Here is a 461,373-nt window from a genome sequence, read left to right as displayed (position 1 = left end):
CGCGGTTGTGGAGGAATTGTTGAAAAATTTTTTCGGAAAAGTTTTGCAGGGGCGGTGAAAAAGCCCTATCTTTGCAGACAATTACAGCGACACCTGAGTCCTATGAATTGTAAACCCAACATAGCATCGGCGCAAGTATTCTGGCAGCAGGATTATTGGTCGGGTTTCCAGTCTCCGACGGATTTAGGTATTATTGTTTTATTAGGGTAACTGTTTCGGTTGCCCTATTTTTTTGTGTTCGTACAAGATGAAAACTTATTATATCAACGCGACGATCTACCGCGGGGGCCGGCTCGAAACGGGCCGTCTCGCCGTGGAGGGCGGCCGTGTGGTGACGGCCGGGGAGCCTCGGCCGGGCGACCGGGTCGTGGACCTCGGGGGGCTGTGCCTCGTGCCGGGACTGGTCGACGTGCATGTCCACCTGCGCGAGCCGGGTTTCCCGCAGAAGGAGACCATCGCCACGGGTACGGCGGCGGCGGCCCGCGGAGGGTACACCACGGTCTGTTCGATGCCCAACCTCTGTCCCGCGCCCGATACGCCGGCGACGCTCGGCGAACAGCTGGCGATCATCCGCCGCGATGCCGCGGTGCGCGTGAAGCCTTACGGCACGATCACGCTGGGACAGCGCGGCTGCGGCGAGCTGGTCGACTTTGCGGCTCTGGCTCCGGAGGTGGTCGGATTTTCCGACGACGGCCGCGGCGTGCAGTCGGACGAACTGATGGAGGAGGCGATGCGCCGGGCCGCGGCGGTCGGCAAGCCCATCGTGGCTCACTGTGAGGTCGACGACCTGCTGCGCGGGGGTTATATTCACGACGGAGTCTACTGCCGCGAACACGGGCATAAAGGCATCTGTTCGGAGAGCGAGTGGCGGCAGGTGGAGCGCGATATCGCGCTCGCGGAGAAGACCGGCTGCCAGTATCACGTCTGCCATGTCTCCACGAAAGAGAGCGTCGAGCTGGTGCGGCAGGCGAAGGCGAAAGGATTGCGGGTGAGCTGCGAAACGGCGCCGCATTACCTGCTGCTGTGCGACGAGGATTTGCAGGAGGAGGGGCGCTTCAAAATGAATCCGCCGCTCCGGAGCCGCGCCGACCGCGAGGCGCTTGTCGCGGGCATTGTGGACGGCACGATCGAGGTCGTGGCCACGGACCACGCGCCCCACACCGCCGAAGAGAAGTCGCGCGGACTGGCCGGGAGCGCCATGGGCATCGTGGGGCTGGAAACGGCCTTCCCGCTGCTGTACAAATACCTGGTGCTGCCGGGCGTGATTACGCTGGAGAAGCTCCTCGCGCTGATGTCGGACAATCCCCGGCGTCTTTTCGCGCTCGACGGGGGTGTGGAAGTGGGCGACCGGGCCGATTTCACGGTGCTGGACCTCGGGGCGCAGTACCGGGTCGATCCCGAAACATTCCTTTCGAAAGGCCGCGCCACGCCTTTCGCCGGATGGGACGTGCAGGGCCGCGCCGTGCTGACGGTGGTGGACGGCAGGGAGGTTTACGATGAGATGAAAGTTGAAAACTAAAAGTTTTCCCGTCATTCCGAGCGAACGAAGGTGAGCGCGGGAATCCGATGGAGACGCTGTAAGGTTACAACCTCCGGGCAGATTGCCACGTCGCTGCGCTCCTCGCAATGACGGGGGAGAGTTGAAAGATGAAATGGTATGGTGAATGGATTTCCTGCCCGATAAACACGCAACTACGAAATCAAACAGATAAGGATGAAAGCATTTACGAAAAAAATTGTCTTGGAGAACGGCCGTGAATTTTACGGATACGGTTTCGGCGCCGACCGCGAGGCCATCAACGAGATCGTCTTCAATACCTCGATGGTGGGGTATCAGGAGATCATGTCCGATCCGTCGTACACCGATCAGATGGTGGTGATGACCTACCCGCTGATCGGCAACTACGGCATGACCGACGAGGATTACGAAACCAAAACGCCGACCATCGGCGGCATGATCGTCCGCGAGTACAACGACTCGCCGTCGAACTTCCGCTATACGAAGACGTTGAACGAGGTTTTCGAGGAGCATGACATTCCGGCTATCTGGGGCGTCGACACCCGCGCCCTGACGCGCATCATCCGCGACGAGGGTACGCAGAAGGTGCTCATCACCGACGCTGCGACGCCCCGCGAGGAGGCTCTGCGCAAACTGGCCGAGTACGTCACTCCGCACGACATGGTTTCGCGCGTAAGCTGCAAAAAACGCTGGATGTCGCGTGTCCCGAACCACAAATACGACGTGGTGGCCGTCGACTGCGGCATCAAATACAACATCATCCGTCTGCTGAATCGCGTGGGCTGCAACGTGACGGTCATGCCCTACAACTCCACCGCGGAGGAGATCATGGCGTTCCGTCCCGACGGCATCGTGCTTTCGAACGGCCCCGGCAACCCGGAGGACGTCGCCCCGGTGATCGAGCTGGTGAAACAGCTCCGGGGCAAGCTGCCGATCTTCGGCATCTGCATGGGCCATCAGTTGATTTCGCTGGCTTACGGTGCCAAGACCTTTAAGATGAAGTTCGGCCACCGCGGCGCCAACCACCCGGTGAAGAACCTCGTGACGGGCAAGCTCGAGATCACGAGCCAGAACCACAGCTACGCCGTGGATGTCGATTCGCTGGAGGGCACGGGGCTCACGCTGACGCATGTCAACCTGCTCGACGGCACGGCCGAGGGCGTGGAGTGCGCCGCCGACGGGGTTTTCTCGATGCAGTACCACCCCGAGAGCGCTTCGGGACCGCAGGACAGCGCCTATTTGTTCAAGAAGTTCACTAAAATAATGGAGGATCACAAAAATGCCTAAGAGAAAGGATATCAAAAAGGTAATGGTCATCGGGTCGGGTCCGATCGTCATCGGACAGGCCGCTGAGTTCGACTATGCGGGTACGCAGGCGTGTCTCGCACTCAAAGAGGAGGGATACGAGGTGATCCTCGCCAACTCGAACCCCGCCACGATCATGACCGACACGCATATCGCCGACAAGGTTTATATGGAGCCCCTGACGCTGGAGTACGTGGCCAAGATCATCCGCTACGAACGTCCCGACGCCATCGTTCCGGGACTGGGCGGGCAGACGGGCCTGAACCTCGCGGTGCAGCTGGCCAAGAAGGGCATTCTCCAGGAGTGCCAGGTCGAGATTCTGGGCACCTCGTTCGAGTCGATCGAGCGCGCCGAGGACCGCGAACTGTTCAAAGAGTTGTGCGAATCGCTGGGCGAGCCGGTGATCGAGTCGCAGATCGCCATGTCGATCGAAGAGGCGGCCGAGGTGGCTCACCGGATCGGTTATCCGGTGGTGCTGCGTCCGGCCTTCACGCTGGGCGGCACGGGCGGCGGCTTCGCCGACGATGAGGCCGAACTGCGCGAGATGATGCGCAACGCGCTTGCCGCATCGCCCGTGCATCAGGTGCTCATCGAGAAGAGCATCAGGGGTTATAAGGAGATCGAGTTCGAGGTGATGCGCGACCACAACGATACGGCCATCTGCATCTGCTGCATGGAGAACATCGATCCCGTGGGCGTCCATACCGGCGACTCGATCGTCGTGGCTCCGAGCCAGACGCTCACCAACAAGGAGTTCCAGATGTTGCGCGACTCGGCGCTGAAGCTCATCCGTGCGCTGAAGATCGAGGGCGGCTGCAACGTGCAGTTCGCGCTGGACCCCCTTTCGTTCAAATACTACCTGATCGAGGTCAATCCCCGCGTGTCGCGCTCCTCGGCCCTGGCGTCGAAGGCTTCGGGCTATCCGATCGCCCGCGTCAGCGCGAAGATCGCCGTGGGTCTGACGCTCGACGAAATCCGCATCGCCAACACGCCGGCTTCGTTCGAGCCGACGCTGGACTACGTGGTGACGAAAGTCGCCCGCTTCCCCTTCGACAAGTTCTCCGACGCTTCGAACAAGCTCGGTACGCAGATGAAGGCTACGGGCGAGGTGATGTCGATCGGCCGCACGATGGAGGAGTCGCTGCTGAAAGCGGTGCGTTCGCTCGAGACGGGGGTCTGCCACCTCTATCACAAGAAGTTCGATTCGTGGTCGAACGACGCCCTGCTGGACTACATCAAAGAGGGTACCGACGACCGGGTGTACGCCATCACGCAGCTGATCCGCAACGGCGTCGACCTGGCGCTGATCTATAACAACACGAAGATCGACATGTTCTTCCTCGAGAAGTTCAAGAACATCATCGAGTTCGAGGCGGTCGTCCGCGCCAATCCGACGGATGTCGAGACGCTCCGCGCCGCCAAGCGCATGGGATTCAGCGACAAGTACATCGGTCAGTTGTGGGGGCTCTCGCAGCACGACATGTATCTCCTGCGCGAGAAGAACGACATCTTCCCGGTCTACAAGATGATCGACACCTGCGCCAGCGAGTTCGCTTCCTACGTGCCCTATTTCTACTCGACCTACGAGGAGGAGAACGAATCGATCGTCAGCCAGAAAGAGAAGATCATCGTGCTCGGTTCGGGCCCGATCCGCATCGGACAGGGCGTCGAGTTCGACTACTCGACCGTGCACGCCATCTGGTCGATCCGCGCCGCGGGCTACGAGGCGATCATCATCAACAACAACCCCGAGACCGTCTCGACGGACTATACCACCAGCGACAAACTCTACTTCGAGCCGCTGACGGTGGAGGACGTGATGAACGTCGTGCACCTCGAGAAACCGAAGGCCATCGTCGTGTCGCTCGGCGGACAGACGGCCATCAATCTCGCCGAACCCCTTGCGAAGCTGGGCGTGCCCATCATCGGCACCGACACCCAGGCGATCAAAAACGCCGAGGACCGCGGCTGCTTCGAGCGGATTATGGAGGAGCTGGAGATTCCCCAGCCTGAGGCCGAGGCCGTGACCGACATCGAGTCGGGTGTGAGGGCTGCGGCCCGCATCGGCTATCCGGTGCTGGTTCGCCCGAGCTACGTGCTGGGCGGCCGCGCCATGCAGATCGTTTCGAACGAGGAGCGCCTGCGCCACTACCTGCAAACTGCCGTGGAGATCGACGTGGACCAGCCGGTGCTGGTCGACCGCTACATCATGGGCAAGGAGCTGGAGGTGGATGCCATCTGCGACGGCAAGGATGTTTTCATCCCCGGCATCATGGAGCATGTCGAGCACACGGGTATCCACTCGGGCGACTCGATCAGCGTCTATCCGACCTTCAGCGTGAGCCAGAAGGCCAAGGACAAGATCATCGACTATACGGTGAAGCTGGGTCTGCGCATCGGCATCGTCGGACTGTACAACATCCAGTTCATCGTGGCCGGCGACGACGACGTCTATGTCATCGAGGTCAACCCGCGCTCGTCGCGCACCGTGCCGTTCCTCTCGAAGTCGACGGGCGTGCCGATGGCCCACATCGCCACGCAGGTCATCCTGGGCAAATCGCTGCGCGAGCAGGGCATCACCGAGGTCTGCGGCAAGGAGAAGGAGCGCTGGTACGTCAAAGCCCCGGCTTTCTCGTTCGCCAAGATCCGCGGCATGGATTCCTACCTCTCGCCGGAGATGAAATCGACGGGCGAGGCGATCGGCTACGACGACAAGATCACGCGGGCGCTCTACAAGGCCCTGCAGGCTACGGGCATGCACGTTTCGAACTACGGAACGATCTTCGTCACCATCGCCGACGACGACAAGGAGCAGGCGCTTCCGCTCGTAAGGCGGTTCTACGACCTGGGCTTCAACATCGAGGCGACGACCGGGACGGCGGAGTTCCTGCGTGAGCACGGCATCCGCACCCGCACGCGCCGCAAGCTCAACGAGGGCAGCAACGAGATCATCGACGCGCTGCGTCAGGGACATGTCAGCTACGTCATCAACACGATCGACATCAACCAGCACAACACGCGCCTGGACGGTTACGAAATCCGCCGTACGGCCGTCGAGAACAACGTGACGGTCTTCACGGCGCTGGAAACGGTGAAGGTGCTGCTGGACGTGCTGGAGGAGATCACGCTGCGCGTATCGACCATAGATTCCAAGTAATGTATAAGAAAGGTATATATAAGATTCTCACGAACGAGCCGCTGACCGACGCGGTGTGGCGGATGACGCTCGCCGGCGACACGCAGTGGATCGCGGCGCCCGGGCAGTTCGTCAACATCGCGCTGGAGGGCAGGTATTTGCGCCGTCCCATCTCGGTCTGCGATTTCGATGACCGCTCGATCACGCTGATCTACAAGGTCGTGGGCGGAGGCACCGAACAGATGAGCCGGATGCAGGCGGGCGAAGAGCTCGACCTGCTGACGGGCCTCGGCAACGGGTTCTCGACGAAGAACGACGCCCGGCGGCCCCTGCTGGTCGGGGGCGGCGTGGGCGTTCCGCCGCTCTACAACCTGGCGAAGCGGCTCCTGGCCGAAGGCAAGCCGGTGCAGGTGGTGCTGGGTTTCAACACCGCCGCGGAGGTCTTCTACGAGGAGGAGTTCCGTGCGCTGGGGTGCGAGGTCACCGTTTCGACGGTCGACGGCTCGCGGGGCGTCGAAGGGTTCGTCACCACGGCCATCGCCGAGCGGGGGCTGGATTTCGACTATTTCTATGCCTGCGGCCCGCTGCCGATGCTCCATGCACTGTACAACGCGACGGACCGCGACGGGCAGTTGTCGTTCGAGGAGCGCATGGGTTGCGGATTCGGCGCCTGCATGGGTTGTTCGTGCAAAACCAAATACGGCAACAAACGCATCTGCAAAGAGGGGCCGGTATTGGAGAAAGGAGAGATCATATGGTAGACACATCGGTTGAACTGTGCGGCCTCAGGCTGGACAATCCGGTCGTTCCGGCCAGCGGAACTTTCGGTTACGGCAATGAATTCCGGGAGTTTTACGACATCAACGTCCTCGGATCGTTCTCGTTCAAAGGCACCACGCGGGAGCCGCGCTTCGGCAACCCCACGCCCCGCATCGCCGAGTGCGAAGCCGGAATGATAAACGCCGTGGGATTGCAGAATCCCGGCATCGACGCCGTGATCCGCGAGGAACTGCCGCGGCTGAAAACCTTTTTCCGGAAACCCGTCATCGCCAATATTTCGGGATTCTCGGTCGAGGAGTACGCCTATTGCTGCGAGCGGATCGACAAGCAGGAGCAGGTCGGCATCATCGAGGTCAACGTCTCGTGCCCCAACGTGCGGCACGGCGGCATGTCGTTCGGCACCTGCCCGGACGCCGCCGCCGAGGTGACGCGCGCCGTGAAGGCGGTGACGACGAAGCCCGTGTTCATCAAACTCTCGCCCAACGTCACGGACATCGTTTTGATCGCCCGGGCGTGCGAGGAGGCTGGAGCCGACGGCATCTGTCTGATAAACACGCTGCTGGGCATGCGCATCGACGTTGCCCGCCGCCGTCCGGTCATCGCCAACACGATGGGCGGATTTTCGGGCGCCGCGGTCTTCCCCGTGGCTGTGCGGATGGTCTATCAGGTCGCCAAAGCGTGCCGGATTCCCGTCATGGGGTGCGGCGGCGTCACGACGGCCCGCGACGTGATCGAGATGATGATGGCCGGGGCCACGGCCGTGCAGGTCGGGGCCGCCAACCTGGTGAATCCCTACGCTTCGAAGGAGATCGTCGAGGCCCTGCCCGGCGAGATGGAGCGGCTGGGCATCGAAAAATTGTCAGACATAATCGGCATCGTATGATCGCATGGCATCTTCGGCACTTCCCTCGCCGGCTTCGGCAGTCGCATACGTCGAGTATGCTCCTGCCTTGCCGGCTTTACGAAGTCCCGAACCTGCCATACGCTGATACGATGCAGAATTAAGAAAAAATATGCAACGCGATGTAATCATAGCCTGCGATTTCAAATCCGCAGAAGACACTTTCCGGTTCCTCGACCTTTTCAAAGACGAGGAGCGCAAACCTTTTTTGAAGATCGGCATGGAGCTTTTCTACGCCGAGGGACCCTCGATCGTGCGCGAGATCAAACGCCGGGGACACAAAATCTTCCTCGACCTGAAGCTCCACGACATTCCCAACACCGTGAAAAAGGCGATGGCCGTGCTGTCGCGGCTGGACGTGGACATGTGCAACGTCCATGCGGCGGGGACGATCGAGATGATGAAGGCCGCCCTCGAGGGGCTTACCCGCGCCGACGGCACGCGGCCGCTGCTGATCGCCGTGACGCAGCTGACCTCGACGAGCGAGGAGCGCATGCGCAGCGAACTGCTGATCGACGCCTCGATCAACGACACGATCGTGAAATACGCGCAGAACACCCGTGATGCCGGGTTGGACGGCGTGGTCTGCTCGCCGCTGGAGGCCGGCATGGTGCATGAGGCGTGCGGCGCGGGATTCCTCACGGTCACGCCCGGCGTGCGATTTGCAGACGGGGACGTAGCGGACCAGGTGCGCGTCACGACCCCTGCCCGCGCCCGTGAGATCGGCTCCGACTTTATCGTCGTGGGACGTCCCATCACGGCTGCGGAGGACCCCGTGGCGGCTTACCGCCGGTGCGTGGCCGAGTTCGTCGGATAATTCGCAAAATCGCTTTTTACGGCGTTATGCGTCGTCGCCGGACTGCTCGTTTGCCGCTGTAAACTCCGTGTCCGGCACTTTGCAGGCCTTGTAAAAAGACAATTTATCGAATTACTTTAAACTGTATAGCTTATGAAACCGGTAAAACTTTTCTATCTGAAATCGTGCCCCTTCTGCAAGAAGGCGCTGCGCTACATCGAAGAGGTGAAAGCCGCCCATCCGGAGCTGGCTGCCGTCGGGATCGAGATGATCGAGGAGTCGGAGCAGCCCGACGTTGCCGACACGTTCGACTACTACTACGTGCCGACGTTCTATGTGGACGGAGTGAAAGTCCACGAGGGCGGCATCTATCCCGAAGAGGTGGAGAAGATTTTGCGGCGGGCTCTCGAATAACCCGAAAAAACGAAAAACACGATAAAAAATGGAGAAATCAATTGCGAAAGATTTGCTGTCGATCGGCGCGGTGTTCCTGCGTCCCGAACAGCCTTTTACCTGGGCGAGCGGTATCAAAAGCCCGATTTACTGCGATAACCGGCTGACGCTCACGGCTCCCGTCGTCCGCGGACACGTCGAGGCGGGCCTTGCCGAAATCGTCCGTACGAAGTTCCCCGAAGCCGAGGTGCTGATGGGGACCTCGACGGCCGGCATCGCCCATGCGGCCATCACGGCCACGATCCTCGACCTGCCGATGGGCTATGTGCGCTCGGGTTCGAAAGACCACGGACGCGGCAACCAGATCGAGGGCAAGCTGGAAAAGGGCCAGAAGGTCGTGGTGATCGAGGACCTCATCTCGACGGGCGGTTCGTGCATCGAGGTCGTCGAAGCGCTGCGCGCCGCGGGCGCCGAGGTGCTGGGCGTGGCTTCGATCTTCACCTACGGGATGAAGAAGGGCCTCGACCGCATGAAAGAGGCGAATGTCGTGAATTACAGCCTTTCGAACCTCGACGCGCTCGTGGAAGTCGCTGCCGAGGAGGGGTATATCGAACCCGGGGACAAGGCGCGGCTGCTGAAATTCCGCGATAATCCCTCGGACGAGAGTTGGATGAATAAATAGTCCGGACCATGCGACATTTGATTGATCCCACCGACCTCACGGTTGAAGAGACCGAGCAGATCGTAGCCCTGGCGGAGGACATCATCGCCAACCGCGCCAAGTACAGCGAGGCCTGCAAGGGCAAGAAACTGGCCACGCTGTTCTACGAGCCCTCGACCCGCACCCGGCTGAGCTTCACGGCGGCGATGCTCGAACTGGGCGGGCAGGTCATCGGTTTTTCCGATGCCAACTCCTCGTCGGTTTCCAAGGGCGAGACGGTGGCCGACACCGTGCGCGTGATCCGCTGTTTTGCGGACATTATCGCCATGCGCCACTTCAAGGAGGGGGCGCCGCTCGTGGCCTCGCAGTATGCGGGCGTCCCGGTCATCAACGCCGGCGACGGCAGCCACTCGCACCCGACGCAGACCCTCACGGACCTGCTGACGATCAAACGCGAAAAGGGCCGTTTCGACAACATGACCATCGGCTTCTGCGGCGACCTGAAATTCGGCCGCACGGTGCACTCGCTCATCAAGGCCCTGTCGCGCTATTCGGGGATCAAGGTGATCCTCATTTCGCCCGAGGAGCTGCGCCTGCCGGACTACATGCTGCACGAGATGAGCGTCAATTCGAAGCTCGAGTTCCGCGAGGTGCGCACGATGGAGGAGGTGATGCCCGAACTGGACATCCTCTACATGACGCGCGTGCAGAAGGAGCGCTTCCTCGACGAGGAGGAGTTCGACCGCGTGAAGAACAGTTTCGTACTCAACCCCGAAAAGCTCACCACCGCCAGGGAGGATATGATTATTCTCCATCCGCTGCCGCGCGTCAACGAGATCACGCGGGCCGTGGACAACGATCCCCGTGCGGCCTATTTCCGGCAGGTCGAAAACGGCAAGTTCGTGCGCATGGCGCTGATCTATACGTTGCTGCGCTGGGCCGACGAGAACAAGCCCTTCGACCGCACTCCGGTTTTCAGCGAGGAATACGTCGTGAACGAATACGAGTGTCCGAACCGCCGCTGCATCTCTGCCACGGAGGATGTGGACCGGCTTTTCCACCGCCAGGCGGACGGCACCTGCCGCTGCGCCTACTGCGAGGCGAAGGCCCGGCAGGATTGATGCCGTGAATGTGGATAAATTGTCGATAGAATCTGTCCGGGAATTTTGAAAGTACGCCGGAAAGCGTTACTTTTGTAACGTTGTTTTAACAACTGTTTAGGTTAACTCCGATGATTCCCATTTGCAATATCGACCAGCGCGAACGAAAGAAACGACAGGGACAAGCCGCTGTCTTCTATTCGTCGGCGTGCCGGCAGATGCAGCCCGCACACTCCCCGAAGCAGCAGATGCCTGCTCGTGGAATGCTCGGATAGATACAAGACCGCCACGGCAGGAATGTCGTGGCGGTTTCCCGTCTAAGAGCCGCCCGTCTAAGAGGCGGGTTTCAGGGGCGGTGGCCGGTTGTCGGGTTTCTGGGGCGGGTTTTGCGCTTCCTCCGTCTGAGAGACGGGTTTTGAACGAACGAATTAAAGCGAATTTATATGAAAGTAGGCGTGATTATGGGCTCTGTGAGCGATTACGAAGTGATGTCCGAGGCGGTTTCGACGCTCGAAGCGTTCGGCGTGGATTTCGAGAAACGGGTGGTCAGCGCACACCGCACGCCCGATCTGCTGTGCGAATACGCCAAGACGGCCCGCGAACGCGGTATCGGCGTGATTATCGCCGGGGCCGGGGGCGCCGCGCACCTGCCGGGCATGGTGGCTTCGATGACCCCGCTGCCCGTGGTGGGCGTTCCCGTGAAATCGCGGGCCCTGAACGGACTGGACTCGCTGTTGTCGATCGTGCAGATGCCCGCGGGCGTTCCCGTGGCCACGACGGCCATCAACGGAGCCAAGAACGCCGCGCTGATCGCCGTGTCGATCCTTGCGCTGCAGGACGCCGGTCTGGCCGCGAAACTCGACGCCTTCCGCGCCAAACAGACTGCCGACGTACTCAAAGCCGAGCTGTAATGAAGACCATCGGTATCATAGGCGGAGGCCAGTTGGGGCTGATGATCGCGGAGCAGGCGCGGGAATTGGGCGTGCGCACCATAAGCCTCGATCCGGCTCCGGACGCCCCGGCGTTCAGGGTTTGCGACGAGCATATCGTGGCGGCTTACGACGATGCCGTGGCGCTCGAGGAGTTGTGCCGCCGCAGCGACGCGGTGACCTACGAATTTGAAAATGTGCCGGGAGAGATTCTGATCCCGCTGTGCGAAAAATACAACATCCCGCAGGGTTACAAACCCCTGTATGATTCGCAGGACCGCCTGCGTGAGAAGACCAACGCCCGCGACCACGGGCTTCGCACGCCCGGCTTCGCCGCCGTGGACGACGAAGCGTCGCTGCGGGCAGCCGTGAAGGAGCTGGGATTGCCCGCCGTGCTGAAAACCCGCACGCTGGGGTACGACGGCCACGGACAGCTGGTGCTGAAAACCGAGGCCGATATCGAGCGGGCCCTGCCGCTGCTGGCGGTGCCCTGCATTCTGGAGGAGTTCGTGCGTTTCGATTCCGAAGCCAGCATCGTGATGGTCGCCGACGCGGAGCAGGTGGTGAGCTTTCCGGTGGGGCGCAACATCCACCGCGACGGAATCCTCGACCTCTGTATCGTGCCCGCCGAGGCTGATCCGCTGGTGTTGGAGCGGATGAAGTGCGCGAGCGAACGCTTCATGCGCGACTGCGGCTACCGGGGCATCCTGGCCATCGAGTATTTCATCAAAGGCGATGAGTTCTATTTCAACGAGATGGCTCCGCGTCCCCACAACTCGGGACACTACACCATCGAGGGTTCGACCACGAACCAGTTCCGCGAACTGGTGCGCTATCTCGTCGGAGAACCCTTGCAGGAGCCGCGGCTGGTGGCGCCTACGGTGATGAAGAATATCCTGGGGCAGGATCTCGAAGCGGCTGAAAAGGTCGCTGCGGAGAACCGCGACGGCGTTTACGTCCACCTTTACGGCAAGACGGAGAGCCGTCCCAAACGCAAGATGGGCCACATTACTTTTGTCGGTATGGATGCCGGGGAGTATGCCGGCGAATGGGCCGAACGATTTGTAAAATAAGTGCAAACAAGATAAAATGAACACGACTGACTATCGTATTTTCGTAGAAAAACTGCCCCGCTTCCGGGTCGAGGCCGAGAGCCTGCGCCGGGAGCTGAATGCCAACCTGAATCTGGAACTGGGCGAAGTGCGCCTGCTCTGCGTCTACGACCTATTCGGCTTCAGCGGGGAACTGCTGGAGAAGAGCCGCTACACGGTTTTCGGCGAGGTGGTGACCGACTCCGTGACCGACACGTGCGACCTCACGGGCCGCAAATACATCGCCGTAGAGTACTTGCCCGGGCAGTTCGACCAGCGCGCCGCGTCGGCTGTCGACTGTGTGCGGCTGATCGACCCCGAGGCCCAGGTCAACATCCGTTCGTCGAAGCTGCTGCTGTTCGACGACAAGGTGACCGATGCCGAGCTGGAGAAGATCCGCCATTATTACATCAACGCCGTGGAGTCGCGCGAGAAAAACCTCGCGGTGCTGAGCGACATGGAGCAGGCCGAGGTGAAGCCCGTCGAGGTATTGGAGGGTTTCCGGGAGATGACGGATGCGGAGTTGGAGCCCTACTGCAAGCGGATGGGGCTGGCGATGAACGACGACGACCTGCGCGAGGTGGTGAAGTATTTCCGCGCCGAGGGCCGCGATCCCTATGAGACCGAACTGCGCATTCTCGACACCTATTGGAGCGACCACTGCCGCCACACGACCTTCACGACCGAACTGGAGGGCATCACCGTCGAGGAGTCGTTCGCCAAGGCGGAGATCGAGGATTCGCTGGCGCTGTACCTGCGCATCCGCCGCGAGTTGGGCCGTGAGCACAAGAGCCTCTGCCTGATGGACATGGCGACGATCGGCGCCCGCTACCTGAAGCAGAAGGGGCTGTTGGACGATATGGAGGTCTCGGAGGAGAATAATGCCTGCTCGGTCTATATCGACGTGGATGTCGACGGGCAGACCGAAAAATGGCTCCTGCAATTTAAGAACGAAACCCATAACCACCCCACGGAGATCGAACCCTTCGGCGGGGCTTCGACCTGTCTGGGCGGCGCCATCCGCGACCCGCTGTCGGGACGCAGCTACGTCTATCAGGCGATGCGCGTGACGGGTGCCGGAAATATCTACCTGCCGGTTTCCGAGACCCTTCCGGGCAAACTGCCGCAGAGCGTCATTTCGAAGAAGGCCGCGGCCGGCTATTCGAGCTACGGCAACCAGATCGGTCTGGCGACGACCCACGTGCGGGAGATTTACCACGACGACTATGTGGCCAAGCGCCTCGAGGTGGGGGCCGTGGTGGGGGCCGTGAAGGCTGCGAACGTGCGCCGCGAGCGTCCCGCTCCCGGCGACAGGATCATCATGTTCGGCGGCCGCACGGGCCGCGACGGCATCGGCGGAGCCACGGGCTCGTCGAAGGAGCACAACGTGAAGTCGCTCGAAACGTGCGGCAGCGAGGTGCAGAAGGGCAACGCCCCCGAGGAGCGCAAGTTGGAGAGGCTGTTCCGCCGTCCGGAGGTGACGCGCCTCGTCAAAAAATCGAACGATTTCGGCGCCGGCGGCGTCAGCGTCGCCATCGGCGAGCTGGCCGACGGACTGGACATCTACCTCGACCGCGTGAAGACCAAATACAGCGGACTGAATTCCACGGAGCTGGCTATCAGCGAGTCGCAGGAGCGCATGTCGGTGGTCATCGAGGCGAAGGACATGGAGGAGTTCATGGGTTACTGCCGCGAGGAGAATATCGAGGCGGTGCACGTGGCCGACGTGACGGACACGGCGCGGATGCGGATGTTCAACGGCGACCGCAAGGTCGTGGACCTCAGCCGCGAATTCATCGACAGCGCCGGAGCGAAACACTATGCCGAGGCCAAGATCGGGGAGGTCGAGAACCGCGATCCTTTCGTCCGCGAAGTGGCGGGGGAGAGCCTTGCCGAGCGGTTTGTGAATAATTTGAAAGACAATAACGTCGTCTCGCAGCGGGGCCTGATCGAGATGTTCGACTCGACGATCGGCCGTTCCACGGTGCTGATGCCCTTCGGCGGCCGCATGCAGCGCAGCGAGACGCAGGTTTCGGTGCAGAAACTCCCGACCGACGGATATACCGACACGGCCAGCGTCATGGCTTTCGGCTACAACCCTTATGTGGCTTCGTGGAGCCCCTACCACGGTGCGGCTTACGCCGTTGTGGAGGCCGCCGCGAAGGTCGTGGCTGCGGGTGCGCGGTATGACAGGATGCGCTACTCCTATCAGGAGTATTTCGAGCGCATGACCAAGAATCCCGAGTCGTGGGGCAAGCCCCTCAGCGCGCTGCTGGGCGCCCTGAAGATGCAGGTCGAGCTGGGACTGCCCTCGATCGGCGGCAAGGACTCGATGTCGGGAACCTTCCAGCAGATCAACGTGCCGCCGATGCTGATGGCTTTCGGCATCACGACGGTCGATGCGCGGACGGTCATTTCGACCGACCTCAAAGGGGCCGGACACCGTATCTATCTCATTCGCCATACGCCGCTGGAGTGCCGGATGCCCGACACGGCGCAGCTGAAGGAGAACTTTACGTTCGTCAGCTCGCAGATCGAGGCCGGAAAGATTCTCTCGGCGTGGTCCGTCGGCTTCGGCGGTGTGGCCGAAGGATTGGCTAAGATGGCTTTCGGCAACGGCATCGGCGCCGAGGTGACGATGGACGAGGCGAAACTCTACGAATACAGCTACGGCTCGATCCTCGTCGAGTGCGAGGGTACGTTAGAATACCCGTATGCCGAGCAGCTGGGCTTCACCGTCGCCGAGGAGGCGTTGACGGTCAACGGCGTGAAGATGCCGCTCGAGGAGCTTTACAAGGCCAATACGGAGAAATTCGCGGCGGTCTATCCGGACAAGGGCCGGAACACCGCGACGGTGATGACCTCCGCACCCGCCCCGAAGACGTTCGTCTATCCGGGCGAGGCGGTGGAGCATCCGCAGGTCTATATCCCGGTGTTCCCCGGCACGAACTGCGACTACGACACCGCCAAGGCGTTCCGCAAGGCGGGCGCCGAGGTCGAGATGAGCGTGCTGTGCAACATCGGCGGCGACGACATCCTGCGCTCGATCGCTGAGATGAAGGAGCATATCCGCCGGGCGCATATCTTCGTGCTGAGCGGCGGCTTCTCGTCAGGCGACGAACCCGACGGAAGTGCGAAGTTCATTGTGAACGTGCTGAACAATAAAGATATCCGCGATGAAATCCACGCGCTGATCGACCGCGGGGGCCTGATCCTGGGCATCTGCAACGGTTTCCAGGCGTTGGTGAAATCGGGACTGCTGCCCTATGGACGCCTGGGCATGGTGACCAAGGATTCGCCGACGCTCTTCCGCAACGACATCAACCGCCACATCTCGCAGATCGTCACGACGCGCGTCGCCACAACCGCGTCGCCGTGGCTCGCGGGCTTCCGGCCGGGTGACCTGCACTCGATTGCCGTCAGCCACGGCGAGGGCAAGTTCGTGGTGAGCGAGGAGCTGGCCAAAGAGCTTTTCGCCAACGGGCAGGTGGCTTTCCAGTACGCCGACGCCGACGGCAATCCGACGGCCGAAGCGCCCTGTAACCCCAACGGTTCGCAGTACGCCATCGAGGGCCTCGTTTCGCGCAACGGACAGATTTTGGGCAAGATGGGCCATACGGAGCGTTACGAGAAGAACCTTTTCAAGAATATCGCCGGCAACAAGGAGCAGTCGTTGTTCTCGAATGCCGTGAATTATTTCCGCAAAAAATAAAACACGAACGATGATGCAGGGAAAAACTTTTTTTCGGATTTGGACGGCGCTGCTGGCTGCGGCGCTGCTGGCCGGGTGCGGCAGCGAACGGACGGACAACATGCGTCTGCTCTATTGGAACATCCAGAACGGCATGTGGTCCGATCAGGGCAACAACTACGACAATTTCGTCGCCTGGGTCCGGGAATACGACCCCGATGTCTGCGTCTGGTGCGAGGCCCAATCGAACTACAAAACGGGTTCCGCTGAAAAAATGGACCCTGCGGATCGTTACCTGACCGATAATTGGGGCGAACTCGCCGCCCGTTACGGTCACAAATACTGGTACAAGGGCGGCCACCGGGACAACTTCCCGCAGGTCATCACGTCGAAATATCCGATCGAGAACGTCGAACGCATCGTCGGGTCGCAGCCCGACAGCGTCGTCAGCCACGGCTGCGGCTGGGCGCGCATCGAGAAGAACGGCAGGACGGTCCATATCGTGACGCTCCACACATGGCCGCAGGCGTATGCCTTCGGGGCGGAGGACCGCGAGGCGAGCCGGGCCGAACACGGCGGCGACAAATACCGACGCATGGAGATCGAGTACATTTGCCGGCACACGATCGGGTCGGTTCCGGGTGCGGAGGATCAGTTGTGGATGATGATGGGCGACTTCAACGCCCGCTCGCGCGTCGACAATGCGGTTTACGGCTATCCCGAGGACGACACCCGCCTGCTGGTGCACGACTACATCCTGCAGAACACGCCCTATGCGGACGTTATCGGCGAGCGCTACTCCGGGGAGTTTAAGACCACGATCCACGGACAGGCGCGCATCGATTTCGTCTACTGCACGCGCCCGCTCTGCGACCGGATCACGCATGCCGAGGTGATTACGGACGCTTTCACCGATCCGGTCCGCGATCCGGACGGGCTGGCGAATTTCTGGCACCCTTCGGACCATCGGCCCATCCTGGTCGATTTCAACATGGAATAAAACAATGAATCGATAAACACCAAAAACACAAAAACACCATGAAACAGCTCGAAATGCTCTACGAGGGCAAGGCAAAACAGGTTTTCCGCACCGACGATCCCGATAAGATCATCATCCACTACAAGGATGCGGCTACGGCTTTCAACAACATCAAGAAGGCCACGATCGAAGGAAAGGGCGTGCTGAACAATGCCATTTCGACGATCATTTTCAAAGAGCTCCAGAAGGCGGGCGTCAAGACCCACTATGTCGAGACCGTCAACGACCGCGACCAGATTTGCCGCCGTGTCGAGATCATTCCGCTGGAAGTGATCGTGCGCAACGTCATCGCCGGTTCGATGGCCCAGCGTCTCGGCATCGAGGAGGGTACGCAGCCTTCGAACGTCATTTTCGACATCTGCTACAAGAAGGACGAGCTGGGCGACCCGCTGATCAACGACCACCACGCCGTAGCGCTCGGCGCCGCCACCTACGAGGAGCTGAACGAGATGTACGCCATGACGGCCAAGATCAACGAGGTGCTGAAGGAGCTGTTCCTGAAGATGAACATTAAGCTGGTGGACTTTAAGATCGAGTTCGGCAAGACGTTGGACGGCGAGATCGTGCTGGCCGACGAGGTGTCGCCCGACACCTGCCGCCTGTGGGACGCCACGACCAACGAGAAACTCGACAAGGACCGTTTCCGCCGCGATCTGGGCAAGGTCCGCGAGGCTTACGAGGAGATTCTGGCACGTCTGAAAAAAATCACCGCCTAAGATGATGGAAGTGATCCGCGACCGCGAATTGCACGAGGAGTGCGGGGTTTTCGGCATCTACGGGGTGCCGAACGCCGCGTCGCTGACTTACTACGGCCTTCATGCCCTGCAGCACCGCGGGCAGGAGGGTACCGGCATCGTCTCGGTGGATGAGAACGGCTCCTTCCGCCACATCAAGGGCGAGGGGTTGGTGACCGAGGTTTTCAACGAGGAGAAACTTGCTACCCTGAAAGGGGCGACGGCTATCGGCCATGTGCGCTATACCACGGCCGGGGGCGGCGGCATGGAGAATGTCCAGCCGTTCCTTTTCCGCCACAATACGGGCGATTTCGCATTGGCGCATAACGGTAACATCGTCAATTCGGAACTGCTGCGCCGCCATCTCGAGAACAAGGGAAGCCTGTTTCAGTCGACTTCCGACAGCGAGATTCTGGCCCACCTCATCAAAAAGGAGACGCGCTACCACGACCGGCCGCGCATCTTCTCGATCATCGACGCGCTGAACATGCTCGAGGGCGCTTTCGCGTTCCTGATTATGACGGCCAACCGCATCTACGCCTGCCGCGACAAGTACGGTCTGCGCCCGCTGTCGATCGGACGGCTGGGCGACGGCTGGGTGGTCTCGAGCGAGACCTGCGCTTTCGATGTGCTGGGCGCGGAGTTCGTGCGCGACGTGGAGCCGGGCGAGATCGTGACGATCGACAAACAGGGTATTCGCAGCCGCGACTACTCGATGTACAAGCGTCACGAAATGTGTTCGATGGAGTATATCTATTTCGCACGCCCGGACAGCGACATCGACGGCCGCAACGTCCATGCCTACCGCAAGGAATCGGGACGCCTGCTCTACAAGGAGGCTCCCGCCGATGCGGACATCGTGGTCGGCGTGCCCGATTCGAGTCTCAGCGCCGCGATGGGTTATGCCGAGGCGAGCGGACTGCCCTATGAAATGGGGCTGATTAAGAACAAGTATATCGGTCGCACGTTCATTCAGCCGACCCAAGAGTTGCGGGAGAAGGGTGTGCGGATGAAACTTTCGGCCGTGCGCTCGATTGTCAAAGGCAAGCGTGTGGTGCTGGTCGACGACTCGATCGTGCGCGGCACCACTTCGCGGCGCATCGTCACGATGCTGAAGGAGGCGGGAGCTACCGAGGTGCACGTGCGCATCGCCAGCCCCCCGATGATCAGTCCTTGTTTTTACGGAGTGGACACCTCGACCTATGACGAACTGATCTCGGCCCGCAAGAATCCCGAGGCCGTGTGTGAGGAGATCGGCGCTGATTCGCTGGTATTCCTCTCGCCCGCGTCGTTGCTGGAGGCCGGCGGCTGCAGTGAGCTTTGCATGGCCTGCTTCACGGGACGCTATCCCACGGCGCTGTACCAGTCGCTCGAGGAGGTCAACAAAGACGTAAAATGTTAGAAAATCTTAAACCATAAATTCTATGGCTCAAAGTTATGAAAAGGCCGGCGTGAATCTCGAAGCCGGGTATGAAGTGGTGCGGCGCATCAAAAAGCATGTGGCTTCGACCTCGCGTCCGGGAGTGATGGGCAACATCGGCGCCTTCGGCGGGATGTTCGACCTCTCGGCCCTGAACGTGAAGGAGCCGGTGCTCGTAAGCGGCACCGACGGCGTGGGCACCAAGCTCAAACTGGCCTTCGAGATGGACAAGCACGACACGATCGGCATTGACGCCGTGGCCATGTGCGTCAACGACGTGCTGGCGCAGGGCGCCGAACCGCTGGAGTTCCTCGATTATGTGGCCGTGGGCCGCAACGAACCCCAGAAGATCGAAGCCATCGTCGCCGGCGTCGCCGACGGCTGCCGGCAGGCCGGCTGTGCGCTGGTGGGCGGCGAGACCGCCGAAATGCCGGGCATGTATGCCGAGGGCGAATACGACATCGCCGGATTCACGGTGGGTGTCGTGGAGAAGTCGAAGCTGATCGACGGATCGAAAGTCAAAGCGGGCGACGTGCTCGTGGGGATCGCTTCGAGCGGCGTGCACTCCAACGGCTTCAGCCTCGTGCGCAAGATCGTTTCGGACAACTGCCTGAACCTGCGCGAGTCCTATCCCGAACTGTCGAACAAACAGCTCGGCGAGGTGCTGCTCACGCCGACGAAGATTTACGTGAAGCAGGTGTTGGAGGTGATCCGCAACTGCGACGTGCACGGCATCAGCCACATCACGGGCGGCGGTTTCGACGAGAACATCCCCCGCATCCTGCACGAAGGCCAGGGCATCGAGATCGAGGAGGGCACGTGGGAGATTCTGCCCGTGTTCCGCTTCCTCGAGAAATACGGCAAGGTAGCCCACCGCGAGATGTTCAACATCTTCAACATGGGTATCGGCATGGTCATCGCCCTCGACGCGGGCGAGGCGCAGAAGGCCATCGACATCCTCACGGCACAGGGCGAACGGGCCTCGGTCATCGGACGCGTAACCGACACCGAGGGTGTTGTCATCCGATAGAGGGATGCGGCGCCTTGCGGTATTCGCCAGCGGCAGCGGCACCAATTTCGAAGCCATCGTCCGGGCCTGCGAGCGGGGCGAACTGGCTGCCGAAGTGGTGCTGATGGTCTGCGACAAGCCCGGTGCGAAGGTGGTCGAAAGGGCTGCGGAGCACGGGGTTGCGGCATTTGTCTTCGCCCCGAAGCAGTACGCTTCGAAGGCCGATTACGAGCGGGAGATCATCGCACGGTTGGATGCCGCGGGCGTGGAGCTGGTCTGCCTGGCGGGCTACATGCGCATCATCGGCGACGAACTGCTGGGAGCCTACGGGGGGCGGATCATCAACATCCATCCGTCGCTGCTGCCGGCTTTCCGGGGCGCTCATGCCATCGAACAGGCGTTGGAATACGGCGTCAAAGTCTTCGGCGTGACGATCCACTACGTCGACGGTGAGCTCGACGGCGGGCGCATCATCGCCCAGCGGGCTTTTCCCTACGAGGGCAATGACATCGGGGAACTGGAAGCGATGATTCATGCCGTGGAATATCCGTTATACATTGAAACTATTAAAAAACTGATCGAATAATGCGAGCATTAATAAGCGTAAGCGACAAAACCGGTGTCGTGGAGTTCGCCAAGGGACTGCGGGCCCTGGGCTGGGAGGTGATCGCCACGGGCGGCACGATGAAACTGCTGGCCGACAGCGGTGTGGAGGTAATCAACATCAGCGACGTCACGGGATTTCCCGAGATTTGCGACGGCCGTGTGAAGACCCTGCATCCGAACGTGCACGGCGGCCTGCTGGCCCGCCGCGACGATCCGGAGCATCTGAAAGCCCTGAAAGATAACCACATCGAGTTTATCGACCTGGTCTGCGTGAACCTCTATCCGTTCCGCTGGACGATCGAGACGCCCGGTGTGAAGATGGAGGATGCCATCGAGAACATCGACATCGGCGGTCCCTCGATGCTGCGTTCGGCGGCCAAGAACTGGGCCGACGTGACGGTGGTCTGCGACCCCGCGGATTATGAGGTGATTTTGAACGAGATTCGCGCCGGCGGCAACACCGAGAAGGCCACGCGCCTGAAGCTCTCGGCAAAAGCCTATACGCACACTGCCGAATACGACGCGATGATTGCGACCTATATGCGTGCGCAGGCGGGCCTGAACGAAAAACTGTTCCTCGAATTCGACCTCGTGCAGTCGTTGCGCTACGGCGAGAACCCCCACCAGTCGGCCAGGTTCTACCGCGAGGAGAAGGAGGTTCCCTATTCGCTGGCCTTTGCCAAACAGCTCAACGGCAAGGAGTTGTCGTACAACAATATTCAGGACGCCAACGCTGCGCTGTGCATCGTGCGTGAGTTCGACAAGCCGTTCTGCGTGGGCCTGAAACACATGAATCCCTGCGGTGCGGCCACGGGTAAGGATGTCGTGGAGGCGTGGACTAAGGCTTATGAAGCCGACAAGGTGTCGATCTTCGGCGGTATCGTGGCCACGAACTGCACGGTGACGAAAGAGGCCGCCGAGCTGATGAAGCCGATCTTTTTGGAGATCATCATGGCCCCGAAATTCGACGAGGGAGCGCTCGAGGTGCTTTGCACGAAGAAGAACCTGCGCCTGCTCGAAGTCAGCATGGACAAGGGCGCCGTCGATCCCAAGCAGTATGTGAGCGTCAACGGCGGTCTGCTGGTGCAGGACCTCGACGTGGCTACGAAGGCCGTTACGGCCGATATGTGCGTCACGAAGGCGAAGCCCGCCCCGGAGCAGATGGAGGACCTGAATTTCGGCTGGCACATCGTCAAACACGTGAAGTCGAACGCCATCGTGGCGGTGAAGGACGGCCGTACGCTGGGCGTCGGCGCCGGACAGATGAACCGCATCGGCTCGGCGGAGATCGCCCTGAAACAGGCGCATGCCGCGGGTGTCACCGAGGGGCTTGTGCTGGCGTCGGACGGATTTTTCCCCTTCGACGACTGCGTGACGCTGGCCGCCGAATACGGCGTGACGGCGATCGTGCAGCCCGGCGGTTCGGTCCGCGATGAGGATTCGGTCAAAATGGCCGACGAGAAGGGCATTGCGATGGTATTCACGGGTGAGAGACACTTTAAGCATTAATTTTTAACGTATTTCCGGTCGCGTGCGACAAGCCCCTCCCGAGGGAGGGGTTTGGGGTGGGGTCAGACTTGTAAACACGGCGGAACGCCGTGAATACATCGATCGACAGCCTGAAAGCGGTGGAAAATTTTATCTTATTTTCTATGAAGATTCTGGTTATCGGCGGCGGCGGCCGCGAACATGCCATTGTCGATGCGCTGACGCGCTCGCCGCAGGTCGAGAAGATTTACTGTGCACCCGGCAACGCGGGCATTGCCCGGCAGGCCGAATGCGTGGCGATCCGCGAAACCGAGGTGGAGCGCCTGCGCGATTTCGCCGCGGAGCACGGCGTCGGACTGACGGTCGTGGGCCCCGAGGTGGCGCTTGCGGCGGGAGTCGTCGACTGCTTCAAAGCCGCGGGGCTGCGTATCTTCGGCCCCACGAAAGCCGCGGCGCGCATCGAATCGTCGAAAGAGTTCGCCAAGGAGCTGATGGCCAAATACGCCATTCCGACGGCGGGGTTCCGCGCATTCACCGACTATGCCGAAGCGTTGGCCTACGTGCAGGGGCGTTCCCTGCCTGCGGTGCTGAAATACGACGGACTGGCTGCCGGCAAGGGCGTTGTGATCGCTCAGACGATGGCCGAGGCCGAGGCGGCGTTGCGGGACATGCTGCTCGACGACAAGTTCGGCGAGGGCAAGGTGGTCGTCGAGGATTACCTCGAGGGTCCCGAGTTTTCGTTCATGTGCTTCGTTTCGGGGCATAAGGTGTGGCCGATGGTGCTGGCGCAGGACCACAAACGCGCCTACGACGGCGACAAAGGTCCCAATACGGGCGGTATGGGCGCCTATTCGCCCCTGCCGTTCATCACGGCCGAGGACGAACGCTTTGCGATGGAGAAGATCATGCAGCCCGTTGCCGACGCGATGGTCGCCGAGGGGTGCCCCTTCGAGGGTGTGCTCTACGGCGGGCTGATGAAGACTGCGCGGGGTATCGAGGTCATCGAGTTCAACGCCCGTTTCGGCGACCCTGAGACCGAGGTGGTGCTGCCGCGCCTGAAAAGCGATATCGTCGACATCTTCTGCGCTGTGGCCGAGGGCCGCGACACGCAGTTGGAGTGGCACGAATTCGCCGCGCTGGGCATCGTGCTGGCCTCGAAAGGGTATCCGGGCGACTACGAAAAGGGACATGAAATCAAGGGCCTCGACTGCGTCGAGGGGGCCGTTTATCACATGGGCACCAAAGCCGACGGCGGGCGGATTCTCACCAACGGGGGCCGTGTGCTGTTCGTCGTGGGCACGGGCAGGGATCTGGCCGAGGCGCGGAAGAATGCGCTGGCTGACGTCGCCCGCATCGACTGCGACAATCTGTTCCACCGCACCGATATCGGTCACTGGGCACTGAACAAGTAAAACGAAATCTATGATAATCAGCGGAAAAGAACTCTCAGCGAAACTGAAACTCGAAATGGCGGACGAGGTGAAGACCTTCCCCGCGAAATACGGGCGTGTGCCCCATCTGGTGGTGATCCTCGTGGGCGAGGACCCCGGCAGCGTGAGCTATGTGACCGGCAAGGCCAAGGCTTCGGCCGAGGTGGGCATCCGCAACACCACGATCCGCAAGCCGGAGTCGGTCACCGAGGCCGAACTGCTGGACATCATTGCGGCGCTGAACCTCGACGACGAGGTGGACGGCATCCTGGTCCAGCTGCCCCTGCCCAAGCACATCGACGAGGACAAGGTGATCGCCGCCATCGACAAGTCGAAGGATGTCGACGGCTTCCACCCCCTGAACGTCGCGGCGCTGTGGCAGAAACAGCCCTGCACGCTCCCCTGCACCCCGAAAGGCATCCTCAAAATGCTGCGGGCCGCCGGTGTGGAGATCGCCGGCAAGCGCGCTGTGGTGATCGGGCGCAGCAATATCGTGGGGCTTCCCGTCTCGAAACTGCTGCTCGACGCGAACGCCACGGTGACGATGGCCCACAGCCGTACGCGCGACCTGGCCGAAGTGACGCGCGGGGCGGAGATTCTGGTGGTGGCCATCGGGCGTCCGAAGTTCGTCACCGCCGACATGGTGTCGGAGGGAACTGTGGTGATCGACGTGGGTGTCAACCGCGATCCGGAGACGGGCAAGCTGTGCGGCGATGTCGATTTCGCGGCCATCGAACCCAAAGCTTCGGTCATTACCCCCGTTCCGGGCGGTGTCGGGCCGATGACGATCTGCTGCCTGATGGAGAATACCATCGAATGCTTCTTAAATTCCCGGTGATTCCGGCACACCTGTCGTACATCCTTCAAATCCCCGAATGGGACGTCCGTTGAGGACTACCCATCCGGGGATTTTTCACGATGCACGACATCTGTACCGCACTGACCGGGAATTGCTGAATGTCGTTATTTGCGGTAAGTCGCCGTCAGCGTATCCGGCAGCGGGGCCGATGCGTCGCGCCGCCAGACCATCGCCAGGTCGGTCGCCGTATCGCCCGTTCCGAAATCAAAGTTATCCGGCGAGATAAATTCCGTCGGCACGGCTCCTTCGAATCCGAAACGGCCGTAAAATCCCTGCAGCCACTCCTGACCGGGCGTCGGGATGAGGAACGCCGCGTCGTCGCCGCGTTCCGCGACCGTCTGCATCGCTTCGCGCATCAGTTGCGACGCCAGCCCGCGGCCCCGGAATGCGGGGTCGGTCGCCACGGCGTAAATATAGGTCGTGCGCCCCAGCTCCGTGTCGAACGGCACGAGGTGGAGCATCGCCGTCGTGCGGCCTTCGGCTTCAGTGGTCAGCATCCGGCCCTGCGAATAGTAGCGCATGATGAACGAGTCGGCGAACTGTTCGTCGTCGCCGAACGATTTCATCCACAAATCCTTGCAGGCCAACTCGTCGGGATGCAGGCAGATCGCCGTGAACTTGTGCTGGAGGAAAGCGGGGTGGTAGGAGAGCTTGGCCTGCCGCAGTCCCTCCAGCCCGAGGTCCTCCTCGCGGTTGATGAGCGTGAAACGCTCGGGAAGATGCTGGGCGAAGAGTTTGTTGATGATCGTGAAAGCGCCGTCGAACTCCGTCGAGGCTTTCTCGACATGGGTGTCGAACGTGTGGTCGTTGACCGCCGAGCCGTAGGTGAAAGCCGCCAAACGCTCCCCGACGTAGATGCAGCCGCCGATCAGTCCCAGCTCTTCGAAGTGCTCGAAAGCCCGCTGCATGGCCCGCTGCTCAGCGCACAGCTCCGAGGTGTGCCCCTCGTGCTCCCGCCTCCAGGTGCGTTCGAGGGCCATGCAGGCCTCGAAACGGTCGGGCGTCAGGGGCTCGTAGCGGTAGTCGGGGTATTCGGACATGAAGCGGTTGATATGGTTGCGCTTGGGTTGGTAACGGCGTCCGGTGAGGTTGCGCAGGTCGTCGGCGTTGTAGACGTAATCCTCCAATGCGCGGTCGGACTCAAAGGCAAAGTGGCAGGGGTGTACCCGGCGAATTATCTCGCGGCCCTCGTCCGTCAGTCCGATGATCCGCAACCGCTGCCCGTGGGCATGTGCATCCTCGCGCAGGCAGGGAATGATGGCTCCCAGGTCGCCTGTGCCGACGGGCTGCATGTAGCCGATGCGCTCGCCGCCGTCGATCTGGAAGCGGATGACGAGGAATCCGTCGATCTCGGCCCACGCGCTGTGGAACACCGCCTGCCAGCAGTACATGTTGGCGAAGGCGAGGTCGCAGTTGCAGATGCCCGACGGCATGGTATAGCGCTCGATGACCGCCCGGTCTTCGAGGCGCACGGGTTTGAATTCAATCATTGGGGGTGTAACTCTTGCGTTCGATATGGCTGTAATACTGCTGGATCAACGCCCGGAACGACTGCATCAGGCTGTCGGCGGCCGGCGTGGCCGGACACTCCTGCACCTCGCAGCCCGAATCGTCGAGCACGACGGCGTCCTCGCCGGTCAGCGCGCGGAACTTCCCGTCGTACGACACTGACCACCGGGGCCGCTGCGGTTCGTTCAGCACGTCGCGTCCGAAAGCGAAGTAGGGCTCGGTGTTGCCCGTGAGGCCCAGCACCGTGGGCATGATGTCCAGTTGTTGCGTAACCTCCCGCACCTCGCCCTGCAGGGCGCCGTCGGGGGTGTAGATGAATCCGATGATGTGCATGTTGCCGGGGTACGAGCGCGTCTTTTCGGCGAATTTCTCCGACGAGACGTGGTCGGCGACGAATACGAAGATCGTGCGGCGGAACCACTCCTCGCCGCTGAAGCGGTGGAAAAAGCGGCGGAATGCCTGATCGTCGTAGGCCACGCCTTTGTGAATCCGGGTGTAGCCGTCGGGCAGCGTCGCGGCGTACTGCTCGGGCACCACGAACGGGTGGTGCGACGAGAGGGTGAACAGCGCGGCGAAGAACGGTTCGGGCATTGCCGCCAGCTCCTCGCCTGTGAATTGCAGGAACGGCTCGTCCCAGATGCCCCAATAACCGTCGAAGTCCTCCGTGCCGTGCCGCGCTTCGTAATCCTCGCGGCTTACGAGCCGGTCGACGCCCGCCGAACGGGCATAGGCCCCGAAGCCCATCGAGCCGTGTTCCGAACCGCAGAAGAAGACCGTCGCATAGCCTTTGTCCGCAAGCATCGCGGGCAGCTGGCGGCTCTCGCCCAGCGATTGGGGCATCAGCACGAAGGGCGTGCGGAACGACGGGATGCTTCCCAACACCGAGGGCATGGCCTGGATCGATCGCGTGCCGTTGGCGTACATCTGTTTGAATACCAGCCCGTTTTGCATCAGCGAGTCGAGGAAGGGCGTGAATCCTTTCACCTCCCGGTCGGCATAGACCTCCGGACAGAGGTAGGCCGAGTGTTCGGCCGACATGCTCTCCATGATGAAGACCACGACGTTGCGGCCCGTGAGGTCCACGGCCGCGCTGTCCGCAGGCTGATGTACGGGCGTGAAGCGCCGCGGCAGCTCCTCCGGAGCGAAGTATTTCTTGTATTTGACGCTCCCCGCGCTGCCGATGGTGCGCAGGATGCAGAACGGGTTGCTCAGAATGAGGTTGGCCTTGCCGCTGTCGGCGGTGTAGAGCGTGGCGTTCGACAGCGTGATCGGGCGTGTCATGCGTGTCATGCCGCCGCGCACTCCCGCAATGCTCAGTCCGACTGCCGCCGCCAGGACCGCCGTGTTGCCGATGTAGTAGGCCCAGCCGCGGTTGAAAAGGCTCTCCTCGCGGACTTTGCGCCGGTAGCCCCATGCCAGCAGAGCGATCAGGGCGATCCACAGCAGCACCAGATACCAGTTTTCGGCCATGAATTTCCCGACCAGCTGCAACGAGTTGTCGTTGTCGGCGAAGAAGACCTCGTCGGCCGTGAAACGCTTCTGCGTGTAGCGGAAATAGATCGTGTCGGCGAGGTTCGTCGCCGCGATCAGCACGGCGTTGACCGCAACATAATACCAGAACTGCACGGCCCGGTACCAGCGTCGTTCGCGCAGGCGCAGCGGCAGCAACGACAGCAGGATGAATGCCCCGTCGGCATAGATGATCGACGCGGTGTCGAATTTCAGCGCTCCGGCCAGCAACGGCCCTGCTTCGGCCCACGTCAGGGGGCCGAGCACGGCGGCGTTGTAGAGATAGAAGGCCGTGCGGCAAAGCATCAGCACCGCGTAAAGCAGCACGATGCGCCACACGAGCAGCGCCAACGGCGTATGGAGCAGACGTTTCATCCGGAATGAGTTATTCGCAGGCTTTCAGCGACATGTCGAGCGAGCGGATCTGGTGCGTCAGCGCGCCTACCGAGATGAAGTCGACGCCGCATTCGGCGTAGTCGCGCATCGTTTCGAGCGTAATGCCGCCGCTCGACTCGGTTTCGCAGCGTCCGGCGACCTTCTCGACCGCCTTGCGGGTCATCTCGGGGGTGAAATTGTCGAACATGATGCGGTCGACGCCTCCTGCGGCGAACACCTCGTCGATATCTTCCAGCGAGCGGACCTCGCATTCGATCGGGAGCTTTTTGCCCTTGGCCGCAAGGTATTCGCGGACGCCCGTGATCGCCTGGCGGATGCCGCCTGCAAAGTCGATGTGGTTGTCTTTCAGCAGAATCATGTCGAAGAGGCCCATGCGGTGGTTCTCGCCGCCGCCCAGCTTCACGGCCATCTTGTCCAGCACGCGCATGCCGGGTGTGGTCTTGCGGGTGTCGAGGACCTTGGTGTGCAGTCCTTCGAGTTGTTTGACATAGACGGCGGTCTGGGTCGCCACGCCGCTCATGCGCTGCATGATGTTCAGCAGGATGCGTTCGGCCTGCAACAGCGAGCGCAGGCGTCCCGAGACATAGAATGCCACGTCTCCGGGCACGACGCGGTCGCCGTCATGCAATATCTGTTCGAATTTCATCTCGGGGTCGAGGCGCCGGAGCACCAGCCGGGCGATCTCGATGCCGGCGATCGTGCCCTCCTGCTTGCACAGCAGGCGCATGCGTCCGTGTTCTTCGGCGGGGATGCACGCCAGCGACGTGTGGTCGCCGTCGCCGATGTCCTCTTTGATGCAGAGTTCGATCAATTCGTCTACGAAAGGTTTGTATTCGGGTTTCATGGTTTGTGGATATTTATTCTTTGATAATCAGTTTGCCTTCGTATTCCATCCGGTAGGTTTTTTCCAGTTTGGGGACGGTGCATGTGAAGCTGACACGGCAGTTGACGCCGTCGATCGTCCCTTCGACCTCGGTGAGTGTGTAGGAGGGCAGGGGTTGGTAGCCGTCCTGGCCGGGCAGGATTGCCTCGGGAACGATGCTTTCTTCGGAAAAAGCGATCGAATTGCCCTTGCCGGTGTAGTGGGTGTGCGGTATTTTCATTTCGAAGGGCGGCATACTGGCCGCAAAGCGGGTCTTGTGCATGTAGAGGGCGAAATATTCCGAATCGCCCGAGGGACCTCCGGCGAATTCGAACAGGGCTTCGTCGTCGGTGTAGGCGTCGCCCGTGTCATCCGTAGCGACCGCGCGGCCGTAAAAGAACATGTTGATACCCTGGAGATGTCCGTTGACGATGCCGTCGTTGGTCGAGGCGTAACGGATCTTGGGTGCGCCGTCGTTGTCGTTGCAGGCCGCGAAAGCCGCGGCGGCGAACAGGAGGAAGAGGATTTTTTTCATGTGTCGGTATTGTTATATGTTTATGTTCAGGGTGATGCCGAAGGTCCGGGGACGTCCGCGCTGGACGAACTCGTTGCCGATCGACTTGAAATAGAATACGTTGTAGTTTGTCCCCGTGAGGTTGCGGCTCCAGATGTCGAGCGAATAGTGCTTGTGTTCGAACCGCACGGAGGCGTCCGTCAGTGCGTAGAACGGCTGCGAAAGCGAGTTCTCCTCGTTCCACCAGATGCGTCCGGCGCAGCGGATTCCGGCCTGCAGGACCAGGTCGCCGAGCCACGCCACGCCCGTCGGGACGGTCCACGCCGCTCCGGCCGAAAAGGTGTGCTGCGGGGCGTAGGGGATGCGGTTGTCTTTGAAATCCTCGATGCCGTTGTCATAACGCACGAAGCGGGCGTCGGTGTATCCGTAGGCGGCGTTGATCTCCAGCGACCGCCACGGCGTGAATTGCAGGGCGGCTTCGGCCCCGGCGCTGCGCGTGCGGCCCGCGTTGGTCATCATGCGTCCCGTGGCCGTCCCTTCGGGAAAGACCGTGAGCTGCTGGTCGCGGACGTCGATCCAGAACACCGCGAAATCGCCCCGCACGACGCCGTCCAGGCACGAGAAATGGCCGCCCAACTCGTAGTTCCAGCTGTATTCGGGTTTGTAGGACATCAGGTCGGGTTCGTCATAGGGGATTCCCGAAGCCATCTGCCATTTGATCTTTTCCTGCAGGATGTCCGAGAACATCTGCGTGTTGAATCCCCCGGCCTTGTAGCCCCGGGCTATGGAGATGTAGAGGTTGCGCACCTCGTCGAAGCAGTACATGGCCGAGAATTTCGGGAGTATCTCGGTGTAGGAATGGGCGATTTCGTTCGTCTCGTCGATGTCGATCCGGATGGGTGCCGGAGCTCCGCCGTTGACGCTCAGGGAGTAGTCCATGCCGGCCTTGCTGTGGTAGCGCAGCCGGGTGCGCTCGTAATCGGCGCGGATGCCGGCCGTGATCCGCCAATGCCCCAGCGTGAAGCGCGATTCGTGGTAGAGCGCCGCGCCATACGAGGGCATGCGGAAATCGGAATAAAGCGGCAGTTCGTCCGCATCCATCGTATAGACTAAGTCAGGGCTGATGTTGGCATTTTCGAGGATCAGCTTCTCGATGCCCGTGCGTTTGAAGTGCACCGGGGCGTCCATCGTGCCGCGGCGGTAAAATCCGAAAGCCCCGAACAGCCAGCCGTAGCGGCGTCCGTCGCGTGAGCGGAACACCACGTCCTCAGTGACGGTGTGTTCCCGGCGTGCCTGTTTGAGCGTGAAATAGCTCAGGGGCGTGAAATCCTGGTCGAGGATCATCTCGTCGTCGGAGTACTGGTAGGAGGTGATCGACGAGACGGCGAATTTTTCGGCGTCGTAGCGCACCGTGAGACCGTCGCTGATGGTCGTGCGGCGGTACGAGCAGGGATCGTTGCAACTGATCTCCCCCTTGCGGATGACGGTCTGGCCGTCGTGCACGATCTCCTCGCCGACGTAGGCGTAGGGGTAGCCGCCCTGGTCCAGCACCGAGAACGAGAGGGTGTTGTCGATGCGGAGCCCCCTGCGGTTGCGCCACTGGGTCTTCCAACGGCCTCCGCCCAACCGTTCCCAGTCGCATTTTTCACCCGTATATTGATTGTCGAAGAAGCCGCCCGTGTGGGTGTAATAGCCCGTCACGGCCATCCCGAGGTCGGGCGAGAGCTTGTAGTAGGACGACGCCCGGAAGCGGTAGGAATCCCCGCTGCCGTATTCGGCCGTCAGCCGCACCCCCTGGTACGCGAGCGGCGAGAGGGTGTAGACGTTCACCACGCCGCCCATCGTGTTGCGGCCGTAGAGCGTCGACTGGGGACCGCGCAGCACCTCGATACGCTCGGCGTCGGCCAGCTCCGTGTCGAAATTGTCCTTGTTGAGTACGGGTACGTTGTCGATGTTGAGTCCGATCACCGGCTGGTCGATGCGCGCCCCGAGGCCCCGCACGTAGATCGACGAGGTCATGCGCGACCCATAGTCCGGGACATGGAAATTGGGAACCGTCTGCGAGAGGTTTTTCAGCGCCCCGATGTGCCGGCGTTCGATGGCGCGGCTGCCGACGATCGACGCCGCAACGGGCTGCGACCGCAGTACGAGCCCCTGTTTGATGGCCGTCACCTGCACTTTGTCCACCACGATCACCGTGTCGGCCGCTTCCGTGCCCGGCGCCTTCCCGCCGGCGGTGCGGCCTGCGGCCGCGGAGGCCAGCAGCAGGAGCGGTATGGCTGTCAGTTTGCAGTGCATTCTTGGACGGGGTTTTTCAAAGGTACAAAGTAACGGATTTATTTCGGTCGGTGCAATCCTAATTTATGAGGAGGGCCTACATCCCGTCCGGGTCGGCATAGCCCGCCGCCAGCGCATAGACCACCAGTCCGGCTACCGAGCGGATGCCGAGCTTCTCCATGATGTTGCGGCGGTGGGAGATCGCAGTCGTCAGCCCGATGCCGAGGCGGTCGGCGATCTGTTTGTTGATAAGCCCCCGGGCGATGAGCGCCAGCACCTCGGCTTCGCGTTCCGAGAGCGGCTGCCCGGCCTGCGGCGGCTCCGGGAGGGTGTGCTCCGGACGCCGGACGCTGCGCTGCATCTGCACCAGCGCGCGCACGAACTCCTCCTCGTTGGTCTGCACGTCGATACAGTGCATTCCGGCGTGCGGCTGTCCGGCGGTGAGCAGGATGGTCTTGTGCTGCCGGGCGCGGAAATAGGCGTTGTGGGCCGCGAAGGTCTGCGCCGCCACGAAATAGTGGATGAACCGCTCCGGCTCCGCCTCGGCGAACTCCTGAAAATCGCGGAACAGCTCGATGCCGGCCTGCGGGATCACTTTTTCCAGAATGGAGCGGAGCCCCGCGCCTACGAGGATGTTGAGGGTCAGGACGGCTATGGCGGGGCGCTGCTGCATTATTCGTGGTGGTAGGGTTCGTTGTTGAGGATGGTGAAGGCGCGGTAGATCTGCTCGGCGAAGATCGCCCGCACGATCTGGTGCGAGAAGGTCATGCGTGAGAGCGACAGCTTTGCGTCGGCGCGGGCGTAGACCTCCTCCGAGAATCCGTAGGGGCCGCCGATCACCATGACGAGGCGTTTTACGCCGCTGTTCATGCGTTTCTGCAGCCACAGCGCGAACTCCACCGAGCGGTACTCCGTGCCGTGTTCGTCGAGCAGTGTCACGAAATCGCCGTCGGTCAGCTGGCGCAGGATGGCCTCACCCTCGGCCGTGCGCTGCTGTTTGACGGTCAGGCTCTTGGTGTTGCGCACGTTGGGCAGGGTCGTGACCGCGAATTTGCAGTAGAAATTCACGCGCCGGGCATACAGCTCCACCAGCGCGGCGACCTCCTTCGAATCGGTCTTGCCTATGACGATGAGTTCGAGGGTCATCCGTTACAGATCCGTGTTCCACTCCCCATCGGCGTCGGCATAGATCACCGGACGGGATTTTTCGACCGATTTCAACCACTGGTAGGCCTTGTACATGTTGTATCCGTTGCCCGAGGGGCCTCCCAGCGAGTAGGCGATGACACAGGTGAAATTGCGCGAACGGTAATACATCGCCTTCACGCGTTCCAGATACTCCTCCGCGAGTTTCGGGTCGTTCGACGGCGTGCCCCCGACCGTGCGGTCGCCGCTGCGTTCCGGGGCGTTGATGTTGGCCTGGTCGATGACGTAGAGCCCCAGCTCGTCGCACAGTTCGTAGAACCACGCCGGCTGCGGATAGTCCGGGCAAATCGTATTCTTGCCCTTGGCCTTCAGGGCTTTGAGTTCCGCAAGGGCCGTCTTGCGGTCGGCGGCGGCGTTGTAGCCGGCCTTTTCGAGTTTGAGCTCCTTGCCCAGCCGCATGACGCGTCCGTCGATGAGTTCGGTCTTGCCGAACCCGATCTTCATCGGCATATACTCCTTGTAGACGCCGTTGCGGCGCGTGAAGAGCATCACTTTGTAGAGCGGCGGGGTTTTGCTCCCGGCTTCCCACTTGTTGTCGTAGGTGTGGTAGATGAACGGCGAGAAGCGCACCGTGTCGGTCGAGCGGCCCGGGATGGTGACCTCGGTCATGTTGAATTCGAGCAATTTGCCCTGCGGCGAGTAGATGTCGTAGCCCACCGTGACGGGCTCGTCGTAGTTGAATGCGTTCTGCGCCACGATCCGGAGGTCGAGCATGCCGAAATCGCGTCCCAGCGTGTCGGGCACCAGCCCGATCTCGAAGTCGGCGATCGAACGCTTGTTCTGGTAGTAGAGGTAGCTGTTTTCGAAAGGTTTGCGGTCGGCGGGGACTGCGGCGTCGAGCTGCCGGGCGGGATTGTCGTTGCGCATCAGTAGTTTGAAGTTGTTGACGCCTTCGCGGACATAGGGGGTCAGGTCGAATTCCGCGGGCGTCAGCGGGTCGCTGACATCGGCCACCTGGCGGTCGTTGAGCCAGAGCGAGTAGGCCGAACCGGGATTTTCCAGGTGCAGGCAGACCACGCCGTCGGTCCAGGCGAACGGAATGTCGATCTCCTGTCCGAGAATGGCATAAAGAGGACCTTCGGTCGTAACCGTCACCTCGGGGCTGAAAACCTTCCAGTAGCCTCCGGCCTCGCGGTTCCGGGCGTCGGCGTCGTGGCGTGCGTCGTAGGGCACGACCTCCGTGCGGTAGATGCGGCCTCCGTGCGAGGTCATCGGAACGGGGTTTCGCTCCTCCTGGGCCGCGGCTGCCAGTGTGCAGGCTGCCAGCGCAGCCGTCAGTATCGTTCGTTTCATCGTATACGGAATATGATTCGGACAAAGATACGAATAAGCCGAGAGAAAAAAGCAAGCTTGCCTGCATTTTTTCCAAGGCGGAGTATCTAAGGCGAAGCCAAAGATATGAAAAAAATCGGATGGGTTCAAAACCGAATCGCAGGCGGTCCGGCAAAAGGTCCCGACAAAATAAAAGGGTCGTTACGACCCCAAAACGGAATTGCATGCGGTTCGGTAAAACATTCCGACGTATGGAAGTGCCGTAACGACGCCATAGGCATTTTTTTTTGCCAAATCGCAAATAATCGCTAACTTTGTGAATTCTGAAAAATGAGAGAAACACAAACTATGAAAACGCAGAGGATCGTAGAAATTCTGAAGTCGGGTGTCGTGGACACCGACATCGTCGTCAAAGGCTGGGTGCGCACCAAGCGCGGAAACAAGAATGTGGCGTTCATCGCCCTGAACGACGGGTCGTGCGTAAATAATATACAGGTGGTGGTCGATCTGGCGAAAATCTCGGAGGAGGAGCTCAAACCCGTCACCACGGGCGCCTGCATCCGTATCGACGGCCGTCTGGTCGCATCGCCGGGTGCGGGACAGGGCGTCGAGGTGCAGGCCGAGAAGCTGGAGGTTTACGGTACGGCCGATCCCGAGAGCTATCCCCTGCAGAAAAAGGGACACTCGCTGGAGTTCCTGCGCGAAATCGCCTACCTGCGTCCGCGCACGAACACCTTCGGTGCGGTGCTCCGCATCCGTCACGCCATGGCCTACGCCATTCACGAGTATTTCAACAACCACGGTTTCTACTATTTCCATACGCCGATCATCACGGCTTCGGACTGCGAAGGCGCCGGCGCGATGTTCCAGGTGACGACGCTCGACCTGAACAACCCGCCCCGGACCGAGACGGGGGCGATCGACTATTCGCAGGATTTCTTCGGCAAGTCGTGCAACCTCACCGTGTCGGGGCAGCTCGAGGGTGAGCTGGGCGCGCTGTCGCTGGGCCGCATCTACACGTTCGGTCCCACGTTCCGTGCCGAAAACTCCAACACCCCGCGCCATGCGTCGGAATTCTGGATGATCGAGCCCGAAGCGGCGTTCTACGAACTGGAGGACAACATGGAGCTGGCCGAGGATTTCCTCAAATACCTCATCCGCTATGCGCTGGAACATTGCGCCGAGGACCTCGAGTTTATGAACAAGATGTGGGACAAGGGCCTGCTGGAGCGTCTGCACTTCGTTTTGGAGCACGACTTCAAGCGCCTCGACTATACCGAGGGCATCGAGATTCTGAAGGCTTCGGGCCGCAAGTTCGAATTCCCCTGCGACTGGGGCTGCGACCTGCAGTCGGAGCACGAGCGCTACCTCGTGGAGGAGCACTTCAAACGCCCGGTCATCCTCATCAACTACCCCAAGGAGATCAAAGCGTTCTACATGAAGCAGAACGACGACGGCAAGACCGTGCGCGCGATGGACGTGCTGTTCCCCGGCATCGGCGAGATCATCGGCGGTTCGGAGCGCGAGGCCGACTACACGAAATTGCACAACCGCGTGACCGAGCTCGGCATGAGCGAGCGCGAGCTCTGGTGGTATCTCGACACCCGCCGCTGGGGGTCGGCGCCTCACTCGGGCTTCGGGCTGGGCTTCGACCGCCTGCTGCTCTTCGTGACCGGCATGACCAACATCCGCGACGTGCAGCCGTTCCCCCGGACGCCGCAGCACGCCGATTTCTAACGAAAGCCGTCCGAGTGCGGCTCCTTCCGGCCTTCCCTCGCCGTCCGCGACAGTCACATACCTGAGTATGCTCCTGCCGCGCCCGACTTCACGAAAACCGGAATCTGTTCGCCCCGAACGACTTTCTACGGGAGTCGTCCCTGAATGGCTTTCGTGGACCCAAACGAACCCAATAAATGAAGAGACCAAATTCGGAATGCTGAACAATTCTTAATTTGGACCCTATATGGCTATAAATCAGAAACAGGTACTTTCGCTTCAGCAGAAGCTCTCTCCGCAGCAGATTCAGATGATTAAGCTGTTGGAGCTGCCTGCCGTGCAGCTCGAGCAGCGCATCAAACAGGAGATCGAGGACAACATCGTCCTGGAGGAAGAGGAACGCTCTTCCGAGGACGACGAGCAGCCTCAGCAGATTTCCGTCGACGAATACCTGCACGACGACGACACGCCGTCGTACAAGAGCCGCATCAACAACTTCTCGAAGGACGACAAGCAGCGCCCGGTTTATCTGACCGAGGGGCGTTCGCTGCAGGAGTATCTGATCGAACAGCTGCGTTACCGGAACCTTTCCGAACGGGACATGCGGCTGGCGGTCTATCTGGTCGGGAGCATCGACGAGGACGGTTACCTGCGCCGCGACCTGGAGTCCGTGGCCGACGACATCGCCTTTACGGTGGGGGTCGAGACCACGGCCGCGGAGCTGGAGCGCCTGCTGAACGTCATTCACGAGCTGGAGCCTGCCGGCATCGGCGCCCGCGACCTGCGGGAGTGTCTGCTGCTGCAGATGGCGCAGATGCCGATCAACACCCGCCCGCGGCGGCTGGCCCGCAAGATACTGACAAACTACTTCGACGAGTTCGTCAAAAAGCACTATGAGAAGCTGATGGCGCGGCTGCAGATCTCCGAGGACGATTTCCGCGATGCGATCGCCGAGATCCGCCACCTGTCGCCCAAACCCGGCAACCTCTACGCCGAAGGCGGCACGGACACCACGCCCTACATCATCCCGGATTTCATCCTCGATTATCAGGACGGGCGTTTCACCCTCTCGCTGAACTCCTACAACGTCCCCGAGGTGCGCGTCAACCGCCGCTATATGGAGATGATTCGTGAGATGGTGGGCTCGGACGGCCGTGTCCGGGACAAGGACAAGGAGGCGATTCAGTTCGTGAAGAGCAAGATCGATTCGGCGAAATGGTTCATCTCGGCCATCAAACAGCGTCACGATACGCTGATGCGCACGATGCAGACCATTCTGGACTACCAGGAGGAGTATTTCAAAGACGGCGACAAGTCGAAGCTCCGGCCGATGATCCTCAAAGACATCGCCGACCGCACGGGGCTCGATGTTTCGACCATCTCGCGCGTGGTGAACAGCAAATACGTACAGACGCAGTTCGGGATCATTCTTCTGAAGTCGCTCTTTTCGGAGGCCATGCAGACCGATTCGGGCGAGGAGGTGTCGAGCTACGAGATCAAAAACATCCTGCAGGAGTGCATCGACGAGGAGGACAAGCGCCGTCCGCTGACCGACGAGACGCTGATGGACATCCTCAATTCGAAAGGCTACCGCATCGCCCGCCGCACCGTGGCAAAATACCGGGAAATGCTCGGGATACCGGTGGCGAGGCTGCGGAAGCAGATATAGCCCGCTTTAAGAAGCGGGATTTAAGGGCGGCGGCAGGTTTTCGGATATCGGATTCGGGTCTGCGCTGCCTGCCTTGAAAAACGTTTTTAAGCGGACGGGTCATTGCGGGCGAATGCAATGAGCGTGGCAATCCGATGGATAGTCGGGAGGTTCCGACATGATCCGCAGATCGCCGCGTCGGACTGAAAGTCCTCCTCGCAATGACGCCCGTCTGAACGGCGGGCATTAAAGAACTGGAAATGAACTATAAAAAAATCTCTACCGGCATCTCCTGGGTCCTGCACCCGTTCCTGCTGCCGGTCTATATGATGGCCGTCCTGCTGACGATGACGACCTTCGCGCATTACTCCCCGAACGTGAAGTTCTACCTGCTGTGGGTGGTGATGCTCTATGCCGTCATCATCCCCGTACTGGCGCTCGGGGTGCTGCGGTCGCTGGGACGCATTTCGGACTACCGCGTCGACGACCGGCGCGAGCGGATGCTGCCGCTGCTGGTCGGGGCGCTCTGCTATATTCTCTGCGCCATTACCGTTGCAAAGATTCCTTCGGCGATCTTCCTGCGCAAATTCATGCTTGCCGCAGCCTGTTGCGAACTGCTGTGCCTCGGGGTGTCGTTCTACTGGAAGATCAGCCTTCACCTGACGGGCATGGGCGCCGTCGTGGCGCTGCTGGTGGTGATGAATGTCGTGGGCGTGGGCAATATGATGGTGCCGCTCATGGCGGCCATCCTCTGTGCCGGGGCGCTGGCTTCGGCGCGCCTCTACCTGGGGTGTCACAACGGACGGCAGGTGTTGGCCGGATTCTGCGGCGGTTTCGCCGTTTCGGTACTCGCCGTACTCTTTTTATAAGGTAAAATAAGCTCTCGCAGTCGCTTGCGGCCGGGGATCTCCCTCTCGGGGACGGATAGGAAATCCGTCCCCTTTTTTTGTCTCTCTTGTTGCTTGGGGCGGGTGTGCGCGCACACATCCTGCAGAAATGTATGATTGTTTCAATCAGATGTACGCAAGTTTCAGTCTTCCGGAATGCCTCATTTTAAATTTGCAATACCGGATGAGTATAGTTATTTAAAAATTTAAATAATGGCAAGCTGAAACAAGACAAATAACCTAAACCAATCAACATGAGTAAATCTACAAAGTATGCAATTTCCGGAACCGGGCGATGGAGCGCACTGCGCTTCGCCGTGTTGGTTCTGGCGCTGTGTCTGTTGCAGGCGCCGGGAGCCCTCGCTGCGTCCGCTGCGGCGGCGCAGGCCGGGAATGCCGCCGCGAAACACCGTATCCAGGGTACGGTGGTCGATCAGGCCGGTGCGCCGGTGATCGGAGCCAACGTGATTGTCGAAGGTACTACGACCGGTACGACTACCGATGTGAAGGGCTCCTTCTCGCTGGAGGTTCCCGCCAAAGGTCGTCTGCAGGTCTCCTACCTGGGCTATGAGACCCTGCTGGTGCCGCTGACATCGCAGACGCAGTATATGGTGACGCTGCAGGAGAACGCGGCGGCCATTGCCGACGTCGTGGTCGTGGGCTACGGCGTGCAGCGCAAGGAGAGCGTCGTGGGCGCCATTTCGCAGGTTAAGGGCGACGCTCTCGTGGATTCGGGCGTGTCGAACATCACCAACGCCCTCGCGGGCAAGCTCTCGGGCGTCACGACGCTCCAGACCTCGGGACAGCCGGGTCAGAACGATGCGGAAATCCTGATCCGCGGCGTGTCGAGCTTCAGCAACTCCAACCCGCTGGTGTTGGTGGACGGCGTGGAGCGCGACTTCTCGACCATCGACCCTAACGAGGTGGCTAACATCTCGGTCCTGAAAGACGCCTCGGCGACGGCCGTGTTCGGAGCCAAGGGCGCCAACGGCGTCATCATCGTCACGACCAAGAGCGGTCAGGAGGGCAAGCCGAAGATGGACTTTTCGTTCTCGACGGGTTTCGCCATGCCGATCAACACCCCCAAGCATATCGATTCTTACCGGACGATGTCGCTGATGAACGTGGCCAAGATGAACGACCAGCTCTTCGATTCGCTCACTTCGCAGGCGGATCTCAACGAGTACCGCCGTCCTTCGTCGCGTCTCAACGCGCTGCGCTATCCCGACGTGAACTGGTTGGACGAAATGACCGACTCGTTCGCCTCGACGATCAACGCCAACTTCAACATCCAGGGCGGTACGCGCTTCGTGAAGTATTTCGCGTCGGTGGGCTATGCGCACGAAGGCTCCATATTCAAAGGCGTGAACGACGGCAAGATCGACTCGCGCTACTATTACAACCGCTTCAACTTCCGCACCAACGTCGATTTCAACGTCACCCCGACGACCGTCGTGTCGTTCAAACTGGGCGGCAACGTCGGCATTAAGAACAAGCCCCAGCCGCAGGACGGCGACGACGGCATGTGGAAATACATCTTCGGCAGCTCGACGGCCAAATACCCGATGTATTACCCCTCGTGGGTGTTGGAGGAGGTTCCCGACCTGGACTATCCGGGCGTCGTGGAGGACCGTTTGATCAGCGAGGCCGACCAGACCACGGGAAACCCCTATTACCAGATGATGCGCGGACGCTTCATCCAGCTCACCGATTCCAAGCTCTTCTCGGACATCATCCTTAACCAGAAACTCGATTTCATCACCAAGGGGCTCTCGGTGCAGGGCAAGGTGTCGCTGAGCACTTATTATAAATATACGACCCTGCGCACCGAGTACGACCGGCCGGCCTGGTACCTCGATTTCTCGAAGATCGGCACCGACGAGAACGCATGGCGCCGCACGGGCGACAACGGCTACCTCTACGTGCCCAATCCGGTCTACACCACGGCCGGCAACGCATTGCAGGACGGCTACTACCTCGACCTCTACTACGATCTCTCGCTCAACTACAACCGCACCTTCGGCCGCCACAACGTGACGGGCCTGGTGCTCTTCAACCGGCAGGAGCAGGACAAGGGGTCGGATTTCCCCTACTACAACGAAGCCATCGTGGCGCGTGCCACCTACGATTTCGCCCACAAGTATCTCGTCGAGGTCAACATGGGTTACACCGGTTCGGAGCGTTTCGCCCCGGGCAACCGCTTCGGTTTCTTCCCCTCGGGCGCCGTGGGATGGGTGGTTTCGGAGGAGCGTTTCTTCGAGCCGCTGAAACCGTGGTTCAGCAAGCTGAAACTCCGCTATTCGCAGGGTTTGGTCGGCAGCGATTACGCCAACAACCGCTGGCTCTACATGAGCGAATTTTCGAAGGACTCCAACGGCAACATCGTCGAGGACAAGATCGCCAACAGTTCGGTGCAGTGGGAGCAGGCCATGAAACGCGACCTGGGTATCGAGATGAGCTTCTTCCGGGACGAACTTCACCTGAGCGTGGACCTCTTCGACGAGAAGCGCGACAAGATGCTTATTTCGGTGGACAACACGACCCCGATGTGGATCGGCAATACCTCGAAAGAACTCAACAAGGGTAAGATCAAAAAGCACGGCATCGAGCTGGAACTCTCTTACCGCAGGCAGTTGAACAAGGATTGGACGATCTTCCTGGGCGGTAACTTCTCGTTCAACGAGAACCGCATCCTCTACGCCGACGACGCCCTCTACGCCCTCGCGCACCAGCGTAAGGTGGGGACGGCCCTGGGCGCACAGCTCAGCGGCGCATACCTCGTGGGCAACGGTTACCTGACGTCGGTGGACGACATTCACAGCAACTTCCTGCCCGGCAAGGTCAGCGACGTGGTGGTCGGCGACTACAAGTTCCTCGACTTCACGGGCGACGGCAAGATCGACAAGGACGACCTCGCACGCATGGAAGGTTCGCTCAATCCCCCGATCGCCTATGCCTTCAACGCCGGCTTCAAATGGAAGGGCCTCGATGTGAACGTCCTTTTCCAGGGCTATGCCAAAAAATGGGTCAATTTCGACCAGATGTACGAATGGGAGTTCTACAAGGGCAACTACCGCACGCACCTTTCGTCGCTCGACTACTGGTCGCCGTCGAATCCCGGCGGCAACCACGGCGCCGTGCACTACACCGCTTCGTCGCAGGTCAACATGAACTGGTCGGGCTACAACGAGAGTGCGACGACGGGCGGTTACAACGCCAAGATCGCCGGCCGCTCGTGGCGCCGCGCCGACTACCTGCGGCTGAAGGAGGTTTCGGTCGGTTACACCTGGAGCGGCCCGAAGATCAGGCAGGCGTTGGGCGTACGTGCCCTGAAGGTGTACGCCACGGGCAACAACCTGCTGACCTTCACCGACCTGCTCGAGGGCGATCCCGAAAACAAGTACCTCGTGTGGGGTCAGTATCCGCAGATGATGACCGTCAAACTGGGTCTTCAGGTATCGTTCTAACCCAAAAACGCAAACAGACCATGAAACATATATTGACAAAGGTATTGAGTTGGGCGATGCTGGCGGCGGTTGCCGCAGGCAGCACTTCGTGCCTGAACGAATATCTCGACAAGGCGCCCGACGCCGGACTGGACGAAAAGGAGGTTTTCTCGAAGTACGCCAACTTCAAAAGCTATTTCAACGCAGTCTACAACGGCTCGAACTTCAACATCAAGGCGCACTATCCGCTGTGGTTCGCCGGCAACAACCAGAAATACACGATGGAGGGCCTTACGGACATGTGCGACATGACCCGCATCCAGCGCTGTCAGCCCGGCAGGATGGGCGACGGTTCGACCGTGACCTATGCCACGGGTTACAACACCGAGTCGAAGACCGCGAAGGTTCCCTATTCGTGGAAGTCGATCCGCGTGGCCAACATGGCCATCCGCAACATCGACATGTTGCAGGACGCCTCCGACCGTGAGAAGAAGGACCTGCTGGCTCAGGCCTATTTCGTGCGCGCCTACTGCCATTTCGAACTCTTCCGTCTCTACGGTTCGCTGCCCTACATCGACAAGGTGATGGGCTCGGAGGACGAGTGGGACCTGCCGCGCCTGTCGGACTACGACATGCTGCATCGCATCGCCGCCGATTTCCAGACCGCAGCCGATATCTTCGACCAGGCCGGACTGATGCGCCGCGACCCGGCTTCGGGCACGGGCCACCTCTCGGCTTCGGACCAGGACAAACCCAACGGCGTGACGGCGCTGGCCATGAAGGGCCGTGCACTGCTTTATGCCGCCAGCCCGCTGAGCAACCCCGGAAACGACATCTCCCGCTGGGAGGAGGCTGCCGAAGCCAACTGGACGGCGCTGAAGAGTGCGCTCGACTACGGCTACCTCCTGCTTGCCAAGGAGAAGTATACCGACAACTTCTACGGTACGAAATACACCAACGAGCAGTTGTGGGCCTATACGAGCGGCAGCACGACCAACTACAACAACGACCGCGTGCAGGCTTTCGTGCCCTATTGCTTCTCGAACAACGCCTTCAGCTCGGGACAGTGCCCGACGCAGAATTTCGTCGACAAGTTCGAGACCGCCGGCGGTTGGCCGCTCAACACCCCCGAGGAGCGTGCCGCAGCGACCGCTGCCGGGCAGTACAACGAGCAGAACCCCTACACGAACCGCGATCCGCGTTTCGATTTCGTGGTGATCTACAACCAGAAGCCGGTGCAGGGCTACGGCAACGCCTCGATCTATGTGAACGAGGACGGCAGCCTGCCTTCGGGATCGCTGATCCAGAAGCGCAGCGGCAGCGAGGACGGTGTTTCGGAGACTTTCTACTACGAGCAGAAGCGTACGGGAGCCCTCTCGAACAAGGGTGTGCAGAACTTGCTGCTGACCGACCCGATCATCCGTCTGGCGGAGGTTTTCCTCAACTATGCCGAGGCGGCCAACGAGGCCTACGGTCCCAATGGAAAGGCTCCGGACGCGGATGCGGAATGGACGGCTCTCTATGCGCTGAATAAGGTCCGCGACCGGGTGGGGATGCCGGCCGTGCTCGACACCTACACGACCGACAAGGACGCCCTGCGCCCGCGCATCAAAAACGAGCGCACGGTCGAGCTCTGCTTCGAAGGCTACCACTATTTCTGCGACATCCGCCGCTGGAAGGACGCCCCCTCGATCCACCGCACGCGGCTGACGGGCATGCGTGTCACCAAACTCAAGGCGGGAGCTACGGCGCAGTATCCCACGGGCTTCCGTTACGAGCGCTTCGAGCTGCCTTCGAACCGTCAGATCGCCTGGAAGAACGACGGCATGTACTACGTGCAGTTCCAGACGAGCGACCTGCTCAAAATGAAGAACTACGTACCCAACGAGGCGTGGTAGTGTTAATCGTATAATGAGAGAATTTATGAAACATATTTTGTTTTCACAGTCCAAATACGCTGCGCTGCTGTGCATGCTGCTGATCCTCCCGGCGTGGTTCAGCCCGGCTGCGGCGCAGGCACGCAAGGCGCAGCCCCGGCGGGTCGACGTCTCCGTCGCGGTGGTCACGCCCGACGGAAAGCCCGTCCCGAACGCCGGTTTCACCGTGGGTGAGGGTGTGCGGCACCTGAGGGCCGACGAGGCGGGCCGCATCGTCTTTTCCGTCGCGCCCCGCGACCTGGTGACGGTTTCGGCCGAGGGTTTCACCCCTGTCCGCGCACTGGGCAGCGCCCTGGCCGAGTCGTCGCAGGTGACGCTGACTCCCGCGATTTTGCTGGCCGGCGAGAACGACGACATTCCGCTGCCTTACACCACCCTTAAAAAGCGTTATTCGGTGGGCAGCTCCATCGTTATCCGCGGCGAGGAGCTCGAGAAATACTCCTCGACCGATATCCGCAACGCCCTGACGGGTTTGGCCAGCGGCGTTGAGGTTGCCGAGAAATTCGGCGGCCCCGGCGTCAATCCGCTGGAGCACATCGGCCAGTACGGAGCCTCGACGCGCGTAAGCGTCACGACCCGCGGCAAGCAGATGATGTACATGGTCGACGACATTCCCGTACAGATCGACGAGACGCCGCTCGATCCCCAGCAGATCGAGTCGGTCACCATCGTCCGCGACGTGCTCGAAAAGAGCCTCTACGGCCCTTCGGCCGCCAACGGTATCGTCTATATTAAGACCAAGCGCGGCCGTTACAACGACCGTTACCTGACGGTCGACGTCGAGGGCGGCGTGAACACCGTCGACCGCATGCCCGAGTATGTCAGCGGCGCCGATTATGCCCGCCTGAACAACATCGCCCGCAACAACAGCGGCCTCGACATGCTCTATTCGCGCGACGACGTGGCGGCCTATGCCAAGAACGATCCCTACGACAAGTGGAATCCGAGCGTCGATTTTCGCGACATGATGCTCAAAAACACGATGTACTATACCAAAGCCAACGTCTCCTCGGGAGGCGGCAACGACCTGGTGCGCTACTTCGCCTTCCTGGGGTACGCCGGCGAGGACGACATCTACAAGATCGGTCCCGCGGCGAACTACAACCGCGTGAACATCAACGCCAACCTCGACATCAAACTGCACCGTTACATTCGGGCGCGCTTCGGCCTGGTTTCGACCATGGGCATCCGCAAGTCGTCCAACTACGGTTACAGCTCGAACTACTCGAGCGAGGACGCCTCGTCGAACACCACGCTCGGCGTGACCGAGTTCCCCGACATCATCAGCGACATCAACACCACGCCGGGCATCTCGTTCCCGATTTACGCCAACAACGATCCTTCGCTCGAGTCGCCGTGGTACGCCGTCTCGTCGCTCTACAAGCAGAATCCCGTGGCCAATATCCTCGAGAACGGCGCCTATACCGAGACCATCCGCAAGGGGCTGATCAACGTGGGCGTGGATGTCGATTTCTCGTTCCTCACCCCGGGCCTCACGTCGATGACCTACGGCGCCTACGACGCCACGAACCTCGTGCGTCTGGGTACGGCCGAGGACTATGCGGCCTACATCCTGAACAAGGGTATCGACGAGAACGGTTACGATGCGATGATCCCCGAGCAGAGCAGCAGCCACAGCGTGAAGGCCATGGCCAACAAGACCAAACTGCTCGACTATTTTTCGAACCGGTTCTATTTCGTACAGAAATTCGCTTATGACCGCACCTTCGGCCGCCACGCCGTCGCTGCTTCGGCCTCTTATATGATTACCAAGCGTTCGCAGAAGTTCATCACCGAGCACCGCCGCGAGATGACCTTCGGCTTCGGCGCCCGCTATGCCTACGACGGCCGTTACCTCGTGCAGGCGGCCTGCAGCTATCAGGGAACCTATGCGCTGCTCAACAACCGCTGGTCGGCATCGCCGTCGGTGGGTCTGGGCTGGATCGTCTCCGAGGAGAATTTCATGAAGAACCTCCGCGGCATCGACTTCCTGAAGCTGCGCGCCGAGGGCGGCATCCTCTACTACGACGGTTCGATGTCGGCCAACCGCGACGTCGACAACTACAAGTGGGACAGCGACGGACAGAAGTTCGGCCCCCACACGAACAACCAGTGGTTCGGAAGCACTACGAGCAACGCCGTCGACCGGCTCTATGCGCAGATGTTGGGCAATCCCAACCTGCGTTTCGAGAAGCGCCGCGAGTTCACGGTCGGTATCGAGGGACTTGCCCTCCGCCGCCGGCTGAGTTTCGAACTCAACTACTATAACACGCTTTCCGACGGTCCCGTCACCGAGATGAAGAACGTCCTGCCGCTGCTGGCCGGCATTTCGTCGGGATCGCTCTGGATGAACTACGAGAAGACCCGCTATCAGGGCTATGAGCTGGCGCTGGGCTGGCGCGACCGTGCCGGCGACTTCTCCTATTCGGTCAACGGCTGGGCTGCGTTCCAGGCTTCGAAGGTGCTTCGCGCCGACGAGCTCGACTACAAGGACGCCTACCGTTCGAAGGTCGGCTATTCGGCCTCCTCGATCTGGGGCCTGCGCTACATCGGGCAGTTCCAGAGCGACGAGGAGACGCTCGCCGTGCCGCAGCTCTTCGACGACAAACTGCAAAAGGGTGATCTCAAATACGAGGACATGAACGGCGACGGCCAGATCGACGACAACGACTTCTGCGTCATCGGCAACTCGACGCCCAAGATGATCTACGGTGTGAACGTCAACCTCCGCTACCGCGATTTCGACCTGACGGTGGTGGGCACGGGGCGCGCCTTCTACGACCTGGCGCTGACGAACGACTACTTCTGGAACGGCTGGGGCGACGGCAACTATTCGAAGTACACGCTTCGCAACGCCGGCAATCCCAACCACCCGCGCCTGACCTACAACAAGGTCAACAACAACTACAAGACTTCGACCTTCTGGCTGGAGGACGGCGGATTTTTCAAAATCCAGACCGTCGAGCTGGGTTACGAACTGCCCGTGCACCGGCTGGGGATCACCTCGATCCGCCGCATGCGGGTCTATCTGCGCGGCAACAACCTCTGCACCATCTCGAAGATCAAAGATGTCGACCCCGAGGCCCTCAGCTCCGGACTTACGAACTATCCGCTGATGCGTACCTTCGTGGCAGGCATTAAGTTAACTTTCTAATTGAGACGACGATGAAACGAATCTTATTTCAGATATTGGCCGTGGCCGCAGCCGGCGCGACGGGGGCATGCAGCGATTTCCTCGATCCCTATCCCAGTGCGATCCGCTCGGAGGACTACATCCTGACCAACCCGACGACGATGCAGGGCCTCATCGGCAAGTGCTACGACTACATGGCCCAGAACTACAACGACAACGAGGGCGCCTACCTCGACTGCGCCACGGACAACGCCGTGCGCACCTCGACGACCGATGTCCTGCGGCGTTTCGCCGTCGGCGTCACGAGCCCCACGAACGACCCGTTCGAGACCTATTGGGACCGCGACTACAAGGGCATCTACAACGTCAACATGTTCCTCAAGGACAACCGCGGGCTGAACATGCGTTACATGCTCGACGACCACCTCGACGAACTGCTTCGCAACCGCCTCTGGGGCGAAGCCTACGCCCTGCGCGCGTGGTTCCAGTGGGACCTGCTGCAGAAGTTCGGAGGACGCGGTACGGACGGCCGCCTGCTGGGGTATCCCATTCTGCTCGAACCCGTGCGCGTCTGGGAGATGTCGCCCGAGGAGATGCGCGACCTGCGCTTCGAGCGGAACACCTACGACGAGTGCGTGGCGCAGATCTTGCGCGACTGCGATTCGGCCTACAAGTACCTGCCGATCGCGCACCGCGATTTCCTGGTGCCGAACGCCGACGACCGCCGGGTGATGGGCGCCCAGAACTGGGGCCGCCTCGACGGCATCAGCACCGTGGCCATCAAGGCGCTGGTCTGCCTCACGTGGGCCAGCCCGCGCTTCAATCCCGACGGCGATGTGGAACGCTGGCAAAAGGCCGCCGAATATGCCAAGGAGGTGATGGATTTCAAAATGACGGTGGACAACGTTTCCGGCGGTTTCTCCGTCGGCCGGCAGGTCGACTGGTGCGACCCCAATAACCCCGAGATCGTCTACGGTTCGCGCTACAAGTCGTCGAACGACGACATGGAACGCGCCTTCTATCCGGGCGGTTTTCAGGGCAACGGTGCGATGGGCGCCACGCAGGAGTTGGTCGATGCTTTCGGCATGGCCGACGGTTATCCGGTCGGCGAGTCGCCCGAATATGCCTACGATCCCGCGAATCCCTACCTCAACCGCGACCCGCGTTTTTACAGCGTGATCTTCTACAACGGCCGTTCGGTGGTTACGGGACAGACGGGCAAGACCTACAATTTCGAGAACTGGTCCAACGGCGGCAAGGATGCGGCCGGTACCAGCTCGAAGAACTCGCTGACGAACTACCACATCAAAAAGTTCGTCTACATGGGCCTCAACTGGTCCGAGACCTCGGTCAACAAGATGCCGCACTCGAAGTTCTTTATCCGCTGGGCCCACATGGTGCTGGCTTTCGCCGAGGCGGCCAACCAGGTCGGCGGCCCCAACGCCCCGATCGACGGCCTGACGGCCCGCGAGGCCATCGCCTACCTGCGCAGCCGCACGACCTACGACGGCGCCGAGGGTATCAAAACCGATCCCTATCTGGAGCAGGTGTCGCTGGCCGGCAAGGAGGCTTTCGACAAGTTCCTGCGCAACGAGCGCCGCATCGAGACCTGTTTCGAAGGCACGTGGTTCTTCGACCTGCGCCGCTGGACGACGACGCTCGGCGAGCTGAACCGCGAGGTGCACGGCGTGCAGGTTACGCGCCAGCTGAACGGCGACTTCGAGTATAATTTCAACCACGTGGTCGAAAAGCGCTCGTTCACATCGGCTTACCTCCCGATCCCCTACAAGGAGATGCTCAACGTCAAGGGCCTCGTGCAGAACGAAGGCTGGGAGAACTGGCAGTAAATCATAACCCGGAAAAACTGTAAAACCATGAAAAAATACCTGTTCATATTGGCTGCGACCGTCACGCTGACATCGTGTTACGACGACTATGTGAAGGACAACGACACGCAGGCCGTGGGGTTCGCCAACCAGACCGACGTCCGCTCGGTCATCGTGGGCGAGGGCATGAAGTTCTCCACGGGCGTGGCGCTGGGCGGCACGATCGAGAACTCCGTGGACCGTCCGATCAGCTTCGAGATCGACTATTCGCTGGTCAGCGACGCGACGCTGCAGGCGATGAAGACCCATGTCTTCTCCTATATCCAGAATCTCACCAAGTCGCTCAGCTCGCTCGAGGCGCTGCCGGCCGAGGAGTATAAGCTGCTGCCCGAGGGTGGCACCGACGGCCGCGTGACGATCCGCCAGGGTTCGCACCTAGGGCAGATCGTCATCAAAATCGACTCCGCGAAATTCCTCGCCGACGCTTCGCGCACGCTGCCCAAATATGTGATCCCCCTGCACCTGACCGACGGCAACGGCACCGACCTGATGGCCGACAAAGCCACCTCGGTAGTCGGCGTGCGGTACGAGAACATGCTCTTCGGCAACTACTGGCACGGCGGCGAGACCATCGTGACGGACGCTTCGGGCGCGGAGGTCAACCGCATCGCCTACTATACGACCGTCCCGCAGCCCGAGACGCGCGTCTGGACGCTGACCACCGTGGCGCCGTTCTCCCTGACGGCCAACGCCGTGGGCGGCGAACTGAACGGCTCGAAGGCCCAGCTTACGCTGACGCAGGGCGAGGGCGGGGCGATCACGGTGAGCGCCGCGGACGGCGCCGACTATGTGGTCGAGGCCGACGGCGACTGCTCGTTCAACCGCGCGAAGCTGCTGCAAAACCGCAGGATTTACCTGAAGTACAAATACGTGAAGGAGGGACTGACCTACCACGCCACCGATACGCTGACGTTCCGCAACCGCGTGCGCGACGGCGTGAACGAGTGGCAGGACGAGAACCCCGGTAACTACGAATAGCCGTATGAAACGACTCATGAACAGACTGACGCTCCTGGCGGCCGCCGTCTTGGTCGCCGGAAGCCTCGCGGCCAAGTCCCCGGAGTACCGGCGGGTCGAGGCCCGGGAGAATGCGCAGAAACCCGAATGGAAGAGCTACGAGGCGAAGACCGTCGATCGCCTTCCGGGTTTCAACTGCCGGAAAAGCGATCCCAAACAGAGCGTCTACGGCGGCTGGATGGTTGACCGGCAGGAGGCTACCGGATTCTTCCGCACGCAGAAGATCGGCGACCGATGGTGGCTGATTGACCCCGAGGGATGGCCCTTTATCCACAAGGCCGTGGCCGTCTTCACGACGGGCGGTTCGGACCGCCAGAAAAAGGCCCTCGAAGAGAAGTTCGGGACGCGCGCCGCATGGGCCGCCGACCAGCAGGAGATGCTGCGCCGCTACGGGTTCAACGGGCTGGGAGCCTGGTCGGACGTGAACACGGTCCGCGAGTCGGAGCGCCCGATGCCCTACACCGTGATCGTAAATCCGATGGGCATGTACCACGGGCAGCACCGCAGGCACTTCGGCGGCAAGTACAAGCAGGCCGGATGGCAGGGTTACCGCTTCGACCTGGCGATGGTCTTCGACCCCGGGTTCGACGCGGTGATCGACCGGGCTGTCGCGCCCATCGCCAAATACCGCGACGACAAGTACCTGCTGGGTTATTTCACCGACAACGAGCTGCCGTGGGTCAACGATGCGCTGGACCGCCACTTGACGCTGCTGGCGCACGACGAGGATGCCTACATCGCCGTCCGCAAGTGGTACGACGAGCGCAAGGGCGTGAAGGACGCTCCGGCGGCGGAGATCACCGATGCCGACCGCAAGGCGTTCCAGGCCTTCTATTTTGATACCTACATGCGCAAGGTCACCGAAGCGCTCCGCAGGTACGATTCCAACCACCTCTACCTGGGCTGCCGCTTCAACCAGCACCGTCAGGAGATGGCCAGTCCGGAGATTTTCGCCGTGGCCGGCAAGTATATGGATGTGATTTCGATCAACCACTACCGGCTGTGGGAACCCAACGCCGCGTGGATGGCCGATTGGGAGAAGTGGTCGGGCAAGCCGTTCATCATCACCGAGTTTTATACCAAGGGTGAGGATTCGGGACTGCCGAACAACACCGGAGCCGGATGGAACGTGCGGACGCAGGCCGACCGCGGCTGGTTCTACCAGAATTTCGTGACGGAGCTGCTGCGCAGCGGCAACTGTGTGGGCTGGCACTGGTTCACCTACATGGACAACGATCCCCAGAATTTGAAGACCGACCCCTCGAACCGCGATTCGAACAAGGGCGTCGTGGCCTGGAACTTCGAGCCCTACACCGTACTGTTAGACGAGATGAAGCAGTTGAACGACTGCACCTTCCGGCTGATCCGCCATCTGGATGCGGAGAAGGCTGAAGAAAACCGAAAAACGACCAAATAGCCATGAATAAATCGCTGAAATACCTGCTTTTGATCGCAGCCGCCGCGCTTTTGGCCGCCGGCTGCGCGGAAGACAAGACCTATGCGCTGCCCGAAGTTTATCCCTCCGGCGGCGATACGCCCTCGGACGTGGAGCCGCCGCATCAGGTGCGCGCCCGCAAGAACAAGACCTCGGCGTGGGGCGACTACCTCGCCTACACGGTCGACCGCATCCACGGCTTCACGCCCGGTGAAGACCCCGCCACCGACAAATACGGCGGCTGGAAGGTCTCTTCGCTGCAGGCGACCGGCTTTTTCCGCACGCAGCAGATCGGCGGACGCTGGTGGATGATAACTCCCGAAGGCAACCTCTACATCTGCAAGGGCGTGGCCGTGTTCAGCGCCGGCGGTTCGGACCGCCAGCAGGCCAAACTGCTGGAGAAGTTCGGGTCGACCTCGGAGTGGGCCCGCCAGGAGACCTCGATGCTCAAGGCCCGCGGGTTCAACGGCCTGGGAGCGTGGTCGAATGTGTCGACCGTGCGCAAACTCACCGAGCCGATGCCCTACACGGTGATCGTCAGCCCGATGGGCAAGCTCAACAGCTACATCAAATCCTCGGGTGAGGAGGCCGACGCGAGCTGGTCGGGCTGGGAGGGTTATCCCAACGACTTTGCGATGGTGTTCCATCCCAAGTTCGACGAGTATGTCGAGAGCGAGATCAAGACAATTTCCGCCTACAAGGACGATCCCTACTGCATCGGTTATTTCACCGACAACGAGATTCCGTGGAAGGACTATGCGCTGGACCGCTGTCTGGAGAAGTGGCCCGCTACGCACATCAACCACCAGAAGGCCCAGGAGTGGCTCGACCAGCGCAAAGGCAAGGTCGGGGCGAAACTCTCCGAGGCTACGGCGGCCGACCGCCGCGCCTTCATCGCCTACTGTCTGGAGGTCTATCTGGAGAAGGTGACCAAGGCGATCAAAAAGTACGATCCCAACCACCTCTATCTGGGCTGCCGCTTCAACCAGTGGAACTACGAACTGGTGAACGACGAGATGTTCAAGACCGCCGGCAAGTACATGGACATTCTCTCGATCAACCATTACCAGAAATGGGAGCCCGATGCACAGGCCGTGCAGAACTGGGGCGCGTGGTCCGGGAAGCCGTTCTTCGTGACGGAGTTCTACACCAAGGGCGAGGATTCGGAGCTGCCGAACACCACCGGGGCCGGATGGAACGTCCGCACGCAGGCCGAGCGCGGCTATTTCTACCAGAATTTCGCGCTTAAACTCATCGAAAGCAAGGTTTGCGTGGGCTGGCACTGGTTCACCTATCAGGACAACGATCCCGAGAACCTGAACACCGATCCCTCGAACCGCGACTCGAACAAGGGCATGGTGACCTGGGATTTCCAATACTATTCGCCCCTGCTGGACAACATGGAGGAGCTGAACGGCAATGTCTATCAGCTGACCCGCTTTTACGATGCGCAATAAAACCGACCGATTATGAAAACCCTGTTGAAATCAAAAATAATTCTGCTGCTGGGGATCGTGGCGCTGTGGGGCTGCGAGGAGGATGTGACCCCGTTGCGGCACACTGCGCCGCAGGTAACGTTCCCGGTGCAGGAGACCTCGCTGACGGCTGTCGTCGGCGATCCGGTGGAGTTCCGGGCCGATATCGAGAGCGGCGACAAACTCACCTGCGGATGGTATGTCGACGGGACGCTCGAAGCCTCGACCCCCGGAATGACCTATACCTTCAGCGCCCCGGGCGACTATGAAGTGCGCTTCGAGGCCCGCAACGGCGCCGGGAAAGTGGAGAGAAGCTATGCCGTGAAGGTCGCCGACGTGCTGGAGATGCACCTTTCGGTGGGCGACTCGACGCGCATCGTGCGCCGTCAGTTGGACATCCTGAAGGTGATGGCCATCGTCGACGCCGGATCGGATGTCGTCCACGAGTGGAAGGTGGACGGCGAGGTGAAGTCGGACAAAGCCTATTTCGACACCTTCGACCTGCCCGAAGCCAAGGTCTACACCGTGGCCTATGCAGGTACGAACGCCGCCGGGACCTTCCGGAAAAGTTTCGAAGTGCAGGCCACGGAGCGTCCGCTGGAGATCAGCTTCTCGAACGAGGACGCGACGATCTCCTGCAAGGACGGCGCCGTCGTGGAGATCATCGCCACGGTGAAATACGGCGGTACGGGCGTGCAGCACGAATGGAAGGTAGACGGCGTGACGGTCTCGACCGACGCCGTGTTCAGCCGCGCTTTCGACGGCGCGGGCCCCTACACGATCGCCTACCACGGCGTGAACTCCAAGCAGGAGACCGTGGACCGCACGTGGACCGTGACGATCATACCGTCGGGCGCGCTCTTCGAGCATTTCGAGGATTACACCGAGCTGCCTAAATGGTGGACCCTGAAACAGAATACCCCGGGTATCGAACTGGCGGACAATCCCAAACCCGAAGGGATCAACACGAGTCTGAAGGTGCTTCGCGACAATGTTACCGGCACGGGCGGAACGTCCGGTTATTTCGACCTGAAGCTGAAAGAGATTCCGGTCGACAAGATCGACGTGACGAAGTACACGGGCGTCCGGTTCAAGGTCTACCTGGGCAAGAACAAGTATTATCCCCGTGTGGAATATGCCGGGAAAAAGTATGCTTCCGTGACCAAGCCGCAGTTCAAGGACGAGTGGGAGGTATTGGAGTACAAGTTCGATTCGAATCTCGACGCGACGAAGAACCTGACGTTCCGCCCGATGCTGCAGGAGAACGGCAATAATATCGCCTCGGGACCTGTGACCGAAACCAACACCCGCACGGTGTATATCGACGATATCGAGTTTTTGGAGTAAACTGAAATACGAATGACGATGAAAAAGATAATTTGGATGCAGGCGGTCCTGCTGATGGGACTGGCTGCGCTGTGGGGATGCGGCGGCGATGACACGACGGACGAACAGCCGGCCGTCATGCCGCAGGTGACCTTTCCCGTCACGGAATCGGCCGTGTCGGCCTATGTCGACGACGCCGTGCGTTTCGAGGCGGTGATCGAAAGCCCCGGGCCGCTCAGTTGCAGTTGGTTCGTCGACGGGAAACTGATGGCCGCGACGGCTTCGATGACCTATGTGTTCCGGGCCAAAGGCACCTATGACGTGCATTTCGAGGCCTCGAACACGGTCGGAAAGGTCGAGAAGGACTATTCGGTGACGGTCGAGGGATCGCCCCTCGGGATCGAGTTCTCGAACGAGGAGGAGACCGTCTCCTGCCTGCCGGGCGAGGAGGTGCTCATCTCGGCGACGGTCGTGGCCGGCGACAAGGAGGTCGTGCACGAATGGAAAGTCGATGACGAGGTGGTTTCGACGACCACGGAGTTCAAATACACCTTCGGCAAGATGGGTTCCTATACGGTGACCTACCGCGGCGTGAATGCCGACGAGGTGTCGGTGAACCGCACGTGGACCGTAACGGTCGACGAACTGCCGCTGGAGATCGAATTCTCGGTAACCGATGCTGTGATCTCCTGCGTGCAGGGCAGCGAGGTGGCCATCACGGCGACGGTGAAGAACGGCGGAACGGGCCTCGTGCACGAATGGAAGGTCGGCAGCGACGTGGTGTCTACGACTGCGGAGTTCAAACAGAAGTTCGACGAGGTAGGAACCTTTACGGTCTCTTACAAGGGCGTCAACGGCAAGGGCGAGGAAAAAACTTCGTCGTGGACGGTCGGGGTCGAGGAGAAACCGTTGGAGATCGAGTTTTCGAAGGCCGACGGTTCGACGCTCCGGAGTGCCGCGGGTGACGAGGTGGTCATCACGGCGACGGTGAAGGGCGGCGGAACGGGCCTCGTGCACGAATGGAAAGTCGGCGGCGACGCGGTGTCGGCGACCGCGGAGTTCAGGCATGCGTTCGATGCCGCCGGAACCTATACGGTGACCTATAAGGGTGTCAACGCCAAGGGCGAGGAGAAGACCGCCTCGTGGACCGTCGAGGTGAGCGAAGCGGGTGCCGGCTATATGTTCGAGAATTTCGAGACCCTGTCGTCGCTTGCATCGGACTACATCAAGGAGGGTAACAAGGGTTCGTTGTCGATTGTCAACAATCCCTATCCGACAACTGCCAATCCGAGCGGTAAGGTGCTGAAGGTGGACATGTCGGCGACGACGACGGGTACATCGGCCTTTTTCGATGTTTATCTCGATAAGAAGCTCTCCGGGGCCGAGCGCGTGAAATACAAGGCGATCCGGATTCGGATTTATCTGGGCAAAAACGAGTATTATCCGCGTATGCTCATTCCGAAAACTCCGGAAGGCGGTTCGGGACAGCCCAATAAGATGCCTTGCAAGATCAACGGGCAGGCGTTTGCGAACAACAACGCTTCGGCGGCGGAGTGGAAGAAGCTCGTCAAAACCGACGATTGGAACGAATTTGTGTATGATCTGGAGGGCTGCGGATACGGGTTCAGCAATTGCAGCGAGTTCAACCAGGTTCAGTTCCGGCCTCTGGTGAACATGAGCGCCGGCGGGATGAGCGGTTTCGACGCCGAAACCAACAACCGGACCGTTTATTACGACGATATCGAGTTCCTCGAATAACCGGGAACGCAGACATACCCTGCGGCCTCCGTCCTGTGACGGGCGGAGGCCGTTTTATGACTCAACAAAAAAAGGCACATTAGTTACGATGAACAGAAAAGCAATCGCCCTGTGGCTGCTCGTGGCGGCGGCGGGTCTGGCGGGATGTTCCGACCGGGAGGTCTACAAGGACCCCGCGGCGGCAGTCGAAGACCGCGTGGAGGACCTGTTGGGACGCATGACGCTCGAAGAGAAGGTGATGCAGGTCACTCAGTGGACCTATGGAAAGAACATGAACGTCAACAACGTCGAGAGCGAGACGAAGGCCGTGAGCCCGATGATCGGCTCGCTGCTCTACCGCAGTACCAGTCCGGCGTATTACAACCGGATTCAGCGCAAGGCCGTCGAGGAGTCGCGGCTCGGGATTCCGATCCTGTGCGGCTTCGACGTGATCCACGGCTACCGCACGATCTTCCCCATTCCGCTGGGGCAGGCCTGCTCGTGGAACGAGGCGCTGGTCGGGGAGTCGTGCCGCGTCGCGGCGCGCGAGTCGCGGCTGTCGGGCGTGCACTGGACCTTCTCGCCGATGGTCGATGTGGCGCGCGACGCCCGCTGGGGCCGCGTGTCCGAAGGTTACGGCGAGGACCCCTACCTGAACGGAATGATGGGTGCCGCCGCGGTGAAGGGCTATCAGGGCGACGACCTGACGGCGGACGGTGCGATCGCCGCCTGTCTGAAACATTTCGTGGGCTACGCCTATTCCGACGGCGGCCGCGATTACCACTACACCGAGATCTCCCCGCAAACGTTGTGGGATACGGCGCTTCCGCCGTTCGAAATGGGGGTGAAGGCCGGCGCCGCGACGGTGATGAGCGCCTTCAACGACATTTCGGGCATACCGGCGTCGGCCAACCGCTATACGATGACCGACATCCTGCGCGGCATGTGGGGTTTCGACGGTTTGGTGGTTTCGGACTGGGACGCCGTGAAGCAGCTTGTCGCGCAAGGCGTGGCCGCCGACCGGGCCGAGGCTGCGGCCAAGGCGATCACGGCAGGGCTGGACATGGACATGGTGGACGATGTCTACCGGGAGAATCTGGAAGCCCTGGTCGAAAGCGGACGGGTGTCGGAAAAGGTGCTGGACGAAGCCGTGCGGCGTATCCTGCGTGTGAAATTCCGCCTCGGGCTGTTCGAAAATCCCTATATCGAGGAGCTGCCCGACGAACAGCGTTACCTGTCGACCGAAGCGCGTGCCGCGGCGCGGGAACTGGCGGCCGAGAGCATGGTGCTGTTAAAGAACCGCGGCAGGACGCTGCCCGTCGCCGGAGACGTGCGGCGCATTGCGCTGATGGGACCGATGGCCGACAACCGCGCGGACCTGATGGGGTCGTGGTGGGGTCAGGGCGAGGCTGACGATGTGGTGACGATCCTCGAGGGCGTGAAGGCCGAGTTTGCCGGAAAGGCCCGGATCGACTATGTGAAAGGGTGCGATTTCGACGGCGGCGACCGTTCGGAGTTCGCCCGTGCCGCAGCCGCGGCACGCGGTGCCGACCTCGTGGTGCTCTGCATGGGCGAGAAACGCAACTGGAGCGGTGAGAACGCTTCGCGGGCCAGCCTTGCGCTGCCGGCGATTCAGGAGGAGTTCGTGCGCGAAATGGCCCGCACGGGGCGGCCCGTCGTGGTGCTGCTTTCGTCGGGGCGGCCCGTGGACGTGCGCGGCGTCGAGCCCGCAGCCGATGCGCTGGTCGAGATCTGGCAGCCCGGAACCGAGGGCGGCAGCGCCGTTGCGCAGCTGCTTTCGGGCAAGGTCAATCCCTCGGGGCGTCTGGCTATCACGTTCCCGGTCTGCGCCGAGCAGCAGCCCGTCTACTACAACCAGCGGCAGGCGGCGCGTCCCAAGTCGGGGCGTTACCAAAACCTGCAGCACGAGCCGATGTATCCGTTCGGCTACGGGCTGAGCTATACGACCTTCGAATACGGGCCGCTGCGGCTCGACCGCGAAACCCTGCGCCGCGGCGAACGGCTGACGGCCGAGGTCGAGGTGACGAACGGCGGTGCGATGGACGGCAAGGAGACCGTGATGTGGTTCCTCTCGGACCCGACGGCCTCGATATCGCGTCCGGTGCGTGAATTGAAGCATTTCGAGAAACAGTTTATTCCGGCGGGCGAAAGCCGTGTGTTCCGTTTCGAGATCGACCCCGTGCGCGACCTGTCGTTCCCCGACCACACGGGAAAGCGGCTGTTGGAGAACGGCGCGTTCTACCTGCACGTGAACGGCCAGAAAGTGAAATTCGAACTGATCTAATAAGACTTATATGAAGAATATCATGTTGATTCTGGCGCTGGCAGGATGCTGTGCGGCGCTGCCCGCGGCGGCGGGGGAGGATGCTCCCGCACCGCAGATCGTCAACGTCGCCGGCCGGGAGACCGTGTCGCTCGACGGGCTCTGGAAGACGATCGTCGATCCTTACGAGAACGGTTACTACGACTATCGCCGCAAACCGTTGAAGGACAATATGTCCTACTTCGCCGACGACGATTTCGACAAGGACCGCACCAAGCTTTTCGAGTACAATTTCAACACCGACCGCACGCTGCTGGTGCCGGGCGACTGGAACACCCAGCGTCCCCAGCTCTACTATTACGAGGGCACGGTCTGGTACCGCAACCTGTTCGATTACAAGCCCCGCACGGACCGCCGCACGTTCCTCTACTTCGGGGCGGCGAACTACGAGACGATCGTGGGGCTGAACGGCCGCAAGATCGGCAAACACGTCGGCGGCTACACGCCCTTCAACTTCGAGATCACCGGCAAGGTGCGCGAGGGGCAGAACTCGCTGGTGGTGAAGGTCGACAACAAACGGCTGGCCGAGGGCGTCCCGACACTCAATTCCGACTGGTGGAACTACGGCGGGCTGACGCGCAGCGTCGTGATTGTCGAGACGCCGCTGACCTTCATCCGCGACTACTCGGTGCAGTTGAAGAAGGGCGAGCCGCAGGTGATCGCCGGCTGGGTGCAGCTCGACGGCGCCGAGGCCGAGCAGACGGTGACGGTGGAGATTCCCGAACTGAAAATTTCGAAACGGGTCACGACCGACGCCAACGGCTATGCCGCGTTCGAGGTGAAAGCCAAACCGGTCTATTGGTCGCCCGAGAATCCGAAACTCTATGCCGTGAAGATCGCCGCCGAGACCGACTCGGTGAATGACCGCATCGGCTTCCGCACGATCGAGACCCGGGGCACGAAGATCCTGCTTAATGGCAAAGAGGTGTTCTGCCGCGGCGTGTCGATCCACGAGGAGGCGCCCTACGGCATGAGCGGCCGCGCCTTTTCCGGGGAACAGGCCCGCATCCTGCTGGGATGGGCCAAGGAGATGGGCTGTAATTTCGTGCGGCTGGCGCACTATCCCCACAACGAGGCGATGGTCCGTGCGGCCGAGGAGATGGGACTGATGGTGTGGTCGGAAATTCCGGTCTACTGGACGATCCAGTGGGAAAATCCCGCGACCTATGCCAATGCCGAGGCGCAGCTGGCGGACATGATTACGCGCGATAAGAACCGTGCCAATGTGGTGATCTGGTCCGTGGCCAACGAGACCCCGCACGGCGAGGCGCGCCTGAAATTCCTGCGGTCGCTCATCGCCAAGGCCCGCGGCATGGACGACACCCGGCTGGTGAGCGCCGCCATGGAGAAGACCCGCCTGAAACCCGACCTGCTGACGGTGAAGGACGATCTGGCCGATCTGGTGGACCTCATCAGTTTCAACCAGTATGTCGGCTGGTACGACGGCGAGTCGGAGAAGTGCGACCGGGTGAACTGGACTTTCGACCTCGAAAAGCCGGTTTTCATCTCGGAGTTCGGCGGCGGGGCGGTTTACGGCCGTCACGGCGGGCGCACGGAGCGGTTCACCGAGGAGTACATGGAAGATCTCTACGAGCGCAGCGTCAACATGTTCAAACGGATGCCCGGGCTGGCCGGGACCACGCCGTGGGTTTTGAAGGATTTCCGTTCGCCGCGCCGTCAGATGGTCGGCATTCAGGACGATTTCAACCGCAAGGGCCTCGTCTCGGACCAGGGCGGCAAAAAGAAAGCCTATTTCGTCATGCAGCGCTGGTACGACGAACTGAAGGAGCAGTACGAATAAGACTTGCGCCGGGACATGCGCTTTATGCGCATGTCCCGACCGTGGTTCGCCGCCCGGTAACCCCGGGCGGCTTTTTTTCGATTCCGATTTCGAAAATTTCCCGAAATTTCGTATCTTGTCGGATGGATAGAGAAACCGAGTATGTGTAGATTGATCCTCCTTTTGCTGTTTCTGAGCTGGAATTTCCCCCCCCCGGCGATTGCTGCCGCACCGCCGGCTCAAATGGTATTTAAACACTTAGGCATCAGTGAAGGTTTCAACCAGACCAACGTAACCACCCTTTACCAGGATGAAAACGGCACGGTCTGGGCTGCGGGGGTCGGCGGCGTGGTCCGCTACCGCGGGCTGCAGACCGAGGAGCCGCTGATGTCGGAGGGCGCTGCGGAACTGTTCCGCCCGATGAACGTCAAAGGCATTTACGGCGAGCAGAACGGCCTGATCTATTTTTACCAGCTTCGCAATATCGTCGAATACGACCTGCGGCGGGAGACCTTCCGGCCGCTCTTCACCGATTCTTTGCTCGACAGCCGTTCGATCTCGGCCGCAACGGTCCGCGGGGGCCGGGTTTATGCCGCCGCCGGGGACCGCATCATGATCGCCTCGCCCGACGGGAAATGCAGCCAGTTGTTGCTGCCTCCGATGAGCGAGGTCTCGGCGCTGGCCTGCACGGCCGGAGGCGTGCTCTATGTCGGGACGCTCCATTCGGGGCTCTACCGCCTGGATGAGCGCGGCACGGCGGAGTGCATCCTGCCGACGGCCTCGAAGATCAGCAGCCTGTTCGAGGACAGCCGCGGCGATTTGTGGGTCTGCACCCGCAGCGAGGGGCTTTACCGTCTCGACGCCGGGGGCGGCGTGCGGCGCTTCGTCCACGATTCGAACCATCCCGAGGGGCTGGCCGACAACTACGTGCGCTGCATCTGCGAGGACAACGAGGGCCGGATGTGGATCGGCATGATGTTCGGACTGGACTGTTACGACCCCGCGTCGGACAGCTTCTACCATTTCGGACGTTCGGACAATCCGCTTTACGGCATGCGCAACCTGACGGTGGAGTGCATCATGCGCGACCGCCGGGGTGCGATCTGGTTCGGGTCGTTCTATACGGGAATCTCCTATTTCCATCCCCACGAGGCGCTGTTCCGCGTGGTTCCGATCGAAGGCGAGGACACGACATGGACCATCGTCGCCGACGTGACGCTCGACCGCCGCGGCGACGTCTGGGCCGGAACCTCGGACAAGGGGCTCTATTTCTACGACCGCACGCGCCGCCGGGGCCGCTTCTTCAACATGGGCAACAGCGGCATTCCGAGCAACAACGTCAAAAGCATCCGCTATGATGCCGAACGCGACCAGTTGTGGTTGGGAATGTTCATGGGCGGCGTCTGCGTCTACGACATCCCATCGGGGCGTTTCGAACGCCTGAAAATCACCGACCAGGGCGGCGGACTGGAAAATATCGAGATCGTCCACAGTCTTTCGCGCGAGGGCGATGCGATCTACGCCGGGACCTATGCCGGGGTTTACCGGATCGACATGCGGACCCGCCGTGCGGAGCGCATCCTGAACCAGCCGCGGGTGTTCAACGTGCTGAGCGGCGGCGACGGATGGCTCTACGTGGTGACGGGGCAGGTGAATTTCCGGGTTTACCGCCGCGACGAAGCGGGCGTTTACCAGCTCTATTTCAACCGCGTGGTGCAGCAGGACATGGTGACCTCGCTGTTCCGCGACGACCGCGGACGGGCATGGGTCGGGACGACCCGCGGCGGGGCGCTGCTGTTCGACCGCGACCGGAAGGAGTTCGTGGCCTACGACCGGGCGGCCTGCGGCATTGCGAGCGACTACGTGAGCGCCATTTCGCAGACCCCCTCGGGGCTGATGGTCTTCGGGACCAACGCCGGGATGTCGCTGGTCGATGCGGACAGCCTCCGCAGCGAAAATTTCAACATCCGCAACGGATTTCCGCTGCTGTCGCTCGAGAACGGCTGTCTGTGGCGCGGCGAGGGGGACGAGATGCTGGCGGGCGGCGTCGACGGCATCGTGTCGTTCACGGGGCAGGAGTTGATCCGTGCCGGACGTGCGCCCCAGCTCTTCTTTGCGTCGCTTGCGGTGAACGAGCATCCCGTACGGGCCGGCGACCGGACCGGTATTCTGGACGAGGCGATGCCCTACACGAAGTCGATTTCGCTGGGGCATAGATACAGCATCGTGGACATTGCTTTCGGGACCGACAACGCCGTGGATTTCAACCTCGGCGACTACCAGTACAAGCTCATCGGCTACGACGAGGCGTGGCGTCCGCTGCCGGGGAACAACATCCGCTATATGAACCTCCCGCCGGGGCGTTACCGGCTGGCCGTGCAGAGCCGTCCGACCCGCCTGCTCGACGGCGGCGGGCACATAGGACTCGACATCCGGGTCTACCCGCCGTTCTATGCCAGTATCTTCGCCTACATCCTCTACGTGCTGCTGATTATGCTGATTACGGCGTGGGTCGTCCGCTATTACTATACGAAAAAGCAGCTGGAGCAGTCGTTGGCCATGGAACGGATGGCCCGCGAGCAGCAGGAGCGCATCACGCAGTGGAAGCTGGTCTTCTTCACCAACATTTCGCACGAGTTCCGCACGCCGCTGACGCTGATCCAGGGACAACTGGACCTGCTGGCGCGCCAGGAGTTGCCCGGCGTGTTGAAAGGTTACCTGATGAGCGTCCGCCGCAACGCCCTGCGGCTGCGCGATCTGGTCAACGAGCTGATCGACTTCCGCAAGCAGGAACAGGGATATATGTCTTTGAAAGTGAGCCGGCTGGATCTGGTGGCCTACTTGGCCGAGGTGTGCGGAACGTTCGAGGAGTACAGCGGCATCCGCGGGGTGGAACTGCGCTATGAGCCCGGGATGGAGCGGCTGGAGCTGCCGTTCGACCCCATGCAGTTGCAGAAAGTCTTCTATAATCTGATTAGCAATGCGTTCAAACATACCGACCGGGGCGGCCGGATCACGGTGACGCTCTCGGCGGACGACGTGCAGGCCGTGGTGAAGGTGGCCGATACGGGCCACGGTATCGAGGAAAAATTCTTTGCGACGATCTTCGAGCGCTTTTACCACAACGATGCCGACACGCAGGACGCCGGGGTCGGTATCGGGCTGGCCCTTTCGAAAGGCATCGTCGAACTGCACGGCGGAGGGATCGGCGTCGAGAGCGAGGTGGGGGTGGGCTCGACCTTTACGGTGACGCTCCTGCTGAATCCCGACTTCAGCGGCAATCCCAACGTCGAGGTGGTCGAGAAGCAGGAATATGCCCGTCCGGCGCCCGTGGCCGACTATCTGCCCGCTCCCGAACGGATTCCGGGGGCGGAGGAGCTGCCGCGCCTGCTGGTCGTCGAGGACGACGACGAGCTGCGGAGCATGTTCGGCACCATCTTTTCGCAGCACTACCGCGTGACGCTGGCCCCGGACGGTGCGGAGGGACTGCGGCTGGCGCGTGAAGAACAGCCCGACCTGATCGTGAGCGACGTGCTGATGCCCGGCATGTCGGGGACGGAGCTGTGTGCGGCGATCAAACATGATTTCGAAACCTGCCATATTCCCGTGATTCTGCTCACGGCGCTCTCGTCGCCCGAACAACGCATCTCGGGACTCGAGAGCGGCGCCGACGATTACGTTTCGAAGCCCTTCGACACGGATGTGCTGATGGCCAAGTGCAACGGCATGGTGCGCAACCGCCGGCTGCTGCAGAGCAAGTTCCTCGAGGGAAGCTCCGAACCCGTTCCGGAAATCCTTTCGGGTAATCCGATGGACGAGGCTTTCGTGCGCAAGACGCTGGCGCTGATCGGCGACCACCTCGACAGCGAGTCGCTGGGTGTCGGGATGCTGAGCCGAGAACTGGCCCTGAGCCGCACGGCGCTGTTCGCCAAGATCAAAGGCGTCTTCGGACAGACTCCCACCGAGCTGATCCAGGGCATCCGCCTGCGCGAAGCCGCGCGGATGCTGGCCGAGTGTCCCGAACTGAAGATCGCCGAGATCGCCGACAGGGTGGGTATCAACTCGCTGCAATATTTCGGCAAGCTCTTCAAAGCACGGTTCGGCTGCACGCCGTCGGAATATCGCGCGGCGCCCGGCGAGAACCGGGAGAGGGCCTGATACGATATGCCCCGTTCCGGTTTGCCGGAACGGGGCGTTTTCAGGACGGGGATGGCTGTGCTGGCTTTCGATTGCCCTTAAGACAGGCGTCTTACGCTGAAGACAGCAACGATTAGGGTCGGAAGCGTTTTGATCTGCGGTTGCCTCTAAGACAGGCGTCTTACGCCTGGGAGCAGAAATCTGGTTTTCCGAGCCCTCTGGCCTGCAGTTGCACTCTAAGACAGGCGTCTTACGCTGAGGCAGCAACGATTAGGGTCGGAAGCGTTTTGATCTGCGGTTGCCCCTAAAACAGGCGTCTTACGCCTGCATGGCTTTGGCGATGCCTTCGGCGATCTGGTCGATGGCGTTCTGCAGTTTGCCGCCGATCATCATTTTCATCATCATGTTGAGCTCGATGTGCAGGACCAGCCGCATGCGTGTGTCGGTCTCCGAAACCTTGTGCAACTGAATCCAGAAGGCGAAATCCATCGGAAGTCCCCCTTCGTCGCCCACGATTTTGACGTGTTTGGGCGCCTCGCGCTCCTCCATGCGGAGGCGGACGGTGAAACCCTTGGCTTTGAACGAGCAGGTCTCTTCGGTGGCCTGCCACTCCTCGACCCGGTCGGCAACGGCCGGCGTGAGGTTGTCGAAGCGGCTGATGACCGCATAAATCTGTTCCGCGGGACGCAGAATTTGGTGTTGTTTCGATGTGTACTCTTGCATTTCTAAGGATTGTGACGGATGGGATGGGTGTTTGTTTAATTGATCTCGAACGTGCGGGCCGTGTCGCTGTCGACGGTGATGCGCACCGTCATCACGTTGTCGGGCAGCAGTGGCTCGATCTTCTCGGGCCACTCCACCAGGCAGAGGTCGCCCGAATAAAAGTACTCCTCGTACCCGAAGTCGAATGCCTCGCGCAGGTCGTTGATGCGGTAGAAATCGAAGTGATGGATACGGCGGTTGCCCTCGCCCTTGTACTGGTTGACGATGGCGAACGTGGGGCTGGTGACGGTGTCCTTGGCCCCGAGTTCGGCCGCGATCTCGCGGATGAGCGTGGTTTTGCCGGCGCCCATCTCGCCGCGGAAAGCCACCACCGTGCGGCGGCCCAGCGAGCGGATGATCGCCCCGGCGACCTGCGGGAGTTCGTCCTGCGAGGTGATGTGAATGGTTTTCATTTATTTCTTGGGCTTTAAAACGATGTACGGTACGATCATCTCCTCCATCGAGATGCCGCCGTGCTGGAACGTGTTGCGGTAGTAGCGGATGTGGCGGTTGGCGTCGTTGTTGTAAACCAGGAAATCCGTGTTGTAGGCGAAAATATAGCTCGACGTGAGGTTGCTCGACGGCAGCTGTATGTCCTCGGGTTTCAGAATCTCGTACACCTCGCGGGAGTTGTAAGCCAGGTTGCGGCCCGTCTTGTAGCGCAGGTTGGCCGAGGTTTCGCGGTCGCCCGTGACCTTCACGGGGTTGTCCACGCGGATGGTGCCGTGGTCCGAGGTGATGACCACCGTGTGGCCCCGTTCGGACAACAGGCGCAGGATGGTGTAGAGGTCCGAATGCTCGAACCACGAGCGTGTCAGCGAGCGGAAAGCCGCTTCGTCCTCGGTCAGTTCGCGGATAATGTCGGTTTCGGTACGCGCGTGCGAGAGGATGTCGAGGAAGTTGTAGACGATCACCGAGAAATCGGCGTCGTAGACCTTTTGTATGTTGTCCACCAGTTTGCGGCCCTGCTCCGGACGCACGAGCTTGTCGAACGAGAATTTCCACGACTTGCCGTTCTGGCTCATCAGCCGCTTCAGGAACTCCTCCTCGTATTGGTTCTTGCCGCCCTCCTCGTTGTCGTTGAGCCACTTGTTGGGCATCAGCTTGTCGATGGCCAGCGGCATCAGCCCCGCGAAGACCGCGTTGCGGGCGTATTGCGTGGCCGTGGGCAGGATGGCGCAGTAGAAATCGTCCTGCGCCACGTCGTAATACCCCCTCAGCAGCGACGAGATCGAACGCCACTGGTCGTAGCGGAAGTTGTCGATCAGCAGCAGCGTGGTCTTCGGGTTCTCGTCGACGACGGGGAAGATTTTGGTGCGCATGAGCGTATGCGACATCACGGGGGTGTCGTCCGCACGCTTGTTGATCCAGTTGTAGTAGTTGCGGCGCACGAATTTGCAGAACTCCTGGTTGGCCTCGGTCTTCTGGTAGGCCAGCACCTCTTTGATGCTCTGGTCGGAGGATTCGCCCAGCTCGATCTCCCATGTCGAGATCTTGCGGTAGATCGAACACCAGTCCTGGAACGTGTCGGCCATCTGCAGCGACGAGGAGATGCGCCCGAACTCCGAACGGTAGTCGGCGGTGGTCTGCTCGGTGACGAGCTGCTGCTGGTGTACGTTCTTTTTGATCGAGAGCAGCACTTGGTTGGGGTTGACGGGTTTGATGAGATAGTCGGCGATCTTCGAACCCACGGCCTTGTCCATGATATTCTCCTCCTCGCTCTTGGTGACCATGATCACGGGCGTCGTGGGGCGCACCTCTTTGATCTGGGGAAGGGTTTCGAGGCCCGTCATGCCGGGCATCATCTCGTCGAGGATAATCAGGTCGTAGGAGCCTTCCGAGGCCATGTCTATCGCGTCGTATCCGTTGTTGCAGGTGTCCACTTCATAGCCCTTCTGCTGCAGGAACAGCACGTGAGGTTTCAGCAGTTCGACTTCGTCGTCCACCCAGAGTATTTTGACCATACCGTTGTCGGAATTAAAGTTTGCAAAATTAACGATTTTATTATCAAACGCAAAATACGCACGGTTTATTGGACACGGGACCGGTTTTATCTTTCGGAGTGCGTTATGTCGCTGATATTTAATCTGTTGGCTGTTTTCGGGCGGGGCCGGCCGCGGAGGTTATTAATACCCTGATGCAGAATATTTTAATTTTGGTCCGGGTTTTGCCCGGTATTTGTTATCGTGTTGGAAGCGTGTAAACTACGGGGCCGCATGAAAAAAAAGAAAAAATAATGCGGTTTGTTGGCGGATATGTAAATAAAACGTATATTTGCAGTCCGAATTGAAATGAACTTAATTTAATATTATATAGATATGACAAAGGCAGATATCGTAAGCGAAATCGCTAAGAGCACCGGCGCCGAGAAGGTGCAGGTACAGGCTATCGTCGAGGCTTTCATGGAGAGCATCAAGACGTCGCTCACCCAGAAGAACAACGTGTATCTTCGCGGATTCGGCAGCTTCATCGTGAAGAAGCGCGCCAAGAAGGTTGCCCGCAACATCTCGAAGAACACGACGATCACCATTCCCGAGCACAACATCCCCGCTTTCAAGCCCGCCAAGAGCTTTGCAGCGAAGGTGAAATAATCACGGATAAATAAAGAACCTCTAAAATCTAAGGACTATGCCAAACGGAAAGAAGCATAAGCGTCACAAGATGGCTACCCACAAGCGGAAAAAACGTCTTCGTAAGAACCGCCATAAGAAAAAGTAAGCAGGGTAGCACCTTTGTGCTAGACGATAGATAAAGCTAAAGGGGCCCAGGGTTCTTTTAGCTTTACCTGTTTTTTCGGGATTTTCAGTTTTCAGGGTATTTTCCGTGTCCGCGACGCCCGCCGGACGCTTCCCGATACCCGCCCCGGCCGGGATTCCCGGCATCCATTTTTCCCATTGGAGTTCGCCGCCACTTCACGCCAAAATGCGGTCCAGTACTAATTTTCACACTCCGCGCCCGGACTCCCGGTGCGCGACACACGATAGATGAACAGAGAATTAATCGTTAACGTAAACCCGACCGAGATATCCATTGCGCTGTGCGAGGACAAGGTGCTCGTCGAGCTCAACAAGGAGCAGTGCCAGACGGGATTTGCCGTGGGGGATATCTACCTCGGAAAGGTACGCAAGATCATGCCGGGCCTGAACGCGGCATTCGTCAACATAGGACACGAAAAGGATGCTTTCATCCACTACCTCGACCTGGGAACGCAGTTTCCCTCGCTGCAGAAGCTCGTCGCTTCGCAGCAGCCCGGAAAACGGGGCCTGCGGGTCGAGGGCATGAAGCTCGAGCAGCCCGTCGAGAAGACCGGGAAGATCGGTGAATACCTCCAGGTGGGGCAGCAGATCATGGTGCAGGTGGCCAAGGAGGCCATTTCGACCAAGGGCCCGCGCCTGACGGCCGACATTTCGCTGGCCGGCCGCAACGTGGTGCTGGTTCCCTTCACCTCGAAGGTGTTCCTCTCGCAGAAAATCCGTTCGGCGGACGAGAAGAAGCGTCTGAAACGCATCGCCGCGGCGGTGCTTCCGAAGAACTTCGGCGTCATCATCCGTACGGCGGCCATGGAGGCCAAGGACGAGGACATCGAGCACGACATCCAGACCCAGATCGACCGCTGGCGCAAGACCTGCGCGGCGATCAAAAAGAACGCGGCGTCGGCTCCGGCTCAGCTGATGAGCGAGATGAACCGCGCCAATACGATCATCCGCGACTCGCTGAACGGCTCTTTTTCGCAGATCGCCGTCGACGACGAGGCGATGTTCAACGACATCCGCAACTACATCCGCCAGATCGAGCCCGAGAAGGAGAAGATCGTCAAACTCTACAAGGGCAACGTGCCCATCTTCGACAACTTCGACATTTCGAAGCAGATCAAGTCGCTGTTCGCCAAGTACGTGTCGCTGAAACGCGGCGCCTACCTGATTATCGAGCATACGGAGGCCATGAACGTCATCGACGTCAACTCGGGCAACCGCACCAAGGCTGAGGACAACCAGGAGCAGACCGCGATGGACGTGAACCTTGCCGCGGCGAAGGAGATCGCCCGGCAGCTGCGGCTGCGCGACCTGGGCGGTATCGTCATCATCGACTTTATCGACCTGCACAAGGCGCAGAACAGGCAGGCGTTGTTCGACGAGATGGTCCAACTGATGTCCACCGACAAGGCCAAGCACACGGTGCTGCCGCTGACGAAATTCGGCCTGATGCAGATTACCCGCCAGCGGGTGCGTCCGGTGGCCGTGGAGAGCGTCTCGGATGTCTGTCCGACGTGCAACGGCACGGGCAAGATCGAACCTACGGTGCTGCTGGACAAGAAGATCGAGAACCAGATATCGTTCCTCACGCAGGACCGCGGGCAGAAGTTCATCAAACTGCTCGTGAGCCCCTATGTGGCGGCTTTCCTCCGGAAGGGATTTTTGTCGCTGCGCCGCCGCTGGGAGTGGAAATACAAGGTGCGGCTGCAGATCGTCGAGGACCAGAGTGTAGGCATCGTGGAGGTGCATTACCACGATAAAAAAGATAACGACCTTATAACTAAATAAGGCATGGCAACTGCCCGCGAGCAGCTGGCGCAGTTCGCCGCCGGGTCGAAGGCCCTCGGCAAGCTGTGCCGCGAGTACAAGAACAGGAGTGCTACCGTCCACCTCGAAGAGCTGGTCGGCGGTGCTCTTTCGTTTTATGCCGCGGCTGCCGTGGAGAAAACCGGAGGCGTGCACCTCTTCGTGGCCGAGGACCGCGACGCCGCGGCCTACCTGATGAACGACTTCTACAACCTGCTCGACGAGACGCAGGTTTATTTCTTCCCCTCGTCCTGGAAGCGTTCGGCGGCCTACGGCGCTGAGGATGCGCAGGGCGTGGTGCAGCGCACGGCGACGATGAATGCCGTGCGGGGATTTGCGGGGAAGGGTTACCTGGTCGTCTGCACCTATCCGGAGGCCCTCGCCGAGCGGGTCGCCGATGCCGAGACCCTGCAGCAAGGCACGATTGCCGTGCGGGTGGGGGACAAAATCTCGATCGAGGTGCTCGAGCAGGCGCTCGTCGACGCCGCTTTCACGCGGGTGGATTTCGTCTACGAGCCCGGGCAGTATTCGGTGCGCGGCGGTATCGTCGACGTTTTCTCCTACTCTGAAAGCAAGCCCTACCGACTGGATTTCTTCGGCGACGAGGTGGATTCGATCCGGCGGTTCAACATCTCGAGCCAGTTGTCGTCGGACAAGCTGGACCGTGTGGAGATCATCCCCGACCTGAATGCCGGGACCCCGGCCGCGGCGAAGGTTTCGCTGGCGCGTTTCGCCGGCGCGGAGGCCGCCTGGTGGTTCTATGACGCCGATTTTGTGTTCCGGCGGATCAACGACGTGCGCCGCAAGACGCTGGCGGACATGGAGCATCCCGAAGCGGTCGATTCGCTGCTCACGAGCCGCAACGGTCTGCTGGCCGACCTGGCCGGATGCCGTGTTTTCGCCCTGCGGGACAATTTGCCCGAGCGGCCTGCGGAAGCGAGCGTGAAATTTTCGACAGCGCCCCAACCGAAATTCAATAAAAATTTCGAGATGCTGGCGGACGACATGATCCGCAACGCCCTGCGGGGATACGACACTTATATTCTTTCGGAGAACAAGGCGCAGGTCGAGCGTCTGGAGAACATTTTCCACCAGATCGGCCGCGGACAGGCCGTCGTGCGGTCGCTGTCGACGACCCTGCACGCCGGTTTCGTGGACAACGACCTGAAGCTGTGCCTCTATACCGACCACCAGATTTTCGACCGCTACCAGCGTTACCGCATCAACGGCGAGATCCGGCGCGACGAGCAGATGACCGTCGCCGAACTGAACCAGCTGCGTCCGGGCGACTACGTGGTGCACATCGACCACGGGGTAGGGCGTTTCGACGGGCTGGTGAAGATCGCCGCGGGCGACGGACGCATGCAGGAGGCGATCAAACTGGTCTACAAGGACGGCGACGTGCTCTTCGTGAACGTCCACTCGCTGCACCGCATTTCGCGCTACAAGTCGGGCGACGGCGAGCCGCCGAAGGTGTATAAACTGGGCAACGGCGCCTGGCAGAAGCTCAAAAATGCGACGAAGAAGGCCGTTAAGGACATCTCGCGCGAGCTGATCGCCCTCTATGCCAAGCGCAAGGCTTCGAAGGGATTCGCTTTCTCGCCCGACAGCTATTTGCAGCACGAGTTGGAGGCTTCTTTCAAATGGGAGGATACGCCCGACCAGCAGTCGGCTACGGCGGCCGTCAAAAAAGACATGGAGTCGGATCAGCCGATGGACCGGCTGGTGTGCGGCGACGTGGGGTTCGGCAAGACCGAGGTGGCGATCCGCGCGGCGTTCAAAGCAGCCGTCGACGGCAAGCAGGCCGCCGTGCTGGTGCCGACGACGATCCTCGCCCTGCAGCACTACCGTTCGTTCACCGAGCGCCTGCGCAACTTCCCGGTGCGCGTGGAGTACCTGAACCGCACGAAGTCGGCCAAGGAGGTCGCCCGAATCCGCGAGGACCTCGCGGCGGGCAAGATCGACATTCTGATCGGCACCCACAAGATGCTGGGCAAGCAGATCGTTTTCCGCGACCTGGGACTGCTCATCATCGACGAGGAGCAGAAATTCGGCGTCGCGGCCAAGGAGAAGCTTACGCAGATGAGCGTCTCGGTCGACACGCTGACGCTCACCGCCACGCCGATCCCGCGTACATTGCAATTCTCGCTGATGGGCTCCCGCGACCTGTCGGTCATCTCGACCCCGCCGCCCAACCGCCAGCCGATCCTCACCGAGTCGCACGTCTTTTCGGAGGAGATTATCCGCGACGCCATCGAGGCGGAGCTCGCGCGCGGCGGACAGGTCTATTTCGTCCACAACCGCGTCGATGACCTGGCGGCCCTGCAAGGACTCATCACGCGTATCTGCCCGAAGGCCCGGGTGGCCGTGGGGCACGGCAAGATGCCTGCCGAGCAGTTGGAAAAGCTCATCATGGACTTCATCTACGGGGAGTTCGACGTGCTGGTCTCGACGACCATCGTGGAGAACGGCATCGACATCCCCAACGCCAATACGATCATCGTCGACAACGCCCAGAATTTCGGCCTGAGCGATCTCCACCAGCTGCGCGGCCGCGTGGGGCGTTCGAACCAGAAGGCCTATTGTTATCTGCTCTCGCCGCCCGACGAACTGCTGTCGTCCGACGCGCGGCGGCGCCTGCGGGCCATCGAGGAGTTTTCGGACCTGGGTTCCGGATTCAATATCGCCATGCAGGACCTCGACATCCGCGGTGCGGGCAACCTGCTGGGGGCCGAACAGAGCGGGTTCATCGCCGACATCGGGTTCGAGACCTACCAGAAGATCATGAACGAGGCCGTCGCCGAACTGCGCGCCGAGGGGCTGAAAGTCCCGGGCCTGAGCGACGGGGAGCAGGATGTGGTCGAACAGATGCACTTCATCGACGACGCGCACATCGACATCGAGGTCGAAGCGGCGCTGCCGGACGCCTATGTGGCCCAGCAGGCCGAGCGTCTGAAACTCTACCGCGAGCTCGACTCGACGAAGGACGAGGAGGCTTTGCAGGCCTTCGAGAGCCGTCTGGCAGACCGTTTCGGTCCCCTGCCGCGCGCTGCGAAGGAGCTGCTGAACGTCGTGCGCCTGCGCTGGGAGGCCATCCGTCTGGGCATGGAGCGCGTGAAGGTCAAAAACGGGCTGATGATCGTGCATTTCGTGGGCGAGGAGAATTCGCCCTATTACAAGAGCGAGACCTTCATGGCGTTGTTGCAGCGGGTTACCAAACACCCCGACCGATTTGTGCTCAAACAGCACAATAATCGGCTGGCGATGACCGTTAGGAATGTCAAAGACGTCGAGGACGCATACAAAACGTTGCAGCAGCTTTGAACTTAGTCGTGGACATAGGCAATACCCTGGTCAAACTCGCCGTTTTCGACGACGGACGGCTCGTTGCGCAGCATTGCGTGGAACGGCTGCTGCCGTCGATGCTCGACGAACTGCTCGGGGGCCGCAGGGCCGCGAAGGCCGTGGTGGCCTCGACGCGCGGCGAGGCGGACGACGTGGTGGAGACGGTGCGCCCTTTTGCGGATTACCTGCTGGAGTTCACCTCGCAGACCCCTGTGCCGATAGACAGCGCCTACCGTACGCCCGAAACGCTGGGCCGCGACCGGCTGGCCGCCGCCGTGGGCGCCGCGGCGCTCTACCCGGGCCGCGACGTGCTGATCGTGGATTTCGGAACGGCCGTGACGATCGACCTGGTGACGGCCGACGGCACCTTCCGCGGGGGATGCATTTCGCCGGGGATGAAGACGCGCTTCAGGGCGCTGCACGACTATACGGCCAAACTGCCGCTGTGCGGGCCCACCGAGGACGAGCAATTGCAGGGACTCACCACCGAAGAGGCCATCCGGCTGGGGGTGATGAACTCGCTGACCTTCGAAATAGAGGGGTATATCGCCCGCATGCGGGAAAAAATCGACGATTTATGCGTAATTTTTACCGGCGGGGATGCGAAATACTTTGCGAAAAGAATTAAAAACACGATATTTGCAAATTGTAATCTCGTCTTTTGCGGATTGGATAGAATATTAGAGTATAATGCAATTGAAGAACACCTTGATTAAGCTGATTGTCGCGGCCGTGGCGATAGTCCCCGCTGCCGTTGCAGCCCAGACAAGCAGTATTAACGCATTCTCGCCCTATACGATGTACGGCATCGGCGAACAGAACACTCCCGGTACGCTGTCGATGCGCTCGATGGGCGGTGCGGGTGTGGCCATGCGTTCGCCGGGCACGCTCAACCTGCTCAATCCCGCGGCTTACAGCGCGGCTCCGCAGAAGACCTTCCTCTTCAATTTCGGGTTGGAGGGGCAGAACTACTACAACTCGCAGAAGGTGGCCGGGGAGTCCAAGAGTACGGCGTACAATACGTTCAACTTCCACGACATCGCCTTTCAGATGCCGCTGGCCAAGAAACTGGGCTTGGGCTTCAGCCTGACGCCTTACAGCTCGGTGGGCTACCGGACAAAGTACTACCACGAGTATGATCCGAACAACCCCGTGGCCGGTAATGTGGGCCTGATCCAGTACAATTACCAGGGCGAGGGCGACGTGACGGAGGTTAAACTCGGCATCGGCTGGGAGGTCTTCAAAAACTTCTCGGTCGGCGTGGCCGCCCAGTATTACTGGGGCGATATCGACCGCTCGTTCGTGATGACTCCGACGCCGATCACAGGCGAGGGAAATTATACCTCGACGGTGGGTTTGGACAATTACAGTATTTCGAGCATCAAAGGACAGGTCGGCGTGCAGTGGACCGCAATCCAGACCCGGAAACGAATCCTGACCGTCGGAGCGGCCTACGATTTCGGCGGGGACCTGAACCCGGAGGTGACCAAGCAGCTCTACATCGGCGACCTCTACAACACGGTTGTCAAAGGTGACACGACGCATCTGAAACTGGTGCTGCCCAGCCAGTTGGCCGCGGGCCTCACCTACCAGACCGAGAAATGGCTCATCAGTGCGGATTACGTCTTCCAGAACTGGGGCGGCCGCAACAAAGGTTACGAAATGACGGGCGTGAGCGGCAAGGCGGGGGAACAGACCTCCTACAAGGTCGCGTATACCAATACGAGCACGTTCAAAGTGGGTGTGGAGTACACGCCGAACCGTTATGACATACGCCGTTTCCTGAAGCGCTGGTCCTACCGTGCGGGTTTCCGCTACGGCAGCTACAACCAGACCTTCAATGGCGATCGGCTTTCGCAGTACGCCGTGACGGCGGGTATCGGCATTCCGGTGAAGCTGTGGGCCGTCTCCGGAATCGACGTGGGCGTCGAGTACGGCCGCCGCGGCTACAACGTGGCCGACCGGTTGGGACTGGTCCGGCAGCAGTATTTCAAATTCGCGGTCGGCTTCACGCTCTTCGCGGGCCAGGAGAACGGCGAATACTGGTTTATGCGTCCCAAATACGAATAAGACAGGCAAACAACACAAAACAAAAATTAATCTGACCGATGAAAAACGTTAAATTCCTGCTTTCCGCCGTCTGCGCGCTTTTTGCAGTCTCGGCGATGGCTCAACAAGATTTCAGCGACCCGAAGTATGCGGTCTGGGGCGACACTCCCGAGGAGCGTCAGCAGAACATCCTGAACAGCAATTTCCTGAAAGAGTCGTGCGACAACAAGGACTACAATGCCGCCGCACATTACCTTAAGGAACTGCTCGACAAGTGCCCGAAAGCTTCGGAGAATACGTTCGTGCGCGGCACCACGCTCTACAAAAACAAGATCAACCGTGCCAAGAGCCTCAGCGAAAAGAACATGTTCATCGACTCGCTGATGCTGATCTACGACCTCCGCAACGAGTATTTCGGCGATCACCCGAAGCGCGGCACGGCCTACATCCTCGACCGCAAGGCCCGTGAGTACCTGACCTATAAGCCTTCCGACCGCAAGGGTATCCGCGAGGCGTTCCGTGCGGCCCTCGAGGCTGGCGGCGACAGCTCCGATCCCGAGACCGTCGTGGCTTATTTCTCGAACCTCTGCGACGACTACAAGAATACCGACGAGGTGATGCCCGACGAGATTATCGCCGAGTACGACCGCCTGACGCCGTTCTTCGATAAGAACCCCGAGGCTGCCGAGTACAAGAGCCAGTTCGACGCTGCATTCGGACTGAGCGGTGCCGCCAGCTGCGAGAACCTCGAGAACCTCTTCAAAAGCAAGTTGGCTGCCGCTCCCGACGACGAGGCGCTGCTGGCGCAGGCCGTGGGCCTGATGTCGCGCGCCAAGTGCGACGGCGACTACTACTTCTCGATCGCCGAGAAATACTACCAGGTGAAACCCTCGTCGGAAACGGCGATGTTCCTGGCCCAGGCATTCCAGAACAAGAAGGACTTTGCAAAGGCCAAGACTTACCTGAACGAGGCGCTGGAGGTGGAGAAAGACCCTGCCGAGCGTCAGAAACTACTCGTGCGCATCGCACTGGTGGGCCTCGTGTCCAATGACATTCCGGGAGCTGCCGCCGCGGCGCGCCAGGCCCGGGATCTGAATCCCGAGGACGGCGTTCCCTACTTCGTGCTGGCACAGTGCTACGCTTCGTCGGCTGCGGCCTGCGGCGGATTCACCGGACAGGCGACTTTCTGGGCCGCTTACGACACGATGGCCAAGGCTGTCGAGCTGCTGCCGAGCGATTCGGAGTACATCGGACATGCCAAGTCCTCGCTGAATACGTTCCGCGCCAATTTCCCCAGCTCGGAGGAGTGCTTCTTCAACGAGCTCCAGGAGGGTGCTCGCTACACGGTGAACTGCGGTACCGCTGCCGGTATTTCGACCACCGTGCGCACCCGCTAAGCCTTTTCAACGGGGTTTTCGATGGGAAAACGCATTGCAAGATATCTCAGGGTAGCACTCTCCGTTGCGGGGAGTGCTATCTTGCTATTCTCGTGCGGGGAGCCGGAAGCCGAGACATCGGGTTCCGCGGAGACGATGATGACCGAGTACAGCGAGGATCTCTCGGTGGTGATGTCGCAGAACGGCCGCCGCTCGTACCATTTCCTGACGCCGCTGCTCGAGGGCTATTCGCAGGCCCGCGAACCCTATCGTGAGTTTCGCAAGGGGGTGAAGATCACCACCTATAAGAACGATTCGCTTTCGGACGTAGACGCCGTGCTGACGGCCAACTACGCCATTTATTACATCAACCGCGAACTGTGGGAGGCCAAGGGCAATGTCGTGGTCGAAAAATCCGACGGCAAAACCCTCTATACCCAGCAGTTGTTCTGGAATTCGCGGACCAAGAAAATTTATTCGAACGTCGATTCGAAGATCGTGCAGAACAACGGCCGCGACGTCTTTATCGGCGAGGGCTTCGAATCGGACGAGGAGTTCAAAGACTGGCGTTTCCGCCGGATGAAGGGCCGGATGGAGGTGGAGATGAAGCAGCGTGCCGACTCCGCAGCGACGGATTCCGCGGCTGTGCGTCCCGTGCGGCCGCAGGCTGAACCCCCGCGGCCGGCCGAATCCGTCCGTGCGGAGAAGCTGCCCGGAGACTCCCTGACGATTCTCCCGGGTGCCCGAACCAAACCCCTGCCGGAAGAGGCTCCCGTCCGGAAAACCCTAAACTGAAAACGATGCTATCCACTGTCATCCTGATCGTCGTGATGCTGATGCTGTCGGCTTTCTTCTCGGGGATGGAGATTGCCTTTACGAGCAAGAACCGCCTCAAACTGGAGATCGACCGCAAGCAGAGCCGCCTGTTCGACCGGATCGCTGCGGTTTTCGCCCGTCATCCGGGGCAGTATATCACCACGATTCTTGTGGGCAACAACATTGCGCTGGTCGTCTATTCGCTCGCGATGTCGCTGCTCCTGCGCACCATTTACGGCGCCCTGGGCTGGGACCAGCTCGCACAAAGCGGTTCGGTGGTGGCCGATACCGCCATCTCGACCGTCATCATCATCTTCTGCGCGGAGTTCCTGCCCAAGTCGGTCTTCCGCAACAACCCCAACTTCTATTACCGCGCGCTGGCGCCGGTAATCTACTTTTTCTACATTCTCCTTTACCCGATCGCGCGCTTCACGACGCTGCTTTCGCACGGCATCCTGCGCCTTATGGGCCGCCGCGTCGAGGAGAAGGACATCACGCCGAGTTTCGACCGCGAGGACCTCGCGGCGCTACTCGACACGAACAATTCGGAGTCGCATTCCGAACCCGACAACGAACTGAAACTGTTCCAGAACGCGCTGGATTTCGCCGACCTGCGGGTCCGGGACTGCATGGTTCCGCGTGTGGACATCGAGGCGGTGGATGTCGACGGCACCTCGATCGAACAGCTTACGGCGCGGTTCGTCGATTCGAAATATTCGCGCATCTTCGTCTGGCGCAAGTCGGTCGACAACATTGTCGGCTATGTCAATTCGAAGAGCCTTTTCACGCGGCCTGCGCAGATCGCCGACGTGATGATGGAGGTCAATTTCGTACCGGAGACCATGCCCCTGCAATCGATGCTCGAGAATTTCATCAAACACCGGTCGAATATCGCCGTGGTGATCGACGAGTTCGGCGGCACGGCCGGCGTCATCTCGCTGGAAGACGTGCTGGAGCAGATCTTCGGCGAGATCGAGGACGAACACGACATTCCGGACCTCACGGAGAAGCAGGTGGGCCCCGACGAGTATGTGCTCTCGTGCCGGCTGGAGGTGAAATACCTTAATGAGAAATACAACCTGGGCATCGAGGAGAGCAAGGAGTACGACACGCTGGCCGGGCTTATCATCTTCAACTACGAGGGCATTCCCACCGCCGGGGAGACGGTTTTCATCGGGGGCCTGCAGCTTCGTATTCTCCGCACGACGCGTTCGCGCATCGAACTGGCAAGGGTGAAAAAATTATAGCAGCAGCCAGACCTCGGGGCATTCCGGGTTTCACGCTGAAAGTCCCCGCCGGGACGGGGATTTAGGGGTGGGGCAGACTTGTAAACACGGCGGTGCGCCGTGAGTATATTTTTATTTTTATTCTGTTATTTTTACAATTAATTTTACTACCTTTGGCTGATAATTCGAAACAAACGAATAATTAACAATTTATATGGCAAGTTTAAACACTTTACGAACCAAGTTCGGCATCGTGCTTTCGATCATTATCGCACTGGCCCTCTTGGCATTCATCCTCTCTCTGAAGACCGAAATGGGTTTCGCGGGTAACGATCCCCGTGTCGGCGTGATCGACGGCAAGAAGATCAACTATTCGGAGTACTACGACCAGTACGAGCAGATTAAGCAGCAGAACAACGTGCAGGAGAGCGACGAGCAGCAGTCGGCCATGCTGGCCAATGCCGTTTGGCAGACGCTTATCGCCAAGTATGTGCTGACGCCCGGTTTCGACCGGATGGGACTTCGCGTCACGGAGCCCGAGCGTCTGGCGATGGTCAGCGGTCAGACGCCTTCGCAGGCTTTCTACAACGCCTTTGCCGATCCCCGCACGGGTCAGTACGACGTGGCTGCCGTCAGCCAGTTCCTCGCGCATGCCGAGGCCAATCCCCAGGCTGCCGACGCCTGGGCGCAGATCAACGAACAAGCCCGTCTCGAACGTGAAGTGCAGAAATACCTCGGTCTGGTGAAGGGTGGCGTCTACGTCAACTCGCTGGAGGTTGCCGAGGGTGTCAAAGCCGCCAACAACACCTTTGCAGGCAAATGGGCCGGCAAGAAATATTCGGCAGTTCCCGATTCGCTCGTCAAAGTGTCGTCGAGCGACCTGAAAGCTTATTACAACAGCCATAAGGACATGTTCAAGCAGACCCCGTCGCGTACGATCTCCTACGTCGTGTTCGAGGTGTCTCCCACGGACGACGACCTGCTGGCGCTCGAGAACAGCGTTGCCGAGGTCGGCCGTGAGTTTGCCGCTGCCGGGGAGGTGAAGACCTTCGTGCGCGGCAACCGCAACGGCAAGATCGCCGACAGCTTCGTTTCGGCCGCACAGCTTTCCGACGAGGAGGTCAAGGCGCTGATGGCCGGCGAGATGTACGGTCCCGTGCTGAAAAACAACGAGTGGACGATGGCCCGTGTGCTCGATTCGAAGATGGCTCCCGACTCGGTGGGCATTCGCCACATCGTACTGCCTTATACGCAGGAGGCGCTGGCCGACAGCTTGCTGACGACGCTGCGCAACGGTGCCGATTTCGCGCAGACCGCCCGCAACTACTCGGTTTACGACGCAACGGCTGCCAACGGCGGCGAGGTGGGTGTGATGCCGTTCTCGGCTTTCACGGGTGAGTTCGCCGCAGCGCTTGCCAACGCCAAAAAGGGTGACATCGTGAAAATCGCCGCAGGCGATGCTATCCAGCTCATGCAGGTATACCGTGCCGACAAACCCTCGAAGCACATTCAGGTGGCTACGATCACCTATCCCGTGGAGGCTTCGGCCGCTACGCGCCGCGATGTGCACAACCAGGCCGGTTCGTTCATGGTGACTGCCAAGGGCGGTTCGTCGAGTGCTTTTGCCGATGCCGCTTCGGCCGCCGCCGTGACGCCCCGTGTGGCAGGTATCGCGCAGGGCGACCGCACGATCCGCGGTCTGGATGATTCGCGCGAGGTGGCCCGCTGGGCTTACGGCGCGGAGAAGGGCGACGTTTCGGATATTTTCAACGTTGGCAAGGACTATGTGATCGCCATGGTGACCGAGATCGACGATAACGAGTACGCTCCGCTGGAGAAGGTTTCGGCACAGGTTCGTTCGCAGGTGCTCCGCGACAAGAAATACGACTACATTGTCAAAGACCTTTCGGGTGCAACGCTCGCCGAGCAGGCTGCGAGCCTCGGTTCGGAGGTGGAGGATTTCTCGGATGTGACGTTCGGGTCGTTCTATGTGAACGGCGTGGGTGTTGAGCCCCGTCTGGTCGGTGCCATCGCATCGGCTGAGAAGGGTGCGCTGTCCGCCCCCGTGAAAGGTATGTCGGGCGTCTATGTCTTCGAGGTCGGGGATGTCCAGACTGCCGACAAGCAGAATTCCGAAGGTGAAAAAGTCCGTGCCCAGGCCATGGCCGAGGGTATGGCTCAACAGTTCTCGATTCCGGCGCTTCAGCAGATGGCCAAGATTCAGGATTTGCGCGGCCGCTACTTTTAGTTTCCGATTTTAGAGGGCGTTTTTCGCTCTGTCTTGTTCGCCCCGAATGGGAAATACGTGAGTATATCCCGTTCGGGGCGGACTTCGTCAGTACGAAACCTGCTCCGGAAGTTCGTTCGATCCGGCGCGGTTCGGTTTTGCTTCCATAGGTCTTTTCACTATCTTTGTCTCAGCTAAATACATTCGCCATGAACAATTTCATCTATCACAATCCTACCAAGTTGGTTTTCGGCAGGGGCCAGATCGCCCGCCTGCCGAAACTCATTCCCGCAGATAAGCGCATCATGATCACTTTCGGCGGCGGCAGCGTCAAAAGCAACGGAGTCTACGACCAGGTCGTCCGGGCGCTCGAAGGACGCGATTTCGTCGAGTTCTGGGGTATCGAGCCGAATCCCTCGGTCGAGACCCTTCGTAAAGCCATTGCGCTGGGCAAGGAACAAAAGGTCGATTTTCTGCTGGCCGTGGGCGGTGGTTCGGTGATCGACGGCACGAAGCTCATTGCGGCGGGACTGCTCTACGACGGCGATGCCTGGGAGATCGTGCTCCGGGGGCGTGCCGAGAAGACCGTCCCCCTGGCAACGGTGCTGACCATTTCGGCGACGGGTTCCGAGATGAACTCCGGCGCTGTGATCTCGCGCTATGAGACCAGGGAGAAATATCCCTTCTCGGGCAGCTATCCGCTCTTCTCGATCCTCGATCCCGAGGTGCTCTACTCGCTTCCCAAGCGGCAGGTCGCCTGCGGCCTTTCGGATACGTTCGTGCACGTTCTGGAGCAGTATCTCACCACGCCCGGGCAGTCGCGCCTGATGGACCGCTGGGCCGAAGGCATCCTGCATACGGTGAGCGAAATCGCACCCGAAGCGCTGTCCGACAATCCCGATTACGACGTGATGTCGGAATATATGCTTTCGGCGACGCTGGCGCTGAACGACATGATCCGCATGGGCGTCCGGGAGGACTGGGCGACGCACATGATCGGTCACGAAATCACGGCATTGCACGGCCTGACGCACGGTGCGACGCTGGCTATCGTCATCAACGGTACGCTGCGCGTCCTTCGGGAGCAGAAGCGCGGCAAGCTGCTGCAATACGGTGAGCGTATATGGGGCATTACCGGAGGTACGGAGGAGGAGCGCATCGACCGCACGATTGCGGCCAACGAGGCGTTTTTCCGTTCGCTGGGGCTCTCGACGCGGCTTTCGGAGGAGGGCATCGGCGAGCAGACCATTGCCGAGGTTGAGCGGCGCTTCAACGCCGGGGGCTGGAACTACGGCGAGGAGGGGAATGTCGACGGCGCCATGGCCCGGCGGATTCTCGAAGCCTGCCTCTGACGGCGCTATGTCGCATAAGAAAATCCCCGCAGTCGATGAGGCCGCGGGGATTTTTGTTGGACGGAATGTTTATTCAATGGCGAAGGTCGAGACGATAGTCCCTTTTTCGTCGAGGCTGTTCGGGTTGCTGACCGTGATGCCGTATTCTCCGGCGGGTTTGTCGATCAGCGTCAGCAGGTAGGATTTCTCGCCGTATTTTTCAGCCGAGAAGCGGAGCCGCTCCAGTTTGTTGGCTTTCACGCTGCCGAACGAGCTCACCGAGGACAATTCGGCGAGGCGTTTCTTCTTGTTGGTCTCGAACCGGAAGACGTTGATGATCGAGATCGGGTCGGTTGCGTTGTCCACGGCCTTGACGATAAAGCGGATGTCATCATCGCCTTTGAGACGGACGGCTGCTTCGGGAGTGTCGATGATGAGTTTCGTCTTGGCCTTGCCGATGCCGAAGATCTGGGCGCTGGCATTCGCCCGTGTGCGGAGCAGGACGGTCTCTTTTTCGAGTTTGGAACTGCTGCCGTCGGGCAGGATGGTGACGACCTCGCCGATGAAATCGGGTTCGGCAATCTGGGGTGTTTGTGCGGAAATACCGCCGAGAAACAGCCCGAAGAGGGCCGTGCAGAAAAGTTTCTTCATAATTTGAATAGTAAAAAGGCGTTTAGTCGCACAAATATAGGAATTACCGGCTTTTGCGGCAACTTTTTCGACAATTTTTCGGACCGTACGGGCAATAAGTTATTAATTATCGCTGAGGGGACTCAGTGAGCAAGAGATTGCGAGGGCCAATTTTACTATTCGTAATCGATCGTCGGAGATCCGTTGTTGTAGGAAATTTTTGTGGTACGCCCTGCCCTAATTTGAAAATTTACCAGACCGGTACTGGTGCCGGAGGATTTGACGAATGTATAAATGTAGTTTCCCGGATTGAAATCCACTGAAAAATCTTCTCTTGGATTATGTTTTGAGTAAATGATATTTTTGGGTGGTTCTACATCGGTATAAATAATAAAGGATTTCAATCCGTCTGAACTTTTGCAGGATACTTTCACTCGCCCTGTCGTAGGCGTTTCGTCTTTTTCGCAGGCTGTGAATCCCGCGGCCAGCAGCAGGCATAAACCGATCTTCAAAAATGTTTTCATAATTATAAGCTTTAATAAATCTTAGATTTCTTTTTTCGAATTTATTTTGAAGGTTTTGATAATGACAGCGGGTGAATCGCCGTTTTTAGGCTGTACTTCTATTGTGAATCGGACTGCCAAATCAGGGTATTTGTGAGGTCCGTTTATCGGTTCATGTCGATAATTTTCCAATCCGATATAGAATGAGTTGGATGAACATATGGTATAGCCATTGTCAATACGAACTAACTCCTGCTTTTTTATTGTGACATCAGCGATTTCTCGAACTTCTGGATTTACAATTAGGTATTGAGCCAAATTAGATTTGTATCTGGCGGAAACTTTATAACTGGCCTCGTATTCTGACGCTTCGTTTGGATTGACAGGCCCAATAATTTCGTACATTAATATGGGCTCGACTTTGGGGCATCCATCAAAATTCAGGATACCGAGAGGTTTATTATATAACGGTATTTGTCCTGCGGCATGAGGGGCAATATTTGTTCCCGGAATCCAAAAAGCAAATGATGAAACAGGAAGAGCCCCTTCTTCTGAAATAGTCCCTTTCAAAGAAATCGTTGATTCGAATTGTAGATTTACAGGTATCGGTTGATTGTTTTGGCTTCCAAAAATAGCACTGAGGCCTTTAAATAGTGAATTGGGTAAGTCTTTGATAGAACCTGTTAGTGCACTTTTTATTCCAGTAGAAATCGATTTGAAAACCTCTTTTCTTAGACCTAATAGGTTTTCTCCGGTATTGGCATTGGTTTCATTTTTCGCTATGAAATTGGTTCCGATACCAGCTAATATTCCAGTTCCTATAGTTTCTGCACCTTTTTTGAGATCGGAAAATAAGTTAGATGAACTTGCTGCTCCGATTGTACCTCGAATTGTTCCTTCTATGGTGCCGCCCAAGTTTATTGTTTGTATGTTACAATATTTTAGATAAATAGAAAACGACAAGTCATTGGATGTGGATGATAGATTGGGATCGTATGCCAACTCATATTGGATCATATGCCATTTTTCTGTTGCCAAAGGACTGGAACCGTCATATGGCATATGTTGTATTTGAGAATATTGTGTTTCATTCTTCGTTGCATCAACAATTTCTTTCCCTAAAAAGCATAATAATGATGTCGGCGTGGCTGAGTTAATTGAAATGCCATCCATTACATAAGATGAAGGAACGACGAACGGCGTTGTTACATACAGGAAGAAGCGTAGAGTACCTCTATATTTGTTATAAAGGACAAAATAGGGATTGGACAGACGCTCTGCATTAGGATCAAAGGTGTTGTATACTAACTCCCAGCCATCGGATTTGAAGCGGTCATTGGCGATGTCAGTCCCGTAATTTGAAACAATACTCCCGGCGCCCATCCACGGTGATGGAATTCTTGCCTGTCCCGGTGGAGTAGGCATCCAGTCGATGTTAGCCCAATCGAATTCTACCGGGAGATAAGCTCTTGTTTTAGAGATGTTTGAAAGAAATGCATTCTCAGATGCATTTTCTGATTGGCAGGATGAAATTGTAAAAAGTATTCCCAAAAATAGGCCAATATGTTTGATTTTTCTCATGGCGGGTATTTTTAAAGGAAAATGATGGTTTACAAATATACCAATATTTTTGATATAGAAAAGTTAAATAGCCAAAAAAAGCCTCTGCACATGCAGAGGCTTTTCCGATTTGTTGCCGGGATTTAGTCGGCGAGCAGGATTTCGAGGATCTTGATAGCTGCCGTGGAGATCGGCGTGCCGGGGCCGAAGATGGCGGCGGCGCCGTCGCGGTACAGCTCGTCGTAGTCCTGGTGGGGGATCACACCGCCCACGATGACGATGATGTCCTCGCGGCCCAGCTTCTTCAGCTCGGCGATGATCTGCGGTACGAGCGTCAGGTGGCCGGCGGCCAGCGACGATACGCCGACTACATGCACGTCATTCTCGACGGCCTGCTTGGCGGCCTCCTCGGGGGTCTGGAACAGCGGGCCCATGTCGACGTCGAAGCCGATGTCGGCGTAACCCGTGGCTACGACCTTGGCACCGCGGTCGTGTCCGTCCTGGCCCAGCTTGGCGATCATCACGCGCGGCTGACGGCCCTCTTTCTTGGCGAATTCGGCGCACAGCTCCTTGGCGCGCTCGAAGGATTTGTCGTTTTTCACTTCTGAAGAGTATACACCTGAGATGGAACGGATAACTGCTTTGTAGCGGCCTACGACGACTTCGCAGGCGTCGGAGATCTCACCCAGCGATGCGCGGACCTTGGCGGCCTCGACGGCCAGCTCCAGCAGGTTGCCCTGCTTGGTCTTCACACATTCGGTGATGGCGGCCAGCGCCTTCTGCACGGCTGCTTCGTCGCGGTTGGCGCGCAGCTCCTTCAGACGTTTGATCTGGCTCTCGCGTACGGCCGTATTGTCCACGGCGAGAATGTCGATCGGGGCCTCCTTTTCCAGACGGTATTCGTTGATGCCGATGATCTTCTCCTCGCCGGAGTCGATGCGGGCCTGTTTGCGGGCCGAAGCCTCCTCGATGCGCATTTTCGGAATGCCGGTCTCGATGGCCTTGGCCATACCGCCCAGCTTCTCGACCTCCTGGATGAGATCCCAAGCCTTGTGTGCGATCTCGTTGGTCAGCGTCTCCACGTAGTAGGAACCTGCCCACGGGTCTACCTCGCGGCAGATGTTGGTCTCCTCCTGAATGTAAATCTGCGTGTTACGTGCAATACGTGCCGAGAAGTCCGTCGGCAGGGCGATGGCCTCGTCCAGTGCGTTGGTGTGCAGCGATTGGGTGTGTCCCAGGGCGGCGCCCATGGCCTCGATGGCCGTGCGGGCCACGTTGTTGAACGGGTCTTGTTCGGTGAGCGACCAGCCCGAGGTCTGCGAGTGGGTACGCAGGGCCAGCGATTTGGGGTTCTTGGGATCGAACTGCTTGACGATCTTGGCCCACAGCATACGCGCGGCGCGCATCTTGGCGATCTCCATGAAGTGGTTCATGCCGATGGCCCAGAAGAACGACAGGCGCGGTGCGAACGTGTCGACCGACATGCCTGCGTTGACGCCTGCACGGAGGTACTCCAGACCGTCGGCCAGCGTGTAGGCCAGCTCGATGTCGTTCGTGGCGCCGGCCTCCTGCATGTGGTAACCCGAGATCGAGATCGAGTTGAACTTGGGCATGTTCTTCGACGTGTATTCGAAGATGTCGGCGATGATGCGCATCGAGAACTCGGGCGGATAAATATAGGTGTTACGCACCATGAACTCCTTGAGGATGTCGTTCTGGATCGTACCGGCCAACTGGTCGAGCGTACAGCCCTGCTCCAGACCCGTGACGATGTAGAAGGCCAGCACGGGCAGCACGGCGCCGTTCATGGTCATCGACACCGACATCCGGTCGAGCGGAATGCCGTCGAAGAGCACCTTCATGTCCTCCACCGAGCAGATCGACACGCCGGCCTTGCCCACGTCGCCCACCACGCGCGGGTGGTCGGCGTCGTAGCCGCGGTGCGTGGCGAGGTCGAAGGCCACCGACAGACCTTTCTGTCCGGCCGCGAGGTTACGGCGGTAGAAGGCGTTGGATTCGGCAGCCGTCGAGAAACCGGCATATTGACGCACCGTCCACGGGCGCATCACGTACATCGTCGAGTAGGGACCGCGCAGGAACGGGGCGATACCTGCTGCATAGTTCAGGTGCTCCATGCCCTCGAGGTCCTCGGCCGTGTAGACGCCCTTGACGGGGATCTGTTCGGCCGTCAGCCACGGCTCTACCTGGCCGCAGCCTTTCGAGGCGCAGCAGCTTTTCTGTGCGCCCGCTTCGTATTTCAATTCAGAAAAATTCGGTCTCATAATCAAATTCCCATCTCTTTAAGGTAAAACTTCAGGGTTTCCAGGACGTTCGACTTCACGTTGATGAAGTTCGTGATGCCCTGTGCCTCGAGTTCGGGCATGCAGGCGGGGGCTCCTGCGACCACGAGGATCGCTTTGCCACCGAGCAGCTCCTTGACTTTCGGGGCAACCTCGGCGTAGTCGTCGTCGGCGGCGCATACCACCACGATCTCGGCTTTCGACTCGAGGGCGGCTTTCGCGCCCTCCTCGACCGATTTGAAGAACGTGTTGTCCTGCACCCGGATACCGGCGCAGCCGAAGAAGTTGCACGAGAACTGGGCGCGGGCGCGGGCCATTGCCAGGCTTCCGCAGGTGAGCATGAACGCTTTGGGCTGACGGCCCGAGCGGTCGACGTGGAGACGCATCTCCTCGAAGGCCATGGCGCCGCGGTAGGGTGCCAGCGTGTTGCCCTCGGCCTGTTTGCGCGTCACGGCCTCGGCGGTGATCGCCTTGTCGGCAACCTCCGTGAAGTTGGGATACTGGTTGGCGCCGAGCAACGTCTGGCGGCGCGTTGCGATGGCCTTGTCCTTGGCGGCGGCCGAAGCGGCGATGCGCTCCTTGATGAAGCCGGCCTTGTAAGCCGCGGTGTAGCCGCCCTTCTCCTCGAGTTCGAGGAAGAGCTTCCATGCCTCGGCGGCGATCGACTGCGTGAGGTTCTCGATATAGTACGAACCGCCGGCGGGGTCTACCACCTGGTCGAAGTGCGACTCGTTTTTGAGCAGCAGCTCGACGTTGCGGGCGATGCGCTTCGAGAACTCCGTGGGGTCTTCGAATGCGGCGTCGAACGGCGTCACCTCGAGCGAATGCACGCCGGCGATGGTGGCCGACATGGCCTCGGTGGTGCCGCGGAGCATATTCACATAGGGGTCGTAAACGGTCTGGTTCCAGTCTGCGGTGCGGGCGTGGATCATCATTTTGCAGGCGCAGTTCTTCGCGGGGTTGTACTCTTTGACGATGTTGGCCCAGAGCATGCGTGCCGCACGGAACTTGGCGATCTCCATGAAGTAGTTCGAGGTCACCGAGAACGAGAAGCGCAGTTTGCGGGCTGCCGTGTCGGCGTCGATCCCGGCGTCGGTCAGACGCGCGAGGTAGTCGTTACCGGCCGAGAGGGCGAATGCCAGCTCCTCGACGATGGTCGATCCGGCGTTCGAGAAGATGCCGGCCGAGACGGTCACGATGCGGATGTGCTTGTACTCGCGGGTCCGCTCGATCAGCGAGGCGATCTTGGCGAAGCACTTTTCGCCGTCGGGCGAGCAGAAGTCGCCCTTCTGCGAGAGGCCCTTCACGAGCGGGTCGATCACGAACGCCACGTGTGCGTCGGCGGCGATGCCCTCCCTTTCGAGTTTGGCGATCACCAGATCGGCCATGTTGGCCGTCTTCATGCCGCAGAAGGTGATCTCGACAGCCGGGATTTCGATTCCTGCGAGCAGTTGGTCGATGTCGCCGGCCATGAAGCCCTCTTTGGTGATGCAGAAGCCGAGCGAGTCGACGCCCGAGTTGAGGAGTTGCAGCGCTTCGGCGTTAGCCTTCTTCGGGAACTGCACCTCGATAGTCTGATGCACGCGCCAGCGGTTGTGGGTACGCGTACCTCTCACGAACGGGAACTCGCCTGCCTGCGAGCCCAGAAACCGGATGCCTTCGAGGTTCTCGGCGCGGTAGTAGGGGCGGACATTGAAGCCTTCGCCCGTGCGCCACACCAGTTTGCGCTCGTAATCGGCACCTTTCAGGTCGGCTGTAATCACCTCTTCCCATTTCTCGGTCGGGACCGGCGGGAACTCGGTGAACAGCTTTTCACGTTTGGAAATTGCCATAACTATTTAGAGATTAGTATGAGTGATGTTTCTTTTTGTTTCGAAATAGCGCATAAAGGTACAAATTAATTACCGAATTGTAACAAGAAATTGTTATGAAAATAACAGTGTTCCGGGGATTTTGTGTTTTTTGCCGGCGGCGCCATTTGCCGGACCCCGGCGGCCGGGAATCCGTTGGTAGTGGAATTATAGTTGAAAATTAGTTCAAAATATCCTCTATTTTCGGAAAAATCGAAATTTGTGATTTTTGGTCATTCGGTGAAAAAATGGGGCTGTTTTCTGAAAAATGACTGAAAAAATAGGGGTGTTGTCGGAAAAATGGCCTTGTTTTTCGGAAAAATGCTGGAAAAATCGACTGTTTTTCGAAAAAATAGTGATTTTGTAAAAACAACGTAACGATAATATTCGTACATTTGTCACCAGAACAGAAAACATGCCGTCGCGGGGAAGTGATCCCAAGGTTAGTTAGGTCGGTGGACCCTGCCGGGAGGCAGTCATCCGCTTGAATTTTAGGTTAGGTTTTAGTTTGCAATTGTTTGGAACTTCCCCGCGCGGTTTTTTCGAACCCCCAAAATTCCTCTAAATTATGTCATTACTCAGGTTTAAGATGGTCGACGCGGCGATAAATCATACCGCCGTGGAGGTCAAAGCCCCCGAGGGACGTCCTTCGGACTACTTCGGAGAGAAGGTATTCGGACGCGCAGCCATGCGTAAGTACCTCGACAAGAAGACTTACGCGGCGCTGCTCGACACGATGGACAACCGTACGCCGCTCACGCGCGAAATTGCGGACAGCATCGCCGCAGGCATGCGCCAATGGGCGCTGGAGCACGGTGCAGACCACTACACCCACTGGTTCCAACCCCTGACGGGCGGTACGGCCGAGAAGCACGACGCCTTTGCCGAACCGGACGGATTCGGCGGCGTTCTGGAGGAGTTTTCGGGAAAACTGCTCGTGCAGCAGGAGCCCGATGCCTCGTCGTTCCCCAACGGCGGCATTCGCAACACTTTCGAGGCGCGCGGTTACTCGGCCTGGGACCCTGCATCGCCGGCCTTCATCGTCGACACGACGCTCTGCATCCCGACCGTTTTCATCGCCTACACGGGCGAGGCCCTTGATTATAAAGTGCCCCTGCTGCGCTCGCTGACGGCTGTGGACAAGGCCGCCACGGAAGTATGCCGTTACTTCGACAAGAACGTCCAGAAGGTCTTCTGTTACCTGGGCTGGGAGCAGGAGTATTTTCTGGTCGACGAGAGCCTTTGGGCCGTGCGTCCCGACCTGATGCTTACGGGCCGCACGCTGATGGGGCACGAGTCGGCCAAGAATCAGCAGTTGGAGGACCACTATTTCGGGGCCATCCCGAGCCGCGTGATGTCTTTCATGAAAGACCTCGAATACGAGTGCCTGAAGCTGGGCATCCCCGTCAAAACCCGTCACAACGAGGTGGCTCCCAATCAGTTCGAGCTGGCTCCGGTCTATGAGGAGGCCAATCTGGCCAATGACCACAACCAGCTGTTGATGACCGTCATGGACAAGATTTCCCGCCGCCACCAGTTCCGGGTGCTGCTCCACGAGAAGCCCTTCAAAGGCATCAACGGATCGGGCAAACACAACAACTGGTCGCTGGGCACCGATACGGGGGTGAACCTGCTGGGTCCGGGCAAGACCGCTTCGGAGAACCTGCAGTTCATCACCTTCCTGGTCAACGCCATTTCGGCCGTGTACAAGCACAACGGCCTGCTGAAAGCGTCGATCATGAGCGCCACGAACGCTCACCGTCTGGGGGCCAACGAGGCGCCTCCGGCCATCATCTCGACCTTCCTCGGCACACAGGTTTCGGCCGTGCTGGACAAGCTGGCCGCTTCGAAGGGCGACGACGCCATCCGTTTCGACGCCAAGAACGTCTTCAAAATGAGCGGCATCTCGCACATCCCGACGCTGCTGCTCGACAACACCGACCGCAACCGCACCTCGCCGTTCGCCTTCACGGGCAATCGTTTCGAGTTCCGCGCCGTGGGTTCGTCGGACAACTGCGCCGAGGCGATGATCGTGCTCAACACGGCGATGGCCAGCGAGCTTACGGAGTTCCGGAAGGCCGTGGATGCCAAGATCGAGGCCGGGGTCAAGAAGGAGAAGGCCATTTACGAGGTGCTCAAACAGATGATTAAGGCCTGCAAAGCCATCCGTTTCGACGGCAACGGTTATTCCGACGAATGGAAGGCCGAGGCGAAGCGGCGCGGACTGGACTGCGAGACCTCGACGCCGCTGATGTTCGACCGCTACATCGACAAGGAGAGCGTGAAGATGTTCAGCGATATGGGCGTCTTTACGAAGGTCGAGCTCGAAGCCCGCACCGAAGTGAAGTGGGAGACCTACACCAAGAAGATCCAGATCGAGGGGCGTGTGCTGGGCGATCTGGCGATGAACCACATCGTGCCGATTGCGTCGAAATACGAGGCGCAGCTGCTCGACAAAGTTTATAAGATGGCGCAGATCGGGGGGCTGGATGGTTCGTCTGATATCCGGCTCATCAAAAAAATACAGAATCATACGGCCGAAATTCAGCGGCTCACGGGCGAGATGATCGACGCCCGCAAGGTCGCCAACAAGATCGAGGACCCGCGCGCGAAGGCGATCGCCTACCACGACACCGTGGCCGTCTGCTTCGACGAGATCCGCCGCCACATCGACAAGCTGGAGGAGATCGTCGACGACCAGATCTGGCCGCTGCCGAAATACCGCGAGCTGCTTTTCCTTCGCTGACCGGGGGATTATGGCATAGAAAAACCGGGAACATTCCGTAAGGAGTGTTCCCGGTTTTTCGCTTGTTGCCGGAGGTTATTTCCGGTAGACGACTTTTCCGCCGATCATCGTCAGCGTGATGTTTATATCTTTGTCGAACAGCACGATGTCGGCGTCTTTGCCCGGGGTGACCGAGCCTTTGCGGTCGTCGATGTGCATCAGACGCGCCGGGGAGAGGGTCACCACCTGCACCGCTTCGGGCAGTGAAGCGCCCGTTTTGGTCACGTAGCTGCGCACGACACGGTCCGTCGTGCAGACCGAGCCGGCGAACGAGCTGCGGTCGGGTAGTTTCGCCACGCCGTCCTCGATGATGGCCGGGACGCCGTCGTCGATGCTCCCCAGAACGGTGGGACCGTCGGGCATTCCCGCGCCGCGCATGGCGTCCGTAATGCCGACGATGCGGTCGGGACCCTTCACTTTCCAGATCAGTCGGAGCAGCGGTTCGGGCAGGTGGATGCCGTCGCCGATGGTCTCCACATAGAGGCCGTCGAGCAGGTACCCTGCCTCGATCACGCCGGCGTAGCGCAGCGCGTTGCGGCGCGTGACGCCCGAGCACATCGAGTAAAAATGGGTGATGCTGCTCATGCCGGCGTCGTAGGCGCTGACGGCCTCGTCATAGAGCGCCGAAGTGTGGCCCATCGACATCTGAATGCCGCGGCGTGCGAGTTCGCCGATCAGCGCGTCGCTGCCCGGCAGTTCGGGGGCGAAGGTCCAGCGGGCGATCAGGTCGCCGCCTTTGGCGAGAATGGCGTTGTAGTCCTCCGGCGTGGGATTCTTGATGTAGCGCGGGTCCTGACCGCCCTTCATCTCCATCGAGAGGTAGCCGCCCTCGATGTGGATGCCGCCGAACGCCGCGCCGCGGGTATTTTTCTTCACGGCTTTGCGGTAGGTGTCGAACAGGCTGAAAAGAGTCGCGTTGGAGCACGAAGCGGTGGTGGGGTAGATCAGCGTCGTACCGTGCTGCGCATGCATTTCGGCAGCGCCGAGCATGGCCTCGACCGTGCCGTCCGAGAAGTCGTGGCCGCCGCCGCCGTGGCAGTGTACGTCGATAAAGCCCGGGGCGGCGTAACGGCCTGCCGCGTCGATGATCTCTGCGCCTTCGAAAGCTTCTCCGAGGTCGGTTCCGACGGCTGCGATACGGCCGTTTTCGATCAGGATCGTCGCGTTTTCCACGACTTTGGAAGGCATCACCACCGCGGCGTTGATGATCTTCACGCGGTGGGTTGTCTCGGCGGCTGCGGGAAGACAGCAGGCCAGCGCTCCGAAAATGGGAAGTAAGGTTTTCATGCTATTGCTGTTTTTCTTCGTCGATATTCTGAATGTGACCGCCGAACAGGAACACGGCAAGGATCGATATGGGGAAGAGCAGGCCGCCGAAGAGGAAGAACGGCGCCCAGCCTGCACGGGTTATCATCGGCACGACGATCATTGCGAGGATGGTTCCCAACACCGCCGCCGCACCGCCCAGACCGGCCAGCGAACCGACCGTGCGGCCGTAGTGGAAGTCGGCGGCCAGGGTCATCAGGTTGGACTGCACGAATTGGTAGCCGCCCAGGATCAGGGCCATCATCACCACGGCGAAAGTCGCCGAGGAGGCCATCGTGGCTCCCACGACGCCCGGCAGGGCGATGCACACGCCGACGATCATCGAGCATTTGCGGGCGAAGTTGAGCGAGCGTCCGCGTTTTTGCAGCAGTCCGGAGAACCACCCTCCGGCGAAGGCTCCGATGGCTGCACCCACGTAAGGAACCCAGGCCGACATGGCCACTTCGCGGATGTCGAGGTTGAAGACCTCGATCAGGTAGATGGGAATGAAGGTTACGAAGATCCACCAGACCGGGTCGATGAAGAAACGCCCCACGATCAGCGCGTAGTTTTTCCGCTCGCGCAGCAGTTCGCCCCAGCTCTTGCAGCGGCAGGGTTCGGTCTTGTGCCCCTCGGGCTGGCCGGAGAGAATGTAATCGCGCTCCTTGTCGGTAATCCAGGGATGTTCCTTGGGACCTTTCTTGTTCACCCAGAGCCACGGGATGATCCAAATCACGGCCAGCGAACCCACGACGGCGAAGGTGGCTTTCCAGCCGAATGCGAGATAGAGGAACGAAATGACGATCGGGGCGAGGATCGACCCTACCGATGTCGAGGCGTTGAACAACCCCTGGGCCAGCGCACGTTCCTTGGTCGGGAACCATTCGGCGTTGGACTTGGTCGTGCCGGGCCACGGGCCCGCTTCGCCCAGTCCGAGCATGAAACGGAACGCGGTGAGCGACTTGAATCCCGCGGCGAAGGCCGTGAAGGCGTCTGCCGCGCCCCACAGCAGTGCCGAGAAGGCGAATCCGCGGCGTGTTCCGATGCGGTCGTAGAGCTTTCCGGAAAAGAGCTGGCTCAGTCCGTAGGCGATCATGAAGAAGATCGTGATGTCGGCGAGCATTTTCTTCGACTGCGCCTTGAATTCGGCCTCCGGCATGGCGGGGTCGAGGATGCCCAGCTCGGCGGCGATGCCGCCTACGGAGGTGTAGACATAGCTGCCGTCGGCCTGTTCCGCAACGCGGTCGGCGGGAGCGGAGATCGTTGAGCCGTCCTCGGCGGTCAGGGTATACGTGCCGTTTGCGGCGTCGAAAACCGCCCTGTCGGCCGGATATTCACTTTTGGTGTTGGCGACCCACATGTAGTTGAGCGTACCGCGGTCGAGGTAGTTGATGATGGAAACGAGCATGATAAGGCTCAGTATGACCCATCTTAATCCATTGACTTTCATATTTCTGCTATTTTATTTGTTCCATCTCGGGTCCCCGATCTCCGAACCGGGCGCCTTGTTTTCGCGCAGACGCAGCGAGACGCCTTCCGCGAGCGGATTGCGGGCGGGCGCTTCGTATGCTTCGGAGGCCTTTGCCGGAAGCATTTTCAGTCCCCGTGCTCCGGGTATCGAGGTCAGCTCGCCTGTCGCCCAGGAGTTCTCCACCGCGACCTTGCTGCCGGGACCCGCGATGATGAAACGGCTGGCGGGACCCGCGAAGGTGAAGACCGACTTCGTTATCTGTATGTCGGCCGTGGCATTGCTCAGCCGGATCGTGCCGGCCTTGTTGTCCGAACGGTTGATGTCGTAGAACGTGCAGCGTTCGATCTCGATCCGGGTCTTCATGGCGGCGTTGGCCGCCACGGCTCCCCGGGCCATATCGGCGAAGGTGCTGTCGCTGAGGCGGATTTTTTCCACCGCGGTCTGCGACGTGCTGGCTGCCGAGTAGACGAAATGCTGCGGGAAACCGCCGTTGAAGACCACGCAGTCCTCGACGCGAATCTCCCCGATGCGGTTGCGCGCCGTGCCGGAGGTGCGGCTGCCGACCAGCCCGGCCCCCGTGTCGCCGCCCAGGTCCACCGTGCATCTCTCGATAGCGACCAGTTCGATCTCCACACTCCCTTCCGAGGGGGTGTCGACGAGGTATTTGGTGCCGAGCGTCAGGTCGAGTCCGCGCAGTACGAGGTGCCGGGCTCCCGTGCCGATCCGGAACGATCCCACGGCGATGCGGGGACGTGTCCCCGCTTCACCCACGATGACCGTGTTTCGCTTCACGGGCAGTGTGCCTTCGACGACGTAGCTGCCTGCCGCGACCACGAGCGTGTCGTTGTCTTTGAGTGTGCGGACCGCCCGCCCCAGGTCGTCGCCCCCGGCGATGCGGCGGGTGGCTGCTCCGGCCGGGAGCGCCAGCAGCGCACAGATGCAAGTTATAAATAAATTCTTCATTTTTGCGCCTTTTCGGGTTACTTGCTGATGAGCGAAGCGCTGTCGCGGTCCACATAGAGCGTGCAGTCGCGGTGCGTGCGCAGGATCGATGCCGGACAAGCCGTGACGATCGGGCCGTCACACGTACCCTTGATGGCGTTGGCCTTGGCGATGGTGGGCACGATGGCGTAGAGTTTCTTCACGAACAGCAGTTCGGGAATGGTGATGGTGTAGGCGTGCGTCGGGACCTCTTCGAGGGTCTTGAAGCAGCCGTCGTTGATCTGCTGGCGGATGCACGTCGGGGCCAGGTCGACGGTCTTGACCGTGAGCGGATCGTCGAAGAATGCCACGTGGGGGTCGTTGAAGGCCAGGTGGCCGTTCTCGCCGATGCCCAGGAACACGATGTCGGCGGGCATCTGCCTGAGCAGCGAGGCGTAGCGTTCGCACTCGGCGGCCGGGTCGGCGGCCTTCGGGTCGATGTAGTTCACCGATTTGAAATTCTTTTTCGAAAAAATGCGGTCGCGAAGGAACTGTCCGAACGCCTGCGGGGCGCAGGGGTCGATGCCGATGTACTCGTCCATGTGGAACGCATTGACGCGCGGCCAGTCGATGTCGTAAGACAGCAGGTTTTGGAGAAATTCGTTCTGAGAGGGGGCCGAAGCGAAGATGATGTTCACTTCGGATTTGGTTTCCAGCAGCGAACGGATGTAGGCGGCCACTTCGCGGGCGGCCACCTCGCCCAGTTCGGCGCGGGTTTCGGAGATCGTTACTTTGAGTCTTCCTTTGGTCAGTCGGGTTACCATGTCGTTGAATAGTTTAATGAATTTATCGTTTATTTTTCGTTGATGCGTTTCTCTCGGAGCAGTGCCGCGGCGCATTCGTGCAGATAGACTTCTACGTTGGTATATGTCTCGGAGAGGCTGTACTGCGATCCGTCGGCCGGGTCGGCGGGGTTGAGTCCGCAGGCGCGTTCCCAGATGTCGGGCATCCCGTCGCCGTCGCTGTCCACGGGAGCTTCGGCCGTTTCGTAGACGGGGTATCCTCCGATCTGCGACGGAGAGTCGATCAATCCCGTTTTGCTCGGATTGGCTCCGGCGACGTATCCCGTCGCGGTCCCGTCGCGGGCGTCGGTCGCCGCCCGCAGGTCTACCTTGTCGCGGGGCCAGGCTCCGGCACTTTCGAGGACCGAGCTGAACGCTTCGTCGGCGCTCTGCGTGGTCGTGTGGCGCTTCGTGCCGCTGATGGGGAATTCCGGAACGCGGCCCGGAGGAGCGGGTATCCCCTCGCCGCCGGCTCCGGACCAGACGATTCCGCTATGGTTGTTCTCCTCGATACGGGTCAGTCCCGTGCCTGTGCGGGTTACATAGCGGTTGCCGTCGATATGCACTTCGGGAAAGGCCGTCGTCGCGGTGCCTGCTACGGCATAGGCCGTCAGGAAACGGTTGCGCGCAGGCGAGTGTGGACCTTCCTTGTAGTAATTGTTCAGCATGTTGAAGTGTCCGCCGTCGCCTCCGTAAGCGACCTCGCCTCCCCAGCCGTACACGACGTTGTTGCGGAAATCGACGTTGCCTCTCCATGATGCGATGGGAGTGGTTTCGGTGTAACTTATCGTGGAATCGAAACGCGGGTTGCGGCTGTCGTGGCGCGAGATGAGGTTGTGGTGGAACGATGCGTCGCGGCCGCCCCAGATACCGCCGTATCCGTGCGGAGTTCCTTTCTCGTGGACTGACAGGCGCAAACTTTCGGTGAGGATGCACCATTGGAGCGTGAAGTTGCGGTTGCGGTAGAATGAACCGCACTCATCGACGCTCCAACTCATCGAGCAGTGGTCGAGAATGACGCCTGTGCTGGCCTGTACCTCGCAGGCATCTTGTCCCGCCCCGGTGTCGACCTCGTCTCCGAGCCGGAAGCGCAGGAATCGGACGATGACATTCTCTGCGTAAAAGATCGACAGCGGCCAGTTTTTCAGGCAGATGCCGTCGCCCGGAGCGGTTTCGCCCGCTATGGTGACGTTGAGGCCCTGTCCGGCGAATGCCCCGTCGTTTCGGAGGTTGAGTTTCGCAACGAGCGGAATGGTTCCCGAAACCTTGAACATCACGATTTTGGGTCCGGGCTGCGTGAGCGCCCAGCGCAGCGACCCTTCGGGCGGTGTCGGATAGGCGTCGAGGAGGTTGGTTACGTAGTAGATCTTTCCGCCGCGTCCGCCCGAGGCATATCGGCCGCCGCCCTCGGCGCCGGGGAAGGCCGGAGTGCGATCCTCGGCGGCAGGGTGAATGCGGAGCGAGATCACCACCGGTTTTTTCGTCTGCCGGCCTTCGCTGTCGCAGACCCAGATGCCGTATTCGGCGGGCGTGCGCTCTGCGGAAGGAACGGTGCGTTCGAGCGTGGAGTGGAATCCTCCTTGCAACGAAGAGGCGTAGCTGTACGGCGGGGTGCCTCCCGTGACGCACAGGTAATCTTCGAGCCGCACCGTGGTTCCTTCGACCGCTTCGAAGACGGCCTGCTCGTTGCGTGTGGCGTTCAGGAGGGTATCGTTCTGCAATTCTTCGCTGTCGCCGCATGCAGCGAGCAGACAGACGACGGCTGTAGTGAAAATGCGTTTCATCGTTTCGTGCATATTATTCCCAGCGGGGATCGCCGAGAGTGGTTTCGTTGTTCTCCTGTGCGGCGCGTACCGCGGGGTCCTTGATGCGGAAGGAGGCTCCGGCGGCCGAGGGGTCGGCCATGGGGTTCTGCCACAGGCCGGCGGGGGCACCGTCGTAGGCGGTCATCCGGTCGGCGATGTTGTAGACGCTCGATCCGAAGGTCGGAGTCTGCGAGGCGAAATACCAGAAGTTCGAGCAGTCGATCTGTTCTTTGGGAACGTATTGCCCCTCTTTGGAGCCGGCGAAACGGAGTATCTGGTATCCCTTCGTGCCGCCGAACCACATCACCGAGTTGCGCAGTGCGATTTTGCGTCTGGATGCGTTCGTCGTACCCGCCATGCGGATGTCGATCAGTGCGTTGCTTCCGGCTGCTCCGACATTGTAGAGCGTACAGTTATCGACGATGACCTCGTAGGCGCAGTCGGCCGTATTGGTCACATAGATCAGACCGCGGGCGCAGTTGGAGAAGGTCGAATTGCGCATGACGATCTTTTCGAACTCGCCGATGCTGCCCGATGCCGAACCGTAGACGATGTTCTGCGTCTGTCCCGCGTTGGAGAAGACAATGGAGTTGACCACTTCGTATTGGTGCAACATCTGTCCGGTGGCCGTGCCTTTCGTCGTGTTGAAGATCGTCGAAGCAGTCGTGGATTTGGAGTTGAGATCGACGATGCAATTGTCGATGCGGAGCAGTGCGATGTCGTAATCGCTTCTCGCCTGCATCAGGTAGGTCGGACATTCGATGCGAAGGTTGCGCAATACGATTCGCTCCAAGGTTCCTTCGGGCTGGAAGTTCTTGGTCATGGTGATCGTCGTGCGTGCCGGATCGTCAGAGTAGAGTTCCAGATTGCGGGCGATGGGGATGACTGCGTCCGCCGTTACCGTGTATTCGCCCGCCACGAGGTAGACGGTCTCGTACTGACGGTCGGGTGCGCTGATGATCGCCGCCAGGTCGTCGCCCGGACGTGCGATGAATACGTCCTGCCCGGGAGCTTCCGGGGTCGGGAATGTTGTCGCGGCGATCTGCTTCCCGTCTTTGGCGTTCAGCGCGGCGGTGTATTCGGCGCCGGGAGCGAGGCCGGTCACCGTCGTCGAACCTGCGGAGATTTCGGCCGCCGTAATGGGAATCCGCCGTTCGGGCGTTTCGGAGCCCTGGCGTGTGAGGACGATTTCGGAAACCTCCTCGGGTGCGATGTAATAGAGTTCCCAGCGAATCTCCGCCAGAGCGCTCACGGGGTCGGTCGTGAAGTCGGGCTGCGCCGAGGCGTAGAGGGCTGGTGTGGGACCGGGAACGGTGCGGTGCGTGCACGAACCGCGCATCTTCTTCCCGGCGTAGAGCTCCAGCGTGTATTCCGTGTCGGTGAGCACGCCCTCGCTGAAGGCGATCCGCTGTGCCGCGGCCTCCTCTTCCGAGACGGGGAAGAGAAGCGCTTCGCCGCCTTCGGTCGGTGTGGCGCGTATTTCGTTGATGGCTTCGGGCTCTGTTTCCGCATCGCCCCAGGTCATCGTCACGGTGCAGGTGATGGACCACGGCGTGATGGTGTAGATCATTTCCGAGGTGGCTTTGACGTTGGGAATCTTGGGCTCGGTGAACGTCCGGGCGGTTACGACGGCGGAATATTCCGACGACGAGACGCCTGTTTTGTCCGAAAGGCCCATCACACGGAAATAGTAGCTTGTGGCTTCCGTAAGTTCTCCGACGGTGTATTGATTGCCTTCGATGGGTTCGGCGACGGAAACGTCGCCCTCGAAATCTTCATTCAGGGCGTATTCGAGCCGGTACGAGTCGGCCGTGCCGCGCCACGATACGTTGATGTGTTCGGAATCGGCGGCGACGGCCGTCACTGCGGAAGGCCGCAGCAGGCTGCTCAGCGAGGCGTCGTAAACCTCGATGCCGGCATCTTGGCAGGCACCGGACCCTGCCGTCAGCGCGCAGGCGGCGAAAAGTTTCAGGATATGGATGGCGTTTTTCATGGTTGGTCGCACGGTTTTAGTTGTTGTAGCCCAATGAAGCGTTGTTCAGGTGCCCCTGGCTGTTCATGATGACCGACGAGGGCAGCGGCATGTCGAGCCTGCGGTCGGGATCGGTGTGGTACTGCGCTTCGATGTAGGCGTCGGAGAGGTAACCCGACGAGGCCGAGGGGGTGATCCACAGCGACGGTGTGGCGGGTGCGGCCGCGGCGTTGCCCGAGGGATTCCAATTTCGCCAGCCTCCGGCCTTCATCCAGGCGTCGAGCGCGGCCTGGTCGGTCACTTGCTGTCCTTGGGTTCCGGGGGCCGTCTCGCCGCGGTTGAGCCCGTACCAGACGATTTCGCGTTCGCCGGCGGCGGAACTTTTGTATTTCCAGAAGACGTAGGCCGGAACGTCGGTGTAGCTGCCCGACAGCGTCCTGAGATCGTACATGTCCTGCTTCACCTTGTCCATGTTGGTTTTCAGCAGATTCCAGCGGATGAGGTCCTGCTTGCGGATCATCTCGCCGACAAATTCGAAACGGCGCTCCTCCTGGACAGCTTTCAGAAAGTCGGCTTCGGAGCCGGAGACGCTCGCGACGAATTCGGCCTGCGGGGTGCCGAACGCGCGTTCGCGGATGCGTTGGAGGGCCTGTTTCGCCTCTTCGGTCGGACCGCCGTTGAGGCGGTTGTCGGCCTCGGCGAACATCAGCAGCACATCGGCGTAACGGAGGACGATCGGCGTGATGCCGTCGTTGGCGTTGGCCGAGAGTTTGGCCAGCGAGGGATCTTTCCACTCGGCGCGCAGCTTGCCGCAGGTCATCATGCTCGGGCGCGTCAATTCCTGCACGCCGTCGGCCCAGCGGAAGGCTGCGACCGAGATGTCGCGCCGTCTGTCCTTCACGTCGAAATCGTAGTAGAGCGTGGGAACGACGCCCATCGTGCCGCCCATATAGACGCTGGTATAGGGATCGCTGTCGGCCGAAATGGTTCCGCTGCCGCCCGGGCCGCGGTGGTAAACGCCTGCCGCAACCATCCAGTTGCCGCGCGAATTGTATTTGAAAGGCAGCTCCCAGAGGGGCTCGCCCCCTGCCGAAACCTTTACGGCGCAATTGTCTTTGAAAATCTTGGCGAAGTCGTTTTCGAGAACGAACCCGTTGCCTTCGTGCTGCATGATCTCGCGGCATTCGTCGCGGGCGATGGCGTAGGTTTTTTCGACCGTGAGTTCGGGATCGGCGCTCAGTTGTGCAGTGTTCAACTCTCCGTAGAGGTGGTAGCCGTAACCGCCTGCCGTGAGGGCGATACGGGCCCGCAGCGCCTTGGCGGCGGCGCGGTTGGGGCGCAGCACGGTGCTCGTGACGCCCTGTCCGGGCCATGGCATCAACCGTGCGGATTCTTCCAGATCGGCGAGCAACCGTTTCCATATCATGTCGCGGTCCGCACGCTCGGCGTAGAGGCTTTCGTTGGAGAGCGCGTCGAACCGGGCCGGAATGTTGCCCCAGATGCCCACCAGTTCGTAGTAGATCCAGGCGCGCAGGAAAAGCGCCTCGCCCAGCAGGTAGGCCAGGTCGGCGTTGTGTTCCGTGTCGCCGTAGGTGCGCAGCCCTTCGATGCAGTTATTGGCACGTTCGACGGCGATCATGGCGTAGGAGAAAGCGTCGCCGAAATAGTTGTCCGTCTCGCTGTATTTATAGACGGCATAGGCGGCGTGGCCGTCGCTCTGGGCCGCTGAGACGCCCGAGGTCGAGCTCAGGTGGCGTTCGGTGTCGTTGTTGTAACCGTGGTAGGCCCACAGGCGTCCGTTGAACGAGTTGTAGTTGATCGACTCGTAGATGCCCATCACGGCGCCCGTGGCGAGCGTGGGATCGGAGAAAATCGTCTCGTCCGTGAATGAAGATTCGGTCTTTGCTTCCAGAAACTCGTTGAAGCAGGAGCAGAGGCATGCCGCTGCGGCGAGGAGTATAATTGTTTTCAGCGTTTTCATTTTCAGAAGGTAAGGTTAAGTCCGACGATAAAGCCCCGGGTCTTGGGGTAGGGCGAGTAGTCCACTCCGGGAGTGAGGGGCGTGGAGCGCCGGGTGTCCACCTCGGGGTCGAAGCCTGAATAGCCGGTCCAGCAGAAGAGGTTCGTTCCGGTGACATAGATGCGCAGTTGGCTCAGGCGCAGCTTGCGCAGCAGTGCGTCGGGCAGCGAGTAGCCGATCGTGGCTGAATTGAGGCGCAGGAACGAGCCGTCCTCGACGATGTAGGAACTGACGTAGCGGTAGGCGCTCATGGGGGTCCACATCGTGGTGCTGCGGTTGATCTCGTCCAGCAGCACCGGATCGGTGATGCGCTGTCCGGCGTCGTCGATGCTCTGCCAGCGGTTGCGGGAGTCCATCGCCGTCAGCAGGTTTTGGTAGCGGTAACCCGCCGTCGAGGTGTATTCGGCCTTGTTGACGTTAAGGATCTTGTTGCCCAGCGTGTAGGTGAAGTTGGCGTTGAAGTCGAGTCCCTTGATGCGTCCCGCGAGCGAGAAGCCGCCGGTTGCCTTGGGGAGGGTGCAGCCCAGCACGGTGCGGTCGGTTCCCGCCGAGATGGTGCCGGGATCGCCTCCGAGATCGCGGAAACGCACGGCGCCCGGACCCCAGCCGTTGCCGGCGATGTGCGAGTTGTCCAGCACGCCTTCGTTGGCCTGCCATGAGGAACCGTTCCAGGTGAAGTCGGATGCGGGGTAGCGGCCGTCGGAAACGTAGCCCCAGATCTGGCCCAACGACTGACCAGGCGTGACCACGAAGTCGTAATCGATCTGCGTCGAGGCCCACGAGGAGTAGGCCTCGATCCGATCCAGTCCGCCCAGGTCGAGCACCTTGTTGCGGTTCATGGCGATATTGAACGAGAATTGCAGCGAATAGTCGCGCTTGTCGACCAGCACGGCGTTGATCGCCAGTTCGATGCCTTTGTTTTGCGTGCTGCCCATGTTGCGGTATTGATGCGTGTAGCCCGCACCCTTGATGGGGAAGAGAATCAACTGGTCGTGCGTCGTGTTCAGGTAGAGGTCGAGGTTGCCGTTCAGGCGGTTGTTGAAGAACCCGAAGTCGAGTCCCACGTTCCGCGACACGGTGGTTTCCCACACCAGGTCGGGGTTGGTCATATATTTGCCCTGCGACCAGTAGGAGACCGACGTGTCGAAGGGCAACAACTGCGTGTTGTCGGAGGTGTATTCGGCGAGGGTCTGGCCGCCGGGTATGTTGTCGTTGCCCGCCAGTCCGATGCTGGCGCGCAGTTTGAGCTGCGAAAGCCACTCTGCGTTTTCCAGGAACGCCTCTTCGGAGATGCGCCAGGCCACGGCTCCCGAGGGAAAATAACCCCACGGCTGGCTCTTCTGGAATTTGCTCGAACCGTCGGCGCGCAGCGTGCCGGTCAACAGATAACGGTCGTCGTAGGCGTAGTTTATGCGCGTGAAGAACGAAAGCAGGTTGTCGGGCGTCGCGTAGAAATTGTTGGTCGAGACGGCCGTGCCTTCGGTCGTGAAGCGGAACGCTTGCCGTGCGGAGAACGTGACGGGGAATCCGTCGATGTCGGTGGTCAGCGTCCGGGACCTGGTCGTGTTGAGCTCCTGCCCGACGAGCACGTTCAGACGGTGTTTTTTCGGCAGCAGGTCCTTGAAGTCGTAGCTGAGGGTGTTGTAGTTGGAGATACTGCGCGAATCGGTGTTCGTCAGTTCGATGGCCGGATGGTCCTTGACCGTGGAGTTCATGCGTGCATAGTAGGTCGTGATGCCGAAGAACCGCTGGTTTTCGTTCCAGTTGAACCCGACGTTGAGGTTCGAGCGGAAGACGAGATTCTTGACGATGGTCCAGGAGAAGCCTCCCGAGAGGGCCAGGTTGCGGCGTTTCTGAATCCGGTCGTTGTCGCGGATGTATTCCGTCGGGGTGAACAGACCGCTGTTCTTGTAAAATTCGTCGTCGTCGAAACCCTCCTGTGAGAGTCCTTTGAGCGGAATGGGCGAATACTGCATGACGTAGCGCATGCGCGGATCGCTGCTGCGGCCGCCGCTCTGTTCGTTGGCCCCCGATCCCGAGATTTTCGTGTCGGAGAAGCGCGTCTGGAAATCGAGCGTCACTTTGCGCGAGGGTTTGTGCTGGAACTTGAAGGTGAAGTTGTCGCGCACGAAATCCGAAGTAATCATCACCGCGTCGTCCATCTGGCGGGTGTAGCTGGCCGAATAGGTCATCTTCTCACCCTTGCCCGTGAGCGCCACGTTGTAGTTCTGCGTGGTGGCCGAGCGTCCGAAGACGATCTTCTTCCAATCGTTGCCCGCATAGTTCCTGTAGAGGTGCATGTCTTCGAAGACGCCGAAATAGGGTTCGTACATCGAACTTACGGAGTTCCGGTAGACGGATTGTTCGTACTGCCAGAGGCTATACTCGAAGGGATCGAGCATCTCGGGCATCGGCACCACGTATTTCAGCCCCGCATAGGCGTTGAACGACACCGTGACGCCGTTCCGATGGGCGCTTTTGGTGGTGATCATGATGACGCCGTTGGCGCCCCGCGAGCCGTAGATGGCCGTCGAGGAGGCGTCTTTGAGCACGTCGATCGACTGAATGTCCGAGGGCGAGATGTCGGAAATCGACGAAACGGGGAATCCGTCCACGATGTAGAGCGGCGAGCTGCTCTGCGTGATCGAGTTGCGTCCGCGGACGTACATCGATACCTCGGCGTCGGGGGCGCCGTCGGTGGTGAGCACCTGCACTCCGGCCAGCTTGCCCGAGATGGCTTCGGCGATGTTGTTGACGGGCGTGCGGACGATGTCTTCGGCCGATACCGACGAGACGGCTCCCGTGAGGTCGGCGCGGCGTGCGGTTCCGTAGCCGATCACGACCACCTCGTTGATGGCGGTGTGCATCGATTCGAGCCGCACGTCGACTTTGGTGCGGCCTGCGACGGGCACTTCGAGTTTCTTCATCCCGACGTAGGTGAAGACGAGCGTATCCTTCCGCAGGTCGACGTTTGGCAGGACGTATTCGCCGCGGGTTCCCGTCGTCGTGGCTGCGGATTTGCCTTTGAGGGCCGCCACGGCGCCGAACAGCGGTTCGCCGTCGTGGCCGGTTACGACGCCCGTGACTTGCTGGGCCGCCGCCGGCAAAAGAACCGACAGCAGGCAGCACAGGGTCAGATAGAATTTGGTCATAGCGGTTTTAGGTTGGGTTGGGTTAAGTTGGGTTATAGATCGGGGATTGGTTTCACGTATTGTCCCAGCGGATTGTGCGCTTCGACACATGCCTCGACGAAGATTGCTGCGAATTCCTCGGCTCCGCGGATGCAGAGGTGCGTATCGTCGGCGTTTCCGTCGGGAAAGCGTTCGGCGACGTTGGGTTCGACGTAGAGATAGAGTTTCTTGGACTCCTCGGGACCGTATTGCAGCACGCGCTCGCCCGTCAGCCGGTTCATGTCCACCAGGGGGACGTTCAACTCTTCGGCGACTTCGGCGGCTGCCGGAACATAGCGTCCGTGGGAGTCACGCAGCGAACCGTCCTTGTTGAACAGCCGGCGCACGATGGAGGTTGCAAGGATCGGGGTGGCGCCTTTTTCGCGGGCCTCGGTGACGAAGCGGCGCAGGTTCTCCTTGAAGGTAGTTTCGGGGTCGGTGTAACGCTTCGGATCGCTCTTTTTGGCGTCGTTGTGCCCGAATTGGATCAGCAGCAGGTCGCCCGGCGCGATACGGTCGAGGACCTTTTGCCAGCGTCCCTCGTTGATGAAACTTTTGGTGCTGCGGCCCGAGACGGCGCAGTTGCGGACGATGAGCCGCGAAGGGTCGAAGAAACACTGCAAGGGTTCGGCCCAGCCGCGCCCCGGATCGCCCGGGTCTTCGTCGCATTTGGTGTTCGGGGCCATGGTCGAATCGCCGATGGCGTAGAGCGTTACCGGGCCTTCGGCCAGGACTTTCGCCGCCGGCAGGAGCAGCAGCGCACAGATGAGAGATTTCAGGGTTTTCATATGCGTCATGCAGTTTTATTTGAGCAGACAGGCTGCGAGCGGATGATTTGCTTCGGAGAGTTCGATGCCGAAAAGCCGGGCCACTTCACAGGCGCCGTCGTAGTTCCAGTGCGAATTGTCGGCGTTCCCTTCGGGAAACCGTTCGACCACGCCCGGTTCGATGTGGTTGAAATAACGCTTCGACCCCTCGGGTCCGGCCTGCTCGACCAGCTTCCACGTAGCCGTTTTGAGGTCCATGACGGGAACTCCGCACTCCTTGCCGACCGCTTCGACCGCCGTGACATAGGGACCGTAGGTGTCGATCAGTTTTCCCTCCTTGTCGAAGCGGCGGCGCACGACGGAGGTAGCCAACAGGGGTTCGGCGCCCTTCCCGCGGGCTTCGCGGATAAAGCGGCGGAAGTTGTCGCGGAACGAGGTTTCGGCGTCGGTATGCCGCTTGGGATCGGCTTTCTGGTCGTTGCCGCCGAACTGAATCAGCAGATAGTCGCCCGGTGCGAGCTGTGCGAGCACCTGGTCCCAAAGTCCCTCGTCGATAAAGCTTTTCGAACTGCGGCCCGAGCGGGCGCAGTTGTGGATTTCGAGCCGCGTCGTATCGAACACCTGTCCGAGGGCGTCGCCCCAGCCGTAGCCGCGGTCATAGGCGGGATCGTAGGGTTTATTATTATAGGACATGGTCGAGTCGCCGATGGTGAACAGCCGCTTGCGTTGCTGCGCAAGCGATGCGCCTGCGGAAATGAGCAGGGCGGCGGTGAGGAAAATTCCGAATAGTCGATGGGTTTTCATGATTTTTGAATTAATCGTTAACGTACACGGTTTTTGATTCGGTACTACTTTGTATGTTTAAAATATTAATAATTAACTATTTAATATTATTTATACGAACCAAAAAGAGCTTTTTGGAATATTTTAACGTTTACAAATCTATAATTTATTCAGTCTCGATGCAAATTTTTCGCAAAAAAAATGATATATTTACACACTGTAAACTTAAAAGAACAACTTTTCCAACGTAAATTTATTGAGTCGTCGGCTATGATTGAATCAGAGAGAACAGCAACGATGGAGCAGGTCGCGCAAGCGGCCGGGGTGTCGATCGGAACCGTGGACCGCGTATTGCACAACCGTGAGGGCGTCTCGGAGAAAACCCGCAAGAAAGTCTTCAAGGTTATCAATGAAATAGGTTATAAACCAAATATATATGCCTCGATTCTGTCGCGCAGGAAAGATTTCAGCATCGTTGCCATCATTCCCTATTTTCAGACCGGAGAGTATTGGGAATTGGTTTATAGCGGCATTACGAGAGCCGTCAAACAGTCGCAGGGACTCAACATTGATTTGAAGATTTTTTACTACAACCAGTTCGATTTGGAGTCCTTCCGCGGGGCCTGTCGCAACACGATCGACGCACAGCCCGACGCCCTTTTCATCGCACCTATTTATAAGGAGGACACCATCCGTCTGGTGCATCGTTTGACATCGTTATCGATTCCGGTCGCCTACATCGACACGAAACCTGAAAATACCGACTACCTCGCTTATTTCGGCATGCCGCTTTTCGAGAGCGGTTATCTGGCCGCAGATCTGCTTGTGGGCAAAGACCCCGGTGTCAAGGAGGTCGTGAGCTTCAATATCGACCGTGGAGAGGCTCCTCCCAACGATTCGATGCTTACCCGCCACCGGGGATTTCGGGCCTATCTCGACGATAACAACCCTGGCTGCAAGCTTACCGACTGTTCGATGTCGCCGTTCGATTTCCTCCATAACATGCGGCTTTTCGACGCTTTTTTCGAGGAACATCCCGACGTGAAACACATCGTCACGTTCAACTCGCGGGCGCATCTGGTTTCGGATTGGATGGAGATCCGGGGAATTCGTGACAAGAAGCTGCTGGGCTTCGATATGTTACAGGCCAACATGCGGGCGTTGAAGAACGGAACGATCTCCGTGCTCATTGCGGAACGTACGGATAAAGAGGCGTTTAATGCCGTGAAATCGCTGATCGATTTTCTGGTGTTGCGCCAGCGTCCCCGCCACCGCGACAATTTCAGTTCGATCGACATTCTGACCCGTTACAACGTCGATTTCTACCTCGCCGAAGAGTAAAAAACGCGGTTTTGCACCGATTTTTTTGGAAAAAGGATTTATTGTCGTATTTTTGTTTTGGTCCGTTAACGTTAACGGAATTTGATGATACCTGACGAACCGATAATGAGATGAAAAAACTGATTCTGTTTTGGCTGCTGACCCTTCCGGCCGCAACGGTCATCGGGGTTTCGCGGCAGGATGCGGGCGATGCCTGCCGGCAGGAATCCGGGGGTGCTTCGTCGCTTTCCCGGGCGGCCGCGGTGAAACCCGTTTCCGGGGCGTCCGCTCCGGATTCCGTTTCGGATGTGCGGCTTCCGGCCTTTCCCGGGGCTGAGGGCGGCGGCATGTACGCCACGGGAGGCCGTGGCGGTCGTGTGATCTATGTGACGCGGCTGGACGATGACGAGCGGGAAGGATCGCTGCGCTGGGCTGTCACCCGCAAATATCCCCGGACGATTCTGTTCAAGGTCTCCGGCATCATCCGGCTCCGGAAGCGGCTGAACATCACGGGCGGCGACGTGACGATCGCCGGGCAGAGCGCCCCCGGCGATGGCATCTGCATTGCAGGCTTCGGCGTGGCCGTACGGGCCGACAACGTCGTGCTGCGCTACCTGCGTTTCCGCATGGGGGATGAGATGGGGGCCGCGGCGCATGATGAAGATGCGCTCGGAGGCCGTTATCACCGCAATATCCTGATCGACCACTGTTCGATCAGTTGGAGTACGGACGAGTGCGCTTCGTTCTACGCCAACGAGAATTTCACGATGCAGTGGTGCATCCTCTCCGAGAGCTTGCGCCGTTCGCTGCACGACAAGGGCAGCCACGGATACGGCGGCATCTGGGGCGGCCGGAACGCCTCTTTCCACCACAATCTGCTGGCTTCGCACGACAGCCGCAATCCGCGTTTCGACCATCCGCTGCTGTATTTGCCCAATGTCGAATTGGACGATTTCCGCGGGGTGGTGGACTTCCGGAACAATGTCGTTTATAATTGGGGTTCGAATAACTCCTACGGCGGCGAAGGCGGGCGTTTCAACCTGGTCGCCAATTATTACAAGCCCGGTCCGGCGACTCCGGTCAAGGTCACGGCGGCCTTCATCACCGCCTACGGCCGCACGCCGGACCTCCACAACAAGGAGGAACGCGTCTACTACGAGTCGCCCTATCCCGCGCTCTACATGTCCGGAAACGTCATGGAGGGCAACCGCGACATTACGCGTTCGAACTATGCCGGGGTCCGCTATGCCGCGACGGGCGGTGAGAAAGGGGCGCTGCTGGACGAGCCGATGCCCGTTAACGGCCTTGTCGAGGGGCATACCACGACCCACACCGCGAAACGCGCCTATGAACTCGTGCTGGCGTGGGCCGGGGCATCGCGCGTGCGGGATGCCGTGGACGAGCGTATCGTGCATGACGCACGCACCGGCACGGCGACCGTGACGGAGGGCGGCAACGGCAGTACGGGCGGTTTCATTGATACGCAGCGTGCTGTCGGCGGGTGGCCCGAATACCGCAGTTCGCCCGCTCCGGAGGACCGCGACCGCGACGGAATTCCCGATGCCTGGGAGCGACTGCACGGCCTCGATCCCGACGACCCGGCGGATGCCGCGAAACCCGGCCCCGGGAGCGGCTATACGTGGCTCGAACGTTACCTGAACAGCCTTGTGGAGCCGATTGCCGCTTCGCAGAACAACCGAATAAAACCCTGAACCGAATGAAACGTATCCTCTTGCCGCTTCTTTTGTCGGCCGGTCTGTCGGCCGTGGTTGCCGCGCCGAAAAACGACTCCGGAAAGGTGCTTCCGGCCATGAAAAAAGCCACCCGATTCATGTACGACCGTGTGAGTACCGAAGGCGGGTTCGTCTGGAACTACACCACGGATCTTTCGCGCCGCTGGGGAGAGCTCGAAGCCTATCCCACGATGGTCTGGGTCGAAAAAGGCACGCCCGAGATGGGGCAGCTGATGATTGATGCCTACCATGCTACGGGTGACGAATACTATTACGACATGGCTGTACGCTCGGCCCGTATTCTGATCCGGGGACAGCTTCCCTGCGGAGGGTGGAATTACAAATTCGACCTGGCCGGGGCGGCTTCCGAGCGGCGGTGGTTCGAGACCGTCGGACGCAATGCCTGGGGCATGGGCGAGCACGGCCACTATTACGGTAACGCCACCTTCGACGACGACGTAACCGCCTCGGCGCTCAATTTCCTGATGCGCATCTACCTCGAAAAGTCCGATCCGCAGTTCAAGCCGGCACTCGACAGGGCGATCGGTCTGGTTCTCGAAAGCCAGTATCCCGTCGGCGGGTGGCCCCAGCGCTGGCCGCTGATGTACGATCATCCTGATCCCGACGGTACGCCCGACTACTCGGCCTGCATCACTTTCAACGACGACGTGATTCCCAACAACATCGAGATCCTGCTGCGCGTGGCTTGCATCATGGGCGATGCCCGGGCCATGGAGCCGCTGATCCGGGCCATGAACTGTGTGCGGACGCTCCAACAGGGGACTCCGTCGGCGGGCTGGGCCGACCAATATTACCTCGATCTCACGCCCGCCAAGGCGCGTGATTTCGAGCCCGCGGCGATCTCCACCGTACGCACCCGCGACTGCATCCGCCTGCTGATGGATTTCTACCGCCTGACCGGTGACCGGAAATTCCTTGACGGCATTCCTGCGGCGCTGGATTTTCTGCGCGCCGCGGCGCTCGACGAGGCTTCGGCGGCCGATCTCGGACGCAAGCCGGGAAAGGGGCGTCTGCTTTGTCCGCGCTTCGTCAAACCCGGCACGCTGACCCCGTTGTATATGCACCGCAAGGGGCTGCACGTGGATAACGGCGTCTATTACATCGATCAGAATCCGCAGAACGTCATCGGCCATTACGCTGCGCTCGTGGTGATCCACATCGACGATTTGCAGCGTAAATACGATGCGCTGAACGCCCTTCCTGCGGCCGAAGCCGCCGCTGAATCCCCGTTGCTGGGGAATGTCCGAATGGAACTGCCGCGCTACCACACCCCGGCGATTGCCTCCGCCGATACATCGCGCGTCGGCGCGGTCCTTTCGTCGCTCGACGGCGAAGGCCGCTGGATCGGACCGCTGAATTGGGTGCTCGTGCCCTATATCGGGCCGGGGAGAGCGGACGATCCCGTCCCCGATACCTACGAAGAGACCCTCGGCAATCCGCATAATACGGCGTCGCTGGTCACCGAGCCGGTGGAGGGCATCTGCCTGCGAACCTATATCGATAACATGGCGACACTGATCGCGTCGCTCTCAAATAATCAGAACTGATGAAAACTCGAAGCAACACGTTCATTCCCGAAAGCGAAACGGTCTGGGAATCCTGCGGCGAAGGAATCCGCCGTCAGATCATGGGCTATGATCCGCACCTCATGGTGGTGAAGGTCGCTTTTGAAAAAGGCGCCGTCGGCGCCCTGCACACGCATTATCATTCTCAGGCGTCCCATGTCGTGAGCGGGCGTTTCGAATCCCGCGTCGGGACGGAGAAGCGGCTGCTTGGTCCCGGCGACGGGTACTACGTCGCTCCGGACGAGCCGCACGAACTGCTTTGCTTGGAGGCCGGGATTGTTCTCGACATCTTTTCGCCTCTGCGGGCCGATTTCCTGAAATAACGGCTACGGCTGTTTCTCCGCAAGAAAAATAAAACGGACGGCACCGAAAGGGCCGTCCGTTTTCGTCCGTATTGCTACGGGATTATTCCTCGTCGCGGTACATGTGTTCCACGTATACGGCGTGCTGCATCGCCTCGCGCTTCGCGATCGAAGGCTTGGTGAAGTACTGGCGGCGGCGAAGTTCCTTCAGGACGCCCGTGCGCTCGTATTTACGTTTGAACTTTTTCAGGGCGCGCTCGATGTTTTCGCCCTCTTTTACCGGCATGATAATCATAATATTCTCAGTTTTTTGTTGTTTTTAAATTCGTTCGTTGTCGTGTTCTGCGGGGCGTGCATCCTCGATGCCCTCTCCCTCGAAAAAATCCGTTTACTCGTCGGCAGGTCCGCTGACAGACCCGAATTGCAGATAGGGAGCCAGCCGTGCTGCCTCCTTGCGGGTCATTATGTGCTCTTCAATCAATTCCTCAGCGGTACTCCAACCTCCTTTCAACTGTCTTGCTTTCAGTAATTTTCGTAATACCTGCGGTGCTATGTAGGGGTGTCTCCCCAGCACTTTCGGGCTTGCAAAGTTAATATCAATTTTCCGAATTTTGCAACTATCGCAGTAAATTTGTTTCAAAATTTTCTCATAATTGCGTTCCGTGACTCCCGGAACCTCTGCGAGTTGCTCCGCGCGGAGGAATCCTCCGAGCCGTTCGCGGTAGGCGAGGATCGCCCCGACGGTCTTGGGCCCGATGCCCGAAACCGAGCGCAGGGCGGCCGAATCGGCCGTGTTCAGTTCGACGGGCTCTTCGATCGGGCGGGGCTTCCGCTCGGGGAAGATGATGTAGGGTTCGAGCGCCGCAGCCACCGAGTCGCTCACGACGTAGCAGTCGCGCAGCTCCTCCATGTCGTAGATGCCGCTCAGGTCGCGCCAGCGGATGAAAGCCTCGGCCTGCCGTTTCGACAGGGCCCCGATGGCCCGCAGGTAGCGGACGCTCACGGTGTCGATGCGGAACGGTTGGGGCGTCAGCGGTTCGGGGAGGATGCGCCCCGTGCGGTACTCCTCCGGGGCGATGGCGTATTTGCGGCCGATGCGGACCCACGGCGCCAGCCGTCGGTAGAGCGAGTCGCTGATGCCGTAACAGAGCGCCATATCCTCGGGGATGCGGAACACCTTGCCCGCGGCGCGGTATTTCAGCAGGCTCACGGCCTCGTGTTTCGAAAGCCCCAGCTCCAGCAGGTCGTCCAGCGTCGCCGTGTTGGGGTCGAAGTGCCTCAGCTCGACGCTGTCCCGGCGTATCTCCATTGCGGCTTCAGCACGGCGCGCGGCTTCGGGATTGGCCGACGGGCGTACCAGCACCAGGGCCGTGATGAGCAGTCCGGCCAGCGGCAGGAATATCGCAACGGCGCGTATCTCGCGGTCTGAAAAGAGTTTAGCCATCTTTTCGCTGTTTTTCGATCTCCTCCAGCGCTTGCTTCACCGAGCCCCGGCGAAGCAACAACTGCCGGGCTTCGGCTTCGGTGAGTCCCGACGCTTCGGCGACCATACGCGTTCCGCGGGCGACGAGTTTGTCGTTGGTGAGCTGCATGTTGACCATGCGGTTGCCTTCGACACGTCCCAGGCGGATCATCACGGCCGTGGAGAGCATGTTGAGCATCAATTTCTGGGCCGTTCCGGCCTTCATGCGCGTCGATCCGGTCACGAACTCGGGACCTACGACGGCTTCGAGGGCATATTCCGCCTCGGCTGCTGCGGGCGACGCGGGGTTGCAGGTGACCGAGGCGGTCAGCAGTCCGTGGCGGCGCGCCGTGCGCAGTCCGCCGATGACATAGGGCGTGGTCCCCGACGCCGCGATGCCGATGAGCGTGTCGTCGGCCGTGGGGCGGTAAGGCGCCATGTCGCGCCATGCTCCTTCGGTGTCGTCTTCGGCGTGTTCCACGGCCCGGCGCAGGGCTCCGTCGCCTCCGGCGATCAGCCCGATCACCCGGTCGAACGGAACGCCGTAGGTCGGGGGCAGTTCCGAAGCGTCGGTGACGCCCAGCCGGCCGCTCGTCCCGGCGCCGATGTAGAACATCCGCCCGCCGCGCCGCATGCGTTCGGCGATGCGTTCGACGAGTTGTTCCATGACGGGGATGGTTGCCCGAACGGCCTCGTGTACGCGGGCGTCTTCGCGGTTGATGCCCGTCAGGATGTCGTGCACCGACATCTGTTGCAGGTTGTCGTAGGGTGAATCCTGCTCGGTGATTCTATCTTCCATGATGGTATTCCAAAAGTCCCTCTGCGGGGGATTCGACAATGGTTCCGATGCGGCACCCCTCCGCCGCCAGCGCTTCGCGCAGCAGGGGCTCGAAATGGGCCGCGATGCCGCCCGCGAACGAAACGGCAAGTCCCTGCGGGTAGCGGCTCAGGTTGCGGGTTGCGAAGTCGCGGAACGACCTGAGAACCATCTCCCGGACTTCGGGGCAGGTTGCGTGTGCATGTATGAAAGGTGCGAACGAAGCCAGGAACCGGCTGGCATAGGGCTCGCGGTAGACGCGGCGGATGATCTCTTCGTAACTGAGTCCGGTCGCGGACAGAAACTCCTCTTTCAGCGGAATGTGCCCTTTGAAGATGCCGTTCAGAAAATTGCGTCCCAGGTGCACGCCGCCGCCCTCGTCGCCCAGCACATAGCCCAGCGGAGGGACGTTTTGCCGAATTTCGCCGCCGCGGCACCAGCACGAGTTGGAGCCGGTGCCGAGGATGCAGGCGATGCCTTCGCCGCGGCCGAAGAGGGCGCGTGCCGCACCCAGCAGGTCCGATTCGACCGTGACGTCCTCCGTTCCGAAATGCGCCGCCAATTCCCGGCGCATTTTCTCGCTCGCCCCGGGAAACGTAGCGCCGCATCCGGCTCCGTAGAACCGCACGGCCGTGACTGCTCCGCAAGGGGGCAGTTCTGCGAGTGTTTCGCGGATTTGTTCCTCGGAGTGCTGCACGGCATTGATTCCCCGCGTGCGCACGGTCGTCGTGCGCGCGCCGTCGTCCACGATCCACGTGCATTTGGTCGATCCGCTGTCGGCGATGATTAGCATGGGTTAAATATACATATTAATATGGGAAATCGAAAAAAAATGGAGTAACTAAGTTTTTTAGTTTAAAAACTATAAAAAATAGTTGCATGTGAATAAATTTTAGTTACCTTTGCCCATGTAAGCCCGGCTAAGAGCCGGGATTTAGGTGCGATGGCTGCTTTTGGAGGGGACCCCTTGTCCGCGCTCCCGCCCGGCTCAGAGCCGGGTTCAGGATTTACGCCATCGTTTGCACTTTGATCGGAACACAAAAAGGTATTATCGCTTATGGAAAAACTGACACGCAGGGAGGAGGAGCTGATGCGTTGCTTCTGGGAGCACGGACCGCTGTTCGTGCGGGAACTGGTGGCTCTGTCGCCCGACCCCAAACCCCATTTCAACACCCTTTCGACCATGGTCCGCGCCCTCGAAGCCAAAGGCTATGTGGATCATAATACGTTCGGAAGCACCTACCAGTACTATCCGGTGGTCACCGAGGAGGAGTTCTCCCGCTCGACGCTCGGAAGCGTCATCAGCCGCTATTTCGAAAATTCATACCTCGGGGCCGTTTCGGCGCTGGTCGAGGAGGAGAAGATTTCGGTCGGCGAACTGCGCGAGCTGATCGACCGCATCGAGAACGAAAACCGCCGGTAGCCATGTATGACCTGATGATTTACAGCCTGAAGGTCGGGGGCTGTCTGGCTGTTTTCTACCTGTTCTTCAAATTGCTGCTGAGCCGCGAGACCTTCCACCGTTTCAACCGCATCGTGTTGCTGGGGGCGATGGTGCTTTCGTTCGTGCTGCCGCTGTGCGTGATAACGGTCTACCGCGAACTGCCCGTCTTGCCGGAATCTCCGGCGGAAAAGGCCGTGACGACCGTTGCCGCCGAGCCGCCTGCGGAGCCTTTTCCGTGGGAGAAACTGGCCGGAGGCGCTTTTGTGGCCGGAGCTGTCGTTACGCTCCTCGGAACCTGCTGTTCGCTTTTCGGCGTGGTGCGCCTCGTCAGGCGGGGGAGCCGCGAACGGTTGGAGGACGGATCGGTGCTGGTGCGCACGGACCGGGCCGTGACGCCTTTCAGTTGGGGACGTTATATCTTCATGTCCGGGAAAGACCTCGCCGAGAACGGCGGCGCCATCCTGTTGCACGAACGCGCCCACCTTCGGCTGCGTCATTCGCTGGACCTGATCGTGACCGATGTTGCGGGATGCCTGCAATGGTTCAATCCGGCGATGTGGCTGCTGCGCCGTGAACTGCGCGCTATCCACGAATACGAGGCCGACGAGGCCGTGCTCGAAAGCGGTGTCGATGCCAGGGATTATCAATTGTTATTAATAAGGAAAGCTGCCGGCGGGAGGTGGTACTCAGTTGCCAACAGCTTTAATCACAGTAAACTTAAAAACCGAATTACCATGATGTTACGTAAAAGATCGTCGCGGTGGGCCGGAGCCCGTGTGCTTCTGCTGCTGCCGCTTATGGGCGCAGCCCTCGGGGCTTTCGCCGAAACCGCGTATGTCTTTCCGGAGGACAAAGTTACAAAAGAAAAATCGGGAATCCGCATCCGGGGCGTGAAATCTTCGTCCGGAAAGGAGCCGCTGGTGCTGGTCGACGGCCGGGAGACCGTGTTGGACAGCATTAAGACCGAACAGATTAAGACGATCACCGTGTTGAAGGATTCGACGGTGGTGGCTGTATACGGGGAAAAGGGCCGCAACGGCGTGATCCTTGTAGAGATGAAAAAAGACACGGAACCGGCCAGCATGTACCTCGAAGTGAAAAAGGCGAAGGTCGTTTCCGGGAAATCGGGCACCGTGATCGTGTCGGACAGCGTCGGGACGGTGGTCACAGCGGGCAAACCGGAAGAGGTGACGGTGGTCGGCTACGGGATGAAATCGAAAGAGGGGAATGTCGTACGGCTCCGGGGGCATAGGAGATCGGATTCCAGAACGGTCGTTTATCTGGTCGACGGGGTCCGGGTGCCGGAGATCGAGTCGCTCGATCCCAACCGGATTGAGAGTATCTCGGTGCTAAAGGATGCCTCCGTTCCCGCGGAGTATCTTGCCGAAGGGCGTACCGGCGTGATTGCGATCACGACCAAGCGGACCCCCGATGCGCGGCAGGCCGCGGTGGAGTCCGTCGAAGGCTCCCCGGATAGTTCGACGACGGTTTACAAGGGCAGCGTGACGGTCAACGGGGCTTTTTCCGAGGGTACGCTGATCCTTATCAACGGTAAGGAGGCCGCGCAGGCGGATGTCGACGCCCTGAAACCGGGGCGGATTAAAAAAATGACCGTCTATAAGGGCGACGAAGCCGTGAAACGTTACGGCGAGAGGGGGCGCAACGGCGTGGCCGATATCCGCGTCCGGAAATGAGGCTTACAGGAAATACACCATAAGCAGCTAAAAAGTTCAGCAGGGGACGGAGTTCAAAACTCCGTCCCTTTTTTATCCTACTTGAATTCGACGATCTCGGGACGTGTCGGACGATAGCGGTACTGCTCCATGCGCGTGGAGTTCGAGAGGCGGAAATACTCGCTTTCGACCAGTCCGTTCTTGCCGAAGGCGATGCCCAGGCGAATTTGGATCGTGTTGAATACCAGTCGTTCGTTTCGCAGCCGCACACCCAGTCCGAACGAGGTGAAAAAGTCGTTTTTGAAGATGTTGGGCGAATAGCCGATCAGCCCGAAGTCGGCGAACCCGAAGACGGCGATGCGGAATCCCAGCGGTTGGTAGGGGGTGAAAATCACCGTTTCGGTGTTGAGAATCATGCGGTTGGTGCCGATGATGTGCTCTTTGAGGGCCTGCAATCCGTCGATGCGGGTGAAACGGATGCTTTCGTCGCTGCCTGTGCCGCGGTTCCAGCCCTGGGTGTAGTTGAAGGCGAGGAACTGGCGGATGCGGCTGCGCCGGAAGAGGAACAGGTTGGAGAACCACCGCAGGTCGACGTCCACGGCGCTGCGCTGCCACATGCCGTCGTTGAGGTCGATGTAGCTTCCCAGCGTGAATCCGCCCATGATGTAGCCCACACCGCGGAATCCTCCGGTTTCATAGCTCATGCCCAGGTACATGGCGTCGTTGAATTCGCCCCACGAATAACCCGTTGTCAACTCGGCCTTGTAGCCGGTTGCCAGGTACTCGCGGAGTCCGAATCCGTAGATCATGTTGGCCGTGTAGAATTTCTCGCGGTAGAGGCCCGCTCCGACCAGCAGGGCGTCCTGGTCGTGCAGCGCCGGATTGAAATGCGGTCCCACGAGGGGCCGCCGGCTGACCCGGCGGTAGTTGTAGCGTCCTGTGAGGTAGACGCTCGAATTGATGCGCCGCAGGTAGTGGGAGTAACCTCCCCAGGCGTCGAGGTTCCGCTCTTTGACCAGCAGCGAGGTGTCCTGCTCGACCATGTAGCGTTTGGATTTGATGTCGCTGTACGTGAGGCCGATTTCGTAGTCGGTGGGTTTAAGGAACTCCTTGCGCAGCCCCATGTCGAGCGTCGAGTTGTAGAAGTCGCGCCCGGCGGCGAACTCCGCGGTGTAGAAACTCCCCAGTACGTTGGGAATTTCGTATTCGACCATGTTGCCGCCGTAGGAGAAGTCCTTGCGGCTGAAATTGGTCATGAGTTTGAGCTTGTTGCCCCAGCCGAGGATGTTGGCGTCGGAGAGTCCGACCATCGTCCGGCCCTCGGAGTGCCATCCTCCGTCGACCGAGATGGTCCAGCTGTCGCGCGTGGTGATGGCCAGGTTGACGCGCGTCGAGTCGAACGCGTCGGGCAGCACCGTGACGTCGATATCGGCAATGTAGCCGCGCGAGCGGATCAACTGTTTGTTGCGCACGATCAGCTCCGGATCGAGCGTGTCGCCCGGTTTGAAAAGCAGGTCGCGGCGGATGACGCGCTCGCGGGTGAGGCGGTGGGTTTTGTTGGCGGTGCGTTCGAGCCAGTTGCCCCCGGGGTCGAAGATCTGCCGGCGGTCGATGGTGATTTCACCGATGGTTTTCCCGGAGTAGGGTTGCAGCAGGCGGCTTTCGTCGGTCACCCGGCCGCTCATGGTGGTATCGAGGACGGGTTTCACGAAAAGCATCTTGTAGAGCATGCGCGGCACGGCACGGCGGTTGGTTTTCGACTCGATGCTGTCGTAGAGCCGCTGGTTGCGGGCCGAGGCGTCGGGATTCGACACGCGGGCGCTGTCCGGGGTGAAACGGTCGGGCGTATGCGCACCGGGACCTGCGACGCGGGCAAAGGAGGCGGTTGCCGCCGCAGTCAGGGTCAGTACCAATATGCAAAACCGGGCATACATTCGGTAAAGATAACGCTTTTTTCCGGTATTAAGTATGGAAAATCGCATCCGGAGGCCCTCAGGATGCGAAAAAGGTTCACCTTCAGGTGAACCTTTTTCTATTGCGTTGGCCGGGCGGGGCGTTTTTCAGGACCGTATGGGATTCGGCTCCTGCCCTCTCCCTCTCTTCCCTGCCCCCCCCCGGGGGTTATCGGCGGCCTTCCTTGGCCTCGATGCATTCGGTGGCATGGGGCACCTTCATCAGCCGCTCCTTGGGAATGAGCTTGCCGGTGGTCTTGCAGATGCCGTAAGTCTTGTTCTCGATGCGCACGAGCGCCATTTCGAGGTTGCGGATGAACTTCATCTGATGAGCCGCCAGACGGCCGCTCTCCTCTTTCGAGAGGGTGGCGGCGCCCTCCTCCAGCACTTTGAACGTCGGCGATGTATCCTCGGTGTCGTTGTCGGCCGTATGGGTGATCGTGGCGCGCAGCAGCTCATAGTCCGCGCGGGCGTTCTCGAGCTTTTTCAGGATAAGCTGCTTGAACTCTTCGAGTTCCGCGTCGCTGTACCGTGTTCTTTCGTCTGCCATAGTCGTATCCTCCTTGTTTTGGTTTCATGTAAAATTAAGCAATAATTCCGATATTACCAAATTTTACAGGATATATCGGGACTATATCCGCGTTACCGCAATACGCAGGGGCTCTTCGTCGACATCGGTCTCCACGACCGCTTCGCCGGCGGGCTCTGCCGCGGCTTTCACCTCCACGGCGAGGGTCTGCGATGCGATGTAGTCGGCGAACCGGGCGATGCCGTCGGACACGCAGGCCTTGTCCTCGATCTCGACGCGAATCTTGTCCGTGACCTCGAATCCGGAGTCTTTGCGGATATTCTGGATGCGGTTTATCAATTCGCGTGCCACGCCTTCGGCTTTCAGCTCCTCGGTGACCGTAATATCGAGCGCCACGGTGAGTTTTCCCTCCGAGGCGACCAGCCATCCGGGCATATCCTCCGAAGTGATCTCGAAATCGGCCGGCGTCACGGTGATCTTCTCGCCGCCGAGGTCGAGCACCGTTTCGGACGCCGTTTCCACTTCAGCGATGCGCTCCTGCGAGAATTCGGCCACCAGGGCGGCGATCTGCTTCATGTACTTGCCATAGCGCGGCCCGAGGGTTTTGAAGTTGGGTTTGATACGCTTGGTAATCAGCCCCGTGGTCTTCTCGATCAGCTCGATGTCCTTGACATTGACTTCGCCCATGATGAGGTTCTTCACGGCCGAGATGTGCTCTGCCGTTGCCGGGTCGAGCACCGGAATCAGTATCTTGGTCAACGGCTGGCGCACCTTGATCGACACCTTGCGGCGCAGGGCCAGCACCATCGACGAGACTTTCTGGGCCAGCGACATCATCTCCTCCAGCCGGGTGTCGATCAGCCGCTCGTCGGCCTTCGGGAAGGTCGAGAGGTGTACCGATTCGTCGGCGTGGCGGCCGCTCACGGCGTTGAGATCCGTGAAGATGCGGTCGGAGATGAACGGTGCGAAGGGCGCCGCGAGCATCGAGACGGTCTCCAGACAGGTGTATAACGTCTGATAGGCCGCCAGTTTGTCCTCCGACATGCCGCCGCCCCAGAAACGCTTGCGGTTGAGGCGTACGTACCAGTTCGAGAGGTTCTCGCCCACGAACTCCTGGATGGCGCGGGCCGCCGGGGTCGGGTCGTAGTTTTCCAGCGATTCGGTCACCTCTTTCACCAGCGTATTCAAAAGCGAGATGATCCAGCGGTCGATCTCGGGGCGCTTCTCCATCGGCACCTCCGGCTCCTGACCCGTGAACGCATCCACGTTGGCGTAGAGGGCGAAGAACGAGTAGGTATTATAGAGGGTTCCGAAGAACTTGCGGCGCACTTCATCGACGCCGTCCTTGTCGAATTTGAGGTTGTCCCACGGCTGCGAGTTGGAGATCATGTACCAGCGTGTCGCGTCGGCTCCGTAGGTGTCCAGCACCTCGAACGGATCGACGGCGTTGCCCAGGCGTTTGGACATCTTGTTGCCGTTCTTGTCCAGCACCAGTCCGTTCGAAATGATGTTTTTGAACGCCACCGAGTCGAACAGCATCGAGGCGATGGCATGCAGCGTGAAGAACCAGCCGCGCGTCTGGTCGACGCCCTCGGCGATGAAGTCGGCGGGATAGACCTCGTTGAAGCCCTCCTTGTTCTCGAACGGGTAGTGTACCTGCGCATAGGGCATGGCGCCCGAGTCGAACCACACGTCGATCAGGTCCGGTTCGCGCTTCATCGGCTCGCCTTTCGACGAAACCAGGACGATCGAATCCACATAGGGGCGGTGCAGGTCGATATTCGCGGTCGAATAGTTCTCCTTCGACATGTCGCCGACCTTGAAATTCTTGTAGGGATTTTCCTTCATCACCCCGGCGGCAATGGATTTCTCGATCTCGCCGATCAGCTCTTCGACCGAGCCGATGCATTTCACCTCCGAGTAGTCTTCGGTGGCCCATACGGGCAGCGGGGTTCCCCAGAAGCGCGAGCGCGAGAGGTTCCAGTCCACCAGTCCTTCGAGCCATTTGCCGAAGCGGCCCGTTCCGGTCGATTCGGGTTTCCAGCGGATTGTCTTGTTCAGTTCGATCATCTTGTCGCGCAGCGCCGTGGTGCGGATGAACCACGAGTCGAGCGGGTAGTACAATACGGGTTTGTCCGTCCGCCAGCAGTGGGGGTAGGAGTGGGTGTGCTTCTCGATTTTGAACGCCTTGTTTTCGGCTTTCAGCATCACCGAGATGTCGATGTCGAGCGTCGGATCGGTGTCGCACAGCCGTTCGTCGTAGACGTTCTTCACATAGCGGCCCGCATATTCCCCGTATTTTTCGACGTCGATGTTCGTCTTCACGAATTCCGGGTCGAGGTCTTCGACGAGGAAGAACTTGCCCTGCTTGTCGACCATCGGCTGGTTCTTGCCGGCGCGGTCCACCATGAAGAGCGGTGCGATGCCTGCGGCTTTCGCCACGCGGTCGTCGTCTGCACCGAACGTCGGGGCGATGTGCACGATGCCCGTACCGTCGGAGGTGGTCACGTAGTCGCCGACGATCACGCGGAACGCGTCGCCCATCGGCTTCACCCACGGGATCAGCTGCTCGTAACGGATGCCCTCCAGCTCGGTGCCTTTCCACGTCTGCTCCGCAACCTCGTAGGTGCCCTCCATCTTCTTGGTGAAGTAGGAGCCCAGCAGCTCCTTGGCCAGGATGACCGTCTGCGGCTGGTCGGTATAGGGGTTGCGGCATTTGACCTTCACGTATTCGATTGCGGGACCCACGGCCAGTGCGGTGTTCGACGGCAGGGTCCACGGCGTAGTGGTCCAGGCGAGGAAATAGAGTTCGCCCTCGACTCCGTCGAAGAGCTTCTCGCTCTTTGCGTCGCGCACGACCCGGAACTGTGACGTGCAGGTCGTGTCCTTCACGTCGCGGTAGCAGCCCGGCTGGTTCAGCTCGTGGGTCGAGAGGCCCGTTCCGGCGGCCGGAGAGTAGGGCTGGATGGTGTAGCCCTTGTAGAGCAGGCCCTTGTCGAAGAGCTGCTTCAGCAACCACCACAGCGTCTCGATGTACTTGTTGTCGTAGGTGATGTACGGGTCGTCCATGTTGACCCAGTAGCCCATCTTGCGCGTGAGGTTCTCCCAGGCGCCCGTGAACTCCATCACCGCCTCGCGGCACGTGCGGTTATACTCCTCGATGGTGATTTTCTTGCCGATGTCTTCCTTCGTGATGCCGAGTTTCTTCTCGACGCCCAGCTCCACGGGCAGTCCGTGGGTGTCCCATCCCGCCTTGCGGTGCACGAGGTAACCCTGCTGCGTCTTGTAGCGGCAGATGATGTCCTTGATCGTGCGGGCCATGACGTGATGGATGCCCGGCATGCCGTTGGCCGAGGGGGGACCTTCGTAAAATACGAACGTGGGGTGTCCCTCGCGGGTGTCGATGCTTTTGTGGAATGTGTCGCGGGCGTCCCACTCGCCGAGCACGTCGGCGGCTACGCCGGCCAGGTCGAGACCTTTATACTCCTTGAACTTCATATCGGTAAGAAATTTCTTCGCTGTTTTTCTGACAAGCAACAAAGATATAAAAAAGATTTAATAAATCGGACTTTTTTAAGCCCGGATTCTATTTCCGGACGGGAACGTCGAGCCGGAAGCAGGAGCCCCGGCCGACGGCCGAGTCGACGCCGACGCGTCCGCCCAGTTGTTCGGCGATCGACTTGCAGATCGAGAGCCCGAGACCGGTCCCCTGTGTGAAGGTGTCGAGTTTGACGAAGCGTTCGAAGATGCGCCCGTGATCTTCGGGGGCGATGCCGATGCCCGTGTCGCGGACGTGGAAACGGATGTAGCCGGGAATTTCGCGGAATCCCACCGTGATAGATCCCTCCCGCGTGAATTTCAGGGCGTTGCGCAGGTAGTTGCCGATAATTCGGGTTACTCCCTGCCGGTAGGCCCGGATCGGGAGCGGCGGCAGGCCCTTCTCCATGCGGAGCTCCACGCCCGGGGGACATTGCGGGTGGAACACCTCGACCGTTTCACGGATGAACTCCCGGGCATCGAAAATCGTGCGGATGACCTCCGACCGTCCCGATTCGATGAGCGCCAGGTCGAGCACGTCGGAGATGATCTGCAGCAGCAGTTCGTTGTTGTGCCGGATGATGTCGCTGTACTCCCCGCGGGTCTGGTTGTCCGGCTCGTTGGCGAGCAGCTCCGAGAATCCGACGATGGCATTCAGCGGGGTGCGTATCTCGTGGCTCATGTTGGCCAGGAAGGCCGATTTGAGCCGGTTGGACTCTTCGGCGCGCTCCTTGGCCCGGCGGAGCTGTTCCTCGCTGCGCGTGGCTTCGGTGACGTCCTCGAGCAGGACGACCAGCTCGTCGTCGTCGCCCGGGGTATTGTAGATCAGGGTGCGGCAGATGCGCTCCGAGGCCGGGGCCTGCCAAAGGTGTTCCCGGGAGTCTCCGGAGGGAATATGCAGGAATCTTGGGAGACTCTCCTGAGGGTCCGCTCCCGTTTCGACGGCCGTTTTTCCGGTAAAGTCCTGCGTACGGATGCCCAGTATCCGGCCCGCCTGCTGATTGATGTACGAAAGCAGGTAATCGACGGCCTCGCCTGCCTTGTTGCGCAGGATGTTGATGCGGATATAGCCGATCGGCAGGTGCTCGATCAGTTGTGCGAGGTGGCTGTAATTGCGCTGCGCCGCCTTGTAGCTCTGATTGATGGCGGCGAGTTCCGCGCTCTCGGGGTTGCCGCTCGTGACGCGGCGCACGCTGCCGAAGGCCGTGCGGGTATTCGTCCGCGGATCGGTGCGCACCTCTACGGCTTTGACTTGCAGACACCTGTTGCCGTTTGCCGTGACGAATGTTTCGTCGAGCGTGTCGGTGACTTTGAGCGCTGCGCAGCGGGTGTAGATCCGTGCGCGGTGTTCTTCTCTGGGGAGCAGGCGAACTTCGTCGAAAGTGATGTGCGTACGATCCGTGCCGAAGAGTTCTGTTGCCAGCGGGGAGCAGGTCATTTCGCGCTTTTCGAAATCGAGACACCACCACCCGATGCCCGATGCGTCGAGAAATTGCTGTAATAATTCAATGGAAACGGGATGTTCTGTGTTCATGGAAAGGGACCGGTTTTCCGTTAGGCCGTTTTGTCTTAGTCGAAGGACTGCATTTCGATCAGTTTGGCATAGATGCCGTTGCGCTCCATCAGTTCGGCGTGCGTACCCCGTTCGGCGATGCGGCCGTGGTCCACGACGATGATCTGGTCGGCGTTGTGGATGGTCGACAGGCGGTGGGCGATGACCACCGACGTACGGCCTTTGAGCAGGTTGTTGAGGGCCTCCTGCACGAGTTTTTCGCTCTCGGTGTCGAGGGCCGAGGTGGCCTCGTCGAGGATCAGGATGTCGGGATTCTTCAACACCGCGCGGGCGATCGAAAGCCGCTGGCGCTGTCCGCCGGAGAGCTTCACGCCCCGGTCGCCGATGTTCGTTTCGTAACCCTCGGGGCTCTCGCGGATGAAGCAGTCGGCGTTGGCGACCTTCGCCGCCTCGACCACCTCTTCGTGCGTGGCGCCTCGCTTGCCCATGGCGATATTGCCCTCGATGGTGTCGTTGAACAACACGGTGTCCTGCGCCACGACGCTCATATGCTCGCGCACGCTCTCCTGCGTGTAGTCGCGCAGCGAAACGCCGTCGATGCGGATGTCGCCCGACGTGGGGTCGTAAAACCGGGGCAGCAGTTCGCTCAGGGTCGACTTGCCGCCTCCCGAGGGACCTACCAGCGCCACGGTCTGCCCGCGGAGTATCTCGAACGAAACGCCGTCGATCACCTCGCGCGAACCGTCGTAGGAGAAATGCACGTCGCGGAACTCGATCTTTTCTTTCAGCCCCGTCAGCTCTTTGGCGTCGGGACTGTCCTGTATTTCGGGTTTGGTGTCGATGATCGAGAAGATGCGTTCGCCGGCGGCGATGCCCTGGTTGATGTTGGCGAACTGGTCGATAAAGGTGCGCACGGGGCGCGTGATCTGCGAGAAGATGGCCACGAAAGCGATGAACCCGCCGGGGTCGAGCGTTCCCTTGGCGACGAGCGAACCGCCGAAGACGAGGATCACGCCCACGGCCGTGATGCCGAGAAATTCGCTCATCGGCGACGCCAACTGCTGACGGCGGGCCATCGAGAGAGTCAGCCGTGCGAGGTCGGCGCTGATGGCGTAGTATTTCTGTTTGATGTATTCGACGGCGTTGTAGCTTTTGATGACCTTAATGCCCGCGAGCGATTCGTCGAGCGTGGCGACCATCTCGCCCATGCGCTGTTGGTTGGTGCGGGCCGGGTGGCGGAGTTTTTTGACGATGCTGCCGATCAGCAGCGCCACCACCGGGAGAAACAGCACCGAGAAGACGGCCAGCTCCCAGGAGATAGCCACCATCATCACGATATAGCCGATGATCAGAAACGGTTCGCGGAACGACACCTGCAGGGTGTTGGTGATGCAGAACTGCACCACGCCCACGTCGGAGGTGATTTTCGAGATGATGTCGCCCTTGCGCTGGTCCGAAAAATAGCCTACGTTCATGTCCATCACGCGAGAGAACATCTCGTTGCGCATCCGCTGCAGGGTTCTCGTGCGCATGTTCTCCATGGTCCAGGCGCCCAGGTAACGGAACAGGTTGCTCAGCAGGCTGATGCAGATGGCCACCACGGCCAGCAGCATCAGGACGTTCTGCGTGGAGTATTCCTGGAAAATATGCGAATAGGTGAAGTTGAAGAGCGTGGCCAGATACTCCTTGTTCAGTTCCACGGGCGGCAGTTTCTCGACATACTCGAACGAATAGTTTGCGTCGAACATGGTGTTCAGGATCGGAATGATCAGCATGAACGTCAGGGAGTTGAACAGCGCGTAGAAAAGGGAGTAGAAGAAATAGGGAACCGCGTATTTTCTGATCGGCCGGGCGAAGCCCAACAGCCGCATATATGTCTTGAACATTCGGGGCGTATGGTTTGGTGGTTACGCAATAATCGGACAAAGATACGAATAAGCGAGGGCAAAAGCAAGTTTACTTGCATTTTGCCGAGCGGCAGTATCTTCGGCGCAGCCAAAGATACGAAAAAAAACTGACAGCGCCAAAACCGGATCGCGGGCGGTACGGTCAGGTTGCGCCGGCAAAAGGGTCGTAACGACTCCAAAGGTAGGAATAATAACCCGAAAAGCGAACCTTGCAGGAACTTTCGGCGAAAGATCGCGTCCGGCGGACCAAAAAAAAACGGAGCGGCAACGTTTCCGTTTACCGCTCCGCAGGGTCGTATCCCGTATCTTCGAGCCAGTGCGCCCTGTCGTTCGCCGCCGCGACGGCCAGCGCGTCGCAGCGGTTGTTCTCCACCGTGTCGGCATGGCCTTTGACCCAGACGAACCGGACGTTGTGGCGGTTGTACGCACGCAGGAAGCGCATCCACAGGTCGGGGTTCTTCTTGCCCGCGAATCCCTTGCGCACCCAGCCGAAGACCCAGCCTTTCGAAACGGCGTCGACGACGTATTTCGAATCGGAGTAGATCACGACGTCCGAACCCTCGAATTTGAGGGTCTCGAGCGCCACGCACACGGCCATGAGTTCCATGCGGTTGTTGGTCGTGAGGCGGAAGCCCTGCGACAGCTCCTTGCGGTGCTGCCCCGAAAGGAGTACTGCGCCGTAGCCGCCGGGGCCGGGGTTTCCGAGGGCCGAGCCGTCGGTGTATATGGTAATTTGTGCCAAATTCGAGGTGAAAGGTTTGAAGAAAAAAGCGAAAAGTGCAAGGTTAACGGGCGATGTCATTGCGAGGAGCGCAGCGACGCAGCAATCTGCGCCGGAGTGGCGACGTTGTGGCGTTCAGTCGGATTGCCACGCTCGCTTTTGTTCGCTCGCAATGACGGAAAACTGAGTTTCAATTTTCCGCTTTCGACTTTTTACTCATTTCAGTGCGGAAAGCTGTGCTTTCAGCGCCGCGATCTTGGCTTCAGTGTCGGCCTGCTTGGCGCGTTCGTTGGCTACGACTTTCTCGGGCGCCGAGGAGACGAAGCGTTCGTTCGAGAGCTTCTTCATCACCGAGGCGAGGAATCCCTCGTAGTAGGCCAGGTCGTCGGAGAGTTTTTTGCGCTCGGCTTCGGTGTCGATCTTGCCTGCCATCGGCACGAAATACTGGGTCGTTTTGACGATGAACGCCGCGGCCGCCGGGTCTTTCTCCGTCACGGCTTCGATCGCTGCGAGGTTGGCCATTTTGACCAGCACGGGGGCGAACTCCGCGGGGTAGTTCTCATCGACGATCACCCGGAGCGTCAGCTCCTCCTTCTGCGGCAGGTTCTTCTGGTTGCGGACGTTGCGCACCGAGGTGATGATCTCCTTGGCCAGTTCGAAGCGCGCCAGCATCGCGGCGTCTTCGGCCGCGGGTTCGGGCATCTGCGCCACGCAGATCGAGGCGCCCTCGGCGCGGGGCGCGAGGTCCTGCCAGATCTCCTCCGTGACGAACGGCATGAACGGGTGCAGCAGGCGCATCAGGGCGTCGAACCAGCCTCTCGTCGCCTCCAGCGTCGGGGCGTCGATAGGCTGTCCGTAGGCGGGCTTCACCATTTCGAGGTAGAGACCGCTGAAGTCGTCCCAGAACAGGCGGTAAGCCTCTTTGAAAGCCTCCGAAATGCGGTAACTCCTGAAATCCTCGTCGATCTGGCGGAGCGAGCGGCCCAACGCCTGCCCGAACCACGCGACGGCGAGGCGGTTGTTCTCGCTCTGCGACGCTGCGGCGTCCACCGTCCAGCCGTTTACGAGCCGGTAGGCGTTCCATATCTTGTTGCCGAAGTTGCGGCCCTGCTCGCACAGCGCCTCGTCGAACATCACGTCGTTGCCGGCCGACGACGAAATGAGCATGGCCATGCGCACGCCGTCGGCGCCGAACTTGTCGATCAGGTCCAGCGGGTCGGGCGAGTTGCCCAGCTGCTTGGACATCTTGCGACCGATCTTGTCGCGCACGATACCCGTGAAGTAGACGTTCGAGAAGGGCTTTTCCCCACGGTATTCATACCCGGCCATAATCATGCGGGCCACCCAGAAGAAGATGATGTCCGGACCGGTCACCAGATCGTCGGTGGGGTAGTAGTAGCTGATCTCCTTGTTGTCCGGGAAGCGGATGCCGTCGAACACCGAGATGGGCCACAGCCACGACGAGAACCACGTGTCCAGCACGTCCTCGTCCTGTCGCAGGTCCGTCAGTTGCAGCGATGCGTCGCCGCTCTTCGCGCGGGCTTTTTCCAGCGCCTCTTCGGCCGTCAGGGCCACCACGAAGCCGCCTTTGGGGAGGTAGTAAGCCGGAATGCGCTGGCCCCACCACAACTGGCGCGAGATGCACCAGTCTTTGATGTTCTCCATCCAGTGACGGTAGGTGTTCTTGTATTTCTCGGGCACGAAGCGGATCGCGTCCTCCATCACGGCTTTCGTCGCGGGCTCGGCCAACTCCTGCATCGAGAGGAACCACTGCATCGAGAGCTTGGGTTCGATGGCCACGCCCGTGCGCTCCGAATAGCCCACGTTGTTGGTGTAGTCCTCGGTCTTTTCCAGCAGGCCCGCCGCCGCGAGGTCCTTTTCGATCTGCCGCCGCACGTCGAAACGGTCCTGACCCACGTAGAGGCCCACCTTGTCGTTGATCGTGCCGTTGTCGTTGAAAATATCGATGGTTTCGAGTCCGTATTTTTCGCCCAGCATGTAGTCGTTCACGTCGTGCGCCGGGGTCACCTTCAGGGCGCCCGTTCCGAACTCGATGTCCACGTACTCGTCGCGGATCACCGGAATCGAACGGCCCACCAGCGGCACGGTCACACGGGCGTCCTTCGCCAGCCATTCATAGCGCGGGTCGTTGGGGTTGACGCACAGCGCCGTGTCGCCCAGAATGGTCTCGGGGCGCGTCGTGGCGACGATGATCGCCTTGTCCGTCCCCTCGACCGCATAGCGCAGGTAGTAGAGCTTGCCGTGCGACTCTTTGAAGACCACCTCCTCGTCCGAAAGGGCCGTCTGCGCCGCGGGGTCCCAGTTGACCATTCGCACGCCGCGGTAGATTTTCCCCTTTTCATAGAGGTCGCAGAAGACGCGCAGGACGCTCTCCGTGCGGGCTTCGTCCATCGTGAAGCACGTGCGGTCCCAGTCGCACGAGGCGCCCAGTTTGCGCAGCTGTTTGAGGATCACGCCGCCGTATTTCTCCTTCCATTCCCAGGCGTATTCGAGGAATTTCTCGCGCGAGAGCGACGCCTTTTCGATGCCTTTTTCGTGGAGCATCGCCACCACCTTGGCCTCCGTGGCGATCGACGCGTGGTCCATGCCCGGCACCCAACAGGCGTTTTTGCCCGACATGCGCGCACGGCGCACCAGTACGTCCTGCAGCGTGTTGTTGAGCATGTGCCCCATGTGGAGCATGCCCGTCACGTTGGGGGGCGGAATGACGATCGTGTAGGGTTCCCGCTGGTCGGGTTCCGAGTGGAAGATGCCCCGGTCGATCCAGTAGTCGTACCACTTGGACTCGATCTGCTGCGGTGCGTATTTGTCGGCGATTTGCATAGCGCGTAGATTTTACTTTGTTTTCAGGGGTGCAAAGTTATTAACATTCTGTCAAAGATAAAATAAAATTCCTGAAAAAACGTTACCTTTGCAACATTATATATTTGTATACTATGAGCAAAAAAGATAAGATAGAAACCTTCGAAGTAGACGACGTGAACCTGGTCCCCGAACTGCTCGACGGCAAACACCACGTGATTCCCATTGTCACCGGCGGTGACGAACCCGTGGAGGAAGTCGAGGTTCCCGAGATCATACCCATCCTTACGCTGCGCTCCTCGGTGCTTTTCCCGGGGGCGATAACCCCCATTACGGTAGGCCGCGACAAGAGCATCAACCTCGTCCGCGCGGTGAATGCCGAAGGCGGCATCCTGGGCGCCGTGCTGCAGCGCGAAAGCGACGTTGAGGACCCTGCGCCGGACGACATGTACAAGGTCGGCACCGCGGCGCGCATCATTAAGATTCTGGAGATGCCCAACGGCAACCTGACGGTGATCCTGAACGGTTTGGAGAAGATCGAGATCACGGAGTACATCACCACCGAGCCCTATTTCAAGGCTCGGGTGACAGCCCTGCGCGACTCGACCCCCGACCTGAAGAGCATCGAGTTCGAGGCCCTCGTGGACTCGATCCGCGACGTGGCGCTGAACATCATCAACGTCTCGCCGTCGATGCCCAAGGAGGCGGCCTTCGCCATCAAAAACATCGACTCGAAGCGCGGAATCATCAATTTCATCTGCTCCAACATGGAGCTTACGGACGAAGACCGTCAGTCGTTGCTGGAGGCCCCCGGCCTGCTGGCCCGCGCCCGCAAACTGCTCGAAATACTCATCCGCGAGCAGCAGTTGGCCGAGCTGAAAAACCAGATTCAGGAGCGTGTCAAACAGGAGATCGACAAGCAGCAGCGCGACTATTACCTGCAGCAGCAGATGCGCACCATTCAGGACGAGCTGGGCGACGGCGCCGACGCCGACATCGAAAAGATGCGCGAGGCGGCCAAAAAGAAGAACTGGCCCAAGGAGGTGGGCGAGACTTTCGAGAAGGAGTTGCAGAAGGTCGAGCGGCTGAATCCCGCCGTGGCCGAATACTCGGTGCAGATGACCTATCTCAACCTGCTGCTGGAGCTGCCGTGGAACGACGTGACGAAGGACAACCTCGACCTGAACTGCGCCCGCGAACAGCTCGACCGCGATCATTTCGGTCTCGACGAGGTGAAGGAGCGCATTCTGGAGCATCTGGCGGTCATCAAACTCAAAGGCGACCTCAAATCCCCGATCCTCTGCCTTTACGGCCCTCCGGGCGTGGGCAAGACCTCGCTGGGCAAGTCGGTCGCCGCAGCGCTCGACCGCAAGTTCGGCCGCATCTCGCTGGGCGGACTGCACGACGAGTCGGAGATTCGCGGACACCGCCGCACCTACATCGGCGCCATGCCGGGCCGGATCATCCAGACCATCAAACGGTGCGGATCGTCCAACCCCGTGATTATCCTCGACGAGGTGGACAAGGTGACGGTTTCAAACCACGGCGACCCGTCGAGCGCCCTTTTGGAGGTGCTCGATCCGGAGCAGAACACCACGTTCCACGACAACTATATCGACATGGAGTACGATCTGTCGAAAGTGCTGTTCATCGCCACGGCCAACAATATCGCCAACATCGCCCCGGCGTTGCGCGACCGTATGGAGATGATTAACATTCCCGGTTATCTCGTGGAGGAGAAGGTGCGCATCGCGCTGGACCACCTGCTGCCCAAGCAGCGCGAGGCCCACGGCATCAAAGAGCAGGAGATGACGATGTCGGCGGAGACCGTCGAGGGGATCGTTTCGGGCTATACGCGCGAGGCAGGTGTCCGCTCGCTGGACAAGAACCTGGCGAAGATCGCCCGCGCCCGCGCCAAGCAGATCGCTTTCGACGAAGCCTTTACACCCGAGATTACGGCCAAGGATGTCGAGAAGATTCTCGGCATGCCCAAGTTCCTCCGCGAGGAGTATGAAGTGGGCGGCATGACGGGCGTCGTGACGGGCCTCGCCTGGACCGAGGTCGGCGGCGACATTCTCTATATCGAGTCGGTGCTGACGCCCGGCAAGGGCAAGGTGAGCCTCACGGGCAATCTCGGCGAGGTGATGAAGGAGTCGGCCACGATCGCCCACGAGTGGGTGATGGCCCATCACAAGGAGTTAGGGATCGACCCCGCGATGTTCGAGCAGAACGACATCAATATCCACGTGCCGGAGGGTGCCATTCCGAAGGACGGTCCTTCGGCCGGTATCACGATGGTCACCTCGATCGTCTCGACCTACACGGGCCGCAAGGTGAAGGAGCGGATCGCCATGACGGGCGAGACGACCCTCCGCGGACGGGTGATGCCCGTGGGCGGCGTGAAGGAGAAGATTCTGGCCGCCAAGCGCGCCGGCATCACCGAGCTGATACTCTCGGAGGAGAACCGCAAAGACATCGCCGAGATTAAGGAGGACTACATCGCCGGGCTGACGTTCCACTACGTGAAGACCAACGACGAGGTGCTGAAACTGGCTTTGGAAAAGTAGTTTTTGAGATATGTCCGGTCGCGTGCGACAAGCCCCTCCCGAGGGAGGGGTTTGGGGTGGGGTCAGACTTGCAGACGCGGCGGAACGCCGCGAGGCAGGCTGGCCGGAGCACGCTGACAGACCGAATGCAGATAGTTTTATGTTATGAAATTCATCGCGATCATTCCGGCGCGTTATGCGTCCACCCGTTTCCCCGGGAAGCCGCTGGCCATGCTGGGCGGAAAACCCGTCATAGAGCGGGTTTACGAGCAGGTAGCCGGCGTGCTGGACGACGCCGTGGTGGCTACCGACGACGAGCGTATCTACGACGCCGTGCGGGCTTTCGGAGGGCGGGTCGAAATGACCTCCCCGGATCATCGGAGCGGTACCGACCGCTGCCGGGAGGCCTATGACCGGCTGGGCGCGGAGTACGACGTGGTCGTGAACGTGCAGGGCGACGAACCTTTTATCCAGGCCTCGCAGTTGGAGACTGTGAAGCGGTGTTTCGACGACCCCGCGACCGACATCGCCACGCTCGTGAAACCTTTTACGGAGGCCGACGGACTCGCCGCCCTCGAAAATCCCAACTCGCCCAAGGTGGTCCTCGACGCACAGTCGCGGGCCATCTATTTTTCCCGATCGGTGATTCCCTACCTGCGGGGCGTTCCGCGCGAGGAGTGGCTTGCACGCCATACCTTTTATAAGCATATCGGGCTCTACGCCTTCCGTGCCGACGTGCTGCGGGCTGTGACGGCGCTGCCGCAGTCGACGCTCGAAAAGGCCGAATCGCTGGAACAGTTGCGCTGGTTGGAGAACGGTTATAAAATCGGTGTGGGTATCTCGGAGGTCGAGACCATCGGTATCGACACCCCCGAGGACCTGGAGAAAGCGGAAGCTTTTTTAATTAAATAGTATGGCAATGAAATTTATCGCAGGTCCGTGTGTGATCGAATCGGCCGAACTGCTCGATGTCGTGGCTGAACGGCTGGTGTCCGTCAACCGGACGCTCGGCACGGACATCATCTTCAAAGCGTCGTTCGACAAGGCCAACCGCACGTCGATTGCGTCGTTCCGCGGCCCGGGGCTCGAAAAAGGTTTGCAAATGCTTGCCGACGTGCGGGCGAAATGGGGGCTGAAACTCCTCACGGACATCCATGAGGCGTGGCAGGCAGCGCCCGTAGGCGAGGTGGTCGACGTGATCCAGATTCCGGCGTTCCTTTGCCGCCAGACCGATCTGGTGGTCGCCGCGGCGAAGACCGGCAAGGTCGTGAACATCAAAAAAGCCCAGTTTTTGTCGGGTCCCGACATGCAATATCCCTACGAAAAGGCCCGCGAGGCCGGAGCCGCCGACATCTGGCTGACCGAGCGCGGCAATTCGTTCGGCTACAACAATCTGGTCGTCGATTTCCGCAACATTCCCGATATGCTGAAGATTACCCCCACGGTCGTCATGGACTGCACCCACTCGGTGCAGCGCCCCGGTGCGGCCGGCGGCAAGACGGGCGGCAACCGGGAGTTCGTGCCCGCCATGGCCCGTGCGGCCAGGGCGTTCGGGGCCAACGGTTTCTTCTTCGAGGTGCACCCCGATCCCGACAAGGGCCTGAGCGACGCCGCGAACATGCTGCCGCTCGATGAACTGGAGGCGTTAATTAAATCCCTGCTGTAAATGACCGATACGACAAAGGCGCAGATTCTCGCGGTGGCCCGCAAGGCGATCCATACGGAGATGCTGACGCTCAAACATTTGGAAGAGACCTTAGGCGACGAGTTCGCTGTGGCCGTGGAGATGATTCTCGAAAGCCGCGGCAAGTGTATCATTACGGGTATGGGCAAGTCGGGCCTCGTGGGGCGCAAGATCGCCGCGACGCTCGCCTCGACCGGCACTCCGAGCTTTTTTCTACACCCCGGAGAGGCTTTCCACGGCGACCTGGGCATGATTTCGAAGGAGGATATCGTGGTGGCGCTCTCCTATTCGGGCGAGACGGACGAGATACTGAAAATAGTCCCCTTTATCCATTCCAACGGCAACCGGATCATTTCGATGACCGGTAATCCCGAGTCGGCGCTGGCCAAGAATTCCGACGTGCATCTGGACGTAGGGGTCCGCGAAGAGGCTTGCATCCTGCACCTCGCACCCACCTCGTCGACCACGGCGCAAATTGCCATGGGCGATGCGCTGGCCGTGTCGCTGATGCAGATGCGGGGTTTCACGAGCGTCGATTTCGCGCGCCTGCATCCGGGCGGAAGCCTCGGGCGGCGTCTGCTGATGACCGTGGGCAATGTCATGCGCGACCACGACCTGCCGGTGGTGGCCCCCGACTGCCCGGCGGCGGAGATGATCCACGCCATTTCGAAGGGCGGGCTGGGGCTGATCGTGATCTGCGACGGCGAGAAGATCGAGGGCATCGTCACCGACGGCGACGTGCGCCGCGCGATGGAGCGCCTGCGCGGGGAGTTCTTCAACATCAAAGCCGCGGATATCGCCACGCGCAACCCCAAGACCATCTCACCGGATGAGAAACTGATCGAAGCCGAAAAGATGATGACCCGCAACAAGGTCACTTCGCTGCTGGTGACGGATGCCGCCGGAAAACTCTCGGGCGTGATTCAGATTTACGACATCAAACTGTAAAAAAGAGGAGTTTTTTTGCGAATCTCCTTTGAAAAAGCGGGTTAGGTATAGACCGTGCGTTAGAAAGGTTGGATCACTACCGACTTGTCGGGCTGCTATTTCATACGCATCATTTCCGCCGCTGCAAGCAGGAAAGCCCCGACACCGTAAGGAGCGGTCATTTCCGCCGTCACATGAGCCGGATCATGGCCGATAGGCTGCACGTAACCCAGTTTTCCGTCTTTCTGAACATGACTCTTCAGCGCCTTCCATCCCTTCACCGCCGCTTTGCGGTAAGCCGGATCGGTCAGGATGCCATTATTCACACCCCACGCAAATCCGTAGACGAAGAACCCCGAAGCGCTATTCTCGGGCTGGGGCCAGCTCTGCGGATCATACATACCCGCATGCCACGAACCTTTCGCATCCTGACAGCGCAGGATCGCGGGCGACATGCGACGGAACAAATCGAGGTAATAGGCATAACTGGGGTGGCTCTCCGGCACATACTGCAATAGAAGTGCAAGTCCGGCATAAACCCAGCCGTTGCCGCGCCCCCAGAATACCTTCTCGCCGTTTTTCTCACGGTCGTTCACCAACCGCAGGTCCCGGTGGAAAAGTCCGTCTTCGAAACTGAAAAGCGCATCGGTGGTCACTTTGAACTCCGAAAAACAGAAATCGAGGTAGTCCGCACGGCCGTCGCACTGCGCCAACTGCGCATAGACAGGCGGCGCCATGAACAATGCATCGCACCAGCCCCAGCGGTCGCGGTAGTACTTACCTTTGGGGGTGATCAGCGGATTCGTATCGGGATGCGACATGACGTAGCGGACCCGTTCACGGACCTTTGCGGCCATAGCCGGGTCCCCGTATCTGCCGGCCAGCAACATGTAAGTCTGCCCGATGCAGAGGTCGTCGGCGTCGTAAACCCGCTCGAGCATGTCCCAGTCACAGGCTTCGCCGATCCCGCGCAGGAACGTCCAGACGGACTCGTCACCGCTCTCGGCAGCCCATTCGGCCATACCGCGGTAGAGGGCGCCGTTGGCCCAGTGGCCTTTGGGAAGCAACGAATCGGTGAAATTCCGGATTTGCCAACGTGCGGCCCGGTCGATCAGTTCGCGGTCGCGTGCCGCGGGACTTTTGGCTGCGAGCGGTCCGCAAAGCCCGGCCGCCAACAGCAAGAGAAGAAAAATACGTTTCATATCGAGGTTTTACAGTTCTGTATTATCGGGTATTCCATTTTTCCAGGGCCGGAATCGGATCACCGGCTTTTCCGGCCGCATCGGCCGGGATCAGCCGCACGGTATAGGCCGTCCGGGCACCGGGAGCGAGCGTAGCCGTGAAACCTACCATCACCGTTCCGGGATTGGGCTCGTCGTATTCGTGGCGGGGCTCTGTCGACCAGGTGCCGAGCTGCACGCCGTCGCCCTCGACCCGCATCGACAACCGTTCGTCCCCAAGCGTCAGCTCCGCCGTCCGGTCATCGACGATCCGCACTTCGGCGGGAGTCAGCATGGCCCAGCGCAGGGGCATTTCGCGGTCCCCGTTCGTGACCTCATCGCGGACGACGACATAGCTGTCCCCGACAATGGCCACGCCGCGGCGGTGGGCTGCGACAGCCGCCGCATCGGCCTTCGAAAGGTCCGTGACGGCGTAGACGAAACCCTCACGGTCGCCGGAAGCAACGATCTTCGCCCGGGCGTCGACGCGTTGAAGCGAATCGGCGAACGTCATCATGTTATGCACCCGGCTGCTCAGCCGCAGGGCTTTCCAGCGCGAAGAGTACTGCGAGCGGTCGCCCAATTCGATGCCGTATTTTTCCAGCGAATAGTAATCCTGGATACCGAGATCTTTGGCCCATTGTTTCGTTCCGCGGTACATTACGAAACTGCCGATGTCCATGTGCGAATGGTTGTGTCCGCAACTGCCGCCTTTCAGTCCGGCGAAAATCTCATCGTCACCGCCGAAATGGTTGCGCATGATTGCCACGGGCGTCGTGCCCTGTCCGACGTAAAGACGCTGTTGCGGAGCCGTCATCCCCTCGAAAGGTTTCTCCGCGGCCCAGAGCATCACCGAAGGGAGATAACGCACCCGGTACATGCGTGATTTGGCCCCGGACCGTATCATATCATCGATCTTCTGCTTTTCGGCCCACAGCAGCGAAGGGTTTCCGGTGCGGGAGGCGAACCAGAACATCGGATAGGAATTCTTCATGCTCTGCGGGTCCTGTGCGGTACAGTCGGCATAAGCCCAGCAGCCGAGGCCCTGTGTCGACATTTGGAGGATATACTCCGGTGTACGGAGGAATCCCGGGACGTCGGCCAGTCCGAACGAAGTGCCGTAAACGCCCTCCAAAGCATCGATCAGCATCACGGCGTAGGCCGTGCCGTAATTCCAATAGGTATAGCCCTCGGGATAGTTGCCGTCGGGTGCATACTCCGGAATACCGATTTCGCGCACCAGCCGGATCGAGCGGGCGATGATCCGACGCGCCAATTCAGGGTCCAGCTCGTAGGCTGCGATCGCTGCGAAAGCCATCGAAGCGTTGCAGACCGGATTCCAGTTATTCTTCTTTTTCAGCCACTTGCAATTCTCGGGCGCCGAAGTGGTCTCAGGCACTCCTTCGGCGATGCCCAGCCGGAACATCGCTTCGGCGACCGTCCGCCGCGTCGACTCCGCAAGGCTGTCATACAGCCAGTCGTACCCGATGGCCAGGGCCATCGTCATTTCCGACACGTCGAGAAAGTGCGAGGAGTTCCAATCGGGAAAGGCGCAGACATTGAGCATCTCCCGCTCGGCACGACAGGCGTAGCGGTCATCTCCGGTCATGCGCCACGCATAGCTCAGGAAATAGATGCGCGTGAGCGCCTCGCGCGACACGGCGAGCATGCGCGAACCTTCGAACGTGCGTTCGAGCAGCGGGGCTTTCAGGTATTTGCCGCTCTGGTGAAGGATCGCTTCGTGAATGCTGCGCAGGAAATCGTCCGAAGCGATTTTGGCTTCGATCCGCCGTTCGCCCCCGCGTGGCAGCAGCAGCCGCGGATGCGGCCCCGAGACGGCAAGGCCGGAGGGATTTTGCGCCGCACCGTCCAGCGGACGGAATAAAGCTATGAGAAACAGAAGCAGGCCGGCGATGCGGAATCGTGTCATAATCATAAATTTTGAGACAGCACAAAAATAACCATTCCCGTCCGAACCGAGGGGCTGTAAATCGTGAAATCTGATGCCGAAATCCCGCGCACCGGGCCGGCAGAGGTTTGCATATCGTGTGCCGGAGTGCTGCAAATCGTGCAGCGCCGTCAGTCGGAGACACCCCCGTTGGCCTGCTGATAGGCTGAAGGCGTCATGCCGAACTCCTTCTTGAAGCAAGTGCTGAAATAGCGAATATCCGAGAACCCGACCTTCACGGCGACCTCCGAGATCGTATAGGCTTTGGTCGTGAGCAGCTGCGCGGCGCGTTTGAGACGGATACTGCGGCAGAACTCGCTCGGGGACTGATTCGTGAGACCTTTGATACGCCGATAGAGCATCGAAGTGCTCAGGTGCATCTTCCCGGCGAAGATGTCCACCGAGAACTCCTCGTCGGCTATATTCTCTTCGATGACCTGCATGGCCCGGGCCAGGAACTTGTCGTCGGCCGAAACGAGCTGTATCTCTTTGGGACTGGCGATGAACTCCTGTTTGATCCGTTCGCGGATGATTTCCCGCGACTGGATCAGACTGCGGATGCGCACCAGCAGGTAATCTACCTCGAAAGGTTTGGTGACATAGGCGTCGGCTCCGTATTCGTATCCCTCCTTTTTGATCTCGTCCTGCGAATACGAGGTCAGGAAAAGGAACGGGATGCAGTTGGTCGCGGCGGCGGATTTCATCTTTCGGCACAGTTCCAGGCCCTCTTTGCCCTCGGAAAAGACGACGCCGGAAATGACCAGTTTGGGTTTGTTGCGCACGACCTGTTCGTAGACGCTTTCGGGCGAAGCGAACGTCTCGACCCGCATGGCGGGACGAAGCATCTTTTCGAGAAACCGGCGCAGTTGTTTGTCCTTGGCGACGACATAGATCAGCGGAGCCCCCGGTTTGCAGTAGTCGCCCGGACCCGTGCCCGTGTCGATCGTCCGGATGTATTCGTCGAGCGTGGCCGAGTGCGACGAGTCGTCGTGCGGAATCTCATTACCGTCCCGGTGCAGACGCCGGTTGTCGGCCGGAAGGCAGAAACGGAAAACCGAGCCTCTGCCCGGCTCGCTTTCGACCTCGATGCGCCCCCGGTGAAGTTCGACCAGTTCCTTGGCCAGAGCCAGGCCGATACCCGAACCGCTTTCGGCGCTGCCGTCCGACCAGAACCGCTCGAAAATACGGCCGAGATTCTCCGGACGGATACCCGTACCGTTATCGCTCACCTCGACCCAGGTATTTCCGTCCCCGTCCGCCCGGCAGGTCAGCACGACCCGTCCGCCCGGTTCGGTGAACTTGTAGGCGTTGGAGAGCAGGCTGAAAAAGACGTTCTCGATCTTGTCGCGGTCGAAGGCCAGCGGTGCGGCGGCAACCTCTGACACGAAATCGAATGCGATCCCTTTTCCCTCGAACAGATGACGGAAAGCCCCGGCGATATTCTCGGCATATGGGATAAAATCGGTCTGTGTCAGTTTCAACGCGGCGCTTCCCTGGTCTATCTCGCAGAAATCGACCAGTTGGTCGATCAGCAGCGACAGCCGGTTGCTGCTGCGGCGCACGGTTTCAAGCATATACTTGGCCCGGTCTCCCGGCGTCCGGTCGAAATCGTCGATAAGCTTCTGCAACGGGGCCTGCAACAACGAGAGCGGAGTTCTGATGCTGTAAGAGATGTCGGTATAGAATTTCAGCCGCAGACGGTCCACGACCTTCTGCGTGCGCAGTTTCTCCTGCACGCGCCAGGCCCTTACACCCATCCAGACGATGAGTCCCAGCAGCAGTGCATAGGCCAGCTGGGTATACCAGGCCCACATCACCGGCGGGCGGATGCGGATCTCGAGCGCATGCGCCTCTTCCTGCCAGACGCCGGCGGTATTGGTGCTGCGCATGCGGAGTCGGTAAGTTCCCGTAGGCAGATTGCCGTAGGATACGTAACGGGGTTCGGACCCGGCATAGATCCATTCGGAGTCGATGCCTTCGAGCATGTAGCCGTATTGGAGATTGTCCTGCGCGACGAACGAGAGCGCCGAAAAAGAGAAAGATATCTGATTGTCCTGATGGCGCAGCGTAATCCGGTCGGTGTAGTTGATGTCCTGCGGCAGTTCGGGCGAGCCCACGACGAGCGAGCGGTTGTGGACCTTGAAATCGGTGATGAACGTGTGGTAGCGCGTGGTGTCGGCGGCAACCCGGTTCGGATGGAAATAGGTCAGGCCGTTGATGCCGCTCATGAAGATATAGCCGTCGCTGTCCTTGGCGCAGCCGAAAACGAACCCGGGGCGGCTGAAACGGCCGTTGTCGAGCGCAATGAACTGCCCTGTGCCGTCCGACGGACCGTATTTGCAGACGCCGGCCGTCGTGGCGATCCACAAATTACCGCGGTCATCGTTGATGATACCGCTGATATAGGGCGAATTATCCGTCAGCGGCAGATCGACGAACGCGAATCGGTCCCCGTTGTAATCGTAGCGGAACAAACCGCAGGCCGTACCGCACCAGATATTGTTATACGGATCGACGAACAGGCAGGATACCCACGTCACGGGATTTCCGGCTCTGTCGGCGAGCGCATAACCGCGCGGAGCCTCCGCTTCCCGGTCTGCCGGCAGGCGGAACAGTCCGTCGTGTTTCGAACCGACCCAGACATATCCGTTCCGGTCCCCCTCGACGGCCGTACAATTATCCAGAACGCCCTTTCCGGAGGGCACCTCCACCCGGTAGGTCGTGTCCCTGAGCGCTTCGTGGAGATAGAGGCCGCCGTTTTCAAACCCGATCCACATGTTGTCTTCCGAATCTCGGTAGAGCGCCCTCACGAAATTGCTCTTCCCGACGACCCGTTCGATCGAGGGATTCCGGCCGAACCGGTCGTTCCGGGGGTCGAAGAAGCGGATGCCGGTCTTCGTCCCGAGCCACATCATCCCGTCGGCATCGAGTTCGATCCGCTCGATCTTGTTGGACGAAACATGGTCGCGGTCGCCCGACGGAGCGAAGAAGCGCTCGATGCGGTAGGTGCCGGCTGCCGACCCGTCGAAAGTCATGCGGTTGAGCCCGTAGGCCGTGGCGAGCCATACCGTGTTGCGTTCCTCGATCCAGATGTCCGACACGGTGTTATGACTGGGCGTATTGGATGATTCGACGTCGTTTTTCAGGTTGACGAACGGACCCTGGCTCTTTTCTTCGAAGCGGAACAGCCCGTCGCGGGTTCCGAGCCAGAGATTGCCCCGCCCGTCGTCGTAAAAGGTATTCGTCGTGCTGCTCATATCGTCGAAATGCGGACTGGTGAGCAGCCGTTCCGACGCTGTCTCACGCCCCTCGTCGTCGCGGCGGATGATCGTATTCCCCTGCCCGCGTATGCCCAGCAGCAGATCATTGCCCCTTGCGGCAAGGGTCGAAACCTCGATGTGGCGCACACGGAAGGGATCGGCGTTCCCGAGCTCCCCGACACGCGCCGAGAGCAACCGCTGCCGGTCGTAAAGAAAGACATTGTCGAATCGGTCGACGGCCATGCGATAATTCGAGCCGAGCACCGCCAGCGTGTCGGTCCCCGCCAACAGCTCCCCGGGTGCAGGGGTTCCGCTCTTCCGGAGTGTTTCGGGTCTCAGCCTCAGGCGGACCAGTACGCCGTTGACCGCTGCCAAAAGATGGCCCTCGCGGTCGCGCACAACGGAACACAACCCCGCATTCGGTCCTGTCTGAGGGTCGGGAGCATAGGCGTAGAGCGGTTCGGAACGGTCGGTGGCAGGCGTATAGAGGTAAATACCGCGGTTGGTACTCAGCATCAGCCACTCTCCGGCGGTACGCAGGACGGTATAAACCCGGATGCCGGCCATCGTCGCGGACTGCGCGAGCCTGTGGCGGCGGACATCCAGCAGGTAAAGCCCCCTGTCGGTACAGAGCAGCAGGCTGTCTCCCGTGAGAAATTCCATGGACTGAACGATGTTTCCGCCTTCGAAAAGCTCCGTACCGGGCATCCCGTCCAGCGGATGATACGAGAGACCGTCGAAACGGGCCAGCTCGCCGCGGGATGCGACCCAGAGGAATCCGAGCGGATCACGCGCCAGCGCCGTGATGTTGTTGTTCGTAAGCGGCTGGCCGTAACGGGGACGGCGGTAATCCGTAACGCTTGCAGCGAAGAGCACCTCCGTACAGGAGAGCGCGAAAAATATGACCGGGAGAATTCGTTTCATAGGCGGACCGCCGTCGTTTACTGCAAATTTATCTTTATTTTTCGGATTATCGCACGATCCGCGTCTAAAAATCGCATCGGGGCGTCAGACCTCCGAAGCGACCTTTTATCCGCTATAAAACAATGTTTTAAGGGTGACGTATGCACGATTTTTAAACAATAATAATCGTTTTTCAAACATCCGGACCGCTGGAATTTCACGCTTGCGCCCCCTTTTATGCAGGATTTGCAGGCCTTGTTTTCGAATTCCGGCACTTAACTTTGCAATACCGAAAAACCGAAACGACGATGAACCTCCTGCAACGCATCCTGCCGCTTATCCTGCTGCTTGCCGCCGCATCCCCCTGTCATGCCGGACGCTACCGGCCCGGGCAGGTGCGCACCGAACGGACGATCGACCGCGACTGGACTTTTCGCTATTTCCCTTCCGGAAAGGAGGACGCCGCACCGGCATCACCGGACTACGACGACGCGACATGGCAGGCCATAGCGCTGCCCCATACCTGGATGACCTACGAAACGACGGGCGACATCCATCCCTATATCAAATTCGCCTCCGAACGCGAAGACTCTTACTGGTGGAACGGCTGGGGCTGGTACCGCAAACGGATCGTGATCGGCGAGGAACTGCGCGGCAAACGAATCTTCGTCGAGTTGGACGGCGTGCAGAAATACGCCCGGGTCTATCTGAACGGAACGCTGCTCGGCGATCACAAGGGCGGTTACAACGGGTTCTATTTCGACCTGACACCCCATATCCGTTTCGGCGGGGAGAACCTGCTGGCCGTGCAGGTGTCGAACCGCCGCGACGACAGGTTCGGCACCATTCCGCCTGCCACGGCCGGAAATTTCAACGTCTACGGCGGCATTTACCGTGATGTGCGGATCGTCGTCAAAAATCCCGTCTACATCCCGTTTCAGGGCAGTTACAAGCACGAGGGCGGCACGTTTGTCACCACACCGCTCGTAAACGAGCGCGAAGCGCGTTTTTGCCTGCGTACCTATGTGAAAAACGATACGCCGCAACCGGCGGAGGTGAACCTGCGCAGCGTCGTGACCGATGCCGACAGCAAGGTGATCGCCGTACTGGAACAACGCCGAGACATCGCCGCCGGGGAACTGGCCGGATTCTGCCAATGGAGCGACACGCTCCGCGCACCGCGGCTCTGGAGCCCCGAATCCCCCTACCTCTACCATATTTACAGCGAAATACGCGACGCCGCAGGCCGGCTGCTGGATACCTACCATACGCCGCTGGGCTTCCGCTGGTTTGCGTGGAACTACGACGACAATACGCTCTCGGTCAACGGAAAGAAAATCCATATCCACGGCACCAACCGTCACCAGGAGTTCCCGTGGCTGGGCGACGCCATGCCGCAGTGGCTCACCGAACGCGACATGCTGGACATCCGCTACGGCATGAACACCAATTTCATGCGTACGGCCCACTATCCGCACATGCCGGCGGTCTACGACTTCAACGACCGCCACGGCATCATCACCGTCGAGGAAGTTCCCAACAACAAGGCCATTGATTTCGACCGCGAGGTGCAGGAACACAACATGCGCGAAATGGTACGCCGCGACCGGAACCACCCCTCGATTTTCCTTTGGAGCGTCGGCAACGAAACCTCGAACGCCGCGGATTCCCGCTGGACCCGCGAGGAGGACTCCACGCGCCTGATCCATGAACGCAAGGCTGAGAATTACGGCGATTTCGTGACGCACCACGCTTCAAACCTCGATATGGAAAACCTGCTGCGCGTGACCATCCGCGGCTGGACCGATACGGACGTGAAAAACCTCGAACCGAAAAACAATGCCGCCGTCGCCAAGAGCGGCCAGTTGGCCGGCACCGAGGAGTGGCAGCACACGATGGCACGCGTCGCCGACGGCAGCATCCGCGGCCGCATCGACGGCCAGGTGGTAGGGTGGCTATACGCCGACCACGGCTGCGACCGCATCTACAAGGATGCCCCGCTGAAAAACATCAATTATAAGGGATGGGTGGACCTCTACCGGATTCCCAAATATATGTATTATCTCTGGCAGGCCAATTACCTCCCGGAGCCGATGGTCTTCGTCCATCCCCACTATTGGCAGCGCAAATACCTCGGACAGCGCCGCACGATCCGCGTGGACAGCAATTGCGAACGCGTGGAGCTGTTTGCCGGCAACCGCAGCCTCGGTGTAAGGCATCCGTCCAAAGAAAATTTCTTCACGGTGGAGTTTCCCGACGTGGAGATCGTTTCCGAAACGCTCCGGGCGGTGGCCATACGCGGCAAGGAGCGCCGGGAATGCCGGGTCGTGATGGCCGGCGAACCGGCAGCCATCGTGCTGACAGCCCTCCGGGGCGGAATTCCCGCCGACCGCAGCGGACTGGACATCGTCACGGCCGGGGTGGTCGATGCCGACGGCAACCCCGTGCAGGGTTTCTCCGGACCGCTCGCATGGAACGTCGAAGGAGAGGGTACGCTGGTCGGCTGCCCGCTCTACACGAGCGACATCGACAAGACGCTTTCGGACGAAGGAACCGGATATGTGACAGCCCCCGTGCCGAACGTCGTGCGCTCCACGGCTCGCCCGGGACGGATCACCGTGACGGTCTCGTCGCCCGGACTTGCATCCGGCAAAATCACGATCCGCACGCACGCCGTGAAGGAGAAGACTGCGGACGGCATCTTCGAACCGCGCCTCTCGGACGAAGGACGCGCGAAGATACGGCGTGACACGGCTTTCCGCGAGGTCGTGGAGTATGTCGAAGAGATGCGGCCGATCTTTGCACCCGAGCAGATCGAAGCAGCGTCGAAGGAAGAGTATGCCCGGCAGATGAAAGAGTTCGTCCTCGCACGGAATCCGCAGATCGACAAAAAGAGCGTCGAATTCAAATGTCTCGTGAAAAAACTGACCGTTTACATCGAAAACACCCGCGGCGAACTGACCGAAGACGACTATAACTTCATCGCCCGGACTTACAACGACCTGCGGATGCTTTCGCGCTCGATCGAAAACCGCCATTTCCACCCGGCCTACACCGAAGAGCTCAAAAGCTACTACGCCGACCGGATGCTGGTCCGCGGCCGCATGACCGACATCGGCAAGACGATCCGCCTGATCGACGCGATTCCCGACGGTCTCGACATCGTCTACGTGCGCAATCCCGAACGGTCGACACAGCCCGCGCCCCTGCAATACGGCAATACGACCTACCGGTATTCGGCCGTCGCCGCCTCGGTGGAACGTGCCGTGGAACTGCTGCACCCCGAATTCACGGATTTCGCCCCCGCCGAACGGCGCCGTGTAATGGATTACCTCGCCCGCATCAACCCTTCGGTCGTTCGCAACGGCGACGGTTACACGTTCCGTTTCGACCGCCCGCTGGCCATACCCCGCAATCTGAATGAACTATGAGAACCGACTTGCATAAACACCTTCTCTGCGCCGCGGGGCTGACTCCGCTGGCCGCGCTGTCGGGCGGCTGCGCCGACACGTCCGACACGCGTCCCAACATCCTTTTCGTCATCGCCGACGACCAGTCGTGGCCCTACGCCTCGGCTTACGGATGCAAAACGGTCTCGACTCCCGGTTTCGACTATGTCGCCGGCCACGGGGCGCTGTTCAACAACGCCTATGTCACCTCGCCCGGCAGCAGCCCCTCGCGGGCCAGCATTCTGACGGGACTCTATCCCTGGCAGATCGAGGAGGCCGGAACGCACGCCAGTTCGTTTCCGGCACGTTACACGTGTTATCCCGACGTTTTCCGCGAGGCCGGGTACCACGTCGGCTACACGGGCAAAGGCTGGGGGCCCGGCGACTGGGCGGCTTCCGGACGGGAACACAATCCGGCCGGTCCCGAATATAACGAGTGCCGTCTCGACCCGCCTTACAGCGGCATTTCGAAGATCGACTACGCGGCCAATTTCCGCAAGTTCCTTGCCGAACGCCCCGAAGGAGCGCCGTTCTGCTTCTGGCTCGGGACCCACGAACCCCACCGTCCTTACGAAAACGCCTCGTGGGTGAAAGCCGGACACGCGCTCGACGAAGCCGAGGTCCCGGGATTTCTGCCCGATGCCGATCCGGTCCGCGGCGACATCCTCGACTACGCCGTTGAGATCGAGTGGTTCGACCGACACCTCGGCTCCTGCCTCGAAGAGCTGGAACGCCGCGGCGAACTGGACCGTACCATCGTCATCGTCACGGCAGACAACGGCATGTCGTTCCCGCACGCCAAGGCCAACTGCTACGATGCCGGACTGCACGTGCCGCTGGCCGTCTGCTGGGGCGAACGCATCCGGCCGCGGCAGGTCGTCGAATCGCCGGTGAGCCTGGTGGATGTATTCCCGACGCTGCTCGAAGCCTCGGGCGTAACCTACGGCGCCGACAGCGTGCTGGTCGGCGAAAGCCTGCTGCCGCTGCTCGAAGGACGGGCCGCGGAATACGGTTCCGAAGCGGTTTACGCCGGACGCGAACGACACTCCTGCTCACGATATAATAACCAGGGTTATCCGATGCGCAGCATCCGGTCGGGCAACTACCTGCTGGTGCGCAATTTCCATCCCGAGCGCTGGCCGGCGGGCGATCCGCAGGCGCTCGACAAGAAAGGCCGCCCGGCGGCGATGCACGGCGCCTATTACGACATCGACGCAGCCCCGTCGAAGACTTATCTGATCGACAACCGCGAGAATCCGCAGGTGAAATCCTATTTCGATGCCGCCGTGGCCCGGCGCCCCGAATTCGAACTCTACAACCTGAAAAGCGATGCCCGCTGCCTGCACAACGTAGCCGACGATCCCCATTATTCGGACATCTTCGAACGCCTGCGTTCACGGCTGCAAATGCGGCTCGCCGAAACCGGTGATCCGCGCGTGGGCGTTGACCCCGAGATTTGGGAGAGCTATCCGCGCCTCGAAGGCAAGATGCGGACGTTTCCCGCCCCCAAAGAATAAACACGACCCAAAACCGAACCTACGATGAACAAAACCCGTTTTACCCGTCTGACGCTGTTTTTCGCCGCCTCCGTATGGTGGAACGCCGCCCCGGCCCAGAAAGCCGCCGAGCGTCCCCGGACCGAGCAGCCGCTCCCGAACATACTGCTTATTTCGGCCGACGACCTGGGCTGGTCCGACATCGGCTGTTACGGCAGCGAGGTGCAGACTCCTAACCTCGACGAACTGGCCCGTCAGGGCGTTCGTTTCACCCAGTTCCACAACACGTCGAAAAGCTATCCGTCGCGGTCGTGCCTGCTGACGGGACTTTACGCCCAGCAGAACGGCTATTTCAAAGATGCCCGCGGACCGCTGGAAAACAGCGTGACCCTGGGCGAATACCTCAAAACGGCAGGCTACACGACTCTGTGGTCCGGCAAACATCATGGCGCCGAGAATCCCCGCACACGCGGTTTCGACCACTTCTACGGACTGCGTGACGGAGCCTGCAATTATTTCAACCCCGGCTGCCAGCGCGACGGCGAAGGCGTGCCGGCGCAGAAAGTGAAGAACCGGTTCTGGTGCGTGGAAAAACAGACCTACGCTCCGTTCACACCCAAAGAAAAGGATTTCTACACGACCGATTACTTCACCAACTACGCCCTCGAATGGCTCGACGAATATGCCGGGAGCGAAAAACCTTTCTTCCTCTACCTGGCCTACAATGCCCCTCACGACCCGCTGATGGCGTGGCCCGAGGACATCGCCAAATACGAAGGCAAATACCGCGACGGCTACGAAGCCGTCCGCCGTGCGCGTTATGAAAAACAGCGCTCCATGGGGCTGATAGACGACCGCTACCGCCTTTCCGAGGCCACGTTCCGGAAATGGGAGTCGCTCAGCGACGAAGAACGGGCCGTCGAGGAGCGCAAGATGGCCGTCTATGCGGCGATGATCGACCGCATGGACCAAAACATCGGCCGTGTGATCTGCAAACTGAAAGAGCAGGGCAAGTTCGACGATACGCTCATCATCTTCGTTTCGGACAACGGCGCTTCGGCCGAGGTCGTGGAGCTGAAAGACAGCTACGGTGAGATCGGCTCGATGACCTGCTGGACGTCGCTCGGGCCCGATTGGGCCAATGTGGCCAATACGCCGCTGCGTTATTTCAAGAATTACAGCTATCAGGGCGGCATTTCGGCCCCGATGATCGCCGCGTGGCCCAACGGTCTGCGCAACCCGGGCCGCTTGTCCGATTTCACGGGCCATTTCATCGACATCATGGCCACGTTCGTCGATCTGGCCGGTGCACCTTATCCCGAGGAGTACAAGGGACGCAGGATCGTACCCTACGAAGGCGTTTCGCTGCTCCCGGTCATCCGCGACGAGAAACCCGTGCGCGAAAAGCCGCTCTTTTGGGAATGGCAGCACGGGCGGGCGGTCCGCGACGGCAAATGGAAACTCGTGAAACACGGTTCGGACGCCCCCTGGTCGTTATTCGACATGGAGGTTGATCCGTCGGAGACCCGGGATTTGGCCGCTTCGCATCCGGAAACCGTAACGCGTATGAACGCGATGTTCGAGGCGTGGAAAAAGCGGGTGTCGATCACCAAGGCGCATCCTCATCTTAAAAAGAATTTATGAAAACGACGGGTTTGTTAGGAATTACCGTACTGGCGGCAGCGACATCGCCCGGTTCGGCAGCCATCGCCCGGGAGCGGAAAGCTCCCGAGCGGCGGCCCAACATTCTCTGCCTGGTGTGCGAAGACATCAGTCCCTATCTGGGCTGTTACGGCGACAAACTGGCCGACACGCCCAATCTCGACCGCTTCGCACGGGAGGGAATCCGTTATACGCGCATGTTCACCACCATCGGCGTCAGCGCACCCAGCCGGGCATCGCTCATCACCGGGTTGTTCCCGACTTCGTTCGGGGCCAATTACATGCGGACGTCGAACACCAAACCCCTGACCGAAGGGCTCGTGCCGCCCTACGAAGCCGTACCGGACGACGGGGTGAAATGCTACACCGAGTTTCTGCGCGCCGCGGGCTACTACTGCACCAACAACGTAAAGACCGACTACCAGTTCAAACCGCCCGTGACGGCCTGGGACGAGAGCAGCAAGACGGCCCATTGGAAAAACCGCCCCGAAGGAATGCCCTTCTTCGCCATCTTCAACATGACGGTAACCCATGAATCGCAGGTATGGAAACGGGCGGACGAACCGCTCGTCCTGTCGCCCGATGAGGTCGTTCTGCCGCCCTACCATCCCGACAACGCAGTGACGCGCCGGGACTGGGCGGTCATGTACAGCAACGTTCACGAAATGGACCGCCAGATGCAGAGCTATATCGACGAGGTGCGCGACGCAGGACTGCTCGACAATACCATCGTCATCTGGTACTCGGACAACGGCGGCCCGCTGCCGCGTCAGAAACGCGAGCTCTACGAGAGCGGGGCGCTGGTGCCCTTCATGGTGCGTTTCCCCGACGGGACCTGTGCCGGGACCGTCGAAGACCGGCTGCTGATGTTCGCCGACATCCCGGCGACGATCCTCTCGCTGGCGGGAATTCGCCCGCCGTCGTACATGCACGGCATTCCGTTTCTGGGCCGGTACGAAGGCCGTGAACGCTCCTATGTTTACGGCGCCCGCGACCGCCTCGACGAGATCGTCGAACGCCAGACCTGCGTCCGGGACGCCCGTTACCGTTACGTACGCAACCACCTGCCCGGAAAATCCGGTTACATGCAGGTTCTTTCACGGCTCAATATGCCGATGATGCGCAACATGGTGGAGCTCTACGAGCGCGGCGAGCTCGACGAACAGTCGCGCCGCTGGTTCGAAAAGCCCCGCCGCACGGAGGAGTTCTACGACGTGGACAACGATCCGCACGAGATGCACAATCTGATCGACGATCCGCGGTACGCCCGCGACATCGCACGGATGCGCCGGGAACTGACCCGCTGGGACAACCGCTACAATCCCTACCTGGGACTGACCGAAGCGGAATTGCGCGAACGGCTCTGGCCGGGCGGCGTGCAGCCCGGAGTCGCAGCTCCGGAGGTTCGCAGCGACCGGAACGGCAGCGTGAAGATCGTCTGCGCGACGAAAGGCGCCTCGATCGCCTACCAGATTGACGGACGCGGTTACAGCGAAAAGCATTGGCTGCTCTATACCGCTCCTGTGCGTTTGCAACCAGGGCAAACCCTGACGGCCGTCGCCACGCGCATCGGCTGCAAAACAAGCGACGTGACAACTTACAAACACTGAACCGACCATGACATTGAAACGAATCCTGATACTGAGTCTCCTGCTGACGGCGGCATGGAACGCCGGCGCCCGGAACCGGGCCGGGGAGATCGAACGGCAGATCCGTCTCGTAACTTTCCCCGAACGTGATTTCCGCATCACGGATTTCGGAGCCGAAGCCGGCGGAGAGGCCGACTGCCGGCCCGCCGTCGCCGCGGCCATCGACCGTTGCAGCCGCGAGGGCGGCGGACGGGTCGTGATCCCTGCCGGACGCTGGTTCTCCAAAGGTCCCGTGGTGCTCAAAAGCCATGTCAACCTCCACCTCGAAGCGGGCGCCGTATTGTTTTTCAGCAGCGACGAAGCCGACTACCTGCCCGCCGTGCTCACGCGCTGGGAAGGAACCGAAGTCTATAACTACTCGCCGCTGATCTACGCCTGGCAGGCGACGAATATCGCCGTTACGGGACAGGGTGTGATCGATGGCCGCGGCTCGCACAATTTCGCGCACTGGAAGCCCCGGCAGAAAGCCGACCAGAAGGCTCTGCGCCGTATGGGCACGGACCTGGTCCCGGTCAGCGACCGTCTGTTCGGCGAGGGTCACTACCTGCGTCCCGCCATGCTGGAACCGGTCAACTGTACGGACGTGCTGATCGAGGGCGTGACCTTCGTGGATTCCCCTTTCTGGGTCATTCATCCGCTGGCGTGCGAAAACGTCACGGTGCGCGGCGTGACGGTGGACAGTTACAATCTCAACAACGACGGCTGCGACCCGGAGTCCTGCACGAACGTACTGATCGAAGACTGCACCTTCCGTACGGGCGACGACGGCATCGCCATCAAATCGGGACGAGATAACGACGCATGGCGTATCGGCCGTCCCACGGAAAACGTCCTGATCCGCAACTGCTCGTTCCGGTCGAAAGCCAACGGCGTTTGTATCGGCAGCGAGATTTCGGGCGGCGTGCGTAACGTGGTCGTCGAGAACGTGCGCATGTCCGACGTCGGCAACGGCATCTATTTCAAATCGAACCTCGACCGCGGAGGTTATATCGAAGATGTCTTCGTCTGCGGCGTGGAGGCCGACAGCGTGCGCAAGACCCTCGTGCTTTTCGAACCGGACTACAAATCGGAGAGCCGGGAGAATCATCCCACGGCGTTCCGCGGGTTCGTAATCGAGGATGTACGGGCCCAGTGGGCCGGGAAGGCAGGCATCGACATCCGGGGATTCGCCGATATGCCGGTACGCGACGTGACCATCAGCCGGTTGACCCTGGCGTCGACCCCCGAACCGGTGATCGTCCGGAATGCCGCCGGCATCATCCTGTCGGAGGTCACGATCAACGGCGAACGGCAGGATCGGCGTGATCCCGACGCCTGCATTTCGCTCAACGGAAAGTGGGAGGTCGCTATCGCCGACACGATGCCGCAGACCTATGCGGCGAAGGTTCCCGTGCCGGGTGTTATCACTATGGCGACGCCCTCCCTGGGCGAAGACCTCGATGCCGTCGACAACCGGGAAATCGGATACGACTACGTCTGGTACCGCCGCACGTTCACGCTCGACGGCGCCGCCTACCCCCGGGCGCTGCTCCGCCTGCGGGCCAAATACAACGCGCAGGTCTTCCTGAACGGCCGCGAGATCGGCTGCGATCCTCATACGACCTATTCGCACGGCACGTTCGACCTCTCGGAAGCCATCGACTACGACGGTGCCAACGAACTCGTCGTGCGCGTCGGAAGCTGGAATACGGCGACGACTCCCTCCAAGGAGAATTCGGCCGAGTGGTGGCGCAATTCGCGGGCGCCGGGCATCTGGGACGACGTGTCGCTCTGCCTGGGACAATCGGTTTCGATCGACCATCTGAAAATCCTGCCCGAAGTGCCCGAAGGGCGCGTCCGCTGCGTGGCGACACTCGTGAACACTTCCACGCGGGACGAACGGCTGGCGATAGAGGCCGCCGTCTGCGACGACATGCTGGCCGTAAGCCGCGCTGCGGCGGAGGTCTTCGTACCGGCGGGCGGCAGCGCCAAGTGTGAATTGATGCTTCCGGCCGATATGCTCCGGACATGGAGCGCCGGCAAGGAGGGAACGCCCCGGCTCTACCGGATGGAAGTAACAGCCACAAATACGGCAGGCGTGCTTTGCTCGCGCAAATCCGAACGTTTCGGTTACCGCAGCATTGAGACCCGCGGCCGTGACGTACTGGTCAACGGCGAAAAAGTCCTTTTCCGGGCCGAAAACATCGCTTTCGTCCGGGCGCTCAACCGCTGGGCGGACGTGATGTTCGACGAAGCGTGGATACGCCGCTTCCTGCGTGCCGCCGTGCAGGAGTACAACTTCAACTACCTGCGCTTCCATCTGGGCCATGCCTATGGCAAATGGTATGACATCGCCGACGAGGAGGGCATCATGATCCAGGACGAATGGCGTTTCATGCACGACGACGAACCGACCGGCAAAGACCTCGAAGATACCGAAACGGAGTTCCGCCGCTGGATCAGCGAGAATGTCAACCATCCCTCGATCGTAGCCTGGGACCAGGAGAACGAAGGCAACGTGCGTCTCGAGGCGCTGAAAGCCGAGCTGCGCCGTTATGATCCGACCCGACTGTGGGGCGAGGACGACTACGACGCCAAACATATTTACGAATATTCGGAGAACGTTGTGAAAGATTTCAGCGGCTATACGATCTCCGACACGAAACCTTCGACCGTATTGGAGTCATGCCGCCTGTGGACCAATGAATTCGGTCGGCTCGAACCGCGTGAGAACTTTAAGACCAGCCGCACGGCGAGCGGCTGGGGGCTCTACTACTACGACCGCGACGACATCGCCCGTCTGCTGTCCGACCTGCACGCCGACATCGGCACTTTCTACCGTTCGCGCCGTTTGCAGGCATGGGCCCCCTTCGCACTGCTGAGCGGTGCCGTCAACGGCCACAACTTCTACCGCGGCGACATCGCCGACTCGCTGTCCCCGCAACCCAACCTGCTGGTGCTCAAACGCCTCAACGAGCCCGTCGGGACCTCGGTCGAGATGAACCAGGCCCGCGAATGGTACAAGGACAAGACGCTCTACCGGCCGGGTGCCGAGTACCGGAAGACGATATGGGTGTGGAATGATCTGCCGCGGGCATGCGACGTTCGTTTACGTGTGCTGCTCGTCGCTCCTGACGGAACAAAACACATCTGCGCGGATGAAATCGTGCCGGTCGCCGCATCATCGGCCGTAAAACGCGAAGTCAGGCTGACCATGCCCCGCACGCAGGGCGTCTGTCTGGTCGAGCCGCGCCTGACGCTGCCCGGCGGACGAGAGGTCGCCGGCGTCCGGCGTCGCCTGATGGTAGCCCGGAATGCTTCGAAGGTTGCGGAACGGATGGCCTTTGGAGGACGCCGCACACCGGTCGCAGGCGGATGGTCGATTCTCGAACATTTCACCGGAAGCGACATCCCCGATCCGGTCCGGCAAGGCATCATCGCGGCCGCGGGCGACGGATTGATCGACAGGATCGACGTTTCGGGCACGCCCGAAGCTCCGACCTATATCGTGCAGTCCACCCGTTATGAGTCGCACGACCGGCTGCACCTCACCACCACCACGTTCGATGCCGAAGGCCGGGTGCGCGACATCCGCCGGGCCGAGGCCATGCCCTACGTGAACCTGCCGGCCCCGGTGCGCCGGACGATCGTGGAGGTCGTGGGCAGCGTTCCCGTGGACGAATCGCGGGTCATCCGCCGCGGCGAAGGCGACGAGACGACCTACGAAATCACGATGATCGGCTCCGACCTGCGTTACAAACTGCGGATCACCGACGACGGAGTCCTCCACGACAAGAAAGTAACCCGTAAAAAAGCGAAAAAATAACAAACCAACGTTTTACTAACCCGATTTTATCATGAAACACTTTTTCTCGACACTGATGCTCGTCACAGCCCTGCTGTGTATGGCATCTCCGGCTTCGGCCCAGCGCAGGGGCAACCTGCGCGGTAAGGTGACCGACCAAACGGGCAGCGTTCTGCCCGGAGCCAATGTATTGGTGGACGGAACGACACTCGGCGCCGCCACCGACATCGACGGCATCTACCTGTTGCAGGGCATCACCCCCGGCGATTCGGTGAAGATCACGGTCGTATACCTCGGATACGAGCCCGTCACGAGGCCGGTCCGCATCGTAGCCGGAGAGACGGCGACGCTCAATTTTCAGCTCATCGAAGCGGCCAACAGCATCGATGGCGTGGTCATTTCGGCCGTCGTCGACGGTCAGCAGCGCGCCCTGAACCAGCAGCGCAACTCGGACAACATGATGTCGGTGCTCTCGTCGGACCAGATGGGGCGCTTCCCCGACCTGAATGTCGCCGAGGCCCTGCAACGCCTGAGCGGCGTGACGATCTCGCGCGAACGCGGCGAAGGCAAGACCGTGCAGCTGCGCGGTACGCCGGCCAATTTCACGAACATCAACGTCAACGGCGAGCAGATCATCGGCACGAGCGAAGAGGGCGGCCGTGCCGAGTCGCTCGACCTGATCCCGTCGGACATCCTCGCGTCGATGGAGGTGCAGAAGACCCTGCTTCCTTCGAACGACGGCGACGCCATTGCCGGCGTAGTGAACATGCGCACGTCGACAGCACGCTCCCTCAAAGCAAGAGGTATGATAGACCTTTCGTCGGGTTACAACGTGCTGCGGGGCAAGGTGCCTTACAATATCAAGGGCAGCTATTCGCAGCGTTTCGGAGCCAACCACCGCAATCCCGACGGCCGTTTCGGCATTGCGGCCAGCGCCAGCTATTACCGGTCGTCGAACGGCTACGACCGTCTGGAGGCACAGACCTGGAAAGAGGTGAAAACCCTCAACGGCGACGATCACCCGAAAGAGGGCAAATACGGCGAAAACGAAGGTAAAACCTACCTGCCGCTGGATTTTCGTTACCGTTATCAGGAAGGCACCCGCCAGCGCGTCGGTGCATCGCTCACCTTCGACTACGCTCCTACGGTGAACACGAAATTCGTACTGAGCGGTATGTTCAACCACCGCGGCGATCTGGACACCCGTTACCGGAACCGCACCCGTCTGGACAAGTCGGACAACTACTACCTCTACGAGGACGGACGCCTGGGCGTGGACCGGCTGCAAAAGATCCTGCAGGTGACCGACCAGGACATCAAAACCGACAATTTCAACCTCAACCTCGACGGCGAGAGCGTGATCGGCAGTTGGAAGATCGACGGAGGCGTCTTCTTCTCGACCTCGCGGCGCGAAGCCAACAGCGCGCAGTACGGTTTCCAGACTCCGCAATGGCGCAACGGCAAAGCCCCCACCAACCTGGCGGGCGACAAGTTCCCCTCGAAAGAAGCGTTCGTCAAAAAAGAGCCGCTCGCCTGGGTGAAATCCTATCAAAGCCGCTATCTGGAACTGGACGAGACGCTGATGTACGAAGACAAGCCGCTCGACGATCTTTCCTACTATGAATTCTATACGCTCGACAACAACAACGTCCGCAACAAGGGCCGCAACATCACCGGCCGCCTGAATGCATCGAAGAACTATTTCATCGGCACCAACGCCTCGACGCTGTCGTTCGGCGTCAAGGGCAAGTTCATGCACAGCGAGCGCTACAAGGCGCCCGACTCGGACATCTTCGACGTAACGGCGATCTCGAAAAACGACGATCTCAGCCTGAAATACTTCCTCTATAAGGAGCAGCTTTCGGCCGATTTCCTCAACGGACATATCTCCTACGGCGCAGCTCCCGATCCGGACAAGGTACACGATTGGAAAGCAAAGAATCCCGATCGTTTCTCGACGAACGCATACCGAACGGGATCGGCGCGCGATTCCTTCTTCTACGACGCCGACGAGCATGTTTTCTCGGGTTACGTGATGAACAAGATTCAGTTCAAAAAGGTAATGGCCATCATCGGCGTGCGTGTCGAACATACCAAAGTGGATTACAAAGCCAATTCGGTGTATCGCTACGACCCCGCGATCTTAGGCCGTCCGGACAATCCCAACAACGACATTCACTGGAACGGCGGTCAGATTCCCCTGGACGAATGGGAGGCATTGGAGCAGACTTCCGTCCAATACAAAGCCTACGAGAGCACGCGTGCCGACTCGACGGTGAATTACACGGTCGTACTGCCCAATATCCAGTTCAAATGGGATGTGGCGAAGAATACGATTCTGCGTCTGGCCTACACGACCGGCTATTCCCGTCCCGATGTCATCAACCTGGTGCCTTCGGTCGACATGAACACCGATCTGGGCCGTGTGACGATGGGTAACCCCAATCTCAAAGCCGCCTATTCGCACAACCTCGACTTCCTCTTCGAACAATATCTCAAAAACGTGGGCCTGATCTCGGGCGGCGTCTTCTACAAACATATCAACCGTTTCCAGTACCAGCGCGAGGGATCGATCACCGACCCGAACAACCCCTACTATTCGACGCTGAATGCCGACGGTACGCCGTTCAACATGGTACAGCAGATGAACGGCGACGCTGCGAAACTCTTCGGCGCCGAGATCACGCTGAACTCGAACCTGACGTTCCTGCCGGGCTTCCTGCGCAACCTGGTCTTCACGAGCAACTACACCTACACCCATTCAAAGGCTAAAGTCAACGACGACCGCGGTGAACTGCGCTTCCCGGGACAGGCTGCACATACGGCCAACCTGGCATTGGCCTATTCGTCGAAACGCCTGACTGTACAGCTTTCGGCTAACTACAACGGCGAGTTCATTTACGCTCTGGGCTCGAATGCTGCCGAGGACCTGTGGGTGGATGCCCGCTGGCAGCTCGATGCAAACGCATCGTACCGGATCGGCAAGGGCATCACGATCTATGCCGAGGCCACCAACCTGCTCAACACGCCTGCGTTTACCTATATGGGCGACAAGAGCCGGGTATACGAGCTCGAATTTACCTCGCAGGTAGTTCGCGCAGGTATCTCCTACCGTTTTTAGAAGAAGGTTATAATTTAGTGCGAAGCCACGGCCTTACGACCGTGGCTTCGCTATTTTCAGCGGTTGGTTCCGCCATAAAATAGTTTGTTAAAACAACTCTTTTATTTTTCAAGAGGGTATGCGCCTCATGTCCTGCAACGGTATTTGCACACCTCGTTGCCCGCCAGGTAGCGTACCGGACGGGCATTCCGTTCCGCGGCCGGCAATGCCCGTTCCATATCGGCAATGTATGCCAAGGCGTCCTTCACCTCTTGGATGTCCATTCTGCCGTCCGCGGTTTTCGGATCGAATGCCCTTGTACGTGCCGGGATTTTGCGCTCAACACTTTAATCTTCCGACGGGCGAAGTTCATATTTGCGTGTCGATCCGCTCTTTCAGGGTGTAACAAACAGTAAGGACCGCCACTATATATATTTCCGGGAGGATTGCCATATTTGCGCCAAGTTATTTGAGGTTGGAAAGTCATTGCAACGGACTGAAAGCAGAACCGTTGCTTTTTCGTTACCTTATCCCGTCTAAAAAATGTAACAGCCTAATTTCTTAGACTGCTACAATCTTTCATGGGAAATTTTTGTGCTTTTTTTTATTTCCGGATGTAATGCGGCATTTCGCACGGTATCTCCATCGATATCTCCACCAGCCCGCGGATTTCGCCGTGTTCTTTCCACGCCGTCTGGTAGATCATCTTGCGCACGCCCTGCTTCTCGATCGTGTAGGCGTTCGTGCCGCCCGTGGCAAGCATCCGACGGATCATTTCGCGCGAACGTTCGCTGTGGCAGTCGAAGAGATTCCGGCCGATCAGGTCGCCGTGCTTGGCGAAGGTCGCCCGCGCCTTTTCGTTCATGTAGAGAATGACGCCTTCGGTGTCGCACACCGTGACGGCGCAGTCGACCTCATCGGCCCAGGGGAAAGTTTCCATGTTACTGCTGGATTTTCACTAATTGTTCGCGGTAGGCGTTCAGAATCCGCGATTTGGAGATGAATCCCAGGTAGCGTCCCTGTTTGTCCACGACGGGCAGCATCCAGGCGTGCTTGTCCTCGAATTTCTCCATGACGCTCAGAATCGCTTCGTGTTCGAGGATCTTGTCCGGGGGCGGGATCATGTAATCCGAAATCGGACGTCCGTACTTCTCGTGTTTGAACATGTCTTCGCGCAGGTCGTCGAGCTGCACCACGCCGATCAGGCGTCCGAAGTTGTCGATCACGGGGAAGATGTTGCGCCGCGCCGTGGAGATGATGTGCACGATGTCGCCCAGGGTCATGTTTTCCCGGATGCGCAGGAAGTCGGTCTCCATCAGCTCCTCGAGTTTCAGGAAGACAAACACCGACTGGTCCTTGTCGTGGGTCAGCAGTTCGCCGTTCAGGCGCAGCTGCTTGGTGTAGATCGAGTCGGGGTCGAGGTAGTAACCCACGGCGAACGAGATGCAGGCCGTAATCATCAGCGGGATGAAGAGTCCGTAGCCGTTCGAGAGTTCGGCGATGAGGAAGATCGACGTGAGCGGGGCCTTCATTACCCCCGACATGACGCCTGCCATGCCCACCAGCGTAAACGAGACGATCGACACCTCCCAGCCGAACAGCGTGTTGCAGACGAGCGCCAGCGAAGCCCCCGTGAACGCCCCGACGAACAGCGACGGGGCAAAGGTCCCTCCGACGCCGCCCGCGGCGTTGGTCGAGGCCATGGCGATGACTTTGAAGAACATCGTGGCGATGACGAAGAGGATGATGACCCAGTCGATGTCGCGGAACCGGTAGAAGAGCGAGTTGTTGAACAACTCCTGCGCGTTGCCGTGCATGAGCGAGGTGAAGCCCTCGTAACCCTCGCCGTACAACGGCGGGAAAATGAAGATCAGCACGCCGAGGATTACGCCGCCCCAAAGCCACTTTTTGTACTGCTTGTCGAGTCCTTTGAAGAAGTTCCCGACGCGCGAGTTCATCGAGGTGAAATACCACGACATCAGCCCGCTCAGTCCGCCCAGCAGGATGAAGAGCGGGATTTGCCACAATTCGAATGCGTCCTCGGGGGCCAGCGTAATGGCCAGGATCGGATCGAAGCCGCGCAGCATGAAGGCCATCGTCGTGGCGGTGATCGAGGCGATCAGCAGCGGGATGACCGACCCGGCGGTGATGTCGAGCATCAGGATCTCCAGCACGAAGACCACGCCCGTGATCGGGGCTTTGAAGATCGCCGCAAGGGCGGCTCCGGCGCCGCAGCACAGCAGCAGCGTCGTGTGCTTGTAGTTGAGGCGGGCCAGCCGTCCGATGTTCGACCCGATGGCGGCTCCCGTCAGCACGATCGGGGCCTCGGGACCCACCGAGCCGCCGAATCCGATGGTCGTGGCGCCGCCCACGACCGAGGTCCAGCAGTTGTGGCCGGCGATGCGCGAGTTGCGGCGCGACATGGCATGCAGTACGCGCGTCACGCCTTCGGAGATGTTGTCGCGGACGATGTATTTGACGAACAGCGTCGCCAGGATGATGCCCACAGCGGGGTAGATCAGGAAGAGGACATGCGCGCTGTCCACCGGGAACCAGCGTATCAGTCCGCTTTTGATGCCGTGCAGCAGGATTTCGAACAGATAGGTCCCGAGCCCTGCGAGCACACCGACCACCACGGCCAGAACCATCATGATCTGGCTGTTCGACAGCCTCCGGGTCAGCCGGAGGAATTCGAGATACAGGCGTTCGGTGCGAAAAGACATCGTTCTACTGGTTCTGAGCGAAATGTTCGGCCTGCCCGGCAATCAGTTCCTTGTCGTCGAAATAGTTGATTTTCATGGCGGCGCGGACCTCTTCCAGGGTTTCGGCGGCGGCGGCGCGGGCTTTCTCCGAGCCTTCGCGCAGGATTTCGTACACCTCGCCGATGCGGGCCTCGTAGTAGCGGCGGCGTTCGCGGATCGGATCGAGCATTTCGTTGAGGATGGCGATCAACAGCCGTTTCACCTTCACGTCGCCCAGTCCGCCGCGGCGGTAGTGCGCTTTCAACTCCTCCAAAGAGGAGTATTCAGGCAAATATCTGGAAAAGTGTTCGGGGCGGCTGAAGGCGTCGAGGTAGGTGAAGACCGTGTTGCCCTCGACCTTGCCCGGGTCCTCCACGCGCAGGTGGTCGGGGTCGGTGTACATGCCCATCACCTTCTTTTTCACCTCTTCGGCCGTGTCCGACAGGTAGATGCAGTTGTTGAGCGACTTGGACATCTTGGCCTTGCCGTCGGTGCCCGGCAGGCGCATGCAGGCGGCGTTGTCGGGCAGCAGGATTTCGGGCTCGACGAGCGTCTCGCCGTACACGGAGTTGAATTTGTGGACGATCTCGCGCGTCTGCTCGATCATCGGCTCCTGGTCCTCGCCCACGGGGACGGTCGTGGCTTTGAAAGCCGTGATGTCCGACGCCTGCGAGATGGGGTAGGTGAAGAACCCGACGGGGATGCCCTGCCGCTGCGTGGTGTCACCCTCGGCGGCGCCCTCGGCGAATCCGCGCAGGGCGATCTCGGCCTTCACGGTCGGATTGCGCTGCAAACGCTGCACGGTCACGAGGTTCATGTAGTAGAACGCCAGTTCGCACAGTTCGGGGACCTGCGACTGGATGAAGAGCGTCGACTGCGCGGGGTCGAGGCCCACCGAAAGGTAGTCCAGCGCGACCTCGATGATGTTCTGGCGCACTTTTTCCGGATTGTCGGCGTTGTCGGTGAGCGCCTGCGCGTCGGCGATCATGATGAATATCTTTTCGAACTCTCCCGAGTTCTGCAGTTCGACGCGGCGGCGCAGCGAACCTACGAAGTGACCCAGATGGAGGCGGCCCGTGGGACGGTCGCCGGTGAGGATGATTTTTGCCATATTTTTAGAGAAAGTACATTTTGCGGGCGAAGATACGAAAAAGAACTGACGACGCCAAAACCGAATTGCATCCGGTGCGGCAAAACTTTCCGACTTCCTAAAAGGGGCGTTACGATCCCGAAGATACGAAAAACTATGCGGCAATGCGAAAAAGTTGTCCGGTATAGATTTTTTTTATATATTCGCAGAGTGAAATAGATCCCTGCTATGACGATAATCCAACTCGAATATCTGTTGGCTGTGGCCAACTGCGGCAGTTTCTCGCTGGCCGCCGAACATTGTTTTGTGACGCAACCCTCGCTGAGCATGCAGGTTAAGTCGCTCGAGGAGGAGTTGGGCGTGGTGCTGCTCGACCGCTCGAAGAAGCCCGTCATTCCGACCGAGGCGGGCGAGGTGGTGCTGGAGCAGGCGCGCGAGACGATCAAGGCCTACAACTACATCCGTGAGGCCGTCGCGGAGCTGAAAGGCGAGACGGCGGGCAAACTGCGGCTGGGGGTCATCCCGACCATCGCGCCCTACCTGCTGCACAAGTTCATCCCGGCGTTCGTGCGCGATTATCCGAAGGTGGAGCTGGAGATTTCCGAGATGATTACGTCGGACATCGTCGAGGCGCTGAAGCGCGACCGCATCGACGCGGCGCTGGTGGCCAGCGGCACCTGCGGGGAGGGCATCCTCGAGCAGGAGCTTTTCAACGACCGTTTTTACGCTTATGTGTCGCCTGAAAACCCGCTCTACGAACGGCAGAACATCCGCATCGAGGACATCGACCTGAAAGACCTCGTGATCCTGAGTCCCGGCAACTGTATGCGCGACCAGATCATCGAGCTGTGCCAGGCGCGCCGCAACACGCCCTCGCGCTACTCGTTCGAATCGGGGTCGCTGGACACGCTGATGCGCATTGTGGACTGCACGCAGTGCCTCACGATCATTCCCGAAATGGCGCTCGAATATATCCCTGCGGACCGCCGCGACCGGCTGAAAACCCTCGCCAAAGGGGCAACGTCGCGTAAGATCGCCGTTGCCGTGCGCCGCACCTACGTTAAGAATTCGATTATCCGGGCCCTGACCGAAACCATTCTGGCCAATGTTCCGGGCGCGAAAGCATAGTCTTTCCGATCCCGCAAAATAAGCGCCCGGCAGAAAAACTGCCGGGCGCGCTGTTTCAGGCCGCGTTTATTCGGGAATCTCCGCTTTTTTCGCCGTGCCTTTCCAGTCGGCGGAGATGTATTGTCCGTCGGAAAGCATCACGGAGAGTTTGACGGCGAACCGGTCGCCGTTTTTGGTGACGGAGAGCGAGCCGTGCGAGATCTTTTCGGAGATCGGGTCTTCGTCGTAGTCGATCGTAATGCGTTCGCCGCCGTTTTTGGCCGTGATGAAAAGATAGGGCCACGGGAGCGTGTTCCGGTCGAGGGGTTCGGAGAGGTCGATGGTCTTGCCCCAGAGCGATTCCGACATGTCGATGCCGATGTAAAAATCGGGTTCCTCCTCCGGAGGCGTCGTGAATTCCGTCGGGAAAAGCCCGAGTTCGAACGCCGCTTCGTCTTCGGCGTCGGCAGGCTCTTCCGCATAGATCGCGGTTTTGACTTCGTAGATCAGTCCGTTGACGCAGATCGTCTGTACGGTCACCGTTTTTTCGTCCTTGCAGGACGCAGCGGCCAGGGCGAGCGCACCGGCCAGGCAGAGCATGAGGATTCTTTGCATAAATTGAACTTGGGTTAGTTGGAGTGTCCTCAAAAGTAGTGATAAAAACGAAATCGGCAACAAAAAGGGCGAAATAATGAATTGCTGTCGGGACAATATGCCGCACGGCGTGCGTTTTTTAACCGGTTGCTTTCAAATCTCATTCTCTTTTCGTACCTTTGCAAGGTTATAGACACCTATTGGATATTTATGAGTAAACTGATCGAAACGATCGTCAACGCGATTGAAGATAAAAAGGGTAAGGATATTGTATCGTTGGACCTCTCGGGATTCGACGGGGCGATCTGTTCGCATTTCATCGTCTGCAACGCAGACTCCACGACGCAGGTGTGCGCCATTGCCGCCGAGGTCGAGGAGCAGGTGTTCGAAAAGCTGGGCGAAAAGGTCTGGCGCATCGAAGGCCAGCAGAACGGCGTGTGGATCGCCATGGACTATGTGGACGTCGTGGTCCACATCTTCCAGACCGAACTGCGCGGTTTCTACAAGCTCGAGGAGCTGTGGGCCGACGCGCCGATGGTGAAGTACGAATACGAAGAGTAGAACGCAATTATGGCACAGAAACGCAAGAACAACAATAAAATGAATATGAACATGCCGCGGCCCTCGATGCTGTGGATCTACGGACTGATCGGCGCGTTCATCATCGGCTGGTACGTCTTCGGCGACGTTAACGACACGCCTCTGCCGAGCGATTGGACCACTGTCCAGCAGATGGTCGAGAAGGGCGACGTGGAGAAGATCCAGGTCGTCAACCGCGACCAGGCGCAGGTTTTCCTGAAGAAAGACGCCGCTGAAAAATATCGCAGCGACTCGGTGGACAAGCGGTTCCGCCGCCTGCCCGAGACGGGGGTGCAGCTGATCTTCACCATCGGGTCGGTCGACTCGTTCCGCGAGGACCTGAAGACCGCCGAGGAGGCCTCGGGGCAGGTCGTCCCGGTGATTTATGAGAACAAGGCCAACGACTGGACCTCAATCCTGCTCAACCTGCTTCCGTGGGTGGTCATCATCGGTGCGTGGTTCTTCGTCATGCGCTCCATGTCGCGCGGCGCCGGCGCCGGAGGCGGCGGGGGCATTATGAACGTGGGCAAGGCCAAGGCGCAGGTGTTCGACAAGGACAACGCCAAGCGCGTGACGTTTAAGGACGTGGCAGGTCTGGAGGAGGCCAAGGTCGAGATCATGGAGATCGTCGACTTCCTCAAAAAAGCCGACAAATACAAGGAACTGGGCGCCAAGATTCCGAAGGGCGCGCTGCTGGTAGGCCCTCCGGGAACCGGCAAGACCCTGCTGGCCAAGGCTGTTGCGGGCGAAGCCAATGTGCCGTTCCTTTCGATTTCGGGTTCGGATTTCGTGGAGATGTTCGTCGGCGTGGGCGCCTCGCGCGTCCGCGATCTGTTCGAGCAGGCCAAGCAGAAAGCCCCGTGCATCGTCTTTATCGACGAGATCGACGCCATCGGCCGCGCCCGCGGCAAGAACGCCGGATTCTCGGGCAACGACGAGCGTGAAAATACGCTGAACCAACTGCTGACGGAGATGGACGGTTTCCAGACCAATACGGGTGTGATCGTCCTCGCGGCCACGAACCGCGCCGACATCCTCGACAAGGCGCTGATGCGCGCCGGGCGTTTCGACCGGCAGATCGAGGTGGGGCTGCCCGACGTGAAGGAGCGCGAGGAGATTTTCAACGTCCACCTGCGTCCGCTGAAGCTCGATCCGCAGCTCGACCGTTCGTTCCTGGCTCGCCAGACGCCGGGCTTCTCGGGCGCCGACATCGCCAACGTCTGCAACGAGGCCGCGCTGATCGCCGCCCGCCACAACAAGAAATTCATCTCGAAAGAGGACTTTCTCGCCGCCATCGACCGTATCGTGGGCGGCCTGGAGCGTAAGAACAAGATCATCACCGACGAGGAGAAGCGCGTGATCGCTTTCCACGAGGCGGGACACGCCACGGTGAGCTGGATTCTCGAAAACGCCAGCCCGCTTATCAAAGTGACGATCATCCCGCGCGGCAAGGCGCTGGGCGCCGCCTGGTATCTGCCCGAGGAGCGCCAGATCACCACGCGTGAGCAGATGATGGACGAACTGGCTGCCACGCTCGGCGGCCGCGTGTCGGAGCAGCTGACCTTCGGGCAGGTTTCGACGGGCGCCCTGAACGACCTGGAGCGCGTCACGAAGCAGGCTTACGCCATGGTGGCTTACTACGGCATGAGCGAGAACGTCGGCACGCTGTCCTACTACGATTCCACGGGCCAGAGCGATATGGCCTTCACGAAGCCCTATTCGGAGCAGACGGCCCAGCAGATCGACACCGAGGCCAAACGGGTGATCGAGCAGGCTTACAAGATGGCCGAGCAGGTGTTGCGCGAGCATGCCGACGGTCTGAAAGAACTGGCTGAGCTGCTGCTCTCCCGTGAGGTGGTCTTCACCGAGGATGTCGAGCGCATCTTCGGCAAACGCAAGAAGGACATCGAACGCGAGCGCAAGGAGGCCGAGGCGAAAGCCAAGGCCGGAGGCGGCACTCCCGCCGGGGAGGAACCCGGAGCCGGGACGCAGGCTGCCGCGGTCGCCGATCCTTCGGCCAAACCCGGCAGCTCCGAACCGGCTCCCGTCGCCCCGTCCGTCGCCGCACCGAAAGCCAAGTAAACCCCCATTGAAACCCTACACCCTTAGAAGAAACCGATGAGTGAAAAAATGAAGAACCTCTGGGTGCGCACGTTGAGCGGGGTTGTCCTCGCCGCAGTGGTGCTCGGGGCCGTTATCTGGTCGCAGTGGAGTTTCGGCCTGCTGCTGGCGGCGTTGCTCGTGGTCGGCATGTCGGAGTTCTACGCGCTGGCCGAAAAGCAGGGCAGCAGGCCCCAGCGAGTCGTGGGACTGGTTGCCGGACTGGTGCTTTTCGCCCTCAATTTCGCCTTTATCTCGGACGATATCGAAATCCTCGGAAGCGCCCGGCAGGCATTTGCCTGCGGACTGGCTTTCCTCTTGCTGTCGCTGCCCGCCATGTTCATCTGCGAACTCTACCGCCGGCAGGAAAATCCCGTCGCCAACATCGGCACGACCCTTATGGGAGTGGTCTATGTGGCGCTGCCCCTTTCGCTGATGTGTTATATCCCGATGGTCGGCAGCGACGTATGGAGCCCCTGGGTGATGCTCTTCTACATTTTCATCATCTGGGGCAACGATGTCTTCGCCTATCTGGTGGGCATGTCCGTCGGGCGTCACCGCCTGTGCGAACGCCTCTCGCCCAAAAAATCGTGGGAGGGATTCTTCGGCGGCATCGCCGGAGCCGTCGCCATGGGGCTCGTCGCGGCCCGGGTGCTGGACGGCGGCTATGCGGCGTGGGCCGGACTGGCGCTGGTCGCGGCGGTCTCGGGCGTGTTGGGCGACCTGGTGGAGTCGATGTTCAAGCGCGCCGCGGGCGTAAAGGATTCCGGGGCGCTGATCCCCGGTCACGGCGGAGTGCTGGACCGCTTCGACGCCATGCTGCTGTCGGCGCCGTTCGTCTTCGTCTATATGCTTTTTGTGATGTAACTGCAAACTTCAAACATTTATGAGAATCAATAAGGAAGGATATAAGATCATCGGCATTTCGGGAGTCGTCTGCCTGCTTCTGTGGTGGCTGTTCTATCATCTGCTGGTCCACGACGCGAATATCTCGCTGCTGTGGTTCAGCGCCGTCGTGCTGCTGCTGTTCTGGTTCTTCATCGTGGCCTTCTTCCGCGAACCCCGCCGGGTGCGCATCCACGACGCCGACCTGGTCTTCGCCCCCTGCGACGGCCGCGTGGTCGTGACGGAGGTCGTGTCGGAGAACGAATACCTCAAAGAGGAGATGCTGCAAATTTCGATCTTCATGTCCATCACCAACGTCCACATGAACTGGGTTCCCGTGGGCGGCGAAGTGGAGTACTTCAAATACCATCCGGGACGTTTTCTGGTGGCCTGGCACCCCAAATCCTCGACCGAGAACGAACGCACGACGACCGTGGTGCGGATGCCCTCGGGACAGAAAGTGCTCTTCCGTCAGATCGCGGGACTGATCGCCCGGCGCATCATCTCGTACATGACCGTCGGCCACCAGGTCGAGCAGAACAGCGTTTGCGGATTCATTAAGTTCGGATCGCGCGTCGACGTGCTCGTGCCGAAGGACAGCGAACTGCTGGTGGAGATCGGCGATCCTACGGTGGGTTCGCAAACCCCGATTGCCCGGCTGCGCAAGAACCTCGAAAACGCATAGGACGATGAAGGCGACGCCCCAGACTTTCCTGCGGTTCATCGCGGGCGCGGCGATCGCTGCGGTCGTGCTTTTCCTGGTCTGGTATTTCTCGTCGATCGTCGTCTACATCCTCGTTTCGGCCGTGCTGGCCGTCATGGGGCGCCCGCTCGTGAAACGCCTTGCGGGGCTGCATGTCAAAGGGTGGCAGGTGCCGCGCTGGCTGGCCGCGCTGGTGACCCTCGTGGTGATCTGGATCGTGGTGGCGACGCTCTGCTCGCTGTTCGTGCCGCTGGTCTTCAACAAGATCAACCAGTTCGCACATGTCGATTTCGCCGCGGTCGTGGGAAGCATCGGAGAACCCATAGCCCGGATGCAGCATGACCTGCAAACGCTCTTTTCGCTGCCCGAAAGCACCTTCTCGCTCTCGGACGAGCTGACGCTGGCGCTCAAACAGATCATCGACATCAATTCGCTCAATACGATCTTCTCGTCGGTCATCAACCTCGTGCTTTCATCGGTGATCGCCATTTTCTCCATCTCGTTCATTACGTTTTTCTTCCTCAAAGAAGAGGGGCTGTTTTATGCGATGGTCACGGCGGTCTTCCCGGAACACTATCACGACAACATCACCCGGGCGCTGGATTCGGTGACGGTGCTGCTGGCGCGCTATTTCACGGGCATTCTCTCGGAGAGCCTGCTGTTGACGATCGCCGTGTCGCTGGTGATGATGGCATTCGGGATGAAGGCGGCCGATGCGGCGTTTATCGGCCTTATTATGGGTGTGATGAACGTCGTTCCCTATGCCGGACCGCTGATCGGCGGCATCGTCTCGGTTTTCGTGGGCATCGTTTCGCCGATCGGGGGAATGAGCGTGGGACATACGGCTTTCATCATTATCGGGTCGCTGCTGATTTTGAAGGGCATGGACGATTTCATCCTCCAGCCGACGCTCTATTCGGCGCGCGTGAAGGCCCATCCGCTCGAGATTTTCCTCGTGATCCTTATCGCCGGGTCGCTGGCCGGGATTCTGGGCATGCTGCTGGCCATTCCGTCCTACACGGTGATCCGCGTCTTTGCCAAGGAGTTCTTCTCGCAGTTCCGGCTGGTGCGTAAACTGACTGAAAAAATCTGATGGAACGAATTCTGATCGAAGGCGTAGTGGAGCACGGACGCCGGTTGGGACGTGAGCTGGGATTTCCGACGGCCAATCTGGCCGTTCCGGAGACGGTCACGGCCGCCGACGGGGTCTACCGTTCGCGGGCCGAGGTCGGGGGACGGACTTACGACGCCATGTCGAACCTGGGGCGCAACCCCTCGGTCGGGGGCGTCGAGCGGCGTCTGGAAACTCACATTTTCGATTTCGGGGGTGAACTGTACGGCCGGCTGCTGCGCGTCGAACTGCTCGAAAAGATTCGTGACGAACGTAAGTTCGCCACGGTGGAGGAGCTGCGGGAGCAGATCGCCAGGGACAAGGAATATATTTTAAAAAACAGATAGGAATATGTATTTGGATTTGACACTTCCCTACAAGGTCGCCGACATGTCGCTGGCCGAGTGGGGCCGTAAGGAGATCGAGATTTCCGAGCACGAAATGCCGGGCCTGATGGCCGTGCGCCGCAAATACGGCCCTGAAAAGCCGCTGAAAGGCGTGCGTGTGATGGGGTCCCTGCACATGACCATCCAGACGGCTGTGCTGATCGAGACCCTCGTGGAGCTGGGCGCCGACGTGCGCTGGTGCTCGTGCAACATCTTTTCGACGCAGGATCATGCCGCTGCCGCCATCGCCGCTGCGGGCGTTCCGGTTTTCGCGTGGAAGGGCGAGACGCTGCCCGAGTACTGGTGGTGCACCGCCATGGCGCTTTCGTTCCCCGGCGGCAAGGGCCCGCAGCTGATCGTGGACGACGGCGGCGATGCCACGCTGTTGATCCACAAGGGCTATAAGGCCGAAAACGATGCTTCGTCGCTCGATTACGAGCCCTCGTCCTACGAGGAAGAGGTGATCCTCGACACGCTGAAACGGATTCTGGCCGAAGACCCCGAAAAATGGCACCGCACGGTAGCCGAGTGGAAGGGCGTCAGCGAGGAGACCACCACGGGCGTACACCGCCTCTATCAGATGATGGAGGCGGGCGAACTGCTCGTTCCGGCCATCAACGTCAACGACTCGTGCACCAAGTCGAAGTTCGACAACCTCTACGGCTGCCGCGAGTCGCTGGCCGACGGCATTAAGCGCGCCACGGACGTGATGATCGCCGGCAAGGTGGTCGTCGTGTGCGGTTACGGCGACGTGGGCAAGGGCTGCGCCCGTTCGATGCGCTCCTACGGCGCCCGGGTGATCGTCACGGAGATCGACCCCATCTGCGCCCTGCAGGCCGCGATGGAGGGCTTCGAGGTGAAGACCGTGGAGAGTGCGCTCGCCGAGGGCAATATCTACGTCACCTGCACCGGCAACTGCGACATCATCACGCTGGAGCACATGGAGAAGATGCGCGATCAGGCCATCGTCTGCAACATCGGCCATTTCGACAATGAAATCCAGATGGCGCGCCTCGAGAAATCGGCGGCCGTGCGGATGAACATCAAACCGCAGGTCGACAAGTTCACTTTCCCCGACGGACACTCGATCTTCATTCTGGCGGAAGGCCGTCTGGTGAATCTCGGATGCGCCACGGGACACCCCTCGTTCGTGATGTCCAATTCGTTCACCAACCAGTGCCTCGCGCAGATGGAGCTGTGGCAGAAGAATCTCGAGATTGGTGTTTACCGCCTGCCGAAGCACCTCGACGAAGAGGTTGCACGCCTGCATCTGGATAACCTCGGGGTCGAACTTACGCACCTGACCCCCAGGCAGGCCGACTACATCGGCGTTCCCGAGAACGGACCCTACAAGGCCGAGCATTACCGCTATTGACGGCATTGCGAATAAGAAAATCCCCGGCTCCGCGGAGTGTGGGATTACAAAGAAGCGACGGGCTGATTAATTAATCAGCCCGTCGCTTCTTTGTTGCCCCGGAGGTCCGTTTTTGGGTAGTCCCGGTATTTTTTCAACGGACTTCGATGCTGTTCAGCAGGTCGGTTTTGCCCTCGTCGGCCAGCCGGAGGATCAGTTCGCCGAAAAGCGTGTTGGCCCAGGCGAACCAGGGACGGGTGAATTTCGACGGATCGTCCTTGTGAAACGATTCGTGCATGAATCCGGTTCCCCCGTCGGTGTTGACGAGCGTCTCGACGCATCGTCTGATCTCCGCGTCGTCATCGCTGGTCAGGGCACGCATGATCAGGCTCATGGGCCAGATCATGTCGGCGCCGATATGCGGGCCGCCGATTCCTTCGGCCGCTGTACCCCGGAAAAAATAGGGATTCGATTCGCTCCATACGAAACGCCGCGTATTCTGGTAGACGGGATCATCCTGCGGAACGTCCCCCAGATAGGCCATGGCCAGCAGGCTGGGAACGTTGGCGTCGTCCATCAGCAGGCGGTTGCCGAAGCCGTCGACCTCGAAAGCGTAGATCTTTCCGAACTGCGGATGATCGTAGACGGCGTGTTCTTTCAGCGCCTCGGCGACTTCGGCGGCGAGCGTTTCGTATGCGTCGGCCAGCGTTTCGTCGCGGTTTACCGTGCGCAGAATCTCCGCAGCCTTGCGCAGCGATGAGACGGCGAAAAAATTCGACGGGATCAGGAACGGAAAGGTCGTGGCGTCGTCCGAAGGCCGGAACGAAGAGGCGATGAGTCCGACGGGTTTTGCCGGATGGCCGTATCCGTTTTTGAGTTGGGTGTCCAGGGCATCTTCGGTCACGCGTTGGAATGTATACGGTCCGGGTCCTTCGCGGCGCTGCTGGTCGCGCAGGGTTTTCAGTACGAGACGCATGGCCTCGGTCCACCGTTCGTCGAACACCGAGGCGTCGTCCGTGGTCTTCCAATAACCGTAAGCCAGCCGGATGACGTAGCACGGGGAGTCCAGTTCCCACTTGCGTTCATGCAGTTCGGGCTTCATCTCCGTCCAGTCGTCCTGCCAGCCGGTTCCGGTGGGGCCGTCGTTGAAGGCATTGGCGTAAGGGTCTGTCAGCAGGCATTTCAATTGGCGGCGGACGACGCCCCGGATCAGGCGGCGCAGGGCTTCGTCTTCGCGCGCCAGCGGGAGGTAGGGCCACACCTGCGCCCCCGAATCACGCAGCCACATGGCGTGAATATCGCCCGTATATATAAAGGTGTCGTCCTCTCCGTCCTCATCCTTGCGATAGTGGACAGTGGTGTCGAGCGTATTGGGGAAGCAGTTTTCGAACATTCGGACCAGCTTGGAAACCGTGACTGTCTGCCGGATGCGCTCGATCTGCCGTTCGACGGCCTGTGAGGTAAAGAGCCGCTCCGAGACTTCCGGACGGGCGGATCTTCCGTAATCGGGACCGGAAGCGCTGACGGCGGCCGCGGCGGGCATAGCCAGTAACAGAAGAAGCAGTTTTTTCATGGGTTTGCGTATTGGTTTCTGCAAAAATAGTAGGATTCCCTCCCTTGTGCCTCCCGATATGCGCAGTTGAGTCTTCGTTTTGCGCAGGTTCGCCGCGGGTCAGAATTTGCCCTGTATGACCTGTTGCCGGTATTCCGACGGGGTTATGCCTTTGAGTTGTTTGAACGAGCGCGAGACGTTTTTGATGTCGGAGAATCCCAGTTCGACGGCGGCTTCCGAGACGCTCATCCCTTCGCTCAGCAATTGGGTCATCTTTTCGATACGGACCTGGATGATGTAGTCGTAGATCGAGGTGCTCATGCTCCTTTTGAACCGGGTTTCCAAAAGGCGGCGCGAAAGCGGTACGAGCGAAACCAGATCGTCGACCGAAATCTTCTGGCTGATGTTTTCGTGGATGTATTTCAGCACCTCGGCGATGTGCGGATCGTTGTTGGCGTAGATGTCCGTCGACTGACGGGTCACGATGTGTGTCGGCCATACCATGACATCCTCCCGCTCGGCCTCCGGGTCGCGGATGATCCGGTCGATCAGGCGGGCCACGTCGTATCCGCCCTGTTCGATGTTTTGGTTAAGCGACGAGAGATTCGGGGCCGAGAGGCGGCAGATGGTTTCGTCGTTGTCTACGCCGAGTACGGCAATGTCGTCCGGGATGCGTAAATTCCCCCCCCCTCGGCGCGCTGGCAGGCCTCCGTTATATGGTAGGCCTGATTGTCGTCGCAAGCCATGATTGCAACCGGCTTGGGCAGCGATTGCAGCCAGGTGGTCAGCTGGATCGGATCGTAGAGCCACAGGTCTGTCTGCGACGTATTCTGCAACTCGGAGAAGGAGAAGTCGGGATTGGCCTGCCGGATCGTGTCGCGGAAACCCTGGTAGCGTTCGTCGGACCATACGATTCCGCGGGTCCCGTAGAACGCGAAATGGCGGAATCCTTTTTTCAGGAAGTATTCCGCGCCCATCTGTCCGGCCCGGTAGTGGGGGCCCGTGATATTGGGAATGGTCGAAAAGCGGGTTTTGAAATCCTGGGCGACGGCGATGATGCCGTTGCGGGCGAAGAGCTCGACGTTGTCCGTGTTGTAGAATTGTCCGATGACGGCGTCGGCACGTGTGCGCTGTGCCCAGTCGATCACAGCCTCGATGCCGGACTTGTCGCGGATGGAGAGGGGGAGCCGGCAGAGGCTCCAGGCTTGTCCGGAGTCATGGGCGTAACGTGCTATACCCAGCAGAAGCCCCCGGGCGTAGGCCTCGGAGAAGTCCGTCAGAAAGATGATACGTGCCATTCTGGAAAATTTTTATTGGATAAAGATAGCTTTTTTTTGCAGAAACGACACTGTCCGGTCCGCTTTTTTGTCCGCAATTTTTTGCGGTTCGGTGCTCTTCGGTGCAATGTCTGCGGGAAATGAGGAAGCAAAAGCGTAAATCGCCGTCGGTTGCGGCAGCGGCCTTATTACATTTGTATAGATAAAACTCTAACCTATCCGAACGACCATGATGCGAACCTTGATTTTGGGATTTGCAGCGCTTGCGGGCGCCGCCTGTTCCCATTCTTCCGCTCCGCTCGAATATGTCGATCCCTTCATCGGGACCGGATTTCACGGACATACCTATCCCGGCGCCACGACCCCATTCGGCATGGTGCAGCTCAGTCCCGATACGCGGGCGGACAATTGGGACGCCTGTGCGGGCTATCATTACGACGATAAGACGATCGACGGCTTTTCCCATACGCATTTGAGCGGAACGGGCTGCGCCGACCTGGCCGACATCCTGTTCCATCCCACCACCCGGGCCGAAGTGGTGCGCGACGGCGAGTACCTGCCGCAGCCTTACGCCTTTTCGCATGACCGCGAACGGGCGTCGTGCGGCTACTATGCGGTCGAACTGCCCGGAGAGGGGTTTGTGGCCGAACTCACGGCGGCGCCCCGTACCGGCGTGCACCGCTACACGTTCCGCGGCTCCGGACCGCGGAGGGTGGTCATCGACCTGATGCATACGATCACCGATGAAAAGATCGACATGCGCGAGTTGCGGCAGACGGCGCCCGACGAGATCGCGGGCATGCGGTGCACGCAGGGATGGGTCTCCGATCACTACGTTTTCTTCTCGGCCCGTTTTTCGGAACCTTTCGCCGACGTGCAGCTGCTCGGAGACCGGCAGGCCGTGCTGACGTTCGCCCCCGACCTCGAGACGTTGACCATCGCAGTCGGACTGTCGTCCGTGAGCGCGGAAAATGCGCGCGAGAACCGGATCGCCGAGGTTCCCGAGTTGGATTTCAATGCCGTACGCTCGCGCTCGGAGGCGCTGTGGCGCGATGCGCTCGGCGACATTGTCGTCGAAGGCGGCACCCGCAACGAGCGGATCAATTTCTATACGGCGCAGTATCACGCCAAACTGACTCCCAACCTGATGAGCGATGTCAACGGGGAGTATCGCCGGAGCGATCAGACCATCGCCCGCGTCGCCGACGGCAGCGCATACTATTCGACGTTCTCGCTGTGGGATACCTTCCGGGCATGGCATCCGCTGCAAACCCTTGTCGATACGGCGCGTGTGAACAATATGATTTCGAGTATGCTCGATATGTACGACGTAACGGGTGAACTGCCGATCTGGCCCCTCGCCTCGGGAGAGACCGGTACGATGATCGGTTATCACGCCGTGTCGGTCATTGCCGACGCCTATCTGAAGGGGATTCGCGGTTACGATGCCGGGAAGGCGCTCGATGCGATGATCCGCTCGTCGAATATCAACAAAAAGGGTTCGGATTACTACGTGTCCCAGGGCTTCATCCCGTCGAACATCCGCCGTGAATCGGTTTCCTGCACCCTGGAATACGCCTATGACGACTGGGCCATTGCCCGCATGGCCGAGGCTATGGGGCAAACCGAAACGGCCCGCGAATACGATCGCCGGGCGCTCAGCTATGTCCGCGTATTTGACGGATCGACCCGTTTTTTCCGGGGCCGGCAGGCCGACGGAGGCTGGTCGGAGCCTTTCGAGGAGTTTGTGGCCGGGCGTGATTATACCGAGGCTACGCCGTGGCAGTACCGCTTCTTCGCGCCGCACGACGTGAACGGCCTGGAACAGCTTTTCGGCGGCCGGGAGGCTTTCGTCCGGGAGCTGGACCGTCTCTTTACGCTCGAATCGCCGCATGAGGATGCGGGACTGGTCGATATTACGGGCCTGATGGGGCAGTATGCCCACGGCAACGAGCCGAGCCATCACATGGCCTATCTGTACAGTTATGCCGGCCAGCCGTGGAAGACGCAGGAGTTGACGCGCCGTCTGCTCGATGAAATGTATGCTCCGACTCCCGGAGGAATCATCGGCAACGAGGATTGCGGACAGATGTCGGCCTGGTATATCTTCTCTTCGCTGGGTTTCTATCCGGTGTGTCCGGGTTCGAATGAATTCGTGCTGACATCGCCGCTGTTCGAAAAGGCGACCGTGCGGCTGGCCAACGGCCGGACGCTGACCGTGACGGCCGACAAGCCGCGGCGCAACCGTTATGTCGGGAGCGTGACGCTCAACGGGCAGGCGGTCGACAAGAATGTCATCACTTACGATCAGTTGATGGAGGGCGGAGAGCTGCATTTCGGGATGGTTCCCCGGCCGGCCTTCGACCGGGCGTCGGACCCGGCCGCACAGCCCTATTCGCTGACCCGCGGCGAGGCGGTGTCGGTTCCCTATACGACGCAGTCGTTGAACCTGTTCACCGAGCCGGTCGACGTGGCATTGGCGACGACGACCCCGGGAGCCGAAATCCGTTATACGCTCGACGGCTCGGAGCCCGATTCGCTTTCGGAACTTTACCGGACGCCGCTGCGGGTGGACCGTTCGCTGACACTTTGCGCCAAAGGCTTCAAAACGGGAGCCGCACCCAGCCATACCCTGACGCTGCGGGCCGAAAAGGCTGTTTTCCTCTCCCCGGCGGCTGCGGCCGCGAGCGTTCCGGGAATCCGGTTCGCCTATTACGAGGGGGCTTTCTCGAAGGTGGCCGACATCACTCGCGGAACGCTCGTCTCTACGGGCGTGATGGCGATTCCTTCGATTGACGAAGCGCCGCAGGAAGACCATTTCGGCTATGTGTTCGAGGGCCTGATCCGGATTCCCGAGCGGGGAGTCTGGGAGTTTTTCACGCGGAGCGACGACGGCAGCGTGCTGTTGATCGACGGCTGCAAGGTCGTGGACAACGACAGTTCGCATGCCGCGGTCACGGCCACCGGGCGCGTGGCTCTCGAGGCGGGGTTGCATGCTTGCAAACTGCTCTATTTCGAAGATTACGAGGGGCAGGAGCTCCAATGGGGCTGGAAAGCTCCCGGCGAGGAGGCGTTCTCGCCGATTCCCGCTGAAAATCTGTTCGTAAAATGATACGGCCATGAAGAAATTGTTTTTTCTGCTGGCGCTGACGGCTGCGGTCTCCTGCAACGCCCCGCAGGAGTTGACCGTCATGACGCTGAATATGCGCTATGACAATCCCGAGGACGGGGCGAATAACTGGCGCTTCCGCCGCGAACGGATCGCTGAGCTGATTCGCTCGGAGGCTGTCGATCTGCTGGGAACACAGGAGGTGCTCGCCAATCAGTTCGACGATCTGCAAGCCCTGCTGCCCGGCTACCGGGCGGTTGGCGTCGGCCGGGAAGACGGCGCGCGTGCGGGCGAATTCAACGCCGTATTTTTCCGCAGCGACCGTTTCGAACTGCTCGATTCCGGCGTGTTCTGGCTGAGCGAGAATCCCGAAACGCCCGGTTCGAAGGGTTGGGACGGAGCCTGCGAGCGGCTGGCGACATGGACCGTGCTGCGAGATAAAAGCGGCGGCGAGTTGCTTTTCATCAATACCCACCTCGACCATATCGGCGAGCAGGCTCGCCGGGAGGGCGTCGCGTTGTTGCTGCGGCGCATCGAAACGCTGCGTGCCGGTCGTCCGGTGATTCTTACGGGCGATTTCAATGCTGAACCCTCGTCGCCGGTCGTTGCGCGCGTCGTGGCCGACAGTGCCTTGCGTAGCGCCTGGGACACGGCGCCGATTCGATCCGGGTCGGCGTGGAGTTTCTCCGATTTCGGACAGCTTCCGGAGGAAGAGCGACCGCTGATCGACTATGTGTTCTACGGCGGCGGTCTGGAGGTCGTGTCGTGTTCGATATTGCCCGACACGCTCGGCGGAGGATACCTTTCCGACCATGCGCCCGTCGAAGCCCGTTTGAAATATGTACGATAAAAAGGAGACGATATGAAAAAGACTTTGAAAATCTGGCTGTTCGCCGCGTCGCTGTTCGTTTGCGGCCAGATTGCGGCACAGCCTCCCGTGCTGATTCATTCGCACAACGATTACGCCCGGCGGGTGCCTTTCTATCAGGCTTACGCCCAGCAGGTCGCGTCGATAGAAGCCGACGTGTTTCTGCACGACGGAAAGCTCCTCGTGGGACACGATGTCGAGGACCTGTCGTCCGACATGACATTCGAAGCGCTGTATGTGGAGCCTGTCGTGACGCTTTTCAAACGGAACGGCGGGCGGGCCTGGAAGGATTCGGACCGGCGCCTGCAATTGATGGTCGAACTCAAATCCGCGACCGAGCCGACGCTGCGTGCCGTCGCCGAACTGCTGGGCCGCTGGCCCGAGGTGTTCGATCCCGCGGTGAATCCCGAAGCCGTGCGTATCACCGTGACGGGGAGGGTTCCCGAGCCTGCGGATTTCGGCAATTATCCGGCTTACATTCGTTTCGACGGGGCGTGGGACGCGGAATACACGCCCGGGCAACTGGATCGCATCGCGCTGATAAGCGCCGATTTCCAACGATTTTCCCAATGGAACGGCAAAGGGTCCATCATCCCTGCGGAGCGTGAGAAACTCGAACGGATTATCGACAAAGCCCATGCGTGGGACAAGCCCGTGCGCTTTTGGAGCGCTCCCGAGGGGGTGACTGTCTACTATACGTTCTACGACATGGGGATCGACTACATCAACACCGATCGTCCGGAGGTCTGTGCCGAGTTCTTCAACGATTTCGGCAACAAGAATTTTCAGATCGGCGAGCGCCGTGCGGCCTCTTCGGCCGTGACGGGCACGAAGCGTCTGGACAAGGCGACCAGGGATTTCAAAGGCTTCCAGAGCGATAAACTCCAGCTCTCGAAAGGCATCGACGTCTATACGCCGACCTACCGGAACGACAGGGGAAAGGGCAAAGTGAAAAATGTGATCTTCCTGATCGGCGACGGCATGGGTCTGTCGCAGATCATGGCCGCCGTGTTCGCCAACAAGACCCTGACGCTGATGGGACTGAAAAGCATCGGCTTGCAGCAGAACAATGCCCTGGATGCCTTTACGACCGACTCGGCCGCCGGAGGCAGCGCCCTGGCTACGGGCGAGGCGCACGAAAACCGCCATATCTCCATGGGGGCCGACGGAACGGCATATCCTTCGCTGTGCGACTTCTTCCGCGACCGCGGTCGTGCCGCCGGCGTTGTGACGCTGGGCGATATCGCCGACGCCACGCCGACGGCATTCTTCGGCCATTCGGTCGAGCGCGACAATTCGGACGAGTTGACCGCGTGGCTGCTGAAAGGACGCCTGGACCTGCTCTGCGGTAGCGGCATCCGCAAGTTCACGCACCGTGATGACGGCATCGACCTGGCGGGCGAACTTTCGAAGCAGTATAATTTCGTCCGTTCGGTGGACGAACTCAACGCTGCGAAAGGCAAGGTGATCTGCATCGACGAGGAGATGGACGAAGCCGCCGACGAGAAGAACCTCTCCCTGCTGGCCGACGCCACGCGCGGAGCCATTGCGAAGTTGCAGGAACGCAGCGACAAGGGCTTTTTTCTCATGGTCGAGGGCGCCAAAATCGACTATGCGGGCCATTCGCGCTGCCTGCCCGGGTCGGTTCTCGAGATGCTGAGTTTCGACCTTGCGATTGCCGAGGCGCTGAAATTCGCCGATTCGAACGGCGAGACGCTCGTCGTCGTCACGGCGGACCACGAGACGGGCGGCCTGACGCTGATCGACGGCGATGAGGCCACGGGCCGGATCATGGGCGTTTACGTCTCCGACGACCACACGCCGATCATGCTCCCTGTCTTTGCATACGGACCCGGTTCCGACCGTTTTTGCGGCACGTACCGCAATACGGAAATTCCGCGCAGGATCAAATCGCTGATAAAATAAGGAGGTATGAAGAGTGTAAGACATATTGCCGTCTTTTTGCTTGCCGCAGCCGTTCCGGCCGCGGTCGGAGCGCAGGATTTGCGTTCGGGACCCTATGAACTGCCCTACAAGAATACCTATGTGAAAGAGGTGTTCGTGGCCGAGAACGATTTCCGGGCGATGAAGCCCGAGACGATACGGCCCCGTTCGTTCTCCGAGGCCCGGAAGATTCTGCCCGCACCGTTCTGGGAGGGGCACGACCGGGAGATCGAAATGTATTGGCATGCCTGGCAGATCGCCGTGGGGAATATCCGCCAGCCCCGGGAGGGCTCGGGGTTCGTCTCTCCCTACCTCGACATCGCCTACAACGGCAATATTTTCATGTGGGACGCCTCGTTCATGATGATGTTCGCGCGTTACGGTTACCGTTTTTTCCCTTTCCAGCGGACGCTCGACAATTTCTATTCGCACCAGCATCCCGACGGCTTCATCTGCCGGGAGATACGCGCCGACGGTTCCGATTGTTTCGAACGCTACGATCCCACCTCGACCGGGCCGAACCTGCTTCCGTGGACCGAGCTGATGTACTACCGCCAGTTCGGGGACATCGACCGCCTGCACAAGGTTTTCCCGGCCCTGTGCGCCTATGCCAAATGGTGGAAACTGAACCGGACGTGGCCCAACGGAACCTATTGGTCGAGCGGCTGGGGAACGGGTATGGACAATACGCCCCGGGTTCCGGAGGGATACAATCAGATCTTCTCCAACGGCCACATGGAGTGGCTCGATGCCAATTTGCAGCAGATGCTCGTCAATGAGTCGCTGCTCCAGATCGGGTTTTACATCGAACGCTGGCAGGAGATCGAAGAGGTCGAGGACGAAAACCGGTTCCTTAAAAAGCATATCAACGACTTCATGTGGAACGATGAGGAAGGGTTTCTCTTCGACCGTTACGCCGACGGGTCGCTGGGTACGGCCAAAGGTATCTACGCCTATTGGGCGTTGCAGACCGACGTTCTCGACAAGGAGCGTCTGGACCGTTTCGTCGCCCATTTGAGCGACTCGACGGAGTTCGACCGTCCTCACCGCGTGCCGTCGCTCTCGGCCGACCACCGCAAATACAACGCTTTGGGCCGTTACTGGCAGGGCGGAGTCTGGCCCGGAGCCAACTATATGGTGATCGACGGCCTTTGGCACAAAGGCTACCGGGATGTGGCGCAGCGGATCGCCGAAAACCACTACGCCGCGGTTTTCGAGGTCTGGAAAAATACGGGGACCTTTTGGGAATATTACGCTCCGGAGAAGATCGAACCCGGATTTATGGCCCGTAAGGATTTCGTCGGGTGGACCGGCCTGCCTCCCATCGCCGTCTTCATCGAGTATATACTCGGCATAAGGTCCGACTATTCGGAGCGGCGGATCGAGTGGAACGTCACCCGGACCGAAGCGCACGGCATCGAACGTTATCCGTTCGGTCCCGACGGGGTCGTGGACCTGAAGGTCCGTGCCCGCCGTTCGGCTGACGAGACGCCTGTTGTGAGCGTTGCCGCCGATGTCCCGTTCGAACTGGTGGTGACGTGGGGCGACGGCCGCCGCAGCACGGTGCACGTGGAAAAGAGCGGCAGCGTGAAGTTGAATTAAAGCACTTTTTGCGAAATGAACAAGTGGATTTTGTCGGCCTGCGCCTTTTTTGTATGGGGCGCGGCCTCCGTTCGGGCGCAGCAGCCCGTGCTGCGTTTCGGCAGCGATAAGACCTTTAAAATAGCCCAGTTTACGGATATGCACCTCGATCCCTCCAAGCCCCGGCGGCTTGCCGAGGCCGAAAAGACCTTTGCGCGGCTGGATCGTATCCTGGCGGCTGAGCGACCCGATCTGGTCGTCTTCACGGGCGATGTGGTGACGGGATCTCCGGCCGAAGGCATGTGGCGCCGCCTGCTCGATACGATGGCCGCGCGCAAGGTGCCTTTCTGCGTGGCGCTGGGCAATCACGATTCCGAGCAGGACATCAGCCGGCAGCAGATCGGCCGGATCGTGACCTCGTATCCGGAAAGTTTGAATGCGCTCGACGCCGCCGGGGAGTTGGCGGACCGGGAGTTGGAGGTTCTCGGCAGCGGTTCTCGGCGGCCTGCATTGCTGCTGTACTGCCTCGATTCGCACTCCGAATCGCTTTTGGACGGGGTCGAGGGCTACGACTGGTTCCGGCCGGAGCAGGTCGCGTGGCTGCGTGACCGCTGTACGGCCCGCCGGACTGCCAACGGCGGTCGTGCGGTGCCTTCGCTGGCATTTTTCCACATCGTGCTGCCGGAATACCTTTCGGCGTGGCGCAATCCTTCCAACAGCCATATCGGACGGGCTGCCGAGGACGAGTGCCCGGGCGCGTTGAATACGGGGATGTTTGCGGCCATGGTCGAGTCGGGCAGCGTGATGGGCACGTTCGTGGGACACGACCACGACATCGATTACCTGGTGGCCGACAAGGGTATCTGCCTTGGTTACGGCCGTTTCTCGGGCGACAATACGACTTACAACAACCTGCGTCCGGGCGTGCGGCTGCTGCTGCTGACCGAGGGAGAGCGGGGATTCGAGACCTGGATACGCGAAGACGACGGCCGCATGGTCGACCATGCCCGTTTCGCGGAGGGAAAAATAACGGAAATAGCGGTGGAGCGATGAGAATCGGAGTAGATTTGGGCGGTACGAACGTGCGCGTGGGACTGGTGGCTGACGGTCGGATTGTGAGAATGTTTTCCGAACCTTGCCGGGCGGATTGTTCCGAGGAGGTGGTTTTGGACCATATAGCTTCGCTTATCGAAAGGCTTATCACGCCCGACGTAAAGTGTATCGGCATCGGCGTTCCTTCGGTGGTGGACGCAGAACGGGGAATCGTCTACGACGTGGTCGGCATTCCCTCCTGGCGGGAGGTGCATCTCAAGGAGTGTTTTGAGAAGCGGTTCGGCGTGCCGGTTTCGGTAAACAACGATTGCAACTGCTTTGCGCTGGGCGTCTGCCGTTTCGGCGAGGCGCACGGATACCGCGACGTGGTTTGCATCGCCCTCGGTACGGGCGTAGGCGCAGGCGTCGTGATCGACGGGAAACTTTACTGCGGCCGCAATACGGGGGCCGGGGAGATCGGGAGCATTCCCTACCTCGACCGTGATTACGAATACTATTGCAGCAGCCGCTTTTTCGTCGGCCGCGGCACGTCGGGCAAGGAGGCTTATGAGCAGGCTTTGGCCGGCGATCCCCGGGCGCTGGAGCTGTGGCAGGAGTTCGGGACGCATATCGGGCGGCTGGTCATGCTGGCGCTCTATGCTTACGATCCGCAGGCCATTGTCTTCGGAGGAAGCATATCCCATGCGTTCGGGTTTTTCCGGGACGCCATGTACGAACAGTTGAAGCAGTTCCCCTATGCGAAGACCGTCGAGGGGCTGCATATCTGCTGTTCGGGTATCGAATATGTCGGATTGTTGGGGGCTTCGGCCTGCGAATAGAACCTATGGGAAAATTACGTATACTGCTTGCTTTAGGCGTGCTGTGCTGCGGGTGCGGCCGGGTGGTTCCGGTCGACGGCCCGGTCTCCGTGGTGCCTGCGCCGGTGAGCGTGACGCCCGCCGAAGGGGTTTTCCGGCTGTCGGCGTCGACGCGCGTGGTCGTCCGGTCGTCGGACGGGCGGATGCCGTTCGTGACCGATGCGCTGAACGAATTGCTGCGTCCTGTTTTCGGGGAGGAGCTGACATGTCTCAGTCCGGCCCCGGTGCAGGACGGGGCGGTGAATTTCATCGAGACCGATTCGATTTCTTCGGACGGCTATTCGCTGACGATAACGCCCGACCGGGTCGAGGTGCGGTCCGGTGGGGCTGAAGGGGCTTTTTACGCCGTGCAAACCCTGCGCCAGCTGATGCCGGCGGCGGCATTCGGAAAGGGACGGGCGAAGGCTGTCGAACTGCCGGCCGTCGCCATCGCGGACCGGCCGGAAATGGGGTATCGCGGAATGATGCTCGATGTTGCCCGGCATTTCTTTACCGTGGAGGAGGTGAAGCGCGTGCTGGACCTGCTTGCCATGCACAAGATGAATGTTTTTCATTGGCATCTGACGGATGACCAGGGCTGGCGGATCGAGATCGGGAAATATCCCGAGCTCACGCGCATCGGTTCGGTCCGCACCCGCACGCTGATCGGCAAGGACCCGGGCGGCGAGTACGACGAGACCTGCCGCTACGACGAAACGCCCCACGGAGGGTTTTACACGCAGGACGAAATCCGGGACGTGGTCGAATATGCCGCCCGCCGTTTCATCACGGTCATTCCCGAGATTGAATTTCCGGGACATGCGGTGGCCGCACTGGCTTCCTATCCGTGGCTGAGCTGCACGGGGGAGCAGTATGAGGTGCGCCAGACGTGGGACATCGACGACCGTGTTTTCTGCATCGGACGCGACTCGACGTTCCGCTTTATCGAAGGGGTGCTGGAGGAGGTCGTCGCTCTCTTTCCGTCTACCTATATTCATATAGGAGGCGACGAATGTCCGACCGACCGGTGGGAGCAGTGTCCCCGGTGCCGGGAGCGGATGCGCGCCGAGGGACTGACCCGTCCGCGGCAGTTGCAGGGCTACGCCACCACGCGCATCGAACGTTTTCTGAGGAGTCACGGCAGGCGGCTGATCGGCTGGGACGAGATTCTCGACAGCGGCGTCTCCCGGACGGCTGTCGTCATGTCCTGGCGCGGCACCGAGGGCGGCATCCGTGCGGCGCGTCAGGGAAACGAGGTCGTCATGGCGCCCACGACTCACTGCTATTTCGATTATTACCAAACGGCCGATACCGCAGGGGAACCCTTGGCATGGGGCGGCTGCCTGCCTCTCGAGAAGGTCTATGCGTTGAGTCCCTGTGAAAGGCTCGACTCCGTGCAGCGGGCGTCGGTCCTCGGCGTGCAGGCGAATCTGTGGACCGAGTATATTCCCGATTTTGCGCAGGCGCAGTATATGCTGCTGCCGCGCCTGGGGGCGCTCGCCGAGGTGGGGTGGTCGCCCGGCCGGAAAGACTATGCGGAATTTCTGCCGCGGCTGAAGCGTCTGACGCGATTCTACGATGCCTGCGGGTATGTTTATGCGAAGCATTCGCTGGCGGATTAGGTTGTCGGAGTCAGTCCGGAAACCGGGGAGGATGAAAAATCTTCCCCGGTTTTTTTGTCTTTTCAATTCTGCGGAATGTGAGGACTTAAATACGTAAAATCCACCTGCTGTGACTGTTAAGATCGATAAATTTGAATATTGAAAAAGGGAGAATATTATAAAAGCGCTGCAGTTACGGATGATTATTAAATTGTTTAAAAATTATTCGCTGTCACAGTTTACAACCAGATATCTTAATTATTAACCTTAACTTTATGGAAATGAATTTGACTTTTACGGGGGAGAGACGGAAGATCGTCCGTTTTCTTCTGATGAGTCTGCTGAGTTGCATGCTCATTCTTCCGGCCCGGGCTCAGGACCGTGTCACGGTTTCAGGCCGCCTGACCGATACCGGTCAAAATCCGCTTATCGGAGCTTCGGTCATCGAACGGGGAACGACCAACGGCGTTACGACCGATGTGGACGGCCGCTACCAGATCGCCGTTGCGAAGGACGGTACGCTCGATTTTTCATTCGTCGGCTACAAGACACAGAGCATTGCCGTGGCGAATCGCACGCAGATAGACGTTACGCTGGAAGAGGATGCCATGATGATCGGCGAGGTGGTCGCCATCGGTTACGGCTCCCAGCGTAAGGAGGACCTTTCGATGGCCGTTACAACGGTTAAGGTGGACGAGGGGGCGCGCAGTCGTGCCGCAGACCTCGGAACCTTGCTCCAGGGCCGTATGCCGGGTGTGACGATCCTCCAATCGGGCGGCGACCCGATGCGCAAGGCGTCGTTCTCCATCCGTGGACGCGGCTCGAAAGGCAACGACGACGATCCGACTTCGGGCGACGGCGTGCTGATCGTCGTGGACGGCGTGCCCAATGCCCCTTATTCGGTTGAAGATGTCGAGACGGTGACGGTCCTGAAGGATGCGGCATCGGCTGCCATTTACGGAGCGTCGGTCGGATCGAGCGGTGTCATCCTGATCACCACCCGGAAAGCCGAAGCGGGCAAGATGCGTGTAAACGTGAATGCTGCCATCGGCGTCCAGAAAGCGATGAATCTGCCGAATATGCTCAATGCCCAGCAGTACTGTGACGTATGGGCCAAGGCCGTCGGCAACTCGGTGAACGGATCGCTGCCCAACCTGGCCAATCCGGAGGTGTATGCCGGCGCGAACGTGACCCGTACCGACTGGCTCGATGAGATTTTCCGGACGGCCATGACGCAGCACTACGGCATTTCGCTCAGCGGCGGAACGGAGAAGATTTCGTCGATTCTTTCGGTGACCTACGACAAGAAAGAGGGTACGATCATGAATACCTGGAGCGAATCGCTGGGAGCCAAACTCCATACGGACCTCCGGCCGACCAAATGGCTGAAGATTTCGGAAAATGTTTCGTTCGAATATCTCGACGGACAGGGCAAGGTCAACCGGTCCCATACCGGACCTATTCTGGGCGCCATGTGGTTCCCCTCGTCGGCTTCGGTGTATGACCGTGATGCCGAGGGCAATATCATCTACGACGACAAGGGCAAACCCAAATACGGCGGTATCGCTTCGTCCGCCGATATGGCGGCCGGCGTCACCGGTCCCAACGTCGTGAACCCGGTTGCCCAGCTCGAAACGATGCACAGCCGTGCTCCGGAGATGCGGTTCTTCTCGACGACCTCGTTCGAGGTGAAACCCGTCCGGGGACTTACCCTCAAATCGGATTTCACGGCCGATCTCGACATCCTCGAGACGGATGCGTTCCAGCCGGTGATCGACGTGCCGGGCGGTTCCACCACGACGCTCCGCGAGCAGGAGCATACCCGCACGTTCCACTATCTGTGGGAGACGACGGCCACCTATGCCGAGGTATTCGGCAAGCACCACATCTCGGCGATGGCGGGCTTTACGACCGACTACAAGAAACTGCGCCTGTACGACTTCCGTACCCAGAATTATCCCAGCGACACATGGGACAAATATCAGAACCTCTGGCAAAACGGATCGTGGTACCGTGACCCGACGGAGAACTACTACGAGTACGCCATGGTATCGTTCCTCGCTCGTTTGGGCTATTCGTTCGACAACCGTTATTTCCTGACGGCCAGCATTCGCCGCGACGCTTCGTCGAAGCTGCCTTCCTCGAAGAACTACGACTGGTTCCCGGCCGTTTCCGGAGCCTGGAAACTCTCCTCGGAGAAATTCTTCAGCAATTCGTCGCTCGCCAACGTCTTCGACCTGGTGAAAATCCGTGCCGGCTGGGGTATGGTGGGTAACGTGGACCTCTACCCGAACACCTCTTCGGTCGACGTGCCGCTGTCCATCTATCCGGACGGTTCGCTCATCGGCGGCAATACCGTCTACGGAAGCTATTACGACACCATCGCCAATCCCGGCGCCACGTGGGAGACGACCGTGCAGACCAGCGCCGGTATCGACCTGACGCTTCTGAAGAACACGCTGGACATCTCCGTCGATTATTACAATAAGGAGACGCGCGACCTGGTGGACTACCTGCCTACGCCCCCGCAGATGGGCGTCACCACCTCGCCGATGGGCAATATGGGCCGTGTGACCAACAAAGGTTGGGAGTTTTCGGTGGCCTATCATAATACGGCGGCGCAGGGCAAGCTCAATTACAATGTATGGGGCAGCTTCTCGACCAACAAGAGCAATGTGGAGGAGTACGGTTCGCAGCCGCTCGTAAGGCATGACAATCCCAACATCAACAGCACGGCGATCCTCTATTCGGGAGTCGGACACCCCTGGTACTCCTACTACATCTATCGTACCGACGGTATTTTCCGTTCGCAGGAGGAGATCGACCGCTACGTCAGCAAGAACGCCGAGACGGGCGAGGTCATGCAGGTGCAGCCCAACGCCAAGGTGGGCGACCTGAAATTCATCGACACGAACGGCGACGGTGTCATCACGGATGCCGACAAGGTGCTGACGGGCTGTTATACGCCCAAGCAGACGTTCTCGTTCGGGGCTTCGCTGGATTGGAAAGGGTTCGATTTCAGCTTCATGTTCCAGGGTGTCGCCGGCAACTACATCTACAACGGTACCAAGCAGATGGGCATGAACGGTCATGGAGGCGATTTCGGCAATCTGGTACAGGATGTTTTCAATACGTGGGATTTCGATCCTTCGGGCAGCAAATATCCGCGTCTGGGTCTTGCCGAAGACAACAACGGCAACTATACCAAGTTCTCGGATGCGTTCCTCGAGAAGGGCGACTACCTGCGTCTGAAGAATATCACCCTGGGCTATACGCTGCCCAAGCACATTGCCCGCTATATCGGTCTGACGAACGGTTCGCTGCGCGTCTATGTCAGCATCGACAACGTCGCAACGATCACCGGTTATTCGGGGGTCGATCCCGAGGTGGGCAACTACGGTCTTGACGCCGGTATTTATCCGTCGTCGCGCTTCTTCAACTTCGGTGTAAACCTCAACTTCTAAATTTTAAGGACCATGAAAAAAATCATATTCAGTATTTGCCTGGTCGTCAGCGTTCTCGCCATGTCGGGATGTGCCGATTTCCTTGAGCGGGAATCCTACGGTAAAGACGAGACCTGGAAGACGAAAGAGGACGTCATGCAAGCCGTATACGGGCTTTACCATTTCGTCTCTCCCTATTGGAGCGAAGAGATCTGCGGCCGCGGTCACATGTGGCTGGAGTGTGCCAGCGACAACGTTCTGATCGGCCGTGACCGTGCGTCGGTGGATGAAATCCGCGAATTCCGCATGTCCCCGTCGAACGACAACGACGTGTCGCGTGTCTGGGAGGTGATGTACCAGAACGTAGCCAAGGCCAACAATATCATCAAACTCGTCCCCGATATGAGCCTCGACGGGGCGTTTAAGAACCAGGCGTTGGGAACGGCGCTTTTCTTCCGCGGATTCTCGATGCTGTGGATGGTGCCCTATTACGGCGACGATACCAACGGCGGTATTCCGATTATCACGGAAAAGACGCCGACCGCCGAGATCGACTCTCCGCGTCCGTCGCACGTGCTTCAGAATTACGACCAGATTATCGCGGACTTCCGCGAGGCCGGCGATAAACTGCCTTATTTCTCGGAACTTCCGGCCGATCAAATCGGTCTTCCGCACAAGGCTGCGGCCTGGGCCTACGCTGCCCGTGCGGCACTTTACGCCTCGGCGTACGATGCGAAGTATTACGACATCGTGATCGAGATGTGCGACAAGGTCATGGGTATGACCGGAGCCGACAAGCGGTCGCTTTACATCGACTCGTCGGATAAGTCCAAATCTTTTGCCAACCTCTGGCGCAAGGAGCAGAACCACTCTTCGGAGTATATCTTCTCCCTGGAGGGCAGCAATACCAACGGCGCCCGCTATCACGGCGTATCGTTCGTCAATGCCGGTTGGGGTCTTTACAATACGTGGGGTTATTTCACGCCGAGCCTGGAACTCTACAAGGCATTCGAGGAGGGCGATACGCGCCGCGATGCGACGATCCTCGCGCCGGGTCAGCATATCCAGTTCATGGGACGCGATATTCTTTTCGGCGGCTATTCGCCCGACGGTACCGTCGTATCGATAACCAACAGAACCACGGCCCATGTTTCTGCGGGAATGGTCCTGCGCAAATTCATGTCTCCGTGGGAGACGGGCAGTTACAGCGAGGTTTCCAGCCTGCGCGACAAGCTCTGGAATTCGCTCAACTGCTGCCTGATGCGTTATGCCGACGTGATGCTGATGAAGGCGGAGGCGCTGATCTGGACCAAGGGTGAGGGCAACGGCGAGGCCAAGGAGCTGCTCAACGACATTCGCGAGCGCGCCGGCCTGCCCCGCAACAGCCAGGCTACCAAGGCTCAGTTGCAGAACGAGCGCCGTTGCGAACTCGCTTTCGAATTCCAGCCCAGCCGTTTCGTGGACGTGATCCGTTGGGGGCTGGCCCCGTCGCTGCTTACGACGCCGCTGCACGGTGTCATTTCGAAAGGGCAGAGCGGTCAGATCGTCACCGAAGAGGTCGAGGTCTATCCGGCCCGGACGTACAATCCTACGTATAATAAGGTGTTCCCCATTCCGGAGCGGGCATTTACCGGTACGGAAAACCTGACACAGAACAAGGGTTATTAACCGATGCAAATTCGATATAAGCATATGAAAATCTATAAATATATATTGGGAGCGCTCCTGTTGTCGGGCCTGGCACTCCCGTTGACGAATGTACGGGCGCAGGATGTACACCTCAAATGCTTGGAGTGGAATGTCAAGGCCTTGGAGTTCTATAACAACAGCAACGTGAGCAAGGAGATCGGCCGTTTTGTCACCCTGATCCGGGAGCAGAATGCGGAAATCGTCTTCTTCAACGAGTTCGAGACCTTGTCCGGTGCGATGTTTCTCAAAGAGAAAGCGAACGAGTTCGCCAAAGAACTCGGAATGTACTCGTTCTTCATCCATTCTTACAATAAGAGAGGTAACGACGGCTATTACGGCAATGTGATTCTGTCGAAATATCCGATCGTGAATACGGGCCGTGTGCTGCTCGGCATGTATGAAGGCGCTGACCAGCGTTCGGTGGGCTGGGCCGATATCCTGGTTCCGACCGATTCGAAGCCCGAAGGCGTGAAGGTACGTATCGTCTGCACCCACCTCGATGCTTTCGGCGGCAACGTGACCTGCCTCGAACAGGCCAAGGAGGTGCTGGAGTATGCCGTGAAACCGGCTGTGGATGCAGGTATTCCCGTGCTGCTGGCGGGCGATATGAACTGCGGTCCTTCCTCCACTGCGATTGCGGAATATGTGAAATCGGGAGACCGGCTCTGCAACAACGACGGGACTTACGAACGAAGCAGCAAACTCGACTACCTGATCGGCTTCCCGAAACAGAAATGGACTTGTACGGACTATAAGGTGGTCCGCAACACCGAGGCAGACGCGCTTTCCGACCACAGCCCCATTACCGGTACGGCCGTGTTGAAAAATTAGACCTGTTGAATCGAAATAAATCAAAGCGATGAAAAACATGAAAACATACATTTCGATTTTCCTGTCCTTTGCGATGGCGGCCCCGCTCTTTACGGGCTGCGACAACGGATTGGACGAATATCCTTCGGATGCTCCGATTCCGGCTCCGTCGGATAAGTTTACGACCAACGTGCAATTCGTCTCCTTGCTGAGCGACGCTTCGCTCGGAACGGGGTATGTTGATTACCTCAATGCGCTCGACGACAAGAATACGTGGATGACGATTGCCGACCGCGTAGACGACGGCAATCAGTCCGCCGTTATGAAAGCCGCATGGGATACGGAGCGCTGGATGACCTTCGCATTCAACAAAATGGCCAACAAGAAGGCTGAGGGAAGCATGCTCTATATGGGTTCCTGGGGAACGCTGAATACCTATATCACCGGTGCGGCCGGTATTCCCTCGGGCAACGGCTGTTACGTGACCGAGGTGAAGACGAAGCTGGCCGGCATCCGTTCCGAGAAGGGCGAAGACGGCGAAGTGACCGCTACGAAGGACATATCGTTCGATGTCAATTTCCTGACGGCACGTTTCGAAACGGCGGATCAGATTTCGGCTTTCGGCGGCAAGAACGGCATACTGCGTTCGTGCTACGACCGGAACATGTCGCTGCTGATGATCGGAACGGTTAAGAACGATTTGTTCGCCCAGTTGGAGTCGGCTGCAAAGTCCGCCGCCGGAAGCTATGAATTCAAAGTCTTCAATGTCGCAGCCGGATCGCAGTATACGATCTTTATGCTGACGGAGGAGCGTTTCTGGGGTTTCAACGGTGTTGAAACGAAATCGCTGACCGGCGGTATCTCAGCTTATAATATCAGTGTGATGTGGTAATTGGATTCGGGGGTCGGGCCTGGCGGCCGCTTCCCTCGATCCGGTTCCGGAATGGAAAAGAGGGTGTCTAATAGTTAGACATCCTCTTTTTTTGCATGTTGCGCTCTTCGCGGTCTTCCGAGGGGGCTTTGTGTTTTTCAGAAGGTCGCTGTGAACCAGTCTTTCAGTGCGGGCCAGGTGTCTGCCGTGACGTGGATCAGCATGCCCACCGAGGCGGCGATTTTGATTCCCGTGCCGACGATGAACGAGAGGAACGAGCCGAATCCTATCAGGAAGGCTTTCGGCACGTCTCTGCGGTCGTTGAGCAGCTCGCCCAGCACGGCGCCCAGGAAGGGGCCGAGGAGGATGCCCACCGGCGGGAAAAGGAAGAATCCCGCGAAGACGCCCACCGTGGCGCCGATGGCCCCCGCGCGCGAACCGCCGAACCGCCGGGTCATCCATGCCGGCAGGAAATAGTCGGCGATGCTCACGGCGACGGTCACCCCGAGCCAGAGCCACAGCGCCGGGGCGCTCATCTGGGAGTAGGAGGTGAAATAGGCGCACAGCAGGCCCGCATAGCTCAGCGCCACGCCCGGCAGGGCGGGCACGATGCAGCCGATGATGCCCAGTATCGAGAGCACGAAAGCGAACAGGGAGAGCGTAATGTCCATCGAAAGCTACTTAATAATCGCAAATATAACTTATAAATATGAAAAAATCTCCCTTTCCCGGGGAGATTCTATGCGTTGCGTGGCCGGATGGTCCGGCTTCCGGATGCTATTTGACGAGCCGGTTGGTTGCCGTGTCGGGGAAGATAACCCACGGACGGAACTGCTTGGCGTCCTCGAAATCCATCAGCGCGTAGGAGGCGATGATGATGACGTCGCCCACCTGCACCTTGCGCGCAGCGGCGCCGTTGAGGCAGATGCAGCCGCTTCCGCGCTCACCTTTGATGATGTAGGTTTCGAAACGCTCTCCGTTGTCGATGTCCATGATCTGGACCTTCTCGCCTTCGATCATGTTGGCGGCTTCCATGAGCGCCTCGTCGATGGTGATGCTCCCCACGTAGTTCAGGTCGGCCTGTGTGACCGTTACGCGGTGAATCTTCGATTTGATGACTTCAATCTGGAATTTCATTTTATCGGATTCGGATGTTGTCGATTAAACGAATGTCTCCCGCCTGTACGGCGATACAGCCCTGAATGCGCTCCGAGGCGTTCCATGCCGGAACCTCCTGCATCGTCAGCGCATCGACCGACTGGTAGTAAATCACGTTGAGCAGCGGGTTGCTCTCCACTTCGGCCGTCACCCACGCTTTCAACTCCGCGGGCGCCAACTCGTGCGACTTCTCCACGGCCCGGCGCAACACGGCGTAAATGTGCGGCGCGGCGGCGCGGTGGGGTGCGTCGAGCAACTGGTTGCGCGAGGAGAGCGCCAGCCCGTCTTCGCCGCGGACGATCGGGCACTCCACGATTTCGACCGGCAGTTTCAGCTGGGCCACCATCGACCGGATGACGGCGATCTGCTGGAAATCCTTCTCCCCGAAATAGGCGCGCGCCGGGCGCACGATGTCGAACAGGCGGCTGACGACCTGCGCCACGCCGTTGAAATGGCCGGGACGCGTCGCGCCCTCCATCACCTTGTCGATCTGCCCGAAATCGAAGATCCGGGTGTCTTCCTCGGGGTATATCTCCTCGACCGAAGGCATCAGCACGAAATCCGCACCGGCCTCCTCCAGCAGTTTGCGGTCGGCCTCCGGCGTACGGGGGTAGTTGCGCAGGTCGTTCTTGTCGTTGAACTGCGTGGGATTCACGAAGACGCTGACGACGACCGTGGCGTTCTCCTTCCGCGCACGCTCGACGAGCGAACGGTGCCCCGCATGCAGGGCTCCCATCGTGGGTACGAAGCCGATGCCCGACTGTTCTGTCCGGTTCAACTCGGAGCGAAGCTCCGTGACGCTTGTAAATACTTTCATCTCCTTTTGAAACGAGTTGCGGGGCAAAGGTAGAAATTCCCTCAGACATAACGAAAGAAAATCGTAAAAAATAGTTCGGAGGCGTTCCGAAAAGGTAGTGGCGCGGAACCGCTGCCGTTCCGCGCCACCTTCCTGACGGCTGTTTTACAGCCCTGCGACGGGTATCCAGTTCGCGATGCTGCGCGACGACGTGGGACAGATGGCGTCCTCGCCGCCCTGGCTGTCGAACAGCACGAGGTTCACGAGAATCTCCCCCGATGCGAGGTCGAGCTGCGAACGCGGCACGGCGACTTCGACCAGATAGCCGTGGTCCGTGTCGCTGTTGTCCGAGACCGTGCCGTCGTAGGCGGCCTGCACCGTGACGCCCATGTCGGTCTCGCGCCAGCCTCCGGCATAGATGTCCGTGCTCTTCAGTCCGCTGTGCGAGACTTTGATGCGGCGGGCGGCGGAGGTGAGCCTGTCGCCCTCGTTGGCGGGTGAGAGCAGGATATTTACATAGTCGTCGCGCGAAATGGCCTCGTCGAGCACTTCCACGAGAAAGTAGACGTTCCGGTCGTCGCACGAACAGCGAAGCGTGGCCTGGGCCTGCGACTTTTCGCCGACGAACAGCGCGTCGTCGGTCGCCGCCCATTCCGCATTGCCGCCGTCGACGCTGATCGTGCGGCGGGTCGCCGTGATGCGGTGGTTGAGTTCGAAACGGGCCAGCGCGATCGTGATGTCGCCTGGCTTTTCGCTGTTGCGCATCGCGGCGATCACCTCGTGGCTGCCATTCAGCTCCAAGCAGCCCCAGGAACCGCGTCCCGGCAGCGCCGCGAACGGTTCGCCGAATGTGCGGGCTTCAGCGTCGCCGAGGCGCATGTTCATCCGGCTCGAAAGTCCGTAGGACACGAGGGTCTCGCCCGACGGGAACTGCACGAGGAAGGGCGCCGCGCCGTCGAACAGGTTGCTCTGACGGTCGGCGGGTCCCGTTTCGTCCCCTTCGAGATGGCCCCACTGTCCCTTGTCGTCGGAATAGGCGAACGAGATGGCGTAGGACGTGCTGCCGTTGACGCAGCTCACGGCCGACTCCAGCGCCGCGGCCTGTTTGTTGCTGTTGTTGAGGCGCACGACGACCGGCATCTGGTCGGTGTAGAAGGTGGCGTTCTTGTCGCTGTTCTCCCAGTGCTGGCGGATGACCCGCCAGGGGGTCTGGTCGAGTCCCGGGGTCCAGGTCGCGCCGTGGTCAGCGGAGACGACCATCGAGGTCCCCGAATGGCCGCCTGAAATCCACGGACGGCTCTCCGAAAAATAGCATTGAAGCTCTCCCGAGGGCATTTCTACCATGTGCGCCTCCCAGTTCGGACCGTGGTATATCTCCTGCGGATCGCTCCACGTCCTGCCGTTGTCCGTACTGCGCAGGATGACGATTCCGTGGTCATACTGGCAGTCGAGGTAGTTGTAGCTCATGTTGGCCCGGTAGGAGGCGAAAGCCAGGAGGTCGCCGTTGGAGAGCACGATGGCGTTGGGATTGGTGAAGACCCGCTTGTCCTGATTGCCGCGCGAATTGGTGATGACATAGCGTTCGAGAAACAGCCCCCGGCCGGTCCAGTTTTCCAGATCGGGACTCGTGGCATAATAGATGTCGAAGCCGTTCGCGTTCCCCTGACCGCCGTAATGGTTGAACAGGATGTAGGAACCGTCGGACAGCTTTTTGATGCGTGCGTAGTTCGGGTTGTCGTTGCCCGTGACGCTTTGGCCGAGGTTGACGTAACTGCGGTAGTTCATCTTGACCGACGACCGTGCGGTCACGTCGGCGTGGGAATTGATCTCGTCCGCGCCTTGGTTCAGTTGTCCGATGGGCGTCAGGGTCAGCTCTTGCGATTCGGAGGCTCCTCCCCGGTTCGGTCCGGGGGAGTCGTCGTCGCTGCAGCCCGGCGTGCCGAAGGCGAGTGCCGCCAGGGCGAGTTTCGTGATGGTTTGTTTCATGGCGTTCGGTTCATTGGGGCTCCGGGACTATCTGGCATAGAACCGGAACTCGGTGGTTGAATGATAAGTTTCGCCGGGGCGGAGCACAGCCGACGGGTATTCGGGGTGGTTCGGCGAGTCGGGGTAGCGGAGTGTCTCGAGCAGCATGCCGCCGAATTTCTCCACCGCCCGGCCGCCCTTGCCCACGACGTTCGGGGAGAAGAGCCGTCCGGTGTAGGTCAGCAGTCCGGGTTCCGTGGTCCGGAGTTCGATTCCGCGGCCGCTGCGCGGCTCCCACAGGTCGGCGGCCCGGGCCAGTTCGCCCGTCTGGCTGCGGAGCACCCAGCAGACCGAGAATCCGCGCATCGTGCGCAGGTGCTCGTTGGGAGTGTCGATGGCGTAATCCACACGGTGGGGCTCCCGCAGGTCGAAGGGCGTGCCCTCCACGGACTCCGACGGCCCCAGCGGCACGAAGCGCGCGTCGTTGGGCAGGTAGCGGTCCGCCTCGACCTGCATCACGTGGTCCATCACGTAGCCGCCGTCGTCCACGCCTTTGAGGTTGAAATAGGTGTGGTTCGAGAGGTTGACGACGGTCGGACGGTCGGTCGCGGCCTCGTATTCGGCCCGCCAGACGTTGTCCTTCGTGAACCAGTAGGTGACCGTGCAGGCGAGGTTGCCCGGATAGCCCTCTTCGCCGTCGGGGCTCAGGCGCGTGAAGCGTACGCCCGCGCGGTCCGCCTCCACGAGCGGCTCGGCCTGCCACATCACGCGGTCGAATCCTTTCGTTCCGCCGTGCAGGTGGCCCGGACATCCGGCCAGACACTCGTTGGCGGTGAGCCGCACGGTGTCGCCGTCGAGCGGGAACGAGGCGTTGGCGATGCGGTTGCCGTAGCGCCCGATCAGGGCTCCGAAGAAGCGTTCGCTCCCGGTCTCGAAGTCGCGGATGTTGTCGTATCCCGGCACGATGTCGGCGATTGCGCCGTTGCGGTCGGGGACGCAGATCCGCACCACGCGGCAGCCGTAGTCGATGACTTCCATCGAGGCGCCGCTGCCGCTCCGAAGCCGGTAGAGGGTGACCTCCTCGCCGGACGAGAGTTGTCCGAACGGGACGGTTTCCACGGAGGGTGCGCCTGCGGTGCAGGCGGTCAGAAAGGCCGTCGCTCCGCAAACGGCCGCAAGGATGATTCGTTTCATGGCCGGACGTTTTTTTGTGCGGGGCGGTTCGCCGGTTTGTTTTGTTCCGTATCGGCTCCGATGCCTGTATCGCCCTGCCCGCGCATCCATTTTTTCAGCGCCCGGAACAGTCGGGCCTGTATGCGGGCATACTCCTTTTTCCCGGCCAGGTTGGTCAGTTCCCAGGGGTCGGCCGCCGTGTCGTACAGCTCGAACTCCGGACGGTGATACCACCGCCCGACGATGAATTTCGCATGTTCCGTGTCGGTCGCTTTCCACGATTTGAGCCACAGCTCGTTTTCCATGTTTTTGGCGATCATCCTCTGATCGGGGGTCAGGTTCCAGATCAGCCGGTAGCGGCCGTCGCCCGCCGCGCGGATGGGATAGGGAGGTCCCGACGGGTAGTTGTCGTGGAGGTGGAAGGCGTATTTGCGGTGGCGGTCGCTGCGCCCTTCGAGGAGCGGCGCGATGCTGCGGCCGTCCATCTCGCGGTCGGGACTTCCGCCTGCCAGCGCCACGAGCGTCGGCAGGATGTCTTCGTACTGCACGATGGCGTCGGTCGTGCGGCCCGGGCGGATGCGGCCGTCCCAGCGGGCGATCATCGCCGCGTGCACCCCGGCGTTCCAGTTGGTCCACTTGGCGCCCGTGAGCTGCGTCCCCTGTTCCGAGAGGAAGATCACCAGCGTGTCGTCGAGCAGTTCCCGCTCCCGCAGTGCCCGCACTACGTCGCCCACCTCCCGGTCGAGCAGGTCGATTTCGGCCAGATAGGCCGCATAGCTTTTGCGCGTCTGCGGCGTATCGACGAAATGGGGCGGCAGGACCAGTTTCCCGAGGTCGAATTTCGAAGGATCGCCGCCCGTCCACGGAACGTGCGGGTTGACCGAGGCCACCACCAGACAGAACGGTTCTTCACGGTTGCGCGAAATGAACTCCTCGACCCCCTTCATCGTGTGCGAAGGGTCTTTCGTCAGGCAGTTGACCGCGAATCCGGGGACCCGTTCGAACGGGAAGGCCTCTTTCGGATGGATGTGCCATTTCCCCGCCAGCCCCACCCGGTAGCCGAGCCGCGCAAGGCGTACGGGCATGGTCTCGACCCCTTCGCGGATCGCACTGAGGTTGTAGTGCCCGCCGTTGCGGATCGGGTACATGCCCGTATAGAGGCAGTGGCGTGTGGGCACGCTCGTCGATACGGAATTCCAGGCGTTCGTGAAGCGCATGCCTGCGCGGGCCAGCGAATCGATGTGCGGCGTGCGGTTGTTGACCGCGCCGTAGCAGCCTATGTCATGCCAGCTGCAATCGTCGGCGAGGATGACGACCATGTTGGGCCGCTTCTGGGCCGCGGCCTGCTGCCCGGTCAGGGCAGCGGCCGCGAAGCCTCCGAGCATCAGTGTTCGTTGAAGATTCATTTTTGCAGCTGTTTATCGTTTCAACTCCCGGAGCATCACCGACGCCCAGAGGTTATCGGGCTTCAGCTCCACGGACTTTGCGAAGCATTTCCGGGCTTCGTCCCGATTGCCGAGCCCCAGCAGGCCGAGTCCCTGCGTGTAGCAGGCTTTGGTGTTGATCGTCGCCACGGTCTTGCCCGTGGTGCCCTCGGCGCCGTAGAAGTTCACGTAGTCCTCGACGATGCCGGCCTTTCCGGCCTCGACGAGCGCTTCGAACAGGGCTTCGGCCTCGGCCTTTTTGCCCAGCTTTTCGAGCGCGAGGCCCTGCCAGTAGCGGTAGTCGGTCTTCTTGACTTTCACCGCCGCGGCCTTCTTGTAGTTCTGCATGGCCTTGGAGCGGTTGCCCATTCGTTCGTAGGCGTTGCCGATAACGTAATAAATCTGGGCGTCGCGGGGCGTGCGTTTGTCAACGAGGAACACCTGGTGGTTCTCCGGATAGTCGAAGGCGCTCTCGAAGAGTGCGAGGGCCTCTTTCCGCTGCCCTGCGGCGAATTTCTCCTCCCCGGCCAGCAGCAGGGCGTCGACATAGACGTCGTGGAAGTTGGCGACGCCTTCGCGCGTCGGGAAATAGCATTCCTTCAGCAGTTTGAGCACATAGTCGTAATCCCCGACGAAGATGCCTGCCGTGACCTCCCCGGCCAGCGGAGAGTAACGTTTCGTGCAGACGTCGTGGTGGCTTTTCAGCAGGTCGTAGCGCACCTGCACGTCCTCGCCCTTGGCTTCGTAGACCTGGTCGATCTCCTCGAGGAAGAGCGCCTCTTCGGGAGCCAGCTCGATGGCCCGGCGGTAGTATTTCACCGCTTCGCCGTAATTCTTCGTGTGCAGCCAGTGGGCCCATCCGAGGTTCCGCCAGGCCATGGCGAACGTGGGCTCTTTGGCGATGCACTGCTCCCACTCGGTCATCGCACGGTCGGGCTGCTTGTTGTAGTATAGGTTGCCCAGGTAGTAAGAGGGTTTGTAGCTCCCGGGGCAGAGCTCCTTGGCCCGTTCCAATACGGCGACCGTTTCCAGCCGGAACGGGTTGCAGCGATCGGTCGGCAGGGCCAGCGCCGCTTTGAACAGCTCTTTTTCCGCAGCCTTGTCGCCGGCCTTGCCGGCCAGATAGCCCAGCCACATCTTGACGGTGGGGTAGGCCGTCCGGGCGTCGATCCGTTCGAGCAGTTTCACGGCTGTCTCCGGAAATCCGTTGTGCAGGTAGGCGAGGGCCAGTTCGAGGTACGATTCGGGCTCGTCGCGCATCAGCGTTTCGAAATAGTCGCCTTCGCCCAATAGCTGCTGTTCGTAGGTGGCATAGGCGTTCACGGGATCGGCCTCCAGCACCCGCTTCACACAGGCTGAGGAGCCCGCTTTGTCGCCCTGCGTGCGCAGGAGGGTGGCTTTCAGGTTCAGGGCGCTGAAATTGTTGGCGTTGTAGGTGATGGCTTCGTCCAGCCGCTCGAGCGCCATCGGGATGTCACCCTGCGCCACATAGAGCTGCGCCAACTGGAAATTGCCTGCCGAGTTGTAGTTGTAGCTCCAGACGGCGCGGTAGAGCGTGTCCATTGCCGCTTCGATCCGACCCTCCTGTTTGAGGATCAGCCCTAAGTTATACATCGCTTCGCAGTCCTTCGGACGGGTGTAATCCTTGGTCTGACGCCGGATCGCCGTGCGCAGGTAGCGGGCGGCCTTCTCGTTGTCGCCGCGCTGACGCCACCAGACGCCCATCTGCGTGTTGGCGCGCGTGTCGCCCGGATCGCGGCGCAGCACCTCTTCGAAATAGTCCGTGGGGTCGATGAACGGGTTGTGGAACTGCAGGTTACGCATCCCGACGAGGTAGCACTCCTCGGTGTTCTCGATCTGTTCGGGGCGCAGCGGACGCTTCACGATCTCCGGCAGCGGTTTGTTCGGGTCGCGTTCCACGGGCGAGTAGGCCAGCAGCTCCTTGCCTGCGGCGTCGGTGAGCGTGATCCGCAGGTCGGTCGGTTCGATGGTCTTGTCGATGGCGACGGTCTCCACGAACGGGGCGTCGGGTGCGAGATCCGTCTGCCGCGTGAAGAGTGTCCGGCCGGCGGCCGTGAGCGCGACGGTCGTTCCGGACAGTTTCTCCGTGGCGTTGACGCCTATCAGCGCTTTGCCCGGGGCCACGAGATCGAGGTTGAGGGCCGCCTGCCGGTTGCCGGTCTTCACGCCGCCGATGTCGCGCAGTCCGTACCAGTAGTGGGTGAACTCCTTCACCTCGTAGGGGGCGCTCCAGTTGTAGTCGGGCTGGTTGTCCGAATAGGCGCCCACCATCAGCTCGCAGTAGTGGCCGTCGTTGTCAGTCAGGATGCGGGTGTCCCACTCCGAGTTGGGGCCCCAGAGCCAGAATTTGCCGCCCTTGACGATGTGGTGGTTGCCCGCCAGCATCGTGCCGGCCTTGCGGCCGTGGTCGTATCCGGCGATAAAGTCCTCCTTGAGGTCGTGGACGAACATCGAGTTGGACATGAAATGGTTCTTCCACCACGAGGCGTCGATGCCGTCGGCGTATTCGTCGATGCCGTTGAACGGCTCGCGGGTGACGGGCCAGTGCGCGAACCAGTTCTTGCAGTGGAAGGTCACGAATTCGGTGCTCTGGGGGAAGATGATCTGGTAGTTGTCGTCCACGAGCGTCGAGACGTTCGACCAGTAGAGCATCGAATTGTCGTTCTCGGTCGAGTTGACCAGCCGTCCGGTGATCTCCATATAGGACTTGCCCGGATGGAGCGTGATGCCGATGGCCCACGACATGCGGTGGCGGAGTTCGGTTTCTCCGACCCAGATGGTCTTGCTGCCGTCCTCGTTTTCGACGATGCGGTAGTCGCACGGGATGTTCGACGTGGCCCGGTGGTGGTGGAAGACGTTCCATTCGACGCCGCCCGAGATCCAGGCTCCGGTCATGCCGACGTTCGCCGGTTTGACCACATGTTGGTGATAGAAGATGTCGTAGCCGTTGGTCTTGTCGATGGCGTAGAACAGCCGTCCGCCGATCTCCGGCAGCACGCACAGTTCGACGTATTCGTTCTCGAGATAGAGGGCCTTGTAGCTCACCGTCTTTCGGTTGCGCGTCATGTTGTCGTCTAACGGATAGGGGTAGACCGAACGACGCGCCCGCTGGTAGGACCAGTCGCGTTCGAAGATGGGCGCCGTTTCGGCGGCGTTGAGTACATAGGTGGGGAGTTCGAGCGTTCCCTCCCGGGCCGTAACTTCGGTTTGCTGTGCCCGGGCGCCGACCGCAATGCCGGCAAGCAGGCCGAATGTCATCAGGATTTTTCGTTTCATCGGATATTTGGTTTATGTGTTTTATTAATGCCAGTTGTCGTTTTGGACGAGGTTGGGATTCTTTTCCCGTTCGGACGAGGGGATGGGCCATTTGAGGTAGGCCGAACCGCCCCATTTGTATTCGTATACGGGGGCTCCCCAGCACTCCAGCAGACCGTTTCCGTCGGCGAATTTGTCCGTCTGCCACGTGCCCCAGCGGAGTTCGTCGCAGTAGAGCTGCTCCTCGCAGGCCAGCTCCCATTTCTTCTCGTTGCGGATGCGCGGGCGCAGTTCGTCGGCGCTGGTCACGGCGACATGCGGATTGCCCGGCGTGTTGAGTTCCGCGACGCCTGCGCGCTTGCGGACCTGGTTCACGTAGCCCGCGGCCTCGCCGTAGCGTCCCTGCTCGTTGACGGCTTCCGCGAGGCAGAGCAGCACGTCGGCATAGCGGAAGATAGGCACGTCGACGGGGTTGTACTGGATATTGGCGTACTCGTTGCCCGAGGTCACGAACTTGCGGATCGAGTAGAGCATGTAGCTGTTTGAACGGGTCTCGAGGTCGAGCGACGGCGCCGCGCTGGAGCGGAAGGGCCACCGCAGCGTGTAGGTCAGCTCCGCGCCCGAGGCGCCTCCCTTGTAGGTCGAGTAGGGGGTGATGATGGTCGCCGCCAGACGCGGGTCGCGGCCGGTGTAGGCCGCGCGGATGCGCGCTTCGTTGCCTGTCTCGAGATATTCCGAGAGGTCGGCCCCGTAGGTCTGCATCGTCGAGCTCTCGGTGGAGGTCATGTTGTCGCGCAGGAAATAGACGCTGCGGGCCTTGGGCTGCATGGCGTCGTAGCCGTCGATTACGTCGTCCCAGTCGAAGGGCCTGCCGTCTGCCCACTCGTAGGAGTCGACGAAGCGGGCGTTCATGAAGAACGACGAGGTGCCGTTGCCCTTGGTGACCATGTTGCCGTAGGTATAGCTGAAGACGTTGCCGAAGCCCTGCACCTCCTCCATCTGGGCGCTGAAGATCATCTCGTCGCACTTCTCGTTGGCCTGTTTGAACAGGTCGGCATAGTCGCCCCGGTAGAGGTCGTAGCCCAGTTTGCCGACTTCGAGGAAATCCTTTTCGGCCTCCTCCCATTTCTTCAGCCACAGGTAGACCTTTCCGCGCAGCGTGTAGGCCGCACCCTTGGTCACACGGCCGTAGCCGCTGTCGCTCGATTTGTACTTGCCGGGCAGCTCTTCGCAGGCGATGCAGTCGTCGAGGTCGTCGATGATGATGTCCCACACCTGCTCCTCCGAAGAACGGGCACGGGTGTACTCCCCGGGAGCGAGGTTCTCCAGATAGACCGGAACGCCCCGCCAGAGGCAGTTGAGGCGGTAATAGTGGAAGGCGCGCAGGAACTTGCACTCGGCGATGCGCTGGCGTTTGAGGGCGTCGCTCATCGTGGGGCACGAGGCGATGTTGTTGATCACGTCGTTGGCGCGGTTGATGCCCTCGTAGAAACGTTTCCAGTAGGTCAGGAACGAGGCGTCGTTGGGCTGGATCGTTCCCGTGAGGTAGGAGTAGTTGAGGTAGATATGCCCGTCGGTGGGGTCCATGACCGACGAGAAGGCGTCCCAGTTGAGGCGCGAGCGGCTGCCGTCGATATAGTCGTAGAGAATGTTGCTGTAAGCGCCGACGACGACCGATTCGGCCAGCGTGGTGGTCGAGAACGCTGTGCCGGAGCTGACCTCGTCGTAGGACGAGAGGTCCAGGAAGTCGTTGCAACCGGCGAGCGCGAGCGTCAGGGCCGACCCGATGAGTGTCTTATGTAAATGCTTCATAGTGGACTGGAGGATTTAGAATTTGATGTTGAGGCCGATCGAATATTGCTTCAGGCTGGCGTAGTAGTTCATCGTGTCCGAGAATTCGGGGTCCATGCCCGGATAGTCGGTGATGGTCCAGAGGTTCTCGCCGCTGAGGTAGATGCGGACATCTTGCAGACGGATTTTCCGCAGCCACTTTTTCGGCAGCGTGTAACCGACGGTCAGGTTCTTGAGCTTCAGGTAGTCGCCCTTGTAGAGCCAGTGCGACGAGTAGTTGGTGCCGCCGTTCTGCTCCGAGCCGTAGTTCATCGTCAGGCGGCCGTGCTTCGACGTGAGGTTCGTGCGCGGGTCGGCGGGGTTCTCCGGATCGAAGAAGTAGTGGTCGTAGGCGATCTCTTTGGAGATGGTCGTATCGCCGCGCGTGGAGTAGGAGTTGAACCCGAGGTAGCGCCAGTAGATCGAGAAACCTCCGGCCCCGGCCCACGTCATCGAGAAGTCAATGCCCTTCCACGCCAGGTCGACCTGGAATCCGTAGTAGTATTTCGGGGTCATCGAGACGTCCTGGAACGTGTAGTCGTTTTCGTTGCCGTAGATGCCGTCACCGTTGGTGTCGGCATAGAGGTAGTCGCCGTACCAGATGCCCTTCTTGCCGATGGTCTGGTTGGGGAGGAACGTGTTGCCTGCGGCGATCATCGCCCGGGCCCACTCCATATCTTGTTCGGTGCGGATCATGCCGTCGCGCGGGCCGCCCTGCGGGTTGACCGAGCCGTCGCCGAAGAAGTAGCTGCCGTTGCCCTTGTAGGTGTTGAGCAGGTAGAACTCGTTGATGAGCTTGCCTTCCATCACGCGGCGCGTGGTGCCCACGGCCGTGGTGACGTCGCCGAGGTTGGTGTCGTAGACGCGTGTGCCGTCCTCGCCGGTCATCCAGCCCGCCTGGAGGCGGCCCTTGTACTTGGTCACTTCGTTCCAGTTGCGCGTGAAATTGGCCGAGATGCCGTAGGAGAAATCCTTGACCCGGTCGCGCCATCCGAGCGTCAGCTCCAGGCCGTTGTTGGTCACCTCGCAGAGGTTCTGGTTGGGGGCGCTCTTCTGGCCGATGGTGGCGAAGATCGGGGCCTGATAAAGGATGCCGTCGGTCACTTTGTTATAGTAGTCCATTTCGAAGCTGAGGCGGTTGTGCAGCACGCCCAGCTCCAGACCGACGTTGGTCGACGTGGTGGTTTCCCACTCCAGCAGGTTGTTCGAGAGCGAGGCCACGATGCCCGGCGACTGCTTGCCGCCGAACGAGTAGAGGTAGCCCGAGGCGTAGGTCGCCTGATACTCGTAATTGCCGATGGCGTGGTTTCCCAGTTTGCCCCACGAGGCGCGCAACTTGAGGTTGTCGATGCCCGAATCCTGCATGAACGCCTCCTGCGAGATGCGCCATCCGGCCGATACCGAGGGGAACAGGCCCCAGCGCGACTTGCGGGCGAAGCGCGACGAACCGTCGTAACGGAGGTTCGTTTCAAAGAGGTAGCGGTTGTCGTAGGCGTAGGTCAGGCGGCCGAAGAACGAAGCCGTCGCAAAGTCGGTCTGCGTGCCGTCGATGCTCGTCACGGTGGTCGCCGTGTCGAATTCCACGAGCTTGTCCTGCGCGAAGCCGGTTTTCTTGGCCGTGAGATTCGACGAGTTGCTGTACATGGCCTCGAATCCCACGAGGGCCGTGAGGTCGTGTTTTTCGGCGAAGGTGTAGTCCCACGCGAAATTGTTCTGGAAGGTCCACCGGTAGGTGCCCTTGTCGGTTTGGGTCAGGGCCAGTTTGGCCAGGTCTTCGTAGCGGTAGGCCCAGTCGTTCTTCGAGAACGAGAAGGCGTTGCAGGTTTTGCCGTAGTACTTGTGTTCGGAACTCGACCGCGCGTAGTTGAACGACACGTTGTACCGGATGCGGTAGGGGAGCTTGACGTTGGCGAAGATGGCGGCATTGACGTAGTGGCTCTTCTCCTCGCCGCCGAAACGGTTGATGAAATAGAGGTTGTTGCGCGACGAGGAGCTTTGCTCGGAATTCTCCATCCAGCCGTATTTCCCGTCGTAGTAGGGGTAGATGCCCGGCGTGGCGCGCGACATGTAGCCCGAGGCGCCCGAGAAATCGCTCAGTTCGCGCGCGCCCTCGTATCCCCATAGTTTGGTCCCGATCTCCAGCCACTTGGTGACCTGCGACGAAACGTTGGTGCGCAGCTGGAACCGCTCGGTGCCGGTCCGCGCCACGACGCCCGGGTTGTTGACGTAGGAGAACGACATGAGGTATTTCGTGTTGCCCGACGAGCCGCTGGCCGAGAGGTTGTGCTTGTGGTAGACGTTGTTCTCGAACATCGCCTCCATCCAGTCGGTGTTGGGGTAGGCGACGTAGTTGGGGTAGCCCGAGTCGGCGATGCCGTTGGGGTCTTTCTCTTTTTCGCGCCAGAGGTCGATCATCGCCTGCGAGAAGGGCAGCGTGCCGTCGATGTTCTCGGCCGACTCGTTTATCAACTCCATGTAGTCGGCATAGTTCGACACCACTCCGAAGTGGTTTGCCGGGCGGTTGAAGGCCACCATGCCGTTGTACGAGATGTTGAATTTGCCCGTGCCGCCCGTCTTGGTGGTGATGAGCACCACGCCGTTGGCGCCGCGGTTGCCGTAGATGGCGCACGAAGCGGCGTCCTTGAGCACCGACACCGATTCGATGTCGTCGGGATTGACGTTGCCGATCGAACCTTCGAAGCCGTCGACGATGACCAGCGGCGCCGAGTCGTTGAGCGTTCCGATGCCGCGGATGCGCATCAGCATCCCTTCCTGTCCGGGCTGTCCCGAGGTCTGCGAGACCATCAGGCCGGCGTTCATGCCCTGCAAAAGCTGGGCGGTCGAGGTCACGGGCCGCGATTCGGCCTCCTTGGCGTAGTTGACCGACGACACGGCGCCGGTGACGTTCACGCGTTTCTGGACGCCGTATCCGACCACCACGAGGTCTTCGATGAGGTTCGCCTGGGGTTTCAGTGTCACGTCGATGTGGGTACGCGAGCCTACGCGAATCTCCTGCGCGGCATATCCGAGGTAACTTATCACGAGGGTTTCGTTCGGCGAGGCGATGATCTCGAATTTGCCGTCCGAGGAGGTGCTCACGCCGCGGGTTGTATTGGCGACAGTCACGGAGGCCCCGACGAGGGGTTTCCGGGCATCATCAAAGACAGTTCCCGTGATCCTGCCGGACTGCTGCGCGAAGGCGAAAGGCGCCACGAGCAGGAGTACGGCCAGAACGAATCGTTGTTTTGATGTAATCATAAGGCCATTGGTTGATGGTTAGTAAATTCGGTTATGCGGTTGTTGCGAAAGTTCTTCGGTTCATTGCCCGAGGCTGCGGCAGAGCCGCTGGTTCACCTCGTGCAGGCGTCGTTCGTCGACCTTCATCCGTTTGCGGTCGTAGGTCATCAGTCCGTTTACCTCGATTTCGACGTCGGTGGTCTGGGTGTAGACGGCCCCCGAACACCCCGTCGGGATCAGCCGTTCGAGCATTTCGGCATAGCGGACGTATTCGTCGGTCACTTCGCCGGCATTTTTGAAACGGACGTATCCCCAGTTCTGGTCGGGCTGCCAGAGGTGCCCTTCGAGCGGGAGTCCGATGCCTCCGTATTCGCCGATGACGTTCACCCGTCCGATGTCGAAGAGGAAGAAACGCGGATGGGGATAGCTGTGAATGTCCAGCACCTCGCCGGCATCGGGGTAGAAATTACCGCCGCTGGCGGCGTTGACGATGCGCGTGGGGTCGTAATCCTTGGTCCACCGGGCGATCTCCTCGGTCCTGAACTGCCCCCAGGCCTCATTGAACGGCACCCACATTGCCACCGAGGGGTGGTTATAGAGCTGATCGACGATCTCTTTCCATTCTTTGCGGAACTGCGCTTCCGATTCGGCTGTGCGCTTCGCCTCCGTGCCGTCGAAATAACGGTTGTTCTGCCACTCGGGCGAGGGGCCTCCGTTGGGCATGTCCTGCCAGACGAGGATGCCCAGCCGGTCGCAGTGCCAGTACCAGCGTTCGGGTTCGACCTTCACGTGCTTGCGGATCATGTTGAACCCTAAATCTTTGGTCTTTATGATGTCGTACGCGAGCGCCTCGTCGGTCGGGGCCGTGTAGAGTCCGTCGGGCCACCAGCCCTGGTCGAGCGGACCGAACTGGAAGCACTCCCGGTCATTGAGCGCCAGGCGCAGGAATCCCTCCTTGCCACGTACCACGGAGTTTTTGCGCATCGCGGCGTAGCTGCCGACCCGGTCGACGGACTTGCCTCCGCGGAGGAGTGTCGTTTCGAGGTCGTAGAGCATCGGGGTGTCGGGCGTCCAGAGTTTCATTTCCGGGAGCGTCAGCCGCAGCGGTTCTCCGGCAGCGGCGCGGGCTTCGGCGACTGTGCGCCCGTTGTCGCGGAGCGTGATCTCGACGATGTCGCCGCGCCGGGCGCCGACGATCGCGGCCTCGACGGTCAGGCTCTTTGTGTCGATGTCGGGAGTCGTGCGCAGCGAGGCGATGCGGCTTTCGGGTACGGGTTCCAGCCACACCGTCTGCCAGATTCCGGTGACGGGGGTGTACCAGATCGTCCGGGCCTCGGTCACCTGTTTGCCGCGGGGCTGCGTTCCGCGGTCCGTGGGGTCTGCGACCCGCACGGCAAGCGTCTGCTCCCCGCGTGTGAGATAAGGTGCGATGTCGATGGAAAATGCCGTGTAGCCGCCTTTGTGCCCGCCGACGCGGATGCCGTTCAGATAAACGTCGGCCTCCCAGTCCACGGCGCCGAAGTGCAGCAGCAGGGCTCCCTGCCGCCATTCGGCCGGGACGGTGAAGCGGCGTTCGTACCACAGCACCTCGTTTTCGGCCAGCCGGCGCTGTACGCCCGAGAGCGACGACTCCACGGGATAGGGAACGAGTATCTTCCCGTCGAAGAGCTCCGGCTGCGGGGCGTCGGCCGGGCGTATGGCGTAATTCCAGTGTCCGTTGAGGTTCTGCCAGGCGGGGCGCACCAGCGTGGGACGGGGGTATTCGGGCAGCGGGCAGGCGGGATCGACCTTGTCGGCCCAGGCGGTTTTGATTTTGTCGCCTGCGGGCTGCCATGCCTGCGCCGGAGCGCTCAGGATACTCCCGGCGGCGAACAGAAGGGTGAGGATGGTTTGGTTCATAGTAGTTTCATTGTACGGCCGGAGTTGGCTGGCCGTATCACAAATTTGGCGATTAAAGACGAATCGGGATAGAACAAAAAATGCAATTCAGGGAACAACGTTCCGTTAATCGGCATTATGTTCCTTCATGTACTCTGCGGGGAGGATACCATAGAATTTTTTGAAGCATTTGGCGAAATAGGAGGGGGTGTTGAATCCCACCGAGTAGCAGACTTCGTTGATGCGGCAGTGGTTTTCGGTCAGCATTTGCGCGGCCACGATGAGCCGTTTGGTGCGGATATAGTCGTTGGGTGTGGTATCGAGCAGACCCTTGATCTTGCGGTTGAGCGTCGATTTGCTCAGGAAAAAAGCCTCGGCCAGCTGTTCGTTCGAGAAATTGGGGTCGCTGATGTTGGCCAGGATGATCGAGTCGAGCCGCGAGAGGAACTCCTCGTCGCTGTGCGGCAGGTTGTAGAGGTGTGCCGCGAGGGGCATGACCTTGCTCCTGAAGGCGTTTTTCAGGGTGATCCGTTTGTCGAGGATGTTCCGGATGCAGGCCTGGAGGTATTCCATGTTGAACGGCTTCTCGATGTAGAGGCTTGCGCCGCACTCCATGCCCACGACCTTCGACCGCGTCGAGGAGAGCGCCGAGAGGAGAATCACCGGGATGTGCGAGGTTTCGAAATCCGTGCAGACCTTTTTACAGAGGTCCAACCCGCTCATGCCGTTCAGGGCGATGTCCGAGAGGATGAGGTCGGCCTCCTGCTGCCGGAGCAGTTCCAGCGCCCGTTCGGCGGTCGCGGCGGTGAGTGTCCGGTATTCGTCCTGCAGCTTGCGTTTCAGGTAGGCCGCGAGGTCGGTGTTGTCCTCCACGATGAGCAGCGTCGGAAGCCCCGGCTTTTCCGGTTCGTCCCCGGGCGCGACTGCGGCCTGCTCCTCTTCGCCGGTAGCCTCCTCGGAGGCGCGGTACAGGGGAAGCGTCAGGATGAAATCCGTGCAGGTCGTGTCGTCGTCGAGCACGAGTCGTCCGCCGTGCAGTTCGGCGAGAGTGCGGGCCAGCGAGAGCCCGATGCCGACGCCCTTGGCGTCGTTGCCGTACTGTACGAAGGGTTCGAATATCCGGCTGCGGTGTTCGCTCGGGATGATCGGGCCGTCGTTGCGGATCGAGACCACGGCGTTGCCGTCCTCTTTGCGGGCTTCGACCTCGATATACGATTCGGCGTATTTCAGGGCGTTGTGCAGCAGGTTGTTGAGGATCTTGTTCAGTCCCGGTTCGTCGGCCAGGATGAAGAGCTGCTCGTCCTCGTGGCGGAACGTCAGCCGGATGTTGTTGGCCTTGGCCGTCTCCGCGAAGTTGAAGCAGAGGAAGCCGATTTTCTCGATCAGGTCGATATTGCCGCAGTTGAGCATATAGCCGTGGCACTCGATCTTCACGAAGTCCAGCAGTTCTTTCACCAGCTGCGACAGGTATTCGGTGTTGTTGTTGATAACCATCAGGTCCTCGCGGGCCTCCTCGCTGCAGCTCTCGGAGGCGAGGATGTTCTGCAGCGGCGTTCGGATGAGCGTCAGCGGGGTTTTGATCTCGTGGACAATGTTCGAGAAAAAGGTCATCTTTTCGTTGAACAGTTCGATTTCGCGGGCCCGTTTGTACTCGCTCTGTCGCTGCCGTTCGCGGTTCATGGCTTTGCGGTAGAAATAGTGCGACACGAGGATGCTCATGACGACCAGCAGCAGGATGTAGAGCAGGATCGCCGGCGTCGATTTGTAGAACCGCTGGGCCACGGTGATCTCCACGGCGGGATGTCGGTCGTTCCAGATGCCGTTGCTGTTGACGCCTTTGACCTGCAGGCGGTAACTGCCTGCGGGGATGTTCGAATAGAAGATCGTGTTGTTTTCCGAGACCCTCCGCCAGCGGGTGTCGTACCCTTCGAGGCGGCAGAGGATGGTGTTGCTCGCCGGAGAGGCGAACCCGAGCAGCGCGAACTCGAATCCGAAGGAGTTCTGGCGAGCGTTGAGGGCGATGTGTTGCGTCTGGTCGATGTTGCATTTCAGGGGCGACCCGCTGTCTCCCGCCTTCACGATCCGTTCGCCGATGCGCAGGTCGGTGATGACGATTTCCGGGACGCGGGTGTCGGTGTGAAACATGCGGGGATTGAAGCGGACGAATCCGTCGGACGAACCGAAATAGAGCGTGCCGTCGGAGGTCTTGAACCCTGCGTTGTAGTTGAATTCGTTGTTGAGCAGGCCGTCGGTTGTGGTGTAGGCCTTGGTTTCCAGCGTGGCGGGCGTGAAGCAGATCAGCCCTTTGTTGGTGGAGATCCAGAGGTTGCCGCTGTCGTCCTCGACGATCCGGTAGTTGATGTCGCTCGGCAGGTTTCCCGCCCCGAGCAGCGCTTGGTCGTAAACCACGAAATCGTCGTTCTGTTCATCGTAGAGGCAGAATCCCGCGCTGAACGTTGTTGCCCAGATACGGCCGATGCTGTCGCGGAAGACCGAGAGCACCTTGTTGCTCGGCAGCGTTCGCGGATTGCCGGCGGCATAGGTGTAGCTGCGCACGATCGCACCTGCCGCGGGATCGTAGCGGATGAGTCCGTTGGCATAGGTGGCCACCCACAGGTCGCCGGAGGTGTCTTCGGTGATGTCGGTGATGAACATGCCCTCGAAGACGGGAATGGAGGTGAAACTGTCGCCCGCGCGGTCGTAGCGCAGCATGCCGAGCGTCGTGCCCACGAGCAGGTCGCCTTCCGAGGTCTTGTAGATGCTGTATATCTTGTTGTCGTGCAGGTTCGACGATTCGTCCCGGCGGCTGTACACCTTGACCATCCCGGTCTTCAGGTCCAGGCGGTAGAGTCCCTGGAACGAACCCAGCCACAGTTTTCCGTCGTCGTGGTTGATGCCGAAAAGAGCCTCGGGAAGCTGTGCGTTCCGGTATTTCTGCAGTTCTCCGGTCTTGAGCGAATAGGTCATCAGTCCCGATTTCTCGGTGGTGATCCAGAGCCGCCCCTCGCCATCGTCGGCAAATCCACGCACGAGGCAGTTGGCGAGCGGCTCGTCCCGGACGATGTAATACTTGTCGAAATTCTGGTGGAAAGCCCCCGAGTAGTTCACCCCGCCGGCGTTGGTGCCGATCCAGATGCCGTCGGAGTCGTCGACCAGCACCGAGAGCGTGTGGCTGTCCGAAAGCGAGAATTTGTCTTGTCGGTCGGCTTTCAGACGGATGGTTTCGCCGCTGCCGGGGTTGTAGACATAGATGCCTTTGGTGGTGGCGGCCCACAGTTCGCCGTCGCGGCCCGGAAAGAGCGATTCGGGAACATAGCGGTTCTCGGCGTTGGGAATCAGCATCCGGAGCTTGTTGCTGTGGGGAGCGATCTCGCAGACGCCTTTGTCGACGCTGGCCACGTAGAGCGTGTTGTAGGGGCTCTCGATGATCTCGATGATGTTGTCGTTGCGGAAGAGCTGCCCGCGGTCGCCGAACTCCACGGGAGTCGCTTCGGTCAGCGTCTTGTCGGCGTGGTAGAGGTTCGAGAAATAGAGCGAGAGCCAGCACTCGTTGTTCACGTCGAAGCAGAACGAGGTGATGTTCGCGGGGAGCGTCTGCCGTCCCTCTTCCACGAAATAATTTTTCAATGCACCGCTTTCGGGGTCGCAGGAGAAGAGCCCCTGGTTGTTGACGGCCATCCAGATCACGCCCTGCCGGTCTTTTTTGATGGTGGTCACTTTGTTGTGGATCACCGTTCCCCGGTCGCTGGGCGTGTCGAGGGCTCTGAAACGGTCGGTTTCGGCGTCGTAGAGTACCACGCCGCTGTCGGTGCCGATCCAGATATTGCCCCGGTTGTCCTCGCAGAGCGAGACGATGAACCCGGAGTTGCCGCCGAGTTCGTTCTTGTGAAAGGTCCGGAACCGCATCCCGTCGTAGCGGTTGAGTCCGTCCGAGGTTCCCAGCCAGATGAACCCCCGAGCATCCTGAATGATGGCGTGCACGCAGTTGTAGGAGAGCCCGCTGTCGGTGGTTTTCAGGTGGGTGAAATACCGCGAACCGGGGTTGACTGCTGCGGCGTGCGGAACGACTGTGAAAAGGGCCAGCAGGCATAGGAATATGCCTGCCGCCCGTTTCGCTGTCTGTCTGTTCGGTCGCACGTCTGCTATTTTAAGGTTATGCGCAGCCACTCTCCGGGGTAGTCGCTGTTTTCGCCCTCGGCATCTTCGACGAGCGCGAATACGGGACCTTCCTTCACCTCTTCCTTGTAGTGGTGGCGGAGGTGTGCGCGGAGCTCTTCGCCCGGGGCGGGTTTGCCGCCCAGCAGCTCCCAGCCGATGCACAGCCGGGCCCCGAAGCCCAGATCGGTGTCGCCGGCGTCGTTGACCGTGCCCCGGAGGTCGACTCTGGTTTCGCCCTGGCCGACGAGCCGCCACGAGGAGGTCTCTTCGCGGTAGACGAGCCAGCGTCCCCGGGCATTGACGACAATCTTATAGGTGTCCCAGCCTCCGTCGTCAGACTGCCGTGCCAGCAGCACGACCGAAGCGTCGGAGTTTTCGGGCGTGAAGGCCACGAGGTTTTCGTCGAAGAGATACGTGGCGACGATGAAACAGTCGTCCGTGTATCCGAAGTCGGTGAAGACCGACGATGCGGTCTCCTTGCCGAGGAACCAGTAATCGTTCTTTTCCCGGTCGAACTCCCCGACGGGCGCCATGGCGAGGTCGCCTTTGGCGACGGTCTTGGCGCGGTTCAGCCGTCCGGTCATCAGCCGCACGCCGCCGCGCGAACGCTCTCCGTCCTGATAGCGGAAGGTTCCGGTTCCGAGCACCCGGTCGTTGCCGATGTAGTCGATCGAGCCCCAGTATCCGACGAACGGCGAGGTGGCGAAGCGGAAATTGTCGGCCCGTTTGTCGCCGATGAAGACCCACATGCCCTGGACGTTTTTGTAGACGCCGTTCGTGAGCACGACCATCTCGCCCGTCGGCAGCTTGGTCGAGTAGGGCCCGAATCCCACAAAATCCTTGTTCAGTTGTTTCTTCCAGGGGTATTCGGGGCCTCCCTCGCTGCGGATCGACTGGTCCGAATGCCAGTTCGTCGCGGCGTCGGTGCGCACGATGACGGGGGTCTGGTCCATCTTGTACTTGCCGCTCCAGACCTCCAGCGGCACGGCGATTCCGTAGTCATCGTCGAGCCATACGCCCGAGGGCATGCCGTCGGCCGTGCAGCGTCCGTCGAACGTCCGGGAGATGATCTCACCGTCGCGGTACGAACAGCTCTCCTTGCCCTGCCACGTCCGGCCGCCGTCGAACGACCGGATAAGGATGGTGCAGGGCTGCGAAACGCCGTTGAGGGTCTCGTTGCTGTCGGTGATGTACATCTGTATCTCGCCCGAGGGGAGTTGCAGCATCGCCGGTTCCCAGCAGCGGCCCGTGTAGATGTTCCGCGGTTCGGAGAAGGTGCGGCCCTTGTCGTCGCTGAACAGGATTTCGACGCCGCAGTTTTCGTTGGTGTGGGCGATGTCGTTGTAGCCCTTCTTGTAGCGCCACTGGTAGGCGAGCAGGATGCGCCCGTCCTGCAGTTCGATGAAATCCGGGTTTACGAATACCATCTGGTCGGCTCCCGCCGAGGAGCGGGCGTCGAAACGCTGGCGCACCATCTGCGCATCGCTCCACGTGCGTCCGCCGTCCTCGCTGCGCCGCACGAAGGCGTCCCAGCCGAAGTGATCGTTCATGAAGGTCATCAGCAGCGTTCCGTCCGAGAGCGCCTTGATGCGGGGGTAGTGGAGTTCCTGCTCGGTGTAGCCCTTGTTCTCCACGGCTGCGGAGGTCATCTCCTGAAACGTGCTGTGGTCCCATGCTATACGTACGTCGCATTCTGCCGCCGGGGGACCGCCCGGTTCCGAGCAGCCTCCCGCGCAGAGCGCCGTAAGAAAAATCGTTTTGAGTTTCGTGGTTTTCATCGGTTTCTATACAAATTTATGTTTTTTTATTCACTTTTTTCAGTTTGTCGAGAAAGTTACGCTCGTCACGTCGGAGCCCTCCAGATAGAGGTAGAACGGGGCGGCATAAGCCGAACTGCTGACCCAGGGAGTATTGCGTACAGCGACTTTGGTGTCGGTGTCCGCCTGGATGCTTCCGTCGGCACATTTGATTCGGAATTTGAGTTCGCCGCTTTTGACCTCGTTCTCGAAGGTCATGGTATGTTCGATGACTTTGCCGCCGCGAACCAGCGAGTAGGTGCACTCCATACTGTAAGCGGGGTCGTAGCAGGTGACGGTCTCCTTGTTGCATTTCCACTCCTCGCCGTCGAGGTATTCGATATACCAGAATACCGGGCCCTGCCGGGTATACATCGGGAAGGTGAGCGTGACGGAGGTTCCTGCCGCGAATTTCTTGACCGGCAGCGTGAATTCGAAATAATCGCCTGTCCAGACGCCCTTGATGCCCGGGGAGCCGATCTTGTTGGCGCTGTTCACATACTCGATTTTTTGCGTGTGGCTCTCGCTTGGATCGGATGCCTTTATCCACTTTGCATGGGCTTGGGTCTGCGAGGGGCATATCCAGAGACCGTCGGTGAGCCACTGCGGCTGTGTCGTTGCCGAGAAAACATAACTTCCGTTTTCGTATCCCAGCGGGAAGACCACGGGAAACGTTACGGGGACGATGCCGTCGTCGCTGGCGCTGAGGTATTGCTTCGTCACCTCGCCGGCAGCCACCGCGGTGCCTGCATCCTCGGCTTTGGCGAGGATCGTCAGCGAACTCTGGCGGTTGTCCATGTCGGTGAACGTCACCTCGAATCCGCCCTCCGGAACCGTGAAGGGGGCCACGACAAGCGGGACTTTCGTGTAGGCGTCGCTCAGCGTGAGGCCCCCGGTGCCGAAATCGACGGCGATCTGCTGCGACCGCGATGCGGGGTTTTCGGTGAAGGTTCCGGTCGTGAGGTCGTAGGTGCCGCTTACGGCCAGCGTGCCGCTGAAATTCTCCGACACGGCGGGTTTCAGCGTCAGCGTCTTCACCACCGAATTGCCGTCCTCGTCCAGCAGGTCGTCGGGCAGGTAGAGCTCCATCGTGGCGAAAATGTTGCGGAATTGCAGTTCCACGGTGGGCACCACGGTCGTCACGCTTTTCGACGCCGTGTAAAGACCGCCGTTCGCCCGTCCGGTGTAGGGCTGTTCGGCCGGGGCCGCCGCTGCGATGGCCTTCGGGTCGGTTGCCGCGCTCGAATAGGGGTAGTAGGCGTAGAAGCGGTAGTTGTGGTCCGAGGCACCGGCGACGATGCTGTCGTCCTCCGTGGCGCTGCCGAGCGCCGCCGACTCGCCGGCTTCCGCTGCCGTATAGCGGGCGTTGGCGTTCGTGCTCATCGGTGTATTCTGTGCGTCGTTGCGTGTGCAGGAGGCGAAAATGCCGACTTCGGCGCCCGTTTCCCAGGTGCCGTTGGCCATACTCCCCCTGAAATTGACACGGAGTGTGTCATATTCAAGCCCCCGGTTGTCGTCGTCGGAGTTCTGGCATCCGGCGACCAGCAGGGCAAGCACACACATGGCCGAAAAACTTGTTTTTCTCATGGCTGCTGTTTTTAGGTTTTTTTGATTTTAGGTTCGTGTTTTTGTAAATGGATTGACTTTCGCATAACAACCGTTGATGCAAAAATAGAAGATTGCGGCGGTTTTGGATAGAACAATAGTTGCAACAGGTGCAACGGACCGCCTGAGAGACGGTATTTGGAATTGGTCGCAGCGCGGATTCAGCTCCGGAATACACTTCTTTCCGTCGTCCGTAAACCGGGCTTTTTAAGCCCGCTGCGCCTCGGCAAAGTTCAAATAAATTTGGCATTGCACTCGGCTTGCACTACTTTACCGGGGAAGACCATCCCGGTTTAGATAGGCTGCGCCTCGGCAAAGTTCAAATAAATTTGGCATTGCACTCGGCTTGCACTACTTTACCGGGGAAGACCATCCCGGTTTAGATAGGCTGCGCCTCGGCAATGTCCAAATAAATTTGGCATTGCACTCGGCTTGCACTATCTTTGTTCTATAAAACCCGAACGACATGAAAAAAATCGTATCTATGTCTTTTACCGCTATTGCGCTTGCTGCGTGCAGCCAGTCGCCGAAGGGCGAGGCGCCGTGGATCGTCGACCGCTTCGACGACATTAAGGTCATCCGTTACGAAGTCCCCGGCTTCGACGAGCTGCCGCTCGAGGAGAAGGAGCTCGTCTATTACCTGGCCGAGGCTGCCAAGTGCGGCCGCGACATCTTCTTCGACCAGAACTGCGCCGTCAACCTTCCCGTGCGCCGCACGCTGGAAACAATCTATGAGAATTATGCCGGCGACCGCACGACGCCCGAATGGAAGGCGCTGGAGAAGTACCTGAAAAAGGTGTGGTTCGCCAACGGCATCCACCACCACTATTCGAACGACAAGTTCGTGCCCGAATTCACCGAGCAGTATTTCCTCGACGTTTGCGAGTCGATTCCCGTGGAGCGTTTCGGTGAGCTGAACAACATGATCGGGACGGTCTGCGTCGCGATCTTCAATCCCGAAATGTACAAGACGCGGCTGAACCAGAAGGCCGGCGACGACCTGCTGTGGACCTCGTCGGGCAACTATTACCGCAACGTGCGCCAGGCCGAGGCCGAGAAGTTCTACGCTGACATGGCCGATGCCGATGCGGGCAATCCCGAGCCGGTCTCCTACGGACTCAATTCGCAGTTGGTGAAGGAGGAGAAGACGGACCGCATTTACGAGCGGGTCTGGAAGGTGGGCGGCATGTATTCGCCGGCCATCGAGAAGATCGTCTATTGGCTCGAGAAGGCGCAGTCCGTGGCCAAGGAGCCGCAGAAGAGCAACATCGCGGCGCTCGTCAGCTATTATAAGACGGGCGACCTGAAAGAGTTCGACCGTTACAACATCGGCTGGGTGAAGGACACCGTGTCGAACGTCGACTTCATCAACGGCTTCATCGAGGACTACGGCGATCCGCTGGGGCGCAAGGCGGCGTGGGAAGGCAACGTCAACTTCATGGACAAGGAGGCCTGCCACCGCACGGAGGTCATTTCCGACAACGCCCAGTGGTTCGAGGACCATTCTCCCGTGGACGAAGCCTACCGCAAGCCGGTCGTGAAGGGCGTTTCGGCCAAGGTCATCACCGTGGCGATGCTGGGCGGCGACTGTTATCCCTCGACGCCCATCGGCATCAACCTTCCCAATGCCGACTGGATTCGCAAGGAGTACGGTTCGAAGTCGGTCACCATCGACAACATCACCTATGCCTATGATATGGCCGCCCACGGCAACGGTTTCAACGAGGAGTTCGTGCTCCGCGCCGAGGACCGCGAGCGGATGGACAAATACGGCAAGCTGGCTGACGATCTCCACACCGACCTCCACGAATGTCTGGGCCACGGCTCGGGCCAGCTGGCGCCGGGTGTGAAAGGCGGTGAGCTGAAGAGTTACAGCTCGACGCTCGAAGAGACCCGCGCCGACCTCTTCGGCCTCTACTACCTGGGCGACCCCAAGCTGGTCGAGCTGGGATTGGTGCCGTCGTTCGACGTGGCCAAGGCCGGCTATGCGAAATACATTCTGAACGGCATGATGACCCAGTTGGCGCGCGTCGAGTTGGGCAAGAACGTCGAGGAGTCGCACATGCGCAACCGCAAACTGATCGCCGAGTGGTGCTACGAACGCGGCAAGGCCGACAACGTGATCGAAATGGTCCGCGAGAACGGCAAGACCTATGCCGTGGTCAACGATTTCGAGAAACTGCGCCAGCTCTTCGGCGAGATGCTCCGCGAGGTGCAGCGCATCAAATCCGAGGGTGATTACGAGGCCGGCCGCAAGCTGGTCGAGCAGTACGCCGTCGTGGTCGATCCCGTGCTGCACAAGGAGGTCCGCGACCGCTACTATGCGCTCAACATCGAGCCTTACGGCGGTTTCGTGAACCCCGAGTTCGAACTGGTGGAGAAGGACGGCAAGGTTGTCGACGTGAAGATCTCCTACCCGGCCAATTACGTGGAGCAGATGCTCGGCTATTCGAAGAATTATTCGTTCCTGCCGAACGTCAATTAGTTTTCGATGATTGCGGCGCACCTGCCGCACATCCCTCGAATCCCCGAATGGGACGTCCGCTGAGGACTACCCATCCGGGGATTCTTCACGATGCACGACATCTGCTCCGCGGTAATCAAAAACGGTGCAGGTGTACCTGCACCGTTTTGACCGGAACATACTCTTTCTATTTGTTTTTCGAGCGAAGGGCGTGGTTGATGTTAAAGAGGTTGCGCGAAATGTTGCACAATACTTTGAGGAATGCCCACTGGATAATGGCGGTGACGATCAGCGCGACACCCCAGCCGATGAGGATTGCTCCGCCGTAGGAAGTGTCGACTACTTGGGCGATCAGGATAATCCCTCCGATGATTCCCCCGATCAGGATCAGTACAGCTAGCACATCGACGACCGATTCGGCTGTGGAATTGGTCGTATAGGGAGAGCTCTCCGGATTTACGGCGGATACAGGTTTTTCCTGTGCCCCGAGCAGGTTTTTGAGAGCTTGTCCCTGTTCGGGATTGGTCTGTTGTTCCATGACTATGAGTTATTTGAATTGACGGTGGAATGTGTGGAAGAACCAGGCGTATACGGCCATATCCAGCATTGCGAACAGGGCATAGCTGATCGTTAAGAAGGTAATGTGGTCTTCCGGGCCGATCATCTGTGTGAGGATCAGGGATGGCAAGAAACTTTGGATAAGCGTTATCAGGATAGGGAGTACAGCCGTCAGATGTGCGCAAACCCGCAGCGGCCCGGTGGTTACTGCGCTGCCCAGCAGCCAGAAGAAGATGAAGGTGAAAATGAAACTGGCTATATTGATGATTCCGGCGTAAGCCATTTGCTGATAGGCTCCCGTGTGTTGGAGAACGACTTGGAGGGACAAGCTTGCAATTTGCAGGATTATGCCGACGAGCCCCGCGATGGCATAGGGCCGGAGGACGGCGTTGTGCTCTGACTCGTTGATGAATATCCCGAAGAAAACCAGCAGTACGATCATTTTGGCCGCGGTCGACAGCAGTTGGATGAACTCCGTGTGGGGGACGAAGATCGGGATGAGTTTCAGTAGCAGCAGGCCCAGCAACAGCACGCTTGCCGTGCGGGTGAAATTCAGAAGACGCTCCATGAACGGATTTTAAAACGGGTGAGTAGAACAAATGTATAAAAAATAACCTTTCCCGTCAAATATTCCGGGCGAAATGTCGCTGGAAAAAAAGGGTGTCTAAGAATAGACACCCTCATTGTCGGATACGGAGCAGTGGCTCCAGGATCACTCTTTCGCTTCGCCGTCGATGGCGAATGCCGAGACAATCACCATCTTTTCGTCCACGTTGTTGGGGTTCGAAACGATGATGCCGTATTCGCCTGCGGGGCGTTCGTCGAAAGTCAGGCGGTAGGAGCTTTCGCCGTATTTCTCGGCCGAAAACCGCAGGTAGTCCATGGTGTTGGAGCTCACCGAGAACGACCCGACGGCCGAGATCACCGCCGAACGGTTCTTTTTGGTGCTCTTCATGCGGAAGACGCGCACGATGGACATGGGATCGGCCTTGTTGTCCTTGGCGCGGACGATGAGTGCGACCGGCTGCGAACCGTCGAACCGCACGCTGGCCGAACCACCTTCCACGAGTACTTTTGTTTTGGATTTGCTGGCTGCGAATCCGGCGATGTAGACGCCGGCGCCCGTTCGCATCCGCACATTGTGTTTTTCGAGCTTCTTGGACGAGCCGTCGGGGAATACGCCGACGACCTCTCCCTCGAATTCGGGTTCGAGGGTCTGTGCCGTTACTGCATTACCCCCCCCCACATCATGGCCGCTGCGGCCATCAGGAATAGGATTTTTTTCATCATCGTATTGATTTGATTCTTAGCCGCGCACCGTGCGCGACAGACAAAAATAACAAAAATCGGCGGAGGTTGTATACCCCCCCCCCGATTTTTTTGAAACAGCTTCCCGAAATGCCGCGAGGCGCATCCCTGAAAAGGTGCGCCTCGCTTTCGGTACGCTCTTCGGCGCATTTGTGCAGAATTTCGGGGATATAAGCCTTCCGAATCGTACGCGGATTATATTCCGCCTCCGTTTTCGAATGTCGATACGCTCGCACGGCCCTGAATTACGCGCGAATAGGGCGGCAAGTCGGTCGTCTGCCAGACGTTGCCGCCGACGACCGTGTCGTGGCCGATTCGTACGCGCCCCAGAATCGAGGAGTTGGAGTAGACCACCACGTTGTCTTCGAGAATCGGGTGGCGCGGCTCCTGGAGGATATTGCCTGCGGCGTCGAACTTGAAACTCTTGGCGCCGAGCGTCACTCCCTGATAGAGCCGCACGTGGTTGCCGATGACGCACGTCTCGCCGATCACGACGCCTGTGCCGTGGTCGATGCTGAAATATTCCCCGATTTCCGCACCGGGATGTATGTCGATTCCCGTGGCCGAGTGGGCCGCCTCGGAGATCAGGCGCGGCAGGATCGGGACCCCGAGTTGCAGCAGGGCGTGGGCCAGACGATAGTGCGTCAGGGCGACGAGCGCCGGGTAGCAGAGGATCACCTCTTCGTAGCTCACGGCCGCGGGGTCCCCGTCGAAGACGGCCTTCACGTCGGTTCCGAGCCGGCGGCGCAGTTCGGGCAGCTGCTTTAGCAGCTGTGCGGCGACCTCCCTGCCGAACGGCTCAGCGTCCGGATGCACCCCGCGGTGGAATGTGGCACAGGCGCGGGCGCTCTGGCGGGCGAGGATGTCGGAGAGTTCGCCGAGGCTTGCGGCGATGGGTTCCGCATCGAAATAGCCGGCAAAGACCGCCGACCGGAAGAGCCGCACGGCTCGTTTCAGCGCTGCGGAGTCGATGCCCGCCGGAACGGCCGCGGGGATGTGGATGTCCGGTGCCGCGAGGGCTTCGGCAAGCTGCCGGAGCTGTGTGTCGGAAGCTGTGCGGTTCATAGGCGGATGTCGGTTTTGTATTCGTCGAAGGCGTACAGCAGGGTAGAGAGATAACGCTCGCCGGTGTCGGGCAGCAGCACGACGATCGTTTTGCCGCGGTTTTCCTCGCGTTTGGCCAGCTGCAGGGCGGCGTATGCGGCGGCTCCGGAGGAGATGCCGACCAGCAGCCCTTCGTGTGCGGCGAGCAACCGGGCCGTCCCGATGGCCTCGTCGTCGCCGACCGGGATGACGCGGTCCACGACCGCGGCGTCGTAATTCCGGGGGACGAATCCCGCGCCGATGCCCTGTATCCTGTGGGGGCCGGGGGCGCCGCCCGAGAGCACGGGCGAAGCGGCCGGTTCCACGGCCACGACCTCCATCCCGGGGTTCAGCTCCTTGAGCCGGCGGCCCGTGCCGCTGACGGTTCCGCCCGTGCCGACGCCGGCCACGAAGAGGTCCGCCGTTCCGTCGGTGTCGCGCCAGATCTCCTCGGCGGTGGTGCGGTAGTGGCGTTCGGGGTTGGCGGGGTTCTCGAACTGCTGGAGCATGACCGATCCGGGAATCTCCGCGAGCAGCGCCTCGGCCCGGGCGATGGCCCCCTTCATGCCTTCGGCCCCGGGGGTGAGGACCACCTGTGCGCCGTAAGCCGCCACGAGCCGCTGCCGCTCGACGCTCATCGTCTCGGGCATGGTGAGGATCAGCTTATAGCCTTTCAGTGCGCTGACGAGCGCCAGTCCGACACCCGTATTGCCGCTCGTGGGCTCGATGATCGTGGCTCCGGGACGGATTGTACCGCGGGCTTCGGCCTCCTCGACCATCGCCAGGGCGATGCGGTCCTTCACGCTTCCGGCGGGGTTGAACAGTTCGACTTTGGCGACGACCCTGGCCACGGCGCCGGCCTCCCGGCCCAGGCGCGACAGTTCGACCATCGGTGTGTTGCCGACGAGGTCCAGTGCTGAATTTGCAATTTTTTTCATGGTATCTGATTTTAAATTGACGACAAAAAAAGCGGCAGATGGTTGTCTGCCGCATAATTTATGGAATGATAACGGGTCCTTACCCGTCTATTTCACCCGACAATCCCCGTGCGGCGGCAGCTACGACGAAACAGCAACGACAACAAGTCGCTGCGGCACAACACATCGTATTGTTGATGACTGCCGACATGGAATTCTCTTTTTCGGTTCGGGACAAATATAAGGCACTTTTTCGAAAAATCCAACCCTTCCGGTTTTTATTTCGGTCGCCTGCCGTCACTCTTTCCGGACCGCCCGATGCGCCCCGGTCCGTCCTCGGCGCGAACCTCCGGAAAAAGCAGATGCGGCGCACTCCAATCCAGAGGGGTGCGCCGCATTGGGTCCGAAGGGCGGATTTACTCCTCGACCTCTTCGAAATTGCTCTTGTCGACTCCGCAGACGGGGCATACCCAGTCGTCGGGAATCTCTTCGAAAGGCGTTCCGGGGGCGATGCCTCCGTCGGGATCGCCGACTGCGGGATCGTAGATCCACTCGCAGACTACACAACGATACTTTTTCATCTTTTGCTGTTTTTTATTAGGGTGAATGATGTTCCTGCAAATTAACTGCCGCTTTCTTCCTCCTCTTCGTCATCGGGACGGTTGCCGCCCGGCGGGGTGAGCTCGGCTACGAGGCGGTCGGCATCGGCGCACGAGACGTAGAGCCGGTCCTCATAGATGTCGACGACCTCGACGAAGTTGCGCCACTCCGAGGCGTAGAGCCGCACGCGGTCGAGCCGCCGCAGGTCGATGAAGTGGCCGTAGTAGCCGAAGAACCCGCAGCCGCCGAAAATCGGCACGAACCACTGCATCCGCCGGGCGTCCACACGGCGCACCGAGGCGATTTCGTCGCGGCGTATCTCGGTGATGTCCAACAGGCAGCGGATTTCGACCGTCTCGTCCGAGACGACGATCCGGCGGGGGATCGACAGCGACATCAGGGCTATGAGCGCCACGATGAACGACGTGAACCACGCCGAGAGGTAACCCCCTTCGTACAGGTTGTAGAGCAACCAGCCCAGGAGGATGAAAACCACCAGGTAGACCAGCGTCCAGTAGATCGTGTGACGGTCGAAACGGTATTTATAGATGCTTTGCATCGGTCGCTGCCTGTTCTTCCTCGGCCTCCTCGCGCGCGGCGATCAGGGCCTCGGCGATGGTGAAATCTTCCGGGGTCGTCAGTTTCAGGTTTTCGCGCTCGCCCTCGGTCAGGCACACCGGATGTCCGGCGGCTTCGACCACCGAGGCGTCGTCGGTGAATTCCGTCCGGTAGTCCGCCTCGTAGGCGCGGCGCAGCACGTCGGCGCGGAAGAACTGCGGGGTCTGCACGATGCGCAGCCGGCGGCGGTCGACGATCCGCGAGGGGACGATGCCCTCCGCGTCGGGTTCACCCTCCGTTTCGCGGAACGAGTCCACGGCCTCCACGACCGGTATGGCGGCTCCGTGGCGCGCTGCGGCTGCGGCCACGCGGCGGATCATGGCGGCCGTTCCCAGCGGACGCACGCCGTCCTGCACGGCGATCAGTTCGGGGTCGGTCGTCAGCGCCGCGAGCCCGTTTTTTACCGAGTCGAAGCGTTCCGCGCCGCCTGCGACGACGGCGTGCGCCGCCACGTCGAAACGGGCCGCGAGATTGTTCCAGAATTCGATGTGCTGCTCCGGCAGTACGGCCACGATCTCCGCCCCGGGCATGGCTGCGGCGAAATTGTTGATCGTGCGCGCCAGTACGGGCATTCCGCCGAGGAATGCGAACTGCTTGGGGCGTGCGCCTCCTGCGCGGCGTCCGCTGCCTCCGGCTACGATGATGATTCCCGTGCGTTCCATACGTTTATTGTTGGGGTTGTGCGACGGTCGCGGGCAGGACGAGCGAATCCAGCTGCGTGATCTGCTCCTCGGGCTTCACGTCGCCGCAAAGTTCGGCCGTGATGCGGTCGCGGACATATTCGAACAACGGGCGGTTCTCCTTCGAGATCGGCTCCGCGGGCTCCTGCGGGATTTTCAGCGGGTCGATCGGCGTGCCGTTCTTCCAGACGCGGTAGTCGAGGTGGGGGCCCGTCGAGGCGCCCGTCGAACCGACGTAGCCGATCAGCTGGCCCTGCGACACGCGCGACCCTTTCGTGATGCCCTTGGCATAGCCGCTCAGGTGCAGGTAACCCGTCTGAAGATTGCCCGGGTGTTTGATTTTGAGCGTGTTGCCGCCACCGCCGCCCCAGCCTTTGAAGATCACCGTACCGTCGGCCACGGCGTGTACGGGAGTGCCTTTCGGCGCGGCGTAGTCGACACCCGTGTGCGGGCGGTAAACCTTATAAATAGGGTGTTTGCGGGCGTAGGTGAATTTCGAACTGATGCGCGAGTATTTCAGCGGGGCTTTGAGCATCTGCTTGCGGAGGCTCGCGCCGTCCGCCTCCCAGTATTGGATCTTGCCGTTCTGACGGAACGGAATGGCGTAATACTCCTTGCCGCCCTGGGAGAATTTCGCACCCCAGATGCGCCCGATGCCCACCGACACCGAGTCGTCGATGAAGCGTTCGTCGTAGATCACCGTGAAACTGTCGCCCTTCTGGATGCCGAAGAAATCGACCGTCCACTGGTAGATGTCCTCCAGTTCGGCGGCCAGGGCGTAGGGTAAGTCCTGCTCCATGATGGCGCCCCAGAGCGAGGAGTTGATGACGGCGCTTTTCTTCGTGCGGCGCAGCGTGTAATCCTTGCAGTCGCGGCGCACCGACACCGAGTCGTTGTCGTGGAATCCGAAGACCACGTAATCGGTCACCGAAAGCTCGTAGGCCAGGTAGTCGAGGTGCGGGGCGTAGAGCGAGTCCTCGTGGATGAAGGCGGTGTACTTGTGTCCCGCGCGGATGTTGCGCAGCGGGAAGACCGCTTTCGAAGCCTTGTCCAGCCGGTCGATCGTGTAGGCCGAGACGCCGAATCCATTGAGTATTTTGCCCATCGTCTCCCCGGACCCCACCTCTCCCGTCTCGGTGCGGTAGTCGTCGGCATTGATGCCGTAAAGCATGTTGTGGGGCTCCTCCGCCCCCTCCGTTTCGGTTGCCGGACCCTGTGTCCGGTTGCAGGCGCCTGCGGCCAGGAGCAGCAGGGCGCATATGGTAACTTTAAAACTTTTCATAGATGCCGTAAAGATAGTAAAAAAACGTGTCGTCCGCTGCATTTAGTATGCTATTTGCGGGGAATGGCCGAGATTTGCCGGTTTGGGTTTGGCGGTCCCGGGAAAAATCGTTACCTTTGAAAGTTATCTGTACAAATCGGTTGGAAAGATGTTGAAATTCCTGCTCGCACCTGCGGCTGTCCTCTATAAAGCGGGGGTGACGTTTCGTCACCGCCTCTTCGACTGGGGTATCCTCAAAAGCGAGAAATTCGACATTCCGGTCATCTGCATCGGCAACATCACCGTCGGCGGCACGGGCAAGACCCCGATGGCCGAAATGGTGATCGCCTACATGGCGCAGATGCACAACGTGGCGCTGCTCTCGCGCGGCTACGGGCGGCGCACGAAGGGTTACCGGGAGGTGCGCTGCGATTCGCATTACCGCGACGTGGGGGACGAACCGCTGCAGATCAAACTCAAATTCCCCGACACGGTGGTCGCCGTCTGCGAGAAGCGTTCCGAGGGCATCCGCCGCATTCGCGCCGAACACCCCGAGGTCGACCTGATCGTGATGGACGACGGCTTCCAGCACCGCTATGTGGAGCCGAAAATCAATATCGTGATGATCGACGCCACGCGTCCCGTCCAGCACGACCGGATGCTGCCGCTGGGTACGCTGCGCGACCTGCCCGAAGAGTTGCACCGCGCCCACTATTTCGTGGTCACGAAATGCCCCGAGCGGATGGCGCCCATCGACCGGCGCATCCTGCGCAAAGTGCTGATTCAGGTGGCCTACCAGCGGGTCTATTTCACCCGTTTCGAGAGTTTCATGCCCCAGCCGCTCTTTGCCGGCGAGGCCCCCGCCGAGCCGCTGGTCCAGGGGCGCCCGGTGATCGCCCTTTCGGGCATCGGCAACCCCAAACCCTTCCTGCAGACCCTTCGTGAACGCTATTCGGTCGTCGCCGAGATGACGCTTGACGACCACCACGTCTACAAGGTCCGTGACATGAACGCTTTGAAAGCCCTGCTGGCGGAGCATCCCGGCGCGGTGATTGTAACGACGGAGAAGGACGCGGTGAAGATGACCAACCGGGACAAGATTCCCGAAGCGATCCGCCGTAATTTATATTATCTACCGATAAATATTTCATTCATAGAGGATTCGGCAACGGATTTTCTGCAAAAACTGGAAGAAGATGTTAGAGGAAATTAAGAAGACAGCCGCTTTCATTCAGGCTGAGACCCGGGATTTCGCGCCCGAGGTCGGCATCGTTCTCGGCACCGGACTGGGCGATTTCGCCGACCGGATCGACACGCAATTCGCCATCGAATATAAGAATATCCCCGGGTTTCCCGTCTCGACGGTCGAGGGCCATAAGGGCCGGATGATTTTCGGGACGATCGAGGGCCGCAGGGTCGTGGCCATGCAGGGCCGCTTCCACTACTATGAGGGTTACACGATGCAGCAGGTGACCTTCCCCGTGCGCGTGATGCAGCAGTTGGGGATCAAATACCTCTTCGTGTCGAACGCCTCGGGCGGCATCAACACCTCGTTCCGCGTGGGCGACCTGATGGTCATCACCGACCATATCAACCTGATGCCCAACCCGCTGATCGGTCCCAACATCGCCGAGCTGGGGCCCCGCTTCCCGGACATGCACAACTGCTACGACAAGACGCTGATCGCCGCGGCCACGAAGATCGCCGAGGAGGAGAATATCAAACTCCAGTACGGCGTCTATGTCGGCGGTACGGGCCCGACGTTCGAGACGCAGGCCGAGTACCGCTATTTCAAAGCCATCGGCGGCGATGCCGCGGGTATGTCTACCGTTCCCGAGGTGATCGTGGCGCGCCACATGTCGGTTCCGGTCTTCGGCGTTTCGGTCATCACCAACTGCGGCCTTTCGGACGAAGTGGGCGACCACGAGGACGTGCAGCGGCAGGGCAAAAAGGCCGGTGTGCGCATGGAGGTTCTTTTCCGCAAAATGATTAAAAATCTTAAATAAATGGTAAACAAGGTAATACTGATCGGCAATGTGGGCATGGACCCCGAAGTGCGCACGCTCGAGGGCGGCGCTAAGGTCGCCCGCATCCGCCTGGCGACGACCGAACGGCTGTTCGACCGCCAGGCCAACGAAGCGAAGGAACACACCGAGTGGCATACGATCACGCTGTGGCGGGGTCTGGCCGACGTGGTGGACCGTTTTGTCCGCAAAGGTTCGCAGATTTACGTCGAGGGACGCCTGCGCACCCGCGAGTGGATGGACAAGGACAACAACAAGCGCTATACGACGGAGATCCTGGCCGATACGATGAACCTGCTGGGCCGTCGTTCGGACAATCCGGCGTCGGAGGGCGCTCCCGCCTACGGCGGGCAGCAGCAGGGCGGATACCAGCAAAGCGGCTATCAGCAGCCTACGGCGGCTCCGCAGCCCCAGCCCCAGTCTGCGGCTCCTTCCGCCCCGGCGGACGATCCGGACGATTTGCCGTTCTGACGCCTGTCGCCGCTCACAATCGGTCTGCCGTCCGGTTGAATCCTCAATGCCCGGGCGGTAGATTTTTGTTTTACCCGAATCTTATTGCCTATGAAACTGTTATCAGCCGGATTATCGGTCGCACTGGCCGGTTGCATGCTGACCGGCTGCGGTGGATCCCGGAAGGAGAGCTGCCGCGACCTGTTCGAAAAGTACTATGAAGTCAACCTGCAGGCCTTTGTGAAAACCATGCCCGAAGCCGACTCGGCGGCGGCCCGCCGCAAGGGAGAGTTCCTGCTGAACCGTTTGTATGAGATCGATTCGACGTTCGTTCTGAAAAAGGGCCCGGAACTCGATGCGTTCATCCGCGGGAACCTGCATCTGGCGGACGAGTGCGAGTAGTTACCGGTTCAGCCACTGCCGGAAATCCTGCACGCGGTCGGTGCTGACGAACGCCTCCTCTCCTTCGGCAAGGGGCGGGTTGAGCAGGACTTTGATGCGGCTTCCCGAGTAGCGGATCATCTCCCGGATGGCGTCGAACGAGATGATGAAACGGCGGTTGATGCGGAAAAAGAGGTTCGGCGGCAGTTTTTCGCCTACGTCGGTCAGCGAACGGTCGAGGATGTAGTCTTTTCCGTCGTGCGTCATCAGGTGGAGATACTTGCCGTCAGCCATGAAATAGGCGATTTCCGCCGTGGTGACCGATTTCATCCGGGCGCCCATGTGTACCAGGAATCGTTCCTGATATACCGGAGGCGTCTGCGTCGGGGCGCCGTGCTCCGCAGACGCACTTCCCCCCCCCGACAGAAGTCCCAGCTTATCTATGGCCCGCCGGAGGTCGTCCAGACCGAAGGGTTTCAGCAGGTAGTCGATGCCCTTGTTCTCGAAAGCTTTCAGCGCATAGGAATCGTAGGCCGTGATGAAAATGACCGGCACGGAGATGTCCGCGCGTTCGAAAATATCGAATCCGCTGCCGTCTTCGAGGTGAATGTCCATGAAGATCAGGTCGTGGTCGACACGATCTATCGTCTCGACCGCTTCTGCGACCGACGATGCCGTGGCTACGACCTCGATGTACGGTGCCACCTCGGCCAGCGACGTGCGCAGCTCGGCAGCCGACAACGGCTCGTCTTCGATGATAATGGCTTTCATGACGCGTAAAATTACAAAAAAAACAGTCCGGTGCAAAAACCGGACTGTTTTTTCAGTCGTGGCCCGAAATGCGGGCTTCTCTCCGTTTAGTTGTTCAACTCGGGGTTGTTGTTGATGGCCGACTGCGGGAAAGGCAGCGTGTAACGCGAATCGCCTGCCTGAAGTCTGTAAGTAACTTCTTCGTGGACCCGGGTGATGGCGGGACGCGTCGTGCGTCGCAAATCCATCCAGCGGTGCCCTTCGCCGATCAGTTCGCGGGCGCGTTCGTCGGCGATCTCCGCGCGGAGTTCGTCGGCGTTCATGGCCTGCACCTTTGTGCGCTGGGCTTCCATTGCCTCCGGTTTCAGCCGTTTGCTCTGCAAGGTGAGCAGATGCGTGCGTGCGTTGTCCAGTTCGGCCGGAAGGTATGAACCGGCTTCGGCGGCGATCAGGTACATCTCGGCGATACGGATCGACACGCGGTCCGACGACGAACGGTCGGGGATGTAGTAACCCAGCGGGGTCTCGTCGCCCCAAACGGGGTCTCGTTTTACAGCTTCTTTGATGTAGTTTCGGCGGTTGTCGGTCGCTTTGTCGAACCGGGCGAGCATTTCGTCGGAAAGGGCGCACGACTCGAACAAGTCCCCGCTGCTGAAACCGAACGGGCGCTCCCAGGCCAGAATGGACTCCGTGGAGGTCGCTTTCCACGGCAGGTTGTCTTCGCCTTTTTCGCCCAGATCGTTCAGGTCCGCCAGTGCGTATGCGGGCATCAGGGTCGTTGCTGCGTCATAAGCTCCCTGCCAGTTGCGCATGTAGAGCAGGACGCGGGCCTTGAAGGCTTCGAGGGCGTTGAGCGAAAAACGGTAGCTGAGTGTGGCGTCGGGCTGTTTCTCGACGTCCATCAGCTTTTCGGCCTGTTCGATGTCTTTGAGAATCTGCGTGTAAATTGCCTCCACACTTGCCGGACGGTATTTCTGCTCGATGTCGATTTCGACTGACAGGGGCACGCCGCGGTCGGTAGCCGCCGTAGCGGGATCATAGGCTTTGCCGTAGAGGTTCACCAGATCGAAATGAGAGTAGGCGCGTATGGCGTATGCCTCGCCCATGATCTGCTCCTTCGATTCGGCGGAATCCTGCTCGGAGTCCATCACATCGTCGATCACGGCGTTGGCGAGGAAGATGGCCCGGTAATAGGTTTCATACGGCATTTCGTGCATCTGACTGCTGTAATCCCACACGAAATTGTGCGAGAGCGCGACGTAATTGCTGCTGTAAAGTTTGCCGTCGTAGAGGTAGTCGGTTTCGTCGGAGAGCATTCCCGTAAGGGCCTTCGAGTCGATGTACGGAAACCGGAAATAGCCTTCGGTGAGCAGGGCGCGGTATTCCGATGTCTTGTGCGGGATTACCTGGCCTATGGGATCTATTTCCAGGTAGTTGCACGAGGCGAATCCCAGTGCTGCGAGAAGAATGTATGCGTATTTTTTCATTTTTCAGCGTATTAGAAAGTGATGTTCAGTCCGACGGAATAGGTGCGTGCCATGGGCTGTGCATAGATGTTTCCGTAGGTTTCGGGATCGAAGTAGCCGTCGTAGTTCGTCGCGATCACGAACGGGTTGCGGGCCTCGAAGTGGACACGCAGTCCGGCCATGTGGAGCTTGCGGGTGATTTTTTCCGGGAAGGCGTATCCCAGGCGGATGCTGTTCACGCGGAAGTAGTTGATCTTCCGGCTCCAGATGTCGAGGTTGTTGAAGAGGCCGACGTTCGACGGGTAGTTTTCCAGAATCCAGTACATGATGCGATAGGGATCGGAATCTTCGCTCCAACCATCCCAGGCCGAACCGTCGGGCTGGCGGTTGCCCACGATGACGGGGTAGATGCCCGAAGTGTTTTCGGGCGACCATACCTGGGCCATCTCCGTCGTGTAGTTCTGTCCGGGACCGGTCTGCGTGGGGTCGTAGAACGGCGTGCGGGTCACGAGTTGGCCGAATACGAAGTTGCACGAAACGGCGAGGTCGAAATTCTTGTAATAGAACCGGTTGTTGAAACCTCCCGTTACGTCGGGATTGCGCGACCCGATGTAGGTCAGCGAGTTGCGCACACTGCCCTGCGTGTTGTTCATCACGGGGGCATATTCGTAGTACTCGGGCATGCCCAGCCCCCACGGGTCGGTCAGTTCGTAGCGGAATCCCACGAACTCTTGAAGCGAGACTTTCTGTCCGTCCTTCCAGAACATCGGGATACCCATCTCGTCGAGTCCGGCGGTTTTGAACGCGAAGACGGCGCTTGAAGAGTGTCCTTCCAGCGACGGGGTCCAACTGTCGTCGGAGATGCGGACTTTCTCCACCTTATCGGTATTATGGGCGATGTTGATGGAGGTTTCCCAGCGGAAGTCGCGTGTGCGGATGTTCACGGTGTTGAGCGTGAACTCGATACCGCGGCTCGATATTTCGCCGTAGTTGGTCGACGTGGAGGGGAATCCGGTTTCGAGCGGAATCGAACGGTTGGTTATCAGGTCCTTGCTGCGGCGTCCGTAGAGTTCGAAGGTGAATCCGATACGGTTGTCGAGGGCCGCGAAATCGAGCGCGGCATTCCACGAATAGGTGGTTTCCCAGCGTAGGTTCTGATTGGGCGGCGACGAAACGTCGATGCGGTCCTCGGTCACGCCGCCGAGCGAGACGTTGTTCCACGTACCGAGGATGTAGGGCGAGGTCGAGCGGTCGATATTGCCCTGTGCTCCGTAGGAAGCCCTCAGACGCAGGTTGTCGAGCCACCGTGCATCGCGCAGGAACTTCTCGCGGTTGATGTTCCAGGCTCCCGAAACGGACCACATGGGGTTGAATTTGTACTTGGGATCGACGCCGAAGAGGTTCGTGCCGTCGTAACGCATCGACCCGAAGAACGTGTAACGGTTGTCGTAGGTGTACGACGCCGTGAAGAAATAGGAGAGGTAACGGTTTTCGTAGAACGACTTCTGATACTGTTTGAATTTGCCCTCGTTGATCTTGTTGCTGCCCGTCGGAAAGTTGATCGGCTTGGTGGTCATCGTCTTGTGGTCGTAGCCGAATCCCTTGGTGTGGACGGAGGTGTTGGTCGTTCCGCGCATCTCCAGACCGGCCATCAGGTCGAGTTCGTGCTTCCCGAAGACGCCCGTATACTCGGCCTGCGCCTTCCAGGTGTATTGCGAGAGATCGCTGTTCCAGTTCTGGATCACGCCGCCTTTGGGCAGGTACTCGACACCGCTTATACGCGAGTCATAGGCATATTTGCGGGTGAAGAAGGTGTTTTCCTGCGCCATCTTCTCGGTCATCGAGTTGTCGACCTGCAAACCGAACTGGGTGAAGATGCGCAGCCCTTTGACGGGTTTGTAGTCGAGGTCGAAAATCGTCTTGATCGAACGGGTTTTGAGCGTGTACTCCGTGCGAGCGCGCTCTTCGAGGAAATTGAAGTTGAGAATCGTGTCGTCGTTACCCTGGTAGGCGTTCATGTCGGGATCGTAGGCATAGCTGCCGTCGGGGTTGTAGGCGTTGAAATAGGGATTCACCGTGCGGCTGTAACGCGAGGGGTTGGTGAATACGTCCGTATCCGAAACGTAGGAGTCGTTCTTGTTCTGGCCCACGAATACCGAAGCGCCGAAACGCAGGTTTTTCAGCAGGTCGTAGTCGGTCTTCATCGTGAGATTCAGACGCTCGAATCCCGTGCCGACGGTCGTTCCCTGCTCGTTGTAATAGCCGCCCGAGAGGTAGTAGCTGGCCTTGTTGCCGCCGCCCGAGATGCTGAAGCTGTACTGCTGGTTGAGCGCCACCTGATAGATCTCCTTGCCCCAGTCGGTGCCGTCCTTGCGCAGGGCGTTGATCGCCGATTGGGTTTCGGGTGAGAGCGACGAAAATCCGCCTTCGCGGAGCGCTGCCCGCTCGCCGGCCTGGTCCAGAATGCGGGCCACGCCGCCCATGTCGGGCTGGAAATTGAGCCGTCCGTTGGCGGCCAGCCCCAGTTCGAAATCGACCTTCTGCGAAGCGTTCATCAGGTTCAGCTTGTCGAGGTTGGGACGGTCCGTCACGAAAAGCGACGCCGAAATGTTGACGCGCGTGGCCTGGTTGCGGCGACCGCTCTTGGTGGTGATGATGATGACGCCGTTGGCTGCGCGGGCTCCGTAGATGGCCGTCGCGGCGGCGTCTTTCAGGACGGTGATGTCCTCGATGTCGGCCGGGTTGAGGCCGGCGATCGACATGTTGTAGAGGTTGTCGACGTTCTCTTTCGACGACCAGTCCGAGGGGATGTCGTTGCCTTCGAGCGGCATGCCGTCCAGCACCCACAGCGGATCGGTGTTGCCGTTCAGCGTCACCGTACTGCGGATTTTAACCTTGCTGGCTCCGCCCGGGGCGCCTGTCGTGGGGGTCGATGTCAGACCTGCGATCGAACCCGAGAGCATCTCGTCGACGCTCGCCACGCCGTCGCGTGCGATGTCCGACATTTTGACATTGGAGATCGACGAGGTCAGCTTGCGCTTCTCGATGCGCTGGTAACCCGTTACCACGACGGCGTCCATCTTGTTGTCGGTCGCCGAGAGGTAGATCGTGAAGTTGCTTTTTCCCGAGATATCCAAGGTCTGTGCTTCGTAACCGAGGTAGCTGACCACGACTTTTTTGACGCTTACGGGGAGTTTGAAAGCGAAGCGTCCCTGTTCGTAGGCGATGGTTCCCTGCGGGTTGTAATTCTTGGCCTGAGTCTCTTCGGGCGCGATGAAGACGGTGGCGCCTACCAGCGGCGCACCGTCGGCGCGGTCGAGGACCTGGCCGGTGATCTGCCGGGTCTGCTGCGCCAGTGCGAGCAGCGGACAGATCAGGACGAATAGCGTAAGGAGTTTTTTCATGCTGTAAAAATAAATGTGTTTGAGTTATTTTTGTATCAAATCGGAGCTATATCTTGTAAATATGTTTTAATCTGTAACCTGTTTCGCCTCCCCTTTAGGAGCCGCAAAGCCGTCTTTCCGGGAGGAAGACGGCTTTGCAGCTCGGGTGTTTTGCCTTATAACATACGCAAGGCTTCTTTCAATCTCAGTTCGAGGTCCCGGTAATGGTTCCGGGTCGCCTGGTCGCCGCTTCCGGTGCGGCCCTGCACAAGGGTCAGCAGCCTGCGCATCTCGGCCCGCTTGGCCGAGGTCGTTTCGCTGACGCGCTTCATCAGGTCGTAGTTGCGCGCCGTGCGGAACTGGATGTCCTCGGGTCTCGGCAGCGGTTCGAGATGCAGTTCCGGAGCCTCCTGCATCAGCGAACAGCATCCGCGTCCGTCGTGTTCGTGGAGCGTTGAACCCAGTTTGGTGGTTTTGACCATCGTGATATTCGACGAGACGATCAGCGCGTCGAGGTAGTTCTTCTGGCTCATGCGCTCCCAGATCGTGAGGGTGCGGCTTCCGGGACGGATGAAGACGGCACGGGTGATGTCGTCCATCATCTGCTCGGGGGTGTAGGTCTTCGCTCCGCGTCCCTGCCGTGCCTCGACCTCGTACATGCGCACCAGACGTTCGTCGGCCAGCAGCTCGTAATAGGCCTTGTACTGCAGTTCGCGCGCGAAGTTGTAGGGTGCGTATTCCATCATCCCCACGGGCGACAGCCGTTGGGCGTAAGCCTTGTCCCAGACCTTGGCGTTGAACAGCCATTCGGGGATGGTGAACACCTGGTCGATCAGGTATTTGACGCTCTTGCGCTGGTAGGCGGCCGGAACCGGGATGTAGCGGTCGATATCATGCCCCGCCACGACGTTGTTGAGGTAGAACCCGCCGACGTTGGTCTTCACGTGGTCGGCGTAAGCCATCCACTGGAAGACGACGGCCATCAGGAAGCGGCCGCTTTCGTATTGCAGTTCGCCCTCCTCCGAGGTCCAGTCCGTTATGTGGGGAACGATGCGCTGCAGGTTCTTCAGTCCGTAGAGGCTGGCTTTGACAGCGTCGTTGCCCAGGTCCTCCGACTGCGAACGGGGGTCCTCGTTGCCCTGGAACCGCTGCTCGCCGTACCAGTATTCGGGATCGTCCTCATGCTCGCGCAGCCAGGCGTTGAGCGTCGGCAGCTCTTCGTGGGGGTCCTTGGCGCCGAGCCAGCGGTAACCCCAGTTGATGGCGTGTTTGTCATAGGTCCCGATCTTGGGCGTCAGTTGCGTGATGCCGTCCTCGGGCTGGGCCACGTAGTTGAAGCGGGCGTAGTCCATGATCGAGCTGGCTGTGCCGTGCGACGCCGTATAGGTTTTCGAACGAAGCGAATCCACCGGCACCGAGTATGAAGCGCCGAAATTGTGCTTCAGGCCGAGGCTGTGCCCCAGCTCGTGCGACGAGACGAAACGCACGGCGTTGCCCATCAGCTCCGTGGGGAGCTTGTTGGCCCGGGCCTGGGGGTCTACGGCGCCCGTCTGCAGGCGAATCCATGCCTGGAGGATGCTCATTACGTTGTGCCACCAGATGATGTCGGCTTCGATGATTTCGCCGCTGCGGGGGTCGATCACCGAGGGCCCCATGGCGTTGGCCGTTTCCGAGGCGGCATAGGTCACCACCGAGTAGCGCACGTCGTCGATGTCGAACTCCTTGTCCTCGGGGTCCACCTCTTTGGCGATGATGGCGTTTTTGAATCCGGCGGCTTCGAAAGCCTCCTGCCACTCGACGATGCCCTTTTTGATGTAGGGCACCCATACGGGCGGCGTCGCCGGGTCGATCCAGAGTACGATCGGCTTCTGCGGCTCCACGAGTTCTCCGCGCTTGTAGCGCTCCACGTCCTCGGGTTTGGGCTCCAGGCGCCAGCGGTTGATGAATGCCCGCTCCTCGGCTTTCTGTTGGTTGTCGTTGAAATAGAGGTGTCCGATTTCGAAATAGCCCACGCGCTCGTCGGAGAAACGGGCCACCATCGGCTCCTCGGCCAGCAGGACGAGGTTCGAGGTGATATCCACGGTGACGGCCGTCGAACCGCCCTCGCCGGAGTGTGAACCCGAGAGGGTCGATTTGACGATGATGTTTTCGGGGAACGATTTCACGGACTCGATCTTCGAGAGGTCTTTTTTCGGGGAGCCGCTGATGCGGAGCGCTCCGAAGACGTTGTTGAAGCTCTTTTCGCTGCCGTCGAAGACCTTGTTGACTTTGATGACCACCGTCGTGGAATCGGGATTGTAAGCCTCGATCGGGAACTGCTCGATCGCCGTTTCGCGGTAGTTGTCCTTCACCGAGCGGGTGATGCGGTCGCCTTCGGGCGAGGTGATGCGCGGGTCGTAGGTCATGACCCAGACCTTTTTATAAAGGGTGTCCTTGCGGAAGCGGACGATCTTTTCGCCGTAGCCCATGCCCTTGTTGATCCCGCTGTCGTTCAGGGCGTAGGGTACGCCCGATATCTTGTTGACGATCAGGATGTCGCGGCCCATCAGCGAGTCGGGTATCTCGAACAGGAAGTCCGTACCCTTGCGGTGGACGTCGAACAGGCCCTTGTCGGTTACGGCGCCTTTCAGCAACTCCTCGTAACCTTTTTTCTTGTCTTTTTTGAGCGAGTCGGCCTTGGGGGCTGCGGCTTCGGTTTTCTTCGATTTGCGGCCCGGCTTCTTCTTGGCCTCCGCAGGAGCGGCCGCCAGCAGGAAGAGCGTTGCCAGGGCTGCTGCCATCAGGGTAAATCGTCGTGTGTTCATGTTTTATTATTGCTCGGTTTCTTTCGGATACACAATCCGCACGATGCAATAATATAATTTAAATTTTTTAAAGAAAAGCGAATCGGGACGAATGCCCGGTTTGGGGGAGTGAATGCCGCAATTAGGCGGGCCGGTGTCGGCCTGAAAATAGCAGTTTCGGGTCGATTTTACTTTTCCGGCGGCAGCAGCGGCAGCCGGCAGCGGAAAGCCTCGGCGTCGGAGGAGATGGAGATGTTCTCCTCGGTGTAGAACCGGTATACCGAGCGGATGCGTTCCAGCCCCACGCCCAGCGACTCGGCATTGCCTTCGCTGCGCGGGGTGTAGTTGTTCTCGATGACAAGGCTTTCGCCCTCGGTGTGGATGCGGATGCGCAGCGGGTTGCGGCCCGTGATGCGGTTGTGTTTGAGGGCGTTCTCGACGAGTGTCTGAAGACTCATCGCCGGGATGCGCCAGTTGCGCAGTGCGGGATCGATGGCCGTGGTGAGCTCGATGCGGTCGCCGAAGCGGATTTTCTGCAGCGAGTAGTACTGCCACGTGAAGTCGATCTCGTCCGAGAGGGTCGAGAGTATCTGCTTGCGGCGCTCGAGCACGTGGCGGTAGACCTTCGACAGCGTGAGGGTGAACTCCCGGGCCTGCTCGGGGTTGCAGCGTATCAGGGCGTAGAGCGAATTGAGCGAGTTGAACAGGAAATGGGGGTCGATCTGTTCGAGCACCTGTTGCAGATGCAGCTGCGCCGACTCCTGCTCCGAAAGACGCCGCAGGTCGTATTCGCGCCGCCAGCGACGCTGTGCCACGATGAGCAGCGTTGCGAAGAACAATACCGAAATGACGGCCGTGAGGATCGTATAGAAATGGAAATCGTCGATGTCCTGCTCGATGGCCAGCCGGGGAATGCCGATGCCCGCCACCCAGCGGCGGCCTCCGAGCTGCAGGGGATAGTAGATGCGTTCCTCATCGACCCCGAGATACTCCGAGACGGTGTAGGTGATGGTTTGCCGCCCCGTGGCCAATACTTCCCGGAATGCCTCGAACCCCGATGATTCGTTCGCCGGGCGTCCCAGCATTTGCGGATTGGGGTGGTAGACGATCATCCCCTCGGGGTCCAGCAGGATGGCGTAACTGCGGCTGTGGGGATTTTGTTCGGCCATGTAGTCGTACATCTCCTGCAACGGCAGGTCGATGCCGCAAATGTGTGCGGCGCCCCGGCTGTCCCGGATGCGGCAGGACATGCTCCACACCTGCTCGTTCACGCGGCTCCGGACCGAATCGTCCGGCATCCGGGCGACCTGCCGCCGTAAATCTTCGCCCGGTGCCGGGACCTGCAGTTCCCCGCCGCGGGAATAGCTGCGGAGGGTCTGCCTGCTCTCCTCCATGAACCAGATGCGGCCCACCTTGGGGTCCATCTCCGTCAGCGTCGAAGCCAGTACTTGCAGTTCGGTCTCCGAGGCTGCGGGATGCGTGCGTATGAACTGCGCTGCCACCGCGAGCACTTTCTCCGAGCGTCCGAACTCGGCCTGCAGGAGCCGGTAGTGATACTGGCTGATCTGCGTGATGACCCGTTCGCTCATCTGCACGGCCATCCCGTTGATGATGCGGCCGGTGACGAGCACGCCCGCCACCAACAGGATCAACAGAATCGTTCCCGTCATCAGAAGCCGCCCTTTGGGTGTGTGCCGCTGTCGTGCCATTCGGGGCAAATGTAATGAATTTTTTCGGCCCTGCGACGAAAAACCCTGCGGAAATCGTCCCGCAGGGTTCTCCCTTATCCTTTTGTCCGTACTTTCAGCCGTTCCCAGAGCCACTGGGGGATCAGTTTCCAGAAAAAGACCATCACCGCATAACGGCGGTCGATGACCACCCGGCGGCGTGGCCGCCGGAGGATGCGCATGATCCGCGCCGCGACCTTTTCGGTCGGCATCAGCATCGGGTAATTCCCGTCCCCGGCCAGCAGCGGGGTAGCCACGAATCCCGGGCGGATGTCCGTAAACCGGATGTTGTATCCCTCCATCCGGGAGAGCTGGGCCAGTGCGTCGATATAGGTGTTCTGCATCCGTTTGGTCGCCGAGTAGGCGGGTGCGGAGCCGAGTCCCCGGGTTCCGGCGATCGAACTGATGACGGCCAGGTGTCCGCCGCCGTTGCCGCGGAAGTAGCCGAAAGCCGCCGTTACCATCCGCACGAAGCCTTCGCCGTTGGTGCGCAGGGTAGCGATTTCGATATCGGGACGCAGGTCGGTGTTACGGCTGCCGATTCCCGACGAGTGGAGGTAGATGTCCATGCCGCCGAGCCGCTCGATCAGTCGTGCGAGGTGCTCCGGGGCGTCGTCGCGGTTGACGTCCAAGGCCTCGACTTCGACCTGTGCGGGAGCCTCCGCCCGGAGGGCGTCGAGGGCCTCCTGACGGCGTCCCGCCGCTCCGACCCGCCATCCGGCACGGATGCAGAGCCGGGCTGTCTCGAGCCCGATGCCCGACGTGGCGCCTACGATGACGATACGTTTCATAACGGTTCGATTTTCAGGGTTTCACACACCTAATATACGAAGGAAATGTCGGAAAAGCAAATCTTCGGAAAAAAGAAAAAGAGTTCCTGGAACTCTCTTTCGCGTTATCGCTTTTTTTCGGGTTTCGGTCGTTCCCGTTCCGGCGGGGTGAGCAGCGCGGCGCGCTGTTCCGCAGTCAGCCGGGCCGGTGCGATGCGCAGGAGGTAGTGGGTGAGGCCGCTGTTCTCGCCCGAGGTGTAGGCCTGCACGAATTCCCAGCCGCGGCACACCATATAATTGAGCGCCTCTATCCCCGAATTGAAGAGCAGTTTGTTGCCTGCGGCGTCTGTCAGGTAGTTGTATTTCAGGGCTCCGGTCTTCTGTCCGAAATCGAACAGCACGCCGCTGTCGCGGTGTGTGGGCAGGTGGTTGGACATGATCTCGCAGTAGACGCAGGACGGCAGCGCCGGCACGGTGTCCGCCATGATGTTCTGTGCCGAACCGAATCCGGCGCATGTCAGGGCAGCGAACAGGAAAAGGGCCTTTTTCATCGGGGCTGTCATTTTTCATTCAACCCGCACTGCACGCACTCGATGCCGACGCGGCGCAGCAGGTCCAGCCCCTCTTCCGAACGGTAGTCCTCCGCATACACCACCCGTTTGATACCCGCCTGAATAATCAGCTTCGAACACTCGATGCAGGGTGCGGCGGTGATGTAGAGCGTCGACCCGTCGCAGTTGTTGGCCGACTTGGCGACCTTGGTGATGGCGTTGGCCTCGGCGTGGAGCACATAGGGCTTGGTGTGGCCCTCCCCGTCTTCGCAGATGTTCTCGAAGCCCGAGGGGGTGCCGTTGTAACCGTCGGAAATGATCATTTTGTCTTTGACGATCAGTGCCCCGACCTTGCGGCGCACGCAGTATGAATTTTCGGCCCAGATGCTCGCCATGCGCAGGTAGCGCAGGTCCAGCTGGCGCTGTTTCTCTTCCTGATACCCCACGATTTTTAATTTTTAATTCATCATTTTTAATTGGAATTGTCACGGAAAAGGCTTACAGGCCTTTTCCGTGACAATTCTTATACTTCTTGCCCGAACCGCAGGGACACGGATCGTTGCGGCCGACCTTTTTCTCGACATGCATCGGCATCGGCTTCTGGCGCTCCTCCTGCCCGGCCTGCGCCGCGGCCTGCATGCGCGAAGCCTGCAGCTTGTTGACATCGACCTTGGCCCGCTCCTGCTGCTGACGCTGTACGGCCTCGGCGTTCTGGTCGCGTACGGGAATGTAGGCTTTGTTGAGGATGGACAGCACGTCGCGGTTGACCTTGACGATCATCTTCGAGAAGAGCTCGAACGACTCGAACTTGTAGATCAGCAGCGGGTCCTTCTGCTCGTAGGTGGCGTTCTGTACGCTCTGGCGCAGGTCGTCCATCTCGCGCAGGTGCTCGCGCCAGGCATCGTCGATGGTGGTGAACATCACCACTTTCGAGAATACCTTATAAATCTCCGCGCCGTCCGTGTTCTTGCATTTCTGCAGGTTCACCGGCACGTTGTAACCCAGGTGTCCGTCCGTCAGCGGGAAGTAGATGTTCGAATCCAGCTGGTCCTTCTTGTCCTCGTAGATGCGCTCCATCACAGGCCGTACCGTGTCGGCCACGGCCTTCGCCCGGCGCGCATAAGCCTCCTTCAGCGCCTTGACGATCACCTCGACCAACTCTGCGGGCTTGGCGTCCTCATAAGTCTTTTCATCGATCTGAGGCTCCACGGCCACCTCGCGGATCAGCTCCATGCGGAAATCCTCGAGGTCGATGCCGCGGTTCTCCTCCACGAAGTTGTCGGCGTAGTCGTACATGATGTTGTTCAGGTCGATCTCGATGCGCTCGCCGTAGAGCGCGTGACGGCGGCGGGTGTAGATCACCTCGCGTTGCGAGTTCATCACGTCGTCGTATTCCAGCAGGCGTTTGCGGATGCCGAAGTTGTTCTCCTCGACCTTTTTCTGGGCGCGTTCGATGGCCTTGGTCATCATGCCTGCCTGGATCACCTCGCCCTCTTTCAGACCCATGCGGTCCATCATCGTGGCGATGCGGCCCGAACCGAACAGACGCATCAGGTCGTCCTCGAGCGATACGAAGAACTGCGACGATCCGGGGTCGCCCTGACGTCCGGCACGTCCGCGCAGCTGGCGGTCGACGCGGCGGCTTTCATGGCGCTCCGTACCGATGATCGCCAGACCTCCGGCCTCTTTCACTTCGGGCGCCAGCTTGATGTCGGTACCGCGACCCGCCATGTTGGTGGCGATGGTCACCTGTCCCGAACGTCCGGCCTCGGCCACGACCTGAGCCTCCAGCGCATGCTGCTTGGCGTTCAGGACGTTGTGCCGGATGCCGCGGAGCTTGAGCATGCGGCTCAGCAGCTCCGAGATCTCGACGGACGTGGTGCCGACCAGCACCGGACGGCCCGCCTCGACGAGTTTGACGATCTCCTCGATCACGGCGTTGTATTTCTCGCGCTTGGTCTTGTAGATCAGGTCTTGGCGGTCGTCGCGGATCACCTTGCGGTTGGTCGGGATCACCACGACATCCAGTTTGTAGATGCTCCAGAACTCCGAAGCCTCCGTCTCGGCCGTACCGGTCATACCGCCGAGCTTGTGGTACATGCGGAAATAGTTCTGCAGCGTGATGGTGGCGAATGTCTGCGTCGCGGCCTCGACCTTCACGTGCTCCTTGGCCTCGATGGCCTGGTGGAGTCCGTCCGAATAGCGGCGTCCCTCGAGGATACGGCCCGTCTGTTCGTCGACGATCTTCACCTTGTTGTCCATCACCACATATTCGATGTCCTTTTCGAACATGGCGAACGCCTTCAGCAGTTGGATCACCGTGTGCACGCGCTCCGATTTGATCGAGTAGTCGTTGATCACCTCGTCGCGCTTCTGCGCCTTCTCCTCGGGCGTCAGTCCGGCCTTTTCCAGCTCGGCGACTTCGGCGCCGATGTCGGGCATCACGAAGAAGCCGTCCTCGTTGAAGTTCTTCGACAGCACTTCGTGACCTTTATCCGTGAGTTCCACCGAGTTGAGCTTCTCGTCGATGACGAAGAACAGGTCGTCGGTGATCTCGGGCATGCGGCGGTTGTTGTCCTGCATGTAGGTATTCTCGGTCTTCTGCATCAGCGCCTTCACGCCCTGTTCCGAGAGGTATTTGATGAGCGGTTTGTATTTCGGCAGACCCTTGTGGGCGCGGTAGAGCTTCACACCGCCCTCTTCGGTCTTGCCGGCCGTGATGAGCTGGCGCGCCTCGGCCAGCAGGGCCGTCACGAGGTTTTTCTGCAGGTTGTAGAGGTTCTCGATCGCCGGGCGGTACTGCTCGAACATCTGGTCGTCGCCCTTGGGCACGGGACCCGAGATGATGAGCGGCGTCCGGGCGTCGTCGATCAGCACCGAGTCGACCTCGTCGACGATGGCATAGTGGTGCTTGCGCTGCACGAGGTCCTTGGGCGACGAAGCCATGTTGTCGCGCAGGTAGTCGAAGCCGTATTCGTTGTTGGTTCCGAACGTGATGTCGGCCATGTAGGCCGCGCGGCGCTCGTCGGAGTTGGGCTGCGTGTCGTCGATGCAGGCTACCGAAAGGCCGTGGAACTGATACATCGGGCCCATCCATTCGGAGTCGCGCTTGGCCAGGTAGTTGTTCACCGTCACCATGTGCACGCCCTTCCTGGCCAGTGCGTTGAGGAATACGGGGAGCGTCGCCACGAGGGTCTTTCCCTCGCCCGTCGCCATCTCGGCGATCTTGCCCTGGTGGAGTACCACGCCGCCGAACAACTGCACGTCGTAGTGGATCATGTCCCACTTCATGTCGTTGCCGCCGGCCAGCCAGTGGGTGGCGTAGACGGCCTTGTCGCCCTCGATGGTGACGAAATCCTTCGTCGCGGCGAGATTGCGGTCGAAATCGTTGGCCGTCACCACGACCGTATCGTTCTGGGCGAAGCGGCGCGCCGTATCCTTCATGATGGCGAACGCCTCGGGGAGAATCTTGTCGAGCACCTCCTCGATCTTCTCGTCGATGCGCTTGGTCGTCTCGTCGATCTCCTTCGAGATCTTCTCTTTCTCTTCGAGCTGCGTCTCGGGCTTCTCGAGGATGGCTTTCAGCTCGACGATATGGGCCTCGTCCCCGGCGATGAAATCGGCGATCTGCTTTTTCAGGGCCTCGCTGCGCGCGCGCAGTTCGTCGTTCGAGAGCGCCTCGATCGAGGGGTAAACGGCCTTGATCTTTTCCAGGTAAGGCTCGATCTGTTTGCGGTCCTTATCGGCTTTCGAGCCGAAGAGGACTTTGATTATACTTGCAAGAATATCCATAATGTTGTTGTTGTTTTCGGAGTTACGGGTTCTAAATCCTACAAAAATAATAATAATTTTTTGAAATCCATCCGGAGGGCGGTCCCGGAATGGGTTTTCTGCGAATTATTTTGCCGGAAAAGGATCTTCGGCGATTTCGTCGTCGAGGATGCGGACGAGTTTCCGGCCTCCGTGGTCGTAATTGAGGTGCGAGGCGTCGAAGAAGTCGTCGGCCGTGAACCGCTTGTCTTTCAGCAGGTCCGCATAACGCACGTTGGGAAACTCCCGGGCCAGCGACGTTCCGATCTGCCGCGTGAGGGTCACGATCTCTTCCGAGAGGTGTTCGTGGTAGGTCGGCCATGTCGGCGGGGTGTAGAGCACCACCCGGACGCCGCGGGCCGCACAGTCGGCGGCGATGCGGCGCAGCACTTCGCGGTTGTGCGCCGCGTCTTCGGGGCTGAAATCCGAATGTCCCCGGGCGGCGCCTTCGGCCGTGCGCCGGTCCCAGTCGGGGCGCCGGTTGTCGCGCAGGGCCATGTAGGAGCCGAATTCGTCCTGCGGGGTGTTGCCCTCGGCGCGGATGTCCCCGGGCGAGAGGGCGTGTTTCAGGTAGCGGAACGCCGGCGAAGGGTAGGCGATGATGTAACGCTCCTTGAAGGCGTACCACGGTCCCGGCAGGTCGTAGTTGATCGTGTAAAAGGGCACGCGCCATTGTTCGCCGTCCTTGCGCAGCCGGTGATGGGTGCTCCAGCACGAGAGTGAGATCACCACGGCGCGCAGCGACGTGAGACGGTCGGCGTATTTCTCCCAAAGTTCCAGGTCGCGGTCGAGCGGCTGTCCGTGGTAGGCGAGGTTGAATCCCCGGAATTTCGAGGCGTGGAAATCGAGCCCGTAGAAGGCGTGCGAGAGCCCCAGCGAGAGCACTTCGATCTCCGGGGCGTGCCGTTCCATGTAGGCGGCCTTGTATCCGAGCTGGTGGGGGATGCTGCGCAGTCCCCACTCCGCGCCGGCGGCCGCGGCGGCCACGGGCAGTACGAACCAGAAGATGCGTCGCAGGAATCGGTTCATGGCTGGATCAGAATTGGAAATAGATGAACGTCTGCTGCTGGGCGTGCATGATGTAGATGCCCAGAATCAGCAGGTAGTAGACGGCGTAGCGTACGCTTCGGCGGCGGATATGCGCCCGTCCGGTCAGTTCGAGTCCGTGTTGGCGGGTTCGCTGGCTCCATTCGACCGCCAGCAGGATCGCCACCCCGACGGCGGCGTTGATGCCGGGCGATTCGTAGCTGCCGCCGAGCGCCACGCGGTCGAGGATCGCCGGAGAGAAGATTCTCCGCACGTAGCGCCAGGCATCGCCGATGGTCTCGGCGCGGAAGATGATCCATCCCACGGCCGCCAGACAGAAGGTCCCGGCCATGCGCAGGGCGTCGCCTGCCGACGGAAACGCCCGTCCGGCGGCAATCTCCCCGGTGTACCGGCGGTTGCGCCCCGAGAGGATCAGCGGCAGGAACAGCAGCGCATGATAGCCTCCCCAGGCGATGAAGGTCCAGTTCGCGCCGTGCCAGAATCCGCTGACGAGGAAGATGATCAGCGTGTTGCGGAATACCATCCATTTCGGCCCCCGGCTGCCGCCCAGCGGGATGTAGATGTAGTCGCGGAACCACGTGGTGAGCGAGATGTGCCAGCGGCGCCAGAATTCGGCGATGTCGCGTGAAAAATAGGGGTAGTTGAAATTGCGCATGAGGCTGAACCCGAACAGCCGCGAGATGCCGATGGCGATGTCCGAGTAGCCCGAGAAGTCGCCGTAGATCTGGAACGAGAAGGCCACGGCGCCGATGACGAGAGCCCCTCCCGAAAGGTTTTCGTAGTTGTCGAAGATGCCGTTGGCCAGGATGGCGCAGTTGTCCGCCACGACGATTTTTTTGAAGAATCCCCACAACGCCTGCCGCAGTCCGTCCACGGCCTGCGCCGTGTCGAACGTCCGCGGCCGCAGGAATTGCGGCAGCAGGTTCGTGGCTCGTTCGATGGGGCCGGCCACGAGCTGCGGGAAGAAGGAGATGAAGGCGAAGAAGGCGACGATGTTGCGTGTCGGGGCGAGTTTTTCGCGGTAGACGTCGATCGAGTAGCTCAGGGCTTGGAAGGTGTAGAACGAGATGCCGACCGGCAGGATGATCCGCAGCAGGAGGCTGTCGCAGTCGGCGATGCCGAACAGCTCGGCGAACGACGCCACGAAGAAGTCGTAATATTTGAAGACGCCGAGGATTGCGAGGTTCAGCAGGATGTTCCCCACGCTGACGGCCCGGCTTATGCGTTCCCCCCCCCGTTTCCGGAAGCGGTCGATAAGCAGTCCGCTGGCGTAGCTGCACAGCGACGTGAAAGCGATCAGCAGGAGAAACCGCCAGTTCCACCATCCGTAGAAGAGGTAGCTGGCCCCTACGACGAAGAGGTTCTGCGCCCGCAGGCTGCGGTTGAACACGAACCAGTAGAGCAGGAAGACGACCGGGAGGAACAGCGCGAATTCAAATGAATTGAAAAGCATGGGTATAAACACAATTTACGGCAGATTTCCGGAGTTCGGGTCTGCCGCCGGGAGCGTGACGTTGCGCAAAAGTAACTATTTTTCCGGAAAAGCCAAAATATCCGCCGTCCGGTCCTCTGTGTCAGCCGTCTGCCGCACGATCCGCCGTCCGACGGGGCACTCCGCGCACCGTTTTTCGGCGCAGTACTCAGCGGCCAGTTGCAGCAGAGCTTGCGATTCGAAGGCGTTGCGGGGGCGGATTCCGGCCGACTGCCAGTCGCGCATGTAGCGGTTGTCCTCGGCCGGGAGACGCTCCATGAGCGTCAGGGCGCTGTCGCGCAGCCGTTCATTGGCCGTGTAACTGCCGTAGGCGAACTGCAGCACCGCGACCAGGTTGATGCCGATGATGTTGGCTTTGAACGCTCCGATGCGCTTGGGGCTTTCGTCGCTCTCGGCGCCGGGAATGTGGTGTGTGCGCCAGTAGGGCGACGCCTCGATGCAGAACAGCTTGCGAACCTCCTCCTCCGTGCGGCAGGACATGGCGCGCTCCATCACGAACTCGTCCTGCGAGAAGAACTCCGCGGCTTGTGCCAGCCGCAGCACCGGGTGGTTGGCCGGGCGTATCTCGTTCAGCGTCCATGCCGAAGCCTCCATCGGCTCGATGCCGTATTTGGCCGCGAGGTATTCGAAACTGCGTTTCAGATCGAGCGTGTAGGTATCGTTGCGGTAGAGCTCCAGCAGTCCCGAGGCTCCGAACAGCATTGCCTCGACGGCGTGCGGGGCCAGCCGTTCGCGCAGTACGGTCTTGTAGGGCACGCGCCGTGCCAACTCGAGGTAAGCCTCCTGGTTGCGGCGGTCGCCCAGCGTGCGGAAGTAGAGCAGGTAGAAGGTCTGGTTCCAGTTGTCGGCGGCTTCGCTGCGGAGCGCTTCGACCATGCGCATCTTGCGGCTCAGGCGGTCGAAGATCAGCGTCGTGCAGAGTTCGGTGCGCTGGAGCGTGCCGAGCCCGCCGAGGTAACCGCCGCAGGCGTATGTCCCGGCCCCGGCCCGCAGCCGTTCGATCGTCCGTGTCTCCGTCTCCGCCATTGTCAGAACATGTTGAGTTCCAACAACGCCTCCTCGGACATCATGCTCTTGTCCCACACGGGATCGAACGTGAGGATGACGTTCACCGATTTCACGCCTTTGACCTTCCCGACCTGGAGGTTCACATCCTCGACGAGCATGTCGGCCATCGGGCAGTTGGGGGCGGTGAGGGTCATGCGTATCGTAGCCACGCCGTCGGGCGTGTAGTCGATCTCGTAGATCAGTCCCAGGTCGTAGATGTTGACCGGGATTTCGGGATCGTATATGTTCTTGAGGGTCGCAACGATATCCTTCTCGACTTGAAGTATTTCTTCAGGCGTCATACCCTAATTTTTAATTTTTAATTCTTCATTTTTAATTGGCTTTGGCTTGAAAAGCCAAAGCGTACAGCCGCATCTGTTTGACCATCGACACCAGCCCGTTGGCCCGCGTGGGCGAGAGGTTGGCCGAAAGCCCGATGGCGTCGATGAAGTAGAGCTCCGTGTCGAGTATCTCCTGCGGCGTGCGGCCGTTCAGTACACGGATCAATAACGCGATAATGCCCTTGGTTATTATGGCGTCGCTGTCCGCCGCGTAGTAAACCTTTCCGTCTTCGAGCCTTGCGTCGACCCAGACCCGCGACTGGCACCCTTCGATGAGGTACTGCCCGGTGCGGTGCTCGGGGGAGATCGGGGGGAGCGTTTCGCTCAGGCCGATCAGGTAGTCGTATTTGTCCAGCCAGTCGTCGAAGACGGAAAATTCCTCGATGATTTCGTCCTGTATCTTGTCCATGGTGTGCGTTTATTGAAAGTTCTTACAAATCCACGATTTCCGCCAGGGCCCCGCCCTCCGAGGCTGCCGGTTCGCGGATGCCCGCCAGCCGCGCCAGCGTCGGGGCCACGGCGGTCATATCCACGCGGCGGTTCACCCGCTGCATGCCTGCGCCCTTGCCGTAGAACACCAGCGGAACCTCGGTGTCGTAGCCGTACATCGAGCCCGACATCGACCAGCAGCGCTCCTGCTCCTCGATCCATCCGGGCATCAGGTTCAGGATCACGTCGCCCGAACGCCGGGGATAGAAGCTGTTCTGCATCCGCCGGGCGTATCCGCTGCCGAAATAGCTCGTGCGCATGGCCGTGGCGGCCAGCGCGTGGGAGATGCCGCTGAACTGCATGGCGAAGATCGCCACTTCGTTCTGCACTTCGGCGAGGTTCAGTCCCCGTTCGTAGATGAGGTTGTGGTTGAGCCACACGCTCCGGTCGCAGTACTCCACCACCCAGTCGCCCACACCGTAGCGGACGTTGAGGAATCCGTTGACGATCACCTCGAACTGCCGCGGGTTGAAGCGGTCGGCATCGCCCGGTCCGGCATCGTAGGAGGGGCTCGTTCCGTGGTCGGAGGTGAGCACGACCATCGCGTTGCCGTCTTTGACCTGCGCGAATACGAAGGTCAGGAAATCCGCCAGGTCGCGGTCCAGCCGGTAGTACATGTCCTCGACTTCGATCGACTCGGGACCATAGGCTTCGCTGATGCGTCGCGGCGCGTCGAGACAGATGTTCAGCAGGTCGGGGACTTTGTCGTCGCCGAGCTTGTATTGCGCTATGGCCTGCTTGGCCAGCCCCAGCACGGCGGTGTTGCCCGCGGGGGTGTAGAGCAGGCGTTCGAAATCGTCGGTCAGTTTCAGGCGTCCCGAGCCGTTCAGGTCTTTCTCTTTCCGGCTCTTGCCCGCCAGCGCGATGTCGTAGTTGCGGGTGTTGAGGTAACGGCCGCGTTCGAGCAGCGTGCGCCACTCGGTCGAGATGTACGAGAGGTTGTACCGCTCGCGGTTGCTGCGGTCGATCCATTCGGGAACTGCGGGTGCATAGTAAGGCGAGGTCACCCAGTCGCAGCGCGCCGAGTCGAGCCAGAAGACCTCCCCGGCGCGTCCGGCCATCACCACGGCCGATACGGCTTCGGCGGCGACGGTCACCGAGCGGCTGCCGGGAGCGTGTTGCAGCAACGTCTCCGAGAGCGTCGGGGCGATCAGGTTGTAAGCTCCGGGACCCCGTCGTCCGGCGGTCAGTTCGATGACTTTGTTGGTCGTGTAGTCCACCCAGCACGATCCGATCACGCCGTGGGTCGAGGGCATGGCCCCCGTGGTGAGCGTGGCCAGCGATACGGGCGTGGTGGTTTGCAGGTAGTCGTAGCGGCTGTCGGTATAGACCGTACCGCCCTCGGTGAGCCTGCGGAAGCCCCCTTCGCCGAAATTTTCGGCATAGCGGTCGAGGTCCTCGCCGCGCATCGAGCCGACGACGATCTGGACGATCAGCCGGGGCTGTGCCGCGACGCTCTGGAGAGCCGTCACGGCGGCTATGGCATATAGAAAGAGTTTTTTTGTCATCTGCGTAATGGAATTGGCCGCAAATTTACGAATTTATTTCGAGACATCGGCGGAAACAGGCCGCTTCCGACTGAAAATCGATCTCCGGGAGTGCGGCGATACGTTCCAGCTGGCGGCGGCAGAAGGAGCGGTGCGCCTCGCTCTGCGGATTGCGGGGCCGGTGGGCCGCTGCGGCGGCGATGGCTTCGACTTCCGGGAGCAGTCTCCGGGCGCGGTCGGTGAGGGCCGTTTCGGTGAATTTCTCCCAGACGTACGTCACGGCCTGCGGAGCGGGATGCACGAGGTCGTCGGCATAGAACCGGTAGTCGCGCAGGTCGTCGGTGACGATCTCGTAGGCAGGGAAATATTCGACGCACCCGAACCTTTGCGTCAACTCCTCCGCGGCCAGCCGCAGCGCGGCTTTGCTCACGGCGTTGCCTGCCAGGGTGTCTCCGATGTGGCGCACCGGACTGATGGTCAGGACAATCTGCTTTCCGGCAAGCGCTCCCCCGATCAGCTCCGCGACGCTCTCCACGATCTCTCCGACCGAAAGCCGCCGTCTGGAAAACTCCGCGGCGGGCCTTCGGTGGCAGTTGGCGACGACCTCGCCCCGGCGTTCGTAGACCCATGCGGTGCCGAACGTAAGGATCACCCGGTCGGCGGTGCGGAGCGCTTCGGCCCCGGCCTGTCGTGCGGCGTTCATCCGCGCGAGGGCCTCTTCGGCCGTCGGGGCCGAGAAGTCGCCGTGAAATCCGAAGTGGTACCACACGTCGCCGTCGAACCCCAGTTCGTCGCGTGTTACGGCGGCGGGGGAGGCGTAACTGCGGATCGCCGCGGCGATAGACAGCGGGTTGAAAAGGATGCCCGAGGGGTTTTCCGTGACGCGGAATTTCGCCCCGGCGAGTTTCCCGGCGATGTGTGCGGCGAAGCACGATCCGAGTGTCAGCACGCGGTTTTCGTAGCCGATCTGCACCCTGAGGGGCGATATTTCGATTTCGGTGCGGAATTTCATACGGCAAAAATAGAAAATTCTTACCTTTGTTCTATGATTCTGAAAGCAAACTGCAAAATAAATCTGGGCCTCGATATCCTGCGCCGCCGTGCGGACGGATTTCACGACCTGGAAACCGTGATGTTCCCCGTTGCGGGCCTTTACGACGAGGTGGAAGTGGTGTGTACCGACGCGTCCGGCGTCACGTTTCGCGCCGGGGGACTGGCCGTGGACTGCGCTCCGGAGGAGAATATCTGCGTGAAGGCTTTCCGGCTGATGCAGCGGCGTTACGGCGTGGACGGCATCGACATCCGGCTCGACAAGCGCGTGCCGTTCGGCGCCGGGCTGGGCGGCGGTTCGTCGGACGGTACGGCGGTGCTGCTGGCTGTCAACGGGCTGTTTGCGCTCGGGCTGTCCGAAGCGGAGTTGATCGCGTGCGCCGCCGAGCTGGGCAGCGATACGGCCTTTTTCGTCCGCAACACCCCGCAGTTATGCAAGGGAAGAGGCGAGGTGATGGAGCCTTATCCGCTGGACCTGAGCGGAATGACGCTCGTGATCGTCAAACCCGGCGAGGGCGTCTCGACCCGCGAAGCCTATGCCGGGGTGCGGCCCCGGGTGCCGGAGGTGTCGTTGGCAGAGCGTCTTAAGCGCCCCGTCGCGGAGTGGCAGGGATTGGTGACCAACGATTTCGAGCGGCACATTCTCGCCGCACGTCCGGCCATCCGTGCGGCCAGGGAGCGTTTGCTGGAAGCCGGGGCCGTGTACGCTTCGATGTCGGGCAGCGGCTCGGCGGTCTTCGGGCTCTTCGCGGGGCACGAAAAAGGCGAGCGGCTGAAAGCCCTCTCGCCCTTTGTTTTCGAATTGTGAAACCCGCTTATTTACAGCCTGCGACGGGCATTTTGGCCAGACGGGCCTCGTGGCGTCCGCCTTCGAACTCGGCGGCGAAATAGGCGTCGAGCATTTTGACGGCCTCGTCGTTGGTGATGAAGCGCGCCGGGAATACGATGACGTTGGCGTTGTTGTGGCGGCGGATCAGCGAGGCGACCTCGGGGTCCCAGCAAAGACCTGCGCGGATGCCCTGGTGTTTGTTGAGCGTCATGGCCATCCCTTCGCCCGAGCCGCAGAGTGCGATGCCGCGCTCCAGTTCGCCCTTTTCGATGGCCTCGGCCAGCGGGTGTGCGAAATCGGCATAGTCGACGCTTTCGGGTGAATGCGTGCCGAAATCGAGCACGTCGTAGCCCATGGCGTCGAGGTAACCTACCAAAAATTCTTTCATTTCGTAGCCGGCATGGTCGCAGGCGATACCTATTTTTTTCATCATATATCGGTTTATTTGTGTTCTGTCATACAAATATATATAAATTTGGCGTTACACGGCATTCCCGACCCCGGATTTATGCTATTTTTGCATCGTGAAAATTCTCCTCGCCATACTCGGGTGCATAGCCTTCGCGCTGGGCATTGTCGGCATTTTCCTGCCGCTGCTGCCCACTACGCCGTTTCTGCTGCTGGCGGCGGCGCTCTGGGTGCGCTCGTCGCCGCGGCTTTACGCGTGGCTCCTGTCGCACCGCTGTTTCGGCGAGTACATCCGCAACTTCCGCGAAAACCGCGCCATACCCCTGCGCGCTAAGGTCTTTTCCATCGTCCTGATGTGGGCGGCGATGCTTTACTGCATCTTCGGGATACTGGCCGGGTGGTGGTGGGCGCAGCTGGCGTTGCTGGCCGTGGCCGTCGGCGTCACATGGCACATCCTCTCGTTCGCAACATTGCGGGACTGAGGCTATTCCGGCAGCCCTTCGGACGCTTGCTCCTCGCTCGAAATCAGTTCCGTCTGGTGATATTTCACTTCGTAGTCGCCCTTTGCGTCGTCGTATTCGGCGACGGGCCGTATCCGGATGCGGGCCTCGAAGCCCGGTTTGAAATCGAAGCCTTCGATCTCCCACGGGAACGGTTCCCAACGCGGGTCGGGGCAGCGCATGTCTTTGATCCAATAACCGCTCGTCGCCGGACTGTCGGCGCGCCGGGAGGCGATGGTGACCTCGAACTCCGGGCTGAATTGCAGCGGATCGACATCCGACTGCATCGGCGTGCGCGAGATCGGCTTTTCCATCGTGTAGCGGTATCCGGGGCCGTCGGCCGGGGGATTGGGGATCGGCTCGATGCGGACGAGCATCTCGGTCTGATACCCCTTTTCGAACGTGAAGCCCTCGATGTGTGCCGTGGATATTTCCCACCCGGCGTTCGGACCTGTCTTGAGGATGTAGGCGGGAACGTGGCCGAAGCCCATGAAGATGCCGGCGACGCCTTTTTCGGAAGCGACGGTCCAGGTTTCGATGCGCGTGTCGTCGTCTTTGTCGCAGCTGCCGAACACAAGCGGCAGCAGAAACAGTAAGGTGCAGAATTGTTTCATAGGAATAGGAGGTTTTTCCTCTAAACGGAGTCAATTTCCTGATACTGCACGGACTATGCAAAAAAAACGGACCGGAGTCCGTTTTTTTCTTATGCCAGGTAGCGTTCCGCGACGCTTATCAGGAATCCGACCAGTACGGCGTTGAGCAGCGTCGGGACGGGGCGGCTCTCCTTGCCCGAGCCTACGGTCGCTGCGGGAATGGCGACCATCAGCGCGACGCCCATGCCGTCGGCCCACCAGGGCAGGTAGGGCAGATCGCTGTAAAATGTGATGACGGCGGCGAACAGGTAGGTGCAGAAAGCCGCGACGCAGTGGCGGAACGAGGCTTTCTGGGCGATCATCGGGATAGCCACCAGCGCTCCTGCGGCGGCGCCTACGGCCAGCGAAAGGGTGAAATGGTCCATCGTCCGGGATTATTTCGCAGCGCGTTTGCGGTCGTTCTCGTCGAGCAGGATCTTGCGCAGGCGCATCGAGTGCGGTGTAACTTCGACATACTCGTCGCCCTGGATGTATTCGAGGGCCTCCTCCAGCGTGAAGACCTTCGGCGGGGCGATCGACGTCTTGTCGTCCGACCCCGAAGCACGCATGTTGGTGAGCTGCTTGGCTTTGGTGACGTTGACCGTGATGTCGTTCTGGCGCGTGTGCTCGCCGATGACCTGTCCGGCGTAGACCTGCTCCATCGGGCTGATGAAGAAGCGGCCGCGGTCCTGCAATTTGTCGATCGAGTAGGCGTAGGCCGTGCCGGTCTCGCCCGAGATGATCGAGCCGTTGGTGCGCATCTCGATATCCCCGACCCACGGTTCGAAACCCTTCAGACGGTGGGTCATGATGGCTTCGCCGGCCGTGGCGGTCAGCATATTCGAGCGCAGGCCGATGATGCCGCGCGAGGGAATGTCGAATTCCAGGCGCGTGCGTTCGCCGTCCGAGGACATGTTGGTCAGCGTGCCCTTGCGGCGCGTGGCGAGGTCGATTACCGTACCCGAGTACTCCTCGGGGCAGTCGACGGTCATCTCCTCGATCGGCTCGCATTTCTTGCCGTCGATCTCTTTGACAATGACGTGGGGCTGGCCCACCTGCAGTTCGTAGCCTTCGCGGCGCATGGTCTCGATCAGCACCGAGAGGTGCAGCACGCCGCGGCCGAAGACGTTGAACGAGTCGGCCGAGGGGCCCGGCGTCACGCGCAGGGCGAGATTCTTCTCCAGTTCGCGGTCGAGGCGCTCTTTGATGTGGCGCGAGGTGACGTATTTGCCGTCCTTGCCGAAGAAGGGCGAGTTGTTGATCGTGAAGAGCATCGACATCGTGGGTTCGTCGATGGCGATGGGGGGCAGCGGCTCGGGATTCTCGTAGTCGCAGACGGTGTCTCCGATCTCGAATCCCTCGATGCCCATGATGGCGCAGATTTCCCCGCAGGGAACCTCCTCGACCTTCTTCTTGCCGAGGCCCTCGAAGATCATCAGTTCTTTGATCCGGGTCTTCTGCATCGTCACGCCGTCGCGCTTGGCGAGGGTGACCATCTGGCCCGATTTGAGCGATCCGCGCGTGACTTTGCCCACGGCGATACGGCCCGTATAGGCCGAATATTCGAGCGACGTAATGAGCATCTGCGGCGTGCCCTCGATGATGGTCGGTTCGGGAATCTCGTCGACGATGGCTTCCAGCAGCGGCACGATCGAATCCGTCGGTTCGTTCCATTTGTATGACATCCAGCCCTGCTTGGCCGAGCCGTAGATGGTTTTGTAGTCGAGCTGCTCTTCGGTGGCGTTGAGCGAGAACATCAGGTCGAAGACCTGCTCGTTGACCACCTCGGGACGGCAGTTGGGCTTGTCGACCTTGTTGACGACCACGATGGGCTTCTTGCCCAGCGCGAGGGCTTTCTGCAGCACGAAGCGCGTCTGGGGCATCGTGCCCTCGAAGGCGTCGACGAGCAGCAGCACGCCGTCGCACATGTTCAGCACACGCTCGACCTCGCCGCCGAAATCGGCGTGGCCCGGGGTGTCGATGATGTTGATCTTATAGTCCTTGTAGATGACCGAAACATTCTTCGAAAGGATCGTGATGCCGCGTTCGCGTTCCAGGTCGTTGTTGTCCAGTATGAGTTCGCCGGTCGGCTTGGCGTTGTCGCGCAGGATGTGGCCTGTCAGAATCAGTTTGTCTACGAGTGTGGTCTTGCCGTGGTCGACGTGGGCAATAATCGCAATATTGCGCAGTTTTTGCATAGAAATGTATTTTGTGGTGCAAAGGTAACAAATTCTCGGGAAATTATACTAATTTTGCTCGATTCCTAAAGAAGTTAAATAATGGAACCTCTCTTCAACGTCCGCTCCCAGAGCGAGATTTACATCGGCCCCGTGAAAGATATTCTTCCCGGAGTGCTTCCCGAAGGGCGCGTCGTGGTGATTTCGGATTCCTCGATCGACCGGTTGTACCGCCCGATGCTGGAGAAGTACGACCCCGTGTTAATCGGCCTGGGCGAGAGCATCAAAACCCTGCAGACCGTCGAGTCGATCTACCGCCGCTTCATCGAGCTGGGCGTGGACCGTTCGACCTTCGTGCTGGCCGTCGGGGGCGGCATCGTCACCGACGTGGCGGGGTTCGCCGCCTCGACCTACATGCGCGGGCTGAAGTTCGGGTTCGTCTCGACGACGCTGCTGGGGCAGGTCGACGCATCGGTCGGCGGCAAGAACGGCGTAAATGTCGACGGATACAAGAATATGGCCGGAACCTTCACGCAGCCCCGGTTCGTGATCTGCGACCCCGGGATGCTGCGGACGCTTCCCGACCGGGAGTTCCGTGCGGGGCTGGCCGAGGTGGTCAAAGCGGCGATCATTGCCGATGCCGACCTGTTCGAGCGCATCGAAAACACGACGTTCGAGGCGCTGCGCACCGATACGGACCTGCTGTCCGACGCCGTTTCGGCGGCGATACGCGTGAAAGCCGACATTGTCGAGCGCGACGAGTACGAATCGGGCGACCGCCGCAAGCTCAACCTCGGGCATACGCTGGCGCACGCCATCGAGAAATGTTCCAACCGCATGAACCACGGCGAGGCGGTGGCCGTCGGCACGGCGCTGATCGCCGGGGCTGCGGTGAAGCTGGGAGTGCTGACCGAAGCCGACCGCGACCGGATCGTGCATCTTCTCATGCAACTGGGCTTCGACCTGACGCCTCCGGTGGAGGTGAAACGGTTGCTGAAGGAGGTCGGCAAGGACAAGAAAAACGAAGACGGGATGCTGCGCATCGTCCTGCCGGTGGGCATCGGCGACTGCGAGGTGCGGCCGATAGAGATGGACGCCTTTGCGGCGTTGTTCATATGAAAAAATCCGGTCGTTTCGACCGGATTTTTCTTTTTATTCCTGATAGCGTTTCCGAAGGCTTTCGGCGTAGGCTTCCCAGTCGGAGATCGGTTTTTTGGCTACGCCCGATTCGACGGCGGCGCGGGCCACGGCCGGGGCGATGGTGCACAGCAGTCGCGGATCGAGCGGCTTGGGGATCAGGTAATCGCGCCCGAATTCGAGCTTCTCGACTCCGTAGGCCCGCAGGACCATGGCCGGAACCGGTTCGCGGGTCAGTTCGGCCAGCGCATGCGCGGCGGCGAGTTTCATCGCCTCGTTGATCTTCGTGGCGCGTACGTCGAGGGCTCCGCGGAAGATATAGGGGAATCCCAGCACGTTGTTGACCTGGTTGGGGTAGTCCGAGCGTCCCGTGGCGAAGATGATGTCGGGACGCGAGGCCATCGCTTTGTCATAGGCGATTTCGGGATCGGGGTTGGCCAGGGCCATCACGATCGGGTTTTCGGCCATCGTGCGCAGCATTTCGGGCGTCAGCGTGTCGGCTTTCGAAACGCCCAGGAAGACGTCGGCGCCCTGCACCGCTTCGGCCAGCGTCGAGATGCGCCGCGTGGTGGCCAGCTCGCGCTTCATGGCGTTGATGTCCTCGCGGTAGACCGTGACGACGCCCTGACTGTCGCAGAGCACCACGTTGTCGCGGCGGATGCCGAGCTCGATGAACAGCCGTGCGCAGGCAATGGCGGCCGCTCCCGCGCCGTTGACCACCACGCGCATCCGGTCGAGCTGCTTGCCCGCGATCTTCGCGCCGTTGAGCAGCGCTGCGGAGGAGATAATAGCCGTTCCGTGCTGGTCGTCGTGCATCAGGGGAATGTCGAGTTCGTCGCGCAGGCGCCGTTCGATCTCGAAGCACTCCGGGGCTTTGATGTCTTCGAGGTTGATGCCGCCGAAAGTGGGGGCGATGGCCTTCACCGTGCGGATGAACTCCTCGGGGTCGGTCGTGTCGACTTCGATGTCGAAGGCGTCGATCCCGGCGTAGGTTTTGAAGAGCATGCTCTTGCCCTCCATGACGGGTTTGGCGGCCAGCGGACCGATGTTGCCCAGTCCGAGCACGGCCGTGCCGTTCGAGATCACGGCCACGAGGTTGCCCTTGCCGGTGTACTTGTAGACGTCGTCCGGATTGTCGGCAATGGCCAGCGAGGGCGCCGCCACGCCGGGCGAATAGGCCAGCGACAGGTCGTACTGCGTATGGTAGGGTTTTGTCGGGACGATTCCGATCTTCCCGGGACGGCCTTCGCTATGATAGCGCAGCGCCGCGTCGTCGAGTTGCGTTTTTGTGCTCATCTCTCTCATTTTCCGTTAGTAACCTAATAACACCAACGACAAATATAGCACAAAAATTGCTCCGATCTTAACTTTTTTTAGGATTTTCTGAAATTATTTTAGAAATAAAATCGCAGGCCGCCCCGAACTGGCGGACGGCAGGCTGCGGAGCGGTTGTTTCCTGTGTCGGGGTCGGTGCGTCTCTTTCCGCGGTCAGAAGAGCGATGCCTCTCCGTCGCGCGGGTGGGTGAGTCCGAGGTGCTCGTAGGCCAGCGGCGTCGCTTCCCGGCCGCGGGGCGTGCGTTTGAGGAAACCCTCTTTGATGAGGAACGGTTCGTAGACCTCCTCGATCGTCCCGGCCTCTTCGCCCACAGCCGTAGCCACGGTGTTGAGACCCACGGGGCCGCCGTTGAATTTCTCGATGATGGCCCCCAGTATCTTGTTGTCCATCTGGTCCAGACCCCGCGAGTCGATGTTCAGCGCCGCAAGGGCGATGCGCGTGATTCCGAGGTCGATATGCCCCTCGCCTTTGACCATGGCGAAGTCCCGGACGCGCCGCAGCAGGGCGTTGGCGATACGCGGCGTGCCGCGCGAGCGCAGGGCCACCTCGTGGGCCGCGTCGTCGTCGATCGAAACGTCGAGGATGCGGGCCGAACGCTTCACGATCCCGGCCAGCACCGGGGCGTCGTAATATTCCAGGTGGCAGGTGATGCCGAAGCGCGCCCTCAGGGGCGAGGTCAGCAGGCCGCTGCGCGTCGTGGCGCCGATCAGCGTGAAAGGCGCCAGCTCGATCTGGATCGAACGCGCCGAGGGGCCCTTGTCCAGCACGATGTCGATCTTGTAGTCCTCCATCGCCGAGTAGAGGTACTCCTCGACGATCGGGCTGAGGCGGTGTATCTCGTCGATGAAGAGCACGTCGCCCGGGTTGAGGTTCGTCAAAAGGCCCGCCAGGTCGCCCGGCTTGTCCAGCACGGGACCCGACGTGAGCCGCAGCTGCGCCCCCATCTCGTTGGCGATGATGTTGGCGAGGGTGGTCTTGCCCAGTCCCGGGGGGCCGTGCAGCAGCACGTGGTCGAGCGAGTCGCCGCGCATGAGCGCCGCTTTGATGAAGATGCGGAGATTATCGACGATCTTGTCCTGGCCGGAGAAGTTTTCGAGCTCCTGCGGCCGGATTTTGTTTTCGAATTCGAGATCGCTTTCGGTGTTGCGTACGATAGACATAATGCAAAGATAACGATTTTCGGCGAATGTGCGTGATCTTGCCGAAAAAACCCGCCTGAAAGGCGGGCTTTCCGTATCGCAGCCGGTTTGTGTCCCCGGCCCTTTGAGCTGCGGCGAAGGCCGTCAGCTCAGCCGGACGGTCTCTTTCAGGCGGATGTCCTCGCTCGAAGCGCCGATGCGGATTTCGAATTCGCCCGGCTCGACGGTCCAGTTCATGTTGCTGTCGAGCAGCTCCAGGTGCGAGGGCGTGACCTCGAAGCTGACGGTTTTCGTCTCGCCCGGCTCGAGCGTCACGCGCTCGAATCCCCGCAGGACCGATTCGTAGGTCACCACGCTCGAGAACTTATCGCTGATGTAGAGCTGCACGACTTCGTCGCCGCGACGGTCGCCCGTATTGGTCACTTCGCAGCTCACGCGGAACGAGCCCTGCGTGCGCGACGGTTCGGGGGCGATCCGGAGATTCTTATAGGCGAACGTCGTGTAACTCAGGCCGTAGCCGAAGGGGTAGATCGACCCCAGCACGCGGGTGACGCCGCCGCCGTTGGGACCTTTGCGGGGCTGTGCGCCGTGGGAACCCTTCTTGTAGGGGAAGTTCAGCTCGATCTGTCCGGTGCTCCGCGGGAAGGTGATCGTGAGCTTGCCGCCCGGGTTGTAGTCGCCGAAGAGGGTTTCGGCAATGGCTGTGCCGCCCTCGACCGAGGGGAACCATCCTTCGAGGATGGCCGGTACGTTTTGAGCCGCCCAGTTGACGGTCAGCGGTTGCCCGTTGATGAGCACCAGCACCACGGGGACGCCCGTGGCGTGGAGCGCCTCGAGCAACTGCTGCTGGCGTCCGGGAAGCTCGAGCGAGGTGCGCGAATGGCTCTCGCCCACGCGCTCGTCGTCCTCGCCCAGCACGGCGACGATCACGTCGCAGCCCGCGGCCTGTTTCACCGCCTCGTTGATGCCGGCCCGCTCGGCGGCCGTGAGGGGCGTCGCGGTCAGCTCCGAATCGGGGAAGCCGGCGTCCACCACGTCGCAGCCCTTGGCATAGCGCACCTCGGCGCCGTCGCCCAGATAGTTGCGGATGCCGTCGAGGACGGTCACCGTCGGAAGGTCGTTGGGACCGTAGCGGCTTATCATGAAATTGTCCTCGTCGGCCAGCGGTCCGGCGACCAGCACGCGGGCGGTCTTTTTCTTGTCGAGGGGCAGGGTTTTGTCTTCATTTTTGAGCAGCACGAGCGACTGGCGCTGGATGTCGAGTACGAAATCGCGGTGTTTGTCGGCTCCGGCCTCGGCAACGGCCTCCCTGGGGTCGTTATAGGGGTTGTCGAAGAGCCCGAGGCGGAACTTTACCCGCAGGACCTCGCGCACGCGCTGGTCCACGACCTCCATCGAGAGGCGTCCCTCCCGGACGAGCTTGCGCACCGGGAGGATGAACCGCGCCGGGGGCGAGAAGTTCGTGCGCACGTTCAGACCCGCTTCGAGCACCTGCCGCACGGCATCTTCGTAAGTCTCGGCCACGGCGTGTTTGGTGTGGACGTACTCCACAGCCTCGCTGTCGCTGACCACATAGCCGTCGAAGCCGTATTCGTGGCGCAGCAGGTCGGTGAGGAAATAGCGGCTGGCGGTCACCGGGACGCCGTCCCAGTCGTTGTAGCTGCTCATGACGCCCATCGGCCCGGATTCGCGGATCACGCGGCGGAACGGGTAGAGATACATCTGGTGGAGTTCGCGCGGGGCGATGTGGGGGTCGGTGCGGCAGTTGCCGTCGCGGCCGCCCTTGGGGACGCTGTAAGCCGCATAGTGTTTGAGTGTCGAGGCGACGCCCTGCGACTGGATGCCGCGGACCATCTCGACGCCCAACTCGGCGATCAGGAACGGGTCTTCGCCGTAGCACTCCACGACACGGCCCCAGCGGGGATCGCGCGCCACGTCGAGAATCGGGGCGTAGACGTTCTTATAACCCAGGACCCGGGCTTCGTGTCCGGCGATCTCGCCGGCCCGGTGCACCAGCGCCCGGTTCCAGGTCGAGCCGATGGCGATGGGCGCCGGGAGCGGTGTGGCGCGGCTGTGGTTCAGACCGTGGATGCCCTCGTTGGTGAACTCCACGGGAATGCCCAGCCGGGTCTGCTCGACGAACCACCGCTGGATCGTGTTCTTGGCTTCGACGTGTCCCGTGTAGTCGGAGACCAGATGCGGCGTCGTGCGCAGGCATTTGCCCACGCCGTTGAGCATCTCGTCGATGTTGGCGATGCCGTCTTTCCAGACCTCGTTTTTCCACCTTTCGGTGGGCAGCGAGTCGCGCAGCACGCGGCCGTAGCCGTAGAGCGTGGCCAGCTGGCAGCTCTTCTCCTCGAGGGTCATTTGGCCGAGCAGGTCCTCGACGCGCTCGTCGAGACTGCGGGCCGGGTCCTCGTAGGGGTCCATGCGGCCGTTCTTGTTGAAATCGATCCAGCCTTTGTGGTAAATCGTCTTCGGTGTCGTCTTCTGTGCCGCGGCGGCCGTCGTGGAGGCGGCGGCCATGAGCAGCAGGATTGCAACAGGGAGTTTCTTCATCTTTCAGGGATTTCGGTTTTTAATTTCAAAGATACGTTTCCGAAGTCAAAATTACAAGCGATGGGCTGTCGGCATTGAATCTATCGTACAAATTTCCGGGACGATCGTCCGAAAGCGTTCCCTGCCGGGCGCCGGACGCAAAAAAACCGGTCCGCGATTTCGCGGACCGGGACAAGCTCTGCCTCCGGGAGTGGCTACTTCTCCTGCGGCAGATCGAGTTTGATCTCCTTGTCGCCGTTCTCGCGGGTCGGCAGGAGCAGGTTGATGCCCTTCATGCCTTCCAGTTCGGCGGCTATGTCCGTGAGGTCGAACGACACGTAGAATCCGCTGTCGTATCCGCCCGCGTCGTCTCCGGCGTCGTGGCGCACCACGACGTTGAGGTACCCTTCGGCGCTCTCTTTGAATTCCGTCGTTCCCGACTTGTCCACGGCCAGCGTGAACGTATGCTTGCTGTTGTCACGCACGGCGTAGAGCGCGTAGAAGGTCAGCCACTCTTTCGAGAGGCTGAACGTGCCGTTCTGGAAGCCCGTCTTGGCCGTGCCCAGCTCTTCGAGCTTCTCGGCCGTGTCCACGACCTGGGCCTTGCCGGTGAAAATCTCGTCGACGGCGTAAAGCGCGATGTTGTAGTCGTAATCGGGCACACGCTCCTCCAGGAGTTTGAACCAAATGATCGCGCGCTGACGCTCCTTGCCTTTATAGTTCGGGATGCGGGTTTTATCGCCCGGGTAGAGTTTTTCGCCGTTGTTGCGCTGGAAATAATAATCCGTGCCGGTCTCGCCCTCTTCACCTCCGATGGTGTGGACGGTCGTGATGAGTGTCCGGAGCGGCTCGCCACCATCGTCGTCGTTGCAGGAAGTAAACGCGAAGACGGCCATAGCCGCGATAAGGAATAAACCGATTTTTTTCATATTTTCCATATTTTATGTTACCTTTCGCTCTTAAAACGTCCGGCAGGGCGAAATACTGCATGCGAAATAAAAAAATTTCACTCCGTGCAGTCTTTTGGCTCCTGCTGCATTTATATATGTGAACTGGTAATGCCAATGGAGGAACATATACTGGCCGAAGGGTGCAGAAATGGGGACGATACGGCCCGCAGAGAGCTGTACGACCGCTATGCAGGCCGTTTGCTGGCAATCTGTATGCGCTACTCCGGAGACCGATCCACGGCCGAAGACCTGCTTCACGACGCATTCCTGAAGATATACGGAGCCTTCGACCGGTTCACCTACCGCGGACCCGGATCGCTCAGGGCGTGGATCGAACGCATTACCGTGAACGTGGCGCTCGAATGGATACGCAGCCGGAACAAGCTGGGAAGCGTGGCGCTCGACGAGGGAAAGGCTGCGGCGGAGGTCGCCGAGCCCGATGTGTCGGAGATGGCGCGGGTCCCGCGCGACGTATTGATGCAGTTCGTGAGCGAGCTGCCCGAAGGCTACCGGGCGGTGTTCAACCTCTACTGCATCGAGGAGTATTCCCATCGGGAGATTGCCCGAATGCTGGGGATCAATGAGAAAAGCTCCTCCTCGCAGTTGTTCCGGGCCCGGGCCATGCTGGCCCGCAGGGTCAGGGAGTATTTGGATACGCATTAGTAAGAGTTATGAAACAGAATAAAGATTGGACCGATGTCATGCGGAGCGCGCTCCGGGACGCTGAACTTCCGCCTCCGGCGGGAGGCTGGGAGCGTCTGGAGCGCGAACTGGGCGGTGCGGCCCCGGAGCTTCGGGCTCCGGAGACGGCTGCGTCCCGCGGTTCCGTGTGGCGGATCTATTGGCCGCGGATTGCCGCCGCTGCCGCTGTCGTTCTGCTCGGCGTCGTTGCAGGTGATTATATGCTCCGGCCGGACAAGGCGTTGGAAAATGATGGGAATGTTATCGCATCGACAGTGGAAGAGGCCGCAACCGCGGTAACCATGCCGCAGCCGCATGCAGCGGAATCCGTACGGGAGGCGCTCGCACAGGCTGTAGGGCTTGCTGACGGACAGGCCGCGGCCCCTGCCGTGCAGCAACCGGCGCTGCTCGCCGCAGCGGTGAAGCCCGCGGCGAAAACGGCGACGGGGACTGTGACGGAACAGATGGCCGTTGCCGAAACGACCGTCGGAACTTCCGGAGACGCGGCTGCCGACCAGCTCTCCGCGAAGCAAACGGCGGCGGAGACTTCGCAGCCGGAGGCGGAAACGACGGCAAAAGCGGAGGCGAAGCGCTCCGCGACCCGTTCGACGGCCGGAGTGTCGGCGCGGACGGCGTATTACAACGAACCGCTCGAGGCGTACAAGCCCCCGCGCAGGAAAGCCTCGTTGTCGGCCTTTGCGGCCGGCGGCGTGTCGGGGGCTGTCGGCGGGGACGGTGCCGCTCCGCGGATGTACTCCTCGATGACGAACGATGTTTCGTCGATCGTCGGGAACGGCGACAACCTGTCGCTCATGGTTCGCAACGATTACAGTGAAAATTCGTTCCGCCACCACCAGCCGTTGAGCTTCGGACTCTCCGTGCGGAAAGAGTTCGCACACGGGCTCTCGCTCGAAAGCGGCGTGAACTACACATTGCTGCGCTCGGATGTGACGGTCAAATACTCCTCGGAGGATGTGAGCCAGAAGCTCCATTTTATCGGCATCCCCCTGCGTATGAACTGGCAGTTCCTCGAACGCGGAAGGTTCTCATTATATATAGGTGCGGGCGGCATGGTCGAAAAATGCGTTTCGGCCAAGTTCGGCTCGAAGTCCATGGACGAACCCGGTGTGCAGTGGTCGGCCCTCGCAGCGGTCGGAGCACAGTATCGGCTGGGCGGCATGGTCGGACTCTATTTCGAACCCGAAGGGTCGTATTATTTTACGGAAACCAACCTGAAAACGGCGCGTACGGATTCTCCGCTTACACTGACCCTGAGGTTGGGTGTACGTCTCTCATTTTAAAACAAATTTTATAAATCGCACATTTATTGCAGGAGGGGAGTTCGCACGATGTGTGTGGACTTCCCTCTTGTTGTCGGGCTGAATGTTTTATTCCGGCGACTAAAAGTGTTATTTTTTATTGTCCGAATGAAATTTGTTACTATTTTTGTTGGATAAAAGAATGTGAACCGATCCTATACAACAACAAAAAAAGAAAAGCACAAGTACGGCTTTCCGCACTTGTGCCTGGTAGTCCCGACGGGAATCGAACCCATATCGTAAGAACCGGAATCTTATATTCTATCCATTGAACTACGGGACCGGGAGTGCAAAGATGCAAAAAAAATATTAATTATACGAAAAAAAATGCGGGAAAAGCAGAATAATTGGCAAAGAATCGAGGCAGTGATCAAATGGGCGAATATGTCGACGAATTATTTCGCACGGCATATAGGCCTTGCGCGAGGGGAAAATCTTTACCAGATCAAACGGGGCAACAACGGTATTTCGCTCGATGTCGCTGACCGGATCGTTGCTAAATTTCCTCAGGTGGACAAATTGTGGCTGCTGACGGGTGAGGGACAGATGTTCTCCGACGAACGGACACGCGGTCCCCAGATACCTTTTTACGACGTGGACGTCGAACACGGGCTGGAACATCTCGAGCATCTCGAGCCCGAGAGCAACCTGATCCTGCCCCCGGTGGGGGCGTGCGACCTGGCGATGAGCTATACGGGCCGTGCGATGGGGGCGCTGGTGCCTCCCGGGACGGTGGTGCTGTTGAAAGCCGTGGACCGGGATGCGATTATTCCGGGGGGAGAATATGCGATTGTCTCCCGAAAAATTGTAACTTTGCGAATAGTTCGGGCCGCCGACGAGGAGGGCAAAGTCCGCCTGGTGGCCGGAGATCGTGAGAATTACGATGACATTCTGTTGAAAGTCAGTGATATAGTCGCGGTCTACAAAGTAAAGGGCAAATTGATAATAAACAGTTAAAGCGTATGTTTTCAGGCATCGTGGAGCGCACGGCGGAGGTCGTGGCGATCCGGACGGACCGTCAGAACAAGGATTTTACCCTGCGTGCGGATTTCTGCAAGGAGTTGAAAATCGATCAGAGCATAGCACATAACGGCGTATGTTTGACAGTTGTGGACATCACGGAGGACACCTACACCGTGACGGCCATGAAGGAGACCCTCGACCGGAGCAACCTCGGGCTGCTGCGCGAGGGCGACCTGGTCAACCTCGAACGCTCGATGAAGCCCGACGCCCTGCTGGACGGGCACATCGTGCAGGGACACGTCGACCAGACGGCCGTCTGCACGGCCAAAGAGGACGCCGACGGCAGTTGGTACTTCACGTTCGAGTACGAGCCGCAGGGCGGGGGGCTGTGTACGGTCGAGAAGGGCTCGGTGACGGTGAACGGCGTGAGCCTCACGGTCTGCGACTCGAAAGAGTCGTCGTTCCGCGTGGCGATCATTCCCTACACCTTCGAGCATACGAACTTCTGCCGGATCGACGTGGGATCGGTGGTGAACCTCGAGTTCGACATCGTGGGCAAGTACATCGCCCGGCTGATGAAAAACTACATGAAGTAAACCCGAAAATTATGGTGCACATCAAAACGAAGGAGGGGGCGTCGCTGTGGATAGCCCTGCTCGCCGCGGTCATCGTGGCCGTGGGCATGACGTTGCTGGACGTCGTGTGGTGGATCACGCTCTGCACGTCGGTCGGCGTGTTCGTCGTGGTGGCGCTCGCGGCGCTGTTCATCATCCGCAAGTACGTGGCTTACAAGCTCAAACCGATCTATTCGATCGTACTTTCGCGCGATGTGCACACCAACGAGATTTTCTCGGAGCTCAAAGACAAGCGGGTCGAGAACATCGGCGAGGAGCTCACGGCCTGGGCCGACACCAACGACCGGGAGATCGCCCGGCTGAAGGAGGCCGAGTGCTTCCGCAAGCAGTATTTGGGCAATGTGGCGCATGAGCTGAAAACCCCGATATTCAATATTCAGGGCTACATTTCGACCCTGCTGGACGGCGGGCTGGAGGACGAGCTGATTAACCGCAAGTACCTCGAGCGTGCCGAAAAGAGCATCGACCGCCTGATAAACATTGTCAACGACCTCGATACCATTTCGAAACTGGAGAGCAGCATGAACAAGCTCAATCTGGAGAAGTTCGACGTTGTGGCGCTGGCCAAGGAGATCGCCGAGCAGGCCGAGATGGAGGCCGACCGGAAGGGAATCAAAATCACGGTCAAAGGGGCCGAGAACCTGCCTTCGCCTTTCTGGGTGATGGCCGACAAGCATTATATCGGTCAGGTCTTCGTCAACCTCATCATCAACTCGGTGCGTTACGGCAAGGAGGGCGGCATGACGCGCATCCATTTCCGCGACATGCTCGACAAGATATTGGTGGAGGTCGAGGACAACGGTTCGGGAATCGGCAAGGAGGACCTGCCGCGCGTTTTCGAGCGTTTCTACCGCACGGACAAGGGCCGTTCGCGGGAGCAGGGCGGCACGGGACTCGGACTGGCCATCGTCAAACACATCGTCGAGGCACACGGGGAGCGGATCACGGTTCGCAGCGAGCCGGGAGTGGGCAGCACCTTTTCCTTCACGCTGAAGAAAGTGAATCTGCAGGAGATGAAATAGAATGCACGATGCACACCGGAGTAATATCCGTTAGTATTTCGGTCTGAATTCCGGTTGCGTCGCGACAAGCCCCTCCCGAGGGCCGTTTAAGAAACGGCTTTTAAGTGGTGGAAGCGCAGACCGGATTGGAAGGTCAACACCCATGCATCGCTCCTGAAGCCCGGCTCTTAGCCGGGGGCAGACTTGTAAACGCGGCGGAACGCCGCGAGTACGGCGGTCGGGAGCGAGAGCCGGATGAACAATGTATAAACTTAGATAAATGATACTAATGTCACAACCGCTGTCCGTCGTCTGGGATTTCGACCCGGTGTTCTTCACCATCGGGTCGCTCGACATCCGGTATTATGGCCTGATGTGGGCACTGGCCATCCTGATCGGCGCCAAATTTTTCGATAATTTCTGTAAACGCGAGGGACTTCCCTCGAAAGTTTCGGAGTCGATATTTATTTACGGTACGCTCGCCACGATCCTCGGTGCCCGGCTGGGGCACTGCCTCTTCTACGATACGATGGAGTATCTCTCGAAGCCGTGGACCATCATCACGGGTTTCCGCGACGGCGGTATGGCCAGCCACGGCGCCGCCATCGGCCTGCTGATCGGCTTGTGGCTCTTCTCGCGCAGGAACAAACTCCCTTATATCTGGTCGCTGGACCGCATTATGATCCCGGTGGGCATCGGCGGGGCGATCGTGCGGCTGGGCAACCTCTTCAATTCGGAGATTTTCGGCCAGGCGACCACACTGCCCTGGGGTTTCGAGTTCGTCCGTTCGCACAAATGGGTTGCCGAGTTTGCGCCCAGTGCCGTGCATCCGACGCAGATTTACGAAGCGCTTTGTTATCTGGCGACTTTCGGCATCCTCTGCTGGCTCTACTATAAGAAAGACATGGCGCGGCGCCGTCCGGGCATTCTCTTCGGGATCGGCCTGATCGGCACGTTCCTCACGCGCTTCTTCATCGAATACATCAAAACCGAGCAGGAGCCTTTCGAACTGGGATGGACGCTCGACATGGGACAATGGCTCAGCATCCCTTTCATCCTGCTGGGTATCTATATGATCTGGCGGGGTGCCGCGACGGTTCCGGCTCCGGTCGCTCCGGCGCCGAAAGCGCATGCCGCTCCTATTAAAAAGAAGAAAAAATGAACGGTACACCGATGACGGAACAGGTCGGCAGGCTCGTAGGCAATCTGTTGGCCGGAGGCGGGGAGGTATTCCTGCCCGGGGTGGGGTCGCTCTATACCGAGCGGCGGTCTGCCCGACGGATTGACAGGCGCACCGTGCTGCCTCCTCACCGCGTGGTGTCGTTCACCTCGCAGCAGCGGGGGGCATCGCTGGTCGACGAGATCGCCCGCGTCATGCGGGAGGGCGGTGAAGCTTCGCAAGCCGATCCGCAGGCTGCGGCGCAGGAGGTATACGACCGCTGGCTGACCCGTGCACAAGAGGAGAACCTGTTGACCGTCGAAGGCGTCGGAGTATTGGCGTTCAAGAATTTCACGCCCGACGAGGCGTTCGAACGGCGGTTGAATCCCCAGGGGCGCGAACCCGTGAAGATACGTGCCCCGCGCCGTTTCGACTGGGCATTGTGGATCGGCGTTGCGGCGATTCTGGTCGCCCTGATCTACGGGGGACGGGAGTTCCTGATGCTCTCCGGGGAGCCGGAGGCCGTTGCGACCGAAGCCGTCGAGACGGAGCGTGCGGATATGCCGGCCCCGGTCGAGGCCCCCGATGCGCTGGCCGAGGTTCCGCAGGAGGAATTGCCGACGGCAGGGGAGGAGTTCCCGCAGTCGCCCGGTACGGCATCGTCCGAGGCGCCCGTTCCCGAAATGACGCCCGCTGCGGAGGCGCAGGCGGAATCCGGAGAACCGATGAACCTGCTTTCAGGACGTCATTACGTGGTGCTGGGAGTTTTCAGCACGACTGAAAATGCCGGGCGTGCCCTGCGGGAGATTGCGGCCAAGGAACCTGCGTTCCGCTGCCGGATCTATCGTTTCGGGGAGAAATTCATGGTTTCGCCTTTTTCGTCGGACAATTCCGGACCGTGTGCGCAGTTCATCGGCCTCCATGCCGAACGGTTCCCGGGCATGTGGACCTACACCGCCCGGTGATGCGGATTTCGGAGCTGATAATCAGGGTGATCGACTGCTTCTACATCAAGCCTGTCCGGGCGTTGATGCCCTTGCAGGTGTTTCGCTATGCCGTTTGCGGAGGTGTGACCTACATGCTGTTCGATCCCCTCTGTTATTTCCTGTTTTACAATTTCATCGTCGCCCACCGCTATTTCGACCTGGGATTTGTGGTCATATCTCCGCATATCGCGGCGATGGTTCTCGTCTTCCCGTTCACCTTTTTCGTGGGGTTCTGGCTCAACCGGTATGTGACGTTTCGCCAGTCGCCGATCGGCGCCGGAACACAGTTGTTACGTTACCTGCTGTCGGTGGCGGGGTCGATCCTGCTGACTTATGCAGGATTGAAATTCTTCGTTGAATTGTGCGGGGTATGGCCTACGCCGGCGAAGGTGCTCACGACGCTGCTGACGACGGTATACAGCTTCCTCGCGGCCAAATATTTCACTTTCCCCGCCTGAGAGGCGGGTTTTAGGAGGCGACGTTAAGCCGCGGCGTGTCGGAATCGCATCTCGCCTCATCTAAGAGACGGGTTTTTAGGGGCGACGGCAGGTCGAAGCGTTTAGGAATTCCGGTTGCCCCGCCTGAGAGACGGGTTTCAGTTCCTTTTGTTTTTGTTCTCCTCGCGGAGTTTTTGCAGTTCGTACATCCGGTCGCGGAATTTCGCCGCGGCGAGGAAATCCAGCGATTTGGCCGCCCGTTCCATGTCCGCGCGGGCCTTGTCGATCAGCGCGTCGATGTTCTCGCTGGCCACGTAGTTCTTCTGCACGTCGGCCACCGCAGCGTAATGATCCTCGGCGATGGGGTAGGCCGTCAGGTTGACCTCCGGGGTGTCGCGTCCCGTCAGCAGCGCGCTCTGTCCCGTGCCGCTGCGCTGCGCCCGCCGCGGCAGCATTTCGTGCTCCATGTTGTAACGCACCTGTTTTTCCCGGCGGCGGTTGCTTTGCTCGATGGCGTAGCGCATCGAGTCGGTGCAGGTGTCTGCATAGAGGATCACGTTGCCCTGCGAGTGGCGTGCGGCGCGTCCCGCGATCTGCGTGAGGGAGCGCACGTTGCGCAGAAATCCCTCCTTGTCGGCGTCGAGAATGGCCACGAGGGCCACTTCCGGCAGGTCGAGACCCTCGCGCAGCAGGTTCACGCCCACCAGCACGTCGAACATCCCGGCCCGCAGGTCCTCGAGGATCTGGATGCGTTCCAGCGTGTCTACGTCCGAATGGATGTAGCGGTTGCGCACGCCCACGCGGTCGAAATATTTCGAGAGCTCCTCGGCCATGCGTTTGGTGATGGTCGTCACGAGCACCTTGTCGTCGTTCTTCACGCGCTTGTCGATCTCCCCGATCAGGTCGTCGATCTGGTTCACCGTCACGCGCACCTCCAACGGCGGGTCCACCAGCCCCGTGGGGCGGATCAGCTGTTCGACGATCACCCCTTCGCTCTTCATCAGCTCGTAATCGGCAGGCGTGGCGCTCACGTAGATCGAGGTGCCCTGCAACTGCTCGAACTCCGCGAAGGTCACCGGGCGGTTGTCCTTGGCGGCCGGGAGGCGGAAGCCGTACTCCACGAGGTTCTCCTTGCGGGCCCGGTCGCCGCCGAACATGGCGTGTACCTGCGGGAGTGTGACGTGGCTTTCGTCCACGACCATCAGGTAGTCTTTCGGGAAGTAGTCGATCAGACAGAAAGGACGCGTTCCGGCGGCGCGGCCGTCGAAATAGCGCGAGTAGTTCTCGATGCCGGGGCAGTAGCCCAGCTCCTTAATCATTTCGAGGTCGTACTCCACGCGCTGTTTGATGCGCTGCGCCTCCATCGGGCGTCCGGCGCGTTCGAAAAACTCGATCTGTTTGCCCAAGTCGAGGTATATCTGCTGCACGGCGGCGTTGATGCGCTCCTTGGTGGTCACGAAAAGGTTCGTGGGGTAGAGCGTCAGGCTGTCGAGCGACTGGATGCGCTGGCCCGTCACGGGGTCGATGGACTGGATGGCCTCGACCTCGTTGTCGAAGAACATCACCCGAAAACACTGGTTGCCGAACTCGCCGAAGGCCGCCATGATATCCACTGTGTCGCCGTTGACGCGGAACGTCGCCGGCTCCAGCTCCCGCTCGGTGCGGGTATAGAGCGCTTCGACCAGTTTGTAGAGGAAATGCTTGTAGCTCACGACCTGCCCGACCCGGACGTTGATGGCCGTGGCGTGGAAATCCGCGGGGTTGCCTGCGCCGTAGAGGCACGAGACGCTCGACACGACGACGACGTCGCGGCGTCCCGACAGCAGGGTGGCGACCGTGGCGAGACGCATCTTCTCGATTTCGGCGTTGATCTGGAGATCTTTCTCGATATAGGTGTCCGACGAAGGCAGGTAGGCCTCCGGCTGGTAGTAATCGTAGTAGGAGACGAAATACTCCACGGCATTCTCGGGGAAGAAATTCTTAAACTCCCCGTACAACTGCGCCGCGAGGGTCTTGTTGTGGCTCAGCACCAGCGTCGGACGCTTCAGTTCCGCGATGACGTTGGCCACCGTGAAGGTCTTCCCGGAGCCCGTCACGCCCAGCAGCGTGTTGTGCTTCGAGCCGTGCTCGATCGAGCTCACCAACTGCCCGATCGCCTCCGGCTGATCGCCCATCGGGGCGTAGTCCGATACGAGTTTGAAATCCATGGTGCAAAGGTAGGTAATTTTTGTGGAATAATAACGGATTTCGCGGCCCCGGGCGTATGTCCTATATCATTGTTGATATTTTTCCGTATCTTTGCGCGTATGATCGACAGGGAAACAGTAGACCGCATTTACGCCGCCGCCAATATCGTGGATATCGTCGGCGAATACGTCACGCTCAAACGAAAGGGCGTGAACTATCAGGCGTGCTGTCCGTTCCACAACGAGAAGACCCCGTCGTTCGTCGTGTCGCCCTCGAAGGGTGTCTACAAGTGCTTCGGATGCGGCAAGGGCGGCAACGCCGTGACCTTCCTGATGGAGCACGAGAACATCACCTATCCCGAGGCCCTGAAGATGGTGGCCAAGCGTTACGGCATCGAGGTCAAAGAGAAGGAGATGTCGGAAGAGGAGGTGCGCCGCAACGACGACCGCGAGTCGATGTTCGCCCTGAACGGCTGGGCCGCGGAGTATTTCGCCAACTACCTCCACCGCGAGACCGAGGGGCAGAGCGTGGGGCTGGCCTATTTCCGCCAGAAGCGCGGGATGACCGACGCCACGATTAAAAAATTCGGGTTGGGATTCTGTCCTGCCAAGGGCGACCGGATGTCGAAAGACGCCCTGGCGGCGGGTTACAAGAAGGAATTTCTCGTCTCGACGGGGCTTTCGCTGGCCCGCGAGAGCGACGGGTCGCTTTACGACCGCTTCCGCGACCGGGTGATCTTCCCCGTGCACAACATTTCGGGGCGCATCGTGGCCTTCGGAGGCCGCACGCTCCGCACGGACAAGCAGGTCGCCAAATACCAGAACTCCCCCGAGAGCGAGATATACAGCAAGAAAAGGGAGCTTTACGGCCTCTATTTCGCCAAGAAGGCCATTCAGCAGCAGGATTTCGCCATCATGGTCGAGGGGTATACCGATGTGATCTCGATGCACCAGGCCGGGGTGGAAAACGTCGTGTCGTCGTCCGGAACGTCGCTGACGACGGAGCAGATACGCCTGCTGAACCGCTTTACGAAGAACATCACGGTCATCTACGACGGCGACTCGGCGGGTATCCACGCTTCGCTGCGCGGTATCGACATGATTCTGAAAGAGGGGATGAACGTGCGTGTGGTGTTGCTGCCCGAGCCCGAGGACCCCGACTCGTTCGCCCGCAGCCATACGGCCGCCGAGGTGCAGGAGTACATCCGTGCCAACGAGCAGGACTTTCTGGAGTTCAAAGCCAAACTGCTGCTGAAGGATGCGCAGGGAGACCCGATCCGGAAAGCGTCGCTGATTGCCGACATGGTGCAGTCGGTGTCGCAGATCCCCGATCCGATCCAGCGCTCGGTCTACATCAAAGAGTGTGCGCGGATCATGGACATCGACGAGCAGATATTGATCTCGGAGGTGGCGCGCAAGCGCATGACCACGTCGGGCGACCGCGAGACGGACGAGTTTCTGCGCCGGCAGACGACGCTCCGGCAGCGGGAGGCGCCGCAGCAGCCCGAGGTGGAGTTCGTCAAACAGGTCGAGGCCGGGAGCAGTTTCGAAGCGCTGGAGCGCGAGATCGTGAAATACCTCCTGAAATACGGTCATTGCTCGTTCGATTTCAAAGAGGGGCGGACGATGGTGGCGTGCAACGTGGCGGAGGTGATCTTCGCGGAGCTGAGCGACGACAACATCGAGTTTCGCAATCCGGTCTACGCCAAGATTATGAATGTTTACCGCGAACAGTGGACGCAGCTGGGGACCGGGACGGAGGTGCCGGCGCACGTCTTCCTGAACCACATCGACCCGGAGGTGTGCAACATGTCGGTGGACATCCTCACGGCGGATGACAACTACGTGCTCAGCGAGTTGTGGCAGCGCAAGGAGATACACGTCGACAGCGATGCCGAGATGCTGGCCGTGGGGGTTCCGAAGGCCGTGACGCTCTACAAATCGAAGGTGATCGAGGCGCTGATCAAGGAGTTGCAGGCGAAGCTGGCCGATGAACTCTCCGACGACGAGCAAAAGGATATCATGCAGCGGTTGGCGGCTTACAATCAGGCTAAAAAGACGATAGCCAATAAGATAGGACGACCGATTCTATAAAGAAAAAAAGGGGCGGGTCTCGGGTCGTACACGCATCACTGCGCATACCGTGTGCAAACAGAAAATAAACAGAAAGATGTGTAAAACATATCAAAGATAAAAGAATTAGTTACCTTGACCGATTCCCACCCCTGCGAATTAAAATTGCAATTCGTGTGCCGTTATTGAATATATGAGCGAACAAAAGAAGATAAACATTCGGAACAAGCGTGCGACGTTCGACTATGAGATTCTGGAAGAATACGTTGCGGGCGTCGTGCTGGTCGGAACGGAGATCAAGTCGATCCGCGCCGGAAAGGCGTCGATGGTCGACACGTTCTGCTATTTCGACAAGGGCGAACTGTGGGTGCGCGGCATCAACATCGCCGAGTATGCCTGGGGAACCTGCAACAACCACGTGCCGCGCCGCGACCGCAAACTGCTGTTGACGGCCCGCGAACTGGAGAAATTGCAGCGTGCTTCGCAGGACAAGGGGCTCACGATCGTGGGTCTGCGGATGTTCCTGAACGAGCGCGGGCTGGCCAAAGTCGTCGTGGGACTGGCCCGGGGCCGCAAGTCCTACGACAAGCGCGAGTACCTGAAGGAGAACGATGCCAAGCGCGAGATGGATAAGGCGATGAAAAACTACCGAAGATGATAAAGGCGATATTCCTGGACGTCGACGGGACGTTGATCAGTTTCAAAACCCACAAGGTGCCGGTTTCCGCGTTGGAGGCGCTGCGGCGGGCGCATGCCCGCGGCGTGCGGCTCTTCATCGCCACGGGGCGCGCGGCTGCCGATCTGGAACTGCTCGGGGAGATTCCCTACGACGGCGTGGTGGCGCTGAACGGCGCCGACTGCCTGATGCGCGACGGAACGCTGGTCGCCCGGCATCCCATTCCGCGCGCAGACTTCGAGAAGTCGCTCGCTTTGTCCGCAGAGCTGGATTTTCCGGTCGGACTGGAGCTGAACGACGGGGTTTTCGTCAACCGCGTGACGCCCGAGGTGGTGCGTCTGGCGAAGCTGGTGGCGCATCCGGTTCCGGAACAGGTCGACCTGCGGGCGCTTTTCGACCGGGGCGATTGTTGCCAGATGTGTTTTTACTTCGATCCCGAACTCGAAAAACGGGTGATGGCCGAATTGCCGGGGCTCGTGGCGTCGCGCTGGTGTCCGATATTCGCGGACATCAATGTCCGGGGCATCGACAAGGCGACGGGGCTGGCCGAATTCGCATCGCATTTCGGCTTTGCGCACGGCGAGACGATGGCTTTCGGCGACGGCGGCAACGACGCGGCGATGCTCCGGGCCGCAGGCGTCGGCGTGGCGATGGGCAATGCCTGCGACGAGGCGCTGAACGCCGCGGACTATGTGACGGCGTCGGTCGACGACGACGGTATCCGGAAGGCGTTGGAGCATTTTGGTGTGATTGAATAAAAAAGTAAGATATGTCTTTGATACTTTGCATTGAAACCGGTACGGACATCTGTTCCGTGGGTATTGCCAAAGACGGCGAACTGCTGTCGCTGCGCGAGAGCGACGAGGGGCGCGACCACGCCCGCAAGGTCGGCGTATTCGTCGACGAACTGCTGCGCGAGACGGGCATCGTGCCCGACGACCTCGACGCCGTGGCCGTGGGCAAGGGTCCCGGGTCGTACACGGGGCTGCGTATCGGCGTGTCGTTCGCCAAGGGGCTGTGCTACGGCCTGCAAAAACCGCTGGTGGCCGTGGGGTCGCTGGATGCGCTGGCCGAGGTGGCCCGCGAGGATTACGAGGCGGGAATTCTCTCGGTCGATGACTGGGACGGGGCTTATCTCTGTCCGATGGTCGATGCCCGGCGCATGGAGGTCTATGCACAGGTCTTCGACTCCGAGGGACGCCCGCAGGGCGAGGTTTCGGCCGAGGTGGTCGACGAGGGGAGTTTCGCGGCGTTCCGTGGTCAGGGGCGTCCGTTCGTGATCTTCGGCAGCGGGGCCCGCAAGTGCGCCGACGTGCTTCCCGACGCCGTGTATGTCGAGGTGACCCCGTCGGCCCGCGGATTGGCGCGGCTGGCCCAGCAGGCCCTCGACGAAGGCCGCACGGAGGACATTGCCTATTTCGAGCCTTTCTACCTGAAAGATTTCGTCGTTACGACATCCCGCAAGAAGCTCTTTTGAGCGGTGCCGGTACTATGACTGACGCGGACCTCGTGAAGCTCCTGTCGGAGCGGTTTTATGAAAATTTCGCCGACGAGGCGGCCCGGGCGGTACTCGGGGCGGATGCCGTGGACCGGCTCTATGCTGTTACCGTCGATCCGCATCCGGAGCTTCCGAAATCCGTCAGGCACAAGGTGCTGTTTCGCGGGGCCTATGTCCTCGAACGCATTTATTTCACCGTTCCCGAACGTTTCATGCCCCACGCCGGGGAGTTCTGCCGGCGGGATTTCCCGGCGTGCGCCGACGCCAGTGTGCGGCGGCATTTCGGGAAGATCATGGCCGACCTGCTGGGGCGTTACGAGCCGGAGCCGGAGACGCTGGACCGGATTGCCGAAGCGGCAGCCGAATGGGCCGTCGATCCGGCGGCGAAAGTCGCGGTGCGGATTTGGGCGGTCGAGGTGCTGTGCCGCTGCCGGGGCCGGGTCGGCTGGGTCGACGAATCGTGGGACGATATCGTGGAGGCGATGGCGGCGGACCCGACGCCCGGGATCGAATGCCGGATGCGCAAAAGCTGGCGGAAAGTCTGAAAAATCCCCGCAACGCGAGTTGCGGGGATTTTTTTTTACACGGTTTGTTCGGGCAGGGCCGACGGTTCTTCCGGCAGATCGTCTTCGGTATCGGCGTCGGCGATCTCGAGCGTGCGCGCCGCATGCCGGCGTTTGGTCTGCAGGCGGGCTGTTTTGCGCAGCCGCTCGCCGACGCGGATGATGTTGTCGTTGCCCGTGCAGAGCCGCTTGTGGGCGTCCTCGTAGGCGTCGCGGGCTTTGTCGAGCGCCGTGCCGACCCCTTCAAGCGATCCTGTGAAGGCAACCAACTGTTCGTAGAGTTTCAGTCCGCAGGCGGCTATCTCCTTGGTGTTTTTGTCCTGGTCGTTGTATTTCCAGAGGTCGGCGACGAGTTTCAGCAGGGCGAAGAGGTTCGTCGGCGAGGAGACGATCACTTTCTTGTCGTAGGCGTCGGACCAGATGGACGGATCGTTCTGCAATGCCGCGAGGAACGCCGGTTCATTGGGGACGAACATGATGACGAAATCGGGGGAGTTCAGCCGCCGCTGGTACTCCTTGCGGCCCAGTTCGGTGACGTGCTGGCGGACCGACGCGACGTGTGCCGCGAGATGGCGCCGCCGCTCTTCCTCCGTGTCGGCCGAGGTGTAGCCCACGAAGGCCGTGAGTGAGACTTTCGAGTCGATGACGATGTCTTTTTTCTCGGGCAGGTGCAGCACCACGTCGGGACGCAGGTTGCGCCCTTCCTCGTCTTTGATGTTGTACTGCGTCTCGTAGTGGATGCCTTTCGAAAGCGCCGAACTGTCGAGGATCGTCTCCAGCAGCATCTCGCCCCAGTCGCCCTGCACCTTCGAGTTGCCTTTCAGGGCGTCGGTCAGGTTGCGGGCCTCGGCCGAGATGTTCTGGTTGAGCTCCATGAGGCGTTTGAGTTCCGATTTCAGCTCGCCGCGCTGCGAGGTCTGCGTGGTGTAGATCTCCTCGACCCGTTTGCGGAAATCGACGATGTTGTCTTTGAACGGTTTAAGCAGGATGTCGATCGACTCCTTGCTGGTCTGTTTGAAATGCTGGGTCTGCTCGCCCAGAATCTCCGTCGCCAGGTTCCGGAACTGCGCCCGGAAACGCTCCTCGGTCTTTTCGCGCTCCGTGCGCTCGGCTTCGCGCTCCTCGGCGTTCCGCTGCCGCAGGGCGGCGATCTCGGCCTCGGACGCGGCACGCAGCGCGGCCAGCTCGGCCTCGGTGCGCGAACGTTGTTCGGTCAGCGACCGCACCTGCTCCTCGTAGCGCAGGCGGAACTCCTTTTCGGCCGAGGCGGCCTGTTCGGCTGCGGCCAGCCGGGCCTCGGCGGCCGAAAGGCGGGCCGTGGCTTCGCGTTCGCGTGCGTCGGCGTCGGCAAGCCGGCGCGACTCCCTGCGCCACAGGAGCAGGGCGAAGATGAGGATCGCCGTCAGGCAGCAGGTCGTCAGGATGAAAAAGAGGGTCATGGCTGTTCGGTCGTGTGTTCCCTGCAAAAATAGCAATTTATTCCCGGAATAGGAATTTTCGGGGCGATGTGTGATTTTATTTGCCCGGATCGGCGTATCATTCCCCGAATTTTATACCTTTGCTACTGAATAGAATATACCCTTAATCATTTCATTTTATGAAAAACTTTTTACCCATCGTGAAACTGGCCTGCCTTGCGGCGGTGGCTGCGCTGATCGTCTCCTGCGGCGGCGGGGCCGATTACCGGAATCTCCTGCCTGCCGATTCGTTTATGACGATGTCGGTCAACCCCGCGTCGCTCATGGAGAAGAGCGGCGCGTGCGACGCTGCCTGCAACCCCCTTCTCGACCGTCTGAAAGCGGAGCTGGGCAAGGCGGAGAACCTCTCCGCCGAGGAGTCCGAGTACCTGCTTTCGCTGCTGGAGAATCCGGCCGAATCGGGCCTCGACCTGAAAAAAGACCTGTTTATGTTCATGTCGATGAGCGGTTCCGACATCAATAACCCCGAGGTTCGCGGCGGCCTGCTGTTCCCGGTCGGCGACAAGTCGAAACTGGATGCACTGATCGCGCGGATCAACGAGAAGAGCGGTACCGAAGCGGTGACCGAGAACGGAGTTTCGGTCGTGAAGATCGGCGAGGATACGGCTGCGACCGGCGTTTGCGCCTATAATGACATTGCCTGCATGCTTTATTTCCAAACCTGCGGCGGGGATATCGAGGCAAAGGTGCGGGGACTGTTCGCCCAGAAGCAGGGCGAGAGCCTGATGGGCGACAAGGTCGTTGCCGCGCGGCTGTCCGCACGCAACGATGTGAATATGGTCATGCCGTATGACAATTTGCCGGTTATGGCGAATTATTCGATGCTGGGTGCGATGCCCATGATGAATGCACTGAAGGGGGCCGTGATGATAGGCTCCTCCAATTTCGAGAAGGGACGCATCGTCAGCGACGCTGTGATGAATTACAAGGATAAGGAGAGCGAGAAGAAGGCGATGGAGTTTTACGCCTATGTGAAGCCCCAGACCGGCGCCCTGCTGCGCTACGTGCCCGCCAACAGCATCGGCGCGGCTTCCTATGGGCTCGACGGCGAAAAGCTCTATGCGATGCTGGCCGCCATGCCCGGTTACGGCATGATGCTGGGCAATCCGATGATCAAACAGGTGTTCGACGCCTTCGACGGCGACTGCGTGATCTCGTTCTCGGGAATGACCCCGGACGGACGCTATCCGGTCGCATCGCTGCTGGTCGAGGTCAATGATCCCGCCGTGTTGCAGACGATCGTCACGAACCTGGCGGGTATGCCTATCCAGCAGACCGCCGAGGGGGAATATATGTTCAGCATGGGCGGTATTTCGGTGCTGTTCGGCGTGAAGAACAAGGTGCTTTACTGCACGACCGACGTGGCCGTGAAATCGGCGCTCGACGGGACGAAAATCGAGTCGCTGACGTCGCTGGACCGCATCGTGAAGGGTAAGTCCGGCACGTTTTGGCTCGATTTCAAAGGCCTGAACGCTCTGGTGGCCCAGCTGACCGGAGGATACGGGATGCCGCAGGTGGAAATAGCGCTCTCGGTTCTCGGTATGTTCGACGACCTGGAGGCTTACGGCACGATGGAGGGCGGAGAGTTCATCGTCAACATGGCCGACAAGGAGCAGAATGCCTTCAAAACCATTTGCGACACGACCGGCGCGCTGATCCGTCAGTATATGCCGGAAGCGAGTGAAATGTAACCGAACAGCGGTGGCGACACCGAGCAGCGGCCGTCGGGATTCGAACGGCCGCTTTTTTGAAACACGATGTCTATGGAGTCGATAACTTTACGGCATGTGGTGCCCGATGCGTTTGCCGACGACCCGGTTTCCGGAACGTCGGACGTGTGGGGGTGCGACGTGACGTTTCGCAAGGGGGAGTATTATCTGGTCGAAGCCGCTTCGGGGACCGGGAAATCCTCGCTGTGCAGTTACCTGTACGGCTTCCGAAACGATTATGCGGGCAGCATCCTGCTCGGCGGCGAGGATTGCCGCACCTTTTCCGCAGCCCGGTGGGGCGATGTGCGGCGCCGGTCGCTGAGCCTGCTGTTCCAGGACCTCCGGCTGTTCGGGGAGCTGACCGTGGCCGAGAACTTCGCCCTGAAGAACGGCCTGACCGCGTTCAAAACGCCCGGGCAGATCGAACGCCTGCTGGAAGCCGCCGGGATTGCCGGAAAGCGGGATACTCCGGTCGGAAAACTCTCGTTCGGGCAGCAGCAGCGCGTCGCGTTCGTGCGCTGCCTGTGCCAGCCGTTCGATTTCATCCTGCTGGACGAACCCGTGAGCCACCTCGACGCCGCGAACGGGGAGGTGCTCGCCGGCCTCTTGTCGGAGGAGGCGCAGGCGCAGGGTGCGGGCATCGTCGTGACCTCGGTCGGCAGCCGGCTCGAACTGCCGTACCACAAAATCCTGACGCTATGAGACTGCTCTGGAAACTGCTGCGCTGCCATCTGAGCATGGCCCAGCTGGTCGGGTTCTCCCTTGCCGGGCTGGTGGGGATGACCGTCGTGCTGGGGGCCTTGCAGGCCTACCGCGACATCCGGCCGATCGTGGACCGCCCCGATTCGTTCCTGCGCGGCGACTACCTCGTACTTTCGAAGCGCGTCAATGCGCTCAACACCCTCGGGCTGGGCAGCAGCGATTTCACCCCCGGGGAGCTGGACGACCTCCGGGCCCAGCCGTTCGTGCGCGAAGTCGGGGCGCTGACTCCTGCCGATTACCGGATAACGGGGTCGGTCGGCATGGGCGGCGTCAACCTCTCGACCTACCTCTTTTTCGAGTCGGTTCCCGACCGGTTTCTCGATGTCGAAGCCGCCGAATGGAACTACGAGCCCGGCAGCCGCGACATTCCCATCATCATCCCGCGCAACTACGTGAACCTCTATAACTACGGTTTCGCCCCCTCGCAGGGGTTGCCGCAGATTTCGGAGGGCATTTTCCGCCGGGTGAGCCTCGGCATCGACATCGCCGGGAACGGCCGCTCGGAGCAGTTCCGGGGGCGTATCGTCGGGTTGTCGAACCGTCTGAACACCATCCTTGTTCCCGATGCGTTCATCCGTTGGTCGAACGAGCGGTTCGGGACCCGGACCGGTGAAAGACATCCGGCGCGGGTTATCGTCGAGACCGACCGTCCGGTCGATGCCGCGGTCTCGGAGTACCTCGCCCGCAAGGGGTACGAGGCCGAGGGCGACCGCCGCGACGACGGCAAGGCGACCCGGTTCCTGCAGTTGGCCGCAAGCGGTGTGGCCGGGGTGGGGCTGGCGTTCAGCGGGATGTCGTTCTACATCCTGCTGCTGAGCATCTTCCTGCTGCTGCAGAAAAACAGCGACAAACTCGAAAACCTGCTGTTGCTGGGCTACGCCCCGGCGCGTGTGGCGCGTCCCTACCGACTGCTGACGTTCGGGCTGAATTTCGGGGTGCTGGCTGCCGCCTTGCTGGCGGTGTGGCTGTTACGCCTTGCCTATCTGCCGTCGCTGACGGCGTTGCAGGAGGGATACCAGCCGGCGGGCATGGGTGTTACGCTGCTGTGCGGCACCGGACTTGCACTGCTGCTTTCGCTGCTCGACGGCGTGGCGATCCGTCGGAAGGTCGGCGCTCTGAGCCGCGGAAAACGCTGACGGGATGCCGGGGCGGGACGTTTTGCCGGACCGCCTGCGATTCGGTTTTGCACCCATCCGGCTTTTTTGTATCTTTGGTGTCGTAACGACACTTTTATCAGTCGGGACGTTTTGCCGGACCGCCTGCAATATCGGTTTTGCTCCCGGTCGGCTTTTTTGTATCTTTGTAAATGGAAATTAAGAACTGCACCATGAACAGAATAGTAGCTCCCTCGATGCTCTCGGCCGATTTCGGACACTTGGAGCGCGACACCCGGATGGTCGACGCAAGTGCGGCCGAATGGGTTCATATCGACGTGATGGACGGCGTTTTCGTCCCCAATATCTCATTCGGGTTTCCCGTGCTGAAAGCCATCCGCAAGGCGACGCCGAAGTTCCTCGACGTGCACCTGATGATCGTCAATCCGGAAAAGTATGTGAAGCGATTCGTCGAGGCGGGCGCCGACCTGGTGACTTTTCATTACGAGGCGTCCGACGACCCCGCGGCCTGCATCGGCCTGATCCGCGAAGCCGGGGCCAAGGCCGGTATCTCGATCAAACCGGCGACGCCGGTCGAAGCGCTGCGCGGCGTGTTGCCGCAGGTGGACCTGGTGCTGGTGATGAGCGTCGAACCCGGTTTCGGAGGGCAGTCGTTCATTCCGGGATCGCTGGAGAAGGTCGCACAACTGCGCGCCATGGCGCGGGAGATGGGGCTCGGGATGATCATCGAGGTCGACGGCGGCCTCTCGTCGCACAATGCCGGTGCGGTTTACGGGGCGGGTGCCGACGTGCTCGTGGCCGGCAACGCCGTATTCGGTGCGGCGGACCCGCAGGCAGAGATTGTGAAAATGCTCAACGCCTGACGCGTTTGGCCGTTTCCGCGTCGAGCAGGCTGCGCAGTTCGCGCAGGAGGGCGTCGTCGCGGAACCATGCGGCTCCGTAGGTCAGGTTGAAACCGTAATCGAATCCGGCGGGGTTGGCGCCCTGATTGTGCTGGAGGATGGTCTCGGCCTTGTCGAGCGCTTTGACCCAGCGGGCCTCGGGTGTGACACAGGCTTCGTACTCCTCCCAGAGCGTCCGGATGCGCGCTGCGGCTTCATCGGGCAGCAGGGGTGTGAGCCGCTCCATGGCCGAACGTTCCGCCGCGGCTTTGACGGCGGGATCGGACTGCTCGACAGCCGGAATGTCCCCTTCGTAAGCCTCCCCGAGATCGTGGACAAGGCACATCGCGAGGACCCGCTGCAGGTCGAGTTCGGGCTTCTCGTCCGCAAGGACCAGGGCCAGCAGGGCCAGCCGCCATGTATGCTCGGCGGTGCTCTCGCGGCGTCCGGTCGAAGTGTGGGCCGAGCGCAGGACGTTTTTCAGCCGCTCGGCTTCGCGCATGAATTGCAGGTATCGTTCCAACTTTTCCATATCCGGGATTCTGTTTCGACCTCCAAAGATACGATATGTCGGATTAAATCGCTAACTTTGCGGTGTTTTTAGACGTACCATGATTTCATTAGATAACCTCACTGTCAGCTATGGGGGCTGGACCCTCTTCGATAATATTTCGTTCCTGATCAACCCCAAGGACCGTATCGGTCTCGTGGGTAAGAACGGAGCGGGCAAGACCACGCTCCTGCGCATCATCACGGGAGAACAGCAGCCCACGACGGGCGCCGTGACGCTCAACGGCGACTGCACGATCGGTTACCTGCCGCAGACGATGCGCGTGGCCGACACCACGACACTCGTGGAGGAGACCGCCAAAGCCTTCGAAGAGGTACTGCGGCTGGAGGCCGAGATCGAGGCCCTGACGCGCGAGATCGCCGAGCGCACCGATTACGAAAGCCCCGAATACGAACAACTCCTGCACCGCCTGAACGACGCGCAGGATCACTACCACATCCTCGGCGGCGAGACCCGCGATGCGGACATCGAAAAGACCCTGCTGGGCCTCGGGTTCAAGCGTTCGGATTTCGGACGCGCCACGAGCGAGTTTTCGGGCGGCTGGCGCATGCGTATCGAGTTGGCGAAGCTGTTGCTGCGGCGTCCTTCGATCTTCCTTTTGGACGAGCCCACGAACCATCTCGACATCGAGTCGATTCAGTGGTTGGAGGATTACCTGAAGAATTACAACGGTGCGGTGCTGCTGATTTCCCACGACCGGGCTTTTCTGGACAATGTCACCAACCGCACGGTCGAATTGTCGCTGGGTAAAATCACCGATTACAGGGTTTCCTATTCGAAATACGTCGTCCTGCGCGCCGAGCGCCGGGCGCAGCAGGTGGCGGCTTACGAGAACCAGCAGCGGATGATCGAGAAGACCGAGGAGTTCATCGAGAAGTTCCGCTACAAGCCCACCAAGTCGAATCAGGTGCAGTCGCGCATCAAACAGTTGGAACGGCTGGACCGTCTCGAGATCGAGGAGGAGGACCTCGCCACGCTCAACATCAAATTTCCGCCCGCGCCGCGGTCGGGACAGATCGTGGCCGAGATCAACGAAGCCGGGATGTCGTTCGGGGAGAAGCATGTTTTCAGCGGCGCGAATTTCGTGATCGAGAAAGGCGACAAAATCGCGCTGGTGGGCCGCAACGGCGAGGGCAAGACGACCCTCGCGCGGATGCTGATCGGCCAACTGACGCCCACCGAGGGGTCGATACGCCTCGGGGCCAACGTCAACATCGGTTACTATGCCCAGAATCAGGACGACCTGATGGACGGCGAATTTACGGTCTACGACACGCTGGACCGTGTGGCGGTGGGCGACATCCGCACCCGTCTGCGCGACATTCTGGGGGCGTTCCTGTTCCGCGGCGAAGATATCGACAAGAAGGTGAAGGTCCTGTCGGGCGGTGAGCGGGCGCGTCTGTCGATGGCCCGCATGATGCTCGAACCCCGCAACCTGCTGGTGCTCGACGAGCCGACGAACCACATGGACATGCGTTCGAAGGATATTCTTAAAAACGCCATCATGAAGTACGACGGCACGGTAGTCGTGGTGTCGCACGACCGCGAATTTCTCGACGGCATGGTGCAGAAGGTCTACGAGTTCCGCGACGGCGGGGTGAAGGAGTATCTGGGCGGCATCTACTATTTCCTCGAGAAGCGCAAACTGGAGTCGCTGCAGGAGGTCGAGCGGCGCGACGCTCCGGCCAAGACGGCTCTGAAAGCGGCCGAGTCGGGCGCGTCGGGAAAGCTCTCTTACGAACAGAAGAAGGAACAGGAGAAGCAGGCACGCAAGGCGAAAAAGGCTGTGGAGACGATCGAGGCGGAATTGGCCGGGATCGAGAAGCAGATTGCGGAGTACGATGCGAAATTCGCCGCCGCGGCCGAATACAACGAGGCCGACTACAAGGCTTACAACGAACTCAAAAACCGTTACGAGCATCAGATGCACGAGTGGGAGAAGGCGTCGTATGAATTGGAACTCATCGAAGAACAATACAATGGATAATATCATTTTCGGGATTCGTCCCGTGGCCGAAGCGATCGAGGCCGGAAAGCAGATCGAAAAACTCTACATCCGCAAAGGCGCCGAGGGGCAGCTGATGCAGGAGCTCAAAGACCTCTGCATCCGCCATCGGGTGCATTTTCAGGAGGTGCCGGTCGAGAAGCTCAACCGCCTGACGCGCGGCAATCATCAGGGAGTCGTGGCGCAGACCGCGGCCATCGAGTATGTCCGGTTGGAGGACATCTTGGAGCGGGTCCCCGAGGACGAGACGCCGCTCATCGTGTTGTTCGACGGTGTGACCGACGTGCGTAATTTCGGGGCTATCGCCCGTTCGGCCGAGTGTGCCGGGGCGCACGGGCTCGTCACGCCGCTGAAGAACTCCGCTCCCGTGAATGCCGAGGCCATCCGTTCGTCGGCCGGGGCCCTCACGGTGATCCCCGTGTGCCGCGTGGGTTCGATCCGCAATACGCTCAAACAGTTGCAGACCGAGGGCTTTCAGGTCGTGGCCGCCACGGAGAAGAGCCGCAAGCTGCTTTACGACGCCGATTTCCGCAAACCGACCGTGCTGGTGATGGGCGCCGAGGATACGGGCATCTCGAAAGAGGTGCTGAAACTCTGCGACGAACAACTGGCCATTCCGCTGATCGGGCACATCGAGTCGCTGAACGTCTCGGCCGCCGCGGCCGTGATGCTCTTCGAGGTCGTGCGCCAGCGTATCGGGCCGGAGAACTGAAAGGAAGAAACGGAGTTCCGTCATTGCGAGGAGCGCAGCGATGCGGCAGTCCGATCGGATGTTGCGGTGTGACGACACTCTCCGCAGACGGTTGCGGCATCTGACGATGTCTCGCCATGACGAACAAATATGCAAAGCCGACAATCAAAATCATAATTCGATGAAAGCCAAACTCGAATACTGCCTGCAATGGCTCCGCGACGGGGCCGTGCGGGTCGCGCGGTCGTATCCGATCGAAACGCTCCTTGCGCTCTACGCCTGCGTCTGGTGCCTGCTGACTTACGAACTCGACTGGAGCGAGGGTGACCTGTTTAAGAAACTCGCTCTCGTGCCGCTGTTCTTCGCACTGGCGCTTGCCGTCAACAACCTGGCGGGCCGTGGTCCGTGGCGGAAAGTTTACTGGGTCGTGTGGGCGCCGATCGTGCCGCTGACGCTCTGGATCGGGCTCGGAGACTGGATCGAAGGCGCGTCTTACCGGATATCGCTCGGCATCCTGGCGCCGCTGCTGCTGTTGCTGAGCCTGCGGGCCGTACGCAACGACCGGTTTGTCAACGGCGCGCTCGTCTGGCTGCGGTCGGGGCTGCTCGCTCTGCTGTTCGCCAACGTCGCGCTGGGGCTCTTCTATGCGATACTCTATTCGACGACCTATATCTTCGGCCTCGAGGGCAAATGGATCGAGCATGTTGCGGTTTGGGCCGTCGTCATCGTCGAGACGCTGGTCGTGCCGGTGCTGTTCCTGATGATGGCCGACCGCTGGCAGGGAGCCGAACTGCGCGGCAACCGCATCCTCGAGGTGCTGCTGAACTACATCGTGACCCCGGCGCTGCTGATCTACACCGCGATCCTCTACCTCTACATGGCCAAGATCCTCTTCACGTGGTCGCTGCCCGAGGGCGGCGTGGCCTACCTGGTTTTCGGGTTCACGATAACGGCGCTGGCCGTGAAGGCGGTGGACCAGTTGCTCGGAAAGCGGATTTACAACTGGTTTTTCGACCGGTTCAGCCTCGTGTCGCTGCCGATGCTGGTGCTGTTCTGGATCGGCGTGTTGCGCCGCACGAACGAATACGGGCTGACCGAACCGCGCGTCTATCTCTTGGTGTGCGGCGGCCTGATGACCTTCTGCGTGCTGCTGTTCCTGTCGCGGCGCGCGGGCCGTTACCTGTGGGTGTGCCTTGCGGCATGGGTGAGTTTCGCCCTGTTGGCCTACGTTCCCTGCTTCGAACCGGAGCGTGTCGCCGTGCAGTCGCAGTTGCAGCGTGCGGAGCGGGTGGCGGAACGGCTCGGACGCCTCGGCAAAGACGGACGGCTGCTGCTGACGCCGATTCCGCTGGCCGACACCGTCCGCAGGGAGGAGTACCGGCAACTCTACGAGTCGCTCGACTACATCCGCCGCGACAGCGCGGCTTTCGCGCGGTTCGGGCTGAAGAAGGACCTCGACGGTCTGGCCGCGATTTTCCCCGAAGCGATGCGCAGTTACGTGAGGTGGGGGTATGTGTACGAAACGGCTGCGACCGTTAACCGGGACATTAATGTCATGCTGCCCGGAAACGCCGTGTTCGAGGCTGTCGCGGGCTATTCCCGCTATTACACGAACCTGCACAGTTGGAACGACGACATTTACCGCTACGACAACGATACGCTGCGCCTTTGGCTGGGCGAAAAGGTGCCGATGGCGGTAATCCCGGGGGCGGAACTGCTCGAGACTCAGTTGGAAAAGAGCGGATTCGTGCCTGCCGAGGATGCCGCTCCGACCGAGGAACAGGTGTTGCAGTTGTTGGATTACCGCAGCGAGCGCTGCCGGATCGTTTTCGAACGGCTGAACATCGAACGCGGAGATTCGGTGCCCCGGCTTACCTACGTGTTGATTCATTCCGTCTGGATGCGATGACCTCGGTCTGGGTGCATCCCCGGTTGGGGGAGGTGACGCTTTCGCAGTCGATACGGGCGCGCCGCGTTTCGATCAGCGTGCGTGCCACGGGCCTCGTGCGGCTGTCGTTTCCCCGCGGGGTGTCGCAGAAGCGGGCCCTGGCATTTCTCGACGAAAAAGCGGAATGGATCGAAGCCGCCCGCGAACGGCTGGCCCGAAAACGCGCCGCGCTGCCTCCGCAGCTGTCGCCCGCCGAACAGAAAGCCCATGTCGAGGAGCTGCGCCGGGCCGCCAGGGCCGACCTGCCGGGCCGCATTGCGCGGTTGTCGGAGGCGACGGGGCTGAAATACGAAAAACTTACGATTCGCGCCTCGCGTACGAAGTGGGGGAGCTGCTCGGGCCGCAACCATATCTCGCTGAGCCTTTTCCTGATGACCCTGCCGGAGCATTTGCGCGATTACGTCATTATCCATGAACTTTGCCACACGGTTCATCACAACCATTCGCCGCGGTTTCACGCCCTGGTCGACCGGCTGGTCGGGGGCAACGAAAAAGCCCTTAACAGGGAGTTAAGGGCTTTTACGATTCGTTGACTTTCCGGGGTTACCGCTGTCCGAGTACCTCCTTTTCCCCCTTGTACGTGAACGCCATAAAGACGATTGAGAGGGCGCAGGCTCCGATGAGCAGGATGAACGTCCAGTCCCAGCCGGCTTTGTCGGCCACCGAGCCGATCACGATGTTGGCCAGGATGGCCGTACCGAGGAAATAACCGAAAAATCCGGTCAGTCCGGCAGCCGTTCCGGCGGCGTTCTTCGGGGCCAGGTCGAGCGCCTGCACGCCGATGAGCATCACGGGGCCGTAGATGAAGAACCCGATGGCGATCAGCGACATGGTGACGATGAAGTAGTTGGACGAGAACTGCCAGTAAAGGAAGATGAACACCGCGACGATCGCCATGAAGAGAATGGTCGGAATGGCGCGGCGTCCGTGGAAGACCTTGTCCGAGAGCCAGCCGCAGATCAGCGTGCCGGGAATGGCGGCGAACTCGTAAGCGAAATAGGCCCAGCCGGCCTGTTTGATATCATAGCCCTGTGCGTCGCGCAGGTAGGTCGGGGCCCAGTCGAGGCATCCGTAGCGCACCATGTAGACGAAGGCGTTGGCGATGGCGATGAACCACAGCAGTTTGTTGTTCAGAACGTATTTGAAGAAAATCTCACGCGTCGTGAGCACCTCTTCCTGCTTGGCGCTGTAATTCTTCGGGAAATCGTTGCGCCACTTCTCCACCGAGGGCAGGCTGCACGATTGCGGGGTGTCGCGGATGAGCACGTAGGCCAGGATGGCGATGAAGATGGCCACGACCGCCGGGAAGAGGTAGGTGCCGATCAGAAAGTAAAATTCCGTATGGCTTCCGTAGAACCACGAGCCGAACCAGATGGCGCCGTAAACGGCCATCGGGCCCACCAGCGCGCCGCCTACATTGTGGGCGCAGTTCCAGATCGACATCTTCGTGCCGCGTTCGTTGATCGAGAACCAGTGGGTCATGACGCGGCCGCACGGAGGCCAGCCCATGCCGTTGAACCAGCCGACCAGAAAGTTCAGGACCGCCATGAGGACGATGGCCAGTTGCTTGCGCTCGGGGCCGAGCAGCGTGACCGGGACGATCATGAACATCATCGACACGGCGGCCAGGACCAGTCCCAGCGGCAGGAACACGCGGGCGTTGCTGCGGTCCGAAACGCTTCCCATCAGGAATTTGGACAGGGCGTAGGCCACGGCGTTCATCGAGAGGACGATGCTCAGTTCGCTCTGGTCGAAGCCCAGGAGCGTGAGTTCGGGAATCGCCATCGAGAAATTCTTCCGGACGATGTAGAATCCGGCGTATCCGATGAAGATGCCGAGGAATACCTGCAGGCGCATGCGCTTGTATTTCGCATCCACTTTGTCGGCTTCCATTTCCGGTTTATACGCAGGAGGTTGTAGTAGTTTCCACATAGGACAGGTTGATGGTTTTTAGGTTGATTTGGGGCTTGTTCCGCCTGTTCCGCCGCAGCGGTTCCGGATTTATCCCCGAAAGCCCCTCCTTGTTCGGGACGGGGCTTCGGGGTATGATCGGATTTCGACGGTTCAAACTGATTTATTTTTGCTCAAAGATATAATTTTTTGCCAGATCGGTGAAACTTTTCACCTGTTCGTCGATCCATGCCTGATCGCGGCCCAGTTCACGGGCCATGATCGCAGCGGCCTTCGGGGCTGCGGCGATAGCCTCGCGGGCGTCGACGAACAGCAGGCGTACGCGGCGCGCCAGCACGTCCTCGAGCGTAATGGCCATCTCTTCGCGCACGGCCCAGACCACCTCGGCCAGCGTGTAGCCGAATTTCTCCGAGAGTTTTTCGCCCAGTGCGGGCTCTTTCTCGATCAGCTGGAGAATCTTCGGTTCGTCCGATCCGTAGACGTACATGTGGTCCGTGAGGTCGGGATTCTTGCGGTAGCCGTGGATGCGGAACTTCTTGGTGACGCACTTGCGTTTGGGAAGTCCGCACACTTCGATCGCCTTGTCCACCGTGTCCTCGGCCATCAGGCGGTAGGAGGTCCATTTGCCGCCCGTGATCGTCACCAGTCCGTTGTCCGAGGTGATGACCTTGTGGCTGCGCGAAATCTCCTTCGTGTTCTTGCCTTCCTTCTTGGGCGCCGCCAGCGGACGCTGGCCCGCGAATACCGAGAGGATATCCTTATAGGTGGGCGCCGGGTTCATGTAGAGCCCCGCGGTGCCGAGGATGAAATCGATCTCCTCCTTCAGCGGACGCGGCTCCTCCTCGGGGGTGGGGCGCACGATGTCGGTGGTGCCGACCACGACCTTGTCGTGCCAGGGCACGGCGAACAGCACACGACCGTCCGAGGTCTTGGGGACCATGATGGCGTAATCGCTCTGCAGGAACTTCATGTCCAGCACGAGGTGCACGCCCTGGCTCGGGGTGACCATTTTGCGGTGTTCGGGGCTGTCCATGTGCATGATGTCGTCGACGAAGCAGCCGGCGGCGTTCACCACGCTGCGGGCTTTGAGGGTGTGCTCCTCACCCGAGAGGTTGTCGACGAATTTCACGCCGGCGACCTTGCCCGCCTCGTCGTGCAGGATGCCCGTCACCGAAGCGTGATTGACGACCGTACCGCCGTTCTCGACGCAGGTCTGCGCGAGGTTGATGGCCATGCGCGAGTCGTCGAACTGGCCGTCGTGGTAGACCACGCCGCCTTTCAGTCCCTTCTCGACCGAGGTCGGGATGTATTTCATCACCTTCTTCGCCGAAATGTATTTCGAACGCCCGTAACCGAACCCGAACGAGAGCAGGTCGTAGAACGTCAGTCCGCAGAAGTAGAGGAAATTGTCCCAGTAGCGGTAGTTCGAGATGACGAAAGCCTGGTCTTTTACCAAGTGCGGGGCGTTGGCTTTCATGCGGCCGCGTTCGCGCAGGGCCTCCAGTACCAGCATCACGTCGCCTTTCTGGAGGTAGCGCACGCCGCCGTGCACCAGTTTGGTCGAACGGCTTGACGTACATTTGGCGAAATCGGTCTTTTCCAGACAGGCTACGCTCATGCCGCGCGTCGCCGCGTCTACCGCTACGCCCAGTCCCGTGGCGCCGCCGCCCACGACTACCATGTCCCAGATCTTGTCCTTTTCGGACAGTTTTTTGATTTGTGCCGCTCTTTCCATATTTATATGTATAATATTTGTATGTTTCGTTTCGGAACAAAATTACAAATGATTTTGGCGATTTCAAAATAAAATCAATTTTATTTTGAAATAATATCCCCTGCAACAGTGTTTTTACCGGAAAGCGAATTTCTCCGGACGGGTGAATCTATTTCGAATAATTTTCGTATCTTGGTCGAACGAAACATTTAAATTTCAAATTGCGCATGAACAAATCTGGCGAAGAACCCCTTTTGAGCCTTCCGGAACGGCATAGCCGGATTCTGGCCCTGCTCCAGCAGAACGGCTCGATTTCGGTGACGCAACTCTCCGAACTTTTTAAGGTTTCGGAGGTGACCATCCGCAAGGATCTGTCCTACCTCGAACAGCAGAAGAAACTCTACCGGACGCATGGCAGCGCCATTCTTATAAGCCCTTATATCAGCGATCGCCACGTCAACGAGAAAGAGAAGAAGAACGTCGCCGAGAAGCGGGCGATCGGTGCAGCCGCCGCGGCCCTCGTGTCGCAGGACGATTCGATCATCATCGCTTCGGGCACGACGATGGCCTTTCTGGCCCGGGAGATCAAACCCGTAGGCCGCCTGACGGTCATCACGGCGGCGGTTCCCGTGACGCAGATTCTCTCGCAGCACGCCGATGTGGACGTCATCCAGCTGGGCGGCATCACCCGGAGCAGTTCGGTTTCGGTCGTGGGACCCTTTGCCGAGTCGATGCTCCGCAATTTCAACTGCAGCAAGTTGTTCGTCGGTGTCGACGGCATCGACACCGAGTTCGGGCTGACGACGACCAACATGCTCGAGGCATCGCTGAACGGCGCGATGATCAACGCCGCGCAGAAGGTCGTGGTGCTGGCCGACAGTTCGAAGTTCGGGCGCCGCGGATTCAGCAAGATCTGCGACCTGGAGGCGGTGGACCGCATCATCACCGACAGCGGCGTGCAGCCCCTCTATCTGGAGCGCCTGCGCGAACGCGGAATCGAGGTGACGGTGGTGGATGTCTGAGACTCCCGATTTTATTATGAGCGGCTTCGATAATCGTCTCTAACTATGTTCTGGCTTGCAATAGGCATTACTCTCTTTCTGCTGGCTTGCTTGGTCGGTGCTTTCAAAAAAAGGCGGTGTGATTGAAAAAGAGCGGCAAGAATCCTGCCGCTCTTTTTTTGTTGCCGTCGTGCGCCTACTTTTTCAGCAGGGCTTGCAGCCGCTCGGGGTAGTCGGTGGTGATGTAGTCCACGCCCAGCCCGATGAAATACTTCATGTCCTCCTCCGAATCCACGGTCCAGACGTTGACTTCGAGACCCAGATCGTGCGCCTCCTTCACCCATTGGGGATGCTTGCGCAGCACGCCCATCGAGTAGTCGATGCCGGCCAGTCCCAGTTTTTTGATGCTCTTGGGAGGCAGGTCGCCGTTGAGGTAGTAGATTTTGGTATCGGGGAGGAGCTTTTTGAATGCCAGGCAGGCGTTGATCGAGAAGGCGATGATGTCGGTCCGGTCCAGTACGTTGTATTTTTTGAGCTCCTTGACGATCATTTTGGCGGCGAGATCCTCGCGGTTGTAATCCGAAAGCGATTTCATTTCGAGAATCAGGCGCGTGTCGGGTTTCGAGGCCACGAGTTTGAGGTAGGCGTCGAACGTGGGGATGTTCTCGCCGTTGGGCAGCACGATGGCCGTGATCTCCTTGGCCGTGGATTTCTCCATGTCGACGTCGGTGCCCTTGTACTTGCGGTCGTGGTTGACGATCAGTTTGTTGTCGGCCGTGAGCCAGACGTCGATTTCCGAGCCGTAGGCACCGATGGCGTCAGCCTTGGTGAACGATGCCAGCGAGTTTTGCGCCGATTCGGGTGCGGTCCAGTAGCCGCGGTGGGCGATCACCTTGGGTTGGGCGATGACGGCGCTTCCTGCGAACAGCAGGGCAGCCGAGAAAATAACCTTTTTTATCATATCGTTTGAAATGTTGGTTGATGGCTTATGAAATGAAAGTTTCACAAAGTTAGGAAACATTTCCGGATTTGCAAGTCGAAAGTCGGCCGGAACCTGTGTTTTCATCGGATCGTATTGCAATCGTTCCCGTGGATTTTTTCGTGAAATGGTCGATTTGTGGCAGTATTTGCAAAGATTGTGCACTGCGGGTTGCGGAATTTTTCCTATCTTCGTGCAATCCGAATCACTTAAAACCTCATAAATAGGAACCATGAAAGAAAAAGTCAGCAAGAAATTCTCGGAACTGTACGGTGAAGGCGCCATTCTGTTCGCCTCTCCGGGGCGTATCAACCTGATCGGGGAGCACACGGATTACAACGGGGGATTCGTCTTCCCGGGAGCCGTGGACAAGGGCATCGTCGCAGCCATCAGGCTCAACGGCACGGACAAGGTGCGCGCCTATGCGCTCGACTTGGGCGAGAGCTCGGAGTTCGGTCTCAGCGAAGCCGACAAACCCGCCCAGAGCTGGGCATGCTATATCTTCGGCGTCTGCCGCGAGATTCAGAAGCGCGGCGGCAAGATCGGCGGTTTCGACACGGTATTCGCGGGCGACGTGCCCCTGGGCGCCGGCATGTCGTCGTCGGCAGCCTTGGAATCGACCTACGCATTTGCGCTGAACGATCTCTACGACTGCGGCATCGACAAGTTCGAACTGGCGAAGATCGGCCAGTCCACCGAGCACAACTACTGCGGTGTGAACTGCGGCATCATGGACCAGTTCGCGTCGGTGTTCGGCAAAAAGGGCAACCTGATCCGTCTGGACTGCCGTTCGCTGGAGTATGCCTATTTCCCGTTCGACCCGAAGGGTTACAAGCTCGTCCTGCTCGACTCGCGCGTGAAACACGAGTTGGTGGGATCGCCCTACAACGACCGCCGTGCATCGTGCGAGCGTGTGGCCAAGATGCTGGGACAGGAGTTCCTGCGCGGCGCCACGATGGAGCAGCTCGATGCCATCAAAGATAAGATCTCGGAGGAGGACTACAAGCGTGCCCGCTATGTGATCGGCGAGGAGAAGCGCGTGTTGGATGTCTGCGAGGCGCTCGAGAAGGGCGATTACGAGACTGTCGGCGAGCGGATGTACGAGACCCACTGGGGTATGTCGAAAGACTACGAAGTGTCGTGCGAAGAGCTGGATTTCCTGGCTACGGTGGCCAAGGAGTGCGGTGTGAGCGGTTCGCGCATCATGGGCGGCGGCTTCGGCGGCTGCACGATCAACCTGGTGAAGGACGAGCTTTACGACAACTTCATCGCCACGGCCAAGGAGAAGTTCAACGCCAAGTACGGCCACGAACCCAAGGTTTACGAGGTGGTGATCTCCGACGGTTCGCGCCGCTTGTAATTTTCGATTCTCACGGGCACCTTCCGCCCTGCCTTGTTCGGCCCGAACGGGAAATACTTCGGTATGTCCCGTCCGGGCCGGACTGCGTTAGGTCGGAATCTGCTCCGCGATAATCAAAAATCCAGGATTTTTTGCAGCATGATCTCGTCGTTGTAGCCGTGGGGGCGCCATATCCAGTCGCGTTTGACGCCGATCTGGGTGAATCCTGCGCTGCGGAACAACCGCAGGCTCGCTTCGTTGTCGGCCCCGACGTTGCACCACAACTGGTGGACGCGCAGCGTGTCGTGCGTGTAACGGCAGAGGGTTTCCAGGGCGTCGGAGGCGTAGCCGCGTCCCCGGTCGCTCTGTTCGTAGATGAGGATACCCACGCCTGCCCGGCGGTGGATCGGGTCGTATTCGAACAGGTCGATCGCCCCGACCGGCCGTGCGCTCAGCAGCGTCTCGACGATCAGCCGCAACTGTCCGTCGCAGAGCACCCCGATGGTGTCCTGATGCCGTTCGACGAAGCGCCGCATCTGGTAGTGCGAAAAGGGTTCCGTCGTGCCGCTGACCGACCAGATGTCGCAGTCGTTCTCCCACACGTACATCAGGTCGGCGTCCTCCGGCTCCACGGCCCGCAGACGGATGGTGCGGCCTTCGATGTTCATTACAATCCGATGATCTTGTTCCGGATCAGCATCGCTACGCCCCAGGCATTGGCGTTCTCGGTCATTTTCGAAACGCGGAACTTGGTGTCCTTGTAAACGAGGTTGAGCGAATATTTGTTCGTCGCCGACTTCAGCGGCAGCATGATGTAGTCGCCTGCCGCCGCGAGGTTGCCGCCGACGATGACCGTCTCGGGATTGAAGGTGTTGATCAGGAAGGCCACGGCTTTGCCGACCTTCTCGCCCGCCTCCTCGATCAGTTCGATCGAGAGGTTGTCGTCGTTCTTCGCCGCAGCGATGATGTCGTCGATATGGATGGTCTTCTGCTGGTCGTATTTTTCGCGCAGGATGGTGTTCACGCCGTTTCGGATCAGGTGGCACATCTTGTCCTCGATGGCGATACCCGAAACCTCGGTCTCGAGGCAGCCTTTCTTGCCGCATGAGCAGATGATCTCGTTGTCGAAGAACGGAATGTGCCCGAACTCGCCCGCGAAACCGCTTTTGCCGTAGTACAACTGGCCGTCGACCACGATGCCGATGGCCACGCCGCGGCCCATGTGGAGATAGAGCACGTTGCTCTCGTCCTTCGACTTGCCGCAGGTGTACTCGGCGTAGCACCGGGCGCGGGTGTCGTTCTCCAGCAGCACGCGGAGACCGACACGCTCTTCGAGCATGTCGCGCAACGACTGTTCGCTCGTGGTGAAATATTTGTAGCTGCGGCCCGTGTCGGGATTCACACGGCCCGTCATGCAGACGCCCAGTCCGAGGATTTTCCCGCGGTCGATGCCGCACGTGGCGATGAAATTCTCGATGTTCGTGCAGATACGCTCGATGCACTGCGGACGGTCCAACAGTTCGAACGTGAAGTCGTTCTCCTCTTTGATAATATTGTTCTGCAGGTCGGTGATCAGGAAGCGCATGTTGTCGCGGCCGACATTCACGCCGGCGAAATAGATCGCCGAATTGGCCAGTCCGAAGATGTTGGGGCGCCGTCCGCCCGGGGTTTCCACTTTGCCCAGGTCCGTGACGATGTTCTCGTCGACGAGTTCCTGCACCAGCTTGGTGATTGTCGGAACGCTGATATGCAGCTCTTTGGTCAGTTCCGAGAGCGTGCATTCGCCGTTGACGGCCATGTGCGCAATGATGTTGCGCTTGATGATGCTGTTTTTGTGGGAAATGCCCTTCAGGGCATCGTCTTCGTGTTTGTTGAAAAATTCGGTCAGTGATGTCATCCTTGCGGTCTCATTTTTAACTAACTCTGCAAATATAACGAGTTTATTTAATAAATGCAATCAATTTTTAATAAAATTTAATAAATTTTATTCCGGAATGAAGCGTAAAAAAATAACGCACTGATATTCAGTACGTTATTTTTTAAGTGTGCGTATCTTTTTTACAGCGTCGCCTTCGACTCCACGACTGCATTGGCGTCCACCTTGCGGATGAGGCCCTGCAGTACGCTGCCGGGGCCGAGCTCGGTGAACTCCGTCACGCCGTCGGCCAGCATGTTCTTCACGATGTAAGTCCAGCGTACGGGGGCCGTCAGCTGGGCGATCAGGTTGGCTTTGATGGCAGCGGGATCGGTGTAGGGCTTGGCGTCTACGTTCTGGTAGATCGGGCACACCGGCGTCTGGAACGGCGCTTCGGCGATGGCCTTTTCGAGCTCCTGTCTGGCGGGCTCCATCAGCGGCGAGTGGAACGCACCGCCCACGGGCAGGCGCAGGGCGCGGCGGGCGCCGGCGGCCTTGGCTTTCTCACAGGCGGCGTCTACGGCCTCCACGGCTCCCGAAATGACCAGCTGGCCCGGGCAGTTGTAGTTGGCGGCGACGACTACGCCGTCGGTCGATGCGCAGATCTCCTCGACCACGCTGTCCTCGAGGCCGAGGATGGCGGCCATCGTGCCGGGCTGTGCCTCGCAGGCGGCCTGCATGGCCATGGCACGCTTCGAAACGAGTTTCAGTCCGTCTTCGAACGAGAGGGCTCCGGCGACCACGAGGGCCGAGAACTCGCCCAGGGAGTGTCCGGCGACGGCATCGGGCTTCACGTCCAGGGCTTTGGCCATGATGACCGAGTGGAGGAATACGGCGGGCTGGGTGACCTTGGTCTGCTTCAGCTCCTCGTCCGTACCGGCGAACATGATGTCGGTGATGCGGAACCCGAGGATTTCGTTGGCCTTCTCGAAGAGCTCCTTCGCGGCCGGAACGTTGTCGTAAAGGTCCTTGCCCATGCCGACGGCCTGAGCTCCCTGACCCGGAAATACGTATGCGTGTTTCATAATTTTTTGCGTTTTTTACGTTTGCGGGGGCAAAGATACGAATTTATTTTCTAATTTTGTGCCGCAATGGTTCACAAAGGGCCGGGCAAGGCCCCGTGTGATGAAAAGGGAATGCCGTGAAAATCGGCAGCAGTTCCCGCTGCTGTAAGTTCCGCGAATTGCCGCAACACGCTGAAGCCACTGGTCGCAGGACCGGGAAGGCGTTGCGGCAGGAACGAGCCAGAAGACCTGCCTTGCAATCTCCCTCAGGAGGAGAATCTTTTTTTCGAGCGCATCTGCGGAGAACGGAGCATCGTGGGGTTTTGTGGCGGAGCCACGGAACGGCGGCCTGAAGGCGGCCCGAGCCGAAAAAGGAGATTCGATTCCGGGAGGTTCCGGGACCGGATTTTTTATTTTACGAACATATCAAAACCCAAAAAAACAAAAACATGAAAAGATTTCTTGCTACTCCGCTTTTTTTCGTATTGGCCGCATTGGCTTTCGTCGGCTGCAATGATGACAACGATGGACCGCAGATTCGGACGATAGGATTCGAACAGGCCGCTTTGGGCACTGACGGCTTTATCTGGGGCAAGGACCACGCTACGGAGCAGGACGACACGGACTGGCAGGGCCAGCCGATGAAATCGAACCTCTACTACGGTCCGATCTACACGGAGAAAGAGGCGCAGTTTTATACCTATTATACGGATTACGGCCATACATACGATGTGTGGAACGGTATCGTAATTTCGAACCACAAGGACAAGAAGACCGAAGGCTATACCAATGACAAGAGCGTTTATGCCGACGGAGGAGCCGATGGTTCGGCGCAGTTTGCAGCACTCTTCTATTCGCCTGACACGGCTGAGGGCCGAGGCATTCCGACGGTCAAATTCGTGGGCGGCGTAAAGCCCGTATCGGTGGCTGTGGCCAACATGACCTACCTTTACCTCTATTTCAAAGGCTCGGCGCCGGCGGCGCTGGTCGATGTGAAAGCCGTCATTACGGGCTACAACGGCGGCATCGAGACCGGGGAAGTTTCCGTAACGCTGGTTGATAAGGCTTCGGGAACGGTGAAATCGGGCTGGGAGACGGTCGACCTGTCGAAGCTCGGAACGGTAACTTCGCTGACCTTTGCATTGTCGACGACCGATTCCATGTGTCCGAACTATTTTGCCATCGACAACCTGACCTACGAGAAATAAATCCGGAAACGGTTTGTTGTCGAAAACCCCGCAAGGTTCTCCTTGCGGGGTTTTGTTTTCAGAGCGGTCGGTGTCAGAGCTGCGTGAGCACGATGACGCTGTGGGCCCTGACGCCGACGCAGAACGTGCCGTCGCGGTTTTCGAGTTGCAGCGACGGGGCGATCTGCTCGTCGCCGTCGGGCAGCCGCCTTTCGTCGTAGGTGTAGACTTTGCAGGGCTGCATGCCGCCGCGGAGGGAGTTTTTCAGGTCGAAACTCAGGTCTTGGCCCGTGGCGTTGGCGATCACGTAGGTCCAGCGGCCGTCGGCGTTGCGGACGGCTGTTCCGGCTGCAAACTCGTTGCCGAGGTCGAGCGGATAAACCTCCGAGCCTTTGCGTACGAAGCGCGTCAGCAGCGAGTAGGCATAGTACTGCGGCCGCGGCTGGTAATCGTCCGTCAGCCGGTCGTAGACGCCCGGATCGGGGTCCTGGCGGTAGGCGGCCCGCATGTAACGCCACATCCCGAGCTGCTGCATCGCGGCATAAGGCTCGTTGCGGCCGTAATACTGGTCGATGAGGCTCCAGTAGCTCGTGCCGACGGCTCCCGCGTTAAGGAAGTTCACGACCAGCCGGGCCATCAGCACGCCGCGTTCGTAGCGGTCGATATCCGTCTGGCGCGTGGCGCCGACGCACTGGTTCGAGCCGAATTCCCCGACGAAATGGTTTTTCCCCGCTTGGGCGGCTGCGGCGACGTTGGCCTCCTCCCATGCGAGGACCGTGCTGTTGGGGGTGTCGTAACCGAAGATGTAGGTGTGGCTGTTGAACAGGTCGGCCTCCTGCGACAACTCCCGGGCGCATCCCTCGAGGAAGAAACGCCGCGTGTCGGTGTTGTCCGAGAGGTTGAGGCGCACCTTGTCGCGGATTCCGTCCGCGCGCAGGCGCCGGTCGAGGACCTTGGCCAGCGGAATGTAGCGTTCGAGCGGAATGATGTTGCCGTCGGGCTCGTTGAAAGGTGTCAGCTCTTTGATGCAGGTGTAGCCCCGCCGTTCGATCAGGTGTTTGACCACGGTCGAGAAGCTCTCGGCGAACTCCTCGCTGTCGGCGGGCTCCACGACCCAGTTCGTCCCTTCGGACGAGCAGAGGAAATGACGTTTCACTCCGGCATAGGCCGGGTCGAGCAGGTCGCACCAGGTGGGGCATCCCCACAGCACGAGCGTCACGTCGGCGTTCATTTCCTGAGCGGCGTCCAGCACCTTGTAGAGCGACTGCATCTCGGCCGATTCGAATGTGAAGCGGTCGAGGGCCGCGATAGCGGGGTCTCCGTTGTCGTTGAGGGGTTCCCACCAGTGGGGCAGCAGCATCACGCGGAAGCGTTGGATGCCCATTTTGCGGATGCGCGGCACGACGATCTCGTCCCAGTCCGAGGCTTTCGCCCCGTCATGGCGGGTGACGTTCTGCGACAGGAAATGCGGGTCGAGTTCCACGCCCAGTCCGACGAGCGTGACGCCCGTCGAACGGCCGACGTTCACTTCGAGGCTTGCGTTACGCTCATAGCCCGGCGTACGGGTGGATTCGGGCAGGCGTTCGTCACCTTTGGGCTCTGCCGAAGATGCCGAACATCCGGCAAGCGCCAACACGGCCAGCAGGAGCGTCCGGATGGGTTTCGTCTGTCTCATATCCGTATCAGAGGTTGAAGGCGCGTTTGAGTTCGTCCATCTGCTCCTGCGTGGTGCCCGTCGGTTCGAAGCCCATCGACTTGGCTGTCAGGTAGATCTGCGCCGATTTCGAAAGCACGTCGATCTGGTCGAAAGCCTCCATGATGTCGGGACCCACGGCGCAGACGCCGTGCTTCTCCCACATCACCACGTCGTATTCCCGGAGCTGTTCGATGGTGGCCTCGGCCAGCTCGGTGGAACTCGGCATCTTGTAAGGCACGATGCCCAGCCCCTTGGGACAGAAGGCCCGCGTCTCGGGGATCATCGACCACAGCAGGTTCGTGAGCACGTCCTTGGCGAGGAACGCCGGGTTGTGGGTCATGGCGATCAAATCGATCGGATGGGTGTGGACGGCGGCGGTGTAGCCGTTGCCCGTGGCGATCATCCGGTCGTGCATCGCCAGATGCGAAGCCAGTTCGGAGGTCGGCTTCACGGGGTTGTCGGCGATGATCTCGTACGACGCGCAGTCGTCGAGGATGCGGATCACTGAGCCGTTCTCCATCGGCCGCCGTGCGAGGTCGCGCATGCGGCGGTTGGTGCCTTTGCAGAAGAAATAGCACCCTTTGAGGTGGGGCAGCGTCATGCCGAACGGGACCGGATCGCTGATCGGGGCCATCGAACGGACGGCGTCGTCGGCATAGGCCGTGACGTTGACCGTGATGTTGCCGCCGTTGCGCTCGGCCCAGCCTTTCTGCCAGAGATAGCCGGCGACTTCGGCGACTTCGGCCACCCGGCGGGCCAGTTCGGGACGATTTTCGAGTATCGATTTCATGGTGTGAATCTTTTTATTGGAATAACGAAGGGAAGAAGATCGAGAAGAGCAGGATAGCGATACCTGCGGTGAGCGTCGCCAGGGTGCGTCCGTTGCAGCCTTTCCACTCTTTGAGCAGGATGCCCCAGACGTTCGAGAAGATGACGTTGAGCGACATCAGGATGCTCCACGAGAAGGCCAGGATGACAGGCGATCCGGTGAGGAAGCTCTTGCCCATCTCCAGGCCGAAGAACTGCGAGTACCACAGCACGCCGGCCAGGGCGCAGAACAGCAGGTTGTTGACCAGCACCGGACCCGGCACGCCGAAATACTCCCCGGCGGTGCGGTTGCGGACGTTCTGCCAGATGCAGTAGGCGGCGTTGGTCACGAAACCGCCCATCGTGACGAGCAGGATGACCGGAAGCCCCGCGTAGAGCGGGTCGACGCCCTGCGCCGCGGCCGCGGCTTTGATCGGGGCCCCGGCGTCGAGGCCCAGTGCGAAGCAGGCGCTCATCACGCCGGCCAGCAGCGCCACGGCGAGGCCCTTGGTCAGCGCGAAGTCTTTGATCGCGGCGCGTTTCTCCTCCTCGGTCATGTTGGCGGCGCGCAGCGACCCGGCGTAGCCGATCACGGCGATGCCGGCGAGGGTCACGCAGACGCCCAGCAGCAGGATGAGCCCCTGCCCGTGCAGGAGGTCCGTACCGGCGAACAGCGCCGGAAGGAGCGTTCCGAAGGCCGAGCAGGTGCCCAGCGAGATCGACTGCCCGAGCGCCACCCCGAGGTAGCGCATCGAAAGTCCGAACGTAAGGCCGCCGACGCCCCACAGGGCTCCGTATATAACGGCCCTGAGGGCGCCGCCTTCACCCAGCAGGGTGAAGAGCGAGCCGCCCTCGGGCACGGCGATCAGGGCTCCCAGCAGCGGGAAGACCAGCCAGGCGAAAATTCCCTGCACGAGCCAGAAACTTTCCCAGCTCCACTCCCTGACCTTTTTGATCGGGACATAGGAACTCGACTGTCCGAAGCTGCCGATTGCAATGATCAGCAATCCGATGAGTATTTCCATGATTTATGCACGTTTCGAGGTGACCTCGCGTTCGTATTTCTGGATTTCGGCGATGAAATCCTCGCCGACGGGCACGTTGTTGCGCAGGCAGAACATGTCCCACACGGCGTTCCAGGGCAGCGATTTCGACTCCTCGAGCAGGGCCAGACGCTCGAAGCCCTGTCCGTTGGCCTCGTATTCGCGCAGTTTGGCCAGCGGTTCCAGCAGGGCTTGCATCATGCACTTCTGCGTGGCGCGCGAACCGATGACATAGGCGCCGATGCGGTTGATCGAAGCGTCGAAATAGTCCAGCCCGATGTGTACGCGGTCGAGGGCGTCGCAGCGCACGATCTCCTTGCAGAGTTCCAGCGTTTCGTCGTTCATGATCGTCACGTGGTCCGAGTCCCAGCGCACGGGGCGCGACACGTGGAGCATGATCTCGGGGGTGAACAGCAGCAGCGACGAGAGTTTGTCGGCGACGACCTCCGTGGGGTGGAAGTGACCCGTGTCGAGGGTCACGATCTTGCCGCGCGAGGTGCCGTAACCGATGTAGAAGTCGTTCGAACCCACGGTGTAGCTCTCCAGGCCGATGCCGAAGACCTTCGACTCGATGCAGTCCTTCATGTTGTCGTATTTCTTCTCGAAGATCTTGTCGAGCGAGTCGCAGAGCAGCTCACGGTATTTCATGCGGTTGACCGTGAGGTCCTTCGAACCGTCGTGCACCCAGACGTTCATGATGCAGGGATCGCCCTGCGCCTTGCCCATCTCCTCGGCGATGGCGCGGCAGCGCTTGGTGTGCTCGATCCAGAAGTTGCGGATTTCGGGATCGGGGTTCGACAGCGAGAGGCTCCCGCTCTTGGGATGCGAGAACGACGTGGAGTTGAAGTCGAGTTTCATGTCGTTCTTCTTCGCCCAGTCGATCCAGCCCTGGAAGTGCCTGGGCTCCACCTTATCGCGGTCGACGAACTCGCCGCCGAACTCACCGTAGATTTCGTGGAGGTTCAGGCGGTGCCGGCCGGGGATGAACGACTTGGCTTTGAGGATGTCGGCGCGCAGTTCCTCGATGTTGCGGGCCTTGCCGGGGTAGTTGCCCGTGGCCTGGATGCCGCCCGTGAGGTCGCCGCCCTGGTTCTCGAAGCCCGTCACGTCGTCCGCCTGCCAGCAGTGGAGCGAGAGGGATACTTTCTGTAAAGCGGCGAGCGCTGCTTCGGTGTCGATGCCCAGGTCGGCATAACGTGCTTTTGCGACCTCGTAGGCCTGCTGAATCTGTTCGGTTTTCATTTTTCTGTCGTGTTTTAAGTTACTTTACAATCGTTTTGAAGCGTGTGTATGCGGCATCCCATGCGGCGGTGTCGCCCGGGATGAAGTCTTCGGTCGGGATGCAGCGGGCGATCAGCGAGCGCATCTCCTGCAGCGTCCCGACGCACCCGGCGGCGCGGGCCTGCAACATAATGTTGCCCACGGCGGTGGCCTCCGAGGGGCCTGCCGTTACGGGAATCCCAAGCGAGTCGGCCGTGAACTGGTTCAGCAGGGCGTTCTTCGAACCCCCGCCGATGACGTGGAGGCGTTCGATCCCGAACGGCGCCAGCGAGCGGAAACGGTCGAGGACGAAGCGGTATTTGAGTGCGAGACTTTCGAAGATGGCGCGGATCGTTGCGCTGTCGTCGTCGGGCACGGGCTGTCCCGTGCGCCCGCAGTAGGCGCGGATCGCCGCGGGCATGTCGCCCGGAGCGGCGAATGAGGCGTCGTCGGGGTCGATCATTGTCCGGAACGGCGCGGCCCCGGTGGCCATCTTCACGATTTCGGGGTAGGAGTAGTCGCGTCCCTCTTCTTTCCATTTTTTGAGGCACTGCTCCAGAATCCACATGCCCGTGATGTTCTTCAGCAGGCGGGTCGTACCCTCCACGCCGCCTTCGTTGGTGAAGTTGTAGCGCTCGGTCTGCTCGTTGATGAAGGGTTCGCGGACCTCGATGCCCATGAGCGACCACGTGCCCGACGAGAGGTAGGCGAAACGCTCGTTGGCGGCCGGCACGGCGGCGACGGCCGAGGCGGTGTCGTGGCCCGCCACGGCGACCACGGGAAGCTGCGGCACGCCGCAGGCGGCGGCCAGTTCGGCGCGGAGCGTGCCGATCCGGTGGCCCGGCATCACGATCGGGGGGAAGAGTTCGGCCGAAAGGCCCATCTTCTCCAGCAGGCGCGCTTCGATGCGTTTCGTGCGGGGATTCAGCAGTTGCGACGTGGAGGCGATGGTGTATTCGGTGACCATCTCTCCGGTGAGCAGGTACGACAGGGCGTCGGGCATGAAGAGCAACCGGTCGGCGGCGGCCAACTGCGACGAATGGTCGCGCTGCATGGCGTAGAGCTGGTAGAGCGAGTTGAAATTCATGATCTGGATGCCCGTGTCGCCGTAGACCTCCTCTTTGGGAAGCACCTTGGAGAAATACTCCTCGGGAGCGCCGTCGGTGTGCGGATCGCGGTAGGCGTAGGGGAGTCCCAGCAGCGAGCCGTCACGGCCGATGAAGGCGAAATCGACGCCCCAGGTGTCGATGCCGACCGAGGTGATCTCGACCCCTTCGCGGGCGGCGGCGCGCAGGCCCTCGCAGAGGTGTTCGTAAAGCGAAAAGATGTTCCAGTAATAATGGCCGCCCAGCGGCAGGATGGCGTTCGGGAAGCGTGTCAGTTCTTTGAGGACGAGCTCTCCGTCCCGGAGCGAGCCGAGGATGGTGCGTCCGCTGGTGGCCCCCAGGTCGAAGGCGACGAAGTGTTTGGGTTGCATGTTTCGGTTTGTGATTTTTGGGTTGTACAAAAAAACTCATTTTTTTGCCGTTTCGACGTTGTAATATGATGGATGGCTTTTGTTTTTTGATCTTTCTGCCGGTTTGCTTCCGGAGGGGGTGGCGCCGGTCGCGGATTTTTATATATATTTGTCTGACCAAACTACTTTTCCGTTTCAGTAACCTGCCGTATGAAGCCTTTAAACAATCATAAGTATCTGGTGAGCAGCGAAAAGGACCAGACGTGGGGCGTCACGGTCGACACCGTGGGCAGCGAGTCCGTCGCCGCCGGGTACGAGACCTATCCCCCGCGGGTCGGACACCCCTCGGGTTTCTATTTTGACGTTGGAAAAGGGCGTGTGCTGGAGAGCTACCAGCTGCTCTATATCACCTCGGGCCGCGGCTCGTTCTACGGCCCCGACCGCAAGCGCACCGACATCGGCGCCGGGGACATGGTGCTGCTGCGCCCCAACCGCTGGCACAGCTACATGCCCGACCGCGAAACGGGATGGCACGAGTACTGGATCGGCTTCCGCGGTCCGAACGTCGACGCGCGGTTCCGCAACGACTTTTTCGACGACAGCCGCGAAGTGTTCCGCGTGGGGGTCCGCGAGGAGATCACGGCCCTCTACGACAAGGCCATCGAGGTCGCCGAGAACGAGCGTTCCTCCTATCAGCAATACCTCGCAGGCATCGCCAACCTGCTGTTGGGCATGGCGATGTATTACCATTCGAACCACCAGTTCGTGTCGCTCGACGTGGTGGGGCAGATCGACCGCGCGCGGCGCATCATGCGCGAGGAGCTTTACGCCAACATCTCGCCCGACGAGGTGGCCCGGCGGGTGAACATGAGCTATTCGTGGTTCCGCAAGATGTTCCGCGACTACACGAATATCTCCCCGGCGCGCTACATGCAGGAGTTGCGCCTGCAGGAGGCCTGCCGTCTGCTGTCGGGAACGGCCATGAGCATCAAAGAGATCGCCTTCCGGCTCAATTACGGCGACGCCTCCTATTTCTCCAACATGTTCCGCCGCCACCTGCGGATGACCCCCATCGAATACCGCCGCCGTTTCGGCGTCGGCAGCGACGGTCTCTGCGCGGACGGCGGTGAGCATGAAGCCTGAAAATCTGTAAAAACCCAATAAATTTTCTGACCCGATGAATGTTGTGAATTTTAGAAACGCCGGATGCTGGCTCGTGCTGTGCTGTCTGCCGTTGCTGGCGGGTTCCTGCGGGAAGCGTCCCGCAATCGCCGACATGCGCTGCGAATACCTCGTCTCGCCGATCTCGGTGGACACCCCCTCGCCCCGCTTCACCTGGATTTATGAAGATGCCGACGCTTTCGAGCAGGCCGGCTACCGGCTGTGCGTGGCCACGGCGCCCGAGAAACTGGGCGCTCCCGATGTCTGGAACTCCGGGGAGGTTGCCGGCAGCCGTCCTTTTGCCGCGATGCCCGACGGCGGGTTGCTCGCCTCGCGGACCCCTTACTACTGGCAGGTCGAGGCATGGGACGCCGGCGGCCGGCGGATCGTCTCGCCCGTCGCGGAGTTCGAGACCGCCCTGATGGAGACCTCCGAATGGCAGGCCCGCTGGATATCCGACGCCCACGACAAGGATTTTGTCCCTGCGCCGATGCTGCGGCGGGCATTCGACGTGCGGTCCGGTGTCGAGCTCGCCCGGCTCTACGTGAGCGCCGCGGCCTATGCGAAGACGAGCCTGAACGGCGAACCCGTTTCGGGAAATCTCCTCGACCCGGGTTACACCCATTACGACAAGCGCAACCTCTATGCCGTGCACGACGTTACGGACCGGCTCCGCGAGGGCGAGAATGTCCTTTCGGCGGTGCTGGGCAACGGGTTTTACAATGCCATTCAGCCCGTCGCCACGTGGAGTTTCGAGGTGGCCCGCTGGCGCGGACGTGCGCGGATGATCTGCGAACTGCACATCGACTATGCCGACGGCACGCACGAGGTCGTCTGCTCCGACGGTTCGTGGCGCACGACGGCCGACGGTCCCTACCTTTCGAACAACATTTACAGCGGCGACGTTTACGACGCCCGCCGGGAGATTCCCGGCTGGGACCGTCCCGGATTCGACGATTCGGCGTGGGCGCAGGCCGTCGAGGTCGCGGCTCCCTCGCCGCTGCTGAAAGCCCAGTCGATGCCCGCCGTCCGGGCCGCGCGCGAGATGGAGCCTGTCAAAGTCCGTTCGTTCGGCGATACGGTCTGGGTGTTCGACTTCGGCGTCAACCTCACGGGCCTCTGCCGCCTGCAGGTCGAGGGCGGGCGCGGCACGCAGATCACGATGACCCACGGCGAGTTTCTGCAGCCCTCGGGCCGTATCGAGATGCGCAATCTCGATATCTACTACAAGCCCCTGCCCGGTTACGATTTCCAGACCGACACCTATATTTTGAAAGGCGAAGGCCGCGAGACGTGGACGCCCGATTTCACTTACCACGGATTCCGGTATGTCGAACTGCGGTCGAGCGCCCCGGTGAAACTCGACAAGACGAGTCTCACGGCGCGTTTCATGCACACCGACGTGCCTTCGGTCGGGAAATTCTCCTGCTCGAACGGGCTGTTCAACCGCATCTGGGAGATGACGCGCCGGACCTATCTCAACAACCTCACCTCGATACCCACGGACTGTCCCCAGCGTGAAAAGAACGGATGGACGGCCGACGGCAACCTGGCGATGGAGCTGGCGCTGCTCAACTACGACGGAATCGCCTTCTACGAGAAGTGGCTCGACGATTTCGTCGACAACCAGAACGAGGCGGGACGCATTGCGGGCATCATTCCCACGGCCGGATGGGGTTACGACGACTGGATCGGTCCGGTATGGGACGCTTCGGCCTTCATGATTCCCTACACGCTCTATAATTATTACGGCGACCTGCGTCCCGTCGAGAAGATGTGGCCCGTCTGTGCGCGTTACCTCGACTACCTCGCCACGCGCGAGGAGGCCGACGGCAGCGTGACCTACGGCATCGGCGACTGGGTTTTTTACCACACGCAGACCCCGACCGACTACACTTCGACCTGCTACTATTATTACGACAATGTGCTGATGGCCCGTTTCGCCGAACTGCTGGGCCGCGACGGCGAACGTTACGCCCGCAAGGCCGCGCAGCTGCGCGAGTTGATCAATACGAAGTACTACGATGCTGAAAAGGGCCTTTATGCCAACGGTTCGCAGGCCGCACAGGGCGTGGCGCTCTATTTGGGTATCGTTCCCGAAGGCGATGCACAGCGCGTGGCCGACAACCTCGCGCGCATGATCGCCGACAACGATTATTTCCTCGATTTCGGAACCATCGGCAGCAAGACCGTGCTGCGCATGCTCACCCGCTACGGCCATGTCGAGACGGCTTATAAGATGGCTGCCCAGACCCAGGCTCCTTCGTGGGGCTGGTGGGTCACCCAGGGGTTCACGACGCTGGCCGAGACCTGGACGCTCTCGCCCGAGTGGCGCGATGCGTCGGTCAACCATGTCTTCCTGGGCGATGTCGCCGCGTGGTATGTCAACGACCTGGCGGGAATCAATTTCGATCCGGCGGCCCCCGGGTTCGGGCACATCATTATCGCTCCCCATTTCGTCGAGGCGCTCGACTGGGCCGCGGCTTCCTACGATTCGGTGCGCGGCGAGATTCGCTCGGAATGGCGGCGCCGCGGCGGCTGTGTGACGCTGAAAGTCACCATCCCGGCCAACACGACGGCCGACATCCGGATCGACGGCGAGACCATCGCCACGGTGGCCGGCGGTGTTCACGAATTTACCTTCTGATACATCCGGCTGAAACAAGAGCGGCAGACTTCGAAAAGTCTGCCGCTCTTGTTGTTTCGGGGCTCGTCAGAGGTTCTCGTCCTCGAAAGCGAGCACTTCGGTCGAAACTTCTCCCAGCGGTCCGGAGTTCTGGCTGATGCCGGTCTGGACTTTGATGAAGTCGATGTATTTGAGGTTGGCGGCGCTGCCGTCCGCATTCACCGCGTTGGAGATTCTGAAATAGTTTTTGCGCTGGTCGCCGTCGGAGACCTCTCCCGCGGCCTGGTCGCTGCCAGCGTTGTCGGCGTATCCCCAGTCGTAGGGATTGTTGTAGTAGTCGCCCGTAATCGGGTGGCGTGTCGTGTTGGCGGCCAGCCGTGTGCCGTAGAGCTTGTAGTTCTCCATGTCGATCCACTGTGGGTAGTAGCCTTGCCTGTGGCTGCTGTTCCGTTCGACCGTGCCCGCGTTGCCGCGGTTGTCCTTCCATTGGATGCCCGTATTGTCGCTCTTCGGGCGGTAGTAGGTCATGGCGTAGGACGTGAGCGTCTCCGGCTTGCCGTATTCCGAACCTTTGAGCTCGTACCACTCGTCGTCGGGAAGCCCGTTGCCGTTGGTGTCCTGCATGACCCATACGATGCCCGGTTCGGACGACTGGGCGAACTGGTTGCCCGCGATCGAGAAGTCGTCGCCGCCCTTGCTCTCGATGCTGTGGTCGAAACCCACGACGATATAGCCGCCCCAGGCTCCCAGCGAGACGTAGTAGTTCTTGCCTTGGGTGTTCTGCTCGAGCAATCCTTGGGCATACTTTGCGGCCTCTTCCGCCGAAGTGATGTCTTTGAAACCGCCTTCGTTGATGAACTGCCCCGGCGCCGGGGTGTATTCGTAGACCTTGTCCGGGAATGGGTTGGTTCCGCCGGTACGCTTGTGCGACATTTCGTCGTCGCAGCAGGTCACCGCAACGGTGGCTGTCGCAGTCTGGCCGTCGTCGTCGGTGACTTTCACGACGACCGTGTATTCACCCTTTGCATCCGGAGTAAAGGCGAAGACCTCTTTGTCTCCTTTTTCGGGCCGGTCTTTTACGGTCCATTCGAATGTCGGATTGTGGAAATGTTCGAGGACGGGACGCAGGTAGAGCGTGCGGTGCAGCGATACGTTCCGGGCGCCTTCCTGGCCGAACCGGAGGGAGGGCGCCGGGAAAACGGCCGACACCGTGAAACGCTCCACGACCCGGACGGTGATGGTTTCCGGCTCGGCCTTGCCGTCCTCGTTTTCCGCATTGAGCGTCAGTTCATAATCGTCCAGTTTGTCCGGGGTGAACGTGTAGGTGGCGTCAGTCCCCACCGTTTCGCCGTCGAGCGTCCACACGAAGGTCGCTCCGTCGCCGTTGGCGATCGTAGGGGCGATCGTGGTTTCGCGGCCGATCTCCACCTCCATCACTTTGTCGTCGCCGACGGGGAATGAGATCACCGGTGGCTGCAGCCGGTTTACCTCGATGCGCAGCTCCTCTTCGGCTTTGCCGTTCGGGGTTTCGACGCGGAAGATGAGGAAATAGACGCCCGCTTCCCGGGCCTCGAACGTGAAGGTCGGGCCGGAACCGGCCGGTTCGTCGTCGAGAATCCACGCATAGACGGCGCCTTCGGCATTTCCGACCGTCGGGGCGATCGTCACCGATTTGCCGACCTTTACCGGGTAGATGCCTTCGGGATTGTCCAGCGTGATGACGGGCTTGGCCCCGCCGTCCGTGATTACGTCGTCCTTGTTGCAGGATGCGAGCAGCGCCAGAAGGAGCGCCGCCGTTGAAAAACAGAAATTCCGGATCATATAGCTTGCCATTTTTACAGTCGTTGGCACCGGGCTCCGGGAGTGAAATCGACTGAACGGAAAAGCTGTATGACGAAGCTGCCATTCGATCTCTGCCCGAAACCCGCGGGTGCGAATCCTTGCAAGGCAGGTCTTCTGACTTATCCCTGTTGCCGCGCCTTCCCGGCTTTCGAGCCAGTGGCATAATGTGCGGCAACCGTCGTCTCCCGCGAGGGGAGGGGACTTACAGCAGCAGGTACTATTCCGGATTTTCACCGGATTCCCTTTTCATCGGCCGGGGTGCGTATGAGCCCCGTTCCGAAACCTTGCGAGGGCAAAGATACGAATAAGCCGAGAGAAAAAAGCAAGCTTGCCTGCTTTTTTTCCGAGGCGGAGTATCTAAGGCGAGGCCAGAGATACGAAAAAACCGGAAAAAGCCGCATCCCGTACGGCTTTTTCCGGTTTTTATCCGACGACGGCGGTCGCTACCACATGTAGAGCACCATGTCGCCCGGGTCGAGTGCCAGTGTGCGCTGGTCGTTCGAGGCCAACTGCACGGAACCGTCCTTGTGGATGCGGCGCACGTGCGGCTGTGTGCCGACGTTGAGGTAGCACTTCTCGTTGATGCTGGTGTTGACCGCCATCATGAAGTGGTAATCGTGGTTCTCGAAGAACGAAATGCACGCCGTGCTGGTTTCGCGGCCGACCGACAGTTCGGTGATCTCGGCGGGGAGTTTGTCCAGGGCGCGGGTGTCCAGCGGCAGCGGGGTGCCGATGTGGTAGACGCCCGTCACCTTGTTGTCCAGGAAGACCCACGCCAGCTTTTGGACCTCGTCGAGCACCGATTTCACGATGTCGTAGGTTTCGGTGCGGGTTCCGTCCTCGGCGATCGGGCCGTTGCGGTATTTCCAGATTTCGGGGTCGGCCACCGTCGGGGTCCAGTAGGTGAAGCACTGGAGCGCCTGCGTACCGTAGGCGAGGTTGCTGTATGCCTGCAGGCGCAGGTCGTTCACCGTCGGCTGCGGGTAGCTGGTGTGGGGAACGGTGAGCATGAAGCTCCAGAAATCCATGCCCGAGCGGAGCGCCCGGTCGCGGACGATTTCGAGGCACTGATACCACTCGCCGAGAATCTGCCGCGGGCTGTCCGCGACGTTGGGGTCTTTGATGATCGGGTATTTGTCGAACGAGAGGAACGTGATCTCGGGAACCTCGGTCATGTAACGGTCGATGTACTCGTCGTAGTCCTTCACGCCGAGGGCCGCATAGTGCTCGGGACCGCCCGTAGGGAAGATGTTCGCGTAGCAGATATGGTTCCTGTCCACGTGCTGGATGTCGGACATCATTTTGGACATGTTTGCGAACTGCGTCGGATGGGGTTCGTCCATGACGAAGTATCCGGCCAGCGCGGGATGGTCTTTCAGTCGGTTTACGGCGTCGAGACGCTTGCTCTCCGTGTAGAGTTCGTCGCATTCGACGATGAGTTTGATATTGGTCTTGGCGGCGAAGTCGAGGCATTTGAGGGCCGTTTCGACATTGCCCATGCGCGAGTAGTTGAGCGTAATGCCCATCTGCTCGGCCTCCTGGAAGCGCTCGACGCTGGCGTGCGAGGAACGTACGCCGTGCCAGGCCACCACGGGAATCTTCTCCGAAGAGGGGATTTGCGAGGGATAGCTGTTGGTTTTGCCGCCGTCGTCGTCCTTGCAGCCGGTGAAGGCTGCGAGCGATCCGGCGAGCAGGGCGGTCATGAGGAGCTGTTTCATGGTTGAATCGGGGTGTTGTGGTTAATATTTAAAGATGTAACGGTAACGGAAGCGGTCGCCCGGGGCCGAATCGCCGTCGCGCATGCATTCGCGGATGTCGCCGTCGGCGACGGCGTTGTCGATCCATTTGAAGTCGACCGTGAAGTCCCTCGCGTCGGTGATGCCGAGCTGCGAGAGCGGAACGGCGATCTCCATCCGGTTGCCCGAGACGGCATAGTCGACCGTCGCGGCCTCCTCCCAGTTCCAGCCGCCCTTCGAACGCTGGAGCGTGGTCCGGTTCTCGCTGACGACCCGGTTGTTGACGACCCATTGGAACCCTTCCCAGGCCGGCGCCGTGCTGCCTTTCACCGAGATAAAGAGCCGCATCCAGTTGCGGTCGGTGCGGGGTGTGATCGGGTCGGCGGTCTCCACGTAGAAGAAGAGCGATTTGCAGTCCGTAGCGACCTTGGCATAGCAGATGTCGTTGCGCCCGGTGTTGTTCGTGAGGCTGATGTTCTTGTAGCCGAAGCCCCAGTGATTGCGTGCCCGGGTGTCGCCCTTGTAATCCTTGTAGCGGGTCCCGAGGGCCGTCCAGTCGTCGAACTTGCCGTCGACGGCGATCTGGTGGATCTCCTTTACCGGCTCGACCGGCGTGACGCCCTTGTAGCGGCGGATGTAGTCGGTCATGTAGTAATAGTAGACGTCGGTGAAATCGTCGGCGCAGGGCTCGATGTCGCGGCTGAACTCGTGGTTGTAGCAGTCGATGAACGTGGCGCCCGTGTTTCCCTGCCGCTGGGCCACCCACTCGTTCCATCCCGTGAGGAAGATCAGGTCGGGGTCGCACTCGATGGCCCGCTCGAACTGCTGTTTGAAATAGGTTCCCGCGGCGCGCTGTTCGGCCGTGGGATTCGCGGGCTGGTGCCCGCCCTTGCCTTCGGGCGAATTGCCCGTGTAGCTGCGGCCGATGTTCCAGACCGGGTGGCTGGCCACCATGACGGGCATCTCCTCCTTCACGTTGCGCTGCGGCGAAAATTCGCCCCATGCCCAGCGGTTCTTACCGTCGCCGTACCAGTTGCCGCCGTAGTTGTACTGGGTGTCGAACCACGCGTAGCGGAACGTGAGGCGGCTGGCAACTCCGTTCCCGTAATCCCCGGGAGGTGCGAGGAGTAGCGGTTTGCCGTCGAGTTCGTACCACAGGCGGTCGTAGTCGCTGTTGCTGTAGAGCGTCAGCAATTCTTTGACCACCGGGGCGGGGTTCGTGTTGAGGATGAACGAGATTTTCGGCCGGGGATTGCCTTCGCGCTGCATCTGGACGTAGACGTCGCAGAGCGTTTTGACCACCGGAAGATAGGCGTAGCCGTTCGTTACGTCGATGAAGATCACGTCGACGCCTGCCTCCGCGAGCATCTGGGCATGGCGGCGGATTATCCAGGTGTCGTTGGAAACGTAATAGTCCAGATAGGGTTTGCCCCAGTGGTGCATGGCGCCCCCGGGACCGAAGGGGATGTCGGCCGGATTGCTGTGGCCTTTCTCCAGCTCGCTGATGTCGTAGGGCGACCGGGTGTCCGAGGCCTTCGGCGGGATGATGTCGCCGCCGAAGTAGTCGCCTGTGTCGTAGCCGTGGGCGCCGATCCAGATAAAGTAGAAAATGCCTACTTTTTTGTCACGCAGCGTCTTATGACGGTAGTCGAACGCAATCTCCTTGCCTGCGGGGTCGATCGCCACCAGGGATTCGTTTCCGTATGTAACCACCTCGCCCGGTGCCGGCCCCGGTTCCGGATCGGGACCGGGATCGGGGTCGGATTTCGAGCAGGCGAACAGGGCGAGCAGGAGGAACGGGATGGTTTTTTCTATCATTTTGTCTGCTGTTTTTCAGGTTATTGGGGGAACTGCACTTCGAACGTGATGAACAGTCCCCGGTGGTCGCTGGGCCATACGCCGCCCACGGGTTCGATCAGCTCTTCGGCCTTGTCGACGAACTGGTCCTCGACTACGGCGCTTTTGGAGATCATCGACGAGGGACCCATGATCTGGGCCTTTTTGGGGGCGAACTTGGCGTCGGGACGGTAGTAGACGAAGTCGATGCGGTCGCGTTCGTCGGCCTCCGCAGCCCATTGCGTCTCCTTTCGGGCGTCCTTGTTGTTCACGGGCCACGTCACGGCCGGATGGGTCACGGGATCGGGATAGACCTCCCGGTAGGCGTCCTTCATGCCGTCGGCATAGCAGGTCGTCGAGATGGGCCATGCCACCACGCAGCCGTTGTGCTCGTATTTGTCCTTCATCGCCTCGGTCCAGTCGAGGTGCGAGGGCTGGTTGAGGTCGCCGCCGAAGATGCAGAGGCGTCCCTGTGCCTGCTGGGCCCGGGTGTCGGCCGTGAGGTCCTTGGCGATCTGTGTGCGGCCCGATTTCTCCTCGCGGTCGAGAATGAAATCGATATCGGTGATCGGTCCGTTGGCGAGTTTGTCCCAGCCGTAGGGCGAAGAACCGTCGCCGTAGCCGCGCGGCAGATAGCAGGCGTAATACATGTGGTAGGCGTGTGAAGCGTAAATCGCCATCTGCTGTCCGTAGAAATCGACCACCGTGCGGTAGAACCACAGGTTGCCGTTCACGGCGTCGGTCGAGAGCACCGGGTGGCGCGTCAGCAGGCCGCGGGTGCCGCTGCCTCCCTTGCAGGTATAGGTGTAGCGGATGCCGGTGCGCTTGTACAGTTCGGCGGCTACGGCGGTCAGGATCGTGCGTGCGTTATCCTCCGAGGTGAACTCGCAGAACGACGCGGCGTCGGGTTTCAGTTCGGCGAGCTGTTTGATCAGCGCCTCCTGACCGTTGTTGACGTTGGCGATGCCCTCCCAGAGATTGAGCTGCAGGAACGTGAATTCGCGGACAGCGGCGGGCGAATAGACTTCGATGTCGCAGCTGGCGCTGACCGATCCGAGCGTCGCGGAGATGACGGTACGGCCTTCGGCGACGCCCGTTATGCGGCCGTTCTGGTCGACGGTCGCCTTGGAGGTGTCGTCGCTTTTCCACACCACGGGACCCTCTACGGCGGCATTCTCGGGAACGAGTTTCGCCGTGACATCGAGTGTCTTGCCTGTTGCGACCGACGCGATCGAAACCGAAAGTTCGATCTTTTCGAGCACGATGGGGGCGGCGGTCACCGTGACCTCGCACGAGGCGGTCACGTCGCCGCATTTGGCCCTGACGGTCGTTTTGCCGACGGCGACGCCCTCGATCGTTCCGTCGTCGCCGGCGCGGGCGATCTTCGAATCTTCGCTCGACCAGCGGAGCCCTTCGAGCGAAGCCGTCGCGGGCGTGGCCGCTGCGGTCAGCTGTGCGCTCTGGCCGACGGTCAGCGAGAGGGGAGAAGGCGTGAGGGTGATCGCCGTCAGTTTGCCGGGGTCTTCGGGGGTGTCGCCCGATTTGCTTTCCGAACACGATACGGTGACTGCCGATGCGCTCAGGCAGACCAGCATCGCGTAACGCAGAATGTTGCTTTTCATGGTTTATGGTGTTAGGTTATTATTGTTCGGTTATTCGATTTTGACGAGCCCCTGCCAGGCGCAGTGGTGCTCGGTGATTCCCTTTTCGTCCATCCAGCGGCGGGTCTCGGGGGTCTTCATCCATGCCGTGTCGTAGCCTTCGCCCACATCGTTGTTCCAGACCCACAGGGGCGTGGGCCAGAGGCAGGCGCGGAAGCGGACCGTGCGGTAGAACTCTTCGCGGACGCCCATCTGCCCGTGGTGGGCCATCTGGATATAGTCGCAGTCGAGCTCCTCCCGGGGGACGCTGCGCAGCAGCCGGTCGCCGCTCTCCTCGCCCGTGTCGCCGAGCATCAGCAGCGATTTGCGCTTGTCCCAGAGCCGCAGCACGATGCTGGCGTTGTTGTAGGCGTTGACCAGCGTTGCGGTGTCGTTGACCTGCAGGACTTTGAGATGCAGTCCGTCGAGGCGCATTTCCCGGCCCGGCTCCGTCAGGTTCTCGACGTGCAGGCCCGAGGCGGCGAGGGCTTCGAGGTAGGCGTCGGCCGGCTTCCTGCGGTTGAGGTCGGTGTCCAGTTGTGCGTCGCTCATCGGCGACTGCCAGACGGTCCCGATCTCGATGCCGCCGGGCGAACGCAGGATCTCGGTGAGGGCGCCCATGTGGTCGACGTGGGGATGCGTCACGAACCACCACTCCACGCGGTTGCCCAGCGCCGCGAGGAATCCCCGCAGGTAGGGGGCGTCGGCCGCCGTGCCGCCGTCGATCACCGCGACGCGCCCCGCATCGGTGCGGATCACGTAGGAGTTCATCTGCGACGGTCCCTGCGGAGGCAGCTGCCAGAGCGTGAAGCCCGGGCGTGCGGCCGACAGCGGAAGACAGCCGGCGGCGAGGAGCAGTGACAGAAACAGTTTGCGCAGCATGGCTTTACTTTTTACCGTATTTGATGAGCAGCGACGAGCGCGGCTGTCCGATGCTCATGGTGAAGCCGTCCATCAACTGCCGGCCCGTGGCCTCCACGCGGTCGTCGTTGTCGGCGTTTTCCAGCACGTAGGTCGCTTCGGGTTCCAGCCCGCGGAAATGCACGACTTTCTGTTCCTCTGTCGAGAGGTCGCGGCGGAAAGCCACCACATAGCCCGTCTGGTCCGAGGGACGCAGGAGTTGGTAGGCCAGCCAGATGTCGTCGCCCGTCATGTCGCCGTAACCTGTCAGCGGGTAGTAGTCCTCGTAGAAGTAGGGGCGCACGGCGGCGAATTCGGCCATGCGGCGCTGCATCTCGGGGATCGACGAATCGGCGTTCGATATTTTCCAGTTGTAGATGATCGTGGCGCTGAGGCTCGAACGGAAGGTGAAGGCGTCGGACTTGTGCGTGCCGGTTCCGTGTACGGGCAGCCACATGTTCAGCCCGTAGGTGTGGCACTGGTAGCCGATCGGTTCGCCGTAGTTGTAGTCGGTTCGCCAGAGCGGCGCCGACCGCGAAGTCGATTCGAGGTCGATGCGGCGGCCTCCCGAGGCGCAGTTGTCGATCACGAGGCCCGGGAACTCGGCCCGCAGGTAGTCCCAGAAGGCGTAGAGCCCTTCGATGTAGCGGATTTCGCAGATGCCCACGCGGTCGGGCTGGTCGTTGGCGTACCAGAAACCTTCGGGGTCGATGTTGAAATCCTGCCGGTAGTAGTCGATGCGGTTGTCGCGGATGAGCTTGGCGATCTGCTCGCAGAACCACGTGCGGGCCACGGGGTCGCCCAGGTTGAAGAGGAACGAATCGACGCTTCCGCGCTTCACCCAGCCCGGCTGGGCGGCTTTGCCGCTGGCGTCGAGCATGAACTCGGGGTGCTGCACGGCCCAGTCGGAATCCTTCATCACGCGCTCGGGTTCGAACCACACCATGAACTTGCAGCCGGCGCGGTGCACCTCGTCGGCCACGGGGCCGAGGCCCTGCGGGAAGCGCACGCTGTCCACCGACCAGTTGCCCACGGTGTTGGCCCAGTTGTAGCCGTTTTTCCAGTCGGCGGCTTTGCTGTACCATCCGGCGTCGAGCCAGAAGACCTGGGGCAGCAGGCCGAACTGCTTGTAGCGTTTCACGAGGGCCGTGGCGTAATCGGCCGTCATGCAGGTGTATTCGTTGCAGGGGGCGGGGTCGCCGTAGTTGAAGCTCGAACAGATCGGGAACACGGCGGGCTTGCCGTCGGCCGTGGGGTGGTGGTGGGCCAGCAGGAAGCGGCGCAGAAGGTTCTGCCCGTCCATACGGTCGTCGCCCTGCCACAGGAGCATGGCCGTCGAAGGAGTGCGGATCTCCTCGCCCGGAAGCAGGTAAGCGGCCAGGTTCTTCATGCCGGTCGCCACGCTGACGGCGTTCGCCGCCGGGCGCGCGATGTCGGCTTTCCAGTTCCCGGTCCATCCGATGGCGACGACCATGCCTCCCGTGGGCAGTTGGACGTTGAAAAAGGGAAAGGCGTGCGACGACGAGCGTCCGCCCTGCGGGTGCATCGAGTGCACGTCGCCCACGGCCAGCTCGCGCGTGCGGGCGTGAAAGTCGGCCTTCGAGACGTGGCTTCCGTCGGCGTAGTGGAGCAGAAAGGCTCCTTTGGCCGTCGATTCGGGGGTGATGTCCACGACCTTCACCTGCTCGATTTTCGGGGTGTTCCCCTCGGAGGTGTTGCGGAAGCGGAGCACCCACTCCATGGCGTTGAAATCCGCGAAAGTCTTCACGCGGCACTCGACGGCGAGCCCCGTCGCGGGGTCGGTATAGGTGTATACGCGCTCGGTGACGTTCCGCTCCGCTGCGGGGAGCGTCTCGGCGGTGTATTTCCAGTCGGCGATCGTCTTGCCCGAGGGCACGCCCCCGCAGACGAACGAGAAGGGCGGCACCTTGCCTTTGGCGAAAGCTCCGGCGACCCATTTTTCACATTCGGCGCCTTTGGCGGGGATGCGCAGGCGCGACTGGGCGGAGGCCTGTACGGCGGTCAGCAGGAGTGTTGCAAGCAGCAGTCTGAATAGGTATTTCATGGCTTATAAAGCGTCAGTTTTTGCGGTATTTTATCAGCAGCGAACTCTTCGGGTTGTCGAGACGGAGCGTCAGCCCCTCGGTCAGTTCCCGGCCGCTGCGTACGGTTTCGGCCTGCGTGTCGCAGTCCAGGAGGGTATAGGAGGCGTCGGGTGTGAGCCCGCCCAGGCGCACGGTGTATTCCGCGTCGGGAGCGTCCTGGCGGCGGAATGCGACCACGATGCCCGAGTCGTCCGACGGACGGTGCATCTGGTAGGCCAGCCACACGTCGGAACCCGTGAGGTCGCCCGTTCCCGAGAGCGGATAATAATCTTCGTAGTAGTATTCGCGGATGTCACGGTATTCCCGGATGCGCTGCTGCATGTCGAGGACCGAAACGCCCGGCTCGGTGACTTTCCAGTTGCACTGGAGCGCCGACGAGAGGCTCGAGCGGAACGAATACTGGTCCGGCAGCAGGATGCCCGTGCCGTGTATCGGCAGGAAGAAGTTCAACCCGTAGGTGTGGCACTGGTAGCCGTCGGGGTCGTCGTAGTGGTAGTAGTCGCTGCGCCAGAGGGGTGCGCTGCGGCCGATGGATTCCCAGTCGAGGCGCTTGCCGCCCGAGGCGCAGTTGTCGATCAGCAGGCCGGGGAAGCGGTCCAGCAGGTAATCCCAGAATTTGTAGAGGTTTTCGATGTGGCGGATCTCCTTAATGCCGCTGCGTCCGGGCTCGTCGGCGTCGCGCCAGTAGCCGGCCGGGAGCATGTTGAAATCCTGGCGGTAGTAGTCGATCCCGTTCTCTTCGATCAGGTCGCCGTAGTACTTGCAGAGCCAGTCGCACGCCGCGTCGTTGCCCAGGTCGAACAGGTACCACGTCGACTGTTCCGAGCCTTCGGGCCATTCGGTATCGAGCATCCACTCCTTGTGTTCCGTAGCCCACTGCGTACCCTTCACGACGCGCTCGGGTTCGAACCACACCATGAATTTGGCGCCGGTCTCGTGCACGGCGTCCGATACGGGTTTCAACCCCTCGGGGAAGCGTTCCCGGTCGACCGTCCAGTTGCCCGTGGTGTTGGCCCAGCTCTTGCCGTGCCGGAAATCCCCGGCCCCGGTGTGCCATCCGGCGTCGAGCCAGAAAACGTCGGGCGTCAGTTCGAACATCGAGTAGCGGCGGACCATGGCGACGGCCCAGTCGGCCGTCAGACACGAATATTCGCCGCAGGGCTGCGGGTCGCGGTAGTTGAAGGCGCTGCAAAGCGGGTAGAAGGGGCTGCCGTCGACCTTGCGCGAATGGTGCGCGAGAACGAGGCGGCGGAAACGGTTGTGTCCGTTCATGCGGTCGCCGCTCCAGAACATCAGGGCGACCGAGGGCGTGCGGATCTGCTCGCCCGGATAGAGGTATAGATCGGTATTCAGCATGCCCGCGGCCAGCGTCAGGCGGCTCGGGTCACGCTTCTCGAGGTCGGCGAACCACGTTCCGGTCCAGCCGACGGCGACCATCACGCCCTGCCGCGAAGCTTCGGATTCGAGGTTGAAGAAGGGGAAAGCCTCCTCCGACGAACGTCCTCCGTGGGGTTCGATGTGCAACGGCTGCTCCGTGCGGAACTCAGCAGTGCGGGGCGCATAGTCGGCCTTTGAAATCTTGTTGCCTTCGGCATAGTGGATTTTCAGCGCTCCGGCAGCGGGGTAGACCATGTCGAAATCCGCGACCTTCACGCGTGTAAGCTGCCCGGAATTCTCTGCCGACGTATTGCGGAAATGCAGCACCCATTCCACGGCCCGGAACTCGGGGTATCCTTTGACGTCGCAGACCACTTCGAGTCCGCTGCGGGGGTCGGTGTAGGTGAACGTGCGCAGAACGACATCCTTGTCCGTCGATGCGGGCGCCGTGCGGCTCCAGCGCCACGAGCGGAGGAACTCCTCCGACGGCTGCTCGTCGAGGATGAACGAGAACGGCGGCAGCTGGCCTTTGGCGAAGCGTTGGTCGATCCAGCGGGCGATGTCTGTCTTGTCGCCTTGCATGTGCAAACGCACCTGCGCTGACGCCGGGATTGCTCCCAGCGCCAGCAACAGGGCACTTGCCAAGGCGATGATGGTACGTCGGTAATTGATTACGGGTTTCATCGTCTGTTTTCAGGGTTTGTAATTCGGTTTTTTATCATTCGGCATCCTGTTCCGCGGGGCAGAGGTCGTCGATCGAGGCATGCGTGTGCTTGATCTTGACGCCGCCGCCGTCGTAGCCTTCCAGCGCATAGCTCCAATCGGTAACGGTAAAGCCGTCTTTGAGCGCCTGGATCACGGGGCTGTTGTTCACCCACTTGTCGTAACCGGGCTTTTCGCCGTTTTCGTTCTTGTTCGCGGGCGACAGGTTCCGGTACCAGTAGTGTTCGACGTCGATGTGGCGTTCGCGGCCTTCGGCATCGGCGGCCGTCGCCCAGGTGATCGTGAAGTCCTCCTTGTTTTTGAGGATGTACATGTAGGGGAACCACGAGTCGGGACGCTGGCTGTTATAGCCTTCGCCCAGGGCGTTGTTCAGCAGGCGCGCCCGTTCGATCTTGTTGCCGTCGAGCCAGAGCTGGCGCAGGCGGCCGCAGTTCGAGATGTCGATCTCTTTGAGCTTGTTGTTCTTCGCGCTGATCGAATATACGACCAGCATGCGGTCCTTGTCCGAGCTGTCGCCGTTGGCCGTGCCGAGGTTGATGCCTTCGAGCTGGTTGCCGTCGAGTTTCAGTTCGTTCAGGGCGATGCAGTTGCGCAGGTCGATGGTTCCGGTGAGCGACTGCGAGGACAGATACATCTGCGTCACTTTGCAGGCGTGTTCGTCGTCGGTATAGGTGCCGAAATTGATGCTTGCGATCTTGTTGAGCCCCGATCCTGCGTCGCCCCAGGCGTGCAGCAGCGTGGCGTTGGGGAACTGGGTCATGTCGAGCGACTCGAGCGACGAATTGGCGACGTAGACGCGGTTCACGCTCGTCAGAGGCCCGTAGAGGTCGGTCAGGGGTTTGATCGAGGTGACTCCCGTGGCATAGGTGAGGTCGAGCGTCGCGGCGGTGAAGCCGGCGAGGGCGGCATCCTTTTTCCATACCCGGAACTCTTTGGTCTCCTCGTTGTAATCGACGATCTTGCCCGGCATGTAGCCGCGGCGGGTAACACCCTCTTCGTTGGCACGCATGGAGGGATCGGCGGGCACCACTTCGTCCTCGCCGGTCAGATAATAGCCCAGGTGGTAGGGAATGGCTACGAACTGATCGTCGGGGTGCAGGAATGCCTCGGCCTGCTTCACGCCGCCGCGCAGGACGGTCAGCTTGTAGGAACGGTCGCGCGATGCGGCGGCAGGGAGTTCGAACGTCGCGTTCTGGGCGGTTACGTTGGCGACGTCGGCTTCGGCGCTGTATTCATCGCCGGCCACCGCCTCGATCTTCACTTTGTCGCCGGCTTTGAATCCTGCGGCGGTCATCGTGACGGTGTTGCCCTGAATTGCGCTCAGGTAGGGTATTGTGATGCCTTCGATAGCGGGACTCGAAACGGTCACCTTGCAGGTCACGGTCTTCTCGTCGATGGTCAGGGTGATGTCCGTCGTACCTTCGGCCAGGGCCGTTACGGTACCGTCGTCGGCGATGGTGGCGACCGTCTTGTCGCTCGAATCCCATGCGGCTTCCTGGTTGGTGGCGTTCTCGGGATTGATCGTGTAGGTCAGTTTCTCGGTCTTGCCGACGAACAGGGCCAGTTCGGTTTTCGAAAGTTCGATTTTCTCGACACGGATCGGGGCCGGGGTGACGGTGATGACCGCCTGGCCGTTCTTGCCGCCGCAGAGCGCCATAATTACAGCTTCGCCTTCGGTAACACCGGTTACGACGCCCGTCGCTTCATCGACCGTGGCGACATTCTCGTCGCGGGATTTCCATTTTACATTCTTGTCCGTAGCGTTCTCGGGCAGGATTTCGGCTTTCAGGGTGAGGGTGGTTCCTGCGACGACGCTGCCGGTCGCCGGGGTGACTTTGATTTCGGTGACGGGGATGTCCTCGTCCTTGGTGTCGTCGTCGTTACACGAGACGGCGACCATTGCGAATGCCGTCAGGACGGCAATGGCGGAAAAGAATTTTTTCATAATAGGTTGGAATTTAGGGTGTGAGTGTCTTGCGGGATCAGAAACCGAGCTCTTTTTCGAGGGCCTCGATCACGATGTGGATAACTTTGATGTGTATTTCCTGAATACGGTCCGAATGGGGCGTGCGGGGCGCCTGAAGCGTCACATCGGCCGTTTCGGCCAGCCGGGTGGGACCTTCGGCGGTCAGCGCCACGACCTTCATGCCCAGGCGGCGGGCCGCTTCGGCCGCGGCGACGATGTTCTGCGAGTTGCCGCTGGTCGAGATGGCCAGCAGCACGTCGCCGGGTTTGCCGAACGCCTCGACCCAGCGGACGAAGATATCCCCGAATGAGAAGTCGTTGCCCACGCAGGTCATGTAGGCCGGGTCGTTGATGGCCATGGCCGCCAGCGGGCGGCGGTTTTCGCGGAAGCGCCCGGTGAGCTCCTCGGCGAAATGGGTGGCGTCGCACAGCGAACCGCCGTTGCCGCAGCTCATGATCTTGCAGCCGTTGCGGAGCGCTTCGGCCATCGTGTCCACGATCGCCTCCATCGTCGGAAGGGTCCGGGGCGAGGCGAGGAAATCCGCCAGCGCGTCGTTCGCTTCGCGGAGACTGTGTTCGATAATCTGCCGTTTCATCTTCATGCGTGTTTTATGCGTTGGCGGCCACCGACAGCGCGGCGTAATCGCCGATCGCCTCGCCCAGCGCCGCGGGCACCACGCGGCAGACGCGCCGGGCGTGGGAGAGCGCTTCGCGGGCGATGACCTCCTCCATATAAGGTTTTATCAGGCTTTCGTTGCGGGCGTAGATGCTGCCGATGACGATCATCTCGGGGTTGATGAGGTCGATGACGATCGACAGCCCCCGGCCCAGGTAGCGCGCCGAAGTGCGGTAGATTTCCAGCGCCAGGGCGTCGCCTTCCGCGGCGGCCTGGGCCACCAGCCGGGCGTCGATCCTGTCGGGATCGCCCTCGGGGCACCATGCGACCTTTTCGCCCATTTGCAGGCGTTCCTTCACGGCGAACTGCGCCAGCTGGCGGATGCCGCCGCCGCTGCAAAAACCTTCGAACGAGCCGCATTTGCCGTAGCCCACGGGCCCGAAGTCGCTCAGGCGGATGTGTCCCAGCTCCCCGGCATTGTCGTTGGTTCCGGTGTAGATGCGTCCGTCGAGGATCAGCCCGGCGCCGAGTCCCGTGCCGAAGGTCAGGAAGATCATGTTCCGGGTGCCCGCTCCGGCGCCGAACTGCCATTCGGCCAGCGCGCAGGCATTGGCGTCGTTGTGGATGGCGGTGCGGATGCCGAACTCCTTTTCGAAGATTCCGACGATGGGGATGTTGTCCCAGCCGGGCAGGTTCGGGGGTGACATCACCACGCCCGTGCGGCTGTCCAGCGGGCCTCCGCAGCTGATGCCGATGGCCCGGGTGTTGCCGGCTTCGAGGCCGTGGCGCCCCATCACGTTGCGGATGCAGGTTTTGAGCTGCTCTATGGTTTGGGTGACGTCGGAGGTGCGGAAACACTCTTTGTCGAGGATCGTTACCCGGTTGCCCTCCTGCTGCCCGTATGTGACGGCGCATTTGGTGCCTCCGATGTCGACGCCGATGATGTTCTCTTTCATGTTCGTTGTAGCCATTTTGAGAGGTAAAGCTTGTTTATTTAGAGATCGTATATTTTCGTTTTGCGAAGCAGTTTGCGGTATTCGTCCAGTTTGAACGGCGCATTGCCGTAGAGGTAGTGGTTCGAAAAAGATCCCTCGGGTGTCGTGTATTCGATCAGCAGGATGCCCTGGCCCTTCATTTCGGGCAGGCGGGCGATCTCCGCCCGGGCATTTTTCCCGACGGTGTAGCTGCCGCGGAAAATCTCGCGCCCCGAGGCCACGTCGCTGACGCGGACCGTGCCGTTGGCGGCGCTGCGCGTGTCGTTGGTGGCGACGAGCGGGTGGCTGCCGTCCGCGGCGTCGTTAATCAGCACGCAGACGTTGCGCTGCACGTTGCGCAGGAAATGGTAGGCCATTTTGGGCGAGAAATAGTAGTCGACCACGGCGTCCGAGATCAGGGGCCATCCGTCGCGGATGTTCCACCACAGGATGCCGGTTTTCGGGGCGAACTTGTTGCCGCGGTAGATTTCGACGAAGAACTTCATCGCTTCGGCCTGCACCGACTGCGACGCGAAGATGAAATCGTCGAGTTTGGTCGGCACTTCGCCGAAGAGCAGGCGGACCTGGTTTATCATCAGATTGTTGCGCTCGGGCGTGTAGCCCCACTCCTTGAAGATGCGTACGGCCTTGGTGAGCCAGTCCTCGTTCCAGCGGAACTCTTTCCTGTCGGTCCACGGATAGACCGTTTCGGCCGGGAACATCTTTTCGAGGCTCGAACGGTTGGGCATGCCGTGGTAGCCGATCTCGCTGACGAAAAGGCAGTTGGCATTGGTATAGAACGGGTCTTTGTAGTAGCCGCGGGGGCCCCACAGGTGGTCTTCGGGCAGCAGGGCGGTGCTGTAACCCTGCTGGCAGACCTCTTCGCTCCAATAGGGCGACGAGGGGAGGTAGCTGCGCGAGGGGTCGAGTTCGTAAAGCACCATCGGGATCACCTGCCGCGACACTACGTCGCGGTTGGGGTCGATGCGGAACGGGGCCAGCGTCCCGATGGTCAGCGTTTGGTCGTTCTCGTTGTTGCCCGACCAGAGGGCGATCGAGGGGTGCGAGCGCAGTTTCATCACCACGGAGGTCACCTCGCGTTCGATGGCGCGGGCGAATTCGTAACGCTGCGAGTAGAACGTGCATCCCATGCCGAAGTCCTGCCAGACCATCACGCCGTTCTCGTCGCAGAGTTCGTAGAAACGGGTATCTTCGTAAACGTTGCCGCCCCAGCAGCGGATCATGTTGCAGTTCAGGTCGGTAACCAGGTCGAATGTGCGGTCGAGCCACTGTGTGTCGCGGCTGTGGAAGGCATCCATCGGGGTCCAATTGCTGCCGCGAGCGAAGACTTTCTCGCCGTTGACGATGAAGCAGAAGCGGCCCGGATTTTCGGGCGTGTGGGTCGGCGTGAAGTCGAGTTTCACGGTGCGGATGCCGATGCGGCGGCGGTCGATGTCGAGCGTGTTGCCGGCTTCGTCCATGAGCTTCACCTCGGCGTCGTAGAGCGCCGGTTCGCCGTAGCCGCGGGGCCACCAGAACTCCACGTCCCCGAGGCCGAGGATGTGGCGTGCGGCGTGCGACGTCACCTTGGCGCGGTACATGGCCACTTGTTTACCGTTGCGGCTCAGCGAAAATTCGGTCGTGATCTTGCCGTCCTGCATCGAGGTCGGCAGCGAGATCGCGTAGTCCAGAAAGACCGTGGCCTGCTTGTTGGCAACGTCGACGGAGGTCGTAAACCAATGCACGTCACGCAGATGAACGGGTTTCAGCACCTCCAGCTCCACGCCGCGCCACAATCCGGCGCTCACCAGCCGCGGCATGATGTCCCAGCCGTAGGTGTGGGGCGCGCGGCGCGAGTAGACCGACTCGACCTGTGCGAAATTGATGCTGATCGTCGGCGGAATGTACTGGCGTCCTTCGATCACCGACGAGCGGATGTAGACCTCCAGCGTGTTCTCTTCGCCGGCGGGTTTCAGCGCCTTGGTGACATCGAAACGGTGCTCGATGAGCATATTGTCGGCCGATCCGACCTGCCGGCCGTTGACCCAGACGTCGGCATAACAGTCGATGCCGTTGAAATTGAGTTGGATATGGTCGCCGTCGGCATGTTGGGGCGTGGTGAACGTGCGGCTGTAACGCCACTGGTAACCTTCCCACGGACGCAGGTCATAGACGTTGCTGCCGATTTCGGGCTGCTCGATCAGCCCCGCGGCCAGCAGGTCCAGCTCCACGTTTCCCGGGACGGTGGCCTCGATGGTTTTCATTTCGACCTGCCGGGCATCGGCAGGCGATACGATCGGAGTGTCTCCCTGGGGCCAGTAGTTGAGCCTCCATTTGCCGTCGAGCGAACTTTTCTCGCCGGCCGTCAGACTTCCTGCGGCGAAAAGCAGCGCGAGGGTGGCGGTCAGTTTGGTAAATGTCGTGTTCATATCGGATTTGTCCTTTTCTTGGTTAGTATTTTCTTTACTCGATTAAGGATTGCTGTCGTACGCTGGAGAACGGTTTTTCGCTTTCAGGACGGCCCCGGACCACGAAAAGATCCCGGAATGGACCTTTTCGTGGCCGTATAAATGCCGTTACAACAACCTAAACATCTACTTAACCGTTAAAATTCGAATGTAAAATTACCTCTTTTTTTTGAATATCAAAATTTATTGCTCTGTTTTTATAGAAAATCCGCGCATTTTTTTTCGAGGCTCTCTTGTTTATGCCTGAAGACCTATCTTGCGGTGGGTGTGACCCTTTGGTGCGGGAATGTTTGAAAAATATTTTATTAATTAACCGGTTAGTTTATTAATGCTGATAATATACATAGGTATGATTAAAAGTCGATTTTTTTCTGCTTTTTTCTTGCAAAATCGGTAGGCGTTTCAAATTTTTACTTATATTTGTGTTGAAGAAACGGGTTTTTGACTGTTGATTGCTTTATCATTTAAGTTGGAAACCTCAGCCGCGTAAGGTGTGAGTGATGATGTGCAGGAGTGGAACGGACGCGGTATGGTGCAGGCGGGAATAACGGTCTGTGGTTTTGTAAATGACTGTTATGTATTGTGTTATTCGACTGATGCACATAGGTTGAACCAGTTTCGGCGTAGTGTTTCGGATGATTCGGATGGAGATGAATCCCCATGGCAGACCGTAAATTTGCCGGTTCATCTTTTTTAAGCCCTGTTTACTTAATCGTTTAAGTAAATTCGGGGCTGCACAATGCTCCGGAGTTGGAATACGAGCGCTGGAGGCCCTATGCGGGCGTAAGATGTAAAAATACCCAAACGGAACGCTTCCGGGCGGTCCTGATAAACTGATACAAAAAACTACAAATTAACGCCTATGAATCATTTTAAACTACCGTGTCAGCAATTCTGTGCCGGAGTGGTCAGGTGGCTCGCGGTCGGCGCGTGGATGATCGCGCTGTGTGTGCCGGGCAGTCTGTTTGCCCAATCGCATGAGATTACCGGCAAGGTGCTCGACGAAAACGACATGCCGGTCGTGGGAGCCAACATCATCGTCGACGGCACCACTATCGGAACCAACTCCGGGTTGGACGGCTCATTCAAGCTCACCGTTTCCCCCCCCCTCCACAAGACGGTGTCCGTCATGTATTTGGGGTACAAAACTGCCAAACTCGAATTAGGTTCCCGCACTAATTTCACCGTAAAGCTCGAACCTGACCGCAAAGTGATCGACGAGGTGGTCGTGGTCGCTTACGGTACCCAGAAAAAGGTCTCCGTGACCGGTTCTGTCGCTTCGGTCGGCAATACCGATCTGAAGCGCGCTCCGGTTTCCAACTTTTCCACGGCGCTGTCCGGCCGTCTGCCGGGTCTGACCGTGACGCAGACATCGGGACAGCCCGGTGCCGAGAAGGTCAATATGAAATTGCGCGGCGTCAGCACCACCGGCGACTCTTCGCCGCTGATCCTGATCGACGGCGTGCCCCGTGACGACCTCAGTTCGCTCGATGCCAACGAGGTCGAGAACGTGACCATTCTCAAAGATGCCGCCGCTACGGGCGTGTTCGGTGTCCGCGGTGCCAACGGTGTGATTTACGTCACCACGCGCCGGGGCAACGTCGGCAAGGCCGCCGTAACCATCACGGCCGACTACGGCTTCCAGCAGATACTCTGGCGCGGCGCCATGAAGATGGATTCGTGGGACTATGCCGCTCTGCTGAACGAGCGTGCCGCCAATGAAGGTAAATCCCCCGTTTACAACGACTGGCAGATCGAGCAGTTCCGCAGCGGCGCCAATCCCACGTTCTTCCCCAACCGCGACCCTTATGACGAATATACGCAGATGGGGTCGCAGTGGAAGATCAACGCCAACGTCTCGGGCGGTACGGACCGTCTTCAGTATTTCATGAATGCCTCCTATATCGACCAAGGCAGCGTTTTCAAATTCCTGCCCGAGTCGACGCGCGGGTATGACCCGAGTTTTTGGCTCAAACGTGTAAGCGTGCGCGCGAACATCGACTACAAGATCACCGACGATCTGAAATTCAGCCTCAACGTCAGCTCCTATCTCAACAAAGTCAACCGGATCGTCTGGGGCGACGGCCTCGGCGGCGAGGGTGATATCAATTTCGACGATGCGGGTTCCACCTATATCCTGGGCGGTCTGAACCGTGTGCCGCCGACGGCTCCCGGCCCTGCGCTTCCCGCGGGCGCCACCGACAAGAACGGCAATCCGCTGCCCGAGGGCGGCTGGGTGCAGGACGGCTCGGGTTACCAGCTCTATCCGCGTATGAATCAGGGCGGTTATATCCGCCAGATGAAGACCACGGTCAATACCAGCGCCTCGCTCGACTGGGACATGAAGAGGCTGGTGAAGGGCCTGAAATTCCGCGCGATGTTCTCCTACGACCTCTATGCTTCGGGATTCACCAAAGGCATACAGGCCTACAACCGCTACGGATTCTACCAGGCCAAGAGCGCCGACGAAGAGTCCTACTGGACCTGGGACCATACCGACGTTGCGTTCGACGGCATCCACGCCGATACCGAGGGCCTGAGTTTCCCCGGCGGCGGACGCGGACAGAGCTCCTACTACAAATTCAACACGCAGCTTTCGCTCAATTACGACCAGTTGTTCAACGAGAAGCATGACGTGCATGTCATGGTGCTCGGCCAGTTGGACAACTCGGTCAGCAATTCGCCGGCGTCGCTCTACCTGCCCTATAACATGCTTTACATGTCGGCCCGTGCGACCTATACCTATGACAATCGCTATACGGCTGAGGTCAACGTAGGTATCAATGGTTCGGAACAGTTCTCCAAGGAGAACCGGTGGGGCATTTTCCCTGCGGTTTCCGTGGGTTGGACGGTCAGCGAGGAGAAGTTCTTCAAAGACAATATCGACCGCAAATGGATCGATTTCCTCAAAATCCGTGCGTCATACGGTATCGTGGGTAACGACCGTCTGGGTGAGAGCCGTTTCCTCTATCTGGACGACGTGCGTGTTACCTATAATCAGGGCTATGTGAACAACGGCACCGTCATTCCGTCGCTGGGGCGCGGCAATTACGTTGCTACCTCGCTGCTGGGCAACCTCAACCTGAAATGGGAAAAGGCGCGGCAGCAGAACTACGGCCTCGACATTAACTTCCTGAATGGTTTCTCGTTCAACTTCGACTATTTCAGGGAGATGCGCGACGATATTCTCGTCGCCCGTTCGACGGTGCCTCTGGTTCAGGGCCTTCCCTCCTCGGTACTGCCCCGCGTGAACATGGGCAAGGTCGAGAATCACGGTTATGAGATGGTGCTCGGGTGGCAGAAAGCCCTCGGCAAGGATTGGTTCATTACTATGTCGGGTAACTACAACTTCGCCCGCAACAAGGTCCTCGAAGCCGATGAGGTGCGTTTGCAGACGGGCCGCGGCGGTTATCTCTACCCGTATCGTCAGACCGGTTTCCCGATCGGGCAAACCTGGGTGCTGCAGGTCGATTACAAGGACGGCGCCGGCAACGGCTATATCAATACCGAAGAAGATTTGGCGAAATACAAATCCATGTACGAGCAGGGCGGTTTTGTCAATGCGTTCCTCGGTCAGTGGAAGTTCGTCGATCAGAATGGGGACGGACTGATCGACAACAAGGATCAGATTCCTTACGGATATCCTTCCGGAACTCCCGAGATCACCTATGGCGCGTCGATGTCGCTGTCGTGGAAGAACTTGGATTTCAGCATGCAATGGCAGGGTGTGGGACATAAGCAGGGCGTGTATGTCCTGGGTATGTTCGGCAACGGCCACCTGACCGGCGAGTGGGAGACCCATGCCTGGACCAAGGAGCGTTTCGAGCGCGGCGAGAAAATTACCTATCAGGCGCTTCGCTCCGGTTATACGCTGGCCGGCAACGGTGTGAACGACCGCAACGACTATGTGGTCAGCGATATGTCCTACGTCCGCCTGAAGAATCTGGAGATCGGCTATTCGCTTCCGCAGAAGTGGATAAAGAAAATGGGCATCGGCGGAATCCGCCTCGCCGTCTCGGGCCAGAACCTTTGGAGCACCAACAACATGAAGGCGCAGAGCATAGACCCCGAGCAGGACAACGAGAACCAGTATCCGCTGACGCGCAATATCAGTTTCTCCGTACAGCTCAAACTCTAAAACCTCAAAATTTCAGCAATTATGAAAATCATACGATATATCGGTGCTGTGCTGCTGGCGGCTTTTGCAGGTCAGGGCTGTTCGCTCCTCGACACTACGCCGGACGGCCGCGAAACGCTCGACCAGATTTTTGCCGACCACGACAAAACGGCAGCCTACCTGAATACCTGCTACATGAACCTTCCGACGAAGGGTACCTCCTATTATTGGGTCTGCAACGCCCCGACGGCGCTGTCGGACGAGGGGTATCTGGTTTCGGGAACGATCAACGACGCCATTCCCGCCAAGATGTACACGAGCGGCGGTACGGCCTCTTCGCATCCGCTGCGCGATTACAATGGCCCTACGGAGAATTATTACAGCATTTACATGCTGCAACTCCGCTATTGCACGACTTTCCTGCAGTATATCGACAAGGCGGGTGTCAATTCCGAAAGCGAGCGTGCCCGCTGGCGCGCCGAAGCGCATACGCTGCGCGCCTACTATATGCTGGAGATGCTCAAATGGTTCGGAGCTTTCGCATACGAGCCGAACGGCTATCCCGACGGTTACGACTATTCGACGCTGAAAAAGCGTTCCGTCTGGGAACTGGCCGAACTGATCGACGCCGAATGTACGGCTGCCATCAATACGAACGAGCTGCCGTGGCGAATCGACAACCCGTCCGATGTCAAACGTATGACCAAGGCGCTGGCCTGGTGTATCAAATCGAAGGCTTATCTGTTTGCCGCCAGCCCGGTACACAGCGAGGATTATTCCGCTGACCAAAAACAGTCGCATTGGAGAACGGCTTTCCAGGTAAACCAGCAGGCTGTGGAGGCGCTCGAGTCGAACGGATACGCTTTGAAGACTTCGGTTTCCAACTCCCGGATTTACACCGGCAAAGCCGCAGCTTACAAGGAGCTGTTCACTTCGATTTCACTGACCTCGGCCGATGACCGGGAGACGATCTACCAGGGCGTCAGCCGGCAGAATTACGTCGACCACAACTATATCGGCGCCCTGAACTGGCCCAACAATACGACCCGCGCCGGCGTCGTGCCGACACAGGAGATGGTCGATGCCTATGAGGTGCTCAGCGCCGACGGGACCGTGGCCGAGCCGCTGCTCGATCTTTCCGATCCCTATACCGCCGCCAAGGTTCCCAACTACAATCCGAAAGCGCTGGATTTGGGTTATAAGGAGGACGATCCCTATGCGGCTCCCCGCGATCCGCGTATGGAGGCCTGCATTATCCGCAACGGCGACCAGATTTTGTGGGGCGGAGAGCTCCGGACCGTGGAGACTTTCGTAGGCGGTGAAAACGGGATCAGCGATGATACCAGCGAAAACCGCTTCACGCGTACCGGATACTATTACCGGAAATACATCGCTCCGGATGTCGATGCGACCGACAACAAGGCCGATGCTGCGCCCTGGAAATTCTTCCGGCTGGCGGAGATCAAACTCAACCTGGCCGAAGCCGCCGCCGAGGCCGGGGAGCTGGGGGTTGCCAAGGCGCAGGTGGATGCCATCCGCAGCCGCGTGGGCATGCCGGCCCTGCCGGAGAACCTGTCGCAGGCGGAGATGATCCTGCGCGTAAGGCATGAGCGCATGGTGGAGCTCTGTTACGAAGAGTGCCGTTATTTCGACGTTCGCCGCTGGGCCGAGGCTTTCAACAGTTCGGAACTGTATCAGAAGTACTTCAAAATCCCCTGCGAGAAGCTTACCGCCATGCGGATCACGAGGACGAAGAACCCCGACGATACTTACTCTTACACTTACGAGCGCCGGGTGGATGATCTGAAAAACGCCAGCACGCAGGCGCGCGACGTTCTGCTCCCGATTCCCGAAAACGAGGCGAATAACCTCTATTCGCTGACGAATGTACGCTGGCAGAATTCCGGTTGGTAATTTTTTAACAGGAAACGATTATGAGAATGAAAATCAAATATACAGCTATATTGCTCGCCGTCCTCGTCGCCTTTCCGTGCGGCTTCCTGAAGGCGCAGGACGTTGCGGCTCCGGATGCCGGGTCTTTGAAGGTTGTCAAAGGCATCGTTACGGATGCTGCCGGCGAGCCGCTCTATCAGGCCGTAATTACCGATGCCGCCGGAAAAATGCTCGGCACGACGGACCTGCACGGGCGTTTCGAACTGAGGACGGATGTTACGAACCTCTGTTTCCGCACGGTGGGTTACAGCAATGTTTCGGTGGCCGCGTCGCCCGATATGAAGGTGACGATGCGCACGGACGAATCGCACAAGGATGACCTGCTGGATTACGGCTACGGCGTGATCCGCCGCCGCGGAACGCTCAGCGAGGCAATTTCGACCATTCAGGGCCGGCAGCTCGAGGACGTGCCCAACGCGAGCCTCAGCCAGATGCTCGAAGGTCAGATATTGGGATTGGGGACACTCGAAGACTCTTCGGACCCGGGTAATGCGAGCGTTTATAAATATGTCCGGGGCATCTCCTCGAACCAGGGGACGCAGCCGCTATTCGTCGTGGACGGTATCGTCATGCAGGACTACAACTATGAATTCCTGACGGCCGCCGAGATCGAGAATATCGTGGTGCTGAAAGACGCTGCCGCCACGGCCATTTACGGACTGAAGGGCGCCAACGGCGTGGTTGTCATCAACACCAAGTCGGGGCTTCCCGGAGCGTTCGACGTGAGGGTCACGGCCGATTTCTCCCTGCAGCAGATCGCCCGCAAGCCCGAGACGACCTCCTCTTACGAATATGCGACGCTGCGCAACCAGGCGTGGGCGAACGACGGATCGGTGGGGACGGCTCCTTTCTCTGACGATCAGATGTCCCGCATCCGCTCGGGCAATGATCCGCTCTATCCCAACAACAATTATTACAACGAATTCGTTCGGAACTTCGGCACGATGGAGCGGATCGGTGTCAGCCTCAGCGGAGGCAGTCAGCGCACGCGCGTCTGGTCGAATATCAATTTCATGAACCAGACCTCGCTCCTGAAGCAGGAGACCGACGAATACGTGGCGGCGCCCCGCCGTTTCTGGGTGAATTTCCGGGCGAAGATCGACGTGGACATCTCCAAACACGTCCGCGCTTTTGCCGGCGTGGCCGGTAACGTGCGCAACGACCGCCTGGCGGGGAGCGATTATACCAACAGCGGAATCTACGAAACGATTTTCCAGCTGCCTCCGACGATGATCGGCCCCACGACCGAGGACGGACGCGTGACGACGATGGAGTCTGTTTCCCTGCCTACCTACGGAATCCTGAACCGCTCGGGTTACACCAAGTATACGGGTATGTACGCTTCGACGTATGCCGGCGTTACGGTCGATCTGGATTTCGTGACACGCGGCCTGAGCGTGACGGGCAAGCTGGCTTTCCAGTCGAGCAACGACCGTCACAACTACATGACGCAGGATTTCAGCCGCTATTATTATGATTATACGCAGGGTGATTTCGTGCAGCTGGGCTCCAACCTGGACACCAACCTGGCGGGCGGTGCGAACGGGGTGTTCCAATACGCCATCAGCTATATCGCCTCGTTGGACTACAAACGCTCTTTCGGCAGGCACAATGCGGAGGCTCATCTCTACTCGTACTATACCAACGAGCAGTTGGACGATGTGAATGCGGATTTTCCTGCCGTGGGTCTTCCGCACGACGACCACAATACGGGTCTGAACCTGTCGTACAATTACGACGACCGCTATGTGGTCGGCGCGACGTTCGGCCTGACGGCTTCCGACGTATTTGCCCGCAGCAACCGCTATACTTTTGTCCCGGCCTTTTCGGCTGCGTGGGTCGCTTCGAACGAGGCGTTTCTGCGCGATGCGAAGTGGCTGAGTCTGCTGAAGGTCCGTGCTTCTTACGGAGAGGTCGCCCTCGATGACTTCGAGGTAGGCTACTACCGCTATATGTACATGGATTACATCAAAAAGAACGGCGATGTCCGTCTGCTGGGGAATCCCGACCTCAAACCGGAGATCCATAAGACGCAGAACTACGGCCTCGACCTGGGGCTCTGGAACAAGCTGAACCTGACGTTCGACTATTTCAGCCGCCGTACCGACAACATGCTGATCGAGGAGGGCAGCCGGATTCCCGCCTATCAGGGGATCTATGTGGGCAACTACCGGAAAATCAACGAGGGCAGGATGAAGAACAGCGGTGTCGAGCTGGGCATCTCCTATGCGACGGACCTCGGCCGGGGATGGGGCATCCACGCCGGGGTGAATTACTCGCATGCGAGGAACGAGGTCATCTACACCGGGGAGATGCCTTATCCCGGCGACGGCGACGGATATAAGGGCTATGCCTATTCCCATCGGGTGGAAGGCTATCCGCTGGGGCAGCAGTTCGGCTATCTGGTCGACCGCAGCAACGGCAGCGGCTATATCTCGACCGACGAGGAGCTGGCGAAATATACGAAGATGTATTCCGGGATCGGAATACCGCGCAAGGGCGACCTTATTTACAAGGACGTGAACGGCGACGGCCTCGTCAACGAGAAGGACCTGTCGCCCATCGGCAAGGGCAGCCTCCCGACCGATTTCACGACCATCCGCGCGGGCTTCAGCTGGAAAGGGCTGGAACTGGATCTGATGTTCCAGGGAGTGACCGGTTATTACGGGCTGGTCGGCTACCAGACGGAGCGCGATGCCAACGGTGTTTTCAACGACCTGCACAAGGCGGCGTGGACGCCCGAACGCTATGCTTCCGGTGCGGAGATCAAATACCCGGCCCTGAGCTATAACGGAGCTTCGACCAGCGCCGAGGACAGCGATTTCAACATCGCCGACCGGTCGTTCTGGCGGCTGAAGAACGCTTCGCTCTCCTACACGCTTCCGGCGCGCCTGATGCGCAATGCGGGCATCAAACGGCTGAAGATCGTGCTCAGCGGACAGAACCTATTCACTTCGTCTGCCCTCGATTCGAAGGTGATCGATCCCGAGACGGGCAGCATGACCAAGCTGCCGCCGATGCGCGTGATCAACCTGGGCGTGAAACTCGATTTTTAATCCGATAACAGCGAATCGTTATGAAAAGAATGAAATATATCCTTTTATTGACTCTCTCTGCGGCGGCTCTGCTCCTGGGTAACGCCGGCTGCCAGAAAGAGATGGACAGCGAGCTCGACGACCGCGCCGGGGACATGCGCAGCATCTACGAACTGCTGGCACGCGCCTATGAGCACCTGAAGTCGTCGTTCTACGTGCCTGTCGAGACGGGCCCTGCGGCGGGATTCACCGCCGGCGGCTACATGATGGCGGCCTATTGCGACGAGGCGCAGGAGGCTACCCAGTCGTCGTCCGTGTACGACTGGTACCGGGGCAGCATTTCCGCTTCGTACATGCCGTTGTGGTGGAACAATGAGAATTCGGGTTCGGACCGCTGGTCGGGCCTGTTCAACTGCATCTTCAGTTGCAACGAGGCCCTGAAATACCTGGAGGACCCCACGCTCGAAACCGACTATGAAGAGGCCCAGCGGAATCAGATGATCGCCCAGGCCTATGCACTGCGGGCCTACTCCTATCTTCAGCTTATCAAACGCTGGGGCGGCGTTCCTGTCCTGCGCGAAGCGCTCGAAAGGGACCACGACTACTCGAAGGACAAGCGGGGCAGTTTCGCCCAGTGTGTCGATTTCATCCTCGAGTCGTGCGACAAGGCGCTTGCCGCGGACGATGCGCTGCAATGGCCGCAGCGATTGCTGAGCTATTCGAATCCCGAGTTGAGCCGTGCCGCCATCTGGGCCGTCAAATCGCAGGCCGTGCTTTATGCCGCCAGCCCGCTGTGGGCCGACGACTATGCCGGGACCGAGAAATACACATGGGCGCGTGCTGCCGAGATCACCAAACAGGCGCTCGATCTCTGCACCGGCCACGGTCTGGCGCTTGTCGGTGACGCTACGGCGTTTCCGGACGAGTCGAGCATCGGTCTGGCCGCCTATGACAAGTATTTTCTCGCTCCCTATCCCGGTTCCGGGGGCTGGGACACCGAAACGCTTTACCAGCCTACCAATTACGGCAGTCAGAAGCAGAGCCTCGTGTGGCAGTATGCGGGCATGCCGATCGACGACGGACAGGTGTCGGCCGGAGCCTGCCCCACGCAGGAGATGGTGGACGCTTACGAGGTCCTGAACGCCGACGGCTCCGAGTCGACTCCGCTGCTCGACCTGGCGAATCCCTACAATGCCGACGGTACGCCGAATATCTCGCAAAAAGCCCGGGATTTCGGGTATGTGGACTGCTCGGACAAGATGTATTTGAACCGCGACCCGCGTTTCTATTCGACCATCTATTACGATGGCGTGAAGGTGAAGCTCGAAAACGGCGAATACGGGGTCGAAACCTATGTCGGCGGTAACTGCGGACTGTCGCTGTCGCCTTCCAGCCGGCGCAACACCTGCACGGGTTACTACCTGCGCAAGTTCAACAACGTGCAGTCGAGCACCAGCGGCGGTAACAAGGACGGTTATATCCGCATGTATCGTCTGGCGGAACTTTACCTCAATTTCGCCGAGGCGGCTTACCGGGCCTACGGCAACGCCGATCAGCAGGCTCCGGCCACCGAGGTGCTGGAGATGGAGGAAGGGGACGACGGTGAAATGGTCGAAAAGCTCAACACCTACGGAACGCCGATGAGCGCCCGCGATGCGGTCAATGCCGTGCGCGCCCGCGTCGGAATGCCCGGTGTGGCCGACAACGGCGATGCTTTCTGGCTGCGCCTGTGCAACGAGCGCCGCGTGGAGCTGGCTTTCGAGGAGCACCGTTTCTTCGACGTGCGCCGCTGGACGAAGCCCGACGGCGACCTCTCGAAGACCGATAAACGGGTGACGGGCATGCGTATCGAGCTGCAGAACGGCCGGAAAGTCTATTCCCGCTTCTCGTTCGACCGCCAGAACTATACCTCCAAATTCCTCAAATACCCGGTCAGTCTGGACGAGGTTCGCAAGATGCTCAGCCTGACCGGTGAAAACTGGCAAAACGACGGATGGAACTAAAGTAACGGAAACTGAAATAACCTCAACCAAAAAAAGCAATGATTATGAAAAAAACACTGAAACTTCTTGCGATGGCCCTGATGGCCGGTGCAATGTTCACCGCATGCGGTGGTGATGACAAAGGTGACGAACCGGGACCCGGCCCCGGACCCGGTGACGGTATTCCCGGCGTAAGCGTCGACAATATGCTGAGCGGATCGGTGAAGGCCGGTTTCGCCGGAGCGATCGAGATCATGGGTTCGGGCTTCGATCCGGCTCAGGACTGGGTGTATGTCGGTTATGAGAAGGACGGCAAGACCGAATACGTACGTATTACGGATGATGTGCTGACAATTAAGTCGGGCCGTATCACGTTCGGCGTGAGCATCAATGCCCCATTCCTCGACAAAACCTTTAAGGTGTACCTCGACCGTGAGACGACGAAGATGGCGCTCACGAAAGACCTGACCTTCACGATGCCGACCGTTGCCGAGGGCTACATTCCCGATCCCTACTTCCGGGCCACGCTGATGTCGACGCACCCGCAGCAGGGTAATGCCGAAATTGCTCCGCTTTTCGACGCCTACGGGTTGATCGACGTTGCCGGAGCCGCTAAGATCGAAACGATCAACCTTTATGCAAGCGGCGCCACGTCGCTCGAAGGCATCGAGCTTTTCACGCACTGCAAACGTATCATAGCGCATGAAACGTCCAGTCTGGTAAAAGCCGATTTTTCGAAACTCAAAACGGATCAATATCTGTTTGTCACGATGGAGCGTTCCGGAGCCTTGGAGGAGGTGATTGCCGGCCCGACGATCTCCCGGTTGGATATTTATAACTGCGAAAAATTGAAGACGGTGGATCTGCACCTCAACAAGTGGATGCACAATCTGCAGTGCTTCAGCGACCCCGCTATCGAGACTTTCGATATCCGCCGGGAGCATACCGGCACTTTCAAGGATAAGGAAAAGGAACCTGCGGAATATTGCGACGGCGATAATCAGTATACGGTTTTCGAGTCGGGTGCTGTCATGCAGCTTCCGGACAACGTCCATATCCTGGTCGATTACGCATTTATCACGGAAAAACGCCAGGCCGGGGATAACGGCAGCTTTAAGGGGGTTTACAATGCCTGGACGCGCGGTGCGACGATCGACGTCTATTCGTCGAAGGATATCTCCAAGAAGCTGGGTACCGTTCCGATGTATAAGGACGATGCCGGTGCGCTGACGCTGACGGGAGCCAACGGTTGGGTTCCCGCAGAGACCGAATAGCATTTCTGAGGGTGTCACTCCAATTTTCAGGAAAGATGAAACGAATTTCCGATAATCTCGCAATGGCGCTGCCGGTCGGTACGCTGATCTCGCCCTGCGGTATCGGGAGTGCGCAGGCATCTGACGTGACCGAGTAAACCACCGGTGCGGGGACTTCCTTGCGGGGAAGCACCGTACCGGTTTTGGATAAATAACCGGATAGCAAAACCTGTAAAACAATTACTGCAATGAAATCTGCATTTAAATTTTTCGCCCTGTCCCTGTTGGCCGGGACGATGTTTGCCGCCTGCGGAGGCGATGAGAACGAAACGGAAGTACCACCACCACCCAGCCCGATTGAAATTACCAACGAGGTGAACGGGGTTATAAAGGCCGGCATTGCCGACGCGATCGTCATTACGGGTTCGGGCTTCGATGAAAGTCAGGACTACATTTATATCGCCTATGACAAGGAGGACGGCACAACCGTCTATGATCGGATTCCGAAAGATGTGCTGACGATAAAAGCCACCCGTATTTCATTCGGCGTGAACGTCGGTGCCGCTTACCTCGACAAGACGGTGAAGGTCTATCTCGACCGTCCGGGCTATGACAAGATCGCGATTTCGGGTGAAATCACCTTCTCGCTTCCGAGCGTTGAGGAGGGTTATATTCCCGATGTCGCCCTGCGCGCCGTACTGAGCAATGCCGATAAGAATCCGAACGTGGTATTTTCGCCGCTCGGGCTGCTCGATGTCAATAATGCCGCTACGATTACGAATAACGGCAACGGATACGCTCTCGACATCAGCGATTGCGCTTGTACGTCGCTGGAGGGTATCGAGCTTTTCAAGAGCGTCACCGGCTTGGTTCCGGCCTGGGGTATGCCCAATATCAAGGAGATCGACCTTTCGAAATGGGAGGCCAAAGGGATTGAGTTCTTCTGCGAACGGGCGGCCAGTCTCGAGAAGTTTGTCGGTCCTCCCTATGCCTACCGCATCCGGACCTATGACAGCCCCAAGCTGACCCATGTGGACGTGCATAACTGCGACTGGCTCCGGTGGCTGGAGATCAGCAACTTCGAGACCGGTGGCGGAATTAATGCGCCTAATTCGGCCGTGACGTATCTCGACATCCGCCGCAACCAGTCCGGAACCTATGCGGACACGCCGACGAAGGTCGGGGAGATGGCGATGGTCTGGAACAATGCCGACCAGGGTTTCAATGTGGCCGATAACGCTACGATCCTGATCGATTCGCATTTCCTGATCGAGCATACGCTGGAGGGCGCATGGACGCCGATCTACAACGCGTGGAAAGACCGTGGTGCGACGATCAAGGTCTATTCGACGATCGATCCCCACCGTGACGAACTGCTGGGTACCGTTCCTTCCGCCAAGGAGATGCCCGATGCACTTGTCAATGCAAACAAGAACGGGGATGGCTCGCCCGCGAACAAATGGCAGGTGGACGATCCCTACACGGACAAGAACGAAGCTCCGGGCAATAAATAATCCGCAGCATTTATCTCTTAACGACTCCCGTACCGAAAGGTGCGGGAGTTTTTATGACGCAAAAACGGGTGCATCCAGCGGATGCACCCGTTTAACGTTGTCGGGGAAATTCCCGGCGTCAGGCTTTCTTCGAGTGGGCGTTGACCACGCCGATGAGGAACACCAGGTAGAGCCATACGATGCTCAGGGCGATGATAGCGGCGCCCTGCGATCCGAATGCGTCGGTGATGACGCCCAGCACCGGCGGAATGACGGCGCCGCCCGCCACGCCGACGATCAGCAGGGCCGAGACCTCGTTCGCCCGTTCGGGAACGCGCTGCATCGAGATCGAGAAGATGATTGAGAAAAGGTTGGCGTAGCCGACTCCGAATATGGCCACGCAGGCCAGTATGGCCCAGAGTCCGTGGAGGAAGATCATGCCTACGAGACCCGCCAGCGCGACGAAGACGCTGGCCGTGAAGAATTTGCGTTCGGGGAGCTTCATCAGCAGGATGCCTCCGAGAAATGCACCCACCGTGCGTGCCAGGAAGTAGACGCTGTTGCCCATGCCGGCATCCGTGAGCGGCAGGTTGCAGCGCTCCATCAGCAGTTTGGGAAAAGTGATGCCCATGCCTACGTCGACGCCCACCAGGACGAGGATGCCGATGAAGAAAGCCACGATGTATTTGTCTTTGAGCAGCGAGAAGGTGTGGCCGATCGAGATGTCGGCGCTGGCGACCTTCTGTTCGGCGATCGGGGTCAGCCACAGCCAGACGAGGGCCAGCAGCGAGATGGCGGCGTAGATCGGGAAGATCATCTTCCAGCCGAGGAAACTGCCCGTCACGGCGGCCGCGATGATCGGGCCGAGGAACGAGCTGACGGCCTTCACGAACTGTCCGAGAGTCAGCGTCCCGGTGAGTTTGTCCCCGGCGATGACGTTGGTCACCAGCGGGTTGAGCGACACCTGCAGCAGCGTGTTGCCGATGCCGATCAGGGCGAAGGCGATCAGCACGGCCGTGAAGTCGTAGGCGATGAGCGGGACGATCATCGCGGCCACATGGAGGGCGAAACTCAGCAGGACGGTCTTTTTGCGACCGATGCGGTTCATCAGCATGCCCGTGGGGATCGAGAGCAGGAAGAACCAGAGGAAGCAGGAGAGCGAGATGAGGTTGACCATCGTGTCGTTCATGCCCGCAAAGTCGTTCTTAACGTAGCTCGTCGAGACGCCGACGATGTCCACGAATCCCATGATGAAGAATCCGAACATCACGGGGAGGATCTTGCGCAGTGAAATTTCCTTGTTCATTTGTTTGGGTTTTGGTTACTTTTAGCGTATTCAGTGTTTACTTAAACGTTTAAGTTGAATGGGCAAAAAAAGGACTCACTGGTCCCTGAATTCCATCCGGCAGGGGAGCACCTTCGATTCGGGCACGTATTCCCCCGCTGCGGGGTCGTTGGATTGGCGGATCTGGTTCAGGAGTATCCGCACGGCATTGCTGCCGATCTCCTCGATCGGGAAATGGGCGATGTTCATCCTGGGTGCCAGTACGCGGAAGAGCGAGTCTTCGTGCATGCTGGCCAGGCCCCAGTTGCCGTCGTTGATGTCGATGCCGCGGTCGTAGAAATAGCGCAGGGCTTCGATGGCGAGGATATGCGTGGTGAAGAAGAACGCGTCCACGTCGGGTACGGCGTGGAAGATACGGTCCAGCGTGCTGTAAATGTTGTCCTGGTAGTTGACGTAGGTCACCTCCCCGTAGAGGTCGGGGTTGATGCGGATGTGGGCGTCGGAAAGGGCATTGGCATATCCTTCGCGGCGCATGTCCATTGTCAGCAGGTGGGGGTTGGTCGTAATGATGGCGATCTTGCGGAAACCCTTGTCGATCAGGTGCCGCACCAGTTTGTAGCTGCTCTCTTCGTTGTTGATGATGACGTAGTTGACGCGCATCTCGGGAAAATAGCGGTCGAACAGCAGCACGGGGTAGTGGCTGTCGACCAGGCGGCTGATCTCGCGTTTCGAGATTTTGGTGGGGGCGATGATCATGCCGTCGACCTTCTTCGAGCGGAACAGGCGGATCATGGCGTTCTCGCGCTCGATCTCGGAGTTCGAGCTGGCGATCATCAGCGAATAGCCCTCCTTTTCGGCCTCCGACTCGATCTGGTGGGCGATGTGGGCGTAAAAACTGTCCGATATGGAGGGAAGTATCAGGCCGATGGTCTTCGAAATTCCGGTGTTGAGGCTCCGGGCCAGCAGGTTGGGTTCGTAAGATAGTTCCCGGGCGCAGGCGAAGACCCGGTTCTGGGTCTCCGCGCTGATTCCTTTTTTGTTGCCTTGTCCGGACAGCACCCACGAAACGGTCGTTTTCGAGAGGTTCAGTTTTTCGGCTATGTCTTTGAGTGATACTCCCACGATGTATTTCTAAAGTAAGTGAAGAAGAAATGTTGACATTTCATACAAAGTTAAAATTTATTCTGCATTTAACAAATAAAAAATAGTGAAAAAAATGCCTTTCTCTTTTCTTTTGGACCCATTGTGCCGGTCGGGACCGATCAATTATTGTGCCCTGTGGTTTCTGCTTTTTCCGGTTTCGGCCCGCGGGGGAGGAATGAGGGACTTTCCGAGTGTCAAAAATAAAACTTTTAAGGTCATTAATCAAAAGCCGAGGTCCCGATAAATTGCTATTTTTGTATAAATACCCGAGGTTGGAAAAACGCTCACTTTTCCGTTTCAGAACAACGAAATGCGAATGCGGTTCGCGGTGCGTCCGACGGAACTCCGGCCGAGGGACCCAAAAACCGGCAAAAAACAATGACTGACCCGATGCCCCGGCTGCTGAAACTGGCCGTTTCGATCTTTTTCGTTAGCTTTTCCCTCTCCGTTTCGGCCGCCCGGCCCCAACTTCCCCCGGCGTGGGACGGATCGCCCGCCCGCTTCGATTCCCGTACCTATGCATATATGCCTCCCGTGCGTATCGTCGCGCAGGATGAACCCGGCCTGATCTCGGGCTGCGACCTGCTGCTCGAATCCGGCAACGGGCAATCCGACTTGCAGAATGCCCGTATCTGCGTGCTCCGCAGCCGTGACGGCCGCCGTCCGGGGCTGCTGCTGGATTTCGGCCGCGAACTGCAGGGCGGACTGCGCATTGTGACCGGCATGCCCGCGGACAACAGACCCGTGAGGGTCCGCATCCGCTTCGGCGAATCGGTCAGCGAGGCGATGTGTGACATCGACGGCGTGAACGGCGCTTCGAACGACCATGCCGTGCGCGACTTCACGCTCGCGCTGCCGTGGCTCGGCACCGTGGAGTGCGGCGACTCGGGGTTCCGTTTCGCGCGCATCGACCTGCTGGACGACGACCGTGAACTCCACCTCAAACAGGTCGAAGCCGTCTTCCAGTACCGCGACATACCGTACGTCGGATCGTTCCGCTCGAGCGACGAACGCCTCGACCGCATCTGGGCGACCGGCGCCTATACCGTCCATCTCTGTATGCAGGAGTTTCTGTGGGACGGCGTGAAGCGCGACCGGCTGGTCTGGGTCGGGGACCTGCATCCCGAGATCATGACCGTCAATTCGGTCTTCGGCTATAACGAGGTCGTGCCGCGCAGCCTCGACCTGGCCCGCGACACCACGCCGCTGCCGGGATGGATGAACGGCATCAGTTCCTATTCGCTGTGGTGGATCATCATCCACAGCGATTGGTATCGTTACCACGGCGATCGGGCCTACCTCGCCGAACAGCGTCCTTACCTGACGGCGCTGTTGCGTCAGATTTTCGGGAAAATAGGTCCCGACGGGCGCGAACGGCTGGACGGCACGCGCTTTCTCGACTGGCCGTCGAGCGACGATGCCGCGAGCACGGCGGCGGGTCTCCAATCGCTGACGATCCTGGCCCTCGACGCCGGGGCCGGGCTGTGCGATGCGCTGGGCGACGCCGCACTGGCCGCCGAATGCCGGACTAAGGCCGCACTGATGCGGAACTGCCCGGTCGGGGACGGCGGCGAGGCCAAGCAGGGGCGTTCGCTGATGGTGCTGGCCGGGCTTGCCGATCCGGCTGAGACCGACCGCGATTACATCTCGAAGGGCGGTTCGAACGGTTTTTCGACTTTCTACGGCTACTATATGCTCCGGGCGATGGCCGCTGCGGGCAATTACGAGGGGGCGCTGGAGCGCATCCGGGAGTACTGGGGCGCGATGCTCGATCTCGGGGCCACGACTTTCTGGGAGGATTTCGACATGGCGTGGCTCCCGGCGGGCCGCATCGACGAGCCGGTTCCGGCCGGGATGCGCGACCTGCACCGCGAATGCGGGGCCTATTGCTACAAGGGATTCCGCCACAGCCTGTGCCACGGCTGGGCGTCGGGACCGACGGCATGGCTCACGGAGTATGTGCTGGGTGTCGGGGTCGTGGAGCCCGGCTGCCGCCGCCTGCGTATCGACCCCCATTTGGGCGACCTGGAATGGGTCGAGGGAACTTTCCCGACACCTTACGGCGTGGTGAAGATTCGTCACGAGAAGGCCGCCGACGGTACGGTGAAAAGCCGCGTCGAGACTCCGCGCGGCGTGAAGGCAGAACTTGTGAAACACAACAGATAACCAACTTAAACAGATTCGATTATGCAACGTATCGTATTGAATGAAATCTCCTATTTCGGCGCCGGATGCCGCTCGATGATTGCCGACGAGGCGCGCCGCCGGGGTTACAGGAAAGCCTTCTTCGTGACGGATGCCGACCTCGTCCGCTTCGGCGTGGCCTCCAAGATCGAGGAGGTGCTTCGCGGAGCCGGCATTCCCTATGAAATTTTCAGCGACGTGAAGGCCAATCCGACCATCGCCAACGTACAGCACGGCGTGGCTGCCTTCAAGGCTTCGGGTGCCGATTTCATCGTGGCGCTGGGCGGCGGTTCGGTCATCGACACGGCCAAGGGTGTCGGCATCGTGACCAACAACCCCGAATTTGCCGACGTGAAGTCGCTCGAAGGCCCCGCCGACACACACCGCCGCGCCGTACCGACCTTCGCGCTGCCGACCACCGCCGGAACCGCCGCCGAGGTGACGATCAACTACGTCATCATCGACGAGGAGGCCCGCAAGAAGATGGTCTGCGTCGATCCCAACGACATTCCGTCGGTGGCGATCGTCGATCCCGAACTGATGTACTCGATGCCCAAGGGGCTGACCGCCGCGACGGGCATGGACGCCCTGACCCACGCCATCGAGGGCTATATTACCAAAGGTGCGTGGACGATGTCCGACATGTTCGAACTGAAAGCCATCGAGCTGATCGCGCAGCATCTCAAAGCCGCCGTCGACGACGGCAAGGATGCCGCGGCGCGCGAGGGGATGTCGGTGGCGCAGTACATCGCCGGCATGGGCTTCTCGAACGTGGGACTCGGCATCGTGCACTCGATGGCGCATCCGCTGGGCGCTTTTTACGACACGCCCCACGGCGTCGCCAACGCCCTGCTGCTGCCCTATGTGATGGAGTATAACGCCGAGTCGGCCGCCGCTCCGAAATACCGCGACATCGCCCGCGCCATGGGTGTCAATACCGACGGAATGAGCGTCGAAGAGGGCGTCGCCGCTGCCGTGAAGGCCGTCCGCGACCTCTCGCTGAGCATCGGCATTCCCCAGCAGTTGCACGAGATCGGTGTGAAGGAGGCCGACATTCCGGCGCTCTCCGTGGCGGCTTTCAACGATGTCTGCACGGGCGGCAATCCGCGCGACACGTCGGTAGCCGAGATCGAGGCGCTTTACCGCAAAGCCTTTTAACCCGCAGGGCTTATGAAGAACATACGCCTGTGCGCCCTTGCGGCGTGCTCGATGCTTCTGGCGGCCTGCGACGGGCCGCAGGGTTTGGAGGAGGGATTTCGCAATCCCTCCTCGGCCGGTGTCCAGACGTCGGTCTACTGGTATTGGATTTCGGGAAATGTCTCGAAGGAGGGCGTTGCCGCCGATCTCGAGTCGATGAAGCGTATCGGCATCGACCGCGCTTTCATCGGTAACATCGGACTTCCCGAAGCGGAGGGAACTCCCCGGGGCCCCGTGAAACTCTTCACCGAGGAGTGGTACGAGATCATGCACACGGCATTGAAGACCGCCACCGATCTGGGGATCGATATCGGCGTGTTCAACTGCCCGGGCTGGAGCCAGGCGGGAGGACCGTGGATCGAACCCGGAGAGGCGATGCGCTACCTGGCCACCGTTTCCGCCGAAGTCGAAGGAGGCCGGGTGGTGGAGGTCGCGCTTCCGGTCTCTTCGCCCGACTTTACCGATGTGCGGACCGTTGCCGTGCCGCTGCCCGAAGGGGTGCTGCGGCTCGACGCCTCGTCGGCCCGCGTGAGTGGTTCGGCGGGCGCCGCAAAGGCGCTCGACGGCGATCCTGCGACGGCGCTGGAGTGCGTGCCGGGACGTGATGCGGTAGTTGAAGTAAAGCCGTCTGAGACCTTCACGTTGCGGTCTGTGCGGATTTATCCGGTCCATGCGCCCTTTGCCGCAGCCGCGGAGTTGCAGGCGGTGAAAGACGGTCGCACGACCGTACTGCGCCGCTTCGATATCGACCGCACGAATCCCTCCCCGGAGGTGGGATTCGATCCCTACGCCCCCGTTACGATCGCCTGTGAGCCGACCGAAGCCGACGCTTTCCGGCTGGTGGTGAGCGGCGCTTCGGCGAACGGCGGTCTGGCCGAAGTGGAATTTTCAGCCCTGCCGCTCGTGGAGCGTTATTCCGAAAAATCGCTGGCCAAGATGCACCAGACGCCGCTGCCGTACTGGGACGACTATATGTGGGACCGTCAGCCCGCCGGGACGGACACGACGGCCGCCGTTGCGCCCGGATCGGTCGTCGATATCAGCGATTGTCTCGCCGGTGACCGTGTGCGCTGGGAGGCCCCTGCCGGACGTTGGATGATCCTGCGCACGGGCATGGTGCCGACCGGGGTGATGAACGGCCCCGCATTGGAGGACGGTGCGGGCCTGGAGGTCGACAAATGGAGCCCCGCGCATCTGGCGAAGCATTACGACGCTTTCGTCGGCGAGCTGTGCCGCCGCATTCCCGCCGCCGACCGCAAGTCGTGGAAGGTCATCGTGGCCGACAGCTACGAGAAGGGCGGCCAGAATTTCGGCGACGATTTCTTCGAGGCGTTCGAGGCCCGCTACGGCTACGATGCGCGTCCTTACCTGCCCGTGTTCAGCGGCCTGACGGTCGGCGACCGCGACCGTTCGGACCGCTTTCTGTGGGACCTGCGGCGGATGATGGCCGACCGGCTGTCGTACGACCATATCGGCGCCCTGCGCGAACTGGCCCACCGCGACGGCTTCACCACATGGCTCGAAAATTACGGACACTGGGGCTTCCCCGGCGAGTTCCTGCAATACGGAGGCCAGTCGGACGAGGTGGCCGGGGAGTATTGGAGCGAGGGCGAGCTGGGCGACATCGAGAACCGCGCCGCTTCCTCCTGCGCCCATATTTACGGCAAGAATAAGGTTTCGGCCGAGTCGTTCACGGCGGCTTTCTCGCCCTATGCGCGCCATCCTTACAGGATGAAACAGCGCGGCGACCGCTTCTTCTCGGAGGGCATCAACAACACGCTGCTGCACGTCTACATTTCGCAGGCGGCCGACGGCCCGAAGCCGGGCATGAACGCCTTTTTCGGCAATGAGTTCAACCGCAACAACACGTGGTTCGGCCAGCTGGACCTCTTCATCGCCTACCTCAAACGCTGTAACTTCATGCTCCAGCAGGGGTTGAACGTGGCCGATGCGGCCTATTTCATCGGTGAGGACGTACCGAAGATGACCGGCGTGTGCGACCCGGCGCTGCCGGCGGGCTACCAGTTCGACTACATCAACGCCGAGGTGCTGTGCCGTGACGCCACGGTGCGCGACGGCCTGCTGACGCTTCCCCACGGCACGCAATACCGCGTGCTGGTGCTGCCGCGGCAGGAGACGATGCGTCCCGAGGTGCTGGAACGGGTGATGCAGCTCGTGCGCGAGGGCGCCGTGGTGCTGGGACCCGCCCCGACGCGCTCCCCGAGCCTTGCGGGTTATCCGGAGGCCGACGGCCGCGTGCAGGCGATGGCCGCCGAGCTGTGGGGACCCGAAACGGGGAAACACGTCAACCGTTACGGCAAGGGCATGGTCTTCGACGGCTGTTCGATGGCGGAGGTTTTCGAAGCGATCGGCCTTGTGCCCGATTTCGGGCATGACGCATCGCTGCCGCTGCTGTTCGGACACCGGACGACGGACGGCGCCGAGATCTATTTCGTGTCGAACCAGTCGGAGGAGCCGATCGGGTTCACCGCTTCGTTCCGTGTTGCGGACCGCCGTCCCGAGTGGTGGCAGCCCGTGACGGGAGCCGTGCGCGACCTTCCGGCCTGGCGTGCCGAGGGGGCCGTGACGGAGATTCCGATGCGTCTCGAACCGCTGGAAAGCGGCTTCGTGGTTTTCCGTAAACCGGCGGCGGAATCCGCTGCGGAATTCACAGCCGATGCGAATTTCCCGCGTCCGGAGCCGATCGCCGCGGTGGACGGCGCCTGGCAGGTGCGCTTCGAAGCGCCCGACGGGGTAGGGAATTTCACCCTTGCAACCGATACGCTCGGCGACTGGTCGCAGAGCGCCGACGAACGCCTGCGCGGATTCTCCGGTACGGCGACCTATTCGACGACCTTCGAAAAGCCCGCCGCCGACGGCGGCCGCATCCTGCTCGACCTGAACCGCGTCGGGGTGATGGCCAAAGTCCGCGTCAACGGCGCCGATGCCGGAGGTGTCTGGACGCCCCCGTACCGGGTGGACGTGACGGACCTGCTTCGTGAGGGCGGGAACGAACTCGAGATCGAAGTCGTCAACACATGGGTCAACCGCCTCGTCGGCGACAGCCGTCTGCCCGAGGCGGAACGCCGCACGTGGACGCCTTACAATCCCTATACGCCCGAATCCCCGTTGCAGGAGTCGGGGCTGATCGGTCCCGTGACGCTGCAACGGGTCGCGCTGTAAAGCCTGTCTGCAAACGAAAATCCCGCACTCTGCGATGAGTGCGGGATTTTTCGTATCGGGGTGTCGTCCCTATTTCGAGATCAGGTTTTCCCGCTCGATGTCCTTGAAATAACGGTAGGTGGCTACGCGCAGCTCCTCGGCGGCCGGATCGTCGCATACGAGGATGCCGTTGGGATGCACCTGCAGTGCCGAGACGGTCCACTGGTGGTTGTACGAGCCTTCGACGCCGTGGCGTACCGCGCGGGCTTTCTTATGTCCCGTGGCGAGGATCAGCACCTTCTTGGCCGACAGCACCGTACCCACGCCGACCGTCAGCGCGGTCTTCGGTACGAGGGTCGTGTCGCCGCCGAAGAAGCGGGCGTTGACCTGGATCGTGTCCTGCGTCAGGGTTTTGATGCGTGTGCGCGAGTTGAGCGACGAGAAGGGTTCGTTGAATGCGATGTGCCCGTCCTCGCCGACGCCGCCCATGAAAAGGTCGATGCCCCCGGCCTCGACGATGCGGGCCTCGTAGTCGGCACACTCCTTCACCAGGTCTTCGGCATTGCCGTCGAGGATGTTGACGTTTTCGGGCTTGATGTCGACGTGTTTGAAGAAGTTGTTCCACATGAACGAGTGATAGCTCTCGGGGTGCTCCTCGGGAAGCCCCACATACTCGTCCATGTTGAACGTGATGACGTTCCTGAACGACACCTCGCCGGTCTTGTGGCGGCGGATCAGCTCCTTGTAGGTTTCCAGCGGGGTCGAGCCCGTCGGGAGGCCCAGCACGAACGGCGACTTGGTCACCTGCTCCTTGGCCTTGATCTGTTGGATGATGTAGTTGGCGGCCCACTGGGCGACTTGCTGCGGTGTATTTTCGATGATTAAACGCATGGTTGTAAACGGTTTGGGGTTAGAACATTTTTACGAAGACCTCGATAGCCTGGTATTCGGCCATGCCGAGCCGGTCGTAGAGCCGTGCGGTGTTCTGCGTGCGTTCTTCGGCCCGCTGCCAGAACTCGCGGGGATCGCTGCCCGGGAAGGGCATGATGTCCTTCTGCGAGAGGTGGCGGTAGATGGCGTGGCGCTTCATGATCAGCTCGTCGGGCGACAGGGGCACGGCCATGTCCACCATGCCGAGGTCCCACTCCATCCACGCGCCGCGGTAGAGCCATAGATGGCACTCTTTCAGCCACTCGTCGTCCTTCACCACATCGAGCGCCCCGAGGATGGCCTCCATGGCCGTACGGTGCGTGCCGTGGGGATCGGCCAGGTCGCCGGCGGCGTAGATCTGGTGAGGTTTGATCTCGCGCAGCAGTTTGACGATGATGTCGATGTCCTTTTCCGTGAGCAGGCCCTTTTTGATGCCGCCCGTCTCGTAGAACGGCAGGTTGAGGAAGTGGGCGTTGGTGTCGGGGTTCAGGCCGAACGAACGCACGGCGGCGCGTGCCTCGGCGCGGCGGATGGCGCCTTTCAGGTCGAGCAGCGCGCGCGGCTCGGGTTGGCCCTTCTTCTTGGTGGCGATAACCTGCTCGACCTCGGCGTAGTGGTTGCCGAAGCCCAGTTCGCGGGCCGTGTCGATGTTCTGCAGCACGACGTCGTCATGCACGGCCACGTTGCCCGAAGTCTCGTAGGCCACGTGTACGTCGTGGCCCTGCTGGACGAGGCGGATGAACGTACCGCCCATCGAGATCACGTCGTCGTCGGGGTGGGGCGAGAAGATGACGACCCGCTTGGGGAACGGCGACGAGGGGACGGGGCGCGTCGAGTCGTCGGCGTTGGGTTTGCCGCCCGGCCATCCCGAGATGGTGTGCTGGAGGTCGTTGAAAACGTCGATGTTGATCTGGTCGAAGGGGCGGCCCTGTTCGAGCAGTTCACCCAGCGAGTTCTCGATGTAGTCCTTGTAGGTGAGCTTCAGGATCGGCTTCTGGACCACGCCGCAAAGCCATACCACGGCTTTGCGGACGAATTTCGGCGTCCAGTCGCACGGTCCCACCAGCCACGGCGTCTGCTCGCGGGTCAAAAGCTGCGCGGCGTTCTCGTCGATCACCACCTCGATATTCGAGTGCGCCTGCAGGTACGAGGCGGGAACCTGTCCCGTGATCTCGCCCTCGACGACCTTCTGCACGATGTGCGCCTTCTCTTCGCCCCAGGCCATCAGGATGATGCGGTCGGCGCGCATGATCGTGTCGATACCCATCGTGATCGCCATCTTGGGGGTGTTCTCCAGCCCGAAGAAGGCCCCCGACTGAATCTTGCGGGTGTTGTAGGTGAGCTGCACTAGCCGCGTGCGCGAACGCGAGTAGGAGCCCGGCTCGTTGAAGCCGATCTGCCCGTCCTCGCCCACGCCTATAATCATCAGGTCGATGCGGCGCACCGAGTGGTCGTACGACGCGCAGTACTCCGAGACCTTGTCCTCGGACATCGTGCCGTCGGGAATGTGTACGTTCTCGGGCAGGATGTCGATGTGGTTGAGGAACTCCTCGTGGATGCGGTAGTTGCGGCTCTGCTGCTCGGTCGATCGGATCGGGTAGAACTCGTCGAGGCTGTATACGGCCACGTTGCGGAAGCTGATCTGTCCCTCCTCGTGGCGTTTCACCAGCTCGCGGTAAAGGCCCAGCGGGGTGCGTCCCGTCGTGAGACCCAGCACGAAGGGCTGCGACTCTTCGTAGACCTCGTTCGAGCAGTGTAGCTCGTTGTAGGTGCGGATCGCCTTGACGATGTTGTCGGCGACGTACTGCACGCCTTCGTATTCGTTTTCATAGACCCGCGTAAGGATTTTTTCGTAGCGGTGAATGATGTCGCGGGGGACCGATTCGGCAATCAATCCGCCGTCTTTGGGCAGGGAATACTTGTTGTTCATACGTTTATGTAATTTGTTAGCCTTTCTATCTGTCGGTTTGCTGCCGATCGGTGTTGTCGCCGCCGTTGGCGTCGTTTACAAGTCTGACCCCACCCCAAACCCCTCCCTCGGGAGGGGCTTGTCGCGACGCGACCGGATTGTCTCTCAGTTTTTAGCTTTTCACTTTTAGCCGTTTACTTTTCAAACGTCACCGCTTCGAAAAACTCGGGGCGGTGGAAATCGGGTTTTTCCGTCCGTATGGGCCTCCACGACAGAAAATGGGGGTGCGAGAGCTTATCGCCGCACTTGTAGAGGTTCATGCGGGCCTCGAAGCCGCTCCAGTCCGTCAGCGCATGGCGGAAAAGCGCCTGCGGGGGAATGGCCAGCGTCAGCGACCAGCGGTTGTCGCCCTCGCGTTCGGCGAACGGTTCGCCGAAGGGGAACGTCGTGAAGCGTTTTACGCCTGCCAGCACCTCCGCCGGGGCGTATTGCAGGTCTTCGTTCCGCGCCTTGCGCCCCGCGAGAAGCATCCGCCCGATGCAGGTGGTTTCGAAATTGTAGTACAACCCCTCGTCGGGGGCGATGAAGAACTCCACGCACGAATCGGTCCAGACCTGGCCGTTGTCCTCGGTGACCAGCGCCGCCGTGTAGTTCTCCGCGACGTCGAAGCGCAGCAGCAGCCAGTCGCCCGTGTGGAACATGCGGAACGATACCTCCGGCGCATAGGGGAATTCCCCGGGCCAGTTGCAGCATGCGATGTGGCAGGGGTTGATCTCCGCGAAGGCCTGCTCCACGGCTGCCCGGTCGTCGGGCGAGATGCCTGTGATTTTGCGAACTTCCATAGCTTACCTGTATTTGGCCACCGTTTCCCGTACGATGTCACACATCGTGCCGTACTGCTCCTCCATGCTGCGGAGCAGCTTGTACTGGGCACGTGTACGTACGAGGTTGTGCTCGGGGTATTTGATCTTATAATAGGTGTCGCCGTCGATGTAATCCATCAGGAAGCGCAAAACCTGTTCGAACGTGATGTAGCGCGCCGAGAAGGCCAGGTGGTCGATCTCCGGCGCGGTCAGCTGTTTCGCCCGCTGCGAGAGATAGCCCTCGGTGTATGCGCGGAACATGTCGAGCGACATGCCCACGCGCGAAAGGTCGCGGTCGTCCTCCTCGCCTGTGTTGGCATAGGAACGGATGGCGTCGCCGAAGTCGTTCAGCGACGTGGAGTTCATCACCGTATCGAGGTCGATGGCGCACAGCACCTCGCCCTTCTTGTCGAAGAGGATGTTGTTGATCTTCGTGTCGTTGTGCGTCACCCGCGTGGGGATCGTGCCGTCCTCGACCTTTGACCAGAACCCGAGCATCTCGCCGCGCCGCGACTCGATCCAGCCGATCTCCTCCGTCAGATCCTTCACGCGCCCTGCGGCGTCGCGGCATAGGGCCTCGTCCCACTGCACGAAACGGTGACGGATGTTGTGAAAACCTTTGATCGTCTCAGCCAGCGGCTCGGTGAAGTCCGCCAGCTGGGCCTGGAACTTGCCGATGCCCTCGCCGCCCTTGCGGGCCAGCTCCGGGGAGTCCGCCTTGTTGTAGGCAGTCGTGTCGCCGATGAAGACCGATACGGCCCAGTAGTCGCCCTGCGAATCCACGAAATAGTATTTGCCGTCGTGGGTCGGGACGATCGTCATCACTTCGCGCCGGGGATCGCCTCCCTCGGCCACGACGCCGCGGCGGATGTGATCCGTGACCTTGCGGATGTTCTCCATCATGGCCGGAACGTCGGGGAAGATGTTCTTATTCTTCCGCTGGAGGATGTAGTCGGGGGCATCGCCTTCGGTGCGGACGATGAAGGTGTCGTTGATAAAACCCTCGCCCAGCGAGTCGATTGCCGCGATAGCGCCCTCCAGGGCAAACTGAGACGCGATTTTCTGTAATTCTGCCTTCATAAGGTAGTTTGGATGTTAGGTTCTGATTGCAACCCCAAAGTTACTGAAAAGAACGCAGACTTGCAACCTGCAATCCCGAAAAAGCCTGCGCTTTCCAAAGAAAGGCAGGCTTTTTCGGGTTGTGTTATTTGATCGTGATGCGTCCGGATTATCCGATCCAGCTCGTCAGCAGCTTCATCGCGCCGTCGGGCGTGAACGCGAGCGACCCGGCCGAAGCGGGGATCAGCACCGTCTCGCCCTGATGCACGGAGACCTCCGCGCCGCTGTCGTCGGCGATCGTGCCGCGGCCCTCGATGCAGATCGCCACGACGAACGAGTCGAGGTCGGCGAGGTCCAGCGTCTCGGGAGCGGTCAGGTCCAGCAGCGACGTGGTGAAATAGGGGCATGAAACCAGCTCCACACGGCTGTTCTGCACGGCCTCGTAATGCGTCCGGTAGTCGGGCAGCACGGTGTAGTCGATGGCCTCCTTCGCCAGCTCGGTGTGCAGTTCGCGGGTGTTGCCGTCGGCATCGCGGCGGTTGAAGTCGTAGATGCGGTAGGTGATGTTCGAGGTCTGCTGGATTTCGGCGATGAACGCCCCGGCGCCGATCGAGTGTATGCGCCCTGCGGGCAGGAAGAAAACGTCGCCCGGGTGGATTTCGTAGTCGGCGAGAATGTCGGTGATGGTGTTGTCGGCGACGCTGGCGGCGTATTCGGCGGGTGTCACCTGCTTCGAGAATCCCGAACGGAGGTGCGCCCCCTTGTCGGCGGCCACGACATACCACATTTCGGTCTTGCCTTTGGACTGGTGGCGCTCCCAGGCCAGCTCGTCGTTGGGGTGAACCTGGATCGAGAGGTCCTGCCGGGCGTCGATGAATTTGATGAGCAGCGGGAACTCCTCGCCGAAGCGTTCGAAATTCTTCGCGCCCAGCAATCCGGCTCCGTGGCGGGCGATCAGTTCGGGCAGCGTGGTCCCGGCCTCGGGACCTTCGGCGACCACGGATTCGTTGCCTTTCACGCCCGAGAGCTCCCAGCTCTCGCCGACCTGCTGCTGCGAGGTCTCGATCTGTTTATAAGGGGCTATTTTGTCGCCGCCCCAGATCAGCGATTTCAGAATCGGTTGAAACTTATACATAGTTTGTCCTATATTGCTTTTTATAACGTTCGTTCGTATCAGCCGGCTGTATTCGCCGCCTCCGGCGTCGTTTACAAGTCTGACCCTCCCCTAAATCCCCTCCTCGGAGGGGACTTGGATAACGGCTGATTCTGTTGGTTCCGGTTCGGGGCCGGCTGTTTATGCGTTTTGTGCGTCCAACTGGCTCAGGGCGAAAGCGTATGCGCCGACCGAGATGGCCTGGCTGGCGCCGAGCTTCGAGATCGTCACGCCGATGCGTTTCTGCGGGTCGTAGGCCACATAGCGGTCCGTGCCGTAGACTTTCAGGGGTTGCATGCTGCCTTTGGCGAACTCCTGGAACTCCGCGTCGTCGTCCAGGTCGTAGACCTTCATCTGCACGCGGTTCAGTTCGTCGCCCGAGAGGGTGTGCATCTTCGAGCGGAGCTCTTTCAGCAGGCTCGGCATGATCCACTTGCGGGCTGCGGTGATGCCGCCGCCGATGACGATCAGTCCGTCCACCAGCGTCACGGCCGTGGCCATGGCGTCACCGGCGATTTCGCCCATTTCGGCGAAAGCCTGACGGGCCGCCTCGACGTTGCCCGGGCGTTTGCCGTCGGCGATCTCGCAGATGTCCTTGGGTTCCAGCCCGTGGTTCGGATCGTTGGCCAGCTCGCCGTAGACCCGCTTCACGGCGCGCACGGCCACGCCCTCCTCGACGATGATCTCCGGCATCTTCTTGTGCCGCAGGCAAAAGGTCTCGACGCACGAGTTGTCGCCGCGGTTGAGGCGGTTGTCGACCACGATGCCCACGCCGAAGCCCGTGCCGAAGGTGTAACCCACGAGGTTTTTGTAGCGTTTGGGACTGTTCAGCGCCTCGAGCCGGGCGTTGACCGCAGGCAGGGCTCCGCCCAGCGCCTCGCCGTAGGCGAACAGGTCGCCGTCGTTGTTGATGAAGACCGGGATGCCGAACGTCGCTTCGAGGAACGGTCCCAGCGCTACGCCGTTGCGGAACGACGGGAAATTGGGGAGATAGCCTCCGATAATGCCGTTGGGGTAGTCGGCCGGGCCGGGGAATGCGAAAGATATGGCTACGGGTTTTTCCGAAAGGCGGCTGATGACGGCCCGGAACCCTTCGACCATCGTCGCAAGGCATTTGTCGAGGTCTTCGGCGTGCGAAGGCAGGGTGATGGGCTCCACGATGAATCGGTTGGCCTGCATGGCTCCGAACACGAGGTTCGTGCCGCCGGCGTCGAGGGTGATCACCACCCGGTTGTCATGGCTGTACATATTGAGTAGTTTAGTTTGTCGGTGTTACATGTAGCAAAGATAGGTAAAAAACTGAAAACGAAAAAGCCGTCGGCGGCTGCCGACGGCTTTTTCGTCCGTTTATCGGGATCAGTTGTTCTCGGGGCGCAGTTTGCGCACCACGGCGCCGGTCTGCCACATCTCGCTTTCGCGCATCTCGCGCAGCTCATCGTCGAGCTTCTCACGGTAGTCGGGTTTGCTGTTCAGGTCGATCGAACGCTGTGCCTCGTTACCGGCGGCCACCTCTTTGTAAAGCTCCTCGAAGACGGGTTTCGTGGCGTCGCGGAACTTCTTCCACCAGTCGAGCGCACCGCGCTGGGCCGTGGTCGAGCAGTTGGCGTACATCCAGTCCATGCCGTTTTCGGCCACGAGCGGCATCAACGACTGCGTCAATTCCTCGACGGTCTCGTTGAAGGCCTCCGAAGGGGTGTGGCCGTTGGCGCGCAGCGTGTCGTACTGGGCGGCGAAGATGCCCTGAATGGCGCCCATCAGCGTGCCGCGCTCGCCCGTGAGGTCGGAGTAGACCTCGCGTTTGAAGTCGGTCTCGAAGAGGTAGCCCGAGCCGACGCCGATGCCCAGCGCCACGACGCGTTCGAAGGCGCGGCCCGTTGCGTCCTGGAACACCGCATAGCTCGAGTTGAGGCCGCGCCCTTGGAGGAACATCCGGCGCAGCGACGTGCCCGAACCTTTCGGGGCGATCAGGATCACGTCGACGTCGGGCGGGGGCACGATGCCCGTGCGCTCCTTGTAGGTGATGCCGAAGCCGTGGGAGAAGTAGAGCGCCTTGCCCGGGGCGAGGTGTTTTTTGATGACGGGCCATACGGCGATCTGTCCGGCGTCGGACAGCAGGTATTGGATGATCGTGGCGCGCTCGGCGGCCTCCTCGATGCCGAAGAGCGTTTTGCCCGGCACCCAGCCGTCGGCGACGGCCTTGTCCCAGCTCTTGGAGCCTTCGCGCTGGCCGACGATGACGTTGAAGCCGTTGTCGCGGAGGTTCAGCGATTGGCCGGGGCCCTGCACGCCGTAGCCGATGATGGCGATGGTCTCGTCTTTGAGGACCTCGAGGGCTTTTTTCAGGGGGAATTCTTCGCGGGTTACGACGTTCTCTTCGACGCCGCCGAAATTGATCTGTGCCATGTTTTTCGTGATTTTGGTTTGTTGTATGTTCTGAAAATTATTCTGCGTTTCTCATGCGGTCCAGCTCTTCGAGGTATTCGTTCAGCAGCTCGCGCCGCGATTTGATGATGGCCACCGTGCCGCTGCGCACGAACTGCTGGACGCCGTAGGGCTGCAGCAGGCGGAATAGCGCCTGCGTGTCGGCCTTGTGGCCGGTCTTCTCGACGACGATGTAGTCCTCGTCGATCTCCAGGATGCGGACGTTGTGCTTGCGCACGAGTTGTTCGACGCCCTGGCTGCGGGTGACCTTGTAGAGGGCGATCTCCTGCTGCACCACCTCCTCGGGGGTGTAGACGAAGGTTTTCAGCACGTCGATCTTCTTCTCGACCTGCCGCACGAGCTTGTCGATCTGTCCGGGGTCGGTGCGGACGACGATCGTGAATTTGTGGATGCCCGGGAGCGCCGATTCGGAGGTCGTGAGACTCTCGATGTTGACATCGCGGCAGGTGAAGACCGTGGTGATCTGGCTCAGCAGACCCACTTTGTTTTCTGAAAATACGGTGATGATGTATTCCTGTTCCATACGCTGTTTCGTTTTACTCGAACCGGATGTCCGCCACCGGGGCGCCGGCCGGGACCATCGGGAAAATGTTCTCTTCGCCTTCGACCCGCACTTCCAGCAGGAAAGCGCCCTCGGAAGCTTTCATCGCGGCGACGGCTTCTGCAAGCTCCTCGCGGCGTTCGACGAGGCGGTAGCTGATGCCGTTGCCGCGGGCGATGAGCCCGAAATCGGGGTTTATCATCTCGGTAAAGGAGTAGCGGCGGTCGTAGAAAAGCTCCTGCCACTGCCGCACCATGCCGAGGAACGAGTTGTTCAGCAGGACGATTTTCACTGCGACGTGCGACTGGAAGATGGTTCCCAACTCCTGAATGGTCATCTGCAGGCCGCCGTCGCCGGCGAACAGCACCACTTCGCGGTCGGGGGCGCCCAGCTTGGCGCCGATGGCGGCCGGAAGCCCGAAACCCATCGTTCCGAGGCCGCCCGAGGTGATCATGCTGCGGCCGCGGCGGAACCCGAAATAGCGCGCGGCGTTCATCTGCTGCTGGCCCACGTCGGTCACCAGCACGGCGTCGTTGTCGTAGGCCCGGGCCACGGCGTCGACCGCCTCGCCCATGCGGATGCGCCCCTCGCCCGGGTGCACCGCCTTGCGGACGACGGCCTCGTATTCGATCCTGTCGCACTCCCGGAACTCCTCGATCCATGCGCTGTGGTCGCCTTTGCGGATACGCTCGGTGAGCATCGGCAACACCTGCTTCGCGTCGCCCACGACGGGCACGTCGGCCGGAATGATCTTGCCGATCTCTGCGGGGTCGATCTCCAGATGGATCACCTTGGCGTTTTCGCCGAAGTGGGCCGGGCATCCCGTCACGCGGTCATCGAAACGCATGCCGACGGCCACGAGCAGGTCGCACTCCCGGTTTTTGATGTTGGGCCCGTAGTTGCCGTGCATGCCCAGCATGCCCACATACTGCGGATAGTCCGACGGCAGAGCCGAGAGCCCCAGCAGCGTCGAGGCTGCTGGCATGCCGCTCTTTTCGAGGAACGCCCGCAGTTCGGCTTCGGCGTTGCCCAGCGTCACGCCGTGACCCGCCATCACCAGCGGGCGGCGGGCGGCGTCGATCAGCCGGGCCGCCTCGGCGATGCGCTCCGCGTCGGGAGCGGGCGAGGGGACGTAGCTGCGGATGGAGGTGATCTTTTCGTAACGGAAAGGGGCCGTGCCGCACTGGGCGTCTTTGGTGATGTCCACCACGACGGGGCCCGGACGGCCCGAGCGGGCGATATAAAAGGCTTTGGCGATAGCCGCCGGGATGTCCTCGGTGCGTTTTACCTGGCAGTTCCACTTGGTCACGGCCTGCGTGATGCCGACGAAGTTGGTCTCTTGGAAGGCGTCGGTGCCCAGCAGCGAGGAGCCGACCTGCCCGGTGACGAGCACCAGCGGCGTGGAGTCCATCAGCGCATCGGCCAGCCCCGTGACGGTGTTCGTGGCGCCGGGGCCCGAGGTCACGAGGCAGACGCCGACCTGTCCGCTGACGCGGGCGTAGCCCTGCGCGGCGTGTACGGCGCCCTGCTCGTGGCGGACGAGGATGTGGCGCAGGCGGTCGCGGTAGTCGTAGAGGGCGTCGTAGACGGGGATGATAGCGCCTCCGGGGTAGCCGAAAAGGGTGGTAACGCCTTCGTGGAGGAACGATTCGATCAGGGCCTTCGATCCCGTGATCGTGGGGTCGGAGGCCGGTTGTCGCTCTTCGGGACGGGGTGTGTTCATAAGCGGGTTCGTTTTTTTTATTCTTCGTCGATGATGCGCACGGCGCCTTTGTCGGCCGAGCTCACGAGCTGCGCGTAGGCCCGCAGCGAAGCCGGAACCCGGCGGTCGCGGTTTGCCGGACGGAACTCTTTCCGGGCGGCCATGCGGGCGGCTATTTCGGTGTCGTCGATCAGAAGGCGGATCGAACGGCGGGGGATGTCGATTTCGATTTCGTCGCCCGTGCGGACGACGGCGATCTCCCCGCCCGAGGCGGCCTCCGGCGAGACGTGCCCGATCGAGAGTCCCGAGGTGCCGCCCGAGAAGCGGCCGTCGGTAATCAGCGCACAGGCTTTGTCGAGTTTCTTCGATTTGAGGTATGACGTGGGGTAGAGCATTTCCTGCATGCCCGGGCCGCCCTTGGGACCTTCGTAGCGGATGACGACCGCTTCGCCCGGCTGCACCTCGTCGGCGAGGATGCCGTTCATGGCCTGCTCCTGCGACTCGTAGACCCGGGCCGGGCCGCGGAAGACGAAGAGTTTTTCGTCGACCCCGGCGGTCTTCACGACGCAGCCCGAGCGGGCGATGTTGCCCGTCAGCACGGCCAGTCCGCCGTCGCGGAAATAGGCGTGCTCCGCGTCGCGGATACAGCCCGCCGTGCGGTCGGTGTCGGGTTCTTCGTAATAGGAGTGTTGGGCGCCGAGTTCGCGGCTGTAATGGCCGGCCGGGGCGCTCAGCGCGCGGCGGCGTGCCGTGTCGGAAGCCGTGGGGGAGAGGATGTCGCAGGCGGCGACGGCCTCGCCGAGCGTGCGTCCGTCGACGCGCTGCGCCGAGGTGTCGAGCAGTCCGGCGCGGCCGAGTTCGCCGAGGATGGCGAAGATGCCGCCGGCGCGGTTGACATCCTGGATGTGGTAGTGGGAGTTGGGGGCGACTTTGCAGAGCACCGGGACCCGCCGCGAAAGGCGGTCGATGTCCTGCATCGTGAAATCCACGCCCGCCTCGTGTGCCACGGCCAGCAGGTGCAGCACCGTGTTGGTCGAGCCGCCCATGGCGATGTCGAGCGACATGGCGTTTTCGAAGGCGGCCTTGGTGGCGATCGAGCGCGGCAGGACCGAATCGTCGCCCATGAAGTAGTAGCGTTCGGCGTTGCGGACGATGAGCGCTGCGGCCTCCTCGAACAGCCGGCGGCGGTTGGCGTGCGTGGCGACGATCGTGCCGTTGCCCGGGAGCGAGAGTCCCAGCGCTTCGGTGAGGCAGTTCATCGAGTTGGCGGTGAACATTCCCGAGCACGATCCGCAGCCGGGGCAGGCGCAGCGTTCGATTTGTGCGATCTCCTCGTCGCTGCACGTGTCGTCGGCGCCCATGACCATCGCGTCGATCAGGTCCACGCCGCGGCCCCGGAACTTCCCGGCCTCCATCGGGCCTCCCGAGACGAAGACCGTCGGGATGTCGAGCCGCATGGCGGCCATCAGCATGCCCGGGGTGATTTTGTCGCAGTTCGAAATGCAGACCAGCGCGTCGACCTTGTGGGCCGAGGCCATGTATTCGACGCTGTCGGCGATGATCTCGCGCGAGGGCAGCGAGTAGAGCATGCCGTCGTGGCCCATGGCGATGCCGTCGTCGACGGCGATGGTGTTGAACTCCGCGGCGAAGCATCCGAGCGCTTCGATCCGCTGTTTGACGTACTGGCCGATTTCGTGCAGGTGCACGTGGCCCGGCACGAGCTGGGTGAACGAGTTGGCGATGCCGATGATCGGGCGGCCGAACTGCTCCTCGCGCATGCCGTTGGCCCGCCAGAGGCTTCGGGCTCCCGCCATTCGGCGGCCCGTCGTGGTGACGGCGCTTCTGAGTGTGTGTTTCATCTTTCCGTTTCGGTTTCAGTCTGTGTCCCGGCCCGTGCCGGAAATAAAAATGCCTTTCCCCGGCAGGAGAAAGGCTTTATCATATTCGTCGATCATGCACGCCACCTTTCTCCCGTTATCTTCTAAGGACGACGAGGTGCAGGGTAATGACGATAATGATCGAATGAAGCATGGTCTGTTTTTTCGTATTCGTTACAGGACAAATATATGGATATTAAATTTTTTGAACAAATAATTTTCTAAAAATATTTAATATTGTGACAGTCCGGAAGCAGATTCTCCGATCAGGTTTGCATCTGTTCGTTCCGCGGATGGTTTGATTACGATTTGATAGCCGGTTTTTGGCCCTGAAATGTCTGTTCGAGCCGTTTTTTCGCCGGATTGGGATTTCGAAGCCCCGGAACGACTTTCATTTTTGATCCGAATGAGCCTTTTTGCGCCTTTTTGTGCTACTCCTATATATATAAAAAGCCTTTCGGGATTTTTCAGGGCGGTTTTACGAATTGTTACTTCGATTTGGATTTTTAAAATATTTGTTTTATATTTGCCGATGATGGTTACCAAACGGCATATCGCGATGACTGGACGAGGTTGCGGATTTATCGGCAATCCCGCAGGCTGTGCGTATACCTTCACGACCACGACGACTACCACCACGACGACTACGACCCCTGTGGGGGTTCGATAGTCAATAATCCGTCCGCATACTCGGTATGCACTTCCGGCCAAGGCTGCCGGAGCGGAAAAAAGGTTACAATCAAATAATTTAATCGACAAACGTTACCTGCCGGCCTTCGAGGGCGCTGATTTCGCTGCGTAGCAGCACTAAGCCCTTCCCTCAGGGAAGGGCTTGGGATGGGGGCAGGCTTATATACGCGGCGGTACGCCGCGAATACGGCCGGGCGACAGGTGATGACAGTCCACTTGTTTAATGAACTTTCTGTTATGAAAAAATATATTCGGGTTTTCGCGCCGGGAACGGTGGCGAATCTGGGTTGCGGTTTCGACGTGATGGGCCTGACGCTCGACGGCGTCGGCGATTTGCTGGAGATCGGCGCCGAAGAGGGGGCCGAAGGATTGGAAATCCGCAACCTGAGCGGGATGAACCTTCCCGAAAACGTCGAGGACAATGTGATTACCCCCGCCCTGCGGGCCATGCTCGCGGCATACGGCCGTCCGGTGCGGATCGAGATCACGATGCTCAAAAAGATCGCTCCCGGCAGCGGCATCGGGTCGAGTGCGGCTTCGTCGGCCGCCGCCGTCTACGGGCTCAACGAATTGCTGGACCGTCCCTTCTCGGGCAAGGAGCTCGTGGAGTTCGCCATGATGGGCGAGGCGCTGATCGGCGGCACGCCCCATGCCGACAACGTGGGGCCTGCGGTGCTGGGCGGTGTGGTGCTGATCCGCGGTTACGAGCCGTTCGACATCGTCCGGCTGCCCGTGCCCGACAACTTTTTCTATGCCGTGGCGCATCCGGCCATCGTGGTCAGCACGAAGGATGCCCGCGAGGTGTTGCCGCGCGAGATTCCCCTGTCGAAAGCCATCACGCAGTGGGGCAATGTCGGGGGACTGGTGGCCGGGTTCGCGCTGCGCGACGTGGCGCTGATCGGGCGTTCGATGCACGACGCCGTCGTGGAGCCCTACCGCAAGGGATTCATCCCCGGGTATGATGAATTGAAAGAGCTGGTGCTGGCCGAAGGTGCGCTGGCGATGAACATTGCCGGGTCGGGACCGTCGGTTTTTGCGCTGGCTTCGGATTATGAGGTGGCGCAGCGGATCGCGGCGCAGATGAAACGGCATTTCCAGGAGCGGCAGATCGGCTGCCACACCTATGCGGGCCGCGTGTCGAACGCCGGAGCGCGTGTCGTGGGACAATAAAAACGCGAAACGATGAAATTTTACAGTACGAGAGATACGAAACGGGCCTGCGGCTGTTCGCTCCGCGAGGCCGCGATGATGGGGCTGGCGCCCGACGGCGGGCTGTTCGTTCCCGAGCGCATTCCGCAGGCCGATATGGCCGAGGTCGAACGGCTGGCAGGGGAGTCCTATGCCGCGATGGCGGGCTATCTGGCCGGGCTTTTCTTCGGCGACGATTTCGATCCGCAGGCTTTGCGGGGGGAGCTGGAGACGTTGTACGACTTTCCCGTCCCCCTGCGGGCGGTGGGGCGCGGACGCTACACGCTGGAACTGTTCCACGGTCCGACCTGCGCTTTCAAAGATTTCGGCGCCGGGTTCATGGGGCGTGCTATCGGTCTGCTGGGGGCCGCCGACGAGCGGCTGGTGATCCTTACGGCCACCTCGGGCGACACGGGCAGCGCTGTGGCGCACGGGTTTCACAACGTGCCGGGTGTCGATGTCGTGGTGCTCTATCCCGAGGGGAAGATCAGCCGCTTGCAGGAGTGTCAGATGACGGCCCTCGGGGGCAACATCCATCCGCTGCGGGTCGCCGGGACGTTCGACGACTGTCAGCGGTTGGTGAAAGAGCTCTTCGCCGATGCGGAGTTCCGCAAGCGGCGGCGCGTCACGTCGGCCAATTCGATCAACCTCCTGCGGTGGATTCCCCAGGCATTTTATTACTTCTACGGCTATTGCCAATGGCGGCAGGCCGCGGGCGGCGACCGTCCCGTTGTCGTCGTGCCGAGCGGCAACTACGGCAATTTGGCCGCGGGGATGCTGGCGCAGCGCATGGGACTGCCTGTCGGGGGCTTTGTGGCGGCGTCGAACGTCAACGACGTGGTTCCCGAATTCCTCCGCACGGGCGTTTACCGCACGCGGCCGTCGGTGAGGACCCCGGCCAATGCGATGGATGTCGGCGCCCCGAGCAATTTCGAACGCATGCTGTGGCTCTGCGGGGGCGATCCCGAGGTCCTGCGCGGCGAGCTGGAGGGATTCCGCTGCGACGACGCCTGCATCCGCCGCACGATCGACGAGCTGTACGAGCGGCACGGCTATTTCTCCGATCCCCACAGCGCCGTAGGTTATGCCGCCTCGATGGCGGTCGGCAAACCGGGCTTTTACCTTTCGACGGCCCATCCCGCCAAGTTCGGGGAGGTCATTACCTCGGTGACCGGGGCCCGGGTGCCGCTTCCCGAACGGCTCGAAGAGCTGACCCGCAGGCCGCAGCGTTCGGAACCCCTCGCTGTCGACCTCGCGGCCCTCGAAGCGTATGTCGAGAAAATCTGAATCCGAAAGTTTACCCGCCGAAACCGGCGGGTAAACTTTTCTTTTTATTGTATTTTATTTTGCTTTTGTTTATATTTGTTGCGTAAAAGCAAAATAAACTACCGATGAACCTCAAACGTCTGCTTCCTTTTCTGATTGTTCCGCTGCTGTTGACGGCCTGTCCCTCGGGCCGTAACCGTGCGGATGCGCCCGATCTGGGCAAACTGCCCCGCATGATCCTTTCGGGTGAACAGGGCCCGTTCCACGTACAGGGCATTGCCGTCGACCTCGAACGCGGTTACATCTACTTCTCCTTTACGACCAAGCTGCTGAAAATGGACCTTGCGGGAAACCTCATAGGCAGTGTCGACGGCCTGACGGGCCATCTGGGGTGCCTGACGATGAATCCCGCGGACGGGCGTGTCTACGGTTCGTTGGAATATAAGGACGACGTGATCGGCAAGGGCATTCGCAAGACCCTCGACAAGGAGTCGGAAGGGGTGGACCAGACGGGATTTTACATCGCCGTATTCGATGTGGACCGCATCGTGCGTCCCGATATGAATGCGGAGAAAGACCGTGTGATGACCGCCGTTTATGTCAAAGAGGCTGTCGACGACTATTTCGCGGAGGCCGTGAACGGCGGCCGGACGGTCGCCCACCGTTTCGGATGCTCGGGTATCGACGGCGTGACCTTTGCGCCACGCTTCGGCAGCGGTGGGAAGGGCGATTATCTCTATGTGGCTTACGGCATCTACGGCGACACGCTGCGCACGGACAACGACTATCAGGTGTTGCTGGCTTACGACACGCAGGATTGGAAACGCTATGAGCAGCCCTTGTCGCAGTCGAACCTGCACAAGAGCGGCCCGACGACACCCGATCACAAGTATTTCGTCCGCACGGGCAACACCTCCTGGGGGATTCAAAACCTGGCTTACGATCCCGCCTCGGGCAACCTCTATGCGGCGGTTTACAAAGGCAAAAAATCCCGATACCCCAATTATTCGCTTTTTGTGATCGACGGCGGGAAGCCCGCCCGCAAGGAGGCGTTGCAGGGTTTCGACACGCCGACCGAGGGCGAGGTGCTCTCGCTGCTTCCTGCCGGAAAATCGGCCGACGGCATCTACGGCTGGGATTTCAAATGGGGTTCGACGGGGCTGTGCCCGTTGGGCGGAGGCTATTTCTACATTTCGGAGAACGCGCGTTCGAAGGAGACCCGCCAGCAGAGTTCGACCGTCCGTCTGTACGAATGGACGGGCGACGCCGAAGCCCCGTTCCGGGCGGTCGAGTAGCGATTCTTCCGGATACAAAAAATTCCCGGCGGCTCTTTCATAGGGCCGCCGGATTCGTTTGAGAGTCGGTCAGTCCAGCGTCGACGGGCCGAGGTTCAGGATCTTTTTCATATTCCCGATTACGTCCCGGTCCTTGTCCCGCTCTTTTTCCGGCAGGTCTTTGAACGGGACGATCGACCAGTGCAGTTTGAAGCAGTCGATGTCCTTCAGCCGCTCGGCGCAGGTGTCCCGGTAGCCGATGATGCTGCGGTCGGCGCACCAGCGGCGGTGCTCCATCTCATGAAGCGCCGAATTTTCCGCATAGCGTTGGTAGATGCCGTACATCTCGGTCTGGTAGCGGTTCGAGAAGCGGAAATCCTCGCTGGTCAGGTACCACAACAGCCGGGCCGTGCGTTCGGCTTCGGCCCGGTGCGCGGGCATTGCCGCGAGGTCGAGGATGTCGGTACCCTCCAGTTGGTGTGTTTCGAGGTATTTTGCATAGGCGGCGTAAACGGGGTGTTTCGGACTCCCTTTGCCGGGGGCGTATTTCAGGTCGTAGTAGGCATTGACCCACATGGCGGCCGTGTCGTCCAGCAGGTGGCCGCTGATGCCGTCGGTGAGCATGCCGAAGACCTTTACGTGTTTGAATTTGCGCTTGTCGGCATCGAGTATCTCGCCGATGCCCTGCTGCAACTCCTGACGGATCAGGATGCGGACATTGTCGTTGTTTCCGGCGATGCAGCCCTCCGGCTCCCGGCCGATGATGTAGTAGGCCTCTTCGGGAAGGCTGAGGCCCGTCGAGAGGCTCAGGTCGGGGTCCTGCAGGCAAACGGCGATCGTCACCAGTTCCCGGCTGTCGGTCGCAGCCGCGGTAATCATCTCCCGCACGGCGGTATCCTCGACGCGGCCTTTGACGTATTCGACCCCGATGTCCCCGATCTGTTCCAGATAAGGGTATTGGGAGCGGAACTGCGGCAGCAGGTCGTCCATGGCCTTGTCGATCACCGTGATACGGGTTCGGTTGGCGCCCGTCCGCTCGTCGTAGTTGGGGTAGTGGCACAGCCGCAGCGCCTCGAGCAGCAGGGCGCGCCCCATGCGGTTGAAGCCCACGATGATGAGGTGGACGTGGCGTCCGTCGCAATCCAGCGGTTTGAAGTCGAGGTCCGCGTAGTCGGCCTCTTTGTAATGGCCCCACAGCAACCGAGCCCAGTTCTCGTAAAAGTTGAAAGGCCGGAAGTAGATGACGCTTTTCCCGTCGTCGTCGGCGATGAATTCGGCCGGCAGGGCGAGTTTCTGGATGATGGAGTAGGAGGCCGGGCGGTCGAACTGTACGTTGACTTTCAGCGGCGTTTTCGTCTCCCCGCGCAGCTCGCGGATGATCCGCACGCACTCGAGGTTCTTCGAATCGCGGCCGTATTCCTCCCTTTCGCCCAGGATGTAGACCTCGCGGGCCGTGTCGATGTTGAGTTTGGCGAGATGCTCCCGGGATTCGATGTTGCCCGCGTAGAGGATCACCTTCCGCTCCAGTTCGGGAGCCAGCTGCGACTGGATGCGGGCCCGCACGCAGGGGATGTCCTGATTGGTCATCAGGATGATTTTGGGCAGCTTCGCGGTCTGACGTTTCCCGGTTTTCGGGAGCCGCTCCGATTCGTGCCGGAAGATGTTGAGCAGCAGGCAGACCGAAATCTCGCCGTAGCCGATGACGACATAGTGGTCGCGGATGCCGGGGTAATTCACCAGTCCCCGTTCGACGCCGTTCACGCGGCGTTCGACGATGTTCGACAGCGTGGTGATGAGCAGTCCGCCCAGGAGCACCATGCCCATCAGTGAGATTATGAGCATGAATCCCTGCACGGCGGGGGTTTCGTCGTCGTTCAGGTAGCCCGGGTCGAGGAAGTGGTAGATCACGCCCCGCGCCTTGCCCCATCCGTCGTCGTGCGTAAGGATCGAGCAGTCGGACCAGATCGCCAGCAGGATGCAGACCCCGACCACGACCACGATGACCGTGATGAAGCTGACCAACTGGTAGCGGATGCCGCCCGAGATGATGCGGTCGAAATACTCCATCCCGTTGCGGCGGTAGGCGGGGCGCCGTCGCCAGAGCCGGACGGCGGCGGCCGTCACGGCTGCAACGGCCGTCAGCGCCAGCCACCAAGGGGCGTGCAGAAAGACGGCGGCCAGGATGAGGGCCGCCAGACCGCAGGCTGCTGCGAACCGGATGCGGGTTGTTCGTTGTGTGTGCTGCATGTCGTTAATCGTTTGGGGGCGTTGTTCGAATCCGGAATCCCTCCGCGAGTCCGGTCCGGGATTATTTCCGTTCGATTGTGAATCCGAGTTTGAGGATCAGCCGGATGGTTTCGACGGCCGTGTTGCGGTCGTATTCGCGCTCTGCCTCGGGCAGCTCCTCGTAGGGGATCAGGCAGGGATGCTTTTTCGCGGCGTCGTCGCGTTCGGGGCCGTAGCTCCATCCCTGCGCGATGCGGGTCTGGGCCCAGACCTCATGGACATTGCGGGCCATCTGTTCGGTGAGTTCCTGCAGCGCTTTCGGGAGTACGACTTCCGACGTATCCATCGGCGCGGGACGGTATTCGTTCGTATACATAATCGGTGTGTTATATTTCAGATAGTATCGTTCGTTTTTTTAATCTATGGAAACGGCATCGTTCTTCTCCATGTTCTTGGCCCGGAAATAGCTGCGGTAATTACTAAATCCCGCATGGAGCACAATCTCCAACACCGGTGTTTTTTGCTTTCTCTGTACAGCCTCCGCGTGTAACCGCTCCACCTCCTTCAGCCGGTAATTATTGATGAAACGGTTGAAATTCACACCATATTCCCGGTTGATGAAAGCCGATATGTAAGTCCTGTTGGAAGCGAGATCCCGGGCCATATCGGTTATTTTGAATTCCGGATTCAGATACGGTTTCCGGTCCTCCAAATATTGCTCGACCTGCTGCCGCGCCAGTTGCGGATAATTTCCCGACGCGGTCATTTCCTTTTCTTTGACGGAGACAGGTTCGAGAATCACGTAATTCTCCGAAAGGATGCTCAGGCACAGCACGATATGGGTGAATACCGCCGGCAGCGTCGTGAATGCCCAGGCAAACCCCAACCCGTCGAACAGCCCGACACCCAATATCAACCCGGCAATCGGCAGGGTTTGCAGCACGACCCTGAAAAGGACGATAAAGGAGAGCCAATCCAGCGACATGCGGTAGATATCGGCGGAATAGTCGGTTATCCTGCGTTTATACGCCTTTATGCGGAGCAGGCTCAGCCAGGAATATAAAATGCACAGTACAATGCAACCGATAAACGTGCTGTCGATGATTGCAGATGTGAGGTTTACGTCGTTATCATAAATAGCTGTCCATCGCTGCCGGAACGGGACTGCCAACGCGATCGCGCAGATAATTAAGGTCAAACACGCCGGAAGGATGAAATGACAGGCCGGGAACCGTTTCCGCTCGCCCGTATCCGTAATAATATGCGTGATCCGGTAGAGGAATACGGGGATGAACCCGAATGAGGAAAAGAAAACGGGCAGGTATGCGATGAACGTGTCGCGGGCAACGGAATGCATGACCATTCCACTCCAAAACAGCATCATCAGACTGTATACGGCGATCATGTTGTAATGAATCTTCCGGTCGACTGTATTGGAAGAGCGGGTCGTATCGAGCGAAATCAGGATCAGGCTGACCGCCGCGCTTACCACCGGCATTGAGAAAACGATTGCACGTCCGATATCCTGATTCATTCTTCCTTATTCTTTACTTGCGGTTCCTCGTCCGGCTGTTCCTTGGCCGCCTTTTCCAATCGGATCGCACGCTGGAAATGGCGGGAGTCTTTGAATCCCGCCATAACCATTACCCGATAGGGATTCTTGCGTTCGTTCGAAGGATGCGCCATTAAAATCTGGTACTCCTCGATCCGCCACTGGTTCAGGTAGCGCCGAAAATTCATGCCATAGGTCTGATTGATGAAATTGGACATGACGGTACGGTTCACCCCCATCGCCTCAGCCATGTCGGTCAGTTTGAAATCGGGATCGAGGTACGGCTTTTTCTGGGACAAATAGTTTTCGAACGCCTTTCTGCTCAATGGTCCGTGCGCATGGTCCGGCGCAAGGCGCTGTTTGTCGATCAACCCGTTGTTCTCGCTCTTTTTTCCGGCGGCCGGAAACAAGTCGGAGGTTTTGTAAGAGAGATACTGCCTGCGGATGACATGGTATGTGAGCAGGATTTCCTGGACTATGATACACAACGCGTTCAGGCGGACGAGCCATCGGTCGGAACAGACTACCGAAGGTAAAAAAGCGATCAGCCATATGGCGATGAAAAGCACGAAGAGCACGACGAGCCAATGCGACGATCTTATACTGAACGATTTTCGATCCGCGTCGACCTTTTGCACGACCGCCTGCTTGTAATACCGCGACAACAGCCGGCAGGTCGGAACGATATAGGCTATCGCCGTGACGAACCGCAGCAAAAAGCCGGAGATGAACAGATACGTATAGCGCTCGGCGGGCGACAATCCGGCGATTCCGTCTCCATGCGGCAATATCCAGGCTGCCGCTGTCAGGATAACCGCCGACGCGGGCAGCGGCCAAAGGTAATTCAGGACGGGAAAGTTTCGTTTATTCCCCAAGTAGGTCAGGTAATAGACGATGTTGTAGAACAATACGGGAATATAGAGATACGATAGTGCGAAAGGGATATCGACCGGAAGGAATACCGGGTTGTCAGAGAGCACGTGCCAGAGAACGGATGCCCACCACACGGCGATCAGGATACAATAGATGCTCACGACCCGCCTCAATTTTCGTTCGGCGGGGTTGCGGTAATTCCAGATCAGCAATAAGGCAAAGACCGAACATATGACCGAACAGCAGATCGGCAAAATATAGACCATCAGGCTGCCGTATGTGACAAATGTTCCCATGATTCAAATTATTTCTCCCGAACGAGTGTTCCCGCCGGCTGTTTCCTGCACGCCGGAACCGTCCGGGATGCCACAGGCCGCATACCTCCGGGATTACGGCGTGTGAATGCAGTATAACGCGCTGGCTTTATTTACATTGCACCCATGGGCGAAGAGGCTCCGTGCGCCCCGGGAAAAGTCCGTTTTTGATGATTTGACATATCCTTTACAAAATTGCGGTTTGCGTATAAGGGTCGTTACGATTTTGCCGATGTGATTTATACGTTTTGGCATTATCCGGTAGCAAATATATCATTTCTTTGTGCAGAACAAAAAAATCCCACGGCTATTTTGCAAAAAAGTTTTTCAGTCACTTCACCCGCTCCACCTATTTATAATGAAAAGAACAGAATTCATTCTTCCGTCATAATTGCGGCAGCCTCTTCCGAGGCCGTTCCGCCGACCATTCCCAGAACTGTTTGACCGGATTTATCAAGCTGAGAAAGCAAGGACACCGCAACTGTCCTTTCGGGTGTCTGTACACGGGCAGACCGTAAAATCTGCAACGCAATAATTTAAAGTATGAAAAATGGAATTATAAAACGAATGTTCGTCCTGTTGGCAATCGCCGTCACCGGCATGACGCAGGGTGTCAAAGCCCAGAGCGTGGCTGTCAAGAGCAATATGCTGGCAGACGCTTTCCTGAATCCGAATTTGGGAATAGAAGTCGGACTCGCACCGAAATGGACTCTGGACATTACGGGGCAGTTCAACGCATGGACACTCGCGCACGACCGGCGCTGGAAGCACTGGGTTGTTCAGCCTGAAGCCCGATATTGGTTCTGCGACCGCTTCTCGGGGCACTTTGTGGGCGCACACCTGCACGGCGGACAATATAACATCGGAGGTTTCGACGGAAAAATCAACTTCCTCGGCACGGATGCCCGCAAACTGAAGGACAGCCGCTATCAGGGCTGGTTCGTCGGCGCAGGTGTCGCTTATGGTTATGCGTGGATACTGGGGCGGCATTGGAACCTCGAGGCGGAGATAGGCTTCGGCTATTCCTATACACGCTATGACCGCTTCCGGTGCACCGGGTGCGGCAGGAAGATAGAAACGGACAAGCCGCACCACTACGTAGGGCCGACAAAAGCGGCAATCAACCTTGTTTATGTATTTTAATCGTGTACAAGATGAAAAAGAGATTATATATCCTTTCAGCCCTTTTGGGCATGATTACGGCGGCCGGAGCGCAGACCGTAACCGACATGCGGAAACGGGACATCGTGGACGGCGTTTCCGTCGGGAGATTCAGTATGGAGCGTAACGGTGGGTACATCGCTGTAAACATGCTTCTGGATTTGTCGGGGCTCGACGTGGACAATAATCGCGCGGTGCTTCTTACGCCATGGCTGGTCAATGGCCGCGACTCGCTCGACCTGCAATCGGTAGGGGTTTACGGCAGGCGGCGCTACTATTTCTATGTACGCAACGGCGTGAGCATGCTGTCGGGCAAGGATGAAAAGAGCTACAGGGCCGCGGAAAAACCCGGCGACATCGAATATCACGCCATGGTGCCGTACGCCGGATGGATGAACGGCTCCGCGCTGTCGCTTCACCGCAGCGACTACGGATGTTGCAACACGCTGCTGGCAGAGCAGGACGGTATGCTCGGACGACACAGCGAGGCGTTTTTTCCCGAACTGGTATATGTGCGTCCGCAAGGACGGGCCGAAAAACGGGATTCACTCGAAGGTTCGGCGTTCATCGACTTTCCGGTGGACCGGACGGCGATTTATCCGGACTACCGGCGCAACGCCGCCGAACTCGGGAAAATACAGTCGTCGATCGACTCCGTGCGAAGCGACGCGGATATAACCATCACCTCGGTATGGCTGAAAGGCTATGCTTCGCCCGAAAGTCCCTATGCGCATAACCGGGAGCTGGCTATCGGACGTGCCGACGCACTGAAGAGACACATACAGCGGCTCTGCCGGTTCGAAGGCGACATCATCACGACCGGCTACGAACCGGAGGACTGGGAGGGATTACGCCGCTATGTGGAACGGTCGAACCTTGCACATCGCACGAGGATCATCGCGCTGATAGACAGCGATCTGGAGCCGGATGCCAAGGAGTGGAAACTGAAAAGCACCTATCCCGAAGAGTACCGCTTCCTGTTGCAGCACTGTTATCCGGCGCTGCGCCGCACCGACTACCGCATCGCCTACACCATCCGCAGTTATAGCGATGTGGAGGAGATAAAACGAATCATGCGCGAGCGGCCGCAAAAGCTGGACCTGAACGAGTTCTACCTCGTCGCACAGGAGTATGAACCCGGCACGGACGAATTCACCGAGGTGTTCGAAACAGCGGTGCGCATGTTCCCGAACGACCCCGTCGCCAACCTGAACGCCGCCAACGCCGCAATGCGCCGCGGTGACCTCGCAGGGGCGGAACGTTACCTTGCCAAGGCGGGCGATTCGCCTGAGGCGGTTTATGCCCGGGGCGCGCTGGCCGTCCGGCAAAAGGATTACGACAGCGCCAGGCGCTACCTGAACGAAGCGCAATCGCTCGGATCGGAACAGGCGGGCGTCACGCTCGAACAACTGGAAAAAGAGAGATACTGACAAGAAAAACAGCTTATTAACAAGATCGAATCAACACATTTATGAAGATGAAAAAATTATTTTTTGGTTTGTTCGCATGCGCCTCACTGTGTGCATGCTCGAACGATGAATCGGGAGTCATTCCGGACGATACCCCGAAGGTTTTCACGGGAGACGAGGCGTATATCAATGTCCGGCTCGCCGATGCAGGCTCCCTTACGAGGGCGCAGGAAGGCGAATTCGAATACGGAACGAACGAACAGTCCGTTAAAAACGCCTTTTTCTACTTTTACGACGCCGACGGCGTATTCGTGGCACAAGGCGATGTCTGGACAGGTGGCAACGCCTCGACGACAAACCCTGCCGGCAACATCGAATTTACGGGCAACAACGTCGTCGTGCTGAAAGAACTGGGCCGGAAGAATTATCCCAAATATATGGTAGCGGTACTTAACAAACCGACGGGCTTCCTGTATGGAAACACGCTCGGGGAGATGCAAACGGTGCTTGCGGACGGGAATGCGGAAGGCATTTATTATCCCTCGACGGCTAATAATGTCACGACCGATTACTTCACCATGAGCACGACGAGCTATACCGAAGCCGGTCGGAGCGCCTATTTCGTCACGGAAGTCAAAGAGGAGAATTTCTTGCCCGAACCGATGACGGACATCAACGCCATTGCCAATACGGTGACCGTATATGTGGAGCGTCTGGCAGCCAAAGTAACCCTGAATGTGTCCGAGCAGCTCGTGAAGGATGCCAATGGGCGTTATCCGATAAAGGCCACCGTGGCGGGTGAAGACAACTCGGCCGGAAACGACGACGTTGCTTCGGAAGAGCTTTATGTCGAACTGCTCGGATGGAAGCTGAATGCCACGGCGAAGAGATCGTACATGGTTAAGAACATAGACGCAACCTGGGCGAACGGCGATTTGGGCTTTACATGGAACCGGCCGACCGACTACCGCAGTCATTGGGGAAAGTCGTTCAACTACGGTCTTTCGGGCTATCCCGACAATGCAGCGGGAGTCCCCGCCAATTCCGAATACCTGAACTATGTCGATTTGGAAAACGGCCTGACTGCATTGGGAGCCCCCGCCTATTGCGCCGAAAACACCAACACCAGCGCAGTCGTAACGGCCGATTTCCCGTCCGCTGTCACGAGCATCCTGCTGAAAGCCAAGGTCTGCGATGCGAGCGGCAATGCGCTCGACCTCGTGCGTTACAACGGCGTGCTGTTCCGGCATGACTCCTTCCTCGAATACGTGCTCAGCGTGCTGAAAGCGAGAAACCAACACACCGTGTGGTATGAGAACGGCAAGGACGCACAAGGCAATACAAAATACACCCAGATCGGCAAAGAGTATGTGAAATTGGAGAATACGGGCGACGGAGAAGTGAAAGCGGTATTTACGAACGAGCTTGAAATCCCGTTGTATGCGGAGGACGGTTCCAGTTGCTCGGAGGAGATCATCGACGTTCTTAACGACGACCTGGCCGCCGCGTCCGCAGGCGCCGTCGCTTACAACGGCGGACTGATGTACTACAACATTCCGATCGAACACCTCAACAACGACGCTGCAGAAAACGGAACTGTTCCGGAGGCCAAATACGGCGTGGTGCGCAATCATCACTACGTAGTCACCATTGACAAGTTGGAAAAAATAGGCAAGGGAATCTTTGACGGGAACGAAAAGATCGTTCCCGGCGATCCGAACGATGACACCTATTATGTCGGTGCGAAAATCAATATCCTCTCCTGGAAGATCGTCAGCCAAAACGTAGAACTTTAATCATTGCATGAACAGCCATTCCATGAGGGGGCTTCTCCCTCATGGAATGGCTTGAAAAAACGCTTCCGATCCGGCGTAAAGAGAGGACGGAACCGGAAAAGGCGCATTTGCCAATTCCCTCCGAAAATGAAAATTCCCTGCGGCATTTTCCGCAGTATAAATAATATAACGACATAAGCCAAATGGATATACGGTCTTACATAAGAAAATCGGGCGGCAGGCTGCTGGCGGCCGTCGCCTGCGCTTCGATGCTATATGCCTGCGACGGCTTGATCTATGACGGCGAGGGCGACTGCACGGTGAATTACCGGGTGGAGTTCCGTTACGATTACAACATGAAGTTTGCCGACGCCTTTGCCCGCGAGGTGAACACCGTGACGCTTTACCTGCTCGATGCCGAGGGGCGGGTGGTCTGGCAGCGCACCGAGCAGGGAGAGGCCCTGTCGGCCGACGGCTACGCCATGACCGTAAACGTGGAGCCGGGCGAATACGACCTGCTCGCTTGGTGCGGCACTGCCGACAAAGGTTCTTTCTCGATACCCGCAACAACCGTCGGCAGCGAACTGACCTGCACGCTCGGCAGACGGCACGACGCCGGGAACGAGGCGTTCGTCGCCGAAGACCTCGACCGCCTGTTCCACGGGTGGCTGCCGGGACAGACGTTCGGCGAAACCGAGGGCACCTACACTTATACCGTCCCGCTGGTGAAAAACACCAACAACGTGCGGGTGGTGTTGCAGCACCTTTCGGGGGAAGCCATGGACAAAGACAGGTTTGTATTCACCATCACCGACACCAACGGCAGCATGGATTGGGACAACTCGCTGCGGCCCGACGAGCCGGTGACTTTCTACGCATGGCATACCGACGCCGGGGAAGCGGGCCTGGCTTCCCGGCCCGACGGGAACGCCTCCGGCCCGAACGCCGTGTTCAGCGCGGTCATCGCCGAGCTGACCGTGCCGCGCCTCGTGAAAGGGCAGGAACCGCGGCTCACCGTGACCGACAGGGAGAAGGAGAGGACGGTTTTCTCCATTCCCCTGATCGACTACGCCCTGCTTGTGAAGGGATTTTATAACCGGAATATGGGCGATCAGGAATATCTCGACAGGCAGGACGTGTACGACATGGTCTTCTTCCTCGATGAAGGCGACCGTTGGCTCGAGACCTACATTTATATCAACTCCTGGAAAGTGGTGTTGCAAAACAGCGATTTGTAACAGGGGAAAAGCAAATGAAGAATATGGCAAGACATATCGTCTCGGGGACTCTGGCGCTCCTTGTGTTGTGGACTGCCTCGTGCAGCCATGACACGGAGGCCTTCGGCACATCCGACAAAGAATCGGTTCTCAGCATCGGCCTCAGACTGCCCGCAGCAAGCCCGAAGGCCGGCGAAGGCTATGAAGTCGGCGAAACCTATGAAAACTACATTGACATAGAGCACAACAATTACAGAATCTATTTCTTCACCTCCGACAATAAGTTCATCGCCCGTTTTGAACCGGACGGTTTCGTCGTGGCCGAAGGGAGCGATTACCGGGATTACAGCATGCTCGGCAAGGCGCCTGCCGTTCTGGCCGATCACAAGAATTTCAAGATGGTCGTACTCGCCAACTGGCCCCAATACGGCGATGAGACGATGAAGGCAGGTGAAACGCTGCTTGCGGATATCTGCAATGCCGAATGGGGGCGGTTCGACTGTTTCTCTCCGTTCGGGCCGGGCCCCGATCGGTTGATTCCTTTCTACGGTGTCAGCGAATACAACGATATAGCGCTCAGGCCCGGAGAGGTCACTTTGCTGCCCGAGCCCGTCGCCCTGCTCCGTGCCGTGGCGAAGGTGGAGGTGGTGCTCAAAACGGAGGCCCGTTTCGACCTGTCGTTCAGCGAGGTGAAGATCCGCCGCTATAACCGGACGGGATACTGCGCCCCGAAAGACGTCTTCTCCCGGGAAGATTACGACCACGACGGCGCGTGGGACAGCGATTACGTCAGCGGCCTGCACCTCGTGGAAGACAGCAACGATGCGGAAGAGAAAACGCAAAATTTCCGCTTCGCGGACAAGTGGACCGACACCGACGGGAACAGATACGAGAAATGGACCGCCTATCTGCCTGAATACCGAAACATCGGCGCAGGCGACAAATACTCGAACATCGAAGTCCGGCTCGACGCCCAGACCGGTGAGGACGAACCGCATAAGGTCTATTTCGCAAATTACGACGAGAGCGGAAAGACGGACAATAACGACAATGCCAGGCGTTTCGACATCGCCCGCAACAACCTGTATCGTTTCACGGTCACCGTCCGTGACAACCGGCTCACGGTGAACGTACAGGAATGGCAATATGCCTATGACAACGAATATACTTTCGACTGATATGAAACATTGCTTTTTATTCATGCTCTTATCGGCGGCCGTCGCAATGTGCGGCTGCACGGCAGAGTTGCAACCGGAGACAAGCGGTACCGGCGGAACGATCCTCGACGAGGGTGAACTGACGGAGGCCCTACTGAATTTGTCCGTCGGCCGGTTCGCCGTCGAAGCATCGGCGGGGACAAGGGCGTCCATACCGAGCGCCACCCCCGAGCAGGAAACTGCGGAGGAAAAGGAGATACACGACATCTGGGTATTCCAGTACGATGCGGCAACGCAAGAACTGCTGATAAAGCCGCGCTACTATACCGTCACCGACCAGGCTGCGTTGCAAGACCTGCCCGTATACCTGAAAGCCGGAGTTCCGTCCGTCGTCTATGCCGTGACCAACACGGGCTATGACAACTGGGCCAACGACGGCACGGATGCTTCATGGCAAAAATTCAGGCAGGCGGAACAACTGAAAAAACAAACCCTGCCTACCGCTTTCCCGTTACGGTCGATAGACAAGGTGTCGATACCGATGGCCGGGGCAAGCGAAGAGGTGGAGGTAACGACAGGTATCACGGTCACAGTCCCGGTTACACGCATGTATGCCAAACTCAAAGTAAAGGTCGAGATGCGCAAGGCCGGGATGGAACTGAACAACGTCAACGTAAGGCAAATCCCGAATGTCTGCCGGGTAGAGACGCTGGCCGGCGACGGCAATGACGAACCGATGGATGCGGTTCCGTTTCCCGACGGAACGACATTCGGTTCCATCGCCTTTGCCGCTTCGGATCTGGAAAAGAATGAAGATCCGGAATGGGCGGTTTTTTACGTCCCTGAAAACCTGCAGGGGGAAACCGAAATTCAGGGCGGCAACAAGTCCGACGCAGCTCCCTCCGATGCGCTTGTGGTGGATGTGACCGCCGAGATCGGCGGCGAAAGATATCTCTATGCGGTTTATCCCGGCGGAAATTCGCTCAACAATTTCAACATACAGCGCAATCAGGTTTACCGCATAACGGTGACCATTACGGGGGAGAAAGGCCAGAGCAATCCGTCGGCCAACTGTTTTGTCGTAAAACCCGACGGCTTTCTCTCTTTCGAACCCTATTACCGTACAGAGACCGGCGGCGGATATAATTTTGCGGATTATTTAAGTCCCCATGACGAACTGCTGAAAATAGCCCGTGTCGGCATTATCTGGCAAACCAAAGACTGCATCGGCGATAACACGAACGGAACGTTGGTGCAGCTCGGTGAAAACACGGGCGACATTCATCAGAAAATCTATGTCAGAACGCAAAAGAAAGGCAATGCCCTGATCGGCGCCTACAACAGCGAGGGCGACATCCTATGGTCCTGGCACATCTGGGTTACGGACGATGAGCCGGATAATCTCGGCAGGGCCGTTACTTATTACACATACGACTGGGACCAGAACGGCATATATCCCGAAAAGCCTCGCATTCAGGGCTATGCTGTCATGTCATGCAACCTCGGGGCGCTGGCGGAGAATCAGAAAGGCATGGGAAACGGTCTCCACCGGTATCCGGATCCGATGACGCAGGCTTTCGGCATGTTGTATCAATGGGGACGAAAGGACCCGTTCCCGCCTTTACGCCATATCGCAAGCGAGTATCAGGATTATAACGACGAGCATACGGACCTGCATTATGACAACTCCAACCAGGTCGAAGTGCATAAGACATCCGCTGCCGATGAAACCAAGCTGTTTCATTCGGTGGTCGGAAGCACCCTGACCGGAGCCGTCAGACACGCTATCGCCAATCCCACCGTTTTTATCAGCGGAACGAACGCAGTCAAACAAAATGAAGCTTACGTACAGGCAAAGAACAACTATTTCAATAATGGCGACTGGTGTCCGGCCGGAGAAAGCGACAACAAACTTTGGGGCGGCCTGGAACCGGCCGCCGATGGAATGAAAGCTTACACGATTAACTCGAATAATAATGTCCATATATACGACAATTACGGGACGGAGAAATCCATTTTCGATCCCTGTCCCACGGGTTGGAGGGTTGCTTCGGGTGAATTGTGGCTCGAATTTACAAATACGGGAATCAATCCGGCATCTATGGGCGACATCAATTACGACGACAAGTTTCCGATCGGGTACGGCATGAATATGTATATGCAGAAATGGAAAGACGGTCCGACATCCTATTTCCCGACGCAGGGAACACGCGTGGGTGACGGAGGGGGTATCCGCACAAGCAGTTGCGGGAACTACCACAATGCAACCACGGACACCGGCAACCGGGTGAACATTTTGCATATCCATCAGGATTACGGCCTGTTCCACATATTCGAATACCAATTCTATTTTTACTATGTAAAGTCGGTGGCAGGACCGGTCCGATGCGTGCGCGATTCGAAATAAAGCATTGTGCTTCAAAACTCTGATAACCAGGGGAGAGTGACGAATGTTTCACGAAATTCGTAACCAAACAAAGCCCCCTTGTAGTATACTTACTACAAGGGGGCTTTGTTTGGCACTTATTAGTGCCGGCTTTTGCGTTTTTAGTACCCCATCACGGGCTCCGACACCAACCTCACGGGGTGGGGCACCGTCACCGCGGGTTATAGCTTCCGGGTGATTGTCAGTCTGTTGGTTGGTGTCTGAGCGTCCTGAAACACGGAAAAAAGGTCTGTATCTCCGGGGATGCAGGCCTTTCTTGTTTTTCAGAGGTTCGGCGCCGCGGCATTGGCCGCCGCATTCGAAATTTTATCTCCCTGTCATATAAATTGTTGAACCTGAGTGAAAAAAGTTCATCCATTTCTGGCAGTCCATTTGTACGGACGTGCCATAACCGCGCCTTTTGAGTACCGTTCCATTCAAGGCGGACACCGGAATGGGTCGTCGTTCGTCCGGTCGTTTTCGGGACAATAAAAAATAGGGAAATGAATAAATTCTATTTCGTGCTGGCAATCCTGCTGGCATCGGTGCATACGTCTCGCGCCCAGAGATGGGCCGTCAAGAGCAACCTGCTCTACGATGCTGCGACCACGGTCAATCTGGGCGTCGAGGCGGCGCTCGGCCGCCGGGTCACGCTCGACGTGTCGGGCAATTACAACCCCTGGAAGTTCGGCGACGCCCGGCTGAAACACTGGCTCGTACAGCCCGAAGTGCGCTATTGGCTGTGCGAGAGTTTCAACGGCCACTTTTTCGGACTGCATGCCCATTACGCCGAATACAATGCGGGAGGGATCGATTTCAGCACCGATTTCCGCCGCAACCGTTATCAGGGCCACCTCTACGGTGCGGGATTGTCCTACGGCTATCAATGGTTGATCGGCAGGCGTTGGAACCTCGAAGCCACGGTCGGCATCGGATATGCCCGCCTGTGGGACCGGAAATATCCGATCGCTGAGTGCGGCGAGGTGATCCGGACCCGGTCGCGCAACTATTTCGGACCTACCAAAATTGGCCTGACACTCATCTTTATCATCAAATAACGTCGCAGGATATGAAATATAGTACGAAATACCGCATGGTCGGTCTGCTTTCCGCCTGCCTGATTGTTGTCGCTGCGGCTTACGGCCGCGAAGGTTCCCCGGCGGCCCGCCGGGATGGCAGCCGTCTTTGCGTGAAACTCGCGATCGTTCCCGGGATCGAAATTCCGGCCAACGGCCGGCTGACCGTGACGCCGGTCGTCACCGACGGCGAACGCCGGATGCAGCTGTCACCCGTCGTTTTCACGGGACGCATCCGGGAGAAAGTCGATGAGCGCCGGGAACGTCTTTACGGCGTCCCGGCCGTTTCAGAGAGCGTTTACAGCAATACGGTCGTCCGCCGGGGACGGAAAAATCCGTCGGGAAATGCGGTTCTCTTCGAAGGCGAGGTCCCTTACGAGCCGTGGATGGCGGGCGGACGGGTCGTCCTTTACCGCGATTTGGAGGGGTGTGCCGGACTCCGGACGGCTCTTCCGCCGCTGGTCGCCGCCGAAATTGCCGTTCCGGTACAGCCGCGGCTGTCGTTCCTCGTTCCCGCGGACGAACCCAAGCGGCGCAGCGAACAGATCACCGCTGTCGTACACTTTCCGCAGGGCCGTTCGGTGCTGCTGCGCGGCTTCGCCGACAACCGCTGTCAGCTGGCGCGCATCGACAGCCTTACCGCCCGCCTCGGAGGGAACGATACGATCCGGATCGAAACCATTTTTCTGAAAGGCTACGCCTCGCCCGAGGATACCTATGCGTTCAACACGCGGCTGTCCGCGAATCGCGTGCGGTCGATCCGCGCTTACTTGCAGGAGAATTTCGGTCTGGACACGGCGGAATTCGTCACCGCGACCGAACCGGAAGACTGGGACAGCCTGCGGCGCTGGGTCGTCGTCTCCGACCTGCCAGCACGGGACGAGGTCATGGCCGTGATTGACACGGTGCCGGACCCCGATGCCCGCGACGCCGTGATATGGCACATAGACGACGGCAAAACTTATCTCAAACTTTTGCACGAAGTCTATCCGCAGCTGCGGCGCGTGGATTACCGCATCGGCTATGCACTGCCTCCGTTCACCGTAGCGCAATGCCGCGAGCTGATCGGTTCCCGTCCCGAATGGCTGAGCCTCGGCGAAATGTGCCGGGTGGCGGAATCCTATCCCCTCGACTCGCCCGAAAGGGCCTATGTTTGCGCGGTTGCGTTGGAGTATTACCCTGACGACCCCTGCGCCTGCAACAACATGGCGGTGCTGGCCCTGCGGCGGGGCGACGTACAGACGGCCCGCCGATGCCTGGCCCGCTGCGCCGGAGATTGCCGTGCGCTGAACAGCCTCGGTGTCTTGTACCTGATCGATGGCGATGCGCCGAAGGCGCAGCATTGTTTCTCGCTCGCCGCACAGGGCGGGTCCGCGGAGGCGGCGTACAATCTGGTCCATTTCAACGAACTGAGCTGCGAATGGTAGCGGCGGTCTATAATTTTAAAAAACAAAATTATGAAAAAAATTTACAATTTGTTGGTACTGGCGGCGTTCGCCGTCGCCGCAGGAGCGTGCACCGATCCCGAAGAAAACACGGATACTGCCGCTCCTGCGACCGGGAATCTGCAATTCATTACCCGGGCGCCCCGGTCGGTGTCGGTCGGCGGCCCGGTCCACGGTATCGGCGAATATCGAATCCTGGCGTTCAGAAACACCGGTTCGGGTTATGTCTATATGCAGGACGTTCCGCTCGGCGGCATGGATTTCGACGGCTCGGCCTTCTCCGGCACGGTGCCGTTTCCTGCCGGTGACTATAAGTTCCTGCCCGTCTACGGGTTGGTGACGCCGGGCAACTACACGTGGCCCGAACTCCCCGGCGCGCCTCTCTCCGATGCGCTCTGCGTGACGCATACCGGGGAGAATTTCCCGGCGACGTTCATGCTCAACGTGCCGCTCGATGCGGTTCCTTCCTACACCGTGTCGCTCGACGGTCCGAAACAGACGGTCAATGCTACGCTCCGCCGGGCTGTTTCGCGCGTGGACGTGCTCTTCATCCGTGCTGAGAAAGACCCCGCGACGGGGTCCTATGCCGAAAAGCCGGGCGACGACGTTTTCGGTCCCGAAAAATTGGCCGGGGTCAAGCTGTCGTATACCGGAGCCAACAGCCGGCTGGGGCTTTCGGGTGAGAAGTCGGAGGGGATTTTCGACGTGTCGCACACCATCGCCTCACCGGGCGATGCGTTGACGATGGGCACGGGGCCCTCGACGGTCGTGGGCGTCGGCGAATACGATTTCGAGAACGTGCGGCCTGCCGACATTATCTCGGGTTCGGCGCATCTGAGAGGCACCTGCCTGATCCCCAATGGGGACGATACGCCGTCGGCCGGTTTCACGATGCAGCTCACCTCGGGCGGGGGATCGACGCGTACCATTGCCCTGGCGGATAAGATTCCCGTCGAGCGCAACAAGGTGACGCTGATCCGGATCTACGTGTTGGGCGACAATGTCTTTACCACGGGCGTCGATTTTGCGGTCGAGGTCGATACGGCCTGGGATGGATCGAACTTCGTGGACGGGGAGATCGACTGACGAAAAACGACGAACTATGAAACAGCGCAAACATACGATGCTTATTCTGGCCGCCGTCCTCTGCGCGGCCTGTTCGGAGCCGGACGCGGCTGATTCCGTGCCCGCTCCGGGAACGGCGCGCGTCACGCTGCGGCGCGAAGGAACGGCGGAAGTGGCGGCTTACGCTTTCCGCCGCCGGGGCGACCGCTTTCTGTTCGACACGCTTTTCCGGGAGGGGTGGAGCCCCGAGGGCACGCTGTCGGTGCGTATGCCGAACGGACAGTACAAATTCCTGTTCGCGGGCGGGGCGGGCCGGCGGCTCGTGCCGGAACCCGATCCGATTGACCGGCAGACGGCCTGGGAAGAGGTCGCCTTCGCCCTGCGTGAGAATGCGGAGGTGCCCGGGACCTGTCTTCCTGCCGATGAGCTGTTCCTGCAATATCCCGCTTCGGACGCCGATGCGGTCTACACGGTCGGCGGCAGGGACCTGACCGTTCCGGCGACGCTCCGGCGCGCCGTCTGCCGGATCGAAGTCTCCGTCCGGCGCGGTTACCGCGACGGACGGCAATACGTGGAGGTGCCCTATGAGAAACCGCACTCCGTGCTCGACGAGGTCGAGCGGATCGAACTCTCGGCCGGCAACACGGGCCTGCGCGTGAATCCCTCCGGCAGCGGCGGAACGGCTGTCGTGACGGCTGTGCTTGCGGCGGCGGATTATGCGGAACTCACCGACGGGGGATTCGTCCGGCTCGAAGGGCCTTTCGTCATTCCGCCCGCCGACGGCGGGGAGGTGACTCTCGACCTTTCGGTGGTCCCGGCGGAGGGTGCCGCCCTGCAACCGGTGCAGCTGCACCTGACGGGACGTGCGGAGCGCAACAAGCGTCTCGACATTATACTCTGGATCACCTCGGGGTATCCCGTCGTGGGGGTCGAAATACGAACCGCCCCGATCGAGCGGGAGCAGGAGGGAGATACGGGCATTTGGGAATAAAAAACGATCGTGATGAAAAGAATTATGCTATATCAAATCTGCGGAGCGTTGTTCTCGCTCTCGTTACTGGCGGCGTGCGGGTTGGAGGCGCAGGAAGAGTGCCTGCCCTGCGCCGGCAACAAACTTCGTCAGGCCGAACTGTTCTTGGAGGGCCCGGCTCCCGTATCGGGACTCGAAACTCCGCTCCATGTTTTCCGCCGTGCGGCGGGAACGCAGGACGGATACGTCCTGGACCGCACGTACGCTTCGGTTGCCGACGGAGAGGTGTTGAAACTCCCGCTCGCCGAACTCCGGAATTCCGACTACCGGTTTCTGATGGTCGCACGACCCGGGGGCGGGGAGTGGTTTTCGCTGGGCACGGCGGCCGGAACGCCGTTCGTTCCGGGTGTCGCCTGGGAGGACCTGCGGCTGGAATGTGCTGCGGGCGCCGCAGCGGCGGAGGGTTACTGCGGATTTACGGACCTGAGCGGCGAGACTCTCCTCCGCGACGGAAGCATCCGCCTCACGCTGACGCGCATCGCCGGACAGGTGCTTTTCGATATCTTCCGTACGGGAGGTTCGCTTTCGCAGCCCGAGAGCGTCGTATCGTCTGATGTGGAATCGGTGATTGACCGGGTCGCCCGGATCGACATCACCTACGAGAATCCGACGACGGCGCTGCGTTTCGATGAAACCGGGACGCTCGTTCCCGCGGCCTATGCGCCGGAGCCGCTGACACGGAGCGTCCTGCCGCGGGCGACGGATTTCAGGGTCGCGCTCCCGCAGGCGGACATGGGGCTGCGGGTCTACGATGAAGCCCTGCGCGGCAGCCTGCGCATGGAGGGGGCCTATCTGCTGCCTTCCGACTCGAAGCTCCGCATAAAACTGCTCTTCACCTACTACGACACGACACCCGCCTGCGGTGACGGCCACACCCACGTTCCGGCATGCTTCCCGCAGCGGCAGGCAACGCTCGTTCTTCCGGCGGCCGGGGCCGCCGCGGGACTTCCGGTGGCCGCGGACTGCTATACGGTCAACCGGGCGGGCCTGCGCTGCGACCGGATCATCGACGTTCCGGTCGGAGGAGGTATCGAGACGAATTTCGACTGGCAATGAAACGATTAAAACGAACGGTTATGAAAAGAATTTCAATCCTGTTGGTATGGGCGGCGTTCCTGGCGGGCGGTTGTTCGGATGAAACGCCCTTCGGACGCATTTCGCCGGACGGCGAACCGCGTGTCGAAGTCGGTTTCCGGCTGGAAGCCGTCGATACTGACGCCTCGATAGAACCCATGACGCGCGCTACCTCCTACAAGGAGTGGTTCGGCAACTCCTGCCGTCTGCTGATCCTGAAAAAGGCGGACACCCGCTGGATCGTGGATGCGACGCAGAACGTCCTGCTCGACGCGGCTTCGGGACCGTGGCTCGAACTGAAACTCTCCGGCGACCTGCCGCCCTGTACGTTCGGCCTGGAACTCCGGCCGGGCGACTACCGGATCGTCGCCGTCCTCAACTTTCAGTCGGGCGACTGGAACACGGAACTCGTTCCGGGTACGGTGGTTGCCGATGTCGCCGACGCCTCGATGCGCACGCCGCCGCTGATCACCTACCTGATCTCGACACACTGGATGAATACCGGTTACCGGCAGTTGAGCCGCGAGGTTTTCGTAGCCGTTGCCGATTTCACGGTTCCCAAAAGCGGGGATCTTCATTCGTCCGGCGTGCCTGCGGTGACGCTTCGGGCCGAACGGCGCGTGGCGAAATTCCGTGTACTGCTCAAAGACAAGCGTTCGCCCGTGAACGATTTTTCGTTCCAGAAGACGGCTCATACCTTCCGGGCGCGCTTCATCTCGAAGGCGACGCCCTTTGCCGAAGGAATCGACGCGCTCGGGGGCATGTATTACGGCGATTCCGGGGTTTACGAACTGCCGTGGTGCATGTCGACGATAGGAGAATTCTACGCCTCGGGGACGGATGTCTACCAGATGTGCCAGACCAATTCGACGGTCTTTTCGCCTTTCCTCTTCGCCGACCCCCGGTCCGCCGGCGTGCCTTTCGAGATAACGGACATCCGCATTTCGGGTGCGAGCGGCTCGGGCGGATTCTCCTATAAAACGGGTGAGTCCTTCACTCGCACGCTGGTCTGTAACGGGATCTGCGGCGTCGTTTTCGAAACCACCGATGTCTACGACGACTCCTCGTCGCAACTTCTGGTCGATGTCGTCGGGGCGGTTGACAGCAAGGGCGATCCCGAAGACGCGGCGGCGCTCTTCGATCCCTTTTACGAATGGAACGCCGCATCCTATTAAAAACACGAAGCTATGAGAAATTTGTCCTGCATACCGTTTGCGATTCTGTGTCTGCTGTCGGCGGCTTCCTGCATCGAGGAGAAACTCGACGCTTGTCCTCCCGGGGGCGGGAGCGTCACGGTCGCGCTCCGGGTCGAGAAATTCCGGACACGGCCCCCTTACCGGCCTTCGGACATGGAGCCGGACTTCGCCGCACGTGTCCATTCGCTCGACTACCTGCTCTACGCCGACGGCCGGCTCGTCGGACAGGGACGTGCGGAAGACATACGCGCTGCCGACGGCGACAGCTATCTTTTCCGGTGCGATACGCTTCCGTTCGGAACCTACCGGCTGGCGTTCGCCGCCAACACCGAACCGCGTATGATGACCGGGAGAAAGGATGCTCCCGAACTCTGTTATATCGCTTATCAGGGTGAAGGGGGCGACGACCATTTCCGGGCCGACGTGCCGTTCGAGGTGACGTGCCCCTGCCGCAACGAGTTCGAAGCCGTGCTTCAGCGCGTGCACGGCGTAACGCGCTTCCGTTTCGAGAATGTGCCTGCGGAGATCGCATCCGTCGAGGTCTCGCTCGACAATGTGGGCGGGCGCATGCCGCTCTGCGGCGATCCCGACCTTCCGTGCGAAGTCGTCCGGCGTATCCCCGTCGCGGGACTGGCGGCTCGCGCTGTCGGTTCGTATACGCTCGGTACGTTCTGCACGCTGCCGGGCGTGAAGACCGCTTGGCGGCTGAAACTCTATGCCGACGACGCCTCGTCGCCGGTCTACGACCGCCTGGTCACCGATACGCTCTGTATCGAATGTAACCAACTGACCGAACTTGCGGCCCGTTTCAGGGACGGGGACTTTCAGGGAGAGATCGATTTTTCGGTCGATGTCGATACGACGTGGGACGGTTCGAACGACGGCGGCGGCGATGTTACGCTCTCACGGAGGACGGCCGCCGTGTCCCGGACCCAGGATACGGCGTCACGGTAGCCGGTGCTTCTTCGTAATAAAGTATCAATCCTCCGGCGATTCCCGTCAGAACTCCGGCGACGGTGATACACACCGCCTTTCTCCGGGATTTATGTATTATCATCCTCATTTTCAACCAGATTTTTATTTTGCGGACCTGCAAATTTTTCTCCAAAGGCATAGAAATTGAAACCCGGAATACGAAAAATGAGAATAGCGAATCGAGTCAATAACTTAAAACAAATCGAAAAATGTGGGAATATGAGATTTGGGGAAATACGGTCCAGACATGGATCGTTTCCATACTGATCGTCGCAGGGGCGTTCGTCGTCGTCAAACTGTTGTCCCTGCTGGGCCGCAAGGTCGTAAAACCGTTTATCGGACGCACGAACAACCGCGTGGACGACATTGTCTACTATTCCGTGGAGGCGCCCCTGAAATTCGCGGTCATGCTGCTGGGCATTTGGATCGCCATCCACCGGCTGGTCTATCCCGACCACCTGGTGAAATACGTCGACAACGCCTACCGCATCCTGATCATTCTGGACATCACCTGGGTTCTCGCGCGTCTCTCAACGGCCCTGCTCCAACAGTACTGGGGGCACCGGTCTGACGGACAGGGGATGAAAATGATGCCCGTCGTCCGGCGGACGCTTCTGGTCCTGATCTGGATCATCGGACTGGTTACGGCCCTGAGCAATGTGGGCGTCGACATCAACGCGCTGTGGGGCACCCTGGGCATCGGCGGCATCGCCTTCGCCCTGGCCGCGCAGGACACCGTGAAGAACATCTTCGGCGCGTTCACCATCTTTACGGACAAGCCCTTCGGCATCGGCGACACGATCAATGTCAACGGTCTCGAAGGAACGGTGGTCGATGTCGGCATGCGCAGCACGAGGATACTGGGTTACGACCGGCGGATCACGAGCTATCCCAACTACAAGATCACTGACGCCTCGATCGTCAACATCTCTTCCGAACCGATGCGGCGGGTCATGGTGAAATTGGGTCTTACGTATGACACGGGGGCCGAAAAAATGAAAGAGGCGTTGGAGATACTCCGCTCCCTCCCGGCGAAGGTCAAGGACGTTTCCCGCAATCCGTCGGACACCACGGTCTATTTCTCGGACTACACCGATTCGGCGCTGGTCGTCACGTTCTTCTACTACATCGTGAAACAAGGCGACGTTCTGAAAGCGACATCGGACATGAACCTGGAAATCCTGAACTCCTTCTCTCAGGCGGGGCTCCGTTTCGCATTCCCCACGCGCACGCTGTTTGTGCAGCAGGACGGCGGCGAATCCCGGAATACGAATTCATAAATCTGATCCTATGGAAACACCGAAGAATCATCCCGACCCCGTACAGCCGGAGGCATACGACAAATATCCTTCCTATTACGGAACCGATCTGGAGCTGACGTATACCCCGCAGGGCTCCGTTTTCAGGCTTTGGGCGCCCACGGCCGACAGAGCCCGCGTGAATCTCTATGCCGCGGGCGAAGGTGGGGAGCCGCAGGAGCGGCTGGAGATGGAACGCTCCGACGGCGGGACCTGGCGCGTCGCGGTTGACCGCGATCTGAAAGGCGTTTTCTACACCTTCCAGATCGAGACGAACGGCGGATGGTTGGCCGAGACGCCGGGCATCTGGGCCCGGGCGGTAGGCGTCAACGGCAACCGGGCAGCCGTTATCGACCTCCGCGACACCGATCCCGAAGGCTGGGAGGCGGACCGTGCGCCCGAGCAGAAGATGTATTCCGACATCATTCTCTACGAACTGCACCACCGCGACTTCAGCATCGCCCCGGACTCGGGAATCAAAAACAAGGGCAGGTTTCTGGCCCTGACCGAATCCGGCACCCGGACGCCGGAAGGGGAGGCATCCGGACTGGACCACCTCAAAGAGCTGGGCGTGACGCATATTCATATCCTGCCGTCCTTCGACTTTGCAACGGTGGACGAGTCGCGGCTGGCTGACAAGAGCTACAACTGGGGATACGATCCGAAGAACTACAACGTTCCGGAGGGCAGCTATGCGACCGATCCGGCCGATCCCGCGGCGCGCATCCGCGAATTCAAGGAGATGGTCATGAGCCTCCACCGCAACGGCATGCGGGTTGTCCTCGACGTGGTTTACAACCACACGGCTTCGGTCGAACGCTCGAATTTCAACCTCACGGTCCCCGGCTATTTCTACCGCCACAACGCCGACGGCTCCTATTCGGACGCCTCGGGCTGCGGCAATGAGACGGCTTCGGAACGCGAAATGGTGAGGCACTACATCGTGGAGTCGGTCAAATACTGGGCGACGGAATATCACATCGACGGATTCCGGTTCGACCTGATGGGTATTCACGACATCGAAACGATGAACCGCGTCCGCGAGGAGCTCTCGAAGATCGACCCCACTATCTTCATTTACGGCGAAGGGTGGCTTGCGGCCGACTCTCCGCTGCCGCCGGAGCGGCGGGCCGTGCGGGACCACGTCGGACAGATGGAGGGGATCGCCGTCTTCTGCGACGATTTCCGCGACGCTGTGCGCGGCAGTACGTTCGACGAACACGCCGCCGGATATGCCTCCGGGAATATCGAGGGACATTACGAACCCGTCAAGTTCGGGATCGTCGGCGCCACGGAGCATCCCCAGGTGAATTACGACGGACTGCTGTACAGCTCCCTGCCGTATGCGGCGGCCCCGTCGCAGGCGGTCAATTTCGTCGCCAGCCACGACGGCTACACGGTTGTCGACAAACTGAAACTCTCCGTCGGGGGCGACCGGGCTGCCGACGAACTCCTCCCGATCGACAAACTCATCCATACCATCCTGCTCACGGCGCAGGGAGTTCCGTTCATTCGCGCCGGCGAGGAGATGATGCAGGACAAGCAGGGCGAACCGAACAGTTTCCGTTCGCCCGATGCCGTCAACCGCATCGACTGGTCGCTGAAACACGCGAACCGCGACCTGTTCGACTACGTTCGGGGGCTGATCGCCCTGCGGCGGGCACATCCGGCGTTCCGCATCCCGACGGCGGACGGGGTGCGGCAGTGGCTCCGGTTCCTCGATACGGGCGATTCCGGCGTGATCGCCTATACGCTGGGCGAATACGCGAACGGCGATGCGTGGAAGGAGATTCTGGTGGTTTACAACGGCAACCGCAGTCCGGCCGGTTTCCGTATGCCCGACGCGGAGTGGAGAGTAGTCTGCCGCGACGGACGAATCTCCCCCGCCGGGGGAGAAAGGCTGTCCGGAGGAGACGTTCAGACAGCCCCCTCGTCGGCACTTATCGCATACCGCGAATAATTTACGGGCCGTTTAACCTCTCGGGTACAAATTTTGTATGATTCTGATTGTCAACCAAAAAAATTAAAGCATATGTATTTCTTATGGTATTTGCTCATAGGACTGGTGGCCGGATGGATCGCCAGCCTGATTTTCAAGGGCAGTGGCTCCGGATTGCTGGTCAATCTGATCGTCGGACTTATCGGCGGCCTTCTGGGCGGCTGGCTCGTTTCTCTTTTCGGATGGGTGCCTACCGGCACGTGGGGCACTCTCCTTTCTTCGATCATCGGGGCCGTGGTCCTGCTCTGGATCGTATCGCTGTTTACGCGGCACAAACCTGTTAAAACGGTATAATTATGGAAAAGTATTCGACAAAAGACAATGAAACGCTCCGTGAACATGCGGAAAAGGCGGTCCACAAAGCGGAAGAACAGGGCCAGAAGGCCAAACACAACTTGCAGGAAAACGTCCAGAAGTTGAAAGACGACGCCCAGGAGGCGGTCATCGAGGCTAAAAACGAAGCCCGGACGGGCGTTCGCAAGATGGCCGGCAAGATCGAAGAGGCCGGCACGAAGGTCAAGAACGCCGCCAAAGAGGGTGCGACCAAAGCCGCACACCGGGTTCAGGAGACCGCCACGCAGGCCGCAAACCGGGTCCGGGAGAAAGTGTGATCCGGAGGCCCGACAAAAAAAGAGAAGTCTGAAGACTTCTCTTTTTTTTGTGCTGCGGGCGTCAGACTGCCCTCTCCCTTAGGCGAAATCGCTCGGCACGGGCTCGCTGCGCATCGTGCGGTCGGGATAAGGTTTCAGCAAGGCGGCGATCTGTGCGTCGGTCAGCCCGGGGGTGAGCCAGCGCTCTTCGTCGCCGGGACTGAGGATGACCGGCATCCGGCAGTTCGCATTGTCGATATGGCGCATGAGCGGATTGGCCTCGGTGGTGACGATCGAGAAGGTCATTGCCGGACCGCCGCCCTGCGGACAATGCCAGCTGTCGTAGATCCCGGCCAGGGAGAAGAGCGAACGGTCTTCCAGGGTGACGAACATCGGGATTTTCCGGTCCCGCTCATGGCGCCACCCGTAGAACCCGCTGACCGGGATCAGACAGCGCCTCCGGCGGACGGGGACCCGGAACGCCGCATGTTCGAAGATGGTTTCCGCACGGGCGTTGACCGTCTGGTTGCGTATCGTGACAACGTCTGCGGAACTGCGCGTCCAGAACGGAATCAGCCCCCACCGGAACGGCTGGATTCGCTCGTCGCCGGTGACGACCGGGTAGGGGCGGTGCGAAAAGGCGCAGACGCGGCCCGGCGTGGGGAGCTCTTCGACCAGATCGGCCCGGCGGCCGTAATGCCGGGCCAACTCCTCCGGTCCGGCTGCGAGGTAAATATGGTAACACATGGCGAATGGAATTAGACATGAAAAGGCAGGGAGCATGACGACGACCGCTCCCTGCCTTTTTTGGACGCAAACGACTTATTTTGCGGCTTTGACGAAGTTGCCGTCCTTGTCGAAATCGAGAGCCGTCTTGTTGGCGAGAACAGCCTTGTAGCCGTCTGCCGTGGTCTCCAGCATGACGACACGCTGGCCGGGATAGTTGTTGCCCGTATAGGTTTTGATCTTGGCGGGGATTACCGACATGGGGACCGATCCCTCCTTCATGATGATCTGCGACCAGTCGCCGCTGCCGCCCTCGAAGGATACCTGGTTGCCGCTGTTGAAATAGACGGTGTACTTGTCCCACGACGCCTCACGGTCCATCTCCACGGATTTAACCTTTTCGCTGGGGAAATTCTTCTGGATGAATTCCTGCGAGTTCTTCGGCAGTTTGCCGAAATCCACTTTCTGGGGTGCAGCGGTTACGGCGAAAGCCATTGCCGCAGCTGCGACGAGTAAAAGAAATTTTTTCATAATATAAAGAATTAAATGATGAATGACATTGGGGATTATTGCAAATCGTATTCCATTGAGGATGAAAATGTTTAAAAAAAAGCTTTCTTCTGAGAATCATTTTTTTACGCTCTTCGGGCGTTTTTTTACGTCATGCCGCCCGTGAACAGTTTGAGGATGTAGCCTATCAGGAAGCTGATTCCAGCGATACCGAAACTCAGCAGGGCCATTTCGACGAAATGCTGTCTGAAACTCTCGCACCGGACGACCGAATAATAATAGTTGAACAGGGCGATCACGGTCAGGGCGGCCAGGAGCATGACGCCCAGCGCCGCCAGTGCGTTCGAAAAGAGCAGGTAGGGGATTATCAGGATGGCTACCGTCATCAGATAGGTTATCCCGGTGCAGACGGCGGCCCGCAGCGGATGTTTCTCGGGGCCCTTTTCCGATTTGGTGGCGAGGTACTCGGAGGCGGCCATTGACAGGGCGGCGGCGATACCCGTGATGCCGCCTGTGAGCGCGACGAGCCGCGGGTCGTTCAGCGCCAGGGTGAAGCCGGCCAGCGCCCCCGTGAATTCGACCAGGGCGTCGTTCAGCCCCAGGACGACCGAACTGATATAGTGCAGTTTTATTTCACCGGCCAGCGTCATCAGCACCTCACCGTGCCGGTGCTCCTCCGAAGCTATGTGCATGAATTCCTCCCGCTCGGGGTAGAGGGAGTAGCTCTTCTCCGTGACTTTTTCGCATGATTCGATCTGCCGGACGACGAAGGCCGTTCCCAGCATCCGGGCCATCCGTACATACCAGAACACCCGTTTGGGATCGGGAGCGACATCGTGCCCCGTATTGTTTTTCAGGACCTCGCAGTGCCGTCTTTCGTCGTGCATGATACGCAGTAGGGTCTGCCGTCGCGCCGGATCTTTTTCCAGCGCCGCCAGCCGGCGGTAGACTTCGCACAAGGTGGTCTCGTCCCGTTGAAGGCTCAAAAGGTCTTTTGTCATTGCAGTCGTGTTCGTGTGGTGATTCGGCCCGAAGGCTCCGAATTGGGAGCAAAGCCGGGCGTTCACTCCCAAACCCGCAAAAAATTTGCCGAAACGACGTCCGAACCTCCGGAGGAAGAAGCTTTTACCTCATCCGGAGACGTCGGAAAATTTTTCATCCTCCCCTTACTGCGTGTTTTGCAGGAATATCCATCCTCCGGTTGTTCTGATCCATCCAAATGTATTTTTTCGTGGCATAAATGATGCACGACGCTACATCGGAAAGTGTGCCTGACAGCACGTTCGAGCACACACCTTATAATAATTTGAAATTACGGTTTAACCGAGTATTAACTTAATTTAATTATCAATTCAGCTATGAAAAAAAAGTACTTTTTCTCCGCATTCGCTGCGGTTCTGCTCTTTGCGGGGGCCGCTTTCACCTCCTGCGACGACGATGACGACAACCCCGCTCCCGGCACACGGCCGACGATTAAGTTCGAGAATGTCATTCCGACGAAGAATTACGTTCAGAGCGGCAGCTTCGCAGCCGTCGCACCCGGAGCGACGACCTCCTTCACTTTCCATGCGGCCAAAGGGCAGCGATTGATGTTGGCCGCCATGTATTCCTATTCCAATGACCTGTTCTTCGCTCCGGAGAATCCGGGTATCGAACTCTTCAACGACTCGGGTGTTCCCAATACCGGGATCATTGCCGATGCCGTGAAACTGTGGGACAACGGGACCCGCGTGAACGAACAGCCCGGCCCCGGCGTCAATCATCCGGGCGTTGCCCAGGCCGGTGTCGTGACCGAGGTGAAGGGCACCGACGCGGCAGGGCACACCTACCTGGCGGCTTCGAGCCTGTTCCAGGTGAGTCTGACTTTCGACGCCGCGCAGTCGTTGTTCACCTGCACGATCTCCAACATCTCGAACGGAACGGCCAATGAGACTCCGTTCTCGGGCGGCGTATTCGTCGTTTCGAACCTGCTCGACGGCAAGCTGGTAATGGACAAGCCGTTCTTCAGCGTCGATCAGAAATCGGGTACGGAGCTGACCAAACTGGCCGAGGACGGTAATGTCGAACCGCTGAAATCGCTGGTTGCCGACCAGACGGGGATCGTCACCACGCTGCACGGCGCCATCGTTGTGGTTTACACGGGCAACACCAATCCGATCTACCAGCTGGGACAGAAAGACGCGCAGCTCGGACTTGCGGCGCTGGCACAGCGCGGCGACCCGGCACAGTTGAAAGCCTCGCTCGAAAAGGTCCCGCAGGTGCGCAAGATCTATACGCTTACGGATACCGCTCAGCCCGGCGAGAGCATGGAGTGCACCTATGAGGCCGCCGCCAACGAAAAGGTAGCGTTTGCAACCATGTTCGGCTATTCGAACGACTGGTTCTTCGCCAACGGTCCCGAACTCAACGCCCTGACCAAAGGCGAGGTAACGAGCAAGACCGTCCTGTTGGACGACGGTACGGCCGTAAGCCAGTATCCCGGCGCCGGCAATGCCCAATTCATCTTCGGCGGAACGGTGATGCCCGAAGACAAGGCCATTTCGGCTGTCGGCGACACCTACCCGGTTCCCGCCGTCGACGGAATCGTCAAAATTACGATCTATTAAGATCTGAGTGTGTGTCAATTGTGCCCGGAGCAGGAAACTGCTCCGGTTTTTAAACCTGCAAAACCATGTTGAATCATAAACCGCAAGAAGGCAGCGCTACCGTTGCCGTAGAAAAAAAGACTTCCAAAATTCCCTCGATGGTCTATCTGTGCGCCGGTCTGTGCGCCCTTGCCGCCTCGGGCTGCATGATGTTCCGCGGCCGAAGGTCCAAGGCGCTGTTGGTCGGCCAATGGGCCGCGCCGCTCCTGATCATGGGACTTTACAACAAGATCGTCAAAACCGAAGGTCACGACTGATCGATAAAAAAATCACGACTATGAATAAGCATAACGATATGCGCGGCGAAAGCCGTGCGACGGAAAACGGCACCACGAACGCTCCCGACAGCCGGAGCCACAGCCGCGACAACAGCGGCATGCATGCCGGCGGCTCCCGGGGGAGTTCCTTCCGGCAGCAATCCGACAACCCGGTGCAGTACGGTTCGAAAAAGGGCTCGTACTGGGAGGAAAAAGGTTCCGACCGGGAACCGGACGCCGAAAGCCGGATGAACGGGCAGAGCCCGAACAAGAAGTAGCAGAGTCCCGTCGGCTCTGCGGCCGACCGGGAAACGATATGTTCAACCTAAAAGAGAAAAATATGTTTTACCATTCCAAAGAACTCCAGTTCAAAGCCCGGGTGTCGAAACCCGATCCGCGCTTTGCCCGGCTGCTGCTCGAACAGTTCGGCGGCGGCAACGGCGAACTGAAAGCTGCGATGCAGTATTTCGTGCAGGCGTTCGCCTGTCACAATCCCTATCCCGACAAGTACGATATGCTGATGGATATCGCCACCGAGGAACTGGGGCACCTCGAAATCGTCGGAGCCACGATCCAGATGCTCCTCGCAGGGGTCAACGGCAACCTCAAAGATGCCGCCGAGCGCAGTGACGTATTCGGTGAAGGCATTTCGAAAGACGATTTCATCCATTCGGCCTTTTCGGTCAATCCGCAGTTCGGCGTCCTGACGGGCGGCGGTCCGCGCCTCACCGACAGCAACGGCGTACCCTGGCAGGGCTCCTACGTCAATGCCAACAGCGACCTGACGGTCGATCTGCGTTCGGACATCGCCGCCGAATCGCGCGCCAAGATCGTCTACGAATACCTGATGCAGTTCACCGACGACAAAGATGTGCTGGCCACGCTCAATTTCCTGATGACGCGCGAGGTGGCGCATTTCCAGCAGTTCGAGGCGGCGCTGGGCACCATCCAGCCCAATTTCCCGCCGGGAGTGCTGCAAAGCGATCCCCGTTACAGCAACCTCTACTCCAACCATTCGATGGGAGAGGATGCCCGCGGACCGTGGAACGAGGGCGAGAGTACCGGTCTGGGCGAAGAGTGGCAGTATGTCGAGGACCCGCGCCGGCAGGTGCTCGAAACCGACGGACTCACCGACCTCGAGCCGAAGGGAACTCCCCGCACGGAGGCTTCGGTGCGCAGTGCGGACAGGAAGCTCAGCCAGAAACGCAGCGCCGAGATCCGCAAGGCGACGCCGGAGAAGAATCTCCGGTGGTGCGAATACGATCCGCACGAAGCAAAGGCGTCACGCCGCAAGCCCGTCGAGCAGGATTAAACATCCGCCGATGCGAAAGCCCGAACGCCCCGGAATTTTCCCCGGGGCGTTCTTCCTGTTTTGCATGGGCTTTGCAGCGGAAATCCGCAAATCAAATACTTGTATACCTTATGAAAAACGGAGTAATGATGCAGTATTTCGAATGGAATCTGCCCAACGACGGAAAACTGTGGACGCATCTGAAAGAGGATGCCAAACATTTGCACGACATCGGCGTCACGTCGGTCTGGACGCCTCCGGCTTACAAGGCCGACGAGCAGCAGGACGAGGGATACGCCGTATACGACCTTTACGACCTGGGGGAGTTCGACCAGAAGGGAACCGTCCGCACCAAATACGGGACGCGGCGCGAGCTGGAAGAGGCGATCGCGGCGCTGCACGACAACGGCGTTTCGGTTTATCTCGATACGGTGATGAACCAGAAGACCGGCGCCGACTTTACCGAGAAGTTCATGGCCTGCGAGGTCGATCCCGACGACCGCGAACGGGTGATCGGTCCGCCCGTCGAGGTCGAGGGATGGACCGGATACACCTTTCCGGGGCGCGGCGAGCAGTATTCGCCCTTCAAATGGCACTGGTACCACTTCTCGGGGACCGATCAGGTTTACGAGACCGGCAAACGCGCCATTTACCTCATCCAGGGCGAAGGCAAAAAGTGGAGCGAGGGTGTCGACGGCGAGAACGGCAACTACGATTTCCTGATCTTCAACGACGTGGATTTCGACCATCCCGAAGTGATCGAGGAGATGAAGCGCTGGGGCGTGTGGATTGCCGGAACGCTGAACGCCGACGGGATGCGTCTCGATGCGCTCAAACACATTAAGAACACCTTTATTGCCGATTTCATGCGTGCCGTCCGGGCTTCGCGGGGCAAGGAGTTCTACGCCGTCGGCGAGTATTGGAGCGGCGATTTCGAGTCGCTGGAAGCTTATCTCAATGCCGTGGACCATCAGGTAGACCTGTTCGATGCGCCGCTGCACTTCAAACTCTTCTCGGCGTCGGAGCAGGGGCGCGATTTCGACCTGCGGACGCTGCTCGACGACACGCTCGTACGGAAATATCCCACGCTCGCCGTGACGTTCGTGGACAATCACGACTCGCAGCGCGGAAGTTCGCTCGAATCGCAGGTCAAATCGTGGTTCAAACCGCTGGCCTACGGCCTGATCCTGCTGATGAAGGAGGGGTATCCCTGTATCTTCTATGGCGACTATTACAGCATGAAGGGCGAGGCGTCGCCCCACCGTGCCGTCCTCGACATCCTGCTCGACGCCCGCCGTTCCCGGGCCTTCGGCGAGCAGACCGACTATTTCGACCATCCCAATACGGTGGGCTTCACCCGTGCGGGCGACGAACAGCATCCCGGTTCCGGACTGGCGCTGCTGCTCTCCAATGGCGAGGACGGTGAGAAGGTGATGTCCGTGGGGCTGTCTCACGCCAACGAGACGTGGCGCGAGATCACCGGAAGTTACGACGACGAGATCGTCATCGGAGACGACGGGAAGGCTCTTTTCAAGGTCCGCGGCGGAAAACTGGCCGTCTGGGTGAAAAAATAACGCCGGATGCGGAATGGTATATGTTTTGTATTCTTGCAAACGACACCGCATTCTGCGTCAACAATGCGGTGCCGAAACAGGCCTCCGGCCGGAGACGACAGCTTTCCGACACGGCTGGCAGGTTTAATGTCAAACTAAATTCTTTAATAGCATGAAAGAGTCAACCAACAAGACCGCCGGCCGTTCGCAGGCCGGACAGAGCAAGTCGACGGGATCGTCGCGCTCGACCACTTCGCAGACCGGTTCGTCGAGCCGGGGAACCGCCAAGAGTCAGACCTCCGCTACGGGCCGCGTCTCGCGCAGCAACAACCCCGAAGGTCACAACCAGTACACCAAAAATCGTAAGTAACTGCCAGCGTTGCGATTCGGTTTCTGTCGGATCGCAGCAAGGGACTGCCTGTCGTGTTTCGGGCAGTCCCGTTTTTCATAATTCACCGACGATAAAAAAGCCTGGGGCTATATTTTGCCGACGCTGCTCTGTTTTCTTGCGGGCGGACTGGTCGGATTGTTGCGCAAACAAGTTTGACCAACTGATTTAGTGTTAAACAACGTGTTAAACATTTCCCCGAAAACGCTCTCTTTTCCACCCGAAAAAGCCCGACGACAGGGCAGACGCACAAAAACAAAAAGACCGATAATCATTGATTATCAGTCTTTTGCTTTGTACCCCCCCCCTCAGGGGCTCGAACCCTGGACCCCAACATTAAGAGTGTCGTGCTCTACCAACTGAGCTAAAGAGGCATCAATCAGTAAATCAGCTATTTATTATTGATGGGTTCTCTGTGAAACTCAATAGGTAACCAAATAGGTAACACAAATTGCCTTTTCATCTGAGATTAAAAATGTGATTGAAATAGGGTAGTTGCGCACTTAGTTGGCAATAATTATACCTCCAATTTAAGCGCGCAGGTTATTTAATTTTTCTTGTTCCGCATTAATCCATTCTTGGGCTGCAGTAAAAACTGGATTTGTAAAGTTGTTTTTATGGCTATTAAGGTTGTTAATAAGGGTATTAATATCTTGTATAATCTTTTCTCTTAATGGTATTGATTTTAATTTATATCGATATTCTGCAATTCTCATTCTTTGTTCTTCAGGAGGATTTGGAGCCATAATGCCACGATACGTTAAATCATAAATCTCAATGGCCTCTTGCATAGCTTTTGCTTGTATTGTAGGTACATGGGCTGGAAGTTTTGCTATTAGTTCTGTCATAGTTGTGATATCTTCAAACAACTGCTGTACACAGAGAGTATATGCTCTCATAAAGGTTGAGATATGATGATCTCTTGAGTTTTCGTATACAAGGTTAAAAGCATTAAACTCTCGTGTTAATTCCTGATGGAAATCATCTAATTTAAGATTTTCTTCTTTACACCTTTCTGTGTCAATTAAAACTAATGAAACAATTCCAATCCTACTAAAATTGAGTTGGGAAATGCGAGTTGCAAGGTCATGTTTCAACTGGGATAAACTTTGTTCTTGTAGAATTATTTGTTGGGAGTTTTTGTTGTGATTGATTGTAAATAACAAGATTGTAAATGAGATAAGAGATGTCAGTACACCACCTATATATGAACCATAAAAAGATAGCCAGTCCTTTCCCTCTCCTACAACTGTAATTTTACAAGGAGTTTCTTGATTTAAGATGTAATTTAGCCCGATTGGGATAAGGATACTTAAGATAGCAACTAAAATAACAGTTCGTAAAATAATAGCCTTTTTCATTATTTATTAAGTATTTGTTAATTCAAAGATAATGTTAATTCCTTAAAGTCGAGCACCCATTTTTGTTGTTCCATGAAAGAACATCCCAACAGACCGTGAATCTGTATGCCCGATTCTTCCTCCACTTTTCCAAAAGCCGAGGATAAATCCATCACCGAGAAAGCTGCTTTGTACTCCCGTTCTTCCAGCGAGAAAGTCATTTCAACTACATCTGTAATCTGGAGTGTTCCATCTATCCCAAATTGTTGCTGTTGGTTTATTCCTCCCGAAAGCTGGAAGAACTCAGCTACTTTTTTATCAAGGACATTGATGTTACTCCCCGTATCAAGCAAAAAGCACAGATTCTTGGCCTGTGCTTTTACGATGAGGAGGGGTAATCCTACTTGGATTAGACTCTGTTGGAGTAGAATTTTATTATTTTCGTTCAATCCCATCTATTTCATCTGTACTAAATTCAATTTCAATGACTTTTGATTTTATAGGCGATATACTATTATCATAACCTGCTACTCTTATAACTCCATAGGTATTGAATCGGTTTTTCATATTCTGCAATGCTGTTTCCAAATCCATAGACAAAACATGCAAAACAGTAATTCCGTTTTCGTATTTTTCATAAGATTTAGTGTCTGGCATATAATTCACCCCGACGGCATGGTGTTGCATTTCTACAAGATTGAAAATCTGCTCAACCGACCATTGCTCCTTATTTTCCATATTGATTTATTCTATTGGTTCGATTGATGAATAATAATAACTCCAGCGACTATTCTTATATGCTTCAAGGCTAAGAGCAGGAACATATAATGTAAAATGACAGCTAAGATGATCAATCATAGGAGGATTTGTTGCCATACAATAAATACTGAGGTGTGTTTTGTAATTGTAGAATATCTCGTTAGTGATTAACTCCACACTTGCAGGAATTTCAAAGATAGTTAAAGCAGTACAATTATTAAATATAGCACAACCATCCAAATAATCATTCGTTATTGATTTCAACTGTGTGCCATTCTCAAAAATTACGCTTGCCAGTGAAGAACAATTATAAAACACACTACCTCCAAACGTCTTTACGCTTGCAGGTATCTCAATGCTAACCAAAGCAGTACAATCTTTAAATACGGCACTTATACCTGATATAGACTCCAACTTTGATCCCTCTTCAAAGGTCACATTCATTAAAGATGAACAATTATAAAATACGGGACCTTTTATTGTCTCTACACTTGCAGGAATTTTAATATTTGGTAAAGCTGTACAATTCTCAAATATAGCATTAGGGCGAACAACAGAATTGCCACTACGACCTGTTATGTATTGCAACTTTGATCCCTCTTCAAAAGTCACATTTGTCAAAGAAGAACAATTATAAAATATACCTCCTTCAATGGTCTCTACACTTGCAGGGATCTCAATAGTAGTCAAAGCCGTACAATCCTTAAAAACAGTACCACCCGATATTGATTTCAACTGTGTACCCTCCTCAAAAGTTACGCTTGTCAAAGAAGAACAATTATAAAATATACCTCCTTCAATGGTCTCTACACTTGCAGGGATCTCAATAGTGGTCAAAGCCGTACAATCCTTAAAAACAGTACCACCCGATATTGATTTCAACTGTGTACCCTCCTCAAAAGTTACGCTTGTCAAAGAAGAACAATTATCGAATATGCCATCTCCGATTGTCTCTACACTTGCAGGGATCTCAATGGTGGTCAAAGCTGTGCAATTTCTGAATACAGCGCCAGCACTCTCTAAGTCTTTCGTCATAGATTTTAATTGTGATCCCTTTTCAAAAGTCACATTTACCAAAGAAGAACAATCAGAGAATATGGAGCCTTTAAGTTCAGTAACTTTTTCCGGGATATTAATACTCGTCAAACTGCTACAATATGCAAATGCTTTTGTCCCAATCTCAGTAATTGTTTCTGGTAAGCTAATATTGATCAAACTACAACACTCATAAAATGCACTTTCACCAATTTTAGTGACCATTTTGGGGATATTAATATTCACCAAACTACTACAACCATAAAAAGCCTTCCATCCAATTTCAGTAACATTTTCTGGTATCTCAATCCTCTCTAAACTTCGACAACCAAAAAATGCAAATTCTCCAATTTTACTAACTGTTTTTGGGATATCAATATTCTTTAAGCTACTACAATCCTGAAATGTGCAATTCTCAATCTTAGTAACCTTTTCCGGGATATTAATACTCGTCAAACTACTACATTCTTGAAATACACCTGCCCAAATTCTACTAACTGTTTTTGGGATATCAATACTTTCTAAGCTACTACAACCTCGGAATGTATAGGTTCTAATCTCAGTAACCGTTTCTGGTATACTAACATCAGTCAAACCACTACAATCGTAAAATGCCCCATTTTTAATATTAATAACTGTTTCTGGTATATCAATCCTTTTTAAGCTACTACAATCAGAAAATGCCCATTCTCCGATTTCAACAATATTATTATTAAAAATAATTTCGCTCAAACCGCTACATCCGTCAAACATAGAATCTCCAATTCGGCTAATTTTCAGATTATTACTCAAATCAACAGATGTTAGATTTTTACACCCTTTACAATTGAGTATTTCCAGATTAGAGAAATAGCCAATGCCTGTCAACGTTTTAATTTCAAAATCCGTAAGGTCAATTTCTGAAACTGCGGCGGCTTCTATTTGAGAGACTTTACCATCCTTATTAACATCGAAATTATCATAACAATATTGCATAAAAATGATATCGTCCATGCAAGAACAAACATCATTCGGGTCCGGTAAATCAGGTAATGGGCTCGGTTTATCGGGTTTGTCTGGATTATTTTCGCTGTCTTCGCTTTTACTACATCCTACGCCCATCATTATGGTCGCAACAAATAATATGATTAGTGTTTTCATTTCTGGTATAGTCTAAAATTAATTTCAGTTATCGAAACAACCGTTTTTTCTTCGGTCTTTGAAAGATCACCCAATCCCTCGGTCGAATATTCCGTTCCCAACTTTTTATTGATAAATAGGCAAGCTTGTTGGGTTAAATCTGGTCGCTGCGTGTCGGGAACCACATCTTTAACTGTGAGAAAGACATCCATTGTTTGAGGAGTGACAGGCTCAAAGGCTTTTTCGAAACGAAATTCACCATTTTCGTAGATTAAATTAATCATTGGATTTAGATATTTACCCCAGCCAACTCCGAATCGAGGGGATTAAAAAAAGAAAGTGTGGAGTTGTTAGTTTATCTGGTAGGAGGCTCTGGTAAGCCCAAGTACAAATAAACAATACCCCACACTTGGTAGATATATTAGTGAAATATACATCTACGCAAGTGATGAGTGTTTGTATTGCTTATCCTTTGTACTTTGAAATTTACCAGATTCCCTACCAAGGATAAAAGCTAAACACTTTCATCAATCAATATGTCGCTACCCATCGGGATAGCATCACAAAGTTAGAAAATGTTTTTTAAATACAACTACTCAACGGGGTATTGTAACAACAAATTACGGTCAAAAGTTTGTGAAAATCAATATTGATTCACAGAAATGTTTACTCTTTCTTGCGGGGATCTGCCCTTATGTAGGCTACAAGGACAAATATAACCCCTCCGATAAGTGTCAAATACAAATCTTTCATAAATTCAGTACTCTAAAATAGTGCATAATCGGTACGTCTCAAATGATAGCTGACTGCACCCAAATAAAAAAGAGGCATGGATCGCTCCACACCTCCCGTTGGTATTCAATTCTCCGGTTTATCCCCGGATGATTTTCAGATAGTACGTCAGACTTTGAATTACCACATCCTCGATAAACTCCACAAAAGCCGAGTTATCTCCCGAGGATGCCTCCTCCAAAGTCTCATAGTAGCGTCGCCTTGTCTCATTGTCTCCCTTAATATTGGCAATGGGATAACCGTGTTGCATCAATATCAGATTCATCAACAGACGGGCTGTCCTGCCATTCCCATCAATAAAGGGATGGATAGACACCAGTTTCTCGTGCATCTGAGCGGCCAATACAACCGGGTGCATGGAATCTTTGTTTGCCTCGTACCATTGAAACAACTCGTCCATTTGGGGCTGTAACAGGTAAGGCTGGGGAGGAATATGCTTGCTGCCGCTGATAATGACAGGTACACGGCGGTATTTCCCTGCATTGTCCTTGTCTATGCTGTGCAGGACAATGGCATGAATATCCAAAAGCACACGTTCCGAGATCGGCTCTTTCTTTTGGGCTATGTCCTTGATAAAATCAATAGCCTCTTTATGGTTGATAGCTTCCAAATGCTCTCTCAGCCCTTTGCCTGCAATAGTAATACCTTTGTTGACCACCATGTCTGTTTCATGGAGGGTCAGGGTATTTCCCTCAATGCGGTTGCTGTCATAGGTATACTCAATCTCCAGAGCCTCTGTGATGCGGTAATTTTCATTGGCCCTGTATTGATTCAGTTCACCTAAAAGGGTGTCGATCTGTTGCAACTTGTCATTCATACTCACAAAAATACACAAATTTCAGACAAAAGGTAGCAGGCGTGTTACCTTTTGAGCAAATTATACACCTATCTCCCTTATATAATGGAAAGATAGATGTACAACTCCCGCGCAGATAGATTCTGTTATTATAAACAACTAAGTGCGCGATCTCCAACTTTCATATCATAATGGAGAAAAAAAGTGGTGGACCTTGAATAAGAGAGGGATATATAGGACAGAACAATATAGCCAGAATACCTAAACATATCATCGAGGGTAAATGTCTGTGAGAAACTTAATGAAAATTTTGATATGTTAATTAAATTAAATATTTTTATATACAAAATGCTTATATCATGGATGCTGTTACACAATATAAGGTATTATTCGCCTCTCCAGGAGATCTAAAACATGAACGAGAAAGGTTTCCCCAGGTAATAGATGAAATCAATCGGGTATGGGGAATAATGCTTGGATTTCAGATAGTTCCAATAATGTACGAATATTCAAGTGGCCCCGGTGCAAGTGTACATAGCTCGCAAAGTCTAATTAGTAAGGATTTTGGAGATGATTATGATGTATTTATTGGAGCATATTGGCAAAAATATGGGACTCCTACATTAGATGCATTATCAGGGACAGAAGAAGAATTTAATAATGCTTATAAACGTTTTTGTGAGAATCCTTCATCTGTTCAAATTCTTTTCTATTTTAAGGAAACTCCCCCGGCATCACTAAGTGAAATAAATGTAGAGGAATTATCAAAAATAAGAGCCTTTAAGACATTCTTAGAGCAAAAAAATATTTTATATTGGACTTTTACAGATTTGCCCTCATTTGAACAATGCATAAGGGAACATCTTCCACGACGACTATTAGAAGACAAAGTTTCTCAAAATATTTTACCACAAAAGGACATTCAAAGGCAATTACCAGAGAAGCAAATTAGTTATGAGATTAATCAGTCAATACCAACTGAAGACGATATAGACGATTCAATAATTGAAACAGAAGAATTTGGAATCTTAGATTACAGGGAAATATTTGACTCTTCAATAGCATCTTCAATATCGTGTCTTCAAAATATATCGTCACAAACACATTCTTTCACCCAATTAATAAAAAAAGCTACCCGCCAACTAAACCGAGAAAATTCAAAACTTACGCCATCAACTAAAAATGTACGTGCAATATGCCTATCTGTAGTTGCTGGATCAAATAAATTATCTGATAACTACGAAACGGAGATTCCTACATATTTTGAGAATTTTAGGATTGCGGTAGAAACAATGGTTAAAATTCAGACTCTATATTCTGAAAAAGACGAGATATCAACAGATTTAGATTCAATATATTCATTATCAGATAGTATTAATGAGTCAAAAAAGGCAATCATAGAATTTAGAACAGTAATAGCAGATAGTACGTGCTTAATCAAAGAACAAAAGAAAGCAAATAAACGTTTATTGCAGAATTTTGATAATTATATCAAGGTTTGTGATGCAAGTTTAGAACTTATTAATCAACTCATAATATCAATAAGTTGATGCTATTGAATTACAATAGCATCAACTTTTCACTCCACAAACCACCTGTACTCACTCTCCCCATACAGGGCCTTGTTGATACCCTCAGCCAGTTGCGAGGCATTGAGTGCCCGATCCAGAAAATTGTCGATATAGGAGGACTTATTGGCCCCTGTAAGTAGGTTGTAGACCTTCCACATGGAAATCTCTCGGCTCTGTGCATCTACCCCGAAAGCCTCGTCTTGGTAGTAAGCCCTTGCCACCAGATTGATTTGGGTGTCGGTCATCAGCAGTTGGGGCAGTCTCTTTTTATCCTCCTGAGGCAGGCATTGATAAAGCCGCGATTTGCCCAAGAACTGAGCGAACTGATGCTCTGTCATGGACGAGTTCACGAGGGTTTGCATCTGCCTTGTGTGTTTCTCGGGGTTATAGAGCTGAAACAGCTCCATGACAGCCTGAAAGAGAGCCTGTGTATTCATCACCTTGATCTCGCTCTTGTAGCCGTCCGTGGAGACACACATGTTACAGCAGACCCTATTCTGAAAGCCCACAAAGACTTTGAATTTCTCCGCGGATTTCCTGTTGTAAAGGTTTTCATGGTTGTAGGCCCTTACCCCTCCTACCGTCAGCTTTAAGGGGTTTCCGTCGATGTCCTCGTGGATAGTGGGGATTTCAAAGCAGAACATCATCCGCTCATAGTAGATGGTCTTGTCTGTCTCCAAAAGCTGATTCACGGGTTTGTGGATAGCCTCGGGGATTCTGCCTTTGATGATATGACTTACCCGGACAGAGGGGCTGTCGATGGTTTCTCCCCGGAAGAACTGCTGAGCCGCTTCGTGGACTGTCTCCACAAAGGCAGGGTGTGAAATGGTTACCTCGTTATCCTTGGAGAAAACAGGGACTACACAATCACTTTGCAGGTGGCGGAGTGAAACCTCTTTGGTATTGGCTTCTATAAAGGGTGTGGTCTTATTCGTCCTGACCGGCTGTGAAATATTGATAGGATGCTGTGTCGGCAGAGGAATGATCTCTTGCCTAACGGGATGGAGTTGGAGCGCTGTTTCCATAGTTTTGAGGGGTTTGGGGTTGAATGATGTTTGATTGAGGATTGAGGTTACACCAGTTCAGGATGGCTTGGCCTACTTTGGGAGTGATGGTAAACTCGGGACGGCCCATGAACAGACCTGTTCTGTCTTTGGAAGCCTGCACATGGTGTTTGAGGTCTATATCCAGAACGACGGTAAATTCATAGTCCATGCCATCCCTTTGCATGGCTTTAAGGCCCACTTTCTCCGGGACCATCTTGCCGTTCTTTTCATTGAGCACATAATCCTGCTTGGTGCGCATGGTACAGATGATATGCACCGCAGATTGCAGGATTTTCTGCACAAAAGCATTCTGACGGGGTGTGACCTTGGCCCAGTTTGCAAAGGAGTTGCCTTGCAGTCCTGCATGGAAATCCAGCAGGTAGTCCCAGCATTGGGAAATGGAATCCACGATAATTACCTCCATACCTGCATTTTCACATAAGGTGATGGCCTCGATGTAATTCTCCGGGGAATAGTCTCCACCGAGGGAGACCACATTGTAGGTCCCGAGATGAGCATAGAGATCGGCAGAGCCATTTTCTGAATCTATGACGGCAATTTTGGACCAATCCGAGGTCATGCCATAGGCCAATAAAAGGGCTGAATAGGTTTTGCCCGAACCTGCACAGCCTTGGAGGGCCAATTTGATCTTGGCCTGCTTTCTTGTAGAGGGGCGGATGTTTAACATGATGTATGAAATTAAGTTGTGTATCTATCTAAACAATCAATAAAAACAGGCAGAAAGCCCCAAAGCCTCCTGCCTGTCCTGAGAATCCCTGATCAGCCTAAAATACAGCCAATGTAGGTGCTCCTCCCTCGCCCCGCTGATGGAGCATCATAAATAGCTCTCCAGTCTCGGCATTGCACACCTGAGACACCACCGGGTCTGTCAGCTGTCCTGTCTCTACTTTCCGACTGCAAGGGCCTGTTTCAAAGCCATAGACGAAGAATACCTTGCCTGTGTGGGGATTCTGTTTTACCTCCAGTTTCTCGACTCCCTGCTGGGCTTTGAACTGTGCTACCTCCCACGTCTCGATAAATTTCAGATTGCTTTCCATACCACAAATATTAGATTAAATTGTTGTGGCGGGGGACCATCCCCACGCCGAGTGCAGGGAGAGGTCATGTGGTGATTAGGGCAAACATGTGCGGATAAAACTGAAAAAAATAAAAAATAAAATAGTTATAACTTAGGGGCCAGGAAATAATGTCTTATTAATAATAATGTGGGTCAACTATAACAGATTCATTTACTTAGGATAAGGGCAGGAGTTTTATACCCCCGCCCTTATGCGCACTTAGTTTTATAATTATATAATGGTTTATTTGAGCAATTCCGATAAAGGATAAATAGCATTTTAGGTGTGTCATGCTCAAACGGTTCTTGCCTATGTAACCACTCTTTATAATTCTGATGCCCTAACCAATCACATGTCAGCATTAAAGAATCGGGATAATTTTCAAATTGTGGGTTCTGCGGATAATCACCAGCAAACCCTATATAGCCTTTAACCTGTAAAGATTTTAAGTGCTTGTAGTACGCTGTTCTTGAAATACCCAATCTCTTAATGGCTTCTGTTGCAGATAGTCCCATATTGAATGAATTATTAAACCCTATGCAATAGAGAGCGATCATAAAACCCTTTTCTTCGGATGAGAGCCTATTATCTTCTAATACTTCTCTGTGGATAATCCTAAATTGTTCAGTAATATGCGGCAAAATATATCTTTTGCGCCTGTTGCCGTTTCTTACAAATTCTTCAATGGTACAGAGACCGCTATTTTTCAGCCTTTTGGCAAAATGATCTTTTATGTAACCCAGGGATTTTCCCGTAAAGTCAGCTAATTGCTCATAGGTGACATCCGTTGTATTATCGTCATGTGCTGTCAGGCAGAGAGCTGTAAAAACATAAAGATCATTGAGATGCAGCTTCTCTGCTGCTTCAATAGGGATAACTGTATAATTTTTCATGTCATGCAAAAATGGTGTTTGTATTTTAGGCTGTTCTATATTACTTACCTTTATTATTTAGCTTAAATAGGTAAGTAATATAGATTCGCATAAAATGCGAACACACTTAAAAATGATACTTAATTTGGATTCTTGGAGGACCTAACCTCCTGAAAGGGAATACAAAGATAAGTAAAATTTTTGGATTTTGCAAATATTTTGGCGGTTATTTTTCTGTAAATCAGGAATTTATAGCAAGAAATATTCCCGTAGATTTTCCTCAGTTCTCGGGATTCTCAGAGGACCGTGTTTTTTGAATCCCATTGGATTTTTACCCTTTATAAGGTAAATTTTAGGTCTCTCTACCAAGAATAGAGCTTTCAGCAGGCTTACTGATGCACGCTGTTTGATGGTCTTGTGAAGATGGTATTTTACTATTGGAGCAGTCAGCTCTTGTATTTCCGAGGCTTTATATTTTCTGCCGATCTTGAATACCCTGAGTAAATCCCGCTTGAATGGGTGCTTATCATCCAGAGCCCAGAATACAGCGGCGTTTTGGAGGTTTTTATAAGCCCTCTTATCATTATGACGGATTTCCCAAAGTTTATCTATCAGAGTTTCTATATCCGCCAGTTCCCGGAGTTTATATAGCCTTTGGATGTATACTTTACAGCCTCTTTGTGAAAGATATATTCCTAAATCAGGCTTTGTAAGCTGACCTTTCTGTTTTACAATCTCGCGGATTTCATCGATTGCAGGTAAGAGTTGTCTATCGAGAGTATCATCTGATTCTTTTTTATTGGCTATGTCCAACTTGATTTGTGTTTCAGAGGGAACTATCGCTTTATATTGAGATTTAATAATATGGCCCTGTTCTTTCAGATTGGCTGGCAAATTCTTGTATGAGTTGTAGATTGTATTACACAGTTTTTGCCGTTCAACCAGATAATCTATATTCATATAAGCCGTAACATTCTGTTTGCAGATATTCTTACGTGTCAGTTTAATCGATTTTTCTCTGGGTAATTGCACGGCAGCTTTTTCTCGGATGGCTGTTTGAACTACCTGAAATAATTCAGCGAGGTCTGCATCCTGTTTACCTAATTCTGAGGCGGCTTTTTGTAATTGTAGGATTGCCTCAGCTTGTTTTAATAAGGTATTTTGATAATTTTTGTCTGCATTTTTTTGCTTGTCATCGCGTGTATTATAAATGATCGTATCGCTCAGGATTCCTTTGGGGGTTCTGCATCTGCCGTATATTTGCGTCATTTTATCCAATGAAAGCATCTGATAGTTTTGCTGTGCATTGGAGACGGTGATAAGATGGTATGAATCCTCAATATCTACCCCTGCAAAATAGCAACTTGTGATGAAATTAATTCTCTGCGGGAGAGTGTTATCAGGCTTCAACTCGGAATAGTAATCACCAGCTTCATTTTTGGAGGATGTACTACAAAGGATTGAACACTCTTTCTGCATTTGTGATGTAAGTAGCTTGATGATATTCTTGCAATGCCGGATAGAGTTGAAAGCAATCAATATCTTATTTGTTTGTGAGAGTGATTGAATGTGTTGTGCTGTAAGGGCATCCAGGTTATCAGTATAGAATAGTTGGATATTCCGTTTCGGAGTATCTTTCCATGTGAGCTTGAATTTGCATTCCTGCTGTAACCGGGGATTGGAGAACTCTCTCATCGTTGCAGTTACAAGGCATCTGTTCTTGGGTGGGAATTGAAAATAATAGTCGATCAAATCCTCCAGTTTGGGCCTGTAATTACTTTCGGACTGAATCATATCCACCTCGTCGATCATCAGAAAGTAATTTTTCCAATCGTCGGTCTTGATTTGTTCCAATAATCCCGGCAGGCTGTCTGCGACTACAAGAAACTTTTTGTATTCTAATTTGGTGTCAGCCAAATACTCTTTTATCTCCTTATCATTTGTAGCATCCCGTTCCTCATTGATTTTTCCACCGACATACAACGCCTTATCCTTATGTTTAATGTATTTGGTATATGCCAGAATTTTAGTCGGAGAGACTATAATCGAGTGCCTTTTGGAGTTTATCTCCAATGTGGTTGCTCCGATACCTGCCTCTTGTTTATCCACTATGCCGTGGGGCATTTTTTGAATATATGTAGCAAGTGTCAATTGCATGGGCTCCCACTTGATCTGTGTTTTAAGGGGTAGTGGACCTGTTTGTTTTATTTGTTTATCTCTGCTATTAATTCTTCCTCATTGTCAGGAAATTCCACTATGTCGTGATGCAAATCTTCCAGAGAATTTATTACCTCGTTTTCAGAGATGTAAATTTCTTTTCTGTTTCCGTTTGTCCTATCTATATTTATCCATAAATTGGGCGTGTCGAATAAATCCCCATAGGTATTGGGAATGTTTTCTTGGGACACCTTTTCTGAAGCCTGCTCGGAGTTTTGTTCTTCTGCTGGTATTGCCTCGTTGTCGGGGAGTAATTCTCCTGTAATAATTATACCTGACAGTTCATCAACCCCCTTATCATTTTCACTTGTTAAATGCTTGCTTATCGCTTCTTCTACTTTCAGACTGTCTGCTTTTACCATATCGCCCACTTAATTTTTATTCATATATGGAATCTATCTGAGCAAATATAGCAAAAGTTAAGGGGAATATTGCTGTTCCCCTTAACTTTATACAAGATGTTGCATTGCCTCGTCAATCTGTTTATTTTCAAAACTATCCAGATAAATTTGGGTGACTTTTTCAGAACTGTGTCCCAGAGAACTGCTGATAATAGAGGTTGCTACTCCAGCTCTTCTGAGGACTGTCGCATAACTGTGCCTTGCTACATAAGTAGTCAGTTTATTTGGGATTTTCAATTCCTCGCCGATTTGTTTCAGAGCCTTGTTGGTTTTAGCAAGGGCTTTGTGTATCCGGTTGAATTTCTGCAACTCTGTTTTGTGACTGCTGTTAAGGATTGGAAATAGATACTCGGAAGTTGGATTTTGGTATCGTTGTATTATCTCCAATGCTTTAGGCATCAATTTGTAAGAGAGTAATTTCCCGGTTTTATGCCGTGTGTAATAGAGCCTCTCGCCTGCAATATTTTCCTGTTTCAGCCGTGCCATGTCGCCGAAATTGATTCCGGCTGTATAGTAGCTGAAAAGAAATAGATCACGGGCTAATAAGATATATTCTGTGTTGGTGCATTGCGGGGAGTAGTTTTCTATGAGGATAATGTGTTGTTTGGCAATAGCCCGTTTGTGGGTGGAGGTCCACAATTTGCCTACCTTGAATTTGATGAATGGATTGATTTTAGACGTGAATTTTCCTTCTTCCGCAGCTTTGTTATAGGCCGCTTTCAACAGGCTGAATTTTGTGGCAATGCTGTTGCTTTGGTTGCCCCGTTGAATAAGGAATAATTCAAATTCCTCCAAAAGCTGAAAGTTGATTTCTTCCAACCGGGTTGGGGTGGGTTTAAATTGCATGAACAAGGATAATGCTGTTTTGTGCTTGGAAGCAGAGTTGTATTTTCCCAAAGTTTCCAACCGTTTGATAGTTTGCTCCAGACACTCTTTCACGGTATATGTGGCAATTCTCGCCTTTTTCTCGTCGAGCAGGGCATCCAATGTGATCTCTTTGTCTAAAGCCTCCAGTTGTTTCAGCCGCTTGAGGTACTTATATCTGATGCTCTCGATTTTCAGCCGGATTTCTTCATTTTCTGAATTTTCATTTATAAAGCGCTGGGTGTCAGGATTCCAGTCCTTAGCTTGGATATAGATTCCGGTGCTTACATATCTTTTCTCCCCATTATAGGTAAACCGGAGATATATGGGAGCCAGACCGTCTTTTTTGATTTTGTTCTTTTTGCAAATAGGTTGAATCTTGATAATCATATTGTTGCAAGATTATCAGATGAAAAGGAGCAGGGGAGTTACCGACTAAAACAGGTAACCAAATTGGTAACCATTTTCTGCTGAAAATGCCCGTTATTGGCTTGTATTGTCAGGAGTTTGGATTGGGATACAAAAAACAAAAAGACCGATAATCATTGATTATCAGTCTTTTGCTTTGTACCCCCTCAGGGGCTCGAACCCTGGACCCCAACATTAAGAGTGTCGTGCTCTACCAACTGAGCTAAAGAGGCATCAATCGTTATCCGATTGCGAGTGCAAAGGTAGCTATAATTTTTTTATCTCCAAAAATTTTGTCGGAAAAATTTTATCAAAATTTCGCTCTTTTGCCGTCAGGAGTTATTCCAGCGCCAGTTTGTCGCTGTTCCACTCGCCGCCTGCATCGGGGTAGATGAAGGGGCGCGTATCACCGAAACGCTTCATATTCAAATAGCTTTCGTAAAGATTGATCCCGTTCGCCGACTTCTCGGCCAGCGAGAAAGCCACTACCGATGGGTGACGCTTGGTCGTATGGTAGCTGTTCTCCGTGCGCTCGAGATAAGCCCCGAGCCATTCCGGTGCGTTGGACGGATTGCCGCCCCGGCGGCGCGAATCCCCGCTGCGACGGGTGTCGATCGGTACCTGCGCGATCACATAGAGGCCCTGCATGTCGCAAAAATCCAGCAGTGATTCGGGTACGGGGCCCGGCAGCAGTTTGAGCGTGTTGTATCCCTGCTCGCGGAGCGCGGCGATTTCGTTTTCGGTGATCGAGGCGGGCACTTCGCGCACGCGCAGCGTCACGGGCTGCCCGTTCACCGACATCCGGCCGTCGTGCATCTCTACCGAGCGGAACCCGGGGCGGAGCTCCAGATACTCGACATAACGGCCTTCGTGCTGGGTTTTGAGCCGCAGGGTGTATTGTGTGGGCAGATCGGCACTCCACAGCATGTTTGTGGGAATGCGGGTCAGGAAACGCAGCGTATCTTCGCGCCGCATGTCGAGGGTAAAATCCTTATGGCCGGCGGCGGCGCGCTCGCCCGTCGGGGTGAGCAGTTCGTAGTGAATGCGTGACGTGCGCGGATTGAGGGCGTTGCTTTTCAGCACGACGGCCACTTCGGCCGTAGCGCTGCCGTCCTCGGCAAGCCGGGTCCGGGTGACGATGTCGCGGATGTACAGCGTCGGCTGGCTCATCACCCAAGCCTTCCCGATGGCGGGCTGGGGAGTCTCCTTCCAACTCTCGAGCGGAGCCGTGGGGGAGGGCTGTGCGACGATGACTTCGAGCGTGTTCCGTCCCTCCTTCGCCAACTTGGTGAGGTTGAACTCCGCCGGGGTATTTCCGTCGGCGTTGTAGGCTGCCGGACGGCCGTTCACGCGCACCTCATAGTCGCCCGAAGCCCAGCCCAGGTGGAAAAGGACCTGACGGTTGGCCCAGGCGAAAGGCACGGTGAAATCGGTCGAAAAGACGTTGCCTTGGAGGTTCCACTCCGTCAGCCGCGTGAAATACCGGTTGTCGCCGCCGTCGGCCGCCGTGGCCGCTTCGGCCGAAGGGTAGACGAGCAGTCCGCCGCGCGGCAGTTCGCGTCCGTGGGTAGGCACATACTCCTGGGCGAAGAGCCCGCAGAGGGAAAAAAGCGCTATGGTCGAAAGAATAGTCCGCATAAGTTCGTATATTTGTCCTCCGTAAAGTTACGGAAATTTTTCAAAACTGCGATGTCCGAACTGCCTAAACTCAATTTTCCGGCCATCCGGCTGCGTGCCCGCCGCCGGGGCGACGGTGTGGAGGTCTGGGACGCCCTGCGGGGCATCTACCTCGTGCTGACGCCCGAGGAGTGGGTGCGGCAGCATCTCATCGCCTACCTGACGGAGCACTGCGGGGTTCAGCCCAAGCGTGTTGTCCAGGAGTATGCCGTGGCACTCAACGGACAGCCCCAGCGGGCCGATGTGGTGGTCGTGGGCGACCGTGCCGAGCCGCTGCTTCTGGCCGAATGCAAAGCTCCGGGCATCCCGATCGACAGCCGGACGTTCGCGCAGGCCGTGCGCTATAATTCGGTACTCAACGCCCGCTACCTGATCCTGACCAACGGACTGAGGCACTATTGCTGCGAATGCCGCGACGGGGAGTATGTCCGACTCGACGGATTCCCGAACCTCTCCGGAGAGCCGTCCCGCCCGTAATCCGGAATCCGCTTAGAGGTTCCGGAAATTTTTGTCCACATATCCCTGGAAAGCCTCCTTGTAATTCTCGCCGATCGGCACGTACTCCGTGTCGCTGAGGAAGATGCGTCCTTTGACGTAGGCCTTTATCATGCGCAGGTTGACGATGTACGAGCGGTGTACGCGCATGAACAGCTCCGACGGAAGCGCCGTCTCCATGTTTTTGAGACGGAACAGCGTGGTGATGGTCGAGCCGTCGATGAGGTGCATGCGCACGTACTCGCCTTCGCTTTCGAGGTAGATGATGTCGCTGATTTTCACCAGCGAGACCTTGTAGTCGGCCTTTACGGAGATGTACTCCTTGTCCTTGGGCAGCGCCTCCGATTCCCCTTCCTGAGGCATGCGCTGGTTGTGGCGCAGCTCGTAGAGGGAGTTGGCTTTGGCGGCCGCGCGGCTGAAGTCTGCGAACCCGAAGGGTTTGAGCAGGTAGTCCACGGCATCGAGTTTGAATCCTTCGACGGCATATTCCGAGTAGGCGGTCGTGAAGATGATCATCGGGCGTTCGATCAGTCCGCGAACGAAGTCCACACCGTTCAGGTCGGGCATGTTGATGTCCACGAAAATCAGGTCCACGCGCTGCCCGGTCAGCATTTGCTGGGCTTCGAGGGCGTTGTTGAACGTTGCCGCGAGTTCCAGATAGGGAATCTTCGAGATATAGCTTGTCAGTTGACGCAGAGCCAGCGGCTCGTCATCGATGGCGATACATTTAAGCATTGAGCGTCGGGATTACGAGTTTTACGGTATAGGTTCTTTCTTCCTCGCGGATGTCGAGCGTGTAGTTCTTTTCGCCGTAGATCAGGGCCAGGCGTTTGCGGACGTTGTCCAGTCCGATGCCGGCCTGTTTTGTGGCGGCCGCCGGGTGGCGGCTGTTCGAGAGCGTCCCCGTGACCGTCTTGTCGGCATATTCGATGCGCAGGTGGATGAACGACGGATGGTTGTAGCTGATGCCGTGTTTGAAAGCGTTCTCGACGAACACGATCAGCAGCAGCGGGGGGATCGACACCTGCTCGGGCAGGTCGCGGGGATACTCCACGCGGATGTCCACATCGTCGGTGTAACGGATGCGCATCAGTTCGATGTAATTTTTCAGGAATTGGATGTCGCGGTTCAGCGAGATGATCTCGCGGCCCGAGTCGTAGAGCACGTAACGCATCATCTTCGAGAGCTCGATCACGGCGTTCTTGGCCGACTCGGTGTCGATGTCGATCAGCGCGTGGATGTTGTTGAGCGTGTTCATGAAAAAGTGCGGGTTGATCTGGTATTTGAGGTAGTCCATTTCTGCCTGCAGGTTTTGGCGTTTGAGCACCTCCATTTGCTGCTCGTCGCGCATCGACTGGTAGATGAGTTTGATGCCCGTGTTGGCGCCGGTCATGAAGAACCCCAGCACAACGCTCCAGTACATCTCCAGGTTGGAGAACGACGCCTTGCGGTAGGCGTCGAGCGCCTCGGGATCGGCCTGTTTGAGAAGGTGGTCGGAGAGATGGTCCTCGTAGATCTGCACCAGCCAGAAGACGCTGATAATCAGCGCGAGGTTGCTCAGCAGGTATTTCCCATACTTGCGTCGGAGCATGTAGCGCGGTGCGATGACAGCGTTGTGGATGAGGAAGATGATCAGATAGGGGGCGATCTGCCGCCAGGCGATCAGCACGTTCTCCAGGTTGACGTGCATCTCCGACATCATCTGGGAGTTGAGCACGGGTACCAGGATGATGGCCGCCCAGACCATCACATAAAGCAGGTTTTCGCCGATGGCTTGTTTTTTCTGGATCTTCATGGGGTAAAGATAGGAAAAAAATGAATGGGAGCAAAAGCCCCTCCCGTCGCTGCTTACGACGCCGCTGCAAAGTCCGCCGCCGGAAGCTATGGATTCCAAGTCATCGATGTGGCAGCCGGATCGCAGTATACGAGATTTCATACAAAGAGCTGTCTGCATCCAGCAGACAGCTCTTTGTTCGGGGATAGCAAGGGATCACTCTCGGGCTGCGACACTCTCCGAGCCGAGGGCCTTCGCGGCCGGTCCGGGCATTGCGGCCGTCGTTGCGGCTGTCGCCCGGGGCCCGGCTCCGGAAATCTCATTGCCGTCGGCATCCACCAACTGAACCATCGTGTAAGGTCCTACGAAGTAGTCCAGCGAGGTGTAACCCGATGCGATCGGCAGGTAGTAATACGAAGTGGACCCGGCCCTGCGTTCATACATTTCGAGGCAACTGATCGTGAAATTCACACCGTTGGACAGCGATCCGTTGCGACCGACCATCTTGGCCTTTCCGGACTCTTCGTACGTGGCCACCAGGTTCGAAGCATTGGTCGAATTGAGAATGCCGTATCCGCTTCCGGTATCCCGGTTGACGTACCGGTTGGCGAGGTAGACCGTTCCCGTCTTCGTCTGGTAGAGATTCTCCTGATTGCCCGTAACGCGCAGGACTCCCGTGGACGACAGGTAGGTAGCCGAGATGTCGACCAGATTCGCATAGGTCGTATACCCCCATCCCGAGATCTTGTAACTCGAATTGATGACGTTGGGTTTGACCGTGATGTAGAACGTATAGGACGTGCCGCTCGTTTCGGACGACGTGCTCGTGACGGCCCATTTGCCCAGCCACCTCTTGTAGTTGCCGGCCGCATTGTCCGGCAGCAGTGATGGGCTGACGGAGAACGGCTGCGAAGTGACGGATGTGGTGGAGAGTATGGCTCCGTCAGAAATGGCACAGCCGAATACTACGGCTACGTATTCGTCGTAGAAACTCGGATAGTCGAGCGTATAGGAGCCGTTGCCCTTGTATAACAGGCTTGCGGCGATGGTTTCGGGATCGTCTCCGGCTCCGATGTTGCTGTTGAGTACGCCGACAAGGTTTTGCAGCAGTTTCTTTTCCCGCTGGGCCTCGAATTCGGATTTCGGCATCACGCCGATGTAGTAGTACTCCGTATCGTTCGAGGGTGCGGCATTCACGACGACCTTTTTATAGGTTTTGGTTTCCTCGGGAACCGTTACCTCGAATTTGATGTCCGAACGAATCGGCTCGGGCGTCATGATCTTGAAGTCGGCGCCGTTGGCTTCAGCGAAATAGTAGCCGTCGACGAAATCGAAATCCTGCGCCGTCACACCGTCGGCCTCGATCGGCATGTAGAAGCTAAGGCCGGTCCTGGTGTAGATGAACGGTACGTAAAACGTGGTTTCGTTGTCGATTTTGACCGCAAAGCGGCGGTTTGTGAGCGTCGCCGGATACGCCTTGCCCTTCACGACGAAAGAATAGGAGCTGAATGCCATGTCCTCTGAGTTGTTCCGGTAGGTTTCCATCTCCGACGCCCAGTCGGTTTCGGCGGCGACCGGTGTCATCACGTAATAATTCCCTGAGATGATTCCGCGCAGAATGACCTGCTCGGCCGAGGTCTCCATCACCGTAAATTTGTAGTCGCCCTCCATGCCCTTGTAGCTCGATCCGAGTCCGTCGGGGTTTCTCGGATGTACGAAATAGTTTATCAGGGCGTTCTTCGTGTCGAAATTGAGCGTAACGCCCAGATCTTCGCCCAGCGAATAGAGACTCGTCTCGGTAGTCGAGGGGTCCCTTTCGATTTCGGAGGCCACGGTAACCTTGCCATCGGAGAATTTGAAGAACAGGTTGTATCCGCCGAACTCCAGGGTCGGGGAGGGGAAATAACGCACGTGCCATCCGTTTTCGGCACTTTCGAGTATGGTCTTGGCCTCCTGCTTGGCTGCTTCGATGCGCTCGGAGGCGGACTGGTCGAACAAATCCTCCTCGTCGAACAGACATGAAGTGAGCAGAGCCGGAACGGCCAGAAACAATAACAGTATGATTGCTGATCTTTTCATATTTGGTGTCGCTTATTCGTTTGTACCGGAATTTTCGGGAGCGTCCGTTTCGTCGTCGAGCGAGTCGAAGTCGAGGTCGGGGGCTTCGGCCGCACGCCGCAGTACGATTTCACGCATTTTGTTCAGGTCGATGTCCCAACTGTTGCTCATGTAGTTGTACACGATCTCGAACTTGGCTTCGATCGTGGCGCGGCCCGTCGAGCCGGCTGTTTTCAGCATCGACTCCCACTCCTCGGCGGTCCGGTTGACGTAGAGGGAGATGAGTTCCACGAAATCCTCGCCGTCGCTCTTCGAGGCGTAGCGGGAGATAAAACCGTCCTGTTGCGCCTGATCTTCGGTCTTGTAGATCTCGAAACACTGATCCTGTACGTATTTCGGACCGGATATCTCCGTGAAATCGGTCGGATAGGGCTTCGTCTGATTGAGGATGTGGGCGAACTCGTGGTGCGTCGTTTTGAAATAGGACGTTTTCGCATTGACCTCTTTGGGCACGAGGTTGTCGAGGTTGTAGAACGTAATCTTCGCGCCGGCTTCGGCCGTTCCCAGGACCACCGAACCGTTGGTCTTGTAGGCGTACGACCCCACCAGATAGAGGATTTTCGGGAAATAGTTCCGGATAAACTCCGTACTGCCGGTCAGCTCGTCGTAAACCTCCAGACACATGTGGCGTATCAGCTTGGCCATGGCGATGGACTGTTCGTACTTGGCCGGCGTGAGGTAGTAGCCCATGCTCGACTCGATGTCCTCGAAGCGGTATTTGAATTTGATGTTGTACGTCTGGACATAATTGCGGTCGAGCCAGCGGTCGAAATCGTTTTGCTCGGTGATCGAGGGACGGACCACGCTGGTCGCACTCAGTTCGTCTTCCGAGCAGGCCGTCAGTGCCGTGCAGAACAGCACGGCGGAAAACAGCAGATATATCAGATTCTTTTTCATACGCACATACGTTTATTTGTTTCTCGGATTGGGCGTCAGACCGGCGGCGATAACGTCGGCAGGGAGTTGCAGGGCGCGCCGCAGGTCCGGCGTGCCGTTTTCGTCGCTGATCTGATCGGTGATTTGCACAACGGTTTCATCGTCCTCGTCCAGCAGGTAGCGGTAGACCGTGATGCCGAAGCGTCGCGTGTCGAACCACCGCATGCCTTCGTGGAGGAACTGGTAACGCCGCATGAAGATCAACGCCTGAAGCATGTTCTCCTGTGCGCCGCCCTCTTCGAGCGCGTTGTAGGGAGCGGCATGGAGTTTCTTCTTGGGGTTGAGCGTCTGCGGACTGCTGGCAGAGGTCTTCCCGACGTAAAGTTCGGAATAGTCGGGATAGGTCTCCGTAGCCCATTTCCTGATCGAGGCTTCCGTCATGGGGCTGAAGCCCGCCGAAAAGAGGTTCGAGGCATAGAGGTTCATGTCTGCCAGCGCACTGTTCACGGCATCCGGGTCCTCGCTCATCTTCATGATGTAAGCCTCGGCCCGGTTGAGCAGCGCCTCTTCGGTGCAGAACAGCACCGACACGGCCTTGTTATAGCCGGTCCCGGCTACGGGGTCGGTGTATTGGAATACGCGCCACGTGCGCGGCAGGACGTATTTGCCGGAGGTCGAGAGCACCGCATGCGCGGCCTTGAAGCTCACTCCGCTGCCCCACGGGCCGCCCTTTTTCGGCTGAACGGTCTCGTAGGTCCCTTGAATTTTACCGTGCGAATAACGTCCGGCGGTGCTGTACCAGTCGAAAAGCAGTCCGCTGTTCGAGGTGGCGGCCTGAAGCAGGAAATTGGCTGTGCTGGACGAGCTGACGTACGCCTGATGCCGGCTGGAACTGTTGGGCAGGGCCGCGATCGCATCGTAATCGCGCAGCAGCGACTCCGGATTGGAAGTCAGCACTTTCGTCGCGTACTTGATGGCGTTGTCCCAGTCCTGGATGAAGAGGTAATAGCGCGAGGCGAAGCAGCAGGCCGCCTTGTAGTTGAAATGATACTTGGCGACCGAATAGGAGGTGTCGTCGAGCAGGGGAATGCCCTCTTCGATGTCCAGGCCGATTTTCTCGTAAACCTCACGGAGCGTTCCGCGCTCGTATTGGGGATTGAGGTCGGTTTCGGCGTGGTCCATATACGGTATGCCCATGTAATCACCCGCCGTTGCGGGATTGTAGGGCATGCAGAATATGTTCGCCAGCACGAAATGCGAGTAGGCGCGGCACAGGAGCGCTTCGCCTTTGCTGGCCTTGAGTTTCGCCGTGGCGGGGCCGCCCAGTTCCTCGATGGCCGCCAGCGCTTGATTGGCGTTGGCGATGTTTTTATAGTTGGTGCTCCAAATGTTGCGCGGCGCATCGTTGTTGCTGGTAACCTCCTCGGCCCATTCGTAAACGTCCTGATAGAACTGGTTGTAGTCTTTTTTGATGCCGTGGTCGCAGACGTTGTCCGACGAGAGCTCGGCGACCAGCTGGTAACTGCCCGCTCCGCTCACATAGGCCGAAACGAGGATGTTGGCGATTTTCTCCTCGGAATCCAGCGTGGTGCGCAGGTCGGGATTCTGATCCAGAAAATCGCTGCACGACACCAGCGCCGGAACGACGATCGCTGCGCCCAATAGATATTTGATGCTTTTTTTCATAGGAATCTTTTTTTGAATGACCGGGGGTTATAAGCCGATACGTACCGTGAGCGTGAACTGACGCGGCACGGGAGCTGCCACGCCGCCCGTGTTGTAGAACTCGGGGTCCTGGCCGTTGAGCTTCTTGTCGGCATAGATCAGGAACAGGTTCGTGGCCTGGAGCTTGAGTGAAAGCGACGACAGGCGCAGTTTCGAAATGAGGCTCTTCGGGAAGTCGTACGAAAGCGAAATCTCCTTCATGCGGATGAAGTCGCCCTTGGCGATGCGGGCCGTCGAGTAGTTATAGGCGCTGTATCCGTACGAGATCGAGGAGTTGAGCTGGCGCTGGCGTTTCGAGGCGATGGCGGGGATGTCCGTAACGTACTCGTCGCCGGAGATCATCCAGCGGTTCTTGAATTCGCGGGGCATGGCGTCGAGGTCCGAGTAGATGCTGCTGAAAACCGGGTTCAGGCGTACGACGTTGCCGAATGAATAGGTCATGAAGACGTTCAGCCGCCATCCCTTGTACTGGAACGTATTGCCGAAGCTGCCCAGATCGGTCGGATCGACCGGTCCGGAGTAGACAAGATTTTGCTTCAGATTCTTTTCGTTGCTGTCCTGGAAGTTGAAAGAGGTGGAGCTGAGCTTGCCCTCCGTGTTGACGACCACCGGCAGTCCGGTTTCGCCCAGACCCGCGAACTGGAACGAGAAGAGCGAACGCGCGGGATAGCCCTCCATCGTAAATCCGGTTCCGGACACCAGCGTCATCGCACGGGTGGAGGTTTCGAGTTTGGTGACCTCGTTGTGGATGTGCGAGTAGATGAAATTGGTGGTCCAACTGAAATTCTTCGTCTGGATGTTCTTGGTCGAAAGGCTGACCTCTACACCGTTCGATTTCATCTCCGCGACGTTGCCGTATTTGGAGACTTCGCCGCCGATGCCCTGCGTCGTAACCGTGCCGATCAGGTCGAAATTGTTACGCTTGTACCAATCCACGGCCAGGTTGATGCGGTTGTTGACGAACCCGGCGTCGACGCCGAGGTTGAGCTCGTGCTTCTTCTCGTAGGTGAGCTGTGCGTTTTCCAGGTTCGAGACTTTGAGACCCGTCTCGCTGTCGCCGCTGGACGGACGCCACGGCGTCGTCGCCTCGATGACGGCCAGCGAGTTGGTTACGTACGACGGGCCGCGGTCGGCGGTCAGCGAATAGGACGCTTTGAGCGACAGGTGCGACAGCGCGGGGCGTATCTTGTCGAAAAACTTCTCTTCATGGACATTCCATGCCCCGGAAATGTTCCAGGTGGGCAGCCAGCGGGCCCGGCGGCTCTTTCCCATCTTGTTGGTCCCCTCGTAGCGGTACGTGCCGTTGACGGTGTAACGTCCCTTGTACGAGTAGGTGCCGTTGAAGAAGAAGGCCACCTCGCGGTAGAACGTGTCGCCGATCGTGTAGTACTTGCTGCTGTTCTCCATGCCCTGCTTGAAGGCGAGGTAATCGTAATAGGGCTGCATGCCCATGTCGTATTGGAGACCCCAGCCGCGGAACCAGGTGTTGTGGCGGTCGATCTTGTTGACCGACATACCGCCGTAGAGGTTGATGATATGCGTGTTGTTGAATGTCTTGTTGTAAGTCGCCGAAGCGCGGAAGTCGTACGAGAGCATCTTGTTGTCCGTGCGCTCGTAGATACCGCCGACGGGCAGTACGGTCACCGGCACGGCATAGGGGTTGTCCGGGTCCTTGTAGAGATACGGATTCTTGTCGCGGACGGTGGTGGGTTCGATCGTGCGGTAGGCGACCGACTGGTTCGAGGATTCGGTGATATTGTGCTCCTGCATCGAAGCCTGGTATTTCACGGCTCCCAGGGCGCTCAGATCGAGTCCTTCGACGGGCGTCCATTTCAGCTCCGCCTGGAATTTGGTTTCGACGACCGAAAGGTCGATGTAGTTGTTGTCCAGTTCGTGCAGAATGTTGAAGGGGGCGTAGTTGCGCGTGTAGAACTCTTTGGGGTCGAGCGTCCGCGAGGTGTTGAGCGCGTAGGAATAGGGGTTGATGTCGAAATCCCGCTTCACGACGCCCGTGACGTAATCGGTTGCCGACGACAGGGTTCCCGGGGCCTTCTGCTTGCGGTAGGCGCCGTTGGAGATCAGGTTCAGCGACAGGTTCCTGAAAATGTTGAAGGTCGCGTTGACATTGGCCGTGTAACGCTCGACCTTGCTGGTCTTCGTCCATCCCGGATCGCTCATGGCGCTCAGCGAAGCGTAGTAGGACGATTTCTCCGTGCCGGAGGAGAGACTCACCGAATGGGTGTGCATGACGTTGTTGTTGAACAGTTCCTTGAACCAGTTCGTATTGCGGTATTCCGCCGCACGCAGGTAGTTCGACGTGCTCAAATCATCGTTCTGCAAGCGGCCGGCCGCAATCAGCTGGTACATCTTGCCGAACACGCCGTACTCCGAGTCGGTGATGGTTTCGGCGAGGTTGAGCCATCCTTTCCGCTGCATGTCCATGTACACCGACATCTGATCCTGCGAGTTCATGATGTTGAAGTTTTTGTAGGACGGGATCATGCGGTAGGTGAATTCACCGGTGTAATTGATGGTGCTGACGCCGGCGCGGCCTCGCTTGGTGGTGATGACGATCACGCCCGCCATGGCGCGTGCTCCGTAGATCGAAGTGGCGGAACCGTCTTTGAGGATGTTGAAGCTTTCGATGTCCTCGGCGTTGAGCCCGGCGATGGCCGACGCGATGAGCGTCGTGGCGTCGCCCGAAGAGAGGTCGTCGGCGTCGATGTCGACGATGTCCTCCATGATGACGCCGTCAACGACCCACAGGGGTTTCGAACTGCCGTAGATCGACGTTGCGCCGCGCACGCGGATCTTCGGCGCCGTGCCGAACGTGCCGGATACGTTCTGGACGGACACGCCGGCCGACCGGCCTTCCAGACCGCGGCTGATGTCTGCCATACCGGCCAGTTTCACGTCGTCGGCGATCAGCTGATCGGCGGCTCCCGTGAACAGCCGCTTGTCCATTTTGGTCATACCCGTTACCACGACGGCTTCGACGGCCTGGGAATCGGGTTCGAGTTTCACCTTGACAGGGGTTGCGGCGATGTCTGCATCCTGGGTTTTGTAGCCCACGTAGGAGATTTGGAGCTTCCCCTTCTGGGGAACTCCCGAAAGAACGAATTCACCTTTGACATCGGTCGAGGTGCCGATAGTCGGGCGATCCTTGACGACGACGGTCGCACCGATGACGGGTGCGTCGTTCTCATCGACGACACGACCTTTGACCGTCTGGGTTTGGGCCCAAACCGCCGTCATACAGAAAACCGCCGACAGCGATAAAAGTAATTTTTTTATCATAGAGGAGTGAAATTGGGTTAATACATACCGTTCATGGAATTAGAAAGGAGGCTTCGCAACCGGGGATCGGGACGGAAAGAGACGCTCGGGGTTCGTGCGGCGCCCCCTTCGGCGAGATCGGCCCGGCTGCCTCCGCAGCGCCGGCCGTCTGTTTCCGGGTGAACCGAAATCCCTTCCCCGGGCAGTGTATATGCGGGGAAAGCAACAAGGAAGAGACGATTTTGTCCATAATATGGCTTTTGGGTTAATGAATGAAGTACACGCGGGTGCGTGCGGTGTTTTGACGGTCGGGGAGTTTCCGTACGCGGCGGCGATGCGACGGGAGCGCCGCCCGGCGACGGTCATCGGTATCGGTGTCCGGCGGGGGCGTCGATCTGTTCGAGCAGCGTCTTTACCGCCTGCTCCAACTGTTCGTCCCGGCCGCATACCACCAGTTCGGGGGTGTTGGCGACCACTACATCCGGTTCCAACTGCGAATTTTCGAGATACGCTCCCGATGCCGTGCGGTAGCCGACGACCGGAATGCCGAAAACGAGGGCGGGATTCTGCAACCGCTCCCACGACACGCTCGTCATGGTTCCCGGGACAGGCATTCCCACCACTTTACCGATTTTACGGTACTGATAGACCCAGGGGGTTCCGTGGGCGTTCGAGTAGTTCGCTTCGCAGGTGAGCATGACCGAAGGCTTGTTCCACCGCCGGCTCGGCATGTCGCAGGCTTCCTTGCCGCGGATGACCTGGGTCAGGTATTTTTCCCCGCTGAGCAGGATTTCAATGTCCTCATGCAATCTTCCTCCGCCATTGAACCGGGTATCGACGACGATTCCTTCGCAATGGTTGTAGCGGCCCAGCATGTCGGCGTATACCGTGCGGAAACTGGCGTCGCCCATCGACTCGATGTGGACGTATCCCAAACGGCCGTTCGAAAGCCGTTCGACATCGGCGGCCCGCCGTTTCACCCAACGTTTGTACAGCAGTTTCGAAAGTGCGCCCTGAGAGATGGGAACCACCGTTTCGTCCCAGCGTTTTCCGGCCGACGGCCGGTAGAGGGAAACCAGCGTGCGCTGTCCGGCGAGGTGATTCAGCAGGGGATGGAAATCGGCTCCGGCCGGAATCTCCCGTCCGTTGATCCGCTCCACGATGTCTCCGGCCTCGACATCTGACGACGCCCTGTCGAACGGCGCTCCTGCGACCACCTCGGCCACGAGAAGTCCGTCGCCGCGGTAGCTGAAATCGAAAATCAGCCCCAGATCGGCCGTGGCGTCGTCATCGGGGCTCGCCGGGCGGCTGTAACGGCATCCGGTATGGGAGACGTTCAGTTCTCCGAGCAGTTCGCTGGCCATCTCGGCAAAATCGTAGTCGTTGGTGATATGCGGCAGGAAACGTTCGTAATTGCGGCACATCGCCTCCCAGTCGACGCCGTGCATCGACTCCTCATAGAATCGCTCCCGCTCCTGGCGGCGGATGCGGTCGAACATATAGGCCCGCTCGGCGCGCCGGTCGAGTTGCAGGACGCCGTTCGGCTGTACGGTTTCCGCCGCGCCGGTTCCGTTTTTGAACTTCTTCATTCCGCGCCCGAAACTGAAAAGCGTCTCCATCCGGCCGTCCCAGACAAGCGTTCCGCCCAGTCCTTTGTGCAGCGCCTTGTTTTCCCGGCTGCGCAGATTCAGCTGCCAGATGTCGTAGGCGGCTCCGTACGACATCGAGTAATAGAGATGTTCGCCCTTTTTGTCGAGCGTGTATCCGCGCAGGTTGCCGGAAAAGGGCGTAAGACGTACGATGCGTTCCTCGATACCGTCCAGTTCCACGATGATATCTTTCGGGGAATCACTCTCTTTTTCGGAGTCTTTTGTTTCGCAGTCCTTCCCGGAACGCTTTTCGGCCTCCTTGTGGAATGCGTACTCCTCCTCGCTCATCCGCGCGGTCTCATAGGCCCTGCGGTTGAGGTAGACGATCATGACATCGTGCAGCGACCCCCACGAGGCGTGGCTGCGCATGCCGTAGCGGTCCGACGAAAAGAGAATCGCGTTCCCGTCCGGCGACCATACCGGCTGCCGGTCGAAATAACCCGTGTTGGTGATGTTGCGGATCGGACCGCCCTGAGCGCTGACGAGGCCGATGTCGGAATAGGGGTGATGACGGTTGCCCGTATAGCTGAGGGCGAACCATTTGCCGTCGGGCGACCATGCGTAATCCATGTTTCCGTCGGTGGAATACGCCCGTTCGCCGTCGGTGATCCTGCGGGTCCTGCCGCTGGCGAGGTTCAGAACCATCAGACGGCAGCGGTCTTCCACAAAGGCCAGTTCCTTTCCGTCGGGAGAGTATTTCGGGCATGTCCGGTCGGTTTTCCCCGCTTTGAACAGCGGTTTCTCTTCGAGCACCGTCGCATTCGGAAAATCGGGATCTTCGTCCCGGACGATCGCCGCCGTGTAGATGTTCCAATGACCGTCGCGTTCAGAAGCGTAGGCCAGCGTGCGGTTGTCGGCGGCGAAATCGGGATTTTCTTCCGCCTCCGCAGTGGTCGTTATGCGTCGTGTCGTGTTGTATGCGGCCGATGTCACGAAAATCTCGCCGCGTGAAACGAAGGCGATCTGCCTGCCGTCGGGGGAAACGGTTACGTCATGCCCCTCCTTGACCGGCAGTCTTGCATACTTGTCCGCCGGTTCTCCGGAGACGATTTTTACGTCGAGTCTCCGGGGCGACGGGGAGCCGCTGTCCAACGTATATATTTCGCCGTTGTAGCCGAAACAGAGCGTTCCGTCGCGGGAGATCGTCAGGAACCTCACCGGGTGGGTTTTGAAGAAAGTCACCTGCCGGGCTTCCGACGGATTGTCGGCAGGCATGTTCCAGACGTTGAAACTCCCGCTGCGTTCGCTCAGGAAATAGACGGAACGGTTGTCCGGCGAGTACCGGGGATTGCGATCCTCGCCCTCCCAGGTCGTCAGGCGGGTGTGTTTGCCCGAAACGGTGTCGTAATTCCAGATGTCGCGTGCGACGGAAGAGGTGTGGTGCTTGCGCCATTCGTTTTCCCCGCCTTTGCGATCCTGGTAGAGGAATGATTTTCCGTCATTGCCCAAACATATCCATTGGGCCGGTGTGCCCAGTACACGTTCATAGCGGCCTCCCCGAATGCTGACGCGATAGAGTTCCTCCATGGAACCTTTCGGGAAAAGAGCGCTTTCCGCCGCATCGGAAATGGCGGCTCCGAAATAGATGCTGCGGCCGTCGTTCGAGAACGCGAAAGGCGTTTCGTGTGCCGAATGTGTTGTTATGCGTGTGGGAACACCCCCTGAGGCGGGGACGGTGAAGATGTCGAAATTGCCGAACCGATCGCAGGCGTAGGCTAACGTTTTCGAATCGGGAGACCAGACGGGATAGCAGGCGTAACTATCATCCGATGTAACAGAACGGGCGAATTCCCCCCCCCCCTTGGCGCGTTGAAACTACATATATATGACCTTTATAGGTAAAGGCGATCTGCGAACCGTCCGGAGATATGGCAGGATAATGCAACCAGAGTGGCGCTGCTTTGATCGGGAAAGCAAGAATTAAAGCATACAGCAGACTTATAATTCGCAGGTTCATATCCGGTTGAGGTATTCGTTATATCATTGATGAGGCTTGAATTAAACAACGTGCCGCTCTCTCTGCCCACGGACTATTGCAAATATAAGAAAAAATTTTACTCATCCTATAAAAAGTACAAGAAAATATATTTAATATTGAGGAAGGAGGCGTCATAAAGCAGATGCACACTCCTGTTACAGAAAAACCCCGGCTCGCAGGAGCCGGGGGAATGAAAAAAGCAGGTAACCGAACTAATTAGTGACGCCTCATTTGTTAGAAATTGGATTCAAGTGACTATGAAGAATTTGGGATAGAGAATCCAAGTGGTTACCTGCCTGGGTCGTTTATTTATTCAATAGTGAAGGTGCGTATAAGTAGCGTTTGATACTCCGTTTGGGGGTCTTCTCGAATTCGGTGGGGTAGATCGTAATTTCGGCGACCCGTTCGTAGGCGGCCAGCTGCGCGTTGAGTTCCTGCAGGTTGTTCTGCATGATCTGCGGCAGTTCCAGTTTGTCCACGCCTTCGTTCTCTGCCTGTTCGTAGTCGGGAACCACCAACGCTTTGAGACGTCCGTTGTCGCCTTCGAGGATCAGCGATTCGAGCACGAGGTACATGTTGTTGAGCTTGTCCTCGATCTCCTCGGGATAGATATTCTGTCCGTTGCCCGAGAGGATCATGGTCTTCGAACGGCCGCGGATGTAGAGCGTGCCGTCAGGGTCCATCGTGGCCATGTCGCCCGTGTGGAGCCATCCCTCCTCGTCGAGAACCTTCTGGGTGTCCTTATCGTTCTTGTAATACCCCTTCATCACGTGTTCGCCGCGGACGAGGATCTCGCCGGCCTCGTGTTCGGGGTTCGCCGAGTCGATCTTCACTTCGAGCAGCCCTTTCAGATAACGGCCGCACGAACCCGCCTTGAATTCATTGTCGGGGGTGAAACTGATGAGCGGGGCGCACTCTGTCATGCCGTAGCCGATGGTGATCGGGAATTTGATTTTCATCAGGAACGACTCGGTTTCCTGGTTCATGGGGGCGCCGCCGACGATGAATATTCCGACGTTGCCGCCGAATGCGTCCATCAGCTTCTTGCGGATCACCGAATAGATGGCCGAGTTGAGCAGCGGAATCTTCATGGCGATCGACATCGGGCCCTTTTCCAGCATCGGGAGCACCTGCTTGCGGTAGACCTTTTCGAGGATCATCGGCACGCAGCAGATGATCGTGGGTTTCACGACGGCCATCGCTTCGAGCAGTATCTTCGCCGCCGGGATCTTGCCCAACAGGGTGATGTGCCCGCCGACGGCCAGCGGCGCCAGAAAATCGAAAGCGCAGCCGTAGGCGTGGGCCAGCGGCAGGAACGACAGCGTGCGTCCGCCTTTCTGGAAATAGTGCTGTCCGTTCTGGGTGTTGACCATCGTCATGGCGAACACCACGTTGCCCGTGAGGTTGTTCACCGTGAGCATCACGCCTTTGGAGTAGCCCGTCGTACCCGAGGTGTAGTTGAGCAGGACGACCTGGTCGTTGGGTATCTCGGGGTATTTGATGTCGTTTATGCTGAATCCGCGCGGATACTTGGCGCGGTAGTTTTTCACGATGTCGCGCTGGAACTTGGTGAGCGACTTGCCGTCGCGCTCATATACCACATGGAAATCCGTGAGCGAAAAGACGGCCTCGATCCGTTTGATCTGGTCCTCCTCGATCACGTCCCAGAAATTGTCGCCCAGAAACAGCAGGCGGCTTTCCGAATGGTTGATGATGTGGATGACGTCCGCGGGGGTGAAATCCTGGAGGATCGGCACGATCACGGCGCCGTAGGTGATGGTTCCTATGTAGGTGATACACCAGCGCGGATTGTTGCGTCCGATCAGCGCGATCTTGTCGCCTTGTTTGATGCCGGCTTTTTTGAAGAGCAGATGCAGTTTGGCGATCTCCTTGGCCATTTCATAGTACGAAAAAGTCTCGTCCTTGAAATAGTCGGTGAGCGCCGACATTTCACGGTTTTCGCGAAAACTCGTTTCGTATATTTTCAGCAGGTTCTCCTGTAACATATCTTTGCATTGAATGCCAATTGCGGCGCAAATATAACGTAAAAAAACGTTTTTGTTGCATGTGGCGGCGGAAATTATCCTTTTTGGCCGATAATTTCACCTGAAAGGCGGTCCGGGTTAGGCCCGGTCGTGTTCCTTATCTTTCTTTTCCGGTTTTTCGCCGGGGTTTATGTGCCGGGGTTTCCAGATGTATATTTTCGACTCGGTGCCGGCTTTCAGCCGCTCGATGTTTTTGCGGTGGGTGTAGATCAGCAGGATGGCGATCACGAACGAAAAGACCACGAAGGGGACCGATCCGTTGACCTTGGGCGAGATGAGCGTGAAGACCGGAAAGCAGCATCCGGCGATCATTGAGGAGAGCGACACGTAGTGCGAGACCATCAGCATCACGAACCAGACGCCGAAGCAGAGCAGCGCTACGGGCGGATAGATGCCCGTCACGGCTCCGACGAGCGTGGCCACGCCCTTGCCGCCGCGGAATCCCGCGAAGATCGGAAAGATATGGCCCAATACGGCGGCGAAGACGGCTCCGATTTTGAGGTTGATGATGTCGTTCATGCCGATCAGGTCGTCGTACTGCATCAGTTCGATGAGGGTCACGGCCACGAACCCTTTCAGGAAGTCGAGTGCGAAGACCGGCAGGGCGGCCCGGCGGCCCAGCACGCGGAGCGTGTTGGTCGTCCCGGCGTTCTTCGAGCCGTGTTCGCGGATGTCGATGCCGTAGTATTTCTTGCCTATCCACACGGCGCTCGGAATCGAGCCCAGCAGATAGGCGATGATAATCATGGTAGTAGCCGTATAAATCGTCAGAATCATCTCTTTTTGCGGGTTGATTGTTAATGCAAATATAATAAAAAATTTCAGATATGGACCGGGCGGCCGAAAATTCCTGCCCCGGCGCCTGCATTTCCGGAGAATTTAGTATCTTTGCCAAGGATAAACCTCCGCTTGGACAGGCGGCGCCTCGGCATGGTCGAATAAATTCGCCTCTGCCTCCGGCTTGCGCTGTCTCAGCCTCTATTTTAAAGAAAGATAGCTCGTATGAACACAAAGGCTTTGCTCGAACCGATGGGCTCGTGGGCGTGGTGGCGCTCGTGGTTTCTGATTTTTCTCGGCTGCTCGATCATGGGCGCGGGGTTCGTGCTTTTCGTCAATCCCTATAAGTTCGTCCCGGGCGGGGTCTACGGCATGGGTATCGTGCTGCACAACATCTTCCCCTCGATCCAGGTCGGAACGTTCGGCTATATGTTCGACATTCCGCTGATGCTGACGGCCATGCTGGTCTTCGGCGGCGGATTCGGGACGCGCACGGTGCTGGCGGCGCTCTATACGCCGGGCTTCATGAACCTGCTTACGTGGCTGGTTTACCCCGATCCCGAGGCGGTCGAGTCGCTGGACCCTTCGCTGCTGCTGGGCGGGCGGCTGGATCTTTCGAACGATCTGCTGCTGACGTGCGTCATCGGCGCCGTGGTGATCGGCGTCGGGCAGGGCGTCGTCGTGCGGCAGCAGGCCACCACGGGCGGCACCGACATCGTGGGCATGCTGCTCCAGAAATTTGCCGGGATCAAATTCTCGACGGGCATCCTGCTGGCCGACGGATTCGTCGTGCTGTCGGGACTCGCAGTCATCGGCTTCGGACTGGGTACGGGCGACGCGGCCGCGAACGGCTGGATGCTGACGCTCTATTCGCTCATCACGATCTATATCTCCTCGCGGGTGATCGCCTACCTGCTCGACGGCGCATCGTATGACAAGCTGCTGTTCATCATCAGCGACCACCACGAGGAGCTGAAACGCTTCATCATCGACGACCTCGACCGCAGTGCCACCTATATTAAGTCGAAGGGCATGTACACCGATTCGCAGCGCGACATGATTTTCCTGGTGGTGAGCCGCAAGGAGGTGCGCCTGGTGCAGCATAAGATCAAGGAGATCGACCCCAAGGCTTTCGTCGTGGTGACGGACGCCTATGAAACCTTCGGGGAGGGCTTCAAACAGTTCCCCGAGAAGAACGAGATACACGCGGAATAAATGAATTTCAACATCAACACGCTGCGCCCGCTCGAGGGTGCCGGCCGCAGGCTTTTCGTTGAGACCTACGGCTGCCAGATGAATGTCAGCGACACCGAGACGGTCGTTTCCATCATGCAGCGCGCGGGTTACGTCTATACGGAACGGATCGGCGAGGCCGATGTCATCCTCATCAATACCTGCTCGATCCGGGACAACGCCGAGCAGCGCATCTGGGGCCGGTTGGCCGAGATGAAACGCTACCGGCGCGAACGTCCGGGGCTGGTGGTGGGCATCATCGGCTGCATGGCCGAACGCCTGCGCGAGAAGCTGGTCGAAGGACCCCACGGCGTCGATGTCGTGGCCGGCCCCGACGCTTACCGCGATCTGCCGCGTCTGGTCCGCGAGGCCGAGGCGGGCGGCAAGGGCGTCAACGTACTGCTCTCTACCGAGGAGACCTATGCCGAGATCGCTCCCGTGCGTCTCGACCGCAACGGCGTGAGCGCCTTCGTGGCGATCATGCGCGGATGCAATAATTTCTGTTCCTACTGCGTGGTGCCCTATACCCGGGGCCGCGAGCGGAGCCGCGATGCGGAGACCATCGTCGCAGAGGTGCGGAGCCTCTTCGAGAACGGCTACCGCGAGGTGACGCTGCTGGGCCAGAACGTCAACTCCTACTGCGCCGGGGAGACCGGTTTCCCCGAACTGATCCGCCGCGTGGCGGAGGTTTCGCCGCTGCTGCGCGTGCGTTTCGCCACGTCGCATCCCAAGGACATGAGCGACCGCCTGCTGGAGGTCATGGCCGCAATGCCCAACATCTGCCGTTCGATCCATCTCCCGGCCCAGTCGGGCTCTACGGCGATGCTCGAACGCATGAACCGTAAATACACGCGCGAATGGTATCTCGATCGCATTGCCGCCATCCGCCGCTACCTGCCCGACTGTGCGATCACCACCGACCTGATCGCGGGTTTTTCGGGCGAGACCGAGGAGGAGCATGCCGAAACCCTGTCGCTGATGCGTGAGGTGGGGTATGAATTCGCCTATATGTTCAAATATTCGGAGCGTCCCGGGACTTTCGCCGAGAAGCACCTTCCGGACGACGTGCCGGACGAGGTGAAGTCGCGCCGGCTGCAGGAGATCATCGCCCTGCAGAACGAATTGGGGCATGCGAGCAACCTGCGCGACGTGGGCCGTGAGTTCGAGGTGCTGGTCGAGGGCGAGTCGAAGCGCGACCGGAACCAGCTTTCGGGCCGTACCTCGCAGAACAAGGTGGTGGTGTTCGACCGCGGGGACCACAAGGTCGGCGACTATGTAAAGGTGCGCATCACGGGCTGTACGCCTGCGACGCTTTTCGGGCAGGACATTTCCGAAAAGCGCGATTGAAAATGAAGAATTAAAAAATTAAAATTTCTGTTTTTATGCGTTTTGACGAACTCGACCTGGAGGATGAAATCCTCGACGGCCTTGAGGATATGAATTTTCACGAAATGACTCCCGTGCAGGAGCATACGATTCCGGTGATTCTGGAGGGCCGCGACATCATCGGCTGTGCCCAGACCGGCACGGGAAAAACGGCCGCTTATACGCTGCCGCTGCTGAACAAGCTGCTGTTGGACGGCAATCCCGACAATGTGGTGAAATCGCTGATTATCGTGCCCACGCGTGAGCTGGCGCAGCAGATCGACCAGCAGTTCCAGGGCTTTTCCTATTACGCCCCCATATCCACGACCGTCGTTTACGGCGGCGGCGACGGCAAGGGCTGGGACATTCAGAAAAACGGCATGCTGAGCGGCTCCGACGTGGTGATCGCCACTCCGGGCCGCATGATCGCCCACCTGCAGAACAGCGGTGTGGATCTCTCGCACGTCGAATACCTGATTCTCGACGAGGCCGACCGTATGCTGGACATGGGTTTCTCGGAGGACATCATGAAGATCGTATCGTACATGCCCAAGGAGCGGCAGACGATCATGTTTTCGGCCACGCTGCCCCCGAAGATCCGCGAACTGGCCAAAACCATCCTCCGTAATCCCGCGGAGGTCAACATCGCCATTTCGAAGCCTAACGAAGCCATCGACCAGTCGGCCTATATCTGCTACGAGAGTCAGAAGTTGGGCATTATCCGCGAACTGTTCGCCGAGCCGACCGATTCGAAGACGATTATCTTCTCGTCGTCGAAACTGAAGGTGAAAGAGCTGGCCCATACGCTCAAACGGATGAAACTCGACGTGGCGGCCATGCACTCCGACCTGGAGCAGAGCGAGCGCGAGGAGGTGATGCTCAATTTCCGCAATAACAAGATCCGCATTCTTGTCGCCACGGATATCGTTGCCCGGGGTATCGACATCGAGGATATCGGCTTGGTGCTCAACTACGACGTGCCGCACGACCCCGAGGATTACATCCACCGCATCGGCCGCACGGCCCGCGCGGCGGCTACGGGCAGCGCCGTGACGTTCGTCAGCGAGGAGGAGCAGGGCAAGTTCCACCAGATCGAGAAGTTCATCGAACGCGACATCCGCAAGGCCGAGCTTCCCGAAAGCGTGGGGGAGGGGCCGAAATACGCTCCTGACGAGAACCGCGGCCGTTTCGGACGCGGCGGCCGGGGCGGCGGGCGTCCCGGAGCCGGAGGGCGCGGGCGCGGCGGACGGAGCGACCGTTCGGGCCGCAACGACCGGAATCGCCGCAGCGAACGCCCGGCAGCAACAGCCGAACCTGCCGCCGCACAGCCTGCTTCGCCCGACAGCGACCACGCTTCGGGGCGCGGTGAGGGCAACCGCGGTACGCGCGACCGCCGGCGTCACCGCGGCGGCCGCAACCGCCGGCATAAGACGCCGGTTTCAGGGGGCGAAAGTTCGCAGCAGTAAAAAGCGGGGCGGTCTGAAAATTTTCAGACCGCCCCGCTTTTTCGGTATTTCATTTTGTGGGTGCGGGATTATTCTAAAACCGGCGTCTTACGCCGGCGGGGGTCCCAAGAGGGATGTGCGGGGTCTTCGGCTTTGAGCGCCTCTTCGAGCGAGATTCCGAGCGCTTCGGCCACACCCTTGCCGTATGCCGGATCGGCATAATAGCAGTGACGCACGTGGCGTTGTTTGATGAACAGCTCGGCGTCGCCCATGGCGCGCGCCGTGTTCTCGCAGGTCGCCTTCTGATCCTCGGGCGACATTATGCGCCACAGCAGTCCGGGCTGGGTGAAATAATCGCTGTCCAGCTCGCGCTCGTCGTAGTTGAATACGTCGCCGTTCACGGCCAGGGGCGGCTCTTTGAGGGCGGGATTGTCCTGCCATTCGCCGTAGCTGTTGGGTTCGTAACCCTTGGCCGAGCCGTAGTTGCCGTCGGTGCGCATCTGCCCGTCGCGGTGGAACGCATGGAACGGACAGCGGGGTTTGTTCACAGGAATCTCCGTGTGGTTCACGCCCAGACGATAACGCTGTGCGTCGCCGTAGGAGAACAGGCGGCCCTGCAGCATCTTGTCGGGCGAGAAACCGATGCCCTCGACGATGTTCATGGGGTTGAACGCCGACTGCTCGACATCCGCATAGTAGTTCTCCGGATTGCGGTTCAGCTCCAGCACGCCGACTTCGTGCAGCGGGAAATCCTTGTGATACCATACTTTTGTCAGGTCGAACGGATTGAGCTTGTAGTTGCGGGCCTCCTCCTCGGTCATCAGCTGTACGTACATCGTCCAGCGCGGGAAATCGCCGCGTTCGATGGCGTCGTATAAGTCGCGCTGGTGCGATTCGCGGTCTTTGCCTACGAGCGCTTCGGCCTCGGCGTCGGTCAGGTTTTTGATGCCCTGCTGGGTCGTGAGGTGGAACTTCACCCAGGTGCGCCGGTTGTCCTTGTCGTAGAAACTGTACGTGTGGCTTCCGAATCCGTGCATGTGGCGGTACGAGGCCGGAATGCCCCGCGGCGACATGGTGATCGTCACCTGATGCAGCGCTTCGGGCAGCAGGGTCCAGAAATCCCAGTTGTTGTTGGCCGAGCGCAGGTTGGTGCGCGGGTCGCGCTTTATGGCGTGGTTCAGGTCGGGGAACTTCAGCGGGTCGCGCAGGAAGAATACCGGGGTGTTGTTGCCCACGAGGTCCCAGTTGCCCGCATCGGTGTAGAATTTCATGGCGAAGCCGCGGATGTCGCGCTCGGCGTCGGCTGCGCCGCGTTCGCCGGCCACGGTCGAGAAACGCACGAAACATTCGGTCTTCTTGCCGACCTGGGCGAAAATCGAGGCGCGCGTGTATCGGGTGATGTCCTGCGTGACTGTAAAGGTGCCGAATGCGCCGGAACCTTTGGCGTGCATGCGCCGTTCGGGAATGACCTCGCGGTCGAAATGGGCGAGTTTTTCGAGGTACCACGGATCTTGCAGCGTCACGGGGCCGCGGACGCCTGCGGTCTGAATGTTCTGATTGTCGGCGATCGGCCGGCCGTTCTCGGCTGTCAGTTGCTTTTTGTCCATACTGCTTTTCATTTAATGGAGACTGGATTGTTTCGTGTAAATATACGATATAATTCTGTGAATAGCAATCAGATAATATTGATATTGCTATAACTGAAACTTATGATGACATATATTGTGTCCGGATGGAACAGGCATGAAAAAAACCTCTCCCAGGCAGGGAGAGGTTCTCGACGGTTGCCCGTGCGGGGAAGCCGCCTTATTTCTGTCGGAAGTATATCTGCATCGGCACTCCCGAAAAATCCCATTTGTCGCGCATGTTGTTCTCGAGGAAACGGCGGTAGGGTTCTTTGATGTACTGGGGCAGGTTGACGAAGAACGCAAACTGCGGCGTCGGCGTCGGCAACTGGGTGACGTATTTGATTTTGATATACTTGCCCTTGGTTGCAGGGGGCGGGTAGTTCTCGATCAGCGGCAGCATGTAGTCGTTGAGCTCCGAGGTCGGGATGCGCCGCTTGCGCGACTGGTAGACGCGGATCGAGGTTTGCAGCACGTCGAAGATGCGCTGTTTGTTCAGGACCGAGGTGAAGATGATCGGAATGTCGTTGAACGGTGCGAGTTTCTTTTTCAGGAACTCCGTCCACTCCTTCATCGTATTGCTGTCTTTCTCGACCAGGTCCCACTTGTTGACCACGATCACGCACCCTTTGCGGTTGCGGACGATCAGGTTGTGGATGTTCAAATCCTGCGATTCGAGTCCCTGCTGGGCGTCGATCATCAGGATGCAGACGTCCGAATTTTCGATGGCCCGGATCGAACGCATCACCGAGTAGAATTCGAGGTCCTCCATCGTCTTGCCCTTCTTGCGCATGCCGGCCGTGTCGACGAGGTAGAAATCCATCCCGAACTTGTTGTAGCGCGTGTGGATCGAGTCGCGCGTGGTTCCGGCGATCGAGGTTACGATATTGCGCTCTTCGCCCAGCAGGGCGTTGGTGAGCGACGATTTCCCGACATTGGGACGGCCCACGATGGTAATGTGGGGCAGGTCGTCGTCCACCTCGGCGGCGGCTTCGGCGGGCAATGCGGCCAGGATGGCATCCATCAGGTCGCCCGTGCCGGAGCCCGACATCGAGCTGATGCAGAAAGGATCGCCCAGTCCGAGGGCGTAAAACTCGTGCGAGGAGTATACCTGGTCGTTGTTGTCGACCTTGTTGCAGACCAGAATCACCTTTTTCGAGGTGCGGCGCAGGATGTCGGCCATCAGCATATCGAGGTCGGTGATGCCGGTTCTGACCTCCACGAGGAACAGGATGACGTCGGCCTCGTCGATGGCCAGCAACACCTGGCGGCGGATTTCATCCTCGAAGATATCTTCCGAATTGACGGTGTACCCGCCCGTGTCGATCACGGAGAATTCTTTGCCGTTCCAGTCCGTTTTGCCGTAGTGGCGGTCGCGGGTGGTTCCGGCCGTCGCATCGACGATCGCCTTCCGCTCGCCCACGAGGCGGTTGAAGAGGGTGCTTTTGCCGACGTTCGGACGGCCAACGATTGCTACAAGGCTCATATTTCTTTTTTATTTTACTGCAAAGATACGAATAAGCCGAGAGAAAAAGCAAGCGAGCTTGCTTTTTTTCCGAGGCGGAGTATCTAAGGCGAAGCCAAAGATACGAAAAACGGATAGGGCAAAACGCCCTTACTCTTTCTAAAAGTGCCGTTACGGCACCAAAGATAGCGCAAACCGGGGGGAATGCCAAATTTATTTCCGTCAGATATACCGGCTTTCGGTATCGCCGGCCTGCACGGGGTAGAGCAGTACGGAGCTGTAAGCGGCGAAAAGCTGCTCGAGCATGGCCGGGATGCGGCTCATGGCGGGGTGGTAGGAGACCCTTTCGCGGCGGCTCATCACGAACCACAGGCAGTCGTCGTCGCGCAGGTCGTGCTCGAGCGACGGCAGGTCGTCCCACAGTTCGAACGGCACGAAATCGAGGTTCGCCGTGCGTTTGCGGCTTTTCGGGCGCAGGTATGCCATCGTCGTCGCCGGGGCGAAGACCACGATTTTGATGCCCGAATTTTCGGCCAGATGGCGGATGCGGCGCAGCCACATCTGGAATCCCGCCTCCTGTTCGGCCTTCTCGGGCACCACGATCAGGTGTCGTTTGATGGTTGTCAGGGGTTGTACGGGGTGGTAGATGAAGGTCGTGACGTTGCTGCGCGCCAGCACGTCGGCGGCCATCTTGCCGATGCCCGGACCCGTGCCGCCGTGGATGCCCGGAATCGCGGGAATACCCGGGACGGCGGGCGCTCCGTGGTGCATGCCCATCACGATGTCGGTGATGTTGCGTTCGCGGACCACGCTGACGATGGCGTTGGAGATGTTCACGTCGTAACGAAGCAACTCCTGCAGATAGATGTCGCCCGCGGCGGCGGCCGTGGCCGCCACGTCGAGGATCTTCTGGGCCCGTTTTTCGACGTTGGGGTCCTCGATCTGGTTGTCGATGGCGTGCAGGGCGTAGAGCCCGTTGGGCTCCTTGGCGCGTTTGAGCATCGCGCTCAGGCCGACCAGTTCGTCGGCCGTGCGCTCGTCGGCCACGGGGATCAGGATGTGGTCCTCCTGTCTGGGGCTTTTCTCTTCGGGGTCCTGCGTGTTGCGGATGGCGATGTTGTGGGCGCCGCGCTGCGTGGCGAAGGTCGAGACGGTGCACGTGGCCAGGATCATCAGGATCGTGCCGTTGAGCACGCTTTCGTTCAGCAGGCGGATCGGTTCGCCGTCGGGCGTGTGGCCCAGGATGACGTTGTAGCCGACCATCACGGCGGCCAGCGTCGCGGCCACATGGGCCGAGCTCAGTCCGAAAATCACCGTCCGCTGGTCGCGCGAGAGGCGGAAGGTCTTTTGGGTGAGCCATGCCGCGATGAATTTCGCCGCGGTGATGAGTACGATCATGATGGCCGCCACCTCGATGCTCTCCCAGTCGCGGAAGAAGGCGCGGTAGTCGATGAGCATGCCCACGCCGATCAGGAAGAAGGGGATGAAGATGGCGTTGCCGACGAATTCGATGCGGTTCATCAGCGGCGAGGTGCGGGGGATCAGGCGGTTGAGGGCCAGTCCCGAGAGGAATGCGCCGATGATCGGCTCCAATCCCGCCAGCTGGGCGAGAAAGGCGCCCAGAAAGACCATCACCAGTACGAAGATGTACTGCGAGACGTTGTCGCTGCACTGTTTGAAGAACCAGTGAGCGACCAGCGGAAAGAGGAAGACGATGATGACGATGCAGAGGAGGACCGAGCCGCCGAGCCGCCACCAGAACATTTCGTCGACGTTGCCCGTGGCCATGCCGACGATCACGGTGAGCAGCAGCAGGGCCAGCGTGTCGGTGATGACCGTGCCGCCGACGGCGATGGTCACGGCCTTGTCGCGGGCGATGCCGAGTTTGCTGACGATGGGGTAGGCGATGAGCGTTTGCGAAGCGAAGAGACCGGCCAGCAGGATCGAGGAGTAGAGCGAAAATCCCATGACGTAGTACCCGGCCAGGATGCCCAGGGCCAATGGGACGCAGAAGGTGTAGAGCCCGAAGATGAGGCTTCGCCAGCTGTTTTTCCGGAAGTCGGACATATCCATGTCCAATCCCGAGAGGAACATGATGTAGAGCAGGCCGGCCGTACCCGAGAGGATGATGCTGCTGTCGCGCAGCACGAGGTTCAGGCCGTGGGGGCCGATCACCGCACCCGCGATGATGAGCCCCAGCAAATAGGGGATTTTGAGTTTGTTCAGCAGCAGCGGAGCCGCGAGGATGATGACCAGGATCAGCATGAACTTCAGGATCGGGTCCTCGAGCGGCAGCGTCAGATTTATATGTGCGAGCAGCGGCATAGGCAAGATAAAGTGTCGTTATGACACCAAATGTACGAAAATCCGCGGTTATTACCAAACGGTCGGGACGCTTTGTTGGGATGTGGCGTATCTTGCACGTTTTTTGTTCATTGCCGGCGGCAAAGATGCGCGATTGGGAAATAAACGGCATCCCGAACGCGTTTTTTCAGGAAAAAAACGTAACTTTGAAAAATTTGAAACCCGAAATTCCGTCTCGGATGAGCGTAGACAAAGTCGATAAGAAGTTGCTCGGGCCCGTGCTTGCGGGCTTCTTCATCATGGGATTCTGCGACATGGTGGCGCCCATCACGGGCCGTATCGCCGCCGAATTCCCGGCTGAACGGCAGGCTGCCGTGAGCTTCCTGCCGACGATGGTTTTCCTCTGGTTCCTGGTGCTTTCGACCCCCGTCGCCGCGCTGATGAACCGCTGGGGGCGTAAGGCCACGGCGTTGGTCGGCTACGGCTTTACGGTCGTGGGGCTGATGGTGCCTTTCGCCGCGGGCGCCGACTGCGCCCTGGGGTGGTATTTCGCGGGCTTCGGACTGCTGGGCATCGGCAACACGGCGATTCAGGTGGCCGTCAACCCGCTGTTGGCGACCATCGTTCCCGGCGAGCGGATGACCAGTTACCTGACCGTCGGGCAGATATTCCGCAACACCTCGCTCCTGCTGCTGGCCCCGATCGTCACCGGGCTGGTCGCGCTGACGGGTTCGTGGCGGCTTCTGCTGCCCATCTACGCCGGACTGACCGTCCTGGGCGGCGTCTGGCTGCAACTGACCGCGGTGCCGGAACCCGCGCAGACGGGTCGCGCCGCGTCGTTGGCCGACTGCTTCCGATTGCTGAAAAACCGCGCCGTGCTGCTCTCGACGCTGGGCGTCGCCTCGTTCATCGCCGCCGACGTGGGCATCGGCTTCCTCTCGGTGCGGCTGATCGACAATCCTTCGTCGATCCTCACCACCACGGGATTCTACGCCTGCCGCATCGTCGGTACGCTCATCGGCGCGTGGGCGCTGGTGCGTATCTCCGACGTGAAATACCTGAGCTGGAACATGGCCGGAGCGCTGGCGCTGTGCGTGGCGCTGCTGTTCGTGCGCAACGAGGCGGCGATCTATGCCGCCGTCGGTCTGCTGGGCTTCGGTATGGCGTGCGTTTTCGCAACGTTCTACGCCGTGGCCACCAAGGCCGTGCCCGGAAAGGCCAACGAGGTTGCCGGGCTGATGATTATGGCCATCGCCGCCGGAGCCGTCTCGGGACCCGTCTGCGGGGCGATCATCCGCGCTTCGGGCAACCCGCACCTGGGGATGCTGTTCGTCGCAGCGTGCGTCGGCTACATGCTCTGGGCCTCCGTCAAATTGAAAATGAAAAATTAATTAATTATGACCCGAAAGATTCTGCTGAGCGTTTTGTTTGCGGCCGCCGTGCTGAGCGCCGCTGCTCAGAAACCCCGCGCCCGGGTGGAATGGGGCGTCATCGGGGGTATCAACATTCCCGACTACACGACCAACATGGACAAGACCGATGTCAAAAACAAACTGGGCTGGCAGGCCGGTATCGTCACGGCCGTCAACTTAGGGGCTTTTGCCGTCGAGCCGCAGATACTCTATGTCCGCCAGGGGCTCCGCATCCGTCCCCACGGAGGCAACGAGATCAACCTCAAATCCAATTCGATCGACGTTCCCGTGCTGGCGTCGTTCCGGCTGCTGAAGCCCGTGCGCATCTACGCCGGTCCGGTCTTCACGGTGATGAACGACTGCAAGCAGAAGTCGGGCGGCGATTTGCTGGACTTCGGGCGCGTCCGTCCGACGCTCTCCTACACGGTCGGGGCCGGGGTGGTGCTGATGCGCCACCTGCTGATCGACCTGCGTTACAACGGCCAGTTCCGCTCGAAGCATGAGGTGGTGCTGCCCGACGGGAGCCAGCTCGATAAACTTCGTACCTATAATGTTGCGCTCAGCTTCGGCTATCTATTCTGATTTATGACGGAAACTGTCGGAAAGGAAATTCTCATCGAAGGCGTCGATCCCCGCGAACTCTACGGGGCGCAGAACGTCTACCTCGAACAGATCAAATCGCTGCATCCCGCGTTGAAGGTCGTGGCCCGCGGCTCGTCGCTGAAGGTCCTTGGCTCCGATGCCGAGACCCAGCGGTTCGCCAAACGCATGGACTCGCTGGTGGCCTATTACCTCAAATACGGACATGTCTCGTCGCAGGTCATCGACCAGTGTTTCTCGGGCGGCATCACGCAGGACGACGCCCCGGTGGACAAGGATGTGATCGTCTACGGCAACAACGGCAACATCGTCCGCGCCCGGACCGTCAACCAGCAGCGGCTTGTCAAACTCTACGACAAGAACGACCTGTTGTTCGCCGTGGGTCCCGCCGGCTCGGGCAAGACCTATACGGCCATTGCGCTGGCCGTCCGCGCCCTGAAAGAGAAGCAGGTGCGGCGCATCATCCTCACGCGCCCGGCCGTCGAGGCGGGCGAGAAGCTGGGCTTCCTGCCCGGCGACATGAAGGAGAAGCTCGATCCCTACCTGCAGCCCTTGTACGACGCGCTGAACGACATGATCCCGCCCGTGAAGCTCCAGAAATTCCTGGAGGACGGGACCGTGCAGATCGCACCGCTGGCCTACATGCGCGGCCGCACGCTGGACAATGCCTTCGTCATCCTCGACGAGGCGCAGAACACCACGCTGTCGCAGATCAAAATGTTCCTCACGCGCATGGGCCGCAACGCGCGGTTCATCGTCACGGGCGACGTGACGCAGATCGACCTGCCCCGCCGGAGCGACAGCGGGCTGGTCCGCACGATGGAGATTTTGCGCGGCATCGCCGACATCGGCATCGTGGAGTTCGACAAGCGCGACATCGTGCGGCACCCGCTGGTGAAACACATCGTCGAGGCGTTCGACAGGATGACGGGTGAGGGGCATGTCATTCCGAGCGAACGTGAGTGAGCGTGGGAATCCGATGGAAGCGTTGTAAGGTCACACTTTCGCTCAGATTGCCACGGCATCTGCGATGCCTCGCAATGACGGGGAAGGCGCAGAACCGGATGGAGACGTGATAAGGATTTAAGGCAGATTTGTGAAAAATTGAACGATAAAAATTAAAAATTACGTTATGGACAAGAATTTGGCTGCGCTGAAACCGGCGCTCGTCTGGAAACATTTCGCGGAGATCGTCCGCATTCCGCGTCCCTCGCACCACGAGGAGAAGATCCGCAAATACATCCTCGATTTCGCCCGCGCGCAGGGCCTCGAATGCAAGGAGGACGCGGCGCACAACGTCTATGTCTCGAAACCCGCCTCGAAGGGCATGGAGAACCGCAAAGGCGTGATCCTGCAGGCGCACCTCGACATGGTGCCGCAGAAGAACAACGACAAGCGGTTCGACTTCACGAAGGACCCCATCGACGCCTATGTCGACGGCGACTGGGTGACGGCCGACGGCACGACGCTGGGGGCCGACAACGGCATCGGCGCGGCGGCGATCCTCGCGGTGCTGGAGGACAAGTCGCTCGTTCACGGCCCGCTGGAGGCGCTCTTCACGGCCACCGAGGAGACCGGCATGGACGGCGCTTTCGGACTGAAAAAGGGGCTTCTCAAAGGCGACATCCTGCTGAACCTCGATTCCGAGGAGGAGGGCGAGCTTTATGTGGGCTGCGCCGGAGGTCTCGACGCCAACATTACCTTTAAATATAAGGCCGAGCCGACGCCCGCCCGCAACTACACGGCTGCGAAAATCTCCGTCAAAGGACTCAAAGGCGGGCATTCGGGCATCCAGATCGTCTGCCAGCGCGCCAACGCCAACAAGGTGCTGTTCCGCTTCCTGAACGCCGCGCCGTGCGACGCGCTGCTGGCGTCGGTGGACGGCGGAGGCCTCAGGAACGCCATTCCGCGCGAGGCCGAGGCTGTGGTGCTGGTCAAAACCAAAGAGTACGACGAGTTCGCCAAGGCTGTGAAAGCTTACGAGAAGGTCATAAAGGCCGAATATGCCGGCATCGAGGATGCGGTGTCGATCAAAGTCAGGGAGTGCGACAAACCGGCGGAAATGCTTCCGAAGGAGGTCGCGGCCAACCTGATTAAAGCTGTGGCAGCGTGCCCCGACGGGGTGCAGAAGATGTCGATGGCGATGCCCGGGCTGGTGCAGACCTCCACGAACCTCGCGCGCGTGGTGTCGGACGGCAAGACCGTGAAACTCCAATGCCTGCTGCGCAGTTCGGTGGGTACGGAGAAGGAGGCGCTGGGCGGAGCTATCGCCGCCGTCTTCGCGCTGGCCGGGGCCAAAACCGAGCTTACCGGCTCCTACGACGGCTGGAATCCCAATATGGAGTCGCCGATCCTGAAGGCCATGACGGCATCCTACGAGGCGCTTTACGGCCGGAAACCCGCCGTGACGGCCATTCACGCCGGACTGGAGTGCGGCATCATCGGCAGCAAATACCCCAAGATGGACATGATCTCGTTCGGTCCGACGATCTGCTATCCCCACTCGCCCGACGAAAAGGTGGAGATCGCTTCGGTCGGCAAGTTCTACGACTTCTTGGTGGACACGCTGCGCAACATTCCCGAAAAGTAGACGCAGCGTGGCAGCCAATTCCGAAACTTGGTTCGTCATCGTCAATCCCGTGGCCGGAGGCGGCCGCGGGCTCGACCATTTTCCGCAGATCTCGAAGCACCTGCGCGATGCGCACATCCTTTGCGAACCGGTCTTCACGGAGCACAAGTTCCACGCCACGGAACTCACCGTGTGGGCCGTGCGCGAGGGCTACCGCCGCATTATCGTCGTGGGCGGCGACGGCACGCTGCACGAGGTGGTGAACGGGCTGTTCATCCAGCAGGAGGTGTGTCCCAGCGACGTGCTGCTGGCCGTGGTGGCCGTGGGTACGGGCAACGACTGGGTCCGCACGTTCGGCATCTCGAACCGCTATCAGGATGCCGTGAAAGCCATCAGCGAAGGCTATTCATTCCTGCAGGATGTCGGGGTGGTCTCCTACGAGGAGGCCCACTACCGTCAGAGCCGCTACATGGCCAACGTCGCCGGGGCGGGGTTCGACGCCCACGTCGTGCGCAAGCTCTCGCACCTGAAAAAGAAGGGCCACAAGAGCCGCTGGCGCTATACGTGGTGTCTGGTGAAGAATTTCTTCCGCTATAAGTCCACAGGCGTCAAAGTCTGGGTCGACGACCGGCTGGTCTACAACAACCTGCTGCTGTCGGCGGCCGTGGGTATCTGCAAGTTCAACGGCGGAGGTCTTCAGCAGTTGCCCGAGGCAGTTGCCGACGACGGTATGCTGGACCTGTCGCTGGTGCGCCCGGTGCATTTCTGGCACCTGCTGTTCCGCTTCCACTACCTCTTTAACGGAGGCATCTACCGCATTCGCCACATCCTGCAGGAGCGCGGCAGCCGCATCCGCATCGAGTCCTCGCCCGAGGTTTCGGTTGAGATCGACGGTGAGCCGCTGGGGCATACGCCTTTGGAGTTTTCGGTGCTCCATCAGGCCGTGCGGATCGTTGTGGGACGCGAGTTCTTCGAGAAAGCCTCCTGTTAGACATATACGAAGAATATGCAATAACGCAGTAACACAGGGATAATGCCTGTTGTTACTGCGTTACTTATGTTACTTTGATGGCGGGCGCAGATGAGGATGGAGAGCAAAATGAAGCTGCCTTTCGCGTCCTGATACCCGCCTCTTAGGCGGGCGGATTATTTGGCGTAGAGCGATTTGGCGATGCCCAGTTCCAGACCGCGCAGCTCGGCCAGACCGCGCAGGCGGCCCAGACACGAGTAACCCGGGTTGGTCTTCTTTTTCAGGTCGTCGATCATCTGATGACCGTGGTCGGGACGCATCGGAATCGAAATCCCGCGCCGCTGCTGAATCTCCAGCAGGGCTTTCATCACGTCGTACATCGGCACGTCGCCCTCGAGGTGATTGGCCTCGTAGAAATTGCCCTCGGCGTCGCGCTGCGTCGAGCGCAGGTGTACGAAATTCACCCGGTCGCCCTGGCGGAGCATCATCCCCGGCAGGTCGTTCTTCGCCGACACGCCGAACGATCCCGTGCAGAGGCACAAGCCGTTCGATATGTTGGGAACCGCTGCGACCAGTTTTTCGAAATCGGACTCCGTGGAGAGGATGCGCGGCAGGCCGAGGATCGGGTAGGGGGGATCGTCGGGGTGGATGGCCAGCACGGCGCCAACCTCGTCGGCAACGGGAGCCACCTCCCGCAGGAATGCGATCAGGTTGCCGCGCAGGGTCTCCGCATCGACGCCCTTATAACGGTCCAACTCCTGCTGGAACTGCTCCAGCGTGAAGCTCTCCTCCGAGCCGGGCAGGCCCGCGATCATGTTGCGGGTGATGAGTTCGATCTCCGCAGCGTCCATCTTTTCGAAGCGGGCTTTGGCGATGGCGCGCTCGGCCTCGGTGTACTCCTGCTCGGCGCCGGGGCGTTTGAGGATGTGGAGGTCGAAGGCCAGGAACGCCGCACGCTCGAACCGCAGGGCGCGCGATCCGTCGGGAAGCTCGTAGGCGAGATTCGTGCGCGTCCAGTCCAGTACGGGCATGAAGTTATAGGTAATGACCCGGATGCCGCAGGCCGCGAGGTTGCGTATCGACTGCTTGTAGTTGTCGATATAGCGCTGGAAATCGCCCGTGCGGGTTTTGATATGCTCGTGGACGGGGACGCTCTCGACGACCGACCACGTAAGGCCCGCGTCGGCGACCGTCTGCTGGCGTTTTTGAATCTCTTCGACGGTCCATACCTCGCCGTTGGGGATGTGGTGGAGGGCGGTCACGATGTCCGTGGCCCCTGCCTGACGAATATCTGCCAGCGATACGGGGTCGTTCGGACCGTACCACCGCCAGGATTGCTTACATAGATACATGACAGAATGTGTTTTTTAATTTAGGCCGTCTTCCCGCAACCGATTGCCGTATTCGCAGCCTGCGGCTGCGTTTGCAAATCTGACCCACCCCTAAATCCCCGCCTCGGCGGGGACTTTGCCTGCGGTGGACAGATACGGTCCGAGAATTTCGGCTGATTCCTTTTAACTATATAGAAAATGCGTCGAAACCGCCGTCGACGACGGCCAGGGCGCCGGTCACGAACGACGAAGCGTCGCTGATGAGGTAGTGGATCGTACCCAGCAGTTCCTCGGGCTCGGCGAAACGGCCGGCGGGGGTGTGGGCGATGATCGTCCGCGCACGGTCGGTGTACGAACCGTCGGGATTGGTGAGCAGCGTGCGGTTCTGGTTCGTCAGCAGGAATCCCGGGACGATGGCGTTGACGCGCATCTCGGGGCTGAATTTCATGGCCAGTTCCGCCGCCATGTATTTCGTGTAGTTGCCGATGGCGGCTTTCGCGGCGCCGTAGCCCACCACGCGGGTCAGCGGACGCAGGGCCGATTCGGAGCAGAAGTTGACGATCACACCCTTCTTGCGGGCCGTCATGGCTTCGCCGAAGACCGTCGTCGGAAGCACCGTGCCGAAAAGGTTGAGGTCCACGACTTTTTTGAAAGCGTCGATCTCCAGGTCGAGGAACGTCTTGTCGGGACCGATCGTCGCACCGCCCATGTTGCCGCCGGCGGCGTTCAGCAGGATGTCGATCTGTCCGTATTTTGCGAGGATCGCCTCGCGGTTCGAGACGAGCACTTCGCGGTTCAGCACGTCGGTGGTGAGGAACAGCGCCTCGCCGCCATTTTCGCGGATCGAGGCTGCGAGACCTTCGCCCGCCTGCTCGTCGCGGTCGAGGACGACGACTTTCGCCCCCTGTTCGGCGAGGTATTCGCAGATCGAGCGGCCCAGGATGCCGGCTCCGCCCGTCACGACGACGACGCGGTCGCGGATGTCAAACAAATTTTTCATGGTTTTCAAATAAGGTTGTTTTTATAGTATTGAATGTTCTCTTTCAGCAGAATGTCGATCGGCATGTGGTTGACCGGCGCATCGGGACGGCGTCCCTCGACCAGCCATTCGCACAGCGCCATCACCCCGCGGTAGCCCTGCGCTTCGGGGCGTTGGGCGATCAGGGCCGTCACCACGCCCGCGTCGAGCATCTGCCCGTTGCGGCGGATGACGTCGTAGCCTACCAGCCGGACATCCGTGCGGCGGCGCGCCGCGAGGTAGCCCGCCAGGATGTAACACGTCGAATTGAAGGTCACGGCACCGGCGATCGTGCGGTGCGTGAGGAACAGTTCGTCGAGCACCCCGCGGTTGTAGTCTTCGTCGTCGAGCCGCAGTGCGGCGTAGTGGAGCTTTCCCCGGAATCCTTTCTCCCGAAGGTAACTGCGGAATCCCTCCTCGCGGCTGCGGCACTGGTTCGAACCCCCGTCGCCGTGGTGGATGATCCGGCCCACGACGATATCGGCGTCGGGGTCGAGGCGGTCGAAAAGCAACCGCGCGGCGACCGCTCCGGCATCGAACGACGAAGTGCCGAAATAGGCCAGCTGGTTGCATTCCGGGATATTCGAATCGACAAAGACATAGGGGACGCCCCGTTCGTCGAGCTCGCGCACGAAGGGGGCGACCATCTCGGCGAAGAGCGTGGCGATCACCGCGCCGTCGAACGCCTCGTCGTGCAGCCGCACAAGCAGTTTCTCGAACGACGAGCGGTCGTACTGGTTGAAGACGAACTTGCGGATCGAAACGTTGTAACGCCGGGCTTCGGCCTCGGCGCGGGTGATCCCGGCGTCGAAATCGGCCCAGTATTCGCCCGGCGCGAAGCGCGGCATCACCACGGCCAGCCTGTACCGGCGGCCCGAGGCCAGCGAACGGGCGATCAGGTTGGGGCGGTAGTTCACTTCGCGGAGCACTTCGTTGATGCGTGCAAGGTTCTCCTCCGAGACCTTGCCGCGGTTGTGGATCACGCGGTCGACGGTAGCCACCGACACCCCCGCCATGCGGGCGATGTCGATGATGCGCACCGTTGTATTTTCGTTGTCAGCCATGATTCGGCAGCGGGTTTGAAATTGCTACCGCAAATCTACGCATAATTTTCTGAAATCGCAAGTGTGTGCGCACACACCCGACTAAAAGTCGGGATTTAGACGCGACGGTTTGTTCCGGCGCTCGCCATCCGGTTCTGCGCTCCCGCCCGCGTAAGGCGCGCGTTTTAGGGGCTGCTGTTGCATCTTGCAGATCGGAGCCTGATTTCCGCTTCGACTGTGGTATGGATATAACATCATAACGCCATAACATGGGAGGGTACCTCATGTTATGGCGTTATGCGGATCGGAAGCGCAGAACCGGATGGTGAGCGTCCTGAAACAACCGCCGCCTCTAAAACCCGCGTCTTACGCGGGTTATTTCTTTTGGGCGGGCGCTGCTGCCGGGGCGGCGGGGATGGTTTCGGTGATATCCACTTCGGTCACCACCCAGCTGAAAAGATCGTTGGCGCACTGGCTCTCCATTTGGCGGATCTGCGACAGATCGGTCGTGTCGGCCAGAATGGCGTTGAAGAACTGCTCCGTCGTGGCGTAGGCCGCGTTGACCTTTCCGGCGAAGCATTTGTAGAACGCCTGCTGCTGGGAGTGGTCCAGACCCGCCGGAAGCACACCTTGCGCGACGAGCGCACTGTACGGATAGATGTGGCGCATGTTGTGGGCGTCGGCGTCGAGTTCGTCGACGATGGTCGATACGACGACCATGTCGACCGTGTCGTCCACGCCCTGCATCTCGACAAATTCCACATAGACCGGATAGCTGTTTTCGAGCTGACCGGCCACGTCGTCGGTGAACAATACGAATTCGGCGTCGGTCAGGTCGTCGAGGTAAACCATCTGACGGTAGCTGCGCAGCGCTTCGCGCATGGCTTTGCGCTGTTCGTGATTCCATTGGCGTTGCTGCGAGCAGCCGATCAGGCCTGCGGCGAACAGCGCCAGCAGGGGGACACAGAGGAGAATTTTTTTCATTTTTTACCTTGATTTTGGTTTTACTTCTGAGGGAACGCAATCCGTGTGCCAAAAAAATCGCTATATTCGCACAAAATAGCTTGTTATGGATGTGCTGAGTTTCCGCGACTACTGTCTGTCGCTGCCCCTGACCGAGGAGACGACCCCTTTCGACGAGACCACGCTGGTCTACAAGATCGGCGGCAAGATGTATGCCTGCGCCGATATGGAGACTTTCGAGTGGATTGCCGTGAAGTGCGATCCCGACGAGGCCGTCGCGCTGCGCGAGCAGTATGCGGAGGTGAATCCGGCGTTCCATTTCAACAAAGTGCATTGGAACGGCATCGGTACCGCGGGTGACCTGCCCGACGCCTTTATCCGCGAACAGATCCGCAACTCCTATCTGCTGGTCCTGCGGAAGAGCGTCACGCCCCGCGCCCGCCGCGAGGAGATACTGCGCTACATAGAGGTCAATGGCCTGCCTTAATAACAAAACACCCGGAATGTGCTCCGGGTGTTTTGTTATTAAGAGGTAGCTTGTTTCCGCCAGCGGATATAGCCCGCGATGGCCAGTGCCGAGTAGAGGGCGTACAATCCTGCGGTGAGTGGAATTCCCTTATAGAAATACAATCCCACGGTCACCACGTCCACGGCCAGCCACACCAGCCATTGTTCGACCTGTTTGCGCGAGAGCATCCACATCGCCACGATGCTCGCGGCCGTGGTTCCGGCGTCCCAGAAAGGCACGGTGCTGTTGGTGAAGCGCACGAGCAGCAGGTAGATGGCCGCATGGGCGGCGACATAGACTGCAACGAGCCCCGGAATCTGTCCGAGGGGCGTGTGGACAATGGTCGCAGGGGCCTTTTTCGCGGCTTCCGGAGCCGTACGCCGCCGGGCCCGGCGCCACACCGCCCAGCCGTACAGCCCCGCCAGCACGTAGTAAACCTGCATCGAGCAGTCGGCATAAAGCCCCGCTTTGAAATAGAGCGCGCCGTGCACCACGGGCATCACGAGCCCCACGATCCACAACCGGATATCGGCGCGGTATTCGAGCCAGAGGTAGGTGAGTCCCAGCAGGACCCCTGCGATCTGCAGGATGAGTTTCCAATCCATCGTCTAAAATTTCACCGTTACGTTCGCCAGTACGTTGAGCGGGGCCTGGGGGAAGTAGAACGCGTTGTCGATCTGCTTTCCTCCGGTATACTCCGAATAGCCGTATCCGTTGCTTTCGTACTCGGTGTTGAAGAGGTTGTTGACCAGCAGTCCCAGCCGCACGCTGCGGGCCGCACGGGTGCGGAACGTATAGGCGAGGTTGAGGTTGGTCACGCAGTAGGCGTCGAGCATCATGTCGGGATTCTCGTAGTTGGTGAAATACTGCTTGCTGACATACTGCGTGTGCAACACGGCTTCGAACCCTTTGTGGTGGAAGTCGAGCAGCAGCGCGGCGATGGTCTTGGGCGAGTAGGAGAGGCGCGTGGTCCCCATCTCGACGGTGTGGTAGCCGTAATACCCGGCCACGTCGCCCGAAGTGTCGTAATCGACCACCCGGTGCACATAGTTTTCGATGCGGTTCTGCGAGAAGGTGGCGTTGGCTCCCACGGTGAACCATCCCGTCGCGCGCCACGCCGCCGACAGCTCCACGCCCCGGCGGTAGCTGTCCGCCACGTTGTCGTTCAGCGAGTCGTAGCCGTCGTTGATGCGGCCCGTCGGCACCAGCTGGTCCTTGTACTTCATGTAGTAGAAGTTCACGCCCAGCGAAAGGCGCGGAGCCGTGTACTGGTAGCCCAGCTCCCAGTCGTAGAGCTTCTCCGACGAGGGGTAGGTGTTGGCCTCGGCGAACATGTAGCGGTCGGTGAAGTCGCTGCGCGTGGGTTCCTTCTGGGCCACGGCGAACGAGAGGTAGAAGTTGTTGCGCTCGGCGAGCGTGTAACTGATGCCCGCACGGGGATTGAAGAAGTGATAGGTCTTGTCCACGTCGATGGGCTGCATGCCGACCTCCTCCGAAACGAAGTTGTCGTTGACGCCCCATGCCTGATAGCTGACATAACGGTATTGCAGGTCACCGAAAAGACGCAGTCCCCGGGCGACAGTCCACGATGCGCGGGCGAAGACGTTGGCGTCGTGCTTGTCCACGTCGTTGTCGTACCAGCGGCCGCCGATCTGACTGCTTTCCAGTCCGTCCACCCAGTCGAGCGTGCCCCAGTGGGGGCAGGAGTAGTAGCTGTACGAACCGCCGAACGCGAGGTCGAGGTTGCGCACCGAGTAGGCCGCCGAGGCGTTCAGTCCTCCTAAGTGGTTGCGCATGATCTTTTCGCGGATGAGGTCGGCCTCTTTTCCGGCGGCGACGTCAGTCGGGATGTTGAGGTATTCGGACAGCGTGCGCCCGTCCTTGTACTGCTTGTAGAAGCCGTAGCCGTAGGTATAGAATCCCGTGGCGCTGAGCGTCCACTTCTCGTTGAAACGGTGGGAGAGCACCAGTTGGTTGTTGATTTGCAGGTAGTTGTCCGTCTGGTCGTCGTAATAGCCTACCGTGGCGCGCTCCACCTTGTCGTCCTTCATATAATAATAGGAGTGGGGACCGTTCGAGGTGTAGTACATGCCCTCGGTCTGGAACCGCCGGCCGTTGAGACGCATCTCCTCCTTCGTTACTCCGGTGTAGGTGAGGCCGGTCTTGGCCTTGCCGCCGAACGAAAGGAATTTGAGCATCGTGTTGCCGTTGTAGTAGCCGGCCTGGAACATGTAGGAGCTGAGGTCGGTGGCTCCGCGGTCGATGTAGCCGTCCGAAGCGATGTGCGAAAGGCGCGCGTCGAGGGTCCAGTGGCCTCCCATCAGGCCCGACGAGAGGTGTACGGCCTGCTTGTTGGTGTTGTACGAGCCGTAGGAGAGCGACGCGTCGCCCCCGAATTCGGTTTGCAGGGCGTCGGTCGACATCGTGATCGCGCCGCCGAAGGCTCCCGTGCCGTTGGTCGAGATGCCCGCGCCGCGCTGCACCTGCACGGTCCCCACCGACGAAATCAGGTCGGGCGTGTCGTACCAGTACATCGAGTGCGAATCGGGGTTGTTCATTGCCACGCCGTTGATCGTGACGTTGATGCGCGTGGCGTCGGTGCCGCGCAGGCGGATGGCCGTTCCGCCGATGCCGATGCCGGTCTCGTTCGTCGCCACGACCGAGGGGGTGAAGGCGATCAGCGAGGGAATGTCGAATCCGTAGCTGTTGCGGGCTATGGCCTCGCGCCGGATGTCGGAATAGGCGACGGGCGTGTTCCGCGTGGCGCGCGTGGCGGTCACCTCGACCTCCTGCAAACGGTACATCCGCACCGAGTCGCCGGCGTCGGAGGCCGGTTTTCGGGGCTGCGGAGCCATGTCGGCGCTCGGCGCGGCATTTCCGCGTTCGTTCCGGTCGGAGGACCCTGCGGCCCGGAGTTGTGCGGCCGGGCAGAGTGCGGCAGCCGCAAGAAACAGAAAAATCCTTTTCATCGTTAAACTTTTAAAGTTAATAGACTGAAAAGGGGTATGAGTTGTTGATTACGCTTCGTCCCGGTCTCGGCATTACCCGTCTCCGGTTCAATGGGTATAATCTCAGCCTGACAGTAAGGCACCCCTTTGAAATATCGGAGGCAAAGGTACTATTTTTCCGGGAAAAACGGAATATTTTGCTTAATTTTGCGGCTTCATTGAAAATTTGCCTGTTACAGATGAAAGTCATGTCATTCAGACCCAAACTCTTCGACACGCTGAAGGGTTACTCCCGCGCGGATTTCCTGCGCGACCTGATGGCCGGCGTCATTGTCGGCATCGTCGCCCTGCCGCTGGCCATCGCCTTCGGCATCGCCTCGGGCGTCTCGCCCGAAAAGGGCATCATCACCGCCGTCATCGCCGGATTCGTCGTTTCGCTGCTGGGCGGCAGCCGCGTACAGATCGGAGGCCCTACGGGCGCCTTCATCGTCATCGTCTACGGCATCGTCCAGCAATACGGCGAGGCCGGGCTGCTCGTCGCCACACTCATGGGCGGCGTGCTGCTGCTGGTCATGGGACTCTGCCGGCTGGGCACGGTCATCAAATTCATCCCCTATCCGATCATCGTGGGCTTCACGAGCGGTATCGCCGTGACGATCTTCACCACGCAGGTCGCCGACCTTTTGGGGCTCGATTTCGGAGGCGAGGCCGTCCCGGGTGATTTCGCCGGGAAGTGGATGCTCTATTTCCGCCATTTCGGCTCGGTGAACGGCTGGGAAGTGGCGGTGGGGGCCGCGAGCATCCTGCTGATCGCGCTCACGCCGCGCGTCATGCGACGCATCCCCGGGTCGCTCGTGGCGATCGTGGTGATGACCGTCGCGGTATGGCTCCTGCGCACCTATGCCGGGATCGAGGGCATCGACACCATCGGCGACCGCTTCACCATCCGTGCCGAACTGCCCGCCGCATCCCTCCCGTCGATCGACTGGGAGGCGATTCGCAACCTCTTCCCCGTGGCTGTCACCATCGCCATCCTGGGCGCCATCGAATCGCTGTTGTCGGCGACGGTGGCCGACGGAGTGATCGACGACCGCCACGACTCCAACACCGAACTCATCGCGCAGGGCGCCGCCAACCTGCTGACGCCGCTCTTCGGCGGCATCCCGGCCACGGGAGCCATCGCGCGCACGATGACCAACATCAACAACGGCGGCCGCACGCCCGTCGCGGGCATCATTCATGCCGTGGTGCTGCTGTTGATTCTCATGCTGTTCATGCCCCTGGCGCAGTATATCCCGATGGCCTGTCTGGCGGGCGTGCTGGCCGTCGTGGCCTACAACATGAGCGGCTGGCGGACCTTCCGGGCCCTGCTGCGCAACCCCCGGTCGGATGTCGCGGTGCTGCTGCTGACCTTTTTCCTGACGGTGGTCTTCGACCTGACGATCGCTATCGAGGTGGGCCTGCTGATCGCCTGCGTGCTCTTTATGAAGCGGGTGATGGAGACCACCGAAATCTCGGTGATCCGCGATGAGATCGACCCTTCGGCCGGACTCGACGTGACCCTGCATGAGGAACCCCTCGCGGTGCCCAAGGGGGTGGAGGTTTACGAGATCAACGGACCCTATTTCTTCGGCATCGCCACGCGCTTCGAGGAGCTGATGGCTCAGATCGGCGACCGTCCCCGGGTGCGGATCATCCGCATGCGCAAGGTGCCGTTCATCGACTCCACGGGCATTCACAACCTCACGACGCTCTGCGAGATGTCCCACCGGAGCAAGATTACGGTAGTGCTCTCGGGCGTCAACGACGATGTCCGCGCGGCGCTCGAACGCTCGGGCCTCTACGCCCTGCTGGGCGGGGAGAATGTCTGCCCCGACATCCATGCCGCACTGGCACGGGCCGCGGAGCTCGTCGCGGAACCGGAAAAATAAAAGCGAAGCGGCGGCCCCATCGGGGTCGCCGCTTTTTTCAGAACGTTCCGAAGCGGAACACGATTTTCTGACAGTAGAGTTCTCCGGGCCGGAGCAGCGGTGAGGGGAATTCGGGGTGGTTCACGGCGTCGGGGTAGTTCTGGCACTCGATCGCCACGCCGTCGTAGTCGGCATACCGGCCTCCGGTCTTGGTCTCGGGACATCCGCCCGCGAGCCAGTTGCCGGTGTAGATCATCACGCTGGGCTGCGACGAAAGCACCTTCACCGAGCGGCCCGATGTGGCCTCGCGCAGCTCGCCGACTTCGCCCAGAATATTGGGTTTCCAGTTGTCGATCACGAAGGGGTGGTCGTAACCTTTGAAATCACGGATGTGGTTGAACTCCGAGCCGATGCCGGGGCGGAACGTCCGGAACTCCCGAAAATCCTGCGGCGTGCCGGCTGCGTCGAGCAGCTTGCCCGTGGGAATCTGCTTGTCGTTCATCTCCAGCACCTTTGAGCTGTTGAGCCGCAGTTCGTGGTCGAGGACCGACCCGCTGCCGTCGCCCGCGAGGTTGAAATAGACGTGGTTGGTGAGGTTCACGACCGTCGTCTTGTCGGTTTTGGCCAGATAGGTGATCTCCAGCGCGTTGTCGTCGTCGAAGTCGAAGACGGCCTCGACGCACAGCTCTCCGGGATAGCCCTGGTCGCCGTCTTCCGAGACGAGCGACATCACCACGCGGTTGGTCTCCACGCGGCTCTCCCAAATGCGGTTGGCGAATCCCTTCGTGCCTCCGTGGAGGTGATTGGGACCGTTGTTGACCTCCAGGCGGTATTCCGTGCCTTCGACGGTCATCTGCCCGAAAGCAATGCGGTTGGCGCAGCGGCCCACGCTCTTGCCCGAGGCGGCTCCGTCGAAGAAATAACCTTCGGGATGCTTGTAACCCAGCACCACGTCGGCCATGCGGCCCTCGCGGTCGGGCATCGTCACCGAGACGATCGCGGCGCCGTAGTTCGAAAGCCGGACCTCGGCCCCCGAGTCGTTGTGCAGCGTGTAGAGGATGATCGCCTCGCCTTCCGGGGTCATGCCCCAGACGTTCTGTTCGATTTCTACCATTTTATTCAGCGGGTTTTAGGTTGTTCAGCAGGTTGTCGATGCGCTTCAGGCACTCGGTTTTGCCGATGAACGACGTTACGTCGTACATGCCTGGTCCTTTTCCGGCTCCCACGAGCGCCAGACGCAGCGTGTTCATCACCTGTCCCATGCCGTAGCCTTTCTCTTCGATCCAGGCGTGGACGATACGTTCGGTGTTTTCCAGCGAGAAGTCGTCGATCCCCTCCAATACGCCGCGCAGCTCGCGCAGGATGGCGGGATTCTGGCCCTTCCAGTATTTTTTGGCCTGCTTCTCCTCATACTCCGCGGGAGCTACGAAGAAGAACGACGTGAGGTCCCACAGGTCGGTCGTGAACGTCGCGCGCTCCTTCATGATGCCTGCGGCCCGGCCGGCCAGTTCGTCCGATACCTCGATGCCGTGTTCGCGCAGGATCGGCTGGTAGAGGGCCGCCAGTTCGGCGTCGGTCTTGCGGTGCATGTACTGGGCGTTGAACCACTTGGCCTTGTCGGGCTGGAAGCGGGCTCCCGATTTCGAAACGCGCTCGAGCGAGAAGCTGTCGATCAACTCCTGCATCGAGAAGATCTCCTGCTCCGTGCCGGGGTTCCATCCCAGCAGTGCCAGCATGTTGATGAACGCCTCGGGGAAATAGCCGTCCTCACGGTATCCGCGGGCGGTCTCACCCGTTGCGGGCGATTTCCAGAAAAGCGGAAATACCGGAAATCCCATCTTGTCGCCGTCGCGCTTCGAGAGCTTGCCGCCGCCCGTGGGCTTCAGCAGCAGGGGCAGGTGGGCGAACTGCGGTTGCGCATCCGTCCATCCGAAGGCTTTGTACAGCAGATAGTGCAGGGGCAGCGACGGGAGCCACTCCTCACCGCGGATGACGTGCGACACCTCCATCAGACGGTCGTCGACGATGTTCGCCAGGTGGTAGGTGGGCAGTGCGTCGGCCGACTTGTAGAGCACCTTGTCGTCCAGCGTCGAGGTGTTGACCTCCACGTGGCCGCGAATCAGGTCGTCCATCCCGACCACCTCGTTTTCAGGCATTTTGAAGCGGATCACCCACTGGTCGCCGCGGTCGATGCGGGCTTTGACCTCTTCGGCGGGCAGTGCCAGCGACGTGGCCAGTTTTTCGCGCACGGCATAATTGTAGGCGAAAGCCTCGCCGCGCTCCTCGGCCTCTTTGCGCAGGGCGTCGAGCTCCTCGGCCGTGTCGAAAGCGTAGTAGGCCCACCCGGCCTCCACGAGCTGCAGGGCGTATTTGAGGTATATTTCGCGGCGTTCGCTTTGGCGGTAGGGGGCATGGGGACCTCCGACGCCGACACCCTCGTCGATCTCGATACCGCACCATTTGAGCGATTCGAGGATGTAATCCTCGGCGCCCGGCACGAAACGCTGCGAATCGGTGTCCTCGATACGGAGGATCATCGTGCCTTTGTGCCGGCGGGCGAACAGGTAATTATACAATGCCGTGCGGACGCCCCCGATGTGCAGGGGCCCGGTGGGACTGGGTGCGAACCGCACCCGAACGGGTCTTTCCATGGATATATTGTTTGCTTTTAACAGTTTGTTCGCGTCTTGTCTTTTGCCGTGTTTCCGTCATTGCGAGGAGTCGAACGACGTGGCGATCTGAGGGTGATGTCGTAACGCCGCAGCGTCCCGATCGGATTGCCGCGCAATGACGACTGCGATCATCGTATCCGATATTCGATCCGCATGGTGATGCGGGCCTTCTTGTTGCGGTTGGCGGTGTTGAACGACCCTCCGGCCGAGAACTCCTCGTTGGAGTTGGCCCCGGTGATCTGGAAGACGCCCATGCGCGCCGACGAGACGCTGCCGATCTTCGCTCCGGCATTCACGGCGATCTTCTCGGCCCGCAGGCGGGCATCTGCCGAGGCTTTCTCGATCAGCCCCATCTTCACATCGTCGAGTTTCGTGTAGTAGTAGTCCGGGGCGTATGCCTCGATCGACACGCCCTGGGCGATCAGCGACGATATTTCGCGCGAAATGGTCTCCACCTTCTCCACGTCGGACGATTCGACCGTGAAGCGCTGGCGCAGCTGGTAGCCCGCAAATCGCTGCCCGGCCCAGTTGCCCGAGGCGTTGTAGACGGGGGTGTACTGCTTGTCGACGTTCACGAACGCGAAGACCACCGCGTCGGCGGCTACGCCTTTGTCTGCGAGGTATTTCTGCACCTTCTGCTTGCTCTGCTCGATCTCGGCGTAACCTGCGGCGACGTTCTGCGCCTCGGCGGTCAGCGTCCCCGACCAGACGATCAGGTCCGAAGTGAATTCCGTCTCGCCCAACCCGGTTACGACGATGGTGTCCTGCGACCGGTATTTGTAGGTGTAGGCGCGTGCGAGCACGACGGCGCAGACGATGGCGGCGATGCCCAGGAGAATGTATTTCGAGTTTTTCATGGCGGTATGTTTTTTAAGGTTCGTTGCCGTATGTCAGACGTTGAACAGGAAGTGCATGATGTCGCCGTCCTCGACGACGTATTCTTTGCCTTCGATCGACAGCTTGCCGGCGTCGCGGCACGCCTTCTCCGATCCCAGTGTCACGTAGTCGTCGTATTTGATGACCTCGGCGCGGATGAATCCCTTTTCGAAATCGGTGTGGATGATTCCGGCCGTCTGCGGGGCCTTCATGCCGCGCGAGTAGGTCCACGCACGGGTTTCGTCGGCTCCGGTGGTGAAGAACGTTTCGAGATTGAGCAATTTGTAGGCCGATTTTATCAGGCGCGCCACGCCCGACTCCTCCAGCCCGAGGTCCTCGAGGAACATCTGGCGTTCGTCGTAACTCTCCAGTTCGGCGATGTCGGCCTCCGTGGCGGCGGCGATGATGAGCATTTCGGCCTTCTCCCCGGCGATGGCGGCCCGGACGGCTTCGGTGTAGGCATTGCCCGTTGCGGCGCTCTTTTCGTCGACGTTGCAGACGTAGAGCACCGGCTTGTCGGTCAGCAGGTTGAGGTCGGCGACCAGTTTGCGGTCCTCTTTTTCCAGTTCGACCGTGCGGGCCGAGAGACCCTGCTCCAGCGCAGACTTATATTGTAATAATAATTCCACGGCGCGTTTGGCGTTCTTGTCGCCGCCCGAGGTGGCCTGCTTCTGAATCTTGCCCAGGCGTCCCTCGACGGTTTCGAGGTCCTTCATCTGCAATTCCGTGTCGATGATGCCCTTGTCGCGCACGGGGTCGATCGTGCCGTCGACGTGGGTGATGTTGCCGTTGTCGAAGCAGCGCAGCACGTGAATGATCGCGTGGGTGTTGCGGATGTTGCCGAGGAATTTGTTGCCGAGTCCTTCGCCTTTCGACGCGCCTTTCACCAGTCCCGCGATGTCGACGATCTCGATCGTCGTGGGGACCACGCGCTTGGGGTTGTCGATCTCGGCCAGGCGGATCAGCCGTTGGTCGGGGACCGTGATGACGCCCACATTGGGCTCGATGGTGCAGAAAGGAAAGTTCGCCGCCTGCGCCTTTGCATTGGACAGACAGTTGAAAAGGGTCGATTTACCCACGTTCGGCAAACCGACTATGCCGCATTGTAATGCCATACTTTTTTTATTGTTCGCTTTGTTTTTTAATCGATATCCCGTTGTGTGTATGCCGGGAACTGACGGCCAAAGTTACTAAATTCTTTCCAGAAAAGCGGAAGTTCCTGCGGGGATATTGCGAATTTTCAGGATAGGGCCTGCAAAAACCTCCGGGCCCGGCAGTCGGGCCCGGAGGGTAACGGCGTTGTAAGAGTGCCGGTTTCCGTAAATTTCAGTTGCCGTATTCTCTCGTTCCGGCTCTCAGGAACTCGACGAATCCGGGTACGCTTAGGTCGTACCCGCGCGGGGGGACTAACACTTTTCCGTCGCGTCCCTGCAGGACGTAGTATGGCTGCGCATTGACGCCGA

At 59.3% G+C, this 461,373-nt stretch carries 336 protein-coding genes, 3 tRNA genes, 1 pseudogene and 2 riboswitches; of the genes and pseudogenes, 162 read left to right on the top strand and 178 right to left on the bottom strand.

Annotation, left to right across the window (positions count from 1 at the left end; translation table 11 throughout):
* Positions 1-247: 247 nt before the first annotated feature.
* The 20 genes from BLU78_RS04160 to folD all read left to right on the top strand — a co-directional run bounded on the left by BLU78_RS04160 (position 248) and on the right by folD (position 24,866).
* Positions 248-1,519, top strand: coding sequence for a dihydroorotase (locus BLU78_RS04160; RefSeq protein WP_044106492.1), 1,272 nt, complete (start codon positions 248-250; stop codon positions 1,517-1,519).
* Between the two features lie 195 nt (positions 1,520-1,714).
* The gene (carA, locus tag BLU78_RS04155; RefSeq protein WP_010263000.1) at positions 1,715-2,806 is read left to right on the top strand and encodes a glutamine-hydrolyzing carbamoyl-phosphate synthase small subunit; all 1,092 of its coding nucleotides are present in this window, start codon (positions 1,715-1,717) and stop codon (positions 2,804-2,806) included.
* A complete protein-coding gene (gene carB / locus BLU78_RS04150) occupies positions 2,799-5,981 on the top strand; it encodes a carbamoyl-phosphate synthase large subunit (RefSeq protein WP_010263003.1) in 3,183 nt (1,060 codons plus the stop codon). Before carA ends, carB begins: the two co-directional genes overlap by 8 nt.
* Positions 5,981-6,721, top strand: coding sequence for a dihydroorotate dehydrogenase electron transfer subunit (locus BLU78_RS04145; RefSeq protein WP_010263005.1), 741 nt, complete (start codon positions 5,981-5,983; stop codon positions 6,719-6,721). The genes carB and BLU78_RS04145 overlap by 1 nt, the downstream gene beginning before the upstream one ends.
* A complete protein-coding gene (locus BLU78_RS04140) occupies positions 6,715-7,623 on the top strand; it encodes a dihydroorotate dehydrogenase (RefSeq protein ID WP_010263008.1) in 909 nt (302 codons plus the stop codon). The genes BLU78_RS04145 and BLU78_RS04140 overlap by 7 nt, the downstream gene beginning before the upstream one ends.
* A gap of 130 nt (positions 7,624-7,753) precedes the next feature.
* Complete coding sequence (gene pyrF, locus BLU78_RS04135; RefSeq protein WP_010263009.1) at positions 7,754-8,458, top strand: orotidine-5'-phosphate decarboxylase; 705 nt, start codon at positions 7,754-7,756, stop codon at positions 8,456-8,458.
* A 132-nt stretch (positions 8,459-8,590) separates the two neighbouring features.
* Positions 8,591-8,851: a TlpA family protein disulfide reductase gene (locus BLU78_RS04130; protein WP_010263010.1), complete on the top strand. Its 261-nt coding sequence runs from the start codon at positions 8,591-8,593 to the stop codon at positions 8,849-8,851.
* A gap of 28 nt (positions 8,852-8,879) precedes the next feature.
* The gene (gene pyrE / locus BLU78_RS04125) at positions 8,880-9,512 is read left to right on the top strand and encodes an orotate phosphoribosyltransferase (protein WP_010263011.1); all 633 of its coding nucleotides are present in this window, start codon (positions 8,880-8,882) and stop codon (positions 9,510-9,512) included.
* Between the two features lie 8 nt (positions 9,513-9,520).
* Entirely contained in the window at positions 9,521-10,612 is a 1,092-nt protein-coding gene (gene pyrB / locus BLU78_RS04120; protein WP_026020744.1) for an aspartate carbamoyltransferase, read from the top strand.
* 422 nt (positions 10,613-11,034) lie between these two features.
* A complete protein-coding gene (gene purE / locus BLU78_RS04115; protein WP_010263014.1) occupies positions 11,035-11,502 on the top strand; it encodes a 5-(carboxyamino)imidazole ribonucleotide mutase in 468 nt (155 codons plus the stop codon).
* Positions 11,502-12,593, top strand: a complete 1,092-nt coding sequence (gene purK / locus BLU78_RS04110; RefSeq protein WP_010263016.1) for a 5-(carboxyamino)imidazole ribonucleotide synthase — start codon at positions 11,502-11,504, stop codon at positions 12,591-12,593. Before purE ends, purK begins: the two co-directional genes overlap by 1 nt.
* A 16-nt stretch (positions 12,594-12,609) precedes the next feature.
* Positions 12,610-16,323, top strand: a complete 3,714-nt coding sequence (locus BLU78_RS04105) for a phosphoribosylformylglycinamidine synthase (protein WP_010263018.1) — start codon at positions 12,610-12,612, stop codon at positions 16,321-16,323.
* Between the two features lie 10 nt (positions 16,324-16,333).
* Positions 16,334-17,302 carry an endonuclease/exonuclease/phosphatase family protein gene (locus BLU78_RS04100; RefSeq protein ID WP_010263019.1) on the top strand — a complete coding sequence of 323 codons (969 nt, stop codon included), beginning with the start codon at positions 16,334-16,336 and terminating at the stop codon, positions 17,300-17,302.
* A 38-nt stretch (positions 17,303-17,340) separates the two neighbouring features.
* On the top strand, positions 17,341-18,057 hold the full coding sequence (gene purC, locus BLU78_RS04095; RefSeq protein ID WP_010263020.1) for a phosphoribosylaminoimidazolesuccinocarboxamide synthase: 717 nt from the start codon (positions 17,341-17,343) through the stop codon (positions 18,055-18,057).
* Position 18,058: 1 nt separating this feature from the next.
* Positions 18,059-19,477 (top strand): amidophosphoribosyltransferase, encoded by a 1,419-nt coding sequence (purF, locus tag BLU78_RS04090; RefSeq protein ID WP_010263021.1) that lies wholly within the window; start codon positions 18,059-18,061, stop codon positions 19,475-19,477.
* A 22-nt stretch (positions 19,478-19,499) separates the two neighbouring features.
* Entirely contained in the window at positions 19,500-20,525 is a 1,026-nt protein-coding gene (gene purM / locus BLU78_RS04085) for a phosphoribosylformylglycinamidine cyclo-ligase (RefSeq protein WP_010263023.1), read from the top strand.
* Between the two features lie 4 nt (positions 20,526-20,529).
* Positions 20,530-21,090, top strand: a complete 561-nt coding sequence (gene purN, locus BLU78_RS04080) for a phosphoribosylglycinamide formyltransferase (RefSeq protein WP_010263027.1) — start codon at positions 20,530-20,532, stop codon at positions 21,088-21,090.
* On the top strand, positions 21,090-22,619 hold the full coding sequence (gene purH / locus BLU78_RS04075; protein ID WP_010263031.1) for a bifunctional phosphoribosylaminoimidazolecarboxamide formyltransferase/IMP cyclohydrolase: 1,530 nt from the start codon (positions 21,090-21,092) through the stop codon (positions 22,617-22,619). Before purN ends, purH begins: the two co-directional genes overlap by 1 nt.
* A 143-nt stretch (positions 22,620-22,762) precedes the next feature.
* Positions 22,763-24,010, top strand: a complete 1,248-nt coding sequence (purD, locus tag BLU78_RS04070) for a phosphoribosylamine--glycine ligase (protein ID WP_010263033.1) — start codon at positions 22,763-22,765, stop codon at positions 24,008-24,010.
* Positions 24,011-24,020: 10 nt separating this feature from the next.
* A complete protein-coding gene (gene folD / locus BLU78_RS04065) occupies positions 24,021-24,866 on the top strand; it encodes a bifunctional methylenetetrahydrofolate dehydrogenase/methenyltetrahydrofolate cyclohydrolase FolD (protein WP_010263035.1) in 846 nt (281 codons plus the stop codon).
* Between the two features lie 125 nt (positions 24,867-24,991).
* On the opposite strand, the gene BLU78_RS04060 is transcribed toward folD, so the two are convergent.
* The 8 genes from BLU78_RS04060 to BLU78_RS04025 all read right to left on the bottom strand — a co-directional run bounded on the left by BLU78_RS04060 (position 24,992) and on the right by BLU78_RS04025 (position 34,453).
* Positions 24,992-26,377 carry a GNAT family N-acetyltransferase gene (locus BLU78_RS04060; RefSeq protein ID WP_010263036.1) on the bottom strand — a complete coding sequence of 462 codons (1,386 nt, stop codon included), beginning with the start codon at positions 26,375-26,377 and terminating at the stop codon, positions 24,992-24,994.
* Positions 26,370-28,280: an LTA synthase family protein gene (locus BLU78_RS04055; RefSeq protein ID WP_010263038.1), complete on the bottom strand. Its 1,911-nt coding sequence runs from the start codon at positions 28,278-28,280 to the stop codon at positions 26,370-26,372. Before BLU78_RS04055 ends, BLU78_RS04060 begins: the two co-directional genes overlap by 8 nt.
* A gap of 10 nt (positions 28,281-28,290) precedes the next feature.
* Entirely contained in the window at positions 28,291-29,145 is an 855-nt protein-coding gene (nadC, locus tag BLU78_RS04050) for a carboxylating nicotinate-nucleotide diphosphorylase (RefSeq protein WP_010263040.1), read from the bottom strand.
* 13 nt (positions 29,146-29,158) lie between these two features.
* Positions 29,159-29,698: a hypothetical protein gene (locus BLU78_RS04045; RefSeq protein WP_010263043.1), complete on the bottom strand. Its 540-nt coding sequence runs from the start codon at positions 29,696-29,698 to the stop codon at positions 29,159-29,161.
* 12 nt (positions 29,699-29,710) lie between these two features.
* A complete protein-coding gene (locus BLU78_RS04040; protein ID WP_020693468.1) occupies positions 29,711-31,975 on the bottom strand; it encodes a TonB-dependent receptor in 2,265 nt (754 codons plus the stop codon).
* 76 nt (positions 31,976-32,051) lie between these two features.
* Positions 32,052-32,627 (bottom strand): helix-turn-helix transcriptional regulator, encoded by a 576-nt coding sequence (locus BLU78_RS04035; RefSeq protein WP_010263049.1) that lies wholly within the window; start codon positions 32,625-32,627, stop codon positions 32,052-32,054.
* On the bottom strand, positions 32,627-33,100 hold the full coding sequence (rlmH, locus tag BLU78_RS04030; RefSeq protein WP_010263052.1) for a 23S rRNA (pseudouridine(1915)-N(3))-methyltransferase RlmH: 474 nt from the start codon (positions 33,098-33,100) through the stop codon (positions 32,627-32,629). The genes BLU78_RS04035 and rlmH overlap by 1 nt, the downstream gene beginning before the upstream one ends.
* Positions 33,101-33,103: 3 nt before the next feature.
* Entirely contained in the window at positions 33,104-34,453 is a 1,350-nt protein-coding gene (locus tag BLU78_RS04025; protein ID WP_010263055.1) for a glycoside hydrolase family 2 TIM barrel-domain containing protein, read from the bottom strand.
* Positions 34,454-34,780: 327 nt separating this feature from the next.
* Between BLU78_RS04025 and asnS the strand changes: the two genes are divergently transcribed.
* The 15 genes from asnS (at position 34,781) to BLU78_RS03950 (ending at position 64,357) form a co-directional block, all read left to right on the top strand.
* Positions 34,781-36,169: an asparagine--tRNA ligase gene (asnS, locus tag BLU78_RS04020; RefSeq protein WP_010263059.1), complete on the top strand. Its 1,389-nt coding sequence runs from the start codon at positions 34,781-34,783 to the stop codon at positions 36,167-36,169.
* Between the two features lie 226 nt (positions 36,170-36,395).
* Positions 36,396-37,817, top strand: a complete 1,422-nt coding sequence (gene rpoN / locus BLU78_RS04015) for an RNA polymerase factor sigma-54 (protein ID WP_010263062.1) — start codon at positions 36,396-36,398, stop codon at positions 37,815-37,817.
* A 239-nt stretch (positions 37,818-38,056) separates the two neighbouring features.
* A complete protein-coding gene (locus tag BLU78_RS04010; protein ID WP_010263065.1) occupies positions 38,057-38,665 on the top strand; it encodes a hypothetical protein in 609 nt (202 codons plus the stop codon).
* A 272-nt stretch (positions 38,666-38,937) separates the two neighbouring features.
* Positions 38,938-42,150 carry a SusC/RagA family TonB-linked outer membrane protein gene (locus BLU78_RS04005; RefSeq protein ID WP_044106499.1) on the top strand — a complete coding sequence of 1,071 codons (3,213 nt, stop codon included), beginning with the start codon at positions 38,938-38,940 and terminating at the stop codon, positions 42,148-42,150.
* 20 nt (positions 42,151-42,170) lie between these two features.
* Positions 42,171-44,027, top strand: coding sequence for a RagB/SusD family nutrient uptake outer membrane protein (locus tag BLU78_RS04000; protein WP_229096272.1), 1,857 nt, complete (start codon positions 42,171-42,173; stop codon positions 44,025-44,027).
* Positions 44,028-44,052: 25 nt separating this feature from the next.
* On the top strand, positions 44,053-47,220 hold the full coding sequence (locus BLU78_RS03995) for a SusC/RagA family TonB-linked outer membrane protein (RefSeq protein ID WP_229096273.1): 3,168 nt from the start codon (positions 44,053-44,055) through the stop codon (positions 47,218-47,220).
* 11 nt (positions 47,221-47,231) lie between these two features.
* Positions 47,232-49,046 (top strand): RagB/SusD family nutrient uptake outer membrane protein, encoded by a 1,815-nt coding sequence (locus BLU78_RS03990; RefSeq protein ID WP_026020748.1) that lies wholly within the window; start codon positions 47,232-47,234, stop codon positions 49,044-49,046.
* A 27-nt stretch (positions 49,047-49,073) separates the two neighbouring features.
* Positions 49,074-50,063 (top strand): DUF1735 domain-containing protein, encoded by a 990-nt coding sequence (locus BLU78_RS03985; RefSeq protein WP_010263074.1) that lies wholly within the window; start codon positions 49,074-49,076, stop codon positions 50,061-50,063.
* A 4-nt stretch (positions 50,064-50,067) separates the two neighbouring features.
* Complete coding sequence (locus BLU78_RS03980; RefSeq protein ID WP_026020749.1) at positions 50,068-51,519, top strand: hypothetical protein; 1,452 nt, start codon at positions 50,068-50,070, stop codon at positions 51,517-51,519.
* A gap of 2 nt (positions 51,520-51,521) precedes the next feature.
* Positions 51,522-52,994 (top strand): hypothetical protein, encoded by a 1,473-nt coding sequence (locus BLU78_RS03975; protein WP_010263077.1) that lies wholly within the window; start codon positions 51,522-51,524, stop codon positions 52,992-52,994.
* A gap of 12 nt (positions 52,995-53,006) precedes the next feature.
* Entirely contained in the window at positions 53,007-54,359 is a 1,353-nt protein-coding gene (locus tag BLU78_RS03970) for a PKD domain-containing protein (protein WP_010263079.1), read from the top strand.
* A gap of 18 nt (positions 54,360-54,377) precedes the next feature.
* Positions 54,378-56,096: a PKD domain-containing protein gene (locus tag BLU78_RS03965; protein WP_231290857.1), complete on the top strand. Its 1,719-nt coding sequence runs from the start codon at positions 54,378-54,380 to the stop codon at positions 56,094-56,096.
* Positions 56,097-56,184: 88 nt separating this feature from the next.
* Positions 56,185-58,380 carry a glycoside hydrolase family 3 N-terminal domain-containing protein gene (locus BLU78_RS03960; RefSeq protein WP_010263085.1) on the top strand — a complete coding sequence of 732 codons (2,196 nt, stop codon included), beginning with the start codon at positions 56,185-56,187 and terminating at the stop codon, positions 58,378-58,380.
* Positions 58,381-58,390: 10 nt separating this feature from the next.
* Positions 58,391-60,220: a glycoside hydrolase family 2 protein gene (locus tag BLU78_RS03955; protein ID WP_010263088.1), complete on the top strand. Its 1,830-nt coding sequence runs from the start codon at positions 58,391-58,393 to the stop codon at positions 60,218-60,220.
* Positions 60,221-60,442: 222 nt separating this feature from the next.
* Positions 60,443-64,357: a two-component regulator propeller domain-containing protein gene (locus BLU78_RS03950; protein WP_010263092.1), complete on the top strand. Its 3,915-nt coding sequence runs from the start codon at positions 60,443-60,445 to the stop codon at positions 64,355-64,357.
* 297 nt (positions 64,358-64,654) lie between these two features.
* On the opposite strand, the gene BLU78_RS03945 is transcribed toward BLU78_RS03950, so the two are convergent.
* Genes BLU78_RS03945 through porX form a run of 3 tightly spaced genes read right to left on the bottom strand, consistent with a single transcriptional unit; the run spans position 64,655 to position 67,062 of the window.
* Positions 64,655-65,059 carry a polyketide cyclase gene (locus BLU78_RS03945; protein ID WP_010263094.1) on the bottom strand — a complete coding sequence of 135 codons (405 nt, stop codon included), beginning with the start codon at positions 65,057-65,059 and terminating at the stop codon, positions 64,655-64,657.
* Positions 65,060-65,094: 35 nt separating this feature from the next.
* Positions 65,095-65,511, bottom strand: a complete 417-nt coding sequence (gene tsaE, locus BLU78_RS03940; protein ID WP_010263095.1) for a tRNA (adenosine(37)-N6)-threonylcarbamoyltransferase complex ATPase subunit type 1 TsaE — start codon at positions 65,509-65,511, stop codon at positions 65,095-65,097.
* On the bottom strand, positions 65,512-67,062 hold the full coding sequence (gene porX / locus BLU78_RS03935) for a T9SS response regulator signal transducer PorX (protein WP_010263098.1): 1,551 nt from the start codon (positions 67,060-67,062) through the stop codon (positions 65,512-65,514). It abuts the gene before it with no gap.
* A gap of 354 nt (positions 67,063-67,416) precedes the next feature.
* On the opposite strand from porX, the gene BLU78_RS03930 reads away from it, so the two are divergent.
* The 10 genes from BLU78_RS03930 (at position 67,417) to BLU78_RS03885 (ending at position 82,048) form a co-directional block, all read left to right on the top strand.
* On the top strand, positions 67,417-67,689 hold the full coding sequence (locus tag BLU78_RS03930) for an HU family DNA-binding protein (protein WP_010263101.1): 273 nt from the start codon (positions 67,417-67,419) through the stop codon (positions 67,687-67,689).
* A 393-nt stretch (positions 67,690-68,082) separates the two neighbouring features.
* Positions 68,083-69,639, top strand: a complete 1,557-nt coding sequence (locus BLU78_RS03925) for an Rne/Rng family ribonuclease (RefSeq protein WP_010263107.1) — start codon at positions 68,083-68,085, stop codon at positions 69,637-69,639.
* A 3-nt stretch (positions 69,640-69,642) separates the two neighbouring features.
* Positions 69,643-72,981 carry a transcription-repair coupling factor gene (mfd, locus tag BLU78_RS03920; RefSeq protein WP_010263110.1) on the top strand — a complete coding sequence of 1,113 codons (3,339 nt, stop codon included), beginning with the start codon at positions 69,643-69,645 and terminating at the stop codon, positions 72,979-72,981.
* On the top strand, positions 72,978-73,718 hold the full coding sequence (locus BLU78_RS03915; RefSeq protein ID WP_010263112.1) for a type III pantothenate kinase: 741 nt from the start codon (positions 72,978-72,980) through the stop codon (positions 73,716-73,718). Before mfd ends, BLU78_RS03915 begins: the two co-directional genes overlap by 4 nt.
* Positions 73,693-75,072, top strand: coding sequence for a BamG family beta-barrel-assembly machinery protein (locus tag BLU78_RS03910; RefSeq protein WP_026020750.1), 1,380 nt, complete (start codon positions 73,693-73,695; stop codon positions 75,070-75,072). The genes BLU78_RS03915 and BLU78_RS03910 overlap by 26 nt, the downstream gene beginning before the upstream one ends.
* A 38-nt stretch (positions 75,073-75,110) precedes the next feature.
* Positions 75,111-76,448, top strand: coding sequence for a tetratricopeptide repeat protein (locus BLU78_RS03905; protein ID WP_010263118.1), 1,338 nt, complete (start codon positions 75,111-75,113; stop codon positions 76,446-76,448).
* A 21-nt stretch (positions 76,449-76,469) separates the two neighbouring features.
* Positions 76,470-77,222, top strand: coding sequence for an LPS export ABC transporter periplasmic protein LptC (lptC, locus tag BLU78_RS03900; RefSeq protein ID WP_074711996.1), 753 nt, complete (start codon positions 76,470-76,472; stop codon positions 77,220-77,222).
* Between the two features lie 5 nt (positions 77,223-77,227).
* The gene (locus tag BLU78_RS03895; RefSeq protein ID WP_010263123.1) at positions 77,228-78,490 is read left to right on the top strand and encodes a hemolysin family protein; all 1,263 of its coding nucleotides are present in this window, start codon (positions 77,228-77,230) and stop codon (positions 78,488-78,490) included.
* A 193-nt stretch (positions 78,491-78,683) separates the two neighbouring features.
* A complete protein-coding gene (locus tag BLU78_RS03890) occupies positions 78,684-80,717 on the top strand; it encodes a peptidylprolyl isomerase (RefSeq protein WP_010263126.1) in 2,034 nt (677 codons plus the stop codon).
* A 188-nt stretch (positions 80,718-80,905) separates the two neighbouring features.
* The gene (locus BLU78_RS03885) at positions 80,906-82,048 is read left to right on the top strand and encodes an iron-containing alcohol dehydrogenase (protein WP_010263131.1); all 1,143 of its coding nucleotides are present in this window, start codon (positions 80,906-80,908) and stop codon (positions 82,046-82,048) included.
* 69 nt (positions 82,049-82,117) lie between these two features.
* Here BLU78_RS03885 and BLU78_RS03880 read toward each other — a convergent pair whose 3' ends face one another.
* The 5 genes from BLU78_RS03880 to BLU78_RS03865 form a co-directional block, all read right to left on the bottom strand.
* Positions 82,118-82,678, bottom strand: a complete 561-nt coding sequence (locus BLU78_RS03880) for a hypothetical protein (protein WP_010263133.1) — start codon at positions 82,676-82,678, stop codon at positions 82,118-82,120.
* 155 nt (positions 82,679-82,833) lie between these two features.
* Entirely contained in the window at positions 82,834-83,181 is a 348-nt protein-coding gene (locus BLU78_RS13965; protein ID WP_143029354.1) for a hypothetical protein, read from the bottom strand.
* Positions 83,182-83,202: 21 nt separating this feature from the next.
* Positions 83,203-84,741 (bottom strand): hypothetical protein, encoded by a 1,539-nt coding sequence (locus tag BLU78_RS13960; protein ID WP_143029353.1) that lies wholly within the window; start codon positions 84,739-84,741, stop codon positions 83,203-83,205.
* Between the two features lie 122 nt (positions 84,742-84,863).
* Positions 84,864-87,002, bottom strand: a complete 2,139-nt coding sequence (scpA, locus tag BLU78_RS03870) for a methylmalonyl-CoA mutase (RefSeq protein WP_026020751.1) — start codon at positions 87,000-87,002, stop codon at positions 84,864-84,866.
* Between the two features lie 2 nt (positions 87,003-87,004).
* A complete protein-coding gene (locus BLU78_RS03865) occupies positions 87,005-88,852 on the bottom strand; it encodes a methylmalonyl-CoA mutase family protein (protein ID WP_010263137.1) in 1,848 nt (615 codons plus the stop codon).
* A 586-nt stretch (positions 88,853-89,438) separates the two neighbouring features.
* On the opposite strand from BLU78_RS03865, the gene BLU78_RS03860 reads away from it, so the two are divergent.
* Entirely contained in the window at positions 89,439-91,616 is a 2,178-nt protein-coding gene (locus BLU78_RS03860; protein ID WP_010263140.1) for a glutamine synthetase III family protein, read from the top strand.
* 75 nt (positions 91,617-91,691) lie between these two features.
* On the opposite strand, the gene nagA is transcribed toward BLU78_RS03860, so the two are convergent.
* Genes nagA through BLU78_RS03810 form a run of 10 tightly spaced genes read right to left on the bottom strand, consistent with a single transcriptional unit; the run spans position 91,692 to position 106,732 of the window.
* Positions 91,692-92,942 carry an N-acetylglucosamine-6-phosphate deacetylase gene (gene nagA, locus BLU78_RS03855; RefSeq protein ID WP_010263143.1) on the bottom strand — a complete coding sequence of 417 codons (1,251 nt, stop codon included), beginning with the start codon at positions 92,940-92,942 and terminating at the stop codon, positions 91,692-91,694.
* A 1-nt stretch (position 92,943) separates the two neighbouring features.
* Positions 92,944-94,410 (bottom strand): MFS transporter, encoded by a 1,467-nt coding sequence (locus BLU78_RS03850; RefSeq protein WP_026020753.1) that lies wholly within the window; start codon positions 94,408-94,410, stop codon positions 92,944-92,946.
* 12 nt (positions 94,411-94,422) lie between these two features.
* Entirely contained in the window at positions 94,423-95,394 is a 972-nt protein-coding gene (locus BLU78_RS03845) for a hypothetical protein (RefSeq protein ID WP_010263151.1), read from the bottom strand.
* Positions 95,395-95,411: 17 nt separating this feature from the next.
* Positions 95,412-96,176: a glucosamine-6-phosphate deaminase gene (locus tag BLU78_RS03840; protein ID WP_010263153.1), complete on the bottom strand. Its 765-nt coding sequence runs from the start codon at positions 96,174-96,176 to the stop codon at positions 95,412-95,414.
* A gap of 29 nt (positions 96,177-96,205) precedes the next feature.
* Positions 96,206-97,978, bottom strand: coding sequence for a pectate lyase family protein (locus BLU78_RS03835; RefSeq protein ID WP_231290859.1), 1,773 nt, complete (start codon positions 97,976-97,978; stop codon positions 96,206-96,208).
* 13 nt (positions 97,979-97,991) lie between these two features.
* A complete protein-coding gene (locus BLU78_RS03830; RefSeq protein ID WP_010263160.1) occupies positions 97,992-99,992 on the bottom strand; it encodes a hypothetical protein in 2,001 nt (666 codons plus the stop codon).
* 16 nt (positions 99,993-100,008) lie between these two features.
* On the bottom strand, positions 100,009-101,952 hold the full coding sequence (locus BLU78_RS03825; RefSeq protein ID WP_010263162.1) for a RagB/SusD family nutrient uptake outer membrane protein: 1,944 nt from the start codon (positions 101,950-101,952) through the stop codon (positions 100,009-100,011).
* Between the two features lie 2 nt (positions 101,953-101,954).
* Complete coding sequence (locus tag BLU78_RS03820; RefSeq protein ID WP_010263167.1) at positions 101,955-105,143, bottom strand: SusC/RagA family TonB-linked outer membrane protein; 3,189 nt, start codon at positions 105,141-105,143, stop codon at positions 101,955-101,957.
* Positions 105,144-105,175: 32 nt separating this feature from the next.
* Complete coding sequence (locus tag BLU78_RS03815; RefSeq protein ID WP_020692993.1) at positions 105,176-105,949, bottom strand: rhamnogalacturonan acetylesterase; 774 nt, start codon at positions 105,947-105,949, stop codon at positions 105,176-105,178.
* A 15-nt stretch (positions 105,950-105,964) separates the two neighbouring features.
* Positions 105,965-106,732, bottom strand: coding sequence for a rhamnogalacturonan acetylesterase (locus BLU78_RS03810; RefSeq protein ID WP_010263174.1), 768 nt, complete (start codon positions 106,730-106,732; stop codon positions 105,965-105,967).
* Between the two features lie 249 nt (positions 106,733-106,981).
* Here BLU78_RS03810 and BLU78_RS03805 point away from each other — a divergent pair, with 249 nt between their 5' ends.
* The 4 genes from BLU78_RS03805 to BLU78_RS03790 all read left to right on the top strand — a co-directional run bounded on the left by BLU78_RS03805 (position 106,982) and on the right by BLU78_RS03790 (position 111,673).
* Entirely contained in the window at positions 106,982-108,052 is a 1,071-nt protein-coding gene (locus BLU78_RS03805; protein ID WP_187120223.1) for a substrate-binding domain-containing protein, read from the top strand.
* A gap of 110 nt (positions 108,053-108,162) precedes the next feature.
* On the top strand, positions 108,163-109,743 hold the full coding sequence (locus tag BLU78_RS03800) for a pectate lyase family protein (RefSeq protein ID WP_010263177.1): 1,581 nt from the start codon (positions 108,163-108,165) through the stop codon (positions 109,741-109,743).
* A 5-nt stretch (positions 109,744-109,748) separates the two neighbouring features.
* A complete protein-coding gene (locus BLU78_RS03795) occupies positions 109,749-111,332 on the top strand; it encodes a pectate lyase (RefSeq protein ID WP_010263181.1) in 1,584 nt (527 codons plus the stop codon).
* Positions 111,332-111,673, top strand: coding sequence for a cupin domain-containing protein (locus BLU78_RS03790; RefSeq protein ID WP_010263186.1), 342 nt, complete (start codon positions 111,332-111,334; stop codon positions 111,671-111,673). Before BLU78_RS03795 ends, BLU78_RS03790 begins: the two co-directional genes overlap by 1 nt.
* Before the next feature lie 82 nt (positions 111,674-111,755).
* Here BLU78_RS03790 and rpsU read toward each other — a convergent pair whose 3' ends face one another.
* From rpsU to BLU78_RS03770, 4 genes are all read right to left on the bottom strand, one after another.
* Positions 111,756-111,947 carry a 30S ribosomal protein S21 gene (gene rpsU, locus BLU78_RS03785; RefSeq protein ID WP_010263190.1) on the bottom strand — a complete coding sequence of 64 codons (192 nt, stop codon included), beginning with the start codon at positions 111,945-111,947 and terminating at the stop codon, positions 111,756-111,758.
* Positions 111,948-112,040: 93 nt separating this feature from the next.
* Positions 112,041-113,096 carry a helix-hairpin-helix domain-containing protein gene (locus BLU78_RS03780; RefSeq protein WP_010263194.1) on the bottom strand — a complete coding sequence of 352 codons (1,056 nt, stop codon included), beginning with the start codon at positions 113,094-113,096 and terminating at the stop codon, positions 112,041-112,043.
* Entirely contained in the window at positions 113,089-113,913 is an 825-nt protein-coding gene (locus BLU78_RS03775; protein ID WP_010263198.1) for an N-acetylmuramic acid 6-phosphate etherase, read from the bottom strand. The genes BLU78_RS03780 and BLU78_RS03775 overlap by 8 nt, the downstream gene beginning before the upstream one ends.
* The gene (locus BLU78_RS03770; protein WP_010263200.1) at positions 113,903-114,724 is read right to left on the bottom strand and encodes an ATPase; all 822 of its coding nucleotides are present in this window, start codon (positions 114,722-114,724) and stop codon (positions 113,903-113,905) included. Before BLU78_RS03770 ends, BLU78_RS03775 begins: the two co-directional genes overlap by 11 nt.
* Positions 114,725-114,988: 264 nt before the next feature.
* Here BLU78_RS03770 and BLU78_RS03765 point away from each other — a divergent pair, with 264 nt between their 5' ends.
* Both BLU78_RS03765 and BLU78_RS03760 read left to right on the top strand, forming a co-directional pair.
* Positions 114,989-115,354, top strand: coding sequence for a BlaI/MecI/CopY family transcriptional regulator (locus BLU78_RS03765; protein WP_010263205.1), 366 nt, complete (start codon positions 114,989-114,991; stop codon positions 115,352-115,354).
* 2 nt (positions 115,355-115,356) lie between these two features.
* Complete coding sequence (locus tag BLU78_RS03760; protein WP_010263208.1) at positions 115,357-117,069, top strand: M56 family metallopeptidase; 1,713 nt, start codon at positions 115,357-115,359, stop codon at positions 117,067-117,069.
* Between the two features lie 77 nt (positions 117,070-117,146).
* Here BLU78_RS03760 and BLU78_RS03755 read toward each other — a convergent pair whose 3' ends face one another.
* The 7 genes from BLU78_RS03755 to BLU78_RS03725 all read right to left on the bottom strand — a co-directional run bounded on the left by BLU78_RS03755 (position 117,147) and on the right by BLU78_RS03725 (position 130,051).
* Positions 117,147-118,982, bottom strand: coding sequence for a BamA/TamA family outer membrane protein (locus tag BLU78_RS03755; RefSeq protein WP_010263211.1), 1,836 nt, complete (start codon positions 118,980-118,982; stop codon positions 117,147-117,149).
* A 187-nt stretch (positions 118,983-119,169) separates the two neighbouring features.
* The gene (locus tag BLU78_RS03750; RefSeq protein ID WP_009598700.1) at positions 119,170-119,550 is read right to left on the bottom strand and encodes a TraR/DksA family transcriptional regulator; all 381 of its coding nucleotides are present in this window, start codon (positions 119,548-119,550) and stop codon (positions 119,170-119,172) included.
* An 81-nt stretch (positions 119,551-119,631) separates the two neighbouring features.
* Positions 119,632-123,027, bottom strand: a complete 3,396-nt coding sequence (gene ileS, locus BLU78_RS03745; protein ID WP_010263222.1) for an isoleucine--tRNA ligase — start codon at positions 123,025-123,027, stop codon at positions 119,632-119,634.
* 88 nt (positions 123,028-123,115) lie between these two features.
* Entirely contained in the window at positions 123,116-124,600 is a 1,485-nt protein-coding gene (locus tag BLU78_RS03740) for a PAS domain-containing sensor histidine kinase (protein WP_010263225.1), read from the bottom strand.
* Positions 124,601-124,635: 35 nt separating this feature from the next.
* On the bottom strand, positions 124,636-126,465 hold the full coding sequence (locus BLU78_RS03735) for an ABC transporter ATP-binding protein (protein ID WP_010263229.1): 1,830 nt from the start codon (positions 126,463-126,465) through the stop codon (positions 124,636-124,638).
* Positions 126,466-126,763: 298 nt separating this feature from the next.
* Entirely contained in the window at positions 126,764-127,228 is a 465-nt protein-coding gene (gene rnhA, locus BLU78_RS03730) for a ribonuclease HI (RefSeq protein WP_026020756.1), read from the bottom strand.
* A gap of 195 nt (positions 127,229-127,423) precedes the next feature.
* Entirely contained in the window at positions 127,424-130,051 is a 2,628-nt protein-coding gene (locus tag BLU78_RS03725) for a valine--tRNA ligase (RefSeq protein WP_010263239.1), read from the bottom strand.
* A gap of 113 nt (positions 130,052-130,164) precedes the next feature.
* On the opposite strand from BLU78_RS03725, the gene lon reads away from it, so the two are divergent.
* The 4 genes from lon to BLU78_RS03705 all read left to right on the top strand — a co-directional run bounded on the left by lon (position 130,165) and on the right by BLU78_RS03705 (position 135,208).
* Positions 130,165-132,597 (top strand): endopeptidase La, encoded by a 2,433-nt coding sequence (gene lon, locus BLU78_RS03720; RefSeq protein ID WP_010263243.1) that lies wholly within the window; start codon positions 130,165-130,167, stop codon positions 132,595-132,597.
* A gap of 144 nt (positions 132,598-132,741) precedes the next feature.
* Positions 132,742-133,488, top strand: a complete 747-nt coding sequence (kdsB, locus tag BLU78_RS03715; RefSeq protein ID WP_010263247.1) for a 3-deoxy-manno-octulosonate cytidylyltransferase — start codon at positions 132,742-132,744, stop codon at positions 133,486-133,488.
* A gap of 1 nt (position 133,489) precedes the next feature.
* Complete coding sequence (gene kdsA / locus BLU78_RS03710) at positions 133,490-134,242, top strand: 3-deoxy-8-phosphooctulonate synthase (protein WP_026020757.1); 753 nt, start codon at positions 133,490-133,492, stop codon at positions 134,240-134,242.
* On the top strand, positions 134,243-135,208 hold the full coding sequence (locus BLU78_RS03705) for a KpsF/GutQ family sugar-phosphate isomerase (protein WP_020693003.1): 966 nt from the start codon (positions 134,243-134,245) through the stop codon (positions 135,206-135,208).
* 95 nt (positions 135,209-135,303) lie between these two features.
* Here the strand turns inward: BLU78_RS03705 and BLU78_RS03700 are convergent, their stop codons facing one another.
* From BLU78_RS03700 to BLU78_RS03690, 3 genes are all read right to left on the bottom strand, one after another.
* Positions 135,304-136,389, bottom strand: a complete 1,086-nt coding sequence (locus BLU78_RS03700) for a glycoside hydrolase family 88/105 protein (protein WP_010263255.1) — start codon at positions 136,387-136,389, stop codon at positions 135,304-135,306.
* Positions 136,390-136,411: 22 nt separating this feature from the next.
* Entirely contained in the window at positions 136,412-138,337 is a 1,926-nt protein-coding gene (locus BLU78_RS03695) for a heparinase II/III domain-containing protein (RefSeq protein ID WP_074711994.1), read from the bottom strand.
* A gap of 149 nt (positions 138,338-138,486) precedes the next feature.
* On the bottom strand, positions 138,487-142,539 hold the full coding sequence (locus BLU78_RS03690) for a hybrid sensor histidine kinase/response regulator transcription factor (RefSeq protein WP_010263257.1): 4,053 nt from the start codon (positions 142,537-142,539) through the stop codon (positions 138,487-138,489).
* Between the two features lie 287 nt (positions 142,540-142,826).
* Here BLU78_RS03690 and BLU78_RS03685 point away from each other — a divergent pair, with 287 nt between their 5' ends.
* From BLU78_RS03685 to BLU78_RS03660, 6 genes are read left to right on the top strand one after another with little or no spacing between them, the layout of a single operon-like run.
* Positions 142,827-145,949 (top strand): glycoside hydrolase family 2 protein, encoded by a 3,123-nt coding sequence (locus BLU78_RS03685; RefSeq protein ID WP_010263259.1) that lies wholly within the window; start codon positions 142,827-142,829, stop codon positions 145,947-145,949.
* The gene (locus tag BLU78_RS03680) at positions 145,946-147,484 is read left to right on the top strand and encodes a sulfatase family protein (protein WP_010263262.1); all 1,539 of its coding nucleotides are present in this window, start codon (positions 145,946-145,948) and stop codon (positions 147,482-147,484) included. The genes BLU78_RS03685 and BLU78_RS03680 overlap by 4 nt, the downstream gene beginning before the upstream one ends.
* Positions 147,485-147,508: 24 nt before the next feature.
* The gene (locus tag BLU78_RS03675) at positions 147,509-149,107 is read left to right on the top strand and encodes an arylsulfatase (protein ID WP_010263264.1); all 1,599 of its coding nucleotides are present in this window, start codon (positions 147,509-147,511) and stop codon (positions 149,105-149,107) included.
* On the top strand, positions 149,104-150,735 hold the full coding sequence (locus BLU78_RS03670; protein ID WP_010263266.1) for a sulfatase family protein: 1,632 nt from the start codon (positions 149,104-149,106) through the stop codon (positions 150,733-150,735). Before BLU78_RS03675 ends, BLU78_RS03670 begins: the two co-directional genes overlap by 4 nt.
* Before the next feature lie 7 nt (positions 150,736-150,742).
* Entirely contained in the window at positions 150,743-154,579 is a 3,837-nt protein-coding gene (locus BLU78_RS03665; protein WP_010263269.1) for a glycosyl hydrolase family 28 protein, read from the top strand.
* A 31-nt stretch (positions 154,580-154,610) separates the two neighbouring features.
* On the top strand, positions 154,611-157,679 hold the full coding sequence (locus tag BLU78_RS03660) for a TonB-dependent receptor (RefSeq protein ID WP_010263271.1): 3,069 nt from the start codon (positions 154,611-154,613) through the stop codon (positions 157,677-157,679).
* Between the two features lie 125 nt (positions 157,680-157,804).
* Here the strand turns inward: BLU78_RS03660 and BLU78_RS14080 are convergent, their stop codons facing one another.
* From BLU78_RS14080 to trpS, 4 genes are all read right to left on the bottom strand, one after another.
* The gene (locus BLU78_RS14080; RefSeq protein WP_020693011.1) at positions 157,805-157,942 is read right to left on the bottom strand and encodes a hypothetical protein; all 138 of its coding nucleotides are present in this window, start codon (positions 157,940-157,942) and stop codon (positions 157,805-157,807) included.
* Positions 157,943-158,262: 320 nt separating this feature from the next.
* Positions 158,263-158,598, bottom strand: a complete 336-nt coding sequence (locus BLU78_RS03655) for a PAS domain-containing protein (RefSeq protein WP_010263277.1) — start codon at positions 158,596-158,598, stop codon at positions 158,263-158,265.
* Between the two features lies 1 nt (position 158,599).
* Positions 158,600-160,381 (bottom strand): chloride channel protein, encoded by a 1,782-nt coding sequence (locus tag BLU78_RS03650; RefSeq protein WP_010263281.1) that lies wholly within the window; start codon positions 160,379-160,381, stop codon positions 158,600-158,602.
* A gap of 4 nt (positions 160,382-160,385) precedes the next feature.
* Positions 160,386-161,510: a tryptophan--tRNA ligase gene (gene trpS / locus BLU78_RS03645; protein ID WP_010263288.1), complete on the bottom strand. Its 1,125-nt coding sequence runs from the start codon at positions 161,508-161,510 to the stop codon at positions 160,386-160,388.
* A gap of 207 nt (positions 161,511-161,717) precedes the next feature.
* Between trpS and BLU78_RS03640 the strand changes: the two genes are divergently transcribed.
* Positions 161,718-162,617, top strand: a complete 900-nt coding sequence (locus BLU78_RS03640; RefSeq protein WP_010263293.1) for a hydrogen peroxide-inducible genes activator — start codon at positions 161,718-161,720, stop codon at positions 162,615-162,617.
* A gap of 66 nt (positions 162,618-162,683) precedes the next feature.
* On the opposite strand, the gene BLU78_RS03635 is transcribed toward BLU78_RS03640, so the two are convergent.
* Positions 162,684-163,211, bottom strand: coding sequence for a hypothetical protein (locus BLU78_RS03635; RefSeq protein ID WP_231290861.1), 528 nt, complete (start codon positions 163,209-163,211; stop codon positions 162,684-162,686).
* Between the two features lie 189 nt (positions 163,212-163,400).
* Between BLU78_RS03635 and rsfS the strand changes: the two genes are divergently transcribed.
* From rsfS to ahcY, 7 genes are read left to right on the top strand one after another with little or no spacing between them, the layout of a single operon-like run.
* Positions 163,401-163,751 carry a ribosome silencing factor gene (rsfS, locus tag BLU78_RS03630; protein ID WP_010263297.1) on the top strand — a complete coding sequence of 117 codons (351 nt, stop codon included), beginning with the start codon at positions 163,401-163,403 and terminating at the stop codon, positions 163,749-163,751.
* A gap of 9 nt (positions 163,752-163,760) precedes the next feature.
* Positions 163,761-165,851, top strand: coding sequence for an ATP-dependent zinc metalloprotease FtsH (gene ftsH / locus BLU78_RS03625; protein ID WP_010263299.1), 2,091 nt, complete (start codon positions 163,761-163,763; stop codon positions 165,849-165,851).
* A 48-nt stretch (positions 165,852-165,899) separates the two neighbouring features.
* Complete coding sequence (locus BLU78_RS03620) at positions 165,900-166,736, top strand: phosphatidate cytidylyltransferase (RefSeq protein WP_020693014.1); 837 nt, start codon at positions 165,900-165,902, stop codon at positions 166,734-166,736.
* Between the two features lie 19 nt (positions 166,737-166,755).
* On the top strand, positions 166,756-167,439 hold the full coding sequence (locus tag BLU78_RS03615; RefSeq protein WP_010263301.1) for a phosphatidylserine decarboxylase family protein: 684 nt from the start codon (positions 166,756-166,758) through the stop codon (positions 167,437-167,439).
* Positions 167,440-167,443: 4 nt separating this feature from the next.
* Positions 167,444-168,550: an AI-2E family transporter gene (locus BLU78_RS03610; RefSeq protein ID WP_010263302.1), complete on the top strand. Its 1,107-nt coding sequence runs from the start codon at positions 167,444-167,446 to the stop codon at positions 168,548-168,550.
* Positions 168,550-168,915: a riboflavin kinase gene (locus tag BLU78_RS03605; RefSeq protein WP_010263304.1), complete on the top strand. Its 366-nt coding sequence runs from the start codon at positions 168,550-168,552 to the stop codon at positions 168,913-168,915. Before BLU78_RS03610 ends, BLU78_RS03605 begins: the two co-directional genes overlap by 1 nt.
* Positions 168,916-168,919: 4 nt before the next feature.
* The gene (gene ahcY, locus BLU78_RS03600) at positions 168,920-170,329 is read left to right on the top strand and encodes an adenosylhomocysteinase (protein ID WP_010263305.1); all 1,410 of its coding nucleotides are present in this window, start codon (positions 168,920-168,922) and stop codon (positions 170,327-170,329) included.
* A gap of 133 nt (positions 170,330-170,462) precedes the next feature.
* Here the strand turns inward: ahcY and BLU78_RS03595 are convergent, their stop codons facing one another.
* The 3 genes from BLU78_RS03595 to BLU78_RS14335 all read right to left on the bottom strand — a co-directional run bounded on the left by BLU78_RS03595 (position 170,463) and on the right by BLU78_RS14335 (position 173,158).
* A complete protein-coding gene (locus tag BLU78_RS03595) occupies positions 170,463-171,851 on the bottom strand; it encodes a glycoside hydrolase family 125 protein (RefSeq protein ID WP_010263307.1) in 1,389 nt (462 codons plus the stop codon).
* 129 nt (positions 171,852-171,980) lie between these two features.
* Positions 171,981-172,601 (bottom strand): helix-turn-helix domain-containing protein, encoded by a 621-nt coding sequence (locus tag BLU78_RS14340; RefSeq protein WP_390620246.1) that lies wholly within the window; start codon positions 172,599-172,601, stop codon positions 171,981-171,983.
* Complete coding sequence (locus BLU78_RS14335) at positions 172,502-173,158, bottom strand: substrate-binding domain-containing protein (protein ID WP_390620245.1); 657 nt, start codon at positions 173,156-173,158, stop codon at positions 172,502-172,504. Before BLU78_RS14335 ends, BLU78_RS14340 begins: the two co-directional genes overlap by 100 nt.
* Before the next feature lie 208 nt (positions 173,159-173,366).
* Here BLU78_RS14335 and BLU78_RS03585 point away from each other — a divergent pair, with 208 nt between their 5' ends.
* From BLU78_RS03585 to BLU78_RS03535, 11 genes are all read left to right on the top strand, one after another.
* On the top strand, positions 173,367-176,249 hold the full coding sequence (locus BLU78_RS03585) for a GH92 family glycosyl hydrolase (protein WP_010263311.1): 2,883 nt from the start codon (positions 173,367-173,369) through the stop codon (positions 176,247-176,249).
* Positions 176,250-176,256: 7 nt separating this feature from the next.
* Positions 176,257-177,096: an endonuclease/exonuclease/phosphatase family protein gene (locus tag BLU78_RS03580; protein WP_010263318.1), complete on the top strand. Its 840-nt coding sequence runs from the start codon at positions 176,257-176,259 to the stop codon at positions 177,094-177,096.
* A 12-nt stretch (positions 177,097-177,108) separates the two neighbouring features.
* Entirely contained in the window at positions 177,109-179,040 is a 1,932-nt protein-coding gene (locus BLU78_RS03575) for an alkaline phosphatase (protein ID WP_010263322.1), read from the top strand.
* Positions 179,041-179,046: 6 nt separating this feature from the next.
* Entirely contained in the window at positions 179,047-180,660 is a 1,614-nt protein-coding gene (locus BLU78_RS03570; protein ID WP_010263325.1) for an MGH1-like glycoside hydrolase domain-containing protein, read from the top strand.
* A 15-nt stretch (positions 180,661-180,675) separates the two neighbouring features.
* Complete coding sequence (locus tag BLU78_RS03565; protein ID WP_010263327.1) at positions 180,676-181,692, top strand: metallophosphoesterase family protein; 1,017 nt, start codon at positions 180,676-180,678, stop codon at positions 181,690-181,692.
* Positions 181,689-182,510: an ROK family protein gene (locus BLU78_RS03560; protein ID WP_010263332.1), complete on the top strand. Its 822-nt coding sequence runs from the start codon at positions 181,689-181,691 to the stop codon at positions 182,508-182,510. The genes BLU78_RS03565 and BLU78_RS03560 overlap by 4 nt, the downstream gene beginning before the upstream one ends.
* A 5-nt stretch (positions 182,511-182,515) precedes the next feature.
* Positions 182,516-184,150, top strand: a complete 1,635-nt coding sequence (locus BLU78_RS03555; RefSeq protein ID WP_026020759.1) for a beta-N-acetylhexosaminidase — start codon at positions 182,516-182,518, stop codon at positions 184,148-184,150.
* A 254-nt stretch (positions 184,151-184,404) separates the two neighbouring features.
* A complete protein-coding gene (locus BLU78_RS03550) occupies positions 184,405-187,593 on the top strand; it encodes a SusC/RagA family TonB-linked outer membrane protein (RefSeq protein ID WP_010263337.1) in 3,189 nt (1,062 codons plus the stop codon).
* A 12-nt stretch (positions 187,594-187,605) separates the two neighbouring features.
* Entirely contained in the window at positions 187,606-189,240 is a 1,635-nt protein-coding gene (locus BLU78_RS03545; RefSeq protein ID WP_010263339.1) for a RagB/SusD family nutrient uptake outer membrane protein, read from the top strand.
* A 24-nt stretch (positions 189,241-189,264) separates the two neighbouring features.
* The gene (locus BLU78_RS03540; RefSeq protein ID WP_010263344.1) at positions 189,265-190,092 is read left to right on the top strand and encodes an endonuclease/exonuclease/phosphatase family protein; all 828 of its coding nucleotides are present in this window, start codon (positions 189,265-189,267) and stop codon (positions 190,090-190,092) included.
* A gap of 37 nt (positions 190,093-190,129) precedes the next feature.
* Positions 190,130-190,963, top strand: coding sequence for a hypothetical protein (locus BLU78_RS03535; RefSeq protein ID WP_231290863.1), 834 nt, complete (start codon positions 190,130-190,132; stop codon positions 190,961-190,963).
* Between the two features lie 137 nt (positions 190,964-191,100).
* Here BLU78_RS03535 and BLU78_RS03530 read toward each other — a convergent pair whose 3' ends face one another.
* The 13 genes from BLU78_RS03530 to BLU78_RS03470 form a co-directional block, all read right to left on the bottom strand.
* Positions 191,101-191,613 (bottom strand): DUF456 domain-containing protein, encoded by a 513-nt coding sequence (locus BLU78_RS03530; protein WP_010263350.1) that lies wholly within the window; start codon positions 191,611-191,613, stop codon positions 191,101-191,103.
* Between the two features lie 106 nt (positions 191,614-191,719).
* Positions 191,720-192,079, bottom strand: coding sequence for an aspartate 1-decarboxylase (panD, locus tag BLU78_RS03525; RefSeq protein ID WP_010263355.1), 360 nt, complete (start codon positions 192,077-192,079; stop codon positions 191,720-191,722).
* A 1-nt stretch (position 192,080) separates the two neighbouring features.
* On the bottom strand, positions 192,081-192,917 hold the full coding sequence (panC, locus tag BLU78_RS03520) for a pantoate--beta-alanine ligase (RefSeq protein ID WP_010263358.1): 837 nt from the start codon (positions 192,915-192,917) through the stop codon (positions 192,081-192,083).
* A gap of 144 nt (positions 192,918-193,061) precedes the next feature.
* Complete coding sequence (locus BLU78_RS03515) at positions 193,062-194,882, bottom strand: hypothetical protein (RefSeq protein ID WP_010263361.1); 1,821 nt, start codon at positions 194,880-194,882, stop codon at positions 193,062-193,064.
* A 27-nt stretch (positions 194,883-194,909) separates the two neighbouring features.
* On the bottom strand, positions 194,910-196,055 hold the full coding sequence (locus BLU78_RS03510) for an aldose epimerase family protein (protein ID WP_010263364.1): 1,146 nt from the start codon (positions 196,053-196,055) through the stop codon (positions 194,910-194,912).
* Positions 196,052-197,440 carry a sulfatase family protein gene (locus BLU78_RS03505; protein WP_231290864.1) on the bottom strand — a complete coding sequence of 463 codons (1,389 nt, stop codon included), beginning with the start codon at positions 197,438-197,440 and terminating at the stop codon, positions 196,052-196,054. The genes BLU78_RS03510 and BLU78_RS03505 overlap by 4 nt, the downstream gene beginning before the upstream one ends.
* A gap of 12 nt (positions 197,441-197,452) precedes the next feature.
* On the bottom strand, positions 197,453-200,755 hold the full coding sequence (locus tag BLU78_RS03500; RefSeq protein WP_010263373.1) for a DUF5107 domain-containing protein: 3,303 nt from the start codon (positions 200,753-200,755) through the stop codon (positions 197,453-197,455).
* A 24-nt stretch (positions 200,756-200,779) separates the two neighbouring features.
* Positions 200,780-202,546 carry a RagB/SusD family nutrient uptake outer membrane protein gene (locus BLU78_RS03495; protein ID WP_010263375.1) on the bottom strand — a complete coding sequence of 589 codons (1,767 nt, stop codon included), beginning with the start codon at positions 202,544-202,546 and terminating at the stop codon, positions 200,780-200,782.
* Between the two features lie 15 nt (positions 202,547-202,561).
* A complete protein-coding gene (locus BLU78_RS03490) occupies positions 202,562-205,822 on the bottom strand; it encodes a SusC/RagA family TonB-linked outer membrane protein (RefSeq protein ID WP_081504098.1) in 3,261 nt (1,086 codons plus the stop codon).
* Between the two features lie 60 nt (positions 205,823-205,882).
* Positions 205,883-207,700 (bottom strand): glycoside hydrolase family 2 protein, encoded by a 1,818-nt coding sequence (locus BLU78_RS03485; protein WP_010263378.1) that lies wholly within the window; start codon positions 207,698-207,700, stop codon positions 205,883-205,885.
* Between the two features lie 105 nt (positions 207,701-207,805).
* Positions 207,806-211,816, bottom strand: a complete 4,011-nt coding sequence (locus tag BLU78_RS03480; RefSeq protein ID WP_010263381.1) for a hybrid sensor histidine kinase/response regulator transcription factor — start codon at positions 211,814-211,816, stop codon at positions 207,806-207,808.
* Positions 211,817-211,821: 5 nt separating this feature from the next.
* Positions 211,822-213,615: an exo-alpha-sialidase gene (locus BLU78_RS03475; protein WP_010263383.1), complete on the bottom strand. Its 1,794-nt coding sequence runs from the start codon at positions 213,613-213,615 to the stop codon at positions 211,822-211,824.
* A gap of 39 nt (positions 213,616-213,654) precedes the next feature.
* Entirely contained in the window at positions 213,655-215,220 is a 1,566-nt protein-coding gene (locus BLU78_RS03470; protein ID WP_081504099.1) for a fimbrillin family protein, read from the bottom strand.
* Between the two features lie 484 nt (positions 215,221-215,704).
* On the opposite strand from BLU78_RS03470, the gene BLU78_RS03465 reads away from it, so the two are divergent.
* Entirely contained in the window at positions 215,705-217,723 is a 2,019-nt protein-coding gene (locus BLU78_RS03465) for a dipeptidyl-peptidase 3 family protein (RefSeq protein ID WP_407921702.1), read from the top strand.
* A 166-nt stretch (positions 217,724-217,889) separates the two neighbouring features.
* Here BLU78_RS03465 and BLU78_RS03460 read toward each other — a convergent pair whose 3' ends face one another.
* The 9 genes from BLU78_RS03460 to BLU78_RS03420 form a co-directional block, all read right to left on the bottom strand.
* On the bottom strand, positions 217,890-218,240 hold the full coding sequence (locus tag BLU78_RS03460) for a hypothetical protein (protein ID WP_010263389.1): 351 nt from the start codon (positions 218,238-218,240) through the stop codon (positions 217,890-217,892).
* A 9-nt stretch (positions 218,241-218,249) separates the two neighbouring features.
* Entirely contained in the window at positions 218,250-218,828 is a 579-nt protein-coding gene (locus BLU78_RS03455) for a hypothetical protein (RefSeq protein ID WP_010263392.1), read from the bottom strand.
* 144 nt (positions 218,829-218,972) lie between these two features.
* On the bottom strand, positions 218,973-219,506 hold the full coding sequence (locus BLU78_RS03450; protein WP_231290872.1) for a hypothetical protein: 534 nt from the start codon (positions 219,504-219,506) through the stop codon (positions 218,973-218,975).
* Positions 219,507-219,763: 257 nt separating this feature from the next.
* Positions 219,764-220,633 (bottom strand): serine acetyltransferase, encoded by an 870-nt coding sequence (locus tag BLU78_RS03445; protein WP_010263409.1) that lies wholly within the window; start codon positions 220,631-220,633, stop codon positions 219,764-219,766.
* Positions 220,630-221,589 carry a cysteine synthase A gene (gene cysK, locus BLU78_RS03440; protein WP_010263412.1) on the bottom strand — a complete coding sequence of 320 codons (960 nt, stop codon included), beginning with the start codon at positions 221,587-221,589 and terminating at the stop codon, positions 220,630-220,632. Before cysK ends, BLU78_RS03445 begins: the two co-directional genes overlap by 4 nt.
* 395 nt (positions 221,590-221,984) lie before the next feature.
* The gene (rd, locus tag BLU78_RS03435) at positions 221,985-222,149 is read right to left on the bottom strand and encodes a rubredoxin (protein WP_010263415.1); all 165 of its coding nucleotides are present in this window, start codon (positions 222,147-222,149) and stop codon (positions 221,985-221,987) included.
* A 41-nt stretch (positions 222,150-222,190) separates the two neighbouring features.
* Positions 222,191-222,727: a PH domain-containing protein gene (locus BLU78_RS03430; protein WP_010263416.1), complete on the bottom strand. Its 537-nt coding sequence runs from the start codon at positions 222,725-222,727 to the stop codon at positions 222,191-222,193.
* Positions 222,711-223,448: a 2-C-methyl-D-erythritol 4-phosphate cytidylyltransferase gene (gene ispD / locus BLU78_RS03425; protein WP_010263418.1), complete on the bottom strand. Its 738-nt coding sequence runs from the start codon at positions 223,446-223,448 to the stop codon at positions 222,711-222,713. Before ispD ends, BLU78_RS03430 begins: the two co-directional genes overlap by 17 nt.
* 4 nt (positions 223,449-223,452) lie before the next feature.
* The gene (locus tag BLU78_RS03420; RefSeq protein WP_010263422.1) at positions 223,453-224,748 is read right to left on the bottom strand and encodes a M23 family metallopeptidase; all 1,296 of its coding nucleotides are present in this window, start codon (positions 224,746-224,748) and stop codon (positions 223,453-223,455) included.
* 148 nt (positions 224,749-224,896) lie between these two features.
* On the opposite strand from BLU78_RS03420, the gene lpxK reads away from it, so the two are divergent.
* The 4 genes from lpxK to BLU78_RS03400 all read left to right on the top strand — a co-directional run bounded on the left by lpxK (position 224,897) and on the right by BLU78_RS03400 (position 227,603).
* Entirely contained in the window at positions 224,897-225,940 is a 1,044-nt protein-coding gene (gene lpxK, locus BLU78_RS03415) for a tetraacyldisaccharide 4'-kinase (RefSeq protein WP_010263431.1), read from the top strand.
* Entirely contained in the window at positions 225,924-226,733 is an 810-nt protein-coding gene (locus tag BLU78_RS03410; RefSeq protein ID WP_010263435.1) for a purine-nucleoside phosphorylase, read from the top strand. Before lpxK ends, BLU78_RS03410 begins: the two co-directional genes overlap by 17 nt.
* Positions 226,734-227,222 (top strand): single-stranded DNA-binding protein, encoded by a 489-nt coding sequence (locus BLU78_RS03405; RefSeq protein ID WP_010263437.1) that lies wholly within the window; start codon positions 226,734-226,736, stop codon positions 227,220-227,222. It abuts the gene before it with no gap.
* Between the two features lie 90 nt (positions 227,223-227,312).
* Positions 227,313-227,603 carry a hypothetical protein gene (locus BLU78_RS03400; RefSeq protein WP_010263440.1) on the top strand — a complete coding sequence of 97 codons (291 nt, stop codon included), beginning with the start codon at positions 227,313-227,315 and terminating at the stop codon, positions 227,601-227,603.
* On the opposite strand, the gene BLU78_RS03395 is transcribed toward BLU78_RS03400, so the two are convergent.
* The 16 genes from BLU78_RS03395 to BLU78_RS03320 form a co-directional block, all read right to left on the bottom strand.
* Positions 227,604-228,353 carry a LytR/AlgR family response regulator transcription factor gene (locus tag BLU78_RS03395; RefSeq protein WP_010263443.1) on the bottom strand — a complete coding sequence of 250 codons (750 nt, stop codon included), beginning with the start codon at positions 228,351-228,353 and terminating at the stop codon, positions 227,604-227,606.
* Positions 228,354-228,439: 86 nt separating this feature from the next.
* Positions 228,440-229,819, bottom strand: coding sequence for a RagB/SusD family nutrient uptake outer membrane protein (locus BLU78_RS03390; protein ID WP_010263446.1), 1,380 nt, complete (start codon positions 229,817-229,819; stop codon positions 228,440-228,442).
* Positions 229,820-229,830: 11 nt separating this feature from the next.
* Positions 229,831-233,202, bottom strand: a complete 3,372-nt coding sequence (locus BLU78_RS03385; protein ID WP_010263449.1) for a SusC/RagA family TonB-linked outer membrane protein — start codon at positions 233,200-233,202, stop codon at positions 229,831-229,833.
* 155 nt (positions 233,203-233,357) lie between these two features.
* The gene (locus BLU78_RS03380; RefSeq protein ID WP_231290874.1) at positions 233,358-235,985 is read right to left on the bottom strand and encodes a zinc-dependent metalloprotease; all 2,628 of its coding nucleotides are present in this window, start codon (positions 235,983-235,985) and stop codon (positions 233,358-233,360) included.
* Positions 235,986-236,152: 167 nt separating this feature from the next.
* Positions 236,153-237,673, bottom strand: coding sequence for a histidine kinase (locus BLU78_RS03375; protein WP_010263455.1), 1,521 nt, complete (start codon positions 237,671-237,673; stop codon positions 236,153-236,155).
* Positions 237,674-237,747: 74 nt separating this feature from the next.
* On the bottom strand, positions 237,748-238,482 hold the full coding sequence (locus BLU78_RS03370; RefSeq protein ID WP_010263459.1) for an SDR family NAD(P)-dependent oxidoreductase: 735 nt from the start codon (positions 238,480-238,482) through the stop codon (positions 237,748-237,750).
* A gap of 104 nt (positions 238,483-238,586) precedes the next feature.
* Complete coding sequence (locus tag BLU78_RS03365) at positions 238,587-239,012, bottom strand: hypothetical protein (protein ID WP_010263462.1); 426 nt, start codon at positions 239,010-239,012, stop codon at positions 238,587-238,589.
* Positions 239,013-239,020: 8 nt separating this feature from the next.
* The gene (locus BLU78_RS03360; RefSeq protein ID WP_010263465.1) at positions 239,021-239,458 is read right to left on the bottom strand and encodes a deoxycytidylate deaminase; all 438 of its coding nucleotides are present in this window, start codon (positions 239,456-239,458) and stop codon (positions 239,021-239,023) included.
* 52 nt (positions 239,459-239,510) lie between these two features.
* Complete coding sequence (gene secA, locus BLU78_RS03355; protein WP_010263467.1) at positions 239,511-242,804, bottom strand: preprotein translocase subunit SecA; 3,294 nt, start codon at positions 242,802-242,804, stop codon at positions 239,511-239,513.
* A 105-nt stretch (positions 242,805-242,909) separates the two neighbouring features.
* Positions 242,910-243,851 (bottom strand): hypothetical protein, encoded by a 942-nt coding sequence (locus BLU78_RS03350; protein ID WP_010263469.1) that lies wholly within the window; start codon positions 243,849-243,851, stop codon positions 242,910-242,912.
* A gap of 7 nt (positions 243,852-243,858) precedes the next feature.
* Complete coding sequence (locus BLU78_RS03345) at positions 243,859-245,322, bottom strand: MBOAT family O-acyltransferase (protein ID WP_010263471.1); 1,464 nt, start codon at positions 245,320-245,322, stop codon at positions 243,859-243,861.
* 75 nt (positions 245,323-245,397) lie between these two features.
* Positions 245,398-246,387 (bottom strand): DUF2851 family protein, encoded by a 990-nt coding sequence (locus BLU78_RS03340; RefSeq protein WP_010263473.1) that lies wholly within the window; start codon positions 246,385-246,387, stop codon positions 245,398-245,400.
* A 2-nt stretch (positions 246,388-246,389) separates the two neighbouring features.
* On the bottom strand, positions 246,390-246,710 hold the full coding sequence (locus BLU78_RS03335) for an iron-sulfur cluster assembly protein (RefSeq protein WP_010263475.1): 321 nt from the start codon (positions 246,708-246,710) through the stop codon (positions 246,390-246,392).
* A gap of 31 nt (positions 246,711-246,741) precedes the next feature.
* Positions 246,742-247,158, bottom strand: a complete 417-nt coding sequence (locus BLU78_RS03330) for a SufE family protein (RefSeq protein WP_010263478.1) — start codon at positions 247,156-247,158, stop codon at positions 246,742-246,744.
* A 22-nt stretch (positions 247,159-247,180) separates the two neighbouring features.
* Positions 247,181-248,746 carry an alkaline phosphatase family protein gene (locus tag BLU78_RS03325; RefSeq protein WP_010263481.1) on the bottom strand — a complete coding sequence of 522 codons (1,566 nt, stop codon included), beginning with the start codon at positions 248,744-248,746 and terminating at the stop codon, positions 247,181-247,183.
* Between the two features lie 25 nt (positions 248,747-248,771).
* A complete protein-coding gene (locus BLU78_RS03320; protein ID WP_010263485.1) occupies positions 248,772-249,737 on the bottom strand; it encodes a GSCFA domain-containing protein in 966 nt (321 codons plus the stop codon).
* 33 nt (positions 249,738-249,770) lie between these two features.
* On the opposite strand from BLU78_RS03320, the gene ispE reads away from it, so the two are divergent.
* Complete coding sequence (ispE, locus tag BLU78_RS03315) at positions 249,771-250,583, top strand: 4-(cytidine 5'-diphospho)-2-C-methyl-D-erythritol kinase (RefSeq protein ID WP_010263489.1); 813 nt, start codon at positions 249,771-249,773, stop codon at positions 250,581-250,583.
* 7 nt (positions 250,584-250,590) lie between these two features.
* On the opposite strand, the gene rpiB is transcribed toward ispE, so the two are convergent.
* Entirely contained in the window at positions 250,591-251,034 is a 444-nt protein-coding gene (gene rpiB, locus BLU78_RS03310; RefSeq protein WP_010263491.1) for a ribose 5-phosphate isomerase B, read from the bottom strand.
* A 94-nt stretch (positions 251,035-251,128) separates the two neighbouring features.
* Here rpiB and BLU78_RS03305 point away from each other — a divergent pair, with 94 nt between their 5' ends.
* Positions 251,129-251,494 carry a YbaN family protein gene (locus BLU78_RS03305; protein WP_010263495.1) on the top strand — a complete coding sequence of 122 codons (366 nt, stop codon included), beginning with the start codon at positions 251,129-251,131 and terminating at the stop codon, positions 251,492-251,494.
* A gap of 2 nt (positions 251,495-251,496) precedes the next feature.
* Here BLU78_RS03305 and BLU78_RS03300 read toward each other — a convergent pair whose 3' ends face one another.
* The 3 genes from BLU78_RS03300 to typA all read right to left on the bottom strand — a co-directional run bounded on the left by BLU78_RS03300 (position 251,497) and on the right by typA (position 254,342).
* A complete protein-coding gene (locus BLU78_RS03300; RefSeq protein ID WP_010263498.1) occupies positions 251,497-252,126 on the bottom strand; it encodes a DUF4377 domain-containing protein in 630 nt (209 codons plus the stop codon).
* An 89-nt stretch (positions 252,127-252,215) separates the two neighbouring features.
* Entirely contained in the window at positions 252,216-252,530 is a 315-nt protein-coding gene (locus tag BLU78_RS03295) for a hypothetical protein (RefSeq protein WP_010263499.1), read from the bottom strand.
* Between the two features lie 9 nt (positions 252,531-252,539).
* Positions 252,540-254,342 (bottom strand): translational GTPase TypA, encoded by a 1,803-nt coding sequence (gene typA, locus BLU78_RS03290; RefSeq protein ID WP_010263501.1) that lies wholly within the window; start codon positions 254,340-254,342, stop codon positions 252,540-252,542.
* Between the two features lie 81 nt (positions 254,343-254,423).
* Between typA and aroB the strand changes: the two genes are divergently transcribed.
* The gene (gene aroB / locus BLU78_RS03285) at positions 254,424-255,440 is read left to right on the top strand and encodes a 3-dehydroquinate synthase (protein WP_010263505.1); all 1,017 of its coding nucleotides are present in this window, start codon (positions 254,424-254,426) and stop codon (positions 255,438-255,440) included.
* 33 nt (positions 255,441-255,473) lie between these two features.
* On the opposite strand, the gene BLU78_RS03280 is transcribed toward aroB, so the two are convergent.
* The 4 genes from BLU78_RS03280 to BLU78_RS03265 form a co-directional block, all read right to left on the bottom strand.
* Positions 255,474-256,754 carry a malic enzyme-like NAD(P)-binding protein gene (locus BLU78_RS03280; RefSeq protein WP_010263509.1) on the bottom strand — a complete coding sequence of 427 codons (1,281 nt, stop codon included), beginning with the start codon at positions 256,752-256,754 and terminating at the stop codon, positions 255,474-255,476.
* A 192-nt stretch (positions 256,755-256,946) separates the two neighbouring features.
* On the bottom strand, positions 256,947-257,954 hold the full coding sequence (ruvB, locus tag BLU78_RS03275; protein WP_010263513.1) for a Holliday junction branch migration DNA helicase RuvB: 1,008 nt from the start codon (positions 257,952-257,954) through the stop codon (positions 256,947-256,949).
* Between the two features lie 123 nt (positions 257,955-258,077).
* Positions 258,078-260,492, bottom strand: coding sequence for a glycoside hydrolase family 3 N-terminal domain-containing protein (locus BLU78_RS03270; protein WP_010263517.1), 2,415 nt, complete (start codon positions 260,490-260,492; stop codon positions 258,078-258,080).
* A gap of 194 nt (positions 260,493-260,686) precedes the next feature.
* Entirely contained in the window at positions 260,687-261,400 is a 714-nt protein-coding gene (locus tag BLU78_RS03265; RefSeq protein WP_010263520.1) for a NigD1/NigD2 family lipoprotein, read from the bottom strand.
* Positions 261,401-261,535: 135 nt separating this feature from the next.
* On the opposite strand from BLU78_RS03265, the gene BLU78_RS03260 reads away from it, so the two are divergent.
* Positions 261,536-262,084 carry an RNA polymerase sigma factor gene (locus BLU78_RS03260; protein WP_010263525.1) on the top strand — a complete coding sequence of 183 codons (549 nt, stop codon included), beginning with the start codon at positions 261,536-261,538 and terminating at the stop codon, positions 262,082-262,084.
* 8 nt (positions 262,085-262,092) lie between these two features.
* On the top strand, positions 262,093-263,403 hold the full coding sequence (locus BLU78_RS03255) for a porin family protein (protein WP_010263976.1): 1,311 nt from the start codon (positions 262,093-262,095) through the stop codon (positions 263,401-263,403).
* 226 nt (positions 263,404-263,629) lie between these two features.
* Here the strand turns inward: BLU78_RS03255 and BLU78_RS03250 are convergent.
* Positions 263,630-263,704 (bottom strand) — tRNA-Arg (locus tag BLU78_RS03250).
* 44 nt (positions 263,705-263,748) lie between these two features.
* Between BLU78_RS03250 and BLU78_RS03245 the strand changes: the two genes are divergently transcribed.
* The 6 genes from BLU78_RS03245 (at position 263,749) to BLU78_RS03220 (ending at position 268,623) form a co-directional block, all read left to right on the top strand.
* Entirely contained in the window at positions 263,749-264,378 is a 630-nt protein-coding gene (locus BLU78_RS03245; protein WP_010263979.1) for a transcriptional regulator, read from the top strand.
* A gap of 5 nt (positions 264,379-264,383) precedes the next feature.
* Positions 264,384-264,980: a riboflavin synthase gene (locus tag BLU78_RS03240; protein WP_010263981.1), complete on the top strand. Its 597-nt coding sequence runs from the start codon at positions 264,384-264,386 to the stop codon at positions 264,978-264,980.
* Between the two features lie 11 nt (positions 264,981-264,991).
* Positions 264,992-266,041: a sensor histidine kinase gene (locus tag BLU78_RS03235; RefSeq protein ID WP_010263983.1), complete on the top strand. Its 1,050-nt coding sequence runs from the start codon at positions 264,992-264,994 to the stop codon at positions 266,039-266,041.
* 268 nt (positions 266,042-266,309) lie between these two features.
* The gene (lgt, locus tag BLU78_RS03230) at positions 266,310-267,182 is read left to right on the top strand and encodes a prolipoprotein diacylglyceryl transferase (protein ID WP_010263985.1); all 873 of its coding nucleotides are present in this window, start codon (positions 266,310-266,312) and stop codon (positions 267,180-267,182) included.
* Complete coding sequence (locus tag BLU78_RS03225; RefSeq protein WP_026020764.1) at positions 267,179-268,144, top strand: SPOR domain-containing protein; 966 nt, start codon at positions 267,179-267,181, stop codon at positions 268,142-268,144. The genes lgt and BLU78_RS03225 overlap by 4 nt, the downstream gene beginning before the upstream one ends.
* The gene (locus BLU78_RS03220) at positions 268,144-268,623 is read left to right on the top strand and encodes a GtrA family protein (RefSeq protein WP_010263988.1); all 480 of its coding nucleotides are present in this window, start codon (positions 268,144-268,146) and stop codon (positions 268,621-268,623) included. Before BLU78_RS03225 ends, BLU78_RS03220 begins: the two co-directional genes overlap by 1 nt.
* Positions 268,624-268,760: 137 nt before the next feature.
* Here the strand turns inward: BLU78_RS03220 and uvrB are convergent, their stop codons facing one another.
* Positions 268,761-270,809 carry an excinuclease ABC subunit UvrB gene (gene uvrB / locus BLU78_RS03215; protein WP_010263990.1) on the bottom strand — a complete coding sequence of 683 codons (2,049 nt, stop codon included), beginning with the start codon at positions 270,807-270,809 and terminating at the stop codon, positions 268,761-268,763.
* 99 nt (positions 270,810-270,908) lie between these two features.
* Between uvrB and dnaG the strand changes: the two genes are divergently transcribed.
* From dnaG to BLU78_RS03190, 5 genes are all read left to right on the top strand, one after another.
* Positions 270,909-272,882, top strand: coding sequence for a DNA primase (gene dnaG, locus BLU78_RS03210; RefSeq protein WP_010263992.1), 1,974 nt, complete (start codon positions 270,909-270,911; stop codon positions 272,880-272,882).
* A gap of 172 nt (positions 272,883-273,054) precedes the next feature.
* Entirely contained in the window at positions 273,055-273,519 is a 465-nt protein-coding gene (gene smpB / locus BLU78_RS03205) for an SsrA-binding protein SmpB (protein WP_010263994.1), read from the top strand.
* Positions 273,516-274,295, top strand: a complete 780-nt coding sequence (locus tag BLU78_RS03200) for a Cof-type HAD-IIB family hydrolase (RefSeq protein WP_010263997.1) — start codon at positions 273,516-273,518, stop codon at positions 274,293-274,295. The genes smpB and BLU78_RS03200 overlap by 4 nt, the downstream gene beginning before the upstream one ends.
* Before the next feature lie 11 nt (positions 274,296-274,306).
* The gene (gene tsaB, locus BLU78_RS03195) at positions 274,307-275,014 is read left to right on the top strand and encodes a tRNA (adenosine(37)-N6)-threonylcarbamoyltransferase complex dimerization subunit type 1 TsaB (RefSeq protein WP_010264001.1); all 708 of its coding nucleotides are present in this window, start codon (positions 274,307-274,309) and stop codon (positions 275,012-275,014) included.
* Positions 275,015-275,028: 14 nt separating this feature from the next.
* Positions 275,029-275,580: a hypothetical protein gene (locus BLU78_RS03190; protein WP_010264004.1), complete on the top strand. Its 552-nt coding sequence runs from the start codon at positions 275,029-275,031 to the stop codon at positions 275,578-275,580.
* A 35-nt stretch (positions 275,581-275,615) separates the two neighbouring features.
* Here BLU78_RS03190 and BLU78_RS03185 read toward each other — a convergent pair whose 3' ends face one another.
* A complete protein-coding gene (locus BLU78_RS03185; protein WP_010264006.1) occupies positions 275,616-277,037 on the bottom strand; it encodes a DNA recombination protein RmuC in 1,422 nt (473 codons plus the stop codon).
* A gap of 158 nt (positions 277,038-277,195) precedes the next feature.
* Between BLU78_RS03185 and BLU78_RS03180 the strand changes: the two genes are divergently transcribed.
* From BLU78_RS03180 to rpe, 4 genes are all read left to right on the top strand, one after another.
* Entirely contained in the window at positions 277,196-278,767 is a 1,572-nt protein-coding gene (locus BLU78_RS03180; RefSeq protein WP_010264010.1) for a DUF4836 family protein, read from the top strand.
* 72 nt (positions 278,768-278,839) lie between these two features.
* Entirely contained in the window at positions 278,840-279,487 is a 648-nt protein-coding gene (locus BLU78_RS03175) for an ATP-binding cassette domain-containing protein (RefSeq protein WP_010264013.1), read from the top strand.
* Complete coding sequence (locus tag BLU78_RS03170) at positions 279,484-280,683, top strand: hypothetical protein (RefSeq protein WP_010264016.1); 1,200 nt, start codon at positions 279,484-279,486, stop codon at positions 280,681-280,683. The genes BLU78_RS03175 and BLU78_RS03170 overlap by 4 nt, the downstream gene beginning before the upstream one ends.
* A gap of 191 nt (positions 280,684-280,874) precedes the next feature.
* Complete coding sequence (rpe, locus tag BLU78_RS03165) at positions 280,875-281,525, top strand: ribulose-phosphate 3-epimerase (RefSeq protein WP_074712005.1); 651 nt, start codon at positions 280,875-280,877, stop codon at positions 281,523-281,525.
* Here the strand turns inward: rpe and BLU78_RS03160 are convergent.
* The gene (locus tag BLU78_RS03160; protein WP_010264023.1) at positions 281,515-282,075 is read right to left on the bottom strand and encodes an HD domain-containing protein; all 561 of its coding nucleotides are present in this window, start codon (positions 282,073-282,075) and stop codon (positions 281,515-281,517) included. The genes rpe and BLU78_RS03160 overlap by 11 nt on opposite strands.
* 79 nt (positions 282,076-282,154) lie before the next feature.
* Here BLU78_RS03160 and abc-f point away from each other — a divergent pair, with 79 nt between their 5' ends.
* From abc-f to BLU78_RS03140, 4 genes are all read left to right on the top strand, one after another.
* Positions 282,155-284,101, top strand: a complete 1,947-nt coding sequence (abc-f, locus tag BLU78_RS03155) for a ribosomal protection-like ABC-F family protein (RefSeq protein WP_010264027.1) — start codon at positions 282,155-282,157, stop codon at positions 284,099-284,101.
* The gene (gene rlmB, locus BLU78_RS03150) at positions 284,094-284,831 is read left to right on the top strand and encodes a 23S rRNA (guanosine(2251)-2'-O)-methyltransferase RlmB (protein WP_010264031.1); all 738 of its coding nucleotides are present in this window, start codon (positions 284,094-284,096) and stop codon (positions 284,829-284,831) included. The genes abc-f and rlmB overlap by 8 nt, the downstream gene beginning before the upstream one ends.
* Positions 284,832-284,991: 160 nt before the next feature.
* Positions 284,992-286,719: a DUF4153 domain-containing protein gene (locus BLU78_RS03145; protein WP_010264034.1), complete on the top strand. Its 1,728-nt coding sequence runs from the start codon at positions 284,992-284,994 to the stop codon at positions 286,717-286,719.
* Positions 286,716-287,291, top strand: coding sequence for a M48 family metallopeptidase (locus BLU78_RS03140; protein WP_010264036.1), 576 nt, complete (start codon positions 286,716-286,718; stop codon positions 287,289-287,291). The genes BLU78_RS03145 and BLU78_RS03140 overlap by 4 nt, the downstream gene beginning before the upstream one ends.
* 10 nt (positions 287,292-287,301) lie before the next feature.
* Here BLU78_RS03140 and pgtP read toward each other — a convergent pair whose 3' ends face one another.
* Positions 287,302-288,690 (bottom strand): phosphoglycerate transporter protein PgtP, encoded by a 1,389-nt coding sequence (gene pgtP, locus BLU78_RS03135; RefSeq protein WP_026020765.1) that lies wholly within the window; start codon positions 288,688-288,690, stop codon positions 287,302-287,304.
* Between the two features lie 142 nt (positions 288,691-288,832).
* Positions 288,833-290,404, bottom strand: a complete 1,572-nt coding sequence (locus tag BLU78_RS03130) for a glycerol-3-phosphate dehydrogenase/oxidase (protein WP_010264040.1) — start codon at positions 290,402-290,404, stop codon at positions 288,833-288,835.
* Between the two features lie 206 nt (positions 290,405-290,610).
* Here BLU78_RS03130 and BLU78_RS03125 point away from each other — a divergent pair, with 206 nt between their 5' ends.
* Positions 290,611-291,405: a DeoR/GlpR family DNA-binding transcription regulator gene (locus tag BLU78_RS03125; RefSeq protein ID WP_010264042.1), complete on the top strand. Its 795-nt coding sequence runs from the start codon at positions 290,611-290,613 to the stop codon at positions 291,403-291,405.
* A 175-nt stretch (positions 291,406-291,580) separates the two neighbouring features.
* Here the strand turns inward: BLU78_RS03125 and BLU78_RS03120 are convergent, their stop codons facing one another.
* Positions 291,581-292,345, bottom strand: a complete 765-nt coding sequence (locus BLU78_RS03120; RefSeq protein ID WP_010264044.1) for a glycerophosphodiester phosphodiesterase family protein — start codon at positions 292,343-292,345, stop codon at positions 291,581-291,583.
* A gap of 250 nt (positions 292,346-292,595) precedes the next feature.
* Between BLU78_RS03120 and galK the strand changes: the two genes are divergently transcribed.
* Complete coding sequence (gene galK / locus BLU78_RS03115; protein ID WP_010264047.1) at positions 292,596-293,723, top strand: galactokinase; 1,128 nt, start codon at positions 292,596-292,598, stop codon at positions 293,721-293,723.
* A gap of 113 nt (positions 293,724-293,836) precedes the next feature.
* Here the strand turns inward: galK and BLU78_RS03110 are convergent, their stop codons facing one another.
* From BLU78_RS03110 to fabD, 3 genes are all read right to left on the bottom strand, one after another.
* On the bottom strand, positions 293,837-294,370 hold the full coding sequence (locus BLU78_RS03110; RefSeq protein WP_010264052.1) for a GNAT family N-acetyltransferase: 534 nt from the start codon (positions 294,368-294,370) through the stop codon (positions 293,837-293,839).
* Positions 294,370-295,599 (bottom strand): ROK family transcriptional regulator, encoded by a 1,230-nt coding sequence (locus tag BLU78_RS03105; RefSeq protein WP_010264054.1) that lies wholly within the window; start codon positions 295,597-295,599, stop codon positions 294,370-294,372. The genes BLU78_RS03110 and BLU78_RS03105 overlap by 1 nt, the downstream gene beginning before the upstream one ends.
* Positions 295,600-295,760: 161 nt before the next feature.
* Positions 295,761-296,642, bottom strand: coding sequence for an ACP S-malonyltransferase (gene fabD, locus BLU78_RS03100; RefSeq protein WP_010264057.1), 882 nt, complete (start codon positions 296,640-296,642; stop codon positions 295,761-295,763).
* 50 nt (positions 296,643-296,692) lie between these two features.
* Positions 296,693-296,892, top strand: a riboswitch (cobalamin riboswitch).
* A 178-nt stretch (positions 296,893-297,070) separates the two neighbouring features.
* Here fabD and BLU78_RS03095 point away from each other — a divergent pair.
* Positions 297,071-297,829, top strand: a complete 759-nt coding sequence (locus BLU78_RS03095; protein ID WP_010264060.1) for a DUF4465 domain-containing protein — start codon at positions 297,071-297,073, stop codon at positions 297,827-297,829.
* A 73-nt stretch (positions 297,830-297,902) separates the two neighbouring features.
* On the opposite strand, the gene BLU78_RS03090 is transcribed toward BLU78_RS03095, so the two are convergent.
* From BLU78_RS03090 to BLU78_RS03070, 5 genes are read right to left on the bottom strand one after another with little or no spacing between them, the layout of a single operon-like run.
* Complete coding sequence (locus tag BLU78_RS03090) at positions 297,903-299,483, bottom strand: glycoside hydrolase (RefSeq protein ID WP_010264064.1); 1,581 nt, start codon at positions 299,481-299,483, stop codon at positions 297,903-297,905.
* Between the two features lie 7 nt (positions 299,484-299,490).
* Complete coding sequence (gene rhaD / locus BLU78_RS03085; RefSeq protein WP_010264067.1) at positions 299,491-300,294, bottom strand: rhamnulose-1-phosphate aldolase; 804 nt, start codon at positions 300,292-300,294, stop codon at positions 299,491-299,493.
* Between the two features lie 13 nt (positions 300,295-300,307).
* A complete protein-coding gene (gene rhaT, locus BLU78_RS03080) occupies positions 300,308-301,336 on the bottom strand; it encodes an L-rhamnose/proton symporter RhaT (protein ID WP_010264069.1) in 1,029 nt (342 codons plus the stop codon).
* Positions 301,337-301,339: 3 nt separating this feature from the next.
* Positions 301,340-302,596: an L-rhamnose isomerase gene (locus BLU78_RS03075; RefSeq protein WP_010264071.1), complete on the bottom strand. Its 1,257-nt coding sequence runs from the start codon at positions 302,594-302,596 to the stop codon at positions 301,340-301,342.
* Between the two features lie 19 nt (positions 302,597-302,615).
* Complete coding sequence (locus BLU78_RS03070; RefSeq protein WP_010264073.1) at positions 302,616-304,091, bottom strand: rhamnulokinase; 1,476 nt, start codon at positions 304,089-304,091, stop codon at positions 302,616-302,618.
* 189 nt (positions 304,092-304,280) lie between these two features.
* Between BLU78_RS03070 and BLU78_RS03065 the strand changes: the two genes are divergently transcribed.
* Both BLU78_RS03065 and BLU78_RS03060 read left to right on the top strand, forming a co-directional pair.
* Complete coding sequence (locus BLU78_RS03065; protein WP_026020766.1) at positions 304,281-305,213, top strand: AraC family transcriptional regulator; 933 nt, start codon at positions 304,281-304,283, stop codon at positions 305,211-305,213.
* Between the two features lie 34 nt (positions 305,214-305,247).
* Positions 305,248-307,878, top strand: a complete 2,631-nt coding sequence (locus BLU78_RS03060) for a family 78 glycoside hydrolase catalytic domain (RefSeq protein ID WP_010264076.1) — start codon at positions 305,248-305,250, stop codon at positions 307,876-307,878.
* Between the two features lie 66 nt (positions 307,879-307,944).
* Here the strand turns inward: BLU78_RS03060 and BLU78_RS03055 are convergent, their stop codons facing one another.
* The 11 genes from BLU78_RS03055 to BLU78_RS03005 all read right to left on the bottom strand — a co-directional run bounded on the left by BLU78_RS03055 (position 307,945) and on the right by BLU78_RS03005 (position 326,000).
* On the bottom strand, positions 307,945-309,678 hold the full coding sequence (locus BLU78_RS03055) for a PKD-like domain-containing protein (RefSeq protein WP_010264079.1): 1,734 nt from the start codon (positions 309,676-309,678) through the stop codon (positions 307,945-307,947).
* Positions 309,679-309,786: 108 nt separating this feature from the next.
* Positions 309,787-310,001: riboswitch (cobalamin riboswitch) on the bottom strand.
* Positions 310,002-310,142: 141 nt separating this feature from the next.
* Positions 310,143-311,417: a hypothetical protein gene (locus BLU78_RS03050; protein WP_010264083.1), complete on the bottom strand. Its 1,275-nt coding sequence runs from the start codon at positions 311,415-311,417 to the stop codon at positions 310,143-310,145.
* A 21-nt stretch (positions 311,418-311,438) separates the two neighbouring features.
* Positions 311,439-313,253 (bottom strand): glycoside hydrolase family 71/99 protein, encoded by a 1,815-nt coding sequence (locus BLU78_RS03045; RefSeq protein ID WP_010264086.1) that lies wholly within the window; start codon positions 313,251-313,253, stop codon positions 311,439-311,441.
* 20 nt (positions 313,254-313,273) lie between these two features.
* The gene (locus BLU78_RS03040) at positions 313,274-314,893 is read right to left on the bottom strand and encodes an Ig-like domain-containing protein (protein WP_010264090.1); all 1,620 of its coding nucleotides are present in this window, start codon (positions 314,891-314,893) and stop codon (positions 313,274-313,276) included.
* 30 nt (positions 314,894-314,923) lie between these two features.
* Positions 314,924-315,793, bottom strand: coding sequence for a ComEC/Rec2 family competence protein (locus BLU78_RS03035; RefSeq protein WP_010264093.1), 870 nt, complete (start codon positions 315,791-315,793; stop codon positions 314,924-314,926).
* A gap of 4 nt (positions 315,794-315,797) precedes the next feature.
* Positions 315,798-317,876 carry an alpha-galactosidase gene (locus BLU78_RS03030; protein WP_010264097.1) on the bottom strand — a complete coding sequence of 693 codons (2,079 nt, stop codon included), beginning with the start codon at positions 317,874-317,876 and terminating at the stop codon, positions 315,798-315,800.
* Between the two features lie 13 nt (positions 317,877-317,889).
* Positions 317,890-319,977, bottom strand: coding sequence for a glycoside hydrolase family 36 protein (locus BLU78_RS03025; protein ID WP_010264100.1), 2,088 nt, complete (start codon positions 319,975-319,977; stop codon positions 317,890-317,892).
* Between the two features lie 34 nt (positions 319,978-320,011).
* A complete protein-coding gene (locus BLU78_RS03020) occupies positions 320,012-321,961 on the bottom strand; it encodes an Ig-like domain-containing protein (RefSeq protein WP_010264103.1) in 1,950 nt (649 codons plus the stop codon).
* Between the two features lie 37 nt (positions 321,962-321,998).
* Positions 321,999-322,577, bottom strand: coding sequence for a D-sedoheptulose-7-phosphate isomerase (locus BLU78_RS03015; RefSeq protein WP_026020769.1), 579 nt, complete (start codon positions 322,575-322,577; stop codon positions 321,999-322,001).
* A 13-nt stretch (positions 322,578-322,590) separates the two neighbouring features.
* Positions 322,591-323,553, bottom strand: a complete 963-nt coding sequence (locus BLU78_RS03010; protein ID WP_010264109.1) for an ROK family protein — start codon at positions 323,551-323,553, stop codon at positions 322,591-322,593.
* A gap of 38 nt (positions 323,554-323,591) precedes the next feature.
* Positions 323,592-326,000: a glycoside hydrolase family 2 protein gene (locus tag BLU78_RS03005; RefSeq protein ID WP_010264112.1), complete on the bottom strand. Its 2,409-nt coding sequence runs from the start codon at positions 325,998-326,000 to the stop codon at positions 323,592-323,594.
* 901 nt (positions 326,001-326,901) lie between these two features.
* On the opposite strand from BLU78_RS03005, the gene BLU78_RS03000 reads away from it, so the two are divergent.
* The 6 genes from BLU78_RS03000 to BLU78_RS02975 all read left to right on the top strand — a co-directional run bounded on the left by BLU78_RS03000 (position 326,902) and on the right by BLU78_RS02975 (position 339,893).
* Entirely contained in the window at positions 326,902-330,177 is a 3,276-nt protein-coding gene (locus BLU78_RS03000) for a SusC/RagA family TonB-linked outer membrane protein (protein ID WP_231290883.1), read from the top strand.
* Between the two features lie 21 nt (positions 330,178-330,198).
* Positions 330,199-332,070, top strand: coding sequence for a RagB/SusD family nutrient uptake outer membrane protein (locus BLU78_RS02995; protein ID WP_010264117.1), 1,872 nt, complete (start codon positions 330,199-330,201; stop codon positions 332,068-332,070).
* A 26-nt stretch (positions 332,071-332,096) separates the two neighbouring features.
* The gene (locus BLU78_RS02990) at positions 332,097-335,165 is read left to right on the top strand and encodes a SusC/RagA family TonB-linked outer membrane protein (RefSeq protein ID WP_010264121.1); all 3,069 of its coding nucleotides are present in this window, start codon (positions 332,097-332,099) and stop codon (positions 335,163-335,165) included.
* A 20-nt stretch (positions 335,166-335,185) separates the two neighbouring features.
* Positions 335,186-337,147: a RagB/SusD family nutrient uptake outer membrane protein gene (locus BLU78_RS02985; protein WP_229096289.1), complete on the top strand. Its 1,962-nt coding sequence runs from the start codon at positions 335,186-335,188 to the stop codon at positions 337,145-337,147.
* 44 nt (positions 337,148-337,191) lie between these two features.
* Positions 337,192-338,400 carry a hypothetical protein gene (locus BLU78_RS02980; protein WP_231290885.1) on the top strand — a complete coding sequence of 403 codons (1,209 nt, stop codon included), beginning with the start codon at positions 337,192-337,194 and terminating at the stop codon, positions 338,398-338,400.
* Positions 338,401-338,627: 227 nt separating this feature from the next.
* On the top strand, positions 338,628-339,893 hold the full coding sequence (locus BLU78_RS02975; RefSeq protein ID WP_231290887.1) for a hypothetical protein: 1,266 nt from the start codon (positions 338,628-338,630) through the stop codon (positions 339,891-339,893).
* 118 nt (positions 339,894-340,011) lie between these two features.
* On the opposite strand, the gene BLU78_RS02970 is transcribed toward BLU78_RS02975, so the two are convergent.
* Positions 340,012-341,178: an MFS transporter gene (locus tag BLU78_RS02970; RefSeq protein WP_010264139.1), complete on the bottom strand. Its 1,167-nt coding sequence runs from the start codon at positions 341,176-341,178 to the stop codon at positions 340,012-340,014.
* A gap of 75 nt (positions 341,179-341,253) precedes the next feature.
* A complete protein-coding gene (locus BLU78_RS02965) occupies positions 341,254-342,279 on the bottom strand; it encodes a LacI family DNA-binding transcriptional regulator (protein WP_010264143.1) in 1,026 nt (341 codons plus the stop codon).
* Positions 342,280-342,690: 411 nt separating this feature from the next.
* On the opposite strand from BLU78_RS02965, the gene BLU78_RS02960 reads away from it, so the two are divergent.
* The 3 genes from BLU78_RS02960 to BLU78_RS02950 are packed head-to-tail and all read left to right on the top strand — an operon-like array spanning position 342,691 to position 348,864.
* Complete coding sequence (locus BLU78_RS02960; protein ID WP_010264147.1) at positions 342,691-344,466, top strand: alpha-L-rhamnosidase-related protein; 1,776 nt, start codon at positions 342,691-342,693, stop codon at positions 344,464-344,466.
* A gap of 21 nt (positions 344,467-344,487) precedes the next feature.
* Complete coding sequence (fucO, locus tag BLU78_RS02955) at positions 344,488-345,642, top strand: lactaldehyde reductase (protein ID WP_010264151.1); 1,155 nt, start codon at positions 344,488-344,490, stop codon at positions 345,640-345,642.
* Between the two features lie 12 nt (positions 345,643-345,654).
* Entirely contained in the window at positions 345,655-348,864 is a 3,210-nt protein-coding gene (locus BLU78_RS02950) for a glycosyl hydrolase (protein WP_010264155.1), read from the top strand.
* A gap of 69 nt (positions 348,865-348,933) precedes the next feature.
* Here BLU78_RS02950 and nagB read toward each other — a convergent pair whose 3' ends face one another.
* The 11 genes from nagB to BLU78_RS13950 all read right to left on the bottom strand — a co-directional run bounded on the left by nagB (position 348,934) and on the right by BLU78_RS13950 (position 361,865).
* A complete protein-coding gene (gene nagB / locus BLU78_RS02945) occupies positions 348,934-349,734 on the bottom strand; it encodes a glucosamine-6-phosphate deaminase (protein WP_010264159.1) in 801 nt (266 codons plus the stop codon).
* 19 nt (positions 349,735-349,753) lie between these two features.
* Entirely contained in the window at positions 349,754-351,703 is a 1,950-nt protein-coding gene (locus BLU78_RS02940; RefSeq protein WP_010264163.1) for a 6-phosphogluconolactonase, read from the bottom strand.
* Positions 351,704-351,876: 173 nt separating this feature from the next.
* On the bottom strand, positions 351,877-352,524 hold the full coding sequence (locus BLU78_RS02935) for a carbohydrate-binding family 9-like protein (RefSeq protein ID WP_010264166.1): 648 nt from the start codon (positions 352,522-352,524) through the stop codon (positions 351,877-351,879).
* 3 nt (positions 352,525-352,527) lie between these two features.
* Positions 352,528-353,625 (bottom strand): phosphotransferase enzyme family protein, encoded by a 1,098-nt coding sequence (locus BLU78_RS02930; protein WP_010264170.1) that lies wholly within the window; start codon positions 353,623-353,625, stop codon positions 352,528-352,530.
* Between the two features lie 148 nt (positions 353,626-353,773).
* On the bottom strand, positions 353,774-354,739 hold the full coding sequence (locus BLU78_RS02925; protein ID WP_010264173.1) for a type I phosphomannose isomerase catalytic subunit: 966 nt from the start codon (positions 354,737-354,739) through the stop codon (positions 353,774-353,776).
* A 159-nt stretch (positions 354,740-354,898) separates the two neighbouring features.
* Positions 354,899-356,005, bottom strand: coding sequence for an ROK family protein (locus BLU78_RS02920; protein ID WP_010264177.1), 1,107 nt, complete (start codon positions 356,003-356,005; stop codon positions 354,899-354,901).
* Between the two features lie 108 nt (positions 356,006-356,113).
* Positions 356,114-357,160 (bottom strand): ketol-acid reductoisomerase, encoded by a 1,047-nt coding sequence (gene ilvC / locus BLU78_RS02915; RefSeq protein WP_010264179.1) that lies wholly within the window; start codon positions 357,158-357,160, stop codon positions 356,114-356,116.
* A gap of 37 nt (positions 357,161-357,197) precedes the next feature.
* A complete protein-coding gene (ilvN, locus tag BLU78_RS02910; protein ID WP_010264182.1) occupies positions 357,198-357,722 on the bottom strand; it encodes an acetolactate synthase small subunit in 525 nt (174 codons plus the stop codon).
* Between the two features lie 13 nt (positions 357,723-357,735).
* Positions 357,736-359,463, bottom strand: a complete 1,728-nt coding sequence (ilvB, locus tag BLU78_RS02905; protein ID WP_010264186.1) for a biosynthetic-type acetolactate synthase large subunit — start codon at positions 359,461-359,463, stop codon at positions 357,736-357,738.
* A 17-nt stretch (positions 359,464-359,480) separates the two neighbouring features.
* Complete coding sequence (gene ilvD, locus BLU78_RS02900; protein ID WP_010264189.1) at positions 359,481-361,301, bottom strand: dihydroxy-acid dehydratase; 1,821 nt, start codon at positions 361,299-361,301, stop codon at positions 359,481-359,483.
* Positions 361,302-361,550: 249 nt separating this feature from the next.
* Positions 361,551-361,865 carry a hypothetical protein gene (locus BLU78_RS13950; RefSeq protein WP_143029350.1) on the bottom strand — a complete coding sequence of 105 codons (315 nt, stop codon included), beginning with the start codon at positions 361,863-361,865 and terminating at the stop codon, positions 361,551-361,553.
* A gap of 381 nt (positions 361,866-362,246) precedes the next feature.
* Here BLU78_RS13950 and BLU78_RS02895 point away from each other — a divergent pair, with 381 nt between their 5' ends.
* The 3 genes from BLU78_RS02895 to BLU78_RS02885 all read left to right on the top strand — a co-directional run bounded on the left by BLU78_RS02895 (position 362,247) and on the right by BLU78_RS02885 (position 365,758).
* Entirely contained in the window at positions 362,247-363,179 is a 933-nt protein-coding gene (locus BLU78_RS02895) for a homoserine kinase (RefSeq protein ID WP_010264193.1), read from the top strand.
* Between the two features lie 12 nt (positions 363,180-363,191).
* Positions 363,192-364,484 (top strand): threonine synthase, encoded by a 1,293-nt coding sequence (thrC, locus tag BLU78_RS02890; RefSeq protein ID WP_010264197.1) that lies wholly within the window; start codon positions 363,192-363,194, stop codon positions 364,482-364,484.
* A 104-nt stretch (positions 364,485-364,588) separates the two neighbouring features.
* Complete coding sequence (locus BLU78_RS02885; protein ID WP_010264201.1) at positions 364,589-365,758, top strand: hypothetical protein; 1,170 nt, start codon at positions 364,589-364,591, stop codon at positions 365,756-365,758.
* A 69-nt stretch (positions 365,759-365,827) separates the two neighbouring features.
* Here BLU78_RS02885 and BLU78_RS02880 read toward each other — a convergent pair whose 3' ends face one another.
* The 4 genes from BLU78_RS02880 to BLU78_RS02865 all read right to left on the bottom strand — a co-directional run bounded on the left by BLU78_RS02880 (position 365,828) and on the right by BLU78_RS02865 (position 370,684).
* Positions 365,828-367,984 (bottom strand): hypothetical protein, encoded by a 2,157-nt coding sequence (locus BLU78_RS02880; RefSeq protein ID WP_010264206.1) that lies wholly within the window; start codon positions 367,982-367,984, stop codon positions 365,828-365,830.
* Between the two features lie 61 nt (positions 367,985-368,045).
* Complete coding sequence (locus BLU78_RS02875) at positions 368,046-368,339, bottom strand: RyR domain-containing protein (RefSeq protein WP_010264209.1); 294 nt, start codon at positions 368,337-368,339, stop codon at positions 368,046-368,048.
* A 39-nt stretch (positions 368,340-368,378) separates the two neighbouring features.
* On the bottom strand, positions 368,379-369,497 hold the full coding sequence (locus BLU78_RS02870; protein WP_010264212.1) for a helix-turn-helix domain-containing protein: 1,119 nt from the start codon (positions 369,495-369,497) through the stop codon (positions 368,379-368,381).
* Positions 369,494-370,684 (bottom strand): helix-turn-helix domain-containing protein, encoded by a 1,191-nt coding sequence (locus BLU78_RS02865; RefSeq protein WP_010264216.1) that lies wholly within the window; start codon positions 370,682-370,684, stop codon positions 369,494-369,496. The genes BLU78_RS02870 and BLU78_RS02865 overlap by 4 nt, the downstream gene beginning before the upstream one ends.
* Before the next feature lie 585 nt (positions 370,685-371,269).
* Between BLU78_RS02865 and BLU78_RS02860 the strand changes: the two genes are divergently transcribed.
* From BLU78_RS02860 to BLU78_RS02775, 17 genes are all read left to right on the top strand, one after another.
* A complete protein-coding gene (locus tag BLU78_RS02860; protein WP_010264219.1) occupies positions 371,270-371,845 on the top strand; it encodes a DUF3575 domain-containing protein in 576 nt (191 codons plus the stop codon).
* A gap of 11 nt (positions 371,846-371,856) precedes the next feature.
* Entirely contained in the window at positions 371,857-373,293 is a 1,437-nt protein-coding gene (locus BLU78_RS02855) for a DUF3868 domain-containing protein (protein WP_026020771.1), read from the top strand.
* Between the two features lie 41 nt (positions 373,294-373,334).
* Entirely contained in the window at positions 373,335-375,068 is a 1,734-nt protein-coding gene (locus BLU78_RS02850) for an Mfa1 family fimbria major subunit (protein WP_176791118.1), read from the top strand.
* A 182-nt stretch (positions 375,069-375,250) separates the two neighbouring features.
* Positions 375,251-376,285 carry a FimB/Mfa2 family fimbrial subunit gene (locus tag BLU78_RS02845; protein WP_010264229.1) on the top strand — a complete coding sequence of 345 codons (1,035 nt, stop codon included), beginning with the start codon at positions 375,251-375,253 and terminating at the stop codon, positions 376,283-376,285.
* 23 nt (positions 376,286-376,308) lie between these two features.
* Positions 376,309-377,442: a hypothetical protein gene (locus BLU78_RS02840; protein WP_231290896.1), complete on the top strand. Its 1,134-nt coding sequence runs from the start codon at positions 376,309-376,311 to the stop codon at positions 377,440-377,442.
* A 1-nt stretch (position 377,443) separates the two neighbouring features.
* The gene (locus tag BLU78_RS02835; protein WP_244886498.1) at positions 377,444-379,828 is read left to right on the top strand and encodes a DUF4906 domain-containing protein; all 2,385 of its coding nucleotides are present in this window, start codon (positions 377,444-377,446) and stop codon (positions 379,826-379,828) included.
* Between the two features lie 521 nt (positions 379,829-380,349).
* Positions 380,350-380,904 carry a DUF3575 domain-containing protein gene (locus tag BLU78_RS02830; RefSeq protein ID WP_010264239.1) on the top strand — a complete coding sequence of 185 codons (555 nt, stop codon included), beginning with the start codon at positions 380,350-380,352 and terminating at the stop codon, positions 380,902-380,904.
* 11 nt (positions 380,905-380,915) lie between these two features.
* Positions 380,916-382,349, top strand: a complete 1,434-nt coding sequence (locus tag BLU78_RS02825) for an OmpA family protein (protein WP_010264241.1) — start codon at positions 380,916-380,918, stop codon at positions 382,347-382,349.
* A gap of 30 nt (positions 382,350-382,379) precedes the next feature.
* Complete coding sequence (locus tag BLU78_RS02820; RefSeq protein WP_010264243.1) at positions 382,380-383,453, top strand: hypothetical protein; 1,074 nt, start codon at positions 382,380-382,382, stop codon at positions 383,451-383,453.
* 16 nt (positions 383,454-383,469) lie between these two features.
* A complete protein-coding gene (locus tag BLU78_RS02815) occupies positions 383,470-384,423 on the top strand; it encodes a hypothetical protein (RefSeq protein WP_010264245.1) in 954 nt (317 codons plus the stop codon).
* 12 nt (positions 384,424-384,435) lie between these two features.
* On the top strand, positions 384,436-385,518 hold the full coding sequence (locus BLU78_RS02810) for a DUF5031 domain-containing protein (RefSeq protein WP_231290898.1): 1,083 nt from the start codon (positions 384,436-384,438) through the stop codon (positions 385,516-385,518).
* A 20-nt stretch (positions 385,519-385,538) separates the two neighbouring features.
* Positions 385,539-386,711, top strand: a complete 1,173-nt coding sequence (locus BLU78_RS02805; RefSeq protein ID WP_231290900.1) for a hypothetical protein — start codon at positions 385,539-385,541, stop codon at positions 386,709-386,711.
* Between the two features lie 12 nt (positions 386,712-386,723).
* Complete coding sequence (locus BLU78_RS02800) at positions 386,724-387,686, top strand: hypothetical protein (RefSeq protein ID WP_044106523.1); 963 nt, start codon at positions 386,724-386,726, stop codon at positions 387,684-387,686.
* A 230-nt stretch (positions 387,687-387,916) separates the two neighbouring features.
* Positions 387,917-388,987 carry a mechanosensitive ion channel family protein gene (locus tag BLU78_RS02790; protein ID WP_010264259.1) on the top strand — a complete coding sequence of 357 codons (1,071 nt, stop codon included), beginning with the start codon at positions 387,917-387,919 and terminating at the stop codon, positions 388,985-388,987.
* A 10-nt stretch (positions 388,988-388,997) separates the two neighbouring features.
* Positions 388,998-390,965 carry a type I pullulanase gene (gene pulA / locus BLU78_RS02785; protein ID WP_074711989.1) on the top strand — a complete coding sequence of 656 codons (1,968 nt, stop codon included), beginning with the start codon at positions 388,998-389,000 and terminating at the stop codon, positions 390,963-390,965.
* Between the two features lie 72 nt (positions 390,966-391,037).
* Entirely contained in the window at positions 391,038-391,298 is a 261-nt protein-coding gene (locus BLU78_RS02780; protein ID WP_010264267.1) for a GlsB/YeaQ/YmgE family stress response membrane protein, read from the top strand.
* A 2-nt stretch (positions 391,299-391,300) separates the two neighbouring features.
* Complete coding sequence (locus BLU78_RS02775) at positions 391,301-391,615, top strand: hypothetical protein (RefSeq protein WP_010264270.1); 315 nt, start codon at positions 391,301-391,303, stop codon at positions 391,613-391,615.
* Positions 391,616-391,693: 78 nt separating this feature from the next.
* Here the strand turns inward: BLU78_RS02775 and BLU78_RS02770 are convergent, their stop codons facing one another.
* The 3 genes from BLU78_RS02770 to BLU78_RS02760 all read right to left on the bottom strand — a co-directional run bounded on the left by BLU78_RS02770 (position 391,694) and on the right by BLU78_RS02760 (position 393,831).
* Complete coding sequence (locus BLU78_RS02770) at positions 391,694-392,341, bottom strand: SOS response-associated peptidase (RefSeq protein ID WP_010264272.1); 648 nt, start codon at positions 392,339-392,341, stop codon at positions 391,694-391,696.
* Positions 392,342-392,416: 75 nt separating this feature from the next.
* Positions 392,417-392,851, bottom strand: coding sequence for a PepSY-like domain-containing protein (locus tag BLU78_RS02765; protein ID WP_010264275.1), 435 nt, complete (start codon positions 392,849-392,851; stop codon positions 392,417-392,419).
* A 125-nt stretch (positions 392,852-392,976) separates the two neighbouring features.
* Positions 392,977-393,831 (bottom strand): VIT1/CCC1 transporter family protein, encoded by an 855-nt coding sequence (locus tag BLU78_RS02760; RefSeq protein ID WP_026020772.1) that lies wholly within the window; start codon positions 393,829-393,831, stop codon positions 392,977-392,979.
* Between the two features lie 357 nt (positions 393,832-394,188).
* Here BLU78_RS02760 and BLU78_RS02755 point away from each other — a divergent pair, with 357 nt between their 5' ends.
* The 6 genes from BLU78_RS02755 to BLU78_RS02730 all read left to right on the top strand — a co-directional run bounded on the left by BLU78_RS02755 (position 394,189) and on the right by BLU78_RS02730 (position 398,946).
* Positions 394,189-395,436, top strand: a complete 1,248-nt coding sequence (locus tag BLU78_RS02755) for a spondin domain-containing protein (RefSeq protein ID WP_010264279.1) — start codon at positions 394,189-394,191, stop codon at positions 395,434-395,436.
* Between the two features lie 65 nt (positions 395,437-395,501).
* The gene (locus tag BLU78_RS02750) at positions 395,502-395,732 is read left to right on the top strand and encodes a hypothetical protein (protein WP_026020773.1); all 231 of its coding nucleotides are present in this window, start codon (positions 395,502-395,504) and stop codon (positions 395,730-395,732) included.
* Between the two features lie 20 nt (positions 395,733-395,752).
* A complete protein-coding gene (locus BLU78_RS02745; RefSeq protein ID WP_010264288.1) occupies positions 395,753-396,010 on the top strand; it encodes a hypothetical protein in 258 nt (85 codons plus the stop codon).
* Between the two features lie 62 nt (positions 396,011-396,072).
* Positions 396,073-397,044, top strand: a complete 972-nt coding sequence (locus tag BLU78_RS02740) for a manganese catalase family protein (protein ID WP_010264293.1) — start codon at positions 396,073-396,075, stop codon at positions 397,042-397,044.
* 110 nt (positions 397,045-397,154) lie between these two features.
* Positions 397,155-398,597 (top strand): alpha-amylase, encoded by a 1,443-nt coding sequence (locus BLU78_RS02735; protein ID WP_026020774.1) that lies wholly within the window; start codon positions 397,155-397,157, stop codon positions 398,595-398,597.
* Positions 398,598-398,748: 151 nt separating this feature from the next.
* Positions 398,749-398,946, top strand: coding sequence for a hypothetical protein (locus BLU78_RS02730; protein ID WP_010264297.1), 198 nt, complete (start codon positions 398,749-398,751; stop codon positions 398,944-398,946).
* Positions 398,947-399,265: 319 nt separating this feature from the next.
* Here BLU78_RS02730 and BLU78_RS02725 read toward each other — a convergent pair.
* The 7 genes from BLU78_RS02725 to BLU78_RS02705 all read right to left on the bottom strand — a co-directional run bounded on the left by BLU78_RS02725 (position 399,266) and on the right by BLU78_RS02705 (position 404,826).
* Positions 399,266-399,338: transfer RNA gene (locus tag BLU78_RS02725), tRNA-Lys, on the bottom strand.
* A 156-nt stretch (positions 399,339-399,494) separates the two neighbouring features.
* Positions 399,495-400,325 carry a hypothetical protein gene (locus BLU78_RS13945; protein ID WP_143029349.1) on the bottom strand — a complete coding sequence of 277 codons (831 nt, stop codon included), beginning with the start codon at positions 400,323-400,325 and terminating at the stop codon, positions 399,495-399,497.
* Positions 400,326-400,342: 17 nt separating this feature from the next.
* Positions 400,343-400,759 carry a pepsin/retropepsin-like aspartic protease family protein gene (locus BLU78_RS02720; RefSeq protein ID WP_010264298.1) on the bottom strand — a complete coding sequence of 139 codons (417 nt, stop codon included), beginning with the start codon at positions 400,757-400,759 and terminating at the stop codon, positions 400,343-400,345.
* Positions 400,740-401,042 carry a hypothetical protein gene (locus BLU78_RS13940; RefSeq protein ID WP_143029348.1) on the bottom strand — a complete coding sequence of 101 codons (303 nt, stop codon included), beginning with the start codon at positions 401,040-401,042 and terminating at the stop codon, positions 400,740-400,742. The genes BLU78_RS02720 and BLU78_RS13940 overlap by 20 nt, the downstream gene beginning before the upstream one ends.
* Before the next feature lie 6 nt (positions 401,043-401,048).
* Positions 401,049-403,238, bottom strand: a complete 2,190-nt coding sequence (locus BLU78_RS02715; RefSeq protein ID WP_081504101.1) for a leucine-rich repeat domain-containing protein — start codon at positions 403,236-403,238, stop codon at positions 401,049-401,051.
* Complete coding sequence (locus BLU78_RS02710) at positions 403,235-403,501, bottom strand: hypothetical protein (RefSeq protein WP_010264303.1); 267 nt, start codon at positions 403,499-403,501, stop codon at positions 403,235-403,237. Before BLU78_RS02710 ends, BLU78_RS02715 begins: the two co-directional genes overlap by 4 nt.
* Positions 403,502-404,088: 587 nt before the next feature.
* Positions 404,089-404,826 (bottom strand): Fic family protein, encoded by a 738-nt coding sequence (locus tag BLU78_RS02705; RefSeq protein ID WP_010264307.1) that lies wholly within the window; start codon positions 404,824-404,826, stop codon positions 404,089-404,091.
* Between the two features lie 338 nt (positions 404,827-405,164).
* Between BLU78_RS02705 and BLU78_RS13935 the strand changes: the two genes are divergently transcribed.
* A complete protein-coding gene (locus tag BLU78_RS13935; RefSeq protein ID WP_143029347.1) occupies positions 405,165-406,355 on the top strand; it encodes a hypothetical protein in 1,191 nt (396 codons plus the stop codon).
* A 29-nt stretch (positions 406,356-406,384) separates the two neighbouring features.
* Here the strand turns inward: BLU78_RS13935 and BLU78_RS02700 are convergent, their stop codons facing one another.
* The 9 genes from BLU78_RS02700 to BLU78_RS02660 all read right to left on the bottom strand — a co-directional run bounded on the left by BLU78_RS02700 (position 406,385) and on the right by BLU78_RS02660 (position 414,901).
* Positions 406,385-407,401 carry a DUF3871 family protein gene (locus tag BLU78_RS02700; protein WP_010264310.1) on the bottom strand — a complete coding sequence of 339 codons (1,017 nt, stop codon included), beginning with the start codon at positions 407,399-407,401 and terminating at the stop codon, positions 406,385-406,387.
* Positions 407,370-408,110, bottom strand: a complete 741-nt coding sequence (locus tag BLU78_RS02695) for an AAA family ATPase (RefSeq protein ID WP_010264313.1) — start codon at positions 408,108-408,110, stop codon at positions 407,370-407,372. The genes BLU78_RS02700 and BLU78_RS02695 overlap by 32 nt, the downstream gene beginning before the upstream one ends.
* Before the next feature lie 97 nt (positions 408,111-408,207).
* Positions 408,208-408,480, bottom strand: a complete 273-nt coding sequence (locus BLU78_RS02690) for a hypothetical protein (protein ID WP_010264315.1) — start codon at positions 408,478-408,480, stop codon at positions 408,208-408,210.
* 230 nt (positions 408,481-408,710) lie between these two features.
* Positions 408,711-409,394: a hypothetical protein gene (locus BLU78_RS13930; protein WP_143029346.1), complete on the bottom strand. Its 684-nt coding sequence runs from the start codon at positions 409,392-409,394 to the stop codon at positions 408,711-408,713.
* A 228-nt stretch (positions 409,395-409,622) separates the two neighbouring features.
* Positions 409,623-411,530, bottom strand: coding sequence for a DEAD/DEAH box helicase (locus BLU78_RS02680; protein WP_010264316.1), 1,908 nt, complete (start codon positions 411,528-411,530; stop codon positions 409,623-409,625).
* 47 nt (positions 411,531-411,577) lie between these two features.
* Positions 411,578-411,952 (bottom strand): hypothetical protein, encoded by a 375-nt coding sequence (locus BLU78_RS02675; protein WP_010264320.1) that lies wholly within the window; start codon positions 411,950-411,952, stop codon positions 411,578-411,580.
* 87 nt (positions 411,953-412,039) lie between these two features.
* Positions 412,040-413,245 (bottom strand): site-specific integrase, encoded by a 1,206-nt coding sequence (locus BLU78_RS02670; RefSeq protein ID WP_010264323.1) that lies wholly within the window; start codon positions 413,243-413,245, stop codon positions 412,040-412,042.
* Between the two features lie 178 nt (positions 413,246-413,423).
* Positions 413,424-413,496, bottom strand: a tRNA-Lys gene (locus BLU78_RS02665).
* A 106-nt stretch (positions 413,497-413,602) separates the two neighbouring features.
* Positions 413,603-414,901, bottom strand: coding sequence for a glycoside hydrolase family 2 TIM barrel-domain containing protein (locus BLU78_RS02660; protein WP_010264325.1), 1,299 nt, complete (start codon positions 414,899-414,901; stop codon positions 413,603-413,605).
* Positions 414,902-414,952: 51 nt separating this feature from the next.
* Between BLU78_RS02660 and BLU78_RS02655 the strand changes: the two genes are divergently transcribed.
* Positions 414,953-415,417 carry a type I restriction enzyme HsdR N-terminal domain-containing protein gene (locus tag BLU78_RS02655; protein WP_010264328.1) on the top strand — a complete coding sequence of 155 codons (465 nt, stop codon included), beginning with the start codon at positions 414,953-414,955 and terminating at the stop codon, positions 415,415-415,417.
* Positions 415,418-415,429: 12 nt separating this feature from the next.
* Here the strand turns inward: BLU78_RS02655 and BLU78_RS02650 are convergent, their stop codons facing one another.
* From BLU78_RS02650 to plsY, 9 genes and pseudogenes are all read right to left on the bottom strand, one after another.
* The gene (locus tag BLU78_RS02650) at positions 415,430-416,170 is read right to left on the bottom strand and encodes a LytR/AlgR family response regulator transcription factor (protein ID WP_010264330.1); all 741 of its coding nucleotides are present in this window, start codon (positions 416,168-416,170) and stop codon (positions 415,430-415,432) included.
* The gene (locus BLU78_RS02645; protein WP_010264333.1) at positions 416,163-417,230 is read right to left on the bottom strand and encodes a sensor histidine kinase; all 1,068 of its coding nucleotides are present in this window, start codon (positions 417,228-417,230) and stop codon (positions 416,163-416,165) included. The genes BLU78_RS02650 and BLU78_RS02645 overlap by 8 nt, the downstream gene beginning before the upstream one ends.
* 195 nt (positions 417,231-417,425) lie before the next feature.
* On the bottom strand, positions 417,426-419,288 hold the full coding sequence (locus tag BLU78_RS02640) for a DUF4302 domain-containing protein (RefSeq protein ID WP_229096534.1): 1,863 nt from the start codon (positions 419,286-419,288) through the stop codon (positions 417,426-417,428).
* 12 nt (positions 419,289-419,300) lie between these two features.
* Positions 419,301-420,224: a zinc-binding metallopeptidase gene (locus tag BLU78_RS02635; protein ID WP_010264339.1), complete on the bottom strand. Its 924-nt coding sequence runs from the start codon at positions 420,222-420,224 to the stop codon at positions 419,301-419,303.
* Positions 420,225-420,236: 12 nt separating this feature from the next.
* A complete protein-coding gene (locus tag BLU78_RS02630; protein WP_010264341.1) occupies positions 420,237-421,889 on the bottom strand; it encodes a RagB/SusD family nutrient uptake outer membrane protein in 1,653 nt (550 codons plus the stop codon).
* Between the two features lie 27 nt (positions 421,890-421,916).
* Positions 421,917-425,225 carry a SusC/RagA family TonB-linked outer membrane protein gene (locus tag BLU78_RS02625; RefSeq protein WP_010264342.1) on the bottom strand — a complete coding sequence of 1,103 codons (3,309 nt, stop codon included), beginning with the start codon at positions 425,223-425,225 and terminating at the stop codon, positions 421,917-421,919.
* A 341-nt stretch (positions 425,226-425,566) separates the two neighbouring features.
* Positions 425,567-428,810: pseudogene (locus tag BLU78_RS02620) on the bottom strand (S41 family peptidase).
* Between the two features lie 326 nt (positions 428,811-429,136).
* Positions 429,137-430,837, bottom strand: a complete 1,701-nt coding sequence (locus tag BLU78_RS02615) for an AMP-binding protein (RefSeq protein WP_010264346.1) — start codon at positions 430,835-430,837, stop codon at positions 429,137-429,139.
* A gap of 117 nt (positions 430,838-430,954) precedes the next feature.
* The gene (gene plsY, locus BLU78_RS02610; RefSeq protein ID WP_010264348.1) at positions 430,955-431,653 is read right to left on the bottom strand and encodes a glycerol-3-phosphate 1-O-acyltransferase PlsY; all 699 of its coding nucleotides are present in this window, start codon (positions 431,651-431,653) and stop codon (positions 430,955-430,957) included.
* A 225-nt stretch (positions 431,654-431,878) separates the two neighbouring features.
* Here plsY and BLU78_RS02605 point away from each other — a divergent pair, with 225 nt between their 5' ends.
* From BLU78_RS02605 to BLU78_RS02595, 3 genes are read left to right on the top strand one after another with little or no spacing between them, the layout of a single operon-like run.
* Positions 431,879-432,868 (top strand): YitT family protein, encoded by a 990-nt coding sequence (locus BLU78_RS02605; protein WP_010264350.1) that lies wholly within the window; start codon positions 431,879-431,881, stop codon positions 432,866-432,868.
* The gene (gene miaB / locus BLU78_RS02600) at positions 432,869-434,233 is read left to right on the top strand and encodes a tRNA (N6-isopentenyl adenosine(37)-C2)-methylthiotransferase MiaB (RefSeq protein ID WP_010264352.1); all 1,365 of its coding nucleotides are present in this window, start codon (positions 432,869-432,871) and stop codon (positions 434,231-434,233) included.
* A gap of 35 nt (positions 434,234-434,268) precedes the next feature.
* Entirely contained in the window at positions 434,269-435,717 is a 1,449-nt protein-coding gene (locus BLU78_RS02595) for a DEAD/DEAH box helicase (protein WP_010264354.1), read from the top strand.
* A 68-nt stretch (positions 435,718-435,785) separates the two neighbouring features.
* On the opposite strand, the gene BLU78_RS02590 is transcribed toward BLU78_RS02595, so the two are convergent.
* The 3 genes from BLU78_RS02590 to BLU78_RS02580 form a co-directional block, all read right to left on the bottom strand.
* Positions 435,786-437,303 (bottom strand): catalase, encoded by a 1,518-nt coding sequence (locus BLU78_RS02590; protein ID WP_044106569.1) that lies wholly within the window; start codon positions 437,301-437,303, stop codon positions 435,786-435,788.
* A gap of 199 nt (positions 437,304-437,502) precedes the next feature.
* Positions 437,503-438,807, bottom strand: a complete 1,305-nt coding sequence (gene der / locus BLU78_RS02585; RefSeq protein WP_010264358.1) for a ribosome biogenesis GTPase Der — start codon at positions 438,805-438,807, stop codon at positions 437,503-437,505.
* A gap of 201 nt (positions 438,808-439,008) precedes the next feature.
* Positions 439,009-441,111 carry a cation:proton antiporter gene (locus BLU78_RS02580; RefSeq protein WP_010264360.1) on the bottom strand — a complete coding sequence of 701 codons (2,103 nt, stop codon included), beginning with the start codon at positions 441,109-441,111 and terminating at the stop codon, positions 439,009-439,011.
* 218 nt (positions 441,112-441,329) lie between these two features.
* On the opposite strand from BLU78_RS02580, the gene BLU78_RS02575 reads away from it, so the two are divergent.
* The 5 genes from BLU78_RS02575 (at position 441,330) to BLU78_RS02555 (ending at position 446,662) form a co-directional block, all read left to right on the top strand.
* Positions 441,330-442,481: an MFS transporter gene (locus BLU78_RS02575; RefSeq protein ID WP_010264364.1), complete on the top strand. Its 1,152-nt coding sequence runs from the start codon at positions 441,330-441,332 to the stop codon at positions 442,479-442,481.
* A 6-nt stretch (positions 442,482-442,487) separates the two neighbouring features.
* Positions 442,488-443,084 carry a porin family protein gene (locus BLU78_RS02570; protein WP_010264368.1) on the top strand — a complete coding sequence of 199 codons (597 nt, stop codon included), beginning with the start codon at positions 442,488-442,490 and terminating at the stop codon, positions 443,082-443,084.
* Positions 443,085-443,087: 3 nt separating this feature from the next.
* A complete protein-coding gene (locus BLU78_RS02565; RefSeq protein WP_010264372.1) occupies positions 443,088-444,068 on the top strand; it encodes a PhoH family protein in 981 nt (326 codons plus the stop codon).
* 166 nt (positions 444,069-444,234) lie between these two features.
* Positions 444,235-445,692, top strand: coding sequence for an aminoacyl-histidine dipeptidase (locus BLU78_RS02560; protein ID WP_010264376.1), 1,458 nt, complete (start codon positions 444,235-444,237; stop codon positions 445,690-445,692).
* A gap of 7 nt (positions 445,693-445,699) precedes the next feature.
* Positions 445,700-446,662: a diacylglycerol/lipid kinase family protein gene (locus BLU78_RS02555; protein ID WP_010264380.1), complete on the top strand. Its 963-nt coding sequence runs from the start codon at positions 445,700-445,702 to the stop codon at positions 446,660-446,662.
* Positions 446,663-446,817: 155 nt separating this feature from the next.
* Here BLU78_RS02555 and uxuA read toward each other — a convergent pair whose 3' ends face one another.
* The 4 genes from uxuA to BLU78_RS02535 form a co-directional block, all read right to left on the bottom strand.
* Positions 446,818-447,993: a mannonate dehydratase gene (uxuA, locus tag BLU78_RS02550; RefSeq protein ID WP_010264382.1), complete on the bottom strand. Its 1,176-nt coding sequence runs from the start codon at positions 447,991-447,993 to the stop codon at positions 446,818-446,820.
* Between the two features lie 166 nt (positions 447,994-448,159).
* Positions 448,160-448,972, bottom strand: coding sequence for an SDR family oxidoreductase (locus BLU78_RS02545; RefSeq protein WP_010264384.1), 813 nt, complete (start codon positions 448,970-448,972; stop codon positions 448,160-448,162).
* Positions 448,973-448,977: 5 nt separating this feature from the next.
* Positions 448,978-450,054 carry a LacI family DNA-binding transcriptional regulator gene (locus tag BLU78_RS02540; RefSeq protein ID WP_010264388.1) on the bottom strand — a complete coding sequence of 359 codons (1,077 nt, stop codon included), beginning with the start codon at positions 450,052-450,054 and terminating at the stop codon, positions 448,978-448,980.
* 354 nt (positions 450,055-450,408) lie between these two features.
* The gene (locus BLU78_RS02535) at positions 450,409-451,017 is read right to left on the bottom strand and encodes a hypothetical protein (protein WP_010264389.1); all 609 of its coding nucleotides are present in this window, start codon (positions 451,015-451,017) and stop codon (positions 450,409-450,411) included.
* 85 nt (positions 451,018-451,102) lie between these two features.
* Here BLU78_RS02535 and BLU78_RS02530 point away from each other — a divergent pair, with 85 nt between their 5' ends.
* Positions 451,103-451,483, top strand: a complete 381-nt coding sequence (locus BLU78_RS02530) for an MmcQ/YjbR family DNA-binding protein (RefSeq protein ID WP_010264391.1) — start codon at positions 451,103-451,105, stop codon at positions 451,481-451,483.
* 38 nt (positions 451,484-451,521) lie between these two features.
* Here BLU78_RS02530 and pnuC read toward each other — a convergent pair whose 3' ends face one another.
* Together pnuC and BLU78_RS02520 are read right to left on the bottom strand one after the other, a co-directional pair.
* Positions 451,522-452,109, bottom strand: coding sequence for a nicotinamide riboside transporter PnuC (gene pnuC, locus BLU78_RS02525; RefSeq protein WP_010264393.1), 588 nt, complete (start codon positions 452,107-452,109; stop codon positions 451,522-451,524).
* 3 nt (positions 452,110-452,112) lie between these two features.
* Positions 452,113-454,473, bottom strand: coding sequence for a TonB-dependent receptor (locus tag BLU78_RS02520; protein ID WP_010264395.1), 2,361 nt, complete (start codon positions 454,471-454,473; stop codon positions 452,113-452,115).
* A 218-nt stretch (positions 454,474-454,691) separates the two neighbouring features.
* Here BLU78_RS02520 and BLU78_RS02515 point away from each other — a divergent pair, with 218 nt between their 5' ends.
* The gene (locus tag BLU78_RS02515) at positions 454,692-456,383 is read left to right on the top strand and encodes a SulP family inorganic anion transporter (protein WP_010264399.1); all 1,692 of its coding nucleotides are present in this window, start codon (positions 454,692-454,694) and stop codon (positions 456,381-456,383) included.
* 37 nt (positions 456,384-456,420) lie between these two features.
* Here the strand turns inward: BLU78_RS02515 and BLU78_RS02510 are convergent, their stop codons facing one another.
* The 4 genes from BLU78_RS02510 to ychF all read right to left on the bottom strand — a co-directional run bounded on the left by BLU78_RS02510 (position 456,421) and on the right by ychF (position 461,025).
* On the bottom strand, positions 456,421-457,476 hold the full coding sequence (locus BLU78_RS02510) for an aldose epimerase family protein (protein WP_010264403.1): 1,056 nt from the start codon (positions 457,474-457,476) through the stop codon (positions 456,421-456,423).
* A gap of 1 nt (position 457,477) precedes the next feature.
* On the bottom strand, positions 457,478-459,013 hold the full coding sequence (gene gltX, locus BLU78_RS02505) for a glutamate--tRNA ligase (protein WP_010264406.1): 1,536 nt from the start codon (positions 459,011-459,013) through the stop codon (positions 457,478-457,480).
* A gap of 149 nt (positions 459,014-459,162) precedes the next feature.
* Entirely contained in the window at positions 459,163-459,891 is a 729-nt protein-coding gene (locus BLU78_RS02500) for an SIMPL domain-containing protein (RefSeq protein WP_010264408.1), read from the bottom strand.
* 33 nt (positions 459,892-459,924) lie between these two features.
* Positions 459,925-461,025 (bottom strand): redox-regulated ATPase YchF, encoded by a 1,101-nt coding sequence (gene ychF, locus BLU78_RS02495; protein WP_010264410.1) that lies wholly within the window; start codon positions 461,023-461,025, stop codon positions 459,925-459,927.
* Positions 461,026-461,373 lie beyond the last annotated feature (348 nt).

Source organism: Alistipes timonensis JC136 (assembly GCF_900107675.1).
Taxonomy (GTDB): domain Bacteria; phylum Bacteroidota; class Bacteroidia; order Bacteroidales; family Rikenellaceae; genus Alistipes; species Alistipes timonensis.
This window is presented reverse-complemented; position numbering and strand designations above follow the sequence as displayed.

Coding starts and splice junctions, on each gene's coding strand:
- BLU78_RS04160 (WP_044106492.1), top strand. CDS start 248: ATGAAAACTTATTATATCAACGCGACGATCTACCGCGGGGGCCGGCTC.
- carA (WP_010263000.1), top strand. CDS start 1,715: ATGAAAGCATTTACGAAAAAAATTGTCTTGGAGAACGGCCGTGAATTT.
- carB (WP_010263003.1), top strand. CDS start 2,799: ATGCCTAAGAGAAAGGATATCAAAAAGGTAATGGTCATCGGGTCGGGT.
- BLU78_RS04145 (WP_010263005.1), top strand. CDS start 5,981: ATGTATAAGAAAGGTATATATAAGATTCTCACGAACGAGCCGCTGACC.
- BLU78_RS04140 (WP_010263008.1), top strand. CDS start 6,715: ATGGTAGACACATCGGTTGAACTGTGCGGCCTCAGGCTGGACAATCCG.
- pyrF (WP_010263009.1), top strand. CDS start 7,754: ATGCAACGCGATGTAATCATAGCCTGCGATTTCAAATCCGCAGAAGAC.
- BLU78_RS04130 (WP_010263010.1), top strand. CDS start 8,591: ATGAAACCGGTAAAACTTTTCTATCTGAAATCGTGCCCCTTCTGCAAG.
- pyrE (WP_010263011.1), top strand. CDS start 8,880: ATGGAGAAATCAATTGCGAAAGATTTGCTGTCGATCGGCGCGGTGTTC.
- pyrB (WP_026020744.1), top strand. CDS start 9,521: ATGCGACATTTGATTGATCCCACCGACCTCACGGTTGAAGAGACCGAG.
- purE (WP_010263014.1), top strand. CDS start 11,035: ATGAAAGTAGGCGTGATTATGGGCTCTGTGAGCGATTACGAAGTGATG.
- purK (WP_010263016.1), top strand. CDS start 11,502: ATGAAGACCATCGGTATCATAGGCGGAGGCCAGTTGGGGCTGATGATC.
- BLU78_RS04105 (WP_010263018.1), top strand. CDS start 12,610: ATGAACACGACTGACTATCGTATTTTCGTAGAAAAACTGCCCCGCTTC.
- BLU78_RS04100 (WP_010263019.1), top strand. CDS start 16,334: ATGATGCAGGGAAAAACTTTTTTTCGGATTTGGACGGCGCTGCTGGCT.
- purC (WP_010263020.1), top strand. CDS start 17,341: ATGAAACAGCTCGAAATGCTCTACGAGGGCAAGGCAAAACAGGTTTTC.
- purF (WP_010263021.1), top strand. CDS start 18,059: ATGATGGAAGTGATCCGCGACCGCGAATTGCACGAGGAGTGCGGGGTT.
- purM (WP_010263023.1), top strand. CDS start 19,500: ATGGCTCAAAGTTATGAAAAGGCCGGCGTGAATCTCGAAGCCGGGTAT.
- purN (WP_010263027.1), top strand. CDS start 20,530: ATGCGGCGCCTTGCGGTATTCGCCAGCGGCAGCGGCACCAATTTCGAA.
- purH (WP_010263031.1), top strand. CDS start 21,090: ATGCGAGCATTAATAAGCGTAAGCGACAAAACCGGTGTCGTGGAGTTC.
- purD (WP_010263033.1), top strand. CDS start 22,763: ATGAAGATTCTGGTTATCGGCGGCGGCGGCCGCGAACATGCCATTGTC.
- folD (WP_010263035.1), top strand. CDS start 24,021: ATGATAATCAGCGGAAAAGAACTCTCAGCGAAACTGAAACTCGAAATG.
- BLU78_RS04060 (WP_010263036.1), bottom strand. CDS start 26,377: ATGATTGAATTCAAACCCGTGCGCCTCGAAGACCGGGCGGTCATCGAG.
- BLU78_RS04055 (WP_010263038.1), bottom strand. CDS start 28,280: ATGAAACGTCTGCTCCATACGCCGTTGGCGCTGCTCGTGTGGCGCATC.
- nadC (WP_010263040.1), bottom strand. CDS start 29,145: ATGAAACCCGAATACAAACCTTTCGTAGACGAATTGATCGAACTCTGC.
- BLU78_RS04045 (WP_010263043.1), bottom strand. CDS start 29,698: ATGAAAAAAATCCTCTTCCTCCTGTTCGCCGCCGCGGCTTTCGCGGCC.
- BLU78_RS04040 (WP_020693468.1), bottom strand. CDS start 31,975: ATGCACTGCAAACTGACAGCCATACCGCTCCTGCTGCTGGCCTCCGCG.
- BLU78_RS04035 (WP_010263049.1), bottom strand. CDS start 32,627: ATGCAGCAGCGCCCCGCCATAGCCGTCCTGACCCTCAACATCCTCGTA.
- rlmH (WP_010263052.1), bottom strand. CDS start 33,100: ATGACCCTCGAACTCATCGTCATAGGCAAGACCGATTCGAAGGAGGTC.
- BLU78_RS04025 (WP_010263055.1), bottom strand. CDS start 34,453: ATGAAACGAACGATACTGACGGCTGCGCTGGCAGCCTGCACACTGGCA.
- asnS (WP_010263059.1), top strand. CDS start 34,781: ATGAAAACGCAGAGGATCGTAGAAATTCTGAAGTCGGGTGTCGTGGAC.
- rpoN (WP_010263062.1), top strand. CDS start 36,396: ATGGCTATAAATCAGAAACAGGTACTTTCGCTTCAGCAGAAGCTCTCT.
- BLU78_RS04010 (WP_010263065.1), top strand. CDS start 38,057: ATGAACTATAAAAAAATCTCTACCGGCATCTCCTGGGTCCTGCACCCG.
- BLU78_RS04005 (WP_044106499.1), top strand. CDS start 38,938: ATGAGTAAATCTACAAAGTATGCAATTTCCGGAACCGGGCGATGGAGC.
- BLU78_RS04000 (WP_229096272.1), top strand. CDS start 42,171: ATGAAACATATATTGACAAAGGTATTGAGTTGGGCGATGCTGGCGGCG.
- BLU78_RS03995 (WP_229096273.1), top strand. CDS start 44,053: ATGAAACATATTTTGTTTTCACAGTCCAAATACGCTGCGCTGCTGTGC.
- BLU78_RS03990 (WP_026020748.1), top strand. CDS start 47,232: ATGAAACGAATCTTATTTCAGATATTGGCCGTGGCCGCAGCCGGCGCG.
- BLU78_RS03985 (WP_010263074.1), top strand. CDS start 49,074: ATGAAAAAATACCTGTTCATATTGGCTGCGACCGTCACGCTGACATCG.
- BLU78_RS03980 (WP_026020749.1), top strand. CDS start 50,068: ATGAAACGACTCATGAACAGACTGACGCTCCTGGCGGCCGCCGTCTTG.
- BLU78_RS03975 (WP_010263077.1), top strand. CDS start 51,522: ATGAATAAATCGCTGAAATACCTGCTTTTGATCGCAGCCGCCGCGCTT.
- BLU78_RS03970 (WP_010263079.1), top strand. CDS start 53,007: ATGAAAACCCTGTTGAAATCAAAAATAATTCTGCTGCTGGGGATCGTG.
- BLU78_RS03965 (WP_231290857.1), top strand. CDS start 54,378: ATGAAAAAGATAATTTGGATGCAGGCGGTCCTGCTGATGGGACTGGCT.
- BLU78_RS03960 (WP_010263085.1), top strand. CDS start 56,185: ATGAACAGAAAAGCAATCGCCCTGTGGCTGCTCGTGGCGGCGGCGGGT.
- BLU78_RS03955 (WP_010263088.1), top strand. CDS start 58,391: ATGAAGAATATCATGTTGATTCTGGCGCTGGCAGGATGCTGTGCGGCG.
- BLU78_RS03950 (WP_010263092.1), top strand. CDS start 60,443: ATGGTATTTAAACACTTAGGCATCAGTGAAGGTTTCAACCAGACCAAC.
- BLU78_RS03945 (WP_010263094.1), bottom strand. CDS start 65,059: ATGCAAGAGTACACATCGAAACAACACCAAATTCTGCGTCCCGCGGAA.
- tsaE (WP_010263095.1), bottom strand. CDS start 65,511: ATGAAAACCATTCACATCACCTCGCAGGACGAACTCCCGCAGGTCGCC.
- porX (WP_010263098.1), bottom strand. CDS start 67,062: ATGGTCAAAATACTCTGGGTGGACGACGAAGTCGAACTGCTGAAACCT.
- BLU78_RS03930 (WP_010263101.1), top strand. CDS start 67,417: ATGACAAAGGCAGATATCGTAAGCGAAATCGCTAAGAGCACCGGCGCC.
- BLU78_RS03925 (WP_010263107.1), top strand. CDS start 68,083: ATGAACAGAGAATTAATCGTTAACGTAAACCCGACCGAGATATCCATT.
- mfd (WP_010263110.1), top strand. CDS start 69,643: ATGGCAACTGCCCGCGAGCAGCTGGCGCAGTTCGCCGCCGGGTCGAAG.
- BLU78_RS03910 (WP_026020750.1), top strand. CDS start 73,693: ATGCAATTGAAGAACACCTTGATTAAGCTGATTGTCGCGGCCGTGGCG.
- BLU78_RS03905 (WP_010263118.1), top strand. CDS start 75,111: ATGAAAAACGTTAAATTCCTGCTTTCCGCCGTCTGCGCGCTTTTTGCA.
- lptC (WP_074711996.1), top strand. CDS start 76,470: ATGGGAAAACGCATTGCAAGATATCTCAGGGTAGCACTCTCCGTTGCG.
- BLU78_RS03895 (WP_010263123.1), top strand. CDS start 77,228: ATGCTATCCACTGTCATCCTGATCGTCGTGATGCTGATGCTGTCGGCT.
- BLU78_RS03890 (WP_010263126.1), top strand. CDS start 78,684: ATGGCAAGTTTAAACACTTTACGAACCAAGTTCGGCATCGTGCTTTCG.
- BLU78_RS03885 (WP_010263131.1), top strand. CDS start 80,906: ATGAACAATTTCATCTATCACAATCCTACCAAGTTGGTTTTCGGCAGG.
- BLU78_RS03880 (WP_010263133.1), bottom strand. CDS start 82,678: ATGAAGAAACTTTTCTGCACGGCCCTCTTCGGGCTGTTTCTCGGCGGT.
- BLU78_RS13965 (WP_143029354.1), bottom strand. CDS start 83,181: ATGAAAACATTTTTGAAGATCGGTTTATGCCTGCTGCTGGCCGCGGGA.
- BLU78_RS13960 (WP_143029353.1), bottom strand. CDS start 84,741: ATGAGAAAAATCAAACATATTGGCCTATTTTTGGGAATACTTTTTACA.
- scpA (WP_026020751.1), bottom strand. CDS start 87,002: ATGAGACCGAATTTTTCTGAATTGAAATACGAAGCGGGCGCACAGAAA.
- BLU78_RS03865 (WP_010263137.1), bottom strand. CDS start 88,852: ATGGCAATTTCCAAACGTGAAAAGCTGTTCACCGAGTTCCCGCCGGTC.
- BLU78_RS03860 (WP_010263140.1), top strand. CDS start 89,439: ATGTCATTACTCAGGTTTAAGATGGTCGACGCGGCGATAAATCATACC.
- nagA (WP_010263143.1), bottom strand. CDS start 92,942: ATGAAAACCTTACTTCCCATTTTCGGAGCGCTGGCCTGCTGTCTTCCC.
- BLU78_RS03850 (WP_026020753.1), bottom strand. CDS start 94,410: ATGAAAGTCAATGGATTAAGATGGGTCATACTGAGCCTTATCATGCTC.
- BLU78_RS03845 (WP_010263151.1), bottom strand. CDS start 95,394: ATGAAGAATTTATTTATAACTTGCATCTGTGCGCTGCTGGCGCTCCCG.
- BLU78_RS03840 (WP_010263153.1), bottom strand. CDS start 96,176: ATGGTAACCCGACTGACCAAAGGAAGACTCAAAGTAACGATCTCCGAA.
- BLU78_RS03835 (WP_231290859.1), bottom strand. CDS start 97,978: ATGAAACGCATTTTCACTACAGCCGTCGTCTGTCTGCTCGCTGCATGC.
- BLU78_RS03830 (WP_010263160.1), bottom strand. CDS start 99,992: ATGAAAAACGCCATCCATATCCTGAAACTTTTCGCCGCCTGCGCGCTG.
- BLU78_RS03825 (WP_010263162.1), bottom strand. CDS start 101,952: ATGAAAACGCTGAAAACAATTATACTCCTCGCCGCAGCGGCATGCCTC.
- BLU78_RS03820 (WP_010263167.1), bottom strand. CDS start 105,143: ATGACCAAATTCTATCTGACCCTGTGCTGCCTGCTGTCGGTTCTTTTG.
- BLU78_RS03815 (WP_020692993.1), bottom strand. CDS start 105,949: ATGAAAACCCTGAAATCTCTCATCTGTGCGCTGCTGCTCCTGCCGGCG.
- BLU78_RS03810 (WP_010263174.1), bottom strand. CDS start 106,732: ATGAAAACCCATCGACTATTCGGAATTTTCCTCACCGCCGCCCTGCTC.
- BLU78_RS03805 (WP_187120223.1), top strand. CDS start 106,982: ATGATTGAATCAGAGAGAACAGCAACGATGGAGCAGGTCGCGCAAGCG.
- BLU78_RS03800 (WP_010263177.1), top strand. CDS start 108,163: ATGAAAAAACTGATTCTGTTTTGGCTGCTGACCCTTCCGGCCGCAACG.
- BLU78_RS03795 (WP_010263181.1), top strand. CDS start 109,749: ATGAAACGTATCCTCTTGCCGCTTCTTTTGTCGGCCGGTCTGTCGGCC.
- BLU78_RS03790 (WP_010263186.1), top strand. CDS start 111,332: ATGAAAACTCGAAGCAACACGTTCATTCCCGAAAGCGAAACGGTCTGG.
- rpsU (WP_010263190.1), bottom strand. CDS start 111,947: ATGATTATCATGCCGGTAAAAGAGGGCGAAAACATCGAGCGCGCCCTG.
- BLU78_RS03780 (WP_010263194.1), bottom strand. CDS start 113,096: ATGGCTAAACTCTTTTCAGACCGCGAGATACGCGCCGTTGCGATATTC.
- BLU78_RS03775 (WP_010263198.1), bottom strand. CDS start 113,913: ATGGAAGATAGAATCACCGAGCAGGATTCACCCTACGACAACCTGCAA.
- BLU78_RS03770 (WP_010263200.1), bottom strand. CDS start 114,724: ATGCTAATCATCGCCGACAGCGGATCGACCAAATGCACGTGGATCGTG.
- BLU78_RS03765 (WP_010263205.1), top strand. CDS start 114,989: ATGGAAAAACTGACACGCAGGGAGGAGGAGCTGATGCGTTGCTTCTGG.
- BLU78_RS03760 (WP_010263208.1), top strand. CDS start 115,357: ATGTATGACCTGATGATTTACAGCCTGAAGGTCGGGGGCTGTCTGGCT.
- BLU78_RS03755 (WP_010263211.1), bottom strand. CDS start 118,982: ATGTATGCCCGGTTTTGCATATTGGTACTGACCCTGACTGCGGCGGCA.
- BLU78_RS03750 (WP_009598700.1), bottom strand. CDS start 119,550: ATGGCAGACGAAAGAACACGGTACAGCGACGCGGAACTCGAAGAGTTC.
- ileS (WP_010263222.1), bottom strand. CDS start 123,027: ATGAAGTTCAAGGAGTATAAAGGTCTCGACCTGGCCGGCGTAGCCGCC.
- BLU78_RS03740 (WP_010263225.1), bottom strand. CDS start 124,600: ATGAACACAGAACATCCCGTTTCCATTGAATTATTACAGCAATTTCTC.
- BLU78_RS03735 (WP_010263229.1), bottom strand. CDS start 126,465: ATGTTCAAGACATATATGCGGCTGTTGGGCTTCGCCCGGCCGATCAGA.
- BLU78_RS03725 (WP_010263239.1), bottom strand. CDS start 130,051: ATGCAAATCGCCGACAAATACGCACCGCAGCAGATCGAGTCCAAGTGG.
- lon (WP_010263243.1), top strand. CDS start 130,165: ATGAGCAAAAAAGATAAGATAGAAACCTTCGAAGTAGACGACGTGAAC.
- kdsB (WP_010263247.1), top strand. CDS start 132,742: ATGAAATTCATCGCGATCATTCCGGCGCGTTATGCGTCCACCCGTTTC.
- kdsA (WP_026020757.1), top strand. CDS start 133,490: ATGGCAATGAAATTTATCGCAGGTCCGTGTGTGATCGAATCGGCCGAA.
- BLU78_RS03705 (WP_020693003.1), top strand. CDS start 134,243: ATGACCGATACGACAAAGGCGCAGATTCTCGCGGTGGCCCGCAAGGCG.
- BLU78_RS03700 (WP_010263255.1), bottom strand. CDS start 136,389: ATGAAACGTATTTTTCTTCTCTTGCTGTTGGCGGCCGGGCTTTGCGGA.
- BLU78_RS03695 (WP_074711994.1), bottom strand. CDS start 138,337: ATGACACGATTCCGCATCGCCGGCCTGCTTCTGTTTCTCATAGCTTTA.
- BLU78_RS03690 (WP_010263257.1), bottom strand. CDS start 142,539: ATGAAACGAATTCTCCCGGTCATATTTTTCGCGCTCTCCTGTACGGAG.
- BLU78_RS03685 (WP_010263259.1), top strand. CDS start 142,827: ATGAACCTCCTGCAACGCATCCTGCCGCTTATCCTGCTGCTTGCCGCC.
- BLU78_RS03680 (WP_010263262.1), top strand. CDS start 145,946: ATGAGAACCGACTTGCATAAACACCTTCTCTGCGCCGCGGGGCTGACT.
- BLU78_RS03675 (WP_010263264.1), top strand. CDS start 147,509: ATGAACAAAACCCGTTTTACCCGTCTGACGCTGTTTTTCGCCGCCTCC.
- BLU78_RS03670 (WP_010263266.1), top strand. CDS start 149,104: ATGAAAACGACGGGTTTGTTAGGAATTACCGTACTGGCGGCAGCGACA.
- BLU78_RS03665 (WP_010263269.1), top strand. CDS start 150,743: ATGACATTGAAACGAATCCTGATACTGAGTCTCCTGCTGACGGCGGCA.
- BLU78_RS03660 (WP_010263271.1), top strand. CDS start 154,611: ATGAAACACTTTTTCTCGACACTGATGCTCGTCACAGCCCTGCTGTGT.
- BLU78_RS14080 (WP_020693011.1), bottom strand. CDS start 157,942: ATGGACATCCAAGAGGTGAAGGACGCCTTGGCATACATTGCCGATATG.
- BLU78_RS03655 (WP_010263277.1), bottom strand. CDS start 158,598: ATGGAAACTTTCCCCTGGGCCGATGAGGTCGACTGCGCCGTCACGGTG.
- BLU78_RS03650 (WP_010263281.1), bottom strand. CDS start 160,381: ATGTCTTTTCGCACCGAACGCCTGTATCTCGAATTCCTCCGGCTGACC.
- trpS (WP_010263288.1), bottom strand. CDS start 161,510: ATGGCAAAAATCATCCTCACCGGCGACCGTCCCACGGGCCGCCTCCAT.
- BLU78_RS03640 (WP_010263293.1), top strand. CDS start 161,718: ATGACGATAATCCAACTCGAATATCTGTTGGCTGTGGCCAACTGCGGC.
- BLU78_RS03635 (WP_231290861.1), bottom strand. CDS start 163,211: ATGCAAAGAATCCTCATGCTCTGCCTGGCCGGTGCGCTCGCCCTGGCC.
- rsfS (WP_010263297.1), top strand. CDS start 163,401: ATGAGTAAACTGATCGAAACGATCGTCAACGCGATTGAAGATAAAAAG.
- ftsH (WP_010263299.1), top strand. CDS start 163,761: ATGGCACAGAAACGCAAGAACAACAATAAAATGAATATGAACATGCCG.
- BLU78_RS03620 (WP_020693014.1), top strand. CDS start 165,900: ATGAAGAACCTCTGGGTGCGCACGTTGAGCGGGGTTGTCCTCGCCGCA.
- BLU78_RS03615 (WP_010263301.1), top strand. CDS start 166,756: ATGAGAATCAATAAGGAAGGATATAAGATCATCGGCATTTCGGGAGTC.
- BLU78_RS03610 (WP_010263302.1), top strand. CDS start 167,444: ATGAAGGCGACGCCCCAGACTTTCCTGCGGTTCATCGCGGGCGCGGCG.
- BLU78_RS03605 (WP_010263304.1), top strand. CDS start 168,550: ATGGAACGAATTCTGATCGAAGGCGTAGTGGAGCACGGACGCCGGTTG.
- ahcY (WP_010263305.1), top strand. CDS start 168,920: ATGTATTTGGATTTGACACTTCCCTACAAGGTCGCCGACATGTCGCTG.
- BLU78_RS03595 (WP_010263307.1), bottom strand. CDS start 171,851: ATGCCCGCCGCGGCCGCCGTCAGCGCTTCCGGTCCCGATTACGGAAGA.
- BLU78_RS14335 (WP_390620245.1), bottom strand. CDS start 173,158: ATGGCACGTATCATCTTTCTGACGGACTTCTCCGAGGCCTACGCCCGG.
- BLU78_RS03585 (WP_010263311.1), top strand. CDS start 173,367: ATGATGCGAACCTTGATTTTGGGATTTGCAGCGCTTGCGGGCGCCGCC.
- BLU78_RS03580 (WP_010263318.1), top strand. CDS start 176,257: ATGAAGAAATTGTTTTTTCTGCTGGCGCTGACGGCTGCGGTCTCCTGC.
- BLU78_RS03575 (WP_010263322.1), top strand. CDS start 177,109: ATGAAAAAGACTTTGAAAATCTGGCTGTTCGCCGCGTCGCTGTTCGTT.
- BLU78_RS03570 (WP_010263325.1), top strand. CDS start 179,047: ATGAAGAGTGTAAGACATATTGCCGTCTTTTTGCTTGCCGCAGCCGTT.
- BLU78_RS03565 (WP_010263327.1), top strand. CDS start 180,676: ATGAACAAGTGGATTTTGTCGGCCTGCGCCTTTTTTGTATGGGGCGCG.
- BLU78_RS03560 (WP_010263332.1), top strand. CDS start 181,689: ATGAGAATCGGAGTAGATTTGGGCGGTACGAACGTGCGCGTGGGACTG.
- BLU78_RS03555 (WP_026020759.1), top strand. CDS start 182,516: ATGGGAAAATTACGTATACTGCTTGCTTTAGGCGTGCTGTGCTGCGGG.
- BLU78_RS03550 (WP_010263337.1), top strand. CDS start 184,405: ATGGAAATGAATTTGACTTTTACGGGGGAGAGACGGAAGATCGTCCGT.
- BLU78_RS03545 (WP_010263339.1), top strand. CDS start 187,606: ATGAAAAAAATCATATTCAGTATTTGCCTGGTCGTCAGCGTTCTCGCC.
- BLU78_RS03540 (WP_010263344.1), top strand. CDS start 189,265: ATGAAAATCTATAAATATATATTGGGAGCGCTCCTGTTGTCGGGCCTG.
- BLU78_RS03535 (WP_231290863.1), top strand. CDS start 190,130: ATGAAAACATACATTTCGATTTTCCTGTCCTTTGCGATGGCGGCCCCG.
- BLU78_RS03530 (WP_010263350.1), bottom strand. CDS start 191,613: ATGGACATTACGCTCTCCCTGTTCGCTTTCGTGCTCTCGATACTGGGC.
- panD (WP_010263355.1), bottom strand. CDS start 192,079: ATGAAATTCCAGATTGAAGTCATCAAATCGAAGATTCACCGCGTAACG.
- panC (WP_010263358.1), bottom strand. CDS start 192,917: ATGAAAGTATTTACAAGCGTCACGGAGCTTCGCTCCGAGTTGAACCGG.
- BLU78_RS03515 (WP_010263361.1), bottom strand. CDS start 194,882: ATGAAACAAACCATCACGAAACTCGCCCTGGCGGCACTCGCCTTCGGC.
- BLU78_RS03510 (WP_010263364.1), bottom strand. CDS start 196,055: ATGAAACGAATCATCCTTGCGGCCGTTTGCGGAGCGACGGCCTTTCTG.
- BLU78_RS03505 (WP_231290864.1), bottom strand. CDS start 197,440: ATGAATCTTCAACGAACACTGATGCTCGGAGGCTTCGCGGCCGCTGCC.
- BLU78_RS03500 (WP_010263373.1), bottom strand. CDS start 200,755: ATGAAACGAAAAATCCTGATGACATTCGGCCTGCTTGCCGGCATTGCG.
- BLU78_RS03495 (WP_010263375.1), bottom strand. CDS start 202,546: ATGAAGCATTTACATAAGACACTCATCGGGTCGGCCCTGACGCTCGCG.
- BLU78_RS03490 (WP_081504098.1), bottom strand. CDS start 205,822: ATGATTACATCAAAACAACGATTCGTTCTGGCCGTACTCCTGCTCGTG.
- BLU78_RS03485 (WP_010263378.1), bottom strand. CDS start 207,700: ATGAACCAAACCATCCTCACCCTTCTGTTCGCCGCCGGGAGTATCCTG.
- BLU78_RS03475 (WP_010263383.1), bottom strand. CDS start 213,615: ATGAAAACCACGAAACTCAAAACGATTTTTCTTACGGCGCTCTGCGCG.
- BLU78_RS03470 (WP_081504099.1), bottom strand. CDS start 215,220: ATGAGAAAAACAAGTTTTTCGGCCATGTGTGTGCTTGCCCTGCTGGTC.
- BLU78_RS03465 (WP_407921702.1), top strand. CDS start 215,705: ATGAAAAAAATCGTATCTATGTCTTTTACCGCTATTGCGCTTGCTGCG.
- BLU78_RS03460 (WP_010263389.1), bottom strand. CDS start 218,240: ATGGAACAACAGACCAATCCCGAACAGGGACAAGCTCTCAAAAACCTG.
- BLU78_RS03455 (WP_010263392.1), bottom strand. CDS start 218,828: ATGGAGCGTCTTCTGAATTTCACCCGCACGGCAAGCGTGCTGTTGCTG.
- BLU78_RS03445 (WP_010263409.1), bottom strand. CDS start 220,633: ATGAACCGCACAGCTTCCGACACACAGCTCCGGCAGCTTGCCGAAGCC.
- cysK (WP_010263412.1), bottom strand. CDS start 221,589: ATGAAAAAAATTGCAAATTCAGCACTGGACCTCGTCGGCAACACACCG.
- rd (WP_010263415.1), bottom strand. CDS start 222,149: ATGAAAAAGTATCGTTGTGTAGTCTGCGAGTGGATCTACGATCCCGCA.
- BLU78_RS03430 (WP_010263416.1), bottom strand. CDS start 222,727: ATGCAAAGCATCTATAAATACCGTTTCGACCGTCACACGATCTACTGG.
- ispD (WP_010263418.1), bottom strand. CDS start 223,448: ATGGAACGCACGGGAATCATCATCGTAGCCGGAGGCAGCGGACGCCGC.
- BLU78_RS03420 (WP_010263422.1), bottom strand. CDS start 224,748: ATGAAAAGTTTTAAAGTTACCATATGCGCCCTGCTGCTCCTGGCCGCA.
- lpxK (WP_010263431.1), top strand. CDS start 224,897: ATGTTGAAATTCCTGCTCGCACCTGCGGCTGTCCTCTATAAAGCGGGG.
- BLU78_RS03410 (WP_010263435.1), top strand. CDS start 225,924: ATGTTAGAGGAAATTAAGAAGACAGCCGCTTTCATTCAGGCTGAGACC.
- BLU78_RS03405 (WP_010263437.1), top strand. CDS start 226,734: ATGGTAAACAAGGTAATACTGATCGGCAATGTGGGCATGGACCCCGAA.
- BLU78_RS03400 (WP_010263440.1), top strand. CDS start 227,313: ATGAAACTGTTATCAGCCGGATTATCGGTCGCACTGGCCGGTTGCATG.
- BLU78_RS03395 (WP_010263443.1), bottom strand. CDS start 228,353: ATGAAAGCCATTATCATCGAAGACGAGCCGTTGTCGGCTGCCGAGCTG.
- BLU78_RS03390 (WP_010263446.1), bottom strand. CDS start 229,819: ATGAAAAAATACGCATACATTCTTCTCGCAGCACTGGGATTCGCCTCG.
- BLU78_RS03385 (WP_010263449.1), bottom strand. CDS start 233,202: ATGAAAAAACTCCTTACGCTATTCGTCCTGATCTGTCCGCTGCTCGCA.
- BLU78_RS03380 (WP_231290874.1), bottom strand. CDS start 235,985: ATGAACACACGACGATTTACCCTGATGGCAGCAGCCCTGGCAACGCTC.
- BLU78_RS03375 (WP_010263455.1), bottom strand. CDS start 237,673: ATGGCACGACAGCGGCACACACCCAAAGGGCGGCTTCTGATGACGGGA.
- BLU78_RS03370 (WP_010263459.1), bottom strand. CDS start 238,482: ATGAAACGTATCGTCATCGTAGGCGCCACGTCGGGCATCGGGCTCGAG.
- BLU78_RS03365 (WP_010263462.1), bottom strand. CDS start 239,012: ATGAAAAAGGCCCTTTTCCTGTTCGCTGCCCTGACATGCGCCGGATTC.
- secA (WP_010263467.1), bottom strand. CDS start 242,804: ATGGATATTCTTGCAAGTATAATCAAAGTCCTCTTCGGCTCGAAAGCC.
- BLU78_RS03350 (WP_010263469.1), bottom strand. CDS start 243,851: ATGAACCGATTCCTGCGACGCATCTTCTGGTTCGTACTGCCCGTGGCC.
- BLU78_RS03345 (WP_010263471.1), bottom strand. CDS start 245,322: ATGCTTTTCAATTCATTTGAATTCGCGCTGTTCCTCCCGGTCGTCTTC.
- BLU78_RS03340 (WP_010263473.1), bottom strand. CDS start 246,387: ATGGCGGAGACGGAGACACGGACGATCGAACGGCTGCGGGCCGGGGCC.
- BLU78_RS03335 (WP_010263475.1), bottom strand. CDS start 246,710: ATGACGCCTGAAGAAATACTTCAAGTCGAGAAGGATATCGTTGCGACC.
- BLU78_RS03330 (WP_010263478.1), bottom strand. CDS start 247,158: ATGGACAAGATACAGGACGAAATCATCGAGGAATTTTCCGTCTTCGAC.
- BLU78_RS03325 (WP_010263481.1), bottom strand. CDS start 248,746: ATGACAAAAAAACTCTTTCTATATGCCATAGCCGCCGTGACGGCTCTC.
- BLU78_RS03320 (WP_010263485.1), bottom strand. CDS start 249,737: ATGAAATTCCGCACCGAAATCGAAATATCGCCCCTCAGGGTGCAGATC.
- ispE (WP_010263489.1), top strand. CDS start 249,771: ATGATTCTGAAAGCAAACTGCAAAATAAATCTGGGCCTCGATATCCTG.
- rpiB (WP_010263491.1), bottom strand. CDS start 251,034: ATGAAAAAAATAGGTATCGCCTGCGACCATGCCGGCTACGAAATGAAA.
- BLU78_RS03300 (WP_010263498.1), bottom strand. CDS start 252,126: ATGAAACAATTCTGCACCTTACTGTTTCTGCTGCCGCTTGTGTTCGGC.
- BLU78_RS03295 (WP_010263499.1), bottom strand. CDS start 252,530: ATGGACCATTTCACCCTTTCGCTGGCCGTAGGCGCCGCCGCAGGAGCG.
- typA (WP_010263501.1), bottom strand. CDS start 254,342: ATGCAAAAACTGCGCAATATTGCGATTATTGCCCACGTCGACCACGGC.
- aroB (WP_010263505.1), top strand. CDS start 254,424: ATGGAACCTCTCTTCAACGTCCGCTCCCAGAGCGAGATTTACATCGGC.
- BLU78_RS03280 (WP_010263509.1), bottom strand. CDS start 256,754: ATGAGCACAAAAACGCAACTCGACGACGCGGCGCTGCGCTATCATAGC.
- ruvB (WP_010263513.1), bottom strand. CDS start 257,954: ATGTCTATCGTACGCAACACCGAAAGCGATCTCGAATTCGAAAACAAA.
- BLU78_RS03270 (WP_010263517.1), bottom strand. CDS start 260,492: ATGAAGAAACTCCCTGTTGCAATCCTGCTGCTCATGGCCGCCGCCTCC.
- BLU78_RS03265 (WP_010263520.1), bottom strand. CDS start 261,400: ATGAAAAAAATCGGTTTATTCCTTATCGCGGCTATGGCCGTCTTCGCG.
- BLU78_RS03260 (WP_010263525.1), top strand. CDS start 261,536: ATGGAGGAACATATACTGGCCGAAGGGTGCAGAAATGGGGACGATACG.
- BLU78_RS03255 (WP_010263976.1), top strand. CDS start 262,093: ATGAAACAGAATAAAGATTGGACCGATGTCATGCGGAGCGCGCTCCGG.
- BLU78_RS03245 (WP_010263979.1), top strand. CDS start 263,749: ATGCGGGAAAAGCAGAATAATTGGCAAAGAATCGAGGCAGTGATCAAA.
- BLU78_RS03240 (WP_010263981.1), top strand. CDS start 264,384: ATGTTTTCAGGCATCGTGGAGCGCACGGCGGAGGTCGTGGCGATCCGG.
- BLU78_RS03235 (WP_010263983.1), top strand. CDS start 264,992: ATGGTGCACATCAAAACGAAGGAGGGGGCGTCGCTGTGGATAGCCCTG.
- lgt (WP_010263985.1), top strand. CDS start 266,310: ATGTCACAACCGCTGTCCGTCGTCTGGGATTTCGACCCGGTGTTCTTC.
- BLU78_RS03225 (WP_026020764.1), top strand. CDS start 267,179: ATGAACGGTACACCGATGACGGAACAGGTCGGCAGGCTCGTAGGCAAT.
- BLU78_RS03220 (WP_010263988.1), top strand. CDS start 268,144: ATGCGGATTTCGGAGCTGATAATCAGGGTGATCGACTGCTTCTACATC.
- uvrB (WP_010263990.1), bottom strand. CDS start 270,809: ATGGATTTCAAACTCGTATCGGACTACGCCCCGATGGGCGATCAGCCG.
- dnaG (WP_010263992.1), top strand. CDS start 270,909: ATGATCGACAGGGAAACAGTAGACCGCATTTACGCCGCCGCCAATATC.
- smpB (WP_010263994.1), top strand. CDS start 273,055: ATGAGCGAACAAAAGAAGATAAACATTCGGAACAAGCGTGCGACGTTC.
- BLU78_RS03200 (WP_010263997.1), top strand. CDS start 273,516: ATGATAAAGGCGATATTCCTGGACGTCGACGGGACGTTGATCAGTTTC.
- tsaB (WP_010264001.1), top strand. CDS start 274,307: ATGTCTTTGATACTTTGCATTGAAACCGGTACGGACATCTGTTCCGTG.
- BLU78_RS03190 (WP_010264004.1), top strand. CDS start 275,029: ATGACTGACGCGGACCTCGTGAAGCTCCTGTCGGAGCGGTTTTATGAA.
- BLU78_RS03185 (WP_010264006.1), bottom strand. CDS start 277,037: ATGACCCTCTTTTTCATCCTGACGACCTGCTGCCTGACGGCGATCCTC.
- BLU78_RS03180 (WP_010264010.1), top strand. CDS start 277,196: ATGAAAAACTTTTTACCCATCGTGAAACTGGCCTGCCTTGCGGCGGTG.
- BLU78_RS03175 (WP_010264013.1), top strand. CDS start 278,840: ATGGAGTCGATAACTTTACGGCATGTGGTGCCCGATGCGTTTGCCGAC.
- BLU78_RS03170 (WP_010264016.1), top strand. CDS start 279,484: ATGAGACTGCTCTGGAAACTGCTGCGCTGCCATCTGAGCATGGCCCAG.
- rpe (WP_074712005.1), top strand. CDS start 280,875: ATGAACAGAATAGTAGCTCCCTCGATGCTCTCGGCCGATTTCGGACAC.
- BLU78_RS03160 (WP_010264023.1), bottom strand. CDS start 282,075: ATGGAAAAGTTGGAACGATACCTGCAATTCATGCGCGAAGCCGAGCGG.
- abc-f (WP_010264027.1), top strand. CDS start 282,155: ATGATTTCATTAGATAACCTCACTGTCAGCTATGGGGGCTGGACCCTC.
- rlmB (WP_010264031.1), top strand. CDS start 284,094: ATGGATAATATCATTTTCGGGATTCGTCCCGTGGCCGAAGCGATCGAG.
- BLU78_RS03145 (WP_010264034.1), top strand. CDS start 284,992: ATGAAAGCCAAACTCGAATACTGCCTGCAATGGCTCCGCGACGGGGCC.
- BLU78_RS03140 (WP_010264036.1), top strand. CDS start 286,716: ATGACCTCGGTCTGGGTGCATCCCCGGTTGGGGGAGGTGACGCTTTCG.
- pgtP (WP_026020765.1), bottom strand. CDS start 288,690: ATGTGGAAACTACTACAACCTCCTGCGTATAAACCGGAAATGGAAGCC.
- BLU78_RS03130 (WP_010264040.1), bottom strand. CDS start 290,404: ATGGAAAGAGCGGCACAAATCAAAAAACTGTCCGAAAAGGACAAGATC.
- BLU78_RS03125 (WP_010264042.1), top strand. CDS start 290,611: ATGAACAAATCTGGCGAAGAACCCCTTTTGAGCCTTCCGGAACGGCAT.
- BLU78_RS03120 (WP_010264044.1), bottom strand. CDS start 292,345: ATGATAAAAAAGGTTATTTTCTCGGCTGCCCTGCTGTTCGCAGGAAGC.
- galK (WP_010264047.1), top strand. CDS start 292,596: ATGAAAGAAAAAGTCAGCAAGAAATTCTCGGAACTGTACGGTGAAGGC.
- BLU78_RS03110 (WP_010264052.1), bottom strand. CDS start 294,370: ATGAACATCGAAGGCCGCACCATCCGTCTGCGGGCCGTGGAGCCGGAG.
- BLU78_RS03105 (WP_010264054.1), bottom strand. CDS start 295,599: ATGACATCACTGACCGAATTTTTCAACAAACACGAAGACGATGCCCTG.
- fabD (WP_010264057.1), bottom strand. CDS start 296,642: ATGAAACACGCATACGTATTTCCGGGTCAGGGAGCTCAGGCCGTCGGC.
- BLU78_RS03095 (WP_010264060.1), top strand. CDS start 297,071: ATGAAAAGATTTCTTGCTACTCCGCTTTTTTTCGTATTGGCCGCATTG.
- BLU78_RS03090 (WP_010264064.1), bottom strand. CDS start 299,483: ATGAGACAGACGAAACCCATCCGGACGCTCCTGCTGGCCGTGTTGGCG.
- rhaD (WP_010264067.1), bottom strand. CDS start 300,294: ATGAAATCGATACTCGAAAATCGTCCCGAACTGGCCCGCCGGGTGGCC.
- rhaT (WP_010264069.1), bottom strand. CDS start 301,336: ATGGAAATACTCATCGGATTGCTGATCATTGCAATCGGCAGCTTCGGA.
- BLU78_RS03075 (WP_010264071.1), bottom strand. CDS start 302,596: ATGAAAACCGAACAGATTCAGCAGGCCTACGAGGTCGCAAAAGCACGT.
- BLU78_RS03070 (WP_010264073.1), bottom strand. CDS start 304,091: ATGCAACCCAAACACTTCGTCGCCTTCGACCTGGGGGCCACCAGCGGA.
- BLU78_RS03065 (WP_026020766.1), top strand. CDS start 304,281: ATGAAGCCTTTAAACAATCATAAGTATCTGGTGAGCAGCGAAAAGGAC.
- BLU78_RS03060 (WP_010264076.1), top strand. CDS start 305,248: ATGAATGTTGTGAATTTTAGAAACGCCGGATGCTGGCTCGTGCTGTGC.
- BLU78_RS03055 (WP_010264079.1), bottom strand. CDS start 309,678: ATGATCCGGAATTTCTGTTTTTCAACGGCGGCGCTCCTTCTGGCGCTG.
- BLU78_RS03050 (WP_010264083.1), bottom strand. CDS start 311,417: ATGAAACAGCTCCTCATGACCGCCCTGCTCGCCGGATCGCTCGCAGCC.
- BLU78_RS03045 (WP_010264086.1), bottom strand. CDS start 313,253: ATGATAGAAAAAACCATCCCGTTCCTCCTGCTCGCCCTGTTCGCCTGC.
- BLU78_RS03040 (WP_010264090.1), bottom strand. CDS start 314,893: ATGAAAAGCAACATTCTGCGTTACGCGATGCTGGTCTGCCTGAGCGCA.
- BLU78_RS03035 (WP_010264093.1), bottom strand. CDS start 315,793: ATGCTGCGCAAACTGTTTCTGTCACTGCTCCTCGCCGCCGGCTGTCTT.
- BLU78_RS03030 (WP_010264097.1), bottom strand. CDS start 317,876: ATGAAATACCTATTCAGACTGCTGCTTGCAACACTCCTGCTGACCGCC.
- BLU78_RS03025 (WP_010264100.1), bottom strand. CDS start 319,977: ATGAAACCCGTAATCAATTACCGACGTACCATCATCGCCTTGGCAAGT.
- BLU78_RS03020 (WP_010264103.1), bottom strand. CDS start 321,961: ATGAAAAAATTCTTTTCCGCCATTGCCGTCCTGACGGCATTCGCAATG.
- BLU78_RS03015 (WP_026020769.1), bottom strand. CDS start 322,577: ATGAAACGGCAGATTATCGAACACAGTCTCCGCGAAGCGAACGACGCG.
- BLU78_RS03010 (WP_010264109.1), bottom strand. CDS start 323,553: ATGAAAGAGAACATCATCGGCGTCGACATCGGAGGCACCAAATGCGCC.
- BLU78_RS03005 (WP_010264112.1), bottom strand. CDS start 326,000: ATGAACACGACATTTACCAAACTGACCGCCACCCTCGCGCTGCTTTTC.
- BLU78_RS03000 (WP_231290883.1), top strand. CDS start 326,902: ATGAATCATTTTAAACTACCGTGTCAGCAATTCTGTGCCGGAGTGGTC.
- BLU78_RS02995 (WP_010264117.1), top strand. CDS start 330,199: ATGAAAATCATACGATATATCGGTGCTGTGCTGCTGGCGGCTTTTGCA.
- BLU78_RS02990 (WP_010264121.1), top strand. CDS start 332,097: ATGAAAATCAAATATACAGCTATATTGCTCGCCGTCCTCGTCGCCTTT.
- BLU78_RS02985 (WP_229096289.1), top strand. CDS start 335,186: ATGAAAAGAATGAAATATATCCTTTTATTGACTCTCTCTGCGGCGGCT.
- BLU78_RS02980 (WP_231290885.1), top strand. CDS start 337,192: ATGAAAAAAACACTGAAACTTCTTGCGATGGCCCTGATGGCCGGTGCA.
- BLU78_RS02975 (WP_231290887.1), top strand. CDS start 338,628: ATGAAATCTGCATTTAAATTTTTCGCCCTGTCCCTGTTGGCCGGGACG.
- BLU78_RS02970 (WP_010264139.1), bottom strand. CDS start 341,178: ATGAACAAGGAAATTTCACTGCGCAAGATCCTCCCCGTGATGTTCGGA.
- BLU78_RS02960 (WP_010264147.1), top strand. CDS start 342,691: ATGCCCCGGCTGCTGAAACTGGCCGTTTCGATCTTTTTCGTTAGCTTT.
- fucO (WP_010264151.1), top strand. CDS start 344,488: ATGCAACGTATCGTATTGAATGAAATCTCCTATTTCGGCGCCGGATGC.
- BLU78_RS02950 (WP_010264155.1), top strand. CDS start 345,655: ATGAAGAACATACGCCTGTGCGCCCTTGCGGCGTGCTCGATGCTTCTG.
- nagB (WP_010264159.1), bottom strand. CDS start 349,734: ATGCGTTTAATCATCGAAAATACACCGCAGCAAGTCGCCCAGTGGGCC.
- BLU78_RS02940 (WP_010264163.1), bottom strand. CDS start 351,703: ATGAACAACAAGTATTCCCTGCCCAAAGACGGCGGATTGATTGCCGAA.
- BLU78_RS02935 (WP_010264166.1), bottom strand. CDS start 352,524: ATGGAAGTTCGCAAAATCACAGGCATCTCGCCCGACGACCGGGCAGCC.
- BLU78_RS02930 (WP_010264170.1), bottom strand. CDS start 353,625: ATGAAGGCAGAATTACAGAAAATCGCGTCTCAGTTTGCCCTGGAGGGC.
- BLU78_RS02925 (WP_010264173.1), bottom strand. CDS start 354,739: ATGTATAAGTTTCAACCGATTCTGAAATCGCTGATCTGGGGCGGCGAC.
- BLU78_RS02920 (WP_010264177.1), bottom strand. CDS start 356,005: ATGTACAGCCATGACAACCGGGTGGTGATCACCCTCGACGCCGGCGGC.
- ilvC (WP_010264179.1), bottom strand. CDS start 357,160: ATGGCACAGATCAATTTCGGCGGCGTCGAAGAGAACGTCGTAACCCGC.
- ilvN (WP_010264182.1), bottom strand. CDS start 357,722: ATGGAACAGGAATACATCATCACCGTATTTTCAGAAAACAAAGTGGGT.
- ilvB (WP_010264186.1), bottom strand. CDS start 359,463: ATGAACACACCCCGTCCCGAAGAGCGACAACCGGCCTCCGACCCCACG.
- ilvD (WP_010264189.1), bottom strand. CDS start 361,301: ATGAAACACACACTCAGAAGCGCCGTCACCACGACGGGCCGCCGAATG.
- BLU78_RS02895 (WP_010264193.1), top strand. CDS start 362,247: ATGAAAAAATATATTCGGGTTTTCGCGCCGGGAACGGTGGCGAATCTG.
- thrC (WP_010264197.1), top strand. CDS start 363,192: ATGAAATTTTACAGTACGAGAGATACGAAACGGGCCTGCGGCTGTTCG.
- BLU78_RS02885 (WP_010264201.1), top strand. CDS start 364,589: ATGAACCTCAAACGTCTGCTTCCTTTTCTGATTGTTCCGCTGCTGTTG.
- BLU78_RS02880 (WP_010264206.1), bottom strand. CDS start 367,984: ATGCAGCACACACAACGAACAACCCGCATCCGGTTCGCAGCAGCCTGC.
- BLU78_RS02875 (WP_010264209.1), bottom strand. CDS start 368,339: ATGTATACGAACGAATACCGTCCCGCGCCGATGGATACGTCGGAAGTC.
- BLU78_RS02870 (WP_010264212.1), bottom strand. CDS start 369,497: ATGAATCAGGATATCGGACGTGCAATCGTTTTCTCAATGCCGGTGGTA.
- BLU78_RS02865 (WP_010264216.1), bottom strand. CDS start 370,684: ATGGGAACATTTGTCACATACGGCAGCCTGATGGTCTATATTTTGCCG.
- BLU78_RS02860 (WP_010264219.1), top strand. CDS start 371,270: ATGTTCGTCCTGTTGGCAATCGCCGTCACCGGCATGACGCAGGGTGTC.
- BLU78_RS02855 (WP_026020771.1), top strand. CDS start 371,857: ATGAAAAAGAGATTATATATCCTTTCAGCCCTTTTGGGCATGATTACG.
- BLU78_RS02850 (WP_176791118.1), top strand. CDS start 373,335: ATGAAGATGAAAAAATTATTTTTTGGTTTGTTCGCATGCGCCTCACTG.
- BLU78_RS02845 (WP_010264229.1), top strand. CDS start 375,251: ATGGATATACGGTCTTACATAAGAAAATCGGGCGGCAGGCTGCTGGCG.
- BLU78_RS02840 (WP_231290896.1), top strand. CDS start 376,309: ATGGCAAGACATATCGTCTCGGGGACTCTGGCGCTCCTTGTGTTGTGG.
- BLU78_RS02835 (WP_244886498.1), top strand. CDS start 377,444: ATGAAACATTGCTTTTTATTCATGCTCTTATCGGCGGCCGTCGCAATG.
- BLU78_RS02830 (WP_010264239.1), top strand. CDS start 380,350: ATGAATAAATTCTATTTCGTGCTGGCAATCCTGCTGGCATCGGTGCAT.
- BLU78_RS02825 (WP_010264241.1), top strand. CDS start 380,916: ATGAAATATAGTACGAAATACCGCATGGTCGGTCTGCTTTCCGCCTGC.
- BLU78_RS02820 (WP_010264243.1), top strand. CDS start 382,380: ATGAAAAAAATTTACAATTTGTTGGTACTGGCGGCGTTCGCCGTCGCC.
- BLU78_RS02815 (WP_010264245.1), top strand. CDS start 383,470: ATGAAACAGCGCAAACATACGATGCTTATTCTGGCCGCCGTCCTCTGC.
- BLU78_RS02810 (WP_231290898.1), top strand. CDS start 384,436: ATGAAAAGAATTATGCTATATCAAATCTGCGGAGCGTTGTTCTCGCTC.
- BLU78_RS02805 (WP_231290900.1), top strand. CDS start 385,539: ATGAAAAGAATTTCAATCCTGTTGGTATGGGCGGCGTTCCTGGCGGGC.
- BLU78_RS02800 (WP_044106523.1), top strand. CDS start 386,724: ATGAGAAATTTGTCCTGCATACCGTTTGCGATTCTGTGTCTGCTGTCG.
- BLU78_RS02790 (WP_010264259.1), top strand. CDS start 387,917: ATGTGGGAATATGAGATTTGGGGAAATACGGTCCAGACATGGATCGTT.
- pulA (WP_074711989.1), top strand. CDS start 388,998: ATGGAAACACCGAAGAATCATCCCGACCCCGTACAGCCGGAGGCATAC.
- BLU78_RS02780 (WP_010264267.1), top strand. CDS start 391,038: ATGTATTTCTTATGGTATTTGCTCATAGGACTGGTGGCCGGATGGATC.
- BLU78_RS02775 (WP_010264270.1), top strand. CDS start 391,301: ATGGAAAAGTATTCGACAAAAGACAATGAAACGCTCCGTGAACATGCG.
- BLU78_RS02770 (WP_010264272.1), bottom strand. CDS start 392,341: ATGTGTTACCATATTTACCTCGCAGCCGGACCGGAGGAGTTGGCCCGG.
- BLU78_RS02765 (WP_010264275.1), bottom strand. CDS start 392,851: ATGAAAAAATTTCTTTTACTCGTCGCAGCTGCGGCAATGGCTTTCGCC.
- BLU78_RS02760 (WP_026020772.1), bottom strand. CDS start 393,831: ATGACAAAAGACCTTTTGAGCCTTCAACGGGACGAGACCACCTTGTGC.
- BLU78_RS02755 (WP_010264279.1), top strand. CDS start 394,189: ATGAAAAAAAAGTACTTTTTCTCCGCATTCGCTGCGGTTCTGCTCTTT.
- BLU78_RS02750 (WP_026020773.1), top strand. CDS start 395,502: ATGTTGAATCATAAACCGCAAGAAGGCAGCGCTACCGTTGCCGTAGAA.
- BLU78_RS02745 (WP_010264288.1), top strand. CDS start 395,753: ATGAATAAGCATAACGATATGCGCGGCGAAAGCCGTGCGACGGAAAAC.
- BLU78_RS02740 (WP_010264293.1), top strand. CDS start 396,073: ATGTTTTACCATTCCAAAGAACTCCAGTTCAAAGCCCGGGTGTCGAAA.
- BLU78_RS02735 (WP_026020774.1), top strand. CDS start 397,155: ATGAAAAACGGAGTAATGATGCAGTATTTCGAATGGAATCTGCCCAAC.
- BLU78_RS02730 (WP_010264297.1), top strand. CDS start 398,749: ATGAAAGAGTCAACCAACAAGACCGCCGGCCGTTCGCAGGCCGGACAG.
- BLU78_RS13945 (WP_143029349.1), bottom strand. CDS start 400,325: ATGAAAAAGGCTATTATTTTACGAACTGTTATTTTAGTTGCTATCTTA.
- BLU78_RS02720 (WP_010264298.1), bottom strand. CDS start 400,759: ATGGGATTGAACGAAAATAATAAAATTCTACTCCAACAGAGTCTAATC.
- BLU78_RS13940 (WP_143029348.1), bottom strand. CDS start 401,042: ATGGAAAATAAGGAGCAATGGTCGGTTGAGCAGATTTTCAATCTTGTA.
- BLU78_RS02715 (WP_081504101.1), bottom strand. CDS start 403,238: ATGAAAACACTAATCATATTATTTGTTGCGACCATAATGATGGGCGTA.
- BLU78_RS02710 (WP_010264303.1), bottom strand. CDS start 403,501: ATGATTAATTTAATCTACGAAAATGGTGAATTTCGTTTCGAAAAAGCC.
- BLU78_RS02705 (WP_010264307.1), bottom strand. CDS start 404,826: ATGAATGACAAGTTGCAACAGATCGACACCCTTTTAGGTGAACTGAAT.
- BLU78_RS13935 (WP_143029347.1), top strand. CDS start 405,165: ATGGATGCTGTTACACAATATAAGGTATTATTCGCCTCTCCAGGAGAT.
- BLU78_RS02700 (WP_010264310.1), bottom strand. CDS start 407,401: ATGGAAACAGCGCTCCAACTCCATCCCGTTAGGCAAGAGATCATTCCT.
- BLU78_RS02695 (WP_010264313.1), bottom strand. CDS start 408,110: ATGTTAAACATCCGCCCCTCTACAAGAAAGCAGGCCAAGATCAAATTG.
- BLU78_RS02690 (WP_010264315.1), bottom strand. CDS start 408,480: ATGGAAAGCAATCTGAAATTTATCGAGACGTGGGAGGTAGCACAGTTC.
- BLU78_RS13930 (WP_143029346.1), bottom strand. CDS start 409,394: ATGAAAAATTATACAGTTATCCCTATTGAAGCAGCAGAGAAGCTGCAT.
- BLU78_RS02680 (WP_010264316.1), bottom strand. CDS start 411,530: ATGCAATTGACACTTGCTACATATATTCAAAAAATGCCCCACGGCATA.
- BLU78_RS02675 (WP_010264320.1), bottom strand. CDS start 411,952: ATGGTAAAAGCAGACAGTCTGAAAGTAGAAGAAGCGATAAGCAAGCAT.
- BLU78_RS02670 (WP_010264323.1), bottom strand. CDS start 413,245: ATGATTATCAAGATTCAACCTATTTGCAAAAAGAACAAAATCAAAAAA.
- BLU78_RS02660 (WP_010264325.1), bottom strand. CDS start 414,901: ATGCGGACTATTCTTTCGACCATAGCGCTTTTTTCCCTCTGCGGGCTC.
- BLU78_RS02655 (WP_010264328.1), top strand. CDS start 414,953: ATGTCCGAACTGCCTAAACTCAATTTTCCGGCCATCCGGCTGCGTGCC.
- BLU78_RS02650 (WP_010264330.1), bottom strand. CDS start 416,170: ATGCTTAAATGTATCGCCATCGATGACGAGCCGCTGGCTCTGCGTCAA.
- BLU78_RS02645 (WP_010264333.1), bottom strand. CDS start 417,230: ATGAAGATCCAGAAAAAACAAGCCATCGGCGAAAACCTGCTTTATGTG.
- BLU78_RS02640 (WP_229096534.1), bottom strand. CDS start 419,288: ATGAAAAGATCAGCAATCATACTGTTATTGTTTCTGGCCGTTCCGGCT.
- BLU78_RS02635 (WP_010264339.1), bottom strand. CDS start 420,224: ATGAAAAAGAATCTGATATATCTGCTGTTTTCCGCCGTGCTGTTCTGC.
- BLU78_RS02630 (WP_010264341.1), bottom strand. CDS start 421,889: ATGAAAAAAAGCATCAAATATCTATTGGGCGCAGCGATCGTCGTTCCG.
- BLU78_RS02625 (WP_010264342.1), bottom strand. CDS start 425,225: ATGATAAAAAAATTACTTTTATCGCTGTCGGCGGTTTTCTGTATGACG.
- BLU78_RS02615 (WP_010264346.1), bottom strand. CDS start 430,837: ATGTTACAGGAGAACCTGCTGAAAATATACGAAACGAGTTTTCGCGAA.
- plsY (WP_010264348.1), bottom strand. CDS start 431,653: ATGATTCTGACGATTTATACGGCTACTACCATGATTATCATCGCCTAT.
- BLU78_RS02605 (WP_010264350.1), top strand. CDS start 431,879: ATGAACACAAAGGCTTTGCTCGAACCGATGGGCTCGTGGGCGTGGTGG.
- miaB (WP_010264352.1), top strand. CDS start 432,869: ATGAATTTCAACATCAACACGCTGCGCCCGCTCGAGGGTGCCGGCCGC.
- BLU78_RS02595 (WP_010264354.1), top strand. CDS start 434,269: ATGCGTTTTGACGAACTCGACCTGGAGGATGAAATCCTCGACGGCCTT.
- BLU78_RS02590 (WP_044106569.1), bottom strand. CDS start 437,303: ATGGACAAAAAGCAACTGACAGCCGAGAACGGCCGGCCGATCGCCGAC.
- der (WP_010264358.1), bottom strand. CDS start 438,807: ATGAGCCTTGTAGCAATCGTTGGCCGTCCGAACGTCGGCAAAAGCACC.
- BLU78_RS02580 (WP_010264360.1), bottom strand. CDS start 441,111: ATGCCGCTGCTCGCACATATAAATCTGACGCTGCCGCTCGAGGACCCG.
- BLU78_RS02575 (WP_010264364.1), top strand. CDS start 441,330: ATGAGCGTAGACAAAGTCGATAAGAAGTTGCTCGGGCCCGTGCTTGCG.
- BLU78_RS02570 (WP_010264368.1), top strand. CDS start 442,488: ATGACCCGAAAGATTCTGCTGAGCGTTTTGTTTGCGGCCGCCGTGCTG.
- BLU78_RS02565 (WP_010264372.1), top strand. CDS start 443,088: ATGACGGAAACTGTCGGAAAGGAAATTCTCATCGAAGGCGTCGATCCC.
- BLU78_RS02560 (WP_010264376.1), top strand. CDS start 444,235: ATGGACAAGAATTTGGCTGCGCTGAAACCGGCGCTCGTCTGGAAACAT.
- uxuA (WP_010264382.1), bottom strand. CDS start 447,993: ATGTATCTATGTAAGCAATCCTGGCGGTGGTACGGTCCGAACGACCCC.
- BLU78_RS02545 (WP_010264384.1), bottom strand. CDS start 448,972: ATGAAAAATTTGTTTGACATCCGCGACCGCGTCGTCGTCGTGACGGGC.
- BLU78_RS02540 (WP_010264388.1), bottom strand. CDS start 450,054: ATGGCTGACAACGAAAATACAACGGTGCGCATCATCGACATCGCCCGC.
- BLU78_RS02535 (WP_010264389.1), bottom strand. CDS start 451,017: ATGAAAAAAATTCTCCTCTGTGTCCCCCTGCTGGCGCTGTTCGCCGCA.
- BLU78_RS02530 (WP_010264391.1), top strand. CDS start 451,103: ATGGATGTGCTGAGTTTCCGCGACTACTGTCTGTCGCTGCCCCTGACC.
- pnuC (WP_010264393.1), bottom strand. CDS start 452,109: ATGGATTGGAAACTCATCCTGCAGATCGCAGGGGTCCTGCTGGGACTC.
- BLU78_RS02520 (WP_010264395.1), bottom strand. CDS start 454,473: ATGAAAAGGATTTTTCTGTTTCTTGCGGCTGCCGCACTCTGCCCGGCC.
- BLU78_RS02515 (WP_010264399.1), top strand. CDS start 454,692: ATGAAAGTCATGTCATTCAGACCCAAACTCTTCGACACGCTGAAGGGT.
- BLU78_RS02510 (WP_010264403.1), bottom strand. CDS start 457,476: ATGGTAGAAATCGAACAGAACGTCTGGGGCATGACCCCGGAAGGCGAG.
- gltX (WP_010264406.1), bottom strand. CDS start 459,013: ATGGAAAGACCCGTTCGGGTGCGGTTCGCACCCAGTCCCACCGGGCCC.
- BLU78_RS02500 (WP_010264408.1), bottom strand. CDS start 459,891: ATGAAAAACTCGAAATACATTCTCCTGGGCATCGCCGCCATCGTCTGC.
- ychF (WP_010264410.1), bottom strand. CDS start 461,025: ATGGCATTACAATGCGGCATAGTCGGTTTGCCGAACGTGGGTAAATCG.